The organism is Sphingobium yanoikuyae (assembly GCF_013001025.1).
Classification (GTDB): Bacteria; Pseudomonadota; Alphaproteobacteria; order Sphingomonadales; family Sphingomonadaceae; genus Sphingobium; species Sphingobium yanoikuyae_A.
Genome location: NZ_CP053021.1, coordinates 166,059 through 614,263, shown reverse-complemented (window position 1 = coordinate 614,263; position 448,205 = coordinate 166,059). Strand labels below are relative to the sequence as shown.

Here is a 448,205-nt window from a genome sequence, read left to right as displayed (position 1 = left end):
AATGTGACAGAAACTCTACGCTGGTCGCATAGATGAGCGGGCGACCCGGCACTTCGCGCCGCCCCACCGGACGCACCCATCCGGCCTCCATCAGCACATCCAGCGTGCCCTTGGCCACCTGAACCCCGCGAATCGCCTCGATCTCCGCGCGGCTAACCGGCTCATGATAGGCGATGATCGCCAGCGTCTCCATCGCCGCGCGCGACAGCTTGCGCGTCTCGTCCCGTTCCCGCCGCAGGATATGCGCCAGGTCGGCCGCCGTCTGAAAATGCCAGCGCCCGCCCCGCTCGACCAGATTGACGCCGCGCCCGGCATAATCCTGCGCCAGCCCGGCCAGCGTCGCGGGCAGGTCGCCGCCATCGCCGACATGGGCGCGCAGTTCGGCGGGCGTCAGCGGTTCCTCCGACGCGAACAAGGCCGCCTCCACCGCGCGCGCGAAATCGTCCATCTCCCGGATCACCGCAACTGCTCCCATTGATCGCCCGACAGCGCCGCCCGCAGATAGATCGGCTCGAATATTCCGTCCTGCCTTATGTCCACTCGCCCCTGCTTGGCCAGTTCCAGCATCGCCACGAAGCTGCTGGCCAGCGCCGATTTCGCCATCGGTCCGTCGCGATCGTCGGGCAGGAAGGATTCCAGGGTCTTCCAGTCGAGCGCCGACCCGACCAGCGCACTCACCCGCTGGATCGCCTCGTCCAGGGTCATGACTGGCCGCACCGCGACCATATGCACCACCGGCTGGTTACGCGCGCGGATCTGGCCATAGGCCTGGATCAGATCATAAAGGCTGGCGCTCCACTTCGCCCGCCGCACCATGTGCAGCCCCTCGGGCCGGGGGCGGACGAACACGTCGCGCCCGATTCGATCGCCGGCCATCAGCCGCGCGCCGGCCTCGCGCATGGCGTGCAACCGTTGCAGCCGCAATTGCAGCCGCAGCGCCATTTCCTCGGGACTCGGCTCGGGCTGCGCTTCCTTGGGCAGCAGCATCGCCGATTTGAGATAGGCCAGCCAGGCCGCCATCACCAGATAGTCGGCCGCCAGTTCCAGCTTCAGCTGCCGCGCCCCATCGACATAGGCCAGATACTGCTCGACCAGCGCCAGGATGGAGATTTCGCGCAGGTCGACCTTCTGCGTCCGCGCCAGCGCCAGCAACAGGTCGAGCGGCCCCTCCCAGCTTTCGAAGCTGACGGTCAGGACCTCGGCGGGCGTCGCAGCCGGGGCGGTGAAGAGATCGTCCATCGCCCCCGCGTCCGCGATCAGGCCGGAACCAGCGCCAGCAACGTATCGCGGGTCGCCAGCAACTCCTCGAACGGCGGCAGGTCGGCGACATGGGCCGACGCCATCGCCCGATCGAGCCGCGCCCGCGCAGCCGGCGTGATCTCCGGCAGCAGATTGGCAATGCCGACCATATCGTCCATCCGCCCCCAGCAATTGAGCGCTAGGTCGCACCCGGCCGCGACCACGTCGGCGGCCAGTTCGGGAATCGAGCCCTTGAGCGCCTTCATGTCGAGATCGTCGGACATCAGCAGCCCGTCAAAGCCGATGCGCTGGCGAATAATCTCCTCGATCACGATCGGCGACAGGCTGGCCGGCCGGTCGGCATCCCAGGCGGTGTAGACGACATGGGCGGTCATGCCCATCGGTGCGTCCTTGAGCGCACGGAACGGCGCCAGGTCGGTTTCCAGTTCTTCCGTCCCGGCATGAACGACCGGCAGCTCCAGATGGCTGTCGACCAGCGCGCGGCCATGGCCAGGCATATGCTTGACGATGCCCACGACATTGCCGTCGGCCAGCCCCTCGATCACGGCCCGGCCAAGCGCCGCGACGCGCATCGGCTCGGCGCCCAGCGTCCGGTCGCCCATGATGTCGCTCGCGCCCGCCTGCCGCACGTCCAGCAGTGGCAGCGCATCCACCGTGATGCCAACCTCCGCCAGCATCAGCGCGAGCGCCCTTGCATTGGCCCGCGCCGCCGCGATCGCGCTGGACGGCGCAATGTCATAGAGGCGGTCGAACACGGCGCCGGCGGGAAAGCTGGGCCAGACCGGCGCCTGCATCCGCGCGACCCGGCCGCCCTCCTGATCGATCATGATCAGCAGGTCGTCGCGCCCGTGCAGCGCGCGCAGTTCGTCGGTCAGCGCCCGCACCTGCGCGCGATCGGCGATGTTGCGCTTGAACAAGATATAGCCGGCCGGCTGCGCCTCGGCAAAGAAGGCGCGCTCGTCGGCGGTCAGGGTTTCGCCGGATAGGCCGAAGATGACGGGTTTCATGACGCCGATGCTAATGACTAAGGCGCGGGCTGTCGACGCCCGCGCCCTGTTTGGGTCAATTGACGATGATGCAGCTTTCGCCCGCGACCTTCAACTTGCCGCAAACGGTGCCCGCCTGCCCGCCGGCGCTGGCGCGCAGGCGATAGACTGTGCTGCCGCCCACTTCGGCCGGCTCGACCGACATGGCAAGCGGCGCCAGATAGGCAAAGCGCTTCGACAGGCGGCCCCAGGCATCCTTGGCGCCCGACGCGCTGCCATAGGCGCCCAGCTGGATGACGCCGCTGCCGGCCGCCTTGGGCGCGGCGGCCTTGGGCGCGGCCCTGGTCTCGTCCTCGACCTTGGCGGTAACGCTCTGCGCGGGCTTGGCGGGAACAGCAGGCTTGGTGCCTGCAGGGGCAGCGCCGGTCGGGATGATTGGCGCCTCGGGCACGCGGCTCGGGTCGATCTGGCCATCACGGGCCACGCCCTCGCTCGCGGCGAAGCTGGCATCGCCCTCGCCCTGGAACTTCTTGGCGTCCGCTTCCTTGGCCGCGATCTTGTAGTCGCCCTGCGGCGCGGCGATCAGTTGCCCTTCGCCCGCGCCGCCGCCGTTGCGGTTCTGCAGCCACCACATGCCAGCGACCACCGCGCCGATCAGCACCAGCCCCAGGATGATGAGGCCCAGCAGGCGCAGCGGCGAAATCCGCTCCTCATCCGCCTCGTCGAGCGCAGGTTCCAGCCAGGGCAGCCGGTCCTCGTCATCGAGGTCAAGTCGCCCACGTGCATAGTCACCCATTATCGAAACTCCGCTCGGCTCACTGCATTTCGGTCAGCGCGACCACGCCCATCAGGGCAAGGCCGTTGCGGATGATCTGCCCGATTCCGCGGCTCAAGAAAAGCCGGGCCGAGGTGAGGGCCGGATCGTCCGCCAGCACCACGCGCGCGCGCGGATCATCATTGCCCATATTCCACCAGCCATGGAATGCCGAAGCCAAGTCATTGAGATAGAAGGCAATACGATGCGGTTCACGAGCCTGCGCCGATCCTTCGACGACGCGCGGGAACTGCGCTGCCAGCTTCACCAGGTTCAGCTCCGCCGTCCCAAGCAGGGACAGGTCGGGCGCGGGAAGGTCGATCCCGGCCTCCTCTGCACGGCGGCCGAGCGAGGAAATGCGGGCATGGGCATATTGCACATAGAAGACCGGATTGTCCTTCGAGGCTTCCACCACCTTGGCGAAATCGAAGTCCATCTGGGCATCGGCCTTGCGCGTCAGCATGGTGAAGCGGACGACATCCTTGCCCACTTCGCGCACGACATCGGCCAGCGTCACGAAGTTACCGGCGCGCTTGGACATCTTCACCGGCTCGCCATCGCGCAGCAGGCGGACCATCTGGATCAGCTTGACGTCGAACCGCGCCTTGCCCTCGGTCAGGGCGGCGACGGCGGCCTGGATGCGCTTCACCGTGCCGGCATGGTCAGCGCCCCAGATGTCGATCAGTTGGTCGGCGCTCTGCGCCTTCTGGAAATGATAGGCCATGTCGGCACCGAAATAGGTCCAGCTGCCATTCGACTTCTTGATCGGCCGATCCTGGTCGTCGCCGAACCTGGTCGAACGGAACAGCGGCAGCTCCACCGGCTCCCAATCGTCGGGCAGTTCGCCCTTGGGCGCTTCCAGCACGCCGTCATAGACCAGGTCATGGGCACGCAGCCAGGCTTCGGCCTCGTCGGGCTTGCCTGCTGCCTGCAATTCCGCCTCCGACGAGAAAATGTCGTGATGGATGCCCAGCAGCGCGAGATCGCTGCGGATCATGTCCATCATCTTCGCCACGGCAAAGGTGCGGAACAGGACCAGCCAGTCGGCTTCGGGTGCGCCGACGAACTTGTCGCCATATTCGGCGGCCAGCGCCTGCCCCACCGGCACCAGATAATCGCCCGGATAAAGCCCCTCGGGGATCGCGCCGACATCCTCGCCCAGCGCTTCACGATAGCGGACATGCGCGGAACGGGCGAGCACATCGACCTGGCCGCCGGCATCATTGATATAATATTCGCGGATCACCTTGTGCCCGGCATATTCCAGCAGGGTGGCGAGCGCGTCGCCGACCACCGCGCCGCGGCAATGGCCCATATGCATGGGGCCGGTGGGGTTGGCCGAGACATATTCGACATTCACGGTCGTGCCCGCGCCGAAATCGGACCGGCCATAATCGGCGGCCTCGGCATGGATCGCCGCCAGTTCGGCGCGCCAGGTCGGGTCGGTCAGGGTCAGGTTGATGAAGCCGGGGCCGGCAATGCTGGCCGCCTCGACCTCGTCCAGCGCCTGCAGCTTGGTCACGATCGCATCGGCCAGCGCGCGCGGATTGGTGCCGGCGGGCTTGGCCAGCACCATCGCGGCGTTGGTGGCCAGGTCGCCATGGCTGGGATCGCGCGGCGGCTCCACCGTCACCGGCTTGCGGTTGAGGCCGGCGGGCAGCATGCCTTCAGCCTCCAGCGCGTCGAGCACGGCATCGAGATGGGCGGTGAAACGGGTGTAAAGGGACACGGGCATTTCCTTCAACTCCGTTCGCCCTGAGCGAAGTCGAAGGGCCAGGCTGAACGGAGTGAAGCACTTCGCTTCGCTCAGTGGCGGGCTTCGACTTCGCTCAGCCCGAACGGAAACAAATCAACGGGCTTAACGGGTCGCGTTATATTTGAGCTGATCCTGGGTCAGGTTGAAACCCACGAGCAGCTCGAAGCTGGTTCGCTGCAGCGCCGCCTTGACGTCCGGCTGGGCGAAGGGGTCGATCGCGGCATCCGCGTCGCCTGCCTTGCGCTTCTGCGTGATCTTCTGCTGAATTTCCGGCGGCAGCGTGGCCGATGCCTTGTCGACATAGGAGCCGGCCGTCGCGGTCGCGGTCGCGCGATATTCGCCCGGCGCGAAGTTCAGCGTCACCTGGCCGATCCGCTTGGCGACGACGGCGCTGCCGCCCCGCACGATCGCCGAGAAATAGGGCAAGGTCACCTGGCGCGCGGCGCTGGCGTCGTTGCGACGCGCATTCACCACGAAGGTTGCCTGGGTATAAAGCTGGGCGCCATCGGAACAGGTCGAGCGCAGATCGGTGATGTTCGCCACCACGTCGATCGCGGAGGCATCGCGGCTCTGGGCCGGATTGAACAGGGTCACGTCACCGGTATAGGCCGGGATTGCAGCCACCGGGCAAGCCGAACGCACCGTGACGATACCGCCCGTCGGGTCGATTTCCCCCCGGCGAGAACAGCCGGCAAGGGCAAGGGCGAGCATTCCGGTCAACGCAATTCGGGACAATGTCACAGGCAGCAATTCCTCAGCATGCCCCTTGGACAGAGGCGTCCGGCTTCCTTATCCATCCCCCGCCGCCCACGCAACACAAAGCGCGGTGATTTGCGTTGGCCCTTCCTTCGGGCGCGACATTGCCCTAAGCCGCGCCCATGACGCAGAGCCCCGCCCCTCGCCCGCCGATGACCCTGTTGATCGCTGCCCCGCGCGGCTTCTGTGCCGGTGTCGACCGCGCCATCATCATCGTCGAGCGCGCGATCGAGAAATATGGCGCGCCGGTCTATGTCCGCCATGAAATCGTCCACAACAAGTTCGTGGTCGACAGCCTGAAGGCCAAGGGCGCGATCTTCGTCGAGGAACTGGACCAGGTGCCCGACGGCGTGCCGGTGGTCTTTTCCGCCCATGGCGTGCCCAAGGCGGTGCCGGCCAAGGCGGAGGAGCGCGGCCTCGACTATCTCGACGCCACCTGCCCGCTGGTCAGCAAGGTGCATCGCCAGGCCGAACGCATGGTGACCGCCGGCCGCCACATCCTGTTCATCGGCCACAAGGGCCATCCGGAGGTGATCGGCACTTTCGGCCAGGTGCCCGACGGCACGATGACGCTGATCGAAACGGTCGAGGATGCCGAGGCGCTGGCGCCCAGCGATGCCGACAATCTCGCCTTCCTGACCCAGACCACCCTGTCGGTCGACGATACCGCCGCGATCGTCGCCACGCTGGAGCGCCGCTTCCCCTCGATCATCGCGCCCAAGGGCGAGGATATCTGTTACGCGACGTCGAACCGCCAGACGGCGGTCAAGGCGATCGCCGCCCGCTGCGACGCCGTCTATGTGATCGGCGCGCCCAACAGCTCCAACTCGCTGCGCCTGGTCGAGGTCGCCGAGCGCGAAGGCACCCCCGCCCGCCTGATCCAGCGCGCCGAGGAAATCGACTTTGCCTGGCTGGAGGGCGTGACGACGCTCGGCCTCACCGCCGGCGCCTCCGCGCCGGAAATATTGGTGCGCGAAGTCGTCGACCGGATTGCCGAGCGCTTTGCCGTGACCGAGGAACAGGTCGAAACCGCGCAGGAGAATATCTCCTTCAAGCTGCCGCGCGGACTGGAGGTCGCATAACCCCCATGGCCGTTTATACGCACGTTCCCGCCGAAGAGATTGACGCCTTCCTCACCCGCTATGATGCCGGTCGGCTGGTGTCCGCCAAGGGCATCGCCGAAGGGGTGGAAAACAGCAATTATCTGCTCGAAACCACCGGCCATGACGGAAACGGCCACCGCTATATCCTGACCCTCTATGAAAAGCGGGTGGATGAAGCGGACCTGCCCTTCTTCATGGACCTGCTCGACCATCTGGGCGCGCGCGGCTGCCTGGTGCCGCGCTTCATCGCCGACACCGATGGCAAGCGGCTGCAACAGCTGGGCGGGCGCCCAGCCTGCCTGATCGAGTTTCTGACCGGCATTTCCGTGACCGAACCGACCCCGGCCCAGGCGCGCGCCTGCGGCGTGGCGCTGGGCGAACTGCACAAGGCGGCGCAGGGTTTTGCCGGCGAACGGCGCAATGCGCTCGACAAGGATGGCTGGCACGCGCTGGCCGCCAAGTGTGGCGATGATTTCGACCAGATTGCGCCGGGCCTTGGCGCCCGCGTGGCGGAGGAACTGGCCTTTCTCGACGCCCACTGGCCGGCCGATCTGCCGCGTTCGGTGATCCATGCCGACCTGTTCCCGGACAATGTCCTGATGCTGGGCGATGACGTCACCGGCCTCATCGACTTCTATTTCAGCTGCACCGACATTCGCGCCTATGATCTGGCCGTCACCCACAGCGCCTGGTGCTTCAGCAATGACGGCGCCACCTGGTTTGGCGACCGCGCGGCCGCGATCGGCGCAGGCTATGCCGCCGCCCATGGCCTGACCGATGCCGAACGGGCCGCCTTCCCGATCCTGTGCCGCGGCGCGGCGCTGCGCTTCCTGCTGACCCGCGCCTATGACTGGATCAACACGCCTGCCGACGCGCTGGTGACGCGCAAGGATCCGCTCGCCTATCTGCGCCGCATGGATTTCTACGCCAAGGCCGACCCGGCGGAGCTGCTCGGCGCATGAGCGACCTGCCGCAAGTCCAGATCTTCACCGACGGCGCGTGCAAGGGCAATCCAGGTCCGGGCGGCTGGGGCGCGGTGCTGCGCTTTGGCGACCAGGAGAAGGAAATCTCCGGCGGCGAGGCGATGACCACCAATAACCGCATGGAGATGATGGCCGCGGTCGAGGCGCTCAATACGCTCAAGAAGCCGTGCCAGGTGACGCTCTACACCGACAGCAAATATGTCATGGACGGCATCACCAAATGGATCTTCGGCTGGCAGAAGCGCGGCTGGAAGACGGCCGACAACAAGCCGGTCAAGAATGTCGAGATCTGGCAGGAACTGGTGAAGGCCGCCGCCCGGCACAAGCTGACATGGCAATGGGTCAAGGGCCATGCCGGCCACCCGGAAAATGAGCGGGCCGATGCCCTCGCCTGCGCCGCGGCGGAAAGCTTCCGCAAATAGGGACGGACGGGGAGGTCACCCTCCCCGCGCCGCGCAGCTTATTCGGCTTCTTCGATCGGCGCGCCGGGGCCGTTCTTCAGGATCGACTCGATCGCATTCTTCGCGCTCGCCTTGGAGCTGTAGCCCTCGGTCCAGAAGATGATCTCGGCATTATATTTGAACTTGGCCACGAACTCGCCGGCCTTGTTCTTCTCGATCACGAACTTGTGCGCCATCATGCTCTCCTGCTGGTTGCGCTATCGAAACCGTTGGGGAGCATAAGCAGCGATATCGAGGCTGGCAATCGCCTGCGGCAGGACCGCGCCGGTCAACAGGCTGGCCCCCAGCAGCGCCGCCGCCGGCGCGGTCTGGATGCCGAAACCGCCCTGCCCGGCGAACCAGAAGAAGCCCTCGACCGCCGGCTCGAAGCCATAGACCGGCACGCGGTCCGGCGCGAAGCTGCGCAGCCCCGCCCATTTGCGCTCGACCGCCGCGATCCGCCAGTCGACCGCCGCCTGGAACCGGTCGATGGCCTGCGCGATCGCCAGCTCCTCGGGCGCGGCGTCGCAGGGGGGCGAAGCGACCTCGTCATGCGGCGTCAGCCAGATCCGCCCCCGCCCCTCGGGCTTGAAATAGAAGCCGCCCTGCATGTCCATCACCAGCGGCATCTCGTCGGCTGGCATATCCTCCAACCGCAACTGCACCACCGTCCGGCGATAGGGCGTGATGCCGACCGGCGCGACACCGCAGGCCACGGCGACATCATCCGCCCAAGCCCCGGCAGCATTGACCAGCAGGCCGCATTCGATCGGCCCGTCACGGGTCTCGATCCGCCAGCCATCGCCCTGTCGTTCGGCGTGCTCTAGCCTTGCCCCCAGCCGCATTTCGCCGCCCAGCCTGCGGAACCGGCGCAGATAGGCCTGATGCAGCGCCCCGACATCGATGTCGCGGCAACTCGGTTCCAGCACACCCAGCACCCAGTCGGGCCGCAACCCCGGCACCAGGCTCGCCGGCACCACCGGCTGCAATTCGACCGCCCCGGCAAAATCGGCCAGCAGCGCGTCGCGCAGCCCCTCATCCCCGGCCCGGCCGATATGCAGCGTGCGGCGCGGCGACAGGAAGGAGCCATCGAAGAAATCGGGATCGGGCGACTCCAGCAGCCTGCCCGAGGCCGTGGTCAGCGGCTGGACCACCGGCCCGCCATAGGTTTCTTCCCAGAAGGCGACCGATCGCCCCGTCGCATGATAGCCGGCGCGATCCTCCATCTCCAGGATCAGCACCCGCGCCGTTTCCGCCAGCGCCGCGCCCAGGCTGGCGCCCGCAATCCCGCCACCGACAATCACGATATCGGGTCTGTTCAACGGGCAACCTCATCCAGGAAACGGTCGATCCGCCCCAGCGCATCGAGCCGCACCGGGTCGAGCTCGCGCAAAATTTCATGCGCGGCCTCGCGCCCATAGACATGCAGGCGGGCATCGGGCAAGCGCGCCGCGATGCGCCGGATGGCCGGCGTCGATACCAGTTGGTCGCGACAGGCGGCCAGGACCAGGGTCGGCGTCGCGATTCGCTCCGGCCCGTTTCCGGCCTCCAAGGCGCGAGTCGACTCGAGCGCCAGCCGCACCCAGTTCCAGCTCGGCGGCCCCAGCGCAATGTCCCGGCTATGGTCCCGCCACCAGATTTCATCGGCGTAGCGATCGGGATCATGGGTGAGCCGCTTCTGCCGCATCTGGCGCTGCCGCTCGCTCTCTTCCTTCTGTGTCCAGGCCTGCTTTTCCCCCTGGCCGATCCCGCACATGAAATTGGCGATCGCCACCGCCAGCCAGCGCGGCAGCGGGGCGGTATGCAGCCCCAGCATCGGCGCCACGGCCACGGCCGCATCGGGTGCAGGCAGGCCTTCGGCCAGCGCCCGCAACAGCATATGCCCGCCCATGCTGTGGCCCAGCATGACCGTCGGGCCGCTGCCCTCCGCGCGCCAATCATCTGAAAGCGCGCGCAAATCGCCAACCCACCGGGCGAAGTCGTCGATATGGCCGCACAGTGGATCATCGGTCAGCCGGCCCGACCCGCCCTGTCCGCGCCAGTCGAAACTGGTCACCGCCCAGCCGCGCTGCGCCCAGTGGTGGATCACCTCCAGATATTTCTCGATCATGTCGCCGCGACCGTTGAGGATCAGCATCCGGCCACGGGTGCCAGCGCCCAGCCGATAGCGGCGGATCGGCCAGCCGTCGGTGGCCTGCCAATAATCCAGCTGGCCACCCATTGGCCAGGCACGACGGTCAAGGGCGGGCGACGGGAAGATCGGCGAATCCATGGGCCATGGTTACGGTTTGGTAAGCCATATGGTCTAGTGCCTGACCCTCATGTTGGGGGAATATTTCAGACTGGCGCTGATCGCCGCACTGGGCATCCTGCTGATCGCAGCCGCGATCACGGACCTGCGCGCGCGCATCATCTCCAACCGGCTGAACCTGGGCGTCGCCGCCCTGGCGCCACTATGGTGGATCGCCTGCGGCTTGCCGCTCTGGCCGGGCATGGCGGTGCAGTTGCTGGTCGGCCTGCTGGTCTTCGTCCTGTTCGCCGCGCTGTTCGCGTTCGGCATGATGGGCGGGGGCGATGTGAAGCTGCTGGGCGCGCTGGCGCTGTGGTTTCCGTGGCAGGCGGTGCTGACCCTGTTGACGCTGATGGCGATTCTGGGCGGCGCCGTGACGATCGTCACGGTGATCCACCACCGCCTCCGCCGGAAGCAGGGCCAACCCGAAATACCCTACGGCGTAGCCATATCGATCGCCGCCCTTTGGTTACTTGGCGAACGATATCTTAACCAATTTGCGTGATGATTGGGCCCCTGGGGGCAGGCCGCCCATTTGAGAAAGGCGAGTTTCGTCATGGATGCTAAGAAGATCGTGCTGCTGGTGGGGGCGCTAATCATAGCGGTCACTACAGCCTTGCTTGCGCGCAGCATGCTGAGTTCTTCATCTACGCCGCAGGTGAACGCGGCCGCAATGCCGAACGAGGCGGACCAGCCGCATGTTCTGGTGGCGACCAAGGCCCTGCCGGTGGGGACCATCCTGGACGCGGAAAGCTTCCGCTTCCAGCCCTGGCCCAAGGATCTGATCGAGGCCGCCTATTATCTGAAGGGCCAGGCCGATCCGCTCAAGCTTGCAGGCAGCGTCGTGCGCAACGCGATCACCGCCGGCCAGCCGCTGACCCAGGGCGCCGTCATCCGTCCGGGTGACCGCGGCTTCCTGGCCGCAGCCCTCGGCCCCGGCATGCGCGCCGTTACCGTGCCGGTCTCGGCCCAGAATGCGGTTGCCGGCTTCGTCTTCCCTGGCGACCGCATCGACCTGGTGCTGACCCAGACGGTTTCCGGCGGCGGCGATGGCGCCCCGCTCAAGGTTTCGGAAACGATCCTGCGCAACCTGCGCGTGCTCGCCACCGACCAGCGGACCGACGCCATGGGCCCCGATGGCAAGCCCGTCGTCCAGACCTACTCCAACGTCACGGTCGAAGTGACGCCCAAGATCGCCGAAAAGCTCGCCGTGTCGCAGACCATCGGCTCGCTGTCGCTGTCGCTGCGCTCGATCGCGGACACCGCATCGGACCTTGACGCCGCCATTGCCGGTTCGGACGTCGACCTGCCCGATGGCAGCAATCCGGGTTCGGAAAAGTCGATCATTGCCAAGATCGCGGCCCGCCCGGTCGATCGCGGCTCCACCTATTCCACGGGCGCCGACGTGTCGCGCTACCAGCGCAGCAGCGTCCCGGCCAAGCCTGATGCCGGCATGCCCGCCATGGCCGCGCCGGGTGGCGCACCGGTCGGCACGGCCGTCTTCAAGGGGCCGACCGTCCGCATCGCCCGCGGCACCAATGTGACCGAAGTTCCGGTCGGGGGGAAGTAAGATGAACGCTTACCAGATGCTCGCGCGGCACAAGGCGGCCCGTCCGCTCGCCGCCCCGGCGATCGCGCTTGGCCTGGCGCTTGCCATGGTCGCCGCGCCGACCACGGCCCTCAACGCCGCCCCCGCAGCCGATCAGGACAATGCGATCCTGATGTCCGTCGGCGGCAGCAAGGTCGTCAACCTGCCGGCCAAGATGTCGGACGTCGTCATCGCCAACCCCGACGTTGTCGATGTCCATGTCCGGACCAATAACCAGCTCTATCTGATCGCCAAGAAGCCGGGCGAAACCACCGTCTTCGTGACGGCCGGCAATGGCAAGGTGCTGTTTTCCGGCACGGTTCGCGTCGGCAACAACCTGACCACCATCGACGACATGCTGCGCCTGGCGATGCCGGGTGCCAACATCGCCGTCAACAAGATGAACGGCATGGTGCTGCTGACCGGCACGATCAAGGCGCCCGAGGACGCGGCCGAGGCCGAACGCCTGACCCAGGCCTTCGTCGGCAAGGACGTGACCGTGGTCAGCCGCCTGCTGATGGCGACCCCGCTTCAGGTCATGCTGCAGGTCAAGATCGCCGAAGTCAGCAAGGATGTCGGCCACAAGATCGGCACCAACTTCACCAGCCAGGACAATAGTGGCGGTAAATTGGGCGGCGTCATCGGTGGCGGCAGCCGTGATTTCGCCAGCTATGATTCGGCCAACAACAGCTGGTCCTTCACGACTCCCGTCGATGGCTCCTACAGCCTTGGCGGCGTCGCCCGCCTGTTCGGCATGGACATTGCCGGTGCGCTCGACCTCGCTGAATCCAGCGGCCTGGCCAGCACCCTGGCCCAGCCGAACCTGACCGCCCTGTCGGGCGAAACCGCCAGCTTCCTGGCCGGTGGCGAATATCCCTACACGGTCAACAACGGCCCTTCGTCGGGCAACAGCATCCAGTTCAAGCAATATGGCGTGCAACTGGCCTTCACCCCGACGGTTCTGGCCGACGGCCGCATCTCGCTGCGCGTCCGCCCGACCGTGTCGAGCCTCGACTTCAGTGTCAGCAGTTCGGTGCCCGCACTCAAGAGCCGTACCGCCGAAACCACCGTCGAACTGGGTTCAGGCCAGGCCTTTATGATCGCCGGCCTGCTCAACAATGAAGCCGCCAACAACGTCAACAAGGTGCCGGGCCTGGGCAATGTCCCGATCCTGGGCAGCCTGTTCAAGTCGCGCAGCTTCCAGCGTAACGAGACCGAGTTGGTGATCGTCGTGACCCCCTATCTGGTGAAGCCGGTCAACGCGTCCGACATTCGCCTGCCGACCGATGGCTTCCGCAACGCCAATGTCGGCCAGGGCCTGTTCCTGCAGCAGATGCATGACGGCGTCAGCGGCGCCCAGCCCAATATGCCGACCCGCGCGCCCGGTTCGCCCGTGGCGCCCACGCCCGGCCCGCAGGCCTCGATCGCGGCGCCCGCGCTGGCCGCCCGCGACGAAGATCGCTCGTCCGGCAAGTCGGGCGGCGCGACCCCCGGCTTCAGCTTCTGACGGAAGGACGAAAGACATGACTTCCACCTCCCGCAAGACCCTCGTCCGCCTCGGCGCCATCGCCCTGCTGGCACTGCCATTGGCGGCCTGCTCGACCGACAGCGTCAATCGCGGCGTGGACTCGGTCCATCAGCCGGTCGTCAGCTATGCCAGCTACACGTTCGACGTGCAGGCCGGCGGCGCGCGCCTTGCGCCCGCCGAGGCCGCGCGCCTCGACGACTGGTTCGCCACGATCAAGCTTGGCTATGGCGACCAGGTCGCGATCGTCACTGACGCCGGCTATTATAGCCCCGATCTTGGCGAAGACATCGCCAATGTCGTCGCCCGCCACGGCATGCTGCTGGGCCAGGACAGCTCGGCCGCCGCCGGCTCCGCCCCCGAAGGCACGATCCGTCTGGTCGTCCGCCGCACCACCGCCTCGGTCCCCGGCTGCCCCGACTGGTCGAACAAGGCCGAAACGCCGATGAGCCTGGGCGCGTCGTCCAATTTCGGCTGCGGCGTGAACAGCAATCTGGCGGCAATGGTTGCCGATCCCGAAGATCTGGTCCGCGGCCAGAGCACGGACAGCGAATTGCGCACCGCGACCTCGAACCGCGCTATTTCCACCTATCGCGACAAGGCGCCGACCGGCTCGGGCGACCTCAAGCAGCTCTCGAACGGAGGCCAGTAAGATGAACGCACCCTGGAAACATGGTTCCGTGGGCCAGCGCGACCCCTTCCACGCCTTCGTCTGCGACGATCACAGCTTCGACCTGCTGCGCGCTGTTGCGTCCGAAATGGGCTGGGCACCGGAAAAGGTGAACAAGGGCGGCATGCGCAACGCGGTGCAAAGCCTGTCGATCACCGCCAGCCCGCAGATCCTGTTCGTCGACATGTCGGAAAGCGGCGATCCGCTGAACGACATTAACAGCCTCGCCGAAGTGTGCGAACCCGGCACCGTCGTGATCGCGGCGGGCCAGGTCAATGACGTGCGCCTTTATCGTGATCTGGTCGCCAGCGGCATCCAGGACTATCTGCTCAAGCCCTTCGGCGCCGACCAGTTGCGCGACGCGCTGGCCCAGGCCCAGGCCGTCTTCCTCGCCCCGCGCGACGCCGGGCCGGAACGCCCGCACATGACGGTTGCCGTCGTCGGCACCCGTGGTGGCGTCGGCGCATCCAGCATGGCGACCTCGCTTGCCTGGATGCTGAGCGAGAAGAAGAAGCGCCCGACCGCCCTGCTCGATCTCGACATCCATTTCGGCACCAATGCGCTGGCGATGGATCTGGAACCGGGCCGTGGCCTGACCGACGCGATCGAAAATCCCAGCCGCATCGACGGGCTGTTCATCGAGCGCGCCATGGTTCGCGCCAGCGACATGCTGGCCATCCTGTCGGCCGAAGCGCCGATCAACCAGCCGATGATGACCGATGGCGGCGCCTTCTACCAGTTGCTGGAAGAGTTCCGTCAGGCGTTCGAATGCAGCATCATCGATCTGCCGCGCAACATGCTGATCCAGCACACGCACCTGATGACCGACGTCAATGTCGCGGTGGTGGTGACCGAACTCAGCCTGGCGGCGGCGCGCGACACGATCCGCATCCTGTCCTGGCTCAAGTCGAATGCACCGCAGGCCCGCATCCTGGTGGTCGCCAATCGCGTCCATCCCGGCGCGCCGGAAATCAGCCGCAAGGATTTCGAACAGTCGATCGAACGAAAGGTCGATGTGATCGTGCCGTTCGACCTGCGCATCGCGGCCCAGGCCGCCAAGCTCGGCAAGACGCTGGCGGAAACCGCCAAGGGCAGCAAGGTCGGCGCCGCCTGCACCGCCATGATGGACGAAGTTCTGGGTCTGGCCGGCGATGAAGCCGATAATCCGGGCGCCAAGTCGACAGCCAGGAAGGGAGATTCCCTGCTCGGCAAGATCGGCGATTTCAAGAGCATGATCCCGTCGCGCCGCAAGGACAAGGCGACGGCACTGGAAGGCTGACGCGCGGGCCGCTCCAGGGCGGCCCCGCACAGCCATATTCACGCACGGGGAACGGGCGAACAATGGACGGCAATTTCCTTCTGATCTTGGTGCTGGTCGCGACCATGCTTGGTCTGGTCGTGGTCGCCTTTGCCGGCCCCTCGCCCGACAAGGCGCAGAAACGCCGGGTCGCGCTGATCCGTGGCCGCCACAGCGACTCCACCGAGGCGATGATGGAAGCGCGCATGCGCAAGGCCATCTCCACTCGGGCGACCGGCAACGAAGCCAAGATGCTGGTCTCGCTGATCCCCAATCCGGAGAATCTGGCCAAGCGCATCCGCATGACCGGCAAGAAATGGACGCTCAGCCAATATATGACGTCCTGTGCGGTGGTCTTCCTGCTGACCACCCTGTTCCTGCTGATGCGCGGCTTTCCCTTCCTGCTGGCCCTGATGGTCGGGCTGGCGGCAGGCCTTGCCTTGCCGCATCTGTGGGTTGGCCGCCTGATCAACAAGCGGATCCAGCAATTCAACGCCAAGTTCCCCGACGCGCTCGAGCTGCTGACCCGCGGCCTGCGATCGGGCCTGCCGGTCGGCGAGACGCTGGGCATCGTGTCGAGCGAAATCCCCGGCCCGGTCGGCGAGGAGTTCAAGCTGATCACCGAACGGATCAAGATCGGCAAGAGCATGGACCAGGCGCTGCAGGAAACCGCCGATCGCCTGGGCACGCCGGAATTCCAGTTCTTTGTCATCACTTTGGCGATCCAGCGCGAAACCGGCGGCAACCTCGCCGAAACGCTGCAGAACCTCGCCACCGTGCTGCGCCAGCGCGCCCAGATGAAGCTCAAGATCCGCGCCATGTCATCGGAATCCAAGGCGTCGGCCTATATCATCGGCGTCCTGCCTTTCCTGGTGTTCGGCATGATCTGCTATATCAACTTTGGCTATATGAGCCCCTTCTTCACCCCCGATCCGGCGGGCATTTTCGGGCTCTCGACCATGCAGGTCGTCGGCATTGGCGGCTTCTGCTGGATGGGCATCGGCGCCTTCATCATGGCCCAGATGATCAACTTCGAGATTTGACGGGGAACGGATAGAGATATGGACGCCCCTACCCCCACCGGCACCCTGTTTGGCATGACCGCAACCGATTTCGGTACGCTGCTTGCCGCACTGGCCACACTCGCCACCCTCTACGCGCTCTATGCCGTGATGACGGTGCGCGATCCGATGGCCAAGCGGGTCAAGGCGCTCAACGAACGCCGTGAACAGCTCAAAGCCGGCATCACCGCCTCGACCGCCAAGCGCCGCGCCAAGCTGGTCAACAAGAACCAGACGACCGATCAGATGCGGTCCTTCCTGACCAGCCTCAAGGTGCTGCAGGATGACCAGCTCAAGGACGCCCAGATCCGCCTGGCCCAGGCCGGCATCCGCTCCAAGGACTGGGCCGTCGCCGTCATCTTCGGCCGCATGATCATGCCGATCCTGATCGGCGGCACCGCCGCGATCCTGCTCTATGCCGTGGGCATCTATCCCGAATGGGGCGGTGCCAAGCGGTTCATGGCCTTCGCGGGCGCATTGCTGCTCGCCTACAAGGCCCCCGACCTCTTCATCGACAACAAGATCGCCAAGCGCTCCGCCGCGATCCGCAAGGGCCTGCCCGACGCGCTCGACCTGCTGGTCATCTGCGCCGAGGCCGGCCTGACCGTCGACGCCGCCTTCAGCCGCGTCGCCCGTGAACTGGGCCGCGCCTATCCCGAACTGGGCGATGAGTTCCAGTTGACGGCAATCGAACTGAGCTTCCTTACCGAACGCCGCATGGCCTTTGAAAATCTGGCGACCCGCGTGAAGCTCGACGCGGTCAAGGGCGTGGTCACGACCATGATCCAGACCGAAAAATATGGCACGCCGCTCGCCTCCGCGCTCCGTGTGCTGTCCGCCGAGTTCCGCCATGAACGCATGATGCGCGCGGAAGAAAAGGCCGCCCGCCTGCCCGCGATCATGACCGTGCCGCTGATTCTCTTCATCCTGCCGACCCTGTTCGTCGTCATCCTGGGGCCGGCCGCCTGCTCGATCAGCACGGCTTTCTAAAAAATTTCCGGGCAAGGAGGGGGCGCTGCCGTAGCGTCCCCTCCTTCCGTTTCCGTAAACTGCAAGCGAAGCGCTGGCGCGCCGCATTTTCCTCCCTTATTCTCACCCTCAACCCAAAAGGAGAGGATCGCATCATGACCATCAAGACCGGCGCTCGCGTCGCCATCGCCGCTCTGGCCGCCTTCACCACCGCCCTGCCCGCTTATGCGGCCCAGCCCATCACCGGCCGCTGGTCGACCGTCGATGGCAAGGCGATCGTCCAGATCGCGCCGTGCGGAAAGAGCATCTGCGGCAAGATCGAGAAGATCGTGAAGCCGACGCCAGGCCGCCCCCAGACCGACATCAAGAACCCCGATCCGGCGCTGCGTTCCAAGCCGCTGGTCGGCCTTGCCCTGCTGTCGGGCTTCAGCGATGCGGGCGACATCTGGAAGGGCACGATCTACGACCCGGAAAGCGGCAAGAGCTATACGTCCAAGGTCAGCCGCAATGGCGACGGCACGCTCAAGGTTCAGGGTTGCATCGCCTTCTTCTGCAAGACCCAGACCTGGACGCCGCTGCGCTGATCCCGCGCACGGCCTGGAAAACCAAAGGGGCGCCATTGGCGCCCCTTTTTCTGTCGATACAGTCCCGTTCAATCCCCGGCATGCTCCATCGGCGTGAAGCGCTGCGACCAGAGCGCGCCATAGATCGCCATCCACTGCACCACCGGCCCCAGTCCCTTGGTCCGCGCCGCAAACCAGGTTTCGCGCCCCGTCCGCCGGGCCGTCACCAGACCGGCACGCTTGAGCTTGCCCATATGGCGCGACACCATCGGTTGCGACACGCCGGCCACGGCGGTCAGCGCCACGACATTCTGCTCCCCTTCGCGCACCAGATATTCCAGCAGGGCACGTCGCGTGCCGTCGGACAGCGCCTTAAAGAGTGAATCGCTGTTCGCTCCAAGATCGCCTCTGAATTTCACTTCCGTCATGCAATTTTCATAACCATCTGGTTATGAGTTGGTCAAGCAGAGGATGATTTTCGACTCGGCCGCGCCATTAACGAAAAAAAGTGCGAACCGCCTCCTCGCTGAGTCTTTTGAGTCACACCACCCGATGATGAGTCTCCCGCGACTCGCATGACTCAATATGTTGTGGCTACCCGCTTCGTTCTCCACCATCCTCGCAATCCTGACAGGGATGAGCGCTAAACCCCTGACCTTGACGGCAGACTCCTGAGGACTCAGTGCTGACGGACGAAACATATGGGGGTTGCACACATGGGTGTCATGGAACGCGTCGCACCGCGGCGGAAGAAGGCGGTTGCGCTCGCGCCGGCACCGGCGATCGAGGCAAACCGCCTGCTGCGCGGTGACTGTATCGCGGAAATGGCCAAGCTGCCCGACGGCTGCATCGACATGATCTTTGCCGATCCGCCTTATAATCTTCAGCTCGGCGGCGACCTGTTCCGCCCCGAAGGCGGCCGCGTCGATGCGGTCGACAATGACTGGGACAAGTTCGACACGCTCAGCAGCTATGACCGCTTCACCAAGGCGTGGCTGGCGCAGGCGCGCCGCATCCTCAAGCCCAATGGCACGATCTGGGTGATCGGCAGCTATCACAACATCTTCCGCGTCGGTGCTGCCTTGCAGGATGAGGGCTTCTGGATCCTCAACGACATCATCTGGCGCAAGGCGAACCCGATGCCCAATTTCAAGGGCACCCGCTTCACCAACGCACATGAGACGCTGATCTGGGCCAGCCAGGGCGAGGATGCGAAATACACGTTCAACTACAAGGCGATGAAGACGCTCAATGACGAGCTGCAGATGCGCTCCGACTGGGTGCTGCCGATCTGCGGCGGCCAGGAGCGACTGAAGCGCAACGGCACCAAGGCGCATCCGACGCAGAAGCCGGAATCGCTGCTCTATCGCGTGATGCTGTCCTGCACCAAGCCGGGCGACATCGTGCTCGATCCCTTCTTCGGCACCGGCACCACCGGCGCCGTCGCCAAGCGACTGGGCCGCCAGTGGATCGGCATCGAGCGCGAGCCCGACTATATCGAGGTGGCCGAGGAACGCATTGCCGAGGCGCTGCCGCTCGATGAATCCGCGCTCGCCATCATGCAGACCGCGCGCCAGCAGCCCAAGGTCGCCTTCGGCACGCTGGTCGAGACCGGCTATCTCCAGCCCGGCTCGGTGGTGATGGACAGCAAGCGCCGCTGGAGCGCCACCGTGCGCGCCGACGGCTCGCTCGCCGTGGGCAGCGACACCGGTTCGATCCACAAGCTGGGCGCAACGCTTCAGGGCGCGCCGAGCTGCAACGGCTGGACCTTCTGGCATATCGAGAAGGCGGGCAAGCTGCACCCAATCGACACGCTGCGCCAGACCTATCTGCTCGCCAACGAGCCTTGATTTCCGTCCCCCGTTCGGGTTGAGGCAGCCATAGTTCTTCCAAGACATGGCCCCGACCCGTCCGGGGCGAACGGAGCTTTATGACCCTCTCCTCCATCCCCGCTGACGCCCGGCTCTACCTCAAGCCGACATGGTTCGTGCCGAGCCCGATTGGCCTGGCGGATGGATCGGCGGCGCGGATGGCCAATGGCCTGATCTGGTTCCAGGCCTATGAACTGACGGCGCGCCATGCCGGCCGCCGCATCGCCCGCGAGACCGTGCCGGTCGCGGCGTTCGAGACGGTCACCGCCACCCTGCCCGATCCGCTGGCAGAGCGCGCCCGCCAACTGGCCGCGAACATCTCCGCCCAGCGCGCGCCGCTCAGCCTTGGCGATCGCGTCATCCGCTTCGACGCGCCCCAGGTGATGGCGATCCTCAACATCACGCCCGACAGCTTCTCCGACGGCGGCAAGCATATGACCGACCCGCAGGCGGCGGCCGATGCCGGCTTTGCCATGGCGGCGGCCGGCGCCGCGCTGATCGATGTCGGCGGCGAATCGACCCGCCCCAAGGCGCCCAAGCTATGGGAGGGCGATGAGATCGCCCGCATCGTGCCGGTGATCGAGAAGCTCGCCGCGGCCGGCGTCGCCATGTCGGTCGACACGCGCAAGGCGGCGGTGATGGAGGCGGCGCTGGCCGCCGGCGCCCATGTCATCAACGATGTCAGCGCGCTGGAACATGACCCCCGCAGCCTGGAGGTCGCGGCCCGCGCCGGCTGTCCGGTGATCCTGATGCACGCCCCTTCGACCGGCGACGATCCGCACGACAATCCCAACGGCTATGCCGATGTCGTCACCGACGTGTTCGACTATCTCGAAGCCCGCATCGCCGCCTGCCTCGACGCCGGTATCGCGCGCGAGAAGATCATGGTCGATCCGGGCCTGGGCTTCGGCAAGAGCCTGGCGGACAATCTGGCGCTGGTGAATGGCCTCGCCACCTTCCAGGGGCTGGGCGTGCCGCTGCTCTTTGCCGGCAGCCGCAAGCGCCTGATCGGCGCCCTGTCGAACGAGGCACCGGCGCCAGACCGGCTCGGCGGCTCGGTCGCCCTCGCCTTCCGCGCGGCGCAACTGGGCGCGCAGATGGTGCGCGTCCATGACGTCAAGGAAAGCGTACAGGCGCTCCATCTGTGGCGCGGCCTGGCCGATGCGGGGCTGAGCGCGGTCTGACACCGCGCCCGGCCATCGCCATCCCTATTCGCTCAGGATGAAGTCGACGCCCGCCATGGCGTGGATTTCGGTGCAGTCGTAGATAGGCAGCACATTGGCCTTCACGTCGACGATCATCTCCAGTTCGGTGCATGCCAGCACGACCGCCTGCACATCCTCCTTGGCGATGTCGGTCAGTTCCGACTTCATGAAACGCTCGGAATCGCGGTTGATCTTGCCGACGGTCAGTTCGTCATAGACGATCCGGTCGATCCGCTCGGCCAGCGCGACATCAGCTGGCAGCAGCGACACGCCGTGCGACACCAGCCGCTGGCGATAATATTTCTCGGTCATCACATTGCGCGTGCCGATCAGGGCGGCGCGATCGATCCGGTCGGCCTTCATCCGGGTGCCGACGACATCGGCGATATGGATGATGGGAATGGCGATGCTCGCCTGGATCCGGTCATAGATGCGGTGCATGCTATTGGCACAGATCAGCAGCGCTTCCGCCCCGCCCTGTTCCAGCCGCTGGGCCGCGCCGATCAGATGGCCCGATGCGCAATCCCAGTCTTCCTGCGTGATACAGCCGGAAACCTGTGCGAAATCGAGGCTTTCGATCAGCAGCCGCGCACTGTGCTGGCCACCCTTGGCCCGGTGGATCGCCTGGTTGATGATCTCATAATAGCGGGCGGTGGACGTCCAGCTGAGACCACCAATCAGACCGAGTTTACGCATGTCGCTCCCAATATGGGGGCGCCTGTCCGGCCCCGTGCGGGCCGGGCATGTCGGTGCCCCAGCCCTTCTTTTACGAAAGATGCCGGCTTCGACAAGTCAGGACGATCCACCCGCCCCGTCGACGGGGCGATCCGGCGCGGGTGGATCGGGTCACTTTAGTGGGCCAGCGCCTTGACGATCTCCTCGACCATCTTCTTGGCGTCGGCCAGCAGCATCATCGTGTTGTCCATGTAGAAGACCTCATTGTCGACGCCGGCATAGCCGGCCCCGCCCATGGAGCGCTTCACGAACAGCACCGACTTGGCGTTGGCGACGTCCAGGATCGGCATGCCATAGATGGGCGACGTCTTGTCGGTCTTGGCCGCCGGATTGGTCACGTCATTGGCGCCGATGACGAAGGCAACGTCGGCCTGGCCGAACTCGCTGTTGATGTCCTCCAGCTCGAACACCTCGTCATACGGCACGTTCGCTTCGGCCAGCAGCACGTTCATGTGGCCGGGCATGCGCCCTGCGACCGGGTGGATCGCATATTTGACGTTCACGCCTTCCTTCTTCAGCAGGTCGGCCATTTCGCGCAGCGCATGCTGCGCCTGGCTGACCGCCATGCCGTAACCGGGCACGATGATGACATTGTCCGCCTGGCTCATCAGGAAGGCCGCATCCTCGGCGCTGCCGCGCTTGTAGGGACGGTCGACCGCCGCCGCGCCGCCGCCCGACGGGCCCGCTTCCGCGCCGAAGCCGCCAGCGATCACGCTGATGAAGCTGCGGTTCATCGCCTTGCACATGATGTAGGACAGGATCGCGCCGGAACTGCCCACCAGCGCGCCGGTGATGATCATCGCCGTGTTGCCCAGGGTAAAGCCCATGGCGGCGGCGGCCCAGCCCGAATAGCTGTTCAGCATCGACACCACGACCGGCATGTCCGCGCCGCCGATCGGGATGATCAGCAGGAAGCCGATGACGAAGCTCAGCGCCGTCACGGTCCAGAAGATCCAGGGCGACTGGTCGGTCACGAAATAGGCGATCAGGCCCAGGATCGCCGCCAGCGTCGCCAGATTGATGACATGGCGGCCCGGCAGCATGATCGGCTTGCCCGACATGTTGCCGTTCAGTTTCAGGAAGGCAATGACAGAACCCGAGAAGGTGATCGCACCAATCGCGACGCCCAGCCCCATCTCGATGCGGCTGGCATTGTGGATCTCGTTCGTCAGCGGATCGAGAATGCCGAACGCGCCGGGATTGAGATAGGCGGCCGCGCCGACCAGCACGGCGGCCAGGCCCACCAGCGAGTGGAAGGCCGCAACCAGCTGCGGCATCGCCGTCATCTCGATGCGACGGGCGATGATGAAACCGATGCCGCCGCCGATGGCGATGGCACCCAGAATTTCGGGCAGGCTCAGCACGTCATGGGTGTAAAGGGTCGTGACCACGGCGATCGCCATGCCGACCATGCCCATGCGGTTGCCGCGACGGCTGGTCGACGGGCTCGACAGGCCGCGCAGCGCCAGGATGAAGAGGACGCCGGAAACCAGATAGGCCAGCGCAACGAAGGGCGAGACGGGCGCAAGCTCGTGCATCACTTGCGCTCCTTCTTCTTGTACATGGCCAGCATGCGTTCGGTCACGGCAAAGCCGCCGAAGATGTTGACCGACGCAAAGACCACCGCGACCAGCCCCAGCAGCTTGGCCGCCAGGCTACCGGCCTCCGCCGACGCGACCAGCGCGCCGACGATGATGACCGACGAAATGGCATTGGTAACCGCCATCAGCGGCGTGTGCAGCGCCGGCGTCACCGACCAGACCACATAATAGCCGACGAAGCACGCCAGCACGAAAATCGACAGGATGGCAATGAAGTCCATTCTAGTCCTCCCCACTTGTTTCGACTGCCCTGGCCAGGATCGCGGCTACGGCATTGTCCCTATCATTCATGATTGCGGCGGCCGGCAGACGCAGAACGGACAGTCCCCGTTCCGCAAACCAGCAGTCGCGTTGCTCATCCCTCATCGGCGCATCCCCTCTTGCATGCGCTTCGCCGTCCACCTCGATCACCAGCCGCGCCTCATGGCAGTAAAAGTCTGCCACATAGGGACCGGACGGGTGCTGACGGCGAAATTTCAGACCTTGCGGCCTTTGCCTCAATATCTGCCAGAGCAGGACTTCCGGCTTCGACATCGCCTTGCGCAACTGCCGTGCCCTGTTCGCCTGCCCTTGCAGCACATCATCCTCCCCTGGAAGGGGAGGTGGCTGGCGAAGCCAGACGGAGGGGTGTCCCGTTCATGACAGGGCGATACCCCTCCACCAGCCTGCGGCTGGTCCCCCTCCCCTTGCAGGGGAGGATGGGGAGGATGGGGACCATGGCCCGCATCAGCTTGCCAGCAGTCGTTCGTTGACGACCTTGCCCCCCTGGGTCAGGCGGATGGCATTGCCGATTTCCTCGTCCAGCACCGGCGCGTTCTTCTCCTTGTCCCAGAAGGCGGACAGGAAATTATAGAGGTTGCGCGAGAACAGGGCGGAGGTGTCGGCGGCCAGGCGGCTGGGCACGTTGCGATGGCCCACGATCTTGACGCCGTGGCGCACGACCACTTCGCCGGCGACCGCGCCCTCGACATTGCCGCCCTGCTCGACCGCCAGATCGACGATCACGCTGCCCGGCTTCATCGATGCGATCTGCGCATCACTGATCAGGCGCGGCGCGGGCCGACCGGGGATCAGCGCGGTGGTGATGACAATGTCCTGCTTGGCGATGTGCGACGAGACCAGCTCGGCCTGGGCCGCCTTATATTCGTCGGACATTTCCGTGGCATAGCCACCGGTGCCTTCGCCCTCGATGCCGGCCACCTTCTCCACGAAGATCGCCTTGGCGCCGAGCGATTCGATCTGCTCCTTGGTCGCGGCGCGCACGTCGGTGGCGCTCACCTGCGCACCCAGCCGCCGCGCGGTGGCGATCGCCTGAAGGCCGGCCACGCCCACGCCCATGACGAAGCATTTGGCCGCCGACACGGTGCCCGCCGCGGTCATCATCATCGGGAAGGCGCGGTCATATTCGGCGGCCGCGTCCAGCACCGCCTTGTAGCCCGACAGGTTCGACTGGGACGACAAGATGTCCATCGATTGCGCGCGAGTGATGCGCGGCATGAATTCCATCGCCAGCGCCTCATAGCCGCCGGCCGCATAGGCATCGACCCGCGCCCGCTCGCCGAACGGATTGAGGCCCGCGACGATCCAGGCTCCCGCCGCCGCACCGCCAAGGCTGGCCGGATCGGGGCCTTGCACGCCCAGCAGGATATCGGCACCCGCCAGCGTCGCGGCACGATCGCCAACGCTGGCACCGGCCGTAACATAGGCGTCGTCGGCAATCGACGCCGTCGCGCCAGCGCCGGCCTCGACGGCCACGCTTGCGCCCAGCGCGATGAATTTCTTCACGGTCTCGGGCGTGCCGGCCACGCGCCGTTCGCCCGCAGCCTGTTCCTTCAATATCGCAATTTTCATTATATCAGCATCCCCCTCCTATAGCGTCGACATGGCTCAGCTGGAGATCAGCAGCACGACAATCGCGGCGACGATGAGGCAGGCAATGGTGCCCCACTTCACGAAGCCGACAAACCCTTCATAGGTCTGGGTTGCGCTCTTGATGTTCCCGTCAGAAGCCATATCCGTTCCCCTAGTTATTACATCGTTGTGCAACCTCTTATCCTGTCCCCCCCCCCCCCTCAAGCCGTAGGGGCACAAGAAAATCTTTACAGGTTAAGGGCGCTTTTACCCCAGGCGCCTAGGATGACCTCCTGTTTGCACAAGAGGGGTCCAGATGGTTCGCGAAGGCGTTCCCTTGCTGATGTTGATCGACGACGAGCCCGCGCAGCGCCGGCTGGTGTCTGCGCTGGCCGCGCGCGCGGGATGGCGGACCATCTTCGCCAGCGATGCCGAAACCGCCCTGGCGACGCTGGGCACGCAGGACGGCATGCAGCTCGACGCGGTCCTGATCGATCAATGGAGCCCGGATTTCGATCCGGCCGACCTGATCGGCGACATCCATGCGCAGCGCCCCGCCCTGCCGATCCTGGTGCTGACGGCGCATAACAGCGTCGCCGTCGCGGTCCAGGCGATGCGCGCGGGCGCCACCGATTACCTCTCCAAGCCGATCGCTCCCGAACGGCTGCTCGCCGCGCTCAACGCGACGCTGGAGGGCAATGTGCGCGGTGAACTGCGGCCGCTCACAGAGAAGATCAGCGCCCCGCTGGCGTTCGAGGAAGTCGTCGGCGCGGCGCCCCAGTTCCGCACCGCCCTCGCCATCGCGGCCAAGGCCGCACGCGCCCGCGTGCCGGTGCTGATCGAGGGCGAAAGCGGCGTCGGCAAGGATGTCGTCGCCCGCGCCATCCATGCCGCCTCGCCGCGCCACAAGCAGGCGATGGTGACCGTCAATTGCGGCGCGATCCCCGCCAACCTCGTCGAATCAGAACTGTTCGGTCATGAACGCGGCGCCTTCACCGGCGCATTCGACCGCCATGTCGGCAAATTCCTGTCGGCCGACATGGGCACCATCTTCCTCGACGAAGTCAGCGAAATGCCGCTCGACGCGCAGGTCAAGCTGCTGCGCGTGCTTCAGGATGGCGAGGTGCAGCCGATCGGCGCGCGCCGCCCCGTCCATGTCGATGTCCGCGTCATCGCCGCCACCAACAAGAAGCTCAGCGACGAGATCGAGGCAGGCCGGTTCCGCGAGGATCTCTATTATCGCCTGAACGTCGTCCAGTTGACCGTGCCCCCATTGCGGGAGCGTATGGGCGACATTCCCGCCCTCTGCCGCCATCTCCTCGCCCGCATCGCGACGCAGCCGGGCCTGCGGGGCCTGGGCCTCACCGACGATGCGCTGGCGCTGCTGATGCAGCATGACTGGCCGGGCAATGTCCGCCAGCTCCAGAACGCCCTGTTCCGCGCCGCCGTGCTGTGCGAGGGCGATGCGCTGACCCCGCATGATTTCCCGCAGGTCGCCGCCCATATCCTGTCGCGCGGCGCCAGCGGTCCGCGCCAGCGCGCCGCCGCCACGCCACCGCGCGAAGCGGCCGGCATCACCCTGTTCGAAGGCGACGGCCATGTCCGCCAGCTCGCCGAGATCGAAGCCGACGTCATCCGCCTGGCCATCGGCCATTATCGCGGCCGCATGACCGAAGTCGCCCGTCGGCTGGGGATCGGCCGTTCGACCCTCTATCGCAAGCTCGCAGAACTCGGCATCGACAACGCGGCCTGATCGCGGGACCGGGCGCCCTGCGGCCGGGGCATATTGTCGCGGGGGTTCCGCTACGGCGTTGAATTATCCCCGCGCCTATGCTTTTGAACGGGGCATGAAAGCGCCCCTCCTCGCCACCTGCTCCCCCCTCCTGCTGCTGGTCGCCTGTGGCCGCGCCGAACCGGTCGCGGACATGCCGAGCCAGGAGGAACTGGCCGCCGCCGCCAATGCGGCCGCTGCCAATGCGCTGGCCAACGCGCAAAAGGATGATGCCGGCGACAGCCGCAACTATGTGAATATCGACCATGGCTATTCCGTCACCATGCCCGAAGGCTGGATGAAGGATGGCGAAGCCAGCAATGCCGATGGCGTCGTCTATCAGGATCCCGGCGCAGGGGCCGACGTCCGCGTCTTCTGGCAGAAGAATGATAATGACCAGACACTGCAACAGATCGTCGAGGCACTGTCCGACGGCGCCGAGGGCGTGGATGGCGATTTCATCGGCGAGAATGAATATCGCGGCACAGCCAATGACGGCGAAGGCAATAATGTCGCGCTGCGCCTGCTGAAACAGCCTGACGGCGCGATCGTCACCGCCACCTTCGTCTATCCCGAAATGCTGAGCGAACAATATCAGCCGATCGCGCAGGCCCTGCTCGACAGCCTGCGTATCTTCGCACCCAAGGCCCAGACGCCGGAGGGAGCCAGCGCCACGGCCACGCCCGCACCAGCCGCCAACGCCAGCAACTGACCGGCGGCTTTCGGCGCGGTCGTTCGTTTCCGTCCGCATCGATCATTCCGAACGCTGCCAGGAAGCCCAGCCCCTTGCCCCTGATCCGCCCCTTCGCTCCCGCCGACCAGCCGGGCATTCTCGACCTGATCCTGGGCATCCAGCGCGACGAATATGGCATCGCCATCACCGCAGCGGACCAGCCGGACCTCACCGACATAGCCGGCTTCTACCTGCCCGGCGCCGGCGGCTTCTGGGTTGCGGAGGAGGACGGCCGGATCATCGGCACGATCGCGCTCAAGGATATCGGCCAGGGTCAGGGCGCGCTGCGCAAGATGTTCGTGGCGTCCAGCCATCGCGGCCGCGCCGCCGGCGTCGCCCAGGCGCTGCTAGACCATCTGCTCGACGCGGCGGCCGACCGCAGCCTGGCCCAAATCTATCTCGGCACCACCGCCCGTTTCCTCGCGGCGCATCGCTTCTACGAGAAGAATGGGTTCGCGCTGGTCGAAGCCGACGACCTGCCGCCCGCCTTCCCCAGGATGGCGGTTGACACGCGCTTCTACGAACGATCGATCGAACCGGCGAAAGCCGGATAGATTACGGATTATCGGTGCTGTTGGCCTTGGCGCCGGGCACCGCTTCCTTGCTGGTCATCGCCACTGCCGGCGGTCCCTTCTGGATCGCTGCATTGAGCTGCGCGACCTCGGGGCAGTTGCCCTTGCACAGGCTCTGCGCCTGGGCGAGATTTTCCTTGGCCTTTGCGATCGCCCCCTTCTCGACCATCGCCTCACCCTGGCCGGCGATCGCGGTCACATCGGTCGGGTCGAGCAGCAACGCTTCCTTGTAGAGGCGGATGGCCTTGCCCTGCAGCCCCTGCGCCCGCGCCACTTCGGCCAGTTCGATATAGGCCGCGCGGTTGCGCGGATCGACCGCCAGCGCGCTTTCCAGCGCATCGGTGGCACCGGTCAGATTGCCCGCCTTGCGCGCCGCCTCGCCCGCCTTCTGCCATTCGATCGACCGCGGTTCGATCTGGGTATCGGGGCGCTGGGTCAGCCCCACGCTGGAAACGGTGGTCAGAAGGACGGCAAGGGCAATCGAGGCCGGGGTGAAACGCATCAAAATCTCCAGCCATGTTTCAGGCATTGACTCAGGCCCGCAGACCGAAGGGCAAGTGTCGCTATTTTGCGCGCGCTTGTCCATGGCCTGTTTCAGGCGGTCCTCCGCAGCCGGGCGAAGTAGAAGCCATCGGTGCCGTCATGGCCCGGCGTCAGCAGCAGCCCATGGCCATGGGCGCGGCCCATATCCGCTTCGATCGGCTCGGCACTCCAGCCGGCCTGACGCGCCAGAAACGCATCCACCTGATCCCGCCCCTCTCTGTCGGTCAATGCGCAGGTAGCATAGACCAGCAGACCGCCGGGCGCCAGCAAGGGCGCAGCGAAATCCAGGATTCGGGCCTGTTCCGACACCAGCCGGTCGAGCCGCGCCTGGGTCAGGCGCCAGCGCGCCTCGGGATTGCGGCGCCAGGTGCCGGTGCCCGAACAGGGCGCGTCGACCAGCACGATGTCCGCCTGCCCCGCCAGCGGCGCCAGCGCGCGCGCCTCATGCCCCTGATCCAGCAGCAGCCTCTCGATACAGGTCACGCCCGCCCGCTCGGCACGCGGCGCCAGCCGGTCGATCCGGTTGCGGATCGTGTCGGCGGCGATCAGCCGGCCCTTGCCGCCCATCGCCGCAGCCAGCGCCAGCGTCTTGCCGCCCGCCCCCGCGCACAGGTCGATCACCGTCTGCCCGGCCTGCGCCCCGCATGCCGCGGAAATCAACTGGCTGCCAGCATCCTGCACCTCGACCGCGCCGCGCTTCCACGCCTCGCTCTGCTCGACCGGATAGCCCTCGGGCAGGCGCAGTGCGTCCGGGATGCCCGCGATCGGCGTCGCGTCCGGCAATTCGGGCGCCACTTGCGCGGGCGTCGCCTTCAGTCGATTGACGCGCAGGTCCACCGGCGCACGGCCCAGCAACGCATCCTGCTCCACCGGCGCGGCCAGCAAGGGCTGCAACCATCCCGGCACGGCGCCCGCCGCCGCGCCTGCTTCGCCCGGCTCGATCGGCAGCGGTGCATGGGCCGATCCGTCGAACAGCGCGGCCAGCTCGGGCTGCGCCTCGACCAGGCCGATCATCGCCGCGCGGCCAGTCTCGGGCCGATCGGCGACGCGGCGGATCGCGTCATAGACATGGTCGCGCACCGCGCGGCGATCGCGCGACCCGGCATAGCGCCGTTCCTTGAAATAGCGCGCGATCAGCGTGTCCGCCGCCGGCCCGCCATCACGGGCGGCGGCGATGATCGCGTCCAGCAGGTCGATCGCCGCCTGCACTCGCGCCGCAGGCGTCATCCCGCCTGCTCCTTAGCGCGTCGGATAGTTGGGGGCCTCACGCGTGATCGTCACGTCGTGGACATGGCTTTCCGACAGGCCGGCATTGGTGATCTGGACGAAGCGGGCACGCTCCTGCAGATCCTTGATGGTGCGGCTGCCGGTATAGCCCATCGCGGCCTTCACGCCGCCAACCAGCTGGTGGATGACATCCTTGGCCGGGCCCTTGAACGGCACCTGGCCTTCGATACCCTCGGGCACCAGCTTCATCTGGTCCTTGATGTCGGCCTGGAAATAGCGGTCGGCGCTGCCGCGCGCCATCGCGCCGACGCTGCCCATGCCGCGATAGCTCTTATAGGCGCGGCCCTGATACAGGAAGGTTTCGCCCGGCGCTTCGGCCGTGCCCGCCAGCAGCGAGCCCACCATGACGCAGCCGGCGCCCGCGGCCAGCGCCTTGGCGACGTCACCCGACGTGCGCAGACCGCCGTCGGCGATCACCGGCACGCCATGCTTGTGCGCTTCATTGGCCGAATCCATGACGGCGGTCAGCTGCGGCACGCCCACGCCGGCAACGACGCGGGTGGTGCAGATGGAGCCGGGGCCGATGCCGACCTTCACGCAGTCCGCGCCGGCCTCGATCAGCGCCTTGGTCGCTTCGGCGGTGGCGACATTGCCGGCCACGACCTGGACATGGTTGGACAGCTTCTTGACCGCTTCCACCGCGACCGCAACCTGCTTGCTGTGGCCATGGGCGGTGTCGATGACGATCAGATCGCATTCCGCGTCGATCAGCGCCTTGCTGCGCTCCAGCCCCTTGTCGCCCACGGTCGATGCCGCGGCGACGCGCAGCCGGCCCGACGCATCCTTGGTCGCCTGCGGATAGGTCACGGCCTTCTCGATATCCTTGACGGTGATCAGGCCCACGCAGTGATAATTATCGTCCACCACCAGCAGCTTCTCGATCCGGCGGGCATGCAGCAGGCGCATCGCCTCATCCTGGCCGACACCGGCCTTGACCGTCGCCAGATTGTCCTTGGTCATCAGCTCGCTGACCGGCTGGCCGGGATTCTCGGCAAAGCGGGTATCGCGATGGGTCAGGATGCCGACCAGCTTGCCGTTCGCCTCGACGACCGGAATGCCGCTGATCCTGTGGCGCTGCATCAGCATCTGCGCGTCGGCGAGCGTGGCGGTCGGCAGGATGGTGATGGGATTGACGACCATGCCGCTTTCGAAGCGCTTGACCGCACGGACCGCATCGGCCTGTTCCTCGACCGTCAGGTTACGGTGCAGCACGCCGATGCCGCCCAGCTGCGCCATGACGATCGCCATGTCGGCCTCGGTCACCGTGTCCATCGCCGACGACAGGATCGGGATGTTCAGCTTGATCGCCTTGGTCACATAGGTGGACGTGTCCGCCTGGCTGGGCAGCACATCGGATTCGGCGGGCTGCAACAGCACGTCGTCAAAGGTGAGGCCAAGGCGGATGTCCATGTGAAAGCCACTTTCTGCTGCGCGGGTCGGGCGGAGGGGAACCGGACCGCTGGGGATTCGTGGCGGCCCATGTAACCATTAACCCGCAAAACGGCCAGACCCCTTGGGGATTTTCTTGCCGCCTTTCTTGCGATCCCGATCTTGGCCCTCGACCAGTCGCTATGCCCCCTGGCTGCCCCGCCCGCGATAGAGCAGATTGGAAAAGCGCGCCTGCCCGGCTCCCGATACGAACAGCGCCGGGCGCAGGCTCAGGAAGCCGTCCGCCAGATTATGGTGATAGCTCGACACTTCATAGGAAATGATCTTGCGCCACACCTTGCCGGCTCCGCGAATATAGAAACTCGCGACATTGTCGTCATTCACGACCCGCAGCGAAAAACGGCCGCCTTCCGCCGGTCCGGGCGGCGGATAGCCCTGCTCACGCCCGACCTTGTAATTGTGCAGCGCGCCCACGTCCGACCCCAGGCCGACAAAATATTGGGGATTGTAGAAGAGCAGCAGCCCCGCCTGAGCGCCGCCCTCCAGTTCGACATCGACACTCACCTCATAGGAACGATCCCCGGCGATGAAGGCCAAGGGCGATGACTCCGCCGGCCCCTTGCCCTGCGCCTTCAGCACCAGCGCACCATCCCTGAAAGCGGCACGATCGAGATAATCCTTCTGCGGCGCAAAGAAGGCCAGCCGGCTCCCCATGTCGCTGGGCTTGAACGGGCCGGACAGCGCAAGCCCCGATCCGCCCTCCCGCCCGGCCGCCGGCATGGGCAGCGCCGCCGACAGATCGCCGCCGGTCATGCGCGGCCAGCCATCCGCGTCCCAGACCAAAGGCTCCAGCAGCATCTGCCGTCCCAGCGTGCGATAGCCATTTTCATAGCCATGATAGGCGAGCCACCAATCGCCCGCCGGCCCTTCCACCGCCGTGCCATGGCCACGCGACCACCAGGGTTCGCCCGCCCGCGCCGTCCGCACGATCGGGTTATGTGGACAATTTTCCCACGGTCCGTTGATCGATCGGGACCGGGCGACGATCACCATATGGCTGGTCGGCGGCCCGGCCGTCCCGCCCTGCCCGGAAAACAGGTAGAACCAGCCATCCCGGCGCAGCACCTTGGGGCCTTCCAGCGCCAGCGCCTCGATGATCCAGTCGTCCGGGATCGGCCACCCGTCATAGACCTGCTCGATCGGCCCGTCCCGGCGCAGCCCGTCATCGCTGATCCGCACCCGCGCGCCGCCATTCAGGAACAGATAGCGTTTACCGTCCTCGCCCACCGCATGGCCGGGGTCGATATAGCCCTTGATGTCCATGTCGACGGGGGCGCTCCATGGCCCTTCCATCCGGTCGGCATGGACGACGAAAATCTTGCAGGGGATGGCCGGCCCCGCCGAAAAGCTGGGATCGGTCGGATTGAACACCGGAATATAGATGAAATAGCGGCCTTCATGCTTGGCGATGTCCAGCGCCCAGACCGAACCCAGCGGCGCGGCCAGCGCCGGCCCCACCGGCCGCCAATTCACCAGATCGCGCGAATGCCAGATCACGACCGCCGGGAAATAGTCGAAGGACGAAAAGGTCGCCCAATAGTCGTCGCCATCCTTCAATATGTTGGGATCGGGCCGATCCCCCGACAGCACCGGGTTCAGAAAGCGGCCATTGCCAAGGTCCGCCAGCCGCTCGCCCTCGGCGCCATGGCGCCAGGCCGGCGCAGAGGCACAGCTATCCGACGCCCTCGCCTCGCCCAGCCCCGGCATCGCCAGCCCCGCCGTCGAAGCCAGTCCCAGAAACATCGCGTCACGGCGGGAATGGGCCAAGATATTTCCCCAAAATTGATGGTGTCTGGCCCCGCTTCTGGTCCGCTCGCGCACGCAACGCAATGGTCCGAAACGCAAAAGTACCGGAAACGAAAAAGGGGCGCGACCATCATGGCCGCGCCCCTTTTTCATTCCACTGCCAGCTCGGCGCTTACGCGCCAGCGGGGGTCGGATCGCCGAACGGCCCCTTGCGCTTGCGCGTCTTGGGGATGGACGACCCCGCCGCCGGGATCACCGACGGCTTGATCGTGGTGCCGTCGTCGCGGGTGATCTCACCCTTTTCCAGCAGCGCCTTGATCTCCTCGCCGGAGAGCGTCTCATATTCCAGCATGGCGTTGGCCAGCAGGTGCAGCTGGTCCTCATGGCCCTTGAGCAGTTCCTGCGCACGGGCATAGCCCTGCTCCACCAGACCCCGGATTTCTTTGTCGATCAGCTTCGCCGTCTCGTCCGACATATGGACACGCTGGCTCTGCGAATAGCCAAGGAAGGTCTCGCCCTGCTGCTCTTCATATTGCAGCGGGCCCAGCTTGTCGGACATGCCCCACTGGGTGACCATGTCGCGCGCCAGCTTGGTGGCATATTGGATATCGCCCGACGCACCCGACGACACCTTGTCGTAACCGAAGATGATTTCCTCGGCGACGCGGCCACCCATGGCCACGGCCATGTTCGCGTGCATCTTGTCACGATGATAGCTGTAGCTGTCCCGTTCCGGCAGGCGCATCACCATGCCCAGCGCACGGCCGCGCGGGATGATCGTCGCCTTGTGGATCGGGTCGGACGCCGGCTCATGAACCGCGACGATCGCATGGCCCGCCTCATGATAGGCGGTCATCTTCTTCTCGTCGTCGGTCATCACCATCGAGCGGCGCTCGCTGCCCATCATGACCTTGTCCTTGGCCGCCTCGAACTCGTCCATGGCGACCAGGCGCTTGCCGCGACGCGCAGCCATCAGGGCGGCTTCGTTGACCAGGTTGGCGAGGTCAGCGCCGGAGAAGCCCGGCGTGCCGCGCGCGATGGTGCGCGGGTTGACGTCGGGTGCCAGCGGCACCTTCTTCATGTGGACGGCCAGGATCTTCTCGCGGCCCTCGATGTCGGGACGGGGCACAACGACCTGACGGTCGAAGCGGCCCGGACGCAGCAGCGCAGGGTCCAGCACGTCGGGGCGGTTGGTCGCCGCGACGATGATGATGCCCTCATTGGCTTCGAAGCCGTCCATCTCGACCAGCAGTTGGTTCAGCGTCTGCTCGCGCTCGTCATTGCCATTGCCCAGGCCCGCGCCGCGATGGCGACCGACCGCGTCGATTTCGTCGATGAAGACGATGCACGGCGCATTCTTCTTGGCCTGCTCGAACATGTCGCGCACGCGGCTCGCGCCCACGCCGACGAACATTTCGACAAAGTCCGAACCCGAAATGGTAAAGAAGGGCACGCCCGCTTCACCCGCAATCGCGCGGGCCAACAGCGTCTTGCCGGTGCCGGGCGAACCGACCAGCAGCGCACCCTTGGGGATCTTGCCGCCAAGGCGTGCGAACTTGCTCGGATCCTTCAGGAATTCGACGATTTCCTGCAGTTCCTCGCGGGCTTCGTCGATGCCGGCGACGTCATCGAACGTCACCTTGCCGTGCTTTTCGGTCAGCAGCTTGGCCTTGGACTTGCCAAAGCCCATCGCACCGCCCGCGCCGCCGCCCTTCTGCATCTGGCGCAGCACGAAGAAGGCGATGCCCAGGATCAGCAGGAACGGCAGCGACTGGTACAGCATGATCTGCCAGAAGCTGGGCTGCTGTTCGGCCTGGCCCGAATATTTGACATTATAATCGTCCAGCAGGTCGGTCAGCTTGGGATCATTGACCGGGACCGTGCTGAAACCCTGGCCACTCGACAGGGTGCCGGTGATCCGGTCGGGCGCGATCGCCACATCCTTGACCTGGCCTTCCTGCACCTTGGCGCGGAATTCCGAATAGGCGATGGCGCTACCGGCCTGGGTGGTCGGGCGCTCGAACAGCGAAACGAACAGGAGCAGGGCGATGATGACCCCTGCCCAAATCATCGCACTCTTGATCCAGGGATTACCCTGTGGGTCTTTTTCGTCGTTCATCATCACTCTCTTTCACCCCGCAAGATAGGGTGTGGCCGGCAAAGCGCAAGCTGGACGCGCCGTCCGCTGCCGATTTCCGGCCCTGTCGATTGCCAGATGGTCAGTTGCCGGTCAGTTGGAACAGCGCGACATAGGCCAGCACCAGCGCCAGGCCGGCGGACAGGCCGCACAGCAGATAGCCCATGTAGAGAAGCAGCGGCGGATGCGCCTTGTTCAGCTTCCGGTTCCGCTTCACAGCCGAGAGGATCACGCTGACCAGCAAGCCATAGGTCAGCGCCGCAAATTCCATCATTCCGAACAAATCCCGCTATTGGTCACGCCATGTGGTTAACGGCCCATGGGTTAAGAACCGGTCAGCATGCCGCCCAAAAGCGACCAGCCGTTGATGCTCCGCGTCGGATGGTGGAACTTTTCCGAAAATCTCAGCGTCGCGGCGGTGCCGGCGACAGGGTCCATACCGCGCCACCGCGCAGCAGCCAGTCGCCCAGACTCGCCTGCCGCCCCGCTCGCGCAGCGGCAATCGCCCGGTCCAGCGCCTCCCCGCGCGGCAGCACGATCTCCGGGTCGGCGGAACAGAGCATCTCGATCAGCAGCCGGCGCAAAAGCTCGCGCGGCAGGTCGGTGCGGTCCAGCACCCAGGCGTCGGTCGATGGATGGATATGCGTGGCCGCCAGCCCCGCCACCGTCCATATCAGCGCCGCCTCCGCCTCCGCCAGCGCCGCCGCGCTGCGCGCCGCCGCCTCGGCATCGATCCAGTCGACACCATCCAGCCGCTTGCGCAGCGCCGCCCGGTCGAAGCGCGGATCGGCATTGGACGGGTCCAGCACATAGGGTAGCCCGGCCTGGTCGGCATGGGCCTGCAACTGCGCCTTGCGCACCGTCAGCAAGGGCCGCAGCACTCGGCCGGCCCGTGCCCGCACCCCGGCAAGGCCACCGACCCCCGATCCCCGGTTGAGCCGCATCAGCAGGGTTTCCAGCTGGTCATCGGCATGATGGGCGGTCAATATCCAGTCCAGCCCGGCCCCGGCCCGCCACGCCTCCAGCTGGGCATAACGCTGTCGCCGCGCCCAATCCTGGATATTGCCGGACACTTCCGTCTCCGGCGCCAGGGTCGCATGAGGGACGCGCCGCTCCGCACACCAGCGCGCGACCATCGCCGCCTCGGCCGCGGATTCAGCCCGCAATCCATGATCCAGCGTCGCCGCCGCCACCCGGCCGGGCCAGGCCTGCACCGCCAGGTCCAACAGCGCCATGCTGTCCGGCCCGCCCGACACCGCGATGCCGAACCGGGCCGTCTCCTCCCCGTCCACCAGCGCGCGCACGGCCAGCCGCAGCGCATCGGGGCGATGGGAAGGTGCCAGCTCCGGCACGTCTATCGGCTCACACGCTGCACTTGGCCTTGGTCCGGCCCTTGTCCATCATGCCGCGCAGGCCGCTCGACAGGGTCGAACCATAGACCTGTTCCAGCTCCGCATAGACCTTGCAGGCATCCGCAGGCTTCTTGAGCTGGATCAGCGCCTCGCCCAGATAGGCCAGGCTGTCGGGGGCGCGCTCGCCACGCGGGCGCTTCTGGTAATTTTCGTAGAAGGCGACCGACGCCAGCGCCGGCTTGCCATCGTCCAGATAGGCGCGGCCCAGCAGGTTGGCGGCGCGGCTGCCGACCGACCCGTCGCCATATTTGTCGACCGTCGCCTTGAGCTGCGCCTGCGCCTCGGGATAGAATTTCGCGTCCCACAGGCGGAAGCCATAGCTATAGGCATCGCCCGCCGCATCGCCGGTATCCGGCTTCTCGATCGCCGCCACCGCCGTCTTGCGCGCATCGCTGGCCACCGGCGCGGCGGCGGACTTTGCGGGCGGGGTCGTCGGCTTGGCAGCAGCCGGCTTGGGCGCGGGCGCATCGGTCGCGACCGTCGGACGCATCACCGGCGGGCCGGCTTCGACCGGCGTTGCGGCCCGCGCTTCGGCTTCCGCCTTGTAGCGGTTGAACGCCTCTTCCAGCTGCTTGAGCTTGTAGCTGTTTTCCTCGACCTGGCCGGTGATCGAGGCGAGCTGCGATTCCAGCGCCCCCACCCGCGCGGTCAGGTCGGCCACCGGGCTCGACGTCGGGCTGCCCGGCGCGATGGTCGGCGTCTGGGGACGGGTGATTTCCGCCTCTACCGGCGTGCCGGCCGGGAACACCTTGCGCTGCACCGCCCGCATTTCCTTTTCCAGCCGGTCGACCCGCAGTTCGACCGTGGGATTCTGCTGGGCAGCGGCCGGCACGGCCGACAGCAGCGGGGCCGCCAGCGCGATGGCGGTGGTGGCGAGAAAGGCGTAACGCATGATGATCCCCGACTAAATCTTTCCGCCTTTAACCATAGGCGGACGCGCCACGCAACAAAGCGCGGCCCGCTCGTACCTGTCCGGCTATGGGACGGGTCAGTTGCCCGCGCTGGGCTGCGGCGCGGCGGTCGGCGGCGGTGGCGAAGCCGGCGTCGGCACACTCCCCTGCCCGCCTGCGGGCGTCGTCGGTGCGCGCGCCGGCTGGCCTGCCGGTGCCGGAGCACCTGCCGGTGCGGCGGCCCGTGCCAACAGCGCCTCGGCACTGACCGGAACGTCGGCGATGGTGCGATCGGCCGCGCCCAGCGGCGGGATCGCCTTGCCACCCACGGTCACGTCCAGCGCCTGCGGGCGACCGGTCAGGATCGTCGGATTGCGCGCGCCGGCCGGCAGGGTGAAGCTCTCGCCCTTCTTCAGCAGCCCGTCCTTCAGCCGCTCGCCCGCCTCGTCGACGATGCGCATCCACACATCGTCATTGGCGGTGAACACCACCGGCCCGGTCACGGGCGCCGCGATCGGCGCCTGCACGCCGGCCTTGGGCGCGGCGGCGGGCATTTCTGCCTGCTGCTCGGCGATTTCCTCGCCGGTCGGCGGGGTCAGCAACTGGGTGCGCCAGATGGTGAAGCCGGCAATCACGATGATGCCGATCACCGCCGCGGTCCAGGCCAGGGTGCGCGACGGCACCCGCGCCGGATCGGCCGGCTCGAACGCTTCGTAGCGGGTCGCCCCCATGTCGGAATTATGCACGGCATTGCGCACGTCGGCGGCGATCGCCACCTCGTCCAGATCGATCGCGCGGGCATAGGCGCGGGCGAAACCCACCGCATAGGGAATGCCCGGCAAGGCGCCATAATCGTCCCGCTCGATCGCCTCCAGCTGGCGCTGGGCGATGCGCGTCCGGGTGGCGATATCCTGCACCGACAGCCCCTGCGCCTCGCGCGCGGCGCGCAACTTGGCGCCGGGGGTGCTGGGCTGCGCTGCCGTCGCGTCGTCCGCGACGGGTTCGAATTCGGGTTCGTCTGCCATGCTGCTCCGCGACCTTGATTGGCGGCCTTGTCTCATTGCGGGACGGCGCTTGTCAACGCCGGGGCGGTGTCTTTTCAGGCCAGCTCGATGTTCCGCTGCTCGGCCCAACTGGTCAGTTGCGCGCGCAGATCGCTCGCCCCGCTGTCCAGCAGATCGCGCATCAGCGCCTGCAATTCGGCCGCATCGATCGCGCGGATCATCGCCTTGACCGGCCCGACCGACGCCGGCGTGATCGACAGTCGCCGCACACCCAGGCCAATCAGCGCCATCGCCTCCAGCGTGCGTCCGCCCATTTCGCCACAGACGCCGACTGGCACCTTGTAGATCTCGCAGATCCGCACCACCCGATCCAGGAAACGCAGGATCGCCAGGCTCAGCCAGTCATAACGCTCCGCCAGCTTGGGATGGGCACGGTCGGCGGCGAACAGGAACTGGGTCAGGTCGTTGGTGCCGATCGACAGGAAATCGAGCTGCGGCAACAGCAGGTCCAGCACCTCGGCCAGCGCCGGCACCTCCAGCATCGCGCCATAGCGCACCGCCACCGGCAGCTTCTTCTTCTGCCCGATCAGCCATTGCCGCTGATGCTCGACCAGCGTGCGCGCCTCCTCAAACTCCCAGGGTTCCGACACCATCGGGAACATGATGTTCAGCACCTTGCCCGCGCTTGCCTCCAGCAAGGCGCGCGCCTGCGCCTTCATCAGGCCGTCGCGGTCCAGCGCCAGCCGGATCGCGCGCCAGCCCATGGCCGGATTATCCTCATGCTCGTCATCCTCGCGCGTCATATAGGGCAGCGCCTTGTCACCGCCGATGTCGACGGTGCGGAAAATGACGGGCCGGTCGCCGGCCGCGTCCAGCACATCCTTGTAGAGCCGCTGCTGCTTCTCGCGCTGCGGCAGCGTCGCCGACACCAGGAACTGGAATTCGGTGCGGAACAGGCCGATGCCGTCGGCGCCGACCATGTCCAGCGCCTGCGCATCCTCGCGCAGGCCGGCATTCACCATCAGCTCGATCCGCGCCCCATCCTGCGTCACCGACGGCAGGTCGCGCAGCGCGGCAAATTCCGCCCGCCGCTTCTGCGTGATGTGCAGCTTGGTCTCGAACGCCTCCTCCATGTCGGGCGTCGGCCGGATCAGCAGCGCATTTTCGGCGACATCCATCAGGATCAGGTCGCCTTCATTGACCCGGTGGCGAATGTCGCGCACCCGGCCCAGCACCGGCACACCCATGGCGCGGGCGACGATGGTGACATGGGCGGTCAGCGACCCCTCCTCCAGGATCACGCCCTTCAGCCGCCGCCGGTCATATTCCAGCAGCTCCGCCGGCCCCAGGTTGCGCGCGATCAGGATCGCGTCCTGCCGCAGCCCCAGTTGCGCTGCCGTCCCCAGTTGCCCGGACACGATGCGCAGCAGCCGGTTGGCCATGTCCTCCAGATCGTGCATCCGGTCCTGCAACAGCGGATCGTCGATCTGGCGCATCCGCATCCGGGTGCGCTGCTGCACCCGCTCGATCGCCGCCTCGGCGGTCAGGCCGCTGTCGATCGCCTCGTTGATGCGGCGGATCCAGCCCTCGTCATAGGCGAACATCTTGTAGGTTTCGAGCACCTCCTGATGCTCGCCCTCGGTCCCGAAATCGGCCGTGCCGGTCATCCGGTCGATCTGTTCGCGCATCTTGGCAAAGGCGGAAATGACCCGCTGCCGCTCGGCTTCCGTATCCTCGGCGACGGTATGCTCGATATGGACGCGCGGCTGGTGGAAGACGACATGGCCCCGCGCCATGCCCATCACCAGTTGCAGGCCGGTCATGATGTTCGATCCGGTTTCCTGCACCCGCGCATCGGTCGGGCCGTCATCGGCCAGTTCGGCATTGGCAATCAGCTCGGACAGCACCATGGCGACCGTCTGCAGCGCCTCGATCTCCACCTCTTCATATTTGCGCGGCTCGACATGCTGCACGCACAGCACGCCCAGCGCCCGCTCGCGCCGCACGATCGGCACACCGGCAAAGCTGTGGAACAGTTCCTCGCCGGTTTCCGGGCGATAGGAAAAGTCGGGATGGGCGGCGGCCTCGTCCAGGTTCAGCGGCTCGACATTGGTGGCGATCAGCCCGACCAGCCCCTCGCCCTTGGCCATGCGGGTGACATGCACCGCCTCCTGCTTCAGGCCGCGGGTCGCGAACAGTTCCAGCACGCCCTCGCGCACCAGATAGATGGAGCAGACCTCGCTCGACAGCGATTCGCCGATGATCTCCACCACCTTGTTCAGCTTGGCCTGCGCGCTGGTGCGCGCCGCCATCACCTCCTGCAAGCGGACGAGGATCTGGCGGGCGGCGGCGGCGGGCGTACTGGGCATGGCAAATCGCTAACAGATGGATGGCTTTCTTTCCAAGCGCTTTCCTCGCGATATGTTGATGAACCCCGCAGAAAAGCACGATTGTTGCGCATCGCTGATAAGCTAGGTCATCTTCCTCATTTGCGTGGCGGATACATGCTGTACATTCGTCTAACGCCGCAAAGGCAGCATCAAGCATGTCTGGGAGTCAGGGACCATGGAAACGACCACGCCAACGGAGTTTGAACAGGAGCTTCTGGACCGCGGCTATTCGCGCCGCCAGCTGGCCAAGGTGACCGCGCTGCTCGGCGCCGGTGCCGTCGCGATGCGCACCGTCGGTGCCGCCGCCCAGCAGGCCGCCAAGCCGGTCGAAGGCGCGGTCCGCATCGGCGCCAACGAATGCTGGACCGGCCCCTTCCCGGTCGCCGCCGAAGCCGCCTTCAAGCTGGTGACCGAAGGCAATCGCTACGAACCCGACAATGAGCATGAAAAGCTGTTCGCCGCCGTCGCGCAGGTGGAGGGCATTCCGGCCGACCGCATCGTCGCCTGGCCCGGCTCGTCCGATCCGCTGAGCCGCGTCGCCGTCGCCTTCGCCTCGCCGACCAAGGGCATCGTCACCGCCGACCCGACCTATGAAGCGATCTGGCGCACCGGCGCCTGGCTCGGTGCCAAGGTGACGAAGGTGCCGCTGACCAAGGACAATGCCCATGACGTGAAGGCGATGCTGGCGGCCGATCCCAATGCCGGCGTCTATTATATCTGCTCGCCCAACAACCCGACCGGCACGATCACGCCGATCGGCGACATCGAATGGCTGGCCGCCAACAAGCCCAAGGATTCGGTGCTGGTGGTCGACGAAGCCTATATCCACTGGACCGACACGCCGCGCGCCGCCAAGCTCGCCGCCACCCGCGACGACGTGCTGGTGCTGCGCACCTTCTCGAAGCTGTTCGGCATGGCCGGCATGCGCCTCGGCCTCACCTTCGCCGCGCCCTCGCTGATGGAAAAGATGATGCGCTATGACGGTGGCCAGGTCACCGCCATGCTGCCGATGACGGCCGTTGCCTGCGGCACCGTCTCGGTCGCCCAGGCCGATCTCATCAAGGCGCGTCAGGCCGAAATGGCGGCCAACCGTGACAAGGCGATCGCCCATCTGACCAAGAAGGGGATCAAGGTGCTGCCGGGCAGCATGGCGAACATGTTCATGGTCGACTGGGGCAAACCCGCCAAGGACATGCAGGCCGCCCTGCTGACGCAGAAGGTGCAGATCGGCCGCAACTGGCCGATCTGGCCCAATGTCTCGCGCATCTCGGTTGGCTCGGCCAGCGAGATGGACGCCTTCTGCAAGGCCGTGGACGCGGTCTGGAAAGCCTGATCTGACCTGACCTTACGAAAAAGGGGCTGCGGCGCGCAAAATAAAGCGTGCCGCAGCCCCTTTTGCATTGCGGAAATTGTTTCCGCCTTCGTTTCTCCAGACGAAATCCAAGGCATTTCGCAGGAAAACAAGGGGACAATCGGCATGACCATGATGTTGGACAAGGAAGCGCGGGAAGACCTGATCGAGCGCGGCTATTCGCGCCGCCAGCTTGCCAAGGTTGCCGCCCTGATCGGCGCCGGCGCCGCGATGCACGAAATGCTGGCCGCGCCCGCCTTCGCGCAGCAGCAGGCCGCCCGCGGCATCAAGGGCGCGGTGCGCATCGGCTCGAACGAATGCTGGACCGGCCCCTTCCCCTCGGGCGTCGACGCCATCGCCAAGGCCGGCGCCGTCGGCAACTGGTATGATCCCGACAATTATCGCGGCGACCTGGTCTCGACCATCGCCAAGGTGGAGGGCATTCCCGAAGCCCAGGTGATGCTGTGGCCCGGCTCGGGTGGCCCGCTGGTCTCGACCGTCGCGGCCTATTGCTCGCCGACCAAGGGCCTGGTGACCGCCGACCCGACCTTCGAATCCGCCTGGCGCACCGCCGATTATCTCAAGGCGCCGATCGCCAAGGCGCCCCAGGCCGTCGGCAAGGGCCATGACGTCAAGGCCATGCTGGCCGCCAACCCGAACGCCGGCCTCTACTATATCTGCACGCCCAACAACCCGACCGGCACGATCACGCCGATCGCCGACATCAAGTGGCTGCTCGACAACAAGCCGGCCGATTCCATGCTGCTGGTAGACGAAGCCTATATCCACTTCTCGGACGCACCCAGCGCCGCTTCGCTGATCGGCAACCGCAAGGACATCATCGTCATGCGGACCTTCTCGAAGCTGTTCGGCATGGCCGGCATCCGCCTCGGCCTCACCTTCGCCGATCCCGAAGTGCAGAAGCGCCTGATGCTGTTCGGCCCGTCGGCCGGCGGCCTGTCGATCACCGCCATGGCCTGCGGCAACGCCGTCTATCCCGAAGCCGCGCTCATCAAGGCGCGCCGCGACGAGATGATCGCCGCCCGCGACCAGACCATCGCCTGGCTCACCAAGAAGGGCATCGAAGTCCAGCCCGGCAGCGAAGCCAACATGTTCATGGTCAACTGGAAGAAGCCGGCCAAGGAAATGCAGGCCGCCCTGCTCGCCTCGCCGGAAAAGGTGCAGATCGGCCGCAACTGGCCGATCTGGCCCAATGTCTCGCGCGTCACCGTCGGCTCGGCCGAAGACATGACGAAATTCTGTGCGGCTGTGGACAAGGTCTACAAGGCCTGAGCCACGGCACCCCATAGCAAAGCCGTCACGAAGGAGGGGCGTCCGGACACCGGGCGCCCCTTTTCATATCAGGGCGCATCGCCTTCCTGACTGTCCAGCGCCTTGCGATCCTCATGCGACACGAACTCGCAGGTCAGCAATGTCCGCCCGGCCAGAGCAGGCCCCTGCCGCGCAACGACGGAAATCAGCCCCATCTCGCGCATATCCTGCGCCCCATCGTCCAGTTGCCGCGCAAAGCCCAGGCTCGACGCGCCGAACAACCGGCTCTTTTCCCTGGCAAGCCCATAACGGGCGGCCGCGGCCTCCGCGACTTCGCCATCCAGCAGCACGCCGACCGACATGCCGGCGAAGACCACCGCCCGCGCCACAAAGCCGTCCCGCTCGATCGGCGTGGGCAGCGTATAGATCGCCGCCCCCAGCATCGATGTATCTGCTTTGGCGACCTTTTCGGCGGCTTCATACAGGGCGGTCGCGCTGTCGGTCGAATAAGGCGGCTGGCACAACGCTGCGCCGAAAAAGTCCGGCGTCTCCTGCGCAGCAGCGGGCGTCCCCAGCAGGACGCCGATCGGCACCCCGATCCGGGCAAGGAAAGAAAATTTGGTCATCCGCGCCAGATGCGCATTTTATGATGGGTTTTCAATCAGGTTGAAGGGGCAGCCGGTCGTCGGCCACCCCTTTCCCGTTCAGAAGATCTTCCGCACCGACAGCATCAGCGTCCGCCCCTCGGGATCGAGATAGGCGGGCTGATAGGCGACGGGCGTCGCGCCCGTGCCATCGGTCACGCTCTGCCGCCGGTTGAGCAGGTTGCCGACGGTGAAGCTCACCCGCATGCCCCGCGCCCAGTCCTGGCCGCGGAACCGGTTGGCCATGTTGGCGAACAGCCGCAGGTCGAACGTCACCAGTTGGCCAAAGCGCAGGTCGCCACCCGACGCCGTCTGGTCGCCGGTCACATGCGACGCGCTCTGCCAGTTGCCGTCCAGCCGGATGCCGACGCCATTGTCGATCACGCCACTGCTCAGCTGCACCTTGTGGCGCGGCTGCGGACTGCCGCCCAGCGTGCCACCATTCAGCAAATCGACCCACGGGCCGCCCTCGCTCAGCAGCACCGCGTCGCGCAGCATGATGCTGTGATAGAGCGAGAGTTGCAGCCGCGCGCCATTGTCGCTGCCGCCGCCGAACGGACCGCCACCGGGCGGGCCGAAGCCGCCCCGTCCGCCGGGCCCGCCGGGACCGCCAGGCCCCATGCCGGGCGGCGGACCATCGGGCGGCCCCATGCCATCGGGCGGAGGGCCAGGCGGCGGACCAAAGCCATCCGGCCCGCCAAAGCTGCCGGGCGGCCCCATCGGTGTCGCATCATCGGGCCGGTGGCCATCGACCAGGATCGCATCCTGCTCGGCATCGGGACCACCGCCGGGCGCGCCCTCTTCGGGCTGCCCATCACCACCCTCCGCCTTTGGCGCCGCCATCTGCCCCTCATCGCCCTGCGCCGCCGCCCGCCGCCATGGCGGCACAAAGCCGGCCGGCGGCTCGGGTCGCTTGGGCTTGCGCAATAGCTGCGTGAAGTTGAGGCCCCAGCGCAGCTGCTTCACCTCCTCGCGCGCGACATTGACGGACCGTGTGTCGATCCGCGTCAGCATCCCGTCCTCGTCGCGGCTGTAGCGATCGGGGAAGGCTGCCTCCAATGCGGAAGACACGCCGGTCAGGCTGATGATCGCGTCGCGCGTCTCGCTGCTCACATAATTGGCCGACAGGGTCAGGTTGACCTTGGTGAGCGGCTTCACCGTCGCGCCCAGCTTGAACTGGTGGCGATTGTCGGCGGTCAGCGCCGAATTGCCGCCGCTCACCTGCGTCACCGTCACGCTCTGCCCCCGCACATAGTCATAGACGCGCACATTGCTGGTCGTGATGGTCGGGCTGTTGCGCTGGTCCAGCGTCGGCGCGGTCCGGTCATTATTGACCGCCGCGATGATGGTGATGCCGGTGCGCGGCGTCCAGCTCAGCCCATAGCCCAGCGTGCCGAGCGTGCCATAGTCGGAAACCTGCGTCACCGACGCGTTCATATTGGCGGTCAGCGTCCCCAGCACCGGCAGGAAACCATTGCGCCGGCTGGCGATCGGCAGGTCGAAACTGATCTGGGCGCCGCCATTGGTGCGGCTGGCCGTCCGCTGCGACATCACCCCGTCCAGCATACTGGACGATCGCAGGCTGCTCGTGTCGCCGCTCAGGCGCAGGTTCATGCCGACATTGCCGGCCGGCAGCTTGAACAGCTTGCCATTGACCAGCAGGCTGGCGCTGCCCGTGTCCTGCAACGCGCGCGCCTTCTGCGTGCCCATGGCCCCCAGCAGGCTCGCGGGCAGCACGCCATCGGCCGCCACAGCGCCCGCGTCCAGCGCCGCCTGCACATCGTCCAGATCATAGCCGCGATCGCTGTCGGTGCGGCTATCGCTATGGCTGTAGCTGCCGATCACCGACATGCGCCAGCTCTTCGACAGGTCGATGTTCAGGCTGACGCCGCTGCTCAGCGTCAGCGCGCGCGTGTCCTGATGCAGCGGATCGAGCGACAGGATGCGGTCGACCGTCTCGTCGCCGTCGGTCAGGCTGCCGGTGGGCAGGCCATTCAGCGCCTTGCTGGTCTTGTAGTCCGCCCGCCCGTTCCAGGACAGGTTCGCCGTCTCGCTCAACTGATGTGCGACCGTGGCGTTCAGCATATAGCTGCGGGTCGCGGGCGACAGGGTGCGATAGGCGCGGTCGTCACCGACCCGCCCGGTCGGATCACTCGGGGCTTCCGGATCGACGATCACGTCGCGCTCGCTTTCCAGCAACGAGGCGGAGGATTTGGCCCGCGCCGTCACACTCACCCGGTCATTGTCGCGAATGCGGGTATAGCCCACGTCGCCGGCCAGATTTTCGCCCTGCCCCGCCGTCGCGATCCCGCCGCCCGCATTGGCGACCTGCGATCGGAAGCGGCGGTGCAGGATGATGTTCACCACCTTGCGCTGCGCATCATAGCCATATTTGAGCGCGACCTCCTCGGGCAGGATGTCGAGCCGCAATATTGCCTCGGTCGGCAGGTCGCTGACCTCGTTGACGCCCGAAATCCGCTTGCCGTTGACCAGCACCACCGGGCCGTCATCGCTGCGCCCCTGGTTGCTGCTGGTCTGCGACGCGATCTCGTCCAGCAATTCGCTGACCGTGCCGACGCCATAGGCATCGATGTCGGCACGGCCGAGCTGGTTCTGCGCGGGAATGTCGCCGATCACCGCCCCCGGCGGCGCCTGCCCGGTGACGACGATATCGTCGCTCGCCACGCTCTGCGCCGCAGCGGGCGTCGATAGGGCGAACAGGCTGCATCCGGCGAGCAGCAGGGCGCTGCCCGCCCGACGGCAGGACAAGGATAGGCAAGGCATCGGCATCAATCCCGTCAGTTGCGCGGCGGCGGTCCGCCCGCGCCGCCCGGTCCACCGGGGCCTCCACCGGGACCACGCCGCGGCATCAGGCTGCGCATCTCCTCGGCCGACAGCACGCCGTCATGATCGGCGTCCGCCGCGTCGAAGCGGGCATGTTCGAACGCCAGCACTTCCTCCAGCGAGGCACCGGCATCATAATTGCTGTTGGCCTGGGCGATCGCGCTGGCATTGAGCGGTTCGATCAGCCGGCCCAGTATCGCGTCCTCGGGGTCGTCGCCCAGCTTGGGCATGATCGCCTCGGCCACCGGCCCGCCCTGATCGCCCATCGCGCCCGTTTCCGACAAGGCGACCGATCCCATGCTGCTCTGCCACGCCTGAAACTCGGCCAGGCTCAGCGTGCCGTCATGATTGCTGTCGATCGCGTCGAAACGCGTGCGGATGATCGCTTCGCGCCGCGCCTGCACCACCAGCCGCAATTCGTCGATCGTCACGATGCCGTCGCGATTGCTGTCGGCTTCGGCAAACATGGCAGTCACGATCCTGTCGATCTGGCTGCGCTTGATCGGCTTCATCTCGCGCGGCTTTTGCGACCGGCCTTCGCCGCCACCGGGAGGGCCGCCGCCACCGCCGGGCGGGCCACCGCCCATGCCACCACCCATGCCGCCGCCGCCCATGCCGCCACCCATGCCCCCCTGGGCCAGCAACGGCGCCGAACAGAGCAGCAGCGCCGCCCCGATCATCATCTTGCGCATCGCGCATCGTCCTTCTTCATGAAAACAGGAACGGGGCGGCGCCGTCCCCCGGCGCCGCCCCGCGTCGATCGCGATCAGAGCGTGCAGCGCACCCGCTTGCCGCGATAGAGATAGCTGTCCAGCTTGGCGTCATAGCTCTTGTAGCGATTGCGGCAGGCCTTCTGATGCGCCGCGCCGGTCGAACGGCCCTGGGCCTTGACGGGTTGGGCTTTGGCCGGCTGGGCTTTTACCGGGGCAGGCTTCTTGGCCGGCGCCTTGCTGCTCACCGGCTGGCTCGTGCCATGATGCGGCGCCTGCGCCATGGCCGGCGCGCCCAGCGTCGCCATCAGCGCGGCGGCGCCCAGGGTCAGGAGCGAGGGATAAGTCATGTCATGGCCTTTCATCTGGGTGGAAAATCTCCGCCCCGTCTGTGGCCACCCCATTTTGCCCCGTCATTTCACGAATATTTCAGAAGCCCGCGCCTTATTGCCCTCCTCTGTCAAAGACTTGGCCCGGCAAGCACGCGCCGCGCCGAGATCACAGCTGCCTTGCCAAATTCCCGATATGCGGTATCCAATCCCGCAAATTGAACTTGAACTGGGAGGATGGGATGCGGTTGAGGCAGGCAATGATCGGGCTGGCCCTCCCCCTGCTCGTCGCAGCGCAAGCGCCCGCGCCCGCCGCGTCCCCCGCCAGCTGGACCGACCCGACCACCGGCCACCGCATCGTCCGCGTCGATGACCGGCCGGGCAATTACGGCCTCTATTTCAACTATAACCCCTTCACCCCCGACGGAAAGCGCATGGTCTATCTGACGCCGGAGGGGATCCGCGTCGCCGACACCAGCAACTGGAGCACGCGGCTGGTGCTGAAGGAAAAGGTCGACCGGCTGCTGTTCGTCGGCCACCGCGCCAATGTCGCTTATTATACCACCAACCCGACCGGCAGCAGCGAGGGCGAGCCGTCCTTCATCGTCTGGTCGGTCGATCTCGACAGCGGCAAGCGTCGCCGCATTGCCGAAATGCCGGGCGGCCGCATCGAATCCATCAATGCTAACGACACGCTGCTCGCCGGCCATCGCGAACTCGCCCCGCCGCCGCCCGCCATCGCCGCCCAGGGCAAGCGCGATCCGAAAACCGGCTCGCCCAGCTATAGCGGCACCGACGATCAGGGCCGCCCTCTCTCCTTCGCCGCTGCCAAGGAAAAATGGATGGAGGCCCGGCTCGCCGCCGGCGTGCCGATGGAAATCTTCGCGATCGACATCGCCACCGGCCCGCAACGCCGCATCACCGCGTCGAAGGACTGGCTCAACCATGTCCAATTCTCGCCGACCGATCCTCATCTGCTCATGTATTGCCATGAAGGCCCCTGGCAGCAGGTCGACCGCATCTGGTCCATCCGCACCGACGGCAGCGCCAGGACCAAGGTGCATCAGCGCATCCTGCAGGGCGAGATTGCCGGCCATGAATATTGGGCGCCCGACGGCCGCACCATCTGGTATGACCTCATCATGCCACAGGGGATGCGCTGGCTCGCCGGCCATGACGTCGCCAGTGGCGCGCGCCGCTGGTATGCGATCCGTCCGGGCCAGGGCTCCTATCATTTCGCCTCATCGCCCGACGGCCGCAGCTTCTCGGGCGATGGCGCCAATGACGGCAAATATATCAGCCTCTTCCACCCCCGCCCCGACGACAATCCCCGCGCCCGCAACACGCTGGACGGCGACACGCTGATCGCCACCGGCACGCTGGAGACGGAACGGCTCGTCGATCTCGCAAGCCACGACTACACGCTCGAACCCAACCAGCATTTCACGCCCGACGGCAAATGGCTGGTCTATCGCAGCAATATCGCCGGCAGCCCCGCCATCTACGCCGTCGAAATCGCGAAACCCCGCTAGGCCGCGCGCGGACAAGTCCGACGCCCGCCGAATGGCGAGGATGGGTAGGGTGCGCAATGCCCCTTATCCCGTCATGCCAGCGAAGGCTGGCATCTCAGGCAGGCGAACGCGCCGGCAACGGATAGCGCAAGACGGCTGACCTTCTTCTGCCACCGCCTCAGACCCCAGCCTTCGCTGGGGTGACGGAGTTGGGGTGGTTGGCGGAAAGTCCGCTTAAGGACGCGATTTGTGAAAAGCTGCCCGCATTGATCTACGTATCAAGCGCATAAACAAGATCGGCCAAGTAAGCGCACTCACGCCCCAGACGGCCATGAATGGATACACCAATATGGGCGCGTTCATGGAATGACCAAATTGAAGCATCGCAAAACAGCAGGCGACAAACGTCGTAGCTGAAACAGCTAACCACATCGCGAGTGCTTTAATCCTCATAGCGACCGCTTGTGGGTGACAGACCATATCCAGTCAACTTCCGGCTCTGGTCGTTAGCCGCTCTACCCACATCCGTCATGCCGGGCTTGACCCGGCATCCCGCTTTTCTATGCAACAGATAAAGAAGCGGGACCCCGGCTCAAGGCCGGGGTGACGATGGCCGCTTCTGGTCGCTTCCAGACCGTCCGAATTTGCCCCAGCGGCGCAGAGCCAAAGAATAGCGCCTGCTTCACGCCACGGTGAAATCGCGATGCCACACGGAAGGGTAAACACCCCCTTCAGTCCGTTCCCTCATATTCCGGTAACAGCTTCCCCGTCAGGCTGCCGCCGCGGCGCGCCCGCATTCCTTCCTGCCGGACCCTTGCCATGCGCCGCCTCACGACCAGCTTCATCGACAGCGCCTTTGGCCATGGCGCGGACGGCCGCCCGCTGTTCATGCCCTTCGGCGTGATCGGCGGCCAATATGCCATCCCCGACATGGCCACCGCGCAGCGCCTGCGTCGTGGCGTCGCGCGCCTCCTGCCGCTCGCGCTGCTGCCGATATTCTGCCTGTTCGCGCTGTTCCTGCCGCCTGTCCGCAACGCCTACGCCCTGCCACTGCTCGGCGCGATGGCGGCCAGCTTCGCGTTGTTCACTCTCACCTTCTTCCTCTGGGTCCGTCACGCCACGCGCGGCCTGCAGCGCGTCGATCGCGCGCAACGGGGCATGCCCGCCCTGCTCGATCCGGACGAGGCGCTCGCCCGCCGCCTGCTCGACCGGGTCCGTCCGCCGCGCACCCGTTCGGCCGAAGAGACGCTGGGCGCCCTGGCCGGCTTCGCCTGCCAGATGCTGCTGCGCCATCGCGCTGAGCAGGAAGGCACCGCCGCCCCGTTGATCGAGGTCGCGACCCATGACGGGCGGTTGCGCTATTTCGGCGATGCCTTGAATGGCCTGCTCGCCGAATATCCCGGCTCGCTCTGGGCAGGCGTAGGCGATGGCAAGCCGGCGCTGCTCCTTGGCCCGATCTTCCGCGAGATGACCGATGCCTGTGTCGGCGACTCCCGCGACTATGCCGACATGATCGGCCTGCTCCAGCGCCACTGGAGCGCCACCGCGCTGATCCTGCGTGGCCAGGGCGTGGATATCGAACGCTGGCCCGACCTGTTCGTCCGCGCGCTGCGGGAACTGGTGCAGGAAGGCGGCGACACATCGCTGCGCCCCGCCCTGCTCTTCATGCGCGCCGCCATCGCCATGTCGAAAATGGACCCGGCGGAAATATTGGTGCCCGACCAGCCCGCCGGCGATCCGCTCAGGCGCTCGCGGCCGACGTCTCGCACAGCGCCTTGAACTGGGCCATCATCTCGTCCCAGCCGGGATGGAAGCCCATTTCCTCATGCCGCGCCTTCGCCTCCGCGTCCCAGTGGCGCGCGGTCGCGGTGAAACGGGTGCCATCGCCCTCCGCCGCAAAGTCCCAGATCGCGGTCATGAACGGGCTCTGCGGTATCCAGCCGGCGGCATAGGCATCGGTCGTCACCACCCGCGCACCCGGCACCACCTCCAGGAAAATGCCCTCCATCGGCCCGGTCTCCTCGCCATTGGGTCCGAACATCTGCACCGCGCTGCGGCCGCCGGGGCGCATGTCCTCCTCGATCACCTCGGCGCGCCAGGGCTTGGGACAGAACCATTCATCTTTCAGGTCGGTCCACACCTTCCAGCAGATTTCGCGCGGCGCCTCGATCAGGCAGGTGACCGACAGCTCATGCGCCGCCCCGCTCATGCCGCCTCTCCCTTGAACGCCGCATGCATCGCGGCCGTGTCCAGCTTCTGCATCGTCATCATCGCCTGCATCATGCGGGCAATGCCGGCCCGGTCGCCGGTGTGATAATTGTCCATGATCTGGCGCGTCACTAGCTGCCAGGAGAGGCCATATTTGTCGGTCACCCAGCCGCATGGGCCGGCCGTGCCGCCATCGCCGGTCAGCCGATCGAAATAGCCGTCCAGCTCGGCCTGGTCCGCGCACGCCACCGACAGCGATATCGCCTCGTCAAAGGTGAATTGCGGCCCGCCGTTCAACGCCTGATAGCTTTGCCCGAACAGGCTGAACTCGACCAGCAGCACGCTCCCGCCCGGCAGCGGCGAAGGCGACGGATTGACCTCGGGATAATAGCTCACATGGTCGACCGACCCGCCGAATACCGACACATAATAATGCGCCGCCTCCTCGGCCTGGCCATCGAACCACAGGCAGGGGGCAATCTTGTCCATCACCCCTCTCCCTTGCTGCCGACCAGCGCGAACATCGCGCCCTGCGGATCGGTCGCCTGGATGATCCAGGCGCCACCCGGCACCTCCATCGGCCCCTGCAGCACCGTGCCGCCACCGGCCGTCACCCGCTCAACCGCCGCATCGATGTCGCCGACGGTGAAGTAGAACAGCCATAGCGGCACCGGCATCATCGGCGGCACCGGCATGATGCCGCCGGTCATGCCGTCAAAGTCCGTCGAGCCGGTCTGCGAGACAAGCTGATAGCTGCCCATCTCGCCCATATCCACGGCCTCGCCCTTCGACCAGCCGAGCTGCCCGGTATAGAAGACCAGATCCTTGTCGAAATCGCCGGCATAAAGCTCGTGCCAGCCGACATGGCCCGGCGCCATTGGCGGCGGCGCATCCATCCCCTCGGGGCTCGATCCCTTGAGCAGCATGAACACCGCGCCGCCCGGATCGGCCATCACCGCAAAGCGGCCGACGCCCGGAATATCCTCGGGCGGACGCTTCACGCTGCCACCGGCCGCGCTCAGCCGTTCGGCATCGGCGTCGACATCGGCCGACCCGACATAGCCGCCCCACCAGGGCGTCATGCCGCAATCCTTCGCCTCCGCCGGGATCGCCATCACCCCGCCCAGCGCCCCGGCGCTGCCGCTGACGACATTATAGTCGCCATCCGGGCCAAAGGGCTGCGACGTCCAGCCGACGACATCGCCATAAAAGGCCAGCGCCGCCTCGGGATCGCTGGTCATCAGTTCATACCAGAAGAATTTGCCATTGAAGTCGGTCATCATCCGTCTCCTGTCAGCGATAGGGGGAAGGTCAGGCGGTCGCGTCGACCAGCACCTCGAACCCGCCATAGATCAGCCGCGCGCCGATGAAGGGCATGTCCTCGCCCTCCTTGGGCTGCATGCGCTCATCCTTCATCACCTTCTCGGCGCCGGCATCGCGGGTCGCCTTGTCGGGCCATTCGATCCAGGAGAAGACGACTTCCTCATCCTCTTCGGCGATGACGGCGGTGCGGAAATCATTGACCTTGCCGGGCTTGATGTCGTTGGCCCAGCATTCGACCACGCGCAGCGCGCCATATTCGATGAAGATCGGCGCGGCATAGGCGGCGACCTCCTTGTAGCGTTCCTTGTTGCCCTTGGGCACCGGGATCACGAACCCGTCCATATAGCTCATCGTCTCTCTCCTTCTGCAAGGTCGTCGACATCAGGCGTCGGCAATTTCTCCCTGGTTCGCGGCCATTGCGGCGGCGACATCCATCCACATCACTTCCCAGATATGGCCGTCCAGATCGGCAAAGTTGCGACCATACATGAAGCCATGATCCTGCTTGGGGTTCGGCTCGGTCCCGCCCGCCGCCAGCGCCCTGTCCACCGTCGCGTCCACCGCGTCCCGGCTTGTCTCGCTCAAACACAGCAGCACCTGCGCCGTTTCATGGGCATTGGGGATCTTGCGCGGGGTAAAGCCGGCGAACCGTTCATGGGTCAGCAGCATCGCATGGATCGTCTCGGAAAAACTGATCATCTGCGCGCTGTCATCGGCGAAATCATTGTTCCGCACGGCGCCGACCGCTTCATAGAAGGCGATCGCGGCGGGCAGATCGGTGACAGGCAGGTTGACGAAGATCATCTTCGGTGCGGGCGCATCGGCCATCGTCTCTCTCCTCATGCTTTCATGGCGGCTCGCACCCCAAAAATTCCGGGTTTGAGTCGCCGACTTGAACTTTGTGCGCCCGAAGATTATATTATGCAACACACAAGTTAGAAAAGATAACCAATGAGTCCCAATCCGCGCAAACGCGCCTATCAGGATGGCTGTGCCACCGCCCATGCGCTCGATCTGATCGGCGATCGCTGGGCGATGCCGATCATGCGGGAATTGCTGCTCGGCCCCAAGCGCTTCACCGACCTGCGCGCCAGCCTGCCCGGAATCAGCGCCAATGTGCTGACCCAGCGGCTGGAGGAACTGGAAGCGGCCAGCATCCTTGTCCGCCGCCGCCTGCCCCCGCCCGCCGCCAGCCAGATTTACGAGCTGACCGAATGGGGCCGCGAGTCGGAAATATTGTTCATGGTGCTGGGTCGCTGGGCCTGCCGATCGCCCACGATGCAGCCGGGCATGCCGATGAGCCAGGTGTCGGTGGTGATGTCGATGCGCACGATGATCGATCGCGCCGCGATCGGCGACCTTCATGCCACCATCGGCTTCCGCTTCGGTGAGGAGGAATTTCGCGCCACGCTCCATGACGGCGATTTCACCATCGACCGGGGCGAAGCGGCCGGCGCCGATCTGATCTTCACCGGCGACCAGAATGCGCTCGCCGCGATCGTCTATGGCGGCCAGTCCTTCGCGGCGATGGCCCCGGCCTTGCAGGTGGAGGGCGACCGGGCGCTGGCGGAACGCTTCGTCCGCCTCTTCCCGCTGCCGCCCAAGGCGCCCTCGACGGTCAGCCCGGCGACGCCAACTTCATCATGACCAGGCCCGACAGGATCAGCGCCGCCGCCGCCAGCCGCGCCGGGCTGATCGCTTCCCCCAGGAAGGCGACGCCGACGGCAAAGGCCCCCAGCGCGCCGATCCCGGTCCAGATCATATAGGCGGTACCCAGCGGCAGGCTGCGCATCGCCATCGACAACAGGCCGAAACTGGCAAACATCGCGCCAAGGGTGATGAGGCTCGGCACCAGCCGGGTAAAGCCATGCGACTGCTTCATCGCAAAGGCCCAGACGATTTCCAGCAATCCGGCAAAAAACAGGGCAATCCAGGCCATGATGGCGCTCCTTCACAAGGGGCACCGGGCCGTCCCGGACTTGAAACCAGCATGGCGGGGGAGGACGTGGCCTCGCTTGACGAAGCCCAGATAGTCCTCCCCCATGCAGGAGGCAAGCTTTGCGGGCGTCAATGCGCCCCGTTCAGCATCCCGAACACCTGGTCGAATTCGCCGCGCTTGGTCGCCTCGCTCAGGAACTTGACCCGCTCGACATGGATCTCGGCCGGGGTCGGCTCCTGCCGCAACAGGCCCATCGTCTCGCTGATGAAATCGGCGAGCGGCATCATCTGCGGATTTTCGGCATGACCCGGCATCAGGTCGGTCTGCACGCCGGGCGGCACGATCTCCACCACATCGACACTCGTGTCCTTGAGCTGCTCGCGCATCGCCAGCGACCAGCCATGGATCGCCGCCTTGGTCGCGCTGTAGGTCGGCGTCGCCGCCAGCGGGACGAAGGCCAGGCCCGACGACACGGTCAGGATCGTCGCGCTCGGCTGCGCCAGCAGATGCGGCAGCAGCTTATGGGTCAGGCGGATCGGGCCAAGCAGATTGGTCGCCACCGTCGCCTCGGCGATGGCGAGGTCGATCTTGTCCTCCGCCACCATGATGCCGGCATTCAACAGCACCGCGTCGAGCGCCGGAAAGTCGGCGACCAGCTTGTCCGCGAAGGCCGCGATCGCCGTCGGATCTTCCATGTCGATCACCATCGACGCCATGCCGGGGTGCGCCGCGACCACCTCGTCGAGTGCCGCCTGCCGCCGTCCGGCGATGATGACCTGGTTGCCCGCTGCGTGAAATTCATGGGCCAGCGCCGCGCCGATGCCCGAACCGCCGCCGGTGATGAGGATGGTGTTGCCGGAATTTTTCATGGGAAAGCTCCTGTGACTGGTTGCTTGCCCACTAATTTAGCCCCACACTCTCTTTTGGAAAGAAGGCACCATAAAGTGCCATAGGCACCCAAAGGTAAGAAATGGCAAATCCTCTGGAATCCCGCTTCGCCACCGCCGAAATAGCGGCCGCCGAGCAGTATCTCGACCATGATCCGCCGACCGATCTCGATCCGAGGGTGGAGCGACTCGTCAACGAACTGATCGGCCGGGTGGCCGACAAATGGACGATGCTGATCCTGGAATTGCTGGAGGAGCGCGGCACGCTGCGATTTACCGAGGTCGGCCGCGCGGTCGAAGGGATCAGCCAGAAGATGCTGACCCAGACGCTGCGCCAGATGGAGCGCGATGGCCTGCTCACCCGCACCGTCCATCCGGTGGTGCCGCCGCGCGTCGACTATGCCCTCACCCCACTCGGCAACAGCCTCAGCGCCGCCTTCTGCGGCGTATGGGTCTGGGCCGAACGCAATCTCGCCACGGTCGAGGACGCCCGCGCCCGCTTCGACGCGCGCGACGCCTGACCGGCGATCAGCTTTCGGGCGGCGCGGGAACCGGCTGCAACGGCAATTTGGGCGCCTGCACCTGCGGCTGGGTCGGCACCACCGGCGGCGGCGCGCTCGGCGTTCCCGGAACAGCCGGGGTCGGCGCAGACGGAGCCGGAGCAGCAGGCGCGGGCGCGGAAGCCGGCGCATCGGGCAGGATCATGTCCGACGGCCGCTGCATCGGCGTGGCCGGCACCTGCCCCATCGGCGCGGGCGCGGTCGGTGCCGGCGGTTCATGGTCGTTCAGATCGTCGCCGCCGACCGGGCCGACCAGCTTCACCGTCGCGCCGAAGCGCTTGCGCCATTCCTCCAGCCGCCGCAGATAATCCTCATATTCCGCCCAGAAATCGCGGAAGGGCTGCTCCAGCTCGTCCAGCGCCTTGGGCGCATAGGCGGCCAGCGCCTCGGGCGTCAGCCCGTTGATGATCGTCATCGTCGCCACCGCCTTCTGGCAGAAGGCCTTCTGCGCCGGCGGCAGGGCAAAGAAATTATAGACCAGCGTGTTCAGCACTTCGCGCATGCGGATCGCGCTGCTGCCGTAACGCTGCTGATAGCTGACCTCCAGCGTGTCGTTGGCGCGTTTCAGCGACGCGCCATGCACGGTCAGCATCTGGTTGTACAATATGCGCGTCTGGCCATTGGTCTCGGGACAGCCCAGCGCCGCGACGTTCAGCCCCATGCGCACATGCCACAGCGCCTGGTCGCCCTGGGAATCGCGATTGGGGGTGATGAACTTCCCGGCCTCGTCCTTGTCGGGCGGCACCATGTCGGGCGCGGAATAGCGCGGCGGGGTCGGCATCACCGTCGGCACCACCGCCGGCGGCGGCGTGGGCGGCACTTGCTTCACCGGCGTCGCACAGGCCGCCAGCGCCGTCAGGGCAAGCAGCGACAGACGGGAAGACAGGGAACGTGGCAGGAACATCAACTACTCCGACGATCTGGCCCGGCCAACATGCCGGGCATTTCCACCGGAGGAAATATGCTTAACGCGCAGCCAAGGACGGCCCTGCCTGTGGTTCACCGCTGAACCCCCGCCCGGTTGCTGTTAAAAGCCCGCTATCCCAATTGGTTGCAATGCGGCAAGCCGAGCATCGCGAAAAAGGCCGGAAATAGCCGATTTTTCTCAGTCGGCGCGCGCCAGCAGGCGCGGCATCGCCCCCTTCGGCACCGTCACGCCATCATCCGCGATCAGGTCCGCCCGGCTCAGCCGGACCTCCAGCACCACCGGCGCCATCGCCAGCGTCCGCCCCGAACGCCATGCCGCCAGGTCGGTCTGATAGCGGGCATAGGCATCGAAGAAATCGGTGAAGGGCTTTTCCAGCGCGGCGAGGCCGGTCGGGGCATAGGCGAGCAACTGGTCCGCGGGCAGGCTGTTGACGGCCGCCCCCACCCGCACCGCCTCCGCGCAGAAACCCGCCTGCGCCGGCGGCAGCGCAAAGAAATTATAGACGATAGTATTCAGCCGCTCGCGCTGCGCGATCGCGCCGCCGCCGAACTGTCCCTTATATTCCCCCTCGACCTGCGCATTGGCCCGCGTCAGCGCCGCCCTGTGCCGGGCCAGCAGCGCATTATATTGCAGCCGCGCCGCGTCGCCGCTCCCCTGGCAGGACAGGGCGGCCACGTTCAGCGCCATGCGCATATGCCACAGCGTTGCCGCCCCGCTCAGATCGCGGTTGGGCGTGACGCGCTGACCATCGGCACCGATCGCCGGTATCTGCATGGTGGCCGTCGCGCCCATCGGCGGCAGCGGCTGGGGCACGGGCTGCGTCCGCACCGGCGCAGGCAGCGGCGCAACCGCCACCTCCCGCTGTCCCGCGCAGCCCGACAACAGGGCCATCCCGCCCAGCGGGCACAATAGCAGGTGACGGATCGAGGCACGCATGAACGGTCTCCGGCAAATCTGATGCCGGAAACCATGCCCGATATTGGTTAAAAGCCGATAAAGCCTGTTTTCCAGGCAGCGGGGATCAGGCCGCGCGGCGTTCCAGCGCCGTTGCTGCCTGCGCCATCAATTCGGCGATGATATCCGCGACCGGCTCTTCCTTGGTCACCATGCCGACCGACTGGCCCGCCATCAGCGACCCGCCCTCGACATCGCCGTCGATCACCGCCTTACGCAGCGCGCCGGCCCAATAATGCTCAATCTGCAACTGCGCCTCGCCCATGTCGACCGCGCCGCTGTCCAGCAGGTTGGCGACTTCGCGCTGCTTCGCGGTGAAGGCTTCGGTGCCGGCATTTTTGAGCGCGCGCACCGGGATCACCGGCAGGCGCGGGTCGATCTGCACGCTCGCAATGGCATCGCGCGCCGACGCGCGGAAAAACGCCTTCTTGAACGCGGGATGGGCGATGCTCTCGCTCGCGCAGGCGAAACGGGTGCCCAGCTGCACACCGGCCGCGCCCATTTCCAGATAGGCAGCGATCGCCTCGCCCCGGCCGATGCCGCCGGCCACGAACACCGGAACCTGCTGCGCCATTTCGGGCAGGATTTCCTGCGCCAGCACGCTGGTCGCGACCGGGCCGATATGGCCGCCCGCTTCCATGCCCTCGACCACCAGCGCGTCGACGCCCGATCGCACCAGCTTCTTCGCCAGCGCCAGCGCGGGCGCAAAGCAGATCAGCTTGGCGCCATTGGCCTTGATCGCCTCGATGCTGCCCTTGGGCGGCAGGCCACCGGCCAGCACCACATGGCTCACCTCATGCTTGGCGCACACCGCGATCAGGTCGAACAGCTGCGGATGCATGGTGATCAGGTTCACGCCGAACGGCTTGTCGGTCAGCGCCCTGGTCGCCGCGATTTCCGCGTCCAGCAGTTCGGGCGACATCGCGCCACAGGCGATCACGCCGAACCCGCCGGCGTTTGAGATCGCCGACACCAGATGCCGCTCGCTGACCCAGCTCATCGCCCCGCACAGGATCGCGCTCTCGCAGCCGAGAAATTCGGTGCCGCGGGCCATCAGGGAAGCGAGTTTGGCAGTGGTCATCGTCATATCCTACAACATAAAAAAGCCCCTCCCTTTCAAGGGAGGGGTTGGGGTGGGTAGCGAGCAAAGCGAGCTTCCTCCCTATCCACCAAGGCAGGCGGCGATTGCTGACGCAATCGCACCCACCCCCATGCCCCTCCCTAGAAGGGAGGGGAGTATGTCTGTCAAGCCGCCGGGGCGTCGAGGCCATACGCGGTATGCAGCACGCGCACCGCCAGTTCGGTCTCGTCCTCGTCGATCAGCACCGAAACCTTGATCTCGCTGGTGGAGATCGCCTCGATGTTGATGCCACGCTCGGCCAGCGTCTTGAACATGGTGGCGGCGACGCCGGCATGGCTGCGCATGCCCACGCCCACGACGCTGATCTTGGCGACTTCGGTGTCGGTGATGATCCGGCGGAAGCCGATCGCGTCCTTGTTGGCTTCCAGGATGTCGACGCTGCGGGCCAGGTCCGCGCGCGGGACGGTGAAGGTGACGTCGGTCTCCTCATTGTCCTTGCTGTCATTCTGGATGATCATGTCGACGTTGATCGCCGCATCGGCCAGCGGGGTGAAGATGCTGGCCACCGCGCCCGGCTTGTCGGGCACGCGGGTGACGATGATCTTCGCCTCATTCTTGTCATGGGCGATGCCGGTGATGAGCTGACGTTCCATCTTGGTTTCCTTGAGCTTGGCTTCCAGTTCCTCGTCGCTCACGATCAGCGTGCCGGGGAGGTCGTCCTGGGTGGGATCATCGAAGGAGGAAAGCACCTGCACGACCACGCCTTCCTTCATGGCGAGGCCGACCGAGCGGGTCTGGAGCACCTTGGCGCCGACCGAGGCCAGTTCCAGCATTTCCTCATAGGTGACGAGGTCCAGCTTGCGGGCACGCGCCACGATGCGCGGGTCGGTGGTGTAGACGCCGTCGACGTCGGTATAGATGTCGCAGCGATCGGCCTTGACCGCCGCGGCCACCGCGACCGCCGACGTGTCCGAACCGCCACGGCCCAGCGTCGACACCCGGCCATCGTCCATCATGCCCTGGAAACCGGGGATTACGGCGACCTGGCCGGACTGCATCGCCGCGATCAGCGCATCGGTCTCGATCGTGCTGATGCGCGCCTTGGCATGGGCCTCGATCGTGCGGATCGGCAATTGCCAGCCCAGCCAGCTGCGCGCGTCCACGCCGATCGCCTTGAGCGTCATCGCCAGCAGGCCACTGGTGACCTGCTCGCCCGCCGCCACGACGACATCATATTCGGCCGGGTCGTAAAGCGCCGAGGCTTCCTTGCAGAAGCCGACCAGGCGATCAGTCTCGCCGGCCATGGCTGATACCACGACCGCCACTTCATGGCCCTGGTCGACGACATGTTTGACGCGCGCGGCCACGTTGCGAATTCGCTCCATCCCCGCCATGGAGGTGCCGCCGAATTTCATCACGATGCGCGCCATTTGCTTGTCGAACCTGTCCTTTAAGCGTTTTCGAAGCAGGTGGAACACCTGCTGACTCGGAAAACGCGACCAACAAAAGATATGGAGCAGCCGAACCGATGCAATCGGATCGGACACTGCTCCAATTGTGAAACAAAATGTCCCAAAGGGGCAAAACGGCTGCCCTATTAGCAGCCGCGACGGATATGGCAAGCAATCCCGCCATCCGCTCGCCCACCTTGCCGCTGCCCGCGCTCCTACATGCCCCGCCTTCAAAGACATAGCTATGACAGCATGGCACATTGGCCTTCCCGCCGCCCGCTGCTAGAACCGCGGCACGGGTGCTTCGCCACCCAGCAAGACCCAAGGTGCATGATGACTGAGACGACCGCGACGATCGACCCGAAGGAAGCCGCCCATTTCGGCACCATGGCCGCCGACTGGTGGGATCCCAAGGGGTCGAGCGCGATGCTGCACAAGCTGAACCCGGTCCGCCTCGCCTATATCCGCGCCGCGATCGACCGGCATTGGGACAGCGACGATCATGGCTTCCGTCCGCTCAGCGGCAAGCGCGCGCTCGATGTCGGCTGCGGCGCCGGCCTGCTGGCCGAACCGCTCGCCCGCCTCGGCGCCAGCGTCACCGGCCTCGACGCGGCGCCGGAAAATATCGCCGTCGCTGTCGCCCATGCACAGGGCCAGGGCCTCGCCATCGACTATCGCGCCACCCCGGTGGAGCAGGTCAGTGACAGCGGCTATGACCTCGTCACCTCGATGGAGGTGATCGAACATGTCGCCGATCCCGCCGCCTTCGTCCGCGCCCTCGCGGCCAAGCTGGCGCCCGACGGGTTGATGATCCTCTCCACCCCCAACCGCACCCCCATGTCGCGCCTCGCCATGATCACCATCGGCGAAAGCATCGGCGGCATTCCCAAGGGCACGCATGACTGGTCCAAGTTCATCACCCCCGATGAACTGACCGCCCTGCTCGACGACGCCGGCCTGGAAGTCACCGACAGCAGCGGCCTTGCCTTCGATCCGGCGCGCGGCTTCACCCTGTCGGCCAACACAGCGATCAACTATCTTCTGACCGCGCGCCACAAGGGCTGAAAAGGACTCGGGCGCGCCAGCCTCAAGTCGACCGTCCCGCCATGGTCGACATGTGCCCCCGCCATCCTGCGCCAGGCCGGCCCGCGCGCCGGAATAACGCCCCGCTTTCCGGGACTTCCTCCCTTCCCCTGCCATCCAGCGCCAGAGAGGCCGCCCAAGAAACGCTGTTCTCACGAAAAGCATTTGCAACTAAATTTTAATTCCCAAACATCTTAAGCATTTAAATGGCAAATTCATTTGCGAAATTGTCATTTCATCTTTCTCCTGATAAAAAATGCAGGTGCAGACATTGCCGGGTCGCCGTCTGCACCTTCGACCGCATGCGGGCCGACCAACGACGTCCTTCCCGCCCCCGGCCGATCATCCGCTCTCAGGAGATCGAAACATGAAACTGCTTTTCTGCCTCTGCCTTGCCGTGCCGCTGCTGCTGCCGGCCGCATCCCGCGCCCAATCATCCGCCCCCTCGATCGACGTGACGGCGCCCACCACCGCCCCGCCCACGCTCGACCGCTGGGTCGAACGCACCGGCAACATCCTCTCCAACCGGCTGCGCTATCCCACCATCCTGTCCGGGCCGGAGGAAGGCATCGTCCAGGTCAAGTTCGCCTGCAGCGACAGCGGTGCGCCGGCCGGCATCGCCCTGCTCAACTCGTCCGGCTCGCGCCAACTCGACAAGGCGGCGATGCGCGCCATCCAGAGCATCCCGACCCTGCATCCGCTGCCCGCCGGCATCGGCGCCGGGCAGAATTATGTCGCCACCATCCTCTTCGCCACGACCCAGGCCAGCTACAATCGGCAGATCCGCGATCTCCAGCGGCAGGCGCTCGACAATAATGCCCGCTTCGCCCGTCGCGCGGGTGGCCCCGCCATGGCCATGGCCATCGCCCTGCTCGACACGCCGGACACCCCGCGCGCTGTCAACTGAGCCAGGCTCTGCGGGCGCGTGAAAGGGGCGCGCCCGCAGTCCCTCTCGCTGCGCCCCGTGCGATTGCCCCGTGCGTTGCACTGCCCGCCGGCTGATGGCATCACCAGCCGATCGGGACAGCCGCTTGAGCCCGCGGCACAGCGAGGGGGATCATCCTATGGCCATGGACCCGCGGATCGACGCCTATATCGCCGCCCAAGCGGATTTCGCCCGGCCGATCCTCATCCATATCCGCGCGCTGATGCACGCCGCCTCGCCGGACATGGGCGAAGCGGTCAAATGGGGCATGCCCTTCTTCACCTACAGGGACCAGAATCTCGCCAACATGGCCGCTTTCAAGGGCCATGCCGCCTTCGGCTTCTGGCATGACAAGGTTGGGCGTGAAGGCGCCAGCGACGACGCCATGGGCCAGTTCGGCCGCCTCACCGCCCTTGCCGACCTCCCCTCCGATGCCGACATCGCCGGGCTGATCGCGCAGGCCATGGCCCTGATCGACGCCGGCGACCGCCCGCGCACCGGCCCCAAGACACCCAAAGCGCCCTTGCCCGTCCATCCTGCCTTCGCGACCGCCATTGCCGCTGCCCCGGCCGCCGCCGCCATCTGGGCCGCCTTCCCGCCCGGCAAGATCCGCGACTATTGCGAGTGGATCAATGAGGCGAAGACCGACGCCACCCGCGACAAGCGCATCGCCCAGGCCGTCGACTGGATTGGCGAGGGCAAGGGCCGCAACTGGAAATATGAGAGGAAATAGGGACTTACTTCCGTCCCTCCCGCGGCTCCACGGGCCAGCAATTGGTGCAGCGCCGCCAGCAACTGACGCCCGGCATCGCGGCCGCCGGCTTCAGCCCCGGTTCGGGATGCAGCCCCGCCAATATCTCCGGTGAGACACCCTCTGGCGCGGCGCGGCTGTGGCACATCAGGCATCGGGCGCGATAGGCTGCGCGCGTCAGGCCGGAATGATCCTCCTGCGCGCGCGGCCGCTCCGGCATGGCGAGCAGCATGCCCGCCACTCCGATGAAAATGGCCATGCCCCGCGCGCATATCGTGCGGGGCATGGCCATCCTGTTCGGCGACCTGTTTAGAATTTTTGGCCGAACCTTATGCCGAAGAATTGCGGCTTGATCGTGAAGGTGCGCGAGCTGTTGGCGCAGAAGTCGATCGAGCAGAAGGTGTTGCGCGTCAGCTGCCCACGCTTGTCGAAGGCGTTCTGCAGGAACAGGGTGACGCTCCAATTATCCTTCTTGATCCCGCCCGAAAAATCGAAGCTGACAAAGCCCTTGGTATTGCCCAGCAGCTCGTTGCTCTCGACGTTCAGATCCTGCGTCGCGCCGGTCTGGTAGAGCGCCGCGCCCTGGATATAGGCGGCATAGTCGCCCAGATCGGTATCATAGCGGATCGATGTCGTGCCCTTGAAGCGCGGCTGGCGCGGCAGGCGGGTGCCGTTGGCGGCCGCGACCTGCGGCGTCGGCGGGCTCGATCCTTCGACGAACTCGCCCAGCGTACAGCTGCTCAGCTGCGCAATGGACTCGGTCTCGGTATTGAGCGCAAAGTTGCAGAAATCGCCCTTCAGCTTGGCATCGTTGAACGCGCCGGAGGTGGAGATCGTCACCTTGCCCAGCCGCAGGTCGGCATCATATTCGATGCCCTTGACCTCGGCCTTGCCGGCATTGCCGGTCATGCCCGCGCCCTGTGCGCCCGACACGACCACGCCATATTGGATATTGTTCCACTTCTCATAATAGACGGCGGCGTTGAAGCGGAAGATATTGTTCCAGGTCGTCTTCACGCCGACCTCGAAATTGGTCAGCGTTTCCGACTTGAACGGCGCGACATTGACGATCTTGCCCAGGCTGCGGATGCGCAGCGGCCGGTTGAACCCGCCGGGGCGGAAGCCGGTCGAATAGTTGAAATAGACCATCTTGTCGGGCTGGAACTGCCAGTCGAGCGCGACCTTGTGGGTCTCGCCATCCTCCTTGTAGCGGCCAGTGCCGTCCGCCGCATTGGGGTTGGTGTTGACGCAGGTCAGCCGCTCGTCATCGGGCAGCGGCGTGGTGCAGCCCACGCCTGCGGCCGATCCGGCCACGCCGGCAAAACCCCGAACCTTATAGTCGGTCCAGAAATAGCGGATGCCGCCGGTCAGCTTCAGCGTCGGCGTGATGTTGTAATGGCCTTCAGCAAAGATCGCCTTGTCATGATAGAGCTGGTCCTGCTCGACATAATAGAAGGCGTCGCCCTTCACCGCCTGGGTGCCCAGGATCATCGTGCCCAGCGGATTGCCGTTGGCGTTGATGACGTCGCTGGTATCGAAATAGGGATTGCCGTCCTCGTCATAGGCGATGCCATACATGGCCGGCACGCCGATCAGCCCGCCCGCCACATCGCCGCCGCCGGTCGCGGTATAGCCGGTGATCGTGTCGAGCCCGCGGATCGCATAGCTGGTGTTCAGCTCATTCTTCTGCCGCTGGTAGAAGCCACCGACAGTCACGTCGAACGGCCAGTCCTTGGGCGTCGAAATCCGCAATTCCTGGGTGAATTTGTTGCGGTGCGTGTCGGCATGATAATATTGGGTCGGGTTGATCATCTGGCACTGCTGGCTGGCGCCAGAGCCGGTGCAATTGTCGAAGAATTGCAGATAGCTTTCATAGCCCGGCCCGAAGCCGTCATAGGTGACGGTGTAATAGGTATAGTCGTTCAGCGTGCGGGTGCGGCGCTTGAAATAGCCGGTGGCCGAGACGATGTCCCAGTCGCCGATATGGCCGTGGATCGACAGCGCCGCCTGATACCAGCGATCGTCATTCTTGGTCTGGTCATAGTCATGGACTTCCAGGTCGCCGACCCGCGGATCATAGCCGAAATAGCCGCGCGCGACCTGCTTCTGGGCCGTGATCTCGGGCGTGATGTCCCAGCCCTCGGTCGGCTGCCACAACAGCTGGAAGCGGCCGCCAAATTCGCGGATGGTATTGTAATCATCCTTGGCGATGTCGCTATTGTCGAGCGTGTAGGATGTGTTGGGGTTGTTGTCGCCCAGCGTCAGGGTCGACGAACTGCCATCGTTGAACGTGCCATTGTTGGGCGTATTGTCGATATAGCCGCCGTCGCGCCGATAATAGCCCATGGCCCGCACCGCCAGCGTCGGCGCCAGCGGCACGTTGATGTAGGATTCCAGCTGGCCGCCGAAATCGCCCTTGCCATATTTATTGGCTTCCACGTCATAGCCGAACTCGAACTTGTCGAGCTTGGGCTTGTTGGTGATCAGGCGGATGGTGCCGGCCAGCGAGCCGGCGCCATAGAGTGTGCCCTGCGGCCCGGACAGCGCCTCGACCCGTTCCAGGTCATAGGCATGGATATCGGGCACTTCGGTGCCGGTGATCGGCATGTCGTCCAGATAATAGCCGACCGAGGCATAGGCACCGCCGGCGGGCACGATGCCGCGGAAGAAGGCGGTGTTGCGGCCGGGGCCAATGCCCTCGAACGAGACCGACGGCAGCAGTGCGGCGAAATCGCTCAGGCCCTTCACCTGTCGCTCCTGCAATTTTTCCGCGCCCAGCGCCTGCATCGAAATCGGCACCTTCTGGATGCTCTGCGCGCTGCGGGTCGCGGTGACGACGATCTCGCCCAGCCCCTGCTCGGCCTCGGCTGCGGCCGCATCGGCTGCGGCGGCATCGGCTGCCGGGGCCTGCGCCAGTGCCGGCGCGGACAGGATCATCGGTGTGAGGAACGTGCTCGTGCCAAGCGCGCAGAACGTGCGCACTCTTCGCGAGCGGAGACGAATGGCCATACGAATACCCCCTGATACGCGTTGCGACTCGTCCTCTCCTGCGAAATTCGCCCGGTGCTCCGGGTCTCCTTCCCTGACGCGTTCGCATGGCCTCGCGCACCGGCGGCCGACAGGGCGAAGGATGCCCCGCCCGAAAGAGAGACTCTTTCAGGATCGCCGCCAGACGCTGGCCACGCTGTTTATCTGTTCCATAATCCCCGGACAGTTCGCTTTTGCAGCAATCAGAACAACTGTCCTAAATTCGATACTGCCGATCGGACACGCCCTGTCAAGCGGCTGTTCGGCGACTTTTCGAAACTTTTACGACAAGCTGACTCGACGCCTGCCTGCAGCCGACATAAGATTTTGAGCAGTCGCACAAATATGAGGGGCTATGGGGAACGCGTCCGCCGTACCGGCAACCGACAGCATCCAGACGGCGCTGGCAGACGCCGCAGCCCTGCTCGACGCCCGCCCCGATGCGGCATTGGCGCAGGCCGAGGCTATCCTGCGCCGGGCCGGACGCCTGCCCCCCGCCGAACTGCTGATCGGCCAGGCGCTGCGCCGCCTCGGCAAGCCCAAGGCCGCACTGGCCCGGCTCACTCCCCTCGCCCGCCAGCATCCCAGCGTCCCGGCGATATTGTGGGAACTGGCCCAGGCCGCGCAGGAAGCCGGCGACCAGCGCCAGGCGATCGGCGCGCTCGAAAGCCTGACCCGCCAGCAACCCGGCGTCCCCGGCGGCTGGTTCATGCTGGCCGGGCTGCTACGCACGATTGGGCGCGATGGCGATGCCTGGCGTGCCGACCTGTCGGGCGTCCACGCCGCCTCGCGCGATCGCGACCTGCTGGCAGCGGCCCTAGCGATGAACGAGGGGCGACTGGACGATGCGGCCACGCTGCTGTCGGCGCGCGCCGATCGCCTGCCCGACGATCCCGCCGGCATCCGCCTCATGGGTGAGGTGCAATGGCGGCGCGGCGACATGAATGCCGCCCTCGCTCATGTCGAGCGCGCCGTCGTGCTGGCGCCCGGCTTCGACCTCGCCCGCGATTTCCTGATCCGCCTGCTGCTGCAGAACAACCGCCTGAGCGAAGCGCTGGCCCATGCCGAAACCCTCGCCCGCTCGCCGATCCATAATCCGGGCTATGACCTCATCCGCGCATCGGTGCTGGTGCGGCTGGGCGATCAGGACGCGGCGCGCGCCATCTATGAGCGACTGCTGGCCGATCGTCCCGACCAGCCACAGGTCTGGCAGAATCTGGGCCATGCGCTCAAGACGCTGGGGCGACAGGCCGACGCGGTCCATGCCTATCGCCAGGCGGTCCATCATCGCCCGACCATGGGCGAAGCCTGGTGGAGCCTCGCCAACCTCAAGACCGTTAAGCTCGACGCCGCCGACATCGCCACGATGGAGCGCGCGCTCGAAACCCTGGCGAGCGATGGCCAGACCGATGGCGAGGATGTCTTCCACCTCCATTTCTCGCTCGGCAAGGCGCAGGAGGATCGCAAGGCGGACGAAGCAGCCTTCCGCCATTATGACGCCGGCAACCGGCTGCGCCGCGCCATGATCCGCCATGATGCCGGCGAATTTTCCGCCGAAGTCGCGGCCACCGCCACGACCTTCAGCGCGCCCTTCATCGCCGCCATGGGCGACGGCGGCTGCACTGCGCCCGACCCGATCTTCATCGTCGGCCTGCCGCGCGCGGGATCGACATTGGTCGAACAGATCCTCGCCAGCCACAGCCAGGTCGAAGGCACGATGGAACTGCCCGAGATGATGATGATCGCCAGCCGCCTGCAATCGCGGGTGGATGACGGCGAATTTGCCGATTTCGCGGCCATGGCGGCATCGCTGACCCCGACCGATCGCCAGCGTCTGGGCGAGGAATATGTCGAACAGACCCGCGTCCATCGACAGAGCGGCAAGCCGCGCTTCATCGACAAGATGCCCAACAACTGGCAGCATGTCGGCCTCATCAAGCTGATCCTGCCCAATGCCAGCATCATCGACGCGCGGCGCCATCCGATGGGCTGCTGCTTTTCGGGCTGGAAACAGCATTTCGCGCGCGGCCAGGCCTTCACCTATGACCTCACCGACATAGGCCTTTATTATCGCGACTATGTCGCGCTGATGGCCGCCTATGACGCGGCCGCGCCGGGCCGGGTCCACCGCGTCATCTACGAACAGATGGTCGCCGACACGCCCGGCGAGGTCGACCGGCTGCTCGCCTATCTCGGCCTCGATTTCGAGGCGGCCTGCCTGTCCTTCTGGCAGACCGACCGGGCAGTGCGCACCGCCAGTTCCGAACAGGTGCGCCAGCCCATCTATACCGGCGGCGTCGATCATTGGCGGCACTTCGAACCCTGGCTGGCCCCGCTGGCCGACGCGCTGGGGCCGATCGCGCACAGCTATCCCGACCTGCCGCCGCGCTGATCATGCGCACATTTACTCCCCTCCCTTCCAAGGGAGGGGCCGGGGGTGGGTGCGCCGCGAAGCGGCGGCCTGCGCACGAGTGGGCAGACGCGCGCTAAACCGCGCCATCCTCCCCCCGTCGCGGAAAGCGCACGCGGATATGCGTGCCCGCGCCGCCCTCGACAATCTCCACCTGCGCGCCCATGCGCGACGCGGCGGACTGGACGATGGCAAGGCCCAGCCCCGTCCCCTCCGGCGCGCTGGCGCCGCCCACGCGAAAGAAGCGTTCGAACACCTTGTCGCGATGCTCCACCGCAATGCCGGGGCCGTCGTCGCTGACCGTCATCAGGGTCGCGTCCTCGCCCTGCGCCAGCGCGATCGTCACCGTGCCGCCGGGCCGGTTATAGCGGATGCCATTGTCGACCAGATTGGCCAATATCTCGAACACCAGCGTGCGATGCGCCTCGACGCGATAGCTTTCCGCGTCCGACGCCTCCAGATTGAGTTCGACCTGCGCCTGGATCGCCTGGTTGATCAGCCGGTTGACCACCACCGCGCTGACCTCTTTCAGGTCCACCGTCTCCAGTGGCGGTGATGCCCCGGCTTCCTCGGCCCGCGCCAGCGCCAGCAACTGCGTCACCAGCCGCTCCAGCCGCTGCGCCGCATCGGCAATTTCGTCGAACGCCTCGCGCGATCCCCGCCGCGCCAGCTCGATCTGCACCTTCAGCACCGAAATCGGCGTGCGCATCTGGTGCGAGGCATCGGCGGTGAAGCGGCGCACGCCCCCCGTGGCCTGGTCCAACTGGCGCAGCAACCGGTTGAACGCCCGCGCCAATGGCCGCAATTCGCTCGGCAACGGCCCCGCATCCAGCGCCGAGAAATCCGGCCGCGCGCCGCCATCTCGCACCTCGACCGCGCGCCGCAGCCGCAGCAACGGCCGCAGGCTCCAGCCCAGCGCCGGCCGCAGCAGCAGGATCGCCACCCCCACCAGCGTCAGTTCGCCAATCAGCAGCGCGATCATCAGCCGGTGCATCAGCGCCCGCCGGTTATCCAGCGTCTCGGCCACCTGCACGATCACCGGATCGGCGATCCGCGGCAGGCTGCGCTTCACCTCGCCGATGCGGATGTCCTGCCCGCGATACCGGGCAAAGCGGAACCGCGGCTGGTCGACCGGCATGGTCCGCGGGTCGGGCGCGGGCAGATCGGCATAGCCGGTCAGCAACGTGCCGCCCACCGCGATCCGGTAATAGACATTGTCCCGCTCGCTATTCTCCAGCATGCCGAACGCGGCGGGCGGCAGGTCCAGCGTCACCTCGCCCCGTTCCACCTGCACGGTTTCGGCGATCGCGCCCAGCGCGCCGCCCAGCACCCGGTCGTTGGTCCGGCGGACCACGTCGGAAATCAGCGTCGCGCCGCCCACGCCGATGATCGCCGCCGCGCCCAGCATCGGCCCCAGCATCGCCGCCAGCAGGCGGGTGCGCAGGGCAATCGCCCGCCCCTCGCCCGATGGCCGTCCCTCATTGGGCATCGAGCATATAGCCCACGCCGCGCACCGTGCGGATGCCCGGCCCGTCGGGCGCCAGCTTGCCGCGCAGCCGGGTCACATGCAACTCGATCGCATTGCTGCCGACCGGCTCGTCAAAGCCGAACACCTCGCCGATCAGCAATTCGCGCGGCACCACCTGCCCGGCCCTGGTCGCCAGCGACTCGAGCACCGCCAGTTCACGCCGGCGCAGGTCCAGCGCCCGTCCGGCGACATCGGCGGCACCGGTCGATCGATTGATGGTCAGCGGCCCGACCGTGATTTCCGGGGTCGGATCGCCACCGCGCCGCCGCCCCAGCGCCCGCACCCGCGCCTCCAGTTCCTGCGGTTCGAAGGGCTTGCGCAGATAATCGTCGGCGCCCAGGTCCAGCCCCCGCACCCGGTCGTCCAGCGCATCGCGCGCGGTCAGCATCAGCACCGGCACTTTCTCCCCGCGCCGGCGCAATTCCGCCAATACGGTAAAGCCATCGATATCGGGCAGGCCCACGTCCAGTATCACCAGCGCATAGGGTTCCCCGCCCACCACCGCCAGCGCATCCTCGCCGGTCGCGACATGGTCCACCGCATGGCCGCCCGCCCGCAGCAGGGCTGCAATGCTGCGCGCCAGTGCGGCGTCATCCTCGATCATCAAAATCCGAATAGGGCACCCGGTGCTGAAAGGTTCATGACAGCTTGGCTTCGTAACTGCCTCTCCCAATCCGACAGAAGAACGGAACATGTGAGGAGCAGGGTCGATGCGAAGGGTTATTCAGATAGTGGCGGCGCTGGCAAGCCTGTCCGTCACCAGCGCGACAGCGGTAGCGCAAAGGCCAACCGGCTATCCGCGTTCCTATGACGATCTGATCGGCGATGCCCGTGCCGAACGGCAGGTCATCGTCTATGCCAATGCCGACACGTCGGAAATGGCACCGGTCATCCTGGCGTTCCAGCGCCGCTATCCCGGCGTCACCGTCAGCTATTCCGACCTCGGGTCGAACGAGATGTTCCGCCGCTTCTCGACCGAGGCGCGCAGCGGCCGGATGTCGGCCGACCTGGTCTGGTCGTCGGCGATGGACCAGCAGGTCAAGCTCATCAACGACGGCTTTGCCCAGGCCTATGCCAGCCCGGAAAAGCCCGCCCTGCCCGCCAATGCGGTATGGAAGAATATGGGCTTTGGCGTCACCGCAGAGCCGATCGCCTATGTCTACAACAAGAAGGCGATTGCCAATCCGCCGCGCAGCCATGCCGCGCTGGAGGCGATGCTGCGCAAGGATCGCAAGGCGCTGACCGGCAAGGTCGCGACCTTCGATCCTGCCCGGTCGAACACCGGCTATCTCTATCTGACGCAGGATTATGCCATCACCCGCGACACCGGTTCGCTGGTCGAGGCGATGGCCGCGACCCGGCCGCAACTGCACATCACCACCGAACCGATGCTGCGCGGCGTGGCCGAAGGCAAATTCTCGATCGCCTATAATGTGATCGGCTCCTACGCGCAGGAACGCGCCCGCCGCGACCCGCGCATCGGCGTCGTCTTTCCCGAAGATTATACCATCGTGATGTCGCGCATCGCCTTCATCGCGCGCGAGGCACGGCACCCCGCCGCCGCCAAGCTGTTCCTCGACTTCCTCCTCTCGCGCGAAGGGCAATCGCTGCTCGCGCAACATAGCCTCTGGCCGGTGCGGACCGACATCAACGGCCGCCGCCTGCCCGCTGCCCAGGCCCGCTCGATCCGCGTCGGCCCGCAGCTTCTCGTCAATCTCGACCGCCTCACGCGCCAGCGCTTCCTGCGCGAATGGCAGGCGGCCCTTATTTCCGGAGCCCGATAAGCATGTCCCATCTGATGTTGCGCGGCGGTTGCGCCGCGCTGGCACTGATCGTCGCCACGCCCGCCCTCGCCCAGGCGCCCAGCGCCGATGACCTGGCCGCACTGGTGAAGGCCCAGGCGGCCGAGATCGCCACGCTCAAGGCCCGGCTCGACAAGATCGAGGGGCAACAGGCCGCCGCCCAGGCCGCGACGCCCCCCGCCGCTGCGCAGCCCGCGCCGCAAATGGCGCAGCAGGACGCGACCCAGCCGCTGGTCATCGCCCCCTTCGCGCCGCAGATCGTGCCCCCCGGCCCGGCCGATATCGACGTGGCCCAGGCCCGCGCGGTCGCCGCCAATCCGTCCGGCGTCACCACCGAATGGGGCGCGGGCCTGCCCGTCTTCCGCTCGGCCGACGGCGTCTTCACCTACAAGCCGCGCGGCCGCATCCTGGTCGACGTCAGCTCGACCATGGGGTCGAAATATGGCGGCCGCAACACCACGACGACCGGCATGCGCGCGCTGCGCCTGGGTCTGGAAGGCGGCGTCGGCCCGCATTTCTTCTACCAGTTCGAAAGCGATTTTTCGGAGAATGAGGTCGACATCGTCACCGCCTTCCTGGGCTATCGCAACAAGATCAGCAGCAAGGTCGATTATGACGTGCGCGCCGGGCACCTGTTCAACGACCGCGCCTTCGAAGGCAGCACCGGTTCGGACTCCACCCCCTTCCTGGAACGGGGCGTGGTGTCGACCGCCATCATCCCGCAGCGCGGCTTCTACGGCATCGGCATCATGGGCCGCATGTTCGGTCCCAACTGGCATGCCTCGCTCAGCGTGACCGGCGACCGCGTCGATGGCGAACAGGCGACCAATGACAGCCGCACCTTCAGCGGCCGTGCGCACTGGAACCCGATCAAGACCGATCGCTCGCTGCTCCATGTCGGCGGCTGGTTCTTCGACGAAGCCCTGTCGTCCGCCGCGACCACGCTGACCCGCAGCACCGTCATCGGCGGCCGCTTCAACGGCGCGGTCCGCGTCACCACCGGCGAACTGCTCGGCGGCCGCTCGACCACCGGCTATGGCGCGGAACTGGGCGGCTATGTCGGCGGCCTGTGGGTGATGGGTGAGGCCGGTCGCCGCATCGCGCGGCTCGACGGCGGACGCCCCAGCTTCGAAAGCAAGGCCTGGAGCCTGTCGAGCGGCCTGTTCCTGACCGGCGAACTGCCGCCCTACAACCCGCGCCTCGGCAGCTTCGGCCAGCCCAATGTGCTCGACCCCGTGCTCGACGGCGGCCTTGGCGCGATCGAACTGACCGCCCGCTACGAAAATCTCGATTATACCGACCTGGTGCTGGGCGGCGACGGCTGGGCCGCGACGCTGGGCGTCAACTGGTATCTCAACAGCTTCACCCGGATCCAGCTCAACGGCATCCAGTGGCACACCAACAACCGCGCCGGCACCTACACGGGCGGCGATGACGGCCAGACCGTCAGCGCCCGTGTCGGCGTGACCTTCTAATCCTCCTTCCTCCAGCCCCCTCAAGGACGCAGCGATGAATCTTGCCCTGCTCGGCTTCCTGATGGTCGCCACCTTCATGACGCTGATCATGACCAAGCGGATGACGCCGCTGGTCGCGCTGATCGTCATCCCCTCGCTGTTCGGCGTGATCGCCGGTCAGGCCGCCGGCCTTGGCGACATGATGATCGACGGCATCAAGAATCTGGCGCCGACCGGCGTCATGCTGCTGTTCGCCATCCTCTTCTTCTCGACCATGACCGACACCGGCCTGTTCGACCCGCTGGTCGCCCGGCTGGTGAAGATCGTGCATGGCGATCCGCTGCTGATCCTGCTGGGCACGGTGGTGCTCTGCTCGATCGTCAGCCTCGACGGCGACGGGTCGACCACCTACATCATCACCATCGCTGCGCTGCTTCCCCTCTACAAAAGGTTCGACATGAACCGGCTCTACCTCGTCTGCCTGCTGATGGTGACGAGCGGGATCATGAACCTGACCCCGTGGGGCGGGCCGACCGCCCGCGCCGCGAGCGCGCTGAAGCTGGACCCGGCCACCCTGTTCCTGCCGCTCATCCCCGGCATGATCGCCGGCCTCGCCTTCCTGCTCGGCCTCGCCTTCTGGTTCGGGATCAAGGAACGCCGGCGCCTCGGCAAGGTGCAGGCGCGCCAGTCGGTCGCCCCGTCGGACCTGGGCGTCTCGCAATATCCCGAAGCGCGCCGGCCGCATCTGCGCTGGTTCAACGGCCTGCTGGTGGTGGCGCTGCTCGTCCTGCTGGTCTGGGGCGTGCTGCCGCTCTCGGTGCTGATGATGATCGCCTTCGCCATCGCCATGATCGTCAACTATCCCGGCGTCGCCCAGCAGAAGGAACGGATCGCCGCCCATGCCGGCAATGTCCTCTCGGTCGTGTCGCTGATCTTCGCCGCCGGCATCTTCACCGGCATCCTCGGCGGCACCGGCATGGTGGAGGCGATGAGCAAGGAAGTCGTCGGCGTCATCCCGCCCGCGCTCGGCCCCTATATGGCGCCGATCACCGCCCTGCTCTCCATGCCCTTCACCTTCTTCATCTCCAACGATGCCTTCTATTTCGGCATGCTGCCGATCCTCGCCGAAGCCGGCGCCCATTATGGCGTCGAACCGATGGCGATCGCCCGCGCCTCGCTGATGGGCCAGCCGGTCCATCTGCTCAGCCCGCTAGTCCCCTCCACCTATCTGCTGGTCAGCCTGGCAGGCGTGGACCTGGCCGATCATCAGCGCTTCACCCTGCTGCCCGCCGCCGCGGTCGGCATCGTCATGACTTTGGTCGGCATGATCGCCCTGGCCTTCCCCTTTGTCGCCTAGGGGGTTCGACACACTCCTCCGCTTCCTGGCGGCGCTTGCCGTCGGGGCGGCCGGCGGCGCGCTTTTCTGGTCGATCCATGCGCCACTGCCCTGGGTGCTCGGATCGATGGCGGCCTGCGCGGTCGCCAGCGTCGCCGGTTTGCCGATTCAGGCCTCCGCCGCCACCCGCCGCCCGATGGCGGCGGTGATCGGCGTGGTGCTGGGCAGCAGCTTTGGCCCGCATCTTCTGCCACAGGCGCGCGACTGGATCATCCCGCTCGCCGCCCTGCCCTTCTTCCTCGCCACCGCTGCGCTGCTGTGCGTCACCTATTTCCGCAAGGTCGCGAAGTTCGATCCGGCCACCGCCTATTTCGCCGGCATGCCCGGCGGCATTGCCGAAATGGTGGTGATGGGCGCCGAACGCGGCGCCGACGAACGCGCCATCGGCCTGATCCATGGCGCGCGCATCTTCCTCGTCGTCTTCATCCTGCCCTTCCTGATCCGACTCGACCATGCGCCGGTCGCCGCCAGCGCCATCACCCCGGTGACCGGCGATGTCGCCAGCTGGTCGCTGCTCTTCTGGGGGCTGGGCTGCGCGCTGCTGGGCCTGCTGATCGGCCGGCTGCTGCGCCTGCCCGCCTGGCATCTGGTCGGGCCGCTGGCAGTCAGCGCCGCCGTGCATATGAGCGGCCTCGCCGATTTCCGCATTCCCGGCTGGGCGCTGGCCGCGGCACAGGTCGGCCTTGGCGCCACCATGGGCTGCCGCTTCGTCGGCCTGACGTTGAAGGAATTGCTGCGCATCCTGGCGCTGGCGGCGGGGTCGACGGCGATCCTGCTGGCCGTCACCTTTGCCTGGGCGGCGGGGATCGGCACGCTTGCCGGGGTTGATCCGGTGCTGCTGACGCTCGCTTACTCGCCGGGCGGTCTCGCCGAAATGAGCATGGTTGCGCTCAGCCTGGCGCTGGAGCCGGGCGTCGTCGTCATCCACCATCTGACCCGCGTCATCCTGGTGCTGATCGGCGCGCCGCTCGGCTTTGCCTCCATGGGAAGGAAGAGCGGGGCCGACTGACCGGCCCCGCCATTCTTTTTATCAGAACAGGGTGATGAGGCCCGTGGCCGGGTCAATCGCGCCTTCATAGATCATCTTGCCGGCGACATAGAGGATCACGACCAGGCCGAAATAGGCGATTGCGCGATAGCGTTCGATCACGCGGGCCAGCAGGTTCGCCGCCACGCCCATCAGCGCCACCGACAGGACAAGGCCGATCACCAGGATGCCGGGATGCTCCCGCGCCGCGCCGGCCACCGCCAGCACATTGTCCAGGCTCATGCTGACGTCGGCGATCGCGACCGCCCAGGCCGCCTGGGCAAAGCCCTTGGGCGCCGCCTTTCCGGCAATATCCTCGGCATCTTCCGGTTCGCCATGCGCGCGCAGTTCGCGCCACATCTTCCAGCCGACCCAGACCAGCAACAGGCCGCCGGCAAAGACCAGGCCGACAAGCTGCATCAGCTGCGTGACCAGCAGGGCAAAGGCGATGCGCAGCACCAGCGCGGCGATCACGCCGATCGCGATCACCTTGCGCCGCGACGCTGGCGGCAGGCCGGCCGCCAGCGCGCCGACGACGATCGCATTGTCCGCCGCCAGCATGATGTCGATCAGCACCACCTGGCCAAAGGCGGCCAGCGCGGATGGAGAGCCGAGATTGGAAAAATCGGCGACTATGTGAGTCCAGATATCGTTCATAAATCCTCTCGCCGTCCCGCAAGGCAACGACGTGAAGAACATCACCGCCGCAGCGAACAGCCTATTGGGTGTGAATTGGGCCGCCGCCGATTAGCGAAGCAGCCTGTCATCAACCTTTCAGCCGCGCTGTGCGGACATGGTGCGATGCCGCTGGCGCGGCTTGTTGAAGAAACGGATCGCCAGCCACCCCAGCAGCAGCGGCACCAGGCACAGGCCCAGCGCCATCATCGCGAAATGCTCCGCCTCGAAATCGAAATGGGTCAGCCGGCCGCCGGCCAGATAGCCGGGCAGCAGCAGCGCCGGCACCCACAGCAGGGCGGACAGGATATTGGCGATCTGGAACGGGCCATGCGGCATCTTCACCACGCCCGCGACCACCGGCACGGTCGAACGGACCGGCCCCAGGAAGCGGCCGAGCAGCACCGAGATGAAGCCATAGCGGCGAAAGAAGAGCCGCGCCCGCGCAAAGGCCAGCCGATGCCCGCGCAGCCAGCGATGGCGATAGATGGCCGGCCCGACCGACCGCCCCAGCGTATAGGATACCCAGTCGCCCAGGATCGCGCCGAACACGGCGCAGGCGAACACCGGCGCCGGATCGACCAGCCCCGCCCCGATCAGCCCGCCGACCGCGATCATCGTGGCGATCGCCGGCACGAACAGCCCGATCACCACCAGCGATTCGAAAAAGGCCAGCACGCCGATGATCGGCCCGCTCCACCAGCCATAGCGGGTAATCATGTCCAGGATGAGATCAGACAGGTCAGACATGCTCGATCAACGCACCAACAGGGAAGGAGTCGCAACCTAGGGCGATCCGATGAGCCTTTGGTTAACCGATGGACGAGCTGTTTCCTGTCTGCGGCCGGACGGATGCTGTCAATGATAGTTTCTCAACCGATCCCGCCATGGCTTTGCATTTCCCGACAAACGGCTAAAAACCAGTCGCTTGCCACGAAAGGGCCATGACATATGGAATATCGCACGCTCGGTCGCACCGACCTCTGGGTCAGCCTGATCTGCCTTGGCACCATGACCTGGGGATCGCAGAACAGCGAAGCCGAAGCGCACGCCCAGCTCGACTATGCGATCGGCCAGGGCGTCAATTTCATCGACACCGCCGAAATGTATCCGGTCACCCCGGTCAGCCGCGAGACCCAGGGCCTGACCGAATCCTATATCGGCAGCTGGATCGCCGGGCGAAAGAAGCGCGACGACATCATCCTGGCGACCAAGGTGGCCGGCCCCGCCCGCGATCCCTCGCGCGGCATCCGCACCGCGGACCGGCTCGATCGCCGGAACATTGAACAGGCAATCGACGACAGCCTGCGCCGGTTGCAGACCGACTATATCGATCTCTATCAGGTCCACTGGCCCGACCGGCCGGTCCCCTCCTTCGGCGTGCGCGGCCTGTCCGCCCTGGCCGACCGGCCCGACACCGTCCCGATCGAGGAAACGCTCGATGCCCTTGCCGATCTGGTGAAGGCGGGCAAGATCCGCCATGTCGGCGTGTCGAACGAAACCCCCTGGGGCGTCAGCGAATATCTGCGCCTGGCGCGGGACCAGGGCCTGCCCCGTATCGCGTCGATCCAGAACGCCTATAATCTGCTCAACCGCGTGTTCGAAATCGGCCTGTCCGAATTTGCCCTGCGGGAAGATGTCGGCCTGCTCGCCTATTCGCCGCTCGCCGGCGGCAATCTGACCGGCAAATATCTGGGCGGGGTGATCGCGCCCGGCACCCGCCGCGACGTCGCGCGCCAGTTCGTCCGCTACGACCTGCCCGGCCAGGCGCCGGCCGCCGCCCGCTATGTCGCGATCGCCCATGCCCATGGCCTTGATCCCGCCCAGCTCGCACTCGCCTATGTCAACAGCCGCCCGTTCGTCACTGCGACGATCATCGGCGCGACCTCGCTGGACCAGCTCAGGGCCGACATCGACAGCGTCAACCTGACGCTCAGCGCCGACGCCATCGCCGCGATCGAGGCGGTCCATCGCGACCTGCCCGACCCTTGCCCCTGATCGGGGCCGGCCGCCGCACTACAGCGTCAGCCGGAACAGCGCGCCCCCCGACGGCGCGCTGTCGATCTCGATCGTGCCGTCATGCGCCAGCAGCACCTGCCGGCCAAGGCTCAGGCCGATCCCGCTGCCGGTCTTCTTGGTGGTGAAGAAGGGCAGGAAGATGTCGTGGCACAGCGCCTCGGGCACGCCGGGGCCATTGTCCGCCACCTCGATCCGGGTGCGCCCGGCGCTGATCGCGGCGATGCTCAGCGACACTTCCGGCCGGTCGCGATGGCATTCGGCTGCATCCGCTGCATTGCGCAGCAGGTTGATGACCACCTGCGCCAACAGGTCGGGATCGGCATCGATGCGATGGTCCGCCGGGCTGACCCGCACCTCCAGATGCACGCTCGCGCGATCGGCATCGGCCGCGAACAGCTTGGCCAGTTCGTCGGCAAAGGGCCGCGCCGCGAACAGGCGGCGATCGACCAGCGGCGGGCGGGTGATGGTGCGATAGGTCTCGACGAAATGCATCACCCCGTCGGCGCGCCGGGCCAGCGTATCGACGGCAGCACGGGCATCGGCGATCAGCGGATCGCCGCCATCGTCCGCCTGCGCCATCAGGTCCGACGCGGTGCGGGCGAGCGAGGTCACCGGCGTCATCGAATTCATGATCTCATGCGTCAGCACGCGGATAAGGTCGCTCTGCGCCGCCACCTCGACCGCGTTCAGCGCCTGCTGGATCACCTGCACGGCAATCACCCGCGTCGCCCCGCCCAGCCGGGTCAGGCTGGCGCAGCGGATCAGCACGCGCTGCGGCCCGATATCGGTCTCGATCAACATGGTCTGGCTGCGCCCCGGCTCCAGCGCCGTCAGCGTCGCGGCGAAATGGCCGCCATAGGGGGCATAATCGTCCGGCCGCACCCCGGCATGGCGGTTGAACAGCTTGCGCGCCGCCTTGTTCACCGGTTCGATCCGGCCATCGGGCGCGATCGTCAGCAGCGCGGCGGGCGCGTCATCGGCCAGCGCCTCGTAAAAGCGCGACGCCTCCTGCAAGCGCACCCGATCGTCGCGCAGCTTGCGGATGCCGCGATCGAGCGCCGCGCCCAGCTGGTCGAAGCCGCTGTCCGATCCCGGCCGGGCGAAGCGCGCCTGCAGGTCGCCAAACTCGATCGCCTCGACAAAGCGGGCCAGTTCGAAATTGGCGCGGCGCACATGATGCCATAGCGCCATCGCGCTGACTGCCGCGCCGATCGCGCACAGGATGCGCACGGCGCCCAGGTCCGGCGTCATCAGCGCCCAGGCGAGCGCCGCCAGGCACGCCATCGCCATGACGAGCCGCAGCGCCAGGCCGATCGAGAAGCGCCGATCAAAGCCCATGTTTTTCCATGCGACGATAGAGGGAGGCGCGGGTCAGGCCCAGTTCGGCGGCGGCGCTGGAGATATTATAGCCATGCTTCATCAGCGCGGTCTCGACCAGCCGCCGCTCGACCCGTTCCAGATTCATGTCGTCGGGTGGTGGCGGCGCCTCCACCACGGCGGCCCGGTCGATCCGGACCGGCTCCGGGCTGCCATGGCTGCGCAGCGGGATATCCTCGATGCCGAAGGGTGCGTCCCCGGCCAGGATCACCGCCCGCTCGATCGCATGGCGCAGCGCGCGGACATTGCCCGGCCAGTCATAGGCGACCAGCGCCGCCATCAGCTCGGGCGCGATCGGATGGACCGGCTGCGCATATTTGCGGGCATAGAGCGCATGATAATGGGCGACCAGCGCGGGAATATCCTCGCGCCGCTCGCGCAGCGGCGGCAGCACTATCTCGACCGTATTGAGGCGGAACAGCAGATCCTGGCGGAACCGCCCTTCGTCCGCGATCTGCCCGGCGCTCAGGTTGGTGGCGGCGATCACCCTGATGTCCACCGGCACCGGCTTGTTGGCGCCCACCGGCGTCACCTTGCGCTGCTCCAGCGCGGTCAGCAGCTTGGGCTGCAGGTGCAGCGGCAGATTGCCGATCTCGTCCAGGAACAGGGTGCCGCCATCGGCCGCCTGCAACCGCCCGATCCGGTCGGCCCGCGCATCGGTGAAGGCGCCCTTCACATGCCCGAATAATTCGGAATCGATCACGCTCTCGGCCACCGCGCCCAGGTCGACCGGCAGCATGATCCGCTCGGCCCGGCGCGATCGGCGATGCAGTTCGCGCGCGACCAGTTCCTTGCCCGTGCCATTCTCGCCCAGGATCAGCACATTGGCGTCGGTCGGCGCGGCACGGTCGATCAGTTGCTGCACCCGCGCCATCGCCGGTGACGTGCCGAGCAGCGGCGTCTCCCCGGCCGGCGCCGCCGCGATCATCGCCACCTTGTCCTTCTGCGCCACCGCCTTGCGCGACGCGCGCAGCGCCGCGGCCGTGCGCACTGTCGCCAGCAACCGCTCGTTCGACCAGGGCTTGGTCACGAAATCGGTCGCGCCGCGCTTCATCGCCTCGATCGCGACCTGCACCCCGGCATGGGCGGTAATCATCACGATCACCGCCTGCGGATCGCGCGCCAGGAAACGGCCCAGCCATTCGAACCCTTCCGCCGCATTGGTCGCCCCGCGCGAGAAATTGGCGTCGAGCAGGAACGCTTCGGGGGTCAGGCCGGCGGTCGCGGCAAAGGCGGATTCGGGGTCGCGAAAGGTCAGCACTTCGCCAAAGATCGCGCGCAGCAACAGGCGCGCGGCCAGCAATATGTCGTCATCATCATCGATGACGACGCACAGCTCGAATGGCTTCTCCTGTGTCATCCGCCCCTCTGTCATCCGTTCGCTCCCGTACAGCGCCTGTCCGGAACCGTGCAATCAATATCCGTGCCAGACCCGTCACGTCCCGGATCCCGTCCCGCACATGCCCGCAAAATGGCAACTGGCACGCCGCTTGCGACGCATCGGGCAAAGGGCATGTGCCCCAAGTCCAGATGGAGACTGACAATGTATCGCCGGCCCGGCTCCTCGCTGTCAAAACCGCTTTCGATCCTGCTCGGCATCGCCGCCACCCTGCTGGTGATGGCCGCGCCGCAGGCCGCTTCCCGGCCGTTCGGCTGCGAAGCGCCACGCCAGATGGCGGCCGAGGCCGGGCATCTCCGCTGTCCCGCCCGCGCCGGCACCGGCTGCAAGCCCTTCCTCGCCTGATGTTCGGTATCGGACAAGCAATGTTCGGAATCGGACAGTGGAGCCGCCGCGCATGAGCGTCGTCAGCATGCCCAGCGAAACGCCGCGGGCCACCGCGCCCACCAGTGGCGGCGCGATGGACCGGGTGGTGGCGCGCAAGACCCTGCCGCTGCGCGCCAAGGTCGCGCTGGGCGCCGCCGTCGCGATCGCGCTGATCGGCACCGCCTGGTATTATATGCCCAGCAGCAACAGCCAGACCCTGCCGGCCGACCGCATCGTCGTCTCCACCGTCAGCCAGGGCCGGTTCGACGATTTCCTGCCGCTGCGCGCGCGCGTCACCCCGCTCATCACCGTCTATCTCGACGCGATCGAGGGCGGCCGGGTCGAAGAAGTGCTGGTCGAGGATGGCGCCACCGTCCAGAAGGGCCAGTTGCTCGCCCGCCTGTCCAACGCCGAACTGCAACTGTCCGTCCTCGCCCGCCAGACCGAAGTGACGCAGCAGCTCAATTCGATGCGCAGCCAGGAACTGGCGCTGTCGCAGAACCGGCTCACCAACAACCGCGCCATGCTGGAGGCCGATCTCGACCTCAAGAAGGCGCAACGCCAATATGAGCGGGAAGCGCCGCTGGCCGCGCGCGGCTTCGTCGCCGGCCGGACCTTTGCCGACACGCGCGACGACCTCAGCTACCAGCGTGATCGCCGGGCCGTCCTCGCCCGCACCCAGCAGACTGACGAGCGGCTCCAGACCAGCCAGCTCGCTCAGCTGCGCGCCTCGGCCGAAACCCTCCAGTCCAGCCTCGGCGTCGCCCGCGCCAGCCTGGAGGCGCTGAACCTGCGCGCCCCGGTCGCAGGCACCGTCTCCGCCTTCTCGATCCAGGTCGGCCAGTCGATGGCGCGCGGCGAGCGACTGGGCCAGATCGACAGCCCCGGCCGCAACAAGCTGGTTGCCGGGATCGACGAATTCTACCTGCCCCGCGTCCAGCTCGGCCAGACCGCGACGGTCGACTGGAACGGCAAGAGCTATCGGATGAAGGTCGCAAAAATCTATCCGACCGTGCGCAACGGCCAGTTCGAGATCGACCTGCAATTCCTCGACGGCGAACCGCCCCAGATCCAGCGCGGCCAGACGCTCCAGGCCAAGCTGACGCTGGGCGATCCGGTGCGCGCGCGCCTCATCCCCAATGGCAGCTTCTACAATGACACCGGCGGTGCCTGGGTGTTCGTGGTGACGCCCGACGGCGGCGAGGCGGTGAAGCGCGCCGTGCGCCTGGGCCGGCGCAACGCCGACTATATCGAGATTCTCGACGGGCTGGAGCCCGGCGAGCAGGTGCTCACATCCCCCTATACCGGGTTTGCCGACAAGGATCGGCTGGTCCTCGAAAAGAAGTGAAAGGCAAAGACATGACCCAAGCATTGCTCAGCCTGCGTGAACTCAGCCGCGTCTATCGCACCGACATGGTCGAAACCACCGCGCTCGACGCGATCGACCTCGACATCTTCCAGGGCGAATTTGTCGCGATCATGGGCCCGTCGGGCTGCGGCAAGTCGACCCTGCTGAACATGATCGGCATGCTCGACAGCCCGTCGAGCGGCTCCTACCGCTTTGGCGACACCGAGATTGCGGGCCTGCCCGAACCCAGGCTGGCGGGCATCCGCAAGACGCATCTGGGCTTCATCTTCCAGAGCTTCAACCTGATCGACGAACTGAGCGTGGCCGAGAATATCGAGCTGGCCCTGCTCTATCACGCCATGCCCGCGGCCGAGCGCAAGGCGAAGGTCGAGGCGGTAATGGACCGGGTCGGCATCGCCCATCGTGCCCGCCACCGGCCCAGCCAGCTGTCGGGCGGCCAGCAGCAGCGCGTCGCCGTCGCCCGCGCGCTGGTGTCCGAACCGCGCCTGATCCTGGCCGACGAACCGACCGGCAATCTCGACACCAGCCATGGCGAGGAGGTGATGAAGATGCTCCAGACGCTCAACGCCGAAGGATCGACCATCGTCATGGTCACCCATTCGCCCGCCCATGCCGATTATGCCAGCCGCGTCGTCCATATGCTGGACGGCCGCATCCTGCAGGAACGGCGCCGCGCCGCCTGATAGCCCAAGACGGAGAGACTTCCCATGTGGCGCAATTATCTGACGGTCGGCCTGCGGTCGCTGCTCAAGAGCCGCACCTATGCGGCGATCAACATATTGGGGCTGGCGACCGGCATGGCGGCCTGCCTCATCATCCTGCTGTTCGTCCGCAATGAACTGACCTTCGACGCCTGGATGCCGCAGGCGGACCGGACCTTCCAGTTCCAGACCTATTATACCGATCCGCATGGCGGCCGCGAAAACAACCTGCAGATGGCGCCCTATGTCGCGCAGGCGGCCCTGCGGAAGGATTTCCCGCAGATCGCGGCGGCCGTCCATCTGCTGTCGGCCGGGCCGGTCGTGCTGCGCAACGGCGTCGCGACCGAAGTGGACGACATGAAATTCGTCGACGGCCCGGTGTTCGACGTGCTCGACCTGCCGCTGGTGAAGGGCGATCCGCGTACCGCGCTCGCAAAGCCCGGCGACATGGTGCTGACCGACAGCGAGGCGAAGCGCCGTTTCGGCAGCGAAGACCCGATGGGCCAGACGCTGACGCTCATCTCGCGCGGCATCTCGACCGACTATCGCGTCAATGGCGTGCTCAAGGATCTGCCCAAGGCCTCGCACCTCAAGCTCACCATGCTCGCCCGCTATGATCCGCCCAGCTACTGGGCGCAGACGCCCGATTTCCTCAGCCAATATGGCTGGCAGTCGGGCTGGATCTATGTCCGGCTGAAGCCCGGTGCCGACGTCAAGGCGATCAATGCCCAGCTGCCGCAATGGGAAAAGCGCAACATCCCCGACCAGTTTTTCGGCGGCCGCCGCTTCAACCAGGGCGACGACATGAACTTCGCCCTGGTCAATGTCCGCGACGTCCATCTCGGCCGCGCCCAGAACGGGTCGATGACGCCGGGCAATGATCGCGGCTCGATCATCACCTTCGCCATCGTCGCGCTGCTGATCCTGGGCATGGCCTGTGTCAATTTCGTCAACCTCGCTACCGCCCGCGCCAGCCAGCGCGCGCGGGAGGTTGCCCTGCGCAAGGTGCTGGGCGCCAATCGCCGCCAGCTGGTGCTGCAATTCATCGGCGAATCCATCCTGGTCTCGGCGGTGGCGATGCTGGTCGCGCTGGCGCTGACCGAATTGCTGCTGCCGCTGGTCAGCCGCTTCCTCGACGCGGACCTCAGCCTCCATTATTTCGGCAGCGGCGGCCTCATCCTGCCGATCATCGGCCTGGTGCTGCTGGTCGGCGTGGCCGGCGGCGCCTATCCCGCCTTCTACCTGTCCCGCTTCCAGCCCGCCCGCGTGCTCAAGGCCAACAAGTCGGCCGCCGATGCGGAAGGATCGGGCCGGCTGCGCAGCGCACTGGTCGTCGCCCAGTTCGCCGTGTCGATCGGCCTCATCATCTGCACCGCGGTGGTCTATGCCCAGACCCTCTACGCCCGCAATTCCGATCCCGGCTACAAGCGCGAGGGGCTGATCCAGATTTCGGGCATCAGCCGCCGCCAGCTCGACCCGGTGCTCGACACGATGGTGCGGGAAATCGAGAAGGTCGACGGCGTGACCTCGGTCGGCCGCACCAATATCGGCATCAGCACCACCAACAACACCAATAGCGGTATCCTCGTGCCCGGCCGTGAAGAGCCGATCAGCATGGGCATCTATCAGGTCGACACCAAATTCTTCGACACGATGGGCATCAAGCTGCTCGCCGGGCGGAGCTTCGACATCAACCGGCCGATCGACGACATCACCCGTCCCTTCCCGGAGGTTCCGGAGGCCGAACGGGCCTTTGCCGCGCGCGGCGCCAACACCGTGGTCAACGAACTGGCGGTCAAGCGACTGGGCTTTGCCTCACCGCAGGACGCGATCGGCAAGCAGGTCCGTGGTGGCCTGGTGCGCGACGAATTTGGCGGCAGCGTGCCCATCACCATCATCGGCGTCGTCCAGGACTCACGCTTCCGCTCGATCCGCGATCCGATGGACCCGATCTTCTTCCTCTTCGATCGCGACAATCATAACGAAATGCTGATCCGCTATCATGGCAATCCGGCGACGGTTCTGGCGCGGATCGAAAGCGTGTGGAAGCGCCTCGCTCCCGAAGTGCCCTTCACCGCCCGCTTCAGCGACGACATCGTGCGCGAAGTCTATCATGCCGAGGAAGCACGGGCCCAGGCCTTCGCCGCCTTCGCCCTGCTGGCGGTGATCGTCGGCTGCCTTGGCCTGTTCGGCCTGTCCGCCTTCACCGCGCAGCGCCGGACCAAGGAGATCGGCATCCGCAAGGTGCTGGGCGCCAGCACGGGGAAGATCGTGCAACTGCTGGTCTGGCAGTTCACCCGGCCGGTGCTGATTGCCAACCTGATCGCCTGGCCGGTCGCCTGGTGGGTGATGCGCGACTGGCTCAACGGCTTCGACTCCCGCATCGCGCTGACGCCCCTGCCCTTCCTGCTGGCAGGCGGGCTGGCATTGCTGATCGCGATCCTCACGATTGGCGCGCACAGCTTCCGCGTCGCGCGCACCAATCCGATCCACGCGCTGCGCTACGAATGACAGAGAACAGGCCGGCCATCCTGGTGGATGACCGGCCTGACCGCTTGCGGGACTGGCCCGCGCTTATTTCACCTGGGCCAGCGCCGCATTCATCCGCTTGGCGGCGAAGGGCGGCAACTTGACCGCCTTGGCCGCCATCACATCGGCCGCCGTCGGCTTGCCCACCTGCACCAGCGCCACCATGCCCATCGAATAATGGGGCATGCACTTGATGCCATAGAGGCCCGGCTTGCTGACGGTCAGCACCGCCTCCTTGTTCATCGCCCCCTTCATCGGGGTCGCGCCGGCCGGCAGCATGGTGGAGATGGTCTCGGCATTATGGCTGGGATCGGTCGGCTGGAAATGGATCACGTCGCCCGGCGCCGCCTTCACGAAAGACGGCTCGAACACCATCGCGCCATCGGCGCCCTTGTTCTTCATATGGACGGTGATGTCCTTGGCCGCGGCCGGCATCGCACTGGCCATGGCCAGGCCGCCGATGATCGCCAGCGCCGAACGATGAAGCATTTACTCTCTCCCGAAAATCAATGGTTTGAACTACCCCGTTAGCGTGCAACATGCCCAAAAACGGGGGCCAGACAATTGACCTTTGGTCCTATCGGCGCGCGGGTTGGACGGGCCTCAGGTCGCGGCCCAGATCGCGCCAGCCGTCCGTCCCCTCGGCCAGCCACCAGATGTTGCGATAGCCCATCGCCCGCAGCCGTCGCGCCGCATTCCAGCCCATCCAGCAATCCGCGCGGCAGAAGGTGACGATCATCCGGTCGCGCCTCCCGCCGGTCAGCCGCGCAACCCCGTGCGCGAACCAGTCCGCGATATCCGGCATCGGCGCGCCCCGCCCGCTTTCGGGAAACCAGTGGGCGCCGGGGATGCTCTCATGCGGCTGCGCCAGTTGCCAGCGTCCGTCCGCCTCGCGATGGCCGCCCTCGGCCGGCAGCACGTCGATCAGGATCATGTCGACATCCGGCCGCAGCCCGGCGATCGCGGCCGGCGCGATCCTGCCTACCCCCTCGGGCGGGCGATGCACCGGCCCACGATAATGGGCAATGCGATACCCCTCTGCGTCGAACAGGCCAGCCTCCTGCGCCCGCGCCTGCGTCACGCCCGGCACCAGCAGCAGCACCGCCATCAGCCCGATCCTCGCCCGCATCCCCATCCCTTCCACGCTCCACGACCCAAGGTGCAATGGTAGCCGCTTTTTCCTGGCGCTAGGCATGGACTTTGGGAGAAGAGGATGAACAGGCGCAAGACCCTGACAGCCATGGCGATGTTCTGCCTGCTGGCAAGCGGCGGCATCGCGCCCGCCCGCGCGCCCTATCCCGCCGATCCGCTGCACTCGCCGATGTGGACCGCCCATGCGCAGACCATCTTCGGCGACGATCCGGTCCGCTTCGATCCGCGCGTGAAGGTCAGCTATCCCGAAATCGCGGAAAACCAGCGCAGCTTCCCGGTCGCGCTCGACGCGCGTGGCCTCGGTCAGGACCTCGGCCCCGTCAGGCGCATGCTGATCCTGGCCGATCTCAATCCCATCCCGATCGCCATCGACTATCGCCCCGACGGCGCCGAACCTTATGTCGCCACCCGCATCAAGCTCGACCAGCGCACCCCGGTGCGCGGCGCGGTGCAACTGGCGGACGGCCAATGGCTGGTCAGCGGCGGCTGGGTCGATGCGGCGGGCGGCGGCTGTTCGGCCCCACCGGTCAGCCGGGTGAAGGGCGACTGGGCCCAGCATCTGGGCGAAATGCGAGGCGAAGCCTGGCCGATGGCCGATGGCGCCAGCCGGCTGCGCGTCACCTTCCGCCATCCCATGGACACCGGCTTCGTCGCCAATATCCCGACCTATCATATCGAACAGATGCGCGTGACCGGCGCCGACGGCGGGCTGCTCGGCGAGATGGAGATATGGGCCGCCGTGGCGGAAGACCCCGCCATCACCCTGATGCCCCGCGCCCATCCCGGCGACACGCTCTCCATCGCCGCGCGCGACACCAATGGCCGCGCCTATCTCGCCAAGGTGACCGTCGCCCGCCAGTCCCCACTGCCCACTGCCACCGGCGCGACCGGCCGATGATGCTCAACCGCCGACAGGCGCTGGCCGGCATGACCGGCGCCCTCCCGCTGCTGGCCGGCGCCGCGACGGACGAGTATCGCATCGATCCGCAGCCGGTCGCCGATGGCCTGTGGATGATCCATGGCGCCGACGAACCGATGCGCTTCGCCAATGGCGGCGCGATCGCCAATATTACGATCATCGCCACCCCGGCCGGCACGCTGCTTGTCGATGCCGGCCCCTCGATCCGCTATGGCCACATGCTCAGGAAAGTGGCGGAGACGCTGACCGGCCAGCCGGTCATACGGGTCTATGTCACCCATCTCCATCCCGACCATGGCATGGGCATCGCCGCCTTCGATCCCGCCATCGTCGCCGCCCTGCCCGGCACCATCGCCGACATGGAACGGGACGGACGCGGTTTTTCCGATGCGCTCTATCGCCTGCTGGGCGACTGGATGCGCGGCACCGACCTCGCCCTGCCGGGCCGGCGGATCGACCAGCCGGCGGAGGATTTCGGCGGCCGCCGCCTGCAACTGCTGCCGCTCGCCGGCCACAGCAATGCCGATCTCGCCTTGTTGGACGAACGCACCGGCACGCTGATCGCCGGCGACCTGCTCTTCCTCGACCGCGCGCCCAGCACCCCGACAGCAAACCTCGCCCGCTGGCGCGAGAGCCTGGATACGCTCGCCAGATTGCCGCACAAGGCGGTGATCCCCGGCCATGGCCCGTTCGATCCCGGCGGCATTCGGGCCATCGCCCAGACCCGCGACTGGCTCGACTGGCTCGACACGACGCTGCGCACCGCCGTGCAGTCCGGCCTCGACATGGTGGAGGCCGGCACTCTCCCCATCCCCGACCGCTTCGCCACCATGGCCGCCGCCCGCTACGAGCTGCAACGCAGCGTCGCCCACCTCTATCCCGCGCTGGAGGCGGAACTGCTGCCCAGGGTGGACCTGCCGGAGGGATGATCGCCGGCGATTTTCAATGGGATTCCAGCCCGTCCATGATGCCCTGCAACACCGCTGCCGACGCCCGCAGCGCCGCCCGTTCCTCCGCATCTAGGTCCGGCGCCAGCACCCGGCTCACCCCCAGCGCCCCGATCACGCAGGGCAGGCTCAGATAGACGCCCGCCACCCCGCATTCGCCATGGGCCAGGGTCGACACCGGCAGCACCACCTGCTCGTCGCGCCGCACCGCCTCGCACAGCCGCACTATCGCCGTCGCCACGCCATAGCTTGTATGGCCCTTGCCATAGTTGATCGCATAGCCCGCCCGCATCGTCTCATGCGCCAGTTCCGCCCGGTCCAGCACCGCGCCGCCGCGAAACTGGTCCAGCGTCACCCCGCCGATCCGCACGCCCGAAAAGACTGCCACCTCGCTGTCGCCATGCTCGCCCAGCACCTGTCCCTCGACCGACACCGGCGCCACCCCCAGCCGATCGGCCAGCCGCCGGCGAAAGCGCGCACTGTCGAGCAGCGTCCCGGTGCCGATCACCTGCCCCATCGGCAGGCCCGACGCGCGCTGCGCCACCTGCGCCATCGCATCGACCGGGTTGGACGCGACGATCATCACCCCGCCAAAGCCCGCTTCCACCACCCGCCGCGCACAGTCCGCCACGATGGCAGCGCTGCGCCCGGCGACTGACAGCCGGCTTTCCTCGCCATGGGTGGTCGCGCCGGCCGTGATGACCACGATCGCCGCGTCGCCCGCATCCCGATAATCGCCGCGCAGGACATGGGCCGGCCGCGCCAGCGCATTGGCGTCGGCAATGTCCAGCGCCTCGGCCTGCGCGCGCGGCCCGTCCGCATCGATCAGCATGATCTGCGTGAACAGCCCGCGCAGCATCATCGCATAGGCGGCCGTGGCACCGACATGGCCGGTCCCGATGATCGCAACCTTGTCGAACCGCACCGCCATGCCTTGTCGCCTTTCGCTATTGCCCGACCGCCTCCGCCCGCGCCACCAGCGCCCGCGCCTCGTCGACATGCATCGCCTCGATCATCCGCCCCTCGAAGCGCTCGGCCCCGCCAGTCGCCGCCTCGATCAGCCGGCGCGCATCCGCCACCGCCTGCGCGTCCGGGCCGAACGCCTGGTTCGCCACCGGCACCTGTCCGGGGTGGATCAGCGTCTTGCCGTCAAAGCCGAAGCCATGCCCCTCGGCGCATTCCGCCTCCAGCCCCGCCTCGTCGTCCAGCCGGTTGAACACGCCGTCGAACACCGCGATCCCCGCCGCCCGCGCCGCCAGCACCACGCTCTGCAGCACATGGGCCAGCCCCGCCCGCCCGGCCGACGGCGGAATGCTCAGATCCTTGCGCAAATCATTGGTACCCACGAACAAAGCGGCGCAGCCCTCGCCCGCTGCGATCGCCGGCGCCGCCAGCACGCCCTTCGCGCTCTCGATCATCGCGATCACCGGCTTCTGCGCGACGGAATAGACATCCTTCACCTGCTTGGCATTCTCGACCTTGGGCAGCACCACATAGTCGACCGCGGTGCGCTTGAGCGCCACCATCTCCGGCCCATGCGAGGGCATCCCCTCGACATTGATCCGCACCGCCATCAGCCGCCCGCCAAAGCCCTCGCCCACGGCCTCCACCGCCGCGTCCAGCGCCGCCGCCTTGTCCGCGTCGGGCACCGCATCCTCCAGGTCCAGGATCACCATGTCGCACGCCAGCGTGCGCGCCTTGGCCACCGCGCGCGGATTGGACGCGGGCAGGAACAGCAGGGATCGGGCGTGGCGCAACTGCATCTTATGTCTCTCCATCACTTTGCCTTTTCCCGTTAACGAATAGCCGCCATAGTGATCTCCTTCTCTGGGGAGGACATATGGTGACGACCTTCGCACTCACGGTCACGTTTCTGGTGCTCTTCTACCTGGCGGTCAGCGTCAAGGTGGTGCGGCAGGGCTATCAATATACCATCGAGCGTTTCGGCCGCTTTACCGAGGTGGCGAAGCCCGGCCTCAATTTCTACCCCGCCTTCTTCTACGCCGTCGGTCGCAAGATCAACATGATGGAGCAGGTCGTCGACATTCCGGGGCAGGAAATCATCACCAAGGACAATGCCATGGTGTCGGTCGACGGCGTCGTCTTCTTCCAGGTGCTCGACGCCGCCAAGGCCGCCTATGAAGTGTCCGAACTCTATGTCGCCATCATGCAGCTCGCCACCACCAATTTGCGCACCGTGATGGGCTCGATGGACCTCGACGAAACCCTGTCGAAGCGCGACGAGATCAACGCCCGCCTCCTCTCCGTGGTCGATCATGCCACCAACGCCTGGGGCATCAAGATCACCCGCGTCGAACTCAAGGACATCCGCCCGCCCGCCGACATCGTCAACGCCATGGGCCGGCAGATGAAGGCGGAGCGCGAGAAGCGCGCCAACATCCTGGAAGCCGAGGGCCTGAAAAGCAGCGAGATCCTGCGCGCCGAGGGCCAGAAACAGTCGCAGATCCTGGAAGCCGAAGGCCGCCGCGAAGCCGCCTTCCGCGATGCCGAGGCGCGCGAGCGCGAGGCGGAAGCCGAAGCCAAGGCGACCCAGATGGTGTCGGACGCGATAGCCGCGGGCAATCCGCAGGCGCTCAATTACTTCATCGCCCAGAAATATACCGACGCGGTGCAACAATTCGCCACCTCGCCCAATGCCAAGACCATCCTCTTCCCGGTCGAGGCGACCCAGCTGATCGGCACGCTCGGCGGCATCGGCCAGCTCGCCAAGGAAGCGCTGGCCGACACCCCCACCCCACCCGCGCCACCCGCCGCGCCACGCCGGGGACCGTTCGGCCAGACCCAGGGCTGAGGAAGGTGGCGATGCGAGGCCATCGGGCAGCACTGCCAAGCCAAGCCGGCTGGGCCGCCGCCCACCCCATCGCCATCCCGCGCGCCCAAAGAGCCACCATCACCCCGAAGCGCCCACCACCTCCGTTCGCTTCGAGCCAAGTCGAGAAGCCAGCAGCGCAGCGCTCACCCCAAACACCGTTCGGGCTGAGCGAAGTCGAAGCCTCCCCTGAGCGAAGTCGAAGGGGGCGCCTTTCTTCCAAAGGCAAAGGGCTTCGACAAGCTCAGCCCGAACGGATTGTGTTTCGCCCCACCCACCCCCGTCATTCCCGCGAAAGCGGGAATCCATCTCCCGCACTTTCCGCTATCCACGAGGCCGGAGCAATTGCGCCCCGCCGCCACCGAAACGACACAAAACCACCCCACCCCACCAACCACAGGACCACCCCATGACCGACTGGCTCACCCTGCTCCAGGATCATTGGGCCTGGCTGGTCTTCGCCGCGCTGCTGGCGATTGCGGAGGTGCTGATCCCCGGCGTCTTCCTGATCTGGATCGCGATCGCCGCCGCCATCACCGGCCTCGCCGCGCTGGCGCTGCCGATCGGCATTCCGCTCCAGCTGCTGATCTTCGCCGCGCTCTCGGTCATTTCGGTCTGGGCCGGGCGGCGCTGGTATGTGGACAATCCGGTGCCCTCGACCGACCCCAATCTCAACGACCGCACCGCCCGCCTGATCGGCGAACTGGTGACCGTCGTGGAACCGATCCGCGGCGGCGAAGGCCGGGTCAAGGTCGGCGACAGCGTCTGGACCGCCCGCGGCCCGGATAGCGAAGCGGGCGCGCGGGTCCGCGTGACCGGGGCCGAGGGCGCAGTGCTGCGGGTGGAGGGCACCTGACCCCACCCCAATAAACCACCGTCATCCCGGACTTGATCCGGGATCCATTCAGCACTCGTCCCCGATCGTAGCACCACGCGCGCGCACCACAACGAGCGGAGCGACCGCTCCTTCAGGCCAAATACCGCCCCGTATCCTGTCGCCCATGCAGGACACGGACAATGGCCAGATGATCGCCACCGTCGCGATAATAGATCATGTGCGATCCCGCTGGCGCCTTGCGATAACCGGCCCGCACATCGACCGGCAGCCCCGGCCGCCGCCCATCCGCCAATGCCAGACAGACATCGCGGATCGCATCGATATAGAGATCGGCCTGATCCGCGCCCCAGGTCGCCGCGCTATAATCCCAGATGTCGGACAGATCGGCCTGCGCCGCCGGCGTAAAAAGCAGCCGCTTCACCGCCCCGCCCGCCTCAGCCGCCGCGCTTGGCCGCCTTGAACGCCTCAAAATCAAACGGCGTCGCTGCGCCCGACTCCTCCCCGGCAATCAGCGCCGCCTGCAACGCCTGCACCTGCGCCTCACGCTCTTCCAGCAAGCGCAGCCCCGCCCGCACGACATCGCTCGCCGATCCATAGCGACCGGTCTGCACCTGATCGCTGATGAAGCGGGTAAAATGATCGCCGATCGTCACCGATGTGTTGCGCGCCATCGCCGCACCTTCCTGTCGCAGAGCGAGGCGAGGATATACCCAAAAATATTACAGCTCAATTGGAGGCAATGTTAAGAACCAGCATATCCTTTGCGCCTCTCAATGCTGCCGCCCATGCCCTGCATCGAGCCGGTTCAGTTCCAAGAGCCTTTCGGTGTCCGCCTTGCCCTTTTCGGTCTCGCCAAGACGATCGTAAATTTCCGCGCGCAAGGTGATTGCCCACCTGTCGCGGCGATTGCCCGCTATCGCCTGCGTAAGATATTCAATTGCCCGGCGCGGATCGTTGACCTTGAGACTGCGCAACGCCTGCTGGTGCAAAAGAACGGTGCTTTCCTCATCGACTGCACCAATAGCGCCAAGATCCTGCCACGCCTTGGCCTTCTCCTTTTTCCAGGCATATGCGAGCCGGCGATTTTCCAGAGCCTGGGGGTCGTCAGGCTTCAGCTCAACTACTCGATTGAAATCCTTGATTGCGAGATCGAACTCCTGCCTGTTCAGGTAGAGCGCTGCTCTGTTCTCATAAGCCTCGTCGTTCCGATCGTTGAAAGATATTGCCTTGGTATAGGCATCCAAAGCTTGGTTTGGCTGACCCAAGCCCCCATAGACCAAACCTAAATTATACCAGGCAGCGGAGCTTTCGGGATCAAGCCGGATCGACTCCGCATAATCGCGTTGAGCCTGCCGATAATGTTTAAGTTCGTAATGGGCATTACCCCGCGATAACAGAAAGTCTGACCGATCGCTGGCGCGCGCATCACCTGCCAGCAACTGATTACAGGCGGCTACAGCCTCGCTCGGTGAGAAATGGTCTTCATAATTTGAGCATTTGCCGCGCATCGCACGATCCGGCGCTTCGCCAGCAGTCACAAAAGCCAGCCAGAGGAACAGACACCCCAGAAAGCCGTTCCAGGCCACCGAAACCCAGAAACGCTTGGGTTGCTCAGTTCGCTCATAAATCCGTGAAAAACCGCGAACCAGCGGTTCGATCTGTCCGCAAACTATCCCTCTACATACCGTCCACAGCGACCAAAGACCGCCTGCTGCAATCAACAGCGGAAAAAAGGAAGGTGATCGCGCGAAATTTTCGGCAGTGGATGTGAAGATGAAGCCGGCCAACGCAACCAGTCCAATGACGATCAGGACATTTCGATAGAAGTGTTGAGGAGTCCGCCAACTGAAATCCTTTGGAGGAGCAGTCACGTCGTGTCGCGCCGGGCTATCGGACAAATAACGGTAGACATACAGCGCAGGCGTATAAGCCGCGGCAGCAAGCGCAATCAGAATCCAGCCTTGAACCGGCATTTCAGGCAACATTCCATGCGATTGCCCCATGAAATGAATTTCTGCAAGCAGGCCATATATCGTTCCCTGTCCTACACCTCCCGCCCCATGATAGCCTCGCCGGCATGACCGACATGCCCCTTCTCCATTTCACCTCCGTCCCGATGCTGCGCCGGCGCGCGTCGGGCTGGTCGCCGGCCGCGCAGCGGGCCTTTATCGACATGCTGGCGCGCTGCGGCGTGGTGGCGCAGGCGGCGCGCAGCGTCGGCTGTTCGCCGCGCTCGGCCTATCAGCTGCGGCAGAAACAGGGGGCAGAGAGTTTTGCCGCCGCCTGGGACTGGGCGCTGGAAATGGGGCTGGACGCCGCCCGTGCCCAGGCGATCGCGCTGACCCGCTGTGCGCAGGTCCGCCCCATCATCCGGCGCGGCGTGGTGGTCGGCCATCGCCGCGCGCCCGACAATCGGGTGATGCTGGCGGCGATGCGCACCATCTGTGCCGAGCGCAGCGGCGCCCGCGCCGCCATGCCCCATCGCCAGCGCATCGCCCTGCGCGATCTGGTCGCGGAACTCACGATCAGCGCGCCGGAGATCGACCTTGGCTGCATCGCCCGATTATTATGATCTGTCGCAGGTAGGAAATAAGATGTCGAAATGTGCGGGAAATATGCGAAGTTAAGAGAGCGATTTCCAATCCGGCGCCCCGCCGGATGACTCGGAAATCGCGCCAGCCGCGTGATTTCCTACGGAGACCCTTTTCGCCATGACGACCTCCCGCCGCGATTTTCTCGTCGCCGGCTCCTCCGCCCTCGCTTTGTCCGCGCTCCCCGCCCGCGCCCTGGCGCAGGCGACCAGCGCAGACGCCCGCGCCGAAACCCTGCTCGCCGGCATGGCCGAAGCGATGCTGGCCGATGCGCCCGAAACGGCGAGCGGCCTTGGCCTCGACACCGGCGCCCGCGCCCCGCTGAAAGCGCGCCTTGGCGACAAGAGCCCGGCCGGCCAGGCCCGGATCGCCGCCCATGTGAAGGATCGCCTGACCCAGCTGCGCGCCATCGATCTCGACGCCCTGTCGCCCGCCACCCGCACCGATGTGGAGGTGGTGCGCGCCGCCCATGAACTGGCCGATGCCGGCTTCGCCTTCCCCTTTGGCGACATGGCGATGATGAACAGCAACTGGTCCTATCGCAACGCGCCCTATGCCGTCGCGCAGAATACCGGCGCCTTCATCGAGACGCCCGATTTCCTCGACGCCAATCATGGCATCGCCACCCCGGCCGACGCCGACGCCTATCTCGAACGCCTCACCCAATATGCCGCCAATCTCGACGGCGAGACCGAGCGGTTGAAGCATGACGCCGGCATCGGCGTCGTCGCCCCCGCCTTCCTGCTCGACAAGACGCTGGGCCAGATGAAGGCGGTGCAGGGCCAGCCGATCGACCAGTGGGTGCCGGTCGCCTCGATCGCGCGCCGCACCCGCGACATGCAGGGCGATTATGCCGCCAAGGCGGAACGGATCACCCGCACCGCCATCGCCCCCGCCCTTGCCCGCCAGGCCGCCGAACTCACCCGCCAGCGTGGCCTTGCCACCATGGATGCGGGCGTGTGGAAATTGCCGCAGGGCGATGCCTATTATGGCTGGGCGCTGCAGGCCGGCACCACCACCACCATGTCGCCAGACGAAGTCCATGCGCTGGGCCAGGAACAGCTCAAGGCCCTCCAGTCGGAAATGGACCGGCTCTTGAAATCCCTCGGCATGACCAAGGGGACCGTGGGCGAGCGGATGACGGCGATGGGCAAGGATCCGCGCTATCTCTTCCCCAATGACGACAAGGGTCGCCAGCAGATCCTCTCCTATATCGACGGGCGCCTCGCCGATATCCGCACCCGCCTGCCCCGCGCCTTCGCGACTTTGGTGCCGGCCAAGCTGGTGGTGAAGCGGGTGCCGGTGGAGATCGAGGCCGGGGCGCCGGGCGCCTATGCCGGCGCGGGCACGATCGACGGCAGCGTGCCGGGCAATTATTATATCAACCTGCGCGATACCAGCATCTGGCCGCGCTATTCGCTGCCGACGCTTTGCTATCATGAGGGGATTCCGGGCCATATCTGGCAGGGCGAATATACCTACAAGCTCCCCCTGATCCGCTCCATGCTCGCCTTCAACGCCTATTCGGAGGGTTGGGCGCTCTATGCCGAGCAGCTGGGCGACGAGTTGGGCGCCTATGATGGCGATGTCGCCGGGCGGCTGGGCTATCTCCAGTCGATCGCCTATCGCTGCTGCCGTCTGGTGGTCGACACCGGCCTCCATGCCAAGCGCTGGACCCGCGAACAGGCGATCCACTGGTTCGCCACCACCAACGGCTCCACGGTCGAGGATGTGCAGGGCGAAGTCGACCGTTATTGCGCCTGGCCGGGCCAGGCCTGCGGCTACAAGGTCGGCCATGGCGAAATCGTCCGCCTGCGGGCACAGGCGCAACAGGCGCTGGGCGACAAGTTCGACTTCCGCCTGTTCAACGACGCCGTGGTCAAGGGCGGCGGCGTGCCGATGACCGTGCTGGCGAAAAATGTCGACGCCTATGTCGCCCAGAGGAAGGGGGCGTAAAAGAACCGTTCGGGCTGAGCGAAGTCGAAGCCTTCTGCCGAACGCAGTGAGGCACCTCGCTCCGCTCGGCGCGTCCTTCGACTTCGCTCAGGACGAACGGACCTGACGCAACAAAAAAAGGGCCGGAGGATCGCTCCCCCGGCCCTTCCCTATTCTCGCTGCCGCAGCGCTTAGCCTACAAACGCGCGCTCGATCACGAACTGACCCGGCGCCGCGTTGGAGCCTTCGGTGAAGCCCTGTTCCTCGAAATAGGCCGCGAACTGCTTGATCATCTCCATGCTGCCGCACATCATGATCCGGTCGGTTTCGGGATCGAACTTCGCCGCGCCCGGAATCCCCTCGAACAGCTTGCCGCTCTCGACCAGCTTGTCGATGCGCTCATTGTTGGGGAATTCTTCGCGCGTCACGGTCGGCACATAATGGAACTGGCCGGCGGCCTGCTCCGATACCAGCGGGTCTTCGGCCCACTTGCCTTCCATCTCTTCGCGGAAGGCCAGGTCGCTCACCCGGCGCACCGAATGCACCACCACGACCTGCTCATAGAATTCATACACATCCGGGTCGCGCGGCAGGCTCAGGAACGGCGCCAGGCCGGTACCGGTCGACAGCATGAACAGCCGCTTGCCCGGCAGCAGCGCGTCGGTCACCAGCGTGCCGGTCGGCTTGCGGCCAAGATAGATCTGGTCGCCCGGCTCGATCTTCTGCAGCTTGCTGGTCAGCGGACCATCCTGCACCTTGATCGACAGGAATTCGATTTCCTCGTCCCAGGCCGGGCTGGCGATCGAATAGGCGCGCAGCAGCGGCTTGCCATTATCGCCCTTCAGGCCGATCATGATGAACTCGCCCGAACGGAAGCGGAAGCTTGCCGGGCGGGTGATGCGGAAGCTGAACAGATGCTCGTTCCAGTGCTTCACCGACAGCACGGTTTCCACGGAAAGCGCGCCGGTGGGTTCCAGAACCGGCTTTTCGATCGTCACGTCGGTCAAGACCTTATCCTTGCATTTCGTCGGCGCCGCCATGATAGGGCGGCGCTAGTTGCGGATCATTCGCAATAATGGTGTAGTCCGCAAATGGCCCCACCGCATCGCGAAGGCAAGGCCAAAAAAACTTGGGGGCAACCAAGGGCCGGCTTTGCCGGCCCGCGCCGCAACCTGTTCAGCCGAACAGCCCCTTGGCCAGGCCGCTCAGCTCGTTGAGCGGATTGCCGTCGCCATCGCGGTCCAGGAAGCCGCCAAGCTGGCCCAATATCGCCTCCGGCCCGCCAAACTGGCCCAGCAGCTGCTGCAGCGCATCGGCCGACACGCCATGCTCGGCCGCCGTCTCGGCCAGCGCCGACACGCTGGTCTCGCCGCTGCCGATCTTGGCGCCGATCTCGTTCAGCAGGCCCTGCATCTGTTCCGGCTCCAGCCCGACCTTCTGCGCGATCGCTTCCAGCCCGCCCAGATTGCCCATCAGATTGTCGAACATGCCCATGCTAATCTCCGCTGCCATGATAGGCGGTCAGCATAGCACCGCCGCGCTCCCGCCAAAAGCAAAAGAGCCGGAGCGTTTCCGCCCCGGCCCCTTCACTACACTGCTGCGTCCGATCAGGCGCCCATTCAGGCGGCCGTCAGCGCCGCGCTGCGCACGCCATCGTCGACATGCTCCTCGAACTGGGCGAAATTGTCGACAAAGGCCTTCACCAGCGTCGCCGCGGTCGCGTCATAGCCGTCCTTATCCGCCCACATCGCGCGCGGGTCGAGGATCTGGCTGTCGACGCCATTCACCGCCACCGGCACCTCGAACCCGAAATTGGGATCGGTGCGGAATTCGGCGCTGTTCAGGCTGCCGTCGAGCGCGGCGTTGAGCAGCGCGCGCGTCACCTTGATCGGCATGCGCTTGATCCCCGGCATGGTCGCCTTGCCTCCGGCCCAGCCGGTGTTGACCAGCCAGCAGGTGACGCCGCCCTTGTTGATCCGCTCTTTCAGCAGATTGCCATAGACGCTGGGGTGGCGCGGCATGAAGGGGGCGCCGAAGCAGGTCGAGAAGGTGGCGGTCGGCTCGGTCACGCCGATCTCGGTGCCCGCGACGCGCGCGGTGTAACCGGACAGGAAGTGATACATCGCCTGTTCCGGGGTCAGCCGCGCGATCGGCGGCAGCACGCCATAGGCGTCGGCGGTCAGGAAGATGATGTTCTTGGGCACCGGCCCCAGATTCTTCTCCGACGTGTTCGGGATGAAGTCGATCGGGTAGGAACCGCGGCTATTTTCGGCCAGGCTATTGTCGTCCAGGTCGATCTCGCGGCTTTCCTCGTCGATCACGACATTTTCCAGCACCGTGCCGAACCGCTTGGTGGTGGCGAAGATTTCCGGCTCGGCCTCGGCCGACAGGTTGATCATCTTGGCATAGCAGCCGCCCTCGAAATTGAAGACCGCCTGGTCCGACCAGCCATGCTCGTCATCGCCGATCAGGGTGCGGCTGGCATCCGCCGACAGCGTCGTCTTGCCGGTGCCGCTCAGGCCGAAGAAGACGGCCGTGTCGCCATTCGGGCCGATATTGGCCGAACAGTGCATCGGCATCACGCCCTTGGTCGGCAGCAGATAATTGAGGATGCCGAACACCGACTTCTTCATTTCGCCGGCATAGCGGGTGCCGCCGATCAGGATCAGCTTCTCGGTGAAGTTGACCGCGATCACCGTCTCGCTGCGGCAGCCATGGCGCGCCGGATCGGCGACGAAGGTCGGCAGGTCGATGATGGTATATTCCGGCGCGAAGTCGACCAGCGCCGCCGCCTCGGGCCGCACCAGCAGGGTGCGGATGAACAGATTATGCCAGGCGAACTCGTTGATGACGCGCACATTGACCCGATATTCGGGCTGCGACCCGCCATAGAGGTCGGCGACATAGAGCTTGTCCTTCTCGCCCAGCGCCTTGAAGAAATCCTCCTTCAGCGCGGCGAAATGCGCCGGCGTCATCGGCACATTGGTCTTGCCCCACCAGACGGTGTCCTGGGTCTCGGCATCCTGGACAATGAACTTGTCGCTGGCGCTGCGGCCGGTATGCTTGCCGGTCTTGACGACCAGCGGGCCGTCCTTGGCCAAAATGCCCTCGCCATTGGCAAGCGCGGCCTCGACCAGCGGCGCGGTGCCGAGGTTCCAAAACTGGGTGGCATGGGTGGAGATGCCCTGGTCGACCAGGGTGATTGAGGATTTGGCCTGCACGCCTTAGCTCCTGATGTAAAAAGTCCCTTAGTCGCTTGTCTTTTTATGCGACCGGCCCGTCCGGGAGCGCCGCGATCCTTGTCGCGCGGACATCCTCCCCTTCAAGCCCTACCGGCATAGGGCTTTGCGCCACGGCCGTCAAATAGGGGCGAACCACAGCCCGTCCCGAAAAACGACGCACGGGTCGCAGCAACAATTGCAACGCCCCTTCCTTGCAGGCCCGGCGGCCATCGTCTAACGCTGGATGCCTTCACCCATTTTATCATGACGTTCCGGGACGCAGCATGACCGCAACCATCGCGCTGGTGGATGATGACAAGAATATCCTGACGTCGGTGTCGATCGCGCTGCAGACCGAAGGGTTCGTCACGCGCATCTACACCGACCCGGAAGCCGCGCTGAAGGCGCTGACCGACAATCCGGCCGACCTTGGCGTGTTCGACATCAAGATGCCGCAGATGGACGGGCTGGAACTGCTGCGCCGCCTGCGCGAAAAGAGCCAGATGCCGGTCATCTTCCTGACCTCCAAGGCGGACGAGCTGGACGAGGCGCTGGGCCTGGCCATGGGCGCGGACGATTATATCTCCAAGCCCTTCTCGCAGCGGCTGCTGATCGCGCGCATCCGCGCCATCCTGCGCCGCGCGGAGATCAGCCGCACGCCCGAAGCCGCCGATGAGCCGCCGTCCGATCCGATCGTACGCGGCCGGCTGGAGATGGACCCGCCCCGCCACCGGGTGAAATGGGACGGCAAGGATGTGACGCTGACCGTCACCGAGTTCCTGATCCTGGAAACCCTTGCTGCACGGCCCGGCGTGGTGAAGAACCGCAACCAGCTCATGGACGCCGCCTATCAGGACGACGTCTATGTCGACGACCGCACGATCGACAGCCATATCAAGCGGCTGCGTCGCAAATTCCGAGAGGTAGACCCTGACTTCAACGCAATCGACACGCTCTATGGCGCCGGATACCGCTTCTCCGAAGAATGAGGACGCGCCGCTCGCGGTGCGCTGGTCGGGGCGACTGAGCCTCACCCCGCGCATCCTGGCGGTCAATGTCTTCGCGCTCGCCCTGCTGGCGGGCGGCTTCTTCTATCTGGACAGCTATCGCACGCGGATCGTCGACGATCGGCTGGAACAGTCGGCGCGCGAGCTGAAGCTGCTAGCCATTGGCCTGGAAAATGCGCCTGCCGACCGGCAGAATGCGCTGATCGCCGCCTATGCGCGCCAGACCGGCGACCGGGTGCGCCGCTATGACGCGGCCGGCAATCTGATGGCCGACAGCTTCGCCATGGATGCGCCGCGCTATCGGCTGCGCCTGCCCTCGGAAGAGGAATGGCAGCGCCATGTCGCCCGCTTCCTCGACAAGGCGGTCGACCGCGTCGTCTCCGCCGATCGCCCGCCCAATTTCGAGGAACCCGCCGTCGATCGCGCCAGCGCCTGGCCCGAACTGGTGCTGGCCGCCAAGACGCGCCAGCCCCAGGCGATGAACCGCTACGCGCCCGATCGCACCTTCATGATCTCGGCCGCCGTCGCCGTGCGCGACGGTTCGGGCCTGCTCGCGACCGAAAATGCGCGCGATATCACCCGCATCGTCCGCGCCGAACGGCTGCGCCTGGGCATCGTGCTGGCTGCCGCCGTCCTCGCCTCCGTGCTGCTGTCGCTGTTCCTCGCCCGCACCATCGTCCAGCCGCTCCAGCGCCTGGCCCGTGCCGCCGTGCGCGTTCGCCTCGGCCGCGCGCGGGAGGTCACCGTGCCTCGCCTGCCCGAGCGACGCGACGAGATCGGCATGCTCGCCCGCGCCCTGTCTGACATGAGCCATGCGCTGCGCCAGCGGATCGACGCGACCGATGCCTTCGCCGCCGACGTCAGCCATGAACTCAAGAACCCGATCGCCTCGCTTCGATCCGCGCTCGATTCGCTCGAACGGGTGGACCGGCCGGACCTGCGCGACCAGTTGATGGCAATCGCACAGGATGATGTCCGCCGGCTCGACCGGCTCGTCACCGACATCGCCGAAGCCTCCCGCATCGACGCCCAATTGTCCCGCACCCGGTTCGAGCCGATCGACCTTGGCCTGCTGATTGAGCGCATGGTCCTCGCCCGCGAAGCACGCGGCGTGCCACGCGGCATCCGCCTCGCCTTTGCCCGCCCGCGCAAGGAGGTCGCCGTCGTTTTGGGCGAGGAACAGCGGATCGTGCGCGTGCTCGACAATCTGATCGACAATGCCATCTCCTTCTCGCCCGACGACGGGCTGGTCCAGATCATCGCCACCGTCGCCGACAATGAAGTGCTGGTCAGCGTCGAGGATGAAGGCCCCGGCGTGCCCGAGGGCGAGCGCGAGCATGTCTTCCGTCGTTTCCACAGCGTCCGCCCGGAAGGTGAGGCGTTCGGCAAGCATTCGGGTCTCGGCCTCGCCATCGCCCGCTCGATCGTCGAGGGGCATCAGGGCAAGATCAGCATCGCCGATCGCGAGGACATGCAGAGCGGCGCCCGCTTCATCGTCCGCCTGCCCATGGCCGTGGAACGCGACCCCGGCATAATGTCCGAATGAAAGCAATAAGCTGTTCATTCCTGCTGGCCACAATACTCCGCTGCGATGTCGCGTGAATCGACGCAATTCGATTTCCAACGCGGCGAACTGGGGCTAGAAGCAGGAAGGCAGGGGAACATGGTGCGGGCACTTTCATCAGAGACGCTTCACGCAACGACCGTCGCGATCGAGGGACGCTCGGTGCTGCTCTATGGCGCCAGCGGCATGGGCAAGTCCGATCTTGCCCTGCGCCTGATCGATCGCGGCGCAACGCTGGTTTCCGACGATTATACCCTGCTCAAGCGGGTCGACGGCCGGCTGATCGCCACCGCCCCCGAAACCATCAGCGGCAAGATGGAAGTGCGCGGCATCGGGATCGTGCCCGTGCCGCATGTCGGCGATTCGCCGGTCGCGCTGATCGTCGATCTGGCCGAAACGGTCGAACGCATGCCGATGCACGCCGCCACCCGCACCATCGCCGGAGTCGAAATTCCGCTGGTCGCCGTCGTCGCGCATGAGGCGTCCGCCCCGATCAAGGTCGAACTCGCGCTCAAGGCCCTGGGCAAGACATGAGCGATAGCGCGCCCAAGACCATCCTGCTCGTCTCCGGCCTGTCGGGCGCCGGCAAGACCACGGCGCTCAAGACGCTGGAGGATATGGGCTGGGAAGTGGTGGACAATCTGCCGCTGGTGCTGCTCGACCGCCTGCTCGACACGCCCCTGCCCGCCGGTCATGGCGGCGAGGATGACCGGCCGCTGGCGCTCGGCATCGACGCACGCACCCGCGGCTTCGACGCCAATGCCATCGTCCAGCGGATCAAGGCGCTGCGCGAACGCCATGGCCATGATATCGAGACATTGTTCCTCGACTGCTCGGGCGCCGAGCTGGAACGCCGCTATGCCGAAACCCGTCGCCGCCACCCGCTGGCGCAGGATCGCCCGGCCGCCGACGGCATCGCCCGCGAACGCGAACTGACCGAACCGCTGCGCCGCTGGTCGGCCCAGCTGATCGACACCACCAGCCTGTCGACCAATGCGCTGCAGCAGGAAATGCGCGCCCGCTTCGCCCGCGAACAGCTCTCCGATCCGGTGCTGACCATCCTCTCCTTCGGCTATTCGCGCGGCGTGCCGCGCAATGTCGACCTGATGTTCGACATGCGCTTCCTGCGTAACCCCTTCTGGGACGAGGATTTGCGTCCCAAGACTGGCCTAGACGCAGATGTCGCCGCCTATATCCAGGCCGACCCTGCCTATCAGGAGGCGCTGGGCAAGATCCAGGATCTGCTGACGACCCTGCTGCCGCGCTACGCCGAAGCCGGCAAAACCTATATTACCGTGGCTTTCGGCTGCACCGGCGGGCGCCATCGCTCGGTCCATGTCGCCGAACATGTCGCTAGATACTTGCAAGATGCGGGCTTTTCGCCCACCGTCTCGCACCGCAATATGGAATCAGCGCCCCAGGACAGTCTGGAGAAGCGCAGACCGGGAGGCCCGAAAGCAATATCATGACAAAGGTGGGCCGCGGAAGCAGATGATCGGACTCGTACTCGTCACCCATGGGTCGCTTGCGACGGAATTCGTCGTGGCCATGGAACATGTCGTGGGACCGCAACAGCAGATCGAAACGATCTGCATCGGGCCGGAAGATGACATGGAATTGCGCCGCGCGGACATCGCGGCAGCGGTCGCGCGCGTCAATGACGGCGCCGGCGTCATCCTGCTGACCGACCTGTTCGGTGGCACCCCCTCCAACCTCGCCATCTCGCTGCTCAAGGCCGGCGAGATCGAGGTGATCGCGGGCATCAACCTGCCCATGCTCATCCGCCTGGAAAGCGCCCGCAAGGTGATGGACGTGCGCGCCGCCGTCGCCGCCGCCCGCGAAGCAGGCCAGAAATATATCAGCGTCGCATCGGAATTGCTGGGCAGCACCTCATGAATGATATCAGCCGGGAAGTCAGGATCAGCAACAAGCGCGGCCTCCATGCCCGCGCCAGCGCGAAATTCGTGACCCTGGCCAGCGGCCTGCCCGCCCAGATCACCGTCAGCAAGGATGGCAGCGAAGTCACCGGCACATCGATCATGGGCCTGATGATGCTCGGCGCCGCCATGGGCGACAGCATCACCATCAGCGCTGCCGGTCCCGACGCGCATGACAGCCTGCACCAGCTCGTCGCCCTGGTCGAAGACAAGTTCGGCGAGGAATAGGCGCGACCAGCGGCCGCGTTGCCGCGACGGGTTCCCATCCCGACATTGACGTCACGGCCCCGCCGCCCCATCTTGCGATATAGGGCGACCGCTGATCGGGAGGCAGCATTCGCCACCGGTTCAAGTGGATAGGCGCCATGCTCGACACGAAATTGAACGACGAAGCCGCCCGCCTGGCCGCGCTCGGGCGCTACGAAATTCTCGACACGCCGCCCGAGCCTGCCTTTGATCGCATCACCCAGCTTGTCCGGTCGATCCTGGGTGTGCCGATGTCGGTCGTGTCGCTGATCGACGGCGATCGCCAATGGTTCAAGTCGCGCACCGGCATCGACGCGACCGAAACCCCGCGCGACATCGCCTTCTGCAACCACACCATCCGCGACCGTATGCCGCTGGTCGTCCCCGATGCCTGTTCCGACCAACGCTTCAGCAGCAATCCGCTGGTCACCGGCGATCCCAACATCCGCAGCTATGCCGGCGTCCCGCTGGCGACGCCCGACGGCTATAATGTCGGCACCCTCTGCGCGATCGATACCGTGCCGCGCGAATTTGATCCCGGCCAGATCGCCATCCTCGAAAATCTCGGCGCTCTGGTGGTGGAGCAACTGGAACTGCGCCGCATCGCCGAGCGCGACCATCTGAGCGGCGCCCTCACCCGCCGCGCCTTCGTGGCGGAAATGGACAAGCATATCGCCCTCTTCCGCCGCTATGCGCGTCCGGCCAGCCTGCTGCTGTTCGACATCGACCATTTCAAGCGGGTCAATGACACCCACGGCCACCCCGCCGGCGATGTCGTGATCCGCGAGGTCGCCGCCTGTTGCGACCGGACCAAGCGCCCGAACGACATATTGGGCCGGCTTGGCGGGGAAGAGTTCGGCGTGCTGCTCCCCGAAAGCAATGCAGCGCAGGCCGGGGCTGCCGCCCAGCGTTTCTGCGATGCCATCGCCGCGCTGGAAATCGCCCATATCCCGCCGCTGCGCGTCACCGCCAGCTTCGGCATCGCCGAGATCGGGCCCGACCGGATCAGCAGCGACGCCTGGATCGCCGCCGCCGATGTCGCCCTCTATGCCGCCAAGCATGGCGGCCGCAATCGCGTGGCCATCGCGAAAACGGACGCCGCCCAGCCCGACTGACACCGAAAGGCTGTCCTTTTTCCCATTCCCTCGATAGAGAGGCCGCTTCGTCCGCACTGGTCGCGGACCAGAAGGCAGGACGCAGAACGTGGCACGCGAAATCACCGGTTTTTCCAACCCGCTGGTCAAGCGCGTGCGCTCGCTGCGGGAAAAGAAATATCGCAAGGCCGAAGGGCTGTTCCTGGCCGAAGGGCTGCGCATCCTGACCGAAGCGCGCGAGGAAGGCGTGCTGCCCGAAATGCTCTTCCATGCTGGCTCCACCCACCCGCTCGCGCTCGACCTGATCGACGCGATCGAGGCGGACGGCGGCGACGTGATCGAAACCACGCCCGATATTCTGTCCAAGATCAGCGGCAAGGATAATGCCCAGGCCGTGGTCGGCGTCTATCGCGACCGGCTGACCCCGCTGGAGAAGCTCGATCGCAGCACCGCCGACATCTGGATCGTCGCCCAGTCGCTGCGCGACCCCGGCAATCTCGGCACCATATTGCGCACCGGCGACGCGGTCGGTGCCGGCGGCCTCATCCTGATCGACGATTGCGTCGACCCCTTCTCGGTCGAATCGGTGCGCGCCAGCATGGGCGCCTTGTTCACCCAGTCGATCACCCAGGCACGCTGGGGCGAATTCATGCACTGGCTGCGCCAGGGGCCGGGCGAACTGATCGGCACCAGCCTGAAAGCGACCCAGGATTATCAGGAGCCCAATTATCAGAGCCCCAGCTTCCTGCTGGTCGGCAATGAGGCGCAGGGCCTGCCCGAAAGCTACGAAGCCGAATGCGACCAGCTGGTGAAGATGCCGATGCTGGGCAAGGCCGACAGCCTCAACGCCGCAGTCGCAACGGCGGTCATGGCCTATGAGCTGCTGAACCAGAAACGAAAGACATCATAACGTCATCCCAGCGAAGGCTGGGATCTCATTTTTCTTCAGACATGTTGAAGAAGAGAGATGCCAGCCTTCGCTGGCATGACGCCAAAGGGGGCGAGAAGACGTGAAACAGACGAGCGGCATGAGCGCAATGTGGCTGCACAAGCGGGTGCTGGCAGCGAGCCTCATCGGCACGGCGGTCGAATTTTACGACTTCTACATCTACGCCACCGCCGCCAGCCTGATCTTCCCCTCGCTCTTCTTCCCGGCCTCCTCGCCCTCGGCGCAATTGATGGCCTCCTATGGCAGCCTCGCCCTCGCCTTCCTCGCCCGGCCTCTCGGCGCCGCCGTCTTCGGCCATTATGGCGACCGCATCGGGCGCAAGGCGACGCTCGTCACCTCGCTGATGCTGATGGGCGGCTGTACATTGCTGATCGGCTTCCTGCCGACCTATCTCATGATCGGCTTCTGGGCGCCGCTGATCCTGTGCGTGCTGCGTTTCGGCCAGGGCTTTGGCCTGGGCGGCGAATGGGGCGGCGCGGCGCTGCTGGCGGTCGAAAATGCACCCGAAGGCTGGCGCGCCCGCTTCGGCATGTTCCCGCAGCTGGGCGCCCCGGTCGGCTTCATCGCCGCCAACGGCCTGTTCCTGCTGCTCGGCGCCTTCCTGACCGATGCGGAATTCTTTGCCTGGGGCTGGCGCCTGCCGTTCCTGGGCAGTTCGGTCCTCGTGATCCTGGGCCTCTGGGTCCGCCTCAAGCTCACCGAGACGCCGGAATTTGCCGCCGCACAACAGGAAGCACCGCCGCCGGCCGTGCCGCTTGCCACCCTGCTCTCGACCCATCTGGGCGCGGCCATCGCCGGCACCTTCGCCTGCGCCGCCTGCTTCGCCGTCTATTATATCGCAACCGCCTTTGCCCTGGGCTATGGCACCACCGCGCTCAAGATCGACCGGGAAATCTTCCTCGCGATCCAGCTTGGCGCGATCATGTTCATGGCGCTCAGCATCGTGATCGCCGGCTGGTGGTCGGACAGGAGCAGCCCCACCCGCGTCCTCGCCTGGGGCTGTGCCGGCACGCTGGTCATGGGCATCGTCTTCGGCCCGCTGATCGGCACCGCCGCGCTGTTGCCGATCTTCGTCGCGCTCAGCCTCGCTCTGTTCGTCATGGGCTTCATCTACGGCCCACTCGGCGCCTATCTGCCCGCCCTCTTCCCGACCCAGCTGCGCTATACCGGGGCGTCCTTCGCCTTCAATCTGGGCGGCATCCTGGGCGGCGCGCTGGCGCCGATCGTCGCGACCTGGCTGATCGGGATGCAGGGCGTCGCGCTCGTCGGCCTCTATATGTCGGCGGCCGCGCTCATCAGCCTGGCGGGCCTGTGGTGGACCAGCCGCACCTGAATCAGATTGCCTTGCGCATCAGGATCATCGGCACGCCGCTATCCTCGAACGGGCGGACGTCGATGAACCCGAAGCTGCGATAGAGCGGCACGCCGGCCATCGTCGCCGACAATTCCAGCGCGGCAAAGCCCTCCTGCCGCGCGGCGGCCTCACACAGCGCCAGGATGGTCGTGCCGACCCCTTTGCGGATATGGTCGGGATGGGTGTACATCGCCCGCACCTTCGCCGCCTCGGTTGCGGGGTCTAGCATGCGGTCGTCGCGCCCGGCCGTGTGGTCGCCACCATAGGCGGTGGCACGCCGGCTCCATCCGCCACATCCGGCGATCGCCCCCTCCGCCTCCACCACGAAATAGGTCCGGTCACCTATCAGCCGCCGGTCCAGCCCCATGAAGCCATGACTGGCCTGCACCTGCGCCGCGGTCAGATAGGCCGATTGCAGTTGCTCGATGGCCAGCGTCATCAGGGCGGACAAAGCGGGTTCGTCGGCGGCGGTCGCCAGGCGGTTGGTCAAGGACATGGCCCCTCCTGCAACGAAATCGGCCGGCCCCGCAAGGGACCGGCCGACCGGATCATGATGATGCGGGATCAGAACTTGAATCCGACCTTCGCATACCAGAAGCCGCCGTTGAAGCCGAAGGGCGATACGTCGGGATAGATGTCACCGGTGAAGCGACCACCCGTCGACGCATAGACCGGTCCCAGCCCGCCGGCGCGATTGTCATATTTGTCGGGATAGTTGCTGAACAGGTTCTGCGCGCCGGCACTCAGCGTGAAATTGTCATTGAGCTGATAGCTGACTTCCAGATCGAACACGAACTCGCTGCCAAAGCTCTGATTGACATAGCTTTCGCCGTTCGCACCAGTGCCGTCGTCATAGACCTTGTACTTGCCATACCAGTTCGCCCGGCCGAGCACCGACAGCGCGCCGCTGGTCCAGTTCTCGGTCAGGATCACGCGCGTCTTGGGCAGCGTATTCTGCAGCTGCATGATGCGCGTGTCGCTGATGATCGGCGATCCGGTATCGGGGTCCAGCCCGACGCGGATGACCTTCGTCTTGTTGTAGTTGAAGGCCAGCGTGGTGTTGAACGTCCCCATGCTGTCTGTCGAGAAGCGATAGCTGCCAACCACGTCGACACCCTGGGTCCGGGTATCGAAGGCATTGGTCAGGAACTGCACCTCGTTGACCGTGGCATAGTTGGCCAGGCCCAGCGCCTGAAGTTCGGGCCGCTGATCGTCGGTGATCACCCGCGATCCGGTGGTGCCAATGCGGTCCTTCACCTTGATGTTGTAATAGTCGATCGTCAGCGACGCGCCGGGGGCCGGCGTGAACACCGTACCGGCCGAGAAGCTGACCGACTCTTCCGGCTTCAGCGGCACCGCGCCCAGATATTGGGCGACCGGGCTGGCGACCGGCAGCGTCATGAACTCGATCGCGTTGGGATTGCCCGGATTGAAGGTGGTCGCGATGCTGCTGGTGTTGGTCTGGCCCGGCGTCGGCGCACGGAAGCCGGTCGACAGCGTGCCGCGAACCGCGAACACATCCGGCACGATGGCGTAGCGTGCCGACACCTTGCCCGTGGTCGAATTGCCGAAATCGGACAGATGCTCGTAGCGGCCGGCAAAACCAAGCGAGAAGGCTTCGGTGATGTCACCTTCGACGTCGATGTAGAGGCCCTTGGAATTGCGGCTGCTCTCACCCGCGATCGCCGGACCATAGCCGGGGAAACCATTGGCGCCGACCGGCAGCGCGACCGAGAGCTGGCTGCCGTCCGCGTTCAGCACCGGCGTGCCATCCTGATGGAAGACCAGGTTCCCCGTATAGGGCCCGATCGCATAGGAAGCGGCGTCGCCCAGACCCAGTTCATAGGATTCCCGGAAATATTGCCCACCAAACGCAATCGTGATCGGGCTCGCCAGCCCGACTTCCCAGGGATAGCTGAAATCCGCATTGAACAGCGTTTCGCGCTGTTCCAGCTTGCCGAGGTAGAATTCGGTCGGCGACGTGATGCCCAGGGACGGGTTCATCGTGCCGTCCATCGTATATTTCAGCGTCGACTGGCCATAGCTGCCCGACAGGTCATAGTTCAGGCCAAAGCCGAGCGTGCCCTTGTAGCCGACGGTGCCCGAAATATCGTCGATCTTGCCGAAGAAGATCGGCGTGAAGCCGCCCGAATAGACGCAGCTCCAGTTCTGGACCAGCGGATCGGAGCAATCCGACACCTGCGTATAATCCCGCGTCGTGGGATCATAACCGTTGGGCGCATAGACATTGCCGCCCGCCGCGCCGGTCTGGATGCCCGGTGTCGTGTTGTCGAAATCGGTGAAATAGTCGTTGAAGATGCCGTTCAGGCCGAAATTGGCGGAATTGACCGACTGGCGATAGTTGAAGCTCTCTTCCTGGAAGCTGTGGCCGTAATTGCCAAAGAAGTAGATGCTGCTTTCGTCGCCCAGGTCGAACCCGCCATTCACGAAGAAGCGATAGGATTCCATCTTCGGATTGCCATAGCGCTGCGCCAGCTTGGGCACGCCGATGTCGGGCTGCTCCTGCGACAGTTCCAGCGCGCCGGGTCGGGTGACGCCGCGGCTGGTCTTGCCGGCGTTCACATATTCGCCGCTGATGTTGATGAAGCCATTGTCGCCCAGCTTGAAACCACCGTTCAGCGCGACCTGATAATCCTCGCCATCGCCGCGATAATATTGGCCATAGCGGGCATAGCCCGAAATGCCGTCGGTATCGTCGCGCAGCGCCATGTTGATGACGCCGGCGATCGCGTCGGAACCATATTGGGCCGAAGCGCCGTCGCGCAGCACTTCGACGCTGCGCACCGCAATCGCCGGAATCTGCGCAAGGTCGGCCGAATGGGCGCCAGCGGACTGGGCGTTCGCGCCGATCTGGACCAGCGCGGAGCGATGCATGCGCTTGCCGTTCACCATCACCAGCGTCTGGTCGGGCGCCAGCCCGCGCAGGTTGGGCGGCCGGACGAAGGAGGAGCCGTCGCCAATGGCATAGCGCGCCACCGAGAAGGACGGGACCAGGTTCTGGATCACCTGGTTCATGTCGGCGACGCCCTGCTTCTGCAGTTCCTCGCCGGAATAGACATCGATCGGCGTCGGCGATTCGGCGACGGTACGGTCGGTACGTCGCGTGCCGGTGACGATGATCGTCTGGCCGGGCGTTTCCGCTGCGGCCGCCTGGGGCGCAACATCCTGCGCAAGAACAGGCATGGAATAGGACAGTGCAATGGCAATCGCACTGCATGAAAACAGACCCTGATACTTCATCAAAAAGCCCCCTATTTCTTTTTTTAGAGACCTTTCGACACCTCCCTCTTCTTGTTGCCAGATGAGATCGTAATGGACGCAACTATCCGTTCCTGAAATCGGAAATTTCAGTGCGTTTCACTCAGTAACATCTGGAAATATCAGGCTGGCATAATTGCATCGACTGCGAAATGGCCCTTTGGGTGGCCGCAAAAATTTGTTCGCAAGCGCAATAATTCATGCCGTAAAACAATGTGTCAAATCATTGTAACACAAAGAAAAAGGCGGCGGCCCCGGGGGCCACCGCCTGTTTCATTTTTACAACTGTCAAGGACAGTTTTGAAGGATCAACCTTCGGTGCGGGTATCGCGGCGCTCGGCGATACGAGCGCGCTTGCCGGTGCGGCCACGCAGATAATAGAGCTTGGCACGACGCACGACACCGCGACGAACGACGGTGATCGAATCGAGGTTGGGCGAGTAGAGCGGGAACACGCGCTCCACGCCTTCGCCGAACGAAATCTTGCGAACGGTGAAGTTGCTGCCCATGCCCTTGTTGGAACGGGCAATGCAGACGCCTTCATAGTTCTGGACGCGGCTGCGCTCGCCTTCGACAACCTTCACGCCGACGCGCAGGGTGTCACCGGGACGGAAATCGGGGATTTCCTTCGCCAGGGCAGCAATGTTTTCGGCCTCGATCTGCTGGATCAAGTTCATGTAACTCAGTCCTTATTTTCGCGTTGCGCACCAGAGGGCGACTGGTCCCGAACACCGATATGGCGTTCCCAAAGGTCCGGCCGCCTTAGCCGTGTATCTGCCTCCGCCTGTTGTTTCCGCCAGGCGGCGATCTTCGCATGATCCCCCGATCGCAACACTTCGGGAATCCTGCGCCCCTCCCATTCGACTGGTCGGGTATAATGCGGATATTCGAGCAACCCCGTTTCGAAGGATTCCTCGACACCGCTGGAAGCGGCGCCCATTACACCGGGAAGCAGGCGGATGCAAGCATCCAGCAGCATCAGCGCGCCCATTTCCCCGCCGGACAGGATGATGTCGCCCATCGATATCTGCTCGATCGGTCGGGCATCGAAAATCCGCTCGTCAAAGCCCTCGAATCGCCCGCACAGCAAGGTCACGCCGGGACCATCCGCCAGCGCACGGATCCGCGCCTGCGTGATCGGCGTGCCGCGCGGCGTCATCGCCAGGATCGGCAGGTCGGGCCGCTGCGCCAGCGCATGGTCGATGCCGCACGCCAATATGTCAGGCTTCAGCACCATGCCCGCCCCGCCCCCGGCCGGCGTATCGTCGACGGTGCGATGCTTGTCGGTCGCAAAGCCGCGCATCTGGATGGGATCGCACGACCATTTCCCCTCGGCCAGCGCACGCCCCGCGAGCGACACGCCCAAGGGCCCCGGAAACATCTCGGGATAGAGGGTCAGGATCTGGGCCGCAAAACTCATCGCCGGCGCGCCCGCAGCCGGGCGGCAGACAGGCCGCCAATCAGGCAGAGCGCACCGCAGCCCATCATCACGAAGCCGATCATCCGCAGCATGTCGGCAAAGGGCCGTTCGGGATGCAGCATGCCCGGCAGCAGCACCAGCAGCGGCAGGGGACAGACCAGCCCGATCGCCACCAGCCCCTTCACCCAGAGCGGCCAGCCAAGGCCGAACAGCCGCCAGCCCCCGGCCAGCATCATCAGCAGATAGATTGCGGTCAAAATTTGCGCCATGGCAGCGCGCCTAGAGCATTTTCGCCGCAGGGGAAACTGTCGATCGCGCCGCGCTCAGGGCGCCTTGACCTCCAGTTTCAGTTCCTGGATTTCCGCGTCGGCGGTCGGCGCCAGCAACAGGCTGCCCGCCACCCGCCCCTTCTCGCAGGTCCAGGTGAACTTGCCCGACAGATTGCCTGTCGCGCTCAGCGGTGCATCGACCGCGCAGCTACCGACCTCTCCCTTCAACGCCGCCAGGCGCTTGCCCCAATGCACCGCATCGGCATCCATCAGGAAATTCATTGCCAGATTGTCGCGGGCGGCCAGCACATCGCCCGACGCGTAGATGCGCCCCGCCGCGGCATAGCCCTGCGCCAGCAGCGGACTGACCGGCACGTCCCGCGCGATCAGCGCTCCCGCCTTCTGCAACAGCATCGCCGCATCCCAGGCGGCGCCCGCCCCGCCATTATAGGTGCGATTGGTGAAGACGAAGATGCCGACACCATAATCCGGCATCAGCATCACATGGCTGCCATAGCCGGGATAGCCGCCGCCATGGGACAGGGTCAGCCCCAGGTCGCAATCCTGCGCGATCCGCATGGCAAAGCCATAGGCCGCCGCCTGGCGGCAGGCGGTCGCCCCGCTCTTGCCGTTGCGCTGGCCGACGCTCATGAAATTGCTACCCTCCGCCAGCATCCGCACCGACGCCCGGCTGACCGGACCGCTCTCCGCATCGTCGCGCGGCGGCCAGGCCGACAGCAGAAAGGCCACCCAGCGGGCATAGTCATTGGCACTGGTCTGCAGCCCGCCCATCGCGCCAAAGGCGCCGTCGGCCATGTCGGGCTCACGCTTCCAGCGCCCATCTTCCCAGCGATAGCCGAGCGACCGCCGCGCAACCGGCCATTCGCTCAACTGATAGCCGCTCGACGCCATGCCCAGCGGCGTCAACAGGCTCTGCTCGACATAGCGGCGATAGGGCATGCCCGAGACATTGGCGATGATCCGCCCCAGCAGCGCATAGCCGAAGTTGGAATATTCATAATGGGTCGCCGGCGCGCTGCTCATCGGCACGCCCTGCTCCAGCATCCGGGTGAAGTCCGCGTCGGGCAGCGGCGTCTGCCGGTCGCCCCACGGATTGTCGTCGACAAAGCCCGCGCTGTGCGTCAGCAGGTCGCGGATGCGGATGCGCGGACTATCCTTGGTCGCATAGGTCCAACCGCGCATTTCCGGCACATATGTCTCGGCCAGATCGTCAAGCGAGAGCTTGCCTTCCTCCCGCAGCTTCAGGATCGACAGCGCCGTGAACGCCTTGGTCATGGATGCAATGCGGAACAGGCTGTCGGCCGTCACCGGCCGCTTCTGCACCAGATCCTGCGCGCCAAAGCCCTTCACATGGACCAGCCTTCCATCGGCGACGATGCCATAGACCACGCCCAGCGCATGGCTATCGACCTGGAAATCGGCAAAGAGACGGTCAATCTCGGGGATGGCAGCGTCGATCTTCCTGGCATCGGCAGCAACCGCCGGCGCGGGAAGAAAAGCCATGAACAGCAGAACGGGCAGGAAACATCGCGTCACCGGGTCCAATCCTCCACTTTCAGGTCGGGAATATCGGCAAAGTCAGACAGATTATTGGTCACGACCGTCGCGTCGAGACTCAGTGCATGCGCCGCCAGCAGGCGGTCAAATCGCCCTCTACGAAAGGGCATTCGCGCATAGGCGCGCGCCGCCGCATCGTCGAAGGGCAACAGGACAACCTCCTCCAAAAAGGCGTCCAGCAATTCGACAGGCGGAATCTTGCCATTGGCCGAACCAAGCGCCAGTTCGGCCAGAACGATCGTAGAGAGCGCGAGATCGCCGGACCGGCACGCAGCCGCACGCTTGACCAGTCCGGGATAGGTGCCGGCGAACAGGAAGATGCAACTGTTCGTATCCAGCAAATACATCAACGAAAGCCCGGAAAGTCGGGATCGTCCCACACTCGCGGACTGTCATCGAATTCTTCGCGAGAGAACGCCTCCAACCAGGGCGCCTTGCCGGCAAATTTGCTGACGTCGATCAGGCGCGGCGGCGCATCAACCGGCTCCAGGGTGAACTTGCCATTCTCCTCGCGCAGGCGCATTTCAGCGCCTTCCTGCAAGCCGAGCGCCTTTGGCAGCCGCAACGCCAGGCTGTTGCCCGACTTAAAGACCTTGGCCCGATATTCTTCGCCCATGGAGAAGCTCCGTATATACGGAGCGTATATACTATTCGGTAAAAGCCGCGTCAATCACGGCGCCGTCCTCGCTCAGCAGTACCACATGCATCGGCGCCATGAAGCGCTTGCCGGGCTTGCCCTCGATGGACGGACGCTGCACCTCGATGATGTCGCCGGCGCCGAAATTCTCGACCGCGATGATCTCCCCCAGCGTCTCGCCGGTGCTGCTGGTGCAGGGAAGGCCGACCAGGTCGGCATGATAATATTCGCCCTCGGGCAAGGCCGGCAGGGCGGAACGCGGGACGGTCAGCGCCGTGCCGCGCAGGGCTTCGGCCGCGCCGCGATCGCCGATCTCGGCAAAGCGGGCCACCGCGCCATTGGGGCCGGGGCGCACCGACTTCAACGTCAATGTGCGCCCCGCCGCATCGAAGCTCTTGTAGCTTTTCAGGGCCTCGGCCCCTTCGCCAAACAGCTTCAGACGGACTTCGCCCGCCACGCCATGGGCACCGATGATCGCGGCCAGGGTGACGGGCTTGTCGGTCAAGAGGATCAGCCCTCGGCCTGCTCGGCAGCAGCTTCCTCAGCGGGAGCGGCTTCTTCAGCGGCCGGAGCAGCGGCAGCGGCAGCGGCTTCGCGCGCAGCTTCTTCAGCCTCGGCAGCCTTGGCGGCGCGGTCTTCAGCGCGGTCCTTGGCCTTCTGGCCCGGCTCTGCCTTCTTCGGGTTGTTGCGAGCAGCGCGCTCCTTCACGCCAGCGGCGTCCAGGAAGCGGGCAACGCGGTCGGTCGCCTGGGCGCCGGCGGCAACCCAGTGCTTCGCACGCTCGACGTCGATGATGACGCGCTTTTCGTCGCCCTTGGGCAGGACGGGGTTGTAGCTGCCGATGCGCTCGATGAACTTGCCGTCACGCGGGGCGCGGCTGTCGGCCACGACGATGCGGTAATAGGGACGCTTCTTGGAGCCGCCGCGCGACAGACGAATGGAGGTTGCCATGGAACTAGACCTTTCTAATCAAACCAAATTACGGAAATTGCTTATTTCTTCATAAAATTCTGAAAGCCGGGCGGAAGCTTGGGCATGTTGCCGCCCAGACCACCAAGGCCACCCAGACCCGACAGGTCGGGCGGACCGCCCTGCCCATCCGCGCCGCCCGGTCCACCCAGGCCGCCCAATCCACCCATGCCACCGCCGGTGAACATCTTGACCAGCCCCTTGAGGCCGCCCATCTTGCGGATCTTCTTCATCGCCGATTCCATTTCCTGATGCATTTTCAGGAGACGGTTAACGTCCTGCACGGTGCGGCCGGCGCCCTTGGCGATACGGATCTTGCGCTTGGCGTTGATCAGCGCGGGCTTCTCGCGCTCCTTGGGGGTCATCGACCCGATCATCGCGTCCAGATGCAGCAGCGTCTTATCGTTGGCGCCGCTATTGGCCATCGCCGCCTGCGCCTTCTTGAGGCCCGGCAGCATGCCGGCCAGCGCGCCCAGACCGCCCATGCGGCGCATCTGATTGAGCTGGCTGCGCAGGTCGTTCATGTCGAACTGACCCTTGGCCATCTTCTTGGCCAGCTTGTCGGCTTCCTCGGCGTCGATCGTCTCGGCGGCCTTCTCGACCAGGCTGACGACGTCGCCCATGCCCAGGATGCGCTGGGCAACGCGGGCCGGATGGAAGGGTTCAAGGGCATCCAGCTTTTCACCGGTGCCGGCAAACTTGATCGGACGGCCGGTGACCGCGCGCATCGACAGCGCCGCGCCGCCACGGGCGTCGCCGTCCATACGGGTCAGCACGACACCGGTCAGCGGCACCTGCGCGGTGAAGCTGGTCGCCACGTTCACGGCATCCTGGCCGGTCAGCGAGTCGACCACCAGCAGGATTTCCGCCGGATTGGCGACGTCGGCGACCGCCTTCATCTCGTCCATCAGCGCCTGGTCGACATGCAGTCGGCCGGCGGTGTCGAGCATGACCACGTCGAAGCCCTGCAGCTTAGCCGACTGCAGCGCGCGCTTGGCGATCTCCACCGGCTGCTGGCCGGCGACGATCGGCAGGGTCGCGACATCGATCTGGGTGCCAAGGACGGCCAGCTGCTCCTGCGCGGCCGGGCGCTGGACGTCGAGCGACGCCATCAGCACCTTCTTGCGCTCCTTGTCCTTCAGGCGCTTGGCGATCTTCGCGGTCGAGGTCGTCTTGCCCGACCCCTGCAGGCCGACCATCATGATGACGGCCGGCGGGGTGACGTCGATCAGCAGATCGCTGGTTTCGGCGCCCAGCGTCTCGGTCAGCGTGTCGGAGACGATCTTGACGACCATCTGGCCGGGCGTGATCGACCGCAGCACATCGCTGCCGACAGCCTTTTCGGTCGCCTGGTCGACGAACTGGCGGACGACGGGCAGCGCCACGTCGGCTTCCAGCAGTGCGACTCGCACTTCGCGCATCGCGGCACGGACATCGTCCTCCGTAAGCGCACCGCGCCCACGCAGCTTGTCGAATACCCCACCGAGACGATCGCTTAGCGAATCGAACATCATCACCTCAATTCGGGCCAAGGCCCGGAAAATCCATGCACCACCCCAAAACGACAAAATCGCCGGCGGGCGAAAACTCGCCGGCCAGCGTCCATTCGATATCCCTCTTGGATATCCTGGAGTCGTCAGGGTTCCAGGACCAGAGTCCCGGATGCAGGGCGCCCATTAAGCCAAAGCGGCCGCAAGCGCAAGTGCGCTATCCCGCAGCCAGCGCGGCCGCCGCCCCAACGACGATCGCCGTGCGCCCCAGCAACTCGACCAGCAGCAATCGCCCGGCGATCACCGCCAGCCCCCAGCGATAGGCCGGATGCACCGCGCCGCGCAGTCCGGCATCGGCGCGCATCGCGATCCCGACATAGAGCAACTGCATAAGCGTCGCGCAGGCGCCCGCCCATGGCCCCAGCAGCGGCATCGGCAATATCCGGCCGAATGCCGGCTCCATCATCGCGATGGTCCCGCACAATATCAGCCGCTTGTGCCAGTCGCTCCGCTGCCGCAGCAGGATCGCCACAAGCGTCAGCGCACCAAAGGCCAGCATGTCGAGCGGCCCCAGCACCAGGAATATGCCCGACGGGAAGAAAGGCGGCACCCGCCCCATCTGCACCGCCAGGATGGACGTCGCGATACCCCAGGGGATCAGGAAGCAGGCAAGCCCGGCCGCAACCCAGCCCAACTGGCGATGGAGATCGGTCCGCCGCTGCGCCACCAGCAGTGCCTGCGCCAGGAACAGCAGCGTCCATGCCAGCAGCGACAGCGCATGGACATGCACCCACCAGGGCACGGTCGCCACGTCGACATAGCCACGCAGGGCAAAGCTGCCGAAGCCGCCAACCACGGTGACGGCGACCAGCGCCGCCATGCCGGTGAAGATGCGCCGTTCCCGCGCCTGTCGTTCCACTGCACCGATTGCCGTCGCCATTGCGTCGACCTCCCGCTCTTTGGCAACAATAGCGCAGCAACCACGCCCAATATTGTAAGAAGTCGCCACGTTCCGGCTCGGCGCTTGCGCCCGCCCGTCGTTTGCGCCAGCAAACCCGCCACAGACCGCATAACAGGGGGAGCTTTTCTATGAGTTGGACACGTCGCAAGCCGATGGAGGCGATGACGCCCCAGGGAGGCGGCCACAGCATGGCGCGCACCCTGTCCTGGCCGCATCTGCTGGCGCTGGGCGTCGGCGCGATCGTCGGCACCGGCATCCTCACCCTGATCGGCGTCGGCGCCGATCGCGCCGGCCCCGCCGTCCTCATCTCCTTCGCCATTGCCGGCGCGATCTGCGCCTGCGCCGCGCTCGCTTATGCCGAACTGTCGACCATGATGCCGGCAGCGGGCAGCGCCTACAGCTACTCCTATGTGGTACTGGGCGAAGGCATTGCCTGGATCGTGGGCTGGAGCCTGATCCTCGAATATTCGCTGGTCGTCTCGACCGTGGCGGTCGGCTGGTCGGGCTATGCCGCCCCGCTCCTCACCCCGCTCGGCTTTCCCGAGGCACTGACCAAGGGGCCGGAGCTTGGCGGCCTCATCAACATCCCAGCCATATTCATCATCGGCGTCGTCGCTGCCCTGCTGATGTTCGGCACGCGCGAAAGCGCCCGGCTCAACACGCTGCTGGTGCTGATCAAGATCGCGACCTTGAGCCTGTTCGTCTGGGTCGCCCTGCCCGCCTTCGACGCCCAGCATCTCGAACCCTTCATGCCCTTCGGCTTTGCCAAGCATATGGGGCCTGACGGCATCGAGCGCGGCGTGATGGCCGCCGCCGCGATCATCTTCTTCGCCTTCTACGGCTTCGACGCGATCTCGACCGCGGCGGAGGAAGCCAAGAACCCGGACCGTGACCTCGCCATCGGTATCGTCGGCTCGCTGATCGTCTGCACCCTCATCTATGTGCTGGTCGCCGCCGCAGCGGTGGGCGCCATGCCCTTCACCCGCTTCGCCGACAGCCCCGAACCGCTCGCCCTCATCCTGCGTGAAATGGGCCAGGAGTCGATCGCCCGGATCGTCGCGATCGCCGCCGTCATTGCGCTTCCCACCGTGCTGCTGGGCTTTCTCTACGGCCAGAGCCGCATCTTCCTGGTGATGGCGCGGGACGGCTTCCTGCCGCAATCGCTCGCCCGCATCTCGAAGCGCGGCACCCCTGCGCGCATTACCGCCGTCACCGCCGTGCTGGTGGCGATCATCGCCGGCGTGCTGCCGATCGACCAGATCGCCGCGCTCGCCAATGCCGGCACGCTGATCGCCTTCACCGCCGTCGGCGCCTGCCTGCTGATCCTGCGCCGCCGCGCGCCGGACCTCAAGCGCCCCTTCCGCACGCCAGCGGCGACGCTGGTGGGCCTGGGTGCCGTGCTAGGCTGCGCCTATCTGTTCCTCAGCCTGCCGATGAAGACCATCTATGCCTGCCTGATCTGGAACGCGATCGGCCTCGCCGTCTATTTCCTCTACGGCCAGAAGCGCGCCACCGCCGGCGCGCGCTGAGAGACCGTTTGAGAAAGCCGGTGACGAAAAATCGATCTTTCGCGATTTTTCAAACAGACTCTGAGGCATCAGCGCACCAAAATGAAAAAGCCTCCCGCTGCACCAGCAACGGGAGGCTTTTTCTTGGTCTCGACAGTGCCGATCAGTGCGCGGCCGACGTGTCCACCGGCCCGCTGGGCTTGGGCGCCAGCCAGACGATCACCGCCGCCGCAAACAGCACCAGCGCGGAGATGAAGAAGACATAGTCGACCGAAATGGCGATCGCCTCCTGCTCCACCAGATTGGATATGGTCTGGCGGATCTGCTCGGTCGTCATCCCCATGCCCGACAGCGCGCGCTGCGCATCATCGGGCTGCAGGGCGCCGGCCAGTTCGTTGCGCGACACGCGCTGGCTGTCGCTCCACCCGGTCAGCACCAGCGACGTCGCGATCGCGATCGCCATGGTCCGCAGGAAATTCTGCAGGCCGGCGGCCGACGCGGTCTCGCTCGGCGGCACCGACCCCAGGGTCAGCGTCGTCAACGGGATCATGAAGAAGGGCATGGCGAAGCCCTGCACAAACTGCGGCAGCGCCAGCCCGAAAAAGTCGATGCCGCTGGTCCAGTGCGCCCGCCACAAGGTCATGCAGCCCAGCCAGAAGACCGCGCCCGAAATCATGATGCGCGGATCGACCTTGCCGGTGAAGCGGGCCGCGAACGGCGCGCTCATCACCGCCGCCATCGCCGTGAAGGCGGTGACGATGCCCGACCAGGTCGCGGTATAGCCCATCGACATCTGCAGCCATTGCGGGATGACCACGATGCTGGAGAAATAGGCGCCGAAGGCCAAAGCCAGCGTGAAGACGCCCGATGAGAAGCCGATATGCCGGAACACCCGCAGGTCGACGATCGGATGCTCCTCGGTCAGTTCCCAGATGATGAAGACGATGAAGCCGATGCCGGCCAGGATGGCGAGCGTCAGGATCAGCGGGTCGGAGAACCAGTCATGGTCGCGACCGATGTCCAGCATCACCTGCAGGCAGCCGATCCAGAAGATCAGCAGGCACAGGCCGATCTTGTCGATCGGCTGGTGCGCCGTATCGGTCTCCACCGGCCGCAGCATCGCCATCGCCGCGAACACGCACAGCGCCGCGATCGGCAGGTTGATGAAGAAGATCCAGTGCCAGCTCCAATTGTCGCTGATATAGCCGCCGACGATCGGCCCCATGGCCGGCCCCAGCAGCGTCGTCATCGCCCACAGGCCCATGGCACGCGGCCGCATTTCCGGCGGGAATATGCGCAGCAACAACGTCTGCGACATCGGCATGATCGGCCCGCCGCAGATGCCCTGGCCCAGGCGCGCGGCCACGATCATGCCCAGCGTGGTCGACAGGCCGCACATCATCGAGAAGAAGCCGAAGCCGATCATCGCCCAGATGAAGGTCCGCACCACGCCGAAACGCAGCGCCAGCCAGCCGGTCAGCGGCACGCAGATCGCCTCCGCCACCGCATAGGATGTGATGATCCAGGTGCCCTGGTCGCCGGAGATGCCCAGATTGCCAGCGATATGCGGCACCGAGACATTGGCGATGGTCAGGTCGAGCACGACCATGAAGTTGCTCAGCGCCAGCACCAGCCCGGCAAGCGTGCGGGTGCGCGGCGAGAGCAGATTGAAGGTTTCGGGACCGCTCACGCGCTCGCTCCCTTACTTGCCGGCCAGATCGATCTCGACTTCGGTGGACAAGCCCACGCGCAGCGGATGCTCTGCCAGTTCCTTGGGGTCGAGCGCGATGCGCACCGGCAGGCGCTGGACCACCTTGATCCAGTTGCCAGTCGCGTTCTGCGCCGGGATCAGCGACAGCGACGAACCGGTGCCGCCGGAGAAGCCCACGACCTTGCCATGATAGACGACGTCGCCGCCATAGATGTCGGCCACCACCGTGGCGGGCATGCCCACCTTCACATGGCGCAGCTGGCGTTCCTTGAAATTGGCGTCGACATAGACCTGCGACAGCGGGACGATGCTCATGATCGGGCTGCCCTGCGCCACGCGCTGGCCGATCTGGACCGCACGCTTGGTCACCACGCCGTCGATCGGCGCACGGATGATCGTGCGTTCCAGGTCCAGCTTGGCGTCTTCCAGCTTCGCCTTGGCAACCATCACCGCGGGATCACTTTCCTCGGTCGAACCGCGGATCAGCGCGTCGTTGGCGGCCAGCTGGCCGGTCGCGGCATTGCGGGTCGCCTGCGCGGTCTCGACACCGGCACGGGCCAGATCCAGCGCCGCCTTGGCAGCGGCATAGGATTTGCGCGCCGCGGTGACTTCGTCACCCGAAACCGCGCCGCCCGCGACCAGCGCCTCGCGACGCTGCAGGTCGATGCGGGCCTTGTCGAAATCGGCCTGCGCGGTCGCCAGCTGGGCACGGGCCTGGACGATGTCAGCGCCACGCGCCTCGACCTGCGCCGACAGCGAACCGCTGGTCGCGCTGGTCTGGCGGAAGCGGCGACGGGCATCGGCCAGATCGGCCTCGGCCTGCTGCAGCGCGATCTGCGCATCGGTCGGGTCCAGCTTCACCAGGATGTCGCCACGCTTCACAGTCTGGGTGTCGGTGACGTTGACCTCGATCGCCTGCGCCGACAGCAAGGGGGTCACCTGGGCGACCTCCGCATTCACATAGGCATTGTCGGTGCTGACATGGTTGCGGCCGATCAGGAAATACCAGGCCGCCCACAGGACACCGACCACCAGCACGGCGATCGCCAGACGGGTCAGCCAGGTCTTGCGGGCATTGCCGCGCTGCTCGGCCAGTTCGGGGGAAGTTTCGGTGGCGGCATCAGCCATTGGGTCGATCCTTGGACTGAGCGTCGCTCGCGGCAAAGCCGCCGCCGAGCGCGCGAATGAGGGCAATATCGAGAGAGAAGGCGCTCGCTTCCAGCTGCGCGACGGACTGACGCGCCGCGAGCAGCTGGTCTTCGACGTTCAGCACGTCGAGATAGGTGGAAAGCCCGCCCTTGTAGCGTTGCTGGGCGACGCCATAGGCATCCTGCGACGCGGCCAGCGCCGCCTTGGCGTCGGTCAGCCGCTGGTCCAGCGTCCGGCGGCTGGTCACGGCGTCGGCGACGTCCTGATAGGCGCCCAGCACCGTCTTGTCATAGCTGGCGACCGCCTCGTCATAGGTCGCGCGCGCGCCGCGATACTGGCCGCGCAACTGCCCGCCATGGAAGATCGGCAGGCTGATCGCCGGGCCGGCGCTGCCGAACAGCGAATCCTTCTTGAACAGATTGTCCGCAAAGGACGTCGACCCGCCCGAAGCACCGGTGCCGGTGAACAGCGTTTCATACCCCAGCGACTGGACGCCGATCAGGGCGCTCAGGCTCACCGCCGGATAGAAGGATGCTCGCGCCACCTTGATCCGGCTGGCAGCAGCCTGCGTCCGGGCCAGCGCGGCGGCGACGTCGGGACGACGCGCCACCAGATTGGTGGTGACGTCCGCCGGCAGGCCCAGTGGCGCCAACTGGCCGATCTGCGGCCGGGTCATCGCCAGGCCACGGTCCGGCCCGGCGCCGATCAGCGCGGCGATCTGATGCTGGCGCAGTTCGATCGCCACGCGGGCGGCCGCCAGTTGCGCCTTGGCCGAGGACACGGTGGCGTCGGCCTGGCGCACGCTGCCGCGCGTTTCCAGGCCATTCTGCCGGCGGTCGGCGACCAGCTTCTGGCTGGCCGTGCGGATTTCCAGCGTCCGCTCCTGGATTTCCGCCTCGTCATAGAGGCGGGCCAGGTCGGCATAGGCATCGGCGATCGCGGTGGTCAGCGCCAGGCGTGCCTGCTGCGCGTCGATCTCGGCCGCGCGGGCCTCCGACGTGGCTGCCGCCAACGACGCCCGGTTCTTGCCCCACAGGTCGATGTCCAGACCAAAGTCCAGCCCGACCTTGCCGGTGCCCAGCCAGCCCTGCGGCACGAAATCCTTGGGCATGCCCATATTATAGCTCTGCTTGGTCACGCCGGCATTGGCCGTGGCGTCGACCGTGGGCAGCAGCGCCGCGCCCGATTGCTGGGCCATCGCCGTCGCCTGGCGGAAGCGCGCCAGCGCCACCGCCATGTCGGGCGAATTGCGCAGCCCCTCCTCGATCAGCGATGTCAGCTGCGGATCGCCATAGGCGCTCCACCAATTCTCGCTAGGCCAGGCAACCGTGTCGGCGCTCAGGCTGCGCCCCGCCTCCACGCTCTGCGGCGCACGAATCTCGGGCTTGTCGCCCAGATCAGGTATTGAAGCACAGCCGGCCAGAAGCAGCGCTGTCACTGCAATACCGCCGGTGCGAATGGAAAAACTGATGCGACTCACGGACATATCCAAACCGTACCATCCAGTATGAAAATCGCCTTTGCCCCGCCATACCACCCTTGTCAATATAAATAGCGTACTCTATGGTACGCTTATATGACATGCTCAGAAAAAGCTTTAGCCCCCAGTCGTCGGGAGGCCCGCCGCCTCGACCGGCGCCAGACGATATTGGAGGTGGCTGCCCGGCATTTTCTGGAAAATGGCTATGCCGCGACCAGCATGTCAGCCATCGCCGCCATATTGGGCGGGTCGAAGGGCACGTTGTGGAATCATTTCCCTTCCAAGGAGGAATTGTTTCGCGCGGTTCTCGAAAATGCGACCAGCACCTATCGCGCGCGGCTTTCGGAAATATTGGACCCCGGCGGCGACCTCGCCTCGACGCTGCATCGCACCGCGCTCAGCCTGCTCGAAAAGGTGACATCGCCCGAAGCGATCGCCCTGCACCGGCTGATCGCGTCGGAAGGTGGCCGTTTCCCGGAAATGAGCCGCATCTTCTATGAAATGGCGCCCAGCCATACCCGCATGCTGCTCGCCCGTTTCCTCGAAGGGGCGATGGACCGCGGCCAGTTGCGCCGCGACGATCCCGACAAGGCCGCCCGCGTGCTGATGCGCCTGACGACATCGGGCTGCCATGAATTGCTGCTACTCAGCCAGATCGAACGGGTCACGCCGCAACAGATGGAAAGCGACGCCGCCTTCGCCGTCGACATCTTCCTGCGCGCCTATGGCGCAGAAGGCATGGCGCGTTAACCATTTCTTTGCCGCCAGCTTCTATCCTGCCGATCGCAGGAGTTGCTATCCAATGCCGTTTTTCAAGCGCAAGCCCCTTCATCAGATCGTCGCGCAGCAGCCGGAAAGCGGGGCCACAGCCTCGCGCCGGCTGCGCGTGCTGCTGATCGACGAGAATGCGACCGCCCGCGCCGTCATCGCTCGCCGCCTGTCGCGGCTTAACTATGACGTGGTGCTGGCCGAAAACGGCTTCATCGCTCTCAACCTGCTGGTCACGCGTCCGGTCGACCTGATCCTGATCGACATGGACCTGCTGATGCTACCCGCCGTGGCGACGATGAAGCGCATTCGCGCCACCGCGCTCGCCCCCCATGCCTGCATCGTCATGCTGACCGGTCGCATCGACAGCCAGTCCGCCGTCGAAGTGCTGGAGGCCGGCGCCGACGACCATATCGTCAAGCCATTCGATTTCGACCTGCTCGATGCGCGGCTGCGCCATCTGTGCGCCCGCGCCGAACGGCTCGGCATGCTCAGCCGGCACAATGCCGAGCTCGACGCCCGCATCGCCCGCCGCGCCGTGGAACTGGGCGAAACCCGTGACGCCCTGCAGGAAATGCAGCTCGACCGCGCCCGCCTCGTCTCCTCGATCCAGGCCTTGCAAGATGAAGTCGCCCGCCTCAGCGCGCGGCAGAACTGACCCATAGACTGAGGCCAGCGCCAAGCCGTTCGGGCGGACCATTCGCCGCGATCCGCTCGGCATCCGCCCGCGCCCGGTCCAATATCGCCGGCGCCACCGACCCATCATGATAGACCCGGTCGGCCAGCGCCAGCATCCGCGCATCGCGCACGCTCAGATCATCGGGATCGGCCGACGACAGCCGGACAAGATATAGCGCGCTATTGTCCGCCTCCAGGCCCTCCGCCAGCCACACATCGACATCCGGATCAAACCCTAGCGGATCAATCGCCCCGCCCGGCGCCAGCGCCTTGCCGATTGCCTGCCGCCGCGCGCCCGCATCGGGCCACAGGTCGCGCAACCGCCCCCGCGCCGCGAACAGCGCCCGCGCCAGATCGCCCAGCCCGCTCGGCAACAAGGCCTCGATCCGCTGCCGCAGCGCCGCCGCCAGTCCCGCCGACGCCCCACCCGTGCCGATCGCGATCAGCACCGGATCGCGATCGACGATCGCCGGCAGGGTGAAATCGCACAGGTCCGGCTTGTCGGTCGCATTGACCAGCACGCCGCGCGCGCGCAGTCGCGCCACGACCGCCGCGTCGCCATCCGACACGATTGCGACCCGTGCATCCGCATCATCCTCGCCGACGATGCGCGCGCCGGCGCGCTCCAGCAGCCGGCGCTTGGCATCGGCCGCCTCGCCCTGTCCGGTCAGGATGACCGCCCGCCCCTCCAGCCGCAGAAAGACGGGCAGGCTGTGCATCAGCCAGCCACCCAATCGGGGATATGGTCGCCCGCGATCAGCGCCTCGATCGGCGGACGCGCGCGGACCACGGCCCATTTGTCGCCCGACACCAGCACTTCGGGGGTCAGCGATCGGCTGTTATAGGTGCCCGCCATGGTCGCGCCATAGGCGCCCGCGGTCATAAAGGTCAGCAGGTCGCCGGCCGCCACCACATCCATGTCGCGGCCCATGGCGAAGGTATCGCCGGTCTCGCACACCGGTCCGACCACGTTCGACGCGATCCGGTTGCCGTCCGGCGCCACCGCGCGGATATCGTGCCATGCGTCATAGAGGCTGGGCCGCATCAGGTCGTTCATAGCCGCGTCGACGATCACGAACGGCGCCTGCGCGCCCTGTTTGACACGGATCACCTTCGACAGCAGCACGCCGGCATTGCCCACGATCACCCGGCCCGGCTCGAACATCAGCCGCGCATCCCAGCCCTGCGTCACTCGCGTGACCATCGCGCCATAGTCGGCCGGACTCGGCGGCAGCGGCTGCGACGGGTCGTAGGGCACGCCCAGGCCACCGCCCAGATCGGCGGTGCGGATGTCATGGCCCGCCGCGCGCAGCTGCTTGATCAGCGCGCCGACCTTGACGAAGGCCGCCTCTAGCGGCGCCAGGTCGGTCAGCTGGCTGCCGATATGCACGGCGACGCCCTGGACATCGAGGCCCGGCAGGTCGCGCGCGGCGGCATAGCTTTCCAGCGCCCGGTCATAGGGGATGCCGAACTTGTTTTCCGACTTGCCGGTCGAAATCTTGGCATGGGTACCGGCGTCGACATCGGGGTTGATGCGATAGGCGACCGGCGCCTTCTTCCCCATCGACAGCGCCACCTCCGACAGCATTTCCGCTTCCGGTTCGCTCTCCAGGTTGAACTGGAAAATGCCCAGCTCCAGCGCCAGCTTCATTTCCTCGGCGGTCTTGCCGACGCCGGAAAAGACAATGCGGTTGGCCGGAATGCCTGCCGCCACGGCGCGCTGCAATTCGCCGCCCGACACCACGTCCGCACCCAGCCCCAGCTTCGCCAGCGTCGCCAGCACGGCGGCATTGGGATTGGCCTTCACGGCAAAGGCGATCAGCGGATTGTCGAGCTGGGACAGCCCTTCGCGGAACACGCCGACATGGCGTTCCAGCGTCGCGGTCGAATAGACATAGACCGGGGTGCCGACCTGCTGCGCAATTTCCGTCATCGGCACCTGCTCCACATGCATGGTGCCGTCTACATAATCGAAATGGTCCAAGGTCTGATCCTTGCGGGAATAGGGACTATTGTTGCGGCCGGCTTTCCGGTGGCAGGTCGAACTCGTCATTGCCGCGCTGGCGCGACTGGGTCAGCAGTTCGACGTTGCGCTCCGGGCGGGCCTGGGTGCCCGGATCCATCATGTCGGCGGCGGTCGGCGCAGTCGCCGCCCCCACCGGCACGGCAGGCAATTTCTGGCCCGCCACGGGTTTGAGCGATTCACGGCCACCACAGGAGGCCAGCGCCAGCGCCATTGCCCCGATCATCAGCCCATTGCGGATATGCCGTGCCATCTGCCTCACTCCTGCGTCGCGCGCGCCGCGGCAATCCGGGCGCGCACCTGATCGGGCGCCGTACCGCCATGGCTCTTGCGGCTGGCGACCGACGCATCGACCGTCAATACCGCATAGATGCGATCGTCGATACGCGCGTCGATGGCCTTGAGCGTTTCGAGCGGCAGGTCAGCCAACTGCACGCCGGCTTCCTCCGCCGCCGCCACCGCACGACCGGTGATATGATGCGCCTCGCGGAAGGGAATGTCGCCCTCGCGCACCAGCCAGTCGGCCAGGTCCGTCGCGGTCGCGAAACCGCTCTCGGCCAGCCCGCGCATCCGGTCGGTGCGGAACGTCACCGTCTCGATCATCCCGGTCATCGCCGCGATCGACAGGCCCAGCAGGTCATGCGCCTCGAACACCGGCGGCTTGTCGTCCTGCATGTCCTTGGAATAGGCGAGCGGCAGGCCCTTCATCGTCACGCACAGCGCATTCATGCAGCCCATGATGCGGCCGGCATGGCCGCGCACCAGTTCGGCCGCGTCGGGATTGCGCTTCTGCGGCATGATCGAGCTGCCGGTCGAATAGGCGTCGGGCAGCTTGACGAAGCCGAAGGGCTGGCTCGCCCAGATGATGAACTCTTCGGCCAGGCGCGACAGATGCAGCGACGCCTGGGTCGCGGCCATCAGATAGTCGAGCGCGAAGTCGCGGTCGGACACGCTGTCCAGGCTGTTGTCGGTCGGCTTGGCAAAGCCCAGCGCCGCCGCCGTGGCATGGCGATCGATCGGGAAGCCGGTGCCGGCCAGCGCGGCGGCGCCCAGCGGGCATTCGTCCAGCCGCACGCGCGCATCGGCAAAGCGGCTGCGGTCGCGGCGCACCATTTCATAATAGGCCATCAGATGATGGCCCAGCGTCACCGGCTGCGCCGACTGGAGATGGGTGAAGCCCGGCATCACCGCATCGACATGTTCCTCGGCGCGGGCGAGCAGCGCCTGCTGCAACCCGGCCAGGCCCGCCATCACCTCATCCATGGCGTCGCGGACCCACAGGCGGAAATCGGTCGCCACCTGGTCGTTGCGGCTGCGCGCGGTGTGCAGGCGGCCGGCCGCCGGGCCGATCAGTTCGGCCAGCCGCGACTCCGTGACCATGTGGATATCTTCCAGGTCCAGATTGACCGGAACGCCATTGGCTTCATATTCCGCCGCGATCCGGTTCAGCCCCTCGGTGATCGCCTGCGCATCCTCGCCATCGACGATGCCCTGCTTGGCCAGCATTGCGACATGCGCCTTGGACCCGGCGATATCCTGTTTCCACAAGCGCTTGTCGAAGGGGATGGAGGCATTTATCTCACGCATGATCGATGCCGGGCCGGCCGCGAACCGGCCACCCCACATGCTGTTGGAGCCTGCTTCCATGATATCGTCCTTGCGCTCGGTAATGACACTGCTCCTGCTGGCTGGGCTGGCGGCATGCGATAGGCAATCCCCGCCCGCGGGGCAAGCCAATGCGAGCGCCAGCGGCAAGGTGACGGGCGACGAAGTGCAGCCCGCTGCCGGCGGCGGCGCCAAGGGCGATTTCAACTACACGATCGACCGCAGCAAGGCGGGTACACCTGCGCCGACCTTCGCGTTCGAAAATCCGCAGGGTGGCACGGCGACCCTACAGGACTTTGCCGGCCGCCCGCTGCTGGTCAATCTCTGGGCGACCTGGTGCGCGCCCTGCGTCGCGGAGATGCCGACGCTCGACGCCCTCGCCGCACAAAGTGACAGAGAAGGTGACAGGAGCCTGGTCGTTTTGACGATTTCGCAGGACGTGCAGGGCCAGGCCGCGATCAAGCCTTTCTTCGCCAAGCACAGGCTGCCTCACCTCAAGGGCTGGACCGATCCGGAGAACAAGCTCGGCCTGGGCTATGCCACCGGCGTCCTGCCGACCACCGTCCTCTATGATGCCAAGGGCAAGGAGGTTGCGCGCGTGGTCGGAGCCATGGACTGGACCGGCGCAGAAGCCCACAAGCTCATCGCCGTCGCAAAAGGCGGATAAGGCACAATTAAATCAACAACGAACCATAACCAAAAACCCGCCATGCCAATTGATTGCAAAATTCACATGAGAAATGCAAAATTGAACATTGCGACATTGATGCAACAAAAAATATGCTGCAGAGTTCAGTCGCTGAGATATGCGTGAAATATGTCACTTTTACTTAAATTTTGTGCGGCGCAATAGAGGATAGTCCGCAGATCGTTCGTCCCTCCGAGTGTCAAGATAATGACAATATCAGGGGGCATAGAATGAAGAGACTTTCCGCGCTCAAGCTTTCTCTCGTGATTGCGACATCCTGGTCGGCCTGCGCCATGGCGCAGGAAGCACCGCAGGAACCGCAGGCCGATGAAGGTGCAGCCATCATCGTTACCGGCACCCGTGCCGTCGGCATGTCGGCCGCCGAAGCTGCCGCACCCGTTCAGGTGCTCAGCGAAGAAGCCATCGCCCATGTCGGCCAGCCGAACCTCAACCAGGCGCTGACCCAGATCGTTCCCAGCTTCACCGCCCAGACCCAGGGCACCGACATGTCGAGCTTCTCGCTGTCGGCTCGTCTGCGCGGCCTGAGCCCCAACCACACGCTGCTGCTGGTCAATGGCAAGCGTCGCCACGGCTCGGCCATTCTTCAGGTCGCCACCGGCCCGTTCGGCGGTTCCGCCGCGCCCAGCCTCGACCTCATTCCGCCTGATGCCGTCGAACGCATCGAAATCCTGCAGGAAGGCGCCGCCGCCGTTTACGGTACCGATGCGATCGCGGGCGTCATCAACCTGATCCTGAAGGACGATACCGAAGGCGGCAGCTTCAAGATCACCGGCGGCCAGAATTACGACAGCGAAGGCGAAACCTTCTCGGTCTCGGGCAATGTCGGCTTCAAGCTGGGCGAGGATGGTTATTTCAACCTCAGCGGCTTCCACCGTCGCCAGGACTATACCACCACCGGCACCGGCCAGGTTCAGGTGACGCAGCTCGACGGTTCGCTGCAGCCCAACGCTCCCGCGCAATGGTCGAACCTGACCGGCGACGCGCTGGCGGGCATCAACGGCGGCCAGCCCAAGACCTATCTGACCGAATTCTTCTACAATATGGGCTATGATTTCGGCGGCGTCGAGCTCTACAGCTTCGGTAACTATGCCCGCCGCATCGGCTATGCCAAGCAGGGTTATCGCCACCCCAAGCGCGTCTGCTACGAAAGCGGCAATCTGGGCGGCAGCGTCACCACGGCGGCTTATGATCCCAGCATCTGCTATGGCAACACCGGCGTCGTCGGCATGGTCCCGCTGCAGCATGTGACCGAGGACGAATATAGCTTCACCGTCGGCGCCAAGGGCGAATTTGGCGGCGGCTGGAACTATGATCTGTCGACCACCTATGGCCATGACAAGAACGAGATCTGGACCGAGAATTCGGCCCATCGCGAAGTCTGGCAGGAAACCTATGCCCAGTATCTGAACGGTTCGGGCGTCCTGCCCAACACGCCGGACTCGGCCTATGACGGCGGCTTCCGCCTGAGCCAGACCACGGTCACGGCCGACATCCGCAAGGAATTCGATCTTGGCCTGGCCGATCCGCTGACCTTCGCCTTCGGTGGCGAATATCGCCGCGACACCTACACCATCGTCGCGGGCGACTATTATTCCACCTACAAGACCGGCGTTCAGTCCTTCCCGGGCTACAAGGAAAGCGACGCAGGCGACTGGAACCGCAGCGCCAAGGCCGGCTACATCAACGTCATCGTCAACCCGGTCGAAAAATGGACCGTCGACCTTGCCGGCCGTTACGAAGATTATTCGGACTTCGGCGACACGCTGATCGGCAAGGCCACCACCCGCTTCGACTTCAGCGATGCGGTCGCCATCCGTGGCACCGTCAGCACCGGCTTCCGTGCGCCGACGCTGGCCGAACAGCATTATTCGACCGTGGCCGTCGGCCCGACCAGCGCCGTTGCGGTGCTGCCGGCCGGTTCGCCTGCGGCGACCCTGCTGGGCTTCTCCGCGCTGAAGCCGGAAAAGTCGACCAACTTCTCGGGCGGCTTCGTCTTCCGTCCGATCCCCAAGCTCGCGGTCACGCTTGATGGCTATCTCATCAAGATCAAGGATCGCATCGCCCTGACCGCGGCCCGTTATGCCGTCCAGGGCGGCGTTGCGACGGCGGAAGCCCCGGCAATCATCTCGGCGCTGCAGGCAGCTGGCGTGGTGTTTGACGCGGCGCTGCCGAACATCGGTGCGCAGAGCTTCACCAACGGCATCGACACCCGCACCTGGGGCATCGACTTCTCGGCCGCCTATCCGGTGGCCCTGGACTTCGGCAGCCTGAACCTGTCGGTCTCGGCCAACTACAACAAGACGAAGATCACCAAGAACAAGATTCCGACGGTCTTCAGCAATATCTCTGAAAGCTATGTCGAAGACGCTTCGCCCGACTACAAGGTCGTGCTGGGCGCCCTGTTCAAGAGCGGTGCCTTCACGGTCAACCTGCGCGAGACCTTCTATGGCAAGACCAGCGTGCTGGTGCAGCCGGGCGTGTCGAGCGCTTCGCTGATCGCCGCCGGCCTGCCGACCATCTATGAAGCGAAGGTCAAGCCGACCGGCATCACCGATCTGGAAGTCAGCTATGCGTTCAACGACGCCATGACCTTCTCGCTCGGCGCGAACAACCTGTTCGACAAGGTCCCGGAAACCCCGGCCCTGCTGACGGGCGTGACCATCCCGGCGGGCACGTCGCCCTATATCAACGGGTCGACCACCTATAACAGCCCCTATGGCTTTGGCCCCTACGGCACCTCGGGCGGCTATTACTACGCGCGTATCGACTTCAAGTTCTGATAGGCTAGAACTGAAGGGCCGGTCTCCCAGGAGACCGGCCCTTTTGCTTTGTTAGCAGTCTGAAGCCGGTCGACATGACCGGCGGCTCGCAGGACGCGGCAACAATGATAGGGATGTGGATCGATGCCTCGATCCCCATCAGGGGGAAGCGAAAACCATGACCGACCGTCCGGACACTCTCAGCCGCCGCATGCTGATGCGCGGTGCCATGGGCGCGGCGGCAATAGCCGGTGCGGCGCCCGCCCTCGCCCAGCGCGACCGCAAGGTGGCGATGAGCGATGATCCCAAGGCCATGGTCGCCACGCTGACCGACGGCATCTTCATCAACAGCAACGAAAATCCGCTCGGCCCCGCACCCGCCGCGCTGCAGGCGCTGTCCGGGCTCGATCCGCTCGCCGGCCGCTATGGCATGGCCTTCGCCTCGAAGCTGGAAAGCCTGTTCGCCCGCCAGAACGGCCTGTCGCCCGACCAGGTTCAGGTCCATCCCGGCTCCTTCATGCCATTGCGCTCGGTCGCGCTGACCTACTCGTCCAAGACCCGCCCGATCGCCTATTTCGAACCCACCTTCGATCAGGGGTTCCTGGGCAAGGGCAACCAGCCGGTCACCCGCGCCGTCGCTCTGCCGCTGGCCGGCGACTTCACTGCCGACCTGCGCAAGCTGCTGGCCGCCGCGCCGGACGCAGGCGTCTATTATCTCTGCAATCCCAACAATCCGACCGGCCTGCCGATCCCGCGCGCCGACATCGAATGGCTGCTCGCCAACAAGCCGGTCGGTTCCGTGCTGCTGGTTGACGAGGCCTATATCCATTATAGCGACGCGCAGAGCTGCCTCGACCTGGTGGCCAAGGGCGCGGACATCCTCGTCACCCGCACCTTCTCGAAAATCTACGGCCTGGCCGGCCTGCGCTGCGGCCTGATCGCCGGGCGCAAGGATCTGCTCGACGGCATGGCCGACTATGGCGTCAACATCACGCCGATGCCCGCCGTGGTCGCGGCCGAGGCGAGCCTGCTCGACCCGATGCTGCTCCCCCAGCGCAAGGCCTATAACAAGGCGGTGCGCGACGATCTCTTCGCCTGGCTCGACGCGCGCGGCCTCAAATATCTTCCCTCGCAGACCAGCTTCGCGATGATCCATGTCGATCGCCCCGGCGCCGATGTCACCGCCGCCCTCGCCAAAGAGAAGATCTTCATCGGCGGCCCGCGCAAGCATATGGACGATTGGGTCCGCGTCTCCTTCGGCACGCCGGCCGAGATGCAGGCGTTCAAGATCGCGCTCGCCCGGATCATGGCATGAGCCTCAGCCGGCGCCAGGCGTTGGGGGCAGCGCTCGCCGTGCCGCTGGCGGCACAGGCCGCCCGCGCCGTCGCCGCACCGCCATCGCTCCCCGACAAGGCCAGTTTCGCCGCCACCCCGGTCGCCTATCTCGACAGCGCCTCCACCCATCCGGTGAGCCTGGGCGCCAAAGCCGCCGCCGACGCCTATCTCGCCGGCCGCACGCTCGATCCCGTCGCCGCCGCGCGCAAGCCGGTCGATCGTGCCGCGCTGATCGCGAAATTCGCCACGCTGATGGGCGCCGATGCGGACGAGATCACCTGGGTGCAGTCCACCACCATGGGCGAACAGGCGGTGCTGCGCGCACTGGGCTTCCCGCATGCTGGCGGCCGCGTCGTCACCGACACGCTCCATTTCTACGCCGCCTTCCCGATGTATCAGGAAATGGCGAAACAGGGCGTCGATGTCGCCTGGGTGCAGGCGCGCGAGGGCCGCATCGCTCCCGAGGACATGGCCCGCGCCATCACGCCGGGGACGAAGCTGGTCAGCGTCTCGGCCGTCTCCACCTATAATGGCTTCCAGCATGACCTGAAGGCGATCAGCGCGATGGCGCACAAGGTCGGCGCGCTGGTCTATGCCGACATCATCCATGCCGCCGGCGCAGTGCCGATCGACCTGCATGACAGCGGCGTCGATTTCGCCGCCTGCGCCACCTATAAATGGCTGATGGGCGATTTCGGCCTGGGCTTCCTCTATGTCCGGCGCGGTGTCGCGGACCAGCTGCCCCGCACCGAATATGGCTATTATGGCTTTGCCGCGCCCGATGCGCCGCCGGGCATCGGCCTGTCCCCGCCGCAAACCCATATCTTCCCGCTCGATCCGCACGGCGATGCACCGACCAGCTATGTCGCCCGCCCCGGCGCGCTCGGCCATTTCGGCACCGGCACCTATGCCCAGGCGATCAGCGCCATGCTCGATCATTCGATCAGCTACATCTCGGCGCTCACCGTCCCGGCGATCCAGGCCCATGCCCAGCGACTGATCGGCCAGCTGCGCGACGAGCTGCCGCGCAAGGGCTATCGCCTCATCACCCCGCCAGGCACGACCAGCCCGCTGCTGAGCGGCGTCCTGCCCAATGCGAAGGGCCTGCTCACCGATCCGCTGGCGCGGGCACAGGTCCGCCTGTCCGTCCACGACAATTATTTCCGCATCTCGCCATCGGTGTTCAACGATGACAGGGATGTCGAACGGCTGATCGCCGCCCTGCCCCGCGTCTGATCCTTTTCGGAGCCCTATGATGAAAAAGCTGCTCGCCCCCGCCCTTCTCGCCAGCCTCATGATCGCCGCCCCCGCCGCCGCGCAGAAGCCGCTGCCCGCCAAGCTGCCCTTCTCGCCCGCGATCCGGGTCGGCGACATGCTCTACATGTCGGGCCAGATCGGCCAGGTGCCCGACGGCATGGACCCGCACAAGGAAGGGTTCGACGCGGCAGTGAAGAATGCGATGGATTCGATCGGCAAGATCCTCAAGGACAATGGCCTCGACTTCGGCCATGTCGTCAAATGCACGGTGATGCTGGACGACATGGCCGACTGGCCGCGTTTCAACACCACCTATGTCAGCTATTTCGAGGGCAAGCGCCTGCCCACCCGCAGCGCCTTCGGTGCCGACGGCCTGGCGCTCGGCGCCCCGCTCGAAGTGGAATGTCTGGCCTCGTTCAAATAGGCCAGCCGGGCCTCGCCTGGACCGTCATGGACAGGCGAACCTCCCGTCTTTCCTACACGCGTTTTTCCTGATCTATCCTGATGGATGGACCAGCCCCTCCCCAATCCGCCCATCCCCGCACCCCGGCGCGCCCGCCGCCAATGGACGCCCGATCGCCAGCGCCGCTTCCTCGCCGCGCTGCTCGAAACCGGCAATATCAGCCATGCCGCGCAACTGGTCGGCATGTCCCGCTCCAGCGCGCACCGCTTGCGCGATCGGCTGGCCGGCACCGGCTTCGACCGAAGCTGGGCCAACGCGCTGGCGCTCCATGCCGCCCGCCGGGCCGATCCGCTCGCGCCGATCCGCCCGCACAAGGGACCGATCGGCCGATAAATGTCGCGTCCCTGTCGCCTGGCTGTCGCGTCACTGTCGCGTCAGGGTCGCCTCGCTATGACCCCATTGTCGCTTCCGTGTCGCGTTACAGGCGCGTTTCCGCCGAAATCGCCCGGAAATCGCGACGCAGAACGGTGTGAACTTTCAACTGTCGCGTCGTTTCAGCCCCTTCCCTTCCCCCGCTTCGATCCCCATAGAGATCAGCCATGACCGACCAGCCTGCGCAAGCCGCCATCGAGATCCGCGACCTGACCAAGGTCTATAAGGGCGGCAAGCGCGCGCTCGACGGGATCAACCTCACCATCCCGCGTGGCCAGATCTATGGCCTGCTCGGCCCCAATGGCGCGGGCAAGTCGACGACGATCAACATCCTCGCCGGCCTCGTCAACAAGACCAGCGGCTCGGCCAGCATCTGGGGCTTCGACATCGACGCCAATCCGCGCAATGCCAAGAACAGCATCGGCATCGTGCCGCAGGAGATCGTCTTCGATCCCTTCTTCACGCCGTTCGAGACGCTGGAGAACCAGGCCGGCTATTATGGCGTGCCCAAGGACAGGCGCCGCTCGATGGAGCTGCTGCGCGCGGTCCATCTGGAGGACAAGGCCAATGCCTATGCCCGCACGCTCTCCGGGGGCATGAAGCGCCGGCTGCTGGTGGCCAAGGCGATGGTCCATTCGCCGCCGATCCTGGTGCTGGACGAACCCACCGCCGGCGTCGACGTGCAGCTGCGCCAGCAGCTCTGGGCCTATGTGAAGGAACTCAATGCCATGGGGGTGACGATCGTCCTCACCACCCATTATCTCGAAGAGGCCGAGGAGCTGTGCGACCGCATCGGCATCATCAACCATGGTCGGGTCATCACCGACAAGCCGACCCGCGAACTGATCGCGATGGCGCAGGAAAAGGTGGTGCAGGTGACGGTCGACCGCGACATCACCGCCCCGCCCAGCGACCCCAGCTTCGAGAAGGTCGAGCTGACCGACGAACGCACCCTCACCATCACCTATATGAAGAACCGCGCCAATGCGGGCCAGGTGCTGAGCGCAGTGCAGGCCGGCGGCCTCGCCATCGTCGACGTGGTAACCCGCGACCCCGACCTGGAGGATGTCTTCCTCAACCTGACGGCGGCTGCCTGAAGAAACCCCGTTCGGTTCGAGCCTGTCGAGAACCAGTGCGCAGGGTTCTCGACAAGCTCGAACCGAACGGGATAGGGCAAAAGCCCGGAGAGTGAATATATATGCCCACCATCACCCATGACGTCGTCATCATCGGTTCCGGCGCGGCCGGGCTGACAGCCGCCATCAACCTCGCGCAGGACCGCAAGGTGGTGGTGCTGGCCAAGGGCGCGCTGGATGGCGGATCGACCAACTGGGCGCAGGGCGGCATCGCCGCGGTACTCGACGCGGGTGACAGTTTTGCGGCCCATGTCCATGACACGATGGTCGCGGGCGCCGGCCTCAACGATCAGGACACGGTCGAGTTTGTCGTCTCCGAAGCCCCCGCCGCGATCGAGCGGCTGGCGGCACTGGGCGTGCCCTTCAATCCCAACGAAGAAGGGGATGGCGACGAGTTCGGCGAACGCTGGCACCTGACCCGCGAGGGCGGCCACAGCCATCGCCGCATCGTCCATGTCGACGACGCCACCGGCCACGCCGTGCAGGTCGCATTACTCAAGGCCGCGCGCGCCAATCCCAACATCACCCTGATGGAGGATATGGTCGCGGTCGATCTCATCACCTCGCGCCATGGCGAGCGCTATTCGGGCGATGGCCATGTCTGGGGCGTCTATGCCTTCAACAAGCAGACCGGCCATGTCGACGCGATCCTCGGCCGCGCGACCATCCTGTGCACCGGCGGCGCGGGCCGCACCTATCTCTTCTCCACCGCGCCGCGTGGCGCGACCGGTGACGGCATCGCCATGGCCTGGCGCGCGGGCTGCCGCGTGTCGAACATGGAGATGAACCAGTTCCACCCCACCTGCCTCTATAATCTGGAGGTCAAGAATTTCCTGATTACAGAAGCCGTGCGCGGCGAAGGCGGGCATCTGAAACTCCCGCCCGGCGTGCCGGGCGGCGGCGAGCGTTTCATGCCGCGTTTCGACGCCCGCGCCGAACTGGCGCCGCGCGACGTGGTCGCCCGCGCCATCGACCATGAGATCAAGCGGCTTGGCCTCGACTATGTCCATCTCGACATCAGCCACAAGCCGCCCGAATTCGTGAAGCAGCATTTCCCGACCATCTATGCCCGGCTGCTGGACCTCGACATCGACATCACCAAGGAGCCGATCCCGGTCGTCCCGGCGCAGCATTATACCTGCGGCGGCGTCATCATCGACCTGGACGGCCGCACCGACCTGCCCGGCCTCTATGCCGCGGGCGAAGTGACCGAAAGCGGCCTGCACGGCGCCAATCGCCTCGCCTCCAACTCGCTGCTCGAATGTTTCGTCTTCGGCGAGGCGGCGGCCAAGCATATCCGCGCCCATTGGAACGAACTGCCCGCCCCGCCGCCAATCCGGCCATGGGACGAAAGCCGCGTCACCAATGGCGACGAAGAGGTCATCGTCCAGCACAACTGGAAGGAAATCCGCCGCTTCATGTGGGACTATGTCGGCATCGTCCGCACCACCAAGCGGCTGGAGCGCGCCCAGCATCGCATCGACCTACTGTCGAAGGAAGTCGATGAATATTACGGCAATTTCCGGGTTACGCCGGACCTGATCGAACTGCGCAACCTGCTCGAAGTCGCCCGGCTGGTAGTCCGCTCGGCGCTCCATCGCAAGGAAAGCCGGGGCCTGCACTACACGCTCGACTATCCCGAGACGCTGGCGCAAGCCGTCGACACGGTGCTGGCGCCCTGACCAAAAAAGAGGCGCGGCCGGGCAGCCGCGCCTTTGAAGGGAGGAGGAGCAAACGCCAGGGGCGTCGTCTCGCCGACCAAATTAGCGCCGATCCAGGCCCGCGCTTTGATCGAGGTCAAACGCCCTTGAGGAAATTGCCGAGCGCCGCATTGAACCGGGTCGGCTGGTCGGCCATCACGACATGGCCGCTCGGCCCGATCGGCATCAGCTTCGCGTCCTTCTTGGCCGCATAGGCGGCCCGGAAGCGCCGGGTGATCTCGACCGACTGGGCCTGGTCCGCGCCGACGGCATAGACCACCGACATCGGCACCCCGATCCGGCCGAGTTGCGGGCCAAGATCGGTATTGGCCAGGTCACGCAGCGCGGTGGCGATCACCTCCGGATTGCTGCCCTCCGCCCCCGGCGCCTGCGCGACGATCTGGGCGAGATAGCGGCGCCCGGCCGCCGTGCCGGTGAAATATTGGCTGAGCTGGTCCGCCAGATAGCCCATGCCATTGGCGGTGCCGCCGACCATCGCGGCCCCGGCGGGCAGCATGTCGACCACCATCACCCGGCTGGCGAGGCCCTTGAGGCCCTGCATCATCGCCAGCGTGCCGCCCATACTGTGCCCGACCACCGCCGGTCGCCGCAATCCGGCGGCGGCGATGTAGCGGGCGATCTCGTCCGCCACCGGCTGCACCACCGGCCCGCTGCCATTGGCGTCGGCAGCAAGGCCCGCAAAGCCGCGAACATGAACCAGATGCCAGCGATAGCCCGGCATCTGCCCCGTCACGCCGTTCCAGATGCCCGGACCGCTGGCAAGGCCGGGGATCAGCAGCACGTCCCGGCCGCTGCCGCGCACCGTCACCATGATCCGGCGCGAGGCAAAATCCGCCGCCAGTGCCGGCATCGCCCATCCCGCCGCCAGCGCTCCCGCGCCGCAGAGCAGGCCGCGTCGATCCATCAGTCCATCCGTCATCCGCTCCCTATTGCCGCCCCGCCGCTGAACCGCAACTGAGCGCCGTTCCGCCGTTCAGACTCCTTACATCGCAATTGTGGAATCATTCGTCGCATCGTCCTTGCCTACAATGCGGGTCGCCGCGCCTTGTAACGGCTTGAAGTGCGGGGTTAGTGATGAGCTCGAATGATAGCAGGCGCGTCTCGTCGCGCCTTGTGCTTGCGGTGGTTGCCTTGTCCGCCTGCGTCGGCGCGCCACCCCAGCCGGGTGCCCAGGCCAGCAGCGCGCTACCGAATAATCCGCCGCGCCAGAGGGTGCAGCCCACGACCAACACATGGCCGATCAAGCAGGTCGCCAATCCCCCCGCCCCGTTCAAGGATATCGACCAGCGCGAGCAGCCCTCGCCCGCTCTCGTCAGCGTGATCCAGAATCTAGGCCAGAGCTTCCGTGGCAAGGTCGGCATCGCGGTGCGCCGGGTCGGGGCGGACTGGACCGTCGCCTATAATGGCAATGTCCTGTTTCCGCAGCAGAGCGTGTCGAAGCTGTGGGTGTCGATGACCTTCCTCGATGCGGTCGATCGCGGCAAGATTCGTCTCGCCGATTCGACCACCATCACGAAGAAGGATCTGACCCTGTTCCACCAGCCGAGCGCGGCGATGGTGGGATCGGGCGGCTGGACCACCACCTATTCCGACCTGATGCGCCGCGCGATGACGCAGAGCGACAATACCGCCAACGACACGCTTCTGCGCGCGGTCGGCGGGCCGGACGCGGTGCGCGGCTATCTGGCGCGCCGCCACATCGCCAATATCCGCTTTGGTCCGGGCGAACGGCTGTTGCAATCGACCACCGCCGGCCTCGACTGGCGGCAGGATTATTCGATCGGCCGCAATTTCTACGCCGCCCGCGCCGCGCTGCCCATGTCAGTGCGGCAGAAGGCGCTCGACAATTATCTCGCCAGCCCGCCCGATGGCGCGGCGCCGGCGTCGATCGTGCAGGCGCTGGCCAAGCTCAAGGAAGGCGACATGCTGTCCTCGGCCTCGGCACGCGTGCTGATGAACTTCATGGAGGAAGCCAAGACCGGGCCGCAACGGATCAAGGGCGGCGTCCCCCATAGCTGGACCTATATGCACAAGACCGGCACCGGGCAGGATCTGCCGCCGCGATCGACGGGCTACAATGATGTCGGCATCATGACCGCGCCCGACGGCACCAGCTATGCGGTTGCGGTGATGATCGGCAGCACCACCGTGTCGATCCCCGAACGCTGGCAGCTAATGCAGGCCGTGTCGCGCGCCGTGGTCGCCAATCATGAGAAGCGCTAGAGCATTCTGAAGTCGGCTGGCACAGCCGACGACTCGCAGAATGCGGCAATCGAAAAAATTAGAGCATCCTCCGATTCACCCTAATCGGAGGATGCTCTAAGGATCAGAAGCGCCTGACGACGCCGACATAGAGTTCGGTGTCGGGGCTATCATGGTTGAGGCCGAGATTGGCGCCGGCATCGAACTGCATGTCGTCGCCCGCCTGCCAGCCCAGCGACAGCCCGGCCAGCGCCTGGGTGGCATGGCCATCGGGATCATCGTCGCGCATCAGCGACGCCTCGATCGATCCGGACAGGCTGTCGCTGATGTCGAAGCCCAGCCCGGCGACGCTGCCATAGGCCAGATGCCGGCCGTCACCGTCCTCATCGACCGCCGCATCCACTTCAGGCGTTGCCAGCAGGCTGAAACCCTGGCCCAGATCATAGCTGATCGGCACCAGCATCCCGGCGCCCCAGTCACCATCGCCGATCGCGTCGCCGCCGGTCGGCAGGCTGGCATAGGGCATGACCGCGATCGAGAAGCCCGAACCATCGGGGTTGCGCAGATTCTGCCGCAGCGCGACGCGCATGTCGCCGATCCCGCTATCCTTCTCGACCGCGCCGGTCACCCGATCGCGCGTGCGCACATGGCCAAAGGCGGTCCAGCCCAGTTGCGCTTCCAGGCTGTCGGTCAGGCCGATGCGCAGCAGTGCGTCGCCGACGTTCACAGTGTCGGTGCGACTTTCCACATCCTGTTCGCGGGTCCAGTCGCCCAGCCCCAGTTCGACCTGCACCTTGCCCGGCGCCATGGTGCAGGGCGGCGTGTCGAGCCCCGGCCGGTCGGCGCAAAATTCCCGCTCGTCCTGCGCCCAAGCCGCGCCCCCCTGCGCCGCCATCGCCAGCAGCATCGCTGCGCCCCATGCCCGCATCATACGCCCTCCCCTTCCCAATCTGTTTCCAGCGCAACGAAACGGATAGGAAGCAGCAAATATCCCGCACTGGCCTTTACTGTCCCGCTGCGGCACTAAGTTCCTATGCCGCGCCCCTTTTCCTCGCTGCTCGACCGCGTGACGCCGCGCACCATCGATGAACTGGAATGTGCGCTGTCGGTGCTGGGCGCGATCCTGCTCGCCCATCTGCTCGGCGCCACCCATGTCTCCTGGGCCGCCTTTGCCGGCTATATGGTGATGCGTGGCCATGCCGCCGAAACATTGGCGCGCGGCGTACTGCGGATTATCGGCACGGTCGCGGGCGGCCTGATCGCGCTGGGCAGCGCGCCCTTCATCGTCGGCTATTGGCCCGCCGCCGCTGCTGCGCTGGCGCTGATGGGGACGATCAGCCTCTATGCCGCGATCACCTCGCGCCGTTCCTATGCCTGGCTCTTCTTCGGCCTGACCTATGCCATGGTGGTGCTCGACAAGATCGAGCATCCCGCGATCGCCCTGCCCGAATTCGTCCAGACCCGCGTGCTCGAAACGCTCGCCGGTATCGCCGCCAGCCTGATCGTCAGCCTCGCCTCCACCCTGACTCTGCGCCGCCGCTGGCCGGCCAAGCGCACGCCCGCCGCTACCGGTGCGGGCTGGCATGGGGATTCACTGCGCCACGCGCTGCAGGCCGGCGTGGCGCTGGCGCTGCTGGTGGCGCTCAATGCCTGGATCCCGGTGCCCGCGCTGGCGCAGGGCGCGATCATGATCATGGCAGTGATGCTGCTGCCGGTCACCGGCATCGGGTCGAGCGGCCTCGCCCCGGTCAGCCAGCGCATCCTGCAGCGCATGATCGGCTGCATCGGCGGCGCATTGTTCGCGGCCTTCTTCCTGGTCGCCGGCGCCGACAATATGGCGCTGCTGCTCGGCGCCACGGCGATCGGCGTGATGCTGGGCCGGCATCTGGAAAATGGCGATCCGACCCATCGTTATGTTGGCACCCAGTTCACCCTGGCGGTGCTGGTGATGCTGGTGCCCGACCGCTATGACCAGCTGGTGCTGGAACCGGGCGTCGAGCGGCTGATGGCGATCTTCATCGGCATGGCCGTGCTGATGCCGGTGCTGCTGGTCGGCCATCTGCTGAGCGGCCGGCGCGCCGACGAAGCGACCGCCCCGTCCAGCGGCGAGAGTGGCGGCGTATAAGCGGCAGGCACTGGAGCGGCGCCCGATATGCCGCTATCCCCTGCCCCATGTCTCAGCAGAATCATCTCTATCTGGTCGACGGCAGCGGCTATATCTTCCGCGCCTATCACCAGCTTCCGCCGCTCACCAACCAGCATGGCCAGCCGGTCGGCGCGGTCTATGGCTATACCACCATGCTGTGGAAGCTGGCCGAGGAGCTGGGCAAGGCGGAAGGCCCGACCCATCTGGCCGTCGTGCTGGACAAGGGCAGCCACACCTTCCGCAACGACATGTATGATCAGTATAAGGCGAACCGGCCGCCCGCGCCCGAGGATCTGGTCCCCCAGTTCCCGATGATCCGCGACGCCACCCGCGCCTTCTCGCTCCCCTGCATCGAGGAAGCCGGGTTCGAGGCGGACGACATCATCGCCAGCTACACCCAGGCCGCCGTGCGCGCCGGCTGGCATGTCACCATCGTCAGTTCCGACAAGGATCTGATGCAGTTGATCCAGCCCGGCGTCGACATGTACGACACGATGAAGAATGAGCGACGCGGCGCCGACTATGTCATGGGCAAGTTCGGCGTGCTGCCCGAGCAACTGGGCGACGTGCTGGCGCTGATGGGCGACAGCGTCGACAATGTGCCGGGCGTGCCGGGCATCGGCCCCAAGACCGCGGCCAAGCTGATCACCGAATATGGCACGCTGGAAGCGGCGCTGGACGCGGCCCCTGCGATGAAGAAGTCGAAGATGCAGGAAAATCTCATCGCCCATGCCGACATGGCGCGCCTGTCGCGCCGGCTGGTCGCGCTGCATGACAGCATGGACCTGCCCGAGCCGCTGGACGACCTGACCTTGAAGGGCATTCCCAAGGAGCCGTTGCAGGCCTTCCTGTCGCATCATGGCTTCAAGACCCTGCTCAACCGCCTGGGCGCGCCGGCCGCTACGGTTGCGGTCGCCAGCGCGGCCGCTGCGACCGGCAGCGCCGACGCGCCACCGCCGCCCCCGGTAATCGAGGTCGAGCATCCGCCGATCGACTGCGCCCTCTATGAAACCGTCACCACGGTCGAGGCGCTGCAGGTCTGGATCGACGAAGCCCGCGCGCTCGGCGTGGTCGCGGTCGATACCGAGACCGATGCGCTCGACAGCATGGAATCAGGCCTGGTCGGCATCAGCCTGTCCACTGGCCCCGGCCGCGCCTGCTACATCCCGCTCGCCCATCGCTCCGCGGACGACATGTTCGGCGAAGTGCCGCAGCAGATCGCGCTCGATGACGCCATCCGGCTCCTAAAGCCCCTGCTCGCCGACGATGCGGTGCTCAAGGTCGGCCATAATATCAAATATGACCTCAACGTCCTCGCCCGCGTCGGGCTGGAGGTGACGCCGATCGACGATTCGATGGTGATGAGCTTCAACCTCGACGCCGGCAAGTCGCTGGGCGGCCATGGCATGGACGAGGCGGCAAGCGTCCACCTCAACCACACCTGCATCAGCTTCAAGGAAGTGACCGGCACCGGCAAGAAGGCGATCAGCTTCGCCCATGTGCCGCTCGACAAGGCCACCGCCTATGCCGCCGAGGATGCCGAGGTCACCTGGCGTCTGTGGCACAAGCTTTCGGGCCGCCTGCCAGCCGAGGGCGCGACGCGGGTCTACCAGCTGGTCGACCGGCCGCTGATCCCGGTGGTGGCCGGCATGGAGCGGCAGGGTATCAAGGTCGACCGCGAAGCCCTGTCCCGTCTCTCGGGCAGCTTCTCCCAGTCCATTGCCGGCCTTGAAGCCGAAATCCACGAACTCGCCGGCCATCCCTTCACCATCGGATCGCCGCAGCAGTTGGGCGTCGTGCTGTTCGATGAAATGGGCCTCAAAGGCGGCAAGAAGGGCAAGAGCGGCACCTACTCCACCGACGTCACCGTGCTGGAGAAGCTCAAGGCCGAAGGCTCGGCCATTTGCGGGCTGGTGCTGGAATGGCGCCAGCTCTCCAAGCTCAAATCCACCTATACCGACGCGCTGCAGCAGCAGATCAATCGCGACACCGGCCGGGTCCATACCAGTTACTCGCTGACCGGCGCCCAGACCGGCCGCCTGTCCTCGACCGACCCCAACCTGCAGAATATCCCGATCCGCACCGAGATCGGCCGGCAGATCCGCCACGCCTTCGTCGCCGAACCCGGCAATGTCATCCTGGCGGCGGACTATAGCCAGATCGAGCTGCGCCTGGCCGCGCACATGGCCGATGTCCCCGCGCTCAAGGATGCGTTCGAGCAGGGCGAGGATATTCATAACCGCACGGCCATGGAATTGTTCGGCGAGATCAATCGCGACACGCGCGGCCGCGCCAAGACGATCAATTTCGCGATCCTCTATGGCATTTCGCGCTGGGGCCTGGCCGGCCGGCTGGAAATCAGCGCCGACGAGGCGCAGGACATGATCAGCCGCTATTATGAGCGCTTCCCCGGCATCAGCGTCTATATCAACGAGACGCTGGAAAAGGCGCGCGCCAACGGCTTCACCGAAACCCTGTTCGGCCGCAAGACCTGGTTCCCGCGCATCAAGGCACCGGTCCAGCACGAACGGCAGGGCGCCGAACGCGCCGCGATCAACGCGCCGATCCAGGGCACCAGCGCCGACATCATCAAGCGGGCGATGGCCCGCATGGGCCCGGCGCTCGAGGCCGCCGGCCTGCCGCGCGTGCGCATGCTGCTGCAGGTGCATGACGAACTGGTGTTCGAACTGCCTGAAGCCGATGTCGAAGCCGCCAGCAAGGTGATCCGCCAGGTCATGGAAAGCGCCGCCGAACCGATGGTCAGCCTGTCCGTACCGCTGGGCGTGGAAATCGGCACCGGCCCAAGCTGGGGCGCGGCGCATTAAGGAGCGGTCGGGAAATGATAGGATGCCAGCATCTGCTGACATGACCGGACTGTGGTCATCCACTCCCCGTCATGCCAGCGAAGGCTGGCATCTCACTTTTCTTTCTGCTCGCTGGTTCAATCCATGTGCAGCGTGTCGAACAGGTCTGCCCATTTCGGATTGATGCTCTCGACCAGCCGAACTTTCCATTCGCGCTTCCACGCCTTCATCGCCTTTTCTCGTGCGATGGCATCGATGATCGTTGCATGCCGCTCGGCATAGACCAGTCGATCCAGACCATAGCGGCGACAGAAATCCGAGCCGGTGCCATCGCGGTGCTGCATGGTTCGATGCGGCAGGCTGGACGTCACGCCGATATACAGCACGCCATAAGCACGGTTCGTCATGATATAGACCCAGCCGCCCGTCATGACGGTAATGCTGCGCCAAAAGGCAGTGGGATGCCAGCCTTCGCTGGCATGACGAAGGTAGAAAACGGCGCCTAATTTCCGTCATCCCAGCGAAGGCTGGGATCTCTCTTTCTTTGCCCAACGAAAAAGGCCGGCCCCATCGGGACCGGCCTTCTCTCAATCGAACAGCTCTTCCAGAAAGCTCTTCTTGCGTTTCTTGGGATAGCCCTGCCCGTCGTCGCGATATTCGCGGTCCGGGCGGTAGCTCATCTGCGGCGCGGCGGGCGCCGGGGCCGGCTGAACCGAGCGCTCGATGATCTTGTCGAGTTCGCCCCGGTCCAGCCAGACACCGCGACATTGCGGGCAATAGTCGATCTCCACCCCCTGCCGGTCGCTCATGTGGAGCCCCACATGGCAGACCGGGCAGAGCATGGCCGACACGGTGGCCTGGTCCCGCATGCTTATTCGCGCTCGCCGGTCAGGCTCAGCAGCATCTGGAACAGGTTGACGAAGTTCAGGTAGAGCGACAGCGCGCCCATCACCTGCATCTTCTGCGCCACCTCATGGCCGGCATAATAGAAATATTCCGACTTGATGCGCTGCACGTCCCAGGCGGTGAGGCCGGTGAAGACCACCACGCCGATGATCGAGATCACCATTGCCATGGCCGACGAGCCGATGAAGATGTTGATCAGGCTGGCGACGACGATGCCGATCAGGCCCATCATCAGGAAGCTGCCCATCTTGGTCAGGTCACGCTGGGTGGTATAGCCCCAGAGCGCCATGGCGAGGAACATCACCGCCGCCGAGAAGAAGGCCTGGGCGATGCTGCCGCCGGTGAAGACCAGGAAGACGCTGCCCAGCGACACGCCCATCACCGCCGCGAAGGCGTAGAAGGCGGTGCGCGCGCCAGCGGTCGTCATCTTGTCGATGCGGAAGCTGAAGAAGAAGACAAAGGCCAGCGGCGCGAAGATCGCGACCCACTTCAGCGGCGTGCCGAAGATGGCGGCAGCCAGCACCGGGGTATTGCCGACCAGGGCGGCGACCAGGCCGGTGATGACCAGGCCGATGCCCATATTGCGGAAAACGCCGAGCATGTGCGCGCGCAGGCCAGCATCGGTCTGCGCCGTCTGGCTGGCACCATAGCCCGGCATGCGTACGGGATTGTTCACGGCTTCACTCACTCCATCATAAATGTGGTTCGAGTGAGCCCGGTGCGGTCTCCTGCGGCAAAAAGAGGGGGGAATTGCCACAAAACCTGCACCGGGCGCACCCGATGCGGTCCGACATCGCGACCTGGATCAAGGGGGAAGAGATCCATGTCGCCAGAGGGGCCCGGTCCGCACAGCCAATATCGGGTCGCCCGGACGATCGCGCAAGGCGCCACCGCCCAAGCAACAATTTATTACATTTGCCGCGCCGCGCCGACGCTGCGGATGAAATCCCACACTTCCGAGGCGAAGGGCGGCTGCCGCTCGTCTTTCCACTCGTCGACATGATCGTACATGCGCGTCACCCCCTCCATCATCGCCGGTGTGGCGATGGCGGTGAAGGGCGCGAGCAGCGCCTGCCATTCGTCATAAAAGGCCCCTGCCGCCGCGCTCGCCGGGTCGAGCGGCAGTGCCGCCTCGATCCGGGCGGTGAGGTCCGCCCATTGCGCGCTATAGGCCGCCTGATCGAAATCGGCCGGCATCCTGGGCATCGTCTCGGCAAAATCGGCCTCGGCCTGGGCGCTGATATAGCGGCCACTGACCGCCTTCCATTCTTCTTGCATGGTCATGCTTTCTCCACTGCGGATCAGCGAGCAAAGGGTCGCGGCATCGAGCGGCTCGCCACGGTCGATGCGGGACAAGGCGATTTCCAGATGGCTGCGCGCCTGCGCCAGTTCCTGCGCCTGCGCGTCGATCGCCGCGACCTGCGCGCGCAGCAGCGCGCCAAGGTCGATCGGCCGGCCGTCGAACAAAGTCTTGATCTGGGCAAGGCTCAGCCCCGCCCGCTTGAGCGCCAGCAATTCGTGCAGCCGCGCCAACTCGGCCGGGCCGAACAGACGCCGCCCCGATGCGGTGCGCAACGGTGCAACCAGCCCGCGCGCCTCATAGAAACGCAGCGCCCGGCTGGTGAGGCCGGTGGCGCGGGCGACGGCGGCAATATCCAATATATCGGTCATGCCCCCTGCTACCGCTTGACCCAAGGTCAAGTTCAAGCGCTTTTTTGCGGTGCCCGCCCCGTTGACGATCGCGCCGTCTCGCGACATGGCTGGCGCCATGAGCCAAGACCAGCATAGCGACGCGCCCCTGCGCCTGTTCAACAGCCTGACCCGGTCGATCGAGCCGTTCGCGCCGATCGAGCCCAACCATGCGCGCGTCTATAGCTGCGGCCCGACCGTCTATAATTATGCCCATATCGGCAATCTGCGCGCCTATGTGTTCGTCGACACGCTGCGCCGGACCCTGCTGTGGAAGGGGCTGGACGTCACCCAGATCATCAACATCACCGATGTCGGCCATCTGACCTCGGATGCCGATGCCGGCGACGACAAGATGGAGGCCGCCGCCCGCGCCAGCGCGAAAAGCATCTGGGACATCGCGGCCCATTATACCGAAGCCTTCAAGGCCAATATCGCCGACCTCAACATCATGGCGCCCAGCGAATGGACGGTCGCGACCGACTATGTGCCACAGATGATTGAATTTGCCCAGAAGATCGCCGACGCCCATTGCTACGAACTGGAGAGCGGCCTCTATTTCGACAGCTCAACCGTGCCCAATTATGGTGCGCTGGCCGGCGGTCGCGACGATGCCGCCCATGCCCGTATCGACCCGGTGGCGGGCAAGCGCAATCCCAGCGACTTCGCCATCTGGCGCAAGTCGCCGCCGGGCGAGCAGCGCCAGATGGAATGGGACAGCCCCTGGGGCAAGGGCGCGCCGGGCTGGCACCTGGAATGCTCGGTCATGAGCCAGGCCCGCCTCGGCCAGCCATTCGACATTCATACCGGCGGCATCGACCATCGCGAGATCCATCATCCCAACGAGATCGCTCAGAATCAGGCCTATTGCGGCTGCACCGATGCCCAGCCCGATTTCACCGGCGCGCGCTGGTGGATGCACAATAATTTCCTGGTCGACCGGCAGGGGAAGATGTCGAAGTCCAAGGGCGGCTTCACCACCCTGTTCAGCCTGGTCGATGCCGGCGTGCATCCGATCGCCTATCGCCTGCTCTGCCTGGGTGCCCATTATCGCAGCGAACTGGAGTTCAGCGCCGACAATCTGGCCGCCGCGCTGACCCGCCTCAAGCGACTGGTCATGGGCGTCGAGGGGCTGAAAAGCCGGGCCGAGGGCATCACCTGGCAGTCGGTGACGCTCGATTATCTGCGCGCCAATCTCCACCCCAAGCTGGTGCCGCTGCTGGAGCAGTTCGACGCCGCGATCGCCGATGACCTGATGACGCCGCGCGCGCTGCCCCTGCTGGAGGAAGCGATCAGCATGAAAAAGGTGCCGGTGGACGAGAAGCTGTGCCTGATCGCCGCGTTCGACCAGGCGCTGGGCCTGCGCCTGCTGGACCTGACCCGCGCCGAGTTGCGGGTGCAGCCCAAGGATGCGCAGATCACGCCCGAGGAGATCGAGGCCGAACTGGAACGCCGCACCGCCGCCCGCGCCGAAAAGGATTTCGCCCTGTCGGACGAGATACGCGACGCGCTGATCGCGCGCGGGGTCGAGGTGATGGACGGCGATCCGCTGCGCTGGGACTGGCGCCTGACGCTGGCCTGATGGCTTGACGCCGTCCTGGGTTCGACCCAAGACGGTATCGGGTCGAGAAAAGTGGGGCGCATCATGCTGTTTTCCGCGCGCGCGGGCGCGTTTGTGCTGGCCTTGGCCGGCCCCGCGCTGCTGCCCGCTGCCGCCGCACCGCCGCCTGCCTTCCGCACCGACGATCCGCGCTATGCCCGGCTCTACGCGCTGGAGGACAAGGCCGACGCGCTGTTCGAGAGCGACGATTACGCCCTGTCCATGTCGCAGAAGACGCGCGACGCCTGGACAGCGCTCGAAACGGCGGCATCCCACAGCAAGGTGCAGGGCCAGGCCCATCCGCTGGCGGGCGTCGCGCTCATCAACCTGTCGTCGATGGACCAGATCGACGGCCGCAACCCCGACGCTCTCGCTCATGCGGACCGCGGCCTTGCCCTGCTGTCGCCCTTCCGCGACGCCTATCCGATCTACTGGATGCAGGGCCTGTCGATCAAAGGCTATGTCCAGGTCACGCTGAACCAGATCGGCGCCGGGGTCGAGACGCTGGCCGAAGCGAGCCGCTATATCGACGGCTATTTCGCCCGCACCGATCCCAAGGCGCTGGATGAATCGGCGATGATGCTGAAGTCCAACATCGCCTTTGCCCATGCCCAGGCGCTGTCCCGCCTTGGCCGCAACAGCGAGGCGGTCGAGGCACAGCGCCGCAGCATGGAGGCGCGGGTCGCCGCCAGCGGCCAGAACAGCGCGGACGCGGTCGGCGCCTATTATATGTATGCGCAGATGCTCTCGCGCGCGGATCGCGATGCCGAGGCGGAAATCTATGCCCGTCTGGCGGTGGATACCGCGACCGACCATGTCGATCGCAAGCATCCCAATTATGCCCGCGCGCTCGAAGCGCTCGGCCTGCTGCTCTCACGCACCGGGCGGCGCAACGAAAGCCTCGCCTATCTGGAACGATCGATCGCGATCAAGCGCGAGACCAGCGGCACGAAGAGCCTGGCCTTTGACTTCGCGCTGCAGAATCTCGGCAATCTGCTGCTGCCGCTGGAACGCTATGACGAGGCCGAACCGCTGTTCCTGGAGGCCGAGCGCGGCTTTCGCGACATCGAAGGTGACACCAGTCCGCAATCCGCCCGCGCGCTGGCCTTTGCCGGCGTCGCCGCCTTTGCCCAGGGACGCAGGAATGAAGCGATCGGCCGGCTGCAGACCGCACTGGCGCGTGGCCGCACCGGCAGCGCCGAGGATCGCGACATGGGGCAGCGCATCTATCCCTTTCTGATCCCCGCGCTGATCCAGGCCGGCCGGATGGACGAGGCGCGCGCTGCCGCCGCCGATTTCGACCGGGAAACCCGCCAGCTCGACAATCTGCCCGGCTTCGCCATCGCCAATGCCGGCATGCTGTCCGCCTGGGCCAATGGCGGCGACAGCGTCGATGCCGCCTGCCGGCTGATCGCGCTGCTGCGCACCAGTCTCAGCCTGCAGGAGGACGGCGCCCTGACCGAGGATCAGCGCGCCGCGCTAGACAGCGTGTTGGCGATCGCCACACAGGCGCGCGACGCCGGGCTGGCGATGGACGCCATGGCGCTGCTCGCCGGATCGGGCATCGTCCAGGCCAATCATCTGGTCGCGCAGCGGATGGTGGACGACCCCGCACTGGGCAACCGGGTCCGCGCGCTGCAGGACCGGACCCGCGCGCTACAGGCCGCCGACAGCCTGTTGCTGCAGGCGCTCGCCCGTGACGAAGGCGTTGCCGCCGCACGCGTCAGCCGTGCCGCGCTGGCCAAGCAGGTCGATGCCGACCGCACCGCCATCGCCCATGACTTCCCCCGATGGCTGGAGGCGCGTGGCGGCGCCCTGCCCGACCTGGCATCGCTGCGCGCCAATCTGGCGACGGACGAGGCGCTGCTGGCGGTGACGCCTGCCTTTGACGGCGTCTATATCCTGGCCGTCAGCCGCGAACGGACCGCCATCATCCGGGCGCAGGAGACGCGCGCCGATCTGGTCGGCCGGATCGCGCGCTTGCGCGCATCGCTGAGCGCCACCGGCTTCGACCAGGAAGGCGCCCATATCCTCTACACCCAGATCTTCACGCCCGATGTCCAAGCCGCGCTGGGCAAGGCGCCGCGCCTGCGGGTCGTGCCGACCGGTGCCTTTGCTGCCCTGCCCTTTGCCATGCTGCCGCAAAAGCCGGTGGAGCATATCGACCGGAACACACCCTGGCTGATCCGGCGCTATGCGCTGCGGATCGACAGCGGCTTCCGCCCCGTCGTGCCGCAAAAGCTGGCGGCGCAGGATGACCGGATGCTGGGCATCGGCGCGCCATTGCCCTTTTCGCAGGAGACGCAGGCGATCGCCCTCAAGCAGCGCGGCGGCGGCGCGGCCACGCTGGCGCAATTGCCGCCCCTGCCCGGATCGGCCGAAGAATTGCGATCGGTTGCGCGCTATTTCGGCCCCGATCACGCCCGGCTGCTGATCGGTGCGAACGCCAGCGAGGCGATCCTGCGCTCCAGCGATCTGCGCCCCTATTCGGTCATGCTGTTCGCCACCCACGGGCTGGTCGGCGGCCAGATGGAGGGACTGGACGAGCCGGCCCTGCTGCTGTCGCCCCCCGACACGGATTCCGGCAATGACGGGATACTGACGGCATCGGAAGTGGCGCAGATGCGGATCGGCGCCGACTGGGTGATCCTGTCGGCGTGCAACACCGCCGCCGGCAGCAGCGCCCAGGCCCAGACCTATTCCGGTCTGGCCCAGGCGTTCCGCTATGCCGGCGCCGGCGCCCTGCTGGTGTCGCACTGGCCGGTGCGGGACGATGCCGGCACCTTCATCACGGTCGAGACGGTCAAGGCCAACCGGCGCGGCGCCTATCGCGGGGTGGCGTTGCAACGGGCGATGCTGAAGCTGATCCGATCCGGCAAGCCGGACTCGGTGCAGCCCTATGTCTGGGCGCCGTTCATCCTCGTGGGGCAATAGCCGCTTGCGGATCGACCCGGTTGGCGAGCGGACGACCGGCGGCGAAATCGCTGATATTGGTCATCGTCGTTTCGGCGATGCTGGCCAGCGCCTCTTCGGTCAGGAATGCCTGATGCCCGGTGACCAGCACATTGGGGAAGGTCAGCAGTCGTTGGAACAGATCATCCTCGATAATCTCGTTGGACAGATCCTCGAAGAACAGGTCCGCCTCCTGCTCATAGACGTCGAGCGCGACACCGCCGATCTTGCGTGACTTGAGCCCCGCCACCAGCGCCTGCGTGTCGATCAGAGCACCGCGGCTGGTATTGACGATCACCAGTCCATCGCGCGCCCGGCCGATCGCGTCGGCATTGATGATATGGCGCGTATCCGGGGTGAGCGGGCAATGGAGCGAGACGATGTCGACCTGTTCCAGCAGGTCGCGTGGCGGCACATAGCGCACGCCCATCGCCAGCAGGTCTGGGTCTTCGATCACATCGCTTGCCAGCACCTCGCAGCCAAAGCCCAGCTTCAGCGTGCGGGCGACCAGCGCGCCGATCCGCCCGGTGCCGATCACGCCCGCCACCCGGCCATGGAGGTTGCGGCCGATCAGCCCGTCCAGCGCGAAATTATTTTCCCGCACCCGCGCCCAGGCGCGATGGATGCGTCGGTCGAGCGCCATCAGCAGCGCGACGGTGAATTCCGCAACCGCATGGGGCGAATAGGCCGGCACCCGCACCACCGTCAGCCCCAGGTCCGCCGCCGCGACCAGATCGACATTATTATAGCCGGCACAGCGCAGCGCGATCAGCCGCGTGCCGCCGGCCGCCAGCTTGGCCAGCACGGCCGCGTCCAGCCGGTCGTTGACGAACACGCAGATCGCCTCGAACCCTTCGCCCAGGCTCGCGGTGTCCGCGTCCAGACGGGGTTCCAGGAAATGCAGTTCATGTCCCTGATTGGCGGCCGACAGGAAATGCCGGTCATAGCCCTTGGTGCCGAAGATCGCGATGCGCATGGCGCCATAGTGCCCGCCCGCCCGCCATCGTCAAGCCGCGGCATATACTGAGCCAGTCCGTTTCACATGTCGGCCAGTCCGGTTGGACAGGCTATCGCAAAGACGGCACTTTGCGTCGCATCCTCAACGATCCGATATGAGTGCCCCGCCCCCATGTTTGCGCTTCTGCTGGCGATCGCCGCCGCGTCATCGAGCAAGGTTCCGCCGCCACCGCCCGCATCGGACGAAGGCGGCATCTACATGTTCGAGACCGGCACCAGCCTGCTCGCCAAATGCCGCAACAAGGCGCCGGAATATAAGCTCGCTTGCACCGCATATATCGCCGGGGCGACCGACGGCATCCGCAAGGAGATGTTCCTGGGCCGCGCCCGCACCGTCTGCTGGCCCAAGCGGATGGCGGCCGAGGATGTGAAAAGCACCGTCGTCGCCTATCTGGAGCGCTACCCCGACCAGCGCGGCGCGGCGGCGTCGGCGCTGGTCAGCATCGCCCTCAACGATCGCTATCCCTGCCAGAAATAAAGCCGCTCGATCAGTCTGATCGATAGTATCCTTGCGCAAAGAGGCGCCGCAACCGCTATAAACTTGCCCTGCCGGGCGGTTGCGCGTAGATGCGGCCCCTATTTTTTTGACGTGAAGGAGACTCGACGTGGCGGCGAAGTGGACGCCGGAAAGCTGGCGGGAGCATAAGGGCATCCAGATGCCCTTTTATCGGGACCAGGAGGCGCTTGCCTCGGTAGAGGCCCAGCTTGGCCAGTTTCCGCCCCTCGTCTTTGCGGGCGAGGCACGGAATCTGAAGGCCGATCTTGGCCGCGTCGCGAACGGCGAAGCCTTCCTGCTGCAGGGCGGCGACTGCGCCGAGAGCTTTGCCGAGTTCCATCCGAACAATATCCGCGACACGTTCCGCGTGCTGCTGCAGATGGCGGTCGTCCTGACCTTTGCCTCTAAGCTGCCGGTGGTGAAGGTCGGCCGCATGGCGGGCCAGTTCGCAAAGCCCCGCTCGGCCGATACCGAGACGATCGGCGGCGTGGAACTGCCCAGCTATCGCGGCGACAATGTCAACGACATCGCCTTCACCCCTGAAGCGCGCGAGCCCGATCCGCAGCGGATGATCCGCGCCTATAACCAGTCGGCAGCGACGCTGAACCTGGTGCGCGCCTTCTCGACCGGCGGCTATGCCAGCCTCGACCGGGTGCATGGCTGGATGCTCGATTTCATGGGGCGCAGCCCCTGGGCCGCGAAGTTCGAGGCGATGGCCGACCAGATCGGCCAGGCGCTCGACTTCATGCGTGCCTGTGGCCTGGACGCGGATAGCGTGCCCCAGCTTGGCGGCACCAGCTTCTACACCAGCCATGAGGCGCTGCTGCTGCCGTTCGAACAGGCGCTGACCCGTCAGGACAGCCTGACCGGCGACTGGTATGACACCTCGGCGCACATGCTGTGGATCGGCGACCGCACCCGCTTCGAAGGGTCGTCGCATGTCGAATATCTGCGTGGCATCGGCAACCCGATCGGCATGAAGTGCGGCCCCACCCTGGAGCCGGACGAATTGCTGCGCCTGCTCGACCTGTTGAACCCGAAGCGGGAAGCCGGGCGCATCACGCTCATCACCCGCTATGGCCATGACAAGATCGAGGCCGGCCTGCCCAAGCTGGTGCGCGCGGTGAAGCGCGAGGGCCATTCGGTGGTCTGGTCCTGCGACCCGATGCACGGCAATGTCATCAAGGCGGCCAATGGCTACAAGACGCGGCCGTTCGACCGCATCCTGGCCGAAGTGCGCGGCTTCTTTGCCGTGCATCGCGCCGAAGGGACGTTTGGCGGCGGCATCCATGCCGAAATGACCGGCCAGAATGTCACTGAATGCACCGGCGGTGCGATCGCGATCACCGACGAAGGCCTGGCCGATCGCTATCACACCCATTGCGACCCCCGCCTCAACGCGGCGCAGAGCCTGGAACTGGCTTTCCTGCTGGCAGAAATGCTGAACGAGGAACTGAAGGAACGCCGCGCCGCGGCCTGACAGAAAAGGAACCGGCCCCTCCGAACCGCAAGGAGGGGCCGGCCCAGCCGGCTTCTGCCCCCTGTTCAGCCGGGATCCGCGATCGGGTCGAACTCCAGATGCAGGTGCCGCAACGCCCGCAATATATAGGTGGGCTCATAGTCGAAGCGCAGCGCCTCACCCGCCCCATGATGAGCCGGCGACAGGCGGATATTGCCCATCCGCGCCAATAGCCGTTCGATGCTGACCGCTACCTCGCGCCGGGCGAGCGGCGCGCCGATGCAGGTATGCGCCCCCCGGCCAAAGGCCAGATGCTCCTTGGCACGCGGCCGATCCATGTCGAACTGCGCCGGATTGTCGAAACGGCGCGGATCGCGATTGGCCGCCATGTGCGACATCAGGATCGTCGTCCCCGCCTTGATCTCGACCCCGCCCAACTCCGTCGTCCGCGTGCAGATACGCCCCCCGCTCTTCACCGACCCGTCATAGCGCAGCACTTCCTCCAGGAAATTGGGGATACGCTTGGGGTCGGCACGCAACTGCGCCTGGATATCCGGCCGGATCGCGATGATGCGGAAGGCGTTGGCCAGCAGCCGGTTGGTCGTGTCCTGCCCCGCCCCGAACAGGAAGGCCGCCATCGCCGTCAGATCGACCAGGGTCGGGTTCGTCCCATCCGGGAACTTCGCCAGCGCCAGCGTCGTCAATATGTCCTTCCTCTCCGTGTCCGCGCCCAGCAGCCGGCGCACCGGCAGCACCGCCGGATGGTTGAGGAAGCGGCGCCAGGCGATGTAGCGGAACATATGCTTGCCAAGGCCGACCAGCGGATTGTGCTTCAGATCCTCGGGCGATCCGTCGATCTGGGCCGGCACCGCCCCTTCCAGCAGGACGCGGAAGGCCGCACGTCCCTTGGCCGGGATGCCCAGCAGGTCGGCGATCACCAGCGTCGCATAGGGGCCGCCATATTGGCGCACCAGATCGACCTTACCATCGACGGCAAATTCGTCGATCAGGCTGTCGGCGGTCGCATAGAGGGATGGCTCCAGCGCCTTCAAGCGGCTGGGGGTGAACAGGCTGCCGATCACCGACCGCAGCTTGGCATGGCGGGTGCCGCTTTCCGTCACGATCTGGTCGGCAAAGGCGATCTTGGGTCGCGCCGCCTCCAGTTCCGCCGCGATATCGTCGCCCTGCGGCGTGAAGGGCAGGTCCGTCATCGGCCCGGTCACGGAGTTGATGCTGGAAAAATGCTCGGTGTCGAGCATCACCTGCACCGTTTCCTCATAGCCCGTCACCGCCACCACATTGCGATGGGGCAGCCGCGTCACCGGCCCCTGGGCGCGCAGAAAGTCGAAATAGGCATGGGGATCATCAACCAGATCCACATCCTTGTAGAAGTCCGCCGTGGCGTAGTCGCGCATCATCCTCACCCATTTATGATATACATTGGATCATATCATCCGCCCTGCCGCTGTCAACGACGGCAAAATGGTAAAGCAAATCGCAGGGCTTTCGCGCTAGGACAGCGCCATGCATGGGTCGGCACCACAGGAAAGCAGCATGATCGGGGCGGGTCGTTATCGCCGCGACATTGACGGGCTGCGCGCCATCGCCATCCTGCCGGTGCTGCTCTTCCATGCCCATGTGCCAGGCTTTTCCGGCGGCTATGTCGGCGTCGACATCTTCTTCGTGATCTCCGGCTTCCTCATCACCGGCATCATCGCGCGCGAGGTGGATGAACAGCGCTTCTCGCTCGTCCATTTCTACGAACGCCGCTTCCGCCGGATCATGCCGGCGCTCAGCCTGATGGTCCTGACCGTGCTGGCGGCGGCCTGCTGGCTCTATCTGCCCGGCGATATCGAGGGCGTGCCGAAATCCGCGCTCGCCGCCACGCTGTTCGCCTCCAACCTCTGGTTCTTCACCGACACCGGCTATTTCGCCGGCGGCGCCGACGTGAAACCGCTGCTCCACAGCTGGTCGCTGGCGGTGGAGGAGCAATTCTACATCGGCTTCCCGATCCTGCTGATGCTGGTCGCACGCTTTGCCGCCCGCTGGCGCAGCCTGATCGTCGGCGCGATCGCTGCGCTGTCGCTGGCACTGGCGATCGCGCTTCAGCGCGACACCAGCGGCTTCACCTTCTACCTGCTGCCCACCCGCGCCTGGGAATTGTTCGCCGGAGCGCTGCTGGCGCTCGGCGCCATACCCGCCGCGCGCCCGCGTTGGCTGCGGGAGGCGCTTGCGTGGAGTGGCCTTCTATCTGTCGCCTTCGCTGTCATCTTCTACACCCGCGAGACCATCTTTCCCGGCATCACCGCCCTGCCCCCGGTGCTGGGCGCGGCGCTGCTGCTGCACAGCGCGCCGGGCACCAGCGTCGGGCGCCTGCTCAGCCTGCCCCCTTTCGTCGGCGTGGGTCTCATCTCCTACTCGCTCTATCTGTGGCACTGGCCGCTGATCGTCTTCACCGAATATGCGACCGATACGGCCCTGTCCGGATCGACGGCTATCGCGGTCGTAGCCGCCTCCTTCATCGCCGCCATCCTCTCCTGGCGTTTCGTCGAACGCCCCTTCCGCGATGCCCGCCGCATCCCCGCCCGGCGCATCTTCCAGTTCACCGGCGGCGCCATGGCGCTGCTCTGCCTCCTGTCGCTGGCCCTGCTGGCGATGGGCGGCTGGCCGCAGCGCTTTGCGCCGCAGGTGCTGCAACTCGCCGCCGGCCGCGCCGACATCAGCCCCGCGCGCAAGGCCTGCCACGACACGTTCGCGCGCGGTGCCCAGCCCTGCATTCTCGGTGCCAGGGTCCGGCCCGACGCCTTGCTCTGGGGCGACAGCCATGGCGTGGAAATGGCCTATGCCCTGTCGCTCAGGGCCAGAGCGGAAGGCCGCGCCCTGATCGAGCGGACCACGTCCAGTTGCCCGCCGGTACTGGGCTATGACGCGCCCAAGGATGCCCGCTGCGCTCGCGCCAACCAGGCCGCCTTTGCCGCCATCCGCGCAGATCCAGCCATCCGCCGCATCTATCTCGCCGCCTTCTGGGCCAATGGCGAATTTGACGATCCCGCCTTCGTCGCGAAACTCGACGCCACCATCCATGCGCTTCGCGCCGAAGGACGGCAGGTCATCCTGATCGGACCGGTCCCACCCCAGCCTTTCGACGTGCCACGCCATCTGGCCCATCTCGCCCGCGCCGGACAACTGGACCAGGCGCAGGGTGTGGACCGCGCTACGATCGAGGCCCGCACCCGCAATCTGCGCGCGCTGTTTGCCCGTTGGCAGGCACGGGGGGTGACGCTGATCGATCCGATGGCGCGGCTATGCGATGCCCGCCGCTGCGCCATCATCCATGATAGCAAGCCGCTCTATTTCGACTCCCATCATCTGAGTGTTGCCGGCGCGCGGCTGGTGATCGGCGAATAGGCTATTCCGCCGCCATCGCGTAGCTGCGCGGCAGTTCGTTCGCCAGCGCCTCGGCAATAGCCGCCACCACGCCCTGCATCCGCGTCAGCCCCGGCCCCGGCCGATCAAGCGTGACATCGAGATAGAGGGCACGGTTCACCTCCAGTTGCAACGCATGGAAACCGCGCTCCGGCCGGCCATGCCGCTCGATCAGATGATCGCCGGCATAGGGATGGTTCTGCGACGTCAGCACGCCATGTCCTGCCGCAACATCGGCCGCCAGCATCATCAGTCGTGTCGCGGCGCTGCGGCCGAAGCGATCACCCAGCACCAGCGCCGGGGCAGCCTGTCCGGCGGCCGGTGGCGGCAGCGGCGGCATCGAATGCAGGTCGATCAGGATGGCATGGCCATGCCGCTCCCGCGCGGCCGTCATCATCTGTGCCAGCCGGGCATGATAGGGCCGATGCACCGTCTCGATCCGCCGCCGCGCTTCCTCCCAGGGGATGGGGCGCTGCCACAATTCCAGGGCGCCGGGCAGGCGACGGGGAATGAGGCCCAGCCCGCCGCGCAATTTGGCGCTGCTCTGCAGCGGCTGATCGCGGGGCAGACCGATCACCATCACCGGATCCAGCTCCCGCTCATGCCGGTTGAGGTCGATCATCGCGCGCGGCGGGCGGGCGACCAGCACGCTATAGCCCCGCGCGACCAGCGGCCCCGCCAGCATGTCGGCCCAGCGATCTTCCAGCCGGCGCAGCACCTCCGGCCGCACCCGCGCCAGAGCCAGCAATTCAGGGGAATAGTCGCGCCCGGCATGGGGCACGGACACAATCAAAGGACCATTGGGAAGAGCAGGACCATGAAGATCATAGGCCGCCGTCGATTCGGTTGGCGGACACGTACCAAAATGATCCAACGCCATTCCTTTCACCGGCCGGGGAAAAATTTGGTCGGCTGGATAATCTTTAATCCTTGTCGCATATATCCAAACGGCTTGCCAGTCTGTGGGCAAGGCAAGGGGCGCCGCGGAAGACGGCTTACAGGAAATTTGGGGTCAATGGTTCGAATCCTGCTGGCGGAAGATGATGACAGCATGCGCGCCTATCTGGCGCGGGCGCTGGAAAAGTCGGGTTATGAGGTGGTGGCGGTCGCCACCGGCACCCAGGCCGTGCCGCATATCGAATCGGATCGGTTCGACCTGCTGCTGACCGATATCGTCATGCCCGAAATGGACGGCATCGAACTGGCGCAGCACACCGCCAATGTCGCGCCCCAGACCCGCATCATGTTCATCACCGGCTTTGCCGCCGTGACGCTCAAGGCCGGCAAGGCGGTACCGCAGGCGAAGGTGCTGTCAAAGCCCTTCCACCTGCGCGACCTGGTGCTGGAAGTCGAACGGATGTTCGGCAGCGAGACGCTGACCGGCCTTAGCTGAGCGCCTCGACCTCATCCGCGGCCTGCCCGAGCGGCGGCAGCGGCTTGCCCGCCATGGCCGCCGCGAAGCGCTCGCGATCCAGGCCCTTTTCCCAGACCGACACCACCACCGTCGCCACCGCATTGCCGACAAAGTTGGTGAGGCTGCGGCATTCGCTCATGAAGCGATCGACGCCCAGGATCAGGGTCATGCCCGCGACCGGCACCGACGGCACGATCGACAGGGTGGCGGCCAGGGTGATGAAGCCCGCGCCGGTCACGCCCGCTGCGCCCTTGGACGACAGCATCGCCACCAGCAGCAGCAATATCTGTTCCTCCAGGCTCAGATGCACGTTGGTCGCCTGCGCGATGAACAGCGCCGCCAGCGTCATGTAGATATTGGTGCCGTCGAGGTTGAAGCTGTAGCCGGTCGGCACGACCAGCCCGACCACCGACTTGCGGCACCCCGCCTGTTCCATCTTCTCGATCAGGCTGGGCAGCGCCGCTTCCGACGAGGATGTGCCCAGCACCAGCAGCAGTTCGGCGCGCAGATAGCGGATCAGGTGCAGGATGTTGAAGCCCGCGAACCAGGCGACCGTCCCCAGCACGACGAGCACGAACAGCAGCGAGGTGAGGTAGAAGGTCGCGACCAGCCCGGCGAGGTTGGCGAGCGTCCCGACGCCATATTTGGCGACGGTGAAGGCCATCGCGCCGAATGCACCAAAGGGCGCCGCCTTCATCAGGAAGGACACCAGCTTGAAGATGGCGAGGCTGGCCGATTCCAGCACCGTCATCAGCGGCTCGGCCTTTTCCCCGATCATGCTGAGCGCGATGCCGAACAGGATCGCGACGAACAGCACCTGCAGGATATTATGCCCATCGGCCACCGCCGACACCAGGGTCGCGGGAATGACGTTCAGCAGGAAGGCGACCAGCGTGCGGTCATGCGCCTGCTGCGCATAATCGGCGATCTTGCTGGCATCCAGGGTCGCCGGATCGATGTTGAGCCCGGCGCCTGGCTGAACGACATTGGCGATGATCAGGCCGACGATCAGCGCCAGGGTGGAGAAGGTCAGGAAATAGGCAAAGGCCTTGGCCGCGACCCGGCCGATCGCGCCCAGTTCCTTCATGCCGGCAATGCCGGTGACGATCGTCAGGAAGATGACCGGCGCGATGATCATCCGCACCAGCGCGATGAAGGCATCGCCCAGTGGCTTCATCGCTTCGCCCGTCGCCGGGAAATAATGGCCGAGCAGCACGCCCAGCGCGATCGCCACCAGCACCTGGAAATATAGATGGCGATAGAAGGGGAGCGGCCGAACCGGTTCCGTCGGCGTCGATGGCGTAGGCAACATGATGTTTTTGCGTCCCCCCTTATTTGCACCGCAGCATATGGCCTCCCCACCCCCTGTCCAGCGGGTTGGAAAAGTTTCTACAAAAAAGTGTCATTTAGCGCTTGCGCGAGTCACCGACCGCCGTTATTGGCCCCCTCCACGGCGGGCGTGTAGCTCAGTGGTAGAGCACTGTGTTGACATCGCAGGGGTCGCAAGTTCAATCCTTGCCACGCCCACCATGGAAAAGCCCGGTAGGTCAACGACTTGCCGGGCTTTTTCTATGCCCTCAGCACAGTGACATTGTCATGCTCTCGGGTGAGTTTCGGGTGAAGTGCCGGCCCGACCTTCCTGGTCAACTCTGCAATCACGTCGTCAATCCCGTCTCGTATGGTGCTGAGATAATCAGGGTCGAATATCGCGTACCGGCTGGATGTTTTGCCCAACGGCCTATGGCCGAGCGCTATCTCCAGTTCGATCAGATCAACCCGCCGGTTCGCGAGGATGGTCGCCATGCTGTGGCGGATCAGCTTCGGTCCCCAGCCGTCGGGGATGCCCAGCTTCTCGCGGGCGCCGAGCCACCCCTTCTTCACACTGGCGACACGGTACTGCTCAATCACATTGACATGCTGCTTCTCGTCAAAGCGGACGCGTTGGCCGCAGACCAGCCAATCATCGGACGCGCTAAGCCAGGAGTGCAGCAAGTCCACCACGGGCACGACGGGGCGCACCTTCTTGGTCTGGAGCCTCCCCTCAGGGTTAAGCGCAAAGCGCCGCTCATCCTGCATCCACTGCCCCCGCTCTCGCGCGACGCCCATATCGAGGATGGCATCTGGCCGCGCGAGCGTCGTGATTGCGCCAATCAGATAGCGGCGCAGCGGGATCAGGCGATCGGCATGACCGCCATAGACCCCAGCACCATTGATCGAATAATCGAGCAGCTCGGCGATGGCATCAATCGATAGGCGATAGGTGCGCTGCGGCGTCACCTGATCGCGTGCCTTGTGCTTCAGCGGTGGGACGTAGCGCGTCCGCCGGGCGTTGAAGGCGTGGTTGAGCGCCGCCTTCAGCTGGATGATGCTCTCCTCGACCGTCGAGGCGCTGCGAGCGCGCGCCTTGCCATCGATCCAGTTGCCCTTCCCGTCCTTCTTGCGCGCGACGATCGGTTCCGCCTTCGCCCATTGGCGGAAGCGTTCCAGGAACCGGTCATCAAGGTGGTCGGGAATGAATGGGTCAACCAATCGACCGGCGTCCGCCTCGATGTCCATGAAGCGGCTCATGAGCTTCAGCCGGGATTTGATGGCCTCTGCACTGGTCTGCTTGCTGCCATGCTCCAACCAATAATCAGTCATGGCTTCAGCGACGGTGTAGACATCCTGCTCGCGCGATGTCGGGCGGTGGACGGCAAGATAATGGGCATCGAGCGCGTCGCACGCTATCCGAACGTCTGACGTGCCCGTGCTCTTGCGGCGCTGCCGGCCTCTTCCGGGGTCATACCAGAAGATATACCAGCTGCTTGAGTTGGGCTTCCCGCCGGCTCCGCGGTCGAGGTCGAGCCAGAACTCGCCCCGCTGATAGATGCCACCTTTTTCTGCCGCCATTGGGCCTGCTCCTTGAGGATGCGCGCTTTCTCTTCTGCCAGGCGGCCGACAAGGCCGATCTCGGCCAGGACGTCTAGCTGGGACGGAGAGAGCGTTATTCCCCGTCCGCACTGGAGCGCGCGCGATACTTTCCGGTCGAGGTCGATCACCGACTCATTGTGGTTTCGCTCAACTGCCATCGATTCCTCCATCGGCAGGCTGATCGCAAGCGTCGTTCGTGGTTAAAGAGGTGTCCCGTTTTGACTCGATCGCCATCATGCGCGAGCCTCCTTCGCGCTCGCCCGCCGGTCGCGCTTCCTGCGCGGCGGGATAGTCTTAATGGTCGCGGCATACTCCGCGAACAGGATGATTACCGAGCGGATCGACGATGCCAGCAACTCGCCTCCGAGCAAGGTCACCGTGGCCTGCCCGATCAGGAGGAAGAACCAGAACAGGCGAAACGCCCGGACGGTTATGACCGGCCAATCTGCGTAAACGGTAGCGTTAAGCAGCGTGATCACGACGAAAAACCACATGAACGCGACCCAGAGCCAATCGTCCCGCTCCAGGTAGACGGTTGCGTGGCAGGCGGCGAAGAACCACAGCGCCCGGTGCATCGCATATTGTGTCTGCCGGGTTAGTTGGCAGGCGAGGATGATCGGCGGGTGGAATAGCGTCTTGCCTAGCCAGGCATCGAGGCGGGAGAGAATGGTCATATCGGCTCCCCCAAGTCCCACATGGGTTCCAGTTGCGCGGCCTCACAGGTCGCGGGCGTCAGCGCGCAAAGCTGGAAGACAGGGTGTGACCGGCCCATAATGCCCAGTCGGATCGCTCCGCCAGCATTCAGCGCCGCCAGATCCTCCGGCGTCGGCTGGTAGACCGAATACATGAAGTTCATGCCTGAGAGCGTGTCGATCGCGTCGGCCACGAATATCGTGCCGACCGAGCCATCAAGCTCGGCGTTCCAGTTCTTGGGCGCGCCGATCGGGCGCGCGCCGGGGAAGTTGCAGGCCTTCACCGCTTGATCCTCGAAATTCGATCCGCCAGACCAGAAAGGCAGATACATATCCACGTGGAGCTTATGTATACGGCCTGCTCGGCCCCGCTGGTTCGGGTTGCAGCATATGCCAGTAGCAGCGAAGCGATGACTGATCGGATCATCAGATGGCCTCCGGTGCATCAGGCAGGTGCGCCAACCGCGCCGTGTCTTCCGGCGTGGCGGTCCGGACCCGCTGGACGCGAAAGATGCCGCCAGCGAGGGGGAAGCCTTCGGGCACCTGAAAGCGCACCGTCATGCTAGGGCAATGGGCATCATAGGCCATGCACTCGAAGGCATCGCTCTGCGCTTGCTCGATCGCGCCGATGATGTCGCGGATCAGCTTGTCAGGAACCGGCCTCATGCCGTAGCCCATGAGATGGGCCGCGATCTGGGCGCGGAGGCTTTCGTTCTCTGCGATCGTCATTGCTTCAGCGCCTTCCCGAGACTTTCCAGCTTCTCGATCATGTCGTCGGCATCCCAAGCCTCGTTGAAGTCGTCGGTGCCGAACCGGCCGGAGCGATGATATTGAAAGACGCACCGCGCCTCTTCCTCGATCAGATACAGGCGCTTCATCTCGGCTTCCTGATCGTCGGCCTGGCGGCGCAAGTCATCGACCAGTTCGATCAACGACTGAGCGATAGCGGGAATAGTCCCGGCGGCCTGCGCCTTGGCGATCTCAATCGCGGCGTCGTGTTCGTGCGGGGTCATGGCGTCGGCTCCTTCCGCTTGAAGGGCAGCACGTTGCCGTCGTCCGCCTCGATCACGGGCAGGCCAATCTTGTCTGCCCATGCTGCTGCCCGTTGCCGCGCTTCGCCCAGGCTGCATGCCAGATCAGGCTCCCGCGATCGGTCGGCTTCCCCGTCGGGCTTCACGACCTCGATGATGTGGGTTAGCCATGGTATCTGTTCAGACCAAGCTGACAAGATGCGGATTTGGCCCTCCGCCTTCCGCCATCCGGTCGGTGCCGGCTGGGGATCTGGCAAGGGAACCCAGACAGTCGGGGCGACGCCATATCCTTCTTCGTCACACCAGCCACCATCGCAGCGCGTGGCGAGCGCCCATGGCGGCGATTTCTCGCTCCGTCCTGGCATGTAGGCCAGCACCCATCCATAGCGAGATCGCCAGAGAAATGCTCGCGCAGGACCGAGAGCGCCGCAGCGAAGTCGGGATCGATGTCGTGCGTCTTGCTCATTGCTGCGTCGCTCCCACACCAATGGCTTGCGCAATGTCGGCGCGGATTATCGCGCACATCCCATCGAATGCGCTCATCGTGTCGCCTGACATGTTTGCGACCATGGTTATTGCTGCAGCCTTCCAAAGCGCGGCCGCACCCTCGATCGCCGCGAAACTCCGGTCTGCCGCTTCGGTTGCCAGCCATATCGACAGCGCATCGGTTTCGTCGTCGGTCATTTCCTCCTTGGGCTTCAGTTCGCCCTTGGCAATGATCGCCGCCATCGCTTCATTCTTTCGGCTGAGCACCTCTGCGCGATAGCCCTGAATGATGATGTGTATATAGATCGCCGGCAAGGTGACGAATGGCGAGAGGTCATCATCCGCCTTCGCCTCATCGACCCTCATGATATCGGCGATCGGCGGCAATAGGCTCGCAACATAGTCCGCCACATCGACGGCGTTCATGGTCCTATGGTCAGTCATCGCGATCCTCAATCAAACAAGGGTAATCAGGGCGGCCGGTCTGGCAGGACAGGCAGTCGCAGGGCGGCATCGTCCGAATTTCGGACGATGGACTTGGCGGCGCAGGCTCATTCTGCATCGGCCACCTCCGGCTCTTCCTCGTAGGCCATCAGCAGCACCTGGCGCAGTTGCGCGGCGCGCTCATCGCCTCCCGACTTGGTCTCGTTCAGGAAGCTGGCCCACTCGCGCTGGTTGCGCCGCAGGAGCGCCCGGAACATGCGGTCAGGGTCGAAACCGTCGGGCGGGCTGATCGCGAGCTTGGTCAGCGCCGTGAACATGCTGGCGCCGGCATTCAGCACCTCGTCCGGCCACGCCTCCTGCATCGTGCGCAGAGCGTCGGCGCAGACATTGGCGCCATGCTTGCGCAGCACCTTGGCAATCGCGCTGGTAAAGGCGACCTCGCCCGGCACCCAGCTTTGCGAGCCGGTCTTGCGCGAGACGGTGAACCCCGCTTCAGTGATCAGGCGGGTGATCTCGATCGCCTCACTGTCGCCGCTGGCGATGGCGGCATGGAAGTCGTCCAGCCGGTTCATCGGCTTGCGCGCCCGGTTCATGGCGACGAACATGGCGGCTTCATCCGCGACGCTGCCATAAATGCCGACGACACAGGGCAGAAACGGGATGTCGCCGCGCAGGAGTGCCGCCGCCAGCCGGTGCTGGCCGTCGATAACCCAGAGCGAGCCGTCATCGCGCTTCGACACGACCAGGGGCAGGCACATGCGCCAGTCCCAGCCGTTCGCGATCTTGCGGATCAGCGCTTGGCTGGCGCCGTTGTCGGTCGAGCGCTGGTAGCTGTCATCAAGGCGCAGTTCGGACGGGTGCCGGTTCTCGACTGACGGCGGATTGCCAGTGGCGGCTGGCCACTTTTTCGGTGCGGCAACCGGCCGGGTGTAAACGGCGGATTTCTGCGGCTTGGCAGCGGTTTTAACAGCCGGAGGCGGCAGGGTGATTCCACTGAGTTCCTTCGAGCGCGCCACCGTGTCGCAAACCGCAGTTTTCTGCGGGTTTGAGGCCGAGTTCCTTGCCTGAATCCTCGCGCTGATCTCGTCGCTGTCATCGAACCTATCTGCAAAGGTCGTGATCGCGCGTCCGCGGCCCTGCCGATTGATCTGGATCCGGCGAGCGTCTGACAGGTCGGCAAGGATTTCCAGTACGCGCTTCTCGCTGGGCAGGTCAGCCTGCACTTTGATCTGCAGGTCCGTCGGACCGGCGACCGTCCCTTTCGACTTCTCGGCATGCCGGAGGTAGGCCATGACCCGCTCATGCTCTGGGGAGTAAGCGCGGCCCTTCACGACTGATCACCTTTGGAGCCGGGCGACCGGGGAGACAAAAGCCGCCCGGCTCCACCAACCGCCGGGGGGACAGCGGCTGGATCGATGGTTGCGGGATCGACCTTCGCCCGCAGAACCTCCTGAAAAACGATCATGACCTGGCCGGGATTGGCTTGCGCCTGCGCTTCGGCCTCTGTCGCGGCTTCATCTAGCGTTTGGTAGCGCGCGCGAGGGAGCGTCACGCCCGGCCGGACGGTGCGGCCCTTGCGCGCCACCATGAAGGTGAAGCTGTTGGGCACGGTGAGGCGGACGCCGGTCATGCGCCGTCTGCCTTGGCGATCAGCTTGCGGAGGATCACTTCAGCGTCCTGGATCAGGCAGACGCATGCATTGTGGTCATCCTGATCGACGTTGCTGGCGCGATACTCGATCACACGCATGCTATCGGCGGCGCGGATCATCGACCACGCGCTACGGGTGGCTTCGACCATATCGCCCATTTCTTTGGTCATCCGCTCGATCGTGCGGATATCCTCCGGCGACCGGGTTGAATGCGGCGTATGCCCTGCGACTTCGAAGAAGTGCTTAAGTGCCCGGTCGGCAGCGAATGCCGCATCCATCTTCTGCTTGGTCGTGGCGCCGGCGCGAGCACAGGTGATATTGTGCTCGGCTAGCGCGCTAAGATAGGCTTCGTAGGCCTTGATCTCTTCGGCGGTGTAATCCGCCTTGGTATCGGTCGAAGTCATGGGACCATGCTCCTTCAGGCGGCGATTGGCCGGGGAGGATTGGGGAAAAGGCGGCGGACCTTGTCGCGGTCCGGTTCGGGAGTGGGCTTGGGCGCCGGCTCCTCGTCGGGATCATCATCCGGGCCGTCGCCGCCCCAGATCGGTTGCCATTCCGCGCAGCAGCGCGTGGCATGCGTCGTCGGCTGGAGCGACACCGGGCCTTCGTTGATAATGTAGATCATCGGCGCGAAGTTCTCGCAGGCGCCCACGTCCTCGTAGCTTTCGTCACGGGCGGCCATGGTCATGTCGGTGCTGGCACCGGCCCGCCAATAGATGCAGGTCGAGCAATTGCGGACGTCGGTCATATCGAAATCCTTGGCTGAAACTCGCCGCAGCGATGATCCTGATGGATGGCGGGGAAGTCGAAGGAGCCGCCGTCATCGGTGGTGTCCTGCGCCCAGCGCGGCGGGTATCGCCGGCACAGACCAACGTCGTCGGAACGCTCGGCATGGCCAGGGGACATGCTGCTGGGGTTCACTCCGCCCTGGAGGAAGTGGACGCAGCGGAGGCAGGTGCTCATAGCGACACGCCCTCCAGCAAGCCGGGCAAGCCTTTGAGCAGCTTGGCGCCGCGCGAGGTGCCAACATCGATCAGGCCGAGTGCTTCGGTGATGATGGCGGCACGATCGCATCCCACAAACGGCGGGTCATCCAGCGAGCCGGTCAGGTCCAGCTTGTAGATGCAATCGGCGATATTGCGGGCGGGGAGCGCGATCACAGCCAATGCTGCCGCCATGCGCTTTTCGACCAGAGGGTCCACCTCCTCATTTGTGTATGGCTGGGGCAGCGCATCGATGGCATCTTGGGCCTCATCGGCCATTTCCATGGCGTGGGACCAGATCGCATCCAACGGGTGCGGTTGCTTGATGATGATGTAGGTCACAGCCGCGCCTCCATCGCTTCGAGGCTCACGATGGCCGACCAAATCGCTTCGTTGATCGTGTCGTCCTTCATGAGGCGTTCCGCCATGTCCGGCACCACGGCGCCGAGCGCCGCGGCTTCGAGCCAAGGGCTTTGCGCCCTAAGATACATCGCGTAACGCAGCTTCTTCGCTACCGCCGCCGGATCGTCGCTGATGCCGATCGACAGCAAGTTCTCATCGGCGCGAGACTGTTCTGTCCCGGGGAGATCGCCACGCGTTTCCCAGGCAGCGGAAGAAAAGCGGTCCCAGGCAGCGATAAATGCTTCGCCCTGTTCCGTGATCTGTTCGGCCATGGCTCAGGCCTCCCCGAACACGCGGCGAAGGTCCGCCAGCATCTGGTCGTGGTCGATGTCGATATCCCGGGATTTCAGGAATTCGATCTTGGCGATGAGATCGGCCGGCGCGGCGGCGGCGAAGTTGTAGACAGCCTTGAAGGCGGCATGCGATGCGTCTCCGAGCCGCTTCTCTTCTCGAGCGATCTCAGGCGAGATCAGTTGTGCCGGGTAGACCTTGGACTGCTCGAACTCAGCCCTGACCCGGTCTTGTTCGTCCATGCGCTTGTTAATCAGGCTGACCATCTCGCGGCAGCATGAGACATAATCGCTCGGATCCGTGAGTTGAGCGCCCCCAATGGCGCGCCCGATGTCGAGCCTGTTGGCCGTCGTCATATGCATGAGGTTGCCATCGGCCGTCTCGTAGGCCAGCGACGTCGTGTAATGGGGGATCGCATCCAGCCGGCGCTGCAGTTGCTCGTCTGCCTGGCGGGCCGTCGCCTTGGCAGTCTCCCATGCAGGCTCATAGGTTGCCTCGTAATATGCGTCATGGGCTGCGCTGGCGGCATCCATCCGGGCAACAGCGCCCTGCCATTCCGGGCTTACCGCCATCGGCAGGCATGCGAATGCGGGCGCTGCGCGGGCGACGGCCGGAGCGGCAAGTGCAGGCGCGGCGATGGCCGCAGCAAGGATTTCACGGCGGGTGGCCATGTCACTTCTCCTTTGGGAAGCGGGTGAAAGCGATGAGGATTTGGCAGCCGAACCATTCGAACTGGAACCGCCAGCCGTCGCCCCAACCGCCGTTGAGGGATTCTGCGCCCCACGTGCCCCAGTCATACCAAGGCTCGATCGCGGCGATGATCTGGCGGAGGCTACGCATTGCGTTCGGCCGCCGCCAATTCGGCCGCCGCCAGCTCGCCAGAAACCGCGATCAGACCGCTGATGATCTCAAGAACGTCGGCGTGGACGCGGGGCATCAGCGCCGCGAACTCGGTCGATTTCGAGCCGGGATTCCCGTCGCGATGGAACTGATCTTCTGCCAGCCACGCGGCTGACATGAAGGAAACGAGCGTCTTCGCGTAAAAGAGCGGACCGCTGGGTTCATCGCCGAATGCGGTCGTGGTTGCGGGCGCGGCCATGTCAGTGACCCTCCATTTCGGAGATCATCTGACGGGCAACCGCCATATCGTTCCGGATGGACTGGCCCAGCTCGGGCCAGAGGGCGGCGACTTCCTCGACATGATCAGGGAAGCGATTACCGATCGATCCGCTGATGCTGATCAGGGCCGCCTGAACGCCTTCGACCAGTCGAGCGACAAAGGCGTGGTCGGTCACATCCGCAGTCTGTATCTGGTCGGCCATCAGCGAGGCGTGGCCAGCCAGGATCACGATATCACGATCCGATCCATCGGGAATGGCCTGCAGCAGCTTCAGATGCCCTTCACAAAGAGCTTCGTAGGTCTTCTGATAGACTGCTTTGAAGCCGTGGAAGTTGCGCGACTGCTCGCGCTCCACCTTCATGCAGTAATGGTCTGCACTGCCGATCAGACCGCAAAGGGCGGCGATGTCCGATTGGCGCAGTTCGTCGTTCCGCGAAGCGATATCGCTCCGCGCCTGGGTGGCGTCGGCCATGTGGAATGCTCCTGTCTAAACGGCCCGGTGAGCCCAATGGGCGTCGAGCCTGGCGTCCGCCGGACAGGAGTTGATTACCAGTCCCGGCTAACGAGACTGGTTAATACGCACCATCGGTGCGTATCGTCAATTAAAAAATGCACCATTAGTGCGCTATGGGAAAATTATGCTCCTGACAGGCAGCGACCAGGATATTGGAGTGTCCTGCACTATCTGTCCGTTGATTAGCTGGATATGATACCTTTCGGGCTTGGATCCGGCCATTGGCGTACCCAGATAGGCATCGCCTGCACCATCCTCCGAGACGTCGATGAATGCCAATTTCCCGATGGCTGGGGCATCCATTTCCACGTCACGCAGGCGCACGATGAATTGGCAATTGAGGGGCAAATTGATGTGCCCCACTCCAGTTAACTTCACTGCGCGATCGCGATCCATGCGCGGATCGCCTGCTGCGGTAGGGTCAAACTCGTCCAAGGCCTCCAGATCGGCCCAAATTCCGTCGTTATTGGAGACCGCGCCATCGGGCGAGACAGTGCCGATCAATATCGGCGCTTCTGGAGCATATAGTACCTCAATCGGCTCGCACCCGACTGCTTTCGCAATCTTTTCGACCCATGTCTGGGTGAGCTCGCGTTCCCCGCGCTCCAGTTTCCCGATCATGCTGAGAGTGGATTCTACCTTGTCGGCGAGTTGTCCTTGCGAAAGCCCTGCGGCGCGCCGGACGACGGAAATGCGATTAGAATATGCCATGACCATTCTATGCACCAAAGGTGCGCAACCAACAACTGCACTGTCAGTGCATTAACCCTCTTTCCATATACGCACAGTTAGTGCATATATGGCTGATGACCCTGCTTGAATTCATCCGCACATCGGATTTCACGTTCTCTTCCTTTGCCGAAGCCATTGGCGAGACCGAAAACATTGTGCGCAAATGGGCATATAGGCAGCGCCAGCCGTCTCTGCCCCGCGTGGTGAAGATCGAGAACGCGACAGGCGGCAAAGTCTTGGCGCGTGACCTGCTGATCGAAACCGCCGAGGCGGAGTGACTGCGATGATAGTCGCGAACGACACTGCGCATCGCTATCCGGCCGCGCACCATATCGCCGGTCACGAGGATCCCGAGGAGGTGTGCGAATTGCTCGCCGGTCTCTTCGAATATTATCCAGACTTTCGAGACATCGCTAACGCCCTCATAGACCGTTACGCGAGCGCTTCGCTTTCCTTCGAGCTTGTCGATGCCGTCTTTGCGGCAAACAACTGGCGGTGGCCCCAGTGAGGATGACCCGCCAGAAAGAGGCGATCACGGTTGCGTCCGCCCGCGCGCAGTTGAAAGCGATGTTGGCGAATGCCCGGTCACTAGACCACCTGACCGTCGAGCAGCTTGTGCGATCCTACCGGGTGCCGCCGCGCGAGATCGAATATGAGCTGACTGTCGCCCGTCAAAAGCGGGGCGCAGCATGAGCGCCGCCGATATATTCACTCGGCTGGGCGAGGACGACGCCGACGAACCTTGGTTCATCGAACCGAAGGATCGCGATCCTGAGCCTGAACTGAAACGCCAGATGGCGTTCCTATCGATGCTGGCACGGCTTGGCCCGGCCTGTGACGCTGTCGCCATTCCCAACGCCGGCAAGGCGACCGATTGGGAGCGGGTGCAGCGCTGGAAGGAAGGTGCGCGCGCCGGGGCGCTGGACCTGCTGATTACCTGGTCCGTCGATATGCCCGGCCATGGCGTGTTCCTGGCCGAGTTCAAGGACGGCAAGAAGATGCCGACACCTGCCCAGCGTGATCGCCTGAACCGATATTATCGCCAGGGACATGGCTGCGGCGTGTTCCGTAAACCGGAAACGCTGATTGCCCATTTGCGCGCGGCAGGCGCTCCGATCGCGGAGGCGCGGGCATGACCCCGTCACTTCAGCAGGACACCGCCTTGCGCTCTGCCGCTGCATGGCTGTCGGACCCCTATGCCGATCAGGTGTTCAGATTGTTTGGTTACGCAGGCACCGGCAAGACCACTCTCGCCAAGAAGCTGGCCGCTTCCAGCCACTCCGCCCTTTATGCCGCGTTCACCGGAAAGGCGGCGCTTCAATTGAGGAAGAAGGGTTGCGCAGGCGCTAGCACCATTCACAGCCTGATCTACAAGTCGGAGGTGTGCGAGCGGACGGGCGAAGCGACTTTCGTCCTCAACCCCGACTGTGACCTGGCCAACGCCGAGCTGCTGGTTGTGGACGAGGTGTCCATGGTCGATGATGCGACGGCCAAGGATCTACTGAGCTTCAAAAAGAAGATACTCGTTCTGGGCGATCCGGCCCAGCTTCCGCCCGTTAATGGCGAAGGATTCTTCATCAACGCCGCGCCCGACGTGATGCTGACGGATGGGCCGCCGCTCGAAGCGATCATCACCAAGGTCGGCGCCATCTTCTCTAAGCTGTCCGGCGGCCCGGTCGGCGCTGCGATCGAGGGGCTTATCGCCCTCCTGTCCGGCGTGGCGGATGTGGTCGGCACCATCCTTGTGGGTGCGATCCTTCTTGCCGGGGAAATCATCGAGCGGACACTGGCGGCAATCGTCGCTGTGATCTCCGGCGTCGTGGATGTCATCAGCGGCGTGGTCGATGTCGTGAGCGCGCTGCTACGCGGCGACTTTGCTGGGGCTTGGGAAGCTGCTGGCGGGATTGTCGAGGCCGTCTTCAGCACGATAGTCGACGTCATCGCGGCGTTCGTTCCGGAGATCAGTGCCGAACTCCAGGCTGCCTATGCTGGGGCAAAGAAGTGGCTTGCGGATGGCTTTGCAGCCATAGTCGGCTGGTTCACGGCATCGGTGCAGTCGGGCGTCAACTATGTCGCCAATGCCTTTCCTAATGTCGTGGCAGCCGCCAAGGGCGTCTATCAGGGCGTCAAGGGCTGGCTGGTCGACAAATTCGGCGGGCTGATGACGTGGATCGGCAACGCTGCCAAGTGGATCGGCGATAAATATTCGGCGCTGAAAGAGCGTCTGGGCCTTGGTGCAGCGACGAATGATAATACGCCTGCGGCACCTGCCAAGCCTAAGGAAACAGCTGCGCCGACGTCGGCCACACCAAAGCGCTCGATCGATTTCGATGACGATTCGGCGAAGAAAAAGAAGGCCCCGAAGGGACGCAATACCGCCTACGATAGTGCTAACCGCCAGCAACTCGCTGATGATGTTGCGCTGGAAGCGGCACGGCTGCGGGGCGACCGCGACGCCGAGCGCGCCATCCGGGATCGCCTTGAACTGAGCAAGCAGATCGAGGCCTATCAGCGCACCGGCCTGTCGCTGGAAGCCGCCACTGCGGCGGCGAAGAAGGACATGGCCACGCTCGAAGAGGCGCGGCGTACTGGCCTAGCGAAAGACCTTGAGCGCGATGAAGCGGCGCATCAGATTGACCTCGCGCGCATCGCAGGCAACCGGTCGCTGGAAGAAACGCTCGCACGGCAGGAAGAGATCAAGGATCGTATCGCTGCCTTCCAGCGCGACGGGCTGTCGCTGGAGGAGGCGACCGCCAGGGCTTTGCGTCAGCAGCTTGATATCGACAATGCCCGCGCGGAATTGCGCAAGCGGCTGATGGCCGATGACGAGCAGGATCGTCAGCTTCGTCTGGCTCAGGCTCGCGGTGACAGTGAGGAACGAATTCGCGCCCTCCAGCGTGAAATCGACATCCGCAATCGCCAGCGCGAGCTGGAACGCGATTTCCAGATGACGCCCGATCAGGCCAAGGATCAGGCCTCCCGCGAATGGGATGAGATGGAGAAGGCGCGTCAGACCGGCGTCTTCCGCGACACCTTCAAGGAAGGCGTGCGCGCGGCGCTCGACGGCGACCTGAAAGGATGGTTCAAGAACTGGTGGAAGGACCGGGTGGCGAAGGGCATGGAGGAGGCGCTCAATAGCTTGTCCGATCTGATCGCCAGTCTCTTCTCGAAAGTGGGCAGCGGCGGATCAGGTGGCGGCATCGGCGGCGCGATCGGCAAGGTGCTTGGCAGCATCTTCGGCGGCGGGAGTTCGTCCACTGCCGATATCGTCGTCAACAATGACGCGATCTCGAAGGCCTTTGCCAGCGCGCCAGGCTTCAAGACGGGTGGCCGTGGCATCATCAAAGGCAAGCCCGGTATCGACGCCAATATGGTGTCCTTCCGCGCGACGGCAGGTGAAATCGTCAACATCGAGCGCCCCGGCAACGACAACGGCCCTTCCGGTGGAGTGCAGATCAGCATGCCGATCACATTTAGCGGCGCCATGGATCTCGCGACCAAGCAGGAGGCGGCCCGTTTCGCCGAAGGTGCGCGCCAGGCCGCGATCAAGGGCGTGATGGAAGCGAACCGCCGCCGTGGATGAGATTAACTGGCCAGCCGGCCTGTCGCCCTACAAGGTGATGTTCTATCTCCAGCCGCATATCGGTGGGCAGGAGAGCCCGTTGACGCGGACGCGCAAAACCTACGGCTTGTCAGCGCCGCGCTGGGTCGCGCGGCTGACCTTCCGGGCCGGGCACGGCTATGACGATGGGGGAATGTCTGATCGATTTGGCCCCCGCGCCGACGACGCCATGTTTTTCGCCGCCAGGCTGGATGCCCTGATCGCGCAGCTGAAGGGCGGGCTCCAGATTGTCCGCTTCCATGATTTCCGTCGGCCTATCCCTCAGAGCTATCTCACCCTGCATTCACCGGCGATGACGATCGATGCGGCCAGCGCAGGGGATAACAGCATCGTCATCAACCGCGAACCGGGCGCGGTCGGCCCGTCGATCGGCGACTATATCGGCGGGGACGGCCGCCCGCATCTGGTGACCGACGTTTCGCCGAAGCTGGGAAGCATGATGTCGAAGGCCGGGCCAGACGGAAAGATCACGCTGACCTTCGAGCCGCCGCTTTCGGCTGATATCGCCCAGGATGCCGAACTGGAGATTGAGCGCGTCACCGCGCCCTTCGAGTTGGTCAGTGAGGATGCAGGGCAAAATGAGGGCGAGGTCGGTGCGCCGATCGATTACGTGCTCGAATTCTCGGAGAAGATGCCATGAGCGGCATTCGCGACCTTGATCCCGCGCTTCAGACCGAGATCGAAAAATCCGAGCTCCGCCCGTTTCTGGGCGTCCATATCGACCTGCCCGATCCCGTCTTCGCCGTCACCGGCAATGCGACGATCCATTACGCGGGCGAGGAGTGGAGCGCAATCGGCGGGCTGGGCCAGATTGACACCATCGGCGAAGGCACCGACGGTTCATCGGTAGGCGTCACCGCGACCCTTTATCAGGTACCCTCCGAGTTCCGCGACGACGTAGCTGATCAAGCCGTTCGGGGCTGTCTCTATGAACTCTACGTTGGGGCGCTCGACGCCGGCTACCGCAATGTCATCGGGTTCAAGAATCTCTGGAAGGGCCGTCTCGACACCTACGACATTCTCGATGCCGGCGAGACGATCACCGTCACCGCCGGGGGTGAGAGCCGGATGCGCGACCAGCGCCGGCCGGCGATCAAGCGCTTCACCGACTGGTGGCAGCAGCGGAAATATCCGGGCGACCTCGGCTTCCAATATGTGTCGCGCATGGTCGAGGTGCCGATCATGTGGGCGAAGGCCCGGCAGGAGCCGCCGCTTTGACCGATCCCGGCTGGCAGGACCATTGCGGCGACCGGTGGCGCGCTCATGTGCTGGCGGCCACTGGCTCCGACATCTGCGACATCGTTGGCCCGTCGCCGCGCCGCCCGCGCGACTGGGCGGCGATGATGCGTCGGCTGGGGGTTCGGAACATGATGGGAGTGATCGGCGCCGTACATGGCGAACCCATCGCCTACCGTCAGGCCCAGCGCGGCGACATCGTGCTGCGCGGCTGGGCGATCGGGATTTGCAGGGGTGAACAGGCTGAGTTCTTCGGCGGTGATATGGTGCCGATGAAAGATGTTGACGCTGCTTGGAGGATATCCCGCAACACCTAAAGGCAGGCCTGAATGCGGTCTCGGATCCTGTCATTCCAGCCCTTGCCGCGCACCCGCACCGTCACTCTCGATCCTCCATCGGCCTTCTGTATTGTAGCTGAAGCGATGTAAGTTCCAGCCATCGGATTTGATGCCACGATGACGACGCCGTCCGGTCCATCCCGAAGCGAAGTTGGGGTACCCAAAGCGGTCAAAGCATCGGCTATACATATTTCCATGTCATAGGCCGGCTTTTCGCTGGTGAGGGTCGCGGCCGGCGGGAGAGCAAGATGCTCTTTCAGCTCGCCGGCATATCCCCCGGCCTGAGCGGCTATCGCCAACATCCAGATCATAAGCACTTCATCTCCCATTCCCCTGGGCACATTCCCGCATTTGGCAGGAGGCGGCAATCGGCAAAGTTGTTAAGGCGGTCGCGATCATCGCGATTGCCGCCGCCGTTGTGTATTTTGCTCCGCAGCTTTCGGCGGCGCTGGTGCAGATGGGCGTTTCGACCGCCACCGCGGCAGCAATAACAAGCGCTGCAGTTTCAACCGCCATCGCTGCCGGCGTTTCTGCGGCGCTATCCCTGCTGATTCCTCGCCCATCGACGGCGAGCACCCCCAGCATGTTCCGCCAGTCGGTGTCGAACAGCTTCATCATCTACGGCAAGCGCCGGGCGGGCGGGCTGCTGATCTTCTTCCATCCGCGCGGTAAGGAATATCGCTATTTCGTGATCGCGGTCGCCGGCCACCGGTGCAAAGGCGTCACGCGCTGGTGGCTCGCTGACGAGGAAGTGAGCGTAAACGCCGCCGGGCTGGTAACCAGCGGCAAATATGCCGGCAATGCCTGGCTGTGGTTCTATCGCGGCACTGAGGATCAGATTGCGCACCCAACCTTCGTGGCTGAGACCGAGGGCAAGTGGACGGTCAACCATCGCTGCCGTGGCGCTGCCCTGATCTACGCCAAGTTCAAGATGACCAATGATGTCGTCCAGGCGGGCATGCCGAACATCACCGCAGAGGTAGAAGGCAAGGATGACATCGCTGATCCCCGCACCGGGCTTGCCGGATATACGCGAAACGCAATCCTGATTTTCTACGACTGGATGCGTATCCCGCGCGAGGAAGGCGGCTTCGGCTGCTATCCCGACGAGATCGATGACGATTGGGTCGCGGCGCAGGCGAATGTCAGCGACGAGGATATGGCCACGCCAGCCGGCATGGAAAAGCGCTACGAGTTCGACAGCTATATCCAGACCGGCGCCGCGCCGAGCGAGGTCAGAGACACGTTCGTGACCTGCTGTGCCGGCAGCTTCACCTACAGCAACGGCAAGATGCTGCTCCGGCCCGGCTATTATGTGCCCCCGTCCGCGTCCCTCGAAGAGCGAGACCTCGCCGGCCCCTTCACCGTGCCGGTCCTACGCGCGGGCGATGAGATCGCAACGGAGGTGACCGGCACCTATGTCAATCCGGCCGACAAGTACCAGCCGGCGGACGTTCCGACCCGGTCCATCGCCTCCGACGATGTGCGCCAGACGCCCTATGATTTCCCGCACATCACCTCGCATTATCGCGGGCAGCGGCTCCTCGAAATCTATCTCCGCAAGTCCCAGGCGGAACGGCGCGTCACCTGGCCGATGAACATCATGGGGATCGCTATATCGACGCTCGACACGGTCCAACTCGCAACCGGCAAATATGGCCTGAGCAATTATGCATTTCAGGTGACGAGCTGGGGACTGAGCCAAGACTTCTCGGTCAATCTGCAGCTCGAAGAGCACAATGCCGACATCTTCGACTTCGATGATGAAACCTATCTGGAACCGCCCACAGCCGGCGAATTGGCGGTGGCCGATCCGATCACCGACAATGACGAAGTGATCCTGGACGGCGGCGACGCCACGACGGAGGCCTGATGCCCACGGTTCGCTTTCAGCTGCGCCGCGACACGGCGGCAAACTGGACCAGCGTCAATCCGACTCTGGGACCGGGTGAACCGGCGCTGGAGACCGACACGCTGCTAGTCAAATATGGAGATGGCGTCGCGGCATGGGCGGACCTGCCCTATGCCGCGATCGATCTGCCTGCCGTGCTGGCCGCCTATGCCGGTGGCGCTATGCCCAGCGCCTTCACCCTGTCTCTTGTCGACGGCGACGATGACGAAGCCTGGCGGGCCGCGATAGGGGCGCAGGCGGCCAGCGCCAGACTCTCCGCCCTGGCCGCCGTGACGCCGATTGCCGATGGCGACCATGCTGTCGGCGGCGTGACGATCACCACGAGCGGCGGACTGATCACCGCCATCAACTGACCAACAGGACCCTGCCATGGCAATCACCCGCGATCTTTTCGCGGCGCGTAATCGCGCCTTCGATACCGTCCTGGAGCTGGATTACCCCGGTGACGAACTGCCGCTGACGGGCGCCATCATCTCGATGCAGGTGCGCCTCTATGCCGGTGCCGGCGGCCCGCCGATCTTCGAGCAGACGGGCATCACATTCTCCGACGCGGCGATCGAGGACGAGCCGGGGTGGCGCCGGCTGACAGTCGAGCCGAACTTTCCGCGTTCCGATCTGGAAGCTGGCACCGTGCCAACGGGCCTCAACAAGCCCGAGGTCGGGGAGGCAGATCGCTTCGAATATGAAATCACGCTCACCTATGCCGACAGTGTCCAGGAAACGCTGTGGACGGGTGGCTTCTACCTTCAGCCGGGAGTAGACCTGACATGAGACTGCAAGCATCTGTTCGTGATCGCGCCCTTGGTCCGCGAGGGCCCGGCCTGACGGATGCCGATATGGCGACGCTGGACGGGAAGGTCTCTGCTGCAACCGGCGCGTCCGATAAAGCGCAGGCCGCCGCCGGTTTCGCTACCCTCGCCACCGCCATCGCCTTCGCTCCGAAGCTTGCGACCAACGAGCGCACGACCGTCCAGCTTTCCGATACCGGCACCCATGCAGCCGTCGCGGGCGAAGTCGCATTGGGCGGCGCGGCAGCGACGGTCGGGGCGCAAATTCCGAACGCGGGCATCTATGCCAAGCAGGCGAACGGTGCGCTCTGGCGCGTGGCCGATCTGGAGAGCCAGAAGGCCGCAGCCTATGCCGCACAGGCTGCGGCGGACACGGCGCGCCTGACATCACAGGACTACGGCGCGTCTGACGCTATGATTGCAGGACGCATCGTAAAAGCGACAGGCGAATTCCAAGCTAGCGAAGCATGGTGGGCTACCGACTTCCTGCCCATAGATCCAAAGGTCGCGCTTCAGATCACAGCGCGGGGGACAGCAGGAGAGGGCCACGCATGGTACGATAAAAACAAAATCTTCATCAGCGGGTTCGGTGACAGCACGGGAAGTGGTTTATCCACCATTGAGGTGACGCCGCCCGATAATGCGGCATTTGCCCGGTTTTCCAGCATCCGCTCCGTGCCACTTGTCGTGAAGGCACTAGGCCCGTCCGAGGACATCCGCCGATTGCAGAGGGTCGCAAAAATACATCTGGATACCGATCAGGACGCCCTCATAACTGCGCTACAGGGGGGGCTGGCTGATGCTTTCAACCAGATCGACGAATTAACCGACAGCAGCGCGCCGCTCTTTGTCAATATGTGGCCGTTTACGAAATCCTATTTGACCCCGCCCGCTAATGTGCGTTCGGAGGCGGCGGTCATCAGCAGAACCAGCGATACGTCGCTGACCGTCGAAGCGGGCAAAGGCAGCAATTTTATCGCTGGCGGGGCCGCCGTGATCGAGGACGCGGCGACGGGCAAGGTAACGAGCTTTGGGGTGCGAGGGGTGGCTGGCGACGTGGTCACCTTCACCGACCTGTTGCCCGCTTCGCCTGTCCGCGCGCAGACCATGTTCCTGGACGATCAGCACCTCACGCGATTGGCGATTAAAGGTCAGGCTGATTACATCCTCTCGCGCACCGAGCGCTATTCCTATCGAAAGAAGCTGCTCTTCTCGTTTTTTGGTCCTGAAACGAGTGCCCTTCCAACATCCTCGCCGGATATCTTCAGCGCTGCGACCGGTCAAAGGATCATCAGCGTCAATCGTCTGAACGGCGCGACATATGGCGGATTCGTTACGGGCACTACCAATTTGCCGCGGCTGTGCGGGATTGAGAATGCTCCCCGGAACATCGGTCCGGTATCTCTATCGCAGTTTCTATCGCGCGGATATTTACTCCAAGACACAATGGCTGGGCGCGGCTACCAATTCAGCATCCCGCTGGGTCGTAATGATGGCTTTATTGCGCTCGCCATTAGCGGGGCAGCGGTGACTTACACGGACACGAACGGCGCAGCGCAGGTCACATCTGGAAGATACCGGGTCGAACTGATTGCGGATACAGGTTCTGTCCTGCTGTCTCAGGTGTACGAAACAGGGCGGGTGCAATACCCGGTGGTCAATGTATCCGGCATCGGCTCCGCCGTGCTGAGCGTTACGCTGGTGGATGACATTCCCACGTCGGTAAACCTGTATAGCGCCGACGCCTATCAAAAGAGTCCGCGAACCTCCACGGCGGGCTTCTTTAAGTCCGGAGACGTGATCGCCTTCCTCGGAGATAGCTGGACGCAGCGGCCCGATGCCGGCTCGGGGGAAGTGCGCCCGCTTCGGCCCGATGGCTCGACTGCGGACGGGATGTGCTTCCTGTCGGAGCGCATACGGACCGGTCTGGCAGCGCAGGGCATCAATGTCACCACGCTCAATATGGGGAAGAGCGGCACGACCTCTGCCTGGGGCCTCTACTGGGTCAAGTCGATTATCGCGCTCAACCCAAAGCCGACACATTGCATCGTCAATTTCGCGATAAACGATGGCAACTCCGCGTCTTATATGAACGATCCGGCGTATCTTTATAACTGGGATTTCAGCCCTACAAATCAGTGGAACTTCCTGCCGAAAAGTTCGGGCGGTCTTGAAGGGCGCGTAACTTACGAGGGCTGGTTAGCGAACATGAAGGCGATCTGCGCTGCTTTGTCGGCGGCGGGGATCAAGCCGATCGTATTGATGCCGCCGCACACCGCGTCCCCAAATCAGTCGCAGACGATTCGCGACAACATGCTAACGCGATTGGTGCGGGGCTTTGGCGGCTGATGAGCCACGATGATCTGCTGATGCGGAGGCGCACATGATGATCCTCATGTTCGGGCAGATCCTCGCCATGCCAGCGATGACGCCATGGAGTGAGACGGGATGAGCAGCGAGCCATTCAGCGCATTTGCCTATACGATCATGGCGGCCCTCGCTGGCGCGGTGACGGCGCTTGCCTTCCGCCCCTGGAAGAAGATGACCGGCGTGGAAGTGGCCCTGACGCTTTTCGTCGGCTTCTCTTTCGCCATCTTTGTCAGCCCTTGGGTTGCGCATTCGATCATGCATGTGCCGGCTGATGAGCCACGCGCTGCATCCTTCATCACCTATGTAATGGGAGCCGGCTCGAATATTCTGTTGCCTCGGATCATTCAGTTCTTCGAGCGCCTCCTTGGAGCGAAAGGAGACGGGCAATGACCGATTTCTTCGTGTTCGACCTGCTCAACACGTGCCTGCGGGTCGCGGTGACGCTCATCGTGGCCTACAAGCTGGTCGAGTTCTACGACGACTACAAGCCTGCCGAGCGCGTCGGGTTGGCTATGATGGGGTCGGGGTCATTCCTCACCGTTCCGCCCATCTGGGCCTATCAGGTCGGCCAGGGCGTGTTCGATGGCTGGGCTGTCACGATCATGACGCTGGGCATCATCCTCATGCTGTTCGGGCGCATGTCGCGGCATATCCGGCACCGGGCGAACAATGCCCGGCACGCGGCGCAGATGGAGCGGGAAATCGCTGAGCGGCGCAGGGCGCGCGGGGGAGAACGGTGATGGCAACCATCAACGCAATCATCGAAGACGTGCTGGCCAACGAGGGCGGCTATGTGAACGACCCGCGTGATGCAGGCGGCGAAACCAACTTCGGCATCACCATCGCAACGGCCCGTGCCAACGGCTACACTGGCCCGATGAAGACCATGACCCGTGACTTCGCGCGCGGCGTCTATGTGAAGCAGTATGTGGAAGCGCCTGGCTTCGATAAGATCGCGGCCATCTCGCCGTCGATCGGTGCCGAGCTGGTCGACACCGGCGTCAACATGGGGCCGAAGGTGGCGGCGCAGTTCCTCCAGCGCGCGCTCAACGGGCTGAACAATCAAGGCAAGGACTATGCTGATCTGCTGGTTGACGGATCAGCCGGGCAGAAGACCCGCGACGCGCTGACGGCCTTCAAGAAGAAGCGCGGCGCCGAAGGTGAGCGCCGTCTGCTGCTGCTGCTCAACGCCCTGCAGGGTGAGCGCTATCTATCCCTGTGCGAGGGCCGCGCAGCGAATGAGGCCTTCCTGTTTGGCTGGCTGGCGAGGATTGCGGCATGACCCCGCCCAACGATCACTTCTCCGAAATCGTCCTGCTCGGCATCATCTCGATCGGCGTCATGGTGTTGATGGGCCTCGCGATCCGCGACAACAGCGCGGGCGAGGCATCGGCATGGACCGCGATCCTGATGGCCATCATCAACGCTATCAAGGAGCGGTGGCAGCAGCGGAGTCTTGATCGCATGGGCCAGAGCCTCGCCAACGCGCCGCCGGCCAATCCTCCTGCACAAGATCCGCAGACATGAGCCTGATCGACATCATGACCGCCTTCTGGCTCACCGTGGCGCTTCTCGGCGGCAGCGCCTGCATCCTGGCGAACTATCTGACGAGGGCGCGCTAATGGGCATGGGCAAGATCACACGCGGGCTCGGCAAGGTCGGGCTCGCGTTCGAGGCTTTGGGCTATGTCGTGGCTGGCGCTAAGGCACTGGTGCGCGCGGTTCGTGGCGCCCCTGACGGACGCCGCGATGATGAACGCCAGGAGCAGGATCAGCATACTGACGAATCGAGATTATTCAAACAGGCGGATTGATGTCGGACCAGTGTGTGGGCGCAATGACCGGGAATCTCCCAGCGGGAAGGCCCGCGAAAGCAAGGCACCAGTCCTGGACGCCCTCTGTGTCATCCCAAGCTGCGACAGAGACGCCTAGCTGGTTCCAAAGCAGCATCGTCCGGCCGTCCTTCCTATCTTCCGGTAGGAGTTCCATTACCTGCCAAGGAATTAGAGAAACCGATATCATGATCACCTCACTTCTCAGGATTAAAGCTGGGCGCGCTTGCGGTTTATCGACCAACGAAAGGTGAGCCCGACGCGGCCAAATTTCTTGGGGAAATATCGGGGTGCGCGCCGGGCTCAAGTCTCAGGTACCCGCGCTGCATAAATAGCGCCAGACCTGTCACGAGAAGGTGCTCCTGGCGCGCGCCGCTATGACGTTGAACCTCGCCAGGAGCAGTTGCAGGATAATCGCGAAGAAGAAGACGTTCAAGGGTAACCCCGCCTGCCTCAGGCGGGTCGCTACCAACTGAACTGCAGACGGGGTGTCTAGCGGGCCGGGCAGTCTAAAACCGAATCGCGAGACGGCTCTGGGTAGGGAATCTATCCCTACTTAGGAAGCGGAATATGGCGACGAACGCCAAGCGCTGCACTTCGAAAGGACGTTGCAGACATCAGCACCGAGGTAGGCCTAAGCTATCTCTGATAGCCCGAGCCGGCAATAAGGGGGGCACGATAGGACGATCCTGACCGGCCAACCGATTGCAAACGTCGGTCAGGATCGCGGGGCGTATATCACCGCCGACGAGGCGGTCAAGCCTTCCATCGGACCAACGTTCACATTATGTTCTAGCCATGAGAATCGCCGCTGACTATGTTCGGCCGGCCGCCGGCCCGTCGATAGGGCTGGCGATCGTGGGGGCCGACTTCCGCACCGACTGCGCGCCGCGGCGCCAGGCGGAGATCGATCGCTGCGTCGCCGGGGAGCGTGTCACCCTTCGGCCGCTCAAACGGCTCGTCGAGGGTGTGCCAGCCATTTCGGTCTATTCGCAGCGCGGTCGGCAGATCGGCTATGTCAGCCCGACCCATGCAGACTGGGCGCGCAACCTTCTGCCCGACATCAAGGCGATCTTCCACAAGGCGGACAGCTTTGGTGCGATCATCCGCGTGGCGACCGACGGGGCGGCCCCTACCCTGCCCCAGCCGACGAGGCGCGGCGAGATGATGCGCCGGCCGCACGAGGTGCCAGCTGAGCCGGTGGATGAGTTCTGTGATATCCTCCTCGCGTCGCGCTATTCGTGACAGTCCCGCGTGCGGTAAGGGATCAAAAGCCACCGGCCCCAGGGTAATCCCTGGGGCCGATTTGAAAGTTCGAGTCCCGAAGCGGTGTCGTTACGCGTCCACCAAAATCCGGAAAGCCCGCTTGCCATACCAGCTGGCATAGATGCGCTTCCCGTTCTTGGTGATCCACTTCACGAACACCCACTTCTTGCCCGGAGGGGGAAGAGTGGAGCTCAATGCGTGTCTCCCACAAAAATGCGGCCACACGTTCTTGCTTCCTTAACCGATTCCGCCTACTTGAGCGGTTGTCTAGTGGTCGGTTTCGGATAGCTCACCCATTTCAGGGGCCGCGTCTGATCCAGGCCTTTCCTAAGGGGTCGGGTTCATCGAACTCGACCCTTTCCTTTTATGTCCGCCACTTTTGCGTCGGACTAAATCATCGGCGATCGACATTTTCAGGCCTCGAGCCCGCCGCAGAGCAGCGCTGCGGCTAATTCCAAAGGCAGTCATCGCTTGGCGAACTGACTTCATTTTTCGAAAGGCGTCAGCCGGCATGAGCAACGCTGCCGCAAATGTGTCTGCTTGCCATTCAGGATCTAACCGGTTGTCTTTCGTCCGCTCGCGATAATAATAGACCGGCTGCTTAGTGTGCATGAGCAAATGACCGAGCTCGTGGGCGGCGGTCATCCGTGCGCGGTGATTCCCTTTTGTCAGCGCCGCGTATGTCCCAGCTGAGAGCGTTATTACCGGTTGGTGCCAGTCGGTCCTACCCTCTGCACCGCCCATCTCGCCATCGCTCGCTACTCTTAGATAAGCCCCGTCGATCATATCGTCCAAGGCGAACTCGAGGATCGGCTGCATCGCTAGCCGCGATCCTGGATCGACGCCTAATTCCTGCCGGACCATCTTAGCAAGGCGCTCGATCTGATGCTCGCTGCGCCGTTGGACGCTCCCTATCTTATCCATTGCTCTCATCCTTAAGCATATCGCGCAAACGTCGCTTGGTTTCGGGCGACAGGCGGTTGAAGCTCAGAGCCAAGTGTGAAGCGAGTTCGCGATCTCGGATGCCTGCGTCCGGATGTAAGTCGATGGTGATGCTCCCAACCTCAGCCGCCTGGGAATGTGCAGCGGCACGGGTCAAGGCTTCAGCATCGATTTTGCTGAGCTGGAATATGTTGATAACTTTGTTGACGATGGTCGAGGTGGCCGGCTTCACGCCGGTTTCGACTTGGCTCAGATACGGCGTGCTCACTCCCAGCTTCTCAGCAAGCTGGCCCAGCAACATTCCATGATCCTTCCTCTCCTGCCGAAGCATTTTACCGAAAGGGGTCATTTGAACCTCCATGTAGCCTACTGCGGGTCGCAATTAGGTCGGCGGCTACCTACCGACTTATCTTGCAATCTAATTAGATCGAGATCTAAAATCAAGCATGAAGTTAGATCGAGAGTAAATTAGATTGAAGGTAAACAATGCAGCCGCGCGCATGTTCCGGACGGGCAGCGCACCCCTTCGAGCGGACAAAGGCGTTTGGGATATGACCATCCTCAGTGCCGCAAATGTGCCCGCGCAACTGACATTGGTTCATTCCGACAAATTCGGCAACGCCGCAGGATAGCGTCCGTGAACAGATCGTGTATATATCGGAACAGGCGTTGAAATGATTGGATATTGCACTGACTTTTAATCAGTGCGCCCCCTACTGCTTGCTGAGCGGCCGGCCGCTTCTATAGTCCATCAGCTGATCAACTCTTCTGGCGATCTCGCTCCAGGCTTCCACGCCATCGGTATCGCCGGCGGCGGCCAACTCGCCAATGCGGATCGCGACATGGCGTGGCGCGTCAGATTTGTGCTGCTGGATCACCTGCTGAGCGCAGGCCCATAGTTCCCAGTCGTCTAGCAGTGGTCACCCTTCACGCGCTTATGGGCGCGCTCGCCGTATACCTGCAAAACGTGGGCCGCATCTTCCGGCGTCCGACAAATCACTATTGTGCCAAATCTAAGTCCTTCGGAAAGTAGCGAGTAATGGATGCCCTCCTCACGGCAACGTTGTTTTACTGCCTGCGGAGTATCATCGACACACACTGCATTTGCGATCCCGTTCACGCATTCAACCATTCGGTTTCGGCGTCATCCAGCGCCTCGAATGTGTCACCCTCGGCACCCGCGTCATGAAGGCGCTTTCTTAAATCGTCCGGCGTGAGGGATTTATGAAACTTCGGATCGCCCTTGGCCTGCTTCGCCAGTGTGCCGATCCAGTCGTCGCGGCCAGCCTGCTTTAGTAGCCAGGCTCCGAATGGTTCGCTCTGTTCATTGATCGACATGATGCACCTCGCATGATTCTCACTGTCATATCACGGTTTCGGGTGCCGCCGGTTCATCTCCTTTAGTTCGGGTGAAACTCGGGTGAAATTCACCCGAAATCGCGATTCGTTCTTCTCATGTTCCGCCAACCGACGTTACAAAATCGGCGGAAAACCGTGCTTTTCTGATAGGTCCATTTCGTTGACATCGCAGGGGTCGCAAGTTCAATCCTTGCCACGCCCACCATGATAAGGCCTTGGAAGTCTCCGGATTTCCGAGGCCTTATTTTTTGCGCTTTTCCGGCTATGACGCGCGGCAGCGAGACGGAGACGAGCAGATGACGGCGACATGTGGGATGATGGGCGGACGGCGGGTGCTGTTCGTGATGGCGATCGACGCCGAATATGGCCCGCATCTGCAAGCCCGGATCACCCCGTTGATGACTGGCGTCGGCCCGGTCGAGGCGGCACTGGCCATGGCCGTGACGCTCGACCGGATGGCGCAGGCGGGCACCCTGCCGGATCTGGTTGTATCGCTCGGCTCCGCCGGATCGCGGGTGGGCATGCTGGGGGAGGTCTATCAGGTCGCCAGCGTCTCCTGGCGCGACATGGATGCCTCTCGCCTGGGCTTCACCAAGGGGGTGACGCCGCTGATCGACCATCCGGTCGATATTCCGCTGATCACGCCGCTCGAAATCCGCGCCATGCGCCTGTCGACCGGCGCCAATGTCGTGGGCGGCGAGGAATATGCCGCGATCGACGCCGACATGGTCGACATGGAGACTTTTGCGATCGCCCGCGCCTGCCAGCGTTTCGACGTGCCGCTGATGGGGTTGCGCGGCATTTCCGATGGGCCGGGCGAGTTGAACGACATGCTCGGCTGGACGCAACTGCTCTCGCTGATCGACGAGAAGCTGGCAGTCGCGGTCGATGCCCTGGGCGAGGCGCTTTAACAGCCGCCCGGCTGGGGCGCGGCGCCGCGCGGCCAGGACAGTTCATAGGTGACGAGGAAGCCGTCATGGTCGGACAGTTCCGGTCCGCTCGCCCCGCCATCGAACATCGCCTCCACCCGGATCGGACGGACCGACACCCGATCGCCCGGCCAGAAGAATTGCAGATCCTGCGTGTCCATCCAGGGTTCGTCGCCATCCCAGGACATGCGTACATCGCAGCCTGACGCGGCATCGGCGCAGACGCGATGGACCAGGTTGAGCGCCTGATAGCGGGAGAAATTCTCCCAGCGCGGTTCGGAATGGCGCATGTTGAAATCGCCGCCGAAGATCAGCGGATAGGCGTCGTCATGGCTTGCATCGATGAAGGCCGAGGCTTCGAGCGCCTGCCGTTCATGGGCGGCGAGGTTGCGCGGTCCGGGCGCGCGGGAAGCCCCGCGCGAGTTCATGTGGGTGTCATAGATGTCGATCGGCGTCGGCACGCCGGGCATGACGATGCGGGCCAGCACGATCCCCTTGTTCGACAGGCAATCCAGGCCCGCACAGGATTTGCGGCCATAGGCACGCTTCTGCGTCAGCAGAATCGGATAGCGCGAGGCGACGGCGAGGCCACTGCCGGAAAAATGGATGCCGATCTCGCCCCGATTGATATGCGATTTGCCCGGCAGCTTGTCCTTGGTCGACCCACGCGCGCGGGTCGTGCGATGCGGGCCGGCGGCGATTGCCGGATAGCCGGTATCGGCCACCGCCTGCTTTGCCGATCCGCTGAACATTTCCTGGAACAGCACCACGTCGGGTGCCGTCCCCGCCGCGCGCATGGCGGCCAGTCGCTCCGCTATCTGGTCAAGGGACGGCCCACGCCCGCTGCGTGCTGGCCAGCCCAGCCCCTCGATATTATAGGTCAGCACCGACAGGGTGGTGGTGATCCGCTGCGCATCCGGTGCGGCGAGCGCAGGCGCGACTGCCGCGCTACAGGACAATTCCCGATAGGGCGCCGGCGTCGCACAGGCCGACAGCAGCAGCGGCGCCACACAGGCGCCGAACCGGTGGAGGAAGCGGGAAGTAGCGGCCATATGCTCCTCGTCATCGGATCGGCGCATCATGACGCGAAAGGGCGCCGGCGACAACCGGCGCCTGGACCGGATCAGTCGCCCTCGAACAACAGGATCGCGCGCGAGGGGACACCGTCCTGCTCCAGCGCGGCAAGCCCGCCCAGATCCGGCAGGTCGATCGCGAACAGCGCCATCAGCACCTGCGCGCCCTGCTCGCGCAGCAACCGCGCCGCCGCCTGCGCCGTCCCGCCGGTGGCGATCAGGTCGTCGACCAGCAGCACGCGCGCGCCCTGCGGCACCTGCCCTTCATGCAGTTCCAGCCGGTCGGTGCCATATTCCAGCACATAGTCGATGCCGACGGTCTTGCCCGGCAGCTTGCCCTTCTTGCGGACGGGCACGAAACCCTTGCCCAGCTTCAGCGCCAGCGCCGCGCCCAGGATGAAGCCGCGCGCCTCCACGCCGACGATCAGGTCGGGGTCGAGCGGTCCTGCCACCTTCGCCATCTGGTCGATCAGCTCGGCCAGACCCGGCCCGTCAGCCAGCAGGGTCGTGATGTCGCGGAACTGGATGCCCGGCTTGGGGAAGTCGGGGATGGTGCGGACCAGCGCGGTCAGACTGTCGATGCTCATGGTTGAAGCCCCATAAGGAAAGGGCGCACTCCCGACAAGGAAGCGCGCCCCGTTCTTTCATGCCAACAGGCGGAGGTGCGGTCAGGCCGCCTTCTTCTTGTCCGCCCAGATATTCTGATAGGCCATATAGGCAAGGCCCGTGGCGATCAGCAGGAAGAGGATCGTCGCCACGCCCGCGCGGCGGCGGTTTTCCAGCTTCGGCTCGGCCGTCCAGGTGAGGAAGGCGGCCACGTCCTGCGACATCTGGTCGATCGTCGGCTTGGTTCCGTCGCCATAGGTCACCTGGCCATCGGCCGACAGCGGCGGCGCCATGGCAAGGTTCAGGTTGGCGAAATAGGGGTTGAAGTGCAGCCCCTCGGGCGTCTTGGCATCCGGGAAATGCTTGAGCAGTTCGGCCGGCTGTTCCTGGAAGCCCGTCAGCAGCGAATAGACATAGGCCGAACCATGATGGCGCGCCTTGGTCATCAGCGAGAGATCCGGCGGGATCGCATTATTGTTCGCCGCCGCCGCCGCGACATTGTTCGCGAAGGGGGACGGGAAATAATCGGCCGGAATGCCATCGCGGGTCGAGGCCTCACCCGTCGCCGGATCGACGCTGGGGGTCTTGATCGCCCAGTTCTTGGCGATCGCCTTGATCTCCGCCTCGTTATAACCAATGCCGGCCAGGTCGCGGAAGGCGACGAACTTCAGGCTGTGGCAGGCTGAGCAGACCTCCTTGAACACCTGGAAGCCGCGCTGGAGCTGCTGATTGTCATAACGTCCCAGCGGCCCGTCGAACGAGAAGGAGACATGCTTGGGGGCCAGGTGGAACTCATGCTCCACCGTCTTGGCCGGGGGCTCCACCACGTAGGAATAGGCACCCACGAGGAAGGAGATGAGCAGCCAGCCGGCGAAGAAGAGGCCGACAAGGAATGCGCCGATGCGTACCATGCTTGTCTTCCCCCTTATTCAGCCGGGACTGCGGCGGGTTCGCCGTCAGCCTTGGCATATTTGGCCAGCACCGCCTCGGTGATCGAATTGGGCAGCGGCAGCGGCTTTTCGAAGCGCGCGATCATCGGCAGGATGATCAGGAAATGCGCGAAATAATAGGCCGCGGCGACCTGGCTGATCATCACATAGGGCTCTTCCGCCGGCGCACCGCCGCAATAGCCCAGGATCAGCACGTCGAGCACCAGGATCCAGAAGAACGTCTTGAAGGTCGGGCGATAGCTGCCCGAGCGCACCGGCGAAGTGTCGAGCCAGGGCAGGAAGAAGAGCAGCAGGATCGATGCGAACATCGCCAGCACGCCCAGCAGCTTGGCCGGCACGAAGAAGAAGTCGACGGTGAAGGCGCGCAGGATCGCGTAGAAGGGCCAGAAATACCATTCGGGCACGATATGCGCAGGGGTCGAGAGCGGGTTCGCCTCGATATAATTGTCCGGGTGGCCCAGATAATTGGGCGCGAAGAACAGCAGGATCGCGAACAGGATCAGGAAGACGCCCGCCCCGAAACCGTCCTTCGCGGTATAATAGGGATGGAAGGGCACGGTATCCTGGGGGCCCTTAACCTCGACACCGGTCGGGTTGGAGGAGCCGGGAATATGCAGCGCCCAGATATGCAGGATCACCACCGCCGCGATCACGAAGGGCAGCAGGAAGTGGAGCGAGAAGAAGCGGTTCAGCGAGGCATTGCCGGGCGCAAAACCGCCCAGCAGCCAGGTCTGGATCGGCTCGCCCACCACCGGGATCGCGCCGAACAGGCCGGTAATGACCTTCGCGCCCCAATAGCTCATCTGCCCCCAGGGCAGGACATAGCCCATGAAGGCGGTGGCCATCATCAGCAGGAAGATGACGAGGCCGAGCAGCCAGACCATTTCGCGCGGTGCCTTGTAGGAGCCAAAATAAAGGCCGCGGAAAATGTGCAGATAGACGACGATGAAGAAGAAGCTGGCGCCGTTGGCATGGGCATAGCGCATCAGCCAGCCCGCATTCACGTCGCGCATCGTCTGTTCGACAGTGCCGAAGGCGACCAGCGTGTTGGCGCCATAATGCATCGCCATGACCACGCCGGTGACGATCTGGATCACCAGCGCCAGCCCGGCGAGGACACCGAAATTCCAGAAATAATTGAGGTTGCGCGGCACCGGATAGCCGGCACCGACGGCATTGTAGACGAGACGCGGCAGCGGCAGCTTCTCGTCGACCCACTGCATCAGCGGATGCTTGGGGGTATAATGTTCAGCCCATGGAAAGCTCATGACGGTCCCCCTCAACCCACAAGAATGGCAGTGTCGGAAGTGAAGCTATACTTCGGCACTTCCAGATTCTTGGGGGCAGGCCCCTTACGGATGCGGGCGGCCGTGTCATAGGACGAACCGTGGCAGGGGCAGAAATAACCGCCGAATTCGCCGCGATTTTCGCCCTCGCCCGCGCCCAGCGGCACGCAGCCCAGATGGGTGCAGACGCCCATGGTGATCAGCCACTGCTTCTTGCCGTCGACCGTCCGCTCCGCCAGCGTCTGCGGATCGCGCAGCGTGGACGGGTCGACCTTGTCGGCCTCGGCAATTTCCTTGTCGGTGAGTTGGCGAACGAACAGCGGCTGCGACCGGAAGGTGGTCTTGATCGCCTGGCCCGGCTGGATCGCGGAAAGATCGACCTCGGTCGATGCGAGCGCCAATACGTCGGCGCTGGGGTTCATCTGATCGATGAGCGGGAGAATGACGCCGACGGCGCCCACCCCTGCGAAGCTCACCGCAGCGATATTGATGAAATCGCGGCGACGCACTCCGTCTTCGCCGGATAGACCCTGCCCGTCAACTTGTTCTGAGTTCGCCATGCACCTCTACCCTTGCAAGACTTCCCTATTCACGCCGGAATGCCTTGAGTGATCCTGATTATCAAGGGAGTTAGGGTATACCCCGCCTCCCCCCGGCGTGGGTCAAAGGTCTGATAACCGGACTGTCAGGGCTTTGCCAACCGCAAAGTCATCCAGACTATGACAAATCGCCGCGCTGCATTATGCGACAGCCATGCGTATCGCTCTCTACCAGCCCGAAATCGCCGGCAATGTCGGCGCCATCCTGCGCCTCGCCGCCTGTTTTGCCGTCCCCGTCGACATCATCATGCCGACCGGATTCGCCTTTTCCGATGCCCGACTGAAGCGCGCGGCAATGGATTATGGCACAGCGGCCGAAGTCGTGCGCCACGCCAATTTCGAGGCGTTCGACGCGGAAAGACGGGCCGCCGGCCGCCGCCTGCTGCTGATGAGCAGCCACGCGTCGGAACGACTGCCCGATGTGACATTTCGCAGTGACGATGTCTTGCTGATGGGATCGGAAAGCGCGGGCGTGCCCGATCATGTCCGCGATCTGGCTGATATTCGCGTGCGCATTCCGATGGCGCCGGGCTTCCGCTCGCTCAACATCGCCGTTTCCACCGGCATCGCCGTTGCCGAGGCCCTTCGCCAGACCGGGAGCTTCCCCGCATGACGCCTGACATCCGCTTCCCCCTGAACCCGCAGCAGCAGGCCGCCCGTGCCTGGTTCGAATCGCTGCGCGACCGGATCTGCGCGGAGTTCGAGGCGATCGAGCGCGAAGCCGGCAGCGACGCCAGCTTCGCCTATACCCCCTGGGATCGCGAGGCCGAAGGCGTAGCGCCGGGCGAAGGCGGTGGCGGCGTGCGCGGGGTGATGAAGGGCAAGGTCTTCGAGAAGGTGGGCGTCAACATATCCACCGTGACCGGCGATCTTGCCCCCGGCTTTGCCCAGACCATCCATGGCGCGGCCGACAATCCGGCCTTTTTCGCCACCGGCATCAGCCTGGTCGCGCATATGGCGAACCCGCATGTGCCGGCCGTCCACATGAACACCCGCTTCCTCAACACGACCAAGAACTGGTTCGGCGGCGGCGCCGACCTCAATCCGCCGCTGCCGCGTAACGAGGATACGGCGGATTTCCATGCAGTGTTGCAGGCCGCCTGCGACGCCCATGACTCTGCTTATTATCCGCGCTTCAAGGCCTGGGCCGACGACTATTTCTTCATCCCCCATCGCGGCGTGCATCGGGGCGTCGGCGGCATCTTCTACGATCATCTCGAATGCGCGGACGATGCCGCGTTCGACGCCAATTTCGCCTTCACCCGTGATGTCGGCGACGCTTTCCTGGCGGCCTTCCCACCAATCGTGCGGCGGCGGATGAACGAGGCGTGGAGCGAGGAAGAGTATCGCACCATGCTGGAATGGCGCGGCCGCTATGCCGAATTCAACCTGGTCCATGACCGCGGCACCCTGTTCGGACTCAAGACCGGCGGCAATATCGACGCGATCCTGATGAGCCTGCCGCCGATGGCAAGCTGGAGCTGATCGCGTGGCGCTGACCCCGGTCGATCCGCGCGAGATCGCGACCATCGTCACCCATCTGGAAATGCGCGAGCGACCGAAACCCGCGCCGATCCCGCCCGCGCCGCTGCGGCTGGTGCCATGGAAGACGCCGGACCTTGCCACCTATCGCGCTTTGTTTCGCCGGGTCGGCGAACCGTGGCTGTGGTTCTCGCGGCTGGTGATGCCGGACGCTCAGCTCGCGGCCATCCTGCATGATCCCCTGGTCGAGGTGTATGCCGTCACCGACCCGCGCGGGATCGAGGTCGGCCTGCTGGAGCTGGATTTCCGCAGCCCGTCACAATGCGAGCTGGCCTTTTTCGGGCTGGTGCCCTCGCTCAACGGCAAGGGGCTGGGCAAATGGCTGATGGCGCAGGCCAAGTCGCTCGCCTGGCGCAAGGGGGTGGAGCGCTTCTGGGTCCATACCTGCACGCTCGACAGTCCGGCTGCGCTCGGCTTCTACATCAAGTCGGGCTTCACCCCCTATGGCCGGGAGATCGAGACCTTCGCCGATCCGCGCCTGCTGGGCCTGCTGCCGCCCGAAGCGGCGCCGCAGATCCCGATGTTCGGTCAGCCGGCCGACGCCTGACGATAGATGCGGGCCAGCATCACCAGCATATAGACCTGGATCACCGTCGACACCGCCGCCGATGCGACGCCGCCCACCAGCCGGGCGGCCTCCGGTCCGGCGGCAAGGCCGGCGAGCGCACCGAAGATCGTCTGCGCCGCCATGCTGGCAATGCCCGACAGCAGGGTGATCAGGATGATGAAGCCCAGTAGCCGCCAGAAACAGCCGCGCGTCAGCGCCCAGGCATGGCGCAGTGAGGGCACCACCCCCTGATTGCCGTCGATCACCGCCGGATTGAGCAGCATCAGCCGGACGCTGGCGAAGATGGTGGCGCCGCCGACAAAGGCGCCGAGGATGGCGCCGATGCTGGTGCCCACGGACTCCGAGACCAGGCTGGCCAGGACGGCGACCAGAATCGCGGCCAGCATCAGCCCGCCGATCAGGAACATGGCAAGCAAGGCGGTGCCCAGCAGCACCGGCAGTCGGGCAAAGCCCAGGCGCAACGCCTCCCCCACGCTGATGCCCGGCCGCAGCGCCAGTGCAAACAGCGTCAGCGATCCGAACCAGATGATGACGACACCTAGCAGCATCGCCAGCGCAAAGCCCGGCGGAATATCGGGCAGGCCGGTGCGCTGGGGATTGGCCATCCATTCGGCCAGTTGCGGCGGCGTCATTTCCTGCAGGATCAGCCCCGGCAGGGCCAGGAACAGCAGCGCGACGGGGAAGAGCAGCGACGCTTCGCGGGCGACGAAGGCAACCGCCTCCTCCCACGCCTTGCCGATCGAGACTGCCGCCATATCTAATGCCTACCCCTGTCCTGCGAAATGCGGCCCGAGACTTGATCGCTCGCCCCGCTCAAGTCAAGGAAGCGCCATGACCGATCCCCTGCCCTTTCCCGACGTCGAGTGGCGCAGCGATGCCGCCCCCGTCGACTATCCGACCGCCCTTGCCGATATGGAGGCGCGGGCCGCCGCCATTTATGAAGGCGAAGCGCGCGAGCGCGTCTGGCTGCTGGAGCATCCGCCGCTCTATACCGCCGGCACCAGCGCCGATCCGGCCGAACTGATCGATCCCCGCTTTCCTGTCCATGATGCCGGACGCGGTGGACGCTACACCTATCATGGGCCGGGCCAGCGCATCGGCTATCTCAACATCGACCTGCGCGAGCGCGGCAAGGATGTGCGCAATTTCGTCCATCATCTTGAAGGCTGGATGATCGACGCGCTCGCCGACCTGGGCATTGCCGCCCGCCGCGCCGAAGGGCGCATCGGCATCTGGACCGACGACCGACAGGGGCGCGAGGCAAAGATCGGTGCGCTGGGCATTCGCGTCCGCCGCTGGGTGACGCTGCACGGCTTTTCGATCAACGTCGATCCCGACCTGTCCCATTTTGGCGGCATCGTGCCGTGCGGGATCAGCGAGTTTCCGGTGACCAGCATCGCCGCATTGGGCGGCAATGCCTCGATGGAAGCCCTTGATGCGGCGCTCAAGGCGCATTTCCCCGCCTTTCTCGGCCGGCTGCGGCGCTGCGGATCGGGCGACGGCACGGGACTTGAGCAATGCGGGACCGCCCGCTAGGGTCCGCCACTTCGCCAGGTGGGGGGCCGCCGGGCATGTTGAGCCATGTTATGGAGACCCGGATGCGCCTTGACGCAAGGATGATGACTGCCGCCCTGTTGATCGGCTGCATGCCGCTGGCAGGCTGCGGCGGTGGCGGCGAAAAGAGCGGCAACACGGTGCAGATGAAGGATATGGAAGTGGTCGATGGCACCGCCACCGACGCCATGACCGATCTGGACGGCGTCCAGAGCGAGGGTACCAGCCTGGCCTTGCCGGAAAACCGCGCCGAAACCAAGGCCGCTTCCCCGGCCAAGGCGGACAATGCGTCCGCCCCCGCCAATGATGAGGAAGTCGTGTCGGATCAGTGAGGCTTTTGCCGTTCACTTCCGATACAGCCGCGCTATAGTTGATGCCGTTATGGGGGAATTGGGCGTTCGCGCCGTCAAGACCCCGGCTGAGAGGGTTTATTCAATGACGTTCCGTTTTCGCTCGCGCCAGGCCTTTGCCGCCCTGACGATCGCCGCCGCGTCGCTCACCGCCGCGCAGCCGGCCGCCGCGCAATTCTTCTGGTCGCCGCCCGACATGTCGGCCCCGGCCCTGACCGACGAGGCCGCCGCCACCGCGCTGGGCCTGCCCGGCGCCACGGCGGACGAGATCAAGGCTGGCCTCACCTGGAACCTGCGCGCCGCGATCAACGTCGCCGCGCTGCAGTGCCAGTTCGAACCGACCCTGCTGTCGGTCAGCAACTACAACGCCATGATCGCCCATCATGACGCCGAACTTGACGCGGCGCAGGCGACGCTGCTCAGCTATTTCCAGCGCACCAAGGGCAAGGGCAAGCCCGGCCAGTCGGCGTCCGACATGTATAATACCCGCATCTATTCGGGCTATTCGACGGTCCAGGCGCAGCGCGGCTTCTGCCAGGCGGCGGCGGCGGTCGGTCGCCAGGCGATCTTCGCTGATCGCGGCCAGCTCAACGTCGTCGCGCGCCAGGGCCTGGCCTCGATCAAGAAGTCGCTCGTCCATGCCGGCGAGCAATATTATGGCGATCCGGGCTGGAACTATCAGCTCGCTTTGCCCTCGCTCGACGCCAAATGCTGGAAAAAGGGCGTGCTGCTGCCCGAATGCCACCAGCAGTGGAACCAGAAGGCGGGCGTCCAGCCCTGATCTGACGAAGACTTAGCGCAGGCCCAGATATTTATGGGCCTGCACCGTCAGCCGCCAGCGCGGCCGGGCCATCACCAGATCGATGGCCGCGCGGGCATTGTCCACGGCATGGGCATCGTCGAGCGGCTGGACCAGCAGATGGTCGAAGCCCCAGCCCTCCATCGCCTCGACATCGGCCAGGCTGTGGCCGCCATCGGGCTGCGGCCAGACCAGCTTCAGCTCATTGCCCTTCATCTGGACCACGTCGCTGCCCGCCTTGGGGCTGATGCAGACCCAGTCGATGCCCGGATGCGCCGGCAAGGTGCCGTTGCTTTCGATCGCGATGGTGAAGCCACGGGCATGGAGCGCATCTATCAGCGCATCGTCGACCTGCAACATCGGCTCGCCACCGGTCAGGACGATATAGGGGCCTTCCCCCTCGCCCCAGAAGGCGAATGCCGCATCGGCGAGCGCGTCGGCGGTCGCGAACTTGCCGCCGCCATCACCGTCAGTGCCGACGAAGTCAGTGTCGCAGAAGCGGCAGACGGCATCGCGCCGATCCTGCTCACGCCCGCTCCACAGATTGCAGCCAGCAAAGCGCAGGAAGACCGCGCGCCGCCCCGCCTGCACGCCTTCGCCCTGCAGGGTCAGGAACATTTCCTTGACCGCATAGGTCATGTGTCAGGCCTTTCCGGGACGCGTCGCATAGACGGTGGGATCGGGCAGGCCCGCTTCCTCGAAGCCCTTCGAGCGCAGGCGGCAACTGTCGCACAGGCCGCAATGCTTGTTGTCAGGCGTCGGATCATAGCAGGACCAGCTGAGCCCGGCGTCCAGGCCCAGGCGATGCGCCTCGCGCACGATGTCCGCCTTGGTCATGAACTGCAGCGGCGTGTTGATGCGGATCGGATGGCCCTCGACCCCCGCCTTGGTCGCCAGCGTCGCCATCTTCTGGAACGCGTCGATAAATTCGGGACGGCAGTCGGGATAGCCCGAATAGTCGAGCGCATTGACACCGATATAGATGTCGCTGGCCGAAGCGACTTCGGCCAGGCCCAGCGTCAGCGACAGGAAGATGGTGTTGCGCGCAGGCACATAGGTGACAGGGATTTCCTCGCCCACGCCGCCCTTGGGCACTTCGATGTCGGCGGTCAGCGCCGACCCGCCAAAGGCCGTGAGGTCGAGCGGCAGCACGATGTGCGACATGGCATTGAGCGCCGTCGCGACCTTGGCCGCGGCGCGCAGTTCGACGCGATGGCGCTGATTATAATCGATCGTCAGCGCCAGGACGCGATAGCCCGCTTCGCGCGCAAGCCCGCCCGCGACCATTGAATCCAGCCCGCCCGAAAGCAGGACGACGGCGAATTTTCCATTCTGTGCGACCATGATGCTGCGCTAGACCTCGTTATGTTGCAGTGCAAGGGGGGCCGCCGGTCAGCGGCATGCCCCGACATGGCGCCCTTCGACCATGTTGGAAAAGGGCGCGCCGTCGCTGATCCCCTGCGATCGTATCTGGATGAGGCGCGGCGTTTCGACGCGCAGGTCGGTGCGCGCATTGCCGGCCGCCCCGCAATCGAAGGTCACGGTGGCGGCAGCAGGCGCGTCGCTGACCACGAACGGCTTGCAGCCAGGGCCAGCATTGGCCGGCTCCAGCAACTGATGCGGCATCGTCACGCACAGGCGGCGGGGCGGCGCGGTGGGATCATCGCGCAGACGCAATTCCCATTCGCCCGTTTCCAGCTTGGCGAGCGCAGCCAGTTGCGGCGCGTTCGCCGCCCCGGCCCAGCTTGCCATCATCATTGCCGCCGCGGCGCCCAGCGCCTGCAGCCCCAGCCTTGCCATCTTGCGTCCAGACCTTGTCATCGGCGCCGGGGAGCGGCGCCATGCTTCATCCTGTTGTGCCGCGCAATTGCGGCAATTTGATAGCGCGGGACGAACGGCCCTGCCGCAATTGCCCCGCGCCGGCTTTCAATGGGTAACGAAACTGTCCAGCGCGAGCGGGAACAGCCGCGAGCAGAAGGCGCAATCGACGCCGATAATACCCTTCTCGTCCGCCATCGCCACCCGCTCGTCCGCCGGGAAGCGGCCGATCACATCGCGAATATGGGCAAGGTCACAGCGACAGCCCTTGGCGAGCGCCGTCGTTTCGGTGACGCGCACTTCCTCTTCCTCATGGAACAGGCGCCAGGCGATGTCGGTCAGCGGCAGGTCGAGATCGGTCAGTTCCTCGTCGCGCAGCGTGCCGGCTAGCGCCTGCACATGTTCCCATTCGGGATGATCGTGGCGCACATGCAGGCGCTCGCGCCCCACTTCGCCCTCGGGCAGATGCTGCAGCAGCAGGCCTGCCGCGACACAGCCTTCGCCCGGCTCATGCCGGGTCGCGATCTGGACGATGCTGGGGATCTGTTCGGACTGGAAGAAATAATGCTCCGCCGCCTCGGCCAGCGACGATCCGTCCAGCGGCACGATGCCCTGATAGCGCTCGCCGGTTGCTGCCTGGTCGAAGGTGATCGCCAGATAGCCCTTGCCGAACAGGCCGAACAGGGTCGGATCGCTGCCGATTTCCGCCAGCCGTTCGGCATCGAACTTGGCATAGCCGCGCAGTTCGCCGCCCTTGTAATCGGCCACCAGCAGGCTGACGACGCCATTTTCGGTCTGCGCCTGCAGGGTCAGCTGGCCGCCTGCATCCTTGAGCAGGCTGCCGAGCAGCGCGCCCAGCACCAGCGAGGACGCCAGCACCCGCTCGATCGCCGGGGGATAGGCATGGGCGGACATCACCTGGTCCAGCACCGGCCCCAGCCGCACGAAACGACCACGCACATGGCGCGAGGGGATGGTGAAGCCAAGGGCCTGATCGACATTGCTACTGGTCACGATATTTCCTTCCGATCCACCCGCCCCGAAAGCCGCGAAGGCCCGTCCTCCGCTCCGCAGCGCAGGACAGGCCCCGTCATCTTTCAGGGCGAACGGAAAATTTCGCCCGAATATAGGGTGAGCTTACAGCTTTCCAAGCGCCCAGAGCAGAACCGACTTCTGGGCATGGATGCGGTTCTCCGCCTCGTCCCAGATCAGCGACTGCGGACCGTCGATCACCGCCTCGACCACTTCCTCGCCGCGATGGGCGGGCAGACAGTGGAGGAATTTGGCGTCCGCCTTGGCGCCCACCATCAGCTCGGGCGTCACCTGATAGGGCATCATCGCCGCCAGCTTCGCCTCGGCATGGGCCTGACCCATGGAGATCCAGGTGTCGGTGACCACGACGTCGGCACCGGCCACGGCCTGCGCCGCATCGCGGGTCAGGGTGATGGTCGAACCGGCCGCCTGCGCTGCCGCGGCAAAGGACGGATCGGGATCATAGCCCTCGGGAATGCCCATCCGCACGTCGAACTTCATCAGGCCCGCCGCCTCGACGATCGAGTGGAGGACATTATTGCCGTCGCCCAGCCACGCCCACTGGCTGCCCGGCAGCGCCAGGCCATGTTCGACCACGGTCAGCAGGTCGGCGACGATCTGGCAGGGATGCGACAGGTCGGTCAGGCCATTGATGACCGGAACGCTGGCATATTCGGCCATTTCCTCGATCTTGGCATGATCATCGGTGCGGATCATGATCGCATCGGCCATGCGGCTGAGCACGCGGGCCGTGTCGGCGACGGTCTCGCCACGGCCGAGCTGGCTGGTCGCGCCATCCAGGATCAGCGAATTGCCGCCCAACTGGCGGATCGCCATGTCGAAGCTGACGCGGGTGCGCGTGCTGTTCTTTTCGAAGATCATCGCCAGCGTGTGGCCGGCGAGCGGCGCATCGGCGTCGCCCCAGCCCTTGGGCTTGCCCGCGCGCGCCGCCTTGCGATCGATGGCATCGGCGATCATCGCGGCGATCGCGTCGCCGCCCGCATCGGTGAGATTCAGGAAATGCTTGGTCATTGGAAACAACCTCTAACCCGTTCAGGCTGAGCGAAGTCGAAGCCCCCGCCTGAACGAAGTGAAGGCACCTCGCTTTGCTCGGCGATACCCTTCGACTTCGCTCAGGGCGAACGGAAACTAAATGGTCAGGCCGCCTTGGCGTCCGCGAAGCTCCGCGCGCCAGCGGAAATCTTCTCGATGCACTCGGCGATATGGCTTTCGTCGATGACGAGCGGCGGCAGGATGCGCAGCACATTCTGGCCCGCCGATACCGACAGGAAACCATGATGGTCGCGCAGATGGCCGACGAAGGCGCGCGCATCATAGGCGTCCTTCATCTTGACGCCCAGCATCAGCCCCATGCCGCGCACATCCTCGAACATGTCGTCATGGTTCGGGATCATCTGCTCCAGCGCGGAGCGCAGACGCGCACCCATCGCCGTCACCTGCTCCAGGAAGCCGTCCGCCAGCACCTCTTCCAGCACCGCGATGCCCACCGCCATGGCGAGCGGGTTGCCGCCATAGGTGGAGCCATGGGTGCCGAACACCATGCCCTTGGCCGCTTCCTCGGTGGCGAGGCAGGCGCCGAGCGGGAAGCCCGCGCCGATGCCCTTGGCCACCGCCATGATGTCGGGCTTCACGCCATATTGCTCATGGGCGAAGAAGGTGCCGGTACGGGCATAGCCGCACTGTACTTCGTCCAGGATCAGCAGCAGGCCCTGCTCGTCGCACGCCTTGCGCAGGCCGGTCAGGAACTCCGCCGTCGCCGGGGTCACGCCACCTTCACCCTGCACCGGTTCCAGCAGGAAGCCGGCGGTGTTGTCGTCGATCGCCGCCAGTGCCGCGTCGAGATCGTTGAAGGGCACGACCTGGAAACCGGGCAGCAGCGGCTCGAAACCATCGCGCATCTTGGGCTGGCTGGTCGCCGAAATGGTGCCCAGCGTGCGGCCGTGAAAGGCGTTGTCGAAGCTGATGATCTTGTGCCGGTGCGCTTGCCCATTGGCATAATGATAGCGGCGCGCGGTCTTGATCGCGCACTCGACCGCTTCGGCACCCGAATTGGTGAAGAAGACGGTGTCCGCGAAACTGTTATCAACCAGCTTCTGCGCAAATTCCTCCCCCAGCGGCGAACCGTAGAGGTTGGAGATATGCATCAGCGTCGCAGCCTGATCGGCAATGGTCTTCACCAGCCTGGGATGGCCATGGCCCAACAGATTGACGGCGATGCCGCTGGCGAAGTCGAGATAGCGCTCGCCGCGCTCCCCGATCAGGTAGCAGCCCTCGCCTCGGACCGGACGCACATCGCACCGGGGGTAAACGGGCATGAGCGGCGTAATCGACATGTGCCTTCCCTTTCTGGGTTGATGCTGCGCGTCCGTGCGCATTGGATATAACGCAAAAAGGCGGCCCCCGCCGGGCCGCCCTTGTGCGAGTGCCGCCTATACAGGCCACCGGAAGGGGGTGCAACCCCGCAACCGGGCCAGTCGGCAGCCTATGGACTGATCGCGCCGTGAGCGATCAGGGCTGGCCGATCTGGCTCCAGGCATCGGCAATCTCGCCGACCATGGCGCGGGCCTGCTCAACCGGCGCGGCATCATGCTCCTTGGCGCTGACCAGCAGCAGCCGGCGGGCCTCGCGATAGATGCGCGCCAGGCCGGTGGCGATGTCGCCGCCCTTGTCGAAGTCGAGGCTCGCTTCCAGCGCGAACAGGATCGACATGGCGCGCGCCTGCTTGTCGGACACCTTCAGCCGGTCGCCATTGCGTTCGGCCAGCGCCGTGGCATCGAGCGCGATCAGCAGTTCGTCGAACAGGATCTTGACCAGCGCGTGGGGCGTGGCGCCCTCGATCCGGCTGCCCGAATGCACCGCCGCATAGCGTCGTGCCGCTGCCGTACCCGCAAAGCTGTGATTATAGAACATGCGTCAAAATCCCCGGTTAATCGTCACTGCTATTCCAGGCATCGATCTGCTGCTGGAGATAGCTTTGGGTTGCGTTGAGCGCAGACAGCTTGGTCTGCATTGCCGAATAGATGGAAGTCAGGCGCGTCTCATAGTCGGCCATGTCCTCGTCCAGCTTTTCGAGCTGTTCGGTCAGGCTGTCGGCCAGCTTCTCATAACGGTCCTGCGCCGCCTTGATCGGGCCGTTCTCCAGCTCGATATTGTCGCGCACGCTGTCCATCAGGCCCGACAGGCCCAGATTGTCGGCGGTCGACTTGGCGGGATTGAGCATCTTGGTGATGCCCGCCGGATCGGCGGCCAGCGCCTTGTCCAGCGTGTCGGTGTTGAGCGTCAGCGTGCCGTCGCGGTTGGTCGCGATGCCGATATCGGCCAGCGTCTTGTAGCTGCCGGTCGAGGCCAACTGGGTCGAGGTGATCTTCGAGAGCTGCGACTTCATGTCGCGCACCGCCGACACACCGTTCAGCACGCCCGCGGTCGATGAATCCGTGCCGGTCGAGGTCGACGTGTTCAGCGCCTTCATCAGCGTGTTATAGGCGTCGACAAATTCCTGCAGCAGATCCTTCATCGTCGCGGTCGGCTGCGTCATGGTCAGGTTGACCGTGCTGTTGACGTCCGCCGCGCTCAGTTCGATCCGCAGATAGGGAATCGCATCGTCGATCGTGTTGCTGGCATATTCATAATCGGTGCCGTCGAGCGTGATCTTCGCATTGGCCGGGTCCGACGTCGAGGTCATCGCACTGCTGTTGAGGCCAGCGAGAACGCTGGTCGAGCTGTCGGCCGAGCTGGTGATGGTGAAATCATTGGCCGCGCCGGTTTCGCCCTTGAACACCAGCCGCGTGCCCTGTGCATCGGTGACGACGCTCGCGGTCACGCCGATGTCGGCGGCGTTGATCGCCGAAGCCAGGCCGGAGAAACTGTTATTGCTCGAATCGACGGTGATCGTCGCAGTCTTGCCGCCCGCCGTCGTGATGGTGAGCGAGCCGGTGCCGACCGCCGTGCTGCTTGTGGCACCGCTGGTCGCGGTAGAGGCGAAGATGCGGGCGGTCGCCAGCGACTTCACCACCAGCTGCGCCGGCAGACCAGCCGGCGTGCCGCCGCTCAGCAGGCTGACCGACGCGATGTTGGTGTTGGTCGAATTGGGCGTGCCGGTATATTCGGCACCCGACAGGACGCTGGTCAGCGCATCGGCGAAGGTATCGAGCGAACTGATGGCCGACGCCAGCGCCGAAATGCGGGCATTGTTGGTCGTCTGCTGGGTGGTGATCGCGGACTGGCGCGGATCGCGGGTCGCGCTGACCAGGCTGGTGACAAGCGCGCTCGTGTCGATGCCCGAATTGGCACCCAGCGCCGACAGGATGCTGCTCCCTACCGATGTCGTCGTCGTTGCCATGGGCCGTCCTTTCAAATGAGAGAACGGCCGTAGCGCGAAGATGTTTAGGAATGATTTTCAAGCTGATGGCAAAGCCCGCAAAAAAGCGGGCATGGCCGCGATCAGATCGCCGATGCGGACAGGATCTGGTCGACGGTCCCGCGCGCGACATGCGCCTGGGCCGCATAGGCATAGCTGGCCTGCTGGGCGATCCGCTTGGCCAGGTCGGCGGCCTGCTCCACCGCCTCGCGGGTGGCGGGCGGCAGCGGAATGTAGATGAAGGGCTGCGGCATCATCGCCTGGACCGCCGCCGATGCGCCATCGACCGACACATCCCCCTGCCCGGCGCGCATATCGGCCAGGATATCGGCGATCCGGGCATGGATGCGCGCATATTCGGCGGCGCCGGCGGCATCTTCGTCGACCGCAACGATATCGACTGCAAAACTCTCCTGCCTGCGCGCATCGCTGGCAGACATGTTGCCCTGCTCGGTCGCAGATTCCGTCGCTGAAACCGGCTGAACGGCCGCAGCCGGCACCGGCGCGCGAACGACGCTCCGGTCCACTGGCGAAATCTCGCTACGCGAAAAATACTCGTTCATGACGCACCATCCTAATGCGTCCCCGTAAACAGAATACGGACAAGCGTGGCTAAACTTTAATTCACCATCGCCCTATTTCTTCGATCAACTGCCAAGTATCAGCAAATTCTCTACAATTTCTTTCCATCCGGATCGAAACGCAGATCTTCGGGCACGGTAATGAACGGACGGTCCATTTCCGTCGCCATCTTGTTCTCGACTCGGAAGATGAAGGCCAGCACCGTCGCCACCGCCATGTAGAGGCCTTCATTGACGATCTCGCCAGCGCGCGAGGTAAAGTAGATGGCGCGCGCCAGCTCGGGATATTGCAACACCGACACGCCATGATCCTCGGCCAGTTCACGGATCGAGGCCGCGATCGCGTCACAGCCGCGCGCGACCACGACCGGCGCGGCATCCACGCCGGGCCGATAGCGCAGCGCCACCGCGAAATGGGTCGGGTTGGTGATGATGACGCTGGCCTCTGCCACCGCCTGGCGGGTCGATCCGTTCAGCACCTCGAACTGGCGCCGGCGGATCTGCCCCTTGAGTTCGGGCGAGCCTTCGCTTTCCTTATGCTCGTCCTTGATGTCCTGCTTGCTCATGCCCAGCCGCTTGCCGCGCTGGAAAATCTGCATCGGCACGTCGATGCCGGCGATCACGAACAGCCCGCCCGCCATCACTAGGCAGACCAGGATGAACATGTTGCCAAGGTCGCTGATCGCATTGCCCACGCCGGCCTTGCCCAGGCCGATGATCGCGGTCAGCCGGTCCCAGATCATCCAGAAGCCGACCGCGCCCAGCAGCCCCACCTTGGCGATCGACTTGACCAGTTCGATCAGCCCCTGCGCGCCGAACATGCGCTTGAGGCCCGAAGCCGGGTTCATCTTCGACGCCTTGGGCGCGAAGGCGCCGGGACGGAAGCCCAGCGATCCGAGCAGCGCCGGCGCCGCGATCGCGGCAAAGAAGGTCGCGAGCAATACGCCGCCCACCGGCAGCGCGATGTCCGCCAGCAGGCCGGTGCCACGCGTCACCGGCGAGAAGTTCACGATATCCTCGCGCCCGAAGCGCAGCGCGCGGGTCAGCATGCCCGACAACGCGTCGATCAGGCCCGGCCCGGCAACCGCCAGCCAGCCGATGCCGGCCATCACCACCAGGGCCGTCCCCAGTTCGCGGGACTGGAGGATGTCGCCTTCCTTGGCGGCATCCTGCAATTTCTTCTGTGTCGGCTTTTCGGTCTTTTCGCCGCCCTCGGATCCGCCCGCCATGGCTCAGCGTCCTTCCGAGATAGCGCGGGCCTGTTCCAGCCCCGACTTGAGCGCGATGGTGATGCCCTCGCCCATCACCGGCACCGCCATCGCCAGCAGCACCAGCCCCGCCATCACTGCCATCGGCATGCCCACGGCGAACAGGTTGAGCGCGGGCGCGGTGCGCGCCAGCATGCCCATGACGATCTGCACCAACACCAGCGCAAAGCCGACCGGCAGCGCGATCGTGACCCCGGCACCCAGCAGCGAGCCGCCAAATTGGATCATGTGCCAGACCGCATCATTGCTGAGCATCGCCGCGCCCGGCGGCAGCGCCTTGTAGCTCTGCACCACGAAGCTGACGAGCAGCAGATGACCGTCCATCGCCAGCAGCAGGAAGGTCGAGAGGATCGACAGGAACTGGCCGACCGCCTGCGTCCCCTGCCCCGACCCCGGATCGACCATCGCGGCAAAGCCCAGCCCCATCGTATTGGCGATCGCCTCGCCCGCGACGAAGGCGGCGGAGTAGCCGATCTGCACGGCAAAACCCATGGCAAGGCCGGTCAGCACTTCGCCGGCGACCAGCATCACACCTTCGAAACTGGCGACGCCGTCATGCGGCAACTGGATGGTGACGCTGTTGAGGGCGGCCATGCCAAGCGCGAGCGAGAGGATCAGGCGCAACTGAAGCGGCATCGCGGGCGCACCGAAGACGGGCGCGGCTAGAAAGGCCGCACCGGGGCGGATCATGGCGATCAGCCAGATCCACAATTGCGTCTCGACGCCTGCGAAGCCGGGTGCGATCATTGCAGCAGGTCCGGTATCCGCTCGAATATCTCGCGCGTGAAGTCAGCGATCAGCACCATGATCGACCCGCCGAACAGGGTCAGCATCGCACCCACGACCAGAATCTTGGGAATGAAGCTGAGCGTCTGTTCGTTGATCGACGTCGCGGCCTGGACCATGCCGATCAGCACGCCCGCGACCAGCGCCGGAATCAGGATCGGCGCCGTCGCCAGCGCCGTGATCCACAGCGCATGCTGTGCCAGGCCCATGAAGAAATCCGCATTCTCCATTGCCGCCCTCCTATGTCGCGAAGGAGCCGGCGAGCGACCCCATCGTCAGCGCCCAGCCATCGACCAGCACGAACAGCAACAGCTTGAAGGGCATGGAGATGATCGTGGGCGACAGCATCATCATGCCCAGCGCCATCAGGGTCGATGCGACGACCAGGTCGATGATGAGGAAGGGCAGGAAGATCATGAAGCCGATCTGGAACGCGGTCTTCAACTCGCTGGTGACGAAGGCCGGCAGCAGGATCGTGAAGGGAATGTCGTCGGGCGTGCGGAAAGCCGGGGCCTCCGCCATGTTGGCGAACAGCTTCAGGTCGCTCTCGCGCGTCTGCTTGGCCATGAAGCCGTGCAGCACCTTGCCCGAACGGCCGACCGCTTCCTCAATCGATATCTGGCCCTTGCCATAGGGATCATAGGCCTGGCCGTTGATCTGGTCGATCACCGGCCGCATCACGAACAGCGACAGGAACAGGGCAAGCCCGACCAGCACCTGGTTGGGCGGCGTCTGTTGCAGGCCCAGCGCCTGGCGCAGCAGCGACAGGACGATGATGATCCGGGTGAAGCTGGTCATCATGAGGATCAGCGACGGCAGGACCGACAGCAGGCTCATGAGGACGAGGATCTGCAGCGACAGCGACAGCGAGCGGCCGTCGCCCGAAATCTGTCCCATCGCGCGGGTCAGCGCGCCGCCATTGTCGACCGGCGCAGGCGCGGCCGGCACCGCCTGTGCCAGCGCAGGATCGACCAGCATCAGCCCGGCGGTCAGCAGGATGCCGCCGACCAGCCAGTGACTAGCGCGCACGATAGGGGTCGCCTTCCGCGATCTTCTCGATCCGGCCACGGGTGACCGACAGCAGGATCTTCTTGCCCTCGAACTCGACCACGGCCAGCTTGCCGAACGTGCCCATGGGCAGCGCTTCCAGCAGCTTCAGCGACCGGTCATTCTGGCCGACCATCATGCCGGGCTGATATTTGCGCCACAGCCACAAGGCACCAAAGGCCATGCCGCCCACAAGCGGCAGCAGGATCAGCAATTTGACGAAATACCAGAACATGCACGCGCCCCGCGTTTAGGTTAATGCGTCATCCGATCCGCAAGAATGGGCCGCAAGGCAAGCGCAAAAGCACGGCCCTGCGATCAGCCGCGCCGTTCGACCCCGGCCATGCGGGTTTCGGTGGCGGCGATATCGACGATGCGGATGCCATAGCGGCCGTTCACCGTCACGACCTCGCCCTTGGCGATCAGCGCGCCATTGACCATGATGTCGAGCAATTCGTCGGCCTGGCGATCCAGTTCCACGATGCTGCCTTCGGCCAGGTCCATGACTTCGGCCAGGCGCAGCGAGGTCGATCCGACCTCCACCGACATGCGCACCGGAATATCGGCCAGCAGCTTGAACTGGCGGTTCGCCGCCATGCGGCTGGCGCTGTCTTCCCCACGGGGATCCATCATCGGGGCGTCGCTCATATCACTCATTGTTCCGGTCCCTGTGCAATCTTTTCAATCTGGAAGGCGGCACGGCCATCCTGTTCGCCGATCGTGCCGTGCGCGACGATCCTGTCGCCGACGATCAGCGGCAGGCTGCGGCCGATCGTCACGGGTATGATGTCCCCGGCCTTGAGCTGCATCAGCTCCGCCAGCGAGAGATTGGGGCGCGCCAGCACGGTGCGGGCCGGCAGGCGGATGTCGCGCATGCGACGCGCCACGCGGGCCTGCCATACCGGATCGACATGCTCGTCGTCGCTTGCGACCTTGCTGCCCATCAGCGCCTCGACGCCGCGCAGCGCCGCCAGCGGGAAGACCATGTCGATCGACCATTCGCGATCCCGGTCCAGGCCGACGCGGAAGCGCTGCACCACCATCTGGTCGGCGGGCTGGGCAGCGGCAGCGAAGCCGATGCCGGTTTCACGCAGCAGCAGGCCGGGTTCCAGGGGCAGGACTTCGGACCAGCATTCGACCATGCGGGCCATGATGGTTTCGGACAGGCGGGCGATCAGCCGGTCCTCGGTCGGGGTAAATTCGCCGCGCGCGGGCAACGCCCGGTTGCCAAGGCCGCCATAGAAGCAGTCGACCAGGGTCGAGATCATGGTGGCGTCCATGCACAGCAGCATCTGCCCCTTCAGGGGCAGCAGGCGATAGATGGACAGGCTGCAGAAATTGGGCGCGCCGGCCGACCAGGCGCCAAACTCCACGACCCGTGCATCCTCGGCCGCGACATGCGGGCGGATGCCGGAAATGGGTTCGATCAGCGCACGGATACGCCGGCCGAGCTTTTCACCCAGCCGGTCGAGGCCCGACAACATTACCGGAGCTTGCGCGTCCCCCCGCCCGAAGGCGAAGGATTGAACGTGATTCATGTCTGTCCCCTGCCCTCGGCCAGGGGACTTCCCAGCGTTCAGGCAGCGCTATTGAATAACGAAATTGGTAAAATAAACGTTATCGACACCGCCATAGCCGGTCTTCTGCTTGAGTACATCGTTGATGATGCCCCGGATTTTTCCTTGCAGCATGCGCTTGCCGTCAGGCGTGACCAGCTGCTCCTCGGGCTGTTCGGCGAGCATCATCAGCACCTGACTGCGAATCGCCATCTCGTGCATCTTGATCGCGGCGATCACGCGATAGTCATAATAGGTCGACACCGCGACGGTGATCTGGGCGAAGGCGTCGGTGTCCGTCATGTTCGACGTGAAGGGCGCCTGGAGCTGGAAATAGGTGGCCTGATAGGCGGTCGGATTGGCCGGCGCGGGCAGGTCGATGCCCTTGCCCGGCGCATGGGCGGCCGACGGGGCATGCCCCTCGCCACCGGCGCTCGCATGGCCACCGCCTTCGCCGCCACCGCCGCCACCTTCACCGGCCCAGCCATGGGCGGTGGCGACAGCCTGCGCATCCTCGCCCGCCAGGACGAGCACGGGTTTGTTGGGATCTTCCTTGGGGCCTTCGGCCTTGGGGCTGAAGAAGCCGGCGGCGTACAGCCCGCCCGCGGCGCCGGCACCGCCCACCACCATGGCGACGGCGACCAGCAGGATGAGCTTCATCCCCCCACCCTTCTTCTTCTTCGCCTTGGGTTCATCGCTCATCGTTCACGTCCCCTGGAATATCCCGTCCCGGCCGTCAGGCGTAGCGCGCGCGGCGGACGTCACCGGCGCTATCGCCGGTGTCACCATGGTTAAGAACGGCCGGATCGCTCCCGGCTTTATGGCCAAGGCCATTATTTTCACGGCCCTGCCAGCGGCCCTGCGACGAGGATTGGCCCATCGACTGGCCCGCCATCTGGCCGGCCCCCTGCCAGGCGCCCTGCTGCTGCGAGGCATTGCCCTGCTGGCCGTTCGACTGGCTGCCGGTCTGGCCATTGCTATCGGCCTTGGCCGCTTCGGCGACATGCGGCGCGCGTTCGATCTTCACCTCATGGATCCGCACGGCGGCAAGGCCCGCGTCCAGCTTCAGTCGGTCACTATCCTGGCGCAGCGCCATTTCCGCCGCCTCGCTGGCAACGGTCAGGCTGACCGCCGCGCCATCGCCATCCTGGCGGATATCGACCTGGATCGGGCCAAGCTGGTCGGCATTGATCTGGAACCGGCCCTGCGCGCCATTGGCCGACAGGCCGGCAATGTCGCGGGCCAGCCCATCAATCCACTGTCCCGACACGCCCATATCGACCACCTGCTGGCCAAGGCTGGCCGACAGGTCAACCGTCGGCATCGCCGCCGGGGTGACCGAAGGGGTCTGGGGCGTGGCTGCCTGGGGCACGGAGACTTCCGAGCCATGATGGGGCGCGGCCGGGTTGGCGGCGACCAGCGGATCGACGGCCGTGGCCGCCTTGTCCGGCGTGTGATCGGTGACCGGCGCTGCCGCTTCGGCGCTGTCGCGCACCGGCGTCGTCCGGCGGTTCATATGGTCGCGCACCAGTTGCAGCAGCGACAGGGCTTCCGCCTTGGCCGGCTTGGCGGCCACGGGCGCGGCGGGAAGGTCGGTGCCGGCGGATGCGATCTCGACATCGGCCTCTTCCGGGCCGTTGGTTACAGCCGCAGGCGCGGTCTTCTCGGTCGGTTTGACGGCTGCCACGACCATTTCGGCCGGCATGTCGGCGTCCGTCACCGGTGCTGCCGCCACGACGGGCATGACCTGCTCGACCGGGCGCGGTGCAATCGCGGGCTGCGGGGCGGTCTGAACCGCCTGCACGACATTCGGGACCGCGTTGGCGACGGGCTCAGGCTGGACCGGGGTCATCGCAGCGACCAGTTCGGGCGTCATTGCAGGCGCCGTCACGGGCGCTGCAACCATCTGATCATCCTGCCCATCCGCGCCGACCACCGGGGCCGTCACCGCTTCCTGTCCCACGGCCGGTTTCGAAGGGGCCTGGGTGTGGGACAATGAAGGTGACAGCGAAGGAGACACGCTCAAAGGCATCTCCCGGGTCGGCGCGGATGGAGCCGAAGATGCGGGGGCATCGATCGGCGCCTGCGGCAAGGGGGGGAGTGCAGCAGGCAAGGAATGGGCAATCGGATCGGCGACGATCGGCGCGTCATTGTCGACGGGCGCATCGGCCGTCACTATGTCAGCTTCGCTGTCAGCATCGGCGATGTCGTCGGCCTCGGGCGCGGCCATCGCAGCCGGCAGAGGCTGCGGCGCGTGCGTCGGCGCGGCCTTGATCGGCGCGTCGGCAAGGGCGAGCGCGATCGGGCCTTCGGCTTCCACCGGCAGCGGCGCGGCCATATCGGCAGTCGGAACCGGCGCCGGCGTCCGGATATCGGCAGGCGCAGGCGCGACCGCCGGGATCGGCAGAGGCAGCGGGAGGGCTTCGGCGACAGCCTCGCCTTCGGGCAGGACGATCGGCGCGGGCTCGGCCGATACGGGCGCGACGGCCGCCTGATCCTGGACCGGCGCAGCGACAGGCAGGACCGGTTCCGCAACCGGCAAGGCGGCCGCAACGACCGGCGGCGCCGGTTCTGCGACCGGCTGGACCGGCATGGCCCGCTGGGTCAGGAATTCGGCGGTATCCGGCAGAGCCGGCGCCTCGATTGCTTCGGGCATCACGACCGGCGCATCGCCCTCGATCGTCGCTTCCGCCGGCAGGGCTGGCGCGCCCACGGTCGTGGCAGGCGCAGCCGGCTGCGGCGCGCCATCGACATCGCTCAGCAGCGCGGCGAAGTCGGCCGCACCCTCGACTACGGCCGAAGCAGCGGCCGTCGTCGCACCGGCCAGCGGCGTCGAGGAGAAGAGCAGCGATTTGAGGCTGGCGAGCATGGTCATGTCAATTGTCCCCCGTGCGCTGCATGCGGCGATAGCGCGGCAGCGCGGCAAGCTTGTTCTCGCGCCATTCTTCCAGCGCGACGCGAGCCCGATCCTTCAGGCGCGCGGCAATTTCCTTCTCGCGGTTGGCCGCGATGCTGAGCCCTTCCTTCGCCTCCACCTTGCGGCGGGCATCGTAGAGCGCGCCGTCGAGCTGGCGACCGGCCTGCTCCAGACGGCTGGCCAGTTCCTGCATCGAGGCGAAGGAGGCACCGGTAGCGCCGCCCTGAACCCCGAACAGCTCGCCGCGCACCCGGCGCAGACGTTCGAGGTTGGTAGCGATCCCCTCCGCCTCTTCACGCGCGCGCGCGGTCTCGGCCATGGCCATAGCATGCTGGACATGGCGCACGCGCAGCACGCGGTGGCGGCGGGACACCAGCCCCTTCACGCGCCGAACTCCGCGATCAGCGCGTTGGCGCTGGTATCAAGGTCGATCCGGCTCTTCTGGTCCTGGCGGATGAAGTTCAGAATTTCCTGGCGACGCTGCACCGCCTCGTCGATCACCGGATCATTGCCGGGCCGATAGGCGCCCATCAGGATGAGATCGCGATTTTCCTCATAGGCGGCCCAGAGGCGGCGATAGGCGGCGGCGGCCTGGCGATGCTCGTCGGGCACGACATCGGCCATAACGCGCGACAGGGACTTGCCGATGTCGATCGCCGGGAAGATCGCCTGTTCCGACAGGCTGCGCGACAGCACGAAATGCCCGTCGACAATGGCGCGGGCGGCATCGACGATTGGATCGTCGGTGTCGTCGCCATCGGCAAGAACGGTGTAGAGCGCAGTGATCGAACCGCCAGTGCGAGCGTCGACGCCGGCCCGCTCGACCAGACGCGGGATCAGCGCCAGCGCCGAGGGCGGATAGCCCTTCATCGCCGGCGGTTCGCCGAGCGCCAGGCCGATCTCGCGCTGGGCATGGGCGCAGCGGGTCAGGCTGTCGATCAGCAGCAGCACCTTCTTGCCGCGGGCGCGGAAATATTCGGCGATGGCGGTAGCGCGGGCGGCCGCGCGCAGGCGCAGCACCGGCGGATGGTCGGCCGGCACGGCCACCACGATGCTCTTGTGCATCGCATGCTTGAGCTTGGTTTCGAGGAAGTCGCTGACCTCGCGGCCACGCTCGCCGATCAGGCCGGTGACGACAATATCGGCTTCCGCGCCGGCGATCATCTGGCCCATCAGCACCGATTTGCCGACGCCCGAACCGGCGATGATGGCGATGCGCTGGCCGCGACCGGCGGTCAGCAGCGCGTTGACGGCGCGCACGCCCAGATCGAACGGCTCGGTCACACGGCCGCGATCGAGGACATTGCCCTTCACGCCGTTGAGTGGCCAGACGCCGCCGGCGATGATCGGCCCCTTGCGGTCGAGCGGCTGGCCCATGGCGTCGATGACGCGGCCGATCAGCCCCTCGCCCACCTGCACCATATTGGCCTGGCTATCGGGTTCGACACGAATACCATTTTCCAGCGGCGCGTCAGCGTCGAGCGGCACCAGCAAAGTGCGTTCGCCACGAAAGCCGACGACTTCGGCGCGACAGACCGATCCGTCGCTGGCCAGGACGCGGGCGCCCGAACCGATCGGACGGCGGAAGCCGGTGACTTCCAGCATGCCGGCATCATGGCTGACCAGACGGCCGACATGGCGCGGCTGGCGGTTCTGGACCTGAAGATGCTCGAACAGGGTTTCGGCCTGCGCCAGCTCGGCGCGGATCATGCCTTACCCTCCATGTCGTCCATCAGGGCGCGCAAGCGCGCCAGACGAACGTCCGGGCCATCCTCGACCCAGCCATCGGCGGTTTCGAGGCGCACGCAGCCGCGCTGCATGCTCTTGTCCGATACCAGCGGCACGCCGATCTGCTCGCCTTCGAGCAGGGCGACGTCGTCAGGATGCAGATGCAGCGCGCTCTTGTCGCTGCTGTCGTCGATGAAGGCGGCGACTGCTTCGCAGCGCTGGGTCAGCCGGTCGAGATCGATCTGCACTTCACCGACAATCTGTTCGACCAGGCGGACGACCGTGGCCGACAACATGGTCGACAGGCTGCCGCTGGGTGCCGGCGCCAGCATTTCAAGCGCTGCGGTCAGGCGGTTGCGCGCCTCGATCTCGTTCGCCTGATCTTCCCCGGCGGCGCGATAGCCCTCCTCGAAACCCTGCGAGAAGCCCGCCATATGGGCTTCGTCGATCGGATCGGTCTCCGGTTCGACATGGATCGGCGCGCGGGCGGGCGCTGCGACGACGTCGCCGGGCAGCGCCGCATAAAGGCTGCGGAAGCCGTTGCTGGCCACCTGGCCAACGCCGATCATCGGCACGCTCGATACGTCATGGCTGGCTTCGGCGGCCCAGATCTTAGACAAAGTCGTTCCCCTTGCCACCCAGCATGATGGTGCCGGCATCCGCCATGCGGCGGGCGGTGGCGATGATCAGCTTCTGCGCGTCGATGACTTCGGCCAAGCGGATCGGGCCGCGTTCCTCGATCTCGTCGGCGATCGCCTGTGCGGCGCGGGCCGACATGCAGCTGAAGATCTTGGCCTTGAGCATGTCGTTCGCGCCCTTGAGCGCCACGACCAGCACCTGGCTGTCAACGGTGCGCATCAGCGTGCCCAGATTCTTGTCATCCATGTCGATCAGGTTATCGAAGACGAACATTTCCTCTTCGATGGTCTGGGCGATCATCTTGTCGCGCTTGGCGACGGCCTTCATGATCCGCTGCTCATTGTCCTTGCGGACATTGTTCATGATCGCGGCCGCTTCGACCGTGCCGCCGCGCTGCGACGCCGCACCCTGCTTGTTGACCGGACCACGCAGCAGCAACTGCTCCAGATCGTCCAGCGCCTCGTTCGACACCGGGCCGAGCGTGGCGATGCGATAGACGATCTCTTCCTGATATTCGGTCGGCAGCAGTTGCAGCACGTCGGCGGCAACCGGCGCTTCCAGATGCGCCAGCACAATCGCCATGATCTGCGGATGCTCCATCTCGATCAGGATGGCGATTTCCTTGGCGTCCATCCACTTCAGCATTTCCAGCTGGGTGGAGCGGGTCGGCGGGGTGATGCGGGCCAGGATGGTTTCGGCCCGTTCCTCGCCCAGCGCCTTGGTCATCGCGCCGCGGATATGGCGGGTCGCGCCATAGCCGATGGTGGTGCGCTTCTTGGCCTTGGTGACGAAATGGTCGAGCGCCTCGTTCACTTCCTCGGGATCGACATCCTGCACGTCATACATGGCATAGCCGAGCTGACGGACTTCTTCGGGCTCCAGGCGCGACAGGATCTGGGCGGCTTCATCCTCATCGAACAGCATCAGCAGGACGGCGGCGGCGGCGCTGCCCTTGAGCGCCTCGGGACGGCCGGGGACGATCTCAGGCATTTTCCTTCTTCCCTTCCTTCAGAAGGTCGCGGACCACCAGGGCGGCGCGATCGGGATCCTGCTTCACGAAATTGCGGATCAGGTCGGCGCGCTGGGCATAGTCATAGGTGGACGAGATCATGTCGAGCGTCACCGGACGGCTGGGATCGGGATTTTCGGTCGCCTGCTTGGTCAGTTCGCCCGAGATTTCGCGACCCAGGCGCTGCCCGGCTTCGGCGGTCTCCACGACCTTCGCTTCCTGGGCAGCGGCGCGGCGCTTGAGCAGCGGGCGGCCGATGCCGAAGATCACCAGCAGCGCGACCAGCAGAGCCGAGACATTGCGGATCAGCGGCGACATCCAGTCGGCCTCATACCAGGGGGCCTTGACCTCTTCGGCCTTGGCGAAGCTGCGGGCCGACAGAGCGACGACGTCGCCACGGGCCTGGTCGAAGCCGACGGCGCCCTTCACCAGCGCTTCCAGCGCGGCGATTTCCTGGGCAGAGCGCGGCTTGCCATCAGCGCCGGTGTCGAGCGCGACCGCGACCGACAGGCGCTTGACGGTGCCGACAGCATCCTTGGTAACCGACACTTCACGGCCCAGCTCGAAGCTGCGGTTGAAGGTTTCCTCGGTCTTCATCGGCGGCAAGCCCGGCGTGGCCGGCTGCTGCTGTTCGGCCGTCTGGCCCTGCGTCACGGCCTGGCCGTTCGGGTTGGTCTGGGTCACGGTCGGGTTGACCGGCGCCTGGTTGCTGAGAGCGCCGGGGATGCCCGAAGCCTCGCCAGCCTTCTGGCCACGCTCGTCCGACGACCAGCTGCCCTGCTCGGCACGCAGGCGTGCCTCATCCTGGGGGAAGCTTTCGCGGGTCGCCTGGCGTTCGGCGAAATTCAGTTCGGCATGGACCTCGGCCGAGAATTTGCCATCGCCCAGGATCGGGGTCAGCAGCGCGACCACCGACTGGCGATAGCGATCCTCGATCCGGGTCTGGATGGCGAGCTGGCGATCGTCGGCGGCATTGCCGTCATTATTGCTGAGCAGGCGGCCATTCTGGTCGACGACCGAAATATCTTCCGGATTCAGTTCCGGGATCGAAGAGGCGACGAGATGAACGATGGCGCTGACCTGTGCGTCAGTGAGCGTGCGGCCCTGCGACAGGCGCAGCATCACCGAGGCAGACGGCTTGGTGCGTTCGCGCAGGAAGACGCTGGGCGCTTCGACCGCGAGATGGACCTTGGCGCTCTCGACGCTGTCGATCGCCTCGATCGTGCGGGCGAGATCGGTTTCGCGGGCGCCGCGCAGCTTCTCATTCTCGACCGCGCGGCTGGCGCCCATCGGCAGGCTGTCGATCATGCTGTTGCCGTCGGGCGCGCTCTTGGGCAGGCCCTGGGCGGCGAGCATCATCTTCGCCTTGAAATAATCGCCCTCGCCAACGGTCATGCCGCCGGCATTGTCGAAGTCATATTTGATGCCATTCTGGTCCAGCACCTGGGCGACGGCAGACTTGTCGCCATCGGGCAGGCCGCGGAACAGGTCGCGCTGCGGCGGTTCGCGCAGGGCCAGCCAGGCAGCGCCAGCCACCGCGACGGTGCCGAGCAGGCCGAGCAGCGGCAGGCTCTTGGCCACGGCCGGCTGCTTGATGAAGCCCGCGAAGCGCGCCTTGAGCGCGTCGACGCCCTTGGCATTGCCGAAGCTGGCACCGGTGACGGCCGGGAGGGCCGGGGCAGCGGCCGAGCCGCCATCGATGGTGAGTGCGTTCTCGCTCATGGGTTAGACCGGCATGCTCATGATGTCCTTGTAGGCGGACAGGAGTTTGTTGCGGACCTGGAGGGTCGCCTCGAAGCTGACCGATGCCTGCTGCTTGGCCAGCATGACCGCAGCGATATCGGTGGTTTCGCCCCGCTCGAACGCCGAGGCGGCATCGCCGGCCTGGGTCTGCAGGCCGTTGACCTGCTGGAGCGCGTTGTTGAGCGCATCGGTGAAGCCGCCGGGCGCGGTGCCCTGCGTTGCGCCCGCGCCGCCAGTCGAACCGACATTGCCGGTCGAGGCGACGTCGCGCAGCGCGGCGTTCTTCTGCAGGATAGCATTGCGCATCGCCATCACGCTGTCGGTGGGAGAGATACCGGTCATGCCCTAACCCTCCTTAAGCCGCAGCCAGCTCACGCATCTCGGCGAGCCGATAGCGCAGCGTGCGTTCGGAAATGCCCAGCTTGCGGGCGGCGGCGGCGCGATGGCCATCGGTCTCGCGCAGGGCGGTGCGGATCGCTTCCAGCTTGGAATGATGGGCGACGTCGCGCAGGCGGATCGGTTCGGCCGGCGCAGCAGCGACTGCGGCCACCGGCGTCGCCGAAACGATACGCAGCGGCTGCGGCGCGCCCGCGATATGCAGGTCGTCGGCCTCGATGCGCTCGCCGTCGCGCAGCACCAGCGCGCGCTGCAGCACATTGCCCAGTTCGCGGGCATTACCCTGCCAGCGATGGGCGGCCAGCTTGTCGAGCGCGGCCGCGGTCGGCCAGACAAAGCCGTCCTTGCCGGCATCCTGGTGGCGCAGCAGCATGGCGGCGGCGATCGCGGCGATGTCGCCGGGACGTTCGGCCAGCGGGCGCAGTTCCAGCGCCATGACATTGAGGCGCCAGTAAAGGTCTTCGCGGAAGCGGCCGGCGGCGACTTCATCGGCCAGGTTGCGGTTGCAGGCGGCGACGATGCGGACATTGACCGGCACCGGATGGGTGGCGCCGACCGGCAGCACTTCGCCTTCCTGGAGGGCACGCAGCAGCTTGGCCTGGAGCGCGAGGGGCAGCTCCGCAATTTCGTCGAGGAACAGGGTGCCGCCGTCCGCGGCCAGGAACAGGCCGTCCGAGGCATTGGATGCGCCGGTGAAGCTGCCCTTCTTGTGGCCGAACAGCATGGCTTCCATCATGGTTTCGGGCAGCGCGGCGCAGTTGACGGCGATGAAGTCATGGGTGACCCGGCCGGACTGGGTATGAAGGAAGCGCGCCATGCCTTCCTTGCCGGTGCCGGTATCGCCCTGGATCAGGACGGTGGCATCGCTGCGGGCCACGCGGCCGGCGAGCGTCATCAGGCGGGCACTGGCGGCATCGCCAACGGCCGGGACCGAAGCCGGGCGGGCCAGTTCGGCGACCAGCGCAAAGGCAAAGCCCATGTCTTCGAGGCCAAAGGCGACGCGGGCAGGCAGGCCATTGGCCGCCGGCACCAGCGACGGCTTGCCGTCGACCAGGTTGATGAGGATATCGCGATGGGTGGCATGGCCGATCTCGGTCGCGAGAAGGACGCGGCGGCTATCCCGCTCCCGCGGGCTCTGCGCATCCACGATCCGCACCGTGTACAAGGCATTTTCGAGCCAGTGCTGCAAGCCCGGAACGAGCGCGCAGACCCCACGGCTCACGTCAAGCGATGACATGAACTGTCCCCAGTGTCTTGGCAGGTTTGTGCCCCCGCACGCCCCTACCCCCTTCGATGACTTAAATTTACGCCAGCGTGGTTATTAGATGGTTAACGCGGCCATTAACTTGCCGGTGACCGGCAATTTTTTTCCGCTCCGCCGGCAGAAAAATCGCACTCTATATATACGCGCACGCGTAGAGGGCTGTTTTTCCGTCTTTTTCCAGAAAAATCGCATCAGCCCCTAAAAGCTTTTCGCGGCCCGCCGTTATCCCCTTTCGAGGCCGCAAGCGTCAGACGACAGCGACCTGATGAACGGAAAGGGAATATCATGACTGTTATCGGAACCAACTCGTCGGCGCTGCGGGCCACCAATGCTTCGGCCGCCTCCAGCAAGGCCCTGTCCACCGCCATGGAGCGCCTGTCGACCGGCAAGCGCATCAACTCGGCCAAGGACGACGCCGCTGGCCTGGCCATCGCTTCGTCGATGACCTCGCAGATCAAGGGCATGACCCAGGGCATCCGCAACGCCAATGACGGCATCAGCCTGGCGCAGACCGCAGAAGGCGCTCTGGGCGAAGTCACCAACATGCTGCAGCGCATGCGTGAACTGACCGTCCAGGCCGGCAACGACACCAACGACGACACCGCCAAGGGCAACATCAAGTCGGAAATCGACCAGCTCGCCACCCAGATCGGCAAGGTTCTGTCGGACACCAGCTTCAACGGCATCAAGCTGTTCGACGGTTCGGCCGGCCCCAACAATGACGGCAAGATCAACATCCAGGCTGGTGCCAACTCCAGCGACGCGATCGAAATCGACCTGGGCAATGTCGAAGGAGACACCGATGTCCTCGCAGCAGTGACCAGCGGTGCAACCACCACCGCCCTCAATGTCACGGATGGCGGTTTCGATGTCGGCGCAGCGCTCGACATCTACGACTCGGCCCTGAAGGCGATCGACACCTCGCGCGCCAACCTCGGTGCGGTGCAGAACCGCCTGGAATCGACTGTCAACACGCTGACCGCGAACGTCACCAACCTGACCGACGCCAAGAGCCGCATCGAAGACGCCGATTTCTCGACCGAAACCACCGCGCTCGCCAAGGCCCAGATCCTGAGCCAGGCATCGACCGCGATGCTGGCCCAGGCCAACCAGAGCCAGCAGAACGTCATGAAGCTGATCCAGTAATCCGGATCGGACACCGAAAATGACGGGTTGAGGTATTGGTCACCGGCAACCCGCCATGTCACCCCCGGCACATCAACAGTCCCCACCGTGCCGGGGGTAACACCTTCGATCAAACGGCCAAATTCGAAGCCTCCGTCCCCCCGGACGGGGGCTTCATCGCGTTTGATTACAGGCACATCTTGCATTGCCGCGATCAGCACCCATGATGGACGCATGACCATAATCGACCGGCGCGCCTTGATCGCTGCTTCGGGCGCAGCGCTGCTGCTCCCCCGCCCTGCCCTTTCCCAAGCCCGAAACGACCGTTTCTCGTGGGACGGCATCATCGCCATGGCGCAGAAGCTGGCGCGCGCCCCCTTTGCCGAAACCCCGCCCAATCCGGTCGCCGCCAAGGTCGGTTATGACCAGATGCACCAGGCCCGGTTCCGCGACGAGAAGACGATCTGGGGCGACCTGCCCGGCGACACCGGCGTCCGCCTGTTCCCGCTGAGCGGCACGGCCCAGCAGCCGGTGCAGATCGCGCTGGTGGACAAGGGCGTGGCGACGCCGCTGCGTTATGACCCCGCCATGTTCGAGACGCCCGACGGCAATGCCGTCGCGGATCTTGGCCCGGACGCGGGCTATGCCGGCTTTCGCATCATGAATGCCAGGCGCGACGGCGACTGGCTGTCCTTCCTGGGGGCCAGCTATTTCCGCGCGCCCGGCCCGACCAAGCAGTTCGGCCTGTCCGCCCGCGCGATCGCGATCAACACCAGCATTCCGGGCAAGGAGGAATTTCCTCGCTTTACCCATTTCTGGCTGGAGCGGACCGGCGACAACAGCGTCACCGTCTATGCCCTGCTGGACGGGGCGTCGATCACCGGCGCGTTCCGCTTCGTCAACCGGCTTGGCCCCAAGGGGGTGACGCAGGACGTGACCGCCGCCCTCTTCCCGCGCCGGCCGATCCCCGAACTGGGCCTGATGGCGATGACCAGCATGTTCTGGTATGACGAGGCGCATCGGACCAAGGGCACCGACTGGCGCCCGGAAATTCATGACTCCGACCTGCTCTCCATCGCCAGCGCCGATGGCAGCGCGCAGGCCCGGCCGCTGGTGAACCCGTCCGTCCCGCGCGTCGATGGCTTTGCCGAGACCAGCCCCAAGGGCTTTGGCCTGTTGCAGCGCGACCGCAATTTCGACCATTATCAGGATGACGGCGTCTATTATGACCGTCGCCCCTCGCTATGGGCGACGCCGTCTGCGCCGCTGGGCGCAGGACAGGTGCGGCTCTACACCTTCCCGACCGACAGCGAATATACCGACAATGTCTGCGCCTATTGGACGCCGGCCAAGGCCGCGCGTCCCGGCAGCCGGATCGATGCCGCCTATCGCCTGGACTGGACCGCGGACCGGGCACCCGCCGGCAGCAATCTGGCGATCGTGCAGGCGGTCTGGCGCGGTCGTGGTGACGAAGCCGGGGTCGAGCGACTGGTGATCGACTTTGCCGGCCTGCCCGCCGATGCGAAGCCCGAACTGTGGACCGATATCGGCAATGGCACCATCGTCAAGAAGGGCGGATATCCGGTGCTGGGCCAGGCGGGATTGTATCGCGTGGCGATCGACATCCGTAAATCGGGCGACAGGGCGGCGGATATCCGGGTCCAACTTCGCTCTGGCAATCGCGCGTTCAGTGAATATGTGCATTATCCGATAGGCGCATGAAGGGAACCACGCGGGTAGCGAAAGGTTCTAGCGCTCGGGTTAACCAGGAATGGGTCTGACATGACATCGACAGGAGGCACGAACGTGGCCGATGGGGCCACGGGGTCGCAAGCGCTTGTCCGGGCGTTCGAAAGCGTGCCGGCAGAGGCGCCGCTTGCCATGCCGGTGCAGGATTTCGCGACCGCGCCGGGTCGGATCCATCGGCCGCTGAACATCGACCTGTGGGCCCGCCGGCTGCTGGTCGTGCTGCTGGCGCTGCTGCCCGCCGCGCTTGCCGCGCACGAGATGCGCCGGTCAATCGGCCTGGACGGCATTTCCTTCTGGGAAGGCGTCTATCTTGCCCTGTTCATCCCGCTCTTTGCCTGGATCGCCTTTGGCTTTGCCACTACCGCGATCGGCTTCCTGTTGCTGACGGTCGGCAAGGGCAAGGGCGTTCGCCCCTATATCCCGCGCGACCGCACGCCGCTCAAGGCGCGTACCGCGATCCTGCTGCCGGTCTGCAACGAGGATTTCCTGGGTGTACTCGGCCGCCTGTCGATCATGGAACGATCGCTGTCGCAGGTAATGGGTGGCGAGCGCTTCGAATTCTTCATCCTGTCGGATTCCAACCCGGAAAATGGCGAGACCGAGCGCAAGGCCTATCTGGAAATGCGCAAGGCCTTCTCGCGCCCGGTCCATTATCGCCGCCGCGCCCGCAACATCGGCCGCAAGCCGGGCAATATCGAGGAGTGGGTGACCCGTTTCGGCGGCGCATATGACCATATGATCGTGCTGGATGCCGACAGCGTGATGAGCGGCCAGACCATGGCGCGCCTGTCGGTCGATATGGAACGCCACCCGCATCTGGGCCTCATTCAGACCGTGCCGACGGTGATGGGCGCCGCCACGCTGTTCGCCCGCTGGCAGCAATTTGCCAGCCGCCTGTTCGGGCCGATCTCAGCCGCCGGCATGATCTGGTGGGCCGGGTCCGAAGGCATGTTCTGGGGCCATAATGCGATTGTGCGGGTGCGCGCCTTCGCCGAAAGCTGCGGCCTGCCCGAACTGCCGGGCCGTGCGCCCTTTGGCGGCCATATATTGAGCCATGACATGCTGGAAGCGGCGCTGCTGCGCCGGCGCGGCTGGGACGTCCACATGGTCACCGCCGACGACAGTTTCGAGGAATTTCCGCCGGCTATGCCCGACCTGTTCACCCGCGATCGTCGCTGGTGCCAGGGCAATATCCAGCATGTCCCGCTGCTGGTGAAGATCAAGGGGCTGCACCCGGTCAGCCGGTTCCAGCTGTTCGTCGGCGCATCGGCCTATTGCACCTCGCCGCTATGGCTGGCGATGATGCTGGTTGTTCTGGGCGGCGTCGCCACCGGCGTCTGGCCGCCGGCCGCCGTGCTGCCGTCCAGCACGCTGCTGACGGTGACGGCGGTGCTGCTGTTCGGTCCCAAGATATTGGCGATCGGCTGGGCCATGGCCGACCCGTCGCGGCGGATCGGCTTTGGCGGCGCGGTGCGGATGACGCGCGGCGTGATCGCCGACATAATCCTGTCGATCCTGATGGCGCCGGTCGCGATGCTGACCCAGACGATCAACCTGTTTTCCATCCTGATGGGCCGCAAGGCGAGCTGGAACGGCCAGACCCGCGACCGCGACGGCATGGCGATCCTGGGCGCGATCTGGCTGTTCAAATGGCATATCTTGCTGGGCGTCGGCCTGGCCGTGCTGGCGGTGCGCGCCAATGCGATCGGCTGGATGAGCCCGGTGCTGGCCGGCCTGTTCGCCGCGCCCATTCTGGCCGCGCTGACCGCGCGCAAGGATCTGGGTCAGCGGGCGGAAAATAGCGGTCTGTTCCAGGTGCCCGAACCTTGGTGGCGGACACAGAATTACCGGCCGCTGCGTTTCCGCTGGCCGGTTCCCGGTCGCAAGGCATCGGTATCGCGCCCCGCCAACGACGGTTGACGGGCGCGCGGGCCGGTCAGTTCCAGTCGCTGAGCTTGCCGCGCAGCTTGTCGAGCGCCGACTTCTTGATCTGGCAGACGCGCGCGGCACCAATGTCCAGCGTCTGGCCGATTTCCTCCAGATTGAGTTCCTCGACGAAATAGAGTTGCAGCACCAGTGCCTCGCGCTCGGGCAGTTCGCCGATGCATTTGGCGAGCGCGCCCTTGAGCGATTCGCGCTCCATGATGTCGTCGGCACGATCCTCGACATCGGCGAACCACATGGACTGGTCGGAATAGACCTCGTCCATGCTGGTGTGCTGGACCATCTCGGCGCTATCGGCCGCCTCGCGATAGTCGGCGGCGTCCATGCCCAGTTCAGCGGCCATTTCCGCTTCGAGTGGCGCCCGTCCTAACTTCTGTTCGAGCTTCGCACGGGTGGCGGTCAGCTTCTTGCGGGTCGCCATGGCGGAGCGGCACAGGGTCGAATGGCGCCGCAGATGATCGATCATCGCGCCGCGCACGCGCAGCTGCGCATAGGAGGCGAAGCCCAGGCCTCGATCCTCGAAGCTGTTGGCAGATTCCACCAGCGCGACCATGCCGATCTGCAGCAGATCCTCCACCTCGATCGCGCTGGAGACGCGGCCATGGACATGCCAGGCGATCTTGCGCACCAGCGGCATGTAGCGGCGCGCCAGCTGTTCGGGGGAATTGGCAAGCCCTGCCCGTCCATAGGTAAGGACATCCGAGCCTGCAGCGACCTTATTCATATACATTGGTCAGTCTCCTCAGGCGACGCGTTCACGCGGCAGCGGATCGTGCCGGGGCGTGGGACGCTGCTCGCCACCGACGACGGCGACAACCTCGACACCCTTGCCGTCCGGGATTTCCAGGAAGGACAGCACCGGGGTCTCGGGCAGATGGGGTTTGAACAGCCGGGCGAGCGCGCGGCGCGCGACCGGCGAAGTGACGATGGCGAAATTGCGCGCCTGGCCCAGCATCGGCCGGGCCGCATGCACGACCGACTCGACGATGCGGTTGCCCAGGCTCGGCTCGATCGGATGCTTGGCGTCGCCGGCGACACGCATCGCCTGCGCCAGCATCGCTTCCAGATCGCCGTCGAGGGTGATGACCGGCAGCGGCATCTTCACCGGGACGAGGCCCTGGATGATGAGCGCACCGATGCGCTGGCGCACCGCTTCGACAAGCTGTTCGTGGTTCATGTCGGGACGGGCCGCATCGACCATTGCCTCGCAGATGCGGCGGAAATCCTTGAGCGCGATCCCTTCCGACAGCAGCGCACGGCACAGCGCGGAAATCTGCGTCAGGCTGAGCGTGCCGGGAGTCAGGCCGTCGACCAACTGCGGCGCGACATCCTTGAGATTGTCGAGCAGCTTGCGAGCCTCGTCCAGACCAAACATCTCGGCCGCGTTCATCGCGATCAGCTGGTTGAGATGAGTGGCGACCACCGTTGGCGGATCGACCACGGTGTAGCCGGCGACCACCGCCTCGCTGCGCTTGGCCGGCGAAATCCAGACGGCGTCGAGGCCGAAGGTCGGATCCTTGGCCGGGCGACCAGCGACCGTGCCTTCCAGCATGCCGCTGTCCAGCGCCAGCAGATCGTCGGGCCAGATATCATCCTCGCCCACGACGACGCCGGCGATGGTGATGCGATACTGATTGGGTTCGAGCGCAAGATTGTCCTTCACGCGAACCATCGGCACGACAAAGCCCAGTTCCTTCGACAACTGGCGACGAATGCCGGTGATGCGGGCCATCAGCGGCGCGCCCTTGCGCTCATCAACCAGGCCGATGAGGCCATAGCCGATCTCCAGACCCAGGATCGCGCCATCGGACACGTCGTTCCATTCGATGATGGCCGGGTTGGGCGGCGGCGCGACCGGTTCGGGTTCGGCGGCCTTGCGCTGGCCCGCCTTGCGCAGCTGCCAGGCGATACCGCCGGCGATGGCCGCGGCCGTCAGGATGATGAGATGCGGCATGCCCGGCAGAATGCCAAGGAAGCCGAGGATCGCGGCAACGGGCACCCAGGCCTTGCCGGTGCCGAACTGGCCGGCGACCTGGGCCGACAGATCCTGTTCGGACTTGACGCGGGTCACGATCGAGGCGGCGGCGATCGACAGCAGCAGCGCCGGGATCTGCGCGACCAGCGCGTCACCGATGGCGAGCAGGATATAGGTCTGGGCCGCATCGCCCATCGCCAGGCCATGGCTGACCACGCCCAGGATGATGCCGCCGATGATGTTGATCGCCAGGATCAGGATGCCGGCGATCGCGTCGCCCTTCACGAACTTGGACGCACCGTCCATCGAACCGTAGAAATCCGCTTCGGTCGCGACTTCGGCCCGGCGCAGCTTGGCTTCCTCAGGCGTCATCAGACCAGCGTTGAGGTCGGCGTCGATCGCCATCTGCTTGCCCGGCAGGGCGTCCAGGGTGAAGCGGGCCGACACTTCCGACACGCGGCCGGCGCCCTTGGTGATGACCACCAGGTTGATGATCATCAGGATTGCGAAGACGAAGATGCCGACGACATAGTCGCCGCCGATCAGGAAGTGGCCGAATGCCTCGATCACCTGGCCGGCCGCGTCCGATCCCTCATGGCCGGACACCAGCACGACGCGGGTCGAGGCGACGTTGAGCGCCAGGCGCAGCAGGGTCGCGAACAGCAGCACCGTCGGGAAGCTGGAAAAGTCGAGCGGCTTGGCGGCGTTCAGCGCCACCATCAGCACGGCAAGGCTGATCATGATGTTGGTGATGAAGCCGATGTCCAGCATCACCGCAGGCACCGGCACCATCATGAACAGCACGACCATCAGCGTGGCGAACGGCAACACCGCCCCCTTGGCGGCGCTCATCCAGATCTTCGCTTTGACTTGGGTGGGAGTCATGAGAGGCCGTTACCTTCCGAGGGTGGCGAGCATGAGATAGGCGAGACGCGCCGTCTGCGGCTCCGGGCGGACGGTGACGTCGGCCTGGGTCGCAAGGCGCTGGGTTTCGATCCGCACATAATCGGCGGGGGCGACGGTCTTCGCGCCGCTGGGCAGCGAAGCGTCGGCATATTGGACATTGCCGGTGCCGATCGAATCGACACCCTTTTGCAGCTTGCTGGCGAAGCGATCGCGAATATCGGCGAAGCTGCGGGCATTGCCCTGCTTGTCATAGAAGATCGAGCGATTGGCGCGGGCCGCCGCCGGGAAGATCGAGGCGGCCGTTGCGCCAGGCGCGCGATCATTCATCGACAGGAATTTGGACGCACCACCCACGCCCAGGAAATGGGCGAGGTAGAGATCGACCGGCTCGGCCTCACGGCCCAGGCGGCTTTCCAGATAGGCCTTGTTGTCGGCGGCATGTTCCGCCGCCATGACCGAGGCGGTCTCGGGATGCTTGCGCAGGTCCAGGATCTGCTGGCGCAGATCAGGGTCCGACACATAATAGCGGCCATTGCTGCCCTTGCTGATCGCGTCAGCCGCCCAGCCCAGTCCATATTCGGCGCCATGCTTGTCGACGACGGCGAGCCAGCTCTGGTCGACGAACTGATAGAGACCGGTGGCGGAAGAGGTGGCGGCACGGGCGCTGGGGTTCAGGCTGGATTCGATCTTGGCCTGACCAAGCAGGTAGGAGAAGTCCACGCCGGTACGACGGCTCGCCATCGCAATCGCGTTGGTGACGCGATTACCGGCCGAAGCTCCCGTTGCTGAAATGTCTGCAAGTGCCGACACTGACCCACAATCCCCATTTGGTACCGTGGGCTATTAGAGCAATGCTTGTGCCAAGATTTGGTTAACGCGGTTAAACAAGATTCTGCGTAAAACGAAAAACGGCGCCGATTGGCGCCGCTTTAGCCCGAAAGCAAAATTTATTTTTGTCAGCGCCGACCGTAGGTGAGCGGCGCATTGCGCGCGCCGTTGGAGGTCAGGATCGCGAGTCGCTGGCTGGTATAGTCCGCTAGCACATTGGTGCGGACGCGCGCCGCTTCGATCAGCGGCAGGAGCCGGTTGAGCCGTTCGACCACATCGGGTTCGGAACGCCAGGCGCCGATCGCACGGGCGGCAGCGGCCGCCGTGCTGACCCTGGTGCTGGCAGCTTCGATCGCGGCCGCATCATTGCCGTCCAGCGCAGCGCGCAGGTCGTCAAAGGCGGCAAAGAGACCATCCAGTGCAGCAAGGCCGAGGGGCATGAAGGAATGTCCTGTTTAGGCGGGAAGATCGAGCGCCATCATCCGGTCGGCGATCACCGACGGGTTGACGGGGTAATTGCCCGAAGCGATCGCAGCCTTGATGGCGGCAATGCGGTCCATGTCGACAGGCGCGCCTTCGGCCGCCATGCGCGCCGCCGGGCTGGCCGACGTCGATGCCGACGCGGTGGTGCCGGTCGATCCGGTTGCCGATGCGGCGCGGGTCTTGCCCCCTTCGCGCAAGCGGTTAGCCTCGATTGCCGAACTGATGCTCTGGCCGACTGAGTTGATCATTGGTTCATTCCTTCACTCGTCCCTTGAACGCTATAACGGACAAGTTCAAAAATTATTAAATCCCGGAATGCGCACTACGCCCATGTCCACGATCTGGGCAAGTACAGGCGATGACTTCTTGTCTTCGCGCACGCGAATCGTCTCGCCAATTGCGCCATCTTCATCGGCGATCATCATGCGCGAGACGCTGAAACTGGCATTGCCGGCCATGAGCTGGACCGGATCGCCGCGTTTGACGACCGATTCCTTGGCAACCGGCCGCGCGGCCGGGGCATAGCGGCCGACCGGGCCGGACGCAGCTGCGGCGGCCCCCGCGACCAGCGGCACACGGATGCGCCAGCCCAGTGCATCGCACTTGACCATGGCGGCACCGAAGATCGGCCCTTCGACGCTGGGCGTGGTCGGGCAGGCTGCAAGGCGGAGGCGACGATCGACCGGCGCCAGCGGGCCACCGGGTTCACCCATGTTCGCGCCGACGGTCATCGCGACCAGGCTGTCGATGCGATCCAGATTCTCGAACTTCTGCTGCGCCAGCGCGGGCTGCGCAGCGGCGCAGGCCAGGGCGATGGCGAGGAACTGAACGGGTCTGGTCACGGCGTTTCTCCGAAAATGCGGACTTTCGCCATGGTTAAAAGCAATTACCGTGCCAGTTAAGGATCAGGGCTTCACGGTCTCGCCCGGCGCGATGCGGATCATCTGCCCCTGCCCATCGGCACTGTCCGCCTGATCCAGGCCACGGATGAGCAGCCGATCGCCGCCTATGCCCTGCGCCTTGAGCGCACGCGCCACGGCGCCAAGCCGCGCCGCCGCCAGATCCCAATCGTCGAAACGCTGTCGCGCCCGGTCCTGCCCCTGGCTGCGCAGCTCGATGATGCGGTCATCCTGCATATAGGGCCGCACCGCCGCGCGCAGACGTATCTGCCCCTGCGGCGTCAGCATCGCCTCGCCCGGCGCAAACAGCTCTGCCGCGCGCAGTTCGATCGCGGTGCGGGCGGGACGGCCGCCAAATTGGCGACTGACCTCCGCCAGCATCGCATCGCGGCGCTGGCTGCCGGTCGCCTGGAGCAGCACGAAGAAGCCGAGCAGCAGCATCAGCAGATCGGCAAAGCTGACGGCCCAGCGATTGCGCCGGGCCGCCGTTGCTGCCGATGGGATTGCGGGCGCGGTCATGCGACTTCGCGGATCGATGCGCGGCGCAGCGGCGCATTTTCGCGCCGTGCGATCGCCAGCATGCGTGCCACCGCCTCCTGCTGCCAGGCCAGCTCCTGTTCGGACAGGGTCGCCAGCCGCGCGGCGATCGGCGCGGCGAGCAGATTGGCGATGACCACGCCATAAAGGGTTGTGAGCAGCGCAAGCGCCATGGAAGGACCAAGCGCGGACGGATCATCCATCGCTGCGAACATGCCGACCAGCCCGATGATCGTGCCGGCCATGCCCAGCGCCGGCGCCGCATCGGCAACCGACAGCCAGACGTTGCGCACGCTGGCGTGGCGCTGGGCGCGATCGGCCAGCGCCTGCGACGCCCAGGTTTCGAATTGTTCGACGCGATCGCAATTCGCGAGGCGCCGCGCGGCATCGACCATGAAGCCACTGTCGCTCTTCACCCGGTCGATGCACATCAGGCCGCGCAACTGGGCCACCTGGTCGATCTGGAGCAGGGCCGTGCGCGCCGCATCCCGGTCGCGCAGCGGATCGGCGCGCAGCAAAGGCCGCAGCGCCACGCAGGCCCGGCCGACCGCCTGGACGCCATTTTGCGCCAGTGCCACGACCGCGACGCCACCCAGCATCGCAGCGAGCGTGAGCGGATCGAACAGATGCGCCAAAATCCCGATCATGCCACCTTCCGTTCCGCCATCCTGACCGGGCGGCAAAAGATTGCCGCCACCCGGCAGATTTTTGCCGCCCTTGCCGCCCGATGCCGCGAAAGCCCGGATTTCCGGCAGTTTACCGCACCATCCTGCGTCACCCACGCAAATTGGCACGGTCCTTGCGGATATCCGGCTGGATCGCTCGCATCGAACGCCATCAGGCAGGAGAACGGCGGGACGATCGAAAGCTTTAGGCCCGGAAGGGCAAAAAGGGACTGACGGGAAATGTCGCTGGAAGACGGTTTGTTCGGGATCCACGGAAAGGCGCTGGCGCTTCGCTCGCAGCGCCTGTCCCTGCTCGCGTCGAACATCGCGAACGCTTCGACCCCCAACTACAAGGCGCGCGACATCGATTTCGATGCCGCGCTCAAGGAAGCGACCGCCCAGAGCGACCGCGGCCCGGCCGATGTCGGCCAGGCAGTGGACGATGCCATGGGCTATCGTGTGCCGTTGCAGCCCAGCCTTGACGGCAACACCGTCGAACTGAGCACCGAACAGACCCTGTTTGCGGAAAATGCGGTGAAATATCGCACCACCCTCTCCTTCCTGGAGGGCCGCATCAACACCATCAACCGCGCGCTGAAGGGAGAATGAGCATGAGCGGTTCAGGCCCCATGAATGTGTTCGACATCGCCGGCCGCGCCATGAGCGCGCAGCTGGTGCGTCTGAACGCCACCGCATCGAACATGGCCAATGCCGGCAATGTCACCGGCAGCGCCGCCGAAGCCTATCGCGCGATCAAGCCGGTTTTCCAGTCGGTTACCGACAGCCCCGGCGTATCGACGGTCAAGGTCGCCAATGTCGTGACCACCAATGCGGAACCAACCAAGCGCCACGACCCCAATCATCCGCTGGCCGATGCCAATGGCGATGTCTGGGAATCGGCAGTCGATAGCAATGCGGAGATGGTCGACATGATCGAGACCGCCCGCATGTACCAGAATAATGTGCAGGTGCTCAACACCGCCAAATCCCTGATGCTCGAAACCATAAGGATCGGCAAATGACGACGACGTCTACCGTCACCGATAGCGCAGGCCTTTCGGTCTACAACCCGAATGCCAATGTCGGCACGGGCAGCGCGACCATGGATCAGTCGAGCTTCCTGACGCTGCTGACCGCGCAGATGCAGTATCAGGATCCGTTCGAACCGGTCGACAATACCGAGATGGTGTCGCAGATGGCGACCATCACCCAGTCGACCGGCATCGCCGAAATGAACCAGTCGCTGAAATCGCTGGCTTCGGAACTGAGCGGCACGCGGCTTGGCGATGCAGCCAGCTGGATCGGCAAGTCGATGCTGGTTCAGAGCAATGTCGCGGTGCCCGATTCCAGCGGCTATTATGCCGGCCAGATTACGCTGAGCGGCGCCAGCGATGCCGTCAGCGTCGACCTGGTCGATGGAGACGGCAATGTCGTCAAGTCGATCGACCTGGGCGCGCAAAGCGCCGGCGAAGTCGCCTTCTACTGGGACGGCAAGGATGATGCGGGCGAAACCGTTTCCTCCTCCGCCCTGCAGGTCAAGGTCAATGGCGGCACCACCAGCCAGGTCGCGACCTGGGCCACCATCGCCGCCGTCCAGTCACCCGCTGACGGTTCCTCCTCCAAACTGATCACGGCGCTCGGCAGCTTCGCCCCGACCGACGCGATCAGCCTGATGTAATTTCACCCATCCTTTTCACCCAAGGAGCTACGCCATGTCCTTCTATGTTTCGCTTTCCGGCCTCAAGGGCGCACAGGCCGACCTGTCCGCCGTCTCGAACAATGTCGCCAACGTGAACTCGACCGCCTTCAAGAAGAGCAAGGCCCAGTTCGGCGACATCTTCGCCGCTGCGCCGATGCAGACCACCCACCAGGTCGCCGGCCAGGGCGTGCGTGTGCAGGGCATCACCCAGCAGTTCACCCAGGGCACGATCGAAACCACCGACAAGACGCTGGATATGGCGATCTCGGGCGAAGGCTTCTTCACCGTGAAGGGCGAAGACGGCACGATCAGCTATACCCGCAACGGTGCCTTCTCGGTCGACAATGACCGCTATGCCGTCGACACCACCGGGTCGCGCATCCAGGTATTCGCGGTCGATCCCGACACCGGCGAGATCACGACGCCGCCGACCAATTCGACGACGCCCAACGACCTGACCGACCTGCAGATCCCGACCACCTACAAGGGCGAAGCCGATGGCGCGCAGCTGACCAGCGTGGGCGTGGGCAAGGACGGCCTGGTGTCGGCCATCTATGCCGACGGTTCGACCGTCTATCTGGGCCAGGTCGCCATGGCATCGTTCAACAGCCTGGAAGGCCTGCGCCAGCAGGGCGACGCGCACTGGACCTCGACCGTGGAAAGCGGCAACGCGATCATCGGCACGCCCAACCAGGGCATGTTCGGCGCCGTCAACTCGGGCTCGCTGGAACGTTCCAACGTCGACATCACCGACGAACTGGTCCAGCTGATCGCTGCCCAGCGCAACTTCCAGGCGAACTCGAAGGCGATCGAGGCGGCCAACACGCTGACCACCACCATCGTCAACATCCGTAGCTAAGGCTTAGGGTAGAAGGGGTAGCCCATGGACCGGCTCGTCAACACGGCACTGACCGCGATGCGCGGTGCGATGGCCCGCCAGGCGTCGATCGCGAACAATCTCGCGAACGCCAACACGGTCGGCTTTCGTGCCGAAATCGCCAATGCCGAGACGCGCTGGATCAAGGGCGATACCTTCGATACCCGGGCCCAGGCCTCCGAACAGGTGATCGCCGCCGACATGGCGCAGGGGGCGGTCACCGAAACCGGCAATCCGCTGGACGTGGCAATGAACGGCGACGCACTGCTCGCCGTTCAGGCCCCGGACGGACAGGAAGCCTATACGCGCCGTGGCGACCTTAAGGTCAATGACAGCGGCCTGCTGACCACCGGCGACGGCCTGGCCGTGCTGGGCCAGGGCGGCCCGATCACCCTGCCCCAGATGGACAGCGTGTCGATCGCCCAGGATGGCAGCATCTGGGGCGTGCCCCAGGGCGGCGATCCGGCCAATCCGCAGCAGATCGACAAGCTGAAGCTGGTCAATGCCGCCGGTTCCAGCATCGCCAAGGGCACAGACGGGCTGTTCCGCGAAGTGAATGGCGGCGCCCTGCCCGAAGATCCGATCGCGACCGTCACATCGGGATCGCTGGAAGGATCGAACGTCAACGCCACCGCCGCGCTGGTCCAGATGATCGAGGCCAGCCGCGCCTGGGAAACCCAGATCAAGATGATCGATACCGCCAAGCAGATGGACGACGGCGGCGCATCGCTCATGAAACTGGATGGTTAATTTTGGCACGCATCTTGCTGTGAACGACGCATGAGCATCCCTTCGGGGAGCCGCACGGAGATTGAACGATGACCAACGCCGCCCTTCATGTCGCCCGCACCGGCCTTGACGCGCAGAACACGAAGATGCGCGTGATCGCCAACAACCTGGCGAACGTCAACACGACCGGCTTCAAGAAGGACCGGGCCGACTTCGAGACGCTGGCCTATCAGCAGATAGTCGCCGCCGGCGCCAACAGCGACAGCCAGAACAAGTTCGCCACCGGCCTCAATCTGGGTTCGGGTGTCTCGTTGCAGGGCACGAGCAAGATCAACACGCAGGGCACGTTGCAGGAAACCGGCAATGCGCTGGACATGGCGATCGAGGGATCGGGCTATTTCCAGGTGCAGCAGGCCGACGGTTCGACCGCCTATACCCGTGCCGGCAATTTCAGCGTTACCGCCGAAGGCACCGTCGTCACCAGCGACGGCCTGCCGCTGATCCCGCAGATCACCGTGCCGCAGGGCGCGACGTCGGTCACCGTCGGCAACGACGGCACCGTGTCGGCGACGCTGCAGGGGGAAAGCGAACCGACCCAGTTGGGCCAGATCGAGCTGGCGAGCTTCATGAACCCGGCAGGCCTTCAGTCGATCGGCGGCAATCTGCTGGTCGAAACCGCCGCCAGCGGCACGCCGCAGGTCGGCACCGCGGGGCTGGAAGGTCGCGGTCTCATCCGCTCGGGCAATCTGGAAACCTCGAACGTCAACATCGTCGAGGAACTGGTCGACATGATCGAGACCCAGCGCGCCTATGAGGTCAATTCCAAGATGATCAAGGCGACGGACGAAATGCTCCAATACGCCAACCAGAATATGTGAGCTGACTGATGCGCGCGCTCTCCACTTCGCTCGTCGCCCTCGCCATGGTCTCCATGGCCGCGTCGCCCGCCTTTGCTGCAAAGAAGAAGCGCGAGGTCGAGCGCGAATATTATGCACCGACCGTCATCGCCCAGCCGCAGGCCCCACAGGCCAATGGCTCGATCTTCCAGGTATCGACCGGCTACACGCCGCTGACCAGCGGCGCGCGCGCCGGCAATGTCGGCGACATCATCACCATCGTGCTGGTCGAACGGACCCAGGCAACCAAGAGCAACAGCGCGGACACCAACCGCAGCGGCTCGATCGGCCTCAACCCGCCGACCACCGGCCCGCTGTCCAAGCTCTTCTCGTCCAGCGACATCGCTATGGGTGGCAACAACACGTTCACCGGCAAGGGCGCGGCGACCCAGTCGAACGCGCTGAACGGCGAGATCACCGTGACGGTCGCAGCCGCCTATCCCAACGGCACCATGCTGGTGAAGGGCGAGAAGGCACTGACGCTCAATCGCGGCGACGAGTTCATCCAGATCAGCGGCCTGGTCCGCCAGGCCGATATCGGCCCGGACAACCGCATCCTGTCGACCCGCGTGGCCGACGCCAAGATCATCTATACCGGCAAGGGCGAGATCGCCCGCGCCAGCCGCCAGGGCTGGCTGCAGCGCTTCTTCTCGATGATCAGCCCCTTCTGATGGAGACCCGGACCGCCATGACACGCCTGTTCCGCTTCCTCCTGCCGCTGCTGGCGCTGATCGCCGCGCCGGCCCATGCCGAACGCGTCAAGGATCTGGGCACCTTCCAGGGCGTCCGTCCCAACCAGCTGACCGGCTATGGCATCGTCGTGGGCCTGGCTGGCACCGGCGACGACAGCATCGAATATACGGTGCAGGGCATGAAGGGCGTGGTCTCGCGCTTTGGCCTGACCCTGCCCGCCGGCGTCAACCCGGCGCTGAAGAACGCCGCCGCCGTGCTGGTGACGGCCGACCTGCCCGCCTTTTCCAAGCCCGGCCAGCGGCTGGACGTCACCGTGTCGGCGATGGGCAAGGCCAAGTCGCTGCGTGGCGGCACGCTGATCATGACGCCGCTGCGCGGCGCCGATAACGAAATCTATGCGATGGCGCAGGGCAATCTGGCCGTCGGCGGCCTGGGCGTGTCCGGTGCCGATGGCAGCCAGGTGTCGGTGAACATCCCGTCGGCCGGCCGTATACCCGAAGGGGCGACGGTCGAGCGTGCGGTTGCCACCGGCTTCGACACCGCGCCGACCCTGACCTTCAACCTGTCCGAAGCCGACCTCACCACCGCCCTGCGCGTGGCCGATGGCATCAACAAGACCTTCGGCGATCGCCGCGCCCGCGCGATGGATGCCGTGTCGGTCGCGATCGACGCGACGCCGGGTGCCGAGGAACGCATCCTGATGATGGGCATGATCGAGAATATCGAGATCACACCCGCCGATGCCCCGGCCCGCGTGATCGTCAACGCCCGCACCGGCACCGTCGTCATCAACGGCGCGGTGAAGATCCATCCGGCCGCCGTCGCCCATGGCAAATTGACCGTCAGCGTCAATGAAAGCCCGCGCGTGGTTCAGCCCGCGCCGTTCAGCCAGGGCCAGACCGCCGTCGAGCAATCGTCGAACATCAGCATCGACGAACAGAAAAAACCGATGGTCAATTTTAAAGGTGGGGCGTCGCTGGCCGATATAGTCAAGGCGGTCAACGCCATCGGGGCATCCCCGGCGGACATGGTCGCGATCCTTGAGGCGCTGAAACAGGCGGGCGCGATGAAAGCGGAACTGGTGGTGTTGTGATGCAGGTATCGAACGCAACCGCGGCAAGCGGCACATCCAACCCCTTCGAGACCAAGGCTGCGCTGCAGAAGGCGGCGCAGCAGTTCGAAGCGGTGTTCCTGCGCCAGATGATCGGCGCAATGCGATCGGCCAGCCTGGCCGAGGGCATCACCGATTCGAGCGCGACCCAGCAATTCCAGGACATGGCCGATGCGCGCACCGCCGACGCCATGTCGACCAAGGGCGCGATGGGCATCGCCGAACTGCTGATGCACCAGTTCGGTGCCCGCGTGAAGGACGACAGCCCGGCCCAGACCGGCAGCACGGCCGCGACCGGCACGGCAACCACGGCTGAGGGCGCATGAGCGACCTGTTCATCATCGGTGCGTCGGGCACCAAGGCCTATCGCACGGCGATGGCCGCCATTTCCGAGAATATCGCCAATGCCAGCACCGACGGCTATGCCCGCCGGTCGGTGACGACGGTGGAATCGGGATCGTCGACCGCGACCATGGCGACCTATGTCGCCAAGGCGAATTTCGGCGGCACCCAGGTCGCCAGCATCAATCGCGGCACCGACCCCTATCTGGATGCGTCGGTGCGCATCACTGCCATGGCGCTGGGCAGCGCGAACGCACGCGTGCGCTGGCAGACCGACATCGAAACCGCGCTCAATGACACCGCCACCGGCGTCGGCCAGCTGATGACGACGATGTACCAGAATCTGGACAAGCTGGCGGCCAGCCCCAGCGACACGTCGCTGCGCGTCACCACGCTGGACAGCATTGGCCGCGTCGCCGAATCCTTCCGCCAGACCGCCGCCGACCTGGAAACCATATCGACCGGCATCAATACCGAGGCGCAGGCATCGGCCCAGACGATCAACCAGCAATTGTCGTCGCTGGCCGCGATCAACAACAGCCTGCTGCGCGCGCAGCCGGGCACGTCGGCCTATGCCCAGTTGCTCGACAGTCGCGATTCCGCGCTGCAGACGCTGTCTTCCAACCTGAATGTGACGATCAGCTTCGGCGCGCATGACAGCGCCGAGGTCAGCTATAACGGCACCACTTTGGTATCGGGCGACACCGCCGCGTCGGTCGCGGTGACGGCGTCCGCCACCGATGGCCGCCTGTCGCTGGCCCTGTCCGACGGCACGGCACTCGCCGCTCCGTCCAACGGCACGCTGGGCGGGCTGTTCGCATCGGCCGACACCACCGCCGAACGCCGTGCCAGCCTCGACACGCTGGCCGAGCAGTTCGCCACCGACGTCAATGAGTGGCATGCGCAGGGCTATACCGATACCGGCGCCAGCGGCGTGCCGCTGCTGTCCTATGGTGGCAGCGCCGCGACGCTGGTCGCGCTGGACGTGGAGCCGGACGCTCTCGCGACCAAGTCCGCCGACGGCACGCTGAACGGCAATCTGCTGACGGTATCATCGACCCTGCGCGCCAGCGGCAGCGTCGAACAGGGCTGGACGACCCTGATCACCAGCAACGCCAATCTGCTGACCGCCAGCACGGCGGAAAAGACCACGGCCCAGAGCCGCAGCGACCAGGCGGTCGCCGCGCGCGAAGCGGTAAGCGGGGTCGATCTCGACATGGAGGCGGCAGACCTGCTGCGGATCCAGCAGGCCTATTCGGGCTGCGCCAAGATCCTGCAGGTCGCCAAGGACACGGTCGATTCGATCCTGCAGATCATGTGACGGAAGGACGCTGAGACATGGTAGGCATCACCAACAAGATCATGCTCGCCGAAATCCGTCGGCAACAGCAATTGTCGCAGAGCATCGTCGACGGACAGACCTCGATTTCGACCGGCATCACCCTGAACAAGCCGTCGGACGACGCGCTTGCCTGGGTCCAGGTGTCCGACATCGGCCGCGCCCAGGCGCAGCAGTCGGCCTGGCAGACCAATGTCAGCTATGGCACGACCCGCGCCGGCAATGCCGAAGCCAATCTGGAAGAAATCAACAATCTGATGACGCGGGCGCAGGAACTGGTGACCTCGGCGCGCAATGGCGCACTGAACGACACCAGCGCCGCCGCCATCGCCGAGGAATTGAAGACGATCCGCACCACGGTCGGCGAATTGCTGAACCAGAAGGATTATCAGGGCGTGTCGGTATTCGACGACGGCCAGAGCGTGCTGGTGCCGGTGAGCCGCGGCCTCAACCTGGCAGTGGTCGGCACCAAGCAGGAAATTTCCGAGAATATCGACGTCAACGGCACATCGATGTCGCTGGACGATATCTTGGGCAAGGCGATCGACGCGGTCGAGGGCGGCAATGACACCGACCTCGCCAGCTCGCTGGATGCGATCCAGATCGGCCAGAACCGGGTCGTGGTGGAGCGCGCCAAGCAGGGCGTGCGCGCCGACCGGCTGGACGTGATCGGCACGCGTCTGACCGATGTCGACATCAACCTGTCGGAACGACGCGACACGCTGGAATCGGCCGATCTGACCACGGTCATTTCGAACGTGAAGGCGCAGCTGCTGCAGCTGGAGGCGGCCCAGTCCGCCTTTGCGCGGATCAACCAGCAGACCCTGTTCGACCTGATCAGTTAAAGGCGGCGAAAAAGCGTCACCGTCCTAAAGGGGACGGTAACCAGTCCGTATTAACCAGAAAGGGACTGGCGCCACGGGGCGCCGACGGAGCCACCGCCTCCAGGCGCATTTTCGGGGATCAACATGTTTGCAATCATCGGCCTTGTCGTGCTTTTGGGCATGGTCTTCGGTGGGTTCATCTTCACCGGCGGCGACATCGGACCGGTGCTGCACGCCCTGCCCCACGAAATGATCATCATCGGCGGCGCGGCAGTCGGCGCCCTGATCATCGGCAATTCGGGTTCCGACCTGAAGGCGCTGGGCGGCGGCCTGGGCAAGGTGTTCAAGGGACCGCAGTACAAGAAGCAGGACTTTCTGGACTGCATCTTCCTGGTCAGCAAGCTGATGAAGACGCTGCGCGTCGAAGGCCCGGTGGCGCTGGAGCCGCATATCGAGGATCCGGGCACCTCGCCCATCTTCGGCGAATATCCCAAGCTGATGAAGGACAAGACGCTGATCCACCTGATCAGCGACACGCTGCGCCTGGTCGTGGTGTCGTCCGGCACGCTCGATCCGCATGCGGTCGAGGAAGTGATGGATAACAGCCTCAAGACCCATCATCATGAAGCGCTCAAGCCCGCCGACAATCTCCAGGGCTTGGCCGACGCCCTTCCGGCCCTCGGCATCGTCGCCGCGGTGCTGGGCGTGGTGAAGACCATGGGATCGATCGACCAGCCGCCTTCTGTGCTGGGTGCGATGATCGGCTCGGCGCTGGTCGGCACCTTCCTGGGCGTGTTGCTCGCCTATGGCATGGTCAATCCCTTCGCCAATCGCTGCCGCGCGGTGATCGAGCAGGACGGCGCCATCTATCATGTCGTCAAGCAGATCATCATCGCCTCGCTGCACGGCCATCCGCAGCCGCTGGTGATCGAGGCCGCCCGTTCCAGCCTGATCCATGCGAACCAGCCCGGCTTTGCCGAAGTGTTCGACGGCATGCGGAACAAATAAGCCATGGCGGAGAAGAAGCGCGGCGCGAACGAGCCCGAACCCCGGCCGATCATCGTCAAGAAGATCATCGTCGATGGTCATGGCGGCCATCATGGCGGCGCCTGGAAGGTGGCCTATGCCGACTTCGTGACGGCGATGATGGCCTTCTTCCTGCTGATGTGGCTGCTGGGTGCGACCACCGAAAAGCAGCGCAAGGCGCTGGCCGACTATTTCACCCCGACACTGGTCGAGCTGAAGATGAATTCTGCAGGGTCCACCGGCATGTTCGGCGGCGACAGCCTGATGGCGAAGGAAAATTACCCGACCACCGGCGGTCAGGGCAATCTGGCCATCACCATCCCGCGCGATGCCACCGGCACCAAGGACCAGGGCGGCAAGGCATTGCGCGCGGCCGACCGGCAGAAGTTCGAGAATATCAAGAAGCAGCTTGAGGACCGCATGTCCAAGAAGGGCCTGGCCCGGCTGCGCAAGAATGTCCGCTTCACCGAAACCCGCGAAGGGCTGCGCATCGACCTGATCGACGAGGCCGACTTCGCGATGTTCCGGTCGGGCACCGACCAGTTGCTGCCCGAAGCCAAGGCGCTGATCGCCGAAGTCGCGGACGCACTGGCGACCATGCCCAACCCGCTGATCGTGCGCGGCCATACCGATGGCCTGCCCTATGCATCGGGCCGGAGCATGAACAACTGGATGCTGTCGTCGGCCCGTGCGGAATCGACCCGCAAGGCGCTCGCCGAAACCGGCATTCCCAATGCCCGCTTCGCCCGGATCGAGGGGGTCGCCGATCGCGAGCCGTTCGTGAAGACCGACGCCTATGATCCGCGCAACCGGCGCATGTCCGTCATCCTGGGCTGGACCCGTGGCGGCAATGCCTCGGCCGACGAGGATGACGCGCAGGATCCCGAAACCCAGGCGGCGATCAAGGAGCGGGACGATCCGCAGCGGGTCGCGCGGGAACAGGCGCAGAAGCTGGACATGGGCGGCACCGGCCTGCCCAGCGGCGCGGCACTGATCAACCCGACGGCGGCCGGGACATCGTCCAAGCCGGGCAAGCATTGAGGCGGACAGTCGGGGCGGCAAAATAGGAAATCGCCGCCTTAACTTCCCATATTTCCCGCATATTCGGCAATTTTGATGCAGGGGTTGGAAATCTTGTTTCCAACCCCTGCTTCGTCATGTCTGGCCGAAATCCCATCGCGACGCAGCATAAGCCATGATGCGCCAATAGGACAGGCCAGGGTCGGCTCACCCCCGTGCGGGCACGGCCTGCCCCTTTGTTGCACCTTTTTGTGGGCGATTGCCTATATGGGCCGCTCCTCGCTTGATGCCCCATGCGGCGTCGCAACGTTCCAAGGCCCTGATTATCGGCCGACATTGCCTGTCCGATGGCTGTGAGGCGCGCCCCGCGTGCCCGCCTGGACGGGCCGGGAGATTAATGTGTCCACATCTGCCGCGCATGCCGCGCGCCACACCCATTTCGGCTGGTTCAAGCGCCGCCGCGACCTGGAAGTCGATGATGTCACCGTCGTCGACCGGTCCCTGCTGAACCGCGCCGTTGGCGCCGCGGCGCTCGGCAATGCGATGGAATGGTTCGATTTCGGCGTTTACGGCTATATCGCCGTTACGCTGGGCCATGTCTTTTTCCCGTCCAGCGATCCGGCGCTGCAGCTGATCGCGACCTTCGCCACCTTCACCGTCGCCTTTCTGGTCCGGCCGCTGGGCGGACTGGTGTTCGGACCGCTGGGCGATCGCTATGGCCGGCACAAGATATTGGCGATGACCATGATCCTGATGGCAGTCGGCACCTTTTCCATCGGCCTCATCCCCTCCTATGCGCAGATCGGCATCGGTGCGCCGCTGATGCTGCTGGCCGCGCGGCTGGTGCAGGGCTTTTCGACCGGCGGCGAATATGGCGGCGCGGCGACCTTCATCGCGGAATATTCGACCGACCGGAAGCGCGGTCTGATGGGCAGCTGGCTGGAGTTCGGGACGCTGGGCGGCTATATCGCCGGCGCCGGCACCGTCACCGCCCTGCAGATGTCGCTGAGCGAGACGCAGATGCTCGACTGGGGCTGGCGCATTCCCTTCCTGGTCGCCGGGCCGCTGGGCCTGCTCGGCCTCTATATGCGGCTGAAGCTGGAGGAGACGCCGGCATTCCAGGCCTATAGCGAACAGATCGACGCGCGCGAAAGCGAGCGGCCGGGGCTTGGCACCTTGTTCCGCGTCCATTGGCGGCAGTTGCTCAAATGCGTCGGGCTGGTGCTGGTGTTCAACGTCACCGACTATATGCTGCTGACCTACATGCCCAATTATCTCAGCGTCACCATGGGCTATGCCGAGACCAAGGGGCTGCTGCTGATCATCATCGTGATGCTGGTGATGATGCCGCTCAATGTCGTGGGCGGGCTGTTCAGCGACCGGCTGGGCCGGCGGCCGATGATCATCGGCGCCTGCGTCGCGCTGATGCTGTTGTCGGTGCCGTGCATGCTGCTGATCGGCACGGGCAATGACGCGCTGATCTTCCTGGGGCTGATGCTGCTGGGGATTGCGCTGGTCTGCTTCACCAGTTCCATGCCCTCCACCCTGCCCGCGCTCTTCTATACGCCGGTGCGCTACAGCGCGCTGTCGATCGCGTTCAACATCTCGGTCTCGCTGTTCGGCGGCACGACGCCGCTGATCACCGCCTGGCTGGTGCAGAAGACCGGCGATCCGCTGGTGCCGGCCTATTATCTGATGGGTGCGGCACTGATCGGCCTGCTGACCATGCTGACGGTGCGCGAGACGGCCGGCATGCCGCTGCGCGGATCGCCGCCGGCGGTGGCGAATGAGGCCGAGGCGATCGCGCTGGTCGAAAGCGGCGAGCCGGTGACGGTGGACAAGGCGCTGCCCGACCTGCCGCCGGTGGCGCCCGTGACGGCCGAGACGCCGGGCATGATCCGGCCGCTGGCGAGCTAGGGCCAGCACTTTCCCACGCTGCGCCATCGGGCCTGTGCCCCTCCACCACTCGCTATGCGAGCGGTCCCCCTCCCCAAGCGCACTTGGGGAGGAATGGGAATGGCCATCAGGCCGGGAGGACGAGGCTGGCTTCGAGGCCGCCACCGGGGCGGTTTGCGAGCTGGAGCGCGCCGCCATGTTCGGCCATGATCGCGCGGACCAGGGCCAGGCCCAGGCCAGCGCCGCCGGTCTCGCGGTTGCGCGATCCTTCGAGCCGGGTGAAGGGCTCCATCATTTCGCCCATCTTGTCCTCGGCAATGCCGGGGCCTTCGTCGGCAACGATGATGCGGATCATGCCGTCCTGATGCTGGACGCTGACATGGGCGCGGTCGCCATAGACGATCGCGTTTTCTATGAGGTTGCGCAGCGCGCGGCGGATCTGCTGGGCGCGGACGAAGGCGACGGCGCGATCGCTGTCGATCATGTCCACCGGCGACCCCAGTTCGATGAAATCCTCCACGACGGCATCGGCAAGCGAGGTCAGGTCGACCTTCTGCGCCGTCTCGCTGCTGCGGCCGGCGCGGGCGAGCGAGAGGATGTCGTCGAGCATCCGGTTCATTTCCTCGATCGTTTCGGACATGCGGGCGCGCTCGCCCTCGTCATCGACGGATTCGGTGCGGACCCGCAGCGAGGCGAGCGGGGTGCGCAGATCATGGCCGATGGCGCCCAGCATCCGGTCCTTCTCGTCCAGCATGGCGATGATGCGCGCGCGCATGGCGTTGAAGGCGGTGGTGAGCTGGCGCACGTCCCCCGGCCCGCTTTCCTCGACCGGATCGGCCGAGCCGGTCTTCGCGAACTGGCGGGCGGAGCCGGTCAGTTGCTTGAGCGGGCGCGCGAAGCGGCGGCCCATCCAGAGCAGCGGAATGAGGACGATGACATAGAGGATCAGCGTCTGGGCCACCAGCCAGCCGCCGAAGCGCGGCGGGCGGCTGCCGATGCGGGCCTCGGTCGTCAGCCATTTGCCCGGTTCATATTCGACCGCGAGGGTGAGCCGGCCGACGCGATGGTCGCGCGGCGCCTCCCCCGTGGCGCGGCTGCGTATCTGTTCCCAGCGGCGCAGCGGCATGATGCGGCTGTCCTCCGCCGCCTCTATCGTGCGGACGGTGAGGCCGATATCGTCGAACATCGCGCCGGCGCGGGCTGCGACATCGGGACGCGGCTTGCCACTCAGCGTCGGGCGGCTGGCGAGGAAGTCGATATTGCGCCGGTCGCGATCCTGATTGGCGCGCGGATGATCGCGGTCGGGCACGCGATCCGGCCTGGTGTCGAGCGCGTTGATGACGCGATAGACCAGCGGTGCGGTCTGGCTGGTCAGTTCGACCCGATTGCGCTCGCGCAGCAGCAGGCCGAAATTGATCGCTTGCGCCACGAACAGCGCGATCGCGACCAGGACGATGATCTGTCCGACCAGGCTTTGCGGCCAGAGACGCAGTTGCTTCACAGTTTGCGGACCTCCGCCGACAGGGTGTAGCCGCCGCCCCAGACGGTCTTGATCAGCGTGGGGTTCTTGGCGTCGGGCTCGATCTTCTTGCGCAGGCGGCTGATCTGGTTGTCGATCGCCCGGTCGAAGGCGTTGGCCTCACGCCCCTGGGTGATGTCGAGCAGTTGGTCGCGGCTCAGCACCTGATTGGGCCGGGTCGCGAAGGCGAGCATCAGATTATATTCGGCGGTCGAGAGCGGCAGCGACACACCTTCGGCATCGACCAGGGTGCGTTCCTGCGTCTTCAAGAGCCAGCCGGCAAAGGCATAGGTGGCGCCGTCGGGCGCGGTGACGCGCTGACCGCCGGTGGCGACGCGGCGGAAGATCACCTTGATGCGGGCGACCAGTTCGCGCGGCGAAAAGGGTTTGAGCACATAATCGTCGGCGCCCATTTCCAGACCGACGATGCGGTCGGTTTCTTCGGAGCGGGCGGTGAGCAGGATCACCGGAATCTCGCTGGTCTCGCGGATATGGCGGCACAGCGACAGGCCGTCTTCTCCGGGCATCATGATGTCGAGGATGACGAGATCGATGGCATTGGCGGCCAGGCGCAGCCGCGCCTCCGCCGCATTCTCGACCGCGGTCACGCGGAAGCCGTTGCGGGAGAGATATTGGGCCAGCGGCTCGCGGATCGATCGCTCGTCATCGACGAGCAGGAGATGGGGACGTTCGCTCATGGTGCCTGTCTGTCATGCCGGGGGACGGGTTGGAAGGGCGAAGGCAGGGGAACCTTCGCCCTTCCCCCTTGGGACGATCGACTGGAGCGGGGCGCTAGGGGGAAAAGCCCCGCTCCGGATCGTCGGCGCTGTCAGCCGATCAGTTGGCCGGCGGCGGCGGCGCCTGGTCGGCGCCACGGCCCGGACCACGATCATGTCCGCGACCCGGACCACGCATCGCCTGGCGGGCGGCCTTCATTTCCTCGGCCGTGACCTTGCCATCCTTGTTGGCGTCGGCCTTGTCGAACATGGCGAGCGGGCCAGCCATAAATTCGGCCTTGGTCATGGTGCCGTCCTTGTCGGCATCACCGAAGCCGGGGCCCCGGTGCATCATGCCGCGGCCGGGACCGCCATGGCCACGCCCGCCCCAGCGCTTGCCGTCGGGGCCGCCGGGCTTGCCGGCTTGCGGGCCGCGATCGGCGCGCGGCTGATGACCGGCCTGATATTCGGCCTTGCTGATCTGGCCATTCTTGTCGGTGTCGAGCGCGGCGAAGCGTTCGTCCAGACGCTGCTGGCGGCGGATGTCACGATCCTCCTTGGTCAGCTTGCCATCCTTGTTGGCGTCGAGCTGGGCGAACCGGGCTTCAAGCGAGGCGGTCAGTTCCGCCTTGGTGATGGTGCCGTCCTTGTTGGCGTCGGCCATCATCATCGGGCCACCGCGCATGCCGCGCGGCCCCGGACCACCATCCTGCGCGAAAGCGAGGTGCGACGCCGCCAGACCGCCGACGAACAGCGAACCAACCGCGACGGTGGTGAAGAATTTGCGGAGCATTGGGTCTTTCCTTCCAAGTTCAGTCGTGGATGGCGTGTCGACCATCCTTGACGTCGCTTATCGGCAAGACTTGTCCCGCAACTTTGTCATGTCACCCAATAGTTTGTCGCAATTTGTATCGGGAGTCTTTGTTTGAGAACCGCACCGGCCCGCACCCCCACCCGGCCTCCCACAGTATATCCTGGATGGGAGGTCGGGTGGGGGCGCGGGCCGGTGCCGCGCTAAATCAAAGACCGTCGCGGCGACCCAGTAGGCGCAGGCGGAGCGCATTCAATTTGATGAAGCCCGCCGCGTCGCGCTGGTCATAGGCGCCGGCGTCGTCCTCGAAGGTCACGACCTTCTCGCTGTAGAGCGTGTAGGGCGACTTGCGGCCGACGACATAGACGCCGCCCTTGTAGAGCTTGAGGCGGACCGTGCCGGTCACCTTTTCCTGGCTGTGATCGATTGCGGCCTGGAGCATCTCGCGCTCGGGCGAGAACCAGAAGCCGTTATAGATCAGCTCGGCATATTTGGGGGCTAGCTCATCCTTGAGGTGCGCAGCGCCACGGTCGAGCGTGATCTGCTCGATGCCGCGATGGGCGAGGTGATAGATGGTGCCGCCCGGCGTTTCATACATGCCGCGCGACTTCATGCCCACGAAGCGGTTCTCGACCAGGTCGAGACGGCCGATGCCATGCTTGCGGCCATATTCGTTGAGGGTTTCGAGCAGGGTCGCGGGCGACATGGCGATGCCGTTGATCGCGACGCCGTCACCACGCTCGAAATCGACCGTGATATATTCGGGCGCGTCGGGCGCGTCTTCCGGGTTCACCGTGCGCGAATAGACGAAGTCGGGGGTTTCCTCCCACGGATCCTCCAGCACCTTACCCTCGGACGAGGTGTGCAGCATGTTCGCGTCGGTCGAGAAGGGGCTTTCGCCACGCTTGTCGCGCGGGATCGGGATCTGGTGCTGTTCGGCGAATTCGATCAGCTTGGTGCGGCTGGTCAGATCCCACTCGCGCCAGGGCGCGATCACCTTGATGTCGGGCTGCAGGGCGTAATAGCCCAGCTCGAAACGGACCTGGTCATTGCCCTTGCCGGTCGCGCCATGGCTGACGGCGTCGGCGCCCAGCTTCTTGGCGATCTCGATCTGGCGCTTGGCGATCAACGGACGGGCGATCGAGGTGCCGAGCAAATAGAGGCCTTCATAGAGCGCATTGCCGCGCATCATCGGGAAGACATAATCCTTCACGAATTCCTCGCGCAGGTCGTCGATGAAGATATGCTCTTCCTTGACGCCCATCAGGCGGGCCTTGGCACGGGCGGGTTCCAGTTCCTCGCCCTGGCCGAGATCGGCGGTGAAGGTGACGACTTCGCACTGATAGGTCTGCTGCAGCCATTTCAGGATCACGCTGGTGTCGAGGCCGCCCGAAAAGGCGAGGACGATACGATTGATCTTGTCGGACATGGTGGGCGACTCTTCTGCAGGCCAATAATGGCGTGGGATATAGACCGCGCGCCGGTAACAGGCGGGACGGGCAAGCGCAACAGCTCGGGGGTGCCTGTTGGAAGCTGCGGGCCTTAACTTCCCATATTTCCCGCAGATTTTGACATAATCTTGCTGGATGCTGATCCTATCGGAAAGGGCGATGTCCTCCCCTGCCCCGCACTTCTATCAGGAAGACATGGTTGTAGGACAGGCAAGACAAAGGGGACGATGGCGGGCCACCGTCCCCTTCTCCTTCAACGCGGAGCGCCGATCAGCTGGTGCGCGGCTTGAACAGGCCCGGGCGGGCGCGGTCGCTGCCGAAGCGATAGACGGTCTGGCTGCGATCGGTCGCCGCGGCGCTGGCCGGGGTTGCCACCGGTGCGGCGCGGGCGACCGGATCGGCCGTGCGGAGCGCCTGCCGCTGGGCGAGCAGGAAATGGGCGCGGCGACGGCGGTTGCGCTGGGTCAGGAAGGGATTGTCGCGGCTGGGAGCAGCGGCGACCATCGCGTCAACATCGCTGGTGGGTGCCGTCGTGGCGGCCAGCGGCGTGCGCACGGCAATCGGAGCAGCAGCCGGAGCAGCGGGTGCCAGCGGCATCGGTGCCGGGGCCGGACCAGCCTCGATCGGCGCGATCGCTTCACGCTCGGCTTCGACACGCTGACGGCGGCGTCGAACGATGGCGGTGGCGCCAAGGCCGACCAGCAGCAATGAACCACCACCCAGCGCCAGCAGCAGCGCCGGATCGATGAGGGCCGAAGGCTGTTCGGCCGGCGCGGCAGCCGGGGCCGGTTCGGCAACCGGGGTGACGGCGGCGGGTTCCGGAGCCGGCGTTGCGGCCGGGGCTACGGGTGCCGGCGCTTCGGTACGTTCAGCCGCGACCGGGGTCGGAGCAGGTGCCGGGGTAGGTTCAGAAGCAGGTTCAGACTGGCGGACTTCCGCGCGGCGCGGCGCCGGCGCGGCCGGGGCAGCGCGGCTTTCCTGCGCGGCGGGCGCTTCAGCCTGCGGCTCCGGGGTCGGCGGTGTCTGTTGCACGACCGGCTGGCTGGGCGCGAAGACCGGCGCCGCCGGGGTAGCAGCCGGTGTGGCAGGCGCTGCGGGTGCGGACTCTGCCGCCGGCGCCGCAGGAGCGATGTCGACCGGCGCGGTCGGCGCCGTTGCGGGCGCGGCCGGCGGGGGCGTCATCACCTCTTGCGCGAACAGGGGCGTTGCGGACAATGCCAGGACAGCGGCGATCGCGGCCGAGGCGGGACGGATGGATCGAATATTCTTGGTCATAGCGATAGATCAACCGCCGACCATCTCCATTGGCCTCAAACATATCGTCAAATGCGGGACGATCTGTTTTTCAATATCGATGAATTGAAAAACGCCTCCTAAACATGAACGGATGTTCATTCCGAATATGAACAACAGATTTATATCATGACTTCACAGCATCAGATATCGTCGCCGGACTCTTCCTTGCGCTCAAGACGTGCACCATCCAGTAGAGCCGTCTTTCGACGTTCTTCTTGCTGGTCGGCAAGTTTCTGTGCCTTGGTCCGGCCGAACTTGGCGCGATTGCTGTCTGCCGCCTGCGCCTTGTCGGCCCGATCCCTGGCCTTGCGCGCCAGACGAAAATTAATGACGTTGCTCATCTTCCATCCTTGGTCCTATGGGGAATAGTGCCACAAAGATCCGGGGCAGCACCAGTCGCCTTCGGCCCGGCCATACAGGAAAATCATGCCCAGCATCCATGACGTCGCCGCCCTCGCCAAAGTCTCGATCAAGACGGTGTCCCGCGTTGTCAACAAGGCGCCGAATGTCAGCGACGAACTGCGCGAGCGGGTGAACGCGGCGATCGAGCAGCTGGGATATCGCCCCAACCAGTCGGCGCGGCGGCTGGCCGGTGGCCGGTCCTTCATGATCGCCTATCTCTATAGCAACCCTGCCCCCGCCTATACCGGCGGCATCCAGTCGGGCGCGGCGGCGCGCTGCCGCGACCTTGGCTATCATCTGGTGGTGGAGCCGATTTCCGACGGTGGCGAGGAGCGGATCGAAGTGCTGGACCGGCTGGTCGCGGCGCTGCGCCCGGACGGCGTGTTCCTGGTGCCGCCGCTGTCCGACGATGCGCTGCTGCTTGACCGACTGGCGGAAATGAACCTGCCCTGCGCGCGGATCGCCGGCACGGCGGACGCATCCAGGGGTGGCATCAACATGCCGACCCCCGAACATGCCGCCGGGCGGATGGTGGCCGATCATCTGGCGTCATTGGGCCATAAGCGGATCGCGGTGATCACCCCGCCCCCGACCCACAAGGCGGCGCTGCAGCGCGTCGAGGGCTTTCGCGAGGGGATGGCGGCGGCCGGCCTGCCGATCGACGACAGCCTGTTCATGCAGGGCAGTTTCGATTTCGCGTCCGGCATCGCCTGCGCGGAAGCGCTGTTGCAGCGGGACGACCGGCCGACCGCGATCTTTGCGACCAACGATCCGATGGCGCTGGGCGTGCTGACGCTGGCGCATGACCTGGGCCTGCGCGTGCCCGAGGACCTGTCGGTGGCCGGGTTCGACGATACGCCCGCGAGCCGTACCAGTTGGCCGCCGCTGACCACGGTGCGCCAGCCGCTGGACCATATGGGCCGCGCCGCGATCGACGCGCTGATCAACGGTCCGGGCGAACCGCCGCGCTTCACCTTCTCGCTGGTCGCGCGCGGCAGCACGGGAGCGGCGACACCGTAAAACGAAGGCAAGGCCCGGCATTGCCAGCGAAAAATCCGTCCGCCCCGGCGCAGGGAACCGAAAGCGGCGCGGGCCGTCATGCTCATTCGCGCCCCTATCCCCTATCGTTCATGCGCGCCCTGACGTCGGCGGACCGGATGCCCTATCACCTGACCAAGGCGGTGCCCCAGTACGCTGTGGACTGCGGCGCCCGGCGGACGATCCGCGACAATATCCTGTGGCAATATCGGGGCGATGCCCCGACGATTATCCTTCGAAAGTCCTGACGCTGTGGACCAGGGGCGATTTCACTTACAGTTCGGGCAAGCGACTGAACACCATATTGCTCCCCCCTATTCGCAGGTCGATCCATCCGGCTTGACGCGCGGCAGATGGAGCGGACCTACTGGACCCGCGAGTTTGGCCAGGTGCGCTGGGAAGAGTGGAAGCGGGACGATTATACCCGGTCGCGGGACGGCAAGTCGGCATCGGAAATGGCGGAAAGCTTCTTCGACGACATAGCCGGGCGCGGGCTTCCGCATCCTGGCGAGGAATTTCGCGGTGTCGCCCGTCAGCCGGTCGATATGCTGGCGATCCACGCCCGGCGCGGGAACGATCTGCACCGGCGGCCCCATCAGGGCCGGCAGCGGCGCGGGAAAATGATGGGACGAGGGTTCGCCCTTCATGTCCCAGCCGCCATTTGTCGCGGCATTGAGCGCGGCCTCCAGCGTGGCCGTGCGCGCCTCGTCACCACGATTGAGGCTGATCGCGCGGCGCAGGAAAACGGCATAGCGCGGATCGGCCGCCGCATTGGCGCGCGCCAGCAGCATGTCGGCCCCAATATCGCCATGGCCGCTGCGCTGTATCTGTCCGACCAACGGATAGAAAAGCGCATGGTCATCCGGCAGGTCGATGATTTCCGGTGCGAGTGCAGCAAGCAGCGTCTTGTCGTTAAGGGCGCAGGCGGCCGTGACCTTCATCCGCAACAGCGCGGGATTGACCTCCTCCAGTTCCACCGAGGTCGCCAGCGCGTAGACATCATGCCAGCGCACATCCAGGCAGAGTGCGCGACAGCTTTCGATGATCCGGTCAATTGCCGCCGCATTCTCCACCCTATCCATCGCCCGGCCTTGCCCCTTTCGTCAGATCGGACATGCGGCGCGCGGGGGCGCCATGTCCAGCAAGACGGCATATTGCCGCTTGCAGCGCTTCGGACAATCCCCCGTGTTCACGTCGGCAAGTCACAAGATCGCAGCGTCATCCAATTGAAATGCCTTGGTCATCAAACTGACCGCAGCGCCCGCTAAGCGGCCGGTCGCATGAGCGAGCATCCTTCTGAACAGGCGCTGCGGGCGCCGCGGCGGCTATGGACCGGCTGGGCCGGGCTGCTGGCGCAGGTCGAGCGGATGACGCGGCGTTCCGACAGCGAGGATCTGTTGCACGATGCCTATGTCCGCATGGCGGCCCGGCCCGAACGGCCCGACAATGAGGAAGCCTTTCTGGTCCGCGCGGCGGTCAACCGGGCGAGGGACAGCTATCGGCGGGAAAAGGTGCGCGGGCCGGCGAGCGGCGAGGATGCGCTGGCATTGCTGCGCGACGGCGCGCCGTTGCAGGACGAGGCGCTGATGGCGCAGGCGCGGCTGCGACGGGTGTCGGAAGGGATCGACAGGCTGCCGCCACGCACCCGCGAGGTGTTCCTGCTGCAGCGGATCGACAATCTCAAATATCGCGAAATTGCCGAACGGCTGGACATCAGCCAGAGCGCGGTCGAGAAGCATATGGCCAGGGCAATGAGCTTCCTTGGCGAATGGACGAAGGATTGGTGAGCCCCGACATGCCCGGTGAGCGCCCCATGGCCCGGACCGCCGCCGAGTGGATTGCAAGGCTGAATGCGGACGAACGGACGGTGGACGACGAGCAGGCCTTTCGCGCCTGGATCGCCGCCGACCCTGCGCATGCGGCCGATTTCGAGCGGGCGACCGATATCTGGGCGCTGGTGCCCGGCACCGACGCGGCGGTGCGCCCTGCACCGGCATCCGCACGCCCCCTGTCGCGCCGACGGATGATGGCGGCCTGCGCCGGCACTTTGGTGGTGGGCGGCGGTGGCATGGCGATCATGCAGACGGCAATGGCGGGCACCCGCTATCGCACCGCCATCGGCGAGCAGCGACGGCTGACCCTGCCGGAAGGATCAGCGCTATTCCTGGATACCGATACCGATGTCCGCGTGCTGGCGAGCGCCAGCCGGCGGCGGCTGTGGCTGGAACGCGGGCGCGTCGCGCTGACGGTGAAGCCATCCGCCGTGCCCTTTGCGATCGATGCCGGCCGGGGACGTTTCGTCGCCGGTAGCGGCCGGTTCGATGTGCGGCGCGACAGCGATGACCGACTGGCGATGACGGCGCTGGCGGGACAGGCCGATGTCGCGGTCGCCGGCGGGCAACGCAGCCTGTCGGCCGGGCAGCGCATCCGCACCGATGCCGCCAATGTCGTGCAGCTCGATCGGCCCGATGTCGAAACCACCCAGGCCTGGCTGAGCGGGCGGGCGGCCTTTCATGACGACCGGCTGGATGCGGTGGCGGCGGAGGCCAATCGCTACAGCCTGACCCGGCTGGTGATCGCCGATCCTGCCACCGCCGCGCTGCGGGTGAGCGGCATGTACCGGATGGGCGACAATGTCGCGCTGGGCCAGGCGCTGTCGCAATTGCTGTCCGTGCCCGTCCGCCAGGTGGACGACCGGGTGCTGCTGGGCGGCTGAAAAAAAATGGCCGATGCCGGGGTGGGGTAAAATCCCGCTGGCGCGTCGGGGAGGCGCGGCGCCTTCTGCCGCTGTCCACGGGGGATGATCGTGACCGTTTCTTCTTCGCGCACTTTGCGCCGCTCTCTGGTGCTGGGCGCCGCTCTTGCCGCCTTCTGCGCGGTTCCGGCCCAGGCGCAGCAGCGCCAGGCGACCGTCCAGATCGCCGCGCAGCCGCTGGGGACCGCGCTGGAAGCGCTGGCCCGCCAGACCGGCACCGACATCTTGTTCGCGCCGCAGCTGGTGGCCGGGATGAGCGGCCCGTCGCTAAGCGGCCGGATGGACGCCATGGCGGCGGTCGAACGGCTGATCCAGGGCAAGCCGCTGGCGGTACGGCGGCAGGGCAATGGCGCGCTGCTGATCGTGGCGGCGCCGGCTGAGCCGCAGGAGACGGTCGCGGTGGGTGGCGCCGAAGTCGCGCCCGACATCATCGTCACCGGCTATGCCGCCAGCCTGTCCGGCGCGCTGGCCGAAAAGCGCAAGGCGACCAACGTCGTCGACGTGGTGAAGGCCGAGGATATCGGCAAATTCCCCGCCCAGAACATCGCCGAAGCGCTGCAGCGCGTGCCCGGCGTGTCGATCGTGCGTGATCGCGGCGAGGGCGTGTTCGTCCGCATCCGCGGCCTGGGCGCCAATTTCCAGGTCGTTACGCTCAATGGCCGCTCGGCCGCGGTGAACGAGAATGTGCGCGACAGCGGCCAGAGCGGGCGCCAGTTCCGCTTCGACACGCTGCCATCCGAACTCATGTCGGCGGTGGAAGTCATCAAGAGCCCGCGCGCGGACCTGGCCGAAGGTGGCATCGGCGGCATCGTCAATTTGCAGACCTTCCGCCCGATCGACCTCAAGAAGCCGGTGCTGGCGCTGTCCGCCACTGCCAGTTCGCCGCGCCTGGCCGACACGGTCGATCCGCGCCTGTCGGGCATGGCCAGCTGGGTCAATGACGAGGGCACGTTCGGCGCGCTGATCGCGGCGGTCTATGACGAGCGCACCACGCGGCAGGACCGCGTCACCGGCGTCGGCTGGGCCGACGGGCGGATCGATGCGGATGGCGACGGCACGTTGGACAGCGACACCATATTGGTGCCGACCAGCACGCGCCCGACGCTGGAGCGCGAGAATCGCGACCGCATCGGCCTCAATGGCGCGATCCAGTGGAAGCCCGACGACCGGTTCGAGCTGAATGTCGACGGCCTGTGGAGCCGGCTCAACATTGATTATTACGAGCTGACCTATTCGACCGATTTTTCCGCGACCACGCCGGGCGCGATCGTGCCGGGCACGGCGGTGATCGAAAATGGCGTGCTGACTGCCGCGACCGTCAACACATCGACCCAGATCGGGCGCGAGACGTCGCGGCTGGAATATGAGAATTGGCTGATCGGCGCGAACGCCAAATGGTCCGCCAATGGCTGGACGCTGGCTGCCGATGCGAGCCTGGGCCGGGCCTATTCCAATACGCCCACGCCCATCTATCGCACCCGCCTGCTCGGCAGCGTGGGCCAGGTCGCGTTCGACTATGGCAAGGTGGGCGAGCGCTTGCCGAACCTGGAGTTCCTGACCGCCGACCTGACGCAATCGACCACCTTGCCCGGTCGCCGGATCGAATATCGCGTCAATGACTCGCTCGATCGCCAGCGGGCCGCGACCTTCGACGTGACGCGCGAGCTGAGCGGCGTGGTGCAGGCGCTGCGCTTCGGCGCCAAATATGAAAAGCGCGACCGGACCTATAACCGTCGCGACATCAACTTCACCAGCGGCATCGCCGGCCAGCGCTTCGACGACAGCTATTTCGAGGCCTTCCCGGTCGATGATTTCCTGAGCGGCGTGGGCGGCAATCTGCCCACCAGCTGGGTCATGCCCGATCCCGACCGTTTCTGGGACGCGGCGACCGGCAAGGAGGCGCTGCTGGACGCGCCACTGACCCGTGGCGACCGGCGCAACAGCTATGCCATCGATGAACGGATCATCGGCGGCTATGGCATGGCGGAGTTCAGCCTGCCGCTGGGCGGTATGACCATCCGGGGCGACGCAGGCCTGCGCTACGCCCATACCCGCCAGACATCGTCGGGCTATGCCGACAATGGCAGCGCGGCGCTGCCGGTCAGCTACGAGCGCAATTACGGGAATTTTCTTCCCTCGCTCAACCTGGTCGCGGAGTTCACGTCGAACCTGCAGATGCATCTGGCCGCGTCCAAGGTCATCACCCGGCCGTCGCTGGCCGACCTGGCGCCGCGCCTGACGATCAATTCCAACCCGACCGTGCTGACGGCGGTGGGCGGCAATCCCGAACTGCGACCGTTCGAAGCCTGGCAATATGACGGCACGGTCGAATGGTATTTCGCGCCGGGTAGCGCGCTGATCGGTGGTGCCTTCTACAAGGACATCACGACCTTCGTCTTCCAGCAGACCCGCAATTTCGACCTGGACGGCCAGATCTATCGCCTGACCGCGCCGCAAAATGGCGGCAATGCCTATGTCGCGGGGATCGAGATCGCCTATCAGCAACTGTTCAAGATGCTGCCGGCGCCGTTCGATGGCCTGGGTTTCCAGGCCAATTACACCCATACCAAGAGCAAGGGCACCTATGCCCTGTCCGACGGCACCACCTTCCGCGACGACCTGACCGACGTGGCCGGCGACAGCTTCAACCTGACCGCCTTCTACGAAAAGGGGCCGGTCGGCGCGCGGGCCAGCTATAGCTGGCGCGGCAAGGTGCTGCGCGATGTCGGCGGTGCGGGGCTGGCCGCCAATAACGACGCGGCGTTCGGCAGCCTGGACTTCGACATTTCCTACAAGGTCACGCCCAATGTCACATTCGTGGTGCAGGGCATCAACGTGGCCGGCGGCGTCCAGTGGCAATATGTCCGGGACGATCGCTTCGCGGGCTACACCGATTATGGGACCACGCTGATGGCCGGCGTGCGCGCCCGTTTCTGAACGGAAGGACGGCAATGACGATGCGATCGATCGGGATCATGCTGGCGGCGGGCGCAATGCTCGCCGCCGCTCCGGCGCAGGCCCAGGACAAGGCAAAGGATGGGGCCGCGCCGCAGCGGGCGCGCAACATCATCCTGTTCCTGGGCGACGCCGGCGGCGTGCCGACGCTGAACGCTGCGGGCATCATGGCGCATGACCGGCCGCAGTCGCTGTTCATCCAGTCCATGCCCCATGTCGGCCTGTCCGACACGTCGGCACTCGACAATTGGGTGACGGATTCGGCGGCGGGCATGAGCGCGATCATGACCGGGCACAAGACCAACAGCGGCATGATCTCCGCGTTGCCGGCGGCCGATGGCGCGATCACCCCGGTCAAGAGCTTCCTGGAATATGCCGAGCAGCGCGGCCTTTCCACCGGCGTCGTCACCAACATGCCGATCTGGGATGCGACCCCGGCGGCCTGCTTCGCCCATGTCGCCACGCGCAAGGACAAGGACCAGATTTTCCGCCAGATGCTGGCGCCCCGCTTCGGCAATGGCGTCGACATATTGATCGGCAAGGGGCAGGCCGATGCGGTCGCGTCCTTCGCCAAGGACGGCACCACGCCCCAAGCGGCCTTCGCCAGGGCGGGCTATCGGTTCGGGGACGATCCGGCACTGGTGAAGGATAGCGGCCGGGCGGCGGTGCTGCGCGATGCCGATTATGCCCCTATCCCGGCGGTCGAGGCGACGATCGGCCAGCTTGCCCGCAATCCCAAGGGCTATTTCCTGATGGTCGAATGGGACATGCACACCGACAAGCCGGAAAATGGCCTGAAGCATGTGATCGAGATGGACGAGATGATCCGCCGGGTGAGCGCGATCGCGGGCAAGGATACGCTGATCCTGTTCACCGCCGACCATAGTTTCGGCCTGCGCATGACCAGCGGCAAGCGCGAAGCGCCGATGGCCCAGCAATATGCAGCCGCCGCCGCCAAGCCGGGGGCAACGGTCGCCAGCAATGCGATCATCGGCGTCGAGGACAATCACACCGGCGAGGAAGTGATCGCCGCCGCCGCCGGGCCGGGCGCCGATCAGGTCCATGGCTTCTTCGCCAACACCCGCCTGTTCGACGTGATGCTGAAGGCGATGGGCTGGACGAAGGAGGATTGAAGGCCGCAGCGGCGCCCGCCCCGATCCTGCGGATCAAGCTGCGGTGCCGCTGATATGTCGGGGATGACGGACTGGAGCGGGTAGCGGGGATCGGCCGCTAACATACATGCTCGTTAAATCGCGCCGATAGACTTCGCCGGTTCTCACTGGACAGAAGCTAAGACGCGCAATATTCGCTCCACGGAATGATCTGTGGAGCAATTTTCGGGATATGCCTCAGCTTAAAGAAACGCTCGATATCTTGAAAAGGCTATCGCGAGAGTTTTCCATTCCATTATTTTCGGCGGTTGCATGGGTATTGTGGGTAACATATACCGATCCTTCAGAGCGAAACATCACCAAAATAATTGAGTCCTTCGGCAAGGCCTTATTTTTTGTTTTTTTCCTAACTGGCAATTTCAACCGTGTAGCCAAGCAGAGAAAGACGGAAAACAGCTTCTCACTGCTTGAAGGGAAAATGATTGCTCTCACTATGGATGTGGAGTCTGCGACACGAAGATTGATGTTTGTGGCGACCGGGGGAAATTCGTTCGCCTATTTTGAACTGCTAACAGTCGGCGGAAGTGCAGCGCCCTCTTTTCCCATTTTGGTTATTCATCGGGGAGAGTTTCCCTTGGCTAACCTGGGCGCTCGGATGATCGACATGAATACATACCATACTAATTTGGAAGCAGGTACACCGTTCGCGTCGGACACAAACATCAGGATTGGCGACTTGTCTCCTGAAATAGCATTGGCCATTGAGCCCATGGCGTCCCCAGCCGTCCCGGCCCAAGATTGGAATGTTCAATTTACAGCGCGAAACGGAGTTTGGATGCAGAAAATCCGAGCGCGGATGGTCGGCGATACCTGGCTCATCGCGACTGTAGTATACGACAAGGATGGCGAAACCATTCGCCTAACGAACGTTGCTCCCGGCTTTCCGGCAATAGGGGAACAAGCGTTCGACGATGCCCCACGCGAATATGTCGTTTATCCTAATAATAGCTCAGACGGACACTAGCCTTCCAAGCTCTGCAAAATCTAGCAATTCCGGGCCTTCACGTGTAAAACGGCAAAAATTATGCCTGTTTACTGGCAAACACTTAGCCTTGGCATGTAAACTTATTCGGCCTTCCGAAGATCAGATCCGACGATAATGAGCCCTGACGGGACCGTAAGCGTGACAAGGCGACCTTGCACCAACACCCCCGAGCGACTAATCGGATCGCTATGGCATTGCAGTACTATCCCAAAGAAGGCGAAATCCTCGTTTGCGATTATACAGGGTTCTCTGCACCGGAAATGACGAAATCACGCCCGGTGATTATTGTCTCACCCAGACTGCGCAGACGCTCCGATCTTGTCACTGTTGTTCCTCTAAGTACCACTGCGCCACAGACGATCGAGGATTATCATTTCAGGATTGAACTAGCCGTGCCATTGCCGCCACCCTTTGGCGCCCCCGAGATGTGGGCAAAATGCGATATGATTTCCACTGTCGCCCTCACGAGGCTTGATCGATTCAAAAGCGTGAGGCGTCCGCATGGCGGCGCTCGGACCTGGCTAAGTGGCCAACTCACAAAGCCGCAGATTTTAGCAGTGAAGCGATCGCTGCTTTGTGGGCTTGGGTTATCTTCATTGACCGTTCACCTCTGATTACCTATATGCAGCCCGTCCCCGCTCTGCGAAAGCATCGGGCTTGGAGACTGCCCCGAAAGGTGCAGCCGGTCCCACGCTCGCGATAACAAGCTTGTGGGATCGTAGAGTGTTCGGAAGACCCTGGCGTAACAGCCGGGGTCTTCTCGTTTCATATCTGTCGATCGGTCAGGGTCGCCCTTTCGTGCTTCCCCTTATTGTTGGGTTTGGTGATCAGGGATAGCTTAGGCTGACCTCAGTGCCGATGACTACGACTCCCTTTCGAAAGTGCAGCGCTGGGGTCACCCCCTGGTTCGTCGTCATATTCCGCTTCCTAAGCAGGGACGGAATCCCTACCCCAAGCTGTCCCGCGATTCGGATTAGACTGCCCGGTCGCTGGACACCCCATCCGTGAAATGAGCGCTGTCATCTAGCGGATGGGGTAAACCAAGTATCGCGATGAAGATCGTCGGCGCGGCTCAGCGATACGCGGGCTGAGCGGTTGTCTGCGGCGGTATCCGAGATCCGTCCCATTAGGCATTCGCACTGATTGATCGTCGCCGTCAGGCAATTACAACAGCGATCGATCTCAACATTACCACAGAATTTGGAGTGCCGCGGCCAACCTTGGGAGGGTGGAGTGTTCAGCGAATGGCGAGATTGGGATTCTGATCCGTTATGGCCGATCGACTGTCTGATCGGCGCTATCGCTGTCCTCGCCGGTGCTGCCCTCCTTTTCCTCTACAGTCCTTCCCCGGACGGCGTTGACGACAGCCACGCCACCCAACACGATGTAGCGGATGGCATCTAGAGCTAGGCCCACCTTGCCGAGCCCGCGCGGTGATCTTGCCCAGCCCCATCACCGCACCTGCACAGTCATTGGCTCTTGCCTATCCATGATCGTGCCCGATCGATGAATCTTCATGGTCGACGAAACGCCATCGGCTTTTGTGGGTTGTCAGCTGGTGTCAGGCTTGAGTTCCAGTGCTAGCCCACCCCCCTTTTCCTCTTGCCGAAAGAAGGCTAACCAACGTTTTTTTCAAAGCCATTGAGGCGGAGACCGTCTGTGAAGATAGAATATAATTTTCAAGATAAAAACGGAAATTCTATTGAAATAGACAAATCCACTGAACTTGGATCTTCATCAATAGAATTTAATGACAAGAATTCGTCGTTAACTGTTGGAAAAAACTGTAACATTTCATCTTCAAGATTTGCACTTGGCACTAAATCTACATTAAAGATTGGTGATAGGTGTAATTTTGGTGGAACCATAATAGTAGGCGCATATTCTAGCGTCACAATAGGAAATGATTTATCTGTTACAAAAAATATGTTCATAAGGGCGGTTGAAGCAACTACTGTCGTAATCGGAAATGACTGCCTGATCGCAACGGATGTTGTATTAAGAACGACCGATGGCCATCCAATATATGATAGAAAAACACGAGAAAGATTGAACAAATCAAAAGATATTAATATTGGAGATCATGTGTGGCTTGCTGATCAATCTACCATTTTGAAAGGTGTAACTATTGGCAAGGCGTCGGTCATAGGAATTAAAAGTTTGGTTACAAAGGATATTCCAAATAACTGTGTCGCTGTTGGTATACCAGCAAGAGTTGTTCGGAAGGAAATTGTTTGGGAGCATGGCCCAGGCCATTTTTCCGAGGAATTTTATTAAGGTCAAGTCGATCAACCGGAAAGGTGTAGCAAAATTTATCCACCGGCTCGGCCAGCACCGTGTGTGAACGGTCATCTCACCGCGCCCGGTTGGATGTGGCAAGGCATATGCGCCGCTATCTCGACATGGGCGAGCATGCCAAAGCCTAGCGGTTTGCCCACCATCTGCCCCACGAAGAGAAATGGCGATGAAGCGCCAACTGCTCACCCTTGAGTTTTGGCTGGCAAGTTGGGCGCTGCGCTACTCGATAGGACTAACCCTCATAGGGCAGATCCGCGCCACAGCCGCTGTTGCGATCTGGGCCGCAATTCGTGCATTGTCACAGGTTGCGAGGCTCTGGACACAACCCGATAAAGCGAGGCAGGCCATGAGGCACAGCGTCAACCGCTTCATGATTGCGGATCCTGAGCAGGAGGGTTGGCGGGTGGTGCGTTGGCGAGGCTCTGACCCATGCGATCAAGGCTTCGCTGCTGCCAGCGCTCCTTAATGGCATTGATGATCGCCATCAGGATCGCGGCCCATGCCGAGGCCTCGCCTGCGCTGTTGTCGCGGATCGCGAGGCCCATCAACACCATGACGCCAATCGAGATGATGCCGAGCAGCACGATCTCGGAGAAGTGGTCATTGGGAGCGGTCATCGCGCCCACTCCCCGGTCTTCTTCTGCAGCCAGGTCAGGAAGTCGCCCACGGTCGCCCCCTTCAAGATCGAAGGGTTGGCCTTGGTTGCCGCCGGGCCGGCTAGGGCTTCAGCGCTCGCCTTCACGTCGGCGCGCGCTGATCGGCACCGTCACGGTCTACCCGGCCGAGGGCCGACGCGGTGTCGAGGTGGAAGCTACGGGACAGATCGCCAACATGCTCGCTCTGGCCACCGGCCAACAGCTGCATGCGTCGATGTATGTTGACGGTGGAGCGGGTAGCGGGGGACTGACGGGTGGCTCTGGCGGGCTGCGGTGAACCAGCGTCCAGCACCATCATTTCCCCGCCATCGTCGCCAGCTTCGCCGTCGATATGTTCGATGATACCGCCCACGCTCTCCCCCTGATCATGGGCAGGAGCATAGGTGGCCGACGTTGCCTTCGGCTGCTTCGAACGTGTTGCCATGATGCTGATCTCCATGATGTCGCTGACGCTCGCCCAGAGCATGGGCGAATATAGTCGGCGGGTGACAATGTGGCCGGGACGATGTCGGGTCGACGATCCGGCGAGATGATCCCGGCTCGATGCTGGTGATGACCGTGAACCCGAAGGTGGGGTCCCGATTGCACGTCTATCTGGTCAGGCGGCCAGTGCCCGATAGACCGAAGCGCGGCCGATCCCCATGTGTTTTGCGATCGCGGCGGCACCCATGCCCTTGGCCTTGAGTTCCCTGATCTTCGTCGGGTCGATGCTGGCAGGGCGACCGCGATATTTTCCTGCGGCCTGTGCCTTCCGGACCCCTTCCATCTGGCGCTCATGCCGGATGTCTGCCTCAAAGCTGGCCACTGCGGCGAGCATGGCGAGCATCAGGCGTCCGGTGCTGGTGTCGGTATCGACGCCGGGTTGGTTCAGGCAACGGAAGCCCACGCCCTTTTGGGTCAGCACTTCAATGATCCTGTGGAGGTCGCCGACGCTGCGGGCCAGACGATCGAGGCGGGTGACGATCAGGGTGTCGCCTTCACGGGCGAACGACATGGCCAGCGCCAGTTGCTCACGATCGGTGGTCGATCGGCCCGACACCTTTTCCGAGAAGACCTTTTCCGCCCCGGCAGCGGCCAGCGCCTCGTGCTGGATGTCGAGGCTCTGGGAGGTGGAACTGACGCGGGCATATCCGATGATCATGGGGCCTCCTGTCTCGTTTGATCCTAGACCTTCGTTCTTGACGGGGTCTCAGAATGAAATCCGGGTCTATTGATAGGGAGATCGCCGGGGGGTGAGATATCCCGAGTGATTTTACCCATGTGACGCAGATTCTCATGAAGCCAGATTGGACTCAACCACTTCATTTACTTCGATATTTTTTCGACCTGAGCTATGATCGAGCATCGCGATGGGAGAAGCAACGATGGACCTCTACGATCTGCGCGTCAGCGACTATGTGATCCGGGATAGTGATCTCGACGGTAGGTGGATCGGCGAGGTGATGCACATTCGGGCGCGGGTGCATTACCGCAATGCTGGCTTCCCGGCGCGCGACTGGATCGATATCGCGACTGCCACTCCTTATCCGCACTGCCTGTTGGATTGGCCCGGTCCCCCGGCGATCCATAAGGCGACCGAGGAGGAAATCGCGAGATATGGGCTGGCGGATCGCTCCCGGATTACCACACCTCGGCTTTTCGATGAGTGGTGATTGGGGCTCATGCCCTAGATGTCGACAAAGTTTGACGGATCGTCCCCGCCGAACGCTGCCTGCGATCAACGGTGGGCAGCCATAGTTACTTCATATCGTGGATCGGCATCGTCTATGGAAATCGATCTGGAAATATCGTCATTGCCGGATCGTCGGCCGAAGACATCGTCACGCAGAAGGTCATCGACGACCATCAAGGCTGAGATCGTCGATGACACCGGTTTAGGGGAACGTCATTCAGATGACTTCGGAGAACGGCGTTTCCGCTTTGGTTTCGGGGGCAATGCCGGTGCCGGTAGCGTAAATTTGGGGCATGGACCGAGCCCTCGGAGAAACGCAATGAGATCGTCGGTCGGCGTTCGAATGGGAGAGCGAGGCTGCTGAACCAAAGGGCCATTGTCGACAACGAGGCGGAGCGCGGGGCGCGCTGGTGGGGATGATGGATTCTGCATAATCCAACCGTAGGAAACCGGGCTTCCGAGAAGCCATATGTTTCGTCATGGGTGGAGAATTACCCCCGGACCATAAGGGCTTCAGGGCTTGCCGAATCTGCCAGATCGAACGATCTCTGCTTTTCAACCGTATTTAGAAGGCCGAGGACATGGGATTTTTTGGCAACAAAGAAGAGAAGAACATCCTTATCAACAGAATCGAAGATTTACGTGAGGAACTTCGACAGGCTCGCGAGTCGGCTGACGGACATCTCCTATTGGCCAATGAGATGCGCGCGAAGGAATCCGCCAATTCCGCTCCGAAATGGGAGTATTTTCTATGTGACAACCCAACTGGTGAAGCATTGAACGAATATGGCGAGCAAGGTTGGGAATTGGTGAACTGCGTTAGCTTCACGACAGGTTTTGGACTTGGCGGTAATGAAAAAATGACGGTGCAGTTTCGTTACATATTCAAGCGATCCATGCTATCTACCTACCCAGCCCAAGCTCATGAGGCACTAAAAACTGCGTCTGAATGGCGAGACAGATGGGATCAGTTGAAGCAAGAACTGGAAATTGCGAAGGAGGAACTAGAAGCGCTTCGATAGTTCGCTGACACCCCCACAGGTCAGCGTCTAGTTAGGCGCGACAATCTATTGGACGGACGATGCCGGTCGCCCGTCCTATTCATCTCAGGCCGCTTCGGACGTTTTCTTCTTATCTGCCCGCTGCCTACGCTTCCGGTCCGTTTCCTTTTCCCGCTTCGCTTTCTGTGCAGCTTTGGCCTCTTCCGGCGTCAGAACCTTGCGTTTGCGCCCCGGTCTGCTGTCGCGTTCATATTCGGCGATACCCATACCGGAGATGTCGATCAGGTCGAGAACCACGTCACAGTATCCGGTGCTCTGGAAATATGCTTCCAGATGCCGGGCCTGCACTTCATCGTAAACGTATAGGTGGACGGTTTCGGTGCTCTCCGCGACACGGACGCTGGTTCGGCAGGCAAACTGGACCATGATGTCGAGTTCTCGGGTTTCCACGATCGCTTCTGGAGAAATGCCGATCACCTTAGCGATGGACAGGTCGCACGCGGATGGCTTGGCCGTAAACAGGATGGTGGCTTCGTTTCTACATGACCACAGATTTGACCCTTGCTGGCGCGGAGACAGGCATTTACCGGGAAGCAATGACGTCTCGTGATCCGGCCGCTCGAACAGGCTCCGTTCGTTGCGATTGCAAGTCCAGATGTGCCGATCGGCTGTGACTCGGCTCGCGATGTCGTTACCGATAGCGGTCAGATAGCGGCGGCCACGCGGACTGTCCCACAGCGTCCGACTGGCTTGGTGAGCGCGAGCATAATAGTGCACCACGACAGTTCGGCGCATATGGCGCAGTTCGGTCGCCCGATCGAGACGCACCCATTCAAATTCTGGCCACTTCGATCGGATGATTTGATACGCAACTGATTGGGTAAGGCCGTGCGCCAGCATGGTGACCTGATCGAAAACCTTCAACGATGTCGGAGCCCAGATCGACCACCATTCCCATTTCCGCTCGACATCAAGCTGGTCGAACGATTGCAACGAAGTGGCGACCTCGCACCGATCGCCAATGATGCGCTGCGCCATGACCGCCAGTGGATTACCACACGAGTCCTCATCAAAATCTTTTGCCGTCGCGTTCGAAGTGGAGATTATCCGGCGGGCCTTTTTATCTGCACGCTGTTCCAGTTTGAAGTGATGAGTGAGAAGGTCCTTGCTCAATTTGGACGACAGGCTTTGCCGATCCCAGATCGAGGGACGCTCATCAATCACGAGCTTCCAACCTCGAAAGCCTGACAAATCAGACGTTTTTAAGGCTTCGTGGGTGATGATCGCGACCACATGGCCGCCGGTATAGGTGTTTCCAAGGCCTTCGACGCGAACACGAACCGATGTGCCGCCGATCCGGTCTGGATCGTCATAGGCGTTCTGGCCCATGCTACAGATCGTGACGACATGGACACTGGTCCCGGCTGCGGCGGCTATGTCACGGATTTCCTGTGCACGCTCTTCTACCGCTGCCCTTCGCTCTACCGCATATAGGTACAGGCCGGGATTCTTGATAATATCGAAACATTCATCGTAAGACTTTCCCGCCCCGCATGGGCGATCGTCATAAAAAATTATACTCATCATACTCCATATGGACGGTCCCAATTGCGCTACTCATCATGAGTATGTCCCGTCTCTTTCTATTCTTTAGAGATATCGGTGGGACAAAAGCGAAATTAAAACAGACGTATTTTACGAATCTATTCAATATTAATAAGGCGCATGAATTTATTGATGGAAAAGGCAACGAAGTAATTTCAAAGGACTTCATTTGTTGCCCATGTCGACGAGGGCTCGCAGTCGACGTGGGTGGCAAAAGAAGTCCTTTGCTCTGGCGGCCGACCTATGGAGGGCGCAGAGATGCATCTGAATGGACCGATGCGGCAGCACGCCTCAAGGCGGATTCAGGTCGTAGCAATCGAAGGATGCCTTCTGCTGAAGTGAGGCATCCGCCCTTTGATCTCAGGGATGAAACGGCTCACTTCATGGCTGCCAACGACATGACTGGACTACCAGATGTCATCGAGGCAACACGCGGTGAGCGATCGGTCGATCCCTCCCCGGAGCCAAAAGCCAACGTCGTCGACGAGCCGCCGAGCCGTTGGCCTCCGGCTATCCATATCACTGATGTCATCTCGATCAGAGCGGCTTTCCTGCCTCTCACTTCGAAGGCAACGACATCTTTGCAATCTTAACAGGTCAGCCAACGGACGAATGGCCCTCAAGGCCGCGAACACCCCACCGCCGCGCGCAGCGCGGCTCCCACCAAAGCGAGTAGCGCCAATGGGACACCGGATCGGCACCGCCCTCGAATGCAAACCGATCCTTTACTCTCGATCGGCAATATGCCCCACATGCGTAACAATTTCGCCTTGAAGTCGCTTGCGGTCGCCGGGCTGGTCGGCGTCGCCGTGGGCGGTGGTAGCAAATACCTGTCCGACTCATCGAGAGCCCTCGAAGCCAGTGCCGCCGATGAAGTGACAACAGAGTGGCGACCAACCCGCGACACGATCCGGGATCGCCCGATGTCGGCGGACGAACTGGACGCCCAGCAGCCTTCAGGTCCTAGCGCCACACCTCAGCGCAGCCCACGCGCCCAAACGCCAACGGGATCGGGAACATGGTCGTATCGGAATTGCGCCGACGCCCGAGCCGCCGGTGCTGCGCCAATCCACCGAGGACAGCCGGGCTATGGGCCGCATATGGATGGCGACGGTGACGGCATCGCGTGCGAGCCGTATCGGGGACGATGATATGAAACTGGTCTTGATCTCAGCCTCCCTGACGGCGTGTCAGCAGTAATAAATGAAATCAGGGAGGTCCCAATGATGGCAGCGATTGCCATGAAGTGACCCGCGCCGACGTTGCAGAAGGGATCATCTGGCTTGCCATCATTATCAGTTCATTTAGTGAGCCGGAATGCCGAGTTCATTTAGTTCCAAGCGCGCCTATCGACCCGGTATCATCGCCAGTAGAGAACGGCGGATTGCCAACGCGCATACCCGCGCGACACCTCTACTGGAGGTAATCGTGAGCATGACGGGAGCGACGATCCCTGAGATGATGCTCGCGCTGAATCAGGCAGGATATCGAGCACCGCGCGGTGGCCCAGTGAGCCATAACACTGTCACTCGCGCGATGGCTCGGATCGGCCAACAGCCACCGGTCACCTCACGCCCTAAAGAGCCAGCGAAGTTGAAATCTCGGAAAAGCATCCGCGCCCGTAGCGAGCGGTATGAAGTGTTCCGGACGCCTGAATATGCCTACACTTCATTGCTCGATTATCGACCGGAGTGGTTTCAAGGCAGAGGATGCGATCCGTCGGCAGGCGATGGTCGCATGATCCGCGAGATAATGCGGCGCAAAAATCCCGGCCCTCACTTCGTCAATGACATCCGCGACGAGGAATTGGCGGCACTGTCGGGCTGCGGTCAGGCCACGATCGGCGATTACCTCACTATGGACGATCCGCCTGAGTGCGACTTCATGGTGACCAACCCGCCATTCTCGAAGGCTATGGCATTCGTCCAGAAGGCGCGAACGCACGTATCTGGCCCGATCTGTATCCTCCAATCAACAAGATGGCAGGGCACTCAGAGGCGGAGCGAATGGCTGCGGACCGCCGGACTTGCCTATGTGCTCAACCTGCCTCGGCGACCGCAATGGGAAGTGGATTCAGGCGATACCATAAAGAACAATGTGATGGACTTTGCATGGTATGTCTTCCTGCCCGACTACGATGGGCTGCCGAGCATGGACTGGCTGCTGGACACCGAACAAACGTGACAATCTTTGTCATTGCCACACTCACCACTTCATAACTGTCGGCGGGCATGATCGGATCAACTTCTTGGGGGAAAGAAATGATTCGGTATCTCGCAGCAGCGGCGCTCATATCCGCGCCGACCGTTGGTTATGCACAAGGCCCACTGACCGGCAGGCTCGATCTGGCCTGTATGGGCGGCGGTTCTGCCAACAAGGTGGCGCAGGCGACAGCCAACGCATGGGATAGCAACGGCAACTATGGCGGAGCCAGTGTCGTGGGAACGCGAACGGTTGGCTTTGAGGATCAGGTCAATCTCTGGATCGATGGCGAAGAAGGTAGAATTCGCATGCCAAGGTCCATGCTGCCCGCGATCCGAGGCGGCGAGGATGGATGGTTCAAGCTCAAGTCCGTCGAAGTGAAAGAACGAGAGATTACCGCCTCAGTCGCGGTCAATCCGCTGAACAATCCCAAGGTCCGCATCGATCGGATCACGGGCATGATCAGCGTGTCGGGCAAGGCGGGTGATTTCGCCGGGCGCTGCCAGAAATATGATCCGAATACCGTTGAGCGCGCATTCTGACGAGCATCGAGCGCCGCTGTCTGGCCGTTATGGGGGGAACATGGGAATGAAAAAGTGGATCGCCGCTGCGGTGGCTGTGGTCGTGATTGTGGGCGGGATATACCTCGGATCGCCCTATTACGCTATGCATTCACTGCGCACTGCCGCTCTCGAAGCAGATACCGATAAGCTGGAGGCCAGAGTCGACTTCCCGGCCGTCAGGGAAAGCCTGAAGTCGCAGATGTCGGCGGCAATAATGGCGAAGATGCAGAGTGATCCCGAGATGAGGGATAACCCGTTTGCGGCGCTAGGCGCTTTGATGATCCCAGCCATGATTGACCGTATGATCGACAGCTTTGTGACGCCGGATGGTATCGCTGCGCTGGTGAGGGGGCAGAAGCCGACCGAGAAGGAGAAGGTTGAGCAGAACCCCGATATCGAAAGCACCAGTGCCTATGTGAATCTCGATCGCTTCCGAGTCCGCCTGCACAACAAGAAACTCGATGAAGAAGGGCCGTCGTTCCTGTTAGAGCGCCGTGGCTTTGCGTCATGGAAGCTGATCAAGCTGGAGATGCCCGCTGATCTGTTCGAGGACAAGAAATAGGTAGGTGGGGTTGGAACGGCCATGAGCATCATGCTCATGGCCGTTCATCTCAAAGTTCGTCATGCAGCTAGCAAAATCGGTGCACCATCATCCCCGTCATTGCCGCCTTTTTTCCGGCGCAGCAGGTTCCCCTCGGCAAACATCAGCTTGTCGAGCAAACGACGTTCGATGAAGTCATCGGTGGCGATCGCGGCTTCGGACATGATGCCGTCACCGGCGCGGAACCGGGCAATCAGTCGGTCACGCGCAGCAATGAAATCCGGCCTTTCCCGCTCATCTTCCATGGCTCGATCGCAGGCCGCATAATAGGCGGGATAATCATGCCTGCCCTCATGGACGAATAGGCTACCGAGTTTCTTTCTCCCCGTTCCGCCGCTGCGGACCCAGTCTCGATAGCGGGCAGATCGCGTGGCAAGCTTATCCCAGATATAGACCCGAGTGGTCGGCTGCGCGAAAGTTGCGATCTTGCTCGCCGCTGACGTTTCCTGCGTGCTGCGTTCAACGAGTGGAGCGAGACGCGCACTCAGAGCCGGTATCGCCGTCAACGGAGTAAACTCACTTGCCTCGCTCGTGTCCCGGATTGCTTCGGCCGCAGCGTCGACGTCCCAAGTGCGGAACATGGTCAATTGGAATGTGACAAGGAAGCGGTGTGCCTGTTCGGCTGTTACCGGACCACCATAGCGCCCCTGAAAGAGCATCAGCCAGTGCGTGTCAGGCTGGTTGCGGCCAATCTTCAGGTCATGCGGGCCGCACCATTTGATCACGTCAGCCTCGGCGGCGGCTAGCAGTTCTTTCCGGTATGCTTCCAGCAAATTAGCCTCCATAAACTTTGCTGGCGGGAGGATATTGGTATGGAATAAAAAGGAAATCCGGGAATTTTCCCACCGTTGTTGTTGACGATTTGTTATGGAATTGTCTCAGGTAAAAGCAGACCTGCATCTACAAGCGTCTTCGATCCAAAGATGCTCAGCACGAACTGAAAACCTGAAGCGGTCAGCCGCAATGTCTCGCGCGTCACGATGTCCTCATGGACCTCAATCATGCCGTTCGATACCATGTCTCGGCCGACCCCATTTTCGATAATGTATTCCACACCCTCAACATGCAGCCTCCGGGGAAGAAGGCATCCTGCCTCCAGCATAATGCCATTAGCGAGGGCTGTCGCTACTACTGCCCCAGCTTGCCGGGGCTTCATGCCAATCGTGTCGTCGTTTTTCCACAGACCGGCCGCCCGAGAGAATGTAGCTACGGGTTTGATTGGGACTGACTTTACTGGTGTCAGTTTCTGGAACCATTTGTTGATCAGATTGCGGTCTGGATCATCTGCTTCACCCCAAAGCGAATCTCGCCGCCGCTGCCTGCTTTCCTCTGATGGGTTTGATGCGCCTTCCCCGCCATCAGTCTGGTTGGTCAGCGGGCCACGCCGAAGGTCATGGCGACCAATCTCAGTGATGAGGGCACGTTCGCGCGAATGAGCAGAGAGTTCATCGGGGTAGGAGCTATCGATCCGATATTGAACTGCACCCCCCTTTCGGTGGAGACTCCGGATGACATTCAGTTTGTGAGTCAGAAGCCGTGTGTTGCGGGCTTCGGCTTCATGGTGAAGGCAACGGAGTTTGACACCCTTCCCGACATAGAATGGCTCCCCATCGGGGCGGCAAAGAACATAAACATAATGGGGCTGATGATCGCGCAGAACGCTGCGAACCCCGACAGCATCGCAAAGAAAGTTCAACTTTTCTCCACTTCATCGTCATGCTGTGCGACGAACGCCGATACGCTCCCATACTCCTCTTTCACCCGCGTTTGCACCTTGCGCATCATATCCGATCCTCGCTCGGGCCAGCCGTGATTCTCAAACATGGCAAGAAAGCTGCCGTATCGCTCCGAAGCGATACGCGAGATTGCCTTCGCATCGCCGCCCGGTTTGAAATTCGACATGTTGTTCTCCGTTTCATCCCGGCACGAAAGACATTGTTTCTGACCTCTGATAAAGTTGGGCCAGCTCCGTATGACCGACACGAAACTGGCTGCGCCGCTTGATCGCAGGTGCTGCCGAAGACGCATTTTCCATTTTCACCGCCGGATCATAATATATCACACCGGCGGCGAACGCTTTCAGAAACAGCAGAAAATCGGTCTGCTCGCAAAGTAAGATGCGCGGACCGAAGCTATATTCTGGCGGCGGTGTGTGGAACAATGACGGCACATAGGCTGCCTGCGCATGCTTACGATTCCAGTGAGCCATCAGGCCCTTGAAGGTCCATGAGGCAGCGATGACATCCTGATCATCGACAAGCGTCATACCGCCATCAAGGTCAACGATCTTCCCGCTCGTGCTGTCATAACCTTCCATAGTCATTCGCAAGCCGGTGAGATGATTAGCTTGGCGCTGGCAATCATAACGACCGCCAAAATTGAGCCGATCTGGTTTCCCTGACTGATCCGGATACCCAAATTTCCTGAGGAATTCAGCGACCCCGTCGGTCCGGTATATTCCTCCGGTGGGTTCAGGGGTCATAAGCGTGACAGGAGACTTTGGTCGATAGGTTATGAAATCGCCCACGCCATATTGCTTCACTTCCCACCCCATAAAGTCGGGCTCTGCGCAGCCGTTGGGGGTGATGCCCAGTTCAGCTTCCAGCGTATATCCGCCGCCATTTCGGGCCGCATAGGGGGCCTTTACCCCATTGGCAGCTAACTTCTGGGACATAATCCATTGAAGCTCGTATATCCGACGTAATTCATTGAGCAGGATTGTTTTGGGACTTTCCTGTTGCGCGAGCGTCAGCGGAAGTTCGAGGAAGACCCCTATCGTGGGCCATTCTCGCGCATTGAGTTCGACAGTCACGGGATGATCCGCGTCTGCGGCATAACCCATCACCTCACCTTGAGGAGCGACTCCCAATATCAGCACGCGGCCTTCATCGCGCACTCGCATGATCCCTGACGGAGCGCCACGGCATCCGAGCAGAAACCCGGACATGCGGACTTCAGGATATTTTGGATAGAGGATCAGTCCGGTGTTCGGCGCATGATGTCTGCCGTCATCGTCGATCCAGTAGAAATCGACCGCTGCCTTTGCCCGATCCCGGACCGCTCCAGCGATTTCGGCTCCATCGGTGTAGATGTTCCCGTGAGGGATTATGTTCAGGGCCGAAAAGTCGCCTCCCAGATAAACCTGATTCTTGGAGTTGTCGTTGGGGGCCAGTTTCTTTGCGTAGATGCGGGATGCGCCGTTGTGACGCATCAGGTCCAGCAACTGCCCAAGTGATCCGACCAATTATCCGCCCCTGATGGTGATAGCCTGCTCGTCAGACTGTATCCATGCGATAAGACGTTGCATAGCCGTCGGAAATTCTATTCTGGCTTTGCCTTTCAGAGCGCACTCCCAGATGATCGCTACACGCCAACCGGCTGCCTTAAGGCTCGCAATAGCCCACTCATCATTCTCGACATTACGGGCGATCTTGGTGTGCCAGAACTCCTCGCGTGTGGCAGGCCATTTAAACAGGTGGCAATCATGCTGATGCCAGAAGCAGCCATTTACGAAGATCACCGCCCGGAAACGCGGAAACACCAGATCGGGTTTGCCGGGCAGGTCCTTTACATGCAGCCGATATCGAAGCCCGGCTGCATGTAACGCCTTTCTGATCTGTAATTCCGGTTTGGTATGGCTGCCCTTGATTGCAGCCATATTCCGGCTGCGGGTCACGGCATCATGGACGTCCACCAAGCCTCAGGCGGCTTTGCGCTGATCGCCTGCTTCCACAAGCGTCTGGATATGGGGCTGCATAATCCGGGCTACGGCTTCAAAGACCGGCACGGCCACGGAGTTGCCGAATTGCTTATATGCCTGCGTATCGGAAACCGGGATTTTGAAGTCATCTCCGTAACCCATCAGGCGCGCACATTCACGGGGAGTCAGCCTGCGGGGATTTTTCCCTTTGCCCTGACTGACAAGGATTTCGGAGCCATCCTTATAGTATCGGGCAGACAGTGTCCGGGTGACATCGTTCGGGGTGACGAGACCAAAGCCGAAGCCATTACCGGCAGCCTTGTGTTTGTCCGCATAGCCCTGAAGATATTGCCAGAGCTTATCCGTCAGAGTGTATTTGCCGTTCACGGCAGCGTTCGTCCCAAGCGTGAAGGCGGCTTCGGGCTTCTCCGACGCATCTTCGGGATGCAGGATGGCTTTCAGGCGGACACTGCCCTTCGCAGGGAGCTTCAGATCATCCCACGAGAATGGGACATCTTCCCTGAAGCCAACGATAACGATTCGCTCCCGATGCTGCGGGAGGAAATGCTGGGCATCAATGACTTTATGCCAGACTTTATAGCCCAGTTCCTCCGTGAGCGTCTTCAGGATCACCTGAAAAGTGCGCCCCTTGTCGTGGCTGGTGAGGTTTTTGACATTCTCGAGCAAGAATGCCGAGGGGTGCTTCGCTTTCAGAATGCGTGCCACATCGAAGAACAAAGTTCCCTGAGTTTCATCCGCAAAGCCGTGGGAGCGGCCGAGAGAATTCTTCTTGGAAACACCGGCGATCGAGAAAGGCTGGCAGGGAAAACCTGCGAGCAAAACGTCATGATCGGGAATGTCATCTGCGCCGATTGTAGTGATGTCGCCGTGAGGTGGGTGATTGTCGCGAAAATTGGCGGCATAGGTCTGCTGGGAAAACTTGTTCCATTCAGACGTGAAAACGCAATGGCCGCCGATCGCATCGAATCCCTTGCGAATGCCGCCAATACCGGCGAACAGGTCGATGAAATTGAAGCGACTTGTAGATGGCGCTGGCGCGACAGATGCCATTGATTTCAACAGGCCGACCGCAGCTTCACGTGGTTTTCCATCACCGGCCTCCCAGCGCTGGACCTGACGGGCGCTATACCCTGTCATGAGCGCGACATCGTCGATCGAAAGACCGGCGCGGATGCGAAGGGCGGCGAATTCGTTGATCATGAAACCTCTGGGACAATTTTCGACACCATGTCATAAAGCTGCCCAGAAAGGCAAGTGCCTCTCTCGCAAATATTCTCTATTTGTTCCATATCTCATGCATCTTCGCGCCGCAACGACTGGTAGAGCGAAATTCACCAGAACGGCTAAGCTGATTGCCGAGACACCCCTTGCCCGGCCACAAAAAGGGCAAATTCAGCCGACCTGAATGGGGACAAAAACGTATAAATTGCTGTCAGCCTCCGAGCGATAAATGACAAGCTCAGCAGCGTCGTTCCCGGCGGCGATTTGCAGCCAGACGGGCGGCGAGCCGGGTTCTGGCTGGATATAATCCGGTGATGCTGACACGATCTCCATCATGTCTCCCGGCATCGGCATCAGGTGCATCTGACTGGTTGCATGCAACCGTTGCAGAAACGGCGCGACATCGTGTTGCCTCCGTATGCGGTCGGTAACCTGTGCCAGTTCGGTCTCTACGCTCATATCGCGGGCAGATACACGAATGGTTTCACCGGCGGCAATGCCTGACTGCGGCGGAAGCCTGAACTGTCGCTGTGAGCCCTCGCTGAATGGTGTCATCGATGCCCCTGTGCACGGACAACCTCGGAGGAAATTCGGGAGAAAAGCTCGACCGGATCAGTTTCCAATGCCTGCGCAATGTCCAAAAGAACCAGCACGTCCACCCCTTGGTGGCTCCCCTCAATCTTGCTGATGTAACTCTGGGTTTTGCCAATCCGCTCAGCGAGCACGGCTTGATGCAGCCCGACGCGTTCTCGGGCTTCCCGAATAATACGGGCGATGATCCGTCGTTCTTCAGAATAAGCTGGTCCTGCCACCAAGTCCGGCTAATCGCGGCTTGCGTGTATTCCATTTTGGAATATAAATGCCGTGGATTTTCAGGGGGGTATCGATGGAAGGTCTTCGTCCTTTTTCGCGCATTTTTGATTTTTCTGGCCGTTCGGGTCGCGCGGAATTTTGGCAATTCCACGCGCTGATGTGGTCCGCCATGGTTGCGGCTTCTTTGGTCGAGTATGTGATTGGCGACCGCATCGGAATTCTCACCGGCCTGATCGGGTTGGTATGCGCGATTCCCCAGATTTCCGTCACTGTCCGGCGCTATCACGATACGGGGCGTTCGGGGCAGATGCTGGCCTTCTATGCGGTTCTGGCCGTCGTCGGCATTTTCCTGATTGCGAACGCCGAGACTGCTCAGGGGGCTTTCAAAGGCTATGGTGTAATCCTAGTGGGTGTCGGCTATACCCTTTACGTTGCTGTCAAGCGCGGCGATGAAGGCGAAAACGCATACGGCTATCCGGATGGTGTCGAAATGCTCGAAGCTCCCCGTTCTCAGTATCCGGTTAACGATCACGCGTCGGGATGGACGCCGCCCGCTCAGGCGTCCTCCGCCGACGATACGATGACCCGCATCGAGCGGCTCGGATCGCTTCGTGACCGTGGGTTGCTATCCGAAGACGAGTTCCTCAGCCAGAAAGCAGCGATCTTGGCGCAAGGCTGATCGATGAAATGGCCTTGCACGCCGCTTTTGTTTCTGGGGATGGCCGCCTGTGTTGATGAGCCAATCCGGGACTGCGATGGCATTGAGCAGGAGGTCGTCGCGATGGAGCAGGGCCTGTTGAAGATCACCGGAGCGCGAGAAACATCGCGCTCCCCCAAGGATTTGGTCTGCCATGGCACTGCGATCTACAAAAACAACGTCGAAATCGAGATGCGATACCGCGTCTATATCGACGAAGATGGCGAGGAAATGATCGCCTACGATACGGACGAGGCGGATGCTGCGCGTGAAGCTGCTGAGCAACGGCAAGCTGAGCAACAGATGAAGGCCGCCGTCGATGACGCTATTCAGGATTTTGATCCGCACATGCGGGACAATTTGCCACCGGGTGCATGGGATCGAATGCGCAATGGTGGCGGCCCCACATCCTATTGATCGCGCCGCTTCTGTATGGCCGCTCGTGGCCCGCTCCAGCAGAACAGCATCAAGAAATCCTCGACCTCATCCATTGGATCGCCCTTTGCGAGGCGGCGCTCGATGATGGCTGGGGCCTTACGCTCCAACAGGTTGGTGAAGAAATTTCGTGAATTATCATTTTCCATGAAGTATTTAGCGCAGGAACGCGAACCGATGAAGGCTGTCCTCATGACAATATGAACCTGCTTGAAGGGAGATATTGTTATGGAGTCCATCGAGCCGATCTCGGGGTGGATGTTGAACCGCATCGTCGCGTTGGACAGTGTCCGGCCGGGCTTCGCCGGATACATGCTGCGTGCCGGTGTAGAGCGCCGTCAGGTGGTCGCGGCGTTCTTGGCCACGGCGAAACCGACCGACCATGGCAATGAGGAAATCGCGCGTATCCTCATGAAGGATCGACACCACGCGATCCTCCTTATGGCCTATGATCATGTCCCGGCCGGTTTTCGGAGTGCTCTGGCAAAGTGTGGCGCGCAACCTCATGATCGAGAATTCTACCCGCGTCTTTGGAGCATTCTGAACGGCGGGCCGCGCCACGCTATCACCGCCGTTCAGAGCGCGCCCACGTTGGGCCCCGATCGCCTTTCGATCATCACAAGCCTCCCTGTCGATCTGTCCGACAGTCGGATCAGCGCGAAGATCAAGGACAAGGCGCAGGCTGCCGACATCGTCCTTGCCGTCGATCTGCTGGAGCGGCGCGGGCTCGATCGGACCAAAATTGTCGAGGCGCTCCGTCGGTCAACCAAGCTTGCCGATACGATCAAGCGGTGGTCCTTTCGGATGCCTTTTCCGGCGGGTCCGATCCGAGCCTGTGACGGCTATCGGCCAATTATCGATGGTCTGGATTTGGCCGCAACCGCCAAACGCTACCGCAACTGTAGCCGCCGCTACTTCACCGCGCTGCTGTCTGCCGAACATGCATTTGGCGAATTCCAGCATGATGGGCAGAACGTATTGATCTCTTACGATCGCAGTCAGGGCTATTGGCTGATTGAGGGCGTTTATGGTCATCGCAATGGCAACGTTCCTGCTGGCGTCTCTGATGCCGCCTATGCCTTCGCCGCTAGGAATGGCATCATGACCCGTCGAATGGTCGACCGGAGCGATAATGCAATGGAGGCGCTGCGCCGGTTGTCCCGCCATTATGCGGACTGGGATATCTAATGGTCTGCGGGCAAGATCGTCCTTTCATCCATGCATTCAGCGGATGGTTCGCCGTCACCGTCGATATCCATGATATGATGGCCTTCGAGACTTGCGAGCATCGCGATGCGGTCGAGATCAACTTTCTTGTCGGCGGCGAAGCACTTCATGGATATGCGCATGCTGCGGGTATGAGTGTCCTCGCCTCTTGGAGTGGTGAGGTTTATGACAGGCTGTGGGACGATGATCTCGTGCCCGTTCACGAACCCTGTGGATGGTGCTGCGCGCTATGCTCGCAGGCAGAGCGAGCGCATTTTCCAACGATCGAAGATTTGTGGGCTGATCATCTGTTCGCTCCTCTACAACGGTGGGTTAATGGGCATTTGCGTCAAGCAGTGGTGTTGGAATTTTATAGCAATGGCGGCGCAACATGGGCGCTGCTCCAGCAGGCTAAGTCAGCCGGACATATTGCCAGCGTCGATCTGAAATAAATTCTTTGAATATGACCTTCCATTTCAGATCAGCAGGGGCCACAAAATGACGCGTTCATCTGAATAACTGGGGGTGTAATGGTTGAGCATAAAGAATGGTGTCCTGCCGGATACAAGGGCGGCATTTCGGGGCAACGAATTGCTATCGCCGGACACTCCCATACGTCTGATGATCCGGATCATTCTGGAATGACCGAGGATTGCCTCAAGAAGGTGATTTCCGGAGAGTATCCCGATATTCAGTTTTTCAATCGTGTGCCCGGATATTTTGGATATGACGACCGCGCAGCGTTCTGGAATTCGGTCCTGTTCTTCAACTTCGTGCCCAGCTTTGTGGGCGCGCGGTCTGAATGGGCCAACAACGGGACAAAAGAACAGAATGACGCGGGTCGTGTCCGCGTGCAGCGCATCCTCGACGAGCATCAGCCAGACAAGCTGTTTGTCTTCACGAAGAAGGGCTGGGATCAGTTTCCGCCGACGCTGGAACGTCAAAAGGCACGTCCGCTGGTCGAACCTTTGAACTGGCACAGCTATCCCACGGCCAGTGGCCATGAGGTCAAAGCCATCGGCCTGCCCCACCCCGACAGGGCAAAGAAGGCCACCCAGATTGAGAAGGTTACGGCGCTGATGGCGTCTTAGAGCCGGATTCGGAAGTTTCTCAATTTTGACAAAGCCTTGCGGTTCTGCGCGTGAGCATGCGGATTGAGGCGATGAGGGCCCAAGCGGTGGACGAGGCGATGGACCGCTCCCAATCTTTTGCGAGCCGACGGCAGCGCCCGAGCCAGGCAAAAGTCCGTTCGACCACCCACCTGCGGGGCAGCACTTGAAAGCCTTTTGCCTTGTCCGATCGCTTGATGATTTCGATCGTCCATTTGCCCATGCCAACCAGGGCGGATCGCAGCTTGTCGCCTGCGTAACCGCCATCGGCAAAGATGTGTCGCAGCCAGGGAAACCGCTTGCGAATGGCTACCAGCACATCGACGGCCCCATCTCGGTCCTGAATATCGGCGGCATGTACTAGGATGAAGATGAGGAAGCCGCAGGTGTCCGTCAGGATATGTCGCTTGCGGCCTTTCACCTTTTTGCCCGCGTCATAGCCTGAAATTCCGCCACTTTCGGTGGTCTTGACCGATTGGCTGTCGATCACTCCGGCGCTGGGCGAAGCTTCACGCCCTTCGATTTCCCGCAGGTTCATGACCAGCACCGTGTTGATCGCGTCGAACAGACCGGCATCGCGCCAGGCATAGAAATAGCGCCGCACCGTCGATACCGGAGGAAAGCACTTCGGCAGAAGCCGCCACGCACACCCGCTCGCCGCGATGTACAGCATCGCGTTCAGAACTTCGCGCATGTCTGCCGTTCGAGGTCGGCCTCCACGCCTTGCCGGAGGCACGAATGGCGCTGCCAGCGCCCACTCCGTGTCCGTCATATCCGATGGATATCGCAAACCTTCCCGACTATGCTCCCGTCGGGCAATACCAGTCCATGTCACCATCCACTCCATCTTGTCGCAAAGACGGCGTGAATCACAATATACTGGTATTGCTCAACAACTTTCGGATCGGGCTCTTAACGATCGGGAGTAGGTTGAGCGACATAATGTGAATCGGATCGCACAATGTGGGAATGGCCGCCGATGGCAAACAATTCCACGATGTCCGAAATAATCGTAGCCTTCTGGAGCCGCCGATCCGCGTAAATGATGAACTTCTCCGCGCGGCGGTCGAATACGACACGACCGCGCGGATGCTCTTCATACTCCGATGAGGCGATCTCAATCGGCAGTCCCGTTCGCTTCAGGGCCGCTGCCCCGGCCTCCCGCCAGCCTTCCCAAATTTCATAATGGCCGGTGGGGTGGGTGAGGAAATCACCATACTCGTCTGCGTCAGTCAGGCTGACGACATGGCTGACGAGCTTCGGCCCGGCGGAGGTCTGAACACGCCAGAATATCCCGACACAGGGACCGTCTGGATTATATTCGGCCGAAACCGGCTGTTCGTTCGGCATTGGAACTCCATCGCTTTCAGATGTGGCTGATCGTGTATCTATCTGCGGTCAGAGTCATGATGTGGGATCAGCTTTTTGGGGTGGCATCCAGACAATTTCAATGATTTGCCCGCTAGATGCCGTCGAGAATGGCGATGGAGAAAATGAATGGCATATCGGCAGGGTCTGTCTTCGGATTTTGTTGAGGCGCTGAACCGCCTCTACGAAGCGCCGGAAGGCTCATGGTGGCGAAAAATGCTGGCCGACCCTGATCTGTTCGTCGCTATCCGTAACAACTATCTCAACATCTACTACCGAGGGTGCAGCCTTGCGAAGGTCAGCTTCGATGGCTCCGGGATCATCACCGATACCCATTATAAATATCTGCTAAAGCCATCTGCTGCACGTCCCTATGTTCGCGCTGTCGGCGGTCAATTTCAGATTGGGCAACATTGGGATAGCGCCAAGGGGCTCTTCATCGGCGGTCTGGACGATGTGGCTGATCTGAAGGCGGCGGCGCGGGTCTATGCGGGCGAGGAGAAGAAATTCGTCGGAGCGGTGATCAAGGCTCATGGGAATGTCGTCGATGTTGAGATGGCGCTCACCAAGGACGCAGAAGAAGCGACCGATGCCAGCCCCGGCGAAGGGGCCAGCGCCAAGAGGATTGATATAGTCGCACTCCGCTGGGAAGATGCTGCGCCGGTCCTCGATTTCTATGAGGCCAAGCTGTTCGGGAACAAGGAAATCCGTGCCGAAGGCGATGCCAAGGTGCTGTCGCAGATAGCGACATATGAAGGCCTTCTGAAGCAATATACGAAGGATATACGGGAGGGGTTCGAGCTTTCCTGCAAAAACCTCTTGTCGCTCAGTGGTGTTCCGGATTTGCGGCGAACTATCGCCGATGCTGCCCTGCAACAAATCGATAAACTGAAAATCAACACGGCTCCGATCTTGATCGTGTCCGTGTTTGACGAGGATCAGCGGATAGGGCCGGTTTGGGCAAAACATAAAGAGAAACTGACAACTGCGCTTAGTCCTGATCGCCTAATTGCCAGAGGTTCGGCGTCCAGCGTGCGTCTGGCAACGGGCGTCGCTCCCGGCGCGGCAGTGTCGGCATGACGGGTTCGACATCGAGCGACGACATGGTTTCGATGGTGGACCTGACGATCCATCGGTCCAGCGAGCAGATCGGTGGAAACTGCATCGAGATTGCCTGTGCCGGGGAACGCCTGATCCTTGATGTCGGGCGTCCTCTTGATGCGCCCAATGATGCCACTGATTTGCTGCCTGCTTCGCTCGACCGGGCTGGCCACGCCCATGTCCTCATCTCTCATCCCCATCTGGATCATTATGGGCTGCTGGAAGAACTCCCTGCGTCATGGACGATCCATAGCGGAGAGGCGTCCGCCAAGCTGATGCGACTGACCGCTGGTATCACCGGAAAGGTGATAGACCGCGACATATTACCGTGGCGCAGTGGCCAGCCTCTCGATCTCGGTCGGTTCCGCGTGACGCCTTATCTGACCGATCACTCGGCTTTTGACGCCTACATGTTGCTGATCGAGGCAGCGGGGAAGCGCATCCTCTATTCTGGCGACTTCCGGATACACGGCCGGAAATCAGCGTTGGTCGACAGGATGATGTCCAGTCCTCCGGCAGCGGTCGATGCGTTGCTGATGGAAGGCACCAATCTGGGCAGCACGAAACCTACTGCCCATGAAAGTGACTTGGAAGCTGACTTCGAAGGGTTGTTCGGGCGCACGAAAGGACGGGTGTTCGTTGCTTGGTCGGCTCAGAATGTCGATCGCACGGTCACCCTGTATCGCGCCGCGAAGAAGGCCGGAAGAACGCTGGTCGTGGACCTCTATACCGCTGAGGTTCTGGAAATGCTGGCAGAGCATGGAAGACTGCCGCAGCCCGGCTTCGATCAACTCAAGGTCGTCATCACATCCACTATGTCCCGGATGTATAAGCGAAAGGGCATGGAAGCCTTTGTCGATCGTATCGCGCAATCTGGCCACGCCATTTCAGGGAGGGCATTGGCAAGGAATGCGGCACGTTGGGTCGTCATGCTGCGCGGATCGCTGATTGCAGATTATGACAGGAGCGGCGTCGTGCCGGATGGTGACGATGCATGGTGCTGGTCGATGTGGCGCGGCTATCTCGAAAGCTCCGGCGCGCCCTTGGTGGAATGGCTGACCGCTGGTGGTGCGGCAAGCTGTCACATCCACACCAGCGGTCATGCATCGCCTGCGGACCTGCTGGCCTTCGCAAAAGCGATTGCGCCGAAGAGGCTGGTTCCGATCCACAGCTTTAACTGGGATGAAAATCTGGCGGGCTTTCCGGCGATCTGCCGATTGCGGGATGGGGAAACGTTGTCCTTATAGCGGGCGTGCTGGCGCAGAGCGGGCACGCACATTTCGCGCCCTGATCCTATCCGGTGCTGACGCGCCGATAGCAGCGTCCTCTGGGGAGGCCTACCAGCCCCACGGGCTTCTTCCCGGCAACCTCAAATTCGGCCGAGAGCAATGATTTGATCGCCGCATCGGCCCTGCGCCAATAGAAGCCTTCCGAGATCATATCGCCAAGTTCGGGGATCAGCACTATGACCGGCGGCTCCCCGGCATCGGCTGCACGGATAATCTCTTCAGTCTTGGCGGCTATGGTCCGCGACACTGCCTCCATGACCTCAGGGAACATGAATTCGGGCTGCGATGTGCCGGTCTCGTCAGGTGCAGTCATGGTGTATTTCCTATACCGATCCTCGACGCCCAAACATCGGCCTCGCATTCCGCGCCAGCGCATCCTCGACAGCGCAAAGCACGTCCTTCGAGATTTCATATGGCAGAAAGGTCGCCGATATCGACAATTCCCCATCAATGTCGGTAGCCCAATGCCGCATATGGAGCGCATAGGTCTTTTCAGCGCCGTGTCCCATATGCTCCAGTAAACGTTTTACCAGCGAACGGCTGCTTCCGACGTAAAGTGTTTCCGACGGGACGAACGAGGCTGGGAAACGTGCAAACGCTCGAATCCGAGGTGTTTCCCGCCCTTTCTCAAACGCCTTGTATGTCCGGTGCGGTTCCTCGCCTCGGATAGCGATTTTGTAGACCGCAGGCCGCTTCTCAGACGGGAAGCGAGACTGAAGACTGCGCTCCAGTTCGATCTTGCCGAGTGCCAACGCATCCTGAATCGGCGCGCACCAATGGTTGGTAGCTTCGGCCGCTATATTCTGTATCGCAATGGCCAGATCGTTGTGGAACCTACTTGCTTCGGTGATGACTTCCGAAAAACTAATGCGGTCCGTTTCCATGCCTTTAAGCTCCAAGGGTGGGATGCCACGTCAAGCGATCGCCCCATCTCGTCGAAAGTTGCATTGCCCGATCCCGCATCTCGTCATCGGCATTCAACAGGAAAAAGGCGCGCGCGGAGAATGGAGAGGCTCGTAAGGCGTCGACCCGGTTGAAGCCTGCCTCGCGCAAGCGGCCACCCCAGTGTTTAAGTTCGAAATGATGTCCGCCTGCCATTCGCGTCTGATGATGGTAGACGATTAGCGCACGACCGGGGGCGTTTAGCGCCTGAAGCTCGGCAATACTGATACTCTTTCCTGCCTTTCGCGCGCCGGGGTCGAAATTCTTGGTCTCTAGGCCATTGTCCGGGTCAGCGAAGACGACATCGCATGATGCAAGCATCGCTCGGCCCGCCTCGAACCATGATTGTCGGGACATTCGGCGTTCCACGGTCAGACCAGTGGTCGGCACCGCTGCATTCCAATAGATGGCGTTGGGCAGCAGGTCGGCGGCTTCAAGTTCGGAAACACGTCGAACTCCAGCATCCACTATCATGCGGAGGCGATCAAAGAGGTCTGCATCGTATGAGCGCCAGCGTTCGGGCTGATGGAGATAGTCTATGTGCCGACCGTCGGCATTGTGATCCTCATCCGGATACAACCATCATGCGACGCCTAAGTGCCTGTTACCACAAAGTGCGCGAAGGATCGCCATTTTGACGAAATCGCCGATGTCCCCAACATATCGGTTCTGCATCAGGTGGTTAGAGCGGAAGCGGGTTCGGCCGACAAGCGTAAAGCTTCTATGGCCAATCGCAGTCTATCTATAAGGGGCTCCTTCGCCCGCCGTCATATTCCTGAAGCGCAGCCTCTGATCACTTCAACGATGCGGCCTTCCCACGATGGACAGTCTTGAAACCTATGTGTTCTGGGACGATGCGCAATTTATGACGAAACATATGGCTTCTCGGAAGCCCGGTTTCCTACGGTTGGATTATGCAGAATCCATCATCCCCACCAGCGCGCCCCGCGCTCCGCCTCGTTGTCGACAATGGCCCTTTGGTTCAGCAGCCTCGCTCTCCCATTCGAACGCCGACCGACGATCTCATTGCGTTTCTCCGAGGGCTCGGTCCATGCCCCAAATTTACGCTACCGGCACCGGCATTGCCCCCGAAACCAAAGCGGAAACGCCGTTCTCCGAAGTCATCTGAATGACGTTCCCCTAAACCGGTGTCATCGACGATCTCAGCCTTGATGGTCGTCGATGACCTTCTGCGTGACGATGTCTTCGGCCGACGATCCGGCAATGACGATATTTCCAGATCGATTTCCATAGACGATGCCGATCCACGATATGAAGTAACTATGGCTGCCCACCGTTGATCGCAGGCAGCGTTCGGCGGGGACGATCCGTCAAACTTTGTCGACATCTAGGGCATGAGCCCCAATCACCACTCATCGAAAAGCCGAGGTGTGGTAATCCGGGAGCGATCCGCCAGCCCATATCTCGCGATTTCCTCCTCGGTCGCCTTATGGATCGCCGGGGGACCGGGCCAATCCAACAGGCAGTGCGGATAAGGAGTGGCAGTCGCGATATCGATCCAGTCGCGCGCCGGGAAGCCAGCATTGCGGTAATGCACCCGCGCCCGAATGTGCATCACCTCGCCGATCCACCTACCGTCGAGATCACTATCCCGGATCACATAGTCGCTGACGCGCAGATCGTAGAGGTCCATCGTTGCTTCTCCCATCGCGATGCTCGATCATAGCTCAGGTCGAAAAAATATCGAAGTAAATGAAGTGGTTGAGTCCAATCTGGCTTCATGAGAATCTGCGTCACATGGGTAAAATCACTCGGGATATCTCACCCCCCGGCGATCTCCCTATCAATAGACCCGGATTTCATTCTGAGACCCCGTCAAGAACGAAGGTCTAGGATCAAACGAGACAGGAGGCCCCATGATCATCGGATATGCCCGCGTCAGTTCCACCTCCCAGAGCCTCGACATCCAGCACGAGGCGCTGGCCGCTGCCGGGGCGGAAAAGGTCTTCTCGGAAAAGGTGTCGGGCCGATCGACCACCGATCGTGAGCAACTGGCGCTGGCCATGTCGTTCGCCCGTGAAGGCGACACCCTGATCGTCACCCGCCTCGATCGTCTGGCCCGCAGCGTCGGCGACCTCCACAGGATCATTGAAGTGCTGACCCAAAAGGGCGTGGGCTTCCGTTGCCTGAACCAACCCGGCGTCGATACCGACACCAGCACCGGACGCCTGATGCTCGCCATGCTCGCCGCAGTGGCCAGCTTTGAGGCAGACATCCGGCATGAGCGCCAGATGGAAGGGGTCCGGAAGGCACAGGCCGCAGGAAAATATCGCGGTCGCCCTGCCAGCATCGACCCGACGAAGATCAGGGAACTCAAGGCCAAGGGCATGGGTGCCGCCGCGATCGCAAAACACATGGGGATCGGCCGCGCTTCGGTCTATCGGGCACTGGCCGCCTGACCAGATAGACGTGCAATCGGGACCCCACCTTCGGGTTCACGGTCATCACCAGCATCGAGCCGGGATCATCTCGCCGGATCGTCGACCCGACATCGTCCCGGCCACATTGTCACCCGCCGACTATATTCGCCCATGCTCTGGGCGAGCGTCAGCGACATCATGGAGATCAGCATCATGGCAACACGTTCGAAGCAGCCGAAGGCAACGTCGGCCACCTATGCTCCTGCCCATGATCAGGGGGAGAGCGTGGGCGGTATCATCGAACATATCGACGGCGAAGCTGGCGACGATGGCGGGGAAATGATGGTGCTGGACGCTGGTTCACCGCAGCCCGCCAGAGCCACCCGTCAGTCCCCCGCTACCCGCTCCACGCCTCGTCAAACCCCTGAAAATCAACGGAAACCTGCTCAAAAGCGGGTCACGTCGTGCGTCCGGGACACAAAGCTGGGTCACAATGACCCATCAAAAATTGACCTAACGCCATCAAAACAAACGAAATACTCCCCGCCATCGTGGGTCACAACTGTGGGTCACAAACGATGGCCGCGCGGACTTTCGTTACGAGGATCGACCTTCCAGTTCCGGGTGCGGGTCCCGGCTGATCTTCGAGCAGATTTCGGGTGCAGCCATGTAAAGCGATCGTTGCGCACGGACAGTCCATCACTGGCGATGCGATTGGGGCGGCAGGCGGCTGCGGAAATCGACATTATGTTTGCCTGACAGAGGCTCCATCGTGTCTATCGCAGCCGCGAAGCACGCTTATGCGAGTTCTCGGAACTAGCCGATCATTCAGCCCGCTGCGCTTTCCGGAAGATTACCGATACCCAGAATACGTTCGATCTGCTTGCGCATATTCACTAACCCGCGAATATCGCTCGGCGTCTTGGCCACAGTGATATTTTTCAAGCCAACAAAACCGGCTTGAGGTTCAAGCCTGACGTGTTTGTTTTCGGATTTTGCACGATACCCATGCTGTTCAAGTAGCCTACTGAGATCGTCCGCAACGCGCTTTGGATTTTTCGTCGCGCGAGACAGGTCCTGCAACAAGTCATCAAGGGCTGGCGAGCGAGGGACACGCTGAACGACCCTTCTCCATACGGCTATAGTCCGCTCATCAATCCCTTTTGGTTCGGCCGCATCGAGTGCAGTTGCGGCAGCAAATCTGATACGATCTGCCAATTCCCCCGGATAAATTTCTTTGCCCACGCTTTGAAATATGCCGTCTGTAGCGAAATAGCTTTCATCTTCCGCAAGAGTCACTGCCGCCTGCGCGCTCAATTGCTCTTTAAGCTGGCGGTTCTCTTCCTGAAGATCATCAAGCTGCTTGGTGAAATCGTCGAGCAATTGGTCGGCGTCAGCTTGCGAGAGCGAACCTCGATAGGCTGCTCGCTGGCTCCTCAGAGCCTGCTCCTGAAAATCTGTCCAGTCCCATCCCGCCGTTGGCATATGAACCCTGAGATTAAAGACGTAGCCCCGAAGGCCGTCCACAAGCTCATCCACATTCTCAAAATTGCGCCCTAAGAAGAATCGACGGATAAAGCCGTGGAGTGGCAATGCTACTCCGATAGTTCCGCCATAGAGATTTCGGCCCTCACTTTGGTCGCGCAATTTGAGGGAGAAGCGCCGGTTTGGCTCCACTACAACATGGGCGATCCCCCCCAGATCATAAGCCAGTTTTTCAATTGCATCCTCGGTCAGGAGCCATTCGCCATCTCCAGTTGCCGAAATGTAAATAATCGGAAGCGATTTACTGCCTCTTCCAGCCAGAATGATGTTGGCTAACTTCAGATCGGCATCGTCATCTTCGAGCCATAGCGGTTCGTCGCAAACCTCGATTTCGCCGTCCTCGGCTCCCCAGCCATTTTTTAGGAGAGCCTTAATCAGGAAGGGCTTTTTTGGTGTTTCAAGAAATGCACCCGGCCGCCCCGCTATGCACTGCGTTCTAAACCGGACAAGGTCCTGACTATCGTCCGCGCTTCCCCTTTTGAGAACCGCCTCGGTGCGCCATATCCGTCCCTGACCATCTGGCAGGTCATGACGGAAACCGATGGCTTCCCATTCTTCCTCATGCCTAAGCCCACGCATCCGGAGTTCCTCACCGCCTGTTGCAATGAGATAAACGTTCTCACCATCGAGTTCGTGCGCAGAAGAGTCCAGAATAGTGCTTTGACGCATGCCTCTCAGCCAAGCAAAGACCTCGGCTGGGAAAGCGGCTCTGTTATTGGATCGTCTAACGGGAAACTCGGTCGCAAAAGGTAGCATGGTGGCAAATCGCTCCACATCTTATACATGTCACGATGTTCGTAACCGCGCTGGAACACTCTGGATAGATAATTTACGTCAGCGACACGAGATGCGCTATTCAGCGTTTGTCCCGGATGTCGTAGGGTCGGTATCTGACAGCCGTGATGACAATCTGTCATGCAGCAATCCGGCAGTCTCGCGCGCTCGTCGATCTATCTTCGAGGCTCCGGGAATAGCGGATGTCGGTTATGAACCAACCACTCTCGCCGAGAATCGCAATCGACCGCCATGGCCCAGTTCCAGCCTTAATCCGAATGAACGTTTTAAGGTGAGCCAAGACACTTTAGAACGGCTTAGCTGGGGCGCATAGCAGTCTCTGAATGGCCTCCCTCAATGGTCAGCGTTGGAGAAGATGGGTCAAATCCAAACCCGGATACTCGATCTTTGCTATCGCATCGTATAGAACCTGAGGGTGGTAGCCGACCCCATACGCATCTGCCGCTTCGCTCTGCCCTCCCCCCGTTGTCCAGCCTCCCAATCGCAGCACAATATCCCGATCAATGCGGGCATTCCGGGCCGCATCTCGAAACCCGTGACGGAATGAATGATAGCAGGTCTGCGGCGCGCTTGCAGACGAACGGACAAGGAATCGTGCGAACCACCTCGAAAAAGCTACGGAACGGAACCCTTTCGCACCCTCTGGGAGATCATCAAAAAGTTTGAATGCTCCGCTTCTCCTCTTTCGATCAACGAAGTCCATAAAGCCGAGTTGAAGCAAGATCGGATGCAGCGGCACGATGCGAGCGCTTGCCTTGTTTTTTAACGATTTGTCCCTTCCGCCTGTGACGCTTTCTTCAGAAATCACCAGACACGCCACACCTTCTATGAGCCTGATGTCAGCTACATCGAGTTGGCATATTTCATTCAACCTCGCGCCGGATAGCAGACCCAATAGCGCTACCCAATATCGTGCGCCGGTCGCGACGGTCGAACCGGGCAGAGCATAACCGGCCTGCTCATCCTTGCAGCCGGAATATACCGGGGCAGAGAATATCCTTCGAAGTTGCTCAATGGAGAATGGACGCCGCCGATCTAGGGGGTGGACCGTTTCGGCAAGCTGCAAGCCTTTCGACGGATTGCGGCCAATATATTCCTCCGCTACCGCCCAGTTCAGCAGACTGCCAAAACGCGCCATGTAGGCGTTTAGATTGGTCGGGTTGATGGTTCTGACTTTCTGGTCGGATTTTCCCATGGCTGCCGCGTCTCGTGCGGAAACATTGCTATATTTCTTGTTGTAGTTGACCGGCAGCGATCGGAGCACCTCGAACAGATCGCGGCATGTCTCGCGGGTGATGTCAGCGATCGGCGTCGCACCGCCGATGATATCCTCGACGACCCGGCGTGTTGTTACATGGGCCAGCATCGTTCGCGCGCACCTCCGACGGGTCGGATCATCAAGATATCGCTGGTAGATTGCCGAAAGTGTCAGCGCATCAGGCCGGTTTTCGGTTTCTCTCGATGGTGAAAGGACACGATCATCACAGACGATCGCAATGGATGATCGTCTGGCCGTCGACGCAACGCCGACATTATCATTCGACGCAAGAAGCCTTTCTTCAAATGCCAGCCCAGCCACGCGACGACGCTCCTCAAACATAATGTCGATTTCCGCAGCCGCCTGCCGCCCCAATCGCATCGCCAGTGATGGACTGTCCGTGCGCAACGATCGCTTTACATGGCTGCACCCGAAATCTGCTCGAAGATCAGCCGGGACCCGCACCCGGAACTGGAAGGTCGATCCTCGTAACGAAAGTCCGCGCGGCCATCGTTTGTGACCCACAGTTGTGACCCACGATGGCGGGGAGTATTTCGTTTGTTTTGATGGCGTTAGGTCAATTTTTGATGGGTCATTGTGACCCAGCTTTGTGTCCCGGACGCACGACGTGACCCGCTTTTGAGCAGGTTTCCGTTGATTTTCAGGGGTTTGACGAGGCGTGGAGCGGGTAGCGGGGATCGAACCCGCATCACAAGCTTGGAAGGCTAGTGCTCTACCATTGAGCTATACCCGCCCGTCAGGTGACGCGCCCTGCCATCATTCACCGGGGCTCGTCAACAGCGCATTGATGGTAAATGCGTGAGAACGCCTCTTAACCCGGCCTCGTCTTTGTTCTATCGCTCGGCCATGACCAACCCGTCCCTGCGCCAACTCGACATTTTCGCGCAGATGGTGGTCGCGGGCAGCCTGACGCGCTGCGCCCAGACGCTGGGCGTTTCATCCGCCGTGATCGAGCGCGACATGGCGTCGCTGGAAATGCGGCTGGGCTATCGTTTGTTCGACGATATTCGCGGCGCGGCGCGGCTGACCCCCGCGGGCCGACGCACGGCGCAGGCAATGACCCTGCTGGCGCAGGACGACCCCGAGGATTGGGCCGAGGAAGCCGCGCCCGCCCCCACCCCGCAACCTGACCCATCACCGGCCCCGCCGCCCGCGCTGCCGGAATTACTGCTGGATGCGGATGCGCAATTGCCGTCGCTGCCGGCCGCGCCGCCGCCCGCCAATCGCGCCATCATCCTGGCGACGCCGGCGCCGGTGTTCGGCCATTTCCAGGATGCACTGACCGCGTTCGAGGCGGCCAATGACGATATCGCCATCACCCTGGACCTGAGCGTCCAGTCGGCGGTCGAGGCGGCGCGGGCGATCGAATCGCTGCGCGCCGACATCGCCTATTTCTATGCACTGGAGGAGCCGGCCGGCCTGCCGTCCCGCTATGGCTGGTCGGAACAGGTCAATCTCTATGCCGGGGCGGACCATCCGCTGGCGCGCGCGGGCAGCGTGTCGCGCGGCGACCTGACCATCACGCCGCAACTGGCGGTCGATCCACGCAACGGGCTGCGCCCGATCATCGACGCGGCGCTGGCACGCGGCGGCGCCCGACTGGGCCCGGTGATGCTGGAAACCGACAATATGTTCGACATCATCACCGCCCTGCGCGAAGGCGCTGGATGTTTCGCCGCCTTTGGCCCGATGGCGCGCGACCTGGGGCGGATGAGCGGCATTCGCCGGCTGGCGTTGGACGTGCCATTGCCCGCGATCGAGGTGCGCCAGACCGTCAACGAACGATCGCTGTCGCGCCCCGGCGTGCAGGCGCTGGCGGACTTCCTCTTCCTCTGAGCAGAAATAATGGCGGAATTGCGCGCCTGATCCGTCTTGGCGGCCGGTAATATGCTGCGCGCCATGCCGTGCAAAAATGCAACAGTTGGTGATGAATGCGGCAGAAACGGCCTTCATTTCGCCGATCGTATATTGATACGATGTATCATGACAGATACGCGGAGGCCGACCCACATATTCTGCAAGGATAAAAAGCCTGATGCTTCGTTCCCCGTCGCTGCGCGCCGGCTGTGCCCTCACGGCCCTTTGCCTGGTCTGGCCCGCCGCCGCCCAGACCGCAGCCCCCGCCGACACCCAGGCCGATGGCAGCTATCATGATCCGCGCAGCGACATCGTCGTCACCGCCCTGATCCCCCGCAGCCAGGGCGACATTTTGTCCGGCACCTCGATCGTCACCGGCGAGGAACTGACCCGCAGCCTGCGTCCGACCATCGGCGAGACGCTGGCGCGCCAGCCCGGCGTGTCGGCCACCTCCTTTGGCCCCAACGCATCGCGCCCGATCCTGCGCGGCTTCCAAGGCGAGCGCGTGCGCATCCTGACCGACGGCATCGGCAGCTTCGACGTGTCCAACACCTCGGTCGACCATGCGGTCGCGATCAACCCGCTGACCGCCGACCGGATCGAGGTGCTGCGCGGCCCGTCCGCCCTGCTCTATGGATCGTCGGCGATCGGCGGCGTGGTCAATGTGATCGACAGCCGCATCCCGCGCCGCGTGCCGGACGAGGCGATCCATATCGACGCGATCGGCACCTATGGCAGCGCCGCCAACGAACGCAGCGGTTCGGGCGAGATCGAGGTGCCGCTGACCGAGAATTTCGTCGTCCATGTCGATGGCAGCTACAGCAAGACCGACAATCTGCGCACCGGCGGCTATATCCTGTCCAAGGCGATGCGCGAGATCGCCGCCGCCTCCGACGAGGAGGAAATCCAGGACAATGCGCGGCTGAAGGGCAAGCTGGCCAATACCGCGGCGGAAGTATGGGAAGTGGCCGGCGGCTTCGCCTATATCGGCGATGGCGGCAATCTGGGCATGTCGATCTCGCACAGCGAGAACACCTATGGCGTGCCGTCGCGCCTGGAAGTGGCCGAGGAGCATGACCATGATCACGATCATGACCATGATCATGAGGAAGAGGGGCACAGCCACGAGAATGTGACGCTGGCGATGAAGCAGACCCGCGCCGACCTGCGCGGCGAGGTCGCGGTCAATGGCGGGTTCCTCGACAGCATCCGCCTGCGCGCGGGCTGGGCCGATTACCAGCATCAGGAAATCGAACCGTCGGGCGAGGTCGGCACCACCTTCAAGAACCAGTCGATGGAAAGCCGGCTGGAATTCGTCCAGGCCGACCGCAATGGCTGGCAGGGCGCATCGGGCGCGCAGTTCTTCACCCGCCGTTTCCAGGCCGATGGCGAAGAGAAGTTCCTGCCCAAGAACCAGACCGACCAGTTCGGCCTGTTCACGCTGCAGTCGCTGGACCTGGGCGACACGCGCCTGGAAGCGGGCGCGCGCTATGAACATACCAAGCTGCAGTCGGACCCGGATGCCGACCTGTTTGCCGAAGCCAGCCAGCGCAGCTTCAACGCCCTGTCCGGATCGCTGGGCATCAGCCAGGCGATCATGCCCGGCTGGCGCGTGGGCCTGAACCTGTCGCGCAGCGAGCGCGCGCCGTCGGCCGAAGAGTTGTTCGCGCGCGGCAATCATGCCGGAACCCAGGCGTTCGAGTTGGGCAATCCCGATTTCGGCAAGGAAAAGAGCTGGGGCGTGGAAGGTACGCTGCGCGGATCGGGCAATGGCTACAGCTTCAGCCTGGCCGCCTATCATAACTGGTTCAGCGGCTTCATCTATGAAAGCGTGGTCGACGACAGCGTCTGCCAGGCGGCCAATGGCGGGGCCGAGATGGAATTCCCCTGCTATGCCTATGCCCAGGCCGATGCGCGCTATTATGGCTTTGAGGCCGAAGCGTCGGTGAAGCTGGCACAGGTCGGCAGCTATGCGATCAATATCGACGGCGTCGCCGACTATGTCCGCGCCACGATCAAGGGCAATGGCCCGGCGCCGCGCATTCCCCCGCTCCGCCTGCTGGGCGGGATCGAGGCGCAGGGCGCACGGCTGAGCGCCCGCGCCGAGCTGGAACATGTGTTCGAGCAGGATCGGGTGACCGATTTCGAAACGCCGACCGATGGCTTCACCATGGTCAACGCATCGATCTCGTTCAAGCCGCTGGCTGGTAATGACCGCACCACGCTGATGCTGTCGGCCAACAACATCTTCGACGTGGAAGCGCGGCGCCATGCCAGCTTCCTGAAGGATTTCGCCCCGCTTGCCGGGCGCGACATCCGCCTGACGGCGCGCATCTCGATCTGATCCGCCTCCCGGCCTTGCCCAGCGGGGCGCCGGTCGCTCCCTTCGCCCGCCCCTCTGGGCGAAGGGAGCGATTGCAAAAAATGACATTTTCGTTACATAGCGCCGATGGAACGCGCTGCGGCAGAGCATGAGGATTCGGGCAGGTCGCCCGTAAGCCGCCGATAATGCGCCAGATTGCCGCTCTCCCCTATACCAGCGACCCGATCGACGGGTCGATGCAGATCCTGCTGATCACGTCGCGCGACACTGGGCGCTGGGTGATTCCCAAGGGCAATCGCATCAAGGGGCTGGCCGGCCATCGCGCGGCGGAAGTCGAGGCGTTCGAGGAAGCGGGCATCCATGGCATCGCCTGTCCCGCGCCGATCGGCCGATACAGCTATGACAAGCGCAAGCGCAGCGGCAAGTCGCGCGAGGCGAATGTCGAGGTTTTTCCGCTTGCCGTGACCGGCCATCTGACGCAATGGCCCGAAAAAGGGCAGCGCGAGCTGCGCTGGTTTTCCGTCGCCGAAGCCGCAAAGGCCGTCGACGAACCCGAACTGCAATCGATCATCGCGGCTTTCCGCGAACCGCCCGCCGATCCGGGCTGGTTCCTCCGGTTGCTGCTGTCGATCCGCGAGAAGCAAAGTGAAAGGACTGGAATGCTGCGCTGGTTTCACGCGCTGATGCCCAAGCAGGGGCGTTTCTTCGAGCAATTCGAAGACCATGCCGCGACCCTGGTCGCCGGCGCCGACGCCCTGGCCAAGCTGCTGAAGGGCGGCCCGGACATGGACGCGCATATCAAGGAGATTTCGGACCGCGAGCATGAGGCGGACGACATCATCCGCGAAGTGCTGCAGGACGTCCGCCGCATTTTCGTCACCCCGTTCGACCGCAGTGCCATCACCGGCCTGATCGGCGTGATGGACGACGCGATCGACCAGATGAACCAGACCGCCAAGGCGATCGCGCTCTATGAGGTCAAGGATTTCGCGCCGCAGATGCAGGACATGAGCGCGCTGATCGTCGAATGCGCGCGGATCACGGCGGAAGCGATGCCGCTGCTGCGCTCGCTCAACATCAATTCGGCGCGTCTGCACGAGCTGACCGAACGGCTGGTCAAGCTGGAAGGCCATGCCGACATATTGCATGAGGCGGGCCTCAAGGCCCTGTACAGCCAAGCCCGCGCCGGCAACCCGATGGACTTCATCGTCGGCAACGAAATCTACAGCCATCTGGAAAAGGTGACGGACCGGTTCGAGGACGTCGCCAACGAGATTTCCGGCCTGGTCATCGACCACGCCTGACAGGCCTGACCGGATATGGAAGCCCATCTCGCCTTCCCGCTGCTGATCGCACTGATCGGCGTTGCGCTGCTGTTCGACTTCCTGAACGGCCTGCATGACGCCGCCAACTCGATCGCGACCATCGTGTCGACGCGGGTGCTGAAACCCCAATATGCGGTCGCCTGGGCCGCCTTCTTCAACTTCATCGCCTTCCTCTTCTTTGGCCTGCATGTCGCCGAGACGGTGGGCAAGGGCATCGTCAGCGCCGACATCATCGACGCGTCGGTGATCTTCGGCGCACTGATGGGGGCGATCGCCTGGAACCTCATCACCTGGGGCCTGGGCATCCCCTCCTCCTCCAGCCATGCGCTGGTCGGCGGCCTGCTGGGCGCGGGCACGGCCAAGTCCGGCCTGTCGGCGATCGTGTGGAGCGGCGTGTTCAAGACCAGCGCAGCGATCGTGATCTCGCCCGCCGTCGGCCTGTTCCTGGCGCTGATGCTGGTGCTGGCGATCAGCTGGATCTTCCGCAAGTTCACGCCGCAGGGCGCGGACCGGGTGTTCCGCAAGCTGCAGCTTGTTTCTGCGTCGCTTTATTCGCTGGGCCATGGCGGCAATGACGCGCAGAAGACGATGGGCATCATCGCGGTGCTGCTCTATTCGCAGGGGCTGCTGACCGGCGGCTTCCATGTGCCGATGTGGGTGGTGCTGAGCTGCCAGGCGGCAATGGGCCTGGGCACCTTGCTGGGCGGCTGGAAGATCGTCCACACCATGGGATCGAAGATCACCCGCCTGACCCCGGCGCAGGGCTTCTGCGCAGAGACCGGCGGCGCGATCACCCTGTTCATGGCCACCCATCTGGGCGTGCCGGTATCGACGACCCACACCATCACTGGCGCCATCGTCGGCGTGGGCGCGTCGCGCCGGCTGTCAGCGGTGCGCTGGAACGTCGCGTCGAGCATCATCGTCGCCTGGGTCGTGACCCTGCCGGCGGCGGCCGCGATCGGCGCGCTGTTCTACGGGCTGACGCGATTGTTCTGATCGGAACAGGCCGAGACAAGAAAAAGGGCGCGGGAGTGATCCCGCGCCCTTTCTCGTTCAGGCACTCCGCCGGTCAGGCAACGCGGCCGAGGCGGTGGTAGAGATTGGCATATTTGACCGATTCCGGCTGGTCCTGCACTTCCTTGAGATAATGGGCGATGGCGGTGCGGATCAGGCCGAAATCCTCCTGGCTGAAGACCGCGCGCGAACGGGCGGGCTGGGGCGCTTCCATCGTATCGGTCGTCATCTTCCTGTCCTTCCTGCCTTGTGGCTGTGCTGGTTGATGACAGCGATATTGACAGGTCGAAGGGGAAGCGGAAGGGCGATGAGTGGCCGCAAGTCACGCCGCGACTTGTTCATATTGTGAAATCATGACAATATGACCTTATGGCAGATGTGACCGACCGGAAGCTCTATCTCGGCCCCAAGCTGCGCGTGCTGCGCCGCGAACTGGGGCTGAACCAGACGCGCATGGCCGAGGAACTGGGCGTGTCGCCCAGCTATCTCAACCATCTGGAGCGCAACCAGCGGCCGCTGACGGCGCAGATGTTGCTGCGGCTGGCCAATACCTATGACATCGACATTCGCGACTTCACCGCCAGCAGCCAGGATGGGGCGGCGAGCGACCTGGCCGAGATATTGTCCGATGCGCTGGTGCGCGACATCGGCATCGCGCGCGACGAAGTGCTGGAAGTCGCGGAAAATTATCCCGGCGTCAGCGAGGCGATCGGCCGCTTCTACCGCGCGCTGGCCGACCTGCGCCGCCTGCCCGAGCAGATGCAGGCGAGCGGGCGCGGCGCTGCCCCTGCCCCGCTGGTCGCGCCGGTCGACTGGTGGCGCGAGACGGTAGCCAAGGCCGGCAATCATTTCGCCGAAATCGACGCCGCGGCCGAAGGGATCGCCGCGGAGCTGGAGGAAGATCCGGCGCTGTTGCAGGCCGGGCTGCGCGCGCGGCTGAAGGAACGGCACGGCATGGCGGTGCAGATGGTGCGCGCCGATGTGCTGGCCGGAACGGTGCGCCATTATGACATGCACCGGCGGCGGTTGATGCTGAGCGAGCGGTTGCCGGCATCCGGGCGATTGTTCGCCATGGCCTATCAACTCTGCGCGCAGGAGATGGCCGACCTGATCGCGGCACAGGTGACGCGCACGGCGCCGCCGGACGAGGACAGCCGGCGGCTCGCCGTCATTGCGCTGACCAACTATGCCGCCGCGGCGCTCATCATGCCCTATGACCGGTTCCGCCAGGCGGCGGAGGCAAGCCGGCATGACCTTCCCCTGCTGCGCGCCCGCTTCGGCGTGTCGACCGAGCAGCTGGCGCACCGGCTCACCAGCCTCAACCGCACCGGCGCGCGCGGCATCCCCTTCTTCATGGTGCGGATCGACCGGGCGGGGATCGTGTCCAAGCGCTTCGATGGCGAGGCCTATCCCTTTGCCCGCTATGGCGGCACCTGTCCGCGCTGGGACGTGCATGCGGCCGACGCGCCCGACATCGTGCTGCCGCAACTGATCGAGACGCTGGACGAGCGGCGCTTCGTCACGCTGGCGATCGCCCTGCCCCGCGGCGATGGCGCGCGCGGGCGGCAGGTGATTGCGCTGGGCTGCGAGGCGAAACATGCCGGGCGGATCATCCATGCCGATGGCATCAATACCGAGCGCGACGATGCGGTGACGGTGGGGCCGACCTGTCATCTGTGCGAGCGGCGCGACTGCCCGGACCGGGCTCTGCCGCCGGTGACGCGTGCGCTGGACCTGCACAGCTATGAGCGGACCGCCAGCCCCTTCCCGTTCCGGCGGGTATGATAGGCGCTCCGCCCCGCCCCCGTCACTGAGAGGGGCCCCGGCCGTCGCCGGGATGAAGGGGGCGAAAACGGAGCGCCTGCCGCCAACCCTCAGGCTGCTACGGGCCTGGGTTGGGGCGATCGGGCGGAGCGGTTCTTCACGCGGCGCATCGGCAGGTTGCGGCAATGGCGCTTGAAATAGACGATCTCCAGCAGGGTCGGCCAGATTTCGAGCGAGGAGCGGATCAGCCCGACCTCATCATCGACCATGCGGCTGACATTCTGCTGGAAGAAATCCGGCTCGAAATCATAGAAGGTGCGTGACAGGCCGGCGGCAAAATGGCCCAGCGCGTCGCGCCGCTCGGTCGTGCGCGCGTCGGCCATGCTCTTGAGCACCCGGTCATGCAAGGCGCGGGCGCTGTCCAATATCTCTTCGCTGTCCTGAAGGCTGACCGCGCCGTCATAGTCGAAGGCGATCGACCATTCGTCGGTGCGCTTGAGGCTGGTGCGGATCTTGCGCTTGAGCAGGCCGCAGATCGCCTCGTTGAACACCTCCGACGCCAGCGGATTGCGCATATAGCTGTTCTTGATGTGGGTCTGGGCGGAATCGACATGGGCCGAGACCATGTTCGACTGCTGAATCCACAGGCGATAGATATAATCCTCGAACCGCAAGCGCGTCGGGAAGAAGGGCGGCAGGCCGGTGCGATTGTCATAGCCCGCGACGCCGCAGTCCATTCGCCAGTTGAGATTGGTGAGGCAGGGGCGAAAATTGACCAGCACATAGGTGTCGTTGAGCCGTTCGGCATCGACCTCGTCCGGATCGTCGAGGAACATGTCGACGAAATCGACCGCATCGATATCGTTGGTGCCGGTGCGGAAGGTCTGCGCCATCTTCACCACCGCCGAGCGGGGCAAGCGCCCTTCCTGCAAGGTCAGGCTGTTTTCCCGCGCGAAGCCGAGCGAATTGTTGGATTCCAGGTCCATGGCACTGTCGATCACCAGTTCACCCTGGTCGTAATTGGCCGGCGCGTCCGCCACCGTCTTGCCCAATATGTCGCGGAAGGACTGGAGAATGTCGTAGGATTTGCGGCAATGGCCATTGGCGCCGCGCGGGATGGTCTTGCCCCGGCTGATTTCCCGTTCGCCCAGCGTTTCCGGGCTGTCCTCGATCAGGGCATAGGGGCGCATGTCATCGTCGGCGCTGACCATCAGGTCGCCCAGCGTATACATCAGGGTGAAGTTGCGGTTGCCGCCATAGCTGGGGCGGAAGAGGTTGCGGACCAGCACGTCGAGCTTGCGGTCGCGCAGCCGCTTGCAGATGTAGGAAACGAACTGCTCCTTTTCGGCCGGGCCGACATACCAGAGGTCGTTGACCGTCTTGGTCGCCTCCAGCGCGCCGAAATATTTGTCATGATTGGCGACCGAGGAATCATCGAAGACGATGATCGGCGCGGTCTGGCCGCTGCGGGCGAAATTTTCGTCATAGGCCTCGACGGTCGCGCCGACGTCGCGCAGGCGATAGGTCGGGATCACGAAATGCAGGTCGCGTTCGCTCACAAATTTGTCCTTTGGGGATATAGGAATGGGGGTCAGTCGCGCCGGACGCGGGCAGCCAGAAAGGCCGCGAGTGGGGCGCGATCTTCGGCCAGGATTAGGGGATCGTAATGGCCGTCGCGCTGCGCCTGGCGCCGGTCGAGGTCACGGCGCCAGCCGTCACGCAGGCGCACGCCCTGGCAGAGCAGCAATATACCGAGGCTGGCGAAGCTGAAGCTGGCAAGGGCCAGCGCCATTTCGAGCGGCGCCGATGCCGGGCCGTCCAGGGTCAGGGCGCGATGCAGCAGCGAACTGCCGGCCGCCGCGCCGACGAGCAGCAGGCCAAGGCCGCGCCAGGCGAGGTCGCGCCGGGTCATGATGCCCGGCTCCGTTGCCATGCCGGAGGAGCCGGGGCGGCGCGCGGCCGGATCGACAGGCGTCCGGTGAGCCGTGGCCGATCGCTGCGCCGCTCGGCATCAGCCGGGGTGGGAGGAGGAGGTCGGTGGGTCATGGGACAAGGGACTTAATGGCCCCCGTCGGTCAAATTCCAGCCGACCTCAGCGCGCTTTTCATAGTATTTGCATAGGGATGATCAGCGGCCGCCAAACAGGCCGCTCTTCACCGTCAATTGCAGCATCACCGCGCGCGGGGCACCGAGCGAGCCCAATATGTCGCCTTCGCGCACGGCGTTGGTGCCGGTGCCGGCCGCGCTCGCGCCCACCACCGATCCGCCGACGATGATCAGCCTGTTGGTGAGGTTACGGCCGATCAGCGACAATTCCCAGGGCTTGCCCGCGCCGCCGTTGATCGAGAGGGCGGCGTTGAGCTGGATATAATCATCCTGCAGCGTCCTGGGGTTACCCTCCGTCTGGGTGACATAGGCACTGCTATAGTTGAAATCGACGGACAGCGATCCGCCCAGCCGGTCGGCGAAGCTGTGGTCATAGGTGAAACCGCCGGTGATCGCGATTTCGGGCGCGCGGAACAGGCGTTGGCCGGTCTGGTCCTGATTCTGATAGGGATTGGCCGCCGTGCCCCAGGTCGATTGCGGCAGATTGGGATTGAGCGGATTGAGATTGCAGCCCTGTGCGATCGACTGGCCCGCATAGCAGCCGCCGATGAAATCGGTGTAGCGGGCGTTGTTGTAGGCGATCGCCGTGTTGAACGTCAGGCCCGCGAGCGTGCGCGGCCGGATGGTGAGGCTGAGTTCCGCGCCCTTGATCTCCGCCCCGCCCGCATTCTGGGTCAGCTGGGTGAAGGAGGCGTTGTCGTAGCGCGACAACTGGAGCCCGCTATATTTATAATAATAGCCGACCAGATCGTAGAGGATCTGGCGATCGGCAACATAGCCCTTGGTGCCGATCTCGCCGCCCTTGGCGGTCATCTGGTCATAGGACAGGTCGATCGCGGCGCGGCTCTGGTCCGCATCGGTGCGCAGCCGGGTCGGCACGGTGTTGAAGCCGCCCGAGGTGAAGCCCTCGCGATAGGCGGCGTAGACGGTGCGATCGCTGTCGGGACGCCAGGTGAGCGTCACGTCGGGCGAGAAATCGGTATAATTCTGCTTCGGGCCGAGAATCTGGATCGGGCTGCCGAGCGAGGTGCCGGTCAGCGACTTGTCTTCCCAGCTATAGCGGCCGCCGACGGCCAGTTCGAGCGGATCGGCGATCTTGTAGCGCAGCTGGCCGAAGACCGACGTCGCCTTGGTATGGACGTCATAATAGGTCGCCCCGACCACGAAGGGCGTACCGAAATTGGTGGTGAAGGCCTGACGCGTGAGGAAATGGGCGTCCTGGAAGAAGCCGCCGACGAGGAAGTTCAATGGCCCGTCATAGTCGGACGCGAGGCGCAGTTCCTGGCTGAAGCCCTTGGCGGTGATGTCGTTCGACGCGCCGAAATAGGGATTGTTGGAAAAGGTGAAGCTGTCGACCGAACGTTCGCGCAGGCGGTAATAGCCGGTGACCGAGGACAGGGTATAGGCGTCGCCCAGATCCTGGTCGACGCTGAGCGAGGCGAGGAACTGCTTCGACTTCATGAAGGGCACGCCATCGCCATAGCTGGGATCGCTGGCCGCGGTCGCCGGCGCGAGGATGGCGTCGTAGAAATTGCGGTTGAGCGTGCAGTCGGTCGAGCCATAGCGGCTGACGCCGGCGGGGCAGTAGATTATCTGGCTGAGGCCGGTGGGGCCGACGCCGTCCCGTTCGCGCTGGCCATAATTGACCTTCGCCTTGATCCGGGTCGATCCGCCCGCATCATAGGCCAGCGTGCCGCGGACGAAGACATCCTCGGAATTGAGGCTGTCGGCGCCGCGCCCCGGCGTGATGCCGGCGATCGGTTCGGCGACGTTGCGGAACCAGCCATCCTCCTTGGAATAATAGCCTACGACGCGGGCGGCGAGACCGTCGGTCAGCGGCACCGAGGCGCTGGCCTCGACAAAGCGCTGGTCGGCCATGAATTCATAGCCGGTGCGCAGCTTCGCCTCGAAATCCTTGCCCGGATCCTGGGAGATGAGCGAGGCGATGCCGCCTGGGCTGTTCTTGCCATAGAAGAGCGCCTGCGGCCCCTTGAGCACCTCGACCCGGCCAAGGTCGATCTGGCCGAGGCGGATGGCATTGCCATAGCTGATCGGCACGCCGTCGAAATTCAGGGTCACGGCGGTTTCGGTCGAGGGGTTGGAGATGCCGGCGCCGATGCCGCGCAGGTTGATCGAGCCGCCGACCTGATTCTGCGATTCGGCGATGACCAGCTGCGGCACCTGCTGGCTGATCGCCTGGAAGCTGGTGGTGGCATAGCGTTCGATCTGGTCGGTCGAGAGGGCAGAGACGGCAACCGGCACGTCGATCAGCCGCTCGTCACGCTTGCGGGCGGTGACGATGATCTCCCCTGCCCCGGCGTCAGCCTGGGGCACGGGTGCGGCGCTATCCTGCGCCTGTGCGGTTGCGAGCATCAGGGCCGGGCCGGCAGCGACAGTCGCCAGCAGACGGCCGATCAGGGCCTGCTTCATATCATCCTCCCATTGGTTCAGGCCTTGTCGACAATGCCGCAAGGCTCATTCCATTCGGGACGATTATGATCCGAGGCTAATGGTCAGGCAAATTCCTCAAATCGATCGAATTGGCCAATAATTATCAGGAAAACATGCAGATCAACATGTTGATCAATTGCACATAAGCGCCGAATTTACGGCAACTTTGATCCGAATATCATCGGACGCTTCCGTCGATATTCACGATCCATGCACCGCATCACGGCGCATCGCTTTGACGATATATGCGACATGTCGGCCGACCGAGATGAACGGCAGACACGAAAAAGGGGCCGCCGGGCAGGCGACCCCCTTCGATATTCCTGTCACGTCGCCCGTACGGCGAACGGGCGACGGCCGATCAGTCGGCCTTGGACTGGAGATTGACGGCCGCGTACTTGCCGCGACGATCGACTTCCAGTTCGAAGTCCAGACGGTCACCCTCGTTCAGGGCGCCCATGCCGGCGCGTTCGACAGCGCTGATGTGGACGAAAGCGTCCGGCTGGCCGTCATCACGCTGGATGAAGCCGAAGCCCTTCATGGCGTTGAAGAACTTGACCGTGCCGCTGGCGCGTTCGCCGGTCAGCTGACGCTGCGGGCCACGCTCTGCACCACCGAAACCACCGGCGCGGGGTTCGCGCGGTTCACGCGGCGGCGCACGATCGGTCACGGGGAGCGGTTCGCCGTCGATGACCAGATCGGTCGCCGACACCTTGCCACCACGATCCACCAGGGTGAAGCCGAGCGGCTGACCTTCGGCCAGACCGGTCAGGCCGGCCTGCTCGACCGCGCTGATGTGAACGAACACGTCTTCGCCGCCATCGTCACGAACGATGAAGCCGAAACCCTTCTGGCCGTTGAAGAACTTGACGACACCCTTGCCTTCGCCAACGACCTGGGCCGGCATGCCGCGACCACCGCCGCCGCCGCCACCAAAGCCGCCACCGCCGCCGAAGCCACCGCGGCCACCGCCGCCGAAACCGCCGCCGCCGCCGAAGCCACCGCGATCACCACCGCCGAAGCCACCACGACCACGATCACCACCGCCGAAGCCGCCACCGAAGCCGCCGCGGTCACCAAAGCCACCGCCGCCGAAGCCGCCGCCGCTGCCCTGGTCGTAGAAATTGTCGTCGCCGAAACCGTCGCGCTTGTCCTTGCCGCGCCCGCCGCGGCGCCCTCTGTCAAAACTCATGCCCTGTTAGTCACTTTCGCTTCGCCCCAAGACACATTGGACAAACATGTCGGGCGAATGACATGCACAATCCACCGCAAAGTCGCGGTTTGGGAATCACTATATCAAGTTTTCCGGGCAGCGCGAATGATTTCGCATATCGGGCAAAAAGAGCGCCCGCAGCGCCGATTTACAGGCCCTATCTGCCAAAGCCTTGATTGCGATATGGCCCGTTTCCCCATAGAGGGAAAAGTCATGACCGTCCATTTCCATGAAGAAGATCTGCCCGAGGGCGTCCTTGCCCCCGGCCCGATCGCCGTCGATACCGAAACCATGGGGCTCATCACCCCGCGCGATCGCCTGTGCGTCGTCCAGATCAGTGACGGCAAGGGCGACGAGCATCTGGTCCGCTTCAACCCCGGCAGCGATTATGCCGCGCCGAACCTGAAGGCGGTGCTGGCCGATCCGGAGCGGATCAAGATCTATCATTTCGGCCGATTCGATATCGCCGCGATCCAGCATTATCTGGGCGTGGTGGCAGCGCCCGTCTACTGCACCAAGATCGCGTCGAAGCTGGTGCGCACCTATACCGACCGCCACGGCCTGAAGGAGCTGGTCCGCGAACTGCTGGGCCAGGACATCAGCAAGCAGCAGCAGTCGAGCGACTGGGGCGGCCCGAACCTGTCCGACGCGCAGAAGGATTATGCCGCGTCCGACGTGCGCTTCCTGCACCAGCTGAAGACCGAACTGGACAAGCGCCTGACCCGCGAAGGGCGGATGGAACTGGCCCAGGCCTGTTTCGACTTCCTGCCCCATCGCGCGGCGCTGGACCTGGCGGGCTGGCCCGAGAACGACATCTTCTCGCACATGTAAGCGACAGGGCGGCAGGCAGACATGTCCATCCAGGCCGAGCAACAGCGCAACGTCCGCCGCCATTGGGCCCGGCCGGGTGGCAGCCATGACAAGCTGGTGCGCCTGCTCAAAAATTATCTGCCGGTGGCGGTCGGCGTGCTGACCGCCCTGCTGGCCATGGCCCCCTTCACTGGCGGCGACAAGGTCAGCTTCGTGCTCGACAAGAACAAGGTCGAGGTGGCGAAGGAGCGGATGCGCGTGTCCGAGGCGCTCTATCGCGGGCAGGACAGCAAGGGCCAGCCCTTCTCGCTGCGGGCCGGTTCGGCCGTGCAGAAAAGCTCACGCGAGCCGATCGTCGACCTGAACGACATGGCCGCGCGCATCCTGCTGCCCGAAGGGCCGGCGGTGCTGAACGCGCAGAAGGGCCGTTACGACATGGAGACCGAGCGCGTCGCGATCGTCGGCCCGGTCCAGTTCGAGGCGGCCGGCGGATATCGCCTGGTCACCCGCGACGTCGGCATCGATTTGCAGACGCGGCGGATGAAGAGCGCAGGCCGGGTCGACGGGCGCATCCCGATCGGCACGTTCAGCGGCGACCATCTGGAAGCGGACATGAATGCACGCACGGTCACGCTCAACGGCCGGGCGACCTTGCGCATCGAACAAAATGGCCTCAAAGGGCAAAAGTGATGAAACGCACCCTCATCCTGCTGTCGACCGTTGCGCTGGGCGCGACCGGCCTCCTCTACGCCGGCGCCGATGCGCAGGTGTTCAAGAATCATGACAGCAATGCGCCGGTGAACTTCACCGCCGACCGGATCGAGGTGCAGGACCGCGCCGACCGGGTGGTGGTATCGGGCAATGTCGAAGTGACGCAGGCCGGCATGACGCTGAACGCCGCCCGCATGACCGTGGCCTACAAGCAGCAGCCCAATGGCGCGGCGAACACCGGCAATGGCGTGGAAATCCAGCGCATCGACGCGTCGGGCAATGTCGTCATCACCAAGGCCGACCAGACCGCGCGCGGCAATGTCGCCATCTATGACCTCAATGCCAAGCTGATCACCATGGTCGGCAATGTTTCGCTGACCCAGGGCGTCAACCGCCTGACCGGCGGACGGCTGGTGATGGATCTCAACAGCGGCCGCACCACGGTTGACGGCCGATCGACCGGCGGCGCCGGCACATCGACCAGCCCCAGCGGCCGCGTGTCGGGCACCTTCACGGTGCCGCAGCGCAAGAACTGATCCGGGAGCAGCAAGGCCGGGCGACGCGTTTCGAGCGGTCTAATCGCTATCGATTTGCGTCATTGATGCCGGGCTTTGGCGGCTAAAGACCATTTCTCGACATAAACCGCCCTGCCGGCCCGAAGTTGCTCGTAAGCTAGGTTCTTGTTGCCAGCGTAGACTTGGGTAACCGTCCGCCCATAGCGATCGCGCGTGACCGGGCTGATCGTCACCCCGCGCGCTACCAGCTGCTTCTTGCTGGCGATCGGATCGCCCGGCGCGCAGCTGCGGCCCTTGCGGCAGGGCCCCGGCAGTTCCGGCGCGTCGATACCGAGAAGTCGGACGCGGCCAATCTCGCTACATTTGAGAGTGTCGTCGTCGATTGCGACACAAACTGTTGGCGGTTGGAATATAGAAATGAGGAAGGGTAGAAACATCGATGACAATATCCGTTTGATTTCAACTCCAGCTTGAGCCGACACACCTTGTTGATAGCTTCTGATCCAGGGGGAATCAGGAGTAACACATGGAAATCAAGAAGATTTTGATTGCGCTTGCATTCGTCTCCGCTCCGGTGGTTGCTCAGCCGCCGACCACCATTCCGTCCGAAGGCACCGATGAGCAGGACGCAGAATACGAAGCCTGCAAGGCGCGCTATGTGCGCGACGGCTTCGGCAACTATGACCAGGCGGCAGCGTGGTGCTATCCGCGCATTTATGGCAGCGAGGATAGCCCCTATCCCGGCAAGGATCCCAGCATCCCCAAGTACTGAGCCATGACGGGCGCCTCTGCGTGGACGCGCGCGGGGGTGTTCTTCCCAGGAGCATGATGGCGATATCAGCCCAGACGCCGTTCGCGAGGCCACCCCGATAGCGGTCGCTCGGTTCGTGGGCGGAAAATTGCCCGGCAAGAAGCGACCAGCAGCGGCCCATCCCATCATCGTCACCCTGAAATTGTTTCAGGGTCCATTCCTCCCAATAGACCAATGGCTTGCTAGGCTTAATAGATGCTGAAACAAGTTCAGCATGACGTAGGTGGGATGGCTGCAACCCACCCAAATCCGCCGCCCTTCCCGTCCATCATCCGGCCTGTCCTACACGCCGCTTGTCTGATCTACTGCCCGGATGGATCATCATCCCCCTGCCCTTCTACCCCAGTCATGGCCCGCTGCGCACGAGCCATCGACGCGTGGTGATCGCGCCATAGGGGCGTTCCTGGTGCGCGGCAGAAGCGCGATTGTCGCGTCACAGGGGCGATGCGGGCGCATATTGGACACCTCCACCCCATGGGTGGTGACGCGCCACCGGCGCAAAGCCGACGCGTCACAGGCGCGTTCCCGGCGCATTTCGCCCAGAAACCCCGATAACGGTGTGAACTTCGGGAAACGCGTGCCCCCGCCTTCGGCCTGTCCTTCAGCCCAGCGGTCGCCGCGCGCGCAGCGCCTGGGCCAGCGTGCCCTCGTCCAGATAGTCGAGTTCGCCGCCCACCGGCACGCCATGGGCCAGCTGGGTCAGGCGGATCGGGAAGCGCTCCAGCCGCTCGGCCAGATAATGGGCGGTGGTCTGCCCCTCCAGCGTGGCGTTCATCGCCAGCACCACCTCATCTATGCCGCCGGCCTCGACCCGCGCGACCAGCGCATCGATGCTCAAATCCTCGGGCCGCACCCCCTCCAGTGCAGAGAGGCGCCCGCCCAGCACATGGAAGCGACCGGGGAAAAGGCGCGACTTGTCCAGCGCCCACAGGTCCGCGACATCCTCCACCACGCACAGCGCCCGCGCGTCGCGGCGCGGATCTGCACAGATGCCGCAGGGATCGACCGTGTCGACATTGCCGCAGACCTGACAGGTGACCAGCCGTTCGTTGACCGCCGCGAGCGCGCGCAGCAGCGGCTCCAGCGCGCCCTCGCGCTTCTTGAGCAGATGCAGCACCGCGCGCCGTGCCGAACGGGGGCCAAGGCCGGGCAGTCGCGACAGCGCCTGGGTCAGCGTCTCGATTTCAGGTGAAGCCATATCGTGAGATAAGGGGTTGCATGTCTTTCCGACAAGAGCTTTGAGGCCCTTCATGCGTATCATCTATATGGGCACCCCTGATTTCGCCGTTCCAGCGCTCGATGCACTGGTGAAGGCCGGGCATGACATCGTCGCCGTCTATAGCCAGCCACCCCGTCCGGCCGGCCGTGGCAAGGCGCTGCGCCCCTCCCCGGTGCAGGCCCGCGCCGAGCAACTGGGTATCGAGGTGCGCACGCCCGTCTCGCTGAAGGACGAGGCAGTGCAGGCCGAATTTGCCGCGCTCGACGCCGATGTCGCGGTCGTCGCCGCCTATGGGTTGATCCTGCCGCGCGCGATCCTGGCGATGCCGCGCCATGGCTGCCTCAACATTCATGGCTCGCTGCTGCCGCGCTGGCGCGGTGCCGCGCCGGTGCAGCGCGCCATCCTGTCGGGCGACAATGTCACCGGCGTCACCATCATGGACATGGAGGCCGGGCTCGACACCGGGCCGATGCGCGCCAAGCATGTCACCCCGGTCGAGGACAAGACGGCCGGCGAATTGACGCAGGAACTGGCGCAGGCCGGTGCCGAGCTGATGGTCGATGTGCTGGACGATCTTGCCGGCCATCCGCCGGTGGTCCAGCCCGAAGAGGGCGTCACCTATGCCGCCAAGATCGACAAGGCGGAGGCGCGGATCGATTTCAGCCGCGACGCGCATCAGGTCGAACGGCAGGTGCGCGCCTTCAACCCCTTCCCCGGCGCCTTCTTCGAATATGGCGGCGAACGCTTCCGCATCCTCGCCGCCACGGTCGAGGATCATGCCGGGCCTGCGGGTGAACTGCTCGACCACAGCCTGCTGATCGGCTGCGGCCATGGCGCGATCCGTCCGACGCTGATCCAGCGCGCGGGCAAGGCGGCGATGTCGGCGGGCGAATTGCTGCGCGGCTTCGACATGCCCACCGGCAGCCGGGTCGACGCCTGATCCGATGGCCCGTTTCGCCTTCACCGTCGAATTTGACGGCCGCCCCTTCATGGGCTGGCAGCGTCAGGCCCATGGCCCCAGCGTCCAGCAGGCGATCGAGGATGCGATCCATGCCGTCACCGGCGAGCGCGCCATCCTGCACGCTGCCGGCCGCACCGATGCCGGCGTCCATGGCCTGGCCATGCGGGCCCATGCCGATGTCGAAAAACCGCTGACGCCCTTTCGCCTGATGGAGGCGATCAATGCGAAGCTGCGGCCCCATCCGGTCGCGATCCTCGCCTGTGAGGAAGTCGCGCCGGACTGGCATGCCCGTTTCAGCTGCATCGGCCGCGCTTATATCTACCGCATCGCCAATCGCCGCGCGCCACTGACCCTGGAATCGGGGCTTGCCTGGCGGGTGATCCAGCCGCTCGACGCCGACGCCATGCATGACGCCGCGCAGATATTGGTGGGGCATCATGACTTCACCACCTTCCGCTCGGTCCATTGCCAGGCGGCCAGTCCGCTGAAGTCGCTGGCGATGCTGGATGTGGAGCGACAGGGCGATCGCATTGCCATCCGGGCGGAGGCGCGCTCCTTCCTCCATCATCAGGTTCGCTCGATGGTCGGCTGTCTCGCGATGGTCGGCATGGGCCGCTGGAGCGCCGATGACCTGCGCGATGCGCTGGAGGCGCGCGACCGCGCCCGGCTGGCGCTCAACGCGCCGCCCGACGGCCTCTATTTCGTGCGTGCCGATTATAGCAGCGCGGTGGTCACCAACTGATTCTTGCCGGCGCGCTTGGCCGCCAGCATCGCCTCGTCTGCGCGCGCCACGATGCTGTCCAGTTCGGTGTCATCGTCGGGGATCAAGGTCACCAGGCCAAAGCTGCCGCTGACACCGCCATGCGCGCCGCCCAGCGTCATCAGTCCGACGCGCAGCGCCTCGCCCAGGTCCGTGCCTTCCTCGTCGACCAGCAGCACGAACTCGTCGCCGCCCATTCGCGCCACGACATGGCGGGTGGCGACCATATCCTCGATCAGCCGCGCCACATCGACCAGGCAGCGATCCCCGGCGCTATGTCCGAGACTGTCATTGAGCTGTTTGAACCCGTCGAGATCGAGATAGATCAGGCTGACGGCGCGATGCACCTCGGCCGCCTGCCGCAGCAAGGCCCGCGCCCGCACCACGAAGCCACGGCGGTTGAGCAGGCCGGTCAGCGGATCATGGATCGCATCGAAATGGGCCTGCCGCATTTCCGACAGATCCTCGACCACGGCGACATAGAATTCCGGCTCATCCCGCTCGTCGCGGACCAGCGCCACGGTGAGGTTGATCCAGATCAGCGATGCGTCGGCGCGGATATAGCGTTTTTCCAGCGTATAGCGCTGCAACTCGCCCCGGTGCAGCCGGCCGAGCAGCGCGACATCGACATCCAGATCATCGGGATGGGTGATCTGCTGAAAACCCAGCCGCATCAGCATCGCGGCAGGATAACCGGTAATCTCCTCAAAGCGGGGATTGACGGTCAGGAAGCTGCCGTCGAGCGCGACATGGGCAATGCCGACCGGCGCGTGCTGGAAGGTCGCCTGAAACCGGCGCTCCGCATTGGCCAGATTGGCCTGGATCGTCTGCGCCTCCTGGCTCAGCGCCCGCGCGACATGGGTCAGGCGGTCGATCCGGCAGATCGCATCCGGGGACATCACGGGATCGCGATCAGGAACAATGGACTGGGCGGAGGCGATGGGCACGATGGGCGACTATTCTTTCCTGACTTTGTCGCCTCCTTCTGCGCCCAACAAGGTAAAGACTCTCTTTAGATTACGTATTTTACTGGCTCCAGAGTGGGTTTGAGAAAGCCGGTTCCGGCCCGCTCCCCCGCCCAACCACCCGACAGGATGACACTGGATCGGGTGGTTGGGCGGGGGCGCGGGCTGGAACCGTACCGAAAAATCGCCCTTTCGCGATTTTTCAAACAGGCTTTCGGATCGTCAGAGCCGGGTGCGGAACGGGGTGAAGTCGGTGCCCGCATCATAGACGTCGAGCCCCTCGCGTCGCTTGAGGCCATTCACCACCACATAGGTGACGGGCGTGAGCACCGCTTCCCAGCCGACCTTCATCGCCCAGTTGGTGACCATCACGGTCAGCACCTGCGTCGTGGTCCAGTCGCCATAGAAAGCGAGCGGGTAGAAGAGCAGGCTGTCCACCCCCTGCCCCACCACCGTCGAGCCGATGGTGCGCATCCACAGATGCCGTCCCTGGGTGATGATCTTCATCTTGGCCAGCACGAAGCTGTTGGCCAGTTCCCCCGCCCAGAAGGCGCAAAGCGAGGCAAAGACGATCCGCCAGGTGCTGCCGAACACCGCCTCATAGGCTTTCTGGTCGGGCCAGCCCTCGGCCGGCGGCAAGGCCACCACCACCCAGCTCATCAGCGCCATGAACAGCATCGCGGCGAAGCCCGCCCAGACGCAGCGCCGCGCCCGCGCATAGCCATAGACCTCTGTCAGCACGTCGCCGATCACATAGCCGAGCGGAAAGAAGAGTATGCCCGCGCCAAAGGTCACGCCACCCAGCGACGACAGCTTGGCCGCGCCGATCAGGTTGGACAGCAGCAATATGGCGACGAAGGCCGCCATGAAGAAATCATAATAGCGCAGCGGCCGTGCGCCAAGCACGGTCGCGTCGATTTTCCGGATGCCCGCGTCGCTCATCCTTCGGTGCATATCCCGCCGACACACGATTGCAACGGCTGCGAAAGATTGCGCCGCGGCGCAAGCCCCGCTATCGCTCCCGCGCACGGCCCCGTAGCTCAGTTGGATAGAGCATCCGCCTTCTAAGCGGATGGTCGCAGGTTCGAATCCTGCCGGGGTCGCCAATCAGGCTTTCGGTTGTCAGCAAGTCTGCTCCTTTACTTCATTTTCGTGATCCTCTGAGCGGCGAGAATGGCCAATTTCGGCCGTTTCGGTTTTAGAGGGTGTAGCGAAGTAGGCGGTTTTCGCCGTCAGCGAGGAGTTAGGAACGTCCCATTCAGGACGGCAAATCGACCCGATCGAGTATTCTCTTGAGCAACGTCCAAGGCCCATCCCGGCGAGGATGTGACGATATTTGCACCCGGGTATCTATCCCCTGCACCCCTAGTCGGCGGTTTTCGCACTGGACGATCCGAGCAGTATAATCGCTGACGTCGGCCAGCCTGCTCTCGTTCTCGATCTTCATCTGCGCGATATCGAAAGACGCTGCCTCATCGCCACCCGGCCAGATTGTGATCGTGACGACCATCATGGCCTGCGCGCCTCTCTACGGCGCGAACCTGGATTCGAGTTGCAGGTCGAGCCCTTCAGCCAACGCACTTTGAGGATTGCTGGCGACCATCGCCAAAATCGCCCCCATCGCGTCCGACACCATAGAGACCGCCAGCGGGTTGCTCGCGTCGTACCCTCTGCGGACCTCAGCCTGGTCCGCCAACTGTCTTCCATAACGAAGTCTGAGCAATCCTCTCGCCTCGGCGAGATCGCAGGCCATCATCGCATGGTAGACATGATGGATTTGACCCACCTGCACATCGACGATCGTCGCGGTGTAGAGCGTTCGACCATGTCCGACACTGTCCCGGTCCCTATCGGTATTCCATAGCCCCCCAGACACCGTCTCTCCGGTCATGCCCGCGTCACGACAGAGGATTTGATCGACCAGATCACTTGGCATGCCCAGTTCCAGATCGAGCGAGTGGAACATGATGCACCTCATCAACCCCGGCGCGGTCAAACAGGCTTCCAGCGGTCGCGCCCCGTCAAACGGAGGCTGCGGGCTATACAGCCAGGCCAATGGATCGGACGGCAAGCTGTCACGCTCAAACCGAGCGCCGGTTTCAACGGCCGCGATCACAAGGCGATCGACCATCTTGTAGGTCAAATCGAATGACACATCGTCGGGGCTATCGCTGGCTAGCGGATCAGGGCGTCCCAACAGAGCTGAAGTGGTAAAGTAATCCAGCGCTGAGCGCTGGGTCCGTGCAGCTATTCTCTGTTCGTACATCTCATGCGTCAGCATTGCGAAACCCTTTCTGTCACCATCCTTTTCAAAAGAAGCCTGCGCGAGTCGCTTGCTCCACTTGCAGACTTGTACATTCATTTCAATGATTCTGGAATTATAGAATTGAACGGTGTCCGATTTGCTGTTCCAACGGACGTCGAAACGGACATCGGCCGGTACATTGTTGGTTTGGCTGACGGATCTGTCCGTCACTAACCGTTTGACCGGTTGGGATGGATCGCTGATAGTCTGGTCCATGGACTCATCAGCAATGGTCGAGGCCCTGGCTGCGCTGGGGCAACCGACTCGGCATGATATCTACCGCCTCCTCGCCCGGGCGCCTGAAGGCCTGCCGGCGGGAGAAATCGCGCGCCACCTCAATGTCGCTGCAAACACGCTATCTTCCCACCTAGGAATTCTATCGCGTGCCCACCTGGTCTCCTCGCGCCGTGCGGGAAAACAGGTGATCTATCAGGCTGATACAGCCGCAGCGTCGTCCATCGGCACATACCTCAATGGCTTGGCCTCAGTGACGCCCTGAATTTTCTGAATACGCTCTGCTTCGCTCCTCGAAACTCAGGAGTGAAGAAAAATGGAAGATCGCATTGCCCACTACATGGTGACCTTCACGCCTCAGCAGTGGCCGGAAGCTTACCGGCGTGCTCTGGAAGTTGAAGAGCTCCCCAGGAAGGGCAGTCGGCGAATGGCAGCAGCTGTTACCGCTGCCGCCACTCGGCTGGGGTATAAGGAGCGCAACTTCTTCAAGATCATTCGGGCGTACAAGGACTCGCTCCAACTGAACGATCAGGTTCTGTCCAACTACCCCCGTCAGCTTCCTGCTGAAACGAGAGCAGCTCTCGAAGAAGCCATCGCGCACGCCGGCCCGGGCGCTCGGCCAGGGGCGATCCAGTCTGCCGCCGAAGCCTTGTGCGAGAAGCGTAAAATAAGTCCACCAAGCAAACGGGCAGTCCGCACGAGACTCAATCTGCCCATGGAAGTGACCGATATCGCGTCCTACACCGGCATGAATACCGACTACGCCATCGATATGTCGCCACTCGATGTGGCGGTCGATGGCCCCGATAACATCCCCTATCACGCTGTCCTCACCGCGTTCATCGACGTCAGCCGTGGTATCGCTCTTGCCCATGTGGTGACTGCAGATCGGCCAACTGCCGACGACATCCTCCAGTTGGTCACCGAGGCAGCTGAGAAGACGAGTTCCGCATCACCCGCACGCGCATCTTTGGTAACCTATCGCAGCGCTCCCATCGATGACCCACGCACGAAAGCCCAGTTACGCTCACTCGGCATCGCCCAGTCAGACGTTCAGGTAGATTCTCGTCGGCCAGGATTGGCCCTCACTGCTATGTTCGGCACCAAGCTCGGCCGCGTGCCTCTCAATCCCCGCCGCAATCCTTCCATCCCATTCGCGATTCGCGAAACTCTGCCTCTGCCTGTCGTGCGTCCAGCCGTTGCTCTGCTTCTGGAGCGCTATCACGCTGGCCTGCAGATCAATCGCGAGGCCGAGCCCGCCGTACCAGCCGCGGCAGCGATCCAAGCGATTACCAAGGGGCCAGTGAAATCAACGCCAATTGAATTCGCCTATGCCCGACCTCTGTCCCCGACCAGGTAGCACTTTAGCGGCAGGTGAGATTGTCGCAGCGCGCTGACTGAATGGGATCCCAACGATCATTCCCCCTTCCGCCTGATTGATCTTCGAACATCCACCTTGCGTTAACTTTTGCGCGTCACATGCAAGCACATGTTCTTGCAGTATAAATTTCCGATCGAGCCAAGCAGGGCGCAACATGCGCGCTTGGCCTCGATCCTGCAGCTGCAGCGAAATTTATACAACGACGCACTACAGAACCGGCGCACAGCCTTCCAGCGCGGCGTTCATCTCACATACGAAGACGATACGAAGTCTCTCCCTGCCTATCGAATGGCCAACCGCCAGCATACTGCTCTGCCTTGGGGTATTAACAACTGGACCTTGCGCTGCGTCGATACCGCGATGGCGAAGTATCGCGACCGCCTGAGAGCTAACCCCAACGCCGGGTTCCCACGCTTTCGCTCCGAAGATCGCTGGCGCAGTTTTGGCGTCCATGGCGTCCGAGGATGTGTTATTGCCGACGGCTACCTAACGGTCGATGGCATCGTCGGGAAATTGCGCATGCGCATGCATCGCCCTTTGCCGGCTGACGCTCGCCTCACCAGACTCACCTTCACCCGCAGAGCCCGCCAATGGCATGTTGCCATCCTGGTTGATTGCAAAGTCGGCGATCAAGAGCATAAGAAACCCGGTAGCGCATGCGGCCTCGATCTCGGCATAGAGCAACTAGCATCGCTGTCAGATGGCTCTCTCTTCGACGACACACCCCGTAAGACCACTCAGAGTTCCGCGTTGCGTCGGGCCTACCGGGCACTGGCAAGATGCCAGAAAGACTCCCGCCGACGTAAAAAGCTGCGCGAACGCCAAGACCGCGCCAGTCAACGCGTGATAAACCTCCGTTCCACGCGGCTGCATCAGATCTCGGCGGCGATCACTAATCGATTTGAGACGATCGTGGTCGAAGATCTCGCGCTCAAACAATTTCCCCGACCAACACGCACACGACGCCCATCAGACGGCGCTGGCGCAATCGCGACACGAGAAAACGGTCAGGTGTTGGCCGAGCCAAGACCAAAGCGCCTTCTTGAGATGATCCGCTACAAAGCTGAAAAGGCTGGTGGCAAAGTCGTCGTTGTCGATCCGAGACACATTACGCAAACGTGCAATGCATGCGGATCACCAACCTCTGAAAGTAACGATGCTGACCGGCACATCTGTGCCTGCGGCGCCGATGTCCCACGAGGCACCAACAACGCAATCAACATCCTTGCGCGCGGTCTCTCCGCGCATGCGGCCGCTTTGGGTCGCAGGGTGGGCAAGGTTTTGTCCAACGCCAGCGTCTAGCTGCGCGTCCACCCGGAAATGCAGCGCGTTTGCATAGCAACTGCCTGTCCAAAGCCAGTTTGGTTTTTTTTCAAACCCGCTTTAGCCATACATATTCGCACTGGAACCCTGATGATCACCTTACGCCCCTCCCGCGACTTCGGCAGCTTCCGTTTGGATCATTTCCAAAGCCTTCAGCATTTCGGGCCTGAGAGCTGCGGCGGACATCCGATGCAGTGGGGCGATATGATCATGTGGAACCACGAGACGATCTCTCCCCGCGCTGCCCTGCCGCAAACTCCGCATACCGATACCGAGATACTGACCTACGTCTCCAGTGGGTTCCTCTATCACGAAGATAGCTTGGGCAATGTCGGCATGCTCCAGTCGGGCAATTGCCAGATCATGTCCGCTGGAACCGGTGTCTCTATCCGGCGGGGCAATCCAGACGAAAGCGACCCCGTCGAATTCGTCCAGATCTGGCTTATGCCCCACCAGCCTAGTGGCGAGCCCTTTTCCGTCACGAAAGGGTTCGCTGATGATGGTGAACCGGGGCAGTTCATTACATTGGCCAGCGGGTTCGACAATGAAGGCAATTCACTGCCCATGCGAGCCAATGCCCGTCTATCGCGAATTGTGCTGGCCGACGGCGGCATTGCGGATTACCGCTTTGAGGCAGGCAATTTTGGCTATCTCGTGCCGCTCTCCGGAGCAGTCCAGGTCGGTGATGTTGTTGCCAACCGCAACGACGGCATTCTCATCAATAACGTTGAGAGACTAACTCTCACGGGAGTTGACGAAGCTGAAGCGCTGCTCATCGAAATCGGACAAGGATAGAACGGCCTATATTTTCGACCCTATGCTGAAGTAGGCCGGACAACCGCGGCGCTATCGTGCTCACGGAAACGGCGTTGCAATTGGAACGTGATCGCGGTCCAATTGCGCGTCAGGGAAAGAGGCATGAATGCGGATTCGGCTCGATAAGATCGTCATCAGCCACTTCAAACGGATTGAGGTGCTCACTATCGACCTGAAGCCGGTTACTGCTCTCGTTGGTGGCAACACCAGCGGCAAAAGCAGCGCGCTTCAAGCCGCGCAGCTCGGCGTCTCTATACTCCAAGCCGCCCTACGCAATGTGAAGGCCGACGGAACCCCGGACTTTGCCGGGACTGTGTCAAACGACAATGTCCTATTTCGTCCAACCGAACACCTGCTCGATCTGAGACGAGGCGACCCCGCCACTCAGAAACTCGGATATTCGATCACTTACAGCGGGGTGGACTTGGACACGAACGTCGCCAAGGAGCTGACGATCGAGGTCCGGCGCGGCAAGAACGCCAACATCGCTATCAACCGGATTGGCGACGACGACTTGGCCGCAGTGCTGGCCAATCCCGATCAACCGTTCTCGATCCTGACGCCTGGCCTCTCCGGCATACCGATGCGCGAAGAATGGCGGACCAAGGGCGCAATGGACGCCGCTGTGATGCACGGCGATGCGAACCTTTATCTGCGCACTGTGCTCGATCACCTGTTTACTCGTGATCTCGACGAGATGGCTATGGCCGCATGGAGCCATAACCGCGACATCGGCGTGCTGCCCGAAAGCAGGTGGAAGACCTTCTGCACCCTGCTCGACCGCTGCTATCCGGGCACCCGGGTCGTCGTGGCCCACGATCCAAAACGCGACCGCTATGTGCGAGTAGATGTCGAGGCGACCGATTCCTGTGTCACACTCGACATGGCGTCGACCGGCATGTTGCAGGTGATCCAGATCATCGCCTACGCATGCTTCTACGCTCCCCCGCTCCTCCTTCTCGACGAGCCAGATGCCCATCTGCACGCAGATAGCCAATCGAGGCTCTATGAGGCGCTGCGCGGCGTTGCCGCCGAGACGCAAACCCGCATTCTGTTCGCCAGCCACTCTCCGCAGTTGATCCAGCGGCTTATGTACGACTCGGACGCCGCCGTTGTATGGATGAGCGACGGTGCCAAGGTGCCTGTCGACGAAGCCCAAAGGCCGGCGATCCCCATCCTCATGACCTTGGGAGCGCTCTCCGCGGGCGCAGATGCCTTCGATCCCGCTCGCCCCGTAATCCTTATGACCGAGGATAAGAAGACAAAGCCCGTCACCGCGCTGGCACGTGCCAACGGGGCGCCGCAGAACCTCGCCGTGATCTCCTATAACGGGTGCGGGAACCTGCCCGCCGCCCGCCTGCTCGCCAGCATGATCACCGACATGCGGCCGGATGCTCGAATCATTCTGCACAGGGACCGCGACTTCAGGACGCAGGCCGAGATGGACTTTGAAATTGCGACCGCCGCAGCAGAGCGCCAGCGCAATGGTGTCACCCGTGTCACCGAGGTTTTCACCCCCTTCAATGATGTAGAGCACTCCTTTGCCCAAGCCCAGCACCTCAAGGCAAACTTCCCGCATATCGCGCCCGAGGTAGTCGACGCCGCGATCACTGATGTCACAGCCTTCAGGCGCGACCAGCTCGTCGCCGCGGCCCATACTGCGCGGGGCCAGATCAAGACGACGGTTTACGACAGCCAGCGCAAGCGAGGAAAACCTGAGTGGGCGTTGTGTGGCATGCCGGCAGACCCGCCTGCTAACGCCGGATTCGTACCCGCAAACGGGTTGATCCCCGTCGCCTTCGAGCATAGCCATGGCAAGTTGCTGATGGACGGATTACGCCCGCGCATACATCAGCAAGTTGGTGGTGCGACCCAAGACTGCGAGAACAGGATATATTCTGCTTCAAATCACCTTCTCGCACCTAACTGGATAAATGCGTTCACTGCGCCATAACTAGAAATACGCACCGTTAATATAAAACATATCCGAAATAACATTTGACTCTAACGTCCTTTTTTGGTAAAGTTATTCATCAGTTAGCGAAATACCTCGCAAGATGCCGGTTCGAGTCCGGTCGGATCCACCATTGGGGGTCTGTAGCTCAATTGGGAGAGCGGCGAATTGTTAGCAGGCGGGGTGCTCCCTTCGGGTCGAGCGCCCCGTTTTCGTTTGTAGCCTCGAGATCACGCTGAGGTCTTCGCCTGCCTTCCGGTACGGGCACGCAATATCTATATTGCAGCCATGAGCGACACCACCGACAAATTAGAGGGAACGAAACGCGACGCACACATAGTCAACTCGGCTATCAAGCGCTTCCTCGCCTATTACGTCGACCCCGCCCATCCTCTCGACTACGCAGTGCTGGTCAGTGGTCCATGGGGCTCGGGCAAGACCCACCTTATCAAAAACTTCCTCACAGGCACAAGCGCGAAGCCTCTCTACGTCAGCCTCTATGGCATGACGTCAGTCACGCAGATCGAGGACGAGTTCTACCGCCAACTCCATCCCGTCCTCTCACATCCCGGCATGAAGCTGGCGGGCGCCGTCTCCAAGGGGTTGCTGAAGGCTGCCTTCAAGATTGACCTGAACAGCGACGGCAAGGACGACGGCACCATCAGCCCTTCGTTACCTGAACTTGACCTGCGCACCGGCCTCGACGATCCGCGCGGCCGCCTGCTGGTATTCGACGACCTGGAGCGCTGCCGCATCCCCGTGAGCGAAGTGCTTGGCTTCGTTAATGCCTATGTTGAGCACGAGAAGCTCAAGGCGATCATCGTCGCGAACGAGACGAAGGTGATGGAGGGCGACGAGACCTACCTAGAAATCAAAGAGAAGCTGATCGGGCAGACTCTGGAAGTTCTGCCAGAGACGCAAGCAGCGTTCGCTTCCTTTCTGACTCTGATTAGCGACCAGCGAACCCGCGACTTTCTCGAAGAGCATGCTGACGTCGTTCTCGCCGTACATGCCGAAGGCGGTCGCGGCAATTTGCGTACGCTGAAACACGCCATGTGGGACTTCGAAAAGCTGTCCCGGCACTTCGAGAAACGGCACTGGGATAAGTCGCCCAGCATGACAAAGGCGCTCAGGGGCGTGCTGGCCACCTCAATGGAGAGGCGTGCCGGAAAAATGGTCGAAGCCGACTTGGAGCGCCTCGTCGGCAACACCTTCTCCCGGATCTTCCACAAAGAGGCTAGCGCAAAGACGACTGCGGCTGATGAGATCGATGACCGCTACAAGCAGATAGACTTCGACGACATCGTTATATCGGTCGGCGTCCTCGCGGGCATGCTCTTCCGCGGCGATGTAGATGGCGACGCGATCCGCGCCAGCCTCGATGCGAGCAGCGACTTTCTCCAGCCAGAAGAACAGCCGCTCTGGCATCGCGCGCACCATACCTTCTACGGTGACGACGACGAGGCCGACATCGTAGCCGCCCAGGTGGAACATGCATTCGCCTCCGGATCCGTCAAGGCCCGGGGCCAGCTGATGCACCTTTTCGGTATCCGGCTCTGGTTCTCCACCCTCGGCCTGATCGACCGCAACCGACAGCAGGTTGTCGACGAGGGACTAGCTTACATAGCGAAACTGGAAGACGCGGGCGAGATCGCCGAGATCGATCGGAGCTCATTCGACCGCGACAACTCATTTTTCCAGACCCGCGTGATTGACGAGACGACACCGGAATACCGCACACTGGCCGACGCCTATTCAGAGGCGTCAAACCGCGTGCTCCGTTCCAAATACCTCACAATAGCGCACGAGCTGATACGCCGGCTTCCTTGCGAGCCTGACGAGGTCCTGCTCGACATGGTCGTCAACAACGTTCGCTCGGCCCCCTATTTTGATCAGCCGATTCTCGCCGCCCTACCTCCAGAATATTTCGTCAAATGCGTCCTTGGATGGCCGCCGAAGATTCAGTCGCAAGCACTCAATATCCTGCACGGACGACACGAACTGCGTCATGGCGACATGCTCACCAGTGAGCGCGCATGGGTGACGAGAGTTGACGATCTTCTGACTGCAGCCCTTCCGGCGCAACGCCCCATGAGCCGCGAGCGGTTGCGCGCCGCGATCGCGCGCAAACTGACGCCACTCCGCCCGACGTCAGATACATCAGCTGTGGGGCCATAGGAAGGAGAACAAAAACCCCGCATTGGCCCAAATAAAATGACATACTAGATCGCCAACGGCTCTATGGGCCAATCTAACTCGCTGTCGCTGATCAAAATTCTGGCCGCATCACCACATCACGGAACAGGGCAGTGATCGCGCTCGCCCGCTCTTCACGCATACGTTGAGACTTCTCGACCGTCGGCTCCGCCCGCTGCCACTGGCTTTCGTTCCAGCGCATCGCCTCCACGAGCAGCGCCCGCTCGAGAACCTCTTGCTCAATCCCCTCGCTGATCGAGTTGCTGAAAGGAGCCCCCTCCTCCGTAAATCGCGGCTTGAACTGATATGGCCCCAGCGTATCGCCCAAGTAACGGACCAGCTGCGTACCGTGACGCCATTTCCCACCTGCATGAATGTCAAACGACACTCGGCGGTTGAAGACCCGAAAGCGCTTCTGCAACTGCTTGCTCTGCCGCGTCCCGCCTGGAGGCGCGATAAAGTCGATCGACTCCACGCGATCGAAATGCACCTGCGTGTGCTGCACGAGATGGCGCATGAGGTCGTCATCCATATTGCGGGTAGCGCGCATAAGCCCGTCTTCCGGAATCAGCGGATCGCCCACCCCCAATCCAAGGATCATCCTAGAGCTGGTATCGACAATGAACGTAGCCGTAGCCAATTCCACCCGGCCGCTGATCTGAACCATCACATCGACTGCGGTCTGGTCCACCAGGATCTGAAGACCAGCAGCCCCAGCCGCCGGCTCTGCGACACCTTCCCGGCGGAGTACCTTTATGCGTCGCTGGATCGAGGATGCGGACGGAGGCGCCTCGCCCGCGTCCGCGCAGGATTCAAATATCCAGCGTATGATCGACGCGGGCGAAGCCGCGGGCTCATGCTGCAGTTTCCAGCGCAGCGCACGCTCGGCAACGGGTGCGAAGCCTTTCTGTGCTGGTGCCGCGACAGCCTTCACCCGGAAGCTCGGTGACAGACCTCGTGTTGGGCCCAGATCCTTCAGCTTCTTCAGCAGTCGGTAAAAATTGCGCTGCTCCATATCGAGCGCGCTGCACGCGTCGCCCACGGGCATGGGGTCATCGTCGCGAAGATAGAGGTCCATCGTCCTCAGTCTGGCAATCACCGCCTCCCGCTTAGAATCATCCAGAGACAGGAACAGGGCGTACTCTGATTCGCCAGAAAAGCCTGAAGCGGCATGCCGTTTGACCAACTCCTCGTCAGTTTCGAGGGCCGACCGGTCCGAACCAACGTCGCGCGTGCCGTTTTTCTTACTGTTCATCCATGACTTATTAGAACAGTAAGGCACTCATCGTCAAGTGAGTTGGTCACGATACTGTGCAGTTGAAACCACATTCCTGTTGCCATCACGGTCATTTTAGCGTTCCTAAATGCACAGTATCGTGACCAACATGGAGACAGTGCGATGACGACCAAACCGCGAAGTGCAGATCGAAACAACCTCGTTTCAATCGTTTATACAGAGTATCTGATCGAGATCATCCGACATTTTGAACGACAGCAGCGCGTTAAGACGTGGAGTCGCTCTCGCTCCAAGTGGCCCAACAGCAACCGTCGCGGCTGGACGTTCTGGAATGACTGACGCATATGAAGAACTGGCTGAGATCGACGTTCGCGCCGCTATCAACCTCATGCTGCGCAACCCGTCATACGAACCCTCCGCTGGCCGGTTGCGCGCCGAAACCTTGCTCAGGAAGCACAACAGCCTGGTCAACACCATGGCTCGCATCGTGGTCGCCAACGACAATGGATCGCTCCGAACAGTCTCTGGCGGAACGCACCATGCGAGCGGCTGGTACCCTTCCGTGAAGGTCGGCCGCACACAGCATTATGAGAGCCTGCATCAGCTTGCACTGATCGAGCGGTGCGAGACGGACCCCAATGTCGTCCACTACCAATCAGAGGCTCGCCGCTTCGAATTCATCCTGCGGAGGAAGGAGCGGTACACCAGTGACGTCGACATATTGGACGCCGATGGTCGCCTGGCGGTCGTCGAAGTCAAAGGCGACGATGCGGACCTCCGAGATCCAGAATATCGGCTGAAACTCGCCGGCGTCGCCGAGATTTGCCGCCGGGTGGGCCATGAGTTCCGTATCACCTTCGGTTCCGAAATTTTCGAGAATAGCCGCCACCGCTTCAACGTACGCCTCGCCAGCTCAATGCGCCGCACGGCCATCTCATCGTCGCAGAAGCGGCTCGTCGAAAGCCTCCGCAGCAAAGGCGATGACATGCGGTTGGGCGAATTCGCTGAGCTGATGGCGCCCGGAAATTTTGTCCAAGGGCGGGCAATCACTTTCGCCATGCTGGTGAGGCGCATCGTGTCGCTCGATCTCACGCAGCCTCTCATCGATGAGATGCCTGTCAGCTTCATCTGATCATAGATCAAATACCCTAGGAAGGATTCAACCATGACCTAGAGTGAAATCATAACTGCCTGACGAACCCGCAGGCACCCATCACAACAGAAGCAATGCCATTCGCAGCGTAGAAATATCTACTGCTGATGGATGTTGCGCGCCCTCAGAATACCCAAATCTCGGGAGAGATACGTGAATTACTTCCCCTATAAGCTCAAACGCAATCAGCTATACAGTATCGAAGGTCAACCCTGTGTTTTTACATCACATGGATATGGCACACGCCTGAACTTCGAACATGCTGCCACAGGCAAGCCCGTCGAATATCTCGATGACGCCGGCGTCGTCCGTCCAATGGACCAGGATCGCTTCCGGACGCTGCTTCAGAACGGTCAATTCTTCCAGATGGCAGAGCGTGGGCAGTCCCCGGCCAAGAACAAGATCGCTGAATCACATCTCACGCCCGCCGAATGTGAGGAACTCGATCCCGAAAGCGCACTTCGGCTGGCAACGTTACGGCTGCTCGACCGGAACGGCGTAATGACCGGCGTGAAGGCAATCTCTGCGGGATTTGCCGAGCACTGGACACCCGAGCTGCACGCCAAATATGGCGAGGCACCCAATCCGCACACCGTGAAACGCTGGATGCGGGAGCGCGGTAAAGTTGGCGATCGCGATGCTCGTGAGGCCACAAGCGCCCAGGGGCACCATTGCTATGATGAAGATGGCATCCGCATGGAAATCCGCCAGCGCCTGGCTTTGACCTACTATGTGTCGAAGAAGAGCGTCACCGATATCAATGTGCTGACCAACGCCGAGATTAGCCGCGTTAACGATGGCACTTCGCTCGAATACGAGATGCCTACGGAGCCGCTCCTCCCGGTGAGCATGAGCACCACATATCGCGATATCAAAAAGCTGGAGTGCGAACAGACGGTTGCGGCCCGCCACGGCAAACAGGCGGCCTACTCTCGGTGGCGTGGCGCAGGGAAAGGCCATGAGGCGGAGCGTCCTCTGGAATTCGGGCTTATGGATCACACACCCATACCCGCTCTCCTCGTCATCGACGTGGAACGCGCCATCATCCTGGGCCGCCCCACTTTCTCCGCACTTGTTGATGGGTTCAGCAGGGTCGTGCTCTCGCACATGCTGTCCTTCAATGCTCCATCATACGCCACCGTGTCGGAGTTGCTTCGCCGGTCTGTTCTGCCCAAGATCGTGCCGCCGATCATCAAGAACAAGCACCCTGAAGCCCAGGACGTCTGCGGCCTATGCAGCACATATCACGTGGATGGCGGTATGGAATTCCGCAGCCACGATATGGAGAGCATGAGCAAGGCGACCGGTGCAACGATCCGCATCAGTGGTCGGAAAAAGCCGCGCGAACGAGCCCTTGTTGAGCGCATCTTCCTCACCATCCACAATTACGTGTCATCGAAGGTGGCCGGCGCCCATCTGCCGATCGCCCTCTCCCGCGAGTATGATTACGACCCCGCCGTGGATGCCGTGCTGACGCTCGACGAACTCGAGGCACTCATCATGTTCGCCATCGCGGTCTATCACACGACCCCGCATGGCGGCCTGAACGAGAAACAGCCTCTGCTCTGTTGGAAACAGGGCACCGCCCAGTACGGGATCGTTCTACCGCGTGACCCTCGCATCTTCGAGAAGGCCCTCCTCCCCAAGATCAATTCGCACCGGCTGACCCACGCTGGCATCGAGTGGAATGGCCTGCGCTTCGGCGATTATAAAGCCGTGCCTGACCTGCTCGCCGATCTTGTCCCTTTGGAAGGCAAGCGTCAGCGCCTGAAGAATGCCACTGCAACGGTGTCGTTCCGCTATGACCCGTACGATCTGCGCAAGATTTGGGTGATCAACCGCAAAACCAATCAGGACGTCGAGCTGTACTGCCAGACGGCCGGCTATACCGACGAGCCGATCAGCCTGTGGATGCACGAGCAGATCCGTGAGAAGGCCAAGGCGGAAGCCGCCGACTTCAACTCACGGGAATGGCGTGACGCCTGCCGCGCCGAGCTTCTCGACGCCATCGACCAGCTGACGCCCGAAGCCAAGGAGCGTGAACGCAAGCTTCTGGCCAAGCTGTACGAAAACAAGCGCATCCGCAGCATCACCGGTGAACTCGCCAGCCTGCAGCGCGAGCGCCCCGAACCGGTCGATATCCCGATCATCTATGCAGACGTGATCGAGCACGAGATGCACGATGCCGACACCCTGTCTCGTCGCCCCGCTCCACAGAAAGCTGCCCCTACCGCATCTAAACGGCGGAGCAACCGGCAGAAGGCGAAAGCTGCCAATGCCCGAGAGGCGACGCCAGAGGACATGCCAGAGCGCGACCGGCGTGCTCCTGCGCCGCCACCCACCCCGGACGCGTCGACCACCGACCCCGAACCACGCCGTGAACGCAAAAAGCGCTCGAACGACAGCAGCTACTTCTAACCCCTACCCGAAAGGCAACACATGACTACCACCACATCAAACCCGCCCATTGTACGGCCGAATGAAGCCGCTGCCCGGTCTCAGCGCGTGGCAGATGCCCGCAGCGCGTTCCGCCAGATCAAGATTGTTCATCCTCGCCAAGAGGCCATCATTGCGGGGCTGGATGAGGTCCGGCGCTCTGGCATCGCCACCCGTGGCGAGCGGCAATATGGCATCACCCTCCTGGCTGAAAGCGGTTCCGGCAAAACGACAGCAGCCGAACATTTCCGGGACGGCATCGAACGCCTGGGCGAACTTCCAGAAGGCAGCCGGCCCGTCCTGATCGTTAAGCTCATGAGCACTGGCACCGCCAGGTCGCTATTCTCTTCCATCCTGCAGGCCCTGGACGACCCCTTTTATGACCGCGGCACCGAACCCAACCTGCACAAGCGCGCCGTGCAAGCCATCAAACGGGATAACGTGCAGTTGCTCGTCATCGATGAAATCCAACATCTGTCGCGCCGGTCATCGGCCGCAAACCATGTCACGGATAGCCTGAAGACGTTCCTTGATTCTGGCCTTGTTCCTATCGCCTTTTTCGGCACCCACGACGCGGACAAGCTGTTCCAGTCCAGCCACGAGTTGAACGGCCGGCTCTTCCCTCCCCTCACGCTTCCTCCCCTTGATTGGTGGGCGGATGACGATCGAGACCTATTCCTGGACTTCGTCGAAGACCTCGATGCCGCCATGGTCGACAAGCAGATCATGAAGGTCGCCAGCGGCCTGGTCGAAGAGGACATCGCTCGCCCCCTTTGCCTCGCAAGCAGCGGAATCATCGGCCGCACCTGCCGCATCGTGGAAACGGCGGCGATAAATGTCGTGCGTGGAGGTCGGCATGCGATTACCCGCAACGATCTCGCCATGGCAGTGAACAGCTGGGCCATTGCCCATAGCTTCATCGACTATAATCCGTTCGTGGAGATCGAAGCTTGAGCCAAGTGAAATACCCGCTCGCGCCAATCGCTGGCGAAAGTCTCATGGGCCTTGTCGCCCGTGTGACTGCCGAGAACGGGTATCCACGGACAGGAACGCTGTTGTCTGAGGCTGGCTGGGTTTACGACAACAAGCCGACGGCGGCCACAACCAACGCCGAACAGCTACCGGCGCTGGCTGACATTCTGGTGGTGCCGTACCCCCAATTACTGCACCATGCCCACGGTCCAGAAGAAGGCAGCGCGATCATACATTGGTTTGGTGGACGCGCGTGGCAGAGCGAACTGAGAACCACCATCCGCCGATATGCACCGGCCAGCCTTGCCCTATCGGCTCATCATCGTGCGATTTGGCAGTTGGCCTCCGTCCCATTCTGCCCGGAAACCTTTCAGGTCTTGCGCAGTGAGTGTCACGAATGCGGCGTTACCCAGCGGTGGCGCTACGCCAACGGCATTGCCACCTGCGACCAAGATGTCTGCAGCGCGGATCTCCGAGAGGGACAAGCCGAGTTCATCCCTCACGAGATGCGCGGCAATTTGGGCATCTATGCTGGCCTCTTCAGCCATGATCCCGATGTACGGGCCGCTTCACGATCACAGCTTCCAGACCCGATTGCGAGTTTGGAGCCGCACGACATTGCCGACTTGGCCTTGAAGCTCTCCCCCTGGCTAAACGACCAACTGCGCGGAAAATGGCTGACCAATCCTGACCTTACAATGGCGGTCGTCAGCGCGCTTCATGACGCTGTAACGCTGCTGCGCCAATGGCCCATCGTTCCAGCCCAGCTACTTCCAACTCCAGGCGAAGGGGACAACTGGTCGAACAAGCTGGGGCACGCCGTCAAGCAAGCCCGGATCGGCCGCTCTTCGCCCCGAGTCAAAGCCCTGTTCGCGATGTTTCTACATGGCCTGCAGCAAGAGCAACCCGATCTCAGTCAAAGCCCTGATCTGTCCGACCTCCCGTCGGCCGACGAGGGGAATGACATAATTGGACTGATCTCCGCCAAATCAGCCGTGCGCGTGCTGCGCGAGACGGATACCATCATCGCAAAGCTGCGAGCCGCCGGCGTCTTCAAGCTAACCGACGTGCGAGTTCATGGCGTAGTTAGACCATTCCATGATCCCGAAGAAATCGAGGAACTGGCGCGCACCAAGCCTGACCGTCTGCCTTTGACCGCTGTGTCGCAGTCAACTCAGTTGCCCCGCTATGCCATAGCGCAGCTGATGCAATCTGGATTGGTCGCTCCCCTGACCCACCCTTATTGGGAGGCGCGATATGGCGTCCGCAATACCACCACGCAGGCCTGGGCGGCATTCGAGGCAAAGATCCAAGCCAAAGCCGATCCCGCTGTCGTTGACGGCGTTCCGCTACAAATCGCAGCTAGGGCTATTGGCGGTCGCGCCAAGCCATGGGCCGACATCTTCACCTGGCTCCTGGGGCCGGATGGTCGATTCGGTTTGCCCCCCAAGGCGACGGACCTGTCCCACCAGATACTAATCCCGGCCGAACTCATCGACACTTTGCGGATGTTGGAAAACCCGTTGTCCGGTGCCCATGTCGAGGATGAGCTATCAGGCGCCGATGCCAGCGAGATACTCAACCTGGCCACCAATCAGTTTCTCAAATTCGTCGCCACCGGCCGCATACGTCGCCACGGTAAAGCATATCTCGCAGCGGATGTTCTTCAGGCTGCAGCAGAGATCATAGGATCGGTCGAGATCGGCTACAGGATGGGATTGCCTCCCCAGTCAGCACAAAAATGGGCGCGGAAGGTCGGTTTGCCGACGATACATGATGCGGGCTACTGCCGCATGAGCTTCGCCAAGATCATGAAACAAGGCGCTTGGTCAGCCTAGACGACGCCCGCGTCGCGTGAGCGCTCCTCGATCCGGGCCAACATAGCACGCTTGCGCGCTGTTCGGCGCGATCCGCTATTGCGCATGGCATCGGTACGCTCTGGGGTATCGATGATACCCAAGGCAGCCTTGCGCTCTCGGATTCCCGCTAAAAGGTCAGAGAGGGTGATAATCATGCCGCTCCATCCCTTCCGTGGATCCCGGTCCATTTTAGAAATGTTCAGCCCGCCTGCGACGTTCCTGCGTCGGTGCCGATAATATCCCATGCAGGGTGCATGTGACAGCTGCGTCCACCGCCCAGGTGCGATGCCTGACCGCCGCAAATCCGAACCCGCGGTCCTGTTGCAAACCAGTGCAAAAGCTCAACGAGGGTCTCGCCGGGAAATCCGACGATTACTATCGTATAGTCGATAGCGATTGAGGAAAGCATGCCCGGGAATATTCCCCCCGACAAGAAAGCCGCGTTCGAACGTCTGGCAAACCATCTGGATGAGGAATATCCCTATCCCGGGTGTCGCGACGATCTCAGGGATGTGGCCAGCGGCAGCTCCGCCATAATTGAACGCGCATACTGGCGCGATCCCGTGCAAGTCATGACCGGCCTCGCATGGATGCTCGTCGGCCTGATGATCGGAGTGCTGCTGTGAGGGCCGATCGCATTGAGCGCGAATGGTTTTGCAAGCGCTGCGGCAATTCCGTCCACAAGCTGCAAGGATCATGGGCCCACATACGCAATCAACATAGCCCAAAGTCGTGCGGTCGAAAGCTGACCGACAACGACGTCTATCGGTTGCCGCTGAGCCGAACGAGGGAACGCACCCGTACACGGAATAAACAACAGGAAGCGCAAGATCGCCTGCTCATCGCTAAGCGGCGCTGGGATGAAGCCCGCTGTGAATGGGAGGCAGCCCAAGACGAACTCTATCTTGCCTCGGAAGCGCTGAAGTCCATCAAGAATAGTCCCCCATTAGACTAGCCTGGTCATCCCATCGGTTCAATCCAACGCCGCCGATAACTGCGGCGCATAAGCCGCTTTCCGGAGGATTCGAAGCAGCCTGTTCCATATCCAATGCAACCTGTGCTGAAGGGGGTCTGGAATTTGCCCAATCGGTCTGAGACAATTACTCCCGGTCTTGCAGGGAAGCATTACAATGGACTTCAGAGTAATTGAGGAATGGCTGTCTGATGCGCCTGAACGGCACGCGATGCCGAAGGAACAACAGAATGCCACGACGGCTGCCATAGGCGCTGCGGCGAAGACAGCCGCGGCTTCCGGCGTTGAAGCGTTCGATTTGGCGCGGCTGGAGATGGCCACCGGCCCTCAGGCGGAAGAGTATCGCCCTTTCCGGACTTTGACGCTTGCTGAGTTGGTCCGCGCCGCCGCTGAAATTCGGACCGTTCAGGACAAGCTTCGCTACCGCGACGATACGATCGCTGTTGATCCAGCCCTTGAACGCGCGGTCCTGACCCTTGGCGATGCCGGGAAGCCATGAAAGAAGCCAAAGATCAGCACGGCCGCCTTCGTATTCGGCTGGAACCCGAACCAACGCTGAAACGCACCGAGATTGTCGAGCGCCTTGTAAACGACCGACAAGCCGATGATCGCATCGACAAGATAGGCGCTAACATTCGTTCCCAGCAGCACCCCTGCGATCAGGGTCGTGCTGTGACCGATAGCGAACAGCGTGACATAGGATGCCACTTCGCGCATCCGGTAGAGGAAGAAGATGACGCCGAACAGGAACAGCAAATGGTCGTATCCGGTGACCATGTGCTTGGCGCCTAGATAGAGAAACGCCCCTATCTGAGGGCCGGTCGTTTCTTCGATATAGCCTTTGTCGCCTTCCGCGACGCCGTGAGCCAAGGCCACATCGACGACGAAAAACGCCAAGGCTGTAAAGACCGCAGCATAACATGCCCACGGTCGAGCCAGTCTGAGTTTCATATAGATATCCGTATGGTCGCCAGCGCCTCGACGCCGGCAGATCAGCACCAAGTGCGAGACCAACGCCTCGCACTGCCATGCTTCAGGATATCGATGGCGGCTCGAGTAACGGAGCCATGATGAACGGCGCCATGAAAGGCTGGCGATGCGCGCCGCTATGGATAGCCTTCCCAGTCGGGACAGGTTTCAGCCCATGGTCATCTGGCACGCGATCACCGACTAGATGAACGTGACCGCCTCCTGTAGCGCTGCCCGGCTCCTCATGGTTTTCTGAAAAATGTTGATGCTCTGTAGTAGCCTCAACGGATGGTCGGTCGCTTTTGTGGAAATGCTGTGACACGGTCAGCAGCGAGCCGTGTGAGATCATCATAGCGATTACAAGCAGGACAGAGAGGAATGGATAAGTTCGCATTCGTCACTCCTTCCTTCTCTCATTCATCCAAACGGCCATTCAACGGGCGGCAAACCGCACACACGATAGATTATCGCGAATGATTCTCAACAAAATTGCGAGCGTCAGATGACCTATTCTCGTCACGAACCAAGTCGTCGGCTAGTTCTACAGGGCTAAGGCCCAACGGCTTGCCCGAGGTGCAGGTGCGCTCCGGCCGGTCTGTTTCGCTGATGCGCAGGACGCGATTGGTGATCGTAGCTGTGATGCCTTCCCCGACATAGGTCAGCCCTTGAGCCGGAGCAGTCAGGCGGATCGGCTGCGGTTGCGCGGGTCCACTCAGGATCATCACCAGTCCCTCATCGCGGTACGCCGCGTGGAGAAGGGAGCCATCATTGCACTGAAATTCATGATGAGCTTCGCGATCGCTGAGCAGCGCCTGGTCGTCGGCGCTGAGTTGGCCATTGCCATCGCCAGATGAGCAAGCCCCGGCCGCCAGCGCCGCCATCATTACGATAGCCAGCTGGCCTGAGCGGACAGAAAATCGAGAACGTTCGTCAAGGAACATGGCACTTTCCAATCCTCGAGGGTCTGGCGTTGAGCAAATCATAGATGAAGCAGGCGGCAGCTCCGCCGCCGCCTGCCTTTCGATTAAGCAGTTGCCGGTTCGGAATTACCCGACGACTCTTGCGCCTGTTTCTTCTTGAGGCGCCCCATGAATGCCGTGATCGCCGGCAACACGAGCAACGTCAGCGCCGTCGACGTGATGAGGCCACCAATGACCACCGTGGCAAGCGGTCGCTGCACTTCAGCCCCTGTCCCCGTAGCGAGGGCCATCGGCACGAAGCCGAGACTTGCCACGAGCGCAGTCATCAGCACCGGCCGCACGCGCTCCATCGCGCCGCCGATGATCGCCTGATCCTCCTCTGCCCCATCCTCTCGATATTTGCGGATGGCGCTCATCATGACGAGGCCATTCAACACCGCGACACCGGAGAGAGCAATGAAGCCCACCGCAGCCGTGATGGAGAACGGAATTCCGCGCAGCAGCAGAGCGAAAACACCGCCCGCGAGAGCCATGGGCACCGCACTAAACACGATCGCTGCTGGGATAGCGCCACCCAATGCCATGTAGAGAAGTGCGAAGATCGCGGCGAAGCAGATCGGCACCACGATCAGCAGACGCAGACGCGCCGACTGAAGGCTTTCGAACGTGCCGCCCCAATCGGTGTACATGCCAGCAGGCAGTTGGAGTTCGCCAACCTTCTGCTGCGCCTCTGTGACGAAGCCGCCCAGATCTCGGCCACGCACGTTGATTTGCACGATCACCATACGCTTGCCATTCTCGCGGCTGATCTGGTTCAGCCCTGATGTGAAGCTGAACCGTGCCACCTCGCGGAGCGGGATGGACCTTGCCACCTGACCTTCTGGGGTAGGCAACATCACCGGGATGGACCCCAGCGTTTCCAGATCATCGCGCTGCGCATCGGGTAGACGGACCACGACCGAGAAGCGACGGTCACCTTCGAACAGCAGCCCGGCTTCCCGGCCACCAAGAGCAGCCGCCACGGTATTGGCAACCTCTTCGACCGAAAGGCCGTAACGCGCGACCGCCAGTCGGTCGATCTGCACGTCAAACGTCGGCGCGCCGGATGTCTGCTCGGCACTGACATCGCCGGCACCGGGGATCTTCCGAACCACCGCAGCAATGCGCTGCGCCTGCTGGCTCATCTGATCGAGGTCATCGCCATAGAGCTTGATGGCCACGTCAGCCCGAACGCCCGCGATAAGCTCGTTGAAGCGCATCTGGATCGGCTGCTGGATCTCCGTCCGATTGCCGATCAGCGGCTTCATCCTCGCTTCGATCCGCTTGAGGATATCGTCCTTGCTCTTCACATCGGATGGCCACTCACTCTCGGGCTTGGGGATGACATAGGTGTCCGAGGCATTTGGCGGCATGGGATCGGTGCCCAGGTCCGCGTTACCGTTCTTGGAGAATACGAGAGCCACTTCCGGCAGCGTCTTTAGCGTATTCTCGATCCGCAGCTGCATCTCTGTCGACTGGTCGATCGAGGCCGACGGCACACGGAAGTTCGTGACCGTGATGTCCTTCTCGTCAAGCTGGGGCATGAATTCTTCGCCCAGCAGGCCGAAGCACAGGACGGCTGCCAGGAACATGCCACCGCCGGCCGCAATGAACGGCAAGGGACGCGCCACGGCTTTCTTCAGGAGCGGCTCGTACTTTTCCTTGAACCAACGGATCGGTTTCACTTCCGTCTCGCTCACCTTCCCCTTGATCACGATGGCGATCATCGCAGGGATAAAGGTAATCGAGAGGATGAAGGCCGAGGCCAGAGCAATCATGAGCGTGACCGCCATCGGCGAGAAGGTCTTGCCCTCGACACCCTGGAAGGTCAGTAACGGCACAAACACGAGGAAGATGATGAGCTGCCCGTAGACGGTCGGTCGAACCATCTCGACCGCAGCCTCCGTCGTCTCGCCCAGCCGCTCCGACAACGTCAGCAGACGCCCTTCATGCTCCTGCCGTTCAGCGAGCCGTCGCAGCGCATTCTCAACGATGATAACCGCGCCGTCGACGATCAGACCGAAGTCGAGCGCACCAAGGCTCATGAGGTTGCCGGATTCCCCAATGGCGTTCATGCCGCTGGCCGTCATCAACATGGTCACCGGAATGACCGCCGCCGTGATCAGCGCCGCGCGGATGTTGCCCAGCAGCAGGAAAAGCACCACGATGACGAGAAGCGCGCCTTCGGTCAGGTTCTTCTCGACCGTCGAAATGGTCGCATTCACCAGCTTCGAGCGGTTATAGACCGGCTCGGCAAAGACGTCTGGCGGCAGACCCTTGTTGATCTGCGTGAGCTTCTCCGCCGCGCTCATCGCCACGATGCGGCTGTTGTCGCCCACCAGCATCAGGACGGTCGAGATCACAGCTTCGGATCCCATGCGGCTGCCGGAGCCGGTGCGGACCGCGCCACCGATAACCACTTCACCGACATCACGCACGCGCACCGGCACGCCGGCACGGGTCGCAACGACCGCCTCCTCGATTTCCTCAATCGACTTCAGGCGCGCATCGGCGCGAACCAGGAAGCTCTCCCCGGCCCGCTTGATGTAGTTGGAGCCTGCCGACAGGTTCGCCCGCTGCAAAGCATCAGCCAGTTCCGTCACCGACAGGCCATAGGTGGCCAGCGCGTTGAGATTGGGCTGCACCAGATACTGCTTCACGAAGCCGCCGTTGGAATCGACGCCGGCCACGCCTTTGACATTGCGCATTTGCGGACGGATGATCCAGTCCTGCACGGTGCGCAGATAGGCCGCCTTCGCCAGTTCGGTGGTTAGTCGCTCGCCTTCAGGCGTGAGGTAGCTGCCGTCCGACTGCCAGCCAGGCTGGCCATTGACGATCTTGACGTTCTTCCCATCGGGATGACGAAATGCCACCGAGTAGAAGAAGATTTCGCCAAGGCCGGTGCTGAGCGGCGCCAGATTGGGCTGAACGCCGGAAGGCAGACTATCCTTTGCCTGCGCAAGACGTTCGGTGACCTGCTGACGAGCAAAGAAGATGTCCGTGCTGTCCGTGAAGATCGCCGTCACCTGGCTGAACCCGTTACGCGTGAGCGACCGGGTCATGGTGAGACCTGGAATGCCGGCAAGGGCCGTCTCGACCGGATAAGTCACCTGCTTTTCCATGTCGACCGGGCCGAGCGTGGGATTGAAGGTGTTGACCTGCACCTGACGGTTGGTGATGTCCGGCACGGCGTCGATCGGCAGCTTGGTGATCTGCCAGCCGCCAAATCCGACAATGGCGAGTGTCAGGAACAACACCGCCCATCTCATCCTGACGGATAGACTGAGGATGCGCGCAATCATTCTGCCGACTCCTTCTCAAGCTCAGCCTTGAGGAGGAAGGCGTTGGTCGTCGCGATCTGCTGCCCCGCCTTCAGGCCAACCGCAATCGCAACCATGCCGCCACTGCGACTGGCGACCTGAACGGTCTGTGCCTTGAAGCCCTTGGGTGTGCGGACAAAAACCACTGTCCGTTCGCCGACTGTCTGGACTGCATCCTGCGGCACCGTAACACCGCTGGCACCCTGGCCACCGCTGGCGAAGATACGTGCCTGCACAAGCTGTCCCGGAGCGATCGCGCTGCCACCACCGCTCGGGGTGATGACGACTGTGGCTTGCCGGGTCTGCGCGTCGACAACACCGGTCGCCGAGCGCACACGCCCTTCCACCTTCTGGCCGTCGGACGTCGTGAGTTCCACCCGATCGCCAGCCTTTACCCGGCCAGCGTCAGCCACAGGAACCGCGGCCTCGATCTGGATGCTGCGCGGATCTGCAACCCGGAACAGTTCTGTCTCCGCCTGGACGAACGAACCCAGACTTGCTGTTGCCGATGTGATCCGACCAGAGACCGAGCTCACGACAGATACGGACCGACCATCGCCAGCAACCCGTGCTGCACGCGCAGCCGCGTCCGCCTGGCGCGCTTCGGCCCGAGCTACCGCCAGATTGGCTTCGGCCGTTTCATAGTCCGCCCGCGCCGATACACCTTGCGCGAGCAGGCTCTTCTCGCGGGCTAATTGCCGCGCAGCGAGTGTCGCGCGCGCCGCCGCGGTCCCCCGATCAGCCGCGATTGCCGAGGCATCACGACTTTCCACCAGCGCGATCGCCTCACCGGCCTGAACCGTATCACCGATACGCTTGAAGATGCGCGTCACCGTGCCTGGCGCTCGCGCGGTTAGAACAGCCTCGGCATCAGGCGTAGCTTCAACCGTGGCGCTCGCCATGACGATCCCCGAGAGACTGGAGCCGGAGACAGCTTCAACCGAGATTGCCGAGGTCTTGATGCCGTCCGCAGTGATTTCCAAGGTATCGGCAGGCTGGGCCTCTGCTTCCGCAGCGCTTTCCTCAGCCACCGGTGCGCTGGGCGCTGTCATGCGTGCAACGCCGAAGCCGGCCAGTGCCGCCAGAATGAGGCCGACCGCAGCGCCGGCATAGAGTGTGTTGTCGGACTTCATTGGACGGGTTCTCCGGTGATGGTGCGGCCCTCAAGCCGTGCAAGGCTGGCGCGGGCATCGAACTGGGCAGCGCGGGCATCGAGCACCACGCCGCGAGCAGCTCCCAGGCCATGGCGGGCAGCTAGCAATTCGATCAGCGGGGACTTCCCCGCTTCATAGGCGATGCGTGCAAGCCGGTAACTTTCTTCGGCCGTGGACAGCGTTCTATCCGCAGCCGCTGCTCTGGCGTCTGCCGCTTCGTTTAGGGCAAGCGAAGCCTGGATTGCAGCCTCGGCCTCCAACCGGGTTGCCGCCTCCCGTGCCTGCGCGCCGCGCAGTTCGGCCTGCGCAGCGTCGATGTTGCCGCGGTTCCTGTCGAAGAGCGGGAATGGCACGCTCACAGCTGCCAGCAGAGCATTCGCGTTATCGACCTCAAGCCGTCTAACGCCGACGGACACCGTCACATCAGGAATGGCCTGCCGCTTGGCGGACGTCACCCGCCGCGCGGCGGCTTCTGCGTCAGCTTTCGCTGCCAGATACGGCGCCGTCTGCGTCGGGTCGATGGGCCCCTGCCCCTTCATCGGCGCCAACCGGTCCAACATGGGTTCGGCAAGCGTCGAATAAGACACCGACTGACCACTGAGCGCAGTCAGGCGGGAATAGGCGCCAACCCGCTCTGCTTTGGCCGTATCGACGACAGCCCTTAGCGAATTCACTTCGGTTTCAGCCTGAAGGCCGCGAAGCCGGGCTTCCTTGCCCGCTTCAACCAGAGCGCGGGCGGCCTTAAGATCCGCTTCTGCTTCTTCCAGTTCATCTTCAGCCAGCCCGATCCTGCGATCGGCGACTTCAGCGCCAGCATAGGCACGCGCCAGTTCATATGCATAGGACAGCCGGCCGTCACGCGTACGCGCCTGAGCAGCGACCACGCCTGCTTCGCCTGCCGCAATGCGAGCGGAGCGCTTTCCGAAAAGCTCAAGCGGCTGGTTTACCTGGAGCGTGTTTTCCGCACGACCGAAGCGGTTGTAAGGGCGTTGCCCCCCCACATTCTCCGTCATGACGCTCACGGTCGGATTGGGATATGCGCGTGCCTGCCGTGCCAATCCTTCGGCTCGATCTACTTCGGCTTCGAGCTCCAATTGACGTGGCGCTTCGCTGGTTTGCCGAAAAAGCTCGGCAAATGGTGGCGCGACTTGCGCGCTTGCAGCCGTGCCACCCGCCATAAGGCAGGTCGCAACGACCGCGCCGGATACCGCAATACGCGGCAGCCGGCCTCGAAAGGCTTGCATTGTGTAATTCCCTCGTAGGTCTGATCAAAAGATGCGCGCAGATGCGCGCCAGGGATCAGACCTCGGGTGGTCTCAAGAGAGAGGCTGGCCCCGTGGAACCCAACGCGGCAGCGTGGAACAGCTCCCAACGCCCAGCGACCGGCGCAACATCTGCAACTATGACGGGCTGCGACGGGAGATCTGTCGACTGATGCGCGGCATGTGCAGCAATGTGCATCATGTCTGCCAGGTCAGGCTGGTCCTTCGACTCATGCCGGTCATGGTGATGATCGTGATCGGCGACGCTGGACGCGACCTGCTGGGCCGCATGCGCCTGAGGTAGGGTGTCATGCCAAGTGGTCAGCAGGGTCACACCCAACAAAGCGAGCAGGCCGCACAGCGTCGACACGCGCCGACGCCATATAAGCGCCGTGCTGTTACGCCGGGATGAGTGCAATGCTCGCATGGCGCGCACGCTATCTTCGTCACATGCGCTCGGCAAGCCGGATCGACCGAAAGAACGAGTCATGATCTTGGCCAATGCTGATGAAGATCGTCGATCACATAGGCGTGGCCAGCGCTTTGGCCATGCTTGTCCCGAAGGTGGGGATGGTCTGCATCAAGATCGACGTGATCATGCGGAAGTTCGTCAGGATCCGCGCTCGGCCACAGCAAATAAGCAGCGATCACACCAAAATGCGCGATGATCGACATGGCAATGAACGTCATTACCTGATTTTCTCTCGCGCCAAGCTGGCCAGCAAGCGGATAGCAGATCAACCAGCTTCCGTGGCTCAGGGCGAACTGCGCCGCAAAGAGTGCAGGCCGATCTTCCGCATTGGCCGACCTTTTCAGTAGCCGCCCCGACGGGGTGACACTCATCGAATAGGCCATACCCAGGACAAACCAACCCGCGAGCAGTATGGACCAATAGTTGGAAGAACTGCCGAACCAGTGCGTGAGGGCACCCATGATCGCAAGCCCCCAAGCCAGCACTGCTGCGGCAGTGATCATGATCGAGCGGTCGGATATGCGGTCGAGAATACGGGGCAACCCCAGCGCAGCGAGGATAGAGCCTCCACCAAAGGCTGCCAGCGTGAAGGCAACGTCCCGCTGGCCAAGGCCAAGCTGGTCCCGCACAATGACAACAGTGTTGACGATCACCATCGAACTCGCCGCCGCCGAAGCAAAGGTCAAAGCGAGAAGGCCGCGCAGCCGTGGCGTCTTGAGGTAAATCCGCATGCCCCTGGTGGTCTTGGCATAAATGCCAGTGCGCACCTCCTTACGGTTGAGCGCTCGAGGCAAGGTGGTCGACAGGACCAGAATGGCCGAACCGACGAAACCGACCGCCGTGCCCGAGAATAACCAGTGGAAGTTGATGACAGTCAGCAAGGCAGCCGCGAGCATCGGGCTCGTCAGGCTTTCCATATCATAAGCCAGCCGCGACAGGGCGAGCGCCTTGGTATAGTCGCGCTCTTCCGGCAGGACATCGGGAATGGTCGCCTGAAAAGTGGGCGTGAACGCTGCCGATGCAGACTGAAGCACGAAGATCAGGACGTAGATCTGCCAGATCTCGCTGACGAACGGCAGGCAGATCGCGACGGCGGCGCGCAGCACATCCATCGTGACGAGAAAGGCGCGACGCGGCAGCCTGTCGGCAAAGGCGCCTACGACGGGAGCCACACCAATATAGGCGATCATCTTGATGGCCAGCGCGGTCCCCAGCACTGCGCCTGCCGATCCGCCGGCAATGTCATAGGCGAGCAGCCCCAGCGCGACCGTAGCCAGCCCGGTTCCGACCAAAGCCACCACCTGCGCCAGGAACAGGTGACGGTATGTCCGATTGCTCAACACCGAAAGCATTGCATGACCTCATCACGAATCATCCTCCCCGGGGGGATATGAATGAGGCTTGCAGTATCCCCCCGGGGAGGATACTGCAAGCCTCATTCTTGGAGTCGATTCTGCATGGCCGATCATCAGCACGAGACGCATCCTGCGATCATAAAGCGATTGAACCGTGCTGGCGGCCACCTGCGCAGCATCGTAACAATGATCGAAGAAGGACGTCCCTGCGTCGAGATCGCCCAGCAGTTGCAAGCGGTCGAAAGTGCGATCGTCAACGCCAAGAAGACCCTGATCAACGATCATATCGATCATTGTCTCAGCCATAGCCAAGACAGCGGCGGCGTCTCCAAGGCCGTTGAAGAATTCCGGGCAATCTCACGATATCTGTAACGCCATTTCTGTTATAGGCCTCCGAGCGCAACCCGAACTGAGCATGTGAGCCAAGGCGACATGACACAGCTGATCCGCTGCATAATGCTGACAGTTCTGGCGATCCTCGCTCAAGGAGCGGCTGGAGCCGCCCTGCCGCACGCGCCGCTTCAGGGACATCATTACGAATATACCCATACCGATCCAGTAGGTAAGGCGCACACTGAGCCGGCGGATCTGGTTGATGGGCAGACGGACGAACTTCCTGACGGTTCTCACCGTCACACCGGTCATCACACGCACGGATCAGCAGACGACGTCAGGATAGCTGGTGTAGGCGACCGGCACCGCCGTATTCTCAAGCGTCAGTTCCGTCGGTCTGATGACCAACAGCTGACGATCGTCCCCTCCCCTCCGCTGCTAGAGCCGCCCTCCGCCTGATGCCGCAGCGCCCTTTTCGCAGGGCGCCCGACCTTCCGATTGGTCTGACCTGCCAGTCTGACAGCGGCTGTGATGCTTTACGTCCGCCGCTGCCTTCGGCACGTTCGAAAGGCATCTTCTGTGGTAACACCGCATTCTGGCGGGCGTCCTTTGCGTCCGCACCCACCTGCTATCGTGCTCGGGCTCGATAGCGCGATCAATCTCAGCATCATCCGTGAACTCGGCCAAAAGGACGTGCCGGTCATCGGCGTCGGTACGGCCGCAACCTCAATGGCTGCAGCCTCACGACATTGCTCGCAAGCCATCATCCGTCCGGCCGGGCCAATCATGTCCTGGATGCCCGACATCGTACGTCGCACGGGCGCGATGGCACTATTTGCTGTGTCCGAAACCGATTTGCTGCAACTGGCGTCAGGACCAAAGTACATCGGCAAGTGCCAGGTTCTGACGCCCCGCTTGGAGCAATTGCAGCGGGCGCTCAGCAAGAGCGACACACTGAGCGCAGCCAGAAAGCTCGGGTTCGACGTGCCGCAGACATGGCAACCTCGAGCCGGCGAAGATTTCGCCGCGCGGATCGCTGAGCAGACCTTCCCCGCTATCGCCAAGTGGGACAACCCAAATGACATCCTCCCCCTTCTCGAAGAGGCTGGCCTCAAATGGGAGAAGGCAGAGTTCGTCAGCAATGCCGGCCAACTCGACCGCTTGCTTGATCGCTTCCAAACAATAGGCCGCTGGCCCCTGATCCAGTCCTATTGCGATGGCGTGGGGCTTGGCCAAATGCTCTACATGAGGCGTGATCGCGCGACCCTGCGCTTTCAGCATGTGCGCCTTCATGAATGGCCGCCAGAAGGCGGGGTGTCGACGCTCTGCTACAACGAGCCACTCCATCAGCATCAAGCCCAGATGAAATTGTCGGAGCGCCTGCTTCAGGAATTGGAGTGGGAGGGCCCCGCCATGGTCGAGTATCGCTATGACGCGGCACGGAAGCGCTATTGGCTCATGGAAGTAAACGGCCGCTATTGGGGCAGCCTCCCGCTCACTCGCCATTGTGACACCCTCTTCGCCTGGGAAGCCTATCGACGTTCGGTCCTGGGCCAGGTCGTTGACGCGCCGGTGGGCCGGCAAGACATAATTCAGGCACGCTATATGATTCCGGAAACCAAGCGGCTCATGCGCCTGCTCATCAGGCGCTCTCGCGTTAATGAGCGCGTCGCTGAATATAGCCGCCTGCAGGAGCTGCGATCCTACCTCGCGGACTTCGTGCGCCCGAACATGCGCTACTACGTCTTTGACAAGGACGATACCGGCCCATTCTATCAAGACATCCGCAACATGGTCGGGAAGATTTTCAAGGGGGGCCGTCATGACCCTCGTTGAAAAACAGAAGGTCAACGTGCGTCCTGATCGGCTTGAACAGCAACCGGTCAGCGGCCCGTTCAGAAACAGGCTGAAGGAACTCGACGCCCTGCGCGGGATCGCGGCGATCAGCGTGATGCTGTTCCACTACACCTCGATCTATCCCGACTTCTTTCCCGAGCGCCGCAGCATCGGCGTGAGGTTCGATGCCGGAGGCTATGGCGTCTTCCTGTTCTTCGGCATCTCCGGTTTCGTGATCAGTCGCACGCTGGAAAACACCGTGGGCATCGCCGACTTCACCATCAAGCGTGTTGCCCGGCTCTTCCCAGCCTATTGGGCGGCGGTGCTGATCACGACGCTGGTCGTGCAATGGAGCGGGACCGAACGGCTACAGGCGGAATTCGAAACGGTCATGATCAACCTAACCATGTTGCAAGGCTTCTTCTTCGTCCCGTCTGTAGATGGCGTGTACTGGACGCTGACCGTCGAGCTCGCCTTCTACATATGCGCGGCCCTCGCATGGATGGCGCGCAAGCGGGTGCGCATCGAGTACCTGCTTGCTGGTTGGATGGCAGTTGGCGCGATCGCCTCCGTCTCCGAGATAGCGCCGTATCGGGTACAGATGCTCCTGGTGAACCAATACAGCCCGTTCTTCGCCATTGGTGTGCTCACCTACAGAGCGTGGTCAGCACAACGGCGCTATCTCGACCAACTTCCCTATTTCGCGATGGCGCTGGCGATACTGGGCTTCAATGGCGGCGCCGCCTTCCTGATCGCCGGGGTCGGAATTCAGGTGATGCTCTGGCTGGCCATCAACGGCCGCCTGTCCGCGATCACTCATCCTATTCTGCTGTATCTCGGCGCTCTCAGCTACCCGCTGTATCTCATCCACCATCACGCCGGCTTCGTGCTGCTCCGGGCAATCGACCGCGCACAGATAGGCCCCTTCGCGGGGGTCATCGTCACGTCGGCAACGATGCTTGGTCTGGCAGCCCTCCTGCACCACAGCATCGAGGCACCTGCGGAGCGGGCCATCCGAACATGGTGGCTCAGGCGCCTTAGCCCCCAGCCAGTCTGATCGAGCTTCCTCTTCGGTCGCCATCCGCGCGGCCATCTGCACATCATGAAAGACCCAATATGCTCTTTGGCAACACCGTGGCCCTCGGCCCCATTTTCCCTGTCGATCTCGAGCGCCTGTTCCGCTGGATGGACAATGCCGACGACGCTCGCCTGAATGAACCCTACCGACCGCTTAACTGGCAGCATCAGGAAGCATTCTGGCTAAATGCCGATCAGGACGCCTCACGCGTCTTCTTCGCTATTCGCGTGCAGGACGCTCCGCACATTGTGGGATTCATCCAAATCCACAAAATCCACGCCATCCATCGATCGGCCCTTATCGGCATCCGCATCGGTGAGGTCGAAGACCGCGGCAAAGGCTTGGCAGCAGACGCGATGGCAGTCGCCATTGAATATTGCTGGCGTGATCTCAACCTGAGCAGGCTCGAACTGAACGTCTTCGCCCATAACGAACCCGCACGGCGGCTGTACCATCGGCTGGGTTTTGTCGAAGAGGGCACCTCACGCAACGCGCTCTTCATGGGCGGGAACTGGATCGATGTGGTGAACATGGCGCTGATGCGACCAGATCGCGTCGCCCCTGAGGGTTAGGCATTCATGCCCGGTTAGGGCGGATTTGTTAGGAACAGCAATCCCGCAAGAAATTGAGACCATGAAACCGACGATCTTACTGACCGCCTTGGCCCTATGCTTGTCCGCATGCGGTCCCGTCCATCCCAGATGGAAGAACGAAAGCTCCCATGACATCCGGGTGACCTATTTCAAAGGCACGGCGCACTACGGGGTACTCATCAAGCAGGGTCGGGAAAATGTGCCGGTCGCACCTTTCGACTTCCAATCGGTTGAACGGATCGAAATCGAAGATAGTGGCCAGATACAGCGGCTAACGAAAGCCGCTGTATCGCAGATGCACACCGAGTGCGGCCATGGCTATTCCTGCCGCATTCGATACGGAGACGATCACCAGTTGAAGGTCGCGCCTGGCTAACAGCTTCCGCTTGCCACCCATCGCACCGACGACATCAGCCGAAAGGCTGGTCAGTCGTCGGTGCGATCATTCGTCAGGCCCTTTGCGCGCAGCTTGGACAGGCGCTGCGGTAAATCCGCAGCAACCTTACGCGCCTCGCCCGGGCGCAGATTGCGCCAACGACGCACTTCCTCACGAGAACGGCCGCAACCGCGGCACCAGCCGGACGAGGCGTCGAAACCACAAAGGTCAATGCAAGGCGAGCGCACAAATCATTCCACTGAATTTGATTGAATACCATACCCCCCTACCCTATAGAGCATCATCCTACCAGCAGCAATTTGCTGCATGACACTGAGGCTACCGAGGGAAAAATGGCCCACATCAATGAAAACCGAGACGCGCTACTCGGGCGAATCAAGCGCATCGCGGGCCAGGTTGGCGCAGTAGAGCGCGCGCTTGGCGGCAATGCGAATTGCACCGAAGTCCTCCATCTGGTCGCAGCCGTTCGCGGCGCCGTGAATGGCCTTCTCGATGAGATCATCGTCGAACATCTGGAGGCCCATGTCGCACGCGACGGTCTGTCGCCCGAAGAACGCCAGCAAGGCGCAGAGGACCTCGTCACGATCATCCGGAGGTACAGCAAGTGAGTACCAAGACCGCCGTGCTGGCCGACACCGGCCACCTGACGCACGAACATATGTTCCTGGCCGCCAGCCATGACGACAATGCCCGCCGGACACTCTGGGTCGTGGTGCTCACCGCCCTCATGATGGTGGCAGAGATTGTCGCTGGTTACACTACTGGATCGATGGCCCTACTGGCTGACGGCTTCCATATGGCCACCCATGCCGGAGCGCTTGGTGTTGCAGCCGCGGCTTATGCCTACGCGAAACGCAATGCTCATAACGGCGACTTCAGCTTCGGCACCGGGAAAGTCGGGGATCTCGCCGGCTTCGCATCGGCCCTCGTCCTGGGCATCATCGCCCTCGCTATCGGCGTTGAGTCCGTCATGCGGCTGTTTGAGCCTATCAACGTCGCCTTCGCGGAAGCCACATGGATCGCAATCCTCGGACTGCTCGTGAACATAGCGTCGGCCTTCCTTCTATCTGGTGGTCATGGGCACGACCATGGTCATCACCATGATCACGGGCATCACCATGGTCACAGCCATGGTGGCGACAACAATCTGCGTTCTGCCTACATGCATGTTCTGGCCGATGCCCTGACATCGGTGTTGGCGATCGCCGCACTTCTGGCCGGTCGCTATCTGGGCTGGGTATGGATGGATCCCATCATGGGCATTGTCGGTGCCGTTGTGATTGCACGCTGGTCATGGTCACTGATGCGCGACACGGCCGCCATTCTCCTGGATCGCACCGATCGCCACGTGGCCGATGAAGTCCGCGAGTTGGTCGAGACGACTGGCGATGCCCGGATCACGGATCTGCACGTGTGGAAGATCGGCCCTGAAGCACACTCCGCGATCGTCGGCGTGTCTGCCCATCCGGGTGTAGATGCGACGGAAATCCGGCGGCGCCTGGTGCCCGTTCACGAGCTCCAGCACCTTACCGTCGAAGTCGCGACAGTGGCATAACCGACAGGAATATCGCGATTTATCCCACATTTTCTCGAATCGTGGAAATGTGGGATAAATTTTTAGGAACACGCGATCGGAATATCCATAACCACGGGCCCAGACAGAAAGCCTTCACAAGAGTCGCGGTTCACTCTGACTGTTCCAAATGGCTTGGGTCGGCAGGAGAGGAAGAGATAAAAAGAACGTAGGAACTTTGTGCGCGCTCCACGGCGACAAAGGAAATTCATCCATTGGACGCCTCGCCACAATAGATCTGTCCATGGTTCAAAATGCTGAAACATCCCTTCGCTCTTGTGAAATCAACCGGCAAGGTCGTTCACATCGATGACGCTTCTAAAACCCAAGCGCCATTTATCTGCGCCGGCTGCCAATCCGAAATGCGCCACGTTGCAGAAACCGTCCCGCATACCCGTAAGGGTAGCGACAAAATCATAACTCGGCGCGGTCACTTTGCACATGTTTCGCATGACGAATGCACATCCGGCCTCGAAACAAGCCTTCACCTGTGGTCGAAGATGGTAATCGAAGAGGCCCGTACTGTCGGACTTCCTCTGCACCATGTCGAATATCTGGACATAGCACGCGACTTTGAGACGGAGTGGAAATACCATGCCGTTACGTTGGAAGAGTGGCAGGACGGCATCAGGCCTGACATCGTATTATATCATCCCGATGGACGCCTGAATGTCGAGATCAAGGTTTACCACGCGGTTGACGAAGCCAAGGCAGAGCTTCTCCGCCAGCGTATCCAGTCATGCATCGAGATCGACGTCGCTGACTATGATTTCGAGACAACTTCGGGCCAAGATCTGCGACAGGCGATCCTTTCCGATGCCCCCCGCGTCTGGATCGCGCATCAGTTGGAGCCCGAACGCATTGCCCTTCTCAAGGAAGAAAGAAGGCAAATCATCACCAACGAAGGCAATCGACTGCGCGACCTGATAGAAAACATTCCCCATCGGATAAAAAGTGAGACCCGCAAGCAGCACGAAGCTGAAATTACGTACTACGGAACTGGAGCTTTTGTCGGCAGAACGATACCCGGTGAGCACTGGTTCTCTGCGCCTGCCCGAAATTGGCAGCACGTAACCCTTCGCGATTTTCTCCGGTCCAAACCGGATGAAAATGGCGATATCCTATACGACAGACCACCCAACATTTACCTCTCCCGTACCCGGGCAGACCAACCACAAAATTCAGTTCCTCCCGTACGCCACCCATTTTTGAATGCTGAGCTTCCAAGCCCATATGAAGTTGACCCGGATGTGCTTGAAGCTGCCGGCATCAGCCGTAAAGAATATGGGACACCTAATCAGGCAGTCGCAACCTACATGCGAATGCTATGCGACGAGCCAGATATAGAAGACGCACATCCTGTCCGTCGTCGGAACATTTGGCACAACTCGCGGCGTAAATTAACGGAGTGCGGGCCTCGTCTTGGGGTTAATATTAGGCGGCGAGCTTGCGGTGCAGCAAGCGCCGATGTTCGATGGTCTGTCGCTTGATCCTTTCACGCTGTTTGATGATGGCTGGCGCCCTGCCGAAGTAGGCGTCGGCGGGCGTTACGTTGTTCAGGCTCTCGTGGTAACGCTGGTTGTTGTAGAGCTCGACGAAGGCCTTGATCTGGGCCTCAAGGTCGCCGGGTAGGAAGTAGTTTTCCAGCAGGATGCGATTCTTGAGGGTCTGATGCCAGCGTTCGATCTTGCCTTGGGTCTGGGGATGCATCGGAGCGCCGCGCACATGGCTCATCTTGTTGGCCTCGATGTATTCGGCCAACTCGCCGGCAATATAGCTCGGGCCATTATCCGACAGCAGCCGAGGCTTGTGCAGCACGGTGGCGCTGTCGCAGCCGGAAGCCTTAAGGGCGAGGTCCAGCGTGTCGGTGACATCCTCGGCCCGCATATTGGTGCACAGCTTCCAGGCGATGATGTAGCGCGAGAAGTCGTCGAGCACGGTCGACAGGTACATCCAGCCCCACCCGATGATCTTGAAGTAGGTGAAGTCGGTTTGCCACATCTCGTTCACCCGGGTGGTCTTGGTGTGGAACGCATCGGCCGCCTTGATCACGACATAGGCGGGACTGGTGATCAGATCATGGGCCTTCAACAGACGGTAAACCGTGGCTTCTGACACGAAGTACCGTTTCTCGTCGGTGAAGCGCACCGCCAGTTCGCGCGGCGACAACTCGCTGTAATCCAGCGCCATCTCGACGATCTGATGCTGGATATCGTCGCCGATGCGGTTCCACACCCGGCTCGGTGCCGATGGTCGATCTTCCAGCGCCTCTGGCCCGCCTTCGACGAAGCGATCATACCAGCGATAGAAGGTCCGACGGGCAATGCCGAGTTGGTCCAGCGTATGCTTGGCGGGCAGGTGCGACTGCTCGACGATCCGAATGATCTCGAGCTTCTCGGACGCGGGATACCTCATTCGTCGTCGCCCCCATCCGCGATCATGCTTTTTTTAAGCAGCCGGTTTTCCAGCGTCAGATCGGCCACGCATTCCTTCAGGTTCCGGGCTTCGCGACGCAGATCCTGCACTTCGCCGGTGGTTGCGGCCCGTGCCGTATCACCAGCCAGACGGCGCTTGCCCGCTTCCATGAACTCCTTCGACCAGGTGTAGTACAGGCTTTGAGCAATGCCTTCCTTGCGGCACAGCTCGGCGATGCTGTCCTCGCCGCGCAGGCCATCCAGCACGATCCGGATCTTGTCCTCAGCCGAGAAGTGCCGACGGGTCGCACGCCGGATATCCTTCACCACCCGCTCAGCAGGAGCCTTCGTCACCGATTTCTTCAAGGAGGGTTTGGGCTTCATCTTCGTTCCTTCGTCACTACGACGAAGCCCAAACCCTCCTTAATTTACAACCTCAAATCTGTGCCATTGGTGCTGACGCCGGACACCCTACCCTACCACTGCGTTCCCGCCACAGGAGGAAGCGGCCCCGGGCTCTTCCTCCCCAGAGACTCCAAAAGGTCGATTTCGATCGTCCTACACATCGTTGATAGCGGCACGTCATGGACGGTGTTGGCAAACGGGTCCGTCAGATCCTGCCCGATCCGCAACGCAGCCAGGAAGATCATCCCGATCAAGGTCGATCCTATCGGTGTGTAGAGATCCAGCGTCTCTACCAACGAGATCGGTAACAGCACGCAGAACAGCCGCGTGAAGAAGTTCGGCATGAACTCGAAGCCGCTGGGCAGCGGCGTGTTCTTGATCCGCTCCATGCCACCCTGGGCATTGGCGATGTCGATCATCACTCGTTCGAACAGGGACTGCTGGATGGTGTCGATCTTCCCATCAGCCCGCGCTCCAGACACGATGCGAGACATGTCCTCGAGCAACGCATTGGGGCGGTTCGTACGCTCGGCAGCCACTTCGGCGGCCTCCTTGCCCGCCAGCCGCTCAATATCCTCTGTCGGATCCTGCCCCCGCAGCCGGCACCGCATCGCGTGCGCGAAAGAGATCTGCCGCAGCACAATAGCTTCCGCTTCCGGGCCAGCCGGCAATACATTGCGACACAAACGGGCGATGCTGCGCGATGCGTTGATCAAAGCGCCCCATAAGGTGCGCGCCTCCCACCAGCGGGCGTAAGCGGCGTTCGTCCGGAACCCGAGAAACAAGGCGATGGCCGTGCCGAACAGCGCGACCGGCAGCGCGGGCTCCTTGATCGGCATGAACCGATGGAAAATGGTGACCGCCACATCCCAAGCGAACAGGATGGTCAGCGGCTTCCAGATTTCGAGTATGATCTGCTGCAGGCGGGGACGCGCTCCGACGATCATCGCGGTGCTCCATTGTCTATGATGTGAGAAGTGTAGCGCCCAATTCTTAAAATCAGGGGGCCACCAAGGATTCAGGCTGACGAGCGCCTGTTCGGTTCAGGATGTCGAAATTGCCCTCGGCAAAAAAGCCGATATGCACCGGCTCGGGCGATAGGTTGTTCCAAGACCATTCGTACAAGCTGCCATGCTGGGGGCGTAATTCCCCGCGCTGAGCGCCCGATGCAATTGTGTCGGCAAGAATTGAACCTTGGTGCCCATCTTCCAGGCGAAGGCGATAGCGGACCTTTGCGCCGCGACTTTCGCTTACGAACCGTACGGTTCCCTCCCCGGCCACATAGGCTGCTACCCGCTGCGTTTCCCCCGGCTGGATCGTGAAGTGCATACGCTTCGTGGCGGGTGGATCATTAAGTGGTGCGTGCAGTCCGCCGGACATCGCCCACACTCCCACCACAGCGAGAGCGACGCATATCAATATGCCTGTCCCGACAAAGATGGCGTCGAATTTTCCGATCCTCACGTCGCGTCTCGATGGCGACCCGCATCCTGTTCAAGCACGGACCGGATCCCGATATGCCAGAAGCCGCAGCGCGTTGATGACCACCAGCAAGGTGGATCCCTCGTGAAGGGCGACAGCCGGTCCGATGCCAAGACCCAGGATGGTCGCCGGTACGAGGAAGGCGACGACACCCAGGCTGACGAACACATTCTGCCTGATAACCCAGCGCGTGCTCCGGCTGAGGCCCACCGCAAACGGCAGGTGCGACAGATTGTCGGCCATGAGCGCCACATCGGCTGTCTCCAAAGCAACATCTGAGCCGGCCGCGCCCATGGCGATACCCACGGTTGCGGTCGCCATCGCTGGCGCGTCGTTCACGCCGTCACCGACCATGGCGACCTTGGTTTCGGCACGCAGCTTCTTGATGGCCTCGACCTTGTCTTCAGGCATGAGATCGCCCCAGGCTTCATCGATCCCGACCTGCTTGCCTATGGCATCAGCCACACGCTGGTGATCGCCCGAGATCATGATCATCCGCTTGATACCGATCTCGCGCAGGCGTTCCAGCGCCGCGCGGGCTGCTTCGCGCGGCGTATCCAGAAGACCGATAGCCCCCATATCCCGCGAGCCGCTGCGCACGACCATGCTGGTCTGTCCTGCCTCCCGCAGCGTCTTGATCGCAGCATCCATCTCGGTGGACAGCGGGGCGATGCCGTCGCTGCGGAACATCTCGGCCTTGCCAATGAGAACTTCGTCCTCACCGACAAGAGCCGAGATGCCGCGACCCGTGAGGCTTTTCAGATTTTCAGCCTCCGGAACTGGATGATCGCCAATATGCTCGCGCCCATCTCGCGCAATTGCCTGGGCCAAGGGATGGTCGCTGAGGCTTTCTACAGCCACCGCCAGCGCCATCAGTTCTTCCCTGGTGACGCCAGGCGCCGGGATGATCTGCTGGATGCGCGGCTCGCCCATCGTCAGCGTGCCGGTCTTGTCGAACGCGATGGCATCGAGCGATCCCAGCAATTCGAGCGGCGCACCGCCCTTTACCAGGACGCCGCCCCGCGCGGCACGGGCGACACCCGACAGCACGGCGCTCGGCGTCGCGATGGCCAGCGCGCAGGGGCTGGCGGCCACAAGGACGGCCATCGCCCTATAGAAACTGTCGCGGAATGGCTCATCGACGACGACCCATGCGAATAGAAGCAGGAATGCCAAGACAAGAACGGCAGGCACGAAGAAGCGCTCGAAGCGATCAGTGAACCGCTGGGTCGGCGACTTCTGCGTCTCCGCCTCGCTGACCATCTTCACGACCTTGGCGAGCGTGCTCTCGTTCGATAGGCGCGTGACTTCGATCTCGATGAGGCCGCTGCCGTTGATCGTGCCGGCGAAGACCCTGCTGGCTGCAGCGACGCGATCAGGATTGGCCCGAGCAGAGTCCGCGCTTTCGACCGGCTCCTTGTCGACCGGGATGCTTTCGCCAGTGACAGGCGCTTGATTGACCGCAGAATTGCCCTTGATGACGAAGCCATCGGCGGCGATGCGCTCGTCCGGCTTGATGATGACGACATCACCAAGGACCAGTTCCTCGACCGGCACGACACTGGAGCCACCATCCATGCGCCGAACGGTGGCCGTTCGCGGCGCCAACTCGGCCAGAGCTTCGATCGCACGCTTGGCGCGGCCCATGGCGTAATGCTCGAGTGCATGCCCCAAACTGAAGAGAAACAGCAACAAGGCACCTTCGGCCCAAGCGCCTAGCGCCGCCGCACCAGCGGCTGCCACCAGCATCAGTGTATCGATCTCGAAGCGCTTCTGGCGCAGATTTTCGATAGCCTCACGCACGGTGTAGAAGCCGCCGAACACATAAGCCGCGATGAAGAGAGCGAACGGCACCCAGGCGGGGGCCGTCACGAACGTCTCGATGAGGTAGCCCACCCCCAGCGCGCCGCCGCAGGCAAGAGCGAAGATCAGCTCGGTGTTGGGCCCAAGCAGTCCGCCATGCCCATGATCGTGGTCGTGCTTCTCGACAGCCGGGTGATCGTGATCCTTGTCGTGGTCGTGCGCCACGGGCTTCTTTCCGGAAGCCGCGAGTGCCTTGGGTGTTACACCGGCATCGCGAAGCCCCGTGAGAATGCCATCCTCCGACGTGATCGTGCGATCAAACTCAACCCGCACCGTCCCGGGAAGAATGGCCTCGGCTTCGAGCACGCCTGGCAGCGCGCGAAGCGTTTCGCCAATAGACCTGGCACGCCTTTGATGGCCAATGCCGTCGACCTCCCACACCGCATGGCCGATGCGCTCTGCGATCTGCGTCCCCGCCGCCTTCGCCAGCTCCCGGATACGAGGAAGAGAGATCGCGTCCGGATCATAGTGGATGCACAGCTGCGGCAGTGTGCCGGCTGGTTCCTTCGTGACATGCACTTCAGAAACACCGGGACGGCTTTCGATCAAGGATATCAGGCGCGAAACGCAGCCATCAGCCGTGTCGGTGACTTCGGGGAGCAGCAGGGGGACATCAAGGCGGAGTTTTTGAATCATGACCATCATCCTGGTTGGGACACGCTATCTTCGGTAAAAACAGTTGCCATCAGGGTGGATGCAGGCGTCCCTGCTTGCTGATCGTCCGGGTTCTCCTGCAGATCAGCGGTTTTTGATCGGCGCGTACTAGCTTCAACGTGTCGACGCCGGTCAGGCTGACATTGAGCTTATCGCCGACATAGGTCAGGCCCGTGTCGGGCGCAGTCAGACGGATCGGCTTCTGGTTCGGCAGGATCGCCAGATCGAGGGTCAGCCCATCGACCAGGAAATCGCCGTCCAGCTGCGTTCCATCCTCACATGCGTAGAGATGCTCCCCAACGAGCGTGGGAATGGAATTGCGATCATGACGGCTTTCATCGCCGCCACCATTCTGCTGACATCCCATCAGGCTGAGCATCAGGCCTCCTACGGTCAGGGAGAGACGGCTCAAACGATATTGTTTCAGGCGCATGTTGTTTCCCGGATCAGGAGGAAGAAACTGTCGTCATGGGCGGCGAGGGATGCCGCCCATGACGCGGGCCGTTCTCGCACACAGGGGGTAGGTGCGGCGGCCAAGCTGGTTGTCAGTCGAAGAGATCGCGCAGGAAGCCCTTGCGACGACCATGGTGGCCGCCCCGAGATCCGTGGCTGTCGCCACGATCGCTTCCATGCTTTGAGCCGAACACACCAAGCGTGCCTTCACGCCGTTCGGTCGGCTGAGTTTCGCTGATGCTGCGTTCGATGATCTTGTCGAGTTCACCGCGGTCGAGCCAGACGCCACGACATTGAGGGCAATAGTCGATCTCGATGCCCTGCCGCTCGCTCATGAGCAGGTCGACCTTGCAGACCGGACAGGGAAGTCCTTGCGGAGAAGTACGAGTTGTCATTTCAGGCCTCCTTGATTTCTGGGCGGCCCTTGGCCTCCCGAATTTCGCTACGAGCATCCTTCAGGATCTCGACCCCGCCCTTGATGGCGATCAGCGCAGTGGCGACGCCGACGAGAAGATCCGGCCAGTTTGTGCCGAGCCACCAAACCAGCACGCCGGCGATCAAAATGCCGCCATTCGAAATGAAGTCGTTGAAGCTAAAGGTTGTAGCTGCGCGCATGTTGACGTCGGGCTGCTCAAGCCGTTGCAGCAGCCTTAGGCAGATGAAGTTTACGATGGCTGCCACAGCCGACATCGCCATCATGGCCGTGCCAATGGGCTCGCTGCCGTAGACATATCGACGACCGACGTCGATGAGGATGCCGACTGCGAAGACCAGCAGCATGGAGCCTGAGAACATTGCCGCTCGGCTCTTCCACGTGACGCCTCGGCTCAGGGCTACAAGGCTCAGCGCATAAACGAGCGCATCCGACAGATTGTCGACGCCATTGGCGATGAGAGCGCTGGAATCTCCAGTAAAGCCAACGATGAAGAAGGCTGCAGATATGAGGACGTTGAGGATCAGCACGATCCAGAGCGTGTTACGCTCCAAGCGCTGATTGACGCCGCTCGTTGCTTCATCCATCGCTCTTCCCCCTGCCCTTGATCACGCTGAGCGAGCGCCGCTTGTGGCGATTGGCTGGAGAGACTGCGCGGATCGTGCGCTTCACCGCCGCCATGAAACTCGCATCCTGCGTTCTCATTTGACGGCGAAGGCCTGTGGCTAGCGGGCGTGCCAACAATCCAAGGATGCCCTTGCATTCGAAGCTGTGCCGGACATGCAGACCGGTTTCATCCTCATAAATTTCATACCCCTCTTCGATGCTGAAAAGCGGCAATGTGGCTGCTCTCCAGCGGATGATATCGGGCTTATCATTGGCTACAATTCTGGCTTCCAGCGATGCCTGCTTGCCCATCAGCGTCCAGGTCATGTCGATCTTGTTCCCAAGTTCGACGACCCCCGCGCCAAAGCGATAGTGGGGATGCCATGCTTCATAGCGATTGAGGTCGGCCAACAGCGTCCACGCCCGCAAACGCGAGATCTGAGGACTGAATATGGTTTCCTCTCTCATCGGTCTGATCCTTTCCTTCGATCAGGAAGAGGCGGGAGGGCAGTTGCTGCCCTCCCGTCACATCAGTGCTGCGGTTGAACAGACGGGGAGACCTCGATCTCTGGATCATCCTCCTCGACCATCGTCGTGCGGCCGTATCGCGCATAGAGCGTCGGCAGGACGAACAGGGTCAGGAGCGTCGCGGAGATCAGGCCGCCGATTACGACCGTCGCCAGCGGCTTCTGGACTTCGGCGCCAGCACCACTGCCCAGGGCCATCGGCACGAAGCCAAGGCTCGCAACCAGCGCCGTCATGACCACCGGCCTCAGACGCTGAAGCGCGCCCACCCGAGCGGCTTCGGCGCGCTCCATGCCGGTTCGCATGAGATCCTGAATGGAGGACACCATGACGAGGCCGTTCAAGACCGCGATGCCGGACAGCGCAATGAACCCGACCGCTGCGGAGATGGAGAAGTCCATGCCCCGCAAGAAGAGGGCCAGCACGCCACCCACCAGAGCGAGCGGAACGCCGGTGAACACGATCGCTGCATCACGGACCGACCCCAACGCTCCATAGAGGAGCAGCAGGATCAGGACAAAGCAGGCCGGGATCACCAGTTGCAGGCGTTCCTGAGCCGATGCCAGATTCTCGAACTGGCCACCCCATTCGAGATAGCTGCCTGGAGGAAGACGCACTTCCTTACCAATGGCAGCCTGCGCATCTGCGACCACGCCGCCAACGTCACGGCCACGCACGTTCGCCTGGACAACGACACGACGCTTGCCGTTTTCACGGCTGATCTGGTTTGGACCGTCGACGACGCGGATATCCGCAACGCTGGCCAGCGGAACAAACTGGCCGCTCGGGGTCGGCACCTGGACCTGACTGAGCAGCGAGATGTCACCACGCTGATCTTCGGAAAGACGGATCACCACCGGGAAACGGCGGTCGCCTTCGAAGATCATGCCCGACTGCTGGCCGCCCAGCGTTGCGTTCACGATGTCCTGCACGTCCTGAGCGGTAACGCCGAGGCGGGCCATGGCGTCGCGATTCACCCGAATGTCGAGCATCGGAAGGCCCGTGGTCTGCTCGACTTTCACGTCGGCAGCCCCCTGCGTGCGGCGCAGGACGCTGGCGATCTTCTCCGCCGTCGCGTTCATCGAGTTGAAGTCGTCCCCGAAGACCTTGACCGCAATATCACCGCGCACGCCGGCGATGAGCTCGTTGAAGCGCATCTGGATCGGCTGGGTGATCTCGTAGGCGTTGCCCGGGAATTTGGCGAGTTCCCCCTCGATCCGAGAGATGAGTTCCTCCTTCTTCAGGCTGGGGTCCGGCCATTCCTTCCGGTCCTTGAGGATGACGAACATATCAGTGGCGTTGGGCGGCATCGGGTCGGATGCCAGTTCGGCCGTACCGGTCTTGGAGAAGACGAACTTCACCTCCGGCTGCTTCGACATCATCTGCTCGATCGGCACCTGCATCGCCTGGCTCTGCTGCACCGACGTCGCCGGAATACGCAGGGCTTGGATCAACAGGTCGCCCTCATCGAGCTGCGGCAGGAAAACCTGTCCCAGCGACATGAAGGCCAGGATCGCGAGAACGAAACCACCGACACCAGCGCCGACAGTGACTACAGGCCGCTTCATCGCCCGGTCGAGACCGGGTTCGTAGCGGGCCTTGAGCCAGCTCATGATCCGTCCTTCCTTCTCTTCGATCCGCTTGGATAGCCACAGGGCGATCGCGGCGGGAACAAAGGTCAGGGAGAGGATGAAGGCGCAGACCAGCGCGATGATGACGGTAAGCGCCATCGGCACGAAGGTCTTGCCCTCGACACCGGTCAGGGTGAGGAGCGGCACATAAACGAGGATGATGATCGCCTGGCCATAGACCGACGGCTTGATCATCTCCCGGGCAGCAGAAGCGACCGTATCCAGCCGTTCCTTCACGGTGAGCAGACGCCCTTCGTGATGCTGATGCTCAGCCATGCGTCGCAGGGCATTTTCGACGATGATGACGGCGCCATCGACAATGAGGCCAAAGTCGAGCGCGCCAAGGCTCATGAGGTTCGCTGACACCCCGGCACGCAACATGCCAAAGCCGGTCAGCATCATGGTCACCGGGATGATGACGGCGGCGATCAGCGCGGCACGGAAGTTGCCGAGCAGCAGAAACAGCACCACGATGACAAGGACCGCGCCTTCGCCCAGATTCTTGGCGACCGTCTTGATGGTCGAGTTCACCAGCGCCGTACGGTTCAGCACAGGCTGGACGATTACGTCTGGCGGCAGTGAGGCGTTGATCTCCTCCAGCCGGTTGGCGACTGCGGTCGCGACGGTGCGGCTATTCTCGCCGATCCGCATGATGGCGGTGCCGACGACGACCTCAGTTCCGTTTTCGGACGCCGACCCCATGCGAATCGCCTGACCGGTACGAACAGATGCAACCTGACCAAGGGTGATGGGTACACCTTCCCGGGTGGCCACCACGATCTTGGAAAGTTCGTCGGCGTTACGGACAAGAGCGTCCGCACGGACTGCCAGACCTTCGCCATTGCGATTGACGAAGCCGCCACCGACGCTGGTGTTGTTGCGTTCAAGCGCCGTGCTGAGCTGCGTCAGCGTGATCCCCATCGAAGCCAGGCGCTGGACGTCGGGCACGACGAGGAACTGCTTGGCATAGCCGCCAATCGAATCGACGCCGGCCAAGCCCTGCGTGTTCTTCAGCAGCGGCGAAACGATCCAGTCCTGCGCGGTACGCAGGTAGGTCGCCTTGTCGGTGTCGTTCGTCAGCCGTTCGCCTTCCGGCGTGATGTAGCTGCCATCGGGCTGCATGCCGGGTTCACCCGGCTGGTGCTTGTCGTCCTTGCGATGCTCCAGACGGACGGTCCACATATAGACCTCGCCCAGACCGGTGGCGATCGGGCCCATTTCGGGCGTTACGCCATCGGGCAAGTTCTCGGACACGCCTGTCAGGCGCTCGCCGACCTGCTGGCGGGCGAAAAAGATATCCGTCTGATCGGAGAAGACCGCCGTCACCTGCGCGAAACCATTGCGGCTAAGCGAACGGCTATATTCGAGGCCCGGAATGCCGGCGAGCGCAGTCTCGATCGGGAACGCCACCTGCTTTTCGACCAGTTCGGGCGAAAGCGCGGGCGCACGGACGTTGATCTGCACCTGATTGTTGGTGATGTCCGGCACTGCGTCGATAGGCAGGCGAGACAGGGCGGCGGCGCCGATCACGGCGGCAATGGCGGTCAGCAGCAGGACGAGCCAGCGCTTGTGAACCGCCCATGTTACGATTGGGGCGATCATCGGCTCAGTCCTCCGCGGCTTCGCTCTTGCCGAGTTCGGCCTTGAGCGTGAAGCTATTGACGGTGGCGATCTCCTCGGTGCCCTTCAGGCCCGACTTGATGATCACGCTGTCGCCGGCACTGTCGCCCAATTGGACGGCGGTTGCCTGGAACCCGGTCTTGGTCCGCACAAAGACGACCGACCTGCCCTCCTCTGTCTGCACCGCAGTCAGCGGCACACGGATCGCGCCATCGCCGCCGCTGCCGGTGAGCGCGACCGATGCCGTAACCGGCTCGCCGACGCGCCAGAGGCCATCACGATTGTCGAGAGTCGCGATGACGGGAACCAGTCGCGTATTGGCATCGAGCGCCGGCGACACGAACGTCACCTTCGCGGTCGCCTGTCGACCAGCTGCCTTGATATTCACCGTTGCGCCCGGACGCACCCGGCCCGCATCCTGCGGCTGCAGGTTGAGCGAAAGCGACACGCTCGAAAGGTTGGCGACGCGGAACAATTCAGCATCCGCCGCGACCGTCTGCCCCAGCACCACGCTGCGGCCGATAACCTGACCCGACATAGGCGCCACGATGCCGATGCGATTGAGGCCGCCGCCACCCGTGCCCGCAGCAGAAACCTGCTGCTGCGCCAGACGAAGGGCGATGCGGGCTTCGGTCGCTGCGGTGCGTGCAGCGATGAGATCCTGCTCAGGCGAGACGCGCTGCGAAAACAGACGCTGTTCGCGGGCGAGATTGCTGTTCGCCAGAGACAGCCGTGCGCGAGCAGCTTCGGTCTCGGCGTTGAGCGAGGCGGCCTCGCGGCTCTCGATCACGGCAAGCGTCTGGCCGCGACCGATCGACTGCCCAAGGTTACGGGTCAGCGAAACCACGCGGCCACCGATCGCGGCCGATACCACCTGCGTGCCCTGAGGGTCGCCATCGATGGTAGCGGGGAGCTCGATCGTGCCCGAGCCGCCCATCATCGGGCGCGCCGTCTGAATGCCAGCCGATGCGATCTGATCGGCCGAGAGCGTGATCTTGCCCTCTTCGGCTTTCTCCCCTGCCTTTGCTTCAGCAGCGGGTGCCGCGTCGTTGGACGGATTCTCCTCGGCACCGCTTCCGCAAGCGGCGAGCGCCAGCATCAGGGACAGGGGCAAGGCGGCGTAGATGATCTTCTTAGATGTCATGGATCAGTTCCCCTGTTCCGGCGCGGGCGCTGTCAGGCGCTCCAGCTGCGCGCGGGCATTCTGGTAAGAGGCGAGCGCGTCGATGGCCGCGAGGCGCGTCTGGGCGAGCGTACGTTCGGCATCGAGCAGATCGAGCTGGCCGAACTTGCCTTCGCGATAGCCGATGCGCGCAATACGAGCCGCTTCCTGAGCTGCCTCAAGGGCAGGACCAGTAGCCGTCTGTGCAGTGACTGCGGCATTCGATGCCGATGTCTGCGCGTCGGTGATGGCCTGCTCGACGTCGAGTGCCGTCATACGCTTCTGGGCTTCCACCTGATTGCGCTGCGCGCGAGCCTGCGCGACAGCCGCCTTGCCCGAATTGAAGATCGGGATAGGCATCGTGACCGTGAAGATCAGGGCCGTATCGTTGGTGGCTGACAGCCTGCGTAAACCGGGGCCAGCTTCGAGATTGGGGACTCGTTGAGAATTGGCGAGTCGGACATTGGCATCAGCTACGGCAAGGTCCGCGTCTGCGGCAGCCAGGGCCAGCGTACCTACCGCGCTCGGTGGGACTTCGGGACCGTAGCCACGTGGCAAGCGCTCCAACCAAGCCGTATCGAGCGGTCCGCCCATCGGTTGCCCAATCCGACGCTCGAGATTAGCGCGGCTGGCCTGTGCCAGCCGGATAGTCCGAACCAGTTCGGCATCGGCGTTGATCTTCGCAACGTTAGCGCGCTGCTCCTCGATCGGAGAGGCCCGTCCGGCCTTTACCCGTACACTCGCAGCGTTCGCGGCGTCGCCGGCTATCCGCGCCTGATCGCGTGCCGTTTGGACACGCCGTTCGGCAGCAGCCGCTTCGATATACAGCTGCGTGATCTGCAGCCTGATGTCTGCCTGCGTGATCGCCGAGACTAGCAGCGCCTTGTCGGTCTGGGCATTAGCGACCGCGATGCGTGCGGACCGCTTGCCACCCAGTTCGATGGGAACAGCCATGCTGACCGTCGACTCGGCGCTACCAACGCCGCGATACGGTCCGCTTCCTGCGATATTCTCCACCTGCGTCTGCACGGTGGGATTGGGACGAAGACCAGCGACGGTACGTGCGGCGCGGGCCGCTTCGACATTGGCTTGCGCGGCTTCGGCCGCCGGGGCGCTGCCACCAGCGGCGGCGACTGCCTGATCAAGCGTATAGGGTGACGCCCCCGCTACCGCAGCGGGCATCTCCTGTGCCTGCGCCACAGCGACGCAGGACACGGCAGCCAATAAGGCTGCAATGGATCGGAACATGAATAGGAATCCTGAACACGAGTCATGGACGACCGGCGGCCTGAATTCAGGCGCAACGGTCCATTATGGCTCTGTCAGGCTATGGGTGGGCGCAGGTCGGGGCCGATGGCCCAGCGCTTGGACGGAATCGGCGCAGGGATGAACACAGGCGCGTCCACCGCCAACGGAAGCATATCTTCGCTTGCAGAGACCGGAACGAAAGCCGGAGCACCCTGGCAACCGCCATGATGATGCGGGATCGCCTTGTCGGCATCACCCTGCGTCTGGTCCGCGTCCCCTTCGCTATGCACGTAACCCGTGCACTCGATTGTGGGGGCACGGGCGTTAGGAACTTCCTGGGCATGCACCAGCGTCGTCGTCAGCATGGACAACGAAAGCAGGCAGAGCAGGAAACGTCCTAAGCGGCGCATGACAGGCTACATAGTAGGCTTTTCGCAGAATGTCATCTGCAAAAGTAAAATCGCGGCATATTGGACTGTTTCCGAATGTTACATCAGATCATTGTGCCATGATAGCGCACTGATACACCATATCATCACGGATTAACTTTACCTAAACTATGATGCGATCAAATATACATTATGGCACAGACAAGAATAATTCGAATAAATCTGCATACCGACCCAGACACAAGGCGCAATTTGCAAAATAGCCACCCCCCGTCTTATGGGCATTACAGATCCTTTGGAATCAGGCTGCACTTTAGACAGAAGCTTTCTGATGCCGCTTATCCGCGGACCATCCGGGGAACCAAAGCTTCCTCTCAATCCGTGAGTGCCGCCCGATAATTGCTCATGCATTCTTCTACGATGCGATCTTGATTTCCGACGAAGATCACGGCTGGAAATCCATGCAGTATCCCCTCAGAGGCATTGCCAACCGTTGGCCGGCAAAAGCCTCCAGACTGCGACTGCCGTTATAATCACGCCGAGCGACAGAACGCCGCCAACGACAAGAAGAGCAGCGCGGTGCCACTTGATGCGGGCGTGGAGGTCATCGAACACGTCAGAGAATTGATCGGCGATCAGGGCAAAGTCGTCGCTGAGGCGGGTGCTTTGCCGCTTCACCTCTTTCGCGATAACATTGAGCGTCTTCCACTGGTTCAGCCCGGCAATCCCCAACATCACCGCGAAGACGATTGCTCCTATAAGCACGCCAAGGTTCGTCCAGAACTCGAGGCCGCACGACGCCGGCACCTTCTTGAGTTGGGTAACCACGACGATCGTTGCAACAGGAATGCCAAGGAGCTGGCCTTGGATATCGACGATGGTCTTGTGGATCTTGCCCACGAAATCCAGTCGCGCCGTTTCAACCTCATTGCGGATCTTCGAGTACGAGAAGCTCGAGGTGAAGAGTCGATATCCCTTCTCGACCTCATTCGCGAGGCGATCTAGATTCCGAATTAGGAAACCGAACCGATCCTTGTCGCGTAGCGAACGCACCATTTCGATGAGGGTGGTCTGAAGAATCGTCCGCTTCTCATCCAAGTGCAATTCGTCTTCGAACAGCTTCGTCAGCCGCACAGCCTGACCCACCACGTCGCCGCGAAGGTCCATTGAACCAAACTGGATCGGCACGACGACCTTCTCTTTGCCGATGAAAATGAGCTGACGCATCGTTTCATCAACCAGCGACGCGCTATCGCGAAGTATCTTGAGCACGTCCAAGACTGCACGATACGCAAGCAGTTTTGGCGGGACAGGGTTATCACCCGACGCGTAATGTTCTTTCTTGATGTAATACCGCTGAGGCTCCGCGAGCACGGCGCCAGGCGCCTTGAACAGATCATCCAAAGTGGAAACCAACAGGCCCATCTTCGCCACATTGGGCCGACCAATCGTTACCGGCACTTCTGCCCCGACGGCCAGATCATAGCCGTCCTCGACCGAAATCTGGGCATCGTTGTAATGCGTATCGATCTCCATGATGGCGGTTAAAACTGCCACCATATGGTCGCTCTTGATCGTCAGAACGTCGCCGTTCTCATCATCGAACCGCGTAGCGCGGTATATCTCGACAAGATCGGCAAACGTAACATCAATCACTGATCATCCCTTCGGCGCGCATCTGATTGATCAGCTCGTCTGGCACATCCATCAACGTAAGGGATTTCTTGTCCTTGTCGAACACGACTTTGCTCTGGTCGATTGCTTCACGCGTGAATTCGACCGACCACATCTTCGTTTTGGCGGTCACTTTCACGAGGGCTTTCAATGCGCTGGCGTTCGGAACATAGCCTTCATTCAGCTGACGATCGGTAATGGCCAGAAATTTCGATAGCCTGCCGGGTTCCTTCGGCATCAGGCGATTTGCCATAGCTTCGAAATCCACCGGCTCCTTCGCCTTATTCGCCTTGCCAAGATAATCTAAGGCATCGGACAGGAACGCCGTCGCCTCGGTGTCGACCATCTTTTCAGTGAGCGTAAATTCCTTCAGTGCATCCACGAGGCTCTGAGTGTCCTTACGCTCCAGAACCGCCGAATCGCAGCCAAGGAAATCACGAAAATAATCGGATATCGAACCCTTGCCTTTCAAGAAGCTCAGGTAGCGGTCCTGCTTGTCCGCCCAAGCAGTAAGATTAATGCGGCCGGCGAAGCGGAAACCATCGAGATCGAGGTGCTCGACGTCCTCCATTCCATGATTTTTGGTCAGGGCCGCGCTCAGCTTGTCGGTGACCACCGTGACGAGCATGAAATCTGAACCATCCCGTCGGAAGTGGGCAAAAAACACATGCCCGCCGACTGAAGCAGATTTCTTTCCCGCTTCCCGTGCCAGATTATCCATCATCTTGCCGGTAAGACCGAGGAAGTCCTTCTCCTTGGCCTCAACATAGGCACGGATTTGCCCCTCGGTGGGAGAACCTTCTGCCGTTGTGAACCGACCGTGAGACTTGGAAGTCCGGCTGTTGTAAAGTTCATAGACCGTGGAGATGACGCGAAGCGTCGTGTCGGTCACGTCAAGCAACTTCTTGGAGAGTGCGACAGAATAGCCAGCATCGCTACGATTCAGGTCATGAATCGCAAGCGCAATTATCTCGGTCACCAATAATCCCCCCAACGTCCAAAACCGTGACGGACATGACCAATCCTTGGGACGTCCGACTGTTACGCAAAACTTTGAAGCACGAGCGAGCGATAAGCAAGGTGTCGCAGATTTAGCGCAGATATCATGCTCTGGGCTTCGGCTAGGAATCTTCTCGACGCGATGAAAGGTTCATCTGAATCGCCGATAAATAGGGATCGGAGCAGAAGTTGACATTACTCCCCCTCCAGAGGAGCAGAAGTTGAAAATCAGCCGTGATCCTCTGATGACAAAAGCACCGGAAACTCTAGGGGGTCAGGAGCAGACTTCCTGACAACCGACACAGGCGCGGCGTGCCACTTTGGCGAGGCGCAGTGGCGGGGTCGCGACGCTCAGATCCACGCCCGATTCAACCGACATGCGATTGCGCCCTTTGCGCTTGGCGTCATAAAGCGCGCGGTCCGCCCGATCGAACAGGTGCGGCAGTTCCTCCGTGCCCGTGATGCTGGTCGCCGCACCGATGCTGGTCGAGACTTGCAAACTCGCCCCGGCAACACCCGCCCCGCTCTGCGCGAAACGATGGCAGATGCGGCGGCCGAGTGCCGGCAAATTTTCGGGTGGAAGGCCAAAGAGCAGAACGGCAAATTCATCGCCGCCCAGCCGCGCCACCAGTGCATCGGCAGGCACGCAATCCGTCAATATCCCGGCCAGTCCCGACAGCAGCCGGTCGCCGGTGGCGTGGCCGAAGCCGTCATTGACCGCCTTGAAATGATCGACGTCGCACAGCAGCAGCGCCACCGGCTGGCCGGCCCGCCGCGCCAGCGCCATCCCGGCGGCCGCCTTCGCCTCGAACGCGCGGCGATTATAGGCACCGGTCAGCGAATCCCGCTCGGCCAGCGCGGTGATCTGCCGTTCGCGCCGGTGACGCACCGCCGCCAGCATCAGCAGCGCCAGCGATACCTCGACCAATATGCCCTCATAGAGCGAGGCCTTGATCAGCAGCCCCTTGAAGCCCACCAGGCTGACGAACAGGCCCGGCATGAAGATCAGCCCCGACTTGGCGAGGTAGAATATGCCATGGCCAAGGAAAATATGCCCCAGCCGCACCGCATCGCGCACTTCGCTGGTGCGGCGGAGCGAGAGCAGGAGGGACGCGGCCTTGAGCGACAGGATCGCGACCAGCGCTGAATTGAGGAGGCCGAACAGCGCGGTGCGGTCACTTGCCGGATCGGTGCCCAGCAGCGCCACCCAGACCAGCAGCACGCCCAACCAGATGCTGGGGAGGCGTCGCCCGGCAAAGGCGGCCGCGCCCTTGGCGAACAACAGATGCGCCACCACCAGCAGGCCGTTGGCCAGCCAGACATAGAGAAGGAAGCTGTCCGCCGTGCGCAGCACCGACATGCCGCTGCCCACCACGATGGTCGCGAATCCCCCGCTCCACCAGGCGAGCGAGCGCACCTTCGCCAGACGCCATTCGGCAGCCAGCACCAGCGCCGCAACGAGGGCGATGGCCTGGGTCATGAGCAGCATGGTGACGGCGTCGATCGGCATGGACAGGTTCATCGGGGAAAGGAGCGTGCTATCTAGCCGAATATGCTGAACAAAAGGTTCCCGCCCGGCTCAGCTCGTCGCACGAACCAGCAGGTCGTCTGTGACCGTCATGGTAAAGATCGGATCGGCATCCGCCGGCACTTCGGCGATCGCGTCGACAAAGGCGGCGCGGGTTGCCGGGTCGTCATAGACCATCTTCGCGTCGAAGGCGGCGCGCCAGGTCGCCTCGTCCGGCCATTCGGCATAGCCCACGAACCGCCCGTCCGCATCACGGTGCAGGCGCGATCCATAGCTGCCATATTTTTCCCGGATCAGGTCGGTGCCGCGGCGCCAGGCTGCGCGGAACTGCTCTTCCTTGCCGGGGTGGACGCGCCACCAATAGACCGCAACGAACATGGCCACCTCCTTGTGCGGAGACAATGGCCGGGCGGCGGCAGGAGTTCCGGCGGGCAGGCCGATCGCCCGCCCGCCGGCAATGTCGCTTAGAGGATCGACTGGCCGGTCTTGGCCCAATCCGACATGAAGCCGGCAATGCCCTTGTCAGTCAGCACATGGTTGAACAGGGCCTTGATGACGGCCGGCGGCGCGGTCATCACATCAGCGCCGATCTTGGCGCTGTCGAGCACGTGGATCGAGTGACGGACCGACGCGACCAGGATTTCGGTGTCGAACGCGTAATTGTCGTAGATCAGGCGGATGTCTTCGATCAGCTGCATGCCGTCGAAGCCATTATCATCATGACGGCCAACGAAGGGCGAGATGAAGCTGGCGCCGGCCTTGGCCGCGAGCAGCGCCTGGTTGGCCGAGAAGCAGAGGGTGACGTTCACCATCACGCCATCGTCGGTCAGCGCCTTGCAGGTCTTGAGGCCGTCGATGGTCAGCGGCACCTTGATGCAGACATTGGGTGCGATCTTCCGCAGGACTGCGGCTTCCTTCATCATCGTCTCATGGTCGAGCGCGACGACTTCGGCTGATACCGGGCCGTCCACGACGCCGCAGATTTCCTCGATCACTTCCAGGAACTTGCGGCCCGACTTGTGGATCAGCGACGGGTTGGTGGTGACGCCGTCCAGCAGGCCGGTGGCGGCCAGGTCACGGATTTCGGCAATGTCGGCGGTGTCGACGAAGAATTTCATGGGATGCTCCGGGGCAGGATTCGCGAATCGGCTCCCTTTAGCGGCTGGCCGATGGATTGGCCATCGGGGCGAACGGCGATTGCCTTGGCCCCCGCCGCCTTCTACCTCTTCCGCGACAGGGGAGCGGCCATGAAGTTTGCGATGCGCGCATATATTTGCCTGACCGCCCTCGCCATGCTCGTCCTGCCCTTTCCTGCCCGCGCTGCGGATCAGGAAGCGCAGACCTGGATCAGCGCTGGCGGCGTCGCGCAGATTGACGACAATGATCGCATCGGCATCGAAACAAGCTATCGCCTGCGGCCGGCCGATGACCAGTTGCTGCAACGGATCACCCTGGACCATCGGATTGCCGACGGCGTGCAGCTGGGCGGCGGCTTCGCCTTCGTTACCAGCCGAAGGCAGAAGGAAATGCGCTTCCACCAGCAACTGATCATCGACCTGGGCGTGCTGCAGAGCCGCACCCGGCTGGAACAGCGCTATATCGACAGCGCCGCGCAGCCGGCCTGGCGCCTGCGCGAACGTATCCAGCTCGACATCCCGCTGGAAAAGCAGCGCAAATGGTTCCTCCTGACCTCCGCCGAATTTTTCTTCGAACTGCACAAGCCAAGCGCGGTCCAGGACAGCGAACTTGTCACCACTCGGCAGTTGATCGGCCTGCGTCATGTGCTGACGCCGCGGCTCGGCATCCAACTGAGCTATATGCGCCAGCATAGTTTCCCCGATAACCGACCCGACGAGGTCGTCCATGTCCCCTGGCTGGCGATCGCCTGGCGGCTCTGACGATTTGCCAGAACGGCAAGAGTGGTTAAGGACGCTGCATGGCCCGCGCCCGTGTCCTCCTGCTCAATGCCGCCCTCGGCCCGCTCGACTATCGCATCCCCCATGGCATGACGGCCAGGCCGGGCAGCATCGTGGTCGCCCCGCTGGGCCCGCGCCAGCTGGTCGGTGTGGTCTGGGACGAGGAATCCTTCCCGGATGTCGAGACGGTCGGCGACAACCGCCTGCGCAACCTGCTGGAAGTGCTGGATGCGCCGCCTCTGCCCGAAACGCTGCGCCGGCTGATCGAATGGACCGCCGACTATTATCTTGCTCCGCCGGCCGCCGTGCTGCGCATGGCGCTGGCGTCAATGTCCGCGCTGGAGGGCACCCGCACCGTCATCGAATATCGTGCCACCGGCCAGCTGCCCGATCGCATGACCGAGCAGCGAACCCAGGCGATGGAGCGGATCGGCGACCGGCAGGGGCTGGTGCGCGAACTGGCGATGATCGGCGGGGTCAGCGATACGGTGATCCGCGGCCTGGTGAAGGCCGGCGCGTTCGAGCCGGTCGAGGTGAGCGTCGACACCCCCTTCCCCGAACCCGACCCGGCTCACGCGCCGCCGGCCCTGTCCGATCAGCAGATGGCAGCCGCGACCGACATGGCGGATGCGGTGCGTGCCCATGAATTCGCCCCCTTCCTGCTCGACGGCGTAACCGGATCAGGCAAGACCGAGGTCTATTTCGAGGCGATCGCCGCTGCCATCCGCGCCGGCAAGCAGACCCTGGTGCTGCTGCCCGAAATCGCCCTGACCGAACCCTTTCTGGAGCGGTTCGAAAAGCGCTTCGGCACGGTCCCGGTCAACTGGCATAGCGGTCTGCGCCAGAGCGAACGCCGCCGCGCCTGGCGCGCGATCGCGGCGGGCGAGGCCCGTGTCGTCGTCGGTGCCCGCTCCGCCCTGTTCCTGCCCTACCCCAATCTGGGCCTCATCGTCGTCGACGAGGCGCATGAGGCGAGCTTCAAGCAGGAGGAAGGCGTCCATTATCACGCCCGCGACGTCGCGGTGATGCGGGGCCTCATCGAACATTTCCCGGTCGTTCTGGCCTCCGCCACCCCCGCGATCGAGACACGGCATCAGGTCGATCTCGGCCGCTATCGCGAGATCAAGCTGCCGGCCCGTTTCGGCGGCGCACAGATGCCCGATATCGAGGGCATCAACCTGCTGACCGATCCGCCCGAGCGCGGCCGCTGGATCGCGCCGCCGCTGGTCGTGGCGATGGAGGAAGTGCTGGCCAAGGGCGAGCAGAGCCTGCTCTTCCTCAACCGGCGCGGCTATGCGCCGCTGACGCTGTGCCGCCATTGCGGCTATCGCTTCCAATGCCCCAATTGCACCAGTTGGATGGTCGAGCATCGCCTGACCAAGCGACTGGCCTGCCATCATTGCGGCCATGTCATCCCGGCGCCGCGCTTCTGCCCCGAGTGCAAAGAAGAGGACAGCCTGGTCGCCTGCGGCCCCGGCGTCGAGCGCATCGCCGACGAGGTGAAGGCGCTGTGGCCACAGGCGCGGGTCGCCATCGCCACGTCAGACACGCTGCACTCGCCCGCCCGCGCCGCCGATTTCGTGAAGTCGGTCGAGGCCGGCGACATCGACATCATCGTCGGCACCCAGCTCATCACCAAGGGCTATCATTTCCCCAACCTGACCCTGGTCGGCGTGATCGACGCGGACCTGGGGCTGGAGGGCGGTGATCTGCGCGCGTCTGAACGCACCTTCCAGCAGATCATGCAGGTCGCCGGGCGCGCCGGGCGCGGCGAAAAGCCGGGCCATGTCTTCATCCAGACCCGCATGCCCGATGCGGAGGTGATCCAGGCACTGATCGCCGGCGACAGCGAGCGCTTCTATCTGATCGAGACCGAAAATCGCCGCCGCGCCAATGCCCCGCCCTTCGGCCGTTTCGCCGCGATCATCATTTCCAGCGAGGATAGCGACGAAGCCGCACAGACCGCCCGGCTGATCGGCAAGTCGGCGCCGCAGGTGGAGGGCATGCGGGTCTATGGCCCCGCCCCTGCTCCCCTTTCCGTGCTGCGCGGCCGCCATCGCCACCGGCTGCTGATCCACGCCACGCGCCAGGTCGACATCCAGTCGGTGATCCGCGAATGGCTGGGCAATCTGGTGTGGAAATCGACCACCCGCGTCGCGGTGGACGTCGATCCCTACAGCTTCATGTGATGGCCGCGCCGATCGAGAGCCCCTGTCGCAACCTCTGTTCGCTCGATGCCGAGCGCAAGGGCTGCACCGGCTGTGGCCGCACCCTCGACGAAATCGTCCACTGGCGCAGCATGACCGATACCGCCCGCGCCGCCGTCATGGCGCGGGTGAAGAATTTCGAGCCTTTGCGTCGCCCTGCGCCTTAGCCCTGGCGTCGAAGGCCGCCTTCATCTTGATCGCCGCCTCCCGCATGTCCGACCCATGTGGCGAAAAGGCGATCGGGTCCATGATGGTGGAGGCGGCGGCATATTCGCCTCGGGCCGCCAAGGCGCGCGCGAACTGGAAGCGATAATTGGGGTTTTGCGGCAAAAGGGAGAAGGCCTTATACAGGCCGTCATAGCCGATGTCGGGCATCTTGCCGCCACGCATGGCATGATAGCGATAGAATAGCGCCAGCGGCACGGGGTCCTCCGTATCGGCGCGATTGGCGCGCACGATCGCCGTCAGCGCCGCCTTCCAATCCTCCTCCTTGTCGCTGTCCTGCGCCCGCGCCAGCAGGACTTGCGCGCGGACGGCCTGTGCGCGCGACGATTTCGGATCAATGCCGATCGCGCGATCCGCGTCGCCCAGCGCGGCGGCGCCCTCTTCGGCCGCCCATTCGGATTCGGCCAGCAGCGTCAGGGCATAGGCGCTGTCGGGATATTTGGCGGCGGTAGCGCGGATCGATGCCACCAATGCGGGAATATCCTCCGTCCTGGGCCGATTGACGAGGTGGAGTTCATCCTCGATCAGTGCGCCCTGCGCCGGGTCGACCGGCACCACCGTGATCGCGCCGATCGTCATGTCCTGCGGCGCCAGAACCGACATCGACAGCCGCTTGCGCATATAGGCCTTGAGTTCCTTCTCCAGCCCGGCCACCCCGCCTTCGAAATAGCTGTCGGGCTCAACGTCCGGCTTCCCCTGCGCCAGATCGCCCAGATAGCGGGTCATCGCCGCCGTATAGCCATTCTTGTTCTGGAAATAATAATGGGTGAGCAGCCAGGCGGTCCCATAATAACGGTCGCCGTCCTGCCGGTTCAGGCCATCGGTCGTTCGCGACAGGAGCTGGACGAGCGGATAAGGCTGACCCAGCACCAGCCCCGGCACCCGTGCCATCGGCACCTGGGCGAACCGGATCGATCCATCCTTGGGGAAATCCACGACCGAGAAAAATTCTGCGAATCCCTCCACATACCAGGCCGGATAAGCGGCCGGGAAATGATGCAGCATGAAATGATGGGTATATTCGTGGAACAGGATTTCCTCGGCACCGGCATCAAATTTGCCAGTCTTCGCGCCGCGCGCCAGGAAGGCATAAGCCGTGCGGTCGGACGTGGTGTAATAGCCCGCGATATTGGGGTTGCGCGCCAGTTCCCTGACCTTGGCTTCACTGGACAGCAGATAGACCTTCACCGGGCTGCCCTGTTCCGGGCTGGTGACACCGGTCAGGCGGCGCAGCAAATAATCGAATTTCTCGAGCCGCTCGGCAAAGCCGCGCAGGGTTTCGTCCTTCCCCTCGCTATAGACGGTGAAATGCCGGGTCTGCGCCTGCCACCAGGCCGCCTGTGCCGGCGCGGCGCCGGCAAGGGCCAGCCCGGCCCCGGCCAGTGCCTTCATCCAGAATCGCATCATCCCGCATTTCCCCAAAGACCTGGGTTCCAAGGTGAAGGACGACAGGTTCGATGGAAAGCTCAATCTCTCCCGTTACTTGCCTTTTCCTTGCCGAGCAGCACCTGCTTCCTTTCAAGGCTCCAGGCATAACCGCCCAGGCTGCCGTCGCTGCGTACGACGCGATGGCAGGGTATCAGGATGGCAAGCCTGTTGTCGCCGCAGGCCGTCCCTGCCGCGCGCACCGCGCCCGGCCGGCCGATCGCCGCGGCGATTTCTCCATAGCTGCGCGTCTCGCCCGCCGGAATCGCCCGCAAGGCGGCCCAGACCGCCTGCTGAAAGGCGGTGCCGCCGACATCGGTCGGCAGATCCGCTCCCGCCCCCGGATCATCCACCAGTGCGGCCACGGCACGCGCCCAGCGATCCAGCGCGGCGTCCGCGGGCAACAGAGTCGCGTTGGGGTATCGGCGGCGCAGGTCCGCCTCCCCTTCCTCGAAGGCGATGCGGCACAGGCCGCGCTCGGTCGCCGCGACCAGCAGCGCGCCCAGGCTCGTCCCGATCACGACATGGCGGATATCGACACCGCGCCCGCCCTCGCGCCAGGCGCTGGGCGTCATGCCCAGATGCCGTTCGGCATCGGCATAGGCGCGGCTCGGCGCATTATAGCCCGCCTCATAGATCGCATCGGTCACGCGGCCGGGCGTCGCCAGTGCCGCCTTCAGCCGCTCGGTGCGCAGATCGCGGGCATAGGCTGCCGGGGTTAGGCCGGTGATCCGTTTGAACAAGCGGTGGAAATGATGCGGCGCATAGCCGACATGGTCGGCCATCTCCTCCAGCCGGGGCGGCGTTTCGGCGGTGCGGATCAGGCGGATCGCCGCCTCCACCGCCTGCTGGTCGCGCGCCACCTCATCCGGCCGGCAACGCAGGCAGGCACGGAAGCCCGCCGCACGGGCCGCCGCACCATCAGGCAGGAAGATCATATTCTCCCGCTTCGGGTGCCGGGCCGGGCAGCTGGGCTTGCAATAGATGCCGGTGGTCAGCACCGCGCCCACGAAGCAGCCATCCTGTCGGCGATCGCGCGCCAGAAAGGCGGTCCAGCAGTCTGCGGCATCGGGCATGGCGGCCGGGACGGGTTCGGGGCGTGTCATCTGGTTCATGGATATGGGGTAATCCAGACGGCTTGGCGAGGCTTCCCGTCGCTTGCGGTCAAAAGCACACGGCCCGTCGCATCCGCTTTTTCCCGATTGCCTAAAGCGGGCCTTCGCATATGTATGCGCCTCCTATGGTCGCCCTTTTCCGTCGCCTTCGCCCGATCGCCGCGCTCGTCGCGTCCCTCGTCCTGCTCAGCCCCGCACGGGCCGAACAGCAGGATATCACCGCCGCCGCGCGCAGCGTGGTGCGCGTCGCCCTGGTCGCGACCAATGGCGCGGACGCCTATTTCGTGGGCCATGGCAGCGGCATCGCGATCGCCCCGGACAAGGTGCTGACCAACGCCCATGTCGTCGAACTGGCGCGCGAGGAGAAGGACCTCGTCATCGGCGTGATCCCGTCGGAGGGCAAGAAAAGCTATGGCGGGCGGATCATCGCCTATTCGCCGGGCAATGACCTGGCCCTGATCCAGCTGGAGGAAGGCAGCCTGCCGGTTGCCACCTTCTATGCCGGGGCGGTCGATGACGGCCAGCATGTCACCGCCATCGGGTATCCCGGTACCGTCGATCGCGCCCAGGGCCTCAGCCTCAAGCAGCTGGTCGAACCGCTCGGCACGGTGAAGACCAGCGGCAGCATCTCGTCCGGCCGCTCCAGCCAGAGCTTCGACACCATCCTGCACACCGCCCCGCTTGCCGCAGGCAACAGCGGCGGCCCGCTGGTCGATGATTGCGGCCGGGTACTGGGCGTCAACAGCTTCGGCTCGATCTCGGACGGCAATGATGCCGAATTCGGCTTTGCCGTATCCTGGCGCGAAGTCGCCTCCTTCCTGCGTCAGGCCGGCGTGTCCTCGCTCCACACCGTCGTCGCCTGCCGCACCATGGCCGAAGCCGACGCGGCCGAAGCCTCGATCACCCAGCGCGAATCGCAGCTGACCGAACAGAATGACCGCGCCGCCGCCGACAAGCGCGAGCAGGCGCTGCAGCAGGCCCGCGACACCGCCGAGCGCGATGTTATTTCCGGCCGCGAAAATGCGATGGCGGGCGCCGCCGTGCTGCTGGCCCTCGCCGTGCTCGGCCTGGGGGCTGGCGGTCTCTTCTACAGCCAGGGCCGCGAAAAGCGTGCCACCTGGTTCATCGCCGGTGGCGGCATCCTGCTGATGGGCGCGCTTGGCCTGTTCGTCTTCAAGCCCAGCTTTGCCAGCATCGACGAGCGGGTGAAGCTGCCCGAGGACCAGAGCGTGGTCAGCAACAAGGCCTTTGCCTGGGCCGGCGACAATATCTGCCGGATCGACCTCAACCGCAGCCGGCTGACCGTGTCGCAGCCCAATGATGTCGGCCTGAAGTGGGCCGAGGGCGGCTGCGTCAATGGCGACACCCAATATCAGGCGACCGGCACGACCTGGCAGCGTGCCCATGTGCCCGACGAGGGCAATTATGTCAGCCGCAGCGAATTCGACCCGGCCACCGGCCTGTTGCGGGTGCAGCGCTGGCTGCCCGACGGCGACACGATGGACAAGGCCCGCGCCCTGCTGAAGGATGGCCCGATCAAGGGATGCAGCAGCGATTCCACGATATTGACCCGGATCGCGACGCTCCAGTCGGACCTCGCCGCGCTGCTGCCGCCCCAGCCGAACGAGCGGCTGGTCTATCATTGCCAAAAAGGACGGCTTGCCCCCGCAGACCCCGCTCCCTAGCCTGTCCGTTTTCCCGAAAAACTCAGTCAAATTGGCTTGATTTCGTCGATGCGATGGAATCGTGTCACATGACTTGCATAGTCATATTGGCACTGCTAACCGGCCCGACAACAGGGGACGGTTATTACTGCTCCCCCTCTTTTTGCATGACCGGCAAATCAAGTTGGAGGACGGTAAGCGCGTGGAGACTACCGGCGGTATTCAGGCCAGCCTCAGCGGCCGCTATGCGGTGGCGCTGTTCGATCTGGCCCGCGACGGCAAGACGCTCGACACCGTCGCAGCGAGCCTCGCGGCAATCAAGGCGGCGATCGCAGAATCGTCTGATTTCAAGGGCCTGATCAACAGTCCCGTTCTCAGCCGCGACGCAGCGGGTAAGACGATCGCGGCGGTTGCATCCGCCATGTCGATCGATCCACTGACGACGAATTTCCTAGGCGTGCTCGCCCAGAACCGTCGCCTCTCGCAGCTTCCCGCGGTCATCCGCGCCTATGAGACGCTGCTGTCGAATCACAAGGGCGAGGCCCGCGCCGAAGTGACGAGCGCACATCCGCTCACCAAGACTCAACTGACCGCGCTGGCCAAGGGCCTCAAGGCGCGTGTCGGCCGCGACGTCGCCGTCGAGGCGAAGGTCGATCCCGCGATCCTGGGTGGGCTGGTCGTCAAGATCGGCAGCCAGATGATCGATTCCTCCATCCGCACCCGTTTGAATAGTCTCGCCCTGGCGATGAAAGGCTGAACATGGATATCAACGCCGCAGAAATTTCGAAGGTCATCAAGGACCAGATCGCCAATTTCGGCACCGAAGCGCAGGTCAGCGAAGTCGGTTCCGTTCTGACCGTGGGTGACGGCATTGCCCGCGTCCATGGCCTCGACAACGTCCAGGCGGGCGAAATGGTCGAGTTCGCCAATGGCGTGCAGGGCATGGCACTCAACCTCGAAGCCGACAATGTCGGCATCGTGATCTTCGGCTCGGACGCCGAGATCAAGGAAGGCGACACCGTCAAGCGCACCGGCACCATCGTCGACGTTCCCGTCGGCAAGGGCCTGCTGGGCCGCGTCGTCGACGGCCTCGGCAATCCGATCGATGGCAAGGGCCCGATCGAATATACCGAGCGCAAGCGCGTCGAAGTCAAGGCGCCGGGCATCATCCCCCGCAAGTCGGTGCATGAACCCGTGCAGACCGGCCTGAAGGCGATTGACGCCCTCGTCCCCGTCGGCCGTGGCCAGCGCGAACTGATCATCGGTGACCGCCAGACCGGCAAGACCGCCGTCGCGATCGACACCTTCATCAACCAGAAGGGCATCAACGCGGGCGACGACGAGAGCAAGAAGCTCTACTGCATCTACGTCGCCGTCGGCCAGAAGCGCTCGACCGTCGCGCAGATCGTCAAGCAGCTCGAAGAAAATGGCGCGATGGAATATTCGATCGTCGTCGCCGCGACCGCTTCGGAACCCGCTCCGCTCCAGTATCTGGCGCCCTATACCGGCGTCACCATGGGCGAATTCTTCCGCGACAACGGCATGCACGCCGTGATCGTGTATGACGACCTTTCCAAGCAGGCCGTCGCCTATCGTCAAATGTCGCTGCTGCTGCGTCGTCCTCCGGGCCGCGAAGCCTATCCGGGCGACGTCTTCTATCTGCACAGCCGCCTGCTGGAACGCGCTGCGAAGATGAACGACGCCAATGGCAATGGCTCGCTGACCGCGCTGCCGATCATCGAGACCCAGGCAGGCGACGTGTCGGCCTATATTCCGACCAACGTGATCTCGATCACCGACGGCCAGATCTTCCTCGAAACCAACCTCTTCTACCAGGGCATCCGTCCGGCCATCAACGTCGGCCTGTCGGTGTCGCGCGTCGGCTCGGCCGCGCAGACCAAGGCGATGAAGAAGGTTTCGGGCTCGATCAAGCTGGAGCTGGCCCAGTATCGCGAAATGGCGGCCTTCGCCCAGTTCGGTTCGGACCTCGACGCCTCGACCCAGAAGCTGCTGAACCGCGGCGCGCGCCTGACCGAGTTGCTGAAGCAGGGCCAGTTCTCGCCGCTGCCGTTCGAAGAGCAGACCGCGTCGATCTTCGCCGGCACCAACGGCTATCTGGACGGCATCCCGGTCAAGGACGTGACCCGTTATGAAGAGCTGATGCTCGCCTATCTGCGTCACGACCACCCCGAAGTGCTGACCGCGATCCGCGACAGCAAGGATCTGGGCGACGACGCCAAGGGCAAGCTGAAGGCTGCGCTGGACTCGTTCGGCAAGACCTTCGCGTAAGACGCTGTGCTGACCGCCCATTCCCTTCTTGCCTGGACCGTGATGTCGATCGGTCTGGTGCTGCTGCCGGGGCCGGACACCATGTTGGTGGCCGGCCACGCGGCGCGCCGCGGCTTCAAGGCGGGAATGGCGGCGATAGGCGGCATCCAGCTCGGCGGCCTGTTCTACATGCTGTTGTGCGGCTTCGGCTTCCTCAGCGTGCTGAATGCGGTGCCGGGGCTGTTCTTGGGCGTTAAGATCGCCGGTGCCCTCTATCTGGCCTGGATGGGCTTTGGCCTGCTGCGCGGCGCGATCAAGCCGGCGCCGGCAAGCGAAACGCCCAAGGTCCGGATCGCCGGATCGCCCTTCGCCCAGGGCCTGGTCAGCACCGTGCTGAACCCCAAGGTTGCGATCTTCTTCCTCGCCGCGCTGCCGCAGTTCGTGGGCACCGGCCCGGATGCGCCGTGGCAGGGCATGCTGCTGATCGCGATCGTCTATGGGCTCGGTTTCCTGTGGTGCGCCCTGCTCGCGCTGCTCGCCACCAAGGCGGGCCGCAAAGTGGGGCAGAGCAGCGCGATGCGCTGGTTCGAAGGCGCCATGGGCGTCGGTTTCTTTGGTCTCGCGGGCCGTCTGGCCCTTGCTCGGAATATTTGAACTATGGCTAGCCTCAAGGAACTGAAGCTGCGCATCGGGTCGGTGAAGTCGACCCAGAAGATCACCAAGGCGAAGCAGATGGTCGCCGCGGCCAAGCTGCGCAAGGCGCAGGCCGCTGCCGAAGCTGCCCGCCCCTATAGCGAGCGACTGGAAGCGGTCGTCGCGAGCCTGGCGACCAAGATCGCCGGCGGCTCAGGCGAAGGCGCTTCGCCGCTGCTCGCCGGCACCGGCAAGGACGAAGTCCATCTGCTGGTCGTCGCCAATAGCGATCGCGGCCTTGCCGGCGCGTTCAACGCCAATATCGTGAAGGCCGCGCTGGCCAAGGCCCGCGCGCTGGAGCTGGATGGCAAGAAGGTGCTGTTCTACCTGATCGGCCGCAAGGGCCGTCCGGTCATCAACCGCACCTATCCGGGCAAGATCGTCGCCAATTACGACACTACCGGTGCCAAGGAGCCGGGCTTTGCCCAGGCCCAGGCGGTGGCGCAGGAACTCAGCCAGATGTTCCTGGACGGCAAGTTCGACGTCGCCCATCTCTTCTATTCGCGCTTCAAGTCGGCGCTCGCGCAGATCCCGACCGAACAGCAGATCATCCCGGTGAAGATCCCCGCCGACGCCGACCGCAACGCGATCGCCGCCACGGTGGAATATGAGCCGAGCGAGGAAGCGATCCTCGACGACCTGCTGCCGCGCAACGTCACGGTGCAGCTCTTCAAGGCGCTGCTGGAAAACAACGCGTCCGAACAGGGTGCGTCGATGACCGCGATGGACAATGCGACCCGCAATGCCGGCGACCTCATCAACAAGCTGACGATCCAGTATAACCGCAGCCGCCAGGCCGCGATCACCACCGAACTCGTCGAAATCATCTCGGGCGCCGAAGCCCTCTAAGGACAAGCAGGCAAGGACATAGTCATGGCAACCACCAACAATGTAGGCCGCATCTCGCAGGTCATCGGCGCCGTCGTCGACGTGACCTTCCCCGATGCGCTTCCGGCGATCCTTTCGGCGCTGGAAACCAGCAACAATGGCCAGCGCCTGGTGCTGGAAGTCGCCCAGCATCTGGGTGAGAACACCGTCCGCACCATCGCGATGGACTCGACCGACGGTCTGACCCGCGGCCAGGAAGTCACCGACACCGGCGCGCAGATCTCGGTTCCGGTCGGCCCGGCCACCCTCGGCCGCATCCTGAACGTCGTCGGCGAGCCGATCGACGAGCGCGGCCCGGTCGCCACCGAACTGCGTTCGCCGATCCATGCCAAGGCACCCGAGTTCGTCGACCAGTCGACCGACGCCTCGATCCTGGTCACCGGCATCAAGGTCATCGACCTTCTGGCCCCCTATGCTAAGGGCGGCAAGATCGGCCTGTTCGGCGGCGCTGGCGTCGGCAAGACCGTTCTCATCCAGGAACTGATCAACAACATCGCCAAGGGCCATGGCGGCACCTCGGTCTTCGCGGGCGTGGGTGAACGCACCCGTGAAGGTAACGATCTGTACCATGAATTCCTCGACGCCAACGTCATCGCCAAGGATGCCGACGGCAACGCGATCAGCGAAGGTTCGAAGGTGGCCCTGGTTTATGGCCAGATGAACGAACCGCCGGGCGCCCGTGCCCGCGTCGCCCTGTCGGGCCTGACGATTGCCGAATATTTCCGCGACGTCGAGAACCAGGACGTGCTGTTCTTCGTCGACAACATTTTCCGCTTCACCCAGGCGGGCGCGGAAGTGTCGGCTCTGCTCGGCCGTATTCCTTCGGCCGTGGGCTACCAGCCGACCCTGGCGACCGACATGGGTCAGCTGCAGGAACGCATCACCTCGACCAACAAGGGCTCGATCACCTCGGTCCAGGCCGTCTACGTCCCCGCGGACGACTTGACCGACCCGGCGCCGGCGACCTCGTTCGCGCATCTTGACGCCACCACCGTTCTCAACCGCGCCATTTCGGAACTGGGCATCTATCCGGCGGTCGATCCGCTGGACTCGACCAGCCGCGTTCTGGAACCCCGCGTCGTCGGCCAGGAACATTACGACACCGCCCGTGCCGTCCAGTCGATCCTGCAGAAGTACAAGTCGCTGCAGGACATCATCGCGATCCTGGGCATGGACGAGCTGTCGGAAGAGGACAAGATCACCGTCGCCCGCGCGCGCAAGATCCAGAAGTTCCTGTCGCAGCCGTTCCACGTCGCCGAAGTCTTCACCGGCATCTCGGGCAAGTTCGTCCAGATCGAAGACACGGTGAAGTCGTTCAAGGCCGTGGTCGATGGTGAATATGACCATCTGCCCGAAAACGCCTTCTACATGGTCGGCGGCATCGACGAAGCCATCGAAAAGGCGAAGAAGCTGGCTGCCGAAGCAGCCTAAGCTCTAACCTCATATACCCCTCCCCGGTTCGGGGAGGGGGCATAGGACATAAAAATGGCACTGCATTTCGAACTCGTGACCCCTGAAAAGCTCGTCCGCTCGGAAGAGGTCTATCAGGTCGTCGTTCCCGGCACCGATGGCGACTTCGGCGTGCTGGAGGGCCATGCGCCCTTCATGTCGACCGTGCGCGATGGCGCGATCCAGATCTTCGCATCGGCTGGCGCCGCGCCGGAAATCATCCCGGTCGAGGGCGGCTTTGCCGAGGTCAATGAAAAGGGCCTGACGGTTCTCGCCGAAAAGGCGGGCTGAGGCTTCCTGGCGCGCAGGCCGATGGGGGAGCCAGGCTCTTTCCAACCTACCGCATTCATGCCAGACGAACGGACCAAGGGGCGCGCTTCGCGCCCCTTTTTCTTGTGAGTGCCGCCCGCCGATGACCGCCCTCGCCTTTACCGCACCCGCCCAGGATGAACCCGCCTTCACTCCGCCGACGAACGGATCGCCGTCTTGGCTGGCACACCAACTTCCCTCGGGCTGGCTGATTGCTGCGTTGCTATCCTGGCTCGGGCTAGACCAGCTTCTACTGTGGCGCTTTCTCGATATCATGCCCGTCTGGGCCTATCCGCTCGGGGCGTTGCTGATCGTCGGACTGTGCGTCGCGACCGTGCGCGCCATGCCCGATCAACGAGGGCCAACGGTCGCGACCCTGATTGCCTGCATGGCGGTCGCTCTGATCCTGCTGATGCTCGGCGGCGAAGGGCGCTTTTTCTACGCCAATATCGACTGGCAGGTCCGTCTGGCGGCTTTGAACGATATGCGCATCAACCCCTGGCCCTTCGTCTACACGGCGCGGGCGGAGCCGGATGTGTTGCGCTTCCCGATCGGCATGTTCCTTGTACCGGCGCTGGCGGGCAAGGCCTGGGGCGCAGGTGCCGGCGATATCGCACTGCTGCTCCAGAATGCGGTAATGCTGGCCATGCTGCTGGCAATGGGATCGACGCTGTTCAACAAGCGTCGCGAACGGACGGTGGCATTGACGATACTGGTCGGCTTCAGCGGGCTGGATGCCCTGGGGCGCATCCTGTTCCGCGGCGGACTATCCGACCATATGGAGAATTGGGCCTATCTCCAATATAGCTCGACCATCACTCTGGCCTTCTGGGTGCCGCAACATGCGATGTCAGGCTGGATCGGCGCGACAGGCTATCTGCTATGGCGCGACGGCAAGGCGAGCCTGGCGCAATTTCTGACCCTGTTGCCGCTAACGGCCTTATGGTCGCCCCTGGGGCTGATGGGTGCGATGCCCTTTGCCGCGCTGGCAGGTATGCGAGCACTGATGGCGCGGGATATCCGGGCCCGCGACATCGGCCTTCCCGCCCTTGCCCTGTTGCTGGCAACGCCGGGTCTCCTTTATCTTGGCGCAGCAAATGATGATGTAGGCGCCCGGCTCAACGCATTGCCCCCGCTGCAATGGGGCCTATTCGAACTGCTGGAGGTACTGGTCTATGCGATTCCCGTCGCACTGGTCGCCCACGCCCGGCGGTTCGGGATGGATACGCTTGTCCTGCTGACATTGTGGCTGCTGGCCATTCCATTCGTGCAGATCGGGTCTTCGACAGATTTCATGATGCGGGGATCAGTCACGGCGCTGACCATATTGGCGGTCATGCTTGTCGACCTGCTTCTGGTGCCGTCCCGCGCGCGACTTTTCCTGATCGTCGCGCTGGCGGTGGGCGCGCTTACCCCACTGCATGAAATTCGCCGCGCCATCAGCCACCCTGCCGCACCGGAAGTACACTGCAGCTTCTTCATGGCGTGGCGACAGAGTTTCTGGTTCCAGCCGATGGGCACCTATCTCGCTCCGATATCGTACATGCCCGCTCTGGTGCGACCGACCAATCCCTACAGAGCAAGCGCGGCCGAACCAGCGCGTTGCTGGGACGGACAATGGTATCATCCCGATGGCCGCTATGGCCCTCCACATTCAGGCGGTCAGGATGGCGTAGAGGGAAAGGCCAAAGGGCAGACTCACACGCCCGAACAGGTGCCGCTCGGTCGCGAAGACATGACGCAGCAGAGTATTCAGTGATGTTGGCGGTGCGGCCTCGCTTGCGGCGCCACGCCCGGTAAGCCGCTGAACCGCACGGGCAAGGACCGCCACCGGGAACAGCAGCGCATTGAAACGCCCCTTCTCATGGACCTGCAAGCCAGCGTCACGTGCAACGGCATACAAGCTGGCAGCGGTGTAGCGACGCTTGTGATGGTGCAGCATGTCATGCTCCGACCAGAGCCACGGGGCAACCGGAACGGTCAGCAGTATCCTTCCGCCCGGCGCCAGCCGATCGCGCAGCGCAGCCAGCGCCTCGCGATCCTGCTCGACATGTTCGAGCACATCAAGCAGCACGATAAGATCGTAGCACCGTCCGTCGAAGCCGATTGTGTCGGGCAGCCTGCCTGGCTCGACCTTGCCGATGCCGCGCGCAGCAGCAATGCGTGCCTTCCTGCGCACTCAGGCTCGCATAGGCTGATCGATCCACCGGACCTCTCCTTCACACGCCTCCGGTGGCGTCACGAGCGGCGTACCACCCTGCTCGTCCGCAATCACATAGAGCGGCCGCTGCCGCACTTCGCTCGCGACACGGCCCAGATATTCGCCGATGATCCCCAGGCTCATCAGATTGAGCCCGCCCAGCCCCAGCACCGCCACCATGATGGAGGCATAGCCCGGCGTATCGACCCCGGTGACCAGCGTATGCACGACCAGAAAAGCCGCATAGGCAAAGGCCAGCAATGCGATCCCGCCACCGATATAGGACCAGATGCGTAGCGGCATGGTGGTCGATGCGGTGATGCCGTCGACGGCCAGCGACCATAGCTTGCCCAGCCGCCATTTGGTGGCGCCCGCTTCCCGGCGGGCGCGGCTATAGTCGACCGTCGCGACGCGAAAGCCGATCCAGCTGAACAGCCCCTTGTTGAAGCGGGCCTGTTCGCCCAGCTGCTTGACGACATCGACGGCCTGCCGGTCGAGCAGGCGGAAGTCGCCGACATTTTCAGGAATGGGATAGTCCGACAGGCGGTTGAGCAGCGCATAGAAGGAGCGTGCGCTCCAGCGCTTGAACCAGCTGTCCGTCGACCGATCGACCCGCCGGGCATTGACGACCTGCGCGCCGGCCAGCCAATGTCGCACCATCTCCACGATCACCGCCGGCGGATCCTGCAGGTCGACGTCGATCGGGATGACGGCGTCGCCCCGAGCATGATCGATCCCGGCCGCCAAGGCCGCTTCCTTGCCGAAATTGCGGGACAGGGTGATGCAGCGGACATCGCTGTTCAGGCGCGACAGGATCGCCAGCACGTCGGCGGTGCGGTCCGTGCTGCCATCGTCGACGAACAGATATTCAGCCTGCGCGCCCGGCCCGATCAGCGCCAACGCATCGGCAAGCGCAGGACGCGCTGCATCCAGGAACAGCGACAGGCTGTCCTGCTCGTTGAAAACGGGAATGACGATCGACACGGTTCGCATGGCGCGTAGATATCCTGCCAGATACTCATGCTCGCTATCGGCCAGAATGGTTAATGACGGGTAACCGCCAAACAGGACTTACGCTTCGTTTACCCTATTGCGGCATCAGGGCGGTCATGCGCTTCGCTTCCGGCCTTCTTCGTCACCCAATGACCCCATTGGCCGCGCTGGGCATCCTGCTGATGCTGCCCTCCTTCCTGTTCGGCCCAGGGGCCAACCATTCCTATCTCTACAATTATATGTGGACCGGCCATTTCGGCGAGCAAATGGCCGCCGGGCAATTGTACGAGCGCTGGCTACCCAACAGCTTCGAAGGCTTGGGCAGCCCCACCTTCTATTTCTATCCACCGCTCGCCTATTGGCTGTCCGGCGGACTGGCGGCGATCGGTATTCCAGTTCTCCAGGCGATCAATGTCGCTGCACTCCTGCTGTTGATCGCGTCGGGTATGGCGATGCATCGCTGGCTTGCCTCGCGCGGTACGCATCCGCTGCTGGGCGCCGCGCTCTATATGCTGGCGCCCTATCATCTCCATGATTTCTATGTGCGCGGCGCCCTGGCCGAATTTGCCTCCTTCATCTGGCTGCCGCTTATCGCCCTGGGGATTGCGCGCCTGCCCTCGCGCAGCGGCATCGCCCTGCTCGCGCTCAGCTATGGCGCGCTGATCCTGACCCATTTGCCGGTGGCCACACTCACCGGCCCGTTCCTGATCGCGCCGCTGATGCTGCATCGGATATGGCAGGATCGCTCGACGCTGGTCCCCGGACTGATCGCCGGCATTCTCGCCTTTACCCTGGCCGCCTTCTACCTGCTGCCCGCCGCCACGCTACAGGCGCATATGTCGACGGCCCTGTTGTGGACGGGCAAATATCACGCCGCCAACTGGTCGATCTGGCGTGAAGATCTCTTACTATTCCCCTGCATCGCGCTGGGGCTGGGGCTGCTGGCCTGGCCCGCCCGGTCGATCTGGTCGGGAATCGCTATCGTCACCGCCCTCGCGTCGATTAACCTCATCCCGTTCCTCTGGCAGATCGACCTGCTGGACAAGACGCAATTTCCCTGGCGGGCGCTGGGCATCGTCGAATTTACGACCATCACGGCGCTGATGACCTATCGTCCTCGCCCCGTACTGCTAGCGGGTGCCGGCGTGCTGCTGCTGTTCCCTTATCTTGTCAGCGGCATCATTACCTGCGCCAATCTGCGCCTGCCGATCGACTATGCCCGGCTCGACCGGACCGTCCCCGACGCCCCCGAGTATCTTCCGGCCGGTTTCGACATTGCCCGCGTCGATCGCTACGATCGCTCGACCGACCTGCGCCCCTGGCGCGCCCTGCCGCGCGGCGACCGGATTGTCATCACCCGTCCCGGCCCCGTGACCATGGGTCATGCCGCCTTCCCAATCTGGCAGGTGACACACAACGGTCAGCCTGTGCCTTCCCATGGCCCCCTCATCAGTTTCGATGCGCGGCCGGGCATTTACCAGATCGAACGGGTGCGCCTGTGGCAGGAAAGCGTCGGCACGGCCATCAGCCTCGCCGCTGCGCTGATGCTGGCGCTGCTTCTGTGGCGCCGGCGCATTAGCCATTTGTCAAAGTTTCCAGCTTATTCACCTTCTCCAGCCATGGTGAATCGGCCCATTTTGGGGTGGCTGGCCCGATCGCAGAATTCCGGCGGAGAGTTATGAGCGCATTTGGACGGAAAAATGGACCTGCCGGCATCAAGCCGGGTTTCGGCGTCGCCCGACCGATGCACAGCGGCGGCGCAGCGCGCGAGGATGCCCCGCGCGGCGGCGAGCAGTTCCCGCCGCTCGACCTGGCGGCCCTGCCGGGCGAAATTCCGCTCGATCCGCTGTCGGCGCCGACCAGCCAGATGCAGCGCAATGCGGACGCCATGTCGCGCCTGTCGGAACGCGCCAATGCCGAACATGTCGCCGATGCCGGTCCGCAAGGGTTCGAGGCGTCGGTTCACAAGATCAAGGAACAGGTGCTTCCCCGCCTGCTCGAACGCGTCGATCCCGAAGCGGCCGCGACCCTCACCAAGGATGAACTGGCGGAGGAATTCCGGCCGATCATCATGGAAGTGCTGGCCGAGCTGAAGCTGACGCTCAACCGGCGCGAGCAGTTCGCGCTGGAAAAGGTGCTGGTCGACGAGCTTTTGGGCCTCGGCCCGCTCGAGGAATTGCTGGCCGACCCGGACATCAGCGATATCATGGTCAACGGCCCCGAGCAGACCTATGTCGAAAAGAAGGGCAAGCTCCAGATCGCGCCGATCAAGTTCCGCGATGAAGAGCATCTGTTCCAGATCGCCCAGCGCATCGTGAACAAGGTCGGCCGCCGCGTCGACCAGACCACGCCGCTGGCCGACGCCCGCCTGCCCGACGGTTCGCGTGTCAACGTGATCGTGCCGCCGCTCAGCCTCAAGGGCACGGCCATCTCGATCCGTAAATTCTCAGCCAAGCCGATCACCATCGACATGCTCGCCCAATGGGGCGCGATGAACCAGAAGATGGCGACCGCACTCAAGATCGCCGGCGCCTGCCGTTTCAACATCGTCATTTCGGGCGGTACCGGTTCGGGCAAGACGACGATGCTCAATGCGCTGTCGAAGATGATCGATCCGGGCGAGCGCGTGCTGACCATCGAGGACGCGGCCGAACTGCGCCTGCAGCAGCCGCACTGGCTGCCGCTCGAAACCCGCCCGCCCAACCTGGAAGGCCAGGGCGCGATCACCATCGGCGATCTCGTCAAGAACGCCCTGCGTATGCGCCCGGACCGCATCATCCTGGGCGAAATTCGTGGCGCGGAATGTTTCGACCTGCTTGCCGCGATGAACACCGGCCATGACGGTTCCATGTGTACGCTCCACAGCAACAGCCCGCGCGAATGCCTGGGCCGTATGGAGAACATGATCCTGATGGGCGACATCAAGATCCCGAAGGAAGCCATTTCCAAGCAGATCGCCGACTCGGTCGACCTGATCGTCCAGGTGAAGCGCCTGCGCGACGGTTCGCGCCGCGTCACCAACGTGACCGAAGTGATCGGCATGGAAGGCGACGTCATCGTCACCCAGGAACTGTTCAAGTTCGAATATCATGACGAGGATGACAGCGGTAAGATCATCGGCGAATATCGCTCGATGGGCCTGCGCCCCTATACGCTCGACAAGGCCCGCATGTTCGGCTTCGACCAGCCTTTCCTGGAAGCCTGCCTCTGATCCTCAGGGAATAAGGGCGTCCGCTCCCGCGTAGACGGGGATGTGAATCCTCACATCCTCATCGCGGGAGCAGCCTTTCTTGTCCGTTCGATCCCTTTCGCGCCATGGCCTTGCCGCCATGGCGAGCGCCTTTCTGGGCGATGCCGCGCTGGCGTCAGACGCCTATCCCGACGTGCCCGAACCGATGATCTTCGACATGATGCGGCCGCTGGGCGCCAAGCGCGGCGAACTGGAGGTCAATACGCTGGCGACCGTTCCGCTATCGGGCGATGACGACGCCGTCCAGTGGGCGCCGGAAATCGAATATGCCTTTGCCGACGGCTTCGCGATCGAGGGCGAACTGCCCTTCGTCAACGGCCGGCTTGCTGAACTGAAGCTGGGTTTGCAGGCGAGTTTCGGCACCACCGGCGGCGGACGCACCGGTCATGGCGTCCAATATCTCGGCATCTATGACCGCCGCGCCAAACAATATCGCAGCAGTTTCGCCTATATGGCGGCCCACCGCTACAACAACCGTTGGAGCAGCGTGACGATGGCAGGGCTTGCCGACGTCAAGCTGTCGGGCGGCCATGGCCGCAATGGCGTGATCCTCAACCACTCAGCCTTCTACGACAGCCGCGAAGGGCAGGTCTTGGGGCTGGAGATCAATTATCAGGGCGGCAGCGAGGGCGGCCTGCTGCTGATGCCGCAATTGCACCAGCAACTGGGCGGCAATTTCGCCATGCAGGCGGGCCTTGGCGCGGAACGGCCGCGTGGCGATGTCTTCCGACCCACCGCCGGCCTGCGCATCATTCGGCAATTTTAATTGCCCATCGATGGAATAGGCGCGATCCGACAAGCGTAAGCGGGGCATGACGCTGCATTCCCCGCTCTCTTCCCTTCGCGCCCATATTCATGCCGCCCTGCCGGTCGCCACGGCGCCGACATCATCCCGGCCGCTGAAGATCGCGCTGTTTTCGGGCAATTATGATTGCGTGCGCGATGGCGCGAACCGGGCACTCAACCGCCTGGTCCGGCATATGCTGGACGAGCATCAGGCAGAGGTGCGCATCTATTCGCCGACCGCGCCGACGCCGGCCTTCACCTCGGCCGGCGATGTCCGATCGGTGCGCTCGCTCTGCATTCCCGGTCGCCCGGAATATCGGCTCGCGATCGGCCTGACCCGTGCCGCCCGCGCCGATCTGGAGGCGTTCCAGCCTGACATCGTGCATCTGTCCGCACCCGACCTGCTCGGCCGGCAGGCGCTGAACTGGGCGCGGCGCAACGCCGTACCAACCGTCGCCAGCCTGCACACCCGGTTCGAGACCTATCTTGCTTATTATCGCCTCGGCTTCCTGCGGCGGCAGGTCGTGGCCTATCTCGATCGCTTCTATGGCGATTGCGACCGCATCCTCGCCCCGACCCCGCCGATCGCCGCGGACCTCGCCGCAATCCATGGCGCCGAGCGCATTACCCTCTGGAGCCGGGGCGTCGATCGATCCGTCTTTCATCCGGCGATGCGAGATGAAAGCCTGCGCGCCCAGCTTGGCTATGCGCCCGACGATGTCGTGCCGCTCTTCTTCGGCCGGCTGGTCCGGGAAAAGGGACTCGATATCTTCGCCGACGCCATCATGACGGCACGCGCCAGCGGCCTGTCGCTGCGCCCCCTGATCCTGGGTGATGGCCCGGCGCGCGATGCCCTCGCCCGCCATCTGCCCAATGCCGGCTTTGCCGGCCATGTCGAAGGGGCGCGCCTCGGCGCGCTAGTCGCCAGCGCCGACATATTGGTCAATCCCAGCGTCACGGAGGCGTTCGGCAACGTCAATCTGGAGGCGATGGCCAGCGGCCTTGCCGTCCTGTCGGCCGACGTCCCCAGCGCATCCGCCCTGATCGATAATGGCGTCAACGGATTGCTGGTGCCGCCGGGCGACGTTGGCGCCTATGCCCGCGGCCTGGCTTCCCTCGTCCGCGACACCAGCCTAAGGCGGCGGCTTGGCCACGCGGCGGAGGCGACGGCGGGCGACTATCGCTGGGACCATGTCCTGGATTCGGTGGCGCGCGTCTATCGCGAACTGGCGGGCGCCCCAATGGAATGATGTGGATGACGGGCAAGCGGACGGACATGGAAATGGAGGCGGACCTGCGCGCTATGCGCCGCTATGCCCGCGCCCTGTCGCGCGACCATGTCGCCGCTGACGATGTGGTGCAGGACGCCGTGATGCGCGCGATCGAACGGCGCGACCAGTTCCAACCCGATCGCAGCCGCCGCCGCTGGCTGCTGGCCATCGTCCACAATGTCTTCATCTCGGCGAAGCGGCGCGAGGCGGCGGAAACACGCCGCAATCTGGCCTTTGCCCAGATCCAGGTCGATCATGCCGATCCCGAACAGGAGGTGCGCGCCGACCTGATGCAGGTCGCCCGCGCCTTTGCCGACCTGCCCGACCATCAGCGCGCCGTCATGCACCTGACCGTCGTCGAAGGGCTGAGCTATCAGGAAAGCGCCGACCTTCTGGGCATAGCGGTCGGCACGGTGATGTCGCGCCTGGCCCGTGCGCGGGCGACATTGCGACAGGACAGGGACAGGCAGCCGCGCGATCGGCTGCGCATCGTGGGAGGACAAGATGAGTGAGGATCCTTTGGAGATCGAACTGATGGCCTATGTCGACGGCCAGCTCGATCCCGGCCGGCGCTTTGCGGTGGAAACCCGCCTGTCGCGCCGGCCCGACCTCGCCGCGCAGGTCATGGGCGACCTCAGCGCCCGCACCGGGCTGCGCCTGTTGGCGCAGGACCGCGCGCCCCTGCCCGAAGCCATGGCGGCACAGGCGAGCGCTCTCCACCCGCCCGCCGCGCGCCATCGTCGCTTTGCGATCGGCGCCGGCGGCGGCCTTGCCCTGCTGGCGGCAAGCTTCGTTGCCCTGCTCATGGTGCGCGACGGGCCGCCCGCCTATGTGGTCGATGCCGCAACCTCCCACCGCGTCGCCATGATCCGCGCCCGGATGCAGGGGCAGATCGAATCGCCCAGCTTCGACCCGCGCGAGATATTGGCCAGCACCCATATCGACATTCCCGGCCTGCCCGCCGACTGGCGCGTGACCGATGTCCAGCTCTTCCCCGGTGAACGCACGCCCGCGCTGCTGATCGCGCTGCGCACGCCCGAGGGGCGCGACCTGTCCATCTATGCCATGCACCAGCGCACCGACGCCCCAGAACGGCCGGATTCGGTGCGCGAGGGCGCGCAGTCAGTGGCCTATTGGCGGCGCGGCGACATGTCCTATGCGCTGACCGGTGAGGATGAACCGGCCGCGATCGACGCCACGGCGGAGTCGATCGCGGGCAGCTGGTCCTGACCAACCGGTCCATAAGCACCGGATTTCCTTGCCAGTGGGATGCGGGCACGGCACACCCTGCGCTCCAGGTCCGTTGAGAGGTTGCCCATGTCCGCTTTTCCCCGCCGATCGATCGCCCTTGCCGCTGCCCTTGCCCTCCTGCCGCTGGGCGCGGCCGTCGCCCAGCATGCCGGCCATGGCGCCAATCCGGTGGCAGCCGCCATCGGCGCATCCAGCCGCACCCCGGCCAATGTCGCCCGCGACAAATATCGCCATCCGCAGGAAACACTCGCCTTCTTTGGCGTGACGCCGACCCAGACGGTGGTGGAATGGGCGCCGAGCGGCGGCTGGTACACGGAAATCCTGGCGCCGCTGCTGCGCGACAAGGGCAGCTTCTACGCGCTCCAGCCGACCGGCCGCTATCTTGACGGCTACAAGAAGTTCCTGGCCGAAAAACCGCAGGCCTATGACAAGGTGAAGCTGGTCGCCTATCCCGAGGAAGCTGCCAGCATCCCGGCCAACAGCGTCGACACCGTGCTGACCTTCCGCAATGTCCACAACATGGTCATGGGCGGCAGCGAGGATGCGACCTTCAAGGCCTTTTTCGCCATGCTCAAGCCCGGCGGCACGCTGGGCATCGTCGACCATCGCCTGCCCGAGGATCGCGACACGGCGCTGGAAAAGAGCAGCGGCTATCTCAAGGTCTCGACCATCCGCCGTATCGCGGAAGGCGCGGGCTTCGAATATGTCGGCGCATCGGAAGTGAACGCCAATCCCAAGGATACGGCCGACTGGGAAAAGGGCGTCTGGACCCTGCCGCCCACGCTGCGTAACGGCGAAGTTGACAGGGCGAAGTATGTTGCGATCGGCGAAAGCGACCGCATGACGCTGAAATTCCGCAAGCCGCTCAAGTAAGAAACCCGGTCCAGCCCGGTTGCGCCATCGCGTAACCGGGTTAAGGAAGCGGCGTGTCCAGCGCCGCCGCCCCGTCCCGCCCGCATCGCCCGCTCTTCGCCATCGGCCTGCGCCTGGTCGCGGTCATCTGCCTGGCGGTGATGTTCGTGACCGGCCGGGTTGCCGACGCCCATGGCGTCCATCTGGTCGAAACCCTCTTCTACCGTCAAGCGCTTGCCCTGCCCGTGGTCTTCGCCTGGCTGGCGATGAGCAGCGGCATCGGCGCCATCCGCACCCGGCGGATCAGCGTCCATGCGACCCGCATGGTCATCGGCCTCACCGGCATGGCGCTCAATTTCCTGTCCTACATCCTGTTGCCGCCGGCCGAGGCGACGACGATCGGCTTCACCATGCCGATCTTCGGCACGATCCTGTCGGCGCTGATCCTGCGCGAGCCCACCGGCATCCATCGATGGGCGGCGGTCCTGATCGGCTTTCTGGGCGTCCTCATCATGGTCCGGCCCGAAGGCGGCCATTTCCCGCCGATGGGCGTTGCCGTCGCCATCACCGCCGCGCTGGTGACGGCCAGCGTCAGCCTGGTGCTGCGGGAACTGGGCCGCACCGAGAGCGCGGGGGTCGTCGTCTTCTGGTTCACGGCCCTGTCGGTGCCGCCGCTCGGCATCGGCATGCTCTTCTATGGCCAGCCGCATGACGCGCAGACCTGGGGCCTGTTGCTGATGATCGGCCTGTTCGGCGGCATCGCGCAACTCTGCCTCACCGCCGCGCTGCGCTGGGCGCCGGTGTCGGTAGTATTGCCGATGGATTATAGCTCGATCCTGTGGACCACCCTGCTGGGCTGGGCGATCTGGGGCGACTGGCCGATGTGGACCACCTGGGTCGGCGCCGCACTGATCATCGCCAGCGGCCTCTATATCGCCTGGCGTGAACATCGCCACGCCAGGCGTATCGCGACGGCCTAGGCCAGCAGTTCCGCGTCCAGGCTGATATCGGCCTTCAGCAGTTTCGATACCGGGCACCCGGCCTTCGCCTTCGCCGCCAGTTCCTGGAAGGTCACGTCGTCGGCGCCGGGGATCTTCGCCTTCAGCGTCAGCTTGCTCGCGGTGATGGCAAAGCCGCCCTCCTGCTGCTCCAGCGTGACGACCGCGCTCGTCTCCATCTTCTCCGCCGTCAGTCCGGCTTCGCCCAGGATCAGCGACAATGCCATGGTGAAGCAGGAGGCATGGGCCGCCGCGATCAGTTCTTCCGGATTGCTGCCCGGCATGCCCTCGAACCGGGTGGCGAAGCCATAGGGATAGGCGTCGAGCGCGCCGCTCTGGGTCGAGATCGCGCCCTTGCCGTCCTTCAGGCCGCCGCTCCAGGCCGCCGAACCGCTGCGATTGATCTTCATGCCGATGCTCCTTGCTGTGAAGCGGAGGAACCCCAGCGGTTCCCCATGGTTGCATCAGAATAGAATGTTTTTGCAGGAGAGTGACAATGGCCGAGATGATGAGCGCGCATCGCCATGACCTGATCGCGTCCGACCGGGTCGAGGGCACCGCCGTCTACAACCGCCAGGGCGACAGGCTTGGCAAGATATCCCATTTCATGGTCGACAAGCGTAGCGGCCATGTGCGCTATGCGCTGCTGTCCTTCGGCGGTTTCCTGGGCATGGGCAATGAACATTATCCCCTGCCCTGGTCGATGCTGGCCTATGATATGGACAAGGGCGGCTATGTGATCGAACTGGCCAAGGAGGTGCTGGAACAGGCGCCCCATTATCTGGACGAGGATCGGCCGGCCTTCGACGATGCCTATGGCCGCAACGTCTACCAATATTATGGGCTGATCTACCCCTGGTAGCTTTTCCCTGCCCGTTCAGGGCCTTGATGCGGGCGCGCGGCCATGGGGTCGACGCGCCCGTTTATCTGCCATTCAGGTTGCCCAGATTCTGACACATTTCGACGCTCACCCATTGTCTACCAGATGAATAGTATTATTTTGGGAGGCTCAGAATATAGGACGAGGATAAGGATAATGGAGCGATTCGGACATTCGGGTGACGCGCGCCAGCCGGTCGTGCTGACCATCCCCGGCCTCAACAACAGCGGCCCGGATCATTGGCAGACATTGTGGGACAGCGGACGCGGCGATTGCCAGCGCGTCGACCTGGGCAGCTGGGCCAGCCCCAATCGCAATGCCTGGGTCACGCGGCTCGACGCTGCCATTCGTCAGGCGGATGGGCCGGTCATCCTGGCGGCGCACAGCCTGGGCTGCCTGGCCGTCGCCTGGTGGGGCGCCCTGCAAAGCCAGGCCTATGGCTGGCCGGTGACCGGCGCGCTGCTGGTGGCGCCGCCCGATTGCGACCGGATGGAAACGCCCGAGACGATCGGCGGATTCGGCCCGACGCCGCGCACGCCCCTGCCCTTCCCGTCGATCCTCGTCGCCAGTCGCAACGACCCCTATATCTTCTTCGAACGCGCCCACAGCATCGGCAAGAATTGGGGCAGCCAGTTCGTCGATGCCGGCCATAGCGGCCATATCAACGCGGATTCGGGGCTGGGCGCCTGGGGCTTTGGCCAGGCGCTGCTGGAACGGCTGATCGACAATGCGCAGGAACAGGCGTCCGCCGTGCGCCAGATGCGCCCGGCCATGCCGATGGCGCGGCTTGATCGCCCGTCCGACGGGCTGCGCATGACCAGCTGATATCGGCCCCAGACATCGCCGGGGCGCGACAAGAGAATCTTGCGCGCCCCTTATATTTGCTTTTTTGTCTACTAATGCAGTTGAGTTAAAACGCGGCCAGAGGGATGAACATGACCGAACATAGAACCATCGAACTTCGCCACAGCCGCGCCGAAAGCCAGCGCCCCGACATCATCGCCAGCATCGACAAGGTGCGCGACGTGCTGGAAGGGCTGCGCTTCGGCTCCATCACATTGACCGTCCACGACGCCCGCGTCGTGCAGATCGACGTCACCGAAAAGACGCGCCTGACCGCCTGACCGATCAAGGGAGGGCAAGCGCATAGATCAGGGCATGTCGGGGATGGCATGCCGATGCGGCACTGGGGACGCCGCATCACCAGAAACGACCCCAGCACGGCTTTGACCGGACCACCGGAAACGCCGCGATCAAAACTCACCGGACCTCCGGAACCAAGGGGAAGAACATGATTGCGCGTTTTCTGTTGCTCGCCAGCGTGGCGAGCGCGTCATTTGTCACGCCTGCCGCCTTTGCGGCCGAAGCCGCCCAACCCGCTGCCGCCGATGACCAGCAGGCCAGCAGCCCGCGCGGCGACGTGATCGTCGTCACCGCCCGCCGCCGCCAGGAAACCGCGCAGGAAGTGCCCTTGGCCATTTCCGTGGTGAAGGGCGACAGCATCGAGGCGACCGGCAATTTCAACATCGTGAAGCTGCAGCAGCTCGCTCCGACGCTGCAGGTCTACACCACCAATCCCCGCAACACCTCGGTCAACATCCGCGGCCTTGGCGTGCCGTTCGGCCTCACCAGCGACGGCTTCGAACAGGGCGTCGGCATCTATGTCGACGATGTCTATAACAGCCGCGTCGCCGCCGCGACCTTCGACTTCCTCGACGTCAACCAGGTGGAAGTGCTGCGCGGTCCGCAGGGCACGCTCTATGGCAAGAACACCACGGCGGGCGCGATCAACATCACGACCAACCAGCCGACCTTCGACTTCGAGGGCCGCGCCGAACTGACGGTCGGCAACCTCAATTACAAGCAGGCGAAGGCCGCCATTTCCGGCCCGCTGACCGACACGATCGCCGCCCGCATCGCCGTCGCCGCGACCAGCCGCCGCGGCACGCTCTACAATGTGACCAGCCAGCGCTGGATCAACGAGCAGGACAATCTGGGCATTCGCGGCCAGTTGCTGTTCCAGCCGACCGAGGATTTCAGCCTCACCTTGTCGGGCGACTATAGCAAGCAGGATCCCGAATGCTGCGGCACCACCTTCGTGCGCGTCGGCAAGACCCAGCGTCCGCTCAATCGCCAATATGATGCGCTGGCCGCTGCCCAGGGCTATGTCGTGCCCAGCCGCAACCCCTATGACCGACTGACCGACCTCGATTCCAACCTCAATGCCGGCAACAAGATTGGCGGCGTGTCGGCCAAGATCAAATGGGATGTCGGCCCCGGCACGCTGACCTCGGTCACCGCCTGGCGCTTCTGGGACTGGAAGCCGGAAAATGACCGCGACTTCACCGGCCTGTCGATCGTCTCCAAATCGCAGAACCCCTCGCAGCAGGACCAGTATAGCCAGGAATTCCGCTATAATTACGAGAGCAAGGACATCGACTTCGTCGTCGGCCTGTTCGGCTTCAAGCAGCGGATCGACACCCAGGGCACCGAACAGCAGGGCGAAGATGCGGCCCAGTGGAGCCTTGCCCCCTCGACCGACCCGAACAACCCCGCCAACATTCCGGCCACTCTGGCGGGCCTGACCGCCAGCAACACGCAATGGCTCAAGGCCGACAGCGCCGCCCTGTTCGGCCAGCTCAGCTGGAAGGTCACGGACGCCCTGACCATCCAGCCCGGCGTGCGCCTGAACTATGACAAGAAGTCCGGTTTCTACCAGCGTGTCGTCACCAATGCGCAGGGCCAGGCCATCAGCTGCACCACGGTTGCGGAGCCCGGCACCATCAAGGGGACGACGCAACAGTGCGGCGTCTATCAGCCGCAGGTCAGTTCCCCGTCCGACAGCGCCTGGAACTTCACCTATGACTTCAACGTCAATTACAAGATCGCGCCGGACGTGCTGGCCTATGCGACCTATGCGAAGAGCTTCAAGACGCTGGGCATCAACCAGAATGGCCTGCCGCTCAACGCCGACAACACTGTCAATTATGACGCCAGCACGGTGAAGCCGGAATCGGTCAATCATTATGAAATCGGCCTCAAGACCCAGTTCCTGGATCGCCGGGCGACCTTCAACCTCACCGCCTTCCGCACCGACATCAAGAATTTCCAGGCAACCGTGAATGGCGGCCAGTTCGGCACGGTGCGGGGCTATCTCGCCAATGCCGGCAAGGTCCGCTCGCAGGGGATCGAGGCGGATTTCAAGATTGTCGCCAGCGACCGCTTCACCGCCTATGCCAATGGCGCCTTCACCGACGCCAAATACAAGAAGTTCGTCGACGCCCCCTGCCCGCCCGAATTGTCCGGCGGCACCTACCAGCCGTCGGGCGCCACCCCGGATTATTCGCAGCCCGGCGTCCCCGGCGCACTCAGCCCGCGCCAGTGCGACATTTCGGGGCAAAACCTGCCCGGCGTGTCGAAATGGGCCTTCTCCTACGGCGCGGAATATAACATTCCGGTCACGCTGCTGGCGAAGGACGGGCAGCTCTATCTGGGCGTCGACGGCAATTACCGTTCGCACTGGAACAGCAATGCCTCGCCATCCATCTACACCGAAGTGAAGGGCTATGCCCTGACCAACGTCCGTGCCGGCTTCCGCGGCGAAGGTTTCGATGTGTTCGGCTGGGTGCGCAACGCCTTCGACGTCAACTATATCGAAAATCTTCAGGTCGCACCGGGCAATACCGGCCTGATCGCCGGCCAGGTCGGCGATCCGCAGACCTGGGGCGGCACGATCAAATTCTCCTTCTGATCCGATCGGACACGGACAGGACGGCCGGCCGGCGCGTGCATCATGCCGCGCCGGCCGGTCCGGCATTTGCAAGCCGCCCCGCGCTGGGCTAGACCGCGCCCCATGTCCACGACCTTCACGCTCGACACCGCGACCAGCCGCGCCAATCCCACGCCCGCGCCGATGAAGCGGCTGACCGTGCCCCAAATCCAGCGCCGCAAGTTCGAGGGCAAGACCGACGAGCCGCTGGTGATGCTGACCGCCTATACTGCGCGTCAGGCGCAACTGCTCGATCCGCATTGCGACATGCTGCTGGTCGGCGATTCGCTGGCCCAGGTCATCTATGGCCTGCCCTCCACCCTGCCGGTCACGCTCGACATGATGATCGCCCATGGCGCCGCCGTGGTACGCGGCAGCTATCACAGCGTCGTCCTGGTCGACATGCCCTTCGGCTCCTATGAGGCATCGCCGCAGCAGGCCTTTGCCAGCGCCAGCCGCGTCATGGCCGAAACCGGCTGCGCCGGGGTCAAGCTGGAAGGCGGCGAGGCGATGGCGGAGACGATCCGCTTCCTGACCCAGCGCGGTATCCCGGTGATGGCCCATATCGGCCTGACGCCCCAAGCGGTGAATGCGCTGGGCGGCTATGGCGCGCGCGGCAAGAGCCAGGAGGAACATGCCAAGATCCTGGGCGACGCCAAGGCCGTGGCCGCCGCCGGCGCCTTTGGCATGGTGGTCGAAGGGGTGATGGAGGAACTGGCCGACATCATCACGACCAGCGTCGACATACCCGTGATCGGCATCGGCGCATCGGCCCGTTGCGATGGCCAGGTGCTGGTGGCGGAGGACATGCTGGGCATGTTCGAACGCACCGCGCGTTTCGTGAAACGCTACGCCAACCTTGCCGAAACGATCAGCCAGGCGGCGGAAAGCTATGCCGCGGAGGTGCGCAATCGCAGCTTTCCGGGCGATGATCAGGTCTATCGGCCGAAAAAGTGATTTGCGTGTCCCTGCCACGCCGCTAATGATCCCGCCTTCCGGCTGCCCCTAATGACCATTTTTCGGAGATTCCCGTGGCCCTGACGCCGCAAAACAGCGAAGCCTTCATGCGGGAGGTCGATGACGCCGTCCGCCAGGACCAGCTCCTGACCTTCTGGCAGCGTTATGGCCGCGCCCTGGCCGTCCTGCTGATCGTCGGCCTCGCCGCCTTTGGCGGCTGGCTCTACTGGCAGCATTACAGCAAGACCCAGTCGGAAGCCGTGTCCGAACAGATGGACAAGATGCTGGCGACTGCGGTCGGCGGCGGCACGCCCGATGCCAAGGATATCGATGCGCTGGCCAAGGCCAGCCAGCCCGGCTATCGCGCCTCCGCCCTGCTGGTGAAGGCCGGCCTCGCCGCGCGCAAGGGCGACAACAAGGCGGCGATCGAAGCCTATAAGGCGATGGCGGCGGACAGCTCGCTCGACCAGCCCTATCGCGACCTGGCCCTGATCCGTCAGACCACGATCGAATTCGACGCGCTCAAGCCGCAGCAGGTGGTCGATCGCCTCAAGCCCCTCGCCGTCGAGGGCGCGCCCTGGTTCGGCAGCGCCGGCGAACTGGTTGCCATCGCCTATATGAAGATGCGCAAGCCCGAACTGGCCGGCCCGATGTTCGCGGCCATGGCCAAGGATGAGAATGTACCCCAGTCGATCCGTTCACGTGCGCGACAGATGGCGGGGCTATTGGGAATTGATGCGGTCGAAACGCCCGCCGAACCGGTACAGGGATAAGCAAGCGCATGGCTAAGCACAGCATCACGAAATTCGGCCCGATGGGCCGTACCCTGACCACCGTCGCCCTGGTTGCGATGCTGGCGGGCTGCGGCGTGGTCGGCGGCAAGAAGGGCGGCCCCAAAACCCCGGTCGTCGGCAACCGCACCTCGATCCTGTCAAACGAACAGGGGATCGAAGTCGATCCGACCCTGGCCGACGTGCCCGTCACCCTGCCCGAATCCTACGCCAATGACCAATGGTCGCAGCCGGGCGGCGATCCGTCCAAGGCGATGGGCCATCTGGCGCTGGGCGCAGCGCCGCAGCAGGCCTGGACCGCATCGATCGAAGGCAGCACGCCGCAAGCGCGCCTTGCCTCCGCACCCGTCGTGTCCGGCGGCAAGCTCTTCGTGATCGACGCCGGCGCCCATGTCATCGCGATGGATGCCAACACCGGCCAGAAGCTGTGGCAGACCAGCCTTCCGGCCGAAGGCAATGGCCGCGCCCTGTTCGGCGGCGGCGTCAGCGTCCTGGGCGACAAGCTGTTCGCCAGCACCGGCGTCGGCGACGTCGTATCGATGAACGTCGCCGACGGCTCGATCGGGTGGAAGGTCCATCCCGGCGGCCCGCTGCGCGGCGCCCCGACGCTGGAAAATGGCCATGTCTATGTGATGGGCCAGGACAACCAGATCTTCGCCCTCAACCAGAGCGACGGCGCCACCCAGTGGACCGACAGCGGCACGTTGCAGGTGACCGGCATTTTCGGCGTGGCCGCTCCGGCCGCCGCGCAGGGCACGGTGATCGCAGGCTACAGCTCGGGCGAGATCAACGCCTATCGCTATGAAAATGGCCGCACCCTGTGGGGCGATGCGCTGTCGCGCACCAGCATCTCCACCGCCGTCGCCTCGCTGACCGACATCGACGCCGATCCGGTGATCGACCGCGGCCGCGTCTTCGCGATCGGCCAGGGCGGTCGCATGGCCTCCTACGAACTCACCAGCGGCCAGCGCCTGTGGGAAATCAACATCGCCGGCATCTCCACCCCCTGGATCGCGGGTGAGTGGGTGTTTGCCGTCACCAGCGATGCCAAGCTGCTCTGCGTCGCCCGCGCGACCGGCAAGATCCGCTGGATCAGCCAGCTGCGCCGCTGGCAAAAGGAAAAGAAGAAGGACAAGGCGATCCGCTGGACCGGCCCGGTCCTTGCCGGTGGCCGCCTGATTCTGGTATCGACCCATGGTGATCTGAACTATGTCGATCCGGCGACCGGCACCATCCAGCAGGCAGTGGACATGAACAAGTCCATGTCGCTCTCGCCGGTGGTCGCCAACAACATGCTCTACATCCTTGCCGATGACGGCAAGCTGACGGCGCTGCGTTAAGGGCAGCGATAGAAAGGAAACGGGCCCACATCATGCTGCCCACAGTTGCCATTGTCGGGCGGCCCAATGTGGGCAAGTCCACCCTTTTCAACCGCTTGGTCGGCAAGAAGCTGGCACTGGTCGATGACCAGCCCGGCGTCACCCGCGACCGGCGCGAGGGCGAGGCTCATCTTCTGGGCCTCGACTTCACCATCATCGACACCGCCGGCTATGAGGATGAGGATCCCCACAGCCTGCCCGGTCGCATGCGCATGCAGACCCAGGCCGCGGTCGAGAATTGCGACGTCGCCCTGTTCATGGTCGATGCCCGCGCCGGCATCACCCCGCTGGACGAGGAAATCGCCCGCTGGCTGCGCGAGGGCGATGCCCCGGTGATCCTGGTCGCCAACAAGGCCGAGGGCAAGGCGACCGAAGCCGGCGTCATGGAGGCCTTCATACTGGGCCTGGGCGAACCCATCCCCTTCTCCGCCGAACATGGCCAGGGCCTGGCCGACCTGTTCCAGGCGCTGCTCCCCTATCTCGAGCGCGAGGATGGCGAGGAGCATGAGAAGGAATTTTACGAGGACGAGGAGAGCGCCCCGCTCAAGCTCGCCATCGTTGGCCGCCCCAATGCCGGCAAGTCGACCCTCATCAACCGGCTGCTCGGCGAGAATCGCCTGCTGACCGGACCGGAAGCCGGCATCACCCGCGACAGCATCGCCGTCGACTGGATGTGGACCAGCTATGAGGGCGAGGAACGCCCCGTCCGCCTGATCGACACCGCCGGCATGCGCAAGCGCGCCAAGGTGCAGGACAAGCTGGAAAAGCTGGCCGTTTCCGATGGCCTCAACGCCGTGAACTTCGCCGAAGTCGTGGTGCTGCTGCTCGATGCCACCCGCGGGCTTGAAGCGCAGGATCTGCGCATCGCCGACAAGGTGCTGGAGGAAGGCCGCGCCCTCATCGTCGCCCTCAACAAATGGGATACGGTGGAACATGGCTCGGCCCTGTATCAGGGCATCAAGCAGGCGCTGTTCGACGGCCTGGCGCAGGTCCGCGGCGTGCCGATCATGACCGTGTCGGCCGCCACCGGAAAGGGGCTCGATGACCTGATCAAGGTCGCGTTCGAAACCCGCACCGCCTGGTCGCAGCGTATTTCGACCGGCGTGCTCAACCGCTGGTTCGAAGCCGCGCTGGAGGCCAACCCGCCGCCGGCACCGGGCGGCAAGCGGATCAAGCTGCGCTACATCACGCAGAACAAGACGCGCCCGCCGACGTTCGTGCTGTTCGGCACGCGGCTTGACGAACTGCCCGAAAGCTATCGCCGCTATCTGGTGAACGGGATCCGCAAGGAACTGGGCTTCGGCGCCGTGCCGGTGCGCCTGACGCTGCGCAGCGCCAAGAACCCCTATGCCAAATGAGGCGGGCGGCCCTGAGGCCGCCCCCTTTCATGTCGACGCCAGGGGCATGAAATGTCCCTGGCCCGTCCTGCGCGCCGCCCGAGCTATGCGTGACGCAGATCATGTGACGATTGATGCCGACGACGCTATCGCCCCGCGCGAACTGGCAGCGCTGGCGCAGCAGCATGGATGGCAATTTTCCGCCCTTTCCCCGCAGCGTTTCGCGCTCAGCAAGGTGCCGGCTTAACCGGCTGTTTACGCCCGCCGGCTAATCTCGCGAGCGTCAGGAAAGGAGTGCGCAGGTGCCCGAACACGCTACCGAACTGGTGGACTGGAACGATTTTGCCCGGACCCGCACAGAGCTAGGTACGGCTTTCATGCGCATTCTGGGCTATTTCCGCGAAGATGGTGAAAAGGCGATCGGTACCATCGAGCAGGCCTTTCGCGATCGCGATGCCGTCTCCCTCGTCCGTCCGGCCCATACGCTGAAGGGCGAATCAGCCCAGTTCGGCGCCCATAGGCTCAGTGCGATGGCCGAAGAGATCGAAATGGTCGCACGCCGCTGCGTCGAATTTCGCGAGAGCCCGGACGAATTGATCGAGACCGTGGTGGCGCTGCGCCCCTGCTTTACCGAGACCATGGCCCTGCTCGATCGCGACGCCAATCCGCTGGTCGCGCGCCGTCCCACCTTCGGCCGCCGCGTCGAACCACAGGGCTTTGGTCGCGCCGGCTGATATTCGGTATTGAAATAAAACTGACCATGGCCCCATATGGCGGTCATGACCCGCTTCTCCGTCCTTGATCTCGTTCCTGTCCGCGAAGGCAGCGACGTGTCCGCCGCCCTTGCCGACGCTGCCGATCTGGCTGCCCATGTCGAAGCATTGGGCTATCACCGCCTCTGGGTGGCCGAACATCATGGCATGCCCGGCATCGCGTCGGCCGCCACGGCCGTCGTGCTCGCCCATATCGGTCAGGCGACTTCATCCATCCGCATCGGCGCGGGCGGCATCATGCTGCCCAACCACGCGCCGCTGCTGATTGCCGAACAGTTTGGCACGCTGGACGCGCTGTTCCCCGGCCGCATCGACCTGGGCCTGGGCCGCGCCCCCGGTTCCGACCAGAAAGTGTCGCAGGCCATCCGCCGCAGCCTCAGCGGCGGGGCCGACCAGTTCCCCCGCGACGTACTCGAACTCCAGGCCTATTTCGCCGGCGACGATCGGCTGGGCATTCAGGCCACGCCGGGCGAAGGCGCCAATGTCCCGCTCTGGATTCTCGGCTCCAGCCTCTACGGCGCACAACTGGCGGCCGCGCTCGGCCTGCCCTACGCCTTTGCCTCCCATTTCGCCCCGGCCGCGCTGGACGAGGCGCTGGCCATCTATCGCCGCGACTTCCGCCCTTCGGCCCAGCTTGACCGCCCCTATGCTATGGCCGGCTATAACATCTTCGCCGCCGACAGTGCGGCGGAGGCCGAACTGGTCGCCAGTTCGATGCAGCAGGCCTTCGTGCGGCTGCGCACTGGCCAGCCCGGCAAGCTGCAACCGCCATTGGCGGGCTATTATGACAGCCTGCCGATGCAGGCCCGCGCCATGCTATCCGATGTCCTGAGCGCCTCCAGCATCGGCACCCAGGCGGATGTCGAGCGCGACCTGGCCGCCTTCATCGACCGCACCGGCGTGGACGAGGTAATCATCGCCGCCCAGATCTTCGATCCGGCGGCACGCAAGCGCAGCTATGAAATCGCCATGGCAGCGGCGCAGGCGATCGCCGCCCGCGAACTGGCCTGATGCCTCAGGTGGCGGCCAGCCGGCCGCCACTCATCAGCCCGGCCATGGTCGGCGACAGGCGCTGCATCAGGTTGCCGATCAGGATCACCACCGCCAGCACCAGGAAAGGCTGGGCGATCAGATAGAGCGGATAGAGCGGCGATCCGAGCGGACCGAACAATTGCCCCAGTAACGGCCCGCCCAGCCAGATCAGGATCAGATGGGCGCAGAAGAGGAAGAAGGCATAGGGTTCGACCCGCATCAGCAGGCCGCGCGCCGGGCTTTCCGCCAGCGCCCAGGCCAACCGCCAGAAGCAGAGCGACGCCGCCATGCGCACCGCCATGTCGAGGCTCGCCAAGGCCAGCGGCGCCAGCCCCGCCCCGCCCTTGAGCGAGACATAAAGCTGCGCGCCCATCAGCAGGCAGAAGGGCAATGAAGCTGCCAGCATCGGCACCGCCGCGGCCCGGTCCGCCCAGCCCTCGTGCCGGGCCAATATGCCGATGGTGAAGAAGAAGAGGATCGACGGGCGCATCAGCACCGGCGGCCCGAGCCCCGCAATCTGACATGACAGCGCCACCAGCGCGACCGCCATCAGCATCCAGTTGGGCAACCGCACCAGCAAGGGCGCGGCGACCATGCACAGGAACAGGTCGCGCAGGAACGGCATCTGGACATTGATGTCCGGATTGCGGTTGATGATGAACAATTCCTCGGCGATCCAGCCCCCCGACTGCGGCACCGGCGCCGACAGGCCCAGCAGCCAGGCCGTGCCCGACACCAGCAGGATCGCCACCGCATTCCACAACAGCATCGGCAGCAGGATCGTCCGCGCCTTGCGCCCGACATGATCGAGCCAATTGCGCGTGCGTGCCGAGCCGCCGACCAGCCAGCCGGAGATCAGGCCCAGCAGCGGCACCGCGCTACGGCCGAAAATCTCCATCAGCACCCAACGCAACCCTTCCTGCGGGGAGCCACGCAGCAATTCCAGATCCTGGCCGTTCCGTCCGGTCCAGGCATGGACATAGACGACACCCAGAATGCAGATCACACGCGCAATCGCGATCGCGTCGGAACGGCGCGTCGCATTGGCCAAGACGATATCGGGCAAGCAAAAATCCTGATTGTGGCAGGTTTCCAATGCCCGAAACCCGCTCCTGTTCCCCCTCCTGCGCGACGGAGCGAGCCGGAAGCGGGATCATGGGACGCATCAGCGCGGATTTCCGCGCGCCATGGGGCGCTCCGCAAAGGGCATTTCGGCCCGTGGGTAATCCAATATTTACCTCCCCCCGATAGCAATCTGGTCGATTGCCGGACGCGTGCCGGCTGCGGGGGACGATAGAGGCTCATGACCCAGATGCCGGGCGCACATCAATTTTCGCACGACACGGGCGCTGCCGCATCGTCTGCCGGCATGCACCAGCCGCTGGGCATGGTGTTCCAGATCGCCGGGTCGAGTTCGAAGATCCTGGTCGATCCCAACAGCCTCGCGGCGCTGGCCCATGATCCCGACGCCTGCCTCGCCATGGCCGGCCAGGTCGGCAGCCAGGTCAAGATGCGTGTCGGCGAACGCTGGCTGATCGCCAATATCCGGTCGCTGATGCTCGACCGGCGCGATGGCGGGGCGATCATCGCCGATATCGATTTTCTGGGCGAAGGCGATGAGGAAAAGCTGACCGGCCGCATCTACGGATTCCGGCGCGGCGTCACCCGCTATCCCACGCCCGGCACCGACATCTATCCGGTGTCGAGCTACGACATGCAGCAGATCTATGCCGCCGACGACCGGCCGCATGTCCAGATCGGCACGGTCTATCCGACGATGGACACGCGCGCGGCGCTCTATGTCGATTCGATGCTGGGCAAGCATTTTGCGCTGCTCGGCTCCACCGGCACCGGCAAGTCGACCAGCGCGGCGCTGATCCTGCACCGCATCTGCGACCTGTCGCCCCAGGGCCATATCGTCATGATCGACCCGCATGGCGAATATGGCGCGGCCTTCCAGCAGAATGGCGCAGTGTTCGACGTGAACAACCTCGCCCTGCCCTATTGGCTGATGAATTTCGAGGAACATTGCGAGGTGTTCGTCACCTCCGAAGGCGCCGAACGCACCCAGGATTGCGACATCCTGGCCAAATGCCTGCTCGCCGCGCGGATGAAGAACCGGCTGGCCGAAAGCATCGGCCGCCTGACCGTGGATTCGCCCGTCCCCTATCTCCTGTCCGATCTCACCGCGATCCTGCAGAACGAGATGGGCAAGCTCGACAAGGGCACCGGATCGCTCCCCTATCTGCGCCTCAAGTCCAAGGTCGACGAGATCAAGGGCGACCCGCGCTATTCCTTCATGTTCTCCGGCATGCTGGTGGCCGATTCGATGCAGGCCTTCCTCGCCAAGGTCTTCCGCCTGCCCTCGGGCGGCAAGCCGATCTCGATCATCGACGTGTCCTCCATGCCCTCCGACATCACCTCGGTGGTGGTCTCGGTGCTGTCCCGGCTGGTGTTCGACTATGCGCTATGGGCGCGCGACGAACCGCAACGGCCGATCCTGCTCGTATGCGAGGAAGCCCATCGCTACATTCCCGCCAGCACCGCCGGCGGCGGTCAGGCGGTGCGCCGCATCCTGGAGCGGATCGCCAAGGAAGGCCGTAAATATGGCGTATCGCTGGGCCTCATCACCCAGCGTCCGTCCGACCTGGCCGAGGGCGTGCTGTCGCAGTGCGGCACCATCATCTCGATGCGCCTCAACAACGACCGCGACCAGGCCTTCGTGAAGGCGGCCATGCCCGAAGGTGCGCGCGGCTTCCTCGATTCCATCCCTGCCCTGCGCAACCGCGAGGCTATCATCTGCGGCGAAGGTGTCGCCGTGCCGATCCGCGTCGCGCTCGACAATCTGGAAGAAGCGCGGCGCCCGGCTTCCGGCGATCCCAGCTTCACCCAGCTCTGGCGCCAGGCCGGCGGCGAGGACGATATCCTTACCCGCACCATCACCCGCTGGCGCAACCAGGGCCGCTGAGCGGCGCATCGGCCTCAGCCGGTCGGCGCGATCCGACCGGCCGGTTCGCTTTCGCTATGCACCGCCTCACGGCATTCCTCTTCGTGCATCGGCACCATCAGCTTGGCCTTGCGCCAGCCGCCCTGCCAATAGACCAGAGCCGCGAGTGTCAGGGACACCGCCGATCCCACCGGGAAGCTCAGCCACAGCGCATCCGCGCCGATCCGGGGATAGGCGAGATAATAGAAGCCCAGCCGCACTGCGAAGAGGGTGAAGACCAGGATCAGCAGCGGCGCCACCACCACGCCGTTGGCGCGCATCACCCCGAACAGGATCATGGTGCAGCCGAACAGCATGAAGCTCCAACTTGCGAGCAACTGCATGTTCCAGGCCGCATCGATCACCGCCTGGTTATGGCTCAGGAACAGCGCCAGCAGCGCTTCGTGGAAGATCAGGATGACGACCACCATCGCGCCGGTGATCGCCAGCAGATAGGATATGCCATAGCCGGTGATCCGGCTGATCCGGTCCCACCGACCCGCGCCGATATTCTGCGCCGCCATGGCGCTGACCGCCGCGCCCATCGCCATCGCCGGCATCTGCAGATAGGTCCAGATCTGCTGCGCCGCGCCATAGGCGGCGGTCACCAGAAACCCTTCGCGATTGACCAGGCCGATCATCACCAGGCCGGACGTCGACATGACGATCATCTGCAGGCCCATCGGCAGGCCCTTGGTCGACAGCACTCGCATCTCGTCCATCGCGGGCCTGAGATAGCCAAGCTCCGCGCCGCGAAGCCGCAACGGCAGATCCTTGGCATAGGTATAGATGACCAGCGCAATCAGGCTGATGAAGCCCGCCGCCGCCGTTGCCGCCGCCGAACCGCCAATGCCCATGGCGGGGATCGGACCCAGCCCCAGGATCAGCACCGGATTGAGCACCAGGTCGATCGCCACCGACAGGATCATGAAGATCAACGGCGTGCGCGCGTCGCCGGTGCCACGCAGCCCCATCATCATCATGACGCTCAGCAGCGAGGCCGGCATCGCGACGAAGATGACGCGCAAATAGGTCAGCGCCATATCAAATGCTTCGGGCGGGGTCGCCAGCAGATGGAGCAGCGCCGGCCCACCGAACCAGCCCGCCACCGCCACGCCCATGGCCAGCAGGAAGCAGAAGCCGACCGCCGAACCAAACACCCGCCGCGCCGCATCCATGTCGCGCGCGCCGACCGCCTGCGCGATCATCACCGTCGACGCCATGCCGAAGCCGAACACGACGGAGAACATCAGGAACATGATGATATTGGCGTTCGCCGTCGCGGCGAGCGCCTGTGGCCCCAGGAAGCGACCGACCCAGATCGCGTTGATCGATCCGTTCAGCGACTGGAGGATATTGGACGCCAGCGTCGGGATGGCGAATGTCAGCAAGGTGGAGGCGATCGGCCCCTGAGTCAGGTCCCGCGCCCCTTGTGCCCCTGCTGCCATTCGCCCTTACCCCTTATCCCCGATTGCGGCGCAGGCTAGGCGGCTCAGCCCAGCCGGTCCAGTGCCGCCTTCAGCCTTTCCGCCTCGGCGGTCTTTTCGGCATGGTCCTCGCGCGCCTTGGCCACCGCTTCGGGCTTGGCCTTTTCGACAAAGGCCGGGTTGGACAGGCGACCGCCCAGCGAATCCCGTTCCTTGGCCGCTGCCGCCAGCGCCTTTTCGAGGCGGGTCTTTTCCGCCGCGATATCGATCACGCCTTCCAGCGGCAGGATGAAGGTCGCCTCGTCGACGACGATCTGAGCCGCACCGCCAGCGACATCCTCGCCAAAGGCCAGGCTCTCGATCCGGCCCAGACGCGCCAGCGCCGCGCCCTGGCGATCCAGGCGGCCACGGGTTGCGTCCGCCGCATCGCGCACGACCATGCGCAGCTTGGCGCCCGGCGGCACGTTGAGTTCGGTCCGCGCGGTGCGGATCGCACTCACCAGACGGATCAGCCAGTCGATCTCGCCCTGTGCGTCGGTATCGACCTCATAGAGGGCGACCGGCCACTCGGCCACGATCAGTTCCTGCGCGCGCTCGCCGGTCAGCTGCCACAATTCTTCGGTGATGAAGGGCATGAAGGGATGCAGCATGACCAGGATCTGGTCGAACGCCCAGCCCGCGACCGCCTTCGTCTCGTCATCCATCGAACCCTTGGTCAGTTCGATATACCAGTCGCAATACTGGTCCCAGACGAAGTGATAGATGGCATTGGCGCCCGCGTCGAAGCGCAGTTCGGTCATGGCCGTGTCGATCGCCTGCACCGTCGCCACCGTTTCGGCGATGATCCAGCGATTGACCGGCAGCGTCGCGTGCGGCGCTTCGCGGCTGGTCGAGGCGGTGACACCATTGGCCTGCAGGAAGCGCGCCGCATTCCACAGCTTGGTCGCGAAGTTGCGATAACCCTCGACCCGCTTCTCATCCATCTTCACGTCGCGGCCCTGGCTTTCCATCGCCGCCATGAAGAAGCGCAGCGCGTCCGCGCCGAACTTGTCGATCAAGCCCAGCGGATCGACCACATTGCCCTTGGACTTGGACATTTTCTGGCCGTCGGCCGCGCGGACCAGGCCATGGAGATAGAGCTTCTTCCACGGCACATCGCCCATGAACTCCATCCCCTGCATCGCCATGCGCGCATCCCAGAAGAACAGGATGTCGAAGCCGGAGATCAGCAGGTCATTGGGATAATGGCGGCTGAGCGTCTCGCTCTGCTCCGGCCAGCCCAGCGTGCCGAACGGCCACAAGGCGGACGAGAACCAGGTGTCGAGCACGTCGGGATCGCGCACCAGCCTCTTGTTGCCGGCCTGCGATTGTGCCTCTTCCTCGGTTTCCGCGACATAGGCATTGCCTTCGTCATCGAACCAGGCCGGGATCTGATGGCCCCACCAGAGCTGGCGCGACACGCACCAGGGCTGGATATTCTCCATCCAGTTGAAGAAGGTCTTTTCCCAGCTCTTGGGGACGATCTCGATCCGGCCGTCGCGCACCGCCTGCATCGGCGCCACCGCCAGCTTGCCGGCGTCGACATACCACTGGTCGGTCAGCCACGGCTCGATCACGACGCCCGAACGGTCGCCATAGGGGGTCTGGATCGTGCGCGGCTCGAAATCGGCGGCGACCTCCTCGCCTTCCTTGTTCTTCGTGACATGCGGCACCAGCAGGCCCAGCGTCTTCATTTCGGCAACGACGATCTCGCGCGCGCCGTCCACGCCATCCTTCTTGAAGCGATGCAGCCCCAGGAAGCGATCGGGGATCAGGCCGTCGGCGGTCTGCACGACATTGGCGTCGGCATCGAACATGTTGAGCATGTCCGCGGCCTTCATGCCCGCGCGCTTGCCAACCTCGAAATCGTTGAAGTCATGACCTGGCGTGATCTTGACCGCGCCCGAACCCAGTTCCGGATCGGCATGTTCGTCGGCGACCACCTTGAAACGGCGGCCGGTGATCGGCTGGAGAATCTCCTTGCCGATGACCGCCTGATAGCGGGCATCGTCGGGATGCACGGCGATCGCCATATCGGCCAGCATGGTTTCCGGGCGGGTGGTGGCGACGACGATATGGTCGCTGCCATCGGCCAGGGTCACGCCGTCGGCCAGCGGATAGCGGAAGCGCCAGAAGCCGCCCTGCGTTTCCTTTGTCTCCACCTCCAGGTCGGAAATGGCCGACCGGAAATGCGGATCCCAGTTGACCAGGCGCTTGTCGCGATAGAGCAGGCCGCGCTGGTGCAGCTCCACGAACACCTTGATGACGGCCTTGGAAAAGCCCTCGTCCATGGTGAAGCGCTCATTGGCCCAGTCCATCGAACAGCCCAGACGGCGCAGCTGGCTGGTGATCGCGCCGCCGCTTTCCGCCTTCCAGTCCCACACCTTGGCGACGAAATCGTCACGGCTGAAATCGGTGCGCTTCTGCCCGGCCGCGTTCAGCTGCCGCTCGACCACCATCTGGGTCGCGATGCCGGCATGGTCAGTGCCGACCACCCACAACGCATCCTTGCCGCGCAGCCGCTCGTAACGCACGACGATGTCCTGCAGCGTATTGTCGAGCGCATGGCCGACATGCAGGCTGCCGGTCACGTTCGGCGGCGGATTGACGATGGTGAAGGGTTCGGCGCCCGGACGGTCCGGACGGAACAGGCCATTGGCCTCCCAATGCTGGTACCAGCGGGTCTCGATGGCGGCGGGGTCAAAGGTTTTGGGCAGTTCGGTCATGATCGCGCTTTAACGCCTGCCGCACGACACGCAAGGCATGGCGCGCGTCAGATCAGGCTATCCATGACTTCCGAAGGCAGACCAGCGCGGATCGTGATGCCCCCATCCCCCTTTCGGGCGACCAGTTGCGGCTCGCTCAGACTGTTGTCGAACACCCAGGCCCGATCCGCCTGGTCGAAGAACCAGCGCAACTGCGCGAAGGACCTTATGCGCCGCGCCGCCACCTTGTCAGCCGGCACATCATGCCCGCCCTTCGCCACGCGATAGGCGATCCGCTCCAGCTGGCGCTCCACCGAATCCAGATAGACATAGATCAGCCGTATCTCGAAGCCGCGATCCCGCGCCTTCTCCACCAAGCGCCGATATTTGGGACTGGACAGCACGGTCTCGACGCCGATGGTCTGATGCACGTCGATCGACGCATCCAGCCAGGCCTCGATCCGCTGCACGGCAGCCAGATTGGCGGCGTCCTGCACCAATCCTTCGCTTTCACGCAACCGGGCGGTCAGCAGGTCGGGATTGATGATCCAGACTGAACCATCAAATTCGGCCACGTCGCTGCGGCCATAGGCCGAGCTTTTGCCACAGCCATTGGGGCCCGCGACGATCCACAGACGCGGCCGCGCATGGCCCTTGCCGATCAAATCTTGTCCCTGATCGCCTTATTCTCTTCCCGCGCCTTGCGAACGCTGGCGCGGAAGGAGGCGAGGAATTCGGCCTCGAACTGCGGGCTGTCGGCATCGACCACCCGCAGCTTCACGGCCTTGCCGTCCTTGTGGACGGTCCGGTATCTGGGCTTGCCCGGCTTGCCGAGGTCGATGGGACCATCGACGATATCGACCTTCATCTTTGCCATGGGGTCAATATAGCAGGCCGGGCCAGGCCCTCAAAGGCTCATTTCCCCTTGGCCGCGCCGGTCCACTGGTCCAGCCAGCCCAGCGCCTCGTCATACCATTGCAGCGAATTCTTGGGCTTCAGCACCCAGTGATTCTCGTCCGGGAAGACGACCAGGCGCGACGGAATCTCGCGCCGCTGCAACGCGGTGAAGGCGGCGAGCCCCTGGGTATAGGGAATGCGGAAATCCTTCTCCCCGGTCACGACCAGCATCGGCGTCTTCCACTGGGCGACATGATTGACCGGGTTCCATTTCTCGAACTCCTCCGGCTTCTCATAATAAGGGCCGCCATGCTCCCATTCGTCGAACCACAGTTCCTCGGTCTCATAGGCCATGGCGCGGGCGTCGAACACGCCGTCATGCTGGACGATGCACTTGAAGCCGTCGGCCCACTGCCCCTCGATCCAGTTCATCATGTAGCCGCCATAGCTGGCGCCGAGCGCGCAAGCGTTCTTGGCATCGACATTGGCATCTTTCGCCGCCGCCGCGGCCAGGCCAAGCTTCAGATCCTCCAGCGGCTTGCCACCCCAATCCTGGTTGATCGCATCGGTGAAGGCCTGGCCATAGCCGGTCGAACCATGGAAATCGACGATCACCGCAGCATAGCCATGGGCGGCAAAGGCCTTAGGATTCCAGCGATAGGACCAGCTGTCGTTGAAGCTGCCCTGCGGCCCGCCATGCACCAGGAAGGCGACCGGCAGCTTGCCCTTGGCAGCCATGGGCTTCACGATCTGTCCCCAGACCGTGTCGCCATTGGCGCCCTTGAAGCTGAAGCGCTGGACCGACACATCATCCACCCCGGCCAGCTTCTGCGCGTTGACATTCGTCAGGCGCACCGGCTTGCCTTTCGGCGGCATCTTCCAGAAATCAGCCGGCGACTGGATGCTGTCGAGCGCATAGACGAAACCACCTTCGGGCAGCGGCACGACGCTGCCGGCATGGCCCTTCTCGGTAAGGCGCGTCACCTTGCCCGATGCGGCGTCCACCCGGAACACCGGATTGTCGAGCACGTCATTGGCGGTGACCAGCAGCCCCTTGCCATGCGCTTCCCAGGCGATCGACCCGATCGAACGATCCCAGCCCTCGGTCAGCGCGCGCGTCTCGCCGGTGGCGATGTTGCGCAGCATCAGCACCAGCCGATCGGCTTCATAGCCGGGCCGCTTCATCGCCGCATAGGCCAGCCATTTGCCATCGGGCGACACCACGGGCATCGTGTCGGTCGCGTCATTCGCGTCGGTCAGGTTGACCGGCTTGGTGCTACCGTCGGCCGGCACGCTGAAGATGTCGAGGTTGGTCGACAGCGGTTCGATCCGCCCGGCCTCGCGCAGGGCGAAGAACAGCGTCTTGCCATCCGCGCTCCAAGCCAGTTCCTCTGCCCCGCCGAACGGCTTGGACGGGCTGTCGCCGACCAGACCGCCCATCACCGACACCGCCTTGCCGCCCGCCACCGGCATGACGAAGATCTGCGATCGCTGGCCATCGCTCCACGTATCCCAGTGGCGCACGAACAGCTGGTCATAGACCCGGCCGCTGCCCGCGCTCGGCGGGGTCGGCGCCTTCACATCGTCGATCGTGCGCGCACCGACCGGACGGTCGGCCCACAGCGCTACCTTGTCACCCTGGGGGTTCAGCAGGAAACCGGAAATGCCGCCGGGCGCCTTGCTGATCTGCACCGGCTGACCACCCGAAATCGGCGCGCGCCACAACTGGTCGTCGCCGCTGGCGTTGGAGACATAATAAAGCGCGCTGCCGTCAGCCGAAAAGACCGGCGACGCCTCATTCTTGTCGGGCACCGACGCGATCAGCCGGGGCGCCTGCCCCGCCTTGTCGATCGCCAGCAGATAGAGGTCGGTGCGGCCGCGATTATTGGCGAGATCCGTGCTGCGCAGTTGATAGGCCATCCACTTGCCGTCCGGCGACACGGTCGGCGACGACACCCGGTCCAGCGACACCATGTCATTGGGCGTGAAGGGACGGGCAGCCGCCGGCGCCACCAGCGCAGACGACAGCATCGGCGACAGGGCCAGTGCGCCAAGGCCGGCAAGCAGGATATGTTTCATGGAAAAATCACCCTCGGATCGAAAACACGGCGTGCCGGCGCATGCAATGCACGGCCGGGCGCGTCGATGAGATGATCCGTGGTCTAGGCGCGCCTTACGCCCCCGGCAAGAGGCCGGCGCGCGATCGCCGGCCTGTCGGCCTCAGCGGCCGGTGATGCGGGAGATTTCCTTGGCGACCATGTCCTCGACCAGTGCGGGCAGGCGCGCGTCGAGCCATTCCTTGAGCATCGGCCGCAGCATCGAGCGGACCAGAGCCTCCAGCGTATTGTCCTCGCCCTCGCGCGGGCTGACCAGCATGGTGGACAGGGCCGAAAGCGAATGACGCGCGGCCACTTCGCTTTCCACCGACAGGATCGAGTCGCCGTCCGATTCGGACGGGGCCACAGCCTTCACGGCGCGGGTCGACTTGGGCGCGGGCATCACTTCCTCCACCGGAATCTCGTCGGTCAGTTCCAGCACTTCCTCGACCTCGGCCGACATCACCGCATGGGACGCGGCACTCAGGTCGATCGGGGTCTTCTGGCGGCGCTGCGGCGCGGCCTGAACGGCATCCTCGCCCTCTTCGGCGATGATCCGCTTGATGGACGAGAGTATCTCTTCCATCGAGGGTTCCTTGGTCATGTCACCCATGGATAATTCCCGTCCAAATTTCATTCCGCACCTATTCCGCCAAGATCACCTGTTCAGGTTAACAAGCAGTTAAGGCTGCGCGGTATCGACTTTGGCGTTTTGAGCCGGCGTGTCAACGGTACGCGTCGAAACCGCCTGCGGCTTGCCGTCATAGTCCCAGTCGAACCACTTGCCCTCGACCCGGTCATAATTGACCATCGGGTCATAGAGGGTGCCGCTCTCCAGGCCCAGATCGTCGGCCTCGGCATGACCCATGGCCGCCAGCAGGGTGAAGCCGGCGACATAGGCGTTGCGGCGCGCGGTCACCAGTTCGACCTTGGCGTTGAGCGATTCCTGCTCGGCATTGAGGATGTCGAGGATGGTGCGGCTGCCGACCGAATTTTCCGCCCGCACACCTTCCAGCGACAGTTCGGCGGCATCGACCGCCTTCTGGCTCGACTGGATCGTGCGCAGCGACGCCTGCAACGCGGCATAGGCGGCGCGCGCCTGCGAGATCACGCCGCGCTCGACCTCGATCTGCCGCTCGATCGCCTGCGACTCGAGCGCCTGGTTCTGGCGCACCTGTGCGGCCGGGCGACCGCCCTGGTAGAAGGGAATGGTCAGGGTCGCACCGACGGCCGCCTGCTTGTTGGCCGCAATGTCCTTGTCCATATAGTCGGTATAGCTGCCCTGGCTGAACCCGCTCAGGGTCGGCAGCGTGGCGCCCTTGGCCGCCTTCACGTCATAACGCGCCGCCTCACGCGACTTCTGCGCAGCCAGGATATCGGGATTATCGGCCAGCGCGACGCGCACGGCGCTGTCGGGATCGGCCGGCAGGCCCGGCAGAGCGGGCGGCGATTCCAGATCGACCGGCGCCTCGCCGACCATCGCGATATAATTTTCGCGGCTGGTGATCAGGTTGGATTCGGCGCGCTGCAGGTCGGAGCGGGCCAGTTCCAGACGCGATTCGGACTGGGCGACGTCAGTGCGAGTGACATCGCCGACCTCGAACCGGTCGTTGGTCGCCTGGAGATTGACCTCCAGCACCTTCACATTCGCGGCATTGAGCGACACCAGCGCGATATCGCGGATCACATCCATATAGGCGGCGACCGTCTGCGAGAACACGCTCGCCTCGGTCCCGCGCAGATTCGCCTGGCCCGATTCGACGCGCGTTTCCGCCGCCTTCACGCTGTTGCGCACGGTGCCGCCGGAATAGATGGGCACATCGATGCTGCCGCTGGCGCTGGCGGACCGATGCGGCGCCAGGAAGCTGTTCGACGGGCGGATGACCAGTTCCTGGAACTGGAGCTGCGAATTGGCCGTGGGCCGCCCCGCTGCCTTCTGGATCGGGACATTCTCGTCCGTCGCCCGCTGACCGGCGCGTGCGCCGGTCAGGGTCGGGTTGGTGCGATAGGCCTTGGCCAGCGCGCCCTGCAGGGTTTCGGCATGCGCCACCCCTGCCATGGAGGAGGATAGCAACAGCAAGGCTGTAGCGGCTTGGCGCCGAAGGGTCATACGCTTTGCTGTCATCTATCCTGTCTCAAAAAACGAACTGCTCCGGCGCGGCGAAACCGGGAAGCACGACCATTTCCATGTCGGTAAGGCTGGCGAGACCCAGCACGCCCGCCACCGCGCGGCCGCTGCACAGGCGAGCGACACCGCGTTCGACGACGCCCGTCACCACCCGTCCCCCATCGACTAGCTGCTGGACGAGCGCAGCGGGGACTTCCTCCACCGCGCCGTCAATGAAAAGAACATCATAGGGCGCACCGGCCGATGCGCCGGCGGCCAGCGGGCCACGCACCACGGTCACGCCGGGCACCGCGATCTCCGCGCCACCCTCGACCTCGACTGCCGTCACCTGCGCACCCAGCTCGGCGAGCAGCGCCGCGCTGTAGCCGGTCGCGGCACCGATCAGCAGCACCTTCTCGCCGGCCTGGACATTGGCGTCCTTGAGCAGACGGCCAGTGACCAGCGGCGGGTTCAGCGCACGGTCGCCGTCCAGCGGGATCGGGCGATCGACATAGGTCATGGCCCGGCGCTCGGCGGGGACATAGTCCTCGCGCGGCACCTTCGCCATCACAGCGATCACGCGCTGATCGTCCACGGCGCTGGTGCGCAGCTGGCTCTCGACCATGGCGGTCCGCATCGAAGAAAAGTTCTGCTCGGTCACGATAGTTCCTCGCTTGGCACAACTGTATTGGCAATGCAATACACTTAGGGGATTACCGGACCTCTAAATCAGCATTTCCCCCGCGCCAAGCGGCTTTCCACGATGGAGAGCGAGATTCTTGGGATTGTTCGCCTTCCCGCGCTTGACTTTGCGATCAAAGGCGGACATTTGCCGCCTCCACCGCACGGAAGGCCCGATGGCGGAGTGGTGACGCAGAGGACTGCAAATCCTTGCACGCCGGTTCGATTCCGGCTCGGGCCTCCATCCCTTCCGAATTAAGCCGATATTTCATGTCGCTTACGCGCGCCGCGCGGAAGGTTAGACATTTAGGTTAGACTTTTCGTCAGGCCTTTTTGCCCTCTTCGGCTGGCGGAAATGTGACCAGAGAGGTCACCAGGGCGCGGCTTTCCCAATCCGAAATCTCGGCCACAGCCGACGCATTCATGACGCCCTGGTTGGCCGCTTCGGTATAGACGCGCACCTCTTCGTCGCGGCTATGGCCGGAGACGGATTTCAGCTGCTGCTGGGTCAGGCCGATCTCGGCGCCGCGCCGCATCATCGCCTTGCGCAGGCCATGTGCCGAACAGCGCGCGGGAAGCCCGGCCTCGTTGCACTGCTTGCGGAACCAGTTGCCGAACGCCGCAGCCGATTTGAAGGCGCGGTTATAGCTGGTGCGCAGATACGGGCCCGGCCCATCCAGCGGCGGCATGGCGTCGATCGCGGCCGCCAGCTGCGGCGCCATCGTGATCCGCATCGCCTTCCCCGTCTTCGACTGCGTCATCTCGAATCGGCCGCCCTCCAGGTCCGCCGGGGCGAACATGAAGGCGTCGCCTTTTCGCTGCGCCGTCCAGAGCATCAGCTCCATGGCCAGCCGGGCCTTCGTGCCCAGCGCGTGGTGCGCCCGATATTGCGCGATCTCCGATTCAGTCCAGGTGTGGAAAGTGCCCGCCTTGACCTTCACCCGGTCAGCCTCTGCGGCCGGGTTTTTGCTGATCATCCCCAGCTTGATGGCGAAATCGAATAGGCGCACCAGTTCCTTGCGCAGCTTCTTCGCTGCCTCCGGCCCGCCCTCCCAGCGCGTCCCGACCTGCCGGCGCTCCAGCCGCTTCTCCAGAATTTGCTCGACATGGTCGAACCGCACGTCGCGGACATAGGCCTTGCCATATTCGGTCCTGACCCGGTCGAGGATGCCGCGAATCTTCCGCTGCGTCATCTCGGTCGGGCCGAGTCGCGACGGCACGGCGACATAGGTCTCGATCAGGGCAGCGATACTGCCCGGCGCCGCGCGATCGCTGCCCGGCTGGACCTCGCCCTGCTCGCACAGCCGAAGTTCGGCCAGAAACTCGTCGGTGCCCAGCTCCGCCTTGAAATAGTGGGTCGCGAAGCCCTTGCGCCGATAGCGCAGGCGAACCTTGCCGTGACGATCGGTCGTCGGGGAGACATATTGCGGGAGGTGCCGGTTGTACCGCCGGCGGCGCTTCTTCGTCATCGGCCGAGAATCTTGTCCATGCTGTTGCCCTTTCCGGGCGCATCCCTGAGCGTCCGCAGGCGGATGATGCCGTTCGGATCGATCTCGATCTCGAAATCACGCACGCCGGCGTCGCGCGCGGCTTTCACCACGCGCGAGACGTCCGACTGCTTGAACCGCGCAGGCGCGTTCATTCCTTCGTCCTTTCGGGTTGGAGGGCAGCGCGCACCGCGAGGCCCGTTGCGTTGTTCCAATACATGCCAGGCAGGAAACCGCCCGGTCCCTGCCGGTGGCCGAGCTTCCGACGCTCCAGCGCCTTCGCAACGGCATAGTCGGCGCCAGTGCGCAGTTCGATACCGACGCCTTCGGTTCCGGTGACATCGTCCGGCTCACTATCGATCAGCATCGTCTGCTGGCGCGGCGTGAGGTTCGGCCAGGTCATGACGGCATCCCGTCGTGCTGGGCACCGTCGAGCAGCCGGCCGGCCTCCTTCTTGCTCATCGGGACCGCCAGCGCGCCCGGCGCAAGAAATTCGCCGATAGATTCGTCATCGCGCGCGGCCCGGCTTGTGCTGAAGCTCTCCCACCTGCGCCAGCGATCCACCGACTTAAACGACACCGGGGGGACGATGTCGACGCCGCCATGCTCATTCGCGACGGCTTCGTGCGGCGCCCAGCTGCCCCACTGCTTGAACAGGAAGGCGACACCCACGGCTGCGCACTGATCGCGCAGGCTGCGCGCCCAATCGGGGTGCATCGGCCGGGCGCCCGGCCCGCTCTCGCCGCCGGCGACGACCCAATTCGGCTGGGTCGCGTGGGCGAGGATATCGATGTGGCCAAGCAGAGGCTCCGCGCTGATCCAGCGCACCTGGGCGGGCAGCTGCGCCAGCACCGGCCAGCGCTGGTCATAGCGCTTCTGATCTTCGGCCGAGATGCCGAACCACCAATTGGCCGGAATCTCCGTGAACCAATCCATTCCCGAGGCGCATGCCAGCTCGCTCTGTCGCCTGGGCAGTTCCGCGAAATAGGCGGTGAACCGCTCCGGCCGCTTCGTCAGGATCTGATAGATGTGCTGCGGCGCGCTCAGCATCGCCGCGAACACGGCGTCGAGCATGCGATCATCGACGCCCGGATGGCCCAGGTCGCCATGAGCGCAGACGAAGATCATGCGCGGCCGCGTCCACCGGCGCGGCTGGTCGAGCAGAGGCTCATAGAGCCGGACCTGCCCGTTCCAGACCGGGCCGGCGTTGCTGGCCTGCGTCAGGCCTTCGCGCGACGGATGATGGCGCAGGCGCGTGCCCGCCAGCCGCATCGCATAGCAATTCGTGCAGCCCGGAGAGAGGACGGTGCAGCCGTTGACGATGTTCCAAGTGGCGTCGGTCCACTCGATATGCGTTCCATCAGACATCGTCCGACCTCCGAACGGTGATCCGCCAGTCCGACCCGTCCTTCAGCGTGATCTCGGTGGCATATTCATCGACCGCAATGAATTCGGGCAGGTCTTCCCCCGCCCTCCTGTACTCTTCAAAAGCCGATTCCAGCAGGGCACCATAGGCGCGCAGGCGCTTTTCCTGCTCGCCATCATCAGCCCGCAAACGCTTCAACTCGTGCAGGATAGCGCCGATATTCTCGCAGAATTCGGTGTCGTTCTCGACCTCGTCGAGCAGCCGACCGTTTTCAAACCAGTCATCCAACTGCGCGATCGACGCGGCCAACGCCGCCTCGTTGTAAGGCTGCAGTTTCACAGCATCAGCCATCGATGTTCTCCTTGATGACGTCGAACGACACGGCGACCACCCAAGGGTTCGCCTCCCACGCTTCAGCGCCGTTGATGTGAGTCCAGATGCCGGCAAAGCCGCACCGATAGGTGCCTTCGGGGAAACCGGCATAGAATGCGCCGCTGTCGTCCATCACCAGCCGATCGACGCCTTCGGCCTGAGCGTCCGCCTCGCTGATCTTGTGCAGTCGCTCGACACGAACGTCGGTGACGACCAGCGTCAGGCGGCTGGCCCAGCGCGGCATGAAGATGGACGGACGACCCTTGCCGTGCTGGTCGCAATTGTCGCGGCCGTCCGCCTCGTACCAGATGCGCGCTTCCGTGCCGATCAGGCCGGGTCGGTACTGGTCATATGCGCGATGGGCGCGCCAGGTCTCCTTGACCCACAGGCGATCACCGACAGCGAAGCGCGCATCATATTCCATTGGGAAGCCGGCCCGGCGCGCCACGCCGACGCTGCCATCCAGATCCCATTTGGTCGGGTGCTTCGGAAGGTGCTTGTACTGGTTGAGGCTGTGCATCTTCACCCCGTCGGCAACGGCCGGACACAGGCCGAACACCGAGCCCCCGAAGTCCTCTTCCTTGGGCGGCTGGACCTTCATGATCCGGCGAGTCTGGGTCTTTCGACCGTCGAGAAGCGCACGCACCATCGGCGCGCTGAACAAGATGGGGCGGTCTGTCATGCAGCCTCCTTGAAAAGCTCGAATTGCGGATCGGGCAGCAGCGCGCCCCACTGAGCCGCCATGGCGGAAGCGATCGACGGATAGGTCTCGCTGCGCCGGCGGGCGCGATCCGGCCCAGGCGGCTCGCGATGGCAACGCGACCATGCCTTATGCTCGGCCGTGCCCGGCCGGGGCGGCTTAAGCATGTTGGTCGGCTGGAGCGCTGGAAGGTTGATCAGCTCCAGCCCGGTATTCTTGAAGAAGGGCTCACCGAAGAAGTAGGGATGCACAAACTGCGTCCGCCCGCGCCCGGTCAGCCGGATCGCGTGGCCATGCATCACCGGGTTCTCGACGACGCGGCGCGGGATCTGGTGCGCATCGCGCAGCGAGCGATAGAAGGCGGCGGCAGCTTCCAGCTTCGCCCAGCGGTCAGGGTTGATCCCGTTGACCTTCTTCATGCCGAGATACAGGTGCTTCGAGCCGCTGTTGCACAGGATCGTGCAGGGCGGATGCATGACGGCCATCATGTCCCAGCCGTCATCGAGGTGATCGAGGACGTTGCCCCGGATGTGGCGGTTGCTACCGTCGTCGGCCGCCTCGATGTCGCACGACCATGCATCGTGCCCCAGCGCCTCGAAGGCGCGGCGCACCACGCCGGAGCGTTCGCAGGCGATGAGGACACGGCCCATCAGCCGCGCTCCCAGACCGGGCCGTAATCGACCACGACAGAGCGCACCCGGCTCTCGCTGCCCAGGAACACCGGATAGAAGAGCGCGCCGGACATCACCGACAGGTAAATGCGGCCGGTCCGGCTGACCTCTTCGATCTCCTCCGGGCTCAACTGCCAGCAGGACACATTGCAAGGGCCGCCGCGCTGGCGGAAAGTGTGCAGGTCGCTCACATCCTCGCGCCCTTCCGGCGCCTTGAAGGTGAAGTTCGATCCCGCGAAGTCGACGGCATATGCCATTTTACACCTCCCCCGCCGGAATAAATCCATCCACGAGGCGGCTCAAATCGTCTTCACGCCGGGCAAGACGCTCCCGCTTTTCGGCAAGGGCCTTCTCGGCGTCCTCGACGGCCTCACGCATCCACCTGACACCCGCCTTGGCATTGTCGATGGCCCAAGTCCGCACCAAGCCAGGATCAGGGGAGAAGGTGTTTTCGAACTGCATACAGCCGTCGTGAGTGACGTTCGGCCACCCCAGCGCCTCGCATTGCTTTTCGATGATGTCAGCGCCTTCATAAGTGTAGACTGGTATCGACCGCTCGAAGACGTCGTCGGCCGCGACCAACTCGGCCAGCTTAGATGGGTCTGCGTCCATTTCCTGAAGGTAACGGCCGAGCTTCCCGCTATGCGGTTCGCCCCAGCGCCGCACGATCTCGCCCCGATCGAGGCTGATCACGATGATGTCGTGAATATAGGGCGAGCCTATGCAGATCCCCTGCGATGTGACCTGCACGTCATGCTCGATCCGATAGTGGTCGAGGACAGCTTTCCAGCCCATCAGTCCGGCCTCCCGATCATTTCATTGTGGATTGCGCAGATGGCGCTGATCGCGCCCATGGCGGTGTCGTTCTCGCCGAAGCTGACGAGGATGGTGCGGGCGCGGGTCTTATCGTCCAGCGCCACGATGTGGATACCGTCGGCCGGCCAATATTCGTCCGCCTTCAGGTCGCCCGGCCGGCGGTCACTTTCCATCCAGCGCTTTCCCCAATTGGTGCGCAGCGCGGTGCAGGCCGTGTCGAACGGATCCGGATCGGCCGCCGGCACGCCATGCTCATGACAGAACTTGCAGGTGGCAGCGTTCCGCTTGCAGTGGACGCGCCGCCCCTCCGCCCCGACCGGGATGCTGTGGCAAACGCCATAGCGCGTCTTCACCAGCGTGAAGTCGTCGGATTCGGCGCCGAACTTGCTCATGCGCCCTGCCCTTCGGAAACATTGGCGGACCGACCGGCCTCGACGGCCGGCCCGCGCAGGGAGGATGGCGACCCATGGGAGAGGGGTTGGTCGCCCGAGGCTCCTGCCCGGCGCGCGCACAGGGGGGAGACGCGCGTTGCGGACAGTGGGGGTTGGTGGAGCAGCGCCAGAAGGCGCTGGGCCTGCATCGCCGCCATGGATGCGATGTCGATCACCGGCACCTCCAGACCTGCCACCAGCGGCGCGGCTGGTGCATGGGGAGGATCGGGCCGCCCGCACGCTCGCGCTGCCAAGCCGTCGTGCGCGGCACAACGAGCGGGTCGCGGCCCTTGGTGTGGAAGCGGACCGTCACGGGCGATGCTCCATGCACAGCGCCGCAAGCATCTTGCGGCCGTACCGCTGGAACTCTGCGGCCATGGCGGCGCAGGAGGCGGTGATCAGTGCGATGGCGACCACCGTGGAAAGGATGTGGAGGGCGATGCTCACGACGCAGCGCCCATCGGCACGACGTTGGCGGGCGCGGCGCCGGGCTCAAGGCGATCGGCAGCCGCCAGCAACCGGCTGGCGCCGTGGATCAGGCAGGCCCGCGCCTCAGTCGGGTCTTCGCGCATCGCCTTGTGCGCACGCTCGCAGCTATGCGCGGCAGCGTTGACCAGGTCGACAGTGCGCAGATTGGAAAAGTCGTCGCGGCTTTCCAGCGCCTTCAGCTGCGCGATCGCGCCAGCCGCGGCGGAGCCGACGATATAGCCGGTGGCTTGCATGGCAGTCTCCCCACCTCGCCCGCCGGCTGGATGCGCGGCGGCTCAGGTGATGGAGACTTAATCTGTCATTTCTGGATGACAGTCAATCGCTAATGTCATTTAAAAGTGAAATTAGAAAAAAACGATTTCACTCCAAGGGATTACCCTATGGGTGTGAGCAATTTCATTATTAGGGACGACAAATTGCGCTGGCGGATTCGTCTGACAAAGCTCTGTGTATGTCGACGTGCGGCGGACAAGCTGCTTCAACAAGGCTGCCGAAATCCTCCCCTCGCCGCTATCGTCACGCCGCACCAGCTGAACTATGACATAATCGCCTGCGCGCGGCTGACGCTTCGCGTCAACATACGCCGGGTCGCCATCGCGATACCTGTCAGCCATAGAGTCGCCGACGACTGTGATTGCATAGACTTCTGTCCGGTTTGCCAGCGAAGCGGGGCGCCGCACATGATCTATGACATTTTCCATATCAAGATCCATTTTCTCAATGAATGTGACCTTACCCTCTTCCGACACCTCGAAATCACTTCCTTGAGCGGTGCCGACTAGAGGAACGTCATGTGGTTCATCGCGCCGCTGGAATGGCAGGCCACTCTTGGGCGAGGCGTCATCAACGCGTTTGACCACTTTACCATCTTGTAGGTCGTAGAATTGGGCAGGAGTATAGCCGATCGCCTGGACGACCTTTTCCAGGTTGGCGGCAATCGGCTGCGAGCCGTTTTTTACGCTCTGAAAGAAGTTGCGGTTCACGTCTGCGCGCTTCGCCCACGCATTTACCGTCAAGCTCTCCGGCTTGATCGACATCAAGAGGCGATAGAGAGGCGATCCTTCGTCGGTCATGTCACCTTTATGGCACAGACCAACACCTGCGTCATTTTCACTCGTAAATGACACTTCCCGCTTGCATGTGTCATTTAAAGATGAAATAACCAGCGGATGAGCATCATGACCGATCACGATCTCCTTCAGCATGTCGAGAAGTTCCTTTCGCGAACCTCGATGGCCCCCACCCGCTTCGGTCGGGAGGTTATGGGCGAAGCATCTTTGGTAGCGAGAATGCGGGCTGGTCGCTCGCTGTCGCTCGCCAACGCGAACAAGCTGCTTTCGTGGATCGACGCGTACGACGCTGCTTCCAAGGAGGCCGCGTGATGGACCCCGCTTACATTCGCCTCGAATGCCTGAAGCTCGTCGTGGGCGAGAGCAAAGGCGCCTCGGTGAACCACATCATTGCAAGGGCGGCTTATCTGGAACGGCTTGTCGTTGGCGGGTTCGATATTGACGCCAAAGTCAGTGAAGTTCCTGAAAGCGACACTCCTATCATTCGCGCGGTGCGTGCAAGCGTTGCGCGACGTCATCCCAAATCTCCTCCGAGTAATGGAGGATGCGATGCATGAACTCGTGCATATGGTCGGACCCTCTGTCCTGACCGGCATCTGCGAAGACTTGCTCCACGCGTGTCGCGCATTTTTCGCGCGCGTTGGCGATCGTTGCGGCTGGGTCTCCTCCACCCGCCACAGCCATGCGGACAAGGACGTCGGTAACAAGGTTTTGCACGGCGAGTATCCTGCAAAGGAGGTCGCTGTGGTCATCCATCTCATTAGCCCTTCGTGTGGTGGTTGCACTTCGCACGATAGCCGGACCGGGGGCGCGGTCAATCGCGCTCCCGGCGAGGAGTTGTCCGATGAATTCGGACAACTGCCCATGCCGTCAGCTGACGGCAAATTGTACCGTACCGACGAGGTGATCAGCTGATGTTTTCCCTGTTCCATTTGAAAGGCGATAAGGCATGACCGCCCCGCACATCCACGGCCGCCGTGCCTCGTTTTCCGTTTCTGCCGCGCTGCAGCAATTGGGCGACGACCTCGCCGCTATCCGCAAGGAAGACGGGCTGACTTGGAAAGATGTCGGCCGCGTTCTCGGCAAGAGCGACGATCGCGCCAGCGACTATGCCAATGCGATTTCCGAAATGCCGGTGTCCGCGTTCCTGCTTGGTTGCCGCGAATGGAACGGCCGGCTGGGCAATGGCGTGATGGGGATGATCGGCCAGAAGCTGGCACCCGTCGAAGCCGAAGAGATCAGCGACAGCGACAAGCTGTGCCGCATCCTGAAGCTGGCCCATTTGCTCAGCCAGGCGCTGACCGATGATCAGACGCCCGGCACCGTCGATAATGATGAGCTGCGGGGCATCGGTCTGGCAGCGCTGGATGACGCGGCGCGCGGCATCGACGCCCTGCGTCACCGCCTCATGGACATGGGGAATAGCGACGACATCCGCCTGCGGGCCGTCTGACACTGAACTGAGCGGGGCGCCTGGCGCCCAGGAGTTGATCATGAATATCGCGACCTGCGCGGCGCCGGCGGATGCCGGTTCTGCGGACGCTATTGCTTTGCCCACGCCGACCGTCGCCATCATCGGCGCGGCCACGCTGTATCTGGGCGATTGCTACGAGATCCTGCCCCGGCTCGGCTGGCTGCCCGCGCTCGTGATGGACCCGCCCTATGCTTTCGACACGTCGGGCGGCGGCCGGTTCCGAGCGGCGCGCGGCCACACCGACCAGATCGCCGCCGAGGGCCTGGCCGACGGCTTCGACCATCAGATCATCAATTCGCTGCTCTGCGGCTCGGTCGTCGTCTTCTGCCACAATGACCAGCTGCCCGGCCTGCTGGCCTATCTCGACGGCAATTTCGACCGGTTCGTGCTTTGCAGCTGGATCAAGTCGAACCCGATGCCGGTCGCCAACAAGCATTACCAGCCGGACAGCGAATTCTATGTGCATGCCTGGAACAGCGGCTTTCACCCCATCGGCGAGCTGGCGGACAAGAAGCGCCATGTCGTCGCGCCGGTCGGCCGGGCCAAGTACTTCGGCCACCCGACGGTGAAGCCCGACCATGTGATGAACAAGATCATCACGAACGTCAGCGGCTCGACCATCTGCGATCCGTTCATGGGCACCGGCTCGACCGGCGTCGCGGCCGTGCGCGCCGGCCGCGCCTTCATCGGCATCGAGAAGAACCCGACTCATTTCGCCACCGCCTGCGCGCGGCTGGCCGCCGCCCAGGGTCTGGAGCCCGCAGGCGTGCCCACCCTTTCGCCGGATCAGCAGGGCCGGCCCCTTCCCATCCTCACCCCTGCCCAAGGAGAACCGAAGTGAACGACATGGCCTATCAGCCGGGTGACCCGAACGGGTCGCGCCGGGCGGCCGACGGCGGGCATGTGCCCGGCGCCTGCAACACCATGGGCGAATTCATCCGCTCGCTCGAAGACGGTCAGTTCGACGCCGATTGCTACGAGAAGATCAAGGAACTGTCTGCGGCCCTGGCAGAATATGCGTGGACGAACGGCGGCAAGGCCAAGGGCAAGGCCACGATCACGCTCGACTTCAACCAGGACGGCGGCGTCACCGAGATCAAGGGCACGTTCAAGGTCGTGATGCCCGAGGGTCGCCGGCCCAAGTCGATCATGTGGCGGACGGAAGACAACCGCTTCACCCGCACCCAGCCCAACCAGCAGCAGCTGTTCGGCATCCGCGACGTCAGCGGATCGGCCGAGCGCCCGCGCGACTACTGATCCCCAACGCCAAGGAGCATCCCAAAATGGACGACGAAACCAAGAATAACGACATGGTCACCGCCGTGCGCGCGCTGGTCGAGGACTATGCCAAGGCCAAAATCGAAACGCTCAGCGGCGCCGGCGCCTCCGCCCCGTTCGCCATGATGCCCGGCGCTGGCCCGGTCGTCGTGCCCGCGAGCGCGTTCGATGCCTATCGCACCCAGCCGCGCTTCCGCCACGGCACGGCCGCCATGCTGTCGCTCGACAGCCTGATCGACCACACCAACCGGTTCAAGGACGAGGGCAGCATGCTGTTCGCCGACGACGATCGCAGCGCGCCGTCGATCATGTCTGTGCTGGACTATCACCCGGCTGGCGAGGCTCTGACCACCGCCCCGCGCTTCGGCAAACACCGCGCCATCTTCAGCTTCCCGCTGTCGGACGAGTGGAAGGCCTGGACCGAGTTCAACAAGACGCCGCTGAAGATGGCCGCCTTCGCCGAGTTCGTCGAAGAGCGCATCATCGACGTGCTGCACCTGATCCCGGAAGAGGACGAGCTGTCGCACGACCTGCAGAAGTTCATCAGCGCCTGCGGTGGCGAGGCCATCATCGCCACGCCCCAGAAGCTGGTCGAGCTGTCGCGTGGCCTGAAGGTCAATGAGTCGTCGGTGATCAAGGAGGTGGTCAACCTGGGCACCGGCGAAGGGCAGATCCTGTTCTCGTCCGAGCATAGCGACAGCAACGGCCAGCCGCTCCGCGTGCCGAGCCTGTTCCTGATCGCCATCCCGGTCTTCCGCAACGGGCCACTCTACCGGCTGGCCGCGCGCCTGCGCTACCGCAAAACGGGCGAGGGCATCCTGTTCTGGTATGATCTGTGGCGCGCCGATCGTGTCTTCGACCACGCCTTCAAGGAAGGGTGCGAGCGCGCCCAGGTCGAGACCGAGCTGCCCCTGCTGTTCGGCAAGCCGGAATAACCCGATGAGCTATCGGGGTCATCCGTATCGCGAGGGTCGGCTGGGCCGGTCCATCAGCACCCGGCCGGGCGTCGGTTCTCTGACGTCCACCGCGGCGCTGCAATGTTCGCGCTGCCCGCACAAGGGCACGCTGAACCAGCGCGCACGGATGCCCCCGGAAGCAATCGACGAGAAATTCAAGCAGGCCGGCTGGGCGCTCGATCCGCACATCTGCCCCGGTTGCCGTGCCCGTGCCAGCCAAGAGAGGAAGACCATGTCGGCCAAGCCGTCGCCCGATGCCATGCGCGCGCAGGCATCTATGCTCACCCTGCTCCAGACCCATTTCGACGCCGCCAAGGGCCGCTATGCGAAGGACTGGAGCGACCAGAAGATTGCCGACGACACCAAGCTGGCAGTCTCGGTCGTCACCGAATTCCGCGAAGCCGTGTTCGGCCCCATCCAGGAGCCGGAAGAGATTCAACAGCTGCGCAGCGACATCACCGCGCTGGAGGTCCTGCAGCGCGAAAGTCACGTGGCATTCACCGCCCAGATCGCGTCGCTTCGTTCGCAGGTTGCCAGCCTGGCGTCGGGCAAGCTGCGGAGGGTCGTCTGATGGCTCGCCTCTACATCCGCGCGCGGCTGGTCAATGCCTATCGCCGCGTCTTCCCGCATCCCGCCGTCGTCGCCCAGCGCGAACGGCGTCGCGTCGCCACTAAGGCGGCTGGTCAGCGCATGCAGGCCGGTCGCGAAAAGGTGATCGCCGCCGCCGCACAGCTGCGCGCGTCGATGGCGAAGCAGGGAGGCCAGCACCATGGCTGAAACCTATCCCTGCGAAGCCGGCTGCGGCACGATCATCACCCACGCGCCCTATCGCAAGACGCGCCTGTGCGTGCCCTGTGTCCGCTCCGCAAACGGCCGGAACCCGTCCAAGCGCGCCAAGGGCAGCATCGCCATGAAGAAGCGCATGGCCGATCCGGTCTTCAAGGCCCGCCAGCTCTCGATTGCGCATGATGCGATGCGTGAGAGGCTGGCATCCGATCCCGAGCTTCGTGCGCGCCAGGCGGATATCTGCCGCGCGCTCGGCAAGTCCGGCGCCGGCCGCGCTGCCCAGGGCAAGGGCTCCGAGCCCCGCCGCCGCGCGGCCATCACGCGCCGGCAGACGATGCTCGGCTGGTGCCCGCCCCACCTTCTCCCGGAGTATCAGCGCATGATCTATTCCAAGCGCATGAAGGCGGCCGATGCGCGCGCCGCGATCGAGGAACTGATGCGCAAGGAAGAGGCTAACCTCTCGCCCTTCGAGAAGCAGCTGCTGCGCATCCGCAATGGCGAGGTCGGAATCTCGCGCAAGTTCGTGCCGGAGAAGGACGTTTCGCCCTTCACGCTCGGCGGCGTCGGGTCGGGGATGCTTTGATGCAGAGCGTCCGCCTCCCCTGGCCGCCCAAAGAGCTGTCGCCGAACAGCCGCGCCCATTGGCGCCGCCGTCATGCCGCCAGCAAGTCAATGCGCCGGACCGCGCACATCCTTTGCCTGGAGGCCAAGCTGCGCGCGCATGCCGACGGCGACATCGTCCTGCGCCTGACCCTGCACCCGCCGGTGAAGCGCGAGCATGATCGCGATAACGGCCTCGCCCGGTGCAAGGCACTGCTCGACGGCGTCGCCGACGCCCTGCGCGTCAATGACAAGCGCTTCCGTCCGACCGCCGACTTTGCCGAGCCGGTCGAGGGCGGTTGCGTCGTGCTGGAGATCGTCGAGCCGTGAGCGTCATCGCGTCCGCCCTGAAGCACATGCTGGCCGCTGGCATGCCCCACGAGGCGATTATCGCCGCGGTGGCGGAAATGGAAGCGAGCGTAGCGCGCGATCCTGTCGCCGAAAAGCGCCGGGCATATGACCGTGCGCGCAAGCGGGAAGAGCGGGCGAACGCCAAGTCTGTGGAATTGTCCACCGGACATCCGCCGATGTCCGCGGAATCCGCCGACACAGCGGACATTGCGGACGCCCCCCCCCTCTCCCGCCCCCTCCCCCCTTCTTCCCCCAGACCCCCAACAACCCCCCGCCCCCACCCACACCCCCGCGAACACCGGGCACGCGCGTAAGGGCACCCGTTTGCCGGAAGATTGGACACCGGATCCGGTGATTGGCCCGACGGCCGACATGATCGCTCGTTGGCCGCCCGGCTCGATCGAGCGGGAGCTGGAGAAGTTCCGGAATTACTGGATCGCCAAGTCCGGCAAGGACGCGATCAAGGCCAACTGGCAGCGCACCTGGATTAACTGGCTGATCTCAGCCGACGAAAGGATCGGACGAAATGGGTACAGTCGCCAAGATCGACCCGCAAACGACATCAGTGACCCGATGGTCCGAACCGTCCTTGCCCGACAAGCTGAGCGCGGTCGTGGACATGGGGCTGAACCTTTCTGAGATGCCGGTGGTCGGGCCGATCAGCGCAGGCCACCTGCGGACTTACATCGAGGCCAGCAAGCCGCCGGCACCGCAGATCGGCCAGATCGAAACCATGCTGGCCAAGCTGTCGATCGCCCTGCCGAAAAAGCAGGTGTCTGACCAGGAAGCGGGCGAGCGGCTGGACCTCTACTGGCAGGCGCTGCGCGGCCATGCGCTGCCGGATCTGCAGCAGGCGTTCATGGTGCTGCTGCGCACCTGCCGGTTCTTCCCCACCATCGCTGAAATCGAAGATGCGGTGAAGGCGATCCGTGGCCCCCGCGCTCGGCGCCTGAGCGCGGCGCGCCTGCTGCTGCTCAAGCATGAGCGGGAATGGAAGCCGACGGGCGAGTTGCTGACGCCCGAAGAGGCGCGCCAGCTGGGGAGCATTCTCGCCCAGCCGCTCGCGTCGGCAGCGCTGCAGCGCTAGAACAAGAAGAGAACGGGAGCTAATTGGAATGGCACGGCGGAAATCGGCGGCGAAGAAGCAGGAACGGTTGCACAGGGAGATTGTCGGGCCCACGCCCGAGCAGCACCGGCGCGCGAATTACGAGCTGAGCGACATCGTCGACATCGAGCCCGGCAAGGTGGCCGTTCGGATCGGCAAGGCCTATCGGCGCGAACCTTATTTCGAGGAACTGGCGCGGCGCGAGGCGACCGGGATCGGCGCGGACGATCTGCGTTGCCTGCGCTTCTATCGTAACCGGTTCGAGGCGGCGCAGCGTTCGCCGGTCCGGTCCGTCCTCAATCGTGACGCTGGTGGCAAGGGTGACGGGCCGATGCTCGCCGCCCTCATCTCTTCATCCGATCATCGTTTCTTGGAGCATGGCATTGGCGCGGCCGTGCATACCCTGCGCGCCATCGCGCTGGAGGATAAGAGCTATGCGCAGGTCGCCATGGACCGTTGGGGTAGCCGGGAGCAGCACTGGATCGTGAAGGGCGAGGAAAAGGTGAAGATCGTGCCCAAGTCCGGCAAGCATCCCGGCATCGTGCGTGATGAGTTCCTGCAGGCTTTGGCGCGCCTGACCGAGCGGACGCTGCCCTATATCCGCACGGGCTAGGGTTGCTCGGGGGTGCCAGGTGTGGCACATATCACGTCATAGGAATTGCGCCCGCAGGTCAGACGACCGAGCGGGCGTTTTCGTATCTGTCGGTGTAGCTCAATTCGGTAGAGTGCTGGTCTCCAAAACCAGAGGCTGCAGGTTCGAGCCCTGCCACCCTCGCCATTCAGGAGGCGACATGTCGCAGGTCGTTGCCACCATTCATCTGCGCAAGCGCAGGTTCTTCTGGCCAGCCCTCGTTGTCGCCTGCGCCATGGTCAAGCTTAACATGATTGACGATGATAGCGCCGCCGAATGGCTCGCGGTTCACGCGCTGGTGGCCGAGCTGCGCTGACACCGTGCCCAGCCGCCCGCCTAGCCTCAAGCAGAAGCCTCGCGCCAAGGCATGGGCCAGCACTCGAAAGAGCAGGCAAGAGCGTGGCTATGGCCGTGGCCATGACCGCATGCGGGAGATCGTGCTGAGGGAGGAGCCGCTGTGTCGGCCATGCCAGGTGCGCGGACGCATCACCCCGGCAACCATAGCCGATCATATCAAGCCGCTGAGTGAAGGCGGCACAGGCGACAGAGAGAACTATCAGGGCATCTGCAAGCCCTGTCATGACGTCAAGACAGCAGAGGAAGCGGCCCGCGCCCGTGGCGCCCGGCCGCCGCGCCTGCGCATGGACATAGGGGCAGACGGATGGCCAAGACCCTGAGCGATGAGACGATCCGCCGGCGCGATGTGCGCGTGAAGCTCGAATGGGCTGACATCAAGCGCCTCATCACCGAGGCAGCAATGAAGGAAGCGGGCCTCGAAGGTAACCCCGCCTATGTCGAGATCGAGATCAAGCAGGAGGAACGCGGATCGCCCAGCTATCGGGTCGGGGAATGGTCGGCGATTGCCAAGGTGACCGTGCCTGTCGATGCGATCGACCAGGCACGCTGCCCGATCTGCCCCGGCCTCTGATCAGCGGATTCGCTGAAACCCACGAAAATCCGCCATTTTTAATCGATTTCGGGCCGGATCGGACCCGATTTCACCCCTGATAGGGGGGCGGGTCAAAAGTCCGGGGTCAGTGGCTCTGGGACCGAGCGTGGGGGTAAATTCGCGCAAAACCAGATTGATTGTCTGAAAGGGCCAATATGGCGACCCGCGGCGCGAAGCCCAAGGCTGTAAAACTGCGGCTGGTGGATGGCACGCACCGTAACACGCGGCACGGCGATAGCAAGGCGGCGCGCGAGGCGGTGGAAGAGGCGGCGACATCGTTCGGCAAGCTGGTAAAGCCGCCGTCGCTGAAGGGTGCCGCCGCAACCGCCTGGAAAAAATTCATCGAGCCGGCCGGCTGGCTGGACGGATCGCGCGAGCCAGCGGCGATCGCCTTCTGCGAGCTGTGGAAGGAATTCACTTTCAACCCGACCGGCTTCCCGGCGTCGAAGCACGGCCAGATGCGCGCCTACATGAGCGAGCTGGGCCTGACCGACGAGCGCAATCGTGGGGACCATGGCAGCAAAAAGGAGGAAGACGAGTTCTTCGGTTCCGAGTGATCGGGGAACCCAGTTCGCCCTGGAGGTCACCGCCGGCAAGATTGTTGCCGGTCCGCATGTGCGCAACGCCTGCCGTCGCCACCTAGATGATCTTGAGCATGGGCCGAAGCGCGGGCTGACCTATTCGGTCGAGAAGGCCGATCGGGTGCTGCGCTTCTTCGAGACGAAGCTGCGCCTGAACGGCGGGCAGTTTGAGGGCAAGCCCTTCAACCTGCACCCGTCGCAGGCATTCAAGCTGTCGATGATCTTCGGCTGGCTTCGCGCCGACGGCACCCGCCGCTTCCGCCGCGCCTATATCGAAGAGGGCAAGGGCAACGGGAAATCGCCGTTCGCCGGCGGCGTTGGCCTCTACGGCATGATGGCTGATAGCGAGCCGGGCGCCGAGATCTATGCGGTCGCAGCCCATCGGGACCAGGCTCGCATCCTGTTCAATGATGCCGTGTCCATGGTCGAGCAATCGCCCGATCTGGAAAAGCGGATCACGAAGAGCGGCGGCCCCGGCAAGGTCTGGAACATGGCATGGCTGCCGAAAAGTTCATTCTTCCGGCCGCTTAGCCGCAGCGCCGGAAAATCCGGCTCGGGCCTTCGCCCGCACATCGGACTGGCCGACGAGATGCACGAACATCCGAACCGCGACGCGGTGGAGATGATCGAGCGCGGTTTCAAATTCCGGCGACAGCCGCTGCTGCTCATGATCACGAACAGTGGCACCGACCGAAATTCGATCTGCTACGAGGAGCATGAGCATGCGGTGCGCGTCGCCGCCGGCACGGCGACCCCCGGCGAGGACTTCGCCTATGTTGGCGAGCCGATCGATGACAGCACCTTCAGCTTTGTCTGCTCGCTCGACCCGGGCGACGATCCGCTGAACGACCCGAGCTGCTGGGCAAAGGCGAACCCACTGCTCGGCACCATTCTGACGAACGACTATCTGCAGGGTGTGGTCGACCAGGCCAAGGCGATCCCTGGCAAGCTGAACGGCATCCTCCGCCTGCATTTCTGTGTCTGGACCGACGCCGACGCGGCTTGGATGTCCCGGGCGGTGCTGGAGCCTTGCATCGCTGACTTCGATCTGTCGGATCATCATGGAGCGCCGATCTGGCTTGGACTGGACTTGTCGCAGAACCGGGACATCACCGCGCTCGCCGCCGTCGTGAAAACGGGCGAGGTCGAGGTCGAAGCGGAGCGCGACGGCGAGAAGCAGATCGTCAGCAAGCCGACGTTCGACGCGTGGATTGAAGCCTGGACGCCGGGCGACACGCTGTCAGCGAGGGCGCTGCGGGACAAGGCGCCGTATGAGGTCTGGGCGCGCGACGGCCATATCCATGCTCCCAAGGGGCAAAGCATCCGGTTCGACCATGTCGCCCAGGCGGTGGCGGAATATGATCATGATTTCGCGCTCCAGTGCGTTGCCTATGACCGGTACGCGTTCAAGCGCGGCTTCGAACCTGAGTGCAACAATCTCGGCCTGTCGATTGAATTTGTTGAGCATCCTCAGGGCGGCACCAAGAAGGGCAAGCCGACTGACGCGATGAAGCAGGCGGCGGAAGCTGCTGAGCGCGACCCGGAGGGCCTGTGGATGCCCGGATCAGTTCGCGAGCTGGAAGACGCACTGATGGAGCGGCGCATCCGGATCCGGCGCAATCCAGTGCTGATATCGGCGATGATGAGCGCGGTCACCGATGCAGATCGCTGGGGCAACTATTGGCTGGCAAAGGAGCGCGCCGTGAACAAGATCGACGCAGCGGTGGCGCTTTGCATGGCAGTCGGTGCAGCCGTCGCCCATGATGGCGGCCAGAGTGTTGATGCCTGGATCGAGAGCTACGCATGAGCGGGTATAAGCTATCCGCCCGCGCAGCTGCCACCGAAGCCCGATGGAGAGGCGTCGCCGTCGATCGCAAGAGCGCAGGTTATACCAGCCGTGAACTATCGATCACCGACCCCAACGGATGGTTGCCGGATCGCTTCACCGCTGGAGAGCGAGTGTCGCCGGTCACCGTGATTGGGATGTCGGCTACCTGGGCATGCGTGAATTTCTGGGCCGGTAATATCGCATCTCTGCCATTGGTAATCTACCGGCGCGGCCCGTCTGGGGTTCCGGTCGAGGATCGTTCCCACTGGCTTTATGCGCTGCTCCACCACAGTCCGAACTTCGATCAAAGCGCGTTCGATTTCTGGGAGTTCATAGCCGCCTCGATCGAGCTGCATGGCAACGCGTTTGCTCATATTCGGCGGTCCGGCAATGGTCGGATCACGTCGCTGATCCCGGTCCCGCCTCAGCTTATGGCCGTACGCCGGCTCGATAATGGCGATATCGAATATAGCTGGACCCAGGACAATTCTTACTACCGTGTGACGCAGGAATCTGTGCTGCATATTCGTGGCCCGTTGGGTGGACCGCTGGGCGGCCTATCGCCAATCACCGCCTGCGCCGCAACGTTTGGACAGGCGTTGGCTTCAGATCGCGCTGCCGGCGAACTTTTCGCCAATGGTGTCCGTCCGAGCGGGGTCATGACCAAGGAAGGCGTGCCGCTCAACAAAGAACAGCGGCAAGAACTGGAAAGACTGCTCCAGGAAAAGTTCATGGGATCCATGAATGCCGGGCGCCCGATGCTGATCGACGGCGGCCTGAAGTGGGAGCAGTTGTCCATAAGCCCGAAAGATGCGGAGCTAATTGACAGCCGCAAGCTGAGTGCGCTGCAGATTTGCCAGATTTTTGACGTCGATCCGCACCTCGTGGGCATGACGGAAGGCAATACGACGCTCGGTAGCAGCATCACCGACCAAACGAATTCGGTCATGAAATTCAAGCTGCGCAAGCGGTTAAAGCGGATCGAGGCGGCAATCGAGAAGCAATTGCTTACCCCTTCAGACCTCGCGGCCGGCATCTCAATCGAGTTCAATGTCGAAGGCTTTCTTCGCGCCGACAGCAAGGGCCGGGCCGATTACTACGAGATCATGAAGCAGTTCATGACGCGCAACGAGATCCGCGCGCTGGAGGGATTGCCGCCAGTAGAGGGTGGCGATGTTCTCATGATCCAGATGCAGGACGTACCTCTGCGCGACGCGATCTCCGGACAAGGACGGGCAAATGGACGAGCTTGATTTCGCGCTCGACGTGAAGAGCATCAACGACGATGGCGATATCGAGGGGCTTGCCGTTGGCTATGGCAACCTCGATCATGGCGGCGACATTGTGATGCCGGGCGCCATCACCGCATCAATCGCTTCGCGCAAGTCGATCCCAATGCTGCTCTATCATGACCAGAAGCGCCCGGTGGGTGTCTGGAACCGCTTCAGTGAAACCGCCGATGGGCTGCTGGTGAAAGGTCGCTTTTCTCCCACCAGCGCAGGGCGGGAGGCCCGTGAGGACGCGAAGTGCGGCGCTCTCTCTGGCCTGTCGATGGGCTACAACACTGTGCGCCAGAAGTTCGAGGGCAAAGCGCGCCAGTTGCTGGAGGTCGCGCTGCACGAAATTTCGCTCGTGACCATCGCCATGAATGACAAGGCTCGCGTCATGCGGGTCAAGGAAGTCGAAGATTTGCGGGGACGCCTGGCGGCCGGGGACCGGCTCACCGAGCGTGAATGGGAGACGTTGCTCAAGAAGGGCTTCGATCTCACCAACTCGGAGGCGGAGCGCGCCGTGCGCATCCACCTCAAGAAGGGTCAGGGGGATCCTGACGGCACGGCGGACCCCATGGCGGCATTCTGGGCAGCAATGCGCAGCGCGCCGATCGAAGATCTCACGGGCGAAGACTGAGCCCCTTCCGAAAGGTAAAATCATGAAGAAGACGCTTTTCGCGGGCGCTGCTCGCGGGATGATCGGTGTCGCGCTCATTGGCGTGCTCACCGCGAACGAACGCCGCATGGGCCGCTTGCTGCGCGATCCCAACGGTCACCCCGAAGGCAAGACGATGGCCCAGCTGGCGGCCGAAACGAAGGCCGCTTTCGAGAAGGCGACCAGCGACGTCAAGGCCATTGCCGAGGAAGCGCTTGGCAAGGCGAAGGCTGGCGAGCAGCTGACCACCAGCCTGAAGGAGCGCGCCGACGAAGCGCTCACGTCGATCGCCGAACTCAAGGCCGCTGTAACGGAAATGGAGCAGAAGGCCGACCGTCGCGGGAATAGCAACGATCGCCAGCCCTCGCCCGGCGAGCAGTTCGTCGGCAGCGACGAATATAAGCAGGCGTTCCCGAACGGCGCGCAGCCGGGCAAGAATGTCGCCATCGAGGTCAAGGCGATCACGTCGGTCACCACCGACACCGATGGCGCAGCGGGCGATCTTGTCCGCTCCGAGCGCGTCCAGTCGCCGCTGATGATGATGCCCGACAAGAAGCTGACCATCCGCGGGCTTGTCGCTCCTGGCCAGACCTCGTCCAGCTCGGTCGAATATGTCCAGGAAACCGGCTTCACCAACGCCGCAGGGATGACGGCGGAAACGACCGCCAAGCCGGAGTCCTCGCTAAAATTCGACCTGAAGCAGGCGCCCGTGCGCAAAATCGCGCACTGGATGCTCGCTTCCGCGGAAATTCTGGCGGACGCGCCGGCCCTGCGCTCCATGATCGACTATCGCCTGCGTTACGGCCTTGCACTGGTCGAGGACACTCAGCTGCTGAAAGGCAACGGCACCGGCCAGAACTTGCTAGGCGCGAAGCCCCAGGCGGCCGACTATGTTGCGCCGATCACCTTGGCGGACGCGACCAAAATCGATGTGCTGCGCCTGGCGTTGCTCCAGGTCGAGCTGGCCGAATATTCGGCTGACGGTCATGTCCTGCACCCGACCGACTGGGCTGAAATCGAACTGCTCAAGGACACGCTCGGCCGTTACATCATCGGCAATCCGCAGGGCGGCCTCGCGCCGACGCTGTGGGGCCGCCCGGTGGTCACCACCGTTGCGCAGACGCTGGGCGAGTTCACCGTCGGCGCATGGGCGCGCGCCGCCCAGCTCTTCGATCGGATGCAGAGCCAGGTGCTCGTGTCGACCGAAGACAGCGACAACTTCCGCAAGAACATGGTGACGCTGCTGGCCGAAGAGCGGCTGGCGTTCACCGTGTATCGCCCGGAAGCCTTCGTCGACGGCGCGTTCCCGACCGGCGCGTAAACGGGAATTGGGGCCGCCGATGTTGCGGCCCCAACCTCAGGAGGAAGATATGGCTGCCACCAAAGATTTCATCTGCGCCCGCGCCATGGCCGACAACGGCCGTGATTATCAGCGCGGCGACACCATCGCGCTCGACCATGCGGATGCTATCAACCTTATCGCCATTGGCGCAGTGATCGACCCGGAAGGCGCATCTTCGGATGACGCCGACGATCAGTCTCTCGGCAAGATGAAGGTCGACGAGCTGAAAGCTCTGGCCGCCAAGGAAGAGATCGACCTGGGCGACGCCAGCAGGAAGGATGACATCGTCGCTGCCATTCAGCTGGCGCGCGAGGCCAAGGTCGCCTGATGCGCGTCATCGTCATCACTCCTCCCGCGCCGATCGTGACGTGGGAGGAGGCTGACCAGCATTTGCGCCTCGATGGCGATGATGAGCAGCGCGATATGGTCGAGCGGCTGGTGAAGGCCGCGACCCAGCATATCGACGGCCCCGACGGCTGGCTTGGCCGAGCGCTTGGCCTCCAGGCGCTCGAAGCCCGCATGGGCGGCTTCTGCGATCTGATCCGCCTGCCCTGTCAGCCGATCGTGGACATCGTGTCGGTCCATTATCTTGACGGCACTGGCCAGCCTGTGCTGGTCGATCCAGATACCTATGAGCTTTTCGGCCGCGATCTCGGCTGCGCTTGGGGCAAGTCCTGGCCGACGCCGGGCGCCTATCGTGGCCATGCCGAGACCGTGCGCATCCGCTACCGCGCCGGCTATGCGGTCGATCCCGGCGCCGATCCGGTCGAGCCGAACGTCCCCGAACCGATCAAGCAGGCGATCCTGCTGATGGTGGGTGACATGTACCGCTTCACCGAGACGGCCAGCGATATGAACATTGCGCCGACCTCCATCCCGATGTCGACCACCGTGGAAAACCTGCTGTCCCCGTACCGGGTCTATGCCTGATGGCCCGGCGCAGCGCTGGCGAGTTTGATCGTCGCATCTCCATTTGGAACGCCGGGCTGATCGATGACGGCACCGCGACGGTACAGGGTCCGCTAGCTGAAGTCGGCAAGCGGTGGGCCAAGAAGGTCGATATCAAGGACGGCGAGCGCCTGCGTGCGGGCGAGAATGCGCAGGAGTTGACGACCCGCTTCACGGTCCGATCCGATGCCCTGACCCGCACCATCATCGGCGGGTTCGTCATCAAGCATAAGGGCGTCACCTATGCGGTGACAGGCACCAAGGAAGGCCGCGAGCGCGAGGATGTGATCGAGATCACGACCGCCGCCCGGCCGGATCGCCCGAAGGAGACCTGACCCATGGTGAAAATCACCGGCCTGCGCGAAATCAACGAGGTGCTGCGGTCGCTGCCGCGCGGGACCGGCAAGGCCGCACTCACTCGCTTCGGCAAGAAGCGGCTGGAGCCTATGCGCGACGCCGCCAAGGCGAGGGCGCCGAAGGATAGTGGCGAGCTCGCTGACAGCATCATCATTTCCACCCGGCAGGGCAGCCCAGGGCAGCGCAAGCGCCGGTTCCAGGACAAGGCCGCCGTCGAGGTCTACATGGGGCCGAGCAAAGACCAGCATGGCCATGCCGTGCCGCAGGAGTTAGGCAGCATCAACAATCCGCCCGCCGGCTACATGCGCGGCGCGTGGGATGAGCATAGTGACGCCCTGCTGACCAATCTCGCAGAGGATCTGGGCGCCGAGGTCAATGCCGCCGCCGCCCGGCACCGCCGCAAGCTGGCGCGGAACGCGCGCTAAGATGGAAGAAGCCTTGCGCGCCTACATCCTGGCCATGGCCGGGATATCCACCGCAGTCGCGACCCGCGTCGATTGGGGCCTGTCGCCGCAGGGGCGCCCCTATCCGTCGGTCGTCCTGTGGAACATCAGCGCGATCCAGAAGATGAATTTGGCCGCGCCGAGCGGTTGGGTCCGATCGCACGTCCAGATCGACACCTGGGGCACGACCTTCAAGCAGGCCCGCGACATCGCCGACATCATGGCCCCTTCAGGGCGGAAGGCCGGGCTGAATGGCCTGCGCGCGACCTTCGGCGGATATCGCTTTCGCATCTTCGTCATCGACCGTGATGCCAGCACGGACGAGGACCAGGCGGTCAGCAGTGGCGTCGTCCACCGCGCCCGCCTCGATTTGGACGTCTGGCATTCGAAACTTTCAGGAGCATAGAGATGGCAGAGACTGCTGACGCCACCGACATCGGATATGGCACCCTATTCAAGAAAAAGACCGGTGCGTCGACCTACACCACGCTCGCCGAGGTGGTCGAATTCGAGCCGCCGGAAACCACGATCGATTCCGTCGAGTTCACCCACTTCACGTCACCCGAGCGCTGGCGCGAGTTCAAGCCGGGCCTGAAGGATGCCGGCGAAACGACGCTGACCTATAACCTGATCCCAGGTGAGGCGGACGACGACACGGTCAATGACACGATCGAGAATGGCGGCCTGTCGGAATGGCAGATCGAATGGCCGAACGGTGCGACGCTCGATATCAAGGGCTTCTTCACCAGCCACAGTCGCGCCACGCCGCTCGATGACAAGATGACCGGCGCCGCGACCTTCAAGATCAGTGGCAAGCCCGTCCTGACGCCCGCGCCGGTGACGCCGTAATATGCTGGCCAACAAGCATAAGGGTGAGGTCGCCTTCCCTGGGGTCGATGTAATCGGCTTCGAGGGAGGCGGCATCCTCCTGTTCGATTTCAACGCCCTCGCCGCCGTCGAGACGGTGCTCAAGGATATGATCGAGGACATCGGCACCCGTGTGCTGACCTCGCCCAGCGCCATGATCACCGTCATGCAGGCGGCTCTGGAAGAGCATCACGGCGCGGTCGATCCCCGCACTGCCGGCAAGATCATCCAGGCGATCGGCCGCGAGCAGGCCAGCGAGTTGCTGGCGGAGAGCTATCTGCTTTGCTTCCCGGAGGCGGCCCAAGGCGGCGACGCGGACCCTCTGGCGGCGGCGAAAGCCGCCCATGGAACATCGCCGAGTGCTGGCGCATCTGGATCGAAATCGGGCAGCCGGAAGAAGCCTTCTGGCGGCAAACGCCGCGGCTCTTCGCCCAAGCCGTAGAGGCTGCATCGTCGCGACGCCGGGCGGAGATGGACCTTGCCATCATGACCGCCTGGCGCACGGCCTACTACCAGCGCGTCAAGAAACTGCCTGACCTGCAGAAAGAGCTGCGCAACGCCGATAAGCCGAAGCGCGCGACCCGCGCCCGGTCCTGGAAGAAGCAGGCGGCGGCATGGGGCAATTTTCTCGACGGCAAGAAATCCTGGGGGTGACGCATGGCGTCTAGCGTGATCGGCCAGCTGCGCGTCATCCTCGGGATGGACACCGCCGCCTTTGAAAAGGGCCTGACCGACGCCGAGCGGCAGATGGCGCGCGCTAACCGCAATCTTGAGCGCATGGGTCAGCGCATGGAGAATGTCGGCAAGTCGATCAGCGTCGCCGTCACCCTCCCCTTGCTCGCCGTCGGCGGCGCAGCGCTGGGCATGGTAGCGAAATTCGAGAGCGCCATGAACCGCGTGGAGGCGGCCACCGGCGCCACCGGCAAGCAGCTCGACGCGCTCAAGCAGCGCGCGATCGACCTGGGCAAGGACAAGAGCTTCACCGCTTCGGCGGCCGAGACGGCCGACGTCATGGAGATGCTGGCCAAGAATGGCCTGAACGTGCAGCAGATTCTGGGCGGCGCGACCGAGGCTACCCTGCGCCTGGCGGCGGCGAACGGCGCCGAGTTCGCGCCGGCCGCCGACGCGGTGACCGACATCATCCAGCAGTTCGGTCGTCAGGTCAGCGATGCCGACAGCATCGTCAACAAGATGACCGGCGCCATGCTGGTCAGCAAGATGGGCTTTGAAGACTATCGCCTCGCGATCGGCCAGGCCGGCGGCGTTGCCGGCGGCATCGGTGTCCAGTTCGAAGACATGAATGTCGCGCTGGCCGCGACATCGTCCCTGTTCGCCTCGGGATCCGACGCGGGCACCAGCTTCAAGACGTTCCTCACCTCCCTGCCCGGCAATTCCAAGCAGGCGAAGGAAGCGATCGAGGCCTATGGCCTGTCCTTCTACGACGCGCAGGGCAACATGAAGTCGCTCGGCGATATCGCCCAGAACCTGCAGGATCGGCTGGGCGGCCTGAATGACCAGGTGAAGAGCGAGGTGCTGTCCGACATTTTCGGCACCGACGCCATGCGCACCGCTATCGGCCTCATGAACCAGGGCGCCGACGGCATCGCCAAGGTGCGCGCCGAGATCGACAAGGCTTCGGCCCAGACGCAGATGGAAGCCCGCATGAAGGGCTGGGCCGGCGCGGTGACGCAGGTCAAGAAGGCCTTCGAAGCAGCGGCGATCGCCATGGGCGACAGCGGCATCCTGGGCGCCATCACGAAGGTGCTGACGCTGGTAGCGTCGACGGTCGCCGCCTTCGCCTCGCTGCCCCAGCCGGTCCAGCTCGTCATCGGCACAATTCTGGGCCTGACCGCCGCCGTCGGCCCGCTCGTGATCATCACCGGCAAGGCGATCCAGATGTGGACCGGGCTCGCCGTCCTGCTGGTCGGCCGGTTCGTGCCTGCCGCGACCGCCGCGACCGCCGCGACCGTCGCGAGTGGGACCGCTGCTACGGGGGCCGCCGTCGGGTTCACCACGCTGCGCGCGGCCATGGCGTTTCTTATGCCCTGGGCTGCAGTGATCGGCGGTATCGCGCTGGCACTGTATGGAATGAGCAAGGCAACGGCGGAGGCGGCGACCCAGGCGGACGGCCTTGCCAATTCGCAGAGCGCGGCCAACAAGTTCCAGGCCGAATATCAAGCCATCATGGCAAAGGACAATTCGGCAGGCATCGCCTCGGGCGTCAACGGTCTCGCCGACGCCCATAAGCGCGCGGCTGACGAGGCGTTCCGCCATGCCCAGGCTGAGCTGGCAGTGCGCAAGGCGGCGATCATCCAGACCGCGCGCGATGCCCGCGCCGGCTACCGGACCGAAACCCGCACCCGCTATGAAACGGTGCCAGGCTCGCGCGAGCGCCGCGCGGTGCAGTATAACGAGCGCGTCGCCCTATCGACGCGGCGCGGCGGGCGTGGCGGGGACAATAGCGGGCGGTCGGAACAGGATCGCGCGATGGATGCGGCCCGGTCGGACTGGCGCGCGGTCTATCAGCAAGAGCAGGATCTGATCGCCGCCCATAAGCAAGTCCTCGCGTCGCCTGCGGCCAAGCCGGTTGTGGTGACGCCGACCGTCGCTGCGAACGACAATGGGTCGGGCGGCGGGCGCGGCCGGGGCAAATCGGGGCCGACCAAGGAAGAGCTTGCCGATCGTCGGGAGGCGATGCGCCTGGACGCCGAAATGGCCGCGGCGCAGCTGCGCGGCGATGAAGCGACCGTCCAGCGCCTGCAGGATCAGATCGACCTCAAGCGCCAGATCAAGGACTATGAGGACGCGGGCCTGACCGCTGTAGAGGCCAAGAAGGCCGCCGAGGCCGATCTGGCAACCATCGCCGCGGCCCGCCGCGTCGCCGCGCAGCGCGAGATCGCTGACCAGCGCCAGTCGGTCGAACTCGACATGGCGCGGCTTGCCGGCGACGATGAACGGTCGCTGCAGCTGGAACGCGAGCTGGAGATCAAGGATCGCATTCTGTTCTTCGAGCGCCAGCTGGTCGACATCACCGACCAGAAGCTGCGGCTGGAGCAGGCGACCGCCATGGCGATGGAACAGCAGGCGAAGGTCGATGCCGCCCGCGCGGCCGGCCGCGCCCGTTGGCTGGCGCAGGATGAGGCTCAGCGGCAGATCGATGTGATGAAGGCGCGCGGGGATACCGAAGAGCAAATTCGCCAGGCCCAGCGCCGCTATGACATTGAACGCCGGATCGAGCAGCTGAAGGCGCAGGGGTTCACCGAGGGCGCTGCGCGCGAAAAGGCGACGGCCGAAGACAGCGAAATGGAGATGGCGCGCCGGCAGGGGGAATGGCGCGGCGTGATCAATGGAGCGGTGCGCGCGGCGATGGACGGCGACCTGAAGGGCTTTGCCAAGAACTGGTGGAAGGAGCAGGTCGCCAAGGGCATGGAGGCCGGCCTCAACAGCATCAGTGATTTCCTGTTCTCGCTGTTCAAGGATGCTTTCGGCGCGGGCGCCTCATCGCTAGGCGGCGGCGGAGGGGGTGGCGGGCTGATCGGGTCCATCGCCAAGGGCATCGGTTCAATCCTGGGCGGCGCGTCATCGAAAACTCCATCGGCCGGCCCGGTCATCAACCAGAGCGCCATCTCGAACGCCTTTGCCGGGTTGCCCGGCTTCGCGAACGGCACCAACGGCTGGATGAAGCCGGTCGGCGGCATGTCGGGCGTGGACAAGAATGTCGTGGCGTTCCGCATGTCCAGCAACGAAGAATTTGCCGTGCGCCACCAAGGCGAGGACGGCGGACCGGTCGGAGGGATCAGCATCAGCCAGAGCCTCACCTTCAGCGGCGCCATTGATCTCGCGACCAAGGCTGAAGCCGCGCGCTTCGCCGAGGGAGCGCGTCAGGCCGCGATCAAGGGCGTGATGGAAGCGAACCGCCGCCGTGCCTGATATCGCCTGGCCCGATGGCCTCTCGCCCTACAAGGTGATGTTCTACCTCCAGCCGCATGTCGGCGGGCAGGAGAGCCCCCTTACCCGCACCCGCAAGACCTATGGCCTGTCTGCGCCCCGTTGGGTCGCACGCCTGACGTTCAAGGCTGGACACGGCTATGATGATGACGGCCTGTCCTGCCGCTTCGGTCCGCGCGCTGATGATGCCATGTTCTTCGCCGCCCGGCTGGATGCGCTGATCGCGCAGTTGAAAGGCGGCCTTCAGGTTATCCGCTTTCACGACTTCCGCCGGCCGCGCCCACAGAGCTACCTGACCCTCTATTCACCAGCGATGACTGTCAATGCAGCCAGCGCAGGCGATAACAGCATCGTCATCAATCGCGAGCCCGGCGCCGTCGGGCCGTCGATCGGGGATTATATCGGCGGCGACGGTCGGCCCCATCTCGTAACCGACGTTTCGCCCAAGCTAGGCAGCATGATGTCGAAGGCCGGGCCCGACGGGAAGATCACGCTGACCTTCGAGCCACCGCTGTCGGCGGACATCGACCAGGATGCAGAGCTGGAGATCGAGCGCGTCACGGCGCCTTTCGAACTCACCAGCGAGGACGCAGGGCAGAATGAGGGCGAGATCGGCGCGCCGATCGACTATGTGCTGGAATTCTCGGAGAAGATGCCATGAGCGGCATTCGCGATCTTGATCCCGCGCTTCAGACAGAAATCGAAAAGTCCGAGCTGCGCCCATTCCTCGGCCTTCATATCGACCTGCCGGATCCGGTCTTCGCCGTCACCGGCAATGCAACGATCAACTATGCGGGCGAGGAATGGACGGCGATCGGCGGCCTCGGCCAGATCGACACCATCGGCGAAGGCACTGACGGCGCATCCGTCGGCGTCCAGGCCACCCTCTACCAGGTGCCATCCGAATTTCGTGACGATGTTGCAGATCAGGCCACCCGTGGCTGCCTCTATGAGCTCTATGTTGGTGCGCTCGACGCTAGCTATCGCAACGTCATCGGGTTCAAGAATATCTGGAAGGGTCGGCTCGACACCTATGACGTTCTCGACGCCGGCGAGACGATCACTGTCACGGCCGGCGGCGAGAGCAGGATGCGCGACCAGCGCCGGCCGGCGATCAAGCGCTTCACCGACTGGTGGCAGCAGCGTAAATATCCGGGCGACCTGGGCTTCCAATATGTGTCGAGCATGGTCGAAGTACCGATCATGTGGGCAAAGGCCAGGCAGGAGCCTCCGCTGTGATCGATCCCGGCTGGCAGGACCATTGCGGCGACCGGTGGCGCGCTCATGTGCTGGCGGCAACCGGCGCCGACATCTGCGACATCGTCGGCCCCTCCCCGCGCCGCCCGCGCGACTGGGCTGCGATGATGCGGCGATTGGGGGTTCGAAGCATGGCGGGCGTGATCAGCGCCGTGCATGGCGATGCGATCCCCTACCGTCAGGCGCGACGCGGCGACATCGTGCTACGCGGCTGGGCCATAGGGATTTGCAGGGGCGACGGCGCGGAATTCTTCGGCGGCGATATGGTGCATATGAAGGATGTCGACGTCGCTTGGCGGCTTATCCAATCTCGCGCTTGAGCGCAGCGATCGCGTTCTTGGGCTTCGGCTTGCAACTGATCACGTTGCCGCACCATGCGCGAGCGGCGATCTCAGTTTGACCATTCTGCCCCTTTCTCTTGACCAAAACGTAAGACAAGTCCGTGTTTGCGTAGATCGCGCCATACGTGGCCAGAAGGTCGGGCTTATCGACCGCAATCTGGAACCGGGTATTGCGGCGGATCCAATCGGACGCGCGCTTCCACTTATCATCGCAATCGACATCTGATGCGCAGGAACTGATTGGCTCGGCCTTCTCGGCCCATCCTTCAGCCCTCATGGCAACGTCAGCCTGCAATGCGATCGCGAGTAGAATCATAGGGCACCTCCGGGGCCGGCAATCTCAACGATCGGGGGCTTATGGGCAAGGTGGTAAAGGTGGTGGCCGTCATCGCCGTCGCAGCGGCGATCGCTTATTTCGCGCCTCAGATCTCTGCTGCCATCTTGGCATCGACTGCATCCGCCGCGACCGTGGCCGCGACGACGGCTGCCGTATCCGCCGCGCTTTCACTTGCTGCGGCAGCGGCGTTCACAATGTTGGCTGGCAAGCCGTCGAGCAGCGCCACCCCCAGCATGTTCCGCCAATCGGTGTCGAACAGCTTCATCATCTATGGCAAGCGCCGCGTCGGCGGGCTGCTGATCTTCTTCCACCCGGCCGGCAAAGAATATCGCTATTTCGTGATCGCCGTCGCCGGCCACCGGTGCAAAGGTGTCACTCGGTGGTGGCTCGCCGACGAGGAAGTGAGCGTGAACGGTGCCGGGCTGGTCACCAGCGGCAAATATGCCGGGAATGCCTGGCTCTGGTTCTATCGCGGCACCGAGGATCAGGTCGCGCATCCCACGTTCGTAGCGGAGACGGGCGGCAAGTGGACGGTCAACCACCGCTGCCGTGGCACTGCCCTGATCTATGCCAAGTTCAAGATGACCAATGATGTGGTCCAGGCAGGCATGCCCAACATCACCGCGGAGGTTGAGGGCAAGGACGATATCACGGATCCGCGGACCGGGCTGGCTGGCTATACGCGCAATGCGATCCTGACCTTCTATGATTGGATGCGCACTCCGCGGGAGGAAGGCGGCTTCGGCTGCTATGATGACGAGATTGATGACGACTGGGTCGCTGCTCAGGCCAATGTCTGCGATGAGGACATGGCCACGCCAGCCGGCACCGAAAAGCGCTACGAGTTCGACTGCTATATCCAGACCGGCGCCGCGCCGAGCGAGGTTCGTGATACGTTCGTGACCTGCTGTGCGGGCAGCTTCACCTACAGCAACGGCAAGATGTTGCTCCGGCCAGGCTATTATGTGCCGCCCTCCGCGACGCTCGAAGAACGCGATCTGTCTGGGCCGTTCACCGTCCCGGTCCTGCGCGCGGGGGACGAGATCGCGACGGAGGTGACCGGCACCTATGTCAATCCGGCCGACAAGTACCAGCCGGCGGACGTTCCTACACGATCCATCGCATCCGATGATGTGCGCCAGACGCCCTATGATTTCCCGCACATTACCTCGCATTATCGCGGGCAGCGGTTGCTCGAAATCTATCTCCGCAAGTCCCAGGCTGAGCGGCGCGTGACCTGGCCAATGAACATCATGGGGATCGCGATCTCGACGCTCGACACGGTCCAACTCGCCACCGGCAAATATGGCCTGAGCAACTATGCGTTTCAGGTGACGAGCTGGGGGCTGAGCCAGGATTTTTCAGTCAATCTGCAGCTCGAAGAGCATAATGCTGACATCTTCGAGTTCGACGACGAAACCTATCTGGAACCGCCGACAGGCGGCGAATTGGCGGTAGCCGATCCGATCACCGACATTGACGAAGTTATCCTGGACGGCGGCGACGCCACGACGGAGGCCTGATGCCCACGGTTCGATATCAATTGCGTGGCGATACGGCCGCCAACTGGGCGGCTGTAAATCCGGTGCTGAAGGCGAAGGAACCAGGCCTCGAGACCGATACGCTGCTCGTTAAATATGGCGACGGCGCCACCGACTGGAACAGCCTGCCCTATTCGGCCGTGAACCTGCCCACGATCCTCGAAGCGATCGCCGGCGCCACGCCGATCGCCGATGGCACCCACACGATCGGCGCCAACACGATCACAACCGTCAGCGGCCTCATCACCGCCATCACCTGACCTTTCAGACCCAAGGGAACCGCCATGGCCATCTCCCGCGATCTTTTCGCGGCGCGCAATCGCGCCTTCGATACAGTGCTGGAGCTCGACTATCCCGGCGGCGAGCTGCCGCTGGCTGGCGCGTCCATATCGCTCCAGGTGCGGCTGTATGCGGGCGCTGCTGGCGCTCCGATCTTCGAGCAGACGGATATCACCTTCTCGGATGCGGCGATCGAGGATGAGGCTGGGTGGCGACGCCTGACGGTGGAGCCGAGCATCCCGCGCGCGGATCTGGAAGCCGACACCGTGCCAACCGGCCTCAACAAGCCCGAGATCGGGGAGGCAGACCGCTTCGAATATGAAATCACGCTCACCTATGCCGATGCCGCGCAGGACACGCTGTGGGCGGGTGGGTTCTACCTTGAGCCGGGAGTAGACCTGACATGAGATTGCAAGCATCTGTTCGTGACCGATCGCGCGGTCTGCGCGGCCCCCAAGGCGATGGGATAACGCCAGAAGAGCGGGCCGATTTCGATGAGAAAGTTGACGCAGCCGCAGCGTCTGCCGCTCTGGCAGAGTCCGCCGCAGGTCCGACCTATGCCACGGTTTCCGCTGGCGAAGCTGCTACGGCTGTCGGTCACACGTTCGCAGTCGACAATGGCGACAGCACGGTCACGATCTACCTGCGCACCTCGGGCGGATCGACAGCGCAGCGGACGTTGGCCACTACCGCCGCCCTCGCTGCGCCTTCTGGGGCGGCGCTGATCGGTTCCTTGCAGGCCGGTGCAGGAGCCGTTGCCCGACCGCTAGAGGACGTGCTGCGCGATACCGTCAACGCAAAGGACCATGGCGCTGTCGCTGATGGCGTTACCAGTTCATATGCAAAAATATTAAGCGCTCTGGCTGTGAACGGCACCGTCGACATCACTGGTGGGGGCACTTACAACGTCGATGGCGAACCTGGAGGTGGCGGCGTTTTCATAAAAACAACCGGTTCGCTGGTTGGTGATTATCAGACCACTCTTGAAACAATCGTATATAATTCAAGGCCTATCACGGTTGATTCTTCTGGCGCGATGCCTCATGATATCAGCCTCAGGCACCTTGTCGTCAAAAACAATCCTAACAATACCAATGACTGGGCACCGATTTGGGTTTGCTCAAAGGGTGGGTTGATTTTAGGGAACCATACGAAACAGTCATACTTCGGGATGACTGTCTGTTTTTCGTTTTACAATGACAAAGCAGAGCGCCGACCGTCAGAAATTCGAGTGATCGCCAATCAGTCACAGGGTAACGGGTCTGCCTTCGAGATTTTTTCGAATAAGAATTCAGTCTTAGTCGGGAATGTCGCATACAAGGATGGTGCGAAGGCCGCGCTGCATGGGTATCGTATCACTGGCTATGGTGAAGAAAGACCGGCTCCGGGCGTAGACCTGAAAAACTATGGTGTCGCAGGAGCGGGTAATTCCGCGAACAATTACGGAAACGGCATAAGTCTGCAAGCCGG

At 63.8% G+C, this 448,205-nt stretch carries 486 protein-coding genes, 4 tRNA genes and 2 pseudogenes (2 of these 492 cut by a window edge); 243 read left to right on the top strand and 249 right to left on the bottom strand.

Features of this window, described 5'->3' with window-relative positions; translation table 11 throughout:
• The 6 genes from scpB to HH800_RS03280 all read right to left on the bottom strand — a co-directional run.
• Window positions 1–448, bottom strand: the 5' portion of a protein-coding gene (scpB, locus tag HH800_RS03305; RefSeq protein ID WP_010336265.1) for an SMC-Scp complex subunit ScpB. The gene continues 134 nt to the left of window position 1, outside the view; the window shows 448 of its 582 coding nt (coding positions 1–448); the start codon lies at window positions 446–448; the stop codon falls past the left edge of the window.
• Between the two features lie 8 nt (window positions 449–456).
• On the bottom strand, window positions 457–1,239 hold the full coding sequence (locus HH800_RS03300; RefSeq protein WP_169860180.1) for a segregation and condensation protein A: 783 nt from the start codon (window positions 1,237–1,239) through the stop codon (window positions 457–459).
• 17 nt (window positions 1,240–1,256) lie between these two features.
• Window positions 1,257–2,267, bottom strand: coding sequence for a beta-N-acetylhexosaminidase (gene nagZ / locus HH800_RS03295; protein ID WP_169860179.1), 1,011 nt, complete (start codon window positions 2,265–2,267; stop codon window positions 1,257–1,259).
• Window positions 2,268–2,322: 55 nt separating this feature from the next.
• Window positions 2,323–3,042, bottom strand: coding sequence for an SPOR domain-containing protein (locus tag HH800_RS03290; RefSeq protein ID WP_169860178.1), 720 nt, complete (start codon window positions 3,040–3,042; stop codon window positions 2,323–2,325).
• 19 nt (window positions 3,043–3,061) lie between these two features.
• Window positions 3,062–4,789: an arginine--tRNA ligase gene (gene argS / locus HH800_RS03285; RefSeq protein WP_169863214.1), complete on the bottom strand. Its 1,728-nt coding sequence runs from the start codon at window positions 4,787–4,789 to the stop codon at window positions 3,062–3,064.
• A 129-nt stretch (window positions 4,790–4,918) separates the two neighbouring features.
• On the bottom strand, window positions 4,919–5,527 hold the full coding sequence (locus HH800_RS03280; protein WP_010336260.1) for a hypothetical protein: 609 nt from the start codon (window positions 5,525–5,527) through the stop codon (window positions 4,919–4,921).
• A 167-nt stretch (window positions 5,528–5,694) separates the two neighbouring features.
• Between HH800_RS03280 and ispH the strand changes: the two genes are divergently transcribed.
• Genes ispH through rnhA form a run of 3 tightly spaced genes read left to right on the top strand, consistent with a single transcriptional unit; the run spans window position 5,695 to window position 8,080 of the window.
• Entirely contained in the window at window positions 5,695–6,654 is a 960-nt protein-coding gene (gene ispH, locus HH800_RS03275; protein WP_169860177.1) for a 4-hydroxy-3-methylbut-2-enyl diphosphate reductase, read from the top strand.
• A gap of 5 nt (window positions 6,655–6,659) precedes the next feature.
• Window positions 6,660–7,637, top strand: a complete 978-nt coding sequence (gene thrB, locus HH800_RS03270; RefSeq protein WP_169860176.1) for a homoserine kinase — start codon at window positions 6,660–6,662, stop codon at window positions 7,635–7,637.
• Window positions 7,634–8,080, top strand: a complete 447-nt coding sequence (gene rnhA, locus HH800_RS03265) for a ribonuclease HI (protein WP_004207986.1) — start codon at window positions 7,634–7,636, stop codon at window positions 8,078–8,080. The genes thrB and rnhA overlap by 4 nt, the downstream gene beginning before the upstream one ends.
• Window positions 8,081–8,118: 38 nt before the next feature.
• Here the strand turns inward: rnhA and HH800_RS03260 are convergent, their stop codons facing one another.
• Genes HH800_RS03260 through HH800_RS03250 form a run of 3 tightly spaced genes read right to left on the bottom strand, consistent with a single transcriptional unit; the run spans window position 8,119 to window position 10,370 of the window.
• Complete coding sequence (locus HH800_RS03260; RefSeq protein WP_004207987.1) at window positions 8,119–8,295, bottom strand: YegP family protein; 177 nt, start codon at window positions 8,293–8,295, stop codon at window positions 8,119–8,121.
• Window positions 8,296–8,316: 21 nt separating this feature from the next.
• Window positions 8,317–9,420: an NAD(P)/FAD-dependent oxidoreductase gene (locus tag HH800_RS03255; RefSeq protein WP_169860175.1), complete on the bottom strand. Its 1,104-nt coding sequence runs from the start codon at window positions 9,418–9,420 to the stop codon at window positions 8,317–8,319.
• Entirely contained in the window at window positions 9,417–10,370 is a 954-nt protein-coding gene (locus tag HH800_RS03250; protein ID WP_169860174.1) for an alpha/beta hydrolase, read from the bottom strand. The genes HH800_RS03255 and HH800_RS03250 overlap by 4 nt, the downstream gene beginning before the upstream one ends.
• Window positions 10,371–10,419: 49 nt before the next feature.
• On the opposite strand from HH800_RS03250, the gene HH800_RS03245 reads away from it, so the two are divergent.
• The 8 genes from HH800_RS03245 to HH800_RS03210 all read left to right on the top strand — a co-directional run bounded on the left by HH800_RS03245 (window position 10,420) and on the right by HH800_RS03210 (window position 18,082).
• Window positions 10,420–10,893, top strand: a complete 474-nt coding sequence (locus HH800_RS03245; protein ID WP_010336255.1) for an A24 family peptidase — start codon at window positions 10,420–10,422, stop codon at window positions 10,891–10,893.
• 51 nt (window positions 10,894–10,944) lie between these two features.
• Entirely contained in the window at window positions 10,945–11,958 is a 1,014-nt protein-coding gene (cpaB, locus tag HH800_RS03240) for a Flp pilus assembly protein CpaB (RefSeq protein WP_125998099.1), read from the top strand.
• Window position 11,959: 1 nt separating this feature from the next.
• Window positions 11,960–13,483: a type II and III secretion system protein family protein gene (locus HH800_RS03235; protein WP_004207992.1), complete on the top strand. Its 1,524-nt coding sequence runs from the start codon at window positions 11,960–11,962 to the stop codon at window positions 13,481–13,483.
• 16 nt (window positions 13,484–13,499) lie between these two features.
• Window positions 13,500–14,153 (top strand): CpaD family pilus assembly protein, encoded by a 654-nt coding sequence (locus tag HH800_RS03230; RefSeq protein ID WP_004207993.1) that lies wholly within the window; start codon window positions 13,500–13,502, stop codon window positions 14,151–14,153.
• A gap of 1 nt (window position 14,154) precedes the next feature.
• Window positions 14,155–15,450 carry a P-loop NTPase gene (locus HH800_RS03225; protein ID WP_004207994.1) on the top strand — a complete coding sequence of 432 codons (1,296 nt, stop codon included), beginning with the start codon at window positions 14,155–14,157 and terminating at the stop codon, window positions 15,448–15,450.
• A 62-nt stretch (window positions 15,451–15,512) separates the two neighbouring features.
• Complete coding sequence (locus tag HH800_RS03220) at window positions 15,513–16,511, top strand: type II secretion system F family protein (RefSeq protein WP_169860173.1); 999 nt, start codon at window positions 15,513–15,515, stop codon at window positions 16,509–16,511.
• 18 nt (window positions 16,512–16,529) lie between these two features.
• A complete protein-coding gene (locus tag HH800_RS03215; protein ID WP_004207996.1) occupies window positions 16,530–17,519 on the top strand; it encodes a type II secretion system F family protein in 990 nt (329 codons plus the stop codon).
• Window positions 17,520–17,653: 134 nt separating this feature from the next.
• Complete coding sequence (locus HH800_RS03210) at window positions 17,654–18,082, top strand: DUF2147 domain-containing protein (RefSeq protein WP_037510295.1); 429 nt, start codon at window positions 17,654–17,656, stop codon at window positions 18,080–18,082.
• Window positions 18,083–18,150: 68 nt separating this feature from the next.
• Here HH800_RS03210 and HH800_RS03205 read toward each other — a convergent pair whose 3' ends face one another.
• A complete protein-coding gene (locus HH800_RS03205; RefSeq protein ID WP_004207998.1) occupies window positions 18,151–18,489 on the bottom strand; it encodes an ArsR/SmtB family transcription factor in 339 nt (112 codons plus the stop codon).
• A 288-nt stretch (window positions 18,490–18,777) separates the two neighbouring features.
• Here HH800_RS03205 and HH800_RS03200 point away from each other — a divergent pair, with 288 nt between their 5' ends.
• Together HH800_RS03200 and folP are read left to right on the top strand one after the other, a co-directional pair.
• Complete coding sequence (locus HH800_RS03200) at window positions 18,778–19,911, top strand: site-specific DNA-methyltransferase (protein ID WP_010336249.1); 1,134 nt, start codon at window positions 18,778–18,780, stop codon at window positions 19,909–19,911.
• Between the two features lie 80 nt (window positions 19,912–19,991).
• Window positions 19,992–21,116 carry a dihydropteroate synthase gene (folP, locus tag HH800_RS03195; RefSeq protein WP_169860172.1) on the top strand — a complete coding sequence of 375 codons (1,125 nt, stop codon included), beginning with the start codon at window positions 19,992–19,994 and terminating at the stop codon, window positions 21,114–21,116.
• A 24-nt stretch (window positions 21,117–21,140) separates the two neighbouring features.
• On the opposite strand, the gene HH800_RS03190 is transcribed toward folP, so the two are convergent.
• From HH800_RS03190 to HH800_RS03165, 6 genes are all read right to left on the bottom strand, one after another.
• Window positions 21,141–21,833 (bottom strand): aspartate/glutamate racemase family protein, encoded by a 693-nt coding sequence (locus tag HH800_RS03190; protein WP_004208001.1) that lies wholly within the window; start codon window positions 21,831–21,833, stop codon window positions 21,141–21,143.
• A gap of 155 nt (window positions 21,834–21,988) precedes the next feature.
• The gene (locus HH800_RS03185; protein ID WP_037517256.1) at window positions 21,989–23,410 is read right to left on the bottom strand and encodes an NAD(P)(+) transhydrogenase (Re/Si-specific) subunit beta; all 1,422 of its coding nucleotides are present in this window, start codon (window positions 23,408–23,410) and stop codon (window positions 21,989–21,991) included.
• Entirely contained in the window at window positions 23,410–23,694 is a 285-nt protein-coding gene (locus HH800_RS03180; protein WP_004208003.1) for an NAD(P) transhydrogenase subunit alpha, read from the bottom strand. The genes HH800_RS03185 and HH800_RS03180 overlap by 1 nt, the downstream gene beginning before the upstream one ends.
• Window position 23,695: 1 nt before the next feature.
• Entirely contained in the window at window positions 23,696–24,052 is a 357-nt protein-coding gene (locus HH800_RS03175; protein WP_037510285.1) for an endonuclease domain-containing protein, read from the bottom strand.
• Window positions 24,053–24,199: 147 nt separating this feature from the next.
• Window positions 24,200–25,324: an NAD(P) transhydrogenase subunit alpha gene (locus HH800_RS03170; protein ID WP_169860171.1), complete on the bottom strand. Its 1,125-nt coding sequence runs from the start codon at window positions 25,322–25,324 to the stop codon at window positions 24,200–24,202.
• Window positions 25,325–25,360: 36 nt separating this feature from the next.
• Entirely contained in the window at window positions 25,361–25,486 is a 126-nt protein-coding gene (locus HH800_RS03165; RefSeq protein WP_004208006.1) for an aa3-type cytochrome c oxidase subunit IV, read from the bottom strand.
• Between the two features lie 154 nt (window positions 25,487–25,640).
• Between HH800_RS03165 and HH800_RS03160 the strand changes: the two genes are divergently transcribed.
• The 3 genes from HH800_RS03160 to HH800_RS03150 all read left to right on the top strand — a co-directional run bounded on the left by HH800_RS03160 (window position 25,641) and on the right by HH800_RS03150 (window position 28,382).
• Window positions 25,641–27,077, top strand: a complete 1,437-nt coding sequence (locus HH800_RS03160; RefSeq protein ID WP_169860170.1) for a sigma-54-dependent transcriptional regulator — start codon at window positions 25,641–25,643, stop codon at window positions 27,075–27,077.
• A 94-nt stretch (window positions 27,078–27,171) separates the two neighbouring features.
• Window positions 27,172–27,807, top strand: coding sequence for a hypothetical protein (locus tag HH800_RS03155; protein WP_169860169.1), 636 nt, complete (start codon window positions 27,172–27,174; stop codon window positions 27,805–27,807).
• Between the two features lie 74 nt (window positions 27,808–27,881).
• Window positions 27,882–28,382, top strand: coding sequence for a GNAT family N-acetyltransferase (locus HH800_RS03150; RefSeq protein ID WP_169860168.1), 501 nt, complete (start codon window positions 27,882–27,884; stop codon window positions 28,380–28,382).
• 1 nt (window position 28,383) lies between these two features.
• On the opposite strand, the gene HH800_RS03145 is transcribed toward HH800_RS03150, so the two are convergent.
• The 10 genes from HH800_RS03145 to ptsP all read right to left on the bottom strand — a co-directional run bounded on the left by HH800_RS03145 (window position 28,384) and on the right by ptsP (window position 41,237).
• Window positions 28,384–28,902 carry a tetratricopeptide repeat protein gene (locus HH800_RS03145; protein WP_169860167.1) on the bottom strand — a complete coding sequence of 173 codons (519 nt, stop codon included), beginning with the start codon at window positions 28,900–28,902 and terminating at the stop codon, window positions 28,384–28,386.
• 92 nt (window positions 28,903–28,994) lie between these two features.
• Window positions 28,995–30,170, bottom strand: coding sequence for an RsmB/NOP family class I SAM-dependent RNA methyltransferase (locus tag HH800_RS03140; protein WP_037517270.1), 1,176 nt, complete (start codon window positions 30,168–30,170; stop codon window positions 28,995–28,997).
• A 12-nt stretch (window positions 30,171–30,182) separates the two neighbouring features.
• The gene (gene guaB, locus HH800_RS03135) at window positions 30,183–31,640 is read right to left on the bottom strand and encodes an IMP dehydrogenase (RefSeq protein WP_169860166.1); all 1,458 of its coding nucleotides are present in this window, start codon (window positions 31,638–31,640) and stop codon (window positions 30,183–30,185) included.
• 159 nt (window positions 31,641–31,799) lie between these two features.
• The gene (locus HH800_RS03130) at window positions 31,800–33,422 is read right to left on the bottom strand and encodes a family 43 glycosylhydrolase (RefSeq protein WP_169863210.1); all 1,623 of its coding nucleotides are present in this window, start codon (window positions 33,420–33,422) and stop codon (window positions 31,800–31,802) included.
• A gap of 175 nt (window positions 33,423–33,597) precedes the next feature.
• A complete protein-coding gene (ftsH, locus tag HH800_RS03125) occupies window positions 33,598–35,544 on the bottom strand; it encodes an ATP-dependent zinc metalloprotease FtsH (protein WP_004208015.1) in 1,947 nt (648 codons plus the stop codon).
• Between the two features lie 100 nt (window positions 35,545–35,644).
• The gene (locus HH800_RS03120) at window positions 35,645–35,836 is read right to left on the bottom strand and encodes a hypothetical protein (protein ID WP_017502470.1); all 192 of its coding nucleotides are present in this window, start codon (window positions 35,834–35,836) and stop codon (window positions 35,645–35,647) included.
• Between the two features lie 130 nt (window positions 35,837–35,966).
• Entirely contained in the window at window positions 35,967–36,914 is a 948-nt protein-coding gene (tilS, locus tag HH800_RS03115; protein ID WP_169860165.1) for a tRNA lysidine(34) synthetase TilS, read from the bottom strand.
• Window positions 36,915–36,924: 10 nt separating this feature from the next.
• On the bottom strand, window positions 36,925–37,866 hold the full coding sequence (locus HH800_RS03110) for a hypothetical protein (protein WP_004208018.1): 942 nt from the start codon (window positions 37,864–37,866) through the stop codon (window positions 36,925–36,927).
• A gap of 96 nt (window positions 37,867–37,962) precedes the next feature.
• Window positions 37,963–38,889 (bottom strand): helix-turn-helix domain-containing protein, encoded by a 927-nt coding sequence (locus tag HH800_RS03105; RefSeq protein ID WP_169860164.1) that lies wholly within the window; start codon window positions 38,887–38,889, stop codon window positions 37,963–37,965.
• A 74-nt stretch (window positions 38,890–38,963) separates the two neighbouring features.
• A complete protein-coding gene (ptsP, locus tag HH800_RS03100; RefSeq protein WP_004208020.1) occupies window positions 38,964–41,237 on the bottom strand; it encodes a phosphoenolpyruvate--protein phosphotransferase in 2,274 nt (757 codons plus the stop codon).
• A 196-nt stretch (window positions 41,238–41,433) separates the two neighbouring features.
• On the opposite strand from ptsP, the gene HH800_RS03095 reads away from it, so the two are divergent.
• Both HH800_RS03095 and HH800_RS03090 read left to right on the top strand, forming a co-directional pair.
• Entirely contained in the window at window positions 41,434–42,591 is a 1,158-nt protein-coding gene (locus HH800_RS03095) for a pyridoxal phosphate-dependent aminotransferase (RefSeq protein WP_004208021.1), read from the top strand.
• A gap of 144 nt (window positions 42,592–42,735) precedes the next feature.
• Window positions 42,736–43,902: a pyridoxal phosphate-dependent aminotransferase gene (locus HH800_RS03090; RefSeq protein WP_048937677.1), complete on the top strand. Its 1,167-nt coding sequence runs from the start codon at window positions 42,736–42,738 to the stop codon at window positions 43,900–43,902.
• A gap of 68 nt (window positions 43,903–43,970) precedes the next feature.
• Here HH800_RS03090 and HH800_RS03085 read toward each other — a convergent pair whose 3' ends face one another.
• The 4 genes from HH800_RS03085 to HH800_RS03070 form a co-directional block, all read right to left on the bottom strand.
• On the bottom strand, window positions 43,971–44,507 hold the full coding sequence (locus tag HH800_RS03085) for a hypothetical protein (protein ID WP_169860163.1): 537 nt from the start codon (window positions 44,505–44,507) through the stop codon (window positions 43,971–43,973).
• 78 nt (window positions 44,508–44,585) lie between these two features.
• Window positions 44,586–47,309: a TonB-dependent receptor gene (locus HH800_RS03080; protein WP_169860162.1), complete on the bottom strand. Its 2,724-nt coding sequence runs from the start codon at window positions 47,307–47,309 to the stop codon at window positions 44,586–44,588.
• 14 nt (window positions 47,310–47,323) lie between these two features.
• Window positions 47,324–48,061 carry an EF-hand domain-containing protein gene (locus HH800_RS03075; RefSeq protein ID WP_169860161.1) on the bottom strand — a complete coding sequence of 246 codons (738 nt, stop codon included), beginning with the start codon at window positions 48,059–48,061 and terminating at the stop codon, window positions 47,324–47,326.
• 74 nt (window positions 48,062–48,135) lie between these two features.
• A complete protein-coding gene (locus tag HH800_RS03070; RefSeq protein WP_235682008.1) occupies window positions 48,136–48,429 on the bottom strand; it encodes a BA14K family protein in 294 nt (97 codons plus the stop codon).
• Window positions 48,430–48,668: 239 nt separating this feature from the next.
• Here HH800_RS03070 and HH800_RS03065 point away from each other — a divergent pair, with 239 nt between their 5' ends.
• Both HH800_RS03065 and HH800_RS03060 read left to right on the top strand, forming a co-directional pair.
• A complete protein-coding gene (locus HH800_RS03065) occupies window positions 48,669–49,940 on the top strand; it encodes an oligogalacturonate lyase family protein (protein ID WP_169860159.1) in 1,272 nt (423 codons plus the stop codon).
• Window positions 49,941–50,738: 798 nt separating this feature from the next.
• Window positions 50,739–51,698, top strand: coding sequence for a hypothetical protein (locus HH800_RS03060; RefSeq protein WP_169860158.1), 960 nt, complete (start codon window positions 50,739–50,741; stop codon window positions 51,696–51,698).
• On the opposite strand, the gene HH800_RS03055 is transcribed toward HH800_RS03060, so the two are convergent.
• From HH800_RS03055 to HH800_RS03035, 5 genes are read right to left on the bottom strand one after another with little or no spacing between them, the layout of a single operon-like run.
• Window positions 51,661–52,128 (bottom strand): SRPBCC domain-containing protein, encoded by a 468-nt coding sequence (locus tag HH800_RS03055; RefSeq protein WP_069336163.1) that lies wholly within the window; start codon window positions 52,126–52,128, stop codon window positions 51,661–51,663. The genes HH800_RS03060 and HH800_RS03055 overlap by 38 nt on opposite strands.
• Window positions 52,125–52,616 (bottom strand): VOC family protein, encoded by a 492-nt coding sequence (locus HH800_RS03050; protein WP_169860157.1) that lies wholly within the window; start codon window positions 52,614–52,616, stop codon window positions 52,125–52,127. Before HH800_RS03050 ends, HH800_RS03055 begins: the two co-directional genes overlap by 4 nt.
• A complete protein-coding gene (locus tag HH800_RS03045; protein ID WP_169863208.1) occupies window positions 52,616–53,407 on the bottom strand; it encodes a VOC family protein in 792 nt (263 codons plus the stop codon). The genes HH800_RS03050 and HH800_RS03045 overlap by 1 nt, the downstream gene beginning before the upstream one ends.
• A gap of 31 nt (window positions 53,408–53,438) precedes the next feature.
• Window positions 53,439–53,801, bottom strand: a complete 363-nt coding sequence (locus HH800_RS03040; protein ID WP_010337556.1) for a DUF1428 domain-containing protein — start codon at window positions 53,799–53,801, stop codon at window positions 53,439–53,441.
• A gap of 30 nt (window positions 53,802–53,831) precedes the next feature.
• Window positions 53,832–54,278: a VOC family protein gene (locus HH800_RS03035; RefSeq protein WP_169860156.1), complete on the bottom strand. Its 447-nt coding sequence runs from the start codon at window positions 54,276–54,278 to the stop codon at window positions 53,832–53,834.
• Window positions 54,279–54,401: 123 nt separating this feature from the next.
• On the opposite strand from HH800_RS03035, the gene HH800_RS03030 reads away from it, so the two are divergent.
• Window positions 54,402–55,097, top strand: coding sequence for a winged helix-turn-helix transcriptional regulator (locus HH800_RS03030; RefSeq protein ID WP_169860155.1), 696 nt, complete (start codon window positions 54,402–54,404; stop codon window positions 55,095–55,097).
• On the opposite strand, the gene HH800_RS03025 is transcribed toward HH800_RS03030, so the two are convergent.
• A complete protein-coding gene (locus HH800_RS03025) occupies window positions 55,069–55,389 on the bottom strand; it encodes a DMT family transporter (RefSeq protein WP_169860154.1) in 321 nt (106 codons plus the stop codon). The genes HH800_RS03030 and HH800_RS03025 overlap by 29 nt on opposite strands.
• Window positions 55,390–55,517: 128 nt before the next feature.
• Entirely contained in the window at window positions 55,518–56,258 is a 741-nt protein-coding gene (locus HH800_RS03020) for an SDR family oxidoreductase (RefSeq protein WP_169860153.1), read from the bottom strand.
• Window positions 56,259–56,359: 101 nt separating this feature from the next.
• Here HH800_RS03020 and HH800_RS03015 point away from each other — a divergent pair, with 101 nt between their 5' ends.
• Window positions 56,360–56,797, top strand: a complete 438-nt coding sequence (locus HH800_RS03015) for a winged helix-turn-helix transcriptional regulator (RefSeq protein WP_048937690.1) — start codon at window positions 56,360–56,362, stop codon at window positions 56,795–56,797.
• A 7-nt stretch (window positions 56,798–56,804) separates the two neighbouring features.
• Here the strand turns inward: HH800_RS03015 and HH800_RS03010 are convergent, their stop codons facing one another.
• The 4 genes from HH800_RS03010 to HH800_RS02995 all read right to left on the bottom strand — a co-directional run bounded on the left by HH800_RS03010 (window position 56,805) and on the right by HH800_RS02995 (window position 61,229).
• A complete protein-coding gene (locus HH800_RS03010; RefSeq protein ID WP_169860152.1) occupies window positions 56,805–57,740 on the bottom strand; it encodes a hypothetical protein in 936 nt (311 codons plus the stop codon).
• A 201-nt stretch (window positions 57,741–57,941) separates the two neighbouring features.
• A complete protein-coding gene (locus tag HH800_RS03005; RefSeq protein ID WP_169860151.1) occupies window positions 57,942–58,700 on the bottom strand; it encodes a hypothetical protein in 759 nt (252 codons plus the stop codon).
• An 85-nt stretch (window positions 58,701–58,785) separates the two neighbouring features.
• Window positions 58,786–59,799 (bottom strand): NAD(P)H-dependent flavin oxidoreductase, encoded by a 1,014-nt coding sequence (locus HH800_RS03000; RefSeq protein WP_017501365.1) that lies wholly within the window; start codon window positions 59,797–59,799, stop codon window positions 58,786–58,788.
• A gap of 164 nt (window positions 59,800–59,963) precedes the next feature.
• The gene (locus HH800_RS02995; protein WP_004208043.1) at window positions 59,964–61,229 is read right to left on the bottom strand and encodes an aspartate kinase; all 1,266 of its coding nucleotides are present in this window, start codon (window positions 61,227–61,229) and stop codon (window positions 59,964–59,966) included.
• A 351-nt stretch (window positions 61,230–61,580) separates the two neighbouring features.
• Here HH800_RS02995 and ubiG point away from each other — a divergent pair, with 351 nt between their 5' ends.
• The 3 genes from ubiG (at window position 61,581) to HH800_RS02980 (ending at window position 63,991) form a co-directional block, all read left to right on the top strand.
• Window positions 61,581–62,315 carry a bifunctional 2-polyprenyl-6-hydroxyphenol methylase/3-demethylubiquinol 3-O-methyltransferase UbiG gene (ubiG, locus tag HH800_RS02990; RefSeq protein WP_169860150.1) on the top strand — a complete coding sequence of 245 codons (735 nt, stop codon included), beginning with the start codon at window positions 61,581–61,583 and terminating at the stop codon, window positions 62,313–62,315.
• Between the two features lie 385 nt (window positions 62,316–62,700).
• Entirely contained in the window at window positions 62,701–63,240 is a 540-nt protein-coding gene (locus HH800_RS02985) for an energy transducer TonB family protein (protein ID WP_169860149.1), read from the top strand.
• A gap of 157 nt (window positions 63,241–63,397) precedes the next feature.
• Window positions 63,398–63,991 carry a YdeI/OmpD-associated family protein gene (locus tag HH800_RS02980; RefSeq protein WP_169860148.1) on the top strand — a complete coding sequence of 198 codons (594 nt, stop codon included), beginning with the start codon at window positions 63,398–63,400 and terminating at the stop codon, window positions 63,989–63,991.
• Between the two features lie 4 nt (window positions 63,992–63,995).
• On the opposite strand, the gene HH800_RS02975 is transcribed toward HH800_RS02980, so the two are convergent.
• Both HH800_RS02975 and HH800_RS02970 read right to left on the bottom strand, forming a co-directional pair.
• Window positions 63,996–64,268 carry a hypothetical protein gene (locus HH800_RS02975; RefSeq protein WP_169860147.1) on the bottom strand — a complete coding sequence of 91 codons (273 nt, stop codon included), beginning with the start codon at window positions 64,266–64,268 and terminating at the stop codon, window positions 63,996–63,998.
• A 50-nt stretch (window positions 64,269–64,318) separates the two neighbouring features.
• Window positions 64,319–66,946 (bottom strand): TonB-dependent receptor, encoded by a 2,628-nt coding sequence (locus tag HH800_RS02970; RefSeq protein ID WP_161734215.1) that lies wholly within the window; start codon window positions 66,944–66,946, stop codon window positions 64,319–64,321.
• Window positions 66,947–67,391: 445 nt separating this feature from the next.
• Here HH800_RS02970 and HH800_RS02965 point away from each other — a divergent pair, with 445 nt between their 5' ends.
• Window positions 67,392–69,428, top strand: coding sequence for a tetratricopeptide repeat-containing sulfotransferase family protein (locus HH800_RS02965; RefSeq protein WP_169860146.1), 2,037 nt, complete (start codon window positions 67,392–67,394; stop codon window positions 69,426–69,428).
• Between the two features lie 94 nt (window positions 69,429–69,522).
• Here the strand turns inward: HH800_RS02965 and HH800_RS02960 are convergent, their stop codons facing one another.
• Window positions 69,523–70,935: a sensor histidine kinase gene (locus HH800_RS02960; protein ID WP_097384241.1), complete on the bottom strand. Its 1,413-nt coding sequence runs from the start codon at window positions 70,933–70,935 to the stop codon at window positions 69,523–69,525.
• Window positions 70,925–71,578 carry a response regulator transcription factor gene (locus HH800_RS02955; protein ID WP_169860145.1) on the bottom strand — a complete coding sequence of 218 codons (654 nt, stop codon included), beginning with the start codon at window positions 71,576–71,578 and terminating at the stop codon, window positions 70,925–70,927. The genes HH800_RS02960 and HH800_RS02955 overlap by 11 nt, the downstream gene beginning before the upstream one ends.
• Window positions 71,579–71,684: 106 nt before the next feature.
• Between HH800_RS02955 and HH800_RS02950 the strand changes: the two genes are divergently transcribed.
• From HH800_RS02950 to HH800_RS02935, 4 genes are read left to right on the top strand one after another with little or no spacing between them, the layout of a single operon-like run.
• Entirely contained in the window at window positions 71,685–72,758 is a 1,074-nt protein-coding gene (locus tag HH800_RS02950) for an ABC transporter substrate-binding protein (protein ID WP_169860144.1), read from the top strand.
• Between the two features lie 2 nt (window positions 72,759–72,760).
• Window positions 72,761–74,251, top strand: coding sequence for an OprO/OprP family phosphate-selective porin (locus HH800_RS02945; protein WP_169860143.1), 1,491 nt, complete (start codon window positions 72,761–72,763; stop codon window positions 74,249–74,251).
• 34 nt (window positions 74,252–74,285) lie between these two features.
• A complete protein-coding gene (locus HH800_RS02940) occupies window positions 74,286–75,587 on the top strand; it encodes a CitMHS family transporter (protein WP_004208055.1) in 1,302 nt (433 codons plus the stop codon).
• Window positions 75,577–76,635, top strand: coding sequence for an AbrB family transcriptional regulator (locus tag HH800_RS02935; RefSeq protein WP_169860142.1), 1,059 nt, complete (start codon window positions 75,577–75,579; stop codon window positions 76,633–76,635). The genes HH800_RS02940 and HH800_RS02935 overlap by 11 nt, the downstream gene beginning before the upstream one ends.
• Window positions 76,636–76,656: 21 nt before the next feature.
• Here the strand turns inward: HH800_RS02935 and HH800_RS02930 are convergent, their stop codons facing one another.
• The gene (locus HH800_RS02930) at window positions 76,657–77,310 is read right to left on the bottom strand and encodes a YjbE family putative metal transport protein (protein ID WP_169860141.1); all 654 of its coding nucleotides are present in this window, start codon (window positions 77,308–77,310) and stop codon (window positions 76,657–76,659) included.
• Between the two features lie 117 nt (window positions 77,311–77,427).
• Window positions 77,428–78,078: a DedA family protein gene (locus tag HH800_RS02925; protein WP_004208058.1), complete on the bottom strand. Its 651-nt coding sequence runs from the start codon at window positions 78,076–78,078 to the stop codon at window positions 77,428–77,430.
• Window positions 78,079–78,279: 201 nt separating this feature from the next.
• Here HH800_RS02925 and HH800_RS02920 point away from each other — a divergent pair, with 201 nt between their 5' ends.
• Window positions 78,280–79,326 carry an NADP(H)-dependent aldo-keto reductase gene (locus tag HH800_RS02920; protein ID WP_169860140.1) on the top strand — a complete coding sequence of 349 codons (1,047 nt, stop codon included), beginning with the start codon at window positions 78,280–78,282 and terminating at the stop codon, window positions 79,324–79,326.
• An 18-nt stretch (window positions 79,327–79,344) separates the two neighbouring features.
• On the opposite strand, the gene HH800_RS02915 is transcribed toward HH800_RS02920, so the two are convergent.
• Window positions 79,345–80,685 (bottom strand): sensor histidine kinase, encoded by a 1,341-nt coding sequence (locus tag HH800_RS02915; RefSeq protein WP_169860139.1) that lies wholly within the window; start codon window positions 80,683–80,685, stop codon window positions 79,345–79,347.
• On the bottom strand, window positions 80,675–82,099 hold the full coding sequence (locus HH800_RS02910; RefSeq protein WP_037520247.1) for a sigma-54-dependent transcriptional regulator: 1,425 nt from the start codon (window positions 82,097–82,099) through the stop codon (window positions 80,675–80,677). The genes HH800_RS02915 and HH800_RS02910 overlap by 11 nt, the downstream gene beginning before the upstream one ends.
• A gap of 168 nt (window positions 82,100–82,267) precedes the next feature.
• On the opposite strand from HH800_RS02910, the gene HH800_RS02905 reads away from it, so the two are divergent.
• Genes HH800_RS02905 through HH800_RS02890 form a run of 4 tightly spaced genes read left to right on the top strand, consistent with a single transcriptional unit; the run spans window position 82,268 to window position 87,070 of the window.
• Window positions 82,268–82,468, top strand: coding sequence for a hypothetical protein (locus tag HH800_RS02905; RefSeq protein ID WP_004208062.1), 201 nt, complete (start codon window positions 82,268–82,270; stop codon window positions 82,466–82,468).
• A 52-nt stretch (window positions 82,469–82,520) separates the two neighbouring features.
• The gene (locus tag HH800_RS02900) at window positions 82,521–83,837 is read left to right on the top strand and encodes an efflux RND transporter periplasmic adaptor subunit (protein ID WP_235682007.1); all 1,317 of its coding nucleotides are present in this window, start codon (window positions 82,521–82,523) and stop codon (window positions 83,835–83,837) included.
• 11 nt (window positions 83,838–83,848) lie between these two features.
• On the top strand, window positions 83,849–84,541 hold the full coding sequence (locus HH800_RS02895) for an ABC transporter ATP-binding protein (RefSeq protein WP_004208064.1): 693 nt from the start codon (window positions 83,849–83,851) through the stop codon (window positions 84,539–84,541).
• A 24-nt stretch (window positions 84,542–84,565) separates the two neighbouring features.
• Entirely contained in the window at window positions 84,566–87,070 is a 2,505-nt protein-coding gene (locus HH800_RS02890; RefSeq protein WP_169860138.1) for an ABC transporter permease, read from the top strand.
• Between the two features lie 63 nt (window positions 87,071–87,133).
• Here the strand turns inward: HH800_RS02890 and HH800_RS02885 are convergent, their stop codons facing one another.
• Window positions 87,134–87,577: a pseudoazurin gene (locus HH800_RS02885; RefSeq protein ID WP_169860137.1), complete on the bottom strand. Its 444-nt coding sequence runs from the start codon at window positions 87,575–87,577 to the stop codon at window positions 87,134–87,136.
• 88 nt (window positions 87,578–87,665) lie between these two features.
• The gene (locus HH800_RS02880) at window positions 87,666–88,217 is read right to left on the bottom strand and encodes a rhodanese-like domain-containing protein (RefSeq protein ID WP_169860136.1); all 552 of its coding nucleotides are present in this window, start codon (window positions 88,215–88,217) and stop codon (window positions 87,666–87,668) included.
• An 84-nt stretch (window positions 88,218–88,301) separates the two neighbouring features.
• On the opposite strand from HH800_RS02880, the gene HH800_RS02875 reads away from it, so the two are divergent.
• Window positions 88,302–89,138, top strand: a complete 837-nt coding sequence (locus HH800_RS02875) for a quinoprotein dehydrogenase-associated SoxYZ-like carrier (protein ID WP_169860135.1) — start codon at window positions 88,302–88,304, stop codon at window positions 89,136–89,138.
• Entirely contained in the window at window positions 89,135–90,088 is a 954-nt protein-coding gene (locus tag HH800_RS02870; RefSeq protein WP_169860134.1) for a quinoprotein relay system zinc metallohydrolase 1, read from the top strand. The genes HH800_RS02875 and HH800_RS02870 overlap by 4 nt, the downstream gene beginning before the upstream one ends.
• Window positions 90,089–90,101: 13 nt before the next feature.
• Here the strand turns inward: HH800_RS02870 and HH800_RS02865 are convergent, their stop codons facing one another.
• Entirely contained in the window at window positions 90,102–91,037 is a 936-nt protein-coding gene (locus HH800_RS02865; protein WP_169860133.1) for a lactate/malate family dehydrogenase, read from the bottom strand.
• 16 nt (window positions 91,038–91,053) lie between these two features.
• The gene (locus HH800_RS02860) at window positions 91,054–91,869 is read right to left on the bottom strand and encodes an HpcH/HpaI aldolase/citrate lyase family protein (RefSeq protein ID WP_169863200.1); all 816 of its coding nucleotides are present in this window, start codon (window positions 91,867–91,869) and stop codon (window positions 91,054–91,056) included.
• Between the two features lie 77 nt (window positions 91,870–91,946).
• Between HH800_RS02860 and HH800_RS02855 the strand changes: the two genes are divergently transcribed.
• Both HH800_RS02855 and HH800_RS02850 read left to right on the top strand, forming a co-directional pair.
• Window positions 91,947–92,918, top strand: coding sequence for an SPFH domain-containing protein (locus HH800_RS02855; protein ID WP_169860132.1), 972 nt, complete (start codon window positions 91,947–91,949; stop codon window positions 92,916–92,918).
• Between the two features lie 427 nt (window positions 92,919–93,345).
• Window positions 93,346–93,792 carry an NfeD family protein gene (locus HH800_RS02850; protein WP_169860131.1) on the top strand — a complete coding sequence of 149 codons (447 nt, stop codon included), beginning with the start codon at window positions 93,346–93,348 and terminating at the stop codon, window positions 93,790–93,792.
• A 112-nt stretch (window positions 93,793–93,904) separates the two neighbouring features.
• Here HH800_RS02850 and HH800_RS02845 read toward each other — a convergent pair whose 3' ends face one another.
• The 3 genes from HH800_RS02845 to HH800_RS02835 form a co-directional block, all read right to left on the bottom strand.
• The gene (locus tag HH800_RS02845) at window positions 93,905–94,195 is read right to left on the bottom strand and encodes a type II toxin-antitoxin system RelE/ParE family toxin (RefSeq protein WP_169860130.1); all 291 of its coding nucleotides are present in this window, start codon (window positions 94,193–94,195) and stop codon (window positions 93,905–93,907) included.
• Window positions 94,196–94,208: 13 nt separating this feature from the next.
• Window positions 94,209–94,445, bottom strand: a complete 237-nt coding sequence (locus HH800_RS02840) for a type II toxin-antitoxin system ParD family antitoxin (protein WP_169860129.1) — start codon at window positions 94,443–94,445, stop codon at window positions 94,209–94,211.
• A 99-nt stretch (window positions 94,446–94,544) separates the two neighbouring features.
• Window positions 94,545–95,759, bottom strand: a complete 1,215-nt coding sequence (locus tag HH800_RS02835; RefSeq protein WP_169860128.1) for a tetratricopeptide repeat protein — start codon at window positions 95,757–95,759, stop codon at window positions 94,545–94,547.
• 92 nt (window positions 95,760–95,851) lie between these two features.
• On the opposite strand from HH800_RS02835, the gene HH800_RS02830 reads away from it, so the two are divergent.
• Both HH800_RS02830 and HH800_RS02825 read left to right on the top strand, forming a co-directional pair.
• Window positions 95,852–96,346, top strand: a complete 495-nt coding sequence (locus HH800_RS02830; RefSeq protein WP_169860127.1) for a hypothetical protein — start codon at window positions 95,852–95,854, stop codon at window positions 96,344–96,346.
• Window positions 96,347–96,485: 139 nt separating this feature from the next.
• Complete coding sequence (locus tag HH800_RS02825) at window positions 96,486–98,321, top strand: DUF885 domain-containing protein (protein ID WP_169860126.1); 1,836 nt, start codon at window positions 96,486–96,488, stop codon at window positions 98,319–98,321.
• A 170-nt stretch (window positions 98,322–98,491) separates the two neighbouring features.
• Here the strand turns inward: HH800_RS02825 and HH800_RS02820 are convergent, their stop codons facing one another.
• The 3 genes from HH800_RS02820 to HH800_RS02810 all read right to left on the bottom strand — a co-directional run bounded on the left by HH800_RS02820 (window position 98,492) and on the right by HH800_RS02810 (window position 101,521).
• Window positions 98,492–99,340 (bottom strand): ferredoxin--NADP reductase, encoded by an 849-nt coding sequence (locus HH800_RS02820; RefSeq protein WP_037517339.1) that lies wholly within the window; start codon window positions 99,338–99,340, stop codon window positions 98,492–98,494.
• A 136-nt stretch (window positions 99,341–99,476) separates the two neighbouring features.
• Window positions 99,477–99,794 carry a hypothetical protein gene (locus HH800_RS02815; RefSeq protein WP_004208078.1) on the bottom strand — a complete coding sequence of 106 codons (318 nt, stop codon included), beginning with the start codon at window positions 99,792–99,794 and terminating at the stop codon, window positions 99,477–99,479.
• A gap of 125 nt (window positions 99,795–99,919) precedes the next feature.
• On the bottom strand, window positions 99,920–101,521 hold the full coding sequence (locus HH800_RS02810; protein ID WP_169860125.1) for a phosphoenolpyruvate carboxykinase: 1,602 nt from the start codon (window positions 101,519–101,521) through the stop codon (window positions 99,920–99,922).
• Window positions 101,522–101,805: 284 nt separating this feature from the next.
• On the opposite strand from HH800_RS02810, the gene HH800_RS02805 reads away from it, so the two are divergent.
• From HH800_RS02805 to HH800_RS02765, 9 genes are all read left to right on the top strand, one after another.
• Window positions 101,806–102,510 carry a response regulator transcription factor gene (locus tag HH800_RS02805; RefSeq protein ID WP_004208080.1) on the top strand — a complete coding sequence of 235 codons (705 nt, stop codon included), beginning with the start codon at window positions 101,806–101,808 and terminating at the stop codon, window positions 102,508–102,510.
• On the top strand, window positions 102,479–104,074 hold the full coding sequence (locus tag HH800_RS02800; RefSeq protein WP_010335533.1) for a sensor histidine kinase: 1,596 nt from the start codon (window positions 102,479–102,481) through the stop codon (window positions 104,072–104,074). The genes HH800_RS02805 and HH800_RS02800 overlap by 32 nt, the downstream gene beginning before the upstream one ends.
• 117 nt (window positions 104,075–104,191) lie before the next feature.
• Window positions 104,192–104,626 carry an HPr kinase/phosphorylase gene (locus HH800_RS02795; protein ID WP_004208082.1) on the top strand — a complete coding sequence of 145 codons (435 nt, stop codon included), beginning with the start codon at window positions 104,192–104,194 and terminating at the stop codon, window positions 104,624–104,626.
• Window positions 104,623–105,561, top strand: a complete 939-nt coding sequence (rapZ, locus tag HH800_RS02790) for an RNase adapter RapZ (RefSeq protein WP_004208083.1) — start codon at window positions 104,623–104,625, stop codon at window positions 105,559–105,561. The genes HH800_RS02795 and rapZ overlap by 4 nt, the downstream gene beginning before the upstream one ends.
• 22 nt (window positions 105,562–105,583) lie before the next feature.
• On the top strand, window positions 105,584–105,988 hold the full coding sequence (locus HH800_RS02785; protein ID WP_004208084.1) for a PTS sugar transporter subunit IIA: 405 nt from the start codon (window positions 105,584–105,586) through the stop codon (window positions 105,986–105,988).
• A complete protein-coding gene (locus HH800_RS02780; protein WP_004208085.1) occupies window positions 105,985–106,257 on the top strand; it encodes an HPr family phosphocarrier protein in 273 nt (90 codons plus the stop codon). The genes HH800_RS02785 and HH800_RS02780 overlap by 4 nt, the downstream gene beginning before the upstream one ends.
• A gap of 137 nt (window positions 106,258–106,394) precedes the next feature.
• Window positions 106,395–107,390 (top strand): sensor domain-containing diguanylate cyclase, encoded by a 996-nt coding sequence (locus HH800_RS02775; protein ID WP_169860124.1) that lies wholly within the window; start codon window positions 106,395–106,397, stop codon window positions 107,388–107,390.
• Window positions 107,391–107,478: 88 nt separating this feature from the next.
• Window positions 107,479–108,279: a TrmH family RNA methyltransferase gene (locus tag HH800_RS02770; protein WP_169860123.1), complete on the top strand. Its 801-nt coding sequence runs from the start codon at window positions 107,479–107,481 to the stop codon at window positions 108,277–108,279.
• 118 nt (window positions 108,280–108,397) lie between these two features.
• Window positions 108,398–109,651: an MFS transporter gene (locus tag HH800_RS02765; protein WP_206379226.1), complete on the top strand. Its 1,254-nt coding sequence runs from the start codon at window positions 108,398–108,400 to the stop codon at window positions 109,649–109,651.
• A gap of 1 nt (window position 109,652) precedes the next feature.
• Here HH800_RS02765 and HH800_RS02760 read toward each other — a convergent pair whose 3' ends face one another.
• The 12 genes from HH800_RS02760 to HH800_RS02705 form a co-directional block, all read right to left on the bottom strand.
• A complete protein-coding gene (locus tag HH800_RS02760; protein ID WP_097384264.1) occupies window positions 109,653–110,168 on the bottom strand; it encodes a GNAT family N-acetyltransferase in 516 nt (171 codons plus the stop codon).
• A 68-nt stretch (window positions 110,169–110,236) separates the two neighbouring features.
• Window positions 110,237–112,933 (bottom strand): TonB-dependent receptor plug domain-containing protein, encoded by a 2,697-nt coding sequence (locus HH800_RS02755; RefSeq protein WP_169860122.1) that lies wholly within the window; start codon window positions 112,931–112,933, stop codon window positions 110,237–110,239.
• A gap of 326 nt (window positions 112,934–113,259) precedes the next feature.
• Window positions 113,260–113,628 carry a 50S ribosomal protein L19 gene (gene rplS / locus HH800_RS02750; RefSeq protein WP_004208091.1) on the bottom strand — a complete coding sequence of 123 codons (369 nt, stop codon included), beginning with the start codon at window positions 113,626–113,628 and terminating at the stop codon, window positions 113,260–113,262.
• A gap of 5 nt (window positions 113,629–113,633) precedes the next feature.
• A complete protein-coding gene (gene trmD / locus HH800_RS02745; protein WP_159366874.1) occupies window positions 113,634–114,371 on the bottom strand; it encodes a tRNA (guanosine(37)-N1)-methyltransferase TrmD in 738 nt (245 codons plus the stop codon).
• On the bottom strand, window positions 114,368–114,640 hold the full coding sequence (locus HH800_RS02740; protein WP_010335523.1) for a hypothetical protein: 273 nt from the start codon (window positions 114,638–114,640) through the stop codon (window positions 114,368–114,370). The genes trmD and HH800_RS02740 overlap by 4 nt, the downstream gene beginning before the upstream one ends.
• A 54-nt stretch (window positions 114,641–114,694) precedes the next feature.
• A complete protein-coding gene (locus HH800_RS02735) occupies window positions 114,695–116,164 on the bottom strand; it encodes a serine hydrolase domain-containing protein (RefSeq protein ID WP_169860121.1) in 1,470 nt (489 codons plus the stop codon).
• 29 nt (window positions 116,165–116,193) lie between these two features.
• Window positions 116,194–116,568 (bottom strand): type II toxin-antitoxin system VapC family toxin, encoded by a 375-nt coding sequence (locus HH800_RS02730; RefSeq protein WP_169860120.1) that lies wholly within the window; start codon window positions 116,566–116,568, stop codon window positions 116,194–116,196.
• Window positions 116,565–116,834, bottom strand: a complete 270-nt coding sequence (locus HH800_RS02725) for an AbrB/MazE/SpoVT family DNA-binding domain-containing protein (protein ID WP_125986220.1) — start codon at window positions 116,832–116,834, stop codon at window positions 116,565–116,567. The genes HH800_RS02730 and HH800_RS02725 overlap by 4 nt, the downstream gene beginning before the upstream one ends.
• Before the next feature lie 31 nt (window positions 116,835–116,865).
• Entirely contained in the window at window positions 116,866–117,360 is a 495-nt protein-coding gene (gene rimM / locus HH800_RS02720) for a ribosome maturation factor RimM (protein ID WP_017501877.1), read from the bottom strand.
• Between the two features lie 5 nt (window positions 117,361–117,365).
• Window positions 117,366–117,806, bottom strand: a complete 441-nt coding sequence (gene rpsP / locus HH800_RS02715; protein ID WP_004208098.1) for a 30S ribosomal protein S16 — start codon at window positions 117,804–117,806, stop codon at window positions 117,366–117,368.
• Window positions 117,807–117,847: 41 nt separating this feature from the next.
• A complete protein-coding gene (ffh, locus tag HH800_RS02710; RefSeq protein WP_169860119.1) occupies window positions 117,848–119,338 on the bottom strand; it encodes a signal recognition particle protein in 1,491 nt (496 codons plus the stop codon).
• A 193-nt stretch (window positions 119,339–119,531) separates the two neighbouring features.
• Complete coding sequence (locus HH800_RS02705) at window positions 119,532–120,254, bottom strand: hypothetical protein (RefSeq protein WP_169860118.1); 723 nt, start codon at window positions 120,252–120,254, stop codon at window positions 119,532–119,534.
• Between the two features lie 149 nt (window positions 120,255–120,403).
• Here HH800_RS02705 and HH800_RS02700 point away from each other — a divergent pair, with 149 nt between their 5' ends.
• Window positions 120,404–121,804, top strand: coding sequence for an amino acid permease (locus tag HH800_RS02700; protein ID WP_169860117.1), 1,401 nt, complete (start codon window positions 120,404–120,406; stop codon window positions 121,802–121,804).
• Between the two features lie 142 nt (window positions 121,805–121,946).
• On the opposite strand, the gene HH800_RS02695 is transcribed toward HH800_RS02700, so the two are convergent.
• The 3 genes from HH800_RS02695 to HH800_RS02685 are packed head-to-tail and all read right to left on the bottom strand — an operon-like array spanning window position 121,947 to window position 126,129.
• Entirely contained in the window at window positions 121,947–123,473 is a 1,527-nt protein-coding gene (locus HH800_RS02695; RefSeq protein ID WP_004208105.1) for a DHA2 family efflux MFS transporter permease subunit, read from the bottom strand.
• A 12-nt stretch (window positions 123,474–123,485) separates the two neighbouring features.
• Window positions 123,486–124,622: an EmrA/EmrK family multidrug efflux transporter periplasmic adaptor subunit gene (locus HH800_RS02690; protein ID WP_010336804.1), complete on the bottom strand. Its 1,137-nt coding sequence runs from the start codon at window positions 124,620–124,622 to the stop codon at window positions 123,486–123,488.
• Window positions 124,615–126,129 carry an efflux transporter outer membrane subunit gene (locus HH800_RS02685; RefSeq protein WP_169860116.1) on the bottom strand — a complete coding sequence of 505 codons (1,515 nt, stop codon included), beginning with the start codon at window positions 126,127–126,129 and terminating at the stop codon, window positions 124,615–124,617. Before HH800_RS02685 ends, HH800_RS02690 begins: the two co-directional genes overlap by 8 nt.
• A 90-nt stretch (window positions 126,130–126,219) precedes the next feature.
• On the opposite strand from HH800_RS02685, the gene HH800_RS02680 reads away from it, so the two are divergent.
• Both HH800_RS02680 and HH800_RS02675 read left to right on the top strand, forming a co-directional pair.
• Window positions 126,220–126,873, top strand: a complete 654-nt coding sequence (locus tag HH800_RS02680; protein ID WP_169860115.1) for a TetR/AcrR family transcriptional regulator — start codon at window positions 126,220–126,222, stop codon at window positions 126,871–126,873.
• A 52-nt stretch (window positions 126,874–126,925) separates the two neighbouring features.
• Window positions 126,926–127,549 carry a response regulator transcription factor gene (locus tag HH800_RS02675; RefSeq protein WP_037507792.1) on the top strand — a complete coding sequence of 208 codons (624 nt, stop codon included), beginning with the start codon at window positions 126,926–126,928 and terminating at the stop codon, window positions 127,547–127,549.
• Here HH800_RS02675 and HH800_RS02670 read toward each other — a convergent pair.
• Genes HH800_RS02670 through argH form a run of 4 tightly spaced genes read right to left on the bottom strand, consistent with a single transcriptional unit; the run spans window position 127,530 to window position 131,218 of the window.
• Window positions 127,530–128,288, bottom strand: a complete 759-nt coding sequence (locus HH800_RS02670; RefSeq protein ID WP_169860114.1) for a siroheme synthase — start codon at window positions 128,286–128,288, stop codon at window positions 127,530–127,532. The genes HH800_RS02675 and HH800_RS02670 overlap by 20 nt on opposite strands.
• A complete protein-coding gene (lysA, locus tag HH800_RS02665) occupies window positions 128,288–129,553 on the bottom strand; it encodes a diaminopimelate decarboxylase (protein ID WP_169860113.1) in 1,266 nt (421 codons plus the stop codon). Before lysA ends, HH800_RS02670 begins: the two co-directional genes overlap by 1 nt.
• A 25-nt stretch (window positions 129,554–129,578) precedes the next feature.
• Window positions 129,579–129,845 carry a hypothetical protein gene (locus HH800_RS02660; RefSeq protein WP_169860112.1) on the bottom strand — a complete coding sequence of 89 codons (267 nt, stop codon included), beginning with the start codon at window positions 129,843–129,845 and terminating at the stop codon, window positions 129,579–129,581.
• A gap of 5 nt (window positions 129,846–129,850) precedes the next feature.
• Window positions 129,851–131,218, bottom strand: coding sequence for an argininosuccinate lyase (gene argH, locus HH800_RS02655; RefSeq protein WP_099231393.1), 1,368 nt, complete (start codon window positions 131,216–131,218; stop codon window positions 129,851–129,853).
• Between the two features lie 43 nt (window positions 131,219–131,261).
• On the opposite strand from argH, the gene HH800_RS02650 reads away from it, so the two are divergent.
• From HH800_RS02650 to nadB, 8 genes are all read left to right on the top strand, one after another.
• Window positions 131,262–131,864 carry a TlpA family protein disulfide reductase gene (locus tag HH800_RS02650; RefSeq protein WP_169860111.1) on the top strand — a complete coding sequence of 201 codons (603 nt, stop codon included), beginning with the start codon at window positions 131,262–131,264 and terminating at the stop codon, window positions 131,862–131,864.
• 251 nt (window positions 131,865–132,115) lie between these two features.
• Entirely contained in the window at window positions 132,116–134,686 is a 2,571-nt protein-coding gene (locus tag HH800_RS02645; protein WP_026109329.1) for a TonB-dependent receptor plug domain-containing protein, read from the top strand.
• 157 nt (window positions 134,687–134,843) lie between these two features.
• A complete protein-coding gene (locus tag HH800_RS02640; protein ID WP_169860110.1) occupies window positions 134,844–135,980 on the top strand; it encodes an aminotransferase class I/II-fold pyridoxal phosphate-dependent enzyme in 1,137 nt (378 codons plus the stop codon).
• Window positions 135,977–137,236: an aminotransferase class V-fold PLP-dependent enzyme gene (locus tag HH800_RS02635; protein WP_169860109.1), complete on the top strand. Its 1,260-nt coding sequence runs from the start codon at window positions 135,977–135,979 to the stop codon at window positions 137,234–137,236. The genes HH800_RS02640 and HH800_RS02635 overlap by 4 nt, the downstream gene beginning before the upstream one ends.
• 19 nt (window positions 137,237–137,255) lie before the next feature.
• Window positions 137,256–137,681, top strand: a complete 426-nt coding sequence (locus HH800_RS02630; protein WP_099231394.1) for a RidA family protein — start codon at window positions 137,256–137,258, stop codon at window positions 137,679–137,681.
• An 84-nt stretch (window positions 137,682–137,765) separates the two neighbouring features.
• Window positions 137,766–138,053 (top strand): LysR family transcriptional regulator, encoded by a 288-nt coding sequence (locus HH800_RS02625; protein ID WP_169860108.1) that lies wholly within the window; start codon window positions 137,766–137,768, stop codon window positions 138,051–138,053.
• 206 nt (window positions 138,054–138,259) lie between these two features.
• On the top strand, window positions 138,260–139,189 hold the full coding sequence (locus tag HH800_RS02620; protein WP_004208122.1) for an ABC transporter ATP-binding protein: 930 nt from the start codon (window positions 138,260–138,262) through the stop codon (window positions 139,187–139,189).
• Window positions 139,190–139,290: 101 nt separating this feature from the next.
• Window positions 139,291–140,910, top strand: coding sequence for an L-aspartate oxidase (gene nadB, locus HH800_RS02615; protein WP_097384279.1), 1,620 nt, complete (start codon window positions 139,291–139,293; stop codon window positions 140,908–140,910).
• Between the two features lie 115 nt (window positions 140,911–141,025).
• On the opposite strand, the gene HH800_RS02610 is transcribed toward nadB, so the two are convergent.
• Entirely contained in the window at window positions 141,026–141,868 is an 843-nt protein-coding gene (locus tag HH800_RS02610) for an alpha/beta fold hydrolase (RefSeq protein WP_169860107.1), read from the bottom strand.
• A 155-nt stretch (window positions 141,869–142,023) separates the two neighbouring features.
• Between HH800_RS02610 and HH800_RS02605 the strand changes: the two genes are divergently transcribed.
• Window positions 142,024–143,172, top strand: coding sequence for a serine hydrolase (locus tag HH800_RS02605; protein WP_169860106.1), 1,149 nt, complete (start codon window positions 142,024–142,026; stop codon window positions 143,170–143,172).
• Between the two features lie 103 nt (window positions 143,173–143,275).
• Here the strand turns inward: HH800_RS02605 and HH800_RS02600 are convergent, their stop codons facing one another.
• Window positions 143,276–144,079 carry a transporter gene (locus HH800_RS02600; protein WP_169863196.1) on the bottom strand — a complete coding sequence of 268 codons (804 nt, stop codon included), beginning with the start codon at window positions 144,077–144,079 and terminating at the stop codon, window positions 143,276–143,278.
• A gap of 105 nt (window positions 144,080–144,184) precedes the next feature.
• Between HH800_RS02600 and HH800_RS02595 the strand changes: the two genes are divergently transcribed.
• A complete protein-coding gene (locus tag HH800_RS02595; RefSeq protein WP_169860105.1) occupies window positions 144,185–145,276 on the top strand; it encodes an FUSC family protein in 1,092 nt (363 codons plus the stop codon).
• 47 nt (window positions 145,277–145,323) lie between these two features.
• A complete protein-coding gene (gene polA / locus HH800_RS02590) occupies window positions 145,324–148,122 on the top strand; it encodes a DNA polymerase I (protein ID WP_169860104.1) in 2,799 nt (932 codons plus the stop codon).
• A gap of 116 nt (window positions 148,123–148,238) precedes the next feature.
• On the opposite strand, the gene HH800_RS02585 is transcribed toward polA, so the two are convergent.
• The 4 genes from HH800_RS02585 to HH800_RS02570 all read right to left on the bottom strand — a co-directional run bounded on the left by HH800_RS02585 (window position 148,239) and on the right by HH800_RS02570 (window position 150,678).
• The gene (locus tag HH800_RS02585; protein ID WP_169860103.1) at window positions 148,239–148,532 is read right to left on the bottom strand and encodes a GIY-YIG nuclease family protein; all 294 of its coding nucleotides are present in this window, start codon (window positions 148,530–148,532) and stop codon (window positions 148,239–148,241) included.
• Window positions 148,533–148,688: 156 nt separating this feature from the next.
• Entirely contained in the window at window positions 148,689–148,970 is a 282-nt protein-coding gene (locus tag HH800_RS02580) for a zf-TFIIB domain-containing protein (protein WP_169860102.1), read from the bottom strand.
• Window positions 148,971–148,972: 2 nt separating this feature from the next.
• Window positions 148,973–149,665 carry a Bax inhibitor-1/YccA family protein gene (locus HH800_RS02575; protein ID WP_037517646.1) on the bottom strand — a complete coding sequence of 231 codons (693 nt, stop codon included), beginning with the start codon at window positions 149,663–149,665 and terminating at the stop codon, window positions 148,973–148,975.
• Window positions 149,666–149,916: 251 nt separating this feature from the next.
• Window positions 149,917–150,678, bottom strand: a complete 762-nt coding sequence (locus HH800_RS02570; protein ID WP_169860101.1) for a MerR family transcriptional regulator — start codon at window positions 150,676–150,678, stop codon at window positions 149,917–149,919.
• Window positions 150,679–150,775: 97 nt separating this feature from the next.
• Here HH800_RS02570 and cysS point away from each other — a divergent pair, with 97 nt between their 5' ends.
• A complete protein-coding gene (cysS, locus tag HH800_RS02565) occupies window positions 150,776–152,278 on the top strand; it encodes a cysteine--tRNA ligase (RefSeq protein ID WP_419248220.1) in 1,503 nt (500 codons plus the stop codon).
• 63 nt (window positions 152,279–152,341) lie between these two features.
• Window positions 152,342–155,230: a CHAT domain-containing protein gene (locus HH800_RS02560; protein WP_169860100.1), complete on the top strand. Its 2,889-nt coding sequence runs from the start codon at window positions 152,342–152,344 to the stop codon at window positions 155,228–155,230.
• Here the strand turns inward: HH800_RS02560 and HH800_RS02555 are convergent.
• Entirely contained in the window at window positions 155,211–156,224 is a 1,014-nt protein-coding gene (locus HH800_RS02555) for a 2-hydroxyacid dehydrogenase (RefSeq protein ID WP_169860099.1), read from the bottom strand. The genes HH800_RS02560 and HH800_RS02555 overlap by 20 nt on opposite strands.
• Window positions 156,225–156,377: 153 nt before the next feature.
• On the opposite strand from HH800_RS02555, the gene HH800_RS02550 reads away from it, so the two are divergent.
• Together HH800_RS02550 and HH800_RS02545 are read left to right on the top strand one after the other, a co-directional pair.
• Window positions 156,378–156,743: a Rap1a/Tai family immunity protein gene (locus HH800_RS02550; protein ID WP_017502598.1), complete on the top strand. Its 366-nt coding sequence runs from the start codon at window positions 156,378–156,380 to the stop codon at window positions 156,741–156,743.
• 127 nt (window positions 156,744–156,870) lie between these two features.
• Window positions 156,871–158,241 carry a class II 3-deoxy-7-phosphoheptulonate synthase gene (locus HH800_RS02545; protein ID WP_004208138.1) on the top strand — a complete coding sequence of 457 codons (1,371 nt, stop codon included), beginning with the start codon at window positions 156,871–156,873 and terminating at the stop codon, window positions 158,239–158,241.
• A 65-nt stretch (window positions 158,242–158,306) separates the two neighbouring features.
• Here HH800_RS02545 and HH800_RS02540 read toward each other — a convergent pair whose 3' ends face one another.
• Complete coding sequence (locus HH800_RS02540; protein ID WP_169863193.1) at window positions 158,307–159,635, bottom strand: cytochrome P450; 1,329 nt, start codon at window positions 159,633–159,635, stop codon at window positions 158,307–158,309.
• A 139-nt stretch (window positions 159,636–159,774) separates the two neighbouring features.
• Between HH800_RS02540 and HH800_RS02535 the strand changes: the two genes are divergently transcribed.
• Window positions 159,775–161,628, top strand: coding sequence for an acyltransferase family protein (locus tag HH800_RS02535; RefSeq protein WP_169860098.1), 1,854 nt, complete (start codon window positions 159,775–159,777; stop codon window positions 161,626–161,628).
• A 1-nt stretch (window position 161,629) separates the two neighbouring features.
• On the opposite strand, the gene HH800_RS02530 is transcribed toward HH800_RS02535, so the two are convergent.
• Window positions 161,630–162,526 (bottom strand): N-formylglutamate amidohydrolase, encoded by an 897-nt coding sequence (locus HH800_RS02530; RefSeq protein WP_169860097.1) that lies wholly within the window; start codon window positions 162,524–162,526, stop codon window positions 161,630–161,632.
• A gap of 135 nt (window positions 162,527–162,661) precedes the next feature.
• Between HH800_RS02530 and cpdR the strand changes: the two genes are divergently transcribed.
• Window positions 162,662–163,039: a cell cycle two-component system response regulator CpdR gene (cpdR, locus tag HH800_RS02525; protein ID WP_004208143.1), complete on the top strand. Its 378-nt coding sequence runs from the start codon at window positions 162,662–162,664 to the stop codon at window positions 163,037–163,039.
• On the opposite strand, the gene HH800_RS02520 is transcribed toward cpdR, so the two are convergent.
• A complete protein-coding gene (locus HH800_RS02520) occupies window positions 163,032–164,372 on the bottom strand; it encodes a dicarboxylate/amino acid:cation symporter (protein ID WP_169860096.1) in 1,341 nt (446 codons plus the stop codon). The two genes, cpdR and HH800_RS02520, sit on opposite strands and share 8 nt — an antisense overlap.
• 143 nt (window positions 164,373–164,515) lie before the next feature.
• On the opposite strand from HH800_RS02520, the gene HH800_RS02515 reads away from it, so the two are divergent.
• Window positions 164,516–164,590: transfer RNA gene (locus HH800_RS02515), tRNA-Val, on the top strand.
• A 39-nt stretch (window positions 164,591–164,629) separates the two neighbouring features.
• Here HH800_RS02515 and HH800_RS02510 read toward each other — a convergent pair.
• The 19 genes from HH800_RS02510 to HH800_RS02420 all read right to left on the bottom strand — a co-directional run bounded on the left by HH800_RS02510 (window position 164,630) and on the right by HH800_RS02420 (window position 174,295).
• The gene (locus HH800_RS02510) at window positions 164,630–165,949 is read right to left on the bottom strand and encodes a hypothetical protein (RefSeq protein WP_169860095.1); all 1,320 of its coding nucleotides are present in this window, start codon (window positions 165,947–165,949) and stop codon (window positions 164,630–164,632) included.
• 254 nt (window positions 165,950–166,203) lie between these two features.
• Window positions 166,204–166,644, bottom strand: a complete 441-nt coding sequence (locus HH800_RS02505) for a hypothetical protein (protein WP_169860094.1) — start codon at window positions 166,642–166,644, stop codon at window positions 166,204–166,206.
• Complete coding sequence (locus HH800_RS02500; protein WP_169860093.1) at window positions 166,641–167,000, bottom strand: hypothetical protein; 360 nt, start codon at window positions 166,998–167,000, stop codon at window positions 166,641–166,643. Before HH800_RS02500 ends, HH800_RS02505 begins: the two co-directional genes overlap by 4 nt.
• Before the next feature lie 88 nt (window positions 167,001–167,088).
• On the bottom strand, window positions 167,089–167,391 hold the full coding sequence (locus HH800_RS02495) for a hypothetical protein (protein WP_169860092.1): 303 nt from the start codon (window positions 167,389–167,391) through the stop codon (window positions 167,089–167,091).
• Window positions 167,388–167,675, bottom strand: a complete 288-nt coding sequence (locus tag HH800_RS02490) for a hypothetical protein (protein WP_169860091.1) — start codon at window positions 167,673–167,675, stop codon at window positions 167,388–167,390. Before HH800_RS02490 ends, HH800_RS02495 begins: the two co-directional genes overlap by 4 nt.
• Window positions 167,672–167,839 (bottom strand): hypothetical protein, encoded by a 168-nt coding sequence (locus tag HH800_RS02485; RefSeq protein ID WP_169860090.1) that lies wholly within the window; start codon window positions 167,837–167,839, stop codon window positions 167,672–167,674. The genes HH800_RS02490 and HH800_RS02485 overlap by 4 nt, the downstream gene beginning before the upstream one ends.
• A 316-nt stretch (window positions 167,840–168,155) precedes the next feature.
• Window positions 168,156–168,605, bottom strand: coding sequence for a hypothetical protein (locus tag HH800_RS02480; protein ID WP_169860089.1), 450 nt, complete (start codon window positions 168,603–168,605; stop codon window positions 168,156–168,158).
• Window positions 168,606–168,730: 125 nt separating this feature from the next.
• The gene (locus HH800_RS02475; RefSeq protein ID WP_169860088.1) at window positions 168,731–169,915 is read right to left on the bottom strand and encodes a DUF6551 family protein; all 1,185 of its coding nucleotides are present in this window, start codon (window positions 169,913–169,915) and stop codon (window positions 168,731–168,733) included.
• Window positions 169,916–169,950: 35 nt separating this feature from the next.
• Complete coding sequence (locus HH800_RS02470; RefSeq protein WP_169860087.1) at window positions 169,951–170,253, bottom strand: hypothetical protein; 303 nt, start codon at window positions 170,251–170,253, stop codon at window positions 169,951–169,953.
• Entirely contained in the window at window positions 170,250–170,678 is a 429-nt protein-coding gene (locus HH800_RS02465) for a hypothetical protein (protein WP_169860086.1), read from the bottom strand. Before HH800_RS02465 ends, HH800_RS02470 begins: the two co-directional genes overlap by 4 nt.
• A gap of 14 nt (window positions 170,679–170,692) precedes the next feature.
• Window positions 170,693–171,022 carry a hypothetical protein gene (locus tag HH800_RS02460; protein ID WP_169860085.1) on the bottom strand — a complete coding sequence of 110 codons (330 nt, stop codon included), beginning with the start codon at window positions 171,020–171,022 and terminating at the stop codon, window positions 170,693–170,695.
• Complete coding sequence (locus tag HH800_RS02455; RefSeq protein WP_169860084.1) at window positions 171,019–171,237, bottom strand: hypothetical protein; 219 nt, start codon at window positions 171,235–171,237, stop codon at window positions 171,019–171,021. The genes HH800_RS02460 and HH800_RS02455 overlap by 4 nt, the downstream gene beginning before the upstream one ends.
• On the bottom strand, window positions 171,234–171,599 hold the full coding sequence (locus HH800_RS02450) for a hypothetical protein (protein ID WP_169860083.1): 366 nt from the start codon (window positions 171,597–171,599) through the stop codon (window positions 171,234–171,236). Before HH800_RS02450 ends, HH800_RS02455 begins: the two co-directional genes overlap by 4 nt.
• On the bottom strand, window positions 171,596–171,931 hold the full coding sequence (locus tag HH800_RS02445; RefSeq protein WP_169860082.1) for a hypothetical protein: 336 nt from the start codon (window positions 171,929–171,931) through the stop codon (window positions 171,596–171,598). Before HH800_RS02445 ends, HH800_RS02450 begins: the two co-directional genes overlap by 4 nt.
• A 3-nt stretch (window positions 171,932–171,934) precedes the next feature.
• Window positions 171,935–172,621 (bottom strand): hypothetical protein, encoded by a 687-nt coding sequence (locus HH800_RS02440; RefSeq protein WP_169860081.1) that lies wholly within the window; start codon window positions 172,619–172,621, stop codon window positions 171,935–171,937.
• Between the two features lies 1 nt (window position 172,622).
• A complete protein-coding gene (locus tag HH800_RS02435) occupies window positions 172,623–172,790 on the bottom strand; it encodes a hypothetical protein (RefSeq protein ID WP_169860080.1) in 168 nt (55 codons plus the stop codon).
• Entirely contained in the window at window positions 172,783–173,049 is a 267-nt protein-coding gene (locus HH800_RS02430; RefSeq protein ID WP_169860079.1) for a hypothetical protein, read from the bottom strand. Before HH800_RS02430 ends, HH800_RS02435 begins: the two co-directional genes overlap by 8 nt.
• Before the next feature lies 1 nt (window position 173,050).
• The gene (locus tag HH800_RS02425; RefSeq protein WP_169860078.1) at window positions 173,051–173,542 is read right to left on the bottom strand and encodes a hypothetical protein; all 492 of its coding nucleotides are present in this window, start codon (window positions 173,540–173,542) and stop codon (window positions 173,051–173,053) included.
• Between the two features lie 153 nt (window positions 173,543–173,695).
• Window positions 173,696–174,295: a helix-turn-helix transcriptional regulator gene (locus HH800_RS02420; RefSeq protein WP_169860077.1), complete on the bottom strand. Its 600-nt coding sequence runs from the start codon at window positions 174,293–174,295 to the stop codon at window positions 173,696–173,698.
• 95 nt (window positions 174,296–174,390) lie between these two features.
• Here HH800_RS02420 and HH800_RS02415 point away from each other — a divergent pair, with 95 nt between their 5' ends.
• From HH800_RS02415 to HH800_RS02380, 8 genes are read left to right on the top strand one after another with little or no spacing between them, the layout of a single operon-like run.
• Window positions 174,391–174,594 carry a YdaS family helix-turn-helix protein gene (locus tag HH800_RS02415; protein ID WP_169860076.1) on the top strand — a complete coding sequence of 68 codons (204 nt, stop codon included), beginning with the start codon at window positions 174,391–174,393 and terminating at the stop codon, window positions 174,592–174,594.
• 5 nt (window positions 174,595–174,599) lie between these two features.
• Window positions 174,600–174,824 (top strand): hypothetical protein, encoded by a 225-nt coding sequence (locus HH800_RS02410; RefSeq protein ID WP_169860075.1) that lies wholly within the window; start codon window positions 174,600–174,602, stop codon window positions 174,822–174,824.
• Window positions 174,825–174,826: 2 nt separating this feature from the next.
• The gene (locus tag HH800_RS02405) at window positions 174,827–175,009 is read left to right on the top strand and encodes a hypothetical protein (RefSeq protein WP_010339909.1); all 183 of its coding nucleotides are present in this window, start codon (window positions 174,827–174,829) and stop codon (window positions 175,007–175,009) included.
• On the top strand, window positions 175,006–175,452 hold the full coding sequence (locus tag HH800_RS02400; protein ID WP_169860074.1) for a hypothetical protein: 447 nt from the start codon (window positions 175,006–175,008) through the stop codon (window positions 175,450–175,452). Before HH800_RS02405 ends, HH800_RS02400 begins: the two co-directional genes overlap by 4 nt.
• Complete coding sequence (locus HH800_RS28975; protein WP_235682005.1) at window positions 175,449–177,899, top strand: AAA family ATPase; 2,451 nt, start codon at window positions 175,449–175,451, stop codon at window positions 177,897–177,899. Before HH800_RS02400 ends, HH800_RS28975 begins: the two co-directional genes overlap by 4 nt.
• 37 nt (window positions 177,900–177,936) lie before the next feature.
• Window positions 177,937–178,578, top strand: coding sequence for a hypothetical protein (locus HH800_RS02390; RefSeq protein WP_235682004.1), 642 nt, complete (start codon window positions 177,937–177,939; stop codon window positions 178,576–178,578).
• Window positions 178,575–179,156 (top strand): hypothetical protein, encoded by a 582-nt coding sequence (locus HH800_RS02385; protein WP_169860072.1) that lies wholly within the window; start codon window positions 178,575–178,577, stop codon window positions 179,154–179,156. Before HH800_RS02390 ends, HH800_RS02385 begins: the two co-directional genes overlap by 4 nt.
• Window positions 179,153–179,491, top strand: a complete 339-nt coding sequence (locus HH800_RS02380; RefSeq protein ID WP_169860071.1) for a DUF6950 family protein — start codon at window positions 179,153–179,155, stop codon at window positions 179,489–179,491. The genes HH800_RS02385 and HH800_RS02380 overlap by 4 nt, the downstream gene beginning before the upstream one ends.
• On the opposite strand, the gene HH800_RS02375 is transcribed toward HH800_RS02380, so the two are convergent.
• Window positions 179,488–179,823 carry a hypothetical protein gene (locus HH800_RS02375; protein ID WP_169860070.1) on the bottom strand — a complete coding sequence of 112 codons (336 nt, stop codon included), beginning with the start codon at window positions 179,821–179,823 and terminating at the stop codon, window positions 179,488–179,490. The two genes, HH800_RS02380 and HH800_RS02375, sit on opposite strands and share 4 nt — an antisense overlap.
• A 7-nt stretch (window positions 179,824–179,830) precedes the next feature.
• Window positions 179,831–180,130, bottom strand: a complete 300-nt coding sequence (locus HH800_RS02370) for a hypothetical protein (RefSeq protein WP_169860069.1) — start codon at window positions 180,128–180,130, stop codon at window positions 179,831–179,833.
• Here HH800_RS02370 and HH800_RS02365 point away from each other — a divergent pair.
• The 10 genes from HH800_RS02365 (at window position 180,096) to HH800_RS02320 (ending at window position 187,658) form a co-directional block, all read left to right on the top strand.
• Window positions 180,096–181,385 (top strand): phage tail protein, encoded by a 1,290-nt coding sequence (locus HH800_RS02365; protein WP_169860068.1) that lies wholly within the window; start codon window positions 180,096–180,098, stop codon window positions 181,383–181,385. The genes HH800_RS02370 and HH800_RS02365 overlap by 35 nt on opposite strands.
• A complete protein-coding gene (locus HH800_RS02360) occupies window positions 181,385–181,777 on the top strand; it encodes a PE-PGRS family protein (protein WP_169860067.1) in 393 nt (130 codons plus the stop codon). The genes HH800_RS02365 and HH800_RS02360 overlap by 1 nt, the downstream gene beginning before the upstream one ends.
• Before the next feature lie 16 nt (window positions 181,778–181,793).
• Window positions 181,794–182,195, top strand: coding sequence for a hypothetical protein (locus HH800_RS02355; protein WP_169860066.1), 402 nt, complete (start codon window positions 181,794–181,796; stop codon window positions 182,193–182,195).
• Window positions 182,196–182,260: 65 nt separating this feature from the next.
• Window positions 182,261–184,561: an SGNH/GDSL hydrolase family protein gene (locus HH800_RS02350; protein ID WP_169860065.1), complete on the top strand. Its 2,301-nt coding sequence runs from the start codon at window positions 182,261–182,263 to the stop codon at window positions 184,559–184,561.
• Window positions 184,562–184,660: 99 nt separating this feature from the next.
• Complete coding sequence (locus HH800_RS02345) at window positions 184,661–184,972, top strand: hypothetical protein (protein WP_169860064.1); 312 nt, start codon at window positions 184,661–184,663, stop codon at window positions 184,970–184,972.
• Window positions 184,969–185,322, top strand: coding sequence for a hypothetical protein (locus tag HH800_RS02340; protein WP_169860063.1), 354 nt, complete (start codon window positions 184,969–184,971; stop codon window positions 185,320–185,322). Before HH800_RS02345 ends, HH800_RS02340 begins: the two co-directional genes overlap by 4 nt.
• Window positions 185,322–185,864 (top strand): glycoside hydrolase family 108 protein, encoded by a 543-nt coding sequence (locus HH800_RS02335; protein WP_169860062.1) that lies wholly within the window; start codon window positions 185,322–185,324, stop codon window positions 185,862–185,864. Before HH800_RS02340 ends, HH800_RS02335 begins: the two co-directional genes overlap by 1 nt.
• Window positions 185,861–186,109, top strand: a complete 249-nt coding sequence (locus tag HH800_RS02330) for a hypothetical protein (protein WP_169860061.1) — start codon at window positions 185,861–185,863, stop codon at window positions 186,107–186,109. Before HH800_RS02335 ends, HH800_RS02330 begins: the two co-directional genes overlap by 4 nt.
• 100 nt (window positions 186,110–186,209) lie before the next feature.
• Entirely contained in the window at window positions 186,210–186,395 is a 186-nt protein-coding gene (locus tag HH800_RS02325) for a hypothetical protein (RefSeq protein ID WP_169860060.1), read from the top strand.
• An 816-nt stretch (window positions 186,396–187,211) separates the two neighbouring features.
• Window positions 187,212–187,658 carry a hypothetical protein gene (locus HH800_RS02320; RefSeq protein WP_169860059.1) on the top strand — a complete coding sequence of 149 codons (447 nt, stop codon included), beginning with the start codon at window positions 187,212–187,214 and terminating at the stop codon, window positions 187,656–187,658.
• 90 nt (window positions 187,659–187,748) lie between these two features.
• Here the strand turns inward: HH800_RS02320 and HH800_RS29320 are convergent, their stop codons facing one another.
• The 5 genes from HH800_RS29320 to HH800_RS02300 form a co-directional block, all read right to left on the bottom strand.
• Window positions 187,749–187,874 carry a hypothetical protein gene (locus tag HH800_RS29320; RefSeq protein WP_268932907.1) on the bottom strand — a complete coding sequence of 42 codons (126 nt, stop codon included), beginning with the start codon at window positions 187,872–187,874 and terminating at the stop codon, window positions 187,749–187,751.
• Window positions 187,875–188,006: 132 nt separating this feature from the next.
• Window positions 188,007–188,603, bottom strand: coding sequence for an ImmA/IrrE family metallo-endopeptidase (locus HH800_RS02315; RefSeq protein WP_169860058.1), 597 nt, complete (start codon window positions 188,601–188,603; stop codon window positions 188,007–188,009).
• Window positions 188,596–188,970: a helix-turn-helix domain-containing protein gene (locus tag HH800_RS02310; protein ID WP_169860057.1), complete on the bottom strand. Its 375-nt coding sequence runs from the start codon at window positions 188,968–188,970 to the stop codon at window positions 188,596–188,598. Before HH800_RS02310 ends, HH800_RS02315 begins: the two co-directional genes overlap by 8 nt.
• A gap of 364 nt (window positions 188,971–189,334) precedes the next feature.
• Window positions 189,335–189,538 (bottom strand): DUF6961 family protein, encoded by a 204-nt coding sequence (locus tag HH800_RS02305; RefSeq protein WP_169863191.1) that lies wholly within the window; start codon window positions 189,536–189,538, stop codon window positions 189,335–189,337.
• A gap of 199 nt (window positions 189,539–189,737) precedes the next feature.
• Window positions 189,738–189,959, bottom strand: a complete 222-nt coding sequence (locus HH800_RS02300; RefSeq protein WP_169860056.1) for a hypothetical protein — start codon at window positions 189,957–189,959, stop codon at window positions 189,738–189,740.
• Window positions 189,960–190,276: 317 nt separating this feature from the next.
• On the opposite strand from HH800_RS02300, the gene HH800_RS02295 reads away from it, so the two are divergent.
• The gene (locus tag HH800_RS02295) at window positions 190,277–190,891 is read left to right on the top strand and encodes a 5'-methylthioadenosine/S-adenosylhomocysteine nucleosidase (protein ID WP_419248219.1); all 615 of its coding nucleotides are present in this window, start codon (window positions 190,277–190,279) and stop codon (window positions 190,889–190,891) included.
• Here the strand turns inward: HH800_RS02295 and HH800_RS02290 are convergent.
• The 5 genes from HH800_RS02290 to petA form a co-directional block, all read right to left on the bottom strand.
• Window positions 190,888–191,961 carry an endonuclease/exonuclease/phosphatase family protein gene (locus HH800_RS02290; protein ID WP_169860055.1) on the bottom strand — a complete coding sequence of 358 codons (1,074 nt, stop codon included), beginning with the start codon at window positions 191,959–191,961 and terminating at the stop codon, window positions 190,888–190,890. The genes HH800_RS02295 and HH800_RS02290 overlap by 4 nt on opposite strands.
• 71 nt (window positions 191,962–192,032) lie before the next feature.
• Complete coding sequence (locus tag HH800_RS02285; protein WP_004208158.1) at window positions 192,033–192,569, bottom strand: adenine phosphoribosyltransferase; 537 nt, start codon at window positions 192,567–192,569, stop codon at window positions 192,033–192,035.
• 81 nt (window positions 192,570–192,650) lie between these two features.
• Window positions 192,651–193,499: a cytochrome c1 gene (locus tag HH800_RS02280; RefSeq protein WP_037507701.1), complete on the bottom strand. Its 849-nt coding sequence runs from the start codon at window positions 193,497–193,499 to the stop codon at window positions 192,651–192,653.
• Between the two features lie 14 nt (window positions 193,500–193,513).
• The gene (locus HH800_RS02275) at window positions 193,514–194,806 is read right to left on the bottom strand and encodes a cytochrome b (protein WP_037517623.1); all 1,293 of its coding nucleotides are present in this window, start codon (window positions 194,804–194,806) and stop codon (window positions 193,514–193,516) included.
• A gap of 11 nt (window positions 194,807–194,817) precedes the next feature.
• Window positions 194,818–195,384, bottom strand: a complete 567-nt coding sequence (petA, locus tag HH800_RS02270) for a ubiquinol-cytochrome c reductase iron-sulfur subunit (protein WP_004208161.1) — start codon at window positions 195,382–195,384, stop codon at window positions 194,818–194,820.
• Between the two features lie 193 nt (window positions 195,385–195,577).
• Between petA and HH800_RS02265 the strand changes: the two genes are divergently transcribed.
• From HH800_RS02265 to HH800_RS02255, 3 genes are read left to right on the top strand one after another with little or no spacing between them, the layout of a single operon-like run.
• Window positions 195,578–196,036: a tRNA (cytidine(34)-2'-O)-methyltransferase gene (locus HH800_RS02265; RefSeq protein WP_169860054.1), complete on the top strand. Its 459-nt coding sequence runs from the start codon at window positions 195,578–195,580 to the stop codon at window positions 196,034–196,036.
• A complete protein-coding gene (gene hemF / locus HH800_RS02260) occupies window positions 196,033–196,908 on the top strand; it encodes an oxygen-dependent coproporphyrinogen oxidase (RefSeq protein ID WP_169860053.1) in 876 nt (291 codons plus the stop codon). The genes HH800_RS02265 and hemF overlap by 4 nt, the downstream gene beginning before the upstream one ends.
• A 4-nt stretch (window positions 196,909–196,912) precedes the next feature.
• Window positions 196,913–197,512, top strand: coding sequence for a GNAT family N-acetyltransferase (locus tag HH800_RS02255; protein ID WP_169860052.1), 600 nt, complete (start codon window positions 196,913–196,915; stop codon window positions 197,510–197,512).
• On the opposite strand, the gene HH800_RS02250 is transcribed toward HH800_RS02255, so the two are convergent.
• Window positions 197,494–198,288, bottom strand: a complete 795-nt coding sequence (locus HH800_RS02250) for a hypothetical protein (protein WP_004208165.1) — start codon at window positions 198,286–198,288, stop codon at window positions 197,494–197,496. The two genes, HH800_RS02255 and HH800_RS02250, sit on opposite strands and share 19 nt — an antisense overlap.
• A gap of 76 nt (window positions 198,289–198,364) precedes the next feature.
• Here HH800_RS02250 and lipB point away from each other — a divergent pair, with 76 nt between their 5' ends.
• The 3 genes from lipB (at window position 198,365) to HH800_RS02235 (ending at window position 200,218) form a co-directional block, all read left to right on the top strand.
• The gene (lipB, locus tag HH800_RS02245) at window positions 198,365–199,069 is read left to right on the top strand and encodes a lipoyl(octanoyl) transferase LipB (RefSeq protein WP_069335739.1); all 705 of its coding nucleotides are present in this window, start codon (window positions 198,365–198,367) and stop codon (window positions 199,067–199,069) included.
• Window positions 199,070–199,131: 62 nt separating this feature from the next.
• Window positions 199,132–199,419, top strand: a complete 288-nt coding sequence (locus tag HH800_RS02240) for a hypothetical protein (RefSeq protein WP_097385712.1) — start codon at window positions 199,132–199,134, stop codon at window positions 199,417–199,419.
• Between the two features lie 103 nt (window positions 199,420–199,522).
• The gene (locus HH800_RS02235; RefSeq protein ID WP_169860051.1) at window positions 199,523–200,218 is read left to right on the top strand and encodes a hypothetical protein; all 696 of its coding nucleotides are present in this window, start codon (window positions 199,523–199,525) and stop codon (window positions 200,216–200,218) included.
• A 12-nt stretch (window positions 200,219–200,230) separates the two neighbouring features.
• Here HH800_RS02235 and queE read toward each other — a convergent pair whose 3' ends face one another.
• The 5 genes from queE to argF form a co-directional block, all read right to left on the bottom strand.
• Window positions 200,231–200,875 (bottom strand): 7-carboxy-7-deazaguanine synthase, encoded by a 645-nt coding sequence (queE, locus tag HH800_RS02230; RefSeq protein WP_125997885.1) that lies wholly within the window; start codon window positions 200,873–200,875, stop codon window positions 200,231–200,233.
• A gap of 3 nt (window positions 200,876–200,878) precedes the next feature.
• Window positions 200,879–201,580: a 7-cyano-7-deazaguanine synthase QueC gene (gene queC, locus HH800_RS02225; RefSeq protein WP_169860050.1), complete on the bottom strand. Its 702-nt coding sequence runs from the start codon at window positions 201,578–201,580 to the stop codon at window positions 200,879–200,881.
• A 48-nt stretch (window positions 201,581–201,628) separates the two neighbouring features.
• Entirely contained in the window at window positions 201,629–202,036 is a 408-nt protein-coding gene (locus tag HH800_RS02220; RefSeq protein WP_037507688.1) for a DUF3617 domain-containing protein, read from the bottom strand.
• Between the two features lie 126 nt (window positions 202,037–202,162).
• A complete protein-coding gene (locus tag HH800_RS02215; RefSeq protein ID WP_169860049.1) occupies window positions 202,163–203,068 on the bottom strand; it encodes an Hsp33 family molecular chaperone HslO in 906 nt (301 codons plus the stop codon).
• A gap of 123 nt (window positions 203,069–203,191) precedes the next feature.
• A complete protein-coding gene (gene argF, locus HH800_RS02210; RefSeq protein WP_169860048.1) occupies window positions 203,192–204,118 on the bottom strand; it encodes an ornithine carbamoyltransferase in 927 nt (308 codons plus the stop codon).
• Window positions 204,119–204,202: 84 nt separating this feature from the next.
• Between argF and HH800_RS29560 the strand changes: the two are divergent.
• Window positions 204,203–204,256: pseudogene (locus tag HH800_RS29560) on the top strand (hypothetical protein); the annotation flags it as partial.
• Here the strand turns inward: HH800_RS29560 and HH800_RS02205 are convergent.
• The 20 genes from HH800_RS02205 to HH800_RS02110 all read right to left on the bottom strand — a co-directional run bounded on the left by HH800_RS02205 (window position 204,244) and on the right by HH800_RS02110 (window position 222,371).
• Window positions 204,244–205,440, bottom strand: a complete 1,197-nt coding sequence (locus HH800_RS02205) for an aspartate aminotransferase family protein (RefSeq protein ID WP_169860047.1) — start codon at window positions 205,438–205,440, stop codon at window positions 204,244–204,246. The pseudogene HH800_RS29560 and the gene HH800_RS02205 overlap by 13 nt on opposite strands.
• A gap of 175 nt (window positions 205,441–205,615) precedes the next feature.
• On the bottom strand, window positions 205,616–206,017 hold the full coding sequence (gene fliS / locus HH800_RS02200) for a flagellar export chaperone FliS (RefSeq protein ID WP_004208175.1): 402 nt from the start codon (window positions 206,015–206,017) through the stop codon (window positions 205,616–205,618).
• 16 nt (window positions 206,018–206,033) lie between these two features.
• On the bottom strand, window positions 206,034–207,446 hold the full coding sequence (fliD, locus tag HH800_RS02195; RefSeq protein ID WP_169860046.1) for a flagellar filament capping protein FliD: 1,413 nt from the start codon (window positions 207,444–207,446) through the stop codon (window positions 206,034–206,036).
• A gap of 101 nt (window positions 207,447–207,547) precedes the next feature.
• On the bottom strand, window positions 207,548–208,027 hold the full coding sequence (locus HH800_RS02190) for a hypothetical protein (protein WP_010338839.1): 480 nt from the start codon (window positions 208,025–208,027) through the stop codon (window positions 207,548–207,550).
• A gap of 110 nt (window positions 208,028–208,137) precedes the next feature.
• Window positions 208,138–209,274 (bottom strand): flagellar type III secretion system protein FlhB, encoded by a 1,137-nt coding sequence (gene flhB / locus HH800_RS02185; RefSeq protein ID WP_169860045.1) that lies wholly within the window; start codon window positions 209,272–209,274, stop codon window positions 208,138–208,140.
• A gap of 3 nt (window positions 209,275–209,277) precedes the next feature.
• Window positions 209,278–210,060, bottom strand: a complete 783-nt coding sequence (fliR, locus tag HH800_RS02180; protein WP_004208179.1) for a flagellar biosynthetic protein FliR — start codon at window positions 210,058–210,060, stop codon at window positions 209,278–209,280.
• The gene (fliQ, locus tag HH800_RS02175) at window positions 210,057–210,329 is read right to left on the bottom strand and encodes a flagellar biosynthesis protein FliQ (protein WP_004208180.1); all 273 of its coding nucleotides are present in this window, start codon (window positions 210,327–210,329) and stop codon (window positions 210,057–210,059) included. The genes fliR and fliQ overlap by 4 nt, the downstream gene beginning before the upstream one ends.
• Before the next feature lie 10 nt (window positions 210,330–210,339).
• Entirely contained in the window at window positions 210,340–211,077 is a 738-nt protein-coding gene (gene fliP / locus HH800_RS02170) for a flagellar type III secretion system pore protein FliP (RefSeq protein WP_169863187.1), read from the bottom strand.
• Window positions 211,078–211,117: 40 nt separating this feature from the next.
• Window positions 211,118–211,381, bottom strand: a complete 264-nt coding sequence (locus tag HH800_RS02165) for a FliO/MopB family protein (protein ID WP_004208182.1) — start codon at window positions 211,379–211,381, stop codon at window positions 211,118–211,120.
• Window positions 211,382–211,464: 83 nt separating this feature from the next.
• Window positions 211,465–211,803, bottom strand: coding sequence for a flagellar motor switch protein FliN (gene fliN / locus HH800_RS02160; RefSeq protein WP_004208183.1), 339 nt, complete (start codon window positions 211,801–211,803; stop codon window positions 211,465–211,467).
• Window positions 211,800–212,684 carry a flagellar motor switch protein FliM gene (locus tag HH800_RS02155; protein WP_004208184.1) on the bottom strand — a complete coding sequence of 295 codons (885 nt, stop codon included), beginning with the start codon at window positions 212,682–212,684 and terminating at the stop codon, window positions 211,800–211,802. The genes fliN and HH800_RS02155 overlap by 4 nt, the downstream gene beginning before the upstream one ends.
• A 48-nt stretch (window positions 212,685–212,732) precedes the next feature.
• Window positions 212,733–213,404 (bottom strand): flagellar basal body-associated FliL family protein, encoded by a 672-nt coding sequence (locus HH800_RS02150; protein ID WP_010338843.1) that lies wholly within the window; start codon window positions 213,402–213,404, stop codon window positions 212,733–212,735.
• A 34-nt stretch (window positions 213,405–213,438) separates the two neighbouring features.
• Complete coding sequence (locus tag HH800_RS02145) at window positions 213,439–215,577, bottom strand: flagellar hook-length control protein FliK (protein WP_169860044.1); 2,139 nt, start codon at window positions 215,575–215,577, stop codon at window positions 213,439–213,441.
• Window position 215,578: 1 nt separating this feature from the next.
• A complete protein-coding gene (locus HH800_RS02140) occupies window positions 215,579–216,004 on the bottom strand; it encodes a hypothetical protein (RefSeq protein WP_169860043.1) in 426 nt (141 codons plus the stop codon).
• A complete protein-coding gene (locus HH800_RS02135; protein ID WP_010338846.1) occupies window positions 216,001–217,329 on the bottom strand; it encodes a FliI/YscN family ATPase in 1,329 nt (442 codons plus the stop codon). The genes HH800_RS02140 and HH800_RS02135 overlap by 4 nt, the downstream gene beginning before the upstream one ends.
• Complete coding sequence (locus HH800_RS02130) at window positions 217,326–217,967, bottom strand: FliH/SctL family protein (protein WP_037507678.1); 642 nt, start codon at window positions 217,965–217,967, stop codon at window positions 217,326–217,328. Before HH800_RS02130 ends, HH800_RS02135 begins: the two co-directional genes overlap by 4 nt.
• Window positions 217,960–218,976, bottom strand: coding sequence for a flagellar motor switch protein FliG (gene fliG / locus HH800_RS02125; RefSeq protein ID WP_017500447.1), 1,017 nt, complete (start codon window positions 218,974–218,976; stop codon window positions 217,960–217,962). The genes HH800_RS02130 and fliG overlap by 8 nt, the downstream gene beginning before the upstream one ends.
• Window positions 218,969–220,717, bottom strand: a complete 1,749-nt coding sequence (gene fliF, locus HH800_RS02120; protein WP_004208191.1) for a flagellar basal-body MS-ring/collar protein FliF — start codon at window positions 220,715–220,717, stop codon at window positions 218,969–218,971. The genes fliG and fliF overlap by 8 nt, the downstream gene beginning before the upstream one ends.
• Window positions 220,718–220,720: 3 nt before the next feature.
• Window positions 220,721–221,080, bottom strand: coding sequence for a flagellar hook-basal body complex protein FliE (fliE, locus tag HH800_RS02115; RefSeq protein WP_037517575.1), 360 nt, complete (start codon window positions 221,078–221,080; stop codon window positions 220,721–220,723).
• Between the two features lie 13 nt (window positions 221,081–221,093).
• Complete coding sequence (locus HH800_RS02110) at window positions 221,094–222,371, bottom strand: sigma 54-interacting transcriptional regulator (RefSeq protein ID WP_169860042.1); 1,278 nt, start codon at window positions 222,369–222,371, stop codon at window positions 221,094–221,096.
• A 312-nt stretch (window positions 222,372–222,683) separates the two neighbouring features.
• On the opposite strand from HH800_RS02110, the gene HH800_RS02105 reads away from it, so the two are divergent.
• The 3 genes from HH800_RS02105 (at window position 222,684) to mdoH (ending at window position 227,192) form a co-directional block, all read left to right on the top strand.
• A complete protein-coding gene (locus tag HH800_RS02105) occupies window positions 222,684–223,544 on the top strand; it encodes a flagellin (RefSeq protein WP_169860041.1) in 861 nt (286 codons plus the stop codon).
• A 213-nt stretch (window positions 223,545–223,757) separates the two neighbouring features.
• Window positions 223,758–225,245 carry a glucan biosynthesis protein gene (locus HH800_RS02100; protein WP_169860040.1) on the top strand — a complete coding sequence of 496 codons (1,488 nt, stop codon included), beginning with the start codon at window positions 223,758–223,760 and terminating at the stop codon, window positions 225,243–225,245.
• Window positions 225,246–225,305: 60 nt separating this feature from the next.
• Window positions 225,306–227,192 carry a glucans biosynthesis glucosyltransferase MdoH gene (gene mdoH, locus HH800_RS02095; protein ID WP_169860039.1) on the top strand — a complete coding sequence of 629 codons (1,887 nt, stop codon included), beginning with the start codon at window positions 225,306–225,308 and terminating at the stop codon, window positions 227,190–227,192.
• 16 nt (window positions 227,193–227,208) lie between these two features.
• Here mdoH and HH800_RS02090 read toward each other — a convergent pair whose 3' ends face one another.
• The 8 genes from HH800_RS02090 to HH800_RS02055 form a co-directional block, all read right to left on the bottom strand.
• Window positions 227,209–227,946 (bottom strand): sigma-70 family RNA polymerase sigma factor, encoded by a 738-nt coding sequence (locus HH800_RS02090; RefSeq protein ID WP_169860038.1) that lies wholly within the window; start codon window positions 227,944–227,946, stop codon window positions 227,209–227,211.
• 12 nt (window positions 227,947–227,958) lie between these two features.
• A complete protein-coding gene (gene flhA / locus HH800_RS02085) occupies window positions 227,959–230,076 on the bottom strand; it encodes a flagellar biosynthesis protein FlhA (protein ID WP_004208198.1) in 2,118 nt (705 codons plus the stop codon).
• Between the two features lie 9 nt (window positions 230,077–230,085).
• Entirely contained in the window at window positions 230,086–230,907 is an 822-nt protein-coding gene (locus tag HH800_RS02080; protein WP_004208199.1) for a hypothetical protein, read from the bottom strand.
• Between the two features lie 146 nt (window positions 230,908–231,053).
• Window positions 231,054–231,365 carry a hypothetical protein gene (locus HH800_RS02075; protein ID WP_004208200.1) on the bottom strand — a complete coding sequence of 104 codons (312 nt, stop codon included), beginning with the start codon at window positions 231,363–231,365 and terminating at the stop codon, window positions 231,054–231,056.
• A 15-nt stretch (window positions 231,366–231,380) separates the two neighbouring features.
• A complete protein-coding gene (gene flgM, locus HH800_RS02070; protein ID WP_004208201.1) occupies window positions 231,381–231,656 on the bottom strand; it encodes a flagellar biosynthesis anti-sigma factor FlgM in 276 nt (91 codons plus the stop codon).
• A gap of 45 nt (window positions 231,657–231,701) precedes the next feature.
• Complete coding sequence (locus HH800_RS02065; RefSeq protein ID WP_010338857.1) at window positions 231,702–232,250, bottom strand: flagella basal body P-ring formation protein FlgA; 549 nt, start codon at window positions 232,248–232,250, stop codon at window positions 231,702–231,704.
• 63 nt (window positions 232,251–232,313) lie between these two features.
• Window positions 232,314–232,826, bottom strand: a complete 513-nt coding sequence (locus HH800_RS02060) for an OmpA/MotB family protein (protein WP_169860037.1) — start codon at window positions 232,824–232,826, stop codon at window positions 232,314–232,316.
• Entirely contained in the window at window positions 232,823–233,491 is a 669-nt protein-coding gene (locus HH800_RS02055) for a motility protein A (RefSeq protein WP_004208204.1), read from the bottom strand. The genes HH800_RS02060 and HH800_RS02055 overlap by 4 nt, the downstream gene beginning before the upstream one ends.
• A 258-nt stretch (window positions 233,492–233,749) precedes the next feature.
• On the opposite strand from HH800_RS02055, the gene flgB reads away from it, so the two are divergent.
• From flgB to proP, 14 genes are all read left to right on the top strand, one after another.
• A complete protein-coding gene (gene flgB / locus HH800_RS02050) occupies window positions 233,750–234,118 on the top strand; it encodes a flagellar basal body rod protein FlgB (protein ID WP_004208205.1) in 369 nt (122 codons plus the stop codon).
• A 2-nt stretch (window positions 234,119–234,120) separates the two neighbouring features.
• A complete protein-coding gene (gene flgC, locus HH800_RS02045) occupies window positions 234,121–234,531 on the top strand; it encodes a flagellar basal body rod protein FlgC (RefSeq protein ID WP_004208206.1) in 411 nt (136 codons plus the stop codon).
• The gene (locus HH800_RS02040) at window positions 234,528–235,187 is read left to right on the top strand and encodes a flagellar hook assembly protein FlgD (RefSeq protein WP_010338861.1); all 660 of its coding nucleotides are present in this window, start codon (window positions 234,528–234,530) and stop codon (window positions 235,185–235,187) included. Before flgC ends, HH800_RS02040 begins: the two co-directional genes overlap by 4 nt.
• A 34-nt stretch (window positions 235,188–235,221) precedes the next feature.
• Complete coding sequence (locus HH800_RS02035) at window positions 235,222–236,067, top strand: flagellar hook-basal body complex protein (RefSeq protein WP_125997871.1); 846 nt, start codon at window positions 235,222–235,224, stop codon at window positions 236,065–236,067.
• A gap of 24 nt (window positions 236,068–236,091) precedes the next feature.
• Complete coding sequence (locus HH800_RS02030; protein ID WP_169860036.1) at window positions 236,092–236,835, top strand: flagellar basal body rod protein FlgF; 744 nt, start codon at window positions 236,092–236,094, stop codon at window positions 236,833–236,835.
• Between the two features lie 68 nt (window positions 236,836–236,903).
• Complete coding sequence (gene flgG / locus HH800_RS02025; protein ID WP_010338863.1) at window positions 236,904–237,692, top strand: flagellar basal-body rod protein FlgG; 789 nt, start codon at window positions 236,904–236,906, stop codon at window positions 237,690–237,692.
• 8 nt (window positions 237,693–237,700) lie between these two features.
• Window positions 237,701–238,381: a flagellar basal body L-ring protein FlgH gene (locus HH800_RS02020; RefSeq protein ID WP_004208211.1), complete on the top strand. Its 681-nt coding sequence runs from the start codon at window positions 237,701–237,703 to the stop codon at window positions 238,379–238,381.
• Window positions 238,381–239,496, top strand: coding sequence for a flagellar basal body P-ring protein FlgI (locus HH800_RS02015; RefSeq protein ID WP_004208212.1), 1,116 nt, complete (start codon window positions 238,381–238,383; stop codon window positions 239,494–239,496). The genes HH800_RS02020 and HH800_RS02015 overlap by 1 nt, the downstream gene beginning before the upstream one ends.
• Window positions 239,496–239,840 (top strand): rod-binding protein, encoded by a 345-nt coding sequence (locus tag HH800_RS02010; protein ID WP_004208213.1) that lies wholly within the window; start codon window positions 239,496–239,498, stop codon window positions 239,838–239,840. Before HH800_RS02015 ends, HH800_RS02010 begins: the two co-directional genes overlap by 1 nt.
• The gene (gene flgK / locus HH800_RS02005; RefSeq protein WP_169860035.1) at window positions 239,837–241,177 is read left to right on the top strand and encodes a flagellar hook-associated protein FlgK; all 1,341 of its coding nucleotides are present in this window, start codon (window positions 239,837–239,839) and stop codon (window positions 241,175–241,177) included. Before HH800_RS02010 ends, flgK begins: the two co-directional genes overlap by 4 nt.
• 17 nt (window positions 241,178–241,194) lie before the next feature.
• Window positions 241,195–242,040, top strand: coding sequence for a flagellin (locus HH800_RS02000; protein ID WP_004208215.1), 846 nt, complete (start codon window positions 241,195–241,197; stop codon window positions 242,038–242,040).
• A gap of 123 nt (window positions 242,041–242,163) precedes the next feature.
• Window positions 242,164–243,027, top strand: a complete 864-nt coding sequence (motA, locus tag HH800_RS01995) for a flagellar motor stator protein MotA (protein WP_010338868.1) — start codon at window positions 242,164–242,166, stop codon at window positions 243,025–243,027.
• A gap of 3 nt (window positions 243,028–243,030) precedes the next feature.
• Window positions 243,031–244,086 carry a flagellar motor protein MotB gene (locus HH800_RS01990; RefSeq protein WP_037507664.1) on the top strand — a complete coding sequence of 352 codons (1,056 nt, stop codon included), beginning with the start codon at window positions 243,031–243,033 and terminating at the stop codon, window positions 244,084–244,086.
• Window positions 244,087–244,434: 348 nt separating this feature from the next.
• Complete coding sequence (gene proP, locus HH800_RS01985) at window positions 244,435–245,982, top strand: glycine betaine/L-proline transporter ProP (protein WP_206379191.1); 1,548 nt, start codon at window positions 244,435–244,437, stop codon at window positions 245,980–245,982.
• Window positions 245,983–246,088: 106 nt separating this feature from the next.
• Here proP and HH800_RS01980 read toward each other — a convergent pair whose 3' ends face one another.
• The 6 genes from HH800_RS01980 to HH800_RS01955 form a co-directional block, all read right to left on the bottom strand.
• On the bottom strand, window positions 246,089–247,462 hold the full coding sequence (locus HH800_RS01980) for a sensor histidine kinase (protein WP_169860033.1): 1,374 nt from the start codon (window positions 247,460–247,462) through the stop codon (window positions 246,089–246,091).
• The gene (locus HH800_RS01975) at window positions 247,459–248,178 is read right to left on the bottom strand and encodes a response regulator (protein ID WP_010338343.1); all 720 of its coding nucleotides are present in this window, start codon (window positions 248,176–248,178) and stop codon (window positions 247,459–247,461) included. Before HH800_RS01975 ends, HH800_RS01980 begins: the two co-directional genes overlap by 4 nt.
• A gap of 139 nt (window positions 248,179–248,317) precedes the next feature.
• Window positions 248,318–248,989 (bottom strand): EF-hand domain-containing protein, encoded by a 672-nt coding sequence (locus tag HH800_RS01970; protein WP_169860032.1) that lies wholly within the window; start codon window positions 248,987–248,989, stop codon window positions 248,318–248,320.
• 226 nt (window positions 248,990–249,215) lie between these two features.
• Entirely contained in the window at window positions 249,216–250,436 is a 1,221-nt protein-coding gene (locus HH800_RS01965) for an argininosuccinate synthase (protein ID WP_037507659.1), read from the bottom strand.
• A 292-nt stretch (window positions 250,437–250,728) separates the two neighbouring features.
• Window positions 250,729–251,733 (bottom strand): hypothetical protein, encoded by a 1,005-nt coding sequence (locus HH800_RS01960; protein ID WP_169859716.1) that lies wholly within the window; start codon window positions 251,731–251,733, stop codon window positions 250,729–250,731.
• Window positions 251,734–251,894: 161 nt separating this feature from the next.
• Window positions 251,895–252,095 carry a DUF4169 family protein gene (locus HH800_RS01955; RefSeq protein ID WP_169860031.1) on the bottom strand — a complete coding sequence of 67 codons (201 nt, stop codon included), beginning with the start codon at window positions 252,093–252,095 and terminating at the stop codon, window positions 251,895–251,897.
• A gap of 85 nt (window positions 252,096–252,180) precedes the next feature.
• Between HH800_RS01955 and HH800_RS01950 the strand changes: the two genes are divergently transcribed.
• Together HH800_RS01950 and HH800_RS28970 are read left to right on the top strand one after the other, a co-directional pair.
• The gene (locus tag HH800_RS01950; protein WP_004208225.1) at window positions 252,181–253,176 is read left to right on the top strand and encodes a LacI family DNA-binding transcriptional regulator; all 996 of its coding nucleotides are present in this window, start codon (window positions 252,181–252,183) and stop codon (window positions 253,174–253,176) included.
• Window positions 253,177–253,286: 110 nt separating this feature from the next.
• Window positions 253,287–253,442: a hypothetical protein gene (locus tag HH800_RS28970; RefSeq protein ID WP_235682003.1), complete on the top strand. Its 156-nt coding sequence runs from the start codon at window positions 253,287–253,289 to the stop codon at window positions 253,440–253,442.
• Between the two features lie 66 nt (window positions 253,443–253,508).
• Here HH800_RS28970 and HH800_RS01940 read toward each other — a convergent pair whose 3' ends face one another.
• Window positions 253,509–254,276, bottom strand: a complete 768-nt coding sequence (locus HH800_RS01940) for a hypothetical protein (protein ID WP_235682002.1) — start codon at window positions 254,274–254,276, stop codon at window positions 253,509–253,511.
• A gap of 198 nt (window positions 254,277–254,474) precedes the next feature.
• Between HH800_RS01940 and HH800_RS01935 the strand changes: the two genes are divergently transcribed.
• The 7 genes from HH800_RS01935 to HH800_RS01905 all read left to right on the top strand — a co-directional run bounded on the left by HH800_RS01935 (window position 254,475) and on the right by HH800_RS01905 (window position 263,338).
• On the top strand, window positions 254,475–254,981 hold the full coding sequence (locus HH800_RS01935) for an RNA polymerase sigma factor (protein WP_097384324.1): 507 nt from the start codon (window positions 254,475–254,477) through the stop codon (window positions 254,979–254,981).
• The gene (locus tag HH800_RS01930; protein WP_235682001.1) at window positions 254,963–255,910 is read left to right on the top strand and encodes a FecR family protein; all 948 of its coding nucleotides are present in this window, start codon (window positions 254,963–254,965) and stop codon (window positions 255,908–255,910) included. Before HH800_RS01935 ends, HH800_RS01930 begins: the two co-directional genes overlap by 19 nt.
• 84 nt (window positions 255,911–255,994) lie before the next feature.
• Window positions 255,995–258,886, top strand: coding sequence for a TonB-dependent receptor (locus HH800_RS01925; RefSeq protein WP_169860030.1), 2,892 nt, complete (start codon window positions 255,995–255,997; stop codon window positions 258,884–258,886).
• A 14-nt stretch (window positions 258,887–258,900) separates the two neighbouring features.
• A complete protein-coding gene (locus HH800_RS01920) occupies window positions 258,901–260,037 on the top strand; it encodes an alkaline phosphatase (RefSeq protein ID WP_169860029.1) in 1,137 nt (378 codons plus the stop codon).
• 211 nt (window positions 260,038–260,248) lie between these two features.
• On the top strand, window positions 260,249–261,040 hold the full coding sequence (locus HH800_RS01915) for a hypothetical protein (protein WP_169860028.1): 792 nt from the start codon (window positions 260,249–260,251) through the stop codon (window positions 261,038–261,040).
• A 209-nt stretch (window positions 261,041–261,249) separates the two neighbouring features.
• Window positions 261,250–261,675, top strand: a complete 426-nt coding sequence (locus HH800_RS01910; protein WP_169860027.1) for a type II toxin-antitoxin system PemK/MazF family toxin — start codon at window positions 261,250–261,252, stop codon at window positions 261,673–261,675.
• Between the two features lie 1,045 nt (window positions 261,676–262,720).
• The gene (locus HH800_RS01905) at window positions 262,721–263,338 is read left to right on the top strand and encodes an acyltransferase (RefSeq protein ID WP_169860026.1); all 618 of its coding nucleotides are present in this window, start codon (window positions 262,721–262,723) and stop codon (window positions 263,336–263,338) included.
• Between the two features lie 389 nt (window positions 263,339–263,727).
• Here HH800_RS01905 and HH800_RS01900 read toward each other — a convergent pair whose 3' ends face one another.
• The 3 genes from HH800_RS01900 to HH800_RS01890 form a co-directional block, all read right to left on the bottom strand.
• Window positions 263,728–263,976, bottom strand: a complete 249-nt coding sequence (locus HH800_RS01900) for a hypothetical protein (protein ID WP_169860025.1) — start codon at window positions 263,974–263,976, stop codon at window positions 263,728–263,730.
• 121 nt (window positions 263,977–264,097) lie between these two features.
• Window positions 264,098–264,439 carry a hypothetical protein gene (locus HH800_RS01895; RefSeq protein WP_169860024.1) on the bottom strand — a complete coding sequence of 114 codons (342 nt, stop codon included), beginning with the start codon at window positions 264,437–264,439 and terminating at the stop codon, window positions 264,098–264,100.
• Window positions 264,440–264,613: 174 nt separating this feature from the next.
• Entirely contained in the window at window positions 264,614–265,156 is a 543-nt protein-coding gene (locus HH800_RS01890) for a recombinase family protein (RefSeq protein WP_169859997.1), read from the bottom strand.
• Window positions 265,157–265,379: 223 nt separating this feature from the next.
• Between HH800_RS01890 and HH800_RS01885 the strand changes: the two genes are divergently transcribed.
• Both HH800_RS01885 and HH800_RS01880 read left to right on the top strand, forming a co-directional pair.
• Window positions 265,380–265,667, top strand: coding sequence for a hypothetical protein (locus HH800_RS01885; RefSeq protein ID WP_169859998.1), 288 nt, complete (start codon window positions 265,380–265,382; stop codon window positions 265,665–265,667).
• Between the two features lie 601 nt (window positions 265,668–266,268).
• Window positions 266,269–266,709: a DUF4177 domain-containing protein gene (locus HH800_RS01880; protein WP_169860023.1), complete on the top strand. Its 441-nt coding sequence runs from the start codon at window positions 266,269–266,271 to the stop codon at window positions 266,707–266,709.
• Between the two features lie 84 nt (window positions 266,710–266,793).
• On the opposite strand, the gene HH800_RS01875 is transcribed toward HH800_RS01880, so the two are convergent.
• Window positions 266,794–268,077 carry a hypothetical protein gene (locus HH800_RS01875; RefSeq protein WP_169860022.1) on the bottom strand — a complete coding sequence of 428 codons (1,284 nt, stop codon included), beginning with the start codon at window positions 268,075–268,077 and terminating at the stop codon, window positions 266,794–266,796.
• Between the two features lie 233 nt (window positions 268,078–268,310).
• Between HH800_RS01875 and HH800_RS01870 the strand changes: the two genes are divergently transcribed.
• From HH800_RS01870 to HH800_RS01850, 5 genes are all read left to right on the top strand, one after another.
• Window positions 268,311–268,886, top strand: coding sequence for a hypothetical protein (locus HH800_RS01870; RefSeq protein WP_169860021.1), 576 nt, complete (start codon window positions 268,311–268,313; stop codon window positions 268,884–268,886).
• Between the two features lie 117 nt (window positions 268,887–269,003).
• The gene (locus tag HH800_RS29450; RefSeq protein ID WP_328805823.1) at window positions 269,004–269,444 is read left to right on the top strand and encodes an excalibur calcium-binding domain-containing protein; all 441 of its coding nucleotides are present in this window, start codon (window positions 269,004–269,006) and stop codon (window positions 269,442–269,444) included.
• Between the two features lie 277 nt (window positions 269,445–269,721).
• Window positions 269,722–270,477: a hypothetical protein gene (locus HH800_RS01860; protein WP_169860020.1), complete on the top strand. Its 756-nt coding sequence runs from the start codon at window positions 269,722–269,724 to the stop codon at window positions 270,475–270,477.
• Window positions 270,478–270,524: 47 nt separating this feature from the next.
• Window positions 270,525–271,037, top strand: coding sequence for a hypothetical protein (locus tag HH800_RS01855; protein WP_169860019.1), 513 nt, complete (start codon window positions 270,525–270,527; stop codon window positions 271,035–271,037).
• A 46-nt stretch (window positions 271,038–271,083) separates the two neighbouring features.
• Complete coding sequence (locus tag HH800_RS01850) at window positions 271,084–271,620, top strand: DUF2939 domain-containing protein (RefSeq protein WP_169860018.1); 537 nt, start codon at window positions 271,084–271,086, stop codon at window positions 271,618–271,620.
• A 59-nt stretch (window positions 271,621–271,679) separates the two neighbouring features.
• Here HH800_RS01850 and HH800_RS01845 read toward each other — a convergent pair whose 3' ends face one another.
• From HH800_RS01845 to HH800_RS01810, 8 genes are all read right to left on the bottom strand, one after another.
• Window positions 271,680–272,432 carry a hypothetical protein gene (locus HH800_RS01845; protein ID WP_169860017.1) on the bottom strand — a complete coding sequence of 251 codons (753 nt, stop codon included), beginning with the start codon at window positions 272,430–272,432 and terminating at the stop codon, window positions 271,680–271,682.
• 92 nt (window positions 272,433–272,524) lie between these two features.
• Window positions 272,525–273,355: a GIY-YIG nuclease family protein gene (locus HH800_RS01840; RefSeq protein ID WP_169860016.1), complete on the bottom strand. Its 831-nt coding sequence runs from the start codon at window positions 273,353–273,355 to the stop codon at window positions 272,525–272,527.
• The gene (locus HH800_RS01835) at window positions 273,352–273,561 is read right to left on the bottom strand and encodes a hypothetical protein (protein ID WP_169860015.1); all 210 of its coding nucleotides are present in this window, start codon (window positions 273,559–273,561) and stop codon (window positions 273,352–273,354) included. The genes HH800_RS01840 and HH800_RS01835 overlap by 4 nt, the downstream gene beginning before the upstream one ends.
• 13 nt (window positions 273,562–273,574) lie before the next feature.
• Entirely contained in the window at window positions 273,575–274,903 is a 1,329-nt protein-coding gene (locus tag HH800_RS01830) for an MvaI/BcnI family restriction endonuclease (protein WP_169860014.1), read from the bottom strand.
• Window positions 274,904–275,353 (bottom strand): DNA mismatch endonuclease Vsr, encoded by a 450-nt coding sequence (locus HH800_RS01825; protein ID WP_328805872.1) that lies wholly within the window; start codon window positions 275,351–275,353, stop codon window positions 274,904–274,906. It abuts the gene before it with no gap.
• Between the two features lie 6 nt (window positions 275,354–275,359).
• Window positions 275,360–276,580 carry a DNA (cytosine-5-)-methyltransferase gene (dcm, locus tag HH800_RS01820; RefSeq protein ID WP_169860012.1) on the bottom strand — a complete coding sequence of 407 codons (1,221 nt, stop codon included), beginning with the start codon at window positions 276,578–276,580 and terminating at the stop codon, window positions 275,360–275,362.
• Between the two features lie 192 nt (window positions 276,581–276,772).
• A complete protein-coding gene (locus HH800_RS01815) occupies window positions 276,773–277,156 on the bottom strand; it encodes a hypothetical protein (protein ID WP_169860011.1) in 384 nt (127 codons plus the stop codon).
• Entirely contained in the window at window positions 277,153–277,413 is a 261-nt protein-coding gene (locus HH800_RS01810) for a helix-turn-helix domain-containing protein (RefSeq protein WP_169860010.1), read from the bottom strand. The genes HH800_RS01815 and HH800_RS01810 overlap by 4 nt, the downstream gene beginning before the upstream one ends.
• Window positions 277,414–277,487: 74 nt before the next feature.
• Here HH800_RS01810 and HH800_RS01805 point away from each other — a divergent pair, with 74 nt between their 5' ends.
• Window positions 277,488–278,093, top strand: a complete 606-nt coding sequence (locus HH800_RS01805; protein ID WP_169860009.1) for a DUF805 domain-containing protein — start codon at window positions 277,488–277,490, stop codon at window positions 278,091–278,093.
• A 3-nt stretch (window positions 278,094–278,096) separates the two neighbouring features.
• Window positions 278,097–278,528 (top strand): hypothetical protein, encoded by a 432-nt coding sequence (locus HH800_RS01800; RefSeq protein ID WP_169860008.1) that lies wholly within the window; start codon window positions 278,097–278,099, stop codon window positions 278,526–278,528.
• On the opposite strand, the gene HH800_RS01795 is transcribed toward HH800_RS01800, so the two are convergent.
• The gene (locus HH800_RS01795; RefSeq protein WP_169860007.1) at window positions 278,522–278,740 is read right to left on the bottom strand and encodes a hypothetical protein; all 219 of its coding nucleotides are present in this window, start codon (window positions 278,738–278,740) and stop codon (window positions 278,522–278,524) included. The genes HH800_RS01800 and HH800_RS01795 overlap by 7 nt on opposite strands.
• A gap of 34 nt (window positions 278,741–278,774) precedes the next feature.
• Here HH800_RS01795 and HH800_RS01790 point away from each other — a divergent pair, with 34 nt between their 5' ends.
• The 3 genes from HH800_RS01790 to HH800_RS01780 all read left to right on the top strand — a co-directional run bounded on the left by HH800_RS01790 (window position 278,775) and on the right by HH800_RS01780 (window position 280,843).
• Window positions 278,775–279,734, top strand: coding sequence for a hypothetical protein (locus HH800_RS01790; protein ID WP_169860006.1), 960 nt, complete (start codon window positions 278,775–278,777; stop codon window positions 279,732–279,734).
• Window positions 279,734–280,204, top strand: coding sequence for a hypothetical protein (locus HH800_RS01785; protein ID WP_169860005.1), 471 nt, complete (start codon window positions 279,734–279,736; stop codon window positions 280,202–280,204). The genes HH800_RS01790 and HH800_RS01785 overlap by 1 nt, the downstream gene beginning before the upstream one ends.
• Before the next feature lie 78 nt (window positions 280,205–280,282).
• Entirely contained in the window at window positions 280,283–280,843 is a 561-nt protein-coding gene (locus HH800_RS01780) for a hypothetical protein (RefSeq protein WP_169860004.1), read from the top strand.
• 19 nt (window positions 280,844–280,862) lie between these two features.
• Here HH800_RS01780 and HH800_RS01775 read toward each other — a convergent pair whose 3' ends face one another.
• Complete coding sequence (locus tag HH800_RS01775) at window positions 280,863–281,699, bottom strand: IS5 family transposase (RefSeq protein WP_159367005.1); 837 nt, start codon at window positions 281,697–281,699, stop codon at window positions 280,863–280,865.
• Between the two features lie 74 nt (window positions 281,700–281,773).
• On the bottom strand, window positions 281,774–282,211 hold the full coding sequence (locus tag HH800_RS01770; RefSeq protein ID WP_169860003.1) for a hypothetical protein: 438 nt from the start codon (window positions 282,209–282,211) through the stop codon (window positions 281,774–281,776).
• 147 nt (window positions 282,212–282,358) lie between these two features.
• Between HH800_RS01770 and HH800_RS01765 the strand changes: the two genes are divergently transcribed.
• Window positions 282,359–283,309 (top strand): hypothetical protein, encoded by a 951-nt coding sequence (locus HH800_RS01765; protein WP_169860002.1) that lies wholly within the window; start codon window positions 282,359–282,361, stop codon window positions 283,307–283,309.
• 32 nt (window positions 283,310–283,341) lie between these two features.
• Window positions 283,342–284,577: an MBL fold metallo-hydrolase gene (locus HH800_RS01760; protein ID WP_206379190.1), complete on the top strand. Its 1,236-nt coding sequence runs from the start codon at window positions 283,342–283,344 to the stop codon at window positions 284,575–284,577.
• Window positions 284,578–284,623: 46 nt separating this feature from the next.
• Here HH800_RS01760 and HH800_RS01755 read toward each other — a convergent pair whose 3' ends face one another.
• The 4 genes from HH800_RS01755 to HH800_RS01740 all read right to left on the bottom strand — a co-directional run bounded on the left by HH800_RS01755 (window position 284,624) and on the right by HH800_RS01740 (window position 287,215).
• Entirely contained in the window at window positions 284,624–284,932 is a 309-nt protein-coding gene (locus tag HH800_RS01755; protein WP_169860001.1) for a hypothetical protein, read from the bottom strand.
• Between the two features lie 10 nt (window positions 284,933–284,942).
• Window positions 284,943–285,503 carry a hypothetical protein gene (locus HH800_RS01750; RefSeq protein ID WP_169860000.1) on the bottom strand — a complete coding sequence of 187 codons (561 nt, stop codon included), beginning with the start codon at window positions 285,501–285,503 and terminating at the stop codon, window positions 284,943–284,945.
• 4 nt (window positions 285,504–285,507) lie between these two features.
• Window positions 285,508–286,140 (bottom strand): hypothetical protein, encoded by a 633-nt coding sequence (locus tag HH800_RS01745; RefSeq protein WP_169859999.1) that lies wholly within the window; start codon window positions 286,138–286,140, stop codon window positions 285,508–285,510.
• Window positions 286,141–286,927: 787 nt separating this feature from the next.
• Window positions 286,928–287,215, bottom strand: a complete 288-nt coding sequence (locus HH800_RS01740; protein ID WP_169859998.1) for a hypothetical protein — start codon at window positions 287,213–287,215, stop codon at window positions 286,928–286,930.
• Between the two features lie 223 nt (window positions 287,216–287,438).
• Here HH800_RS01740 and HH800_RS01735 point away from each other — a divergent pair, with 223 nt between their 5' ends.
• Together HH800_RS01735 and HH800_RS01730 are read left to right on the top strand one after the other, a co-directional pair.
• Entirely contained in the window at window positions 287,439–287,981 is a 543-nt protein-coding gene (locus HH800_RS01735; RefSeq protein ID WP_169859997.1) for a recombinase family protein, read from the top strand.
• A 159-nt stretch (window positions 287,982–288,140) separates the two neighbouring features.
• On the top strand, window positions 288,141–288,701 hold the full coding sequence (locus HH800_RS01730; RefSeq protein WP_169859996.1) for a DUF6538 domain-containing protein: 561 nt from the start codon (window positions 288,141–288,143) through the stop codon (window positions 288,699–288,701).
• A 69-nt stretch (window positions 288,702–288,770) separates the two neighbouring features.
• On the opposite strand, the gene HH800_RS01725 is transcribed toward HH800_RS01730, so the two are convergent.
• The 3 genes from HH800_RS01725 to HH800_RS01715 all read right to left on the bottom strand — a co-directional run bounded on the left by HH800_RS01725 (window position 288,771) and on the right by HH800_RS01715 (window position 292,294).
• Window positions 288,771–290,156, bottom strand: a complete 1,386-nt coding sequence (locus tag HH800_RS01725) for a hypothetical protein (RefSeq protein ID WP_169859995.1) — start codon at window positions 290,154–290,156, stop codon at window positions 288,771–288,773.
• Between the two features lie 466 nt (window positions 290,157–290,622).
• Complete coding sequence (locus HH800_RS01720; RefSeq protein WP_328805822.1) at window positions 290,623–292,065, bottom strand: site-specific integrase; 1,443 nt, start codon at window positions 292,063–292,065, stop codon at window positions 290,623–290,625.
• Window positions 292,066–292,220: 155 nt separating this feature from the next.
• Window positions 292,221–292,294 (bottom strand) — tRNA-Gly (locus tag HH800_RS01715).
• A gap of 113 nt (window positions 292,295–292,407) precedes the next feature.
• Here HH800_RS01715 and HH800_RS01710 point away from each other — a divergent pair.
• The 4 genes from HH800_RS01710 to HH800_RS01695 all read left to right on the top strand — a co-directional run bounded on the left by HH800_RS01710 (window position 292,408) and on the right by HH800_RS01695 (window position 298,062).
• The gene (locus HH800_RS01710) at window positions 292,408–293,397 is read left to right on the top strand and encodes a LysR family transcriptional regulator (protein WP_169859993.1); all 990 of its coding nucleotides are present in this window, start codon (window positions 292,408–292,410) and stop codon (window positions 293,395–293,397) included.
• 199 nt (window positions 293,398–293,596) lie between these two features.
• Window positions 293,597–295,762, top strand: coding sequence for a TonB-dependent receptor (locus HH800_RS01705; protein WP_169859992.1), 2,166 nt, complete (start codon window positions 293,597–293,599; stop codon window positions 295,760–295,762).
• Window positions 295,763–295,926: 164 nt separating this feature from the next.
• Window positions 295,927–297,045, top strand: a complete 1,119-nt coding sequence (locus HH800_RS01700; RefSeq protein WP_010338330.1) for a DUF47 family protein — start codon at window positions 295,927–295,929, stop codon at window positions 297,043–297,045.
• 15 nt (window positions 297,046–297,060) lie between these two features.
• Window positions 297,061–298,062 (top strand): inorganic phosphate transporter, encoded by a 1,002-nt coding sequence (locus HH800_RS01695; RefSeq protein ID WP_004208257.1) that lies wholly within the window; start codon window positions 297,061–297,063, stop codon window positions 298,060–298,062.
• A gap of 73 nt (window positions 298,063–298,135) precedes the next feature.
• Here HH800_RS01695 and HH800_RS01690 read toward each other — a convergent pair whose 3' ends face one another.
• On the bottom strand, window positions 298,136–298,309 hold the full coding sequence (locus HH800_RS01690) for a hypothetical protein (protein ID WP_004208258.1): 174 nt from the start codon (window positions 298,307–298,309) through the stop codon (window positions 298,136–298,138).
• A gap of 140 nt (window positions 298,310–298,449) precedes the next feature.
• On the opposite strand from HH800_RS01690, the gene HH800_RS01685 reads away from it, so the two are divergent.
• Complete coding sequence (locus HH800_RS01685) at window positions 298,450–299,865, top strand: helix-turn-helix domain-containing protein (RefSeq protein ID WP_169859991.1); 1,416 nt, start codon at window positions 298,450–298,452, stop codon at window positions 299,863–299,865.
• A gap of 89 nt (window positions 299,866–299,954) precedes the next feature.
• Here the strand turns inward: HH800_RS01685 and HH800_RS01680 are convergent, their stop codons facing one another.
• The 4 genes from HH800_RS01680 to HH800_RS29445 form a co-directional block, all read right to left on the bottom strand.
• Window positions 299,955–301,403: a hypothetical protein gene (locus HH800_RS01680; protein WP_010338328.1), complete on the bottom strand. Its 1,449-nt coding sequence runs from the start codon at window positions 301,401–301,403 to the stop codon at window positions 299,955–299,957.
• 32 nt (window positions 301,404–301,435) lie between these two features.
• A complete protein-coding gene (locus HH800_RS01675; protein WP_169859990.1) occupies window positions 301,436–301,756 on the bottom strand; it encodes a hypothetical protein in 321 nt (106 codons plus the stop codon).
• A 215-nt stretch (window positions 301,757–301,971) separates the two neighbouring features.
• A complete protein-coding gene (locus HH800_RS01670; protein ID WP_169859989.1) occupies window positions 301,972–304,380 on the bottom strand; it encodes a TonB-dependent receptor in 2,409 nt (802 codons plus the stop codon).
• 382 nt (window positions 304,381–304,762) lie between these two features.
• Window positions 304,763–305,593, bottom strand: a complete 831-nt coding sequence (locus tag HH800_RS29445; RefSeq protein ID WP_048939522.1) for a cold-shock protein — start codon at window positions 305,591–305,593, stop codon at window positions 304,763–304,765.
• A 234-nt stretch (window positions 305,594–305,827) separates the two neighbouring features.
• Between HH800_RS29445 and HH800_RS01660 the strand changes: the two genes are divergently transcribed.
• The 3 genes from HH800_RS01660 to HH800_RS01650 are packed head-to-tail and all read left to right on the top strand — an operon-like array spanning window position 305,828 to window position 307,671.
• Window positions 305,828–306,445, top strand: coding sequence for a ribonuclease D (locus tag HH800_RS01660; RefSeq protein WP_010338324.1), 618 nt, complete (start codon window positions 305,828–305,830; stop codon window positions 306,443–306,445).
• Window positions 306,446–306,466: 21 nt separating this feature from the next.
• Window positions 306,467–307,114, top strand: a complete 648-nt coding sequence (locus HH800_RS01655) for a hypothetical protein (RefSeq protein ID WP_004208264.1) — start codon at window positions 306,467–306,469, stop codon at window positions 307,112–307,114.
• On the top strand, window positions 307,114–307,671 hold the full coding sequence (locus tag HH800_RS01650; protein ID WP_004208265.1) for an LptA/OstA family protein: 558 nt from the start codon (window positions 307,114–307,116) through the stop codon (window positions 307,669–307,671). Before HH800_RS01655 ends, HH800_RS01650 begins: the two co-directional genes overlap by 1 nt.
• A 59-nt stretch (window positions 307,672–307,730) precedes the next feature.
• Here HH800_RS01650 and HH800_RS01645 read toward each other — a convergent pair whose 3' ends face one another.
• The gene (locus tag HH800_RS01645) at window positions 307,731–308,087 is read right to left on the bottom strand and encodes a thermonuclease family protein (protein WP_169859988.1); all 357 of its coding nucleotides are present in this window, start codon (window positions 308,085–308,087) and stop codon (window positions 307,731–307,733) included.
• Window positions 308,088–308,176: 89 nt separating this feature from the next.
• On the opposite strand from HH800_RS01645, the gene HH800_RS01640 reads away from it, so the two are divergent.
• Window positions 308,177–308,422 carry a hypothetical protein gene (locus tag HH800_RS01640; RefSeq protein ID WP_017500414.1) on the top strand — a complete coding sequence of 82 codons (246 nt, stop codon included), beginning with the start codon at window positions 308,177–308,179 and terminating at the stop codon, window positions 308,420–308,422.
• A 640-nt stretch (window positions 308,423–309,062) separates the two neighbouring features.
• Here the strand turns inward: HH800_RS01640 and recR are convergent.
• Window positions 309,063–309,659 carry a recombination mediator RecR gene (gene recR / locus HH800_RS01635; RefSeq protein WP_048938762.1) on the bottom strand — a complete coding sequence of 199 codons (597 nt, stop codon included), beginning with the start codon at window positions 309,657–309,659 and terminating at the stop codon, window positions 309,063–309,065.
• Between the two features lie 52 nt (window positions 309,660–309,711).
• Between recR and fmt the strand changes: the two genes are divergently transcribed.
• Both fmt and truA read left to right on the top strand, forming a co-directional pair.
• On the top strand, window positions 309,712–310,620 hold the full coding sequence (fmt, locus tag HH800_RS01630) for a methionyl-tRNA formyltransferase (RefSeq protein WP_169859987.1): 909 nt from the start codon (window positions 309,712–309,714) through the stop codon (window positions 310,618–310,620).
• Window positions 310,621–310,624: 4 nt separating this feature from the next.
• A complete protein-coding gene (gene truA, locus HH800_RS01625) occupies window positions 310,625–311,383 on the top strand; it encodes a tRNA pseudouridine(38-40) synthase TruA (protein ID WP_010335965.1) in 759 nt (252 codons plus the stop codon).
• Here the strand turns inward: truA and HH800_RS01620 are convergent.
• Together HH800_RS01620 and HH800_RS01615 are read right to left on the bottom strand one after the other, a co-directional pair.
• On the bottom strand, window positions 311,356–312,300 hold the full coding sequence (locus HH800_RS01620) for a GGDEF domain-containing protein (protein ID WP_169863177.1): 945 nt from the start codon (window positions 312,298–312,300) through the stop codon (window positions 311,356–311,358). The two genes, truA and HH800_RS01620, sit on opposite strands and share 28 nt — an antisense overlap.
• Before the next feature lie 288 nt (window positions 312,301–312,588).
• Window positions 312,589–313,308 (bottom strand): queuosine precursor transporter, encoded by a 720-nt coding sequence (locus HH800_RS01615; protein WP_037510686.1) that lies wholly within the window; start codon window positions 313,306–313,308, stop codon window positions 312,589–312,591.
• Window positions 313,309–313,395: 87 nt separating this feature from the next.
• Between HH800_RS01615 and HH800_RS01610 the strand changes: the two genes are divergently transcribed.
• A tRNA-Arg gene (locus tag HH800_RS01610) sits at window positions 313,396–313,472 on the top strand.
• 152 nt (window positions 313,473–313,624) lie between these two features.
• Here the strand turns inward: HH800_RS01610 and HH800_RS01605 are convergent.
• Both HH800_RS01605 and HH800_RS01600 read right to left on the bottom strand, forming a co-directional pair.
• Window positions 313,625–313,879: a hypothetical protein gene (locus HH800_RS01605; RefSeq protein WP_009821126.1), complete on the bottom strand. Its 255-nt coding sequence runs from the start codon at window positions 313,877–313,879 to the stop codon at window positions 313,625–313,627.
• Window positions 313,880–313,894: 15 nt separating this feature from the next.
• Window positions 313,895–314,887 (bottom strand): hypothetical protein, encoded by a 993-nt coding sequence (locus HH800_RS01600; protein WP_009821125.1) that lies wholly within the window; start codon window positions 314,885–314,887, stop codon window positions 313,895–313,897.
• Between the two features lie 13 nt (window positions 314,888–314,900).
• On the opposite strand from HH800_RS01600, the gene HH800_RS01595 reads away from it, so the two are divergent.
• The 6 genes from HH800_RS01595 (at window position 314,901) to HH800_RS01570 (ending at window position 322,557) form a co-directional block, all read left to right on the top strand.
• The gene (locus tag HH800_RS01595) at window positions 314,901–315,170 is read left to right on the top strand and encodes an ArsR/SmtB family transcription factor (RefSeq protein WP_198005923.1); all 270 of its coding nucleotides are present in this window, start codon (window positions 314,901–314,903) and stop codon (window positions 315,168–315,170) included.
• A 51-nt stretch (window positions 315,171–315,221) separates the two neighbouring features.
• Window positions 315,222–316,265 (top strand): hypothetical protein, encoded by a 1,044-nt coding sequence (locus tag HH800_RS01590; protein WP_009821123.1) that lies wholly within the window; start codon window positions 315,222–315,224, stop codon window positions 316,263–316,265.
• Between the two features lie 129 nt (window positions 316,266–316,394).
• Complete coding sequence (locus HH800_RS01585) at window positions 316,395–317,588, top strand: RNA-guided endonuclease InsQ/TnpB family protein (RefSeq protein WP_083784846.1); 1,194 nt, start codon at window positions 316,395–316,397, stop codon at window positions 317,586–317,588.
• Between the two features lie 111 nt (window positions 317,589–317,699).
• Window positions 317,700–318,404 carry a pirin family protein gene (locus HH800_RS01580; protein WP_137406095.1) on the top strand — a complete coding sequence of 235 codons (705 nt, stop codon included), beginning with the start codon at window positions 317,700–317,702 and terminating at the stop codon, window positions 318,402–318,404.
• A gap of 127 nt (window positions 318,405–318,531) precedes the next feature.
• Window positions 318,532–320,379 carry an AAA family ATPase gene (locus HH800_RS01575; protein WP_125999557.1) on the top strand — a complete coding sequence of 616 codons (1,848 nt, stop codon included), beginning with the start codon at window positions 318,532–318,534 and terminating at the stop codon, window positions 320,377–320,379.
• Window positions 320,380–320,667: 288 nt separating this feature from the next.
• Window positions 320,668–322,557: a P-loop NTPase fold protein gene (locus tag HH800_RS01570; RefSeq protein WP_125999558.1), complete on the top strand. Its 1,890-nt coding sequence runs from the start codon at window positions 320,668–320,670 to the stop codon at window positions 322,555–322,557.
• Between the two features lie 91 nt (window positions 322,558–322,648).
• Here HH800_RS01570 and HH800_RS01565 read toward each other — a convergent pair whose 3' ends face one another.
• Window positions 322,649–323,830, bottom strand: a complete 1,182-nt coding sequence (locus HH800_RS01565) for a hypothetical protein (protein WP_125999559.1) — start codon at window positions 323,828–323,830, stop codon at window positions 322,649–322,651.
• 313 nt (window positions 323,831–324,143) lie between these two features.
• On the opposite strand from HH800_RS01565, the gene HH800_RS01560 reads away from it, so the two are divergent.
• The 4 genes from HH800_RS01560 (at window position 324,144) to HH800_RS01545 (ending at window position 330,211) form a co-directional block, all read left to right on the top strand.
• Window positions 324,144–324,944: a hypothetical protein gene (locus tag HH800_RS01560; RefSeq protein ID WP_037479997.1), complete on the top strand. Its 801-nt coding sequence runs from the start codon at window positions 324,144–324,146 to the stop codon at window positions 324,942–324,944.
• Between the two features lie 174 nt (window positions 324,945–325,118).
• The gene (locus tag HH800_RS01555; protein ID WP_125999560.1) at window positions 325,119–327,383 is read left to right on the top strand and encodes a Mu transposase C-terminal domain-containing protein; all 2,265 of its coding nucleotides are present in this window, start codon (window positions 325,119–325,121) and stop codon (window positions 327,381–327,383) included.
• Window positions 327,384–327,470: 87 nt separating this feature from the next.
• The gene (locus HH800_RS01550; RefSeq protein ID WP_234831993.1) at window positions 327,471–328,355 is read left to right on the top strand and encodes an ATP-binding protein; all 885 of its coding nucleotides are present in this window, start codon (window positions 327,471–327,473) and stop codon (window positions 328,353–328,355) included.
• A gap of 5 nt (window positions 328,356–328,360) precedes the next feature.
• Window positions 328,361–330,211, top strand: coding sequence for a TniQ family protein (locus HH800_RS01545; protein WP_228220568.1), 1,851 nt, complete (start codon window positions 328,361–328,363; stop codon window positions 330,209–330,211).
• On the opposite strand, the gene HH800_RS01540 is transcribed toward HH800_RS01545, so the two are convergent.
• On the bottom strand, window positions 330,208–330,387 hold the full coding sequence (locus tag HH800_RS01540; protein ID WP_009821120.1) for a hypothetical protein: 180 nt from the start codon (window positions 330,385–330,387) through the stop codon (window positions 330,208–330,210). The two genes, HH800_RS01545 and HH800_RS01540, sit on opposite strands and share 4 nt — an antisense overlap.
• A gap of 252 nt (window positions 330,388–330,639) precedes the next feature.
• Here HH800_RS01540 and HH800_RS01535 point away from each other — a divergent pair, with 252 nt between their 5' ends.
• The gene (locus HH800_RS01535) at window positions 330,640–330,858 is read left to right on the top strand and encodes a hypothetical protein (protein ID WP_004210831.1); all 219 of its coding nucleotides are present in this window, start codon (window positions 330,640–330,642) and stop codon (window positions 330,856–330,858) included.
• A gap of 504 nt (window positions 330,859–331,362) precedes the next feature.
• On the top strand, window positions 331,363–331,704 hold the full coding sequence (locus tag HH800_RS01530; RefSeq protein WP_235681999.1) for a hypothetical protein: 342 nt from the start codon (window positions 331,363–331,365) through the stop codon (window positions 331,702–331,704).
• On the opposite strand, the pseudogene HH800_RS01525 reads toward HH800_RS01530, so the two are convergent.
• The 5 genes and pseudogenes from HH800_RS01525 to HH800_RS01505 form a co-directional block, all read right to left on the bottom strand.
• Window positions 331,674–332,156, bottom strand: a pseudogene (locus tag HH800_RS01525) (HupE/UreJ family protein); the annotation flags it as partial. The gene HH800_RS01530 and the pseudogene HH800_RS01525 overlap by 31 nt on opposite strands.
• 482 nt (window positions 332,157–332,638) lie before the next feature.
• Window positions 332,639–333,115 (bottom strand): hypothetical protein, encoded by a 477-nt coding sequence (locus HH800_RS01520; RefSeq protein ID WP_037542106.1) that lies wholly within the window; start codon window positions 333,113–333,115, stop codon window positions 332,639–332,641.
• Window positions 333,116–333,198: 83 nt separating this feature from the next.
• Complete coding sequence (locus HH800_RS01515) at window positions 333,199–336,435, bottom strand: efflux RND transporter permease subunit (protein ID WP_009821109.1); 3,237 nt, start codon at window positions 336,433–336,435, stop codon at window positions 333,199–333,201.
• Window positions 336,432–337,586, bottom strand: a complete 1,155-nt coding sequence (locus tag HH800_RS01510) for an efflux RND transporter periplasmic adaptor subunit (RefSeq protein ID WP_009821108.1) — start codon at window positions 337,584–337,586, stop codon at window positions 336,432–336,434. The genes HH800_RS01515 and HH800_RS01510 overlap by 4 nt, the downstream gene beginning before the upstream one ends.
• A complete protein-coding gene (locus HH800_RS01505; RefSeq protein WP_009821107.1) occupies window positions 337,583–338,851 on the bottom strand; it encodes a TolC family protein in 1,269 nt (422 codons plus the stop codon). The genes HH800_RS01510 and HH800_RS01505 overlap by 4 nt, the downstream gene beginning before the upstream one ends.
• Before the next feature lie 112 nt (window positions 338,852–338,963).
• On the opposite strand from HH800_RS01505, the gene HH800_RS01500 reads away from it, so the two are divergent.
• Window positions 338,964–339,173, top strand: a complete 210-nt coding sequence (locus HH800_RS01500; RefSeq protein ID WP_125999564.1) for a hypothetical protein — start codon at window positions 338,964–338,966, stop codon at window positions 339,171–339,173.
• A gap of 182 nt (window positions 339,174–339,355) precedes the next feature.
• Here the strand turns inward: HH800_RS01500 and HH800_RS01495 are convergent, their stop codons facing one another.
• Entirely contained in the window at window positions 339,356–340,693 is a 1,338-nt protein-coding gene (locus HH800_RS01495; RefSeq protein WP_004210815.1) for an MFS transporter, read from the bottom strand.
• A gap of 105 nt (window positions 340,694–340,798) precedes the next feature.
• Between HH800_RS01495 and HH800_RS01490 the strand changes: the two genes are divergently transcribed.
• The 6 genes from HH800_RS01490 to HH800_RS01465 all read left to right on the top strand — a co-directional run bounded on the left by HH800_RS01490 (window position 340,799) and on the right by HH800_RS01465 (window position 344,912).
• Window positions 340,799–341,068, top strand: coding sequence for a metal-sensing transcriptional repressor (locus HH800_RS01490; RefSeq protein ID WP_009821105.1), 270 nt, complete (start codon window positions 340,799–340,801; stop codon window positions 341,066–341,068).
• 60 nt (window positions 341,069–341,128) lie between these two features.
• Window positions 341,129–341,488: a hypothetical protein gene (locus HH800_RS01485; RefSeq protein WP_125999565.1), complete on the top strand. Its 360-nt coding sequence runs from the start codon at window positions 341,129–341,131 to the stop codon at window positions 341,486–341,488.
• A 174-nt stretch (window positions 341,489–341,662) separates the two neighbouring features.
• On the top strand, window positions 341,663–342,865 hold the full coding sequence (locus HH800_RS01480) for a carboxylate--amine ligase (protein WP_009821103.1): 1,203 nt from the start codon (window positions 341,663–341,665) through the stop codon (window positions 342,863–342,865).
• On the top strand, window positions 342,852–343,922 hold the full coding sequence (locus HH800_RS01475; protein WP_009821102.1) for an acyltransferase family protein: 1,071 nt from the start codon (window positions 342,852–342,854) through the stop codon (window positions 343,920–343,922). The genes HH800_RS01480 and HH800_RS01475 overlap by 14 nt, the downstream gene beginning before the upstream one ends.
• Before the next feature lie 59 nt (window positions 343,923–343,981).
• Complete coding sequence (locus tag HH800_RS01470) at window positions 343,982–344,515, top strand: GNAT family N-acetyltransferase (protein WP_009821101.1); 534 nt, start codon at window positions 343,982–343,984, stop codon at window positions 344,513–344,515.
• 61 nt (window positions 344,516–344,576) lie between these two features.
• Window positions 344,577–344,912: a hypothetical protein gene (locus HH800_RS01465; protein ID WP_004210810.1), complete on the top strand. Its 336-nt coding sequence runs from the start codon at window positions 344,577–344,579 to the stop codon at window positions 344,910–344,912.
• 50 nt (window positions 344,913–344,962) lie between these two features.
• Here HH800_RS01465 and HH800_RS01460 read toward each other — a convergent pair whose 3' ends face one another.
• Entirely contained in the window at window positions 344,963–345,160 is a 198-nt protein-coding gene (locus tag HH800_RS01460) for a DUF1289 domain-containing protein (protein ID WP_037480019.1), read from the bottom strand.
• Between the two features lie 105 nt (window positions 345,161–345,265).
• Here HH800_RS01460 and HH800_RS01455 point away from each other — a divergent pair, with 105 nt between their 5' ends.
• The 3 genes from HH800_RS01455 (at window position 345,266) to HH800_RS01445 (ending at window position 347,996) form a co-directional block, all read left to right on the top strand.
• On the top strand, window positions 345,266–345,541 hold the full coding sequence (locus tag HH800_RS01455) for a metal/formaldehyde-sensitive transcriptional repressor (protein ID WP_004210808.1): 276 nt from the start codon (window positions 345,266–345,268) through the stop codon (window positions 345,539–345,541).
• Between the two features lie 50 nt (window positions 345,542–345,591).
• The gene (dmeF, locus tag HH800_RS01450; protein WP_052027850.1) at window positions 345,592–346,488 is read left to right on the top strand and encodes a CDF family Co(II)/Ni(II) efflux transporter DmeF; all 897 of its coding nucleotides are present in this window, start codon (window positions 345,592–345,594) and stop codon (window positions 346,486–346,488) included.
• 272 nt (window positions 346,489–346,760) lie between these two features.
• Window positions 346,761–347,996 carry a hypothetical protein gene (locus HH800_RS01445; RefSeq protein ID WP_169859985.1) on the top strand — a complete coding sequence of 412 codons (1,236 nt, stop codon included), beginning with the start codon at window positions 346,761–346,763 and terminating at the stop codon, window positions 347,994–347,996.
• Here the strand turns inward: HH800_RS01445 and HH800_RS01440 are convergent.
• The 17 genes from HH800_RS01440 to fsa form a co-directional block, all read right to left on the bottom strand.
• A protein-coding gene (locus tag HH800_RS01440) for an IS3 family transposase (RefSeq protein ID WP_169859984.1) occupies window positions 347,941–349,304 on the bottom strand; the annotation gives its coding sequence in 2 pieces (ribosomal slippage) (window positions 347,941–348,956 and window positions 348,956–349,304; 1,365 coding nt in all). The genes HH800_RS01445 and HH800_RS01440 overlap by 56 nt on opposite strands.
• A gap of 92 nt (window positions 349,305–349,396) precedes the next feature.
• Window positions 349,397–350,272: a bestrophin family protein gene (locus HH800_RS01435; RefSeq protein ID WP_037510716.1), complete on the bottom strand. Its 876-nt coding sequence runs from the start codon at window positions 350,270–350,272 to the stop codon at window positions 349,397–349,399.
• Between the two features lie 52 nt (window positions 350,273–350,324).
• Window positions 350,325–350,705, bottom strand: a complete 381-nt coding sequence (locus HH800_RS01430; protein WP_228223024.1) for a hypothetical protein — start codon at window positions 350,703–350,705, stop codon at window positions 350,325–350,327.
• Between the two features lie 114 nt (window positions 350,706–350,819).
• Window positions 350,820–353,306 (bottom strand): heavy metal translocating P-type ATPase, encoded by a 2,487-nt coding sequence (locus HH800_RS01425; RefSeq protein ID WP_169859983.1) that lies wholly within the window; start codon window positions 353,304–353,306, stop codon window positions 350,820–350,822.
• 49 nt (window positions 353,307–353,355) lie between these two features.
• A complete protein-coding gene (locus HH800_RS01420) occupies window positions 353,356–353,703 on the bottom strand; it encodes a hypothetical protein (protein ID WP_010338230.1) in 348 nt (115 codons plus the stop codon).
• Window positions 353,704–353,869: 166 nt separating this feature from the next.
• Window positions 353,870–354,112, bottom strand: coding sequence for a zf-TFIIB domain-containing protein (locus HH800_RS01415; RefSeq protein ID WP_010338229.1), 243 nt, complete (start codon window positions 354,110–354,112; stop codon window positions 353,870–353,872).
• A 61-nt stretch (window positions 354,113–354,173) separates the two neighbouring features.
• Window positions 354,174–354,797, bottom strand: coding sequence for a cation transporter (locus tag HH800_RS01410; protein ID WP_010338228.1), 624 nt, complete (start codon window positions 354,795–354,797; stop codon window positions 354,174–354,176).
• Complete coding sequence (locus HH800_RS01405) at window positions 354,790–355,284, bottom strand: SRPBCC family protein (RefSeq protein ID WP_004210793.1); 495 nt, start codon at window positions 355,282–355,284, stop codon at window positions 354,790–354,792. The genes HH800_RS01410 and HH800_RS01405 overlap by 8 nt, the downstream gene beginning before the upstream one ends.
• Before the next feature lie 62 nt (window positions 355,285–355,346).
• Window positions 355,347–358,574: an efflux RND transporter permease subunit gene (locus HH800_RS01400; RefSeq protein WP_010338226.1), complete on the bottom strand. Its 3,228-nt coding sequence runs from the start codon at window positions 358,572–358,574 to the stop codon at window positions 355,347–355,349.
• Between the two features lie 4 nt (window positions 358,575–358,578).
• Entirely contained in the window at window positions 358,579–359,736 is a 1,158-nt protein-coding gene (locus HH800_RS01395; RefSeq protein WP_010338225.1) for an efflux RND transporter periplasmic adaptor subunit, read from the bottom strand.
• A 3-nt stretch (window positions 359,737–359,739) separates the two neighbouring features.
• Window positions 359,740–361,002, bottom strand: a complete 1,263-nt coding sequence (locus tag HH800_RS01390) for a TolC family protein (RefSeq protein WP_010338224.1) — start codon at window positions 361,000–361,002, stop codon at window positions 359,740–359,742.
• Between the two features lie 74 nt (window positions 361,003–361,076).
• Window positions 361,077–361,367 carry a hypothetical protein gene (locus HH800_RS01385; protein ID WP_234781599.1) on the bottom strand — a complete coding sequence of 97 codons (291 nt, stop codon included), beginning with the start codon at window positions 361,365–361,367 and terminating at the stop codon, window positions 361,077–361,079.
• 498 nt (window positions 361,368–361,865) lie between these two features.
• Window positions 361,866–363,047 (bottom strand): hypothetical protein, encoded by a 1,182-nt coding sequence (locus tag HH800_RS01380; RefSeq protein ID WP_150426831.1) that lies wholly within the window; start codon window positions 363,045–363,047, stop codon window positions 361,866–361,868.
• A complete protein-coding gene (locus HH800_RS01375; protein ID WP_235681998.1) occupies window positions 363,040–364,044 on the bottom strand; it encodes a nucleoid-associated protein in 1,005 nt (334 codons plus the stop codon). Before HH800_RS01375 ends, HH800_RS01380 begins: the two co-directional genes overlap by 8 nt.
• A gap of 294 nt (window positions 364,045–364,338) precedes the next feature.
• The gene (locus HH800_RS01370) at window positions 364,339–365,574 is read right to left on the bottom strand and encodes a GGDEF domain-containing protein (protein WP_235681997.1); all 1,236 of its coding nucleotides are present in this window, start codon (window positions 365,572–365,574) and stop codon (window positions 364,339–364,341) included.
• A 69-nt stretch (window positions 365,575–365,643) separates the two neighbouring features.
• The gene (locus HH800_RS01365; RefSeq protein WP_004210781.1) at window positions 365,644–365,970 is read right to left on the bottom strand and encodes an antibiotic biosynthesis monooxygenase family protein; all 327 of its coding nucleotides are present in this window, start codon (window positions 365,968–365,970) and stop codon (window positions 365,644–365,646) included.
• Window positions 365,971–366,056: 86 nt separating this feature from the next.
• Entirely contained in the window at window positions 366,057–366,710 is a 654-nt protein-coding gene (gene fsa, locus HH800_RS01360) for a fructose-6-phosphate aldolase (protein ID WP_169859980.1), read from the bottom strand.
• 129 nt (window positions 366,711–366,839) lie between these two features.
• Between fsa and HH800_RS01355 the strand changes: the two genes are divergently transcribed.
• From HH800_RS01355 to HH800_RS01345, 3 genes are read left to right on the top strand one after another with little or no spacing between them, the layout of a single operon-like run.
• The gene (locus HH800_RS01355; protein ID WP_169859979.1) at window positions 366,840–367,490 is read left to right on the top strand and encodes a DUF2490 domain-containing protein; all 651 of its coding nucleotides are present in this window, start codon (window positions 366,840–366,842) and stop codon (window positions 367,488–367,490) included.
• A gap of 38 nt (window positions 367,491–367,528) precedes the next feature.
• Window positions 367,529–369,697: a primosomal protein N' gene (locus tag HH800_RS01350; protein WP_069336637.1), complete on the top strand. Its 2,169-nt coding sequence runs from the start codon at window positions 367,529–367,531 to the stop codon at window positions 369,695–369,697.
• Entirely contained in the window at window positions 369,697–369,882 is a 186-nt protein-coding gene (locus HH800_RS01345) for a DUF1289 domain-containing protein (RefSeq protein ID WP_169859978.1), read from the top strand. Before HH800_RS01350 ends, HH800_RS01345 begins: the two co-directional genes overlap by 1 nt.
• On the opposite strand, the gene HH800_RS01340 is transcribed toward HH800_RS01345, so the two are convergent.
• Both HH800_RS01340 and ada read right to left on the bottom strand, forming a co-directional pair.
• Window positions 369,833–371,347 (bottom strand): DUF1570 domain-containing protein, encoded by a 1,515-nt coding sequence (locus HH800_RS01340; protein ID WP_235681996.1) that lies wholly within the window; start codon window positions 371,345–371,347, stop codon window positions 369,833–369,835. The two genes, HH800_RS01345 and HH800_RS01340, sit on opposite strands and share 50 nt — an antisense overlap.
• Window positions 371,348–371,406: 59 nt before the next feature.
• Complete coding sequence (gene ada / locus HH800_RS01335) at window positions 371,407–372,480, bottom strand: bifunctional DNA-binding transcriptional regulator/O6-methylguanine-DNA methyltransferase Ada (RefSeq protein WP_169859977.1); 1,074 nt, start codon at window positions 372,478–372,480, stop codon at window positions 371,407–371,409.
• 125 nt (window positions 372,481–372,605) lie between these two features.
• Here ada and HH800_RS01330 point away from each other — a divergent pair, with 125 nt between their 5' ends.
• The 8 genes from HH800_RS01330 to HH800_RS01295 all read left to right on the top strand — a co-directional run bounded on the left by HH800_RS01330 (window position 372,606) and on the right by HH800_RS01295 (window position 381,510).
• A complete protein-coding gene (locus tag HH800_RS01330; RefSeq protein WP_169859976.1) occupies window positions 372,606–374,165 on the top strand; it encodes a S1C family serine protease in 1,560 nt (519 codons plus the stop codon).
• Window positions 374,166–374,346: 181 nt separating this feature from the next.
• Window positions 374,347–374,901, top strand: a complete 555-nt coding sequence (locus HH800_RS01325) for a F0F1 ATP synthase subunit delta (protein ID WP_004210769.1) — start codon at window positions 374,347–374,349, stop codon at window positions 374,899–374,901.
• A 2-nt stretch (window positions 374,902–374,903) separates the two neighbouring features.
• A complete protein-coding gene (gene atpA, locus HH800_RS01320; protein WP_004210768.1) occupies window positions 374,904–376,433 on the top strand; it encodes a F0F1 ATP synthase subunit alpha in 1,530 nt (509 codons plus the stop codon).
• 42 nt (window positions 376,434–376,475) lie between these two features.
• Entirely contained in the window at window positions 376,476–377,066 is a 591-nt protein-coding gene (locus tag HH800_RS01315; RefSeq protein WP_169863171.1) for a LysE family translocator, read from the top strand.
• 3 nt (window positions 377,067–377,069) lie between these two features.
• On the top strand, window positions 377,070–377,954 hold the full coding sequence (locus tag HH800_RS01310) for a F0F1 ATP synthase subunit gamma (protein ID WP_004210766.1): 885 nt from the start codon (window positions 377,070–377,072) through the stop codon (window positions 377,952–377,954).
• Window positions 377,955–377,978: 24 nt separating this feature from the next.
• Window positions 377,979–379,424, top strand: a complete 1,446-nt coding sequence (atpD, locus tag HH800_RS01305; protein WP_004210765.1) for a F0F1 ATP synthase subunit beta — start codon at window positions 377,979–377,981, stop codon at window positions 379,422–379,424.
• A 54-nt stretch (window positions 379,425–379,478) separates the two neighbouring features.
• Complete coding sequence (locus HH800_RS01300) at window positions 379,479–379,733, top strand: ATP synthase F1 subunit epsilon (protein WP_004210764.1); 255 nt, start codon at window positions 379,479–379,481, stop codon at window positions 379,731–379,733.
• Window positions 379,734–379,854: 121 nt separating this feature from the next.
• Window positions 379,855–381,510, top strand: a complete 1,656-nt coding sequence (locus tag HH800_RS01295) for a hypothetical protein (RefSeq protein ID WP_235681995.1) — start codon at window positions 379,855–379,857, stop codon at window positions 381,508–381,510.
• Here HH800_RS01295 and HH800_RS01290 read toward each other — a convergent pair.
• Window positions 381,406–381,930 (bottom strand): methyltransferase domain-containing protein, encoded by a 525-nt coding sequence (locus tag HH800_RS01290; protein ID WP_169859975.1) that lies wholly within the window; start codon window positions 381,928–381,930, stop codon window positions 381,406–381,408. The two genes, HH800_RS01295 and HH800_RS01290, sit on opposite strands and share 105 nt — an antisense overlap.
• A complete protein-coding gene (locus HH800_RS01285) occupies window positions 381,931–382,944 on the bottom strand; it encodes a glycosyltransferase family 2 protein (RefSeq protein WP_169859974.1) in 1,014 nt (337 codons plus the stop codon). It abuts the gene before it with no gap.
• A 149-nt stretch (window positions 382,945–383,093) separates the two neighbouring features.
• Between HH800_RS01285 and HH800_RS01280 the strand changes: the two genes are divergently transcribed.
• The 8 genes from HH800_RS01280 (at window position 383,094) to HH800_RS01245 (ending at window position 391,334) form a co-directional block, all read left to right on the top strand.
• Window positions 383,094–384,626, top strand: a complete 1,533-nt coding sequence (locus tag HH800_RS01280; protein WP_235681994.1) for a 6-pyruvoyl-tetrahydropterin synthase-related protein — start codon at window positions 383,094–383,096, stop codon at window positions 384,624–384,626.
• Window positions 384,623–386,155 carry a CpaF family protein gene (locus tag HH800_RS01275; RefSeq protein WP_169859973.1) on the top strand — a complete coding sequence of 511 codons (1,533 nt, stop codon included), beginning with the start codon at window positions 384,623–384,625 and terminating at the stop codon, window positions 386,153–386,155. The genes HH800_RS01280 and HH800_RS01275 overlap by 4 nt, the downstream gene beginning before the upstream one ends.
• Before the next feature lie 79 nt (window positions 386,156–386,234).
• The gene (locus HH800_RS01270; protein WP_235681993.1) at window positions 386,235–386,960 is read left to right on the top strand and encodes a hypothetical protein; all 726 of its coding nucleotides are present in this window, start codon (window positions 386,235–386,237) and stop codon (window positions 386,958–386,960) included.
• Between the two features lie 46 nt (window positions 386,961–387,006).
• On the top strand, window positions 387,007–388,230 hold the full coding sequence (locus HH800_RS01265) for a glycosyltransferase family 4 protein (RefSeq protein ID WP_169859972.1): 1,224 nt from the start codon (window positions 387,007–387,009) through the stop codon (window positions 388,228–388,230).
• Window positions 388,231–388,235: 5 nt separating this feature from the next.
• Complete coding sequence (locus HH800_RS01260) at window positions 388,236–388,763, top strand: sigma-70 family RNA polymerase sigma factor (protein WP_235681992.1); 528 nt, start codon at window positions 388,236–388,238, stop codon at window positions 388,761–388,763.
• Window positions 388,756–389,481, top strand: a complete 726-nt coding sequence (locus HH800_RS01255; protein WP_169859971.1) for an anti-sigma factor family protein — start codon at window positions 388,756–388,758, stop codon at window positions 389,479–389,481. The genes HH800_RS01260 and HH800_RS01255 overlap by 8 nt, the downstream gene beginning before the upstream one ends.
• A gap of 87 nt (window positions 389,482–389,568) precedes the next feature.
• Window positions 389,569–390,375: a class I SAM-dependent methyltransferase gene (locus HH800_RS01250; RefSeq protein ID WP_169859970.1), complete on the top strand. Its 807-nt coding sequence runs from the start codon at window positions 389,569–389,571 to the stop codon at window positions 390,373–390,375.
• A 53-nt stretch (window positions 390,376–390,428) separates the two neighbouring features.
• Window positions 390,429–391,334 carry a DMT family transporter gene (locus tag HH800_RS01245; protein ID WP_169859969.1) on the top strand — a complete coding sequence of 302 codons (906 nt, stop codon included), beginning with the start codon at window positions 390,429–390,431 and terminating at the stop codon, window positions 391,332–391,334.
• Here the strand turns inward: HH800_RS01245 and HH800_RS01240 are convergent.
• Complete coding sequence (locus tag HH800_RS01240; RefSeq protein ID WP_169859968.1) at window positions 391,331–391,762, bottom strand: OsmC family protein; 432 nt, start codon at window positions 391,760–391,762, stop codon at window positions 391,331–391,333. The two genes, HH800_RS01245 and HH800_RS01240, sit on opposite strands and share 4 nt — an antisense overlap.
• A gap of 86 nt (window positions 391,763–391,848) precedes the next feature.
• On the opposite strand from HH800_RS01240, the gene HH800_RS01235 reads away from it, so the two are divergent.
• The 11 genes from HH800_RS01235 to HH800_RS01185 all read left to right on the top strand — a co-directional run bounded on the left by HH800_RS01235 (window position 391,849) and on the right by HH800_RS01185 (window position 402,249).
• Window positions 391,849–392,214 carry a PRC-barrel domain-containing protein gene (locus tag HH800_RS01235; RefSeq protein WP_004210742.1) on the top strand — a complete coding sequence of 122 codons (366 nt, stop codon included), beginning with the start codon at window positions 391,849–391,851 and terminating at the stop codon, window positions 392,212–392,214.
• Window positions 392,215–392,388: 174 nt separating this feature from the next.
• Entirely contained in the window at window positions 392,389–393,057 is a 669-nt protein-coding gene (locus tag HH800_RS01230; protein WP_010338566.1) for an RBBP9/YdeN family alpha/beta hydrolase, read from the top strand.
• 110 nt (window positions 393,058–393,167) lie between these two features.
• Window positions 393,168–393,356 carry a YezD family protein gene (locus tag HH800_RS01225; protein ID WP_010338565.1) on the top strand — a complete coding sequence of 63 codons (189 nt, stop codon included), beginning with the start codon at window positions 393,168–393,170 and terminating at the stop codon, window positions 393,354–393,356.
• 167 nt (window positions 393,357–393,523) lie between these two features.
• The gene (locus HH800_RS01220; RefSeq protein ID WP_010338564.1) at window positions 393,524–395,983 is read left to right on the top strand and encodes a TonB-dependent receptor; all 2,460 of its coding nucleotides are present in this window, start codon (window positions 393,524–393,526) and stop codon (window positions 395,981–395,983) included.
• Between the two features lie 102 nt (window positions 395,984–396,085).
• Entirely contained in the window at window positions 396,086–396,958 is an 873-nt protein-coding gene (gene panB / locus HH800_RS01215; protein WP_004210735.1) for a 3-methyl-2-oxobutanoate hydroxymethyltransferase, read from the top strand.
• Between the two features lie 74 nt (window positions 396,959–397,032).
• Window positions 397,033–397,731, top strand: a complete 699-nt coding sequence (locus HH800_RS01210; RefSeq protein ID WP_169859967.1) for a tetratricopeptide repeat protein — start codon at window positions 397,033–397,035, stop codon at window positions 397,729–397,731.
• 8 nt (window positions 397,732–397,739) lie between these two features.
• Window positions 397,740–399,089 (top strand): PQQ-binding-like beta-propeller repeat protein, encoded by a 1,350-nt coding sequence (locus tag HH800_RS01205; protein WP_004210733.1) that lies wholly within the window; start codon window positions 397,740–397,742, stop codon window positions 399,087–399,089.
• A 32-nt stretch (window positions 399,090–399,121) separates the two neighbouring features.
• Window positions 399,122–400,486, top strand: a complete 1,365-nt coding sequence (gene der / locus HH800_RS01200; RefSeq protein WP_010338561.1) for a ribosome biogenesis GTPase Der — start codon at window positions 399,122–399,124, stop codon at window positions 400,484–400,486.
• On the top strand, window positions 400,476–400,712 hold the full coding sequence (locus HH800_RS01195; protein ID WP_097382319.1) for a sulfurtransferase TusA family protein: 237 nt from the start codon (window positions 400,476–400,478) through the stop codon (window positions 400,710–400,712). The genes der and HH800_RS01195 overlap by 11 nt, the downstream gene beginning before the upstream one ends.
• A gap of 55 nt (window positions 400,713–400,767) precedes the next feature.
• Complete coding sequence (locus HH800_RS01190) at window positions 400,768–401,199, top strand: Hpt domain-containing protein (RefSeq protein WP_004210730.1); 432 nt, start codon at window positions 400,768–400,770, stop codon at window positions 401,197–401,199.
• Window positions 401,200–401,244: 45 nt separating this feature from the next.
• Window positions 401,245–402,249, top strand: a complete 1,005-nt coding sequence (locus tag HH800_RS01185; protein WP_026109036.1) for an LLM class flavin-dependent oxidoreductase — start codon at window positions 401,245–401,247, stop codon at window positions 402,247–402,249.
• 4 nt (window positions 402,250–402,253) lie between these two features.
• Here HH800_RS01185 and HH800_RS01180 read toward each other — a convergent pair whose 3' ends face one another.
• Complete coding sequence (locus HH800_RS01180; RefSeq protein ID WP_169859966.1) at window positions 402,254–403,336, bottom strand: acyltransferase family protein; 1,083 nt, start codon at window positions 403,334–403,336, stop codon at window positions 402,254–402,256.
• 237 nt (window positions 403,337–403,573) lie between these two features.
• Between HH800_RS01180 and HH800_RS01175 the strand changes: the two genes are divergently transcribed.
• Window positions 403,574–405,238: an ATP-binding protein gene (locus HH800_RS01175; protein WP_169859965.1), complete on the top strand. Its 1,665-nt coding sequence runs from the start codon at window positions 403,574–403,576 to the stop codon at window positions 405,236–405,238.
• 14 nt (window positions 405,239–405,252) lie between these two features.
• Here the strand turns inward: HH800_RS01175 and HH800_RS01170 are convergent, their stop codons facing one another.
• The 8 genes from HH800_RS01170 to HH800_RS01135 all read right to left on the bottom strand — a co-directional run bounded on the left by HH800_RS01170 (window position 405,253) and on the right by HH800_RS01135 (window position 415,188).
• A complete protein-coding gene (locus tag HH800_RS01170) occupies window positions 405,253–406,704 on the bottom strand; it encodes an MATE family efflux transporter (RefSeq protein WP_169859964.1) in 1,452 nt (483 codons plus the stop codon).
• Between the two features lie 44 nt (window positions 406,705–406,748).
• Window positions 406,749–409,448, bottom strand: a complete 2,700-nt coding sequence (locus tag HH800_RS01165; protein ID WP_169859963.1) for a valine--tRNA ligase — start codon at window positions 409,446–409,448, stop codon at window positions 406,749–406,751.
• A 47-nt stretch (window positions 409,449–409,495) separates the two neighbouring features.
• Window positions 409,496–410,092: an AAA family ATPase gene (locus HH800_RS01160; RefSeq protein WP_169859962.1), complete on the bottom strand. Its 597-nt coding sequence runs from the start codon at window positions 410,090–410,092 to the stop codon at window positions 409,496–409,498.
• Complete coding sequence (locus HH800_RS01155) at window positions 410,089–410,304, bottom strand: hypothetical protein (RefSeq protein ID WP_004210716.1); 216 nt, start codon at window positions 410,302–410,304, stop codon at window positions 410,089–410,091. The genes HH800_RS01160 and HH800_RS01155 overlap by 4 nt, the downstream gene beginning before the upstream one ends.
• 38 nt (window positions 410,305–410,342) lie before the next feature.
• A complete protein-coding gene (locus HH800_RS01150) occupies window positions 410,343–412,403 on the bottom strand; it encodes an alpha/beta hydrolase family protein (protein ID WP_169859961.1) in 2,061 nt (686 codons plus the stop codon).
• Between the two features lie 141 nt (window positions 412,404–412,544).
• The gene (locus HH800_RS01145) at window positions 412,545–413,033 is read right to left on the bottom strand and encodes a DUF2497 domain-containing protein (protein WP_004210714.1); all 489 of its coding nucleotides are present in this window, start codon (window positions 413,031–413,033) and stop codon (window positions 412,545–412,547) included.
• A 69-nt stretch (window positions 413,034–413,102) separates the two neighbouring features.
• Window positions 413,103–414,545, bottom strand: coding sequence for a TolC family outer membrane protein (locus HH800_RS01140; protein ID WP_169859960.1), 1,443 nt, complete (start codon window positions 414,543–414,545; stop codon window positions 413,103–413,105).
• 10 nt (window positions 414,546–414,555) lie between these two features.
• On the bottom strand, window positions 414,556–415,188 hold the full coding sequence (locus HH800_RS01135) for a protein-L-isoaspartate O-methyltransferase family protein (RefSeq protein WP_169859959.1): 633 nt from the start codon (window positions 415,186–415,188) through the stop codon (window positions 414,556–414,558).
• A gap of 190 nt (window positions 415,189–415,378) precedes the next feature.
• On the opposite strand from HH800_RS01135, the gene HH800_RS01130 reads away from it, so the two are divergent.
• Window positions 415,379–415,452, top strand: a tRNA-Cys gene (locus tag HH800_RS01130).
• A gap of 79 nt (window positions 415,453–415,531) precedes the next feature.
• Here the strand turns inward: HH800_RS01130 and HH800_RS01125 are convergent.
• From HH800_RS01125 to HH800_RS01060, 14 genes are all read right to left on the bottom strand, one after another.
• Window positions 415,532–416,677 carry a tyrosine-type recombinase/integrase gene (locus tag HH800_RS01125; RefSeq protein ID WP_169859958.1) on the bottom strand — a complete coding sequence of 382 codons (1,146 nt, stop codon included), beginning with the start codon at window positions 416,675–416,677 and terminating at the stop codon, window positions 415,532–415,534.
• Window positions 416,674–416,850 carry a hypothetical protein gene (locus tag HH800_RS01120; RefSeq protein ID WP_163000322.1) on the bottom strand — a complete coding sequence of 59 codons (177 nt, stop codon included), beginning with the start codon at window positions 416,848–416,850 and terminating at the stop codon, window positions 416,674–416,676. Before HH800_RS01120 ends, HH800_RS01125 begins: the two co-directional genes overlap by 4 nt.
• Window positions 416,847–417,098 (bottom strand): hypothetical protein, encoded by a 252-nt coding sequence (locus HH800_RS01115; protein ID WP_169859957.1) that lies wholly within the window; start codon window positions 417,096–417,098, stop codon window positions 416,847–416,849. Before HH800_RS01115 ends, HH800_RS01120 begins: the two co-directional genes overlap by 4 nt.
• On the bottom strand, window positions 417,095–418,063 hold the full coding sequence (locus HH800_RS01110) for a DUF5131 family protein (protein ID WP_169859956.1): 969 nt from the start codon (window positions 418,061–418,063) through the stop codon (window positions 417,095–417,097). The genes HH800_RS01115 and HH800_RS01110 overlap by 4 nt, the downstream gene beginning before the upstream one ends.
• Entirely contained in the window at window positions 418,056–418,412 is a 357-nt protein-coding gene (locus tag HH800_RS01105; RefSeq protein ID WP_169859955.1) for a hypothetical protein, read from the bottom strand. The genes HH800_RS01110 and HH800_RS01105 overlap by 8 nt, the downstream gene beginning before the upstream one ends.
• Entirely contained in the window at window positions 418,405–419,115 is a 711-nt protein-coding gene (locus HH800_RS01100) for a hypothetical protein (protein WP_169859954.1), read from the bottom strand. Before HH800_RS01100 ends, HH800_RS01105 begins: the two co-directional genes overlap by 8 nt.
• Window positions 419,112–419,783 (bottom strand): hypothetical protein, encoded by a 672-nt coding sequence (locus HH800_RS01095; protein ID WP_169859953.1) that lies wholly within the window; start codon window positions 419,781–419,783, stop codon window positions 419,112–419,114. The genes HH800_RS01100 and HH800_RS01095 overlap by 4 nt, the downstream gene beginning before the upstream one ends.
• Complete coding sequence (locus HH800_RS01090) at window positions 419,783–420,061, bottom strand: hypothetical protein (RefSeq protein ID WP_161730278.1); 279 nt, start codon at window positions 420,059–420,061, stop codon at window positions 419,783–419,785. The genes HH800_RS01095 and HH800_RS01090 overlap by 1 nt, the downstream gene beginning before the upstream one ends.
• A gap of 1 nt (window position 420,062) precedes the next feature.
• Window positions 420,063–420,599: a hypothetical protein gene (locus HH800_RS01085; protein ID WP_169859952.1), complete on the bottom strand. Its 537-nt coding sequence runs from the start codon at window positions 420,597–420,599 to the stop codon at window positions 420,063–420,065.
• Window positions 420,599–421,012 (bottom strand): hypothetical protein, encoded by a 414-nt coding sequence (locus HH800_RS01080; protein WP_169859951.1) that lies wholly within the window; start codon window positions 421,010–421,012, stop codon window positions 420,599–420,601. The genes HH800_RS01085 and HH800_RS01080 overlap by 1 nt, the downstream gene beginning before the upstream one ends.
• The gene (locus tag HH800_RS01075; RefSeq protein ID WP_169859950.1) at window positions 421,009–421,248 is read right to left on the bottom strand and encodes a hypothetical protein; all 240 of its coding nucleotides are present in this window, start codon (window positions 421,246–421,248) and stop codon (window positions 421,009–421,011) included. Before HH800_RS01075 ends, HH800_RS01080 begins: the two co-directional genes overlap by 4 nt.
• Window positions 421,249–421,360: 112 nt before the next feature.
• Window positions 421,361–421,498: a hypothetical protein gene (locus HH800_RS01070; RefSeq protein WP_169859949.1), complete on the bottom strand. Its 138-nt coding sequence runs from the start codon at window positions 421,496–421,498 to the stop codon at window positions 421,361–421,363.
• Window positions 421,495–421,773, bottom strand: coding sequence for a hypothetical protein (locus tag HH800_RS01065; RefSeq protein WP_169859948.1), 279 nt, complete (start codon window positions 421,771–421,773; stop codon window positions 421,495–421,497). Before HH800_RS01065 ends, HH800_RS01070 begins: the two co-directional genes overlap by 4 nt.
• A 111-nt stretch (window positions 421,774–421,884) precedes the next feature.
• Window positions 421,885–422,745 (bottom strand): S24 family peptidase, encoded by an 861-nt coding sequence (locus tag HH800_RS01060; protein WP_169859947.1) that lies wholly within the window; start codon window positions 422,743–422,745, stop codon window positions 421,885–421,887.
• Here HH800_RS01060 and HH800_RS01055 point away from each other — a divergent pair.
• From HH800_RS01055 to HH800_RS00890, 34 genes are all read left to right on the top strand, one after another.
• Window positions 422,719–422,922, top strand: a complete 204-nt coding sequence (locus tag HH800_RS01055) for a hypothetical protein (RefSeq protein WP_169859946.1) — start codon at window positions 422,719–422,721, stop codon at window positions 422,920–422,922. The genes HH800_RS01060 and HH800_RS01055 overlap by 27 nt on opposite strands.
• Window positions 422,922–423,167: a hypothetical protein gene (locus tag HH800_RS01050; protein WP_169859945.1), complete on the top strand. Its 246-nt coding sequence runs from the start codon at window positions 422,922–422,924 to the stop codon at window positions 423,165–423,167. Before HH800_RS01055 ends, HH800_RS01050 begins: the two co-directional genes overlap by 1 nt.
• Window positions 423,160–423,525 (top strand): hypothetical protein, encoded by a 366-nt coding sequence (locus tag HH800_RS01045; RefSeq protein WP_169859944.1) that lies wholly within the window; start codon window positions 423,160–423,162, stop codon window positions 423,523–423,525. Before HH800_RS01050 ends, HH800_RS01045 begins: the two co-directional genes overlap by 8 nt.
• Window positions 423,526–423,559: 34 nt before the next feature.
• On the top strand, window positions 423,560–424,063 hold the full coding sequence (locus HH800_RS01040; protein ID WP_169859943.1) for a hypothetical protein: 504 nt from the start codon (window positions 423,560–423,562) through the stop codon (window positions 424,061–424,063).
• Between the two features lie 40 nt (window positions 424,064–424,103).
• Window positions 424,104–424,925, top strand: a complete 822-nt coding sequence (locus HH800_RS01035) for a site-specific DNA-methyltransferase (RefSeq protein WP_169859942.1) — start codon at window positions 424,104–424,106, stop codon at window positions 424,923–424,925.
• Window positions 424,922–425,341, top strand: a complete 420-nt coding sequence (locus tag HH800_RS01030; protein WP_072893951.1) for a hypothetical protein — start codon at window positions 424,922–424,924, stop codon at window positions 425,339–425,341. The genes HH800_RS01035 and HH800_RS01030 overlap by 4 nt, the downstream gene beginning before the upstream one ends.
• Window positions 425,342–425,367: 26 nt before the next feature.
• Complete coding sequence (locus HH800_RS01025) at window positions 425,368–426,297, top strand: DUF2303 family protein (RefSeq protein ID WP_169859941.1); 930 nt, start codon at window positions 425,368–425,370, stop codon at window positions 426,295–426,297.
• A gap of 4 nt (window positions 426,298–426,301) precedes the next feature.
• Window positions 426,302–426,889 (top strand): hypothetical protein, encoded by a 588-nt coding sequence (locus HH800_RS01020; RefSeq protein ID WP_169859940.1) that lies wholly within the window; start codon window positions 426,302–426,304, stop codon window positions 426,887–426,889.
• The gene (locus tag HH800_RS01015; protein WP_169859939.1) at window positions 426,889–427,095 is read left to right on the top strand and encodes a hypothetical protein; all 207 of its coding nucleotides are present in this window, start codon (window positions 426,889–426,891) and stop codon (window positions 427,093–427,095) included. Before HH800_RS01020 ends, HH800_RS01015 begins: the two co-directional genes overlap by 1 nt.
• Complete coding sequence (locus HH800_RS01010; RefSeq protein ID WP_169859938.1) at window positions 427,088–427,687, top strand: hypothetical protein; 600 nt, start codon at window positions 427,088–427,090, stop codon at window positions 427,685–427,687. The genes HH800_RS01015 and HH800_RS01010 overlap by 8 nt, the downstream gene beginning before the upstream one ends.
• On the top strand, window positions 427,687–428,034 hold the full coding sequence (locus HH800_RS01005; RefSeq protein ID WP_169859937.1) for a hypothetical protein: 348 nt from the start codon (window positions 427,687–427,689) through the stop codon (window positions 428,032–428,034). Before HH800_RS01010 ends, HH800_RS01005 begins: the two co-directional genes overlap by 1 nt.
• Window positions 428,035–428,160: 126 nt before the next feature.
• Window positions 428,161–428,694 (top strand): DnaT-like ssDNA-binding domain-containing protein, encoded by a 534-nt coding sequence (locus HH800_RS29315; RefSeq protein ID WP_268932906.1) that lies wholly within the window; start codon window positions 428,161–428,163, stop codon window positions 428,692–428,694.
• Window positions 428,645–429,142, top strand: coding sequence for a hypothetical protein (locus tag HH800_RS00995; protein ID WP_169859935.1), 498 nt, complete (start codon window positions 428,645–428,647; stop codon window positions 429,140–429,142). The genes HH800_RS29315 and HH800_RS00995 overlap by 50 nt, the downstream gene beginning before the upstream one ends.
• A 28-nt stretch (window positions 429,143–429,170) precedes the next feature.
• Window positions 429,171–429,773 (top strand): hypothetical protein, encoded by a 603-nt coding sequence (locus HH800_RS00990; RefSeq protein ID WP_169859934.1) that lies wholly within the window; start codon window positions 429,171–429,173, stop codon window positions 429,771–429,773.
• Window positions 429,774–429,951: 178 nt separating this feature from the next.
• A complete protein-coding gene (locus HH800_RS00985; protein ID WP_169859933.1) occupies window positions 429,952–430,107 on the top strand; it encodes a hypothetical protein in 156 nt (51 codons plus the stop codon).
• Complete coding sequence (locus tag HH800_RS29440) at window positions 430,052–430,468, top strand: HNH endonuclease (RefSeq protein ID WP_169859932.1); 417 nt, start codon at window positions 430,052–430,054, stop codon at window positions 430,466–430,468. The genes HH800_RS00985 and HH800_RS29440 overlap by 56 nt, the downstream gene beginning before the upstream one ends.
• On the top strand, window positions 430,453–430,719 hold the full coding sequence (locus HH800_RS00975; RefSeq protein WP_169859931.1) for a hypothetical protein: 267 nt from the start codon (window positions 430,453–430,455) through the stop codon (window positions 430,717–430,719). Before HH800_RS29440 ends, HH800_RS00975 begins: the two co-directional genes overlap by 16 nt.
• 176 nt (window positions 430,720–430,895) lie before the next feature.
• Window positions 430,896–431,297 (top strand): hypothetical protein, encoded by a 402-nt coding sequence (locus HH800_RS00970; RefSeq protein WP_169859930.1) that lies wholly within the window; start codon window positions 430,896–430,898, stop codon window positions 431,295–431,297.
• A complete protein-coding gene (locus HH800_RS00965; protein ID WP_169859929.1) occupies window positions 431,254–433,128 on the top strand; it encodes a terminase large subunit in 1,875 nt (624 codons plus the stop codon). The genes HH800_RS00970 and HH800_RS00965 overlap by 44 nt, the downstream gene beginning before the upstream one ends.
• Window positions 433,125–434,402 (top strand): phage portal protein, encoded by a 1,278-nt coding sequence (locus HH800_RS00960; protein WP_099230274.1) that lies wholly within the window; start codon window positions 433,125–433,127, stop codon window positions 434,400–434,402. The genes HH800_RS00965 and HH800_RS00960 overlap by 4 nt, the downstream gene beginning before the upstream one ends.
• Complete coding sequence (locus HH800_RS00955) at window positions 434,389–435,057, top strand: HK97 family phage prohead protease (RefSeq protein ID WP_169859928.1); 669 nt, start codon at window positions 434,389–434,391, stop codon at window positions 435,055–435,057. Before HH800_RS00960 ends, HH800_RS00955 begins: the two co-directional genes overlap by 14 nt.
• Before the next feature lie 22 nt (window positions 435,058–435,079).
• Window positions 435,080–436,396, top strand: coding sequence for a phage major capsid protein (locus tag HH800_RS00950; protein ID WP_235681988.1), 1,317 nt, complete (start codon window positions 435,080–435,082; stop codon window positions 436,394–436,396).
• Window positions 436,397–436,445: 49 nt separating this feature from the next.
• Entirely contained in the window at window positions 436,446–436,745 is a 300-nt protein-coding gene (locus tag HH800_RS00945) for a hypothetical protein (protein ID WP_169859927.1), read from the top strand.
• Entirely contained in the window at window positions 436,745–437,347 is a 603-nt protein-coding gene (locus HH800_RS00940; RefSeq protein WP_169859926.1) for a head-tail connector protein, read from the top strand. The genes HH800_RS00945 and HH800_RS00940 overlap by 1 nt, the downstream gene beginning before the upstream one ends.
• Complete coding sequence (locus tag HH800_RS00935; protein ID WP_169859925.1) at window positions 437,347–437,700, top strand: head-tail adaptor protein; 354 nt, start codon at window positions 437,347–437,349, stop codon at window positions 437,698–437,700. The genes HH800_RS00940 and HH800_RS00935 overlap by 1 nt, the downstream gene beginning before the upstream one ends.
• A 3-nt stretch (window positions 437,701–437,703) precedes the next feature.
• Window positions 437,704–438,147 carry an HK97 gp10 family phage protein gene (locus HH800_RS00930; protein WP_169859924.1) on the top strand — a complete coding sequence of 148 codons (444 nt, stop codon included), beginning with the start codon at window positions 437,704–437,706 and terminating at the stop codon, window positions 438,145–438,147.
• A gap of 1 nt (window position 438,148) precedes the next feature.
• A complete protein-coding gene (locus tag HH800_RS00925; protein WP_169859923.1) occupies window positions 438,149–438,571 on the top strand; it encodes a DUF3168 domain-containing protein in 423 nt (140 codons plus the stop codon).
• A 2-nt stretch (window positions 438,572–438,573) separates the two neighbouring features.
• Complete coding sequence (locus HH800_RS00920) at window positions 438,574–439,014, top strand: phage tail tube protein (protein ID WP_169859922.1); 441 nt, start codon at window positions 438,574–438,576, stop codon at window positions 439,012–439,014.
• Window position 439,015: 1 nt separating this feature from the next.
• Window positions 439,016–439,474: a hypothetical protein gene (locus HH800_RS00915; protein WP_169859921.1), complete on the top strand. Its 459-nt coding sequence runs from the start codon at window positions 439,016–439,018 to the stop codon at window positions 439,472–439,474.
• A gap of 44 nt (window positions 439,475–439,518) precedes the next feature.
• Window positions 439,519–439,686, top strand: a complete 168-nt coding sequence (locus HH800_RS00910) for a hypothetical protein (RefSeq protein ID WP_169859920.1) — start codon at window positions 439,519–439,521, stop codon at window positions 439,684–439,686.
• 3 nt (window positions 439,687–439,689) lie between these two features.
• Window positions 439,690–442,962 (top strand): phage tail tape measure protein, encoded by a 3,273-nt coding sequence (locus tag HH800_RS00905; protein WP_169859919.1) that lies wholly within the window; start codon window positions 439,690–439,692, stop codon window positions 442,960–442,962.
• Complete coding sequence (locus HH800_RS00900) at window positions 442,955–443,641, top strand: hypothetical protein (RefSeq protein WP_169859918.1); 687 nt, start codon at window positions 442,955–442,957, stop codon at window positions 443,639–443,641. Before HH800_RS00905 ends, HH800_RS00900 begins: the two co-directional genes overlap by 8 nt.
• Window positions 443,638–444,219, top strand: coding sequence for a hypothetical protein (locus HH800_RS00895; protein ID WP_169859917.1), 582 nt, complete (start codon window positions 443,638–443,640; stop codon window positions 444,217–444,219). Before HH800_RS00900 ends, HH800_RS00895 begins: the two co-directional genes overlap by 4 nt.
• Window positions 444,216–444,557, top strand: coding sequence for a DUF6950 family protein (locus tag HH800_RS00890; protein WP_169859916.1), 342 nt, complete (start codon window positions 444,216–444,218; stop codon window positions 444,555–444,557). Before HH800_RS00895 ends, HH800_RS00890 begins: the two co-directional genes overlap by 4 nt.
• Here the strand turns inward: HH800_RS00890 and HH800_RS00885 are convergent.
• A complete protein-coding gene (locus HH800_RS00885) occupies window positions 444,538–444,894 on the bottom strand; it encodes a hypothetical protein (RefSeq protein ID WP_169859915.1) in 357 nt (118 codons plus the stop codon). The genes HH800_RS00890 and HH800_RS00885 overlap by 20 nt on opposite strands.
• 106 nt (window positions 444,895–445,000) lie before the next feature.
• Window positions 445,001–445,183, bottom strand: a complete 183-nt coding sequence (locus tag HH800_RS00880; protein ID WP_169859914.1) for a hypothetical protein — start codon at window positions 445,181–445,183, stop codon at window positions 445,001–445,003.
• Here HH800_RS00880 and HH800_RS00875 point away from each other — a divergent pair.
• The 4 genes in view from HH800_RS00875 to HH800_RS00860 are tightly spaced (at most 24 nt apart) and all read left to right on the top strand, a layout consistent with a single transcriptional unit that may run on beyond the window.
• Window positions 445,149–446,438: a phage tail protein gene (locus HH800_RS00875; RefSeq protein WP_169859912.1), complete on the top strand. Its 1,290-nt coding sequence runs from the start codon at window positions 445,149–445,151 to the stop codon at window positions 446,436–446,438. The two genes, HH800_RS00880 and HH800_RS00875, sit on opposite strands and share 35 nt — an antisense overlap.
• Window positions 446,438–446,716, top strand: coding sequence for a PE-PGRS family protein (locus tag HH800_RS00870; protein ID WP_169859910.1), 279 nt, complete (start codon window positions 446,438–446,440; stop codon window positions 446,714–446,716). The genes HH800_RS00875 and HH800_RS00870 overlap by 1 nt, the downstream gene beginning before the upstream one ends.
• 24 nt (window positions 446,717–446,740) lie before the next feature.
• Complete coding sequence (locus HH800_RS00865) at window positions 446,741–447,142, top strand: hypothetical protein (RefSeq protein ID WP_169859908.1); 402 nt, start codon at window positions 446,741–446,743, stop codon at window positions 447,140–447,142.
• On the top strand, window positions 447,139–448,205 hold the 5' portion of the coding sequence (locus tag HH800_RS00860; protein WP_169859906.1) for a hypothetical protein. The gene runs 940 nt beyond the window's last position; only the first 1,067 of its 2,007 coding nucleotides appear in the window; the start codon lies at window positions 447,139–447,141; its stop codon lies off the right edge, out of view. The genes HH800_RS00865 and HH800_RS00860 overlap by 4 nt, the downstream gene beginning before the upstream one ends.

Coding starts and splice junctions, on each gene's coding strand:
- HH800_RS02675 (WP_037507792.1), top strand. CDS start 126,926: ATGCCGTTTTTCAAGCGCAAGCCCCTTCATCAGATCGTCGCGCAGCAG.
- HH800_RS00990 (WP_169859934.1), top strand. CDS start 429,171: ATGGCACGGCGGAAATCGGCGGCGAAGAAGCAGGAACGGTTGCACAGG.
- HH800_RS29440 (WP_169859932.1), top strand. CDS start 430,052: ATGATAGCGCCGCCGAATGGCTCGCGGTTCACGCGCTGGTGGCCGAGC.
- HH800_RS01280 (WP_235681994.1), top strand. CDS start 383,094: ATGACCCCATTGGCCGCGCTGGGCATCCTGCTGATGCTGCCCTCCTTC.
- HH800_RS03290 (WP_169860178.1), bottom strand. CDS start 3,042: ATGGGTGACTATGCACGTGGGCGACTTGACCTCGATGACGAGGACCGG.
- HH800_RS02930 (WP_169860141.1), bottom strand. CDS start 77,310: ATGAACGATATCTGGACTCACATAGTCGCCGATTTTTCCAATCTCGGC.
- HH800_RS03055 (WP_069336163.1), bottom strand. CDS start 52,128: ATGAGCGGGGCGGCGCATGAGCTGTCGGTCACCTGCCTGATCGAGGCG.
- HH800_RS03145 (WP_169860167.1), bottom strand. CDS start 28,902: ATGCGTTTCACCCCGGCCTCGATTGCCCTTGCCGTCCTTCTGACCACC.
- ispH (WP_169860177.1), top strand. CDS start 5,695: ATGACGCAGAGCCCCGCCCCTCGCCCGCCGATGACCCTGTTGATCGCT.
- HH800_RS02295 (WP_419248219.1), top strand. CDS start 190,277: ATGACGGCGACATGTGGGATGATGGGCGGACGGCGGGTGCTGTTCGTG.
- HH800_RS03015 (WP_048937690.1), top strand. CDS start 56,360: ATGGCAAATCCTCTGGAATCCCGCTTCGCCACCGCCGAAATAGCGGCC.
- HH800_RS01655 (WP_004208264.1), top strand. CDS start 306,467: ATGTCCATCCAGGCCGAGCAACAGCGCAACGTCCGCCGCCATTGGGCC.
- HH800_RS02985 (WP_169860149.1), top strand. CDS start 62,701: ATGAAACTGCTTTTCTGCCTCTGCCTTGCCGTGCCGCTGCTGCTGCCG.
- ptsP (WP_004208020.1), bottom strand. CDS start 41,237: ATGCCCAGTACGCCCGCCGCCGCCGCCCGCCAGATCCTCGTCCGCTTG.
- fliE (WP_037517575.1), bottom strand. CDS start 221,080: ATGACCGGTATCTCTCCCACCGACAGCGTGATGGCGATGCGCAATGCT.
- flgG (WP_010338863.1), top strand. CDS start 236,904: ATGACCAACGCCGCCCTTCATGTCGCCCGCACCGGCCTTGACGCGCAG.
- HH800_RS02625 (WP_169860108.1), top strand. CDS start 137,766: ATGGACCAGCCCCTCCCCAATCCGCCCATCCCCGCACCCCGGCGCGCC.
- HH800_RS01870 (WP_169860021.1), top strand. CDS start 268,311: ATGAGTATGTCCCGTCTCTTTCTATTCTTTAGAGATATCGGTGGGACA.
- HH800_RS03300 (WP_169860180.1), bottom strand. CDS start 1,239: ATGGACGATCTCTTCACCGCCCCGGCTGCGACGCCCGCCGAGGTCCTG.
- HH800_RS01055 (WP_169859946.1), top strand. CDS start 422,719: ATGACCGATCACGATCTCCTTCAGCATGTCGAGAAGTTCCTTTCGCGA.
- HH800_RS01490 (WP_009821105.1), top strand. CDS start 340,799: ATGGCCGATCATCAGCACGAGACGCATCCTGCGATCATAAAGCGATTG.
- HH800_RS01250 (WP_169859970.1), top strand. CDS start 389,569: ATGTCCGCTTTTCCCCGCCGATCGATCGCCCTTGCCGCTGCCCTTGCC.
- HH800_RS01675 (WP_169859990.1), bottom strand. CDS start 301,756: ATGACCCGGCGCGACCTCGCCTGGCGCGGCCTTGGCCTGCTGCTCGTC.
- HH800_RS01535 (WP_004210831.1), top strand. CDS start 330,640: ATGCCCGGGAATATTCCCCCCGACAAGAAAGCCGCGTTCGAACGTCTG.
- HH800_RS02490 (WP_169860091.1), bottom strand. CDS start 167,675: ATGACCCCGCACGAACACGACGCCGCGATTGAGATCGCCAAGGCGCAG.
- HH800_RS01390 (WP_010338224.1), bottom strand. CDS start 361,002: ATGTTCCGATCCATTGCAGCCTTATTGGCTGCCGTGTCCTGCGTCGCT.
- dmeF (WP_052027850.1), top strand. CDS start 345,592: ATGTTCCTGGCCGCCAGCCATGACGACAATGCCCGCCGGACACTCTGG.
- rpsP (WP_004208098.1), bottom strand. CDS start 117,806: ATGGCAACCTCCATTCGTCTGTCGCGCGGCGGCTCCAAGAAGCGTCCC.
- rapZ (WP_004208083.1), top strand. CDS start 104,623: ATGAGCGATAGCGCGCCCAAGACCATCCTGCTCGTCTCCGGCCTGTCG.
- HH800_RS02680 (WP_169860115.1), top strand. CDS start 126,220: ATGACATGCTCAGAAAAAGCTTTAGCCCCCAGTCGTCGGGAGGCCCGC.
- HH800_RS02060 (WP_169860037.1), bottom strand. CDS start 232,826: ATGACCGCGCCCGCAATCCCATCGGCAGCAACGGCGGCCCGGCGCAAT.
- HH800_RS02030 (WP_169860036.1), top strand. CDS start 236,092: ATGGACCGGCTCGTCAACACGGCACTGACCGCGATGCGCGGTGCGATG.
- HH800_RS01365 (WP_004210781.1), bottom strand. CDS start 365,970: ATGTTCGTTGCGGTCTATTGGTGGCGCGTCCACCCCGGCAAGGAAGAG.
- ada (WP_169859977.1), bottom strand. CDS start 372,480: ATGAACCAGATGACACGCCCCGAACCCGTCCCGGCCGCCATGCCCGAT.
- HH800_RS01045 (WP_169859944.1), top strand. CDS start 423,160: ATGCATGAACTCGTGCATATGGTCGGACCCTCTGTCCTGACCGGCATC.
- HH800_RS01950 (WP_004208225.1), top strand. CDS start 252,181: ATGCCCAGCATCCATGACGTCGCCGCCCTCGCCAAAGTCTCGATCAAG.
- HH800_RS02915 (WP_169860139.1), bottom strand. CDS start 80,685: ATGGGCTTTGATCGGCGCTTCTCGATCGGCCTGGCGCTGCGGCTCGTC.
- HH800_RS02825 (WP_169860126.1), top strand. CDS start 96,486: ATGACGACCTCCCGCCGCGATTTTCTCGTCGCCGGCTCCTCCGCCCTC.
- HH800_RS02855 (WP_169860132.1), top strand. CDS start 91,947: ATGGTGACGACCTTCGCACTCACGGTCACGTTTCTGGTGCTCTTCTAC.
- HH800_RS01340 (WP_235681996.1), bottom strand. CDS start 371,347: ATGATGCGATTCTGGATGAAGGCACTGGCCGGGGCCGGGCTGGCCCTT.
- HH800_RS01700 (WP_010338330.1), top strand. CDS start 295,927: ATGCGCCAGATTGCCGCTCTCCCCTATACCAGCGACCCGATCGACGGG.
- HH800_RS02880 (WP_169860136.1), bottom strand. CDS start 88,217: ATGCGGGCGAGGATCGGGCTGATGGCGGTGCTGCTGCTGGTGCCGGGC.
- HH800_RS03070 (WP_235682008.1), bottom strand. CDS start 48,429: ATGACTTATCCCTCGCTCCTGACCCTGGGCGCCGCCGCGCTGATGGCG.
- HH800_RS01140 (WP_169859960.1), bottom strand. CDS start 414,545: ATGACAGCAAAGCGTATGACCCTTCGGCGCCAAGCCGCTACAGCCTTG.
- HH800_RS01755 (WP_169860001.1), bottom strand. CDS start 284,932: ATGACTGCACCTGACGAGACCGGCACATCGCAGCCCGAATTCATGTTC.
- HH800_RS02830 (WP_169860127.1), top strand. CDS start 95,852: ATGACCGACATGCCCCTTCTCCATTTCACCTCCGTCCCGATGCTGCGC.
- HH800_RS02335 (WP_169860062.1), top strand. CDS start 185,322: ATGGCAACCATCAACGCAATCATCGAAGACGTGCTGGCCAACGAGGGC.
- HH800_RS00955 (WP_169859928.1), top strand. CDS start 434,389: ATGGACGAGCTTGATTTCGCGCTCGACGTGAAGAGCATCAACGACGAT.
- nadB (WP_097384279.1), top strand. CDS start 139,291: ATGCCCACCATCACCCATGACGTCGTCATCATCGGTTCCGGCGCGGCC.
- HH800_RS01880 (WP_169860023.1), top strand. CDS start 266,269: ATGGGATTTTTTGGCAACAAAGAAGAGAAGAACATCCTTATCAACAGA.
- HH800_RS02370 (WP_169860069.1), bottom strand. CDS start 180,130: ATGATGAAGCTGTTCGACACCGACTGGCGGAACATGCTGGGGGTGCTC.
- HH800_RS02275 (WP_037517623.1), bottom strand. CDS start 194,806: ATGAGCTTTCCATGGGCTGAACATTATACCCCCAAGCATCCGCTGATG.
- recR (WP_048938762.1), bottom strand. CDS start 309,659: ATGGCTTCACCTGAAATCGAGACGCTGACCCAGGCGCTGTCGCGACTG.
- HH800_RS02340 (WP_169860063.1), top strand. CDS start 184,969: ATGACCGATTTCTTCGTGTTCGACCTGCTCAACACGTGCCTGCGGGTC.
- HH800_RS02920 (WP_169860140.1), top strand. CDS start 78,280: ATGGAATATCGCACGCTCGGTCGCACCGACCTCTGGGTCAGCCTGATC.
- HH800_RS00925 (WP_169859923.1), top strand. CDS start 438,149: ATGGAAGAAGCCTTGCGCGCCTACATCCTGGCCATGGCCGGGATATCC.
- HH800_RS03050 (WP_169860157.1), bottom strand. CDS start 52,616: ATGGACAAGATTGCCCCCTGCCTGTGGTTCGATGGCCAGGCCGAGGAG.
- HH800_RS01520 (WP_037542106.1), bottom strand. CDS start 333,115: ATGTTCCTTGACGAACGTTCTCGATTTTCTGTCCGCTCAGGCCAGCTG.
- HH800_RS03250 (WP_169860174.1), bottom strand. CDS start 10,370: ATGGATTCGCCGATCTTCCCGTCGCCCGCCCTTGACCGTCGTGCCTGG.
- HH800_RS00880 (WP_169859914.1), bottom strand. CDS start 445,183: ATGATGAAGCTGTTCGACACCGATTGGCGGAACATGCTGGGGGTGGCG.
- HH800_RS01125 (WP_169859958.1), bottom strand. CDS start 416,677: ATGACGAAGAAGCGCCGCCGGCGGTACAACCGGCACCTCCCGCAATAT.
- HH800_RS02575 (WP_037517646.1), bottom strand. CDS start 149,665: ATGCCGGGCTATGGTGCCAGCCAGACGGCGCAGACCGATGCTGGCCTG.
- HH800_RS01575 (WP_125999557.1), top strand. CDS start 318,532: ATGCGGATTCGGCTCGATAAGATCGTCATCAGCCACTTCAAACGGATT.
- HH800_RS01710 (WP_169859993.1), top strand. CDS start 292,408: ATGACCAACCCGTCCCTGCGCCAACTCGACATTTTCGCGCAGATGGTG.
- HH800_RS01240 (WP_169859968.1), bottom strand. CDS start 391,762: ATGAAGATCAATCGCAGCGGTTCGGCGGCCTGGAGCGGCGGCCTGAAG.
- HH800_RS02375 (WP_169860070.1), bottom strand. CDS start 179,823: ATGATCTGGATGTTGGCGATAGCCGCTCAGGCCGGGGGATATGCCGGC.
- HH800_RS02885 (WP_169860137.1), bottom strand. CDS start 87,577: ATGCTTCATCGTTCGGCGCTGGCGATCATCGGCGGCCTGGCCATGGCC.
- HH800_RS02360 (WP_169860067.1), top strand. CDS start 181,385: ATGCCCACGGTTCGCTTTCAGCTGCGCCGCGACACGGCGGCAAACTGG.
- HH800_RS03230 (WP_004207993.1), top strand. CDS start 13,500: ATGACTTCCACCTCCCGCAAGACCCTCGTCCGCCTCGGCGCCATCGCC.
- HH800_RS02035 (WP_125997871.1), top strand. CDS start 235,222: ATGTCCTTCTATGTTTCGCTTTCCGGCCTCAAGGGCGCACAGGCCGAC.
- HH800_RS03205 (WP_004207998.1), bottom strand. CDS start 18,489: ATGACGGAAGTGAAATTCAGAGGCGATCTTGGAGCGAACAGCGATTCA.
- HH800_RS03080 (WP_169860162.1), bottom strand. CDS start 47,309: ATGCCTTGCCTATCCTTGTCCTGCCGTCGGGCGGGCAGCGCCCTGCTG.
- hemF (WP_169860053.1), top strand. CDS start 196,033: ATGACGCCTGACATCCGCTTCCCCCTGAACCCGCAGCAGCAGGCCGCC.
- flhB (WP_169860045.1), bottom strand. CDS start 209,274: ATGGCGGGCGGATCCGAGGGCGGCGAAAAGACCGAAAAGCCGACACAG.
- HH800_RS01395 (WP_010338225.1), bottom strand. CDS start 359,736: ATGACATCTAAGAAGATCATCTACGCCGCCTTGCCCCTGTCCCTGATG.
- HH800_RS02970 (WP_161734215.1), bottom strand. CDS start 66,946: ATGATCCTGTCCGCGCCGGCACTGGCGCAGGCCCCGGCAGCCGATGCC.
- HH800_RS01445 (WP_169859985.1), top strand. CDS start 346,761: ATGCTGAAACATCCCTTCGCTCTTGTGAAATCAACCGGCAAGGTCGTT.
- HH800_RS03190 (WP_004208001.1), bottom strand. CDS start 21,833: ATGCGTAAACTCGGTCTGATTGGTGGTCTCAGCTGGACGTCCACCGCC.
- HH800_RS01095 (WP_169859953.1), bottom strand. CDS start 419,783: ATGGGCCGTGTCCTCATCGCCTGCGAACGCTCCGGCGTGGTGCGCCGC.
- atpD (WP_004210765.1), top strand. CDS start 377,979: ATGGCAACCACCAACAATGTAGGCCGCATCTCGCAGGTCATCGGCGCC.
- HH800_RS01475 (WP_009821102.1), top strand. CDS start 342,852: ATGACCCTCGTTGAAAAACAGAAGGTCAACGTGCGTCCTGATCGGCTT.
- HH800_RS02890 (WP_169860138.1), top strand. CDS start 84,566: ATGTGGCGCAATTATCTGACGGTCGGCCTGCGGTCGCTGCTCAAGAGC.
- HH800_RS03160 (WP_169860170.1), top strand. CDS start 25,641: ATGGTTCGCGAAGGCGTTCCCTTGCTGATGTTGATCGACGACGAGCCC.
- HH800_RS02955 (WP_169860145.1), bottom strand. CDS start 71,578: ATGATCGAGGATGACGCCGCACTGGCGCGCAGCATTGCAGCCCTGCTG.
- HH800_RS02350 (WP_169860065.1), top strand. CDS start 182,261: ATGGCGACGCTGGACGGGAAGGTCTCTGCTGCAACCGGCGCGTCCGAT.
- HH800_RS01165 (WP_169859963.1), bottom strand. CDS start 409,448: ATGACCGAACTGCCCAAAACCTTTGACCCCGCCGCCATCGAGACCCGC.
- HH800_RS02390 (WP_235682004.1), top strand. CDS start 177,937: ATGTTCTATCTCCAGCCGCATATCGGTGGGCAGGAGAGCCCGTTGACG.
- HH800_RS03140 (WP_037517270.1), bottom strand. CDS start 30,170: ATGACGCCTGCGGCGCGAGTGCAGGCGGCGATCGACCTGCTGGACGCG.
- HH800_RS03045 (WP_169863208.1), bottom strand. CDS start 53,407: ATGACCGACTTCAATGGCAAATTCTTCTGGTATGAACTGATGACCAGC.
- HH800_RS01065 (WP_169859948.1), bottom strand. CDS start 421,773: ATGCAAGCCACCGGCTATATCGTCGGCTCCGCCGCGGCTGGCGCGATC.
- HH800_RS01420 (WP_010338230.1), bottom strand. CDS start 353,703: ATGCTCAGCCTGATGGGATGTCAGCAGAATGGTGGCGGCGATGAAAGC.
- HH800_RS02365 (WP_169860068.1), top strand. CDS start 180,096: ATGTTCCGCCAGTCGGTGTCGAACAGCTTCATCATCTACGGCAAGCGC.
- HH800_RS02975 (WP_169860147.1), bottom strand. CDS start 64,268: ATGGCCATTTTCATCGGAGTGGCGGGCATGCTGCTCGCCATGCCGGAG.
- HH800_RS02775 (WP_169860124.1), top strand. CDS start 106,395: ATGCTCGACACGAAATTGAACGACGAAGCCGCCCGCCTGGCCGCGCTC.
- HH800_RS29445 (WP_048939522.1), bottom strand. CDS start 305,593: ATGAGTTTTGACAGAGGGCGCCGCGGCGGGCGCGGCAAGGACAAGCGC.
- HH800_RS01975 (WP_010338343.1), bottom strand. CDS start 248,178: ATGAGCGAACGTCCCCATCTCCTGCTCGTCGATGACGAGCGATCGATC.
- HH800_RS00950 (WP_235681988.1), top strand. CDS start 435,080: ATGAAGAAGACGCTTTTCGCGGGCGCTGCTCGCGGGATGATCGGTGTC.
- HH800_RS01170 (WP_169859964.1), bottom strand. CDS start 406,704: ATGGCAGCAGGGGCACAAGGGGCGCGGGACCTGACTCAGGGGCCGATC.
- HH800_RS02105 (WP_169860041.1), top strand. CDS start 222,684: ATGACTGTTATCGGAACCAACTCGTCGGCGCTGCGGGCCACCAATGCT.
- HH800_RS01145 (WP_004210714.1), bottom strand. CDS start 413,033: ATGGGTGACATGACCAAGGAACCCTCGATGGAAGAGATACTCTCGTCC.
- HH800_RS02535 (WP_169860098.1), top strand. CDS start 159,775: ATGATCGGGGCGGGTCGTTATCGCCGCGACATTGACGGGCTGCGCGCC.
- HH800_RS01640 (WP_017500414.1), top strand. CDS start 308,177: ATGGAAATCAAGAAGATTTTGATTGCGCTTGCATTCGTCTCCGCTCCG.
- HH800_RS00895 (WP_169859917.1), top strand. CDS start 443,638: ATGAGCGGCATTCGCGATCTTGATCCCGCGCTTCAGACAGAAATCGAA.
- HH800_RS01515 (WP_009821109.1), bottom strand. CDS start 336,435: ATGATTGCGCGCATCCTCAGTCTATCCGTCAGGATGAGATGGGCGGTG.
- HH800_RS01150 (WP_169859961.1), bottom strand. CDS start 412,403: ATGAAACATATCCTGCTTGCCGGCCTTGGCGCACTGGCCCTGTCGCCG.
- HH800_RS02925 (WP_004208058.1), bottom strand. CDS start 78,078: ATGTCTGACCTGTCTGATCTCATCCTGGACATGATTACCCGCTATGGC.
- HH800_RS02995 (WP_004208043.1), bottom strand. CDS start 61,229: ATGGCGCGCATCGTGATGAAATTCGGCGGCACCTCCATGGCGGGGATG.
- HH800_RS03060 (WP_169860158.1), top strand. CDS start 50,739: ATGCGCCGCCTCACGACCAGCTTCATCGACAGCGCCTTTGGCCATGGC.
- HH800_RS02900 (WP_235682007.1), top strand. CDS start 82,521: ATGAGCGTCGTCAGCATGCCCAGCGAAACGCCGCGGGCCACCGCGCCC.
- HH800_RS01890 (WP_169859997.1), bottom strand. CDS start 265,156: ATGATCATCGGATATGCCCGCGTCAGTTCCACCTCCCAGAGCCTCGAC.
- HH800_RS02620 (WP_004208122.1), top strand. CDS start 138,260: ATGACCGACCAGCCTGCGCAAGCCGCCATCGAGATCCGCGACCTGACC.
- HH800_RS01580 (WP_137406095.1), top strand. CDS start 317,700: ATGATCACCTTACGCCCCTCCCGCGACTTCGGCAGCTTCCGTTTGGAT.
- fmt (WP_169859987.1), top strand. CDS start 309,712: ATGCGTATCATCTATATGGGCACCCCTGATTTCGCCGTTCCAGCGCTC.
- HH800_RS02315 (WP_169860058.1), bottom strand. CDS start 188,603: ATGGATAAGATAGGGAGCGTCCAACGGCGCAGCGAGCATCAGATCGAG.
- HH800_RS02430 (WP_169860079.1), bottom strand. CDS start 173,049: ATGGCCGCGCCCGCAACCACGACCGCATTCGGCGATGAACCCAGCGGT.
- HH800_RS03170 (WP_169860171.1), bottom strand. CDS start 25,324: ATGAAAATTGCGATATTGAAGGAACAGGCTGCGGGCGAACGGCGCGTG.
- panB (WP_004210735.1), top strand. CDS start 396,086: ATGTCCACGACCTTCACGCTCGACACCGCGACCAGCCGCGCCAATCCC.
- flgC (WP_004208206.1), top strand. CDS start 234,121: ATGAGCGGTTCAGGCCCCATGAATGTGTTCGACATCGCCGGCCGCGCC.
- motA (WP_010338868.1), top strand. CDS start 242,164: ATGTTTGCAATCATCGGCCTTGTCGTGCTTTTGGGCATGGTCTTCGGT.
- HH800_RS02865 (WP_169860133.1), bottom strand. CDS start 91,037: ATGGCGGTGCGGTTCGACAAGGTTGCGATCATCGGGACCGGCCATGTC.
- HH800_RS02910 (WP_037520247.1), bottom strand. CDS start 82,099: ATGACAGAGGGGCGGATGACACAGGAGAAGCCATTCGAGCTGTGCGTC.
- HH800_RS00910 (WP_169859920.1), top strand. CDS start 439,519: ATGACCGCCTGGCGCACGGCCTACTACCAGCGCGTCAAGAAACTGCCT.
- HH800_RS02550 (WP_017502598.1), top strand. CDS start 156,378: ATGTTTGCGCTTCTGCTGGCGATCGCCGCCGCGTCATCGAGCAAGGTT.
- HH800_RS00870 (WP_169859910.1), top strand. CDS start 446,438: ATGCCCACGGTTCGATATCAATTGCGTGGCGATACGGCCGCCAACTGG.
- HH800_RS02400 (WP_169860074.1), top strand. CDS start 175,006: ATGAGCGCCGCCGATATATTCACTCGGCTGGGCGAGGACGACGCCGAC.
- HH800_RS02235 (WP_169860051.1), top strand. CDS start 199,523: ATGACGTTCCGTTTTCGCTCGCGCCAGGCCTTTGCCGCCCTGACGATC.
- HH800_RS02815 (WP_004208078.1), bottom strand. CDS start 99,794: ATGGGCATGTTCGACAATCTGATGGGCAATCTGGGCGGGCTGGAAGCG.
- der (WP_010338561.1), top strand. CDS start 399,122: ATGCTGCCCACAGTTGCCATTGTCGGGCGGCCCAATGTGGGCAAGTCC.
- HH800_RS01310 (WP_004210766.1), top strand. CDS start 377,070: ATGGCTAGCCTCAAGGAACTGAAGCTGCGCATCGGGTCGGTGAAGTCG.
- HH800_RS01005 (WP_169859937.1), top strand. CDS start 427,687: ATGCAGAGCGTCCGCCTCCCCTGGCCGCCCAAAGAGCTGTCGCCGAAC.
- HH800_RS02905 (WP_004208062.1), top strand. CDS start 82,268: ATGTATCGCCGGCCCGGCTCCTCGCTGTCAAAACCGCTTTCGATCCTG.
- HH800_RS03105 (WP_169860164.1), bottom strand. CDS start 38,889: ATGGCAGACGAACCCGAATTCGAACCCGTCGCGGACGACGCGACGGCA.
- HH800_RS01385 (WP_234781599.1), bottom strand. CDS start 361,367: ATGCTGACGACGACGCTGGTGCATGCCCAGGAAGTTCCTAACGCCCGT.
- HH800_RS28975 (WP_235682005.1), top strand. CDS start 175,449: ATGACCCCGTCACTTCAGCAGGACACCGCCTTGCGCTCTGCCGCTGCA.
- HH800_RS02285 (WP_004208158.1), bottom strand. CDS start 192,569: ATGAGCATCGACAGTCTGACCGCGCTGGTCCGCACCATCCCCGACTTC.
- HH800_RS02685 (WP_169860116.1), bottom strand. CDS start 126,129: ATGTCCGTGAGTCGCATCAGTTTTTCCATTCGCACCGGCGGTATTGCA.
- HH800_RS01505 (WP_009821107.1), bottom strand. CDS start 338,851: ATGCAAGCCTTTCGAGGCCGGCTGCCGCGTATTGCGGTATCCGGCGCG.
- HH800_RS02330 (WP_169860061.1), top strand. CDS start 185,861: ATGACCCCGCCCAACGATCACTTCTCCGAAATCGTCCTGCTCGGCATC.
- HH800_RS03025 (WP_169860154.1), bottom strand. CDS start 55,389: ATGGCCTGGATTGCCCTGTTTTTTGCCGGATTGCTGGAAATCGTCTGG.
- HH800_RS02240 (WP_097385712.1), top strand. CDS start 199,132: ATGCGCCTTGACGCAAGGATGATGACTGCCGCCCTGTTGATCGGCTGC.
- HH800_RS00885 (WP_169859915.1), bottom strand. CDS start 444,894: ATGATTCTACTCGCGATCGCATTGCAGGCTGACGTTGCCATGAGGGCT.
- HH800_RS03035 (WP_169860156.1), bottom strand. CDS start 54,278: ATGGCCGATGCGCCCGCACCGAAGATGATCTTCGTCAACCTGCCTGTC.
- HH800_RS02690 (WP_010336804.1), bottom strand. CDS start 124,622: ATGGCTGATGCCGCCACCGAAACTTCCCCCGAACTGGCCGAGCAGCGC.
- HH800_RS01760 (WP_206379190.1), top strand. CDS start 283,342: ATGGTGGACCTGACGATCCATCGGTCCAGCGAGCAGATCGGTGGAAAC.
- HH800_RS01090 (WP_161730278.1), bottom strand. CDS start 420,061: ATGGCATATGCCGTCGACTTCGCGGGATCGAACTTCACCTTCAAGGCG.
- HH800_RS03165 (WP_004208006.1), bottom strand. CDS start 25,486: ATGGCTTCTGACGGGAACATCAAGAGCGCAACCCAGACCTATGAAGGG.
- HH800_RS03225 (WP_004207994.1), top strand. CDS start 14,155: ATGAACGCACCCTGGAAACATGGTTCCGTGGGCCAGCGCGACCCCTTC.
- HH800_RS02040 (WP_010338861.1), top strand. CDS start 234,528: ATGACGACGACGTCTACCGTCACCGATAGCGCAGGCCTTTCGGTCTAC.
- HH800_RS02650 (WP_169860111.1), top strand. CDS start 131,262: ATGACACTGCTCCTGCTGGCTGGGCTGGCGGCATGCGATAGGCAATCC.
- HH800_RS01435 (WP_037510716.1), bottom strand. CDS start 350,272: ATGATCGTCGGAGCGCGTCCCCGCCTGCAGCAGATCATACTCGAAATC.
- HH800_RS02435 (WP_169860080.1), bottom strand. CDS start 172,790: ATGCGTAGCCTCCGCCAGATCATCGCCGCGATCGAGCCTTGGTATGAC.
- HH800_RS03120 (WP_017502470.1), bottom strand. CDS start 35,836: ATGATGGAATTTGCGGCGCTGACCTATGGCTTGCTGGTCAGCGTGATC.
- HH800_RS03185 (WP_037517256.1), bottom strand. CDS start 23,410: ATGCACGAGCTTGCGCCCGTCTCGCCCTTCGTTGCGCTGGCCTATCTG.
- HH800_RS02410 (WP_169860075.1), top strand. CDS start 174,600: ATGATAGTCGCGAACGACACTGCGCATCGCTATCCGGCCGCGCACCAT.
- HH800_RS01225 (WP_010338565.1), top strand. CDS start 393,168: ATGACCGAACATAGAACCATCGAACTTCGCCACAGCCGCGCCGAAAGC.
- HH800_RS01345 (WP_169859978.1), top strand. CDS start 369,697: ATGGCCGCGCCGATCGAGAGCCCCTGTCGCAACCTCTGTTCGCTCGAT.
- HH800_RS03215 (WP_004207996.1), top strand. CDS start 16,530: ATGGACGCCCCTACCCCCACCGGCACCCTGTTTGGCATGACCGCAACC.
- HH800_RS01990 (WP_037507664.1), top strand. CDS start 243,031: ATGGCGGAGAAGAAGCGCGGCGCGAACGAGCCCGAACCCCGGCCGATC.
- HH800_RS01900 (WP_169860025.1), bottom strand. CDS start 263,976: ATGACCGCTCCCAATGACCACTTCTCCGAGATCGTGCTGCTCGGCATC.
- HH800_RS01875 (WP_169860022.1), bottom strand. CDS start 268,077: ATGGGCCAGAACGCCTATGACGATCCAGACCGGATCGGCGGCACATCG.
- HH800_RS01685 (WP_169859991.1), top strand. CDS start 298,450: ATGGCAGATGTGACCGACCGGAAGCTCTATCTCGGCCCCAAGCTGCGC.
- HH800_RS01800 (WP_169860008.1), top strand. CDS start 278,097: ATGAAATGGCCTTGCACGCCGCTTTTGTTTCTGGGGATGGCCGCCTGT.
- fliF (WP_004208191.1), bottom strand. CDS start 220,717: ATGAGCGAGAACGCACTCACCATCGATGGCGGCTCGGCCGCTGCCCCG.
- HH800_RS01645 (WP_169859988.1), bottom strand. CDS start 308,087: ATGTTTCTACCCTTCCTCATTTCTATATTCCAACCGCCAACAGTTTGT.
- HH800_RS01885 (WP_169859998.1), top strand. CDS start 265,380: ATGGACCTCTACGATCTGCGCGTCAGCGACTATGTGATCCGGGATAGT.
- HH800_RS29450 (WP_328805823.1), top strand. CDS start 269,004: ATGCAAACCGATCCTTTACTCTCGATCGGCAATATGCCCCACATGCGT.
- argH (WP_099231393.1), bottom strand. CDS start 131,218: ATGTGGGGTGGCCGGTTCGCGGCCGGCCCGGCATCGATCATGCGTGAG.
- HH800_RS02510 (WP_169860095.1), bottom strand. CDS start 165,949: ATGGCGGCAGAAAAAGGTGGCATCTATCAGCGGGGCGAGTTCTGGCTC.
- HH800_RS02785 (WP_004208084.1), top strand. CDS start 105,584: ATGATCGGACTCGTACTCGTCACCCATGGGTCGCTTGCGACGGAATTC.
- HH800_RS02420 (WP_169860077.1), bottom strand. CDS start 174,295: ATGGCATATTCTAATCGCATTTCCGTCGTCCGGCGCGCCGCAGGGCTT.
- HH800_RS03245 (WP_010336255.1), top strand. CDS start 10,420: ATGTTGGGGGAATATTTCAGACTGGCGCTGATCGCCGCACTGGGCATC.
- HH800_RS01400 (WP_010338226.1), bottom strand. CDS start 358,574: ATGATCGCCCCAATCGTAACATGGGCGGTTCACAAGCGCTGGCTCGTC.
- HH800_RS00875 (WP_169859912.1), top strand. CDS start 445,149: ATGTTCCGCCAATCGGTGTCGAACAGCTTCATCATCTATGGCAAGCGC.
- HH800_RS01415 (WP_010338229.1), bottom strand. CDS start 354,112: ATGAGCGAGCGGCAGGGCATCGAGATCGACTATTGCCCTCAATGTCGT.
- ftsH (WP_004208015.1), bottom strand. CDS start 35,544: ATGAACGACGAAAAAGACCCACAGGGTAATCCCTGGATCAAGAGTGCG.
- HH800_RS03090 (WP_048937677.1), top strand. CDS start 42,736: ATGACCATGATGTTGGACAAGGAAGCGCGGGAAGACCTGATCGAGCGC.
- HH800_RS02265 (WP_169860054.1), top strand. CDS start 195,578: ATGCGTATCGCTCTCTACCAGCCCGAAATCGCCGGCAATGTCGGCGCC.
- HH800_RS02960 (WP_097384241.1), bottom strand. CDS start 70,935: ATGCCCAATGAGGGACGGCCATCGGGCGAGGGGCGGGCGATTGCCCTG.
- HH800_RS03000 (WP_017501365.1), bottom strand. CDS start 59,799: ATGACCACTGCCAAACTCGCTTCCCTGATGGCCCGCGGCACCGAATTT.
- HH800_RS02605 (WP_169860106.1), top strand. CDS start 142,024: ATGAGCTCGAATGATAGCAGGCGCGTCTCGTCGCGCCTTGTGCTTGCG.
- HH800_RS02190 (WP_010338839.1), bottom strand. CDS start 208,027: ATGAACGAGTATTTTTCGCGTAGCGAGATTTCGCCAGTGGACCGGAGC.
- HH800_RS02405 (WP_010339909.1), top strand. CDS start 174,827: ATGACCCGCCAGAAAGAGGCGATCACGGTTGCGTCCGCCCGCGCGCAG.
- HH800_RS02585 (WP_169860103.1), bottom strand. CDS start 148,532: ATGACGGGCGGCTGGGTCTATATCATGACGAACCGTGCTTATGGCGTG.
- HH800_RS02220 (WP_037507688.1), bottom strand. CDS start 202,036: ATGGCAAGGCTGGGGCTGCAGGCGCTGGGCGCCGCGGCGGCAATGATG.
- HH800_RS01565 (WP_125999559.1), bottom strand. CDS start 323,830: ATGAACAGTAAGAAAAACGGCACGCGCGACGTTGGTTCGGACCGGTCG.
- HH800_RS01195 (WP_097382319.1), top strand. CDS start 400,476: ATGCCAAATGAGGCGGGCGGCCCTGAGGCCGCCCCCTTTCATGTCGAC.
- HH800_RS03075 (WP_169860161.1), bottom strand. CDS start 48,061: ATGCGCAAGATGATGATCGGGGCGGCGCTGCTGCTCTGTTCGGCGCCG.
- cysS (WP_419248220.1), top strand. CDS start 150,776: ATGAGCCAAGACCAGCATAGCGACGCGCCCCTGCGCCTGTTCAACAGC.
- HH800_RS02980 (WP_169860148.1), top strand. CDS start 63,398: ATGGCCATGGACCCGCGGATCGACGCCTATATCGCCGCCCAAGCGGAT.
- fliS (WP_004208175.1), bottom strand. CDS start 206,017: ATGTTCTATAATCACAGCTTTGCGGGTACGGCAGCGGCACGACGCTAT.
- HH800_RS29315 (WP_268932906.1), top strand. CDS start 428,161: ATGACCGTGCGCGCAAGCGGGAAGAGCGGGCGAACGCCAAGTCTGTGG.
- HH800_RS01220 (WP_010338564.1), top strand. CDS start 393,524: ATGATTGCGCGTTTTCTGTTGCTCGCCAGCGTGGCGAGCGCGTCATTT.
- HH800_RS01740 (WP_169859998.1), bottom strand. CDS start 287,215: ATGGACCTCTACGATCTGCGCGTCAGCGACTATGTGATCCGGGATAGT.
- HH800_RS01570 (WP_125999558.1), top strand. CDS start 320,668: ATGAGCGACACCACCGACAAATTAGAGGGAACGAAACGCGACGCACAC.
- trmD (WP_159366874.1), bottom strand. CDS start 114,371: ATGAGTTTTGCGGCCCAGATCCTGACCCTCTATCCCGAGATGTTTCCG.
- HH800_RS03030 (WP_169860155.1), top strand. CDS start 54,402: ATGAGTCCCAATCCGCGCAAACGCGCCTATCAGGATGGCTGTGCCACC.
- folP (WP_169860172.1), top strand. CDS start 19,992: ATGACCCTCTCCTCCATCCCCGCTGACGCCCGGCTCTACCTCAAGCCG.
- HH800_RS02800 (WP_010335533.1), top strand. CDS start 102,479: ATGGCGCCGGATACCGCTTCTCCGAAGAATGAGGACGCGCCGCTCGCG.
- HH800_RS01010 (WP_169859938.1), top strand. CDS start 427,088: ATGGCTGAAACCTATCCCTGCGAAGCCGGCTGCGGCACGATCATCACC.
- HH800_RS02055 (WP_004208204.1), bottom strand. CDS start 233,491: ATGATCGGGATTTTGGCGCATCTGTTCGATCCGCTCACGCTCGCTGCG.
- HH800_RS02455 (WP_169860084.1), bottom strand. CDS start 171,237: ATGAGCACCTGCCTCCGCTGCGTCCACTTCCTCCAGGGCGGAGTGAAC.
- argF (WP_169860048.1), bottom strand. CDS start 204,118: ATGACCAAGCATTTCCTGAATCTCACCGATGCGGGCGGCGACGCGATC.
- HH800_RS01690 (WP_004208258.1), bottom strand. CDS start 298,309: ATGACGACCGATACGATGGAAGCGCCCCAGCCCGCCCGTTCGCGCGCG.
- HH800_RS01080 (WP_169859951.1), bottom strand. CDS start 421,012: ATGAGCAAGTTCGGCGCCGAATCCGACGACTTCACGCTGGTGAAGACG.
- cpdR (WP_004208143.1), top strand. CDS start 162,662: ATGGTTCGAATCCTGCTGGCGGAAGATGATGACAGCATGCGCGCCTAT.
- HH800_RS01040 (WP_169859943.1), top strand. CDS start 423,560: ATGACCGCCCCGCACATCCACGGCCGCCGTGCCTCGTTTTCCGTTTCT.
- HH800_RS01275 (WP_169859973.1), top strand. CDS start 384,623: ATGAGCGCATTTGGACGGAAAAATGGACCTGCCGGCATCAAGCCGGGT.
- HH800_RS02090 (WP_169860038.1), bottom strand. CDS start 227,946: ATGTATATGAATAAGGTCGCTGCAGGCTCGGATGTCCTTACCTATGGA.
- HH800_RS01965 (WP_037507659.1), bottom strand. CDS start 250,436: ATGTCCGACAAGATCAATCGTATCGTCCTCGCCTTTTCGGGCGGCCTC.
- HH800_RS01955 (WP_169860031.1), bottom strand. CDS start 252,095: ATGAGCAACGTCATTAATTTTCGTCTGGCGCGCAAGGCCAGGGATCGG.
- HH800_RS02540 (WP_169863193.1), bottom strand. CDS start 159,635: ATGCGCGACTACGCCACGGCGGACTTCTACAAGGATGTGGATCTGGTT.
- HH800_RS01855 (WP_169860019.1), top strand. CDS start 270,525: ATGATCGGATCAACTTCTTGGGGGAAAGAAATGATTCGGTATCTCGCA.
- HH800_RS02950 (WP_169860144.1), top strand. CDS start 71,685: ATGCGAAGGGTTATTCAGATAGTGGCGGCGCTGGCAAGCCTGTCCGTC.
- HH800_RS02280 (WP_037507701.1), bottom strand. CDS start 193,499: ATGGTACGCATCGGCGCATTCCTTGTCGGCCTCTTCTTCGCCGGCTGG.
- HH800_RS01735 (WP_169859997.1), top strand. CDS start 287,439: ATGATCATCGGATATGCCCGCGTCAGTTCCACCTCCCAGAGCCTCGAC.
- HH800_RS02020 (WP_004208211.1), top strand. CDS start 237,701: ATGCGCGCGCTCTCCACTTCGCTCGTCGCCCTCGCCATGGTCTCCATG.
- HH800_RS02100 (WP_169860040.1), top strand. CDS start 223,758: ATGACCATAATCGACCGGCGCGCCTTGATCGCTGCTTCGGGCGCAGCG.
- fliD (WP_169860046.1), bottom strand. CDS start 207,446: ATGGCAACGACGACGACATCGGTAGGGAGCAGCATCCTGTCGGCGCTG.
- HH800_RS02630 (WP_099231394.1), top strand. CDS start 137,256: ATGAAAAAGCTGCTCGCCCCCGCCCTTCTCGCCAGCCTCATGATCGCC.
- HH800_RS01025 (WP_169859941.1), top strand. CDS start 425,368: ATGGACGACGAAACCAAGAATAACGACATGGTCACCGCCGTGCGCGCG.
- fsa (WP_169859980.1), bottom strand. CDS start 366,710: ATGAAATTCTTCGTCGACACCGCCGACATTGCCGAAATCCGTGACCTG.
- HH800_RS02795 (WP_004208082.1), top strand. CDS start 104,192: ATGGTGCGGGCACTTTCATCAGAGACGCTTCACGCAACGACCGTCGCG.
- HH800_RS01265 (WP_169859972.1), top strand. CDS start 387,007: ATGACGCTGCATTCCCCGCTCTCTTCCCTTCGCGCCCATATTCATGCC.
- HH800_RS03235 (WP_004207992.1), top strand. CDS start 11,960: ATGAACGCTTACCAGATGCTCGCGCGGCACAAGGCGGCCCGTCCGCTC.
- HH800_RS01590 (WP_009821123.1), top strand. CDS start 315,222: ATGGAAGATCGCATTGCCCACTACATGGTGACCTTCACGCCTCAGCAG.
- HH800_RS03200 (WP_010336249.1), top strand. CDS start 18,778: ATGGGTGTCATGGAACGCGTCGCACCGCGGCGGAAGAAGGCGGTTGCG.
- HH800_RS01430 (WP_228223024.1), bottom strand. CDS start 350,705: ATGTCCGGCGGACTGCACGCACCACTTAATGATCCACCCGCCACGAAG.
- HH800_RS02355 (WP_169860066.1), top strand. CDS start 181,794: ATGGCAATCACCCGCGATCTTTTCGCGGCGCGTAATCGCGCCTTCGAT.
- fliG (WP_017500447.1), bottom strand. CDS start 218,976: ATGCCTGAGATCGTCCCCGGCCGTCCCGAGGCGCTCAAGGGCAGCGCC.
- HH800_RS02840 (WP_169860129.1), bottom strand. CDS start 94,445: ATGGCGCGCAACACATCGGTGACGATCGGCGATCATTTTACCCGCTTC.
- HH800_RS02570 (WP_169860101.1), bottom strand. CDS start 150,678: ATGACCGATATATTGGATATTGCCGCCGTCGCCCGCGCCACCGGCCTC.
- HH800_RS02835 (WP_169860128.1), bottom strand. CDS start 95,759: ATGTTGCCTGAAATGCCGGTTCAAGGCTGGATTCTGATTGCGCTTGCT.
- HH800_RS01285 (WP_169859974.1), bottom strand. CDS start 382,944: ATGCGAACCGTGTCGATCGTCATTCCCGTTTTCAACGAGCAGGACAGC.
- HH800_RS02205 (WP_169860047.1), bottom strand. CDS start 205,440: ATGTCGATTACGCCGCTCATGCCCGTTTACCCCCGGTGCGATGTGCGT.
- HH800_RS01350 (WP_069336637.1), top strand. CDS start 367,529: ATGGCCCGCGCCCGTGTCCTCCTGCTCAATGCCGCCCTCGGCCCGCTC.
- HH800_RS01485 (WP_125999565.1), top strand. CDS start 341,129: ATGACACAGCTGATCCGCTGCATAATGCTGACAGTTCTGGCGATCCTC.
- HH800_RS01780 (WP_169860004.1), top strand. CDS start 280,283: ATGGTTGAGCATAAAGAATGGTGTCCTGCCGGATACAAGGGCGGCATT.
- HH800_RS02250 (WP_004208165.1), bottom strand. CDS start 198,288: ATGGCGGCAGTCTCGATCGGCAAGGCGTGGGAGGAGGCGGTTGCCTTC.
- queE (WP_125997885.1), bottom strand. CDS start 200,875: ATGACCTATGCGGTCAAGGAAATGTTCCTGACCCTGCAGGGCGAAGGC.
- HH800_RS02325 (WP_169860060.1), top strand. CDS start 186,210: ATGGGCAAGATCACACGCGGGCTCGGCAAGGTCGGGCTCGCGTTCGAG.
- HH800_RS01410 (WP_010338228.1), bottom strand. CDS start 354,797: ATGGATGAAGCAACGAGCGGCGTCAATCAGCGCTTGGAGCGTAACACG.
- HH800_RS01510 (WP_009821108.1), bottom strand. CDS start 337,586: ATGAAGTCCGACAACACACTCTATGCCGGCGCTGCGGTCGGCCTCATT.
- HH800_RS02110 (WP_169860042.1), bottom strand. CDS start 222,371: ATGTCATCGCTTGACGTGAGCCGTGGGGTCTGCGCGCTCGTTCCGGGC.
- HH800_RS02595 (WP_169860105.1), top strand. CDS start 144,185: ATGCCGCGCCCCTTTTCCTCGCTGCTCGACCGCGTGACGCCGCGCACC.
- HH800_RS03085 (WP_169860163.1), bottom strand. CDS start 44,507: ATGACCAAATTTTCTTTCCTTGCCCGGATCGGGGTGCCGATCGGCGTC.
- dcm (WP_169860012.1), bottom strand. CDS start 276,580: ATGATCAACGAATTCGCCGCCCTTCGCATCCGCGCCGGTCTTTCGATC.
- ubiG (WP_169860150.1), top strand. CDS start 61,581: ATGATGACTGAGACGACCGCGACGATCGACCCGAAGGAAGCCGCCCAT.
- HH800_RS00930 (WP_169859924.1), top strand. CDS start 437,704: ATGGTGAAAATCACCGGCCTGCGCGAAATCAACGAGGTGCTGCGGTCG.
- HH800_RS01595 (WP_198005923.1), top strand. CDS start 314,901: ATGGTCGAGGCCCTGGCTGCGCTGGGGCAACCGACTCGGCATGATATC.
- HH800_RS00985 (WP_169859933.1), top strand. CDS start 429,952: ATGTCGCAGGTCGTTGCCACCATTCATCTGCGCAAGCGCAGGTTCTTC.
- truA (WP_010335965.1), top strand. CDS start 310,625: ATGGCCCGTTTCGCCTTCACCGTCGAATTTGACGGCCGCCCCTTCATG.
- HH800_RS02870 (WP_169860134.1), top strand. CDS start 89,135: ATGATGCTCAACCGCCGACAGGCGCTGGCCGGCATGACCGGCGCCCTC.
- atpA (WP_004210768.1), top strand. CDS start 374,904: ATGGATATCAACGCCGCAGAAATTTCGAAGGTCATCAAGGACCAGATC.
- HH800_RS01960 (WP_169859716.1), bottom strand. CDS start 251,733: ATGACCAAGAATATTCGATCCATCCGTCCCGCCTCGGCCGCGATCGCC.
- HH800_RS00945 (WP_169859927.1), top strand. CDS start 436,446: ATGGCTGCCACCAAAGATTTCATCTGCGCCCGCGCCATGGCCGACAAC.
- HH800_RS01620 (WP_169863177.1), bottom strand. CDS start 312,300: ATGTCCCCGGATGCGATCTGCCGGATCGACCGCCTGACCCATGTCGCG.
- HH800_RS02945 (WP_169860143.1), top strand. CDS start 72,761: ATGTCCCATCTGATGTTGCGCGGCGGTTGCGCCGCGCTGGCACTGATC.
- HH800_RS01060 (WP_169859947.1), bottom strand. CDS start 422,745: ATGCTGAAGGAGATCGTGATCGGTCATGATGCTCATCCGCTGGTTATT.
- HH800_RS01930 (WP_235682001.1), top strand. CDS start 254,963: ATGGACGAAGGATTGGTGAGCCCCGACATGCCCGGTGAGCGCCCCATG.
- HH800_RS02465 (WP_169860086.1), bottom strand. CDS start 170,678: ATGACTTCGACCGATACCAAGGCGGATTACACCGCCGAAGAGATCAAG.
- HH800_RS02440 (WP_169860081.1), bottom strand. CDS start 172,621: ATGGCCACCCGCCGTGAAATCCTTGCTGCGGCCATCGCCGCGCCTGCA.
- HH800_RS02145 (WP_169860044.1), bottom strand. CDS start 215,577: ATGACCATGCTCGCCAGCCTCAAATCGCTGCTCTTCTCCTCGACGCCG.
- HH800_RS00920 (WP_169859922.1), top strand. CDS start 438,574: ATGGCAGAGACTGCTGACGCCACCGACATCGGATATGGCACCCTATTC.
- HH800_RS01660 (WP_010338324.1), top strand. CDS start 305,828: ATGACCGTCCATTTCCATGAAGAAGATCTGCCCGAGGGCGTCCTTGCC.
- HH800_RS01185 (WP_026109036.1), top strand. CDS start 401,245: ATGACCCGCTTCTCCGTCCTTGATCTCGTTCCTGTCCGCGAAGGCAGC.
- HH800_RS02765 (WP_206379226.1), top strand. CDS start 108,398: ATGAGCGCAATGTGGCTGCACAAGCGGGTGCTGGCAGCGAGCCTCATC.
- HH800_RS01970 (WP_169860032.1), bottom strand. CDS start 248,989: ATGCTCCGCAAATTCTTCACCACCGTCGCGGTTGGTTCGCTGTTCGTC.
- HH800_RS03065 (WP_169860159.1), top strand. CDS start 48,669: ATGATCGGGCTGGCCCTCCCCCTGCTCGTCGCAGCGCAAGCGCCCGCG.
- cpaB (WP_125998099.1), top strand. CDS start 10,945: ATGGATGCTAAGAAGATCGTGCTGCTGGTGGGGGCGCTAATCATAGCG.
- HH800_RS01925 (WP_169860030.1), top strand. CDS start 255,995: ATGATCGTGACCGTTTCTTCTTCGCGCACTTTGCGCCGCTCTCTGGTG.
- HH800_RS01935 (WP_097384324.1), top strand. CDS start 254,475: ATGAGCGAGCATCCTTCTGAACAGGCGCTGCGGGCGCCGCGGCGGCTA.
- HH800_RS01670 (WP_169859989.1), bottom strand. CDS start 304,380: ATGAAGCAGGCCCTGATCGGCCGTCTGCTGGCGACTGTCGCTGCCGGC.
- flhA (WP_004208198.1), bottom strand. CDS start 230,076: ATGACTCCCACCCAAGTCAAAGCGAAGATCTGGATGAGCGCCGCCAAG.
- HH800_RS01835 (WP_169860015.1), bottom strand. CDS start 273,561: ATGTCGAATTTCAAACCGGGCGGCGATGCGAAGGCAATCTCGCGTATC.
- HH800_RS02425 (WP_169860078.1), bottom strand. CDS start 173,542: ATGGCCGACGCCACCCAGGCGCGGAGCGATATCGCTTCGCGGAACGAC.
- HH800_RS03210 (WP_037510295.1), top strand. CDS start 17,654: ATGACCATCAAGACCGGCGCTCGCGTCGCCATCGCCGCTCTGGCCGCC.
- HH800_RS00915 (WP_169859921.1), top strand. CDS start 439,016: ATGCTGGCCAACAAGCATAAGGGTGAGGTCGCCTTCCCTGGGGTCGAT.
- HH800_RS02740 (WP_010335523.1), bottom strand. CDS start 114,640: ATGGCGCAAATTTTGACCGCAATCTATCTGCTGATGATGCTGGCCGGG.
- HH800_RS02860 (WP_169863200.1), bottom strand. CDS start 91,869: ATGCAGTTGCGCCACGCCCGATCCCTGCTGTTCCTGCCCGCGTCCAAT.
- HH800_RS02760 (WP_097384264.1), bottom strand. CDS start 110,168: ATGTCCTTGACCAACCGCCTGGCGACCGCCGCCGACGAACCCGCTTTG.
- HH800_RS02640 (WP_169860110.1), top strand. CDS start 134,844: ATGACCGACCGTCCGGACACTCTCAGCCGCCGCATGCTGATGCGCGGT.
- HH800_RS03155 (WP_169860169.1), top strand. CDS start 27,172: ATGAAAGCGCCCCTCCTCGCCACCTGCTCCCCCCTCCTGCTGCTGGTC.
- flgM (WP_004208201.1), bottom strand. CDS start 231,656: ATGATCAACTCAGTCGGCCAGAGCATCAGTTCGGCAATCGAGGCTAAC.
- HH800_RS01205 (WP_004210733.1), top strand. CDS start 397,740: ATGGCTAAGCACAGCATCACGAAATTCGGCCCGATGGGCCGTACCCTG.
- HH800_RS02635 (WP_169860109.1), top strand. CDS start 135,977: ATGAGCCTCAGCCGGCGCCAGGCGTTGGGGGCAGCGCTCGCCGTGCCG.
- HH800_RS01015 (WP_169859939.1), top strand. CDS start 426,889: ATGGCTCGCCTCTACATCCGCGCGCGGCTGGTCAATGCCTATCGCCGC.
- HH800_RS01115 (WP_169859957.1), bottom strand. CDS start 417,098: ATGACCTGGCCGAACCTCACGCCGCGCCAGCAGACGATGCTGATCGAT.
- HH800_RS01775 (WP_159367005.1), bottom strand. CDS start 281,699: ATGGTGACATGGACTGGTATTGCCCGACGGGAGCATAGTCGGGAAGGT.
- fliP (WP_169863187.1), bottom strand. CDS start 211,077: ATGCTGGTCGATCCTGCGCTGGCACAGGCGGTGCCGGCCGCGCCTGCG.
- HH800_RS02290 (WP_169860055.1), bottom strand. CDS start 191,961: ATGGCCGCTACTTCCCGCTTCCTCCACCGGTTCGGCGCCTGTGTGGCG.
- HH800_RS01725 (WP_169859995.1), bottom strand. CDS start 290,156: ATGCGTCAAAGCACTATTCTGGACTCTTCTGCGCACGAACTCGATGGT.
- thrB (WP_169860176.1), top strand. CDS start 6,660: ATGGCCGTTTATACGCACGTTCCCGCCGAAGAGATTGACGCCTTCCTC.
- HH800_RS01770 (WP_169860003.1), bottom strand. CDS start 282,211: ATGCCGAACGAACAGCCGGTTTCGGCCGAATATAATCCAGACGGTCCC.
- HH800_RS03040 (WP_010337556.1), bottom strand. CDS start 53,801: ATGAGCTATATGGACGGGTTCGTGATCCCGGTGCCCAAGGGCAACAAG.
- nagZ (WP_169860179.1), bottom strand. CDS start 2,267: ATGAAACCCGTCATCTTCGGCCTATCCGGCGAAACCCTGACCGCCGAC.
- HH800_RS00965 (WP_169859929.1), top strand. CDS start 431,254: ATGGCAGCAAAAAGGAGGAAGACGAGTTCTTCGGTTCCGAGTGATCGG.
- mdoH (WP_169860039.1), top strand. CDS start 225,306: ATGACATCGACAGGAGGCACGAACGTGGCCGATGGGGCCACGGGGTCG.
- HH800_RS01085 (WP_169859952.1), bottom strand. CDS start 420,599: ATGGGCTGGAAAGCTGTCCTCGACCACTATCGGATCGAGCATGACGTG.
- HH800_RS01315 (WP_169863171.1), top strand. CDS start 376,476: ATGTCGATCGGTCTGGTGCTGCTGCCGGGGCCGGACACCATGTTGGTG.
- HH800_RS03130 (WP_169863210.1), bottom strand. CDS start 33,422: ATGTTTCTGGGACTGGCTTCGACGGCGGGGCTGGCGATGCCGGGGCTG.
- HH800_RS02470 (WP_169860087.1), bottom strand. CDS start 170,253: ATGACCGGCGTCCGCCTCACCGTGCCCAACAGCTTCACCTTCATGGTG.
- HH800_RS02480 (WP_169860089.1), bottom strand. CDS start 168,605: ATGAACGCCGTCGATGTGGCGGACTATGTTGCGAGCCTATTGCCGCCG.
- HH800_RS01255 (WP_169859971.1), top strand. CDS start 388,756: ATGAGTGAGGATCCTTTGGAGATCGAACTGATGGCCTATGTCGACGGC.
- HH800_RS02850 (WP_169860131.1), top strand. CDS start 93,346: ATGACCGACTGGCTCACCCTGCTCCAGGATCATTGGGCCTGGCTGGTC.
- HH800_RS01850 (WP_169860018.1), top strand. CDS start 271,084: ATGAAAAAGTGGATCGCCGCTGCGGTGGCTGTGGTCGTGATTGTGGGC.
- HH800_RS02000 (WP_004208215.1), top strand. CDS start 241,195: ATGGTAGGCATCACCAACAAGATCATGCTCGCCGAAATCCGTCGGCAA.
- HH800_RS00865 (WP_169859908.1), top strand. CDS start 446,741: ATGGCCATCTCCCGCGATCTTTTCGCGGCGCGCAATCGCGCCTTCGAT.
- petA (WP_004208161.1), bottom strand. CDS start 195,384: ATGGCGAACTCAGAACAAGTTGACGGGCAGGGTCTATCCGGCGAAGAC.
- HH800_RS01230 (WP_010338566.1), top strand. CDS start 392,389: ATGGAGCGATTCGGACATTCGGGTGACGCGCGCCAGCCGGTCGTGCTG.
- HH800_RS02010 (WP_004208213.1), top strand. CDS start 239,496: ATGCAGGTATCGAACGCAACCGCGGCAAGCGGCACATCCAACCCCTTC.
- HH800_RS01300 (WP_004210764.1), top strand. CDS start 379,479: ATGGCACTGCATTTCGAACTCGTGACCCCTGAAAAGCTCGTCCGCTCG.
- HH800_RS02610 (WP_169860107.1), bottom strand. CDS start 141,868: ATGACGGATGGACTGATGGATCGACGCGGCCTGCTCTGCGGCGCGGGA.
- HH800_RS02135 (WP_010338846.1), bottom strand. CDS start 217,329: ATGATCCGCGCCGAGCTGGCGCAGGCCGAAACCCTGTTCGAGCATCTT.
- HH800_RS03010 (WP_169860152.1), bottom strand. CDS start 57,740: ATGTTCCTGCCACGTTCCCTGTCTTCCCGTCTGTCGCTGCTTGCCCTG.
- HH800_RS01495 (WP_004210815.1), bottom strand. CDS start 340,693: ATGCTTTCGGTGTTGAGCAATCGGACATACCGTCACCTGTTCCTGGCG.
- HH800_RS01330 (WP_169859976.1), top strand. CDS start 372,606: ATGGTCGCCCTTTTCCGTCGCCTTCGCCCGATCGCCGCGCTCGTCGCG.
- fliR (WP_004208179.1), bottom strand. CDS start 210,060: ATGATCGCACCCGGCTTCGCAGGCGTCGAGACGCAATTGTGGATCTGG.
- flgB (WP_004208205.1), top strand. CDS start 233,750: ATGTCGCTGGAAGACGGTTTGTTCGGGATCCACGGAAAGGCGCTGGCG.
- HH800_RS02445 (WP_169860082.1), bottom strand. CDS start 171,931: ATGGCCGAACAGATCACGGAACAGGGCGAAGCATTTATCGCTGCCTGG.
- HH800_RS01705 (WP_169859992.1), top strand. CDS start 293,597: ATGCTTCGTTCCCCGTCGCTGCGCGCCGGCTGTGCCCTCACGGCCCTT.
- HH800_RS00975 (WP_169859931.1), top strand. CDS start 430,453: ATGGCCAAGACCCTGAGCGATGAGACGATCCGCCGGCGCGATGTGCGC.
- HH800_RS01175 (WP_169859965.1), top strand. CDS start 403,574: ATGACCCAGATGCCGGGCGCACATCAATTTTCGCACGACACGGGCGCT.
- rplS (WP_004208091.1), bottom strand. CDS start 113,628: ATGAACTTGATCCAGCAGATCGAGGCCGAAAACATTGCTGCCCTGGCG.
- HH800_RS02530 (WP_169860097.1), bottom strand. CDS start 162,526: ATGGCGTTGGATCATTTTGGTACGTGTCCGCCAACCGAATCGACGGCG.
- HH800_RS01585 (WP_083784846.1), top strand. CDS start 316,395: ATGTTCTTGCAGTATAAATTTCCGATCGAGCCAAGCAGGGCGCAACAT.
- HH800_RS01035 (WP_169859942.1), top strand. CDS start 424,104: ATGAATATCGCGACCTGCGCGGCGCCGGCGGATGCCGGTTCTGCGGAC.
- HH800_RS02300 (WP_169860056.1), bottom strand. CDS start 189,959: ATGTCGATCAATGAACAGAGCGAACCATTCGGAGCCTGGCTACTAAAG.
- HH800_RS01605 (WP_009821126.1), bottom strand. CDS start 313,879: ATGATGGTCGTCACGATCACAATCTGGCCGGGTGGCGATGAGGCAGCG.
- HH800_RS01470 (WP_009821101.1), top strand. CDS start 343,982: ATGCTCTTTGGCAACACCGTGGCCCTCGGCCCCATTTTCCCTGTCGAT.
- HH800_RS28970 (WP_235682003.1), top strand. CDS start 253,287: ATGCGCGCCCTGACGTCGGCGGACCGGATGCCCTATCACCTGACCAAG.
- HH800_RS01530 (WP_235681999.1), top strand. CDS start 331,363: ATGGACTTCAGAGTAATTGAGGAATGGCTGTCTGATGCGCCTGAACGG.
- HH800_RS00940 (WP_169859926.1), top strand. CDS start 436,745: ATGCGCGTCATCGTCATCACTCCTCCCGCGCCGATCGTGACGTGGGAG.
- HH800_RS00905 (WP_169859919.1), top strand. CDS start 439,690: ATGGCGTCTAGCGTGATCGGCCAGCTGCGCGTCATCCTCGGGATGGAC.
- HH800_RS01295 (WP_235681995.1), top strand. CDS start 379,855: ATGACCGCCCTCGCCTTTACCGCACCCGCCCAGGATGAACCCGCCTTC.
- HH800_RS01050 (WP_169859945.1), top strand. CDS start 422,922: ATGGACCCCGCTTACATTCGCCTCGAATGCCTGAAGCTCGTCGTGGGC.
- HH800_RS01370 (WP_235681997.1), bottom strand. CDS start 365,574: ATGCCGATCGACGCCGTCACCATGCTGCTCATGACCCAGGCCATCGCC.
- HH800_RS03020 (WP_169860153.1), bottom strand. CDS start 56,258: ATGAAAAATTCCGGCAACACCATCCTCATCACCGGCGGCGGTTCGGGC.
- HH800_RS02505 (WP_169860094.1), bottom strand. CDS start 166,644: ATGACCATTCTCTCCCGCCTCGATGCCTGGCTAGGCAAGACGCTATTC.
- HH800_RS01695 (WP_004208257.1), top strand. CDS start 297,061: ATGGAAGCCCATCTCGCCTTCCCGCTGCTGATCGCACTGATCGGCGTT.
- HH800_RS01155 (WP_004210716.1), bottom strand. CDS start 410,304: ATGGCAAAGATGAAGGTCGATATCGTCGATGGTCCCATCGACCTCGGC.
- HH800_RS02805 (WP_004208080.1), top strand. CDS start 101,806: ATGACCGCAACCATCGCGCTGGTGGATGATGACAAGAATATCCTGACG.
- HH800_RS02495 (WP_169860092.1), bottom strand. CDS start 167,391: ATGACGATCGCAGAGAACGAAAGCCTCCGCGCCCAGATCGCGGCCCAT.
- HH800_RS02735 (WP_169860121.1), bottom strand. CDS start 116,164: ATGGCTTTTCTTCCCGCGCCGGCGGTTGCTGCCGATGCCAGGAAGATC.
- HH800_RS02520 (WP_169860096.1), bottom strand. CDS start 164,372: ATGTTGCCTACGCCATCGACGCCGACGGAACCGGTTCGGCCGCTCCCC.
- HH800_RS01560 (WP_037479997.1), top strand. CDS start 324,144: ATGACTGACGCATATGAAGAACTGGCTGAGATCGACGTTCGCGCCGCT.
- HH800_RS03095 (WP_004208021.1), top strand. CDS start 41,434: ATGGAAACGACCACGCCAACGGAGTTTGAACAGGAGCTTCTGGACCGC.
- HH800_RS01425 (WP_169859983.1), bottom strand. CDS start 353,306: ATGATTCAAAAACTCCGCCTTGATGTCCCCCTGCTGCTCCCCGAAGTC.
- HH800_RS01795 (WP_169860007.1), bottom strand. CDS start 278,740: ATGAGGACAGCCTTCATCGGTTCGCGTTCCTGCGCTAAATACTTCATG.
- HH800_RS03260 (WP_004207987.1), bottom strand. CDS start 8,295: ATGGCGCACAAGTTCGTGATCGAGAAGAACAAGGCCGGCGAGTTCGTG.
- HH800_RS02460 (WP_169860085.1), bottom strand. CDS start 171,022: ATGACCGACGTCCGCAATTGCTCGACCTGCATCTATTGGCGGGCCGGT.
- polA (WP_169860104.1), top strand. CDS start 145,324: ATGTCTCAGCAGAATCATCTCTATCTGGTCGACGGCAGCGGCTATATC.
- fliQ (WP_004208180.1), bottom strand. CDS start 210,329: ATGGAGAATGCGGATTTCTTCATGGGCCTGGCACAGCATGCGCTGTGG.
- HH800_RS01915 (WP_169860028.1), top strand. CDS start 260,249: ATGCCTCAGCTTAAAGAAACGCTCGATATCTTGAAAAGGCTATCGCGA.
- HH800_RS02600 (WP_169863196.1), bottom strand. CDS start 144,079: ATGCGGGCATGGGGCGCAGCGATGCTGCTGGCGATGGCGGCGCAGGGG.
- HH800_RS02310 (WP_169860057.1), bottom strand. CDS start 188,970: ATGACCCCTTTCGGTAAAATGCTTCGGCAGGAGAGGAAGGATCATGGA.
- HH800_RS02320 (WP_169860059.1), top strand. CDS start 187,212: ATGAGAATCGCCGCTGACTATGTTCGGCCGGCCGCCGGCCCGTCGATA.
- HH800_RS01120 (WP_163000322.1), bottom strand. CDS start 416,850: ATGAACGCGCCTGCGCGGTTCAAGCAGTCGGACGTCTCGCGCGTGGTG.
- HH800_RS01615 (WP_037510686.1), bottom strand. CDS start 313,308: ATGAGCGACGCGGGCATCCGGAAAATCGACGCGACCGTGCTTGGCGCA.
- HH800_RS02155 (WP_004208184.1), bottom strand. CDS start 212,684: ATGAATCACGTTCAATCCTTCGCCTTCGGGCGGGGGGACGCGCAAGCT.
- HH800_RS02385 (WP_169860072.1), top strand. CDS start 178,575: ATGAGCGGCATTCGCGACCTTGATCCCGCGCTTCAGACCGAGATCGAA.
- HH800_RS02075 (WP_004208200.1), bottom strand. CDS start 231,365: ATGCCCCTCGGCCTTGCTGCACTGGATGGTCTCTTTGCCGCCTTTGAC.
- HH800_RS02555 (WP_169860099.1), bottom strand. CDS start 156,224: ATGCGCATCGCGATCTTCGGCACCAAGGGCTATGACCGGCATTTCCTG.
- HH800_RS01910 (WP_169860027.1), top strand. CDS start 261,250: ATGGCATTGCAGTACTATCCCAAAGAAGGCGAAATCCTCGTTTGCGAT.
- HH800_RS02345 (WP_169860064.1), top strand. CDS start 184,661: ATGAGCAGCGAGCCATTCAGCGCATTTGCCTATACGATCATGGCGGCC.
- HH800_RS02965 (WP_169860146.1), top strand. CDS start 67,392: ATGGGGAACGCGTCCGCCGTACCGGCAACCGACAGCATCCAGACGGCG.
- HH800_RS01355 (WP_169859979.1), top strand. CDS start 366,840: ATGAAGTTTGCGATGCGCGCATATATTTGCCTGACCGCCCTCGCCATG.
- HH800_RS02660 (WP_169860112.1), bottom strand. CDS start 129,845: ATGGCACGGCATATCCGCAATGGGCTGATGATCGGGGCAATGGCGCTG.
- rnhA (WP_004207986.1), top strand. CDS start 7,634: ATGAGCGACCTGCCGCAAGTCCAGATCTTCACCGACGGCGCGTGCAAG.
- HH800_RS01540 (WP_009821120.1), bottom strand. CDS start 330,387: ATGATTATCACCCTCTCTGACCTTTTAGCGGGAATCCGAGAGCGCAAG.
- fliN (WP_004208183.1), bottom strand. CDS start 211,803: ATGAGTGATATGAGCGACGCCCCGATGATGGATCCCCGTGGGGAAGAC.
- HH800_RS02165 (WP_004208182.1), bottom strand. CDS start 211,381: ATGTTCTGGTATTTCGTCAAATTGCTGATCCTGCTGCCGCTTGTGGGC.
- HH800_RS00960 (WP_099230274.1), top strand. CDS start 433,125: ATGAGCGGGTATAAGCTATCCGCCCGCGCAGCTGCCACCGAAGCCCGA.
- HH800_RS01815 (WP_169860011.1), bottom strand. CDS start 277,156: ATGACACCATTCAGCGAGGGCTCACAGCGACAGTTCAGGCTTCCGCCG.
- HH800_RS02150 (WP_010338843.1), bottom strand. CDS start 213,404: ATGAGCGATGAACCCAAGGCGAAGAAGAAGAAGGGTGGGGGGATGAAG.
- HH800_RS02645 (WP_026109329.1), top strand. CDS start 132,116: ATGAAGAGACTTTCCGCGCTCAAGCTTTCTCTCGTGATTGCGACATCC.
- HH800_RS02015 (WP_004208212.1), top strand. CDS start 238,381: ATGGAGACCCGGACCGCCATGACACGCCTGTTCCGCTTCCTCCTGCCG.
- HH800_RS01260 (WP_235681992.1), top strand. CDS start 388,236: ATGACGGGCAAGCGGACGGACATGGAAATGGAGGCGGACCTGCGCGCT.
- HH800_RS02725 (WP_125986220.1), bottom strand. CDS start 116,834: ATGGGCGAAGAATATCGGGCCAAGGTCTTTAAGTCGGGCAACAGCCTG.
- HH800_RS01920 (WP_169860029.1), top strand. CDS start 258,901: ATGACGATGCGATCGATCGGGATCATGCTGGCGGCGGGCGCAATGCTC.
- HH800_RS02780 (WP_004208085.1), top strand. CDS start 105,985: ATGAATGATATCAGCCGGGAAGTCAGGATCAGCAACAAGCGCGGCCTC.
- HH800_RS02560 (WP_169860100.1), top strand. CDS start 152,342: ATGCTGTTTTCCGCGCGCGCGGGCGCGTTTGTGCTGGCCTTGGCCGGC.
- HH800_RS01455 (WP_004210808.1), top strand. CDS start 345,266: ATGGCCCACATCAATGAAAACCGAGACGCGCTACTCGGGCGAATCAAG.
- HH800_RS00935 (WP_169859925.1), top strand. CDS start 437,347: ATGGCCCGGCGCAGCGCTGGCGAGTTTGATCGTCGCATCTCCATTTGG.
- HH800_RS02580 (WP_169860102.1), bottom strand. CDS start 148,970: ATGCGGGACCAGGCCACCGTGTCGGCCATGCTCTGCCCGGTCTGCCAT.
- HH800_RS01805 (WP_169860009.1), top strand. CDS start 277,488: ATGGAAGGTCTTCGTCCTTTTTCGCGCATTTTTGATTTTTCTGGCCGT.
- HH800_RS01405 (WP_004210793.1), bottom strand. CDS start 355,284: ATGAGAGAGGAAACCATATTCAGTCCTCAGATCTCGCGTTTGCGGGCG.
- HH800_RS03180 (WP_004208003.1), bottom strand. CDS start 23,694: ATGGACTTCATTGCCATCCTGTCGATTTTCGTGCTGGCGTGCTTCGTC.
- HH800_RS01020 (WP_169859940.1), top strand. CDS start 426,302: ATGAGCTATCGGGGTCATCCGTATCGCGAGGGTCGGCTGGGCCGGTCC.
- HH800_RS01765 (WP_169860002.1), top strand. CDS start 282,359: ATGGCATATCGGCAGGGTCTGTCTTCGGATTTTGTTGAGGCGCTGAAC.
- guaB (WP_169860166.1), bottom strand. CDS start 31,640: ATGGACATCCGCCTTGGCCTCACCTTTGACGACGTGCTGTTGCAGCCC.
- HH800_RS01235 (WP_004210742.1), top strand. CDS start 391,849: ATGGCCGAGATGATGAGCGCGCATCGCCATGACCTGATCGCGTCCGAC.
- HH800_RS03110 (WP_004208018.1), bottom strand. CDS start 37,866: ATGCGTTACGCCTTTCTCGCCACCACCGCCATCGCGCTGGCGGCCCCG.
- HH800_RS02415 (WP_169860076.1), top strand. CDS start 174,391: ATGACCCTGCTTGAATTCATCCGCACATCGGATTTCACGTTCTCTTCC.
- flgK (WP_169860035.1), top strand. CDS start 239,837: ATGAGCGACCTGTTCATCATCGGTGCGTCGGGCACCAAGGCCTATCGC.
- HH800_RS03280 (WP_010336260.1), bottom strand. CDS start 5,527: ATGCTCGCCCTTGCCCTTGCCGGCTGTTCTCGCCGGGGGGAAATCGAC.
- HH800_RS02875 (WP_169860135.1), top strand. CDS start 88,302: ATGAACAGGCGCAAGACCCTGACAGCCATGGCGATGTTCTGCCTGCTG.
- HH800_RS02820 (WP_037517339.1), bottom strand. CDS start 99,340: ATGGCGGCGCCGACGAAATGCAAGGATAAGGTCTTGACCGACGTGACG.
- HH800_RS03005 (WP_169860151.1), bottom strand. CDS start 58,700: ATGCGTGCCTCGATCCGTCACCTGCTATTGTGCCCGCTGGGCGGGATG.
- HH800_RS01110 (WP_169859956.1), bottom strand. CDS start 418,063: ATGTCTGATGGAACGCATATCGAGTGGACCGACGCCACTTGGAACATC.
- HH800_RS02670 (WP_169860114.1), bottom strand. CDS start 128,288: ATGCACAGCCTGCCCGTCTTTCTGCGGCTGGAGGGGCGGGCGGTCATC.
- HH800_RS01105 (WP_169859955.1), bottom strand. CDS start 418,412: ATGGCTGATGCTGTGAAACTGCAGCCTTACAACGAGGCGGCGTTGGCC.
- HH800_RS01100 (WP_169859954.1), bottom strand. CDS start 419,115: ATGACAGACCGCCCCATCTTGTTCAGCGCGCCGATGGTGCGTGCGCTT.
- HH800_RS01940 (WP_235682002.1), bottom strand. CDS start 254,276: ATGGATAGGGTGGAGAATGCGGCGGCAATTGACCGGATCATCGAAAGC.
- ffh (WP_169860119.1), bottom strand. CDS start 119,338: ATGATGTTCGATTCGCTAAGCGATCGTCTCGGTGGGGTATTCGACAAG.
- HH800_RS01895 (WP_169860024.1), bottom strand. CDS start 264,439: ATGGCAACACGTTCGAAGCAGCCGAAGGCAACGTCGGCCACCTATGCT.
- HH800_RS02475 (WP_169860088.1), bottom strand. CDS start 169,915: ATGGCCTACCTCCGGCATGCCGAGAAGTCGAAAGGGACGGTCGCCGGT.
- HH800_RS02940 (WP_004208055.1), top strand. CDS start 74,286: ATGAATCTTGCCCTGCTCGGCTTCCTGATGGTCGCCACCTTCATGACG.
- queC (WP_169860050.1), bottom strand. CDS start 201,580: ATGGTCGCACAGAATGGAAAATTCGCCGTCGTCCTGCTTTCGGGCGGG.
- HH800_RS02895 (WP_004208064.1), top strand. CDS start 83,849: ATGACCCAAGCATTGCTCAGCCTGCGTGAACTCAGCCGCGTCTATCGC.
- HH800_RS01750 (WP_169860000.1), bottom strand. CDS start 285,503: ATGGAAACGGACCGCATTAGTTTTTCGGAAGTCATCACCGAAGCAAGT.
- HH800_RS00970 (WP_169859930.1), top strand. CDS start 430,896: ATGGCGACCCGCGGCGCGAAGCCCAAGGCTGTAAAACTGCGGCTGGTG.
- HH800_RS01730 (WP_169859996.1), top strand. CDS start 288,141: ATGGAGATCAGCATCATGGCAACACGTTCGAAGCAGCCGAAGGCAACG.
- HH800_RS01465 (WP_004210810.1), top strand. CDS start 344,577: ATGAAACCGACGATCTTACTGACCGCCTTGGCCCTATGCTTGTCCGCA.
- HH800_RS02705 (WP_169860118.1), bottom strand. CDS start 120,254: ATGGCGACGGCAATCGGTGCAGTGGAACGACAGGCGCGGGAACGGCGC.
- lipB (WP_069335739.1), top strand. CDS start 198,365: ATGACCGATCCCCTGCCCTTTCCCGACGTCGAGTGGCGCAGCGATGCC.
- HH800_RS01790 (WP_169860006.1), top strand. CDS start 278,775: ATGGAGTCCATCGAGCCGATCTCGGGGTGGATGTTGAACCGCATCGTC.
- HH800_RS02700 (WP_169860117.1), top strand. CDS start 120,404: ATGAGTTGGACACGTCGCAAGCCGATGGAGGCGATGACGCCCCAGGGA.
- HH800_RS02755 (WP_169860122.1), bottom strand. CDS start 112,933: ATGAAGTATCAGGGTCTGTTTTCATGCAGTGCGATTGCCATTGCACTG.
- HH800_RS01785 (WP_169860005.1), top strand. CDS start 279,734: ATGGTCTGCGGGCAAGATCGTCCTTTCATCCATGCATTCAGCGGATGG.
- HH800_RS01600 (WP_009821125.1), bottom strand. CDS start 314,887: ATGGACCAGACTATCAGCGATCCATCCCAACCGGTCAAACGGTTAGTG.
- HH800_RS03220 (WP_169860173.1), top strand. CDS start 15,513: ATGGACGGCAATTTCCTTCTGATCTTGGTGCTGGTCGCGACCATGCTT.
- HH800_RS01650 (WP_004208265.1), top strand. CDS start 307,114: ATGAAACGCACCCTCATCCTGCTGTCGACCGTTGCGCTGGGCGCGACC.